The sequence below is a fragment of the Pseudarthrobacter siccitolerans genome (assembly GCF_030823375.1).
Taxonomy (GTDB): domain Bacteria; phylum Actinomycetota; class Actinomycetes; order Actinomycetales; family Micrococcaceae; genus Arthrobacter; species Arthrobacter siccitolerans_A.
Genome location: NZ_JAUSXB010000001.1, coordinates 3,805,721 through 4,267,093 on the forward strand (window position 1 = coordinate 3,805,721; position 461,373 = coordinate 4,267,093).

Annotated in this window: 390 protein-coding genes, 2 tRNA genes, 8 pseudogenes and 2 riboswitches (1 of these 402 running past the window's edge); of the genes and pseudogenes, 240 read left to right on the forward strand and 160 right to left on the reverse strand. The window is 65.4% G+C overall.

What is annotated here, in order from left to right; all coding sequences use genetic code 11:
- Positions 1–1,306 carry the 3' portion of a mannitol dehydrogenase family protein gene (locus QFZ36_RS17760; protein ID WP_306639264.1) on the forward strand. Its footprint begins 83 nt before the window's first position, so only the last 1,306 of its 1,389 coding nucleotides appear in the window; the start codon falls outside the window, past its left edge; the stop codon is at positions 1,304–1,306.
- Entirely contained in the window at positions 1,299–1,925 is a 627-nt protein-coding gene (eda, locus tag QFZ36_RS17765; RefSeq protein WP_306638322.1) for a bifunctional 4-hydroxy-2-oxoglutarate aldolase/2-dehydro-3-deoxy-phosphogluconate aldolase, read from the forward strand. Before QFZ36_RS17760 ends, eda begins: the two co-directional genes overlap by 8 nt.
- 90 nt (positions 1,926–2,015) lie before the next feature.
- Here eda and QFZ36_RS17770 read toward each other — a convergent pair whose 3' ends face one another.
- Both QFZ36_RS17770 and QFZ36_RS17775 read right to left on the reverse strand, forming a co-directional pair.
- A complete protein-coding gene (locus QFZ36_RS17770) occupies positions 2,016–3,218 on the reverse strand; it encodes a TerC family protein (RefSeq protein WP_306638323.1) in 1,203 nt (400 codons plus the stop codon).
- A 53-nt stretch (positions 3,219–3,271) separates the two neighbouring features.
- Positions 3,272–4,975, reverse strand: coding sequence for a RecQ family ATP-dependent DNA helicase (locus QFZ36_RS17775; protein ID WP_306638324.1), 1,704 nt, complete (start codon positions 4,973–4,975; stop codon positions 3,272–3,274).
- Between the two features lie 258 nt (positions 4,976–5,233).
- Here QFZ36_RS17775 and QFZ36_RS17780 point away from each other — a divergent pair, with 258 nt between their 5' ends.
- Positions 5,234–7,561 carry an FdhF/YdeP family oxidoreductase gene (locus tag QFZ36_RS17780; RefSeq protein WP_306638325.1) on the forward strand — a complete coding sequence of 776 codons (2,328 nt, stop codon included), beginning with the start codon at positions 5,234–5,236 and terminating at the stop codon, positions 7,559–7,561.
- Positions 7,562–7,688: 127 nt separating this feature from the next.
- Here the strand turns inward: QFZ36_RS17780 and QFZ36_RS17785 are convergent, their stop codons facing one another.
- The gene (locus tag QFZ36_RS17785) at positions 7,689–8,018 is read right to left on the reverse strand and encodes a DUF6457 domain-containing protein (protein ID WP_306638326.1); all 330 of its coding nucleotides are present in this window, start codon (positions 8,016–8,018) and stop codon (positions 7,689–7,691) included.
- Positions 8,019–8,368: 350 nt separating this feature from the next.
- On the opposite strand from QFZ36_RS17785, the gene fdhA reads away from it, so the two are divergent.
- From fdhA to QFZ36_RS17810, 5 genes are all read left to right on the forward strand, one after another.
- On the forward strand, positions 8,369–9,586 hold the full coding sequence (gene fdhA / locus QFZ36_RS17790) for a formaldehyde dehydrogenase, glutathione-independent (RefSeq protein ID WP_306638327.1): 1,218 nt from the start codon (positions 8,369–8,371) through the stop codon (positions 9,584–9,586).
- A 116-nt stretch (positions 9,587–9,702) separates the two neighbouring features.
- A complete protein-coding gene (locus tag QFZ36_RS17795) occupies positions 9,703–10,053 on the forward strand; it encodes a GNAT family N-acetyltransferase (protein WP_306638328.1) in 351 nt (116 codons plus the stop codon).
- Between the two features lie 188 nt (positions 10,054–10,241).
- Positions 10,242–11,159, forward strand: coding sequence for a serine hydrolase (locus QFZ36_RS17800; protein ID WP_306638329.1), 918 nt, complete (start codon positions 10,242–10,244; stop codon positions 11,157–11,159).
- Positions 11,160–11,207: 48 nt separating this feature from the next.
- A complete protein-coding gene (locus QFZ36_RS17805) occupies positions 11,208–12,569 on the forward strand; it encodes an MFS transporter (RefSeq protein ID WP_306638330.1) in 1,362 nt (453 codons plus the stop codon).
- A gap of 36 nt (positions 12,570–12,605) precedes the next feature.
- The gene (locus QFZ36_RS17810) at positions 12,606–12,821 is read left to right on the forward strand and encodes a hypothetical protein (protein WP_306638331.1); all 216 of its coding nucleotides are present in this window, start codon (positions 12,606–12,608) and stop codon (positions 12,819–12,821) included.
- Positions 12,822–12,878: 57 nt separating this feature from the next.
- Here QFZ36_RS17810 and QFZ36_RS17815 read toward each other — a convergent pair whose 3' ends face one another.
- Both QFZ36_RS17815 and QFZ36_RS17820 read right to left on the reverse strand, forming a co-directional pair.
- On the reverse strand, positions 12,879–13,631 hold the full coding sequence (locus tag QFZ36_RS17815; RefSeq protein WP_306638332.1) for an ArsR/SmtB family transcription factor: 753 nt from the start codon (positions 13,629–13,631) through the stop codon (positions 12,879–12,881).
- Between the two features lie 40 nt (positions 13,632–13,671).
- Complete coding sequence (locus tag QFZ36_RS17820; RefSeq protein ID WP_306638333.1) at positions 13,672–14,898, reverse strand: mechanosensitive ion channel family protein; 1,227 nt, start codon at positions 14,896–14,898, stop codon at positions 13,672–13,674.
- 117 nt (positions 14,899–15,015) lie between these two features.
- Here QFZ36_RS17820 and QFZ36_RS17825 point away from each other — a divergent pair, with 117 nt between their 5' ends.
- Positions 15,016–15,945: a 2-hydroxyacid dehydrogenase gene (locus QFZ36_RS17825; RefSeq protein ID WP_306638334.1), complete on the forward strand. Its 930-nt coding sequence runs from the start codon at positions 15,016–15,018 to the stop codon at positions 15,943–15,945.
- Between the two features lie 41 nt (positions 15,946–15,986).
- Entirely contained in the window at positions 15,987–16,454 is a 468-nt protein-coding gene (locus QFZ36_RS17830) for an SRPBCC family protein (RefSeq protein ID WP_306638336.1), read from the forward strand.
- A gap of 18 nt (positions 16,455–16,472) precedes the next feature.
- Here QFZ36_RS17830 and QFZ36_RS17835 read toward each other — a convergent pair whose 3' ends face one another.
- A complete protein-coding gene (locus QFZ36_RS17835; RefSeq protein ID WP_306638338.1) occupies positions 16,473–17,732 on the reverse strand; it encodes an MFS transporter in 1,260 nt (419 codons plus the stop codon).
- The gene (locus QFZ36_RS17840; RefSeq protein WP_373427089.1) at positions 17,729–18,106 is read right to left on the reverse strand and encodes a MarR family transcriptional regulator; all 378 of its coding nucleotides are present in this window, start codon (positions 18,104–18,106) and stop codon (positions 17,729–17,731) included. The genes QFZ36_RS17835 and QFZ36_RS17840 overlap by 4 nt, the downstream gene beginning before the upstream one ends.
- Before the next feature lie 207 nt (positions 18,107–18,313).
- Here QFZ36_RS17840 and QFZ36_RS17845 point away from each other — a divergent pair, with 207 nt between their 5' ends.
- Positions 18,314–18,853 (forward strand): GNAT family N-acetyltransferase, encoded by a 540-nt coding sequence (locus QFZ36_RS17845; protein ID WP_306638341.1) that lies wholly within the window; start codon positions 18,314–18,316, stop codon positions 18,851–18,853.
- A 129-nt stretch (positions 18,854–18,982) separates the two neighbouring features.
- Entirely contained in the window at positions 18,983–20,491 is a 1,509-nt protein-coding gene (locus QFZ36_RS17850) for an HNH endonuclease signature motif containing protein (RefSeq protein ID WP_306638342.1), read from the forward strand.
- Positions 20,492–20,600: 109 nt separating this feature from the next.
- On the opposite strand, the gene QFZ36_RS17855 is transcribed toward QFZ36_RS17850, so the two are convergent.
- Positions 20,601–21,002, reverse strand: coding sequence for a DUF1801 domain-containing protein (locus QFZ36_RS17855; protein WP_306638344.1), 402 nt, complete (start codon positions 21,000–21,002; stop codon positions 20,601–20,603).
- A gap of 135 nt (positions 21,003–21,137) precedes the next feature.
- Here QFZ36_RS17855 and QFZ36_RS20960 point away from each other — a divergent pair.
- The 5 genes and pseudogenes from QFZ36_RS20960 to QFZ36_RS17880 all read left to right on the forward strand — a co-directional run.
- Positions 21,138–21,479 (forward strand): annotated as a pseudogene (locus tag QFZ36_RS20960) (iron chaperone); the annotation flags it as partial.
- Between the two features lie 260 nt (positions 21,480–21,739).
- The gene (locus QFZ36_RS17865) at positions 21,740–22,252 is read left to right on the forward strand and encodes a mycothiol transferase (RefSeq protein WP_306638347.1); all 513 of its coding nucleotides are present in this window, start codon (positions 21,740–21,742) and stop codon (positions 22,250–22,252) included.
- Positions 22,253–22,472: 220 nt separating this feature from the next.
- The gene (locus tag QFZ36_RS17870; protein WP_306638348.1) at positions 22,473–22,853 is read left to right on the forward strand and encodes a VOC family protein; all 381 of its coding nucleotides are present in this window, start codon (positions 22,473–22,475) and stop codon (positions 22,851–22,853) included.
- A 406-nt stretch (positions 22,854–23,259) separates the two neighbouring features.
- Positions 23,260–24,249, forward strand: a complete 990-nt coding sequence (locus tag QFZ36_RS17875; protein ID WP_306638350.1) for a GmrSD restriction endonuclease domain-containing protein — start codon at positions 23,260–23,262, stop codon at positions 24,247–24,249.
- 64 nt (positions 24,250–24,313) lie between these two features.
- Positions 24,314–25,009, forward strand: coding sequence for an excalibur calcium-binding domain-containing protein (locus QFZ36_RS17880; RefSeq protein ID WP_306638352.1), 696 nt, complete (start codon positions 24,314–24,316; stop codon positions 25,007–25,009).
- Positions 25,010–25,256: 247 nt separating this feature from the next.
- Here QFZ36_RS17880 and QFZ36_RS17885 read toward each other — a convergent pair whose 3' ends face one another.
- The 4 genes from QFZ36_RS17885 to QFZ36_RS17900 all read right to left on the reverse strand — a co-directional run bounded on the left by QFZ36_RS17885 (position 25,257) and on the right by QFZ36_RS17900 (position 30,082).
- Positions 25,257–25,991: a hypothetical protein gene (locus QFZ36_RS17885; RefSeq protein ID WP_306638353.1), complete on the reverse strand. Its 735-nt coding sequence runs from the start codon at positions 25,989–25,991 to the stop codon at positions 25,257–25,259.
- A 119-nt stretch (positions 25,992–26,110) separates the two neighbouring features.
- On the reverse strand, positions 26,111–27,409 hold the full coding sequence (locus QFZ36_RS17890) for a hemolysin family protein (RefSeq protein WP_306638355.1): 1,299 nt from the start codon (positions 27,407–27,409) through the stop codon (positions 26,111–26,113).
- A gap of 48 nt (positions 27,410–27,457) precedes the next feature.
- Positions 27,458–29,134: an FAD-binding dehydrogenase gene (locus tag QFZ36_RS17895; RefSeq protein WP_306638357.1), complete on the reverse strand. Its 1,677-nt coding sequence runs from the start codon at positions 29,132–29,134 to the stop codon at positions 27,458–27,460.
- 75 nt (positions 29,135–29,209) lie between these two features.
- Entirely contained in the window at positions 29,210–30,082 is an 873-nt protein-coding gene (locus tag QFZ36_RS17900; RefSeq protein ID WP_306638359.1) for an alpha/beta fold hydrolase, read from the reverse strand.
- Positions 30,083–30,197: 115 nt separating this feature from the next.
- On the opposite strand from QFZ36_RS17900, the gene QFZ36_RS17905 reads away from it, so the two are divergent.
- Positions 30,198–30,533, forward strand: coding sequence for a cupin domain-containing protein (locus QFZ36_RS17905; protein ID WP_306638360.1), 336 nt, complete (start codon positions 30,198–30,200; stop codon positions 30,531–30,533).
- Positions 30,534–30,590: 57 nt separating this feature from the next.
- Here QFZ36_RS17905 and QFZ36_RS17910 read toward each other — a convergent pair whose 3' ends face one another.
- Entirely contained in the window at positions 30,591–31,427 is an 837-nt protein-coding gene (locus tag QFZ36_RS17910; RefSeq protein WP_306638362.1) for an HpcH/HpaI aldolase/citrate lyase family protein, read from the reverse strand.
- Positions 31,420–32,085: a GntR family transcriptional regulator gene (locus QFZ36_RS17915; protein WP_306638363.1), complete on the reverse strand. Its 666-nt coding sequence runs from the start codon at positions 32,083–32,085 to the stop codon at positions 31,420–31,422. The genes QFZ36_RS17910 and QFZ36_RS17915 overlap by 8 nt, the downstream gene beginning before the upstream one ends.
- Positions 32,086–32,443: 358 nt before the next feature.
- Here QFZ36_RS17915 and QFZ36_RS17920 point away from each other — a divergent pair, with 358 nt between their 5' ends.
- From QFZ36_RS17920 to QFZ36_RS17945, 6 genes are all read left to right on the forward strand, one after another.
- A complete protein-coding gene (locus QFZ36_RS17920) occupies positions 32,444–33,823 on the forward strand; it encodes an MFS transporter (RefSeq protein ID WP_306638364.1) in 1,380 nt (459 codons plus the stop codon).
- A 118-nt stretch (positions 33,824–33,941) separates the two neighbouring features.
- Positions 33,942–34,955: an MBL fold metallo-hydrolase gene (locus QFZ36_RS17925; protein WP_306638366.1), complete on the forward strand. Its 1,014-nt coding sequence runs from the start codon at positions 33,942–33,944 to the stop codon at positions 34,953–34,955.
- Complete coding sequence (locus QFZ36_RS17930; protein WP_306638368.1) at positions 34,952–36,043, forward strand: alcohol dehydrogenase catalytic domain-containing protein; 1,092 nt, start codon at positions 34,952–34,954, stop codon at positions 36,041–36,043. The genes QFZ36_RS17925 and QFZ36_RS17930 overlap by 4 nt, the downstream gene beginning before the upstream one ends.
- On the forward strand, positions 36,040–36,597 hold the full coding sequence (locus tag QFZ36_RS17935; protein WP_306638370.1) for a cupin domain-containing protein: 558 nt from the start codon (positions 36,040–36,042) through the stop codon (positions 36,595–36,597). Before QFZ36_RS17930 ends, QFZ36_RS17935 begins: the two co-directional genes overlap by 4 nt.
- On the forward strand, positions 36,594–37,745 hold the full coding sequence (locus QFZ36_RS17940; protein ID WP_306638372.1) for a CaiB/BaiF CoA transferase family protein: 1,152 nt from the start codon (positions 36,594–36,596) through the stop codon (positions 37,743–37,745). The genes QFZ36_RS17935 and QFZ36_RS17940 overlap by 4 nt, the downstream gene beginning before the upstream one ends.
- A 266-nt stretch (positions 37,746–38,011) precedes the next feature.
- Positions 38,012–39,034, forward strand: a complete 1,023-nt coding sequence (locus QFZ36_RS17945) for a DUF808 domain-containing protein (protein ID WP_306638374.1) — start codon at positions 38,012–38,014, stop codon at positions 39,032–39,034.
- A 19-nt stretch (positions 39,035–39,053) separates the two neighbouring features.
- Here QFZ36_RS17945 and QFZ36_RS17950 read toward each other — a convergent pair whose 3' ends face one another.
- Complete coding sequence (locus QFZ36_RS17950; protein ID WP_306639265.1) at positions 39,054–40,013, reverse strand: lipid kinase; 960 nt, start codon at positions 40,011–40,013, stop codon at positions 39,054–39,056.
- Between the two features lie 72 nt (positions 40,014–40,085).
- Positions 40,086–41,324, reverse strand: coding sequence for an MFS transporter (locus tag QFZ36_RS17955; protein WP_306638375.1), 1,239 nt, complete (start codon positions 41,322–41,324; stop codon positions 40,086–40,088).
- A gap of 479 nt (positions 41,325–41,803) precedes the next feature.
- Here QFZ36_RS17955 and QFZ36_RS17960 point away from each other — a divergent pair, with 479 nt between their 5' ends.
- The 7 genes from QFZ36_RS17960 (at position 41,804) to QFZ36_RS17990 (ending at position 50,871) form a co-directional block, all read left to right on the forward strand.
- Positions 41,804–43,318: an MFS transporter gene (locus QFZ36_RS17960; RefSeq protein WP_306638377.1), complete on the forward strand. Its 1,515-nt coding sequence runs from the start codon at positions 41,804–41,806 to the stop codon at positions 43,316–43,318.
- A gap of 313 nt (positions 43,319–43,631) precedes the next feature.
- Positions 43,632–43,952: a GYD domain-containing protein gene (locus tag QFZ36_RS17965; RefSeq protein ID WP_306638379.1), complete on the forward strand. Its 321-nt coding sequence runs from the start codon at positions 43,632–43,634 to the stop codon at positions 43,950–43,952.
- Between the two features lie 495 nt (positions 43,953–44,447).
- The gene (locus QFZ36_RS17970) at positions 44,448–45,488 is read left to right on the forward strand and encodes a LacI family DNA-binding transcriptional regulator (protein ID WP_306638381.1); all 1,041 of its coding nucleotides are present in this window, start codon (positions 44,448–44,450) and stop codon (positions 45,486–45,488) included.
- Positions 45,489–45,568: 80 nt separating this feature from the next.
- A complete protein-coding gene (locus QFZ36_RS17975; protein WP_306638382.1) occupies positions 45,569–46,921 on the forward strand; it encodes an ABC transporter substrate-binding protein in 1,353 nt (450 codons plus the stop codon).
- Between the two features lie 4 nt (positions 46,922–46,925).
- Positions 46,926–47,849, forward strand: a complete 924-nt coding sequence (locus tag QFZ36_RS17980) for a carbohydrate ABC transporter permease (protein WP_306638384.1) — start codon at positions 46,926–46,928, stop codon at positions 47,847–47,849.
- On the forward strand, positions 47,846–48,742 hold the full coding sequence (locus QFZ36_RS17985; RefSeq protein WP_306638386.1) for a carbohydrate ABC transporter permease: 897 nt from the start codon (positions 47,846–47,848) through the stop codon (positions 48,740–48,742). The genes QFZ36_RS17980 and QFZ36_RS17985 overlap by 4 nt, the downstream gene beginning before the upstream one ends.
- A gap of 2 nt (positions 48,743–48,744) precedes the next feature.
- Positions 48,745–50,871 carry a beta-galactosidase gene (locus QFZ36_RS17990; protein ID WP_306638388.1) on the forward strand — a complete coding sequence of 709 codons (2,127 nt, stop codon included), beginning with the start codon at positions 48,745–48,747 and terminating at the stop codon, positions 50,869–50,871.
- 76 nt (positions 50,872–50,947) lie between these two features.
- Here the strand turns inward: QFZ36_RS17990 and QFZ36_RS17995 are convergent, their stop codons facing one another.
- From QFZ36_RS17995 to QFZ36_RS18005, 3 genes are all read right to left on the reverse strand, one after another.
- A complete protein-coding gene (locus QFZ36_RS17995; RefSeq protein WP_306638389.1) occupies positions 50,948–53,608 on the reverse strand; it encodes a PEP/pyruvate-binding domain-containing protein in 2,661 nt (886 codons plus the stop codon).
- 177 nt (positions 53,609–53,785) lie between these two features.
- The gene (locus QFZ36_RS18000; protein WP_306638390.1) at positions 53,786–54,052 is read right to left on the reverse strand and encodes a hypothetical protein; all 267 of its coding nucleotides are present in this window, start codon (positions 54,050–54,052) and stop codon (positions 53,786–53,788) included.
- 250 nt (positions 54,053–54,302) lie between these two features.
- Entirely contained in the window at positions 54,303–54,611 is a 309-nt protein-coding gene (locus QFZ36_RS18005; protein ID WP_306638391.1) for a hypothetical protein, read from the reverse strand.
- 450 nt (positions 54,612–55,061) lie between these two features.
- On the opposite strand from QFZ36_RS18005, the gene QFZ36_RS18010 reads away from it, so the two are divergent.
- Genes QFZ36_RS18010 through QFZ36_RS18020 form a run of 3 tightly spaced genes read left to right on the forward strand, consistent with a single transcriptional unit; the run spans position 55,062 to position 59,757 of the window.
- Positions 55,062–56,084 carry a 3-oxoacyl-ACP synthase III gene (locus QFZ36_RS18010; protein WP_306638392.1) on the forward strand — a complete coding sequence of 341 codons (1,023 nt, stop codon included), beginning with the start codon at positions 55,062–55,064 and terminating at the stop codon, positions 56,082–56,084.
- A complete protein-coding gene (locus QFZ36_RS18015) occupies positions 56,078–58,774 on the forward strand; it encodes an alpha/beta fold hydrolase (RefSeq protein ID WP_306638394.1) in 2,697 nt (898 codons plus the stop codon). Before QFZ36_RS18010 ends, QFZ36_RS18015 begins: the two co-directional genes overlap by 7 nt.
- Positions 58,771–59,757, forward strand: coding sequence for an NAD-dependent epimerase/dehydratase family protein (locus tag QFZ36_RS18020; RefSeq protein WP_306638396.1), 987 nt, complete (start codon positions 58,771–58,773; stop codon positions 59,755–59,757). Before QFZ36_RS18015 ends, QFZ36_RS18020 begins: the two co-directional genes overlap by 4 nt.
- Before the next feature lie 54 nt (positions 59,758–59,811).
- On the opposite strand, the gene QFZ36_RS18025 is transcribed toward QFZ36_RS18020, so the two are convergent.
- Positions 59,812–60,513: a DUF4386 domain-containing protein gene (locus QFZ36_RS18025; protein WP_306638398.1), complete on the reverse strand. Its 702-nt coding sequence runs from the start codon at positions 60,511–60,513 to the stop codon at positions 59,812–59,814.
- Between the two features lie 89 nt (positions 60,514–60,602).
- Here QFZ36_RS18025 and QFZ36_RS18030 point away from each other — a divergent pair, with 89 nt between their 5' ends.
- Complete coding sequence (locus QFZ36_RS18030) at positions 60,603–61,292, forward strand: TetR/AcrR family transcriptional regulator (RefSeq protein WP_306638399.1); 690 nt, start codon at positions 60,603–60,605, stop codon at positions 61,290–61,292.
- Here QFZ36_RS18030 and QFZ36_RS18035 read toward each other — a convergent pair.
- Positions 61,289–61,984: a DUF2306 domain-containing protein gene (locus QFZ36_RS18035; RefSeq protein WP_306638400.1), complete on the reverse strand. Its 696-nt coding sequence runs from the start codon at positions 61,982–61,984 to the stop codon at positions 61,289–61,291. The two genes, QFZ36_RS18030 and QFZ36_RS18035, sit on opposite strands and share 4 nt — an antisense overlap.
- A gap of 318 nt (positions 61,985–62,302) precedes the next feature.
- On the opposite strand from QFZ36_RS18035, the gene QFZ36_RS18040 reads away from it, so the two are divergent.
- On the forward strand, positions 62,303–63,172 hold the full coding sequence (locus QFZ36_RS18040; protein WP_306638402.1) for a DUF1295 domain-containing protein: 870 nt from the start codon (positions 62,303–62,305) through the stop codon (positions 63,170–63,172).
- A gap of 2 nt (positions 63,173–63,174) precedes the next feature.
- Here the strand turns inward: QFZ36_RS18040 and QFZ36_RS18045 are convergent, their stop codons facing one another.
- Positions 63,175–64,065 (reverse strand): potassium channel family protein, encoded by an 891-nt coding sequence (locus QFZ36_RS18045; protein ID WP_306638404.1) that lies wholly within the window; start codon positions 64,063–64,065, stop codon positions 63,175–63,177.
- Positions 64,066–64,262: 197 nt separating this feature from the next.
- Here QFZ36_RS18045 and QFZ36_RS18050 point away from each other — a divergent pair, with 197 nt between their 5' ends.
- On the forward strand, positions 64,263–65,072 hold the full coding sequence (locus QFZ36_RS18050; protein ID WP_306638405.1) for a slipin family protein: 810 nt from the start codon (positions 64,263–64,265) through the stop codon (positions 65,070–65,072).
- Positions 65,073–65,109: 37 nt separating this feature from the next.
- Here QFZ36_RS18050 and QFZ36_RS18055 read toward each other — a convergent pair whose 3' ends face one another.
- From QFZ36_RS18055 to QFZ36_RS18070, 4 genes are all read right to left on the reverse strand, one after another.
- Complete coding sequence (locus QFZ36_RS18055; RefSeq protein WP_306638406.1) at positions 65,110–66,666, reverse strand: HD domain-containing phosphohydrolase; 1,557 nt, start codon at positions 66,664–66,666, stop codon at positions 65,110–65,112.
- A gap of 54 nt (positions 66,667–66,720) precedes the next feature.
- Positions 66,721–67,476 carry a hypothetical protein gene (locus QFZ36_RS18060; protein ID WP_306638407.1) on the reverse strand — a complete coding sequence of 252 codons (756 nt, stop codon included), beginning with the start codon at positions 67,474–67,476 and terminating at the stop codon, positions 66,721–66,723.
- A 116-nt stretch (positions 67,477–67,592) separates the two neighbouring features.
- A complete protein-coding gene (locus QFZ36_RS18065; RefSeq protein ID WP_306638408.1) occupies positions 67,593–68,762 on the reverse strand; it encodes a sensor histidine kinase in 1,170 nt (389 codons plus the stop codon).
- Between the two features lie 205 nt (positions 68,763–68,967).
- Positions 68,968–69,699: a response regulator transcription factor gene (locus QFZ36_RS18070; protein WP_306638409.1), complete on the reverse strand. Its 732-nt coding sequence runs from the start codon at positions 69,697–69,699 to the stop codon at positions 68,968–68,970.
- Positions 69,700–70,332: 633 nt separating this feature from the next.
- On the opposite strand from QFZ36_RS18070, the gene QFZ36_RS18075 reads away from it, so the two are divergent.
- Positions 70,333–71,013: a hypothetical protein gene (locus QFZ36_RS18075; RefSeq protein ID WP_306638410.1), complete on the forward strand. Its 681-nt coding sequence runs from the start codon at positions 70,333–70,335 to the stop codon at positions 71,011–71,013.
- A gap of 55 nt (positions 71,014–71,068) precedes the next feature.
- Here the strand turns inward: QFZ36_RS18075 and QFZ36_RS18080 are convergent, their stop codons facing one another.
- A complete protein-coding gene (locus QFZ36_RS18080) occupies positions 71,069–72,466 on the reverse strand; it encodes an alpha/beta fold hydrolase (RefSeq protein ID WP_306638412.1) in 1,398 nt (465 codons plus the stop codon).
- Positions 72,467–72,726: 260 nt separating this feature from the next.
- On the opposite strand from QFZ36_RS18080, the gene QFZ36_RS18085 reads away from it, so the two are divergent.
- The 5 genes from QFZ36_RS18085 to QFZ36_RS18105 all read left to right on the forward strand — a co-directional run bounded on the left by QFZ36_RS18085 (position 72,727) and on the right by QFZ36_RS18105 (position 79,577).
- Positions 72,727–73,950 carry a virginiamycin B lyase family protein gene (locus tag QFZ36_RS18085; RefSeq protein ID WP_306638413.1) on the forward strand — a complete coding sequence of 408 codons (1,224 nt, stop codon included), beginning with the start codon at positions 72,727–72,729 and terminating at the stop codon, positions 73,948–73,950.
- A gap of 138 nt (positions 73,951–74,088) precedes the next feature.
- Complete coding sequence (locus QFZ36_RS18090) at positions 74,089–74,784, forward strand: SCO4225 family membrane protein (protein ID WP_306638414.1); 696 nt, start codon at positions 74,089–74,091, stop codon at positions 74,782–74,784.
- Positions 74,785–74,853: 69 nt separating this feature from the next.
- Positions 74,854–75,672, forward strand: coding sequence for a pyruvate, water dikinase regulatory protein (locus QFZ36_RS18095; RefSeq protein WP_306638415.1), 819 nt, complete (start codon positions 74,854–74,856; stop codon positions 75,670–75,672).
- A 145-nt stretch (positions 75,673–75,817) separates the two neighbouring features.
- Entirely contained in the window at positions 75,818–78,253 is a 2,436-nt protein-coding gene (gene ppsA / locus QFZ36_RS18100; RefSeq protein WP_306638416.1) for a phosphoenolpyruvate synthase, read from the forward strand.
- A 301-nt stretch (positions 78,254–78,554) separates the two neighbouring features.
- Complete coding sequence (locus tag QFZ36_RS18105) at positions 78,555–79,577, forward strand: N5-glutamine methyltransferase family protein (protein ID WP_306638418.1); 1,023 nt, start codon at positions 78,555–78,557, stop codon at positions 79,575–79,577.
- Between the two features lie 47 nt (positions 79,578–79,624).
- On the opposite strand, the gene QFZ36_RS18110 is transcribed toward QFZ36_RS18105, so the two are convergent.
- Positions 79,625–79,942 (reverse strand): hypothetical protein, encoded by a 318-nt coding sequence (locus tag QFZ36_RS18110; protein WP_306638419.1) that lies wholly within the window; start codon positions 79,940–79,942, stop codon positions 79,625–79,627.
- A gap of 346 nt (positions 79,943–80,288) precedes the next feature.
- Here QFZ36_RS18110 and QFZ36_RS18115 point away from each other — a divergent pair, with 346 nt between their 5' ends.
- Positions 80,289–80,537, forward strand: a complete 249-nt coding sequence (locus tag QFZ36_RS18115; RefSeq protein ID WP_306638420.1) for a hypothetical protein — start codon at positions 80,289–80,291, stop codon at positions 80,535–80,537.
- A gap of 102 nt (positions 80,538–80,639) precedes the next feature.
- Here QFZ36_RS18115 and QFZ36_RS18120 read toward each other — a convergent pair whose 3' ends face one another.
- Both QFZ36_RS18120 and QFZ36_RS18125 read right to left on the reverse strand, forming a co-directional pair.
- Positions 80,640–82,298 (reverse strand): thiamine pyrophosphate-binding protein, encoded by a 1,659-nt coding sequence (locus QFZ36_RS18120; protein ID WP_306638422.1) that lies wholly within the window; start codon positions 82,296–82,298, stop codon positions 80,640–80,642.
- A gap of 120 nt (positions 82,299–82,418) precedes the next feature.
- Positions 82,419–82,922, reverse strand: a complete 504-nt coding sequence (locus tag QFZ36_RS18125) for an Lrp/AsnC family transcriptional regulator (RefSeq protein ID WP_306638423.1) — start codon at positions 82,920–82,922, stop codon at positions 82,419–82,421.
- 93 nt (positions 82,923–83,015) lie between these two features.
- Between QFZ36_RS18125 and hisC the strand changes: the two genes are divergently transcribed.
- Both hisC and QFZ36_RS18135 read left to right on the forward strand, forming a co-directional pair.
- The gene (gene hisC / locus QFZ36_RS18130; protein WP_306638424.1) at positions 83,016–84,113 is read left to right on the forward strand and encodes a histidinol-phosphate transaminase; all 1,098 of its coding nucleotides are present in this window, start codon (positions 83,016–83,018) and stop codon (positions 84,111–84,113) included.
- Positions 84,114–84,168: 55 nt separating this feature from the next.
- The gene (locus QFZ36_RS18135) at positions 84,169–85,584 is read left to right on the forward strand and encodes an amino acid permease (protein ID WP_306638425.1); all 1,416 of its coding nucleotides are present in this window, start codon (positions 84,169–84,171) and stop codon (positions 85,582–85,584) included.
- A gap of 243 nt (positions 85,585–85,827) precedes the next feature.
- Here the strand turns inward: QFZ36_RS18135 and QFZ36_RS18140 are convergent, their stop codons facing one another.
- Positions 85,828–86,427, reverse strand: coding sequence for a hypothetical protein (locus tag QFZ36_RS18140; protein ID WP_306638426.1), 600 nt, complete (start codon positions 86,425–86,427; stop codon positions 85,828–85,830).
- Positions 86,428–87,159: 732 nt separating this feature from the next.
- Between QFZ36_RS18140 and QFZ36_RS18145 the strand changes: the two genes are divergently transcribed.
- On the forward strand, positions 87,160–87,441 hold the full coding sequence (locus tag QFZ36_RS18145; RefSeq protein ID WP_306638427.1) for a TM2 domain-containing protein: 282 nt from the start codon (positions 87,160–87,162) through the stop codon (positions 87,439–87,441).
- A gap of 45 nt (positions 87,442–87,486) precedes the next feature.
- The gene (locus tag QFZ36_RS18150; protein WP_306638428.1) at positions 87,487–87,858 is read left to right on the forward strand and encodes a PH domain-containing protein; all 372 of its coding nucleotides are present in this window, start codon (positions 87,487–87,489) and stop codon (positions 87,856–87,858) included.
- Positions 87,859–88,014: 156 nt separating this feature from the next.
- Here QFZ36_RS18150 and QFZ36_RS18155 read toward each other — a convergent pair whose 3' ends face one another.
- On the reverse strand, positions 88,015–88,263 hold the full coding sequence (locus QFZ36_RS18155; RefSeq protein ID WP_306638429.1) for a hypothetical protein: 249 nt from the start codon (positions 88,261–88,263) through the stop codon (positions 88,015–88,017).
- 221 nt (positions 88,264–88,484) lie between these two features.
- On the opposite strand from QFZ36_RS18155, the gene QFZ36_RS18160 reads away from it, so the two are divergent.
- Both QFZ36_RS18160 and QFZ36_RS18165 read left to right on the forward strand, forming a co-directional pair.
- Positions 88,485–89,381, forward strand: coding sequence for a hypothetical protein (locus QFZ36_RS18160; protein ID WP_306638430.1), 897 nt, complete (start codon positions 88,485–88,487; stop codon positions 89,379–89,381).
- Positions 89,382–89,994: 613 nt separating this feature from the next.
- A complete protein-coding gene (locus tag QFZ36_RS18165; protein ID WP_306638431.1) occupies positions 89,995–90,141 on the forward strand; it encodes a hypothetical protein in 147 nt (48 codons plus the stop codon).
- Positions 90,142–90,455: 314 nt separating this feature from the next.
- Here QFZ36_RS18165 and QFZ36_RS18170 read toward each other — a convergent pair whose 3' ends face one another.
- From QFZ36_RS18170 to QFZ36_RS18185, 4 genes are all read right to left on the reverse strand, one after another.
- The gene (locus QFZ36_RS18170) at positions 90,456–93,572 is read right to left on the reverse strand and encodes a hypothetical protein (protein WP_306638432.1); all 3,117 of its coding nucleotides are present in this window, start codon (positions 93,570–93,572) and stop codon (positions 90,456–90,458) included.
- Between the two features lie 1,454 nt (positions 93,573–95,026).
- Positions 95,027–96,222 (reverse strand): IS3 family transposase gene (locus tag QFZ36_RS18175; protein ID WP_306635277.1). Its coding sequence is split into 2 segments (ribosomal slippage): positions 95,027–95,955 and positions 95,955–96,222, totalling 1,197 coding nucleotides; the frame shifts between segments, so codons are not numbered across the junction.
- Positions 96,223–96,255: 33 nt separating this feature from the next.
- The gene (locus QFZ36_RS18180) at positions 96,256–96,993 is read right to left on the reverse strand and encodes a FadR/GntR family transcriptional regulator (RefSeq protein WP_306638433.1); all 738 of its coding nucleotides are present in this window, start codon (positions 96,991–96,993) and stop codon (positions 96,256–96,258) included.
- A gap of 5 nt (positions 96,994–96,998) precedes the next feature.
- A complete protein-coding gene (locus QFZ36_RS18185; protein ID WP_306638434.1) occupies positions 96,999–97,244 on the reverse strand; it encodes a hypothetical protein in 246 nt (81 codons plus the stop codon).
- On the opposite strand from QFZ36_RS18185, the gene QFZ36_RS18190 reads away from it, so the two are divergent.
- The 8 genes from QFZ36_RS18190 to QFZ36_RS18225 all read left to right on the forward strand — a co-directional run bounded on the left by QFZ36_RS18190 (position 97,137) and on the right by QFZ36_RS18225 (position 103,747).
- Entirely contained in the window at positions 97,137–98,003 is an 867-nt protein-coding gene (locus tag QFZ36_RS18190; RefSeq protein WP_306639266.1) for a carbon-nitrogen hydrolase family protein, read from the forward strand. The two genes, QFZ36_RS18185 and QFZ36_RS18190, sit on opposite strands and share 108 nt — an antisense overlap.
- Complete coding sequence (locus QFZ36_RS18195; RefSeq protein ID WP_306638435.1) at positions 97,976–98,155, forward strand: hypothetical protein; 180 nt, start codon at positions 97,976–97,978, stop codon at positions 98,153–98,155. Before QFZ36_RS18190 ends, QFZ36_RS18195 begins: the two co-directional genes overlap by 28 nt.
- A gap of 6 nt (positions 98,156–98,161) precedes the next feature.
- Positions 98,162–98,878 carry an APC family permease gene (locus QFZ36_RS18200; RefSeq protein ID WP_306638436.1) on the forward strand — a complete coding sequence of 239 codons (717 nt, stop codon included), beginning with the start codon at positions 98,162–98,164 and terminating at the stop codon, positions 98,876–98,878.
- On the forward strand, positions 98,794–99,324 hold the full coding sequence (locus QFZ36_RS18205) for an APC family permease (RefSeq protein ID WP_306639267.1): 531 nt from the start codon (positions 98,794–98,796) through the stop codon (positions 99,322–99,324). The genes QFZ36_RS18200 and QFZ36_RS18205 overlap by 85 nt, the downstream gene beginning before the upstream one ends.
- Before the next feature lie 44 nt (positions 99,325–99,368).
- Positions 99,369–100,148: a carbon-nitrogen hydrolase family protein gene (locus QFZ36_RS18210; protein ID WP_306638438.1), complete on the forward strand. Its 780-nt coding sequence runs from the start codon at positions 99,369–99,371 to the stop codon at positions 100,146–100,148.
- Between the two features lie 650 nt (positions 100,149–100,798).
- Positions 100,799–101,818 (forward strand): hypothetical protein, encoded by a 1,020-nt coding sequence (locus QFZ36_RS18215; RefSeq protein WP_306638439.1) that lies wholly within the window; start codon positions 100,799–100,801, stop codon positions 101,816–101,818.
- Between the two features lie 543 nt (positions 101,819–102,361).
- The gene (locus QFZ36_RS18220) at positions 102,362–103,087 is read left to right on the forward strand and encodes a response regulator (RefSeq protein WP_306638440.1); all 726 of its coding nucleotides are present in this window, start codon (positions 102,362–102,364) and stop codon (positions 103,085–103,087) included.
- A 336-nt stretch (positions 103,088–103,423) separates the two neighbouring features.
- Entirely contained in the window at positions 103,424–103,747 is a 324-nt protein-coding gene (locus QFZ36_RS18225; RefSeq protein WP_306638442.1) for a nitrilase-related carbon-nitrogen hydrolase, read from the forward strand.
- Positions 103,748–103,998: 251 nt separating this feature from the next.
- On the opposite strand, the gene QFZ36_RS18230 is transcribed toward QFZ36_RS18225, so the two are convergent.
- A complete protein-coding gene (locus QFZ36_RS18230; RefSeq protein WP_306638444.1) occupies positions 103,999–105,027 on the reverse strand; it encodes a pentapeptide repeat-containing protein in 1,029 nt (342 codons plus the stop codon).
- 207 nt (positions 105,028–105,234) lie between these two features.
- Between QFZ36_RS18230 and QFZ36_RS18235 the strand changes: the two genes are divergently transcribed.
- Complete coding sequence (locus QFZ36_RS18235) at positions 105,235–105,669, forward strand: hypothetical protein (protein ID WP_306638446.1); 435 nt, start codon at positions 105,235–105,237, stop codon at positions 105,667–105,669.
- A gap of 4 nt (positions 105,670–105,673) precedes the next feature.
- Here QFZ36_RS18235 and QFZ36_RS18240 read toward each other — a convergent pair whose 3' ends face one another.
- Both QFZ36_RS18240 and QFZ36_RS18245 read right to left on the reverse strand, forming a co-directional pair.
- Positions 105,674–106,630, reverse strand: coding sequence for a reverse transcriptase family protein (locus tag QFZ36_RS18240; protein WP_306638448.1), 957 nt, complete (start codon positions 106,628–106,630; stop codon positions 105,674–105,676).
- Between the two features lie 377 nt (positions 106,631–107,007).
- Entirely contained in the window at positions 107,008–108,378 is a 1,371-nt protein-coding gene (locus tag QFZ36_RS18245) for a phosphoribosyltransferase-like protein (RefSeq protein WP_306638450.1), read from the reverse strand.
- A gap of 220 nt (positions 108,379–108,598) precedes the next feature.
- On the opposite strand from QFZ36_RS18245, the gene QFZ36_RS18250 reads away from it, so the two are divergent.
- From QFZ36_RS18250 to QFZ36_RS18260, 3 genes are all read left to right on the forward strand, one after another.
- Positions 108,599–111,718: a DUF3427 domain-containing protein gene (locus QFZ36_RS18250; RefSeq protein ID WP_306639268.1), complete on the forward strand. Its 3,120-nt coding sequence runs from the start codon at positions 108,599–108,601 to the stop codon at positions 111,716–111,718.
- Positions 111,719–111,981: 263 nt separating this feature from the next.
- Positions 111,982–112,302 (forward strand): nucleotide pyrophosphohydrolase, encoded by a 321-nt coding sequence (locus tag QFZ36_RS18255; protein WP_306638452.1) that lies wholly within the window; start codon positions 111,982–111,984, stop codon positions 112,300–112,302.
- A gap of 142 nt (positions 112,303–112,444) precedes the next feature.
- A complete protein-coding gene (locus QFZ36_RS18260) occupies positions 112,445–114,040 on the forward strand; it encodes a DNA/RNA helicase domain-containing protein (RefSeq protein WP_306638454.1) in 1,596 nt (531 codons plus the stop codon).
- 323 nt (positions 114,041–114,363) lie between these two features.
- On the opposite strand, the pseudogene QFZ36_RS18270 reads toward QFZ36_RS18260, so the two are convergent.
- Positions 114,364–115,120 (reverse strand): annotated as a pseudogene (locus QFZ36_RS18270) (ISL3 family transposase); the annotation flags it as partial.
- Between the two features lie 24 nt (positions 115,121–115,144).
- The gene (locus tag QFZ36_RS18275; RefSeq protein WP_306638458.1) at positions 115,145–115,576 is read right to left on the reverse strand and encodes a hypothetical protein; all 432 of its coding nucleotides are present in this window, start codon (positions 115,574–115,576) and stop codon (positions 115,145–115,147) included.
- A gap of 969 nt (positions 115,577–116,545) precedes the next feature.
- Here QFZ36_RS18275 and QFZ36_RS18280 point away from each other — a divergent pair.
- From QFZ36_RS18280 to QFZ36_RS18295, 4 genes and pseudogenes are all read left to right on the forward strand, one after another.
- Positions 116,546–116,803, forward strand: coding sequence for a hypothetical protein (locus tag QFZ36_RS18280; RefSeq protein ID WP_306638460.1), 258 nt, complete (start codon positions 116,546–116,548; stop codon positions 116,801–116,803).
- 33 nt (positions 116,804–116,836) lie between these two features.
- Positions 116,837–116,941, forward strand: a pseudogene (locus QFZ36_RS18285) (VOC family protein); the annotation flags it as partial.
- Between the two features lie 390 nt (positions 116,942–117,331).
- Positions 117,332–117,949, forward strand: coding sequence for a DUF1326 domain-containing protein (locus QFZ36_RS18290; RefSeq protein ID WP_306638462.1), 618 nt, complete (start codon positions 117,332–117,334; stop codon positions 117,947–117,949).
- 54 nt (positions 117,950–118,003) lie between these two features.
- A complete protein-coding gene (locus tag QFZ36_RS18295) occupies positions 118,004–118,774 on the forward strand; it encodes a DUF2182 domain-containing protein (RefSeq protein ID WP_306638464.1) in 771 nt (256 codons plus the stop codon).
- Between the two features lie 113 nt (positions 118,775–118,887).
- On the opposite strand, the gene QFZ36_RS18300 is transcribed toward QFZ36_RS18295, so the two are convergent.
- Positions 118,888–119,151: a hypothetical protein gene (locus tag QFZ36_RS18300; RefSeq protein WP_306638465.1), complete on the reverse strand. Its 264-nt coding sequence runs from the start codon at positions 119,149–119,151 to the stop codon at positions 118,888–118,890.
- 86 nt (positions 119,152–119,237) lie between these two features.
- Here QFZ36_RS18300 and QFZ36_RS18305 point away from each other — a divergent pair, with 86 nt between their 5' ends.
- Complete coding sequence (locus QFZ36_RS18305) at positions 119,238–120,125, forward strand: class I SAM-dependent methyltransferase (RefSeq protein WP_306638466.1); 888 nt, start codon at positions 119,238–119,240, stop codon at positions 120,123–120,125.
- 6 nt (positions 120,126–120,131) lie between these two features.
- Here the strand turns inward: QFZ36_RS18305 and QFZ36_RS18310 are convergent, their stop codons facing one another.
- The gene (locus QFZ36_RS18310; protein WP_306639270.1) at positions 120,132–120,434 is read right to left on the reverse strand and encodes a YciI-like protein; all 303 of its coding nucleotides are present in this window, start codon (positions 120,432–120,434) and stop codon (positions 120,132–120,134) included.
- A gap of 476 nt (positions 120,435–120,910) precedes the next feature.
- On the opposite strand from QFZ36_RS18310, the gene QFZ36_RS18315 reads away from it, so the two are divergent.
- Both QFZ36_RS18315 and QFZ36_RS18320 read left to right on the forward strand, forming a co-directional pair.
- Positions 120,911–121,114 carry an antitoxin MazE-like protein gene (locus QFZ36_RS18315; protein ID WP_306638467.1) on the forward strand — a complete coding sequence of 68 codons (204 nt, stop codon included), beginning with the start codon at positions 120,911–120,913 and terminating at the stop codon, positions 121,112–121,114.
- Positions 121,111–121,437, forward strand: coding sequence for a type II toxin-antitoxin system PemK/MazF family toxin (locus tag QFZ36_RS18320; protein WP_306638468.1), 327 nt, complete (start codon positions 121,111–121,113; stop codon positions 121,435–121,437). The genes QFZ36_RS18315 and QFZ36_RS18320 overlap by 4 nt, the downstream gene beginning before the upstream one ends.
- A 121-nt stretch (positions 121,438–121,558) precedes the next feature.
- Here QFZ36_RS18320 and QFZ36_RS18325 read toward each other — a convergent pair whose 3' ends face one another.
- The 3 genes from QFZ36_RS18325 to QFZ36_RS18335 are packed head-to-tail and all read right to left on the reverse strand — an operon-like array spanning position 121,559 to position 123,238.
- Positions 121,559–121,900, reverse strand: coding sequence for a DUF6510 family protein (locus QFZ36_RS18325; protein WP_306638469.1), 342 nt, complete (start codon positions 121,898–121,900; stop codon positions 121,559–121,561).
- Positions 121,897–122,664, reverse strand: coding sequence for a ferredoxin reductase (locus QFZ36_RS18330; protein WP_306638471.1), 768 nt, complete (start codon positions 122,662–122,664; stop codon positions 121,897–121,899). The genes QFZ36_RS18325 and QFZ36_RS18330 overlap by 4 nt, the downstream gene beginning before the upstream one ends.
- Positions 122,645–123,238 carry a molybdopterin-dependent oxidoreductase gene (locus QFZ36_RS18335; RefSeq protein WP_306638472.1) on the reverse strand — a complete coding sequence of 198 codons (594 nt, stop codon included), beginning with the start codon at positions 123,236–123,238 and terminating at the stop codon, positions 122,645–122,647. Before QFZ36_RS18335 ends, QFZ36_RS18330 begins: the two co-directional genes overlap by 20 nt.
- Before the next feature lie 149 nt (positions 123,239–123,387).
- Between QFZ36_RS18335 and QFZ36_RS18340 the strand changes: the two genes are divergently transcribed.
- From QFZ36_RS18340 to QFZ36_RS18355, 4 genes are all read left to right on the forward strand, one after another.
- Positions 123,388–123,849 (forward strand): SRPBCC family protein, encoded by a 462-nt coding sequence (locus QFZ36_RS18340; RefSeq protein WP_306638474.1) that lies wholly within the window; start codon positions 123,388–123,390, stop codon positions 123,847–123,849.
- A 52-nt stretch (positions 123,850–123,901) separates the two neighbouring features.
- Entirely contained in the window at positions 123,902–124,642 is a 741-nt protein-coding gene (locus QFZ36_RS18345; protein WP_306638475.1) for an ABC transporter ATP-binding protein, read from the forward strand.
- Positions 124,639–125,415, forward strand: a complete 777-nt coding sequence (locus QFZ36_RS18350) for an ABC transporter permease (protein WP_306638477.1) — start codon at positions 124,639–124,641, stop codon at positions 125,413–125,415. Before QFZ36_RS18345 ends, QFZ36_RS18350 begins: the two co-directional genes overlap by 4 nt.
- A gap of 171 nt (positions 125,416–125,586) precedes the next feature.
- Positions 125,587–126,828 (forward strand): S8 family serine peptidase, encoded by a 1,242-nt coding sequence (locus QFZ36_RS18355; protein ID WP_306638479.1) that lies wholly within the window; start codon positions 125,587–125,589, stop codon positions 126,826–126,828.
- Between the two features lie 54 nt (positions 126,829–126,882).
- Here the strand turns inward: QFZ36_RS18355 and QFZ36_RS18360 are convergent, their stop codons facing one another.
- Positions 126,883–127,950, reverse strand: coding sequence for a LacI family DNA-binding transcriptional regulator (locus tag QFZ36_RS18360; RefSeq protein ID WP_306638481.1), 1,068 nt, complete (start codon positions 127,948–127,950; stop codon positions 126,883–126,885).
- A 214-nt stretch (positions 127,951–128,164) separates the two neighbouring features.
- Between QFZ36_RS18360 and QFZ36_RS18365 the strand changes: the two genes are divergently transcribed.
- The 8 genes from QFZ36_RS18365 (at position 128,165) to QFZ36_RS18400 (ending at position 135,673) form a co-directional block, all read left to right on the forward strand.
- On the forward strand, positions 128,165–128,647 hold the full coding sequence (locus tag QFZ36_RS18365) for a hypothetical protein (protein ID WP_306638483.1): 483 nt from the start codon (positions 128,165–128,167) through the stop codon (positions 128,645–128,647).
- A gap of 44 nt (positions 128,648–128,691) precedes the next feature.
- Entirely contained in the window at positions 128,692–129,852 is a 1,161-nt protein-coding gene (locus tag QFZ36_RS18370; RefSeq protein ID WP_306638485.1) for a substrate-binding domain-containing protein, read from the forward strand.
- A gap of 55 nt (positions 129,853–129,907) precedes the next feature.
- Complete coding sequence (locus QFZ36_RS18375; protein ID WP_306638487.1) at positions 129,908–131,416, forward strand: sugar ABC transporter ATP-binding protein; 1,509 nt, start codon at positions 129,908–129,910, stop codon at positions 131,414–131,416.
- A gap of 3 nt (positions 131,417–131,419) precedes the next feature.
- The gene (locus QFZ36_RS18380; RefSeq protein ID WP_306638489.1) at positions 131,420–132,406 is read left to right on the forward strand and encodes an ABC transporter permease; all 987 of its coding nucleotides are present in this window, start codon (positions 131,420–131,422) and stop codon (positions 132,404–132,406) included.
- A 46-nt stretch (positions 132,407–132,452) separates the two neighbouring features.
- Positions 132,453–133,274 carry a sugar phosphate isomerase/epimerase family protein gene (locus tag QFZ36_RS18385; protein WP_306638491.1) on the forward strand — a complete coding sequence of 274 codons (822 nt, stop codon included), beginning with the start codon at positions 132,453–132,455 and terminating at the stop codon, positions 133,272–133,274.
- 66 nt (positions 133,275–133,340) lie between these two features.
- Complete coding sequence (locus QFZ36_RS18390; protein WP_306638492.1) at positions 133,341–134,513, forward strand: Gfo/Idh/MocA family protein; 1,173 nt, start codon at positions 133,341–133,343, stop codon at positions 134,511–134,513.
- Positions 134,514–134,580: 67 nt separating this feature from the next.
- Positions 134,581–134,913, forward strand: a complete 333-nt coding sequence (locus QFZ36_RS18395) for a putative quinol monooxygenase (protein WP_306638494.1) — start codon at positions 134,581–134,583, stop codon at positions 134,911–134,913.
- 46 nt (positions 134,914–134,959) lie between these two features.
- Positions 134,960–135,673: an aspartate/glutamate racemase family protein gene (locus QFZ36_RS18400; protein ID WP_306638495.1), complete on the forward strand. Its 714-nt coding sequence runs from the start codon at positions 134,960–134,962 to the stop codon at positions 135,671–135,673.
- 102 nt (positions 135,674–135,775) lie between these two features.
- On the opposite strand, the gene QFZ36_RS18405 is transcribed toward QFZ36_RS18400, so the two are convergent.
- Complete coding sequence (locus QFZ36_RS18405; RefSeq protein ID WP_306638496.1) at positions 135,776–136,582, reverse strand: alpha/beta fold hydrolase; 807 nt, start codon at positions 136,580–136,582, stop codon at positions 135,776–135,778.
- Positions 136,583–136,696: 114 nt separating this feature from the next.
- Here QFZ36_RS18405 and QFZ36_RS18410 point away from each other — a divergent pair, with 114 nt between their 5' ends.
- The 3 genes from QFZ36_RS18410 (at position 136,697) to QFZ36_RS18420 (ending at position 139,094) form a co-directional block, all read left to right on the forward strand.
- Positions 136,697–137,113 carry a hypothetical protein gene (locus QFZ36_RS18410; RefSeq protein ID WP_306638497.1) on the forward strand — a complete coding sequence of 139 codons (417 nt, stop codon included), beginning with the start codon at positions 136,697–136,699 and terminating at the stop codon, positions 137,111–137,113.
- Positions 137,114–137,291: 178 nt separating this feature from the next.
- The gene (locus QFZ36_RS18415; protein WP_306638498.1) at positions 137,292–138,269 is read left to right on the forward strand and encodes an aldo/keto reductase; all 978 of its coding nucleotides are present in this window, start codon (positions 137,292–137,294) and stop codon (positions 138,267–138,269) included.
- A gap of 60 nt (positions 138,270–138,329) precedes the next feature.
- Positions 138,330–139,094 (forward strand): HpcH/HpaI aldolase family protein, encoded by a 765-nt coding sequence (locus tag QFZ36_RS18420; protein WP_306638499.1) that lies wholly within the window; start codon positions 138,330–138,332, stop codon positions 139,092–139,094.
- A 90-nt stretch (positions 139,095–139,184) separates the two neighbouring features.
- Here the strand turns inward: QFZ36_RS18420 and QFZ36_RS18425 are convergent, their stop codons facing one another.
- Positions 139,185–139,574: a hypothetical protein gene (locus QFZ36_RS18425; RefSeq protein WP_306638500.1), complete on the reverse strand. Its 390-nt coding sequence runs from the start codon at positions 139,572–139,574 to the stop codon at positions 139,185–139,187.
- Positions 139,575–139,870: 296 nt separating this feature from the next.
- On the opposite strand from QFZ36_RS18425, the gene QFZ36_RS18430 reads away from it, so the two are divergent.
- Complete coding sequence (locus tag QFZ36_RS18430) at positions 139,871–140,866, forward strand: hypothetical protein (RefSeq protein WP_306638501.1); 996 nt, start codon at positions 139,871–139,873, stop codon at positions 140,864–140,866.
- Between the two features lie 61 nt (positions 140,867–140,927).
- On the opposite strand, the gene QFZ36_RS18435 is transcribed toward QFZ36_RS18430, so the two are convergent.
- The 7 genes from QFZ36_RS18435 to QFZ36_RS18465 form a co-directional block, all read right to left on the reverse strand.
- Positions 140,928–141,701, reverse strand: coding sequence for a DeoR/GlpR family DNA-binding transcription regulator (locus QFZ36_RS18435; protein ID WP_306638502.1), 774 nt, complete (start codon positions 141,699–141,701; stop codon positions 140,928–140,930).
- Positions 141,702–141,870: 169 nt separating this feature from the next.
- Entirely contained in the window at positions 141,871–142,875 is a 1,005-nt protein-coding gene (gene pdxA / locus QFZ36_RS18440) for a 4-hydroxythreonine-4-phosphate dehydrogenase PdxA (protein WP_306638503.1), read from the reverse strand.
- Positions 142,875–144,080, reverse strand: a complete 1,206-nt coding sequence (locus QFZ36_RS18445) for a four-carbon acid sugar kinase family protein (protein ID WP_306638504.1) — start codon at positions 144,078–144,080, stop codon at positions 142,875–142,877. Before QFZ36_RS18445 ends, pdxA begins: the two co-directional genes overlap by 1 nt.
- Positions 144,077–145,066, reverse strand: a complete 990-nt coding sequence (locus tag QFZ36_RS18450) for a 2-keto-3-deoxygluconate permease (RefSeq protein WP_306638505.1) — start codon at positions 145,064–145,066, stop codon at positions 144,077–144,079. Before QFZ36_RS18450 ends, QFZ36_RS18445 begins: the two co-directional genes overlap by 4 nt.
- A 294-nt stretch (positions 145,067–145,360) precedes the next feature.
- Complete coding sequence (locus QFZ36_RS18455) at positions 145,361–145,810, reverse strand: DUF4383 domain-containing protein (RefSeq protein ID WP_306638506.1); 450 nt, start codon at positions 145,808–145,810, stop codon at positions 145,361–145,363.
- Between the two features lie 170 nt (positions 145,811–145,980).
- The gene (locus QFZ36_RS18460; RefSeq protein ID WP_306638507.1) at positions 145,981–146,475 is read right to left on the reverse strand and encodes a GNAT family N-acetyltransferase; all 495 of its coding nucleotides are present in this window, start codon (positions 146,473–146,475) and stop codon (positions 145,981–145,983) included.
- A complete protein-coding gene (locus QFZ36_RS18465; protein WP_306638508.1) occupies positions 146,472–147,338 on the reverse strand; it encodes a ribokinase in 867 nt (288 codons plus the stop codon). The genes QFZ36_RS18460 and QFZ36_RS18465 overlap by 4 nt, the downstream gene beginning before the upstream one ends.
- Positions 147,339–147,480: 142 nt before the next feature.
- On the opposite strand from QFZ36_RS18465, the gene QFZ36_RS18470 reads away from it, so the two are divergent.
- Together QFZ36_RS18470 and QFZ36_RS18475 are read left to right on the forward strand one after the other, a co-directional pair.
- Entirely contained in the window at positions 147,481–148,923 is a 1,443-nt protein-coding gene (locus tag QFZ36_RS18470; protein ID WP_306638509.1) for an MFS transporter, read from the forward strand.
- 36 nt (positions 148,924–148,959) lie between these two features.
- Positions 148,960–149,985, forward strand: a complete 1,026-nt coding sequence (locus tag QFZ36_RS18475; RefSeq protein WP_306638510.1) for a nucleoside hydrolase — start codon at positions 148,960–148,962, stop codon at positions 149,983–149,985.
- A 179-nt stretch (positions 149,986–150,164) separates the two neighbouring features.
- Here QFZ36_RS18475 and QFZ36_RS18480 read toward each other — a convergent pair whose 3' ends face one another.
- The 3 genes from QFZ36_RS18480 to QFZ36_RS18490 all read right to left on the reverse strand — a co-directional run bounded on the left by QFZ36_RS18480 (position 150,165) and on the right by QFZ36_RS18490 (position 152,885).
- Positions 150,165–150,632 carry a hypothetical protein gene (locus QFZ36_RS18480; protein ID WP_306638511.1) on the reverse strand — a complete coding sequence of 156 codons (468 nt, stop codon included), beginning with the start codon at positions 150,630–150,632 and terminating at the stop codon, positions 150,165–150,167.
- A 612-nt stretch (positions 150,633–151,244) separates the two neighbouring features.
- Positions 151,245–152,027, reverse strand: coding sequence for a GntR family transcriptional regulator (locus QFZ36_RS18485; protein ID WP_306638512.1), 783 nt, complete (start codon positions 152,025–152,027; stop codon positions 151,245–151,247).
- Positions 152,028–152,159: 132 nt separating this feature from the next.
- Entirely contained in the window at positions 152,160–152,885 is a 726-nt protein-coding gene (locus QFZ36_RS18490; protein ID WP_306638513.1) for a hemerythrin domain-containing protein, read from the reverse strand.
- Positions 152,886–153,280: 395 nt separating this feature from the next.
- On the opposite strand from QFZ36_RS18490, the gene QFZ36_RS18495 reads away from it, so the two are divergent.
- The 11 genes and pseudogenes from QFZ36_RS18495 to QFZ36_RS18545 all read left to right on the forward strand — a co-directional run bounded on the left by QFZ36_RS18495 (position 153,281) and on the right by QFZ36_RS18545 (position 163,847).
- Complete coding sequence (locus tag QFZ36_RS18495) at positions 153,281–154,561, forward strand: ABC transporter substrate-binding protein (RefSeq protein WP_306638514.1); 1,281 nt, start codon at positions 153,281–153,283, stop codon at positions 154,559–154,561.
- Between the two features lie 81 nt (positions 154,562–154,642).
- Positions 154,643–155,530: a carbohydrate ABC transporter permease gene (locus tag QFZ36_RS18500; protein WP_306638515.1), complete on the forward strand. Its 888-nt coding sequence runs from the start codon at positions 154,643–154,645 to the stop codon at positions 155,528–155,530.
- Positions 155,530–156,483 carry a carbohydrate ABC transporter permease gene (locus QFZ36_RS18505; RefSeq protein WP_306638516.1) on the forward strand — a complete coding sequence of 318 codons (954 nt, stop codon included), beginning with the start codon at positions 155,530–155,532 and terminating at the stop codon, positions 156,481–156,483. Before QFZ36_RS18500 ends, QFZ36_RS18505 begins: the two co-directional genes overlap by 1 nt.
- Positions 156,484–156,552: 69 nt before the next feature.
- A complete protein-coding gene (locus tag QFZ36_RS18510) occupies positions 156,553–157,605 on the forward strand; it encodes a LacI family DNA-binding transcriptional regulator (protein WP_306638518.1) in 1,053 nt (350 codons plus the stop codon).
- 38 nt (positions 157,606–157,643) lie between these two features.
- Positions 157,644–159,227: a glycoside hydrolase family 32 protein gene (locus QFZ36_RS18515; protein ID WP_306638520.1), complete on the forward strand. Its 1,584-nt coding sequence runs from the start codon at positions 157,644–157,646 to the stop codon at positions 159,225–159,227.
- 44 nt (positions 159,228–159,271) lie between these two features.
- Positions 159,272–159,789: pseudogene (locus tag QFZ36_RS18520) on the forward strand (PfkB family carbohydrate kinase).
- A gap of 41 nt (positions 159,790–159,830) precedes the next feature.
- Entirely contained in the window at positions 159,831–161,198 is a 1,368-nt protein-coding gene (locus tag QFZ36_RS18525; RefSeq protein WP_306638521.1) for a right-handed parallel beta-helix repeat-containing protein, read from the forward strand.
- A gap of 178 nt (positions 161,199–161,376) precedes the next feature.
- Complete coding sequence (locus QFZ36_RS18530) at positions 161,377–161,898, forward strand: hypothetical protein (RefSeq protein WP_306638523.1); 522 nt, start codon at positions 161,377–161,379, stop codon at positions 161,896–161,898.
- A complete protein-coding gene (locus QFZ36_RS18535; RefSeq protein WP_306638524.1) occupies positions 161,895–163,124 on the forward strand; it encodes an Nramp family divalent metal transporter in 1,230 nt (409 codons plus the stop codon). The genes QFZ36_RS18530 and QFZ36_RS18535 overlap by 4 nt, the downstream gene beginning before the upstream one ends.
- Positions 163,121–163,528, forward strand: coding sequence for a hypothetical protein (locus tag QFZ36_RS18540; protein WP_306638526.1), 408 nt, complete (start codon positions 163,121–163,123; stop codon positions 163,526–163,528). The genes QFZ36_RS18535 and QFZ36_RS18540 overlap by 4 nt, the downstream gene beginning before the upstream one ends.
- The gene (locus QFZ36_RS18545; protein ID WP_306638527.1) at positions 163,515–163,847 is read left to right on the forward strand and encodes a PRC-barrel domain-containing protein; all 333 of its coding nucleotides are present in this window, start codon (positions 163,515–163,517) and stop codon (positions 163,845–163,847) included. The genes QFZ36_RS18540 and QFZ36_RS18545 overlap by 14 nt, the downstream gene beginning before the upstream one ends.
- Here the strand turns inward: QFZ36_RS18545 and QFZ36_RS18550 are convergent.
- The 7 genes from QFZ36_RS18550 to QFZ36_RS18580 all read right to left on the reverse strand — a co-directional run bounded on the left by QFZ36_RS18550 (position 163,844) and on the right by QFZ36_RS18580 (position 173,025).
- Entirely contained in the window at positions 163,844–164,410 is a 567-nt protein-coding gene (locus QFZ36_RS18550; RefSeq protein WP_306639271.1) for an RES family NAD+ phosphorylase, read from the reverse strand. The genes QFZ36_RS18545 and QFZ36_RS18550 overlap by 4 nt on opposite strands.
- 77 nt (positions 164,411–164,487) lie before the next feature.
- The gene (locus QFZ36_RS18555; protein ID WP_306638529.1) at positions 164,488–165,063 is read right to left on the reverse strand and encodes a hypothetical protein; all 576 of its coding nucleotides are present in this window, start codon (positions 165,061–165,063) and stop codon (positions 164,488–164,490) included.
- A 10-nt stretch (positions 165,064–165,073) separates the two neighbouring features.
- Positions 165,074–166,342: a Wadjet anti-phage system protein JetD domain-containing protein gene (locus QFZ36_RS18560; protein WP_306639272.1), complete on the reverse strand. Its 1,269-nt coding sequence runs from the start codon at positions 166,340–166,342 to the stop codon at positions 165,074–165,076.
- Positions 166,343–166,415: 73 nt separating this feature from the next.
- Positions 166,416–169,847: an ATP-binding protein gene (locus QFZ36_RS18565; protein WP_306638531.1), complete on the reverse strand. Its 3,432-nt coding sequence runs from the start codon at positions 169,845–169,847 to the stop codon at positions 166,416–166,418.
- Positions 169,844–170,509 (reverse strand): DUF4194 domain-containing protein, encoded by a 666-nt coding sequence (locus QFZ36_RS18570; RefSeq protein WP_306638533.1) that lies wholly within the window; start codon positions 170,507–170,509, stop codon positions 169,844–169,846. The genes QFZ36_RS18565 and QFZ36_RS18570 overlap by 4 nt, the downstream gene beginning before the upstream one ends.
- Positions 170,506–171,948: a DUF3375 domain-containing protein gene (locus QFZ36_RS18575; RefSeq protein WP_306638534.1), complete on the reverse strand. Its 1,443-nt coding sequence runs from the start codon at positions 171,946–171,948 to the stop codon at positions 170,506–170,508. The genes QFZ36_RS18570 and QFZ36_RS18575 overlap by 4 nt, the downstream gene beginning before the upstream one ends.
- Before the next feature lie 138 nt (positions 171,949–172,086).
- Complete coding sequence (locus QFZ36_RS18580; protein ID WP_306638535.1) at positions 172,087–173,025, reverse strand: LysR family transcriptional regulator; 939 nt, start codon at positions 173,023–173,025, stop codon at positions 172,087–172,089.
- 238 nt (positions 173,026–173,263) lie between these two features.
- Here QFZ36_RS18580 and QFZ36_RS18585 point away from each other — a divergent pair, with 238 nt between their 5' ends.
- Together QFZ36_RS18585 and QFZ36_RS18590 are read left to right on the forward strand one after the other, a co-directional pair.
- Positions 173,264–174,382 carry a PrpF domain-containing protein gene (locus QFZ36_RS18585; protein ID WP_306638536.1) on the forward strand — a complete coding sequence of 373 codons (1,119 nt, stop codon included), beginning with the start codon at positions 173,264–173,266 and terminating at the stop codon, positions 174,380–174,382.
- Positions 174,383–174,394: 12 nt separating this feature from the next.
- Positions 174,395–175,837 (forward strand): SLC13 family permease, encoded by a 1,443-nt coding sequence (locus QFZ36_RS18590; protein ID WP_306638537.1) that lies wholly within the window; start codon positions 174,395–174,397, stop codon positions 175,835–175,837.
- A gap of 79 nt (positions 175,838–175,916) precedes the next feature.
- Here the strand turns inward: QFZ36_RS18590 and QFZ36_RS18595 are convergent, their stop codons facing one another.
- On the reverse strand, positions 175,917–177,170 hold the full coding sequence (locus tag QFZ36_RS18595) for a flavin-containing monooxygenase (protein WP_306638538.1): 1,254 nt from the start codon (positions 177,168–177,170) through the stop codon (positions 175,917–175,919).
- Between the two features lie 242 nt (positions 177,171–177,412).
- On the opposite strand from QFZ36_RS18595, the gene QFZ36_RS18600 reads away from it, so the two are divergent.
- Positions 177,413–177,616 (forward strand): cold-shock protein, encoded by a 204-nt coding sequence (locus tag QFZ36_RS18600; RefSeq protein WP_050056011.1) that lies wholly within the window; start codon positions 177,413–177,415, stop codon positions 177,614–177,616.
- 205 nt (positions 177,617–177,821) lie between these two features.
- Here QFZ36_RS18600 and QFZ36_RS18605 read toward each other — a convergent pair whose 3' ends face one another.
- On the reverse strand, positions 177,822–178,556 hold the full coding sequence (locus QFZ36_RS18605) for a FadR/GntR family transcriptional regulator (protein WP_306638539.1): 735 nt from the start codon (positions 178,554–178,556) through the stop codon (positions 177,822–177,824).
- A gap of 193 nt (positions 178,557–178,749) precedes the next feature.
- On the opposite strand from QFZ36_RS18605, the gene QFZ36_RS18610 reads away from it, so the two are divergent.
- Complete coding sequence (locus tag QFZ36_RS18610) at positions 178,750–179,286, forward strand: gluconokinase (RefSeq protein ID WP_306638540.1); 537 nt, start codon at positions 178,750–178,752, stop codon at positions 179,284–179,286.
- 42 nt (positions 179,287–179,328) lie between these two features.
- Positions 179,329–180,732 carry a GntP family permease gene (locus tag QFZ36_RS18615; RefSeq protein WP_306638541.1) on the forward strand — a complete coding sequence of 468 codons (1,404 nt, stop codon included), beginning with the start codon at positions 179,329–179,331 and terminating at the stop codon, positions 180,730–180,732.
- 80 nt (positions 180,733–180,812) lie between these two features.
- Here the strand turns inward: QFZ36_RS18615 and QFZ36_RS18620 are convergent, their stop codons facing one another.
- Positions 180,813–182,396: an alkaline phosphatase D family protein gene (locus QFZ36_RS18620; protein ID WP_306638542.1), complete on the reverse strand. Its 1,584-nt coding sequence runs from the start codon at positions 182,394–182,396 to the stop codon at positions 180,813–180,815.
- Positions 182,397–182,526: 130 nt separating this feature from the next.
- On the opposite strand from QFZ36_RS18620, the gene QFZ36_RS18625 reads away from it, so the two are divergent.
- On the forward strand, positions 182,527–183,174 hold the full coding sequence (locus QFZ36_RS18625) for a LysE family translocator (protein ID WP_306638543.1): 648 nt from the start codon (positions 182,527–182,529) through the stop codon (positions 183,172–183,174).
- Here the strand turns inward: QFZ36_RS18625 and QFZ36_RS18630 are convergent, their stop codons facing one another.
- Entirely contained in the window at positions 183,175–183,561 is a 387-nt protein-coding gene (locus QFZ36_RS18630; protein WP_306638544.1) for a TfoX/Sxy family protein, read from the reverse strand.
- A 145-nt stretch (positions 183,562–183,706) separates the two neighbouring features.
- Here QFZ36_RS18630 and QFZ36_RS18635 point away from each other — a divergent pair, with 145 nt between their 5' ends.
- On the forward strand, positions 183,707–184,531 hold the full coding sequence (locus QFZ36_RS18635; protein WP_306638546.1) for an SDR family NAD(P)-dependent oxidoreductase: 825 nt from the start codon (positions 183,707–183,709) through the stop codon (positions 184,529–184,531).
- A gap of 11 nt (positions 184,532–184,542) precedes the next feature.
- On the opposite strand, the gene QFZ36_RS18640 is transcribed toward QFZ36_RS18635, so the two are convergent.
- Together QFZ36_RS18640 and QFZ36_RS18645 are read right to left on the reverse strand one after the other, a co-directional pair.
- Complete coding sequence (locus QFZ36_RS18640; RefSeq protein ID WP_306638548.1) at positions 184,543–185,160, reverse strand: FMN-binding negative transcriptional regulator; 618 nt, start codon at positions 185,158–185,160, stop codon at positions 184,543–184,545.
- Positions 185,161–185,163: 3 nt separating this feature from the next.
- Positions 185,164–186,141, reverse strand: coding sequence for a DMT family transporter (locus tag QFZ36_RS18645; RefSeq protein ID WP_306638550.1), 978 nt, complete (start codon positions 186,139–186,141; stop codon positions 185,164–185,166).
- Here QFZ36_RS18645 and QFZ36_RS18650 point away from each other — a divergent pair.
- Entirely contained in the window at positions 186,140–187,552 is a 1,413-nt protein-coding gene (locus QFZ36_RS18650) for an aminotransferase-like domain-containing protein (protein ID WP_306638552.1), read from the forward strand. The two genes, QFZ36_RS18645 and QFZ36_RS18650, sit on opposite strands and share 2 nt — an antisense overlap.
- A 936-nt stretch (positions 187,553–188,488) precedes the next feature.
- On the opposite strand, the gene QFZ36_RS18655 is transcribed toward QFZ36_RS18650, so the two are convergent.
- A complete protein-coding gene (locus QFZ36_RS18655; RefSeq protein ID WP_306638553.1) occupies positions 188,489–189,040 on the reverse strand; it encodes a dihydrofolate reductase family protein in 552 nt (183 codons plus the stop codon).
- A 229-nt stretch (positions 189,041–189,269) separates the two neighbouring features.
- On the opposite strand from QFZ36_RS18655, the gene QFZ36_RS18660 reads away from it, so the two are divergent.
- A complete protein-coding gene (locus QFZ36_RS18660) occupies positions 189,270–189,719 on the forward strand; it encodes a hypothetical protein (protein ID WP_306638555.1) in 450 nt (149 codons plus the stop codon).
- 7 nt (positions 189,720–189,726) lie between these two features.
- Here the strand turns inward: QFZ36_RS18660 and QFZ36_RS18665 are convergent, their stop codons facing one another.
- The 4 genes from QFZ36_RS18665 to QFZ36_RS18680 form a co-directional block, all read right to left on the reverse strand.
- Positions 189,727–190,635 carry a GGDEF domain-containing response regulator gene (locus QFZ36_RS18665; RefSeq protein ID WP_306638556.1) on the reverse strand — a complete coding sequence of 303 codons (909 nt, stop codon included), beginning with the start codon at positions 190,633–190,635 and terminating at the stop codon, positions 189,727–189,729.
- Complete coding sequence (locus tag QFZ36_RS18670; protein WP_306638557.1) at positions 190,632–193,682, reverse strand: hybrid sensor histidine kinase/response regulator; 3,051 nt, start codon at positions 193,680–193,682, stop codon at positions 190,632–190,634. The genes QFZ36_RS18665 and QFZ36_RS18670 overlap by 4 nt, the downstream gene beginning before the upstream one ends.
- A 144-nt stretch (positions 193,683–193,826) precedes the next feature.
- Positions 193,827–195,980 (reverse strand): putative bifunctional diguanylate cyclase/phosphodiesterase, encoded by a 2,154-nt coding sequence (locus QFZ36_RS18675; RefSeq protein WP_306638558.1) that lies wholly within the window; start codon positions 195,978–195,980, stop codon positions 193,827–193,829.
- A gap of 177 nt (positions 195,981–196,157) precedes the next feature.
- Positions 196,158–196,427, reverse strand: a complete 270-nt coding sequence (locus QFZ36_RS18680) for a GlsB/YeaQ/YmgE family stress response membrane protein (RefSeq protein WP_050055989.1) — start codon at positions 196,425–196,427, stop codon at positions 196,158–196,160.
- Positions 196,428–196,667: 240 nt separating this feature from the next.
- Between QFZ36_RS18680 and QFZ36_RS18685 the strand changes: the two genes are divergently transcribed.
- A complete protein-coding gene (locus QFZ36_RS18685) occupies positions 196,668–197,534 on the forward strand; it encodes an HAD family hydrolase (RefSeq protein ID WP_306638559.1) in 867 nt (288 codons plus the stop codon).
- Here QFZ36_RS18685 and QFZ36_RS18690 read toward each other — a convergent pair.
- Complete coding sequence (locus tag QFZ36_RS18690; protein WP_306638560.1) at positions 197,470–198,897, reverse strand: UDP-glucose dehydrogenase family protein; 1,428 nt, start codon at positions 198,895–198,897, stop codon at positions 197,470–197,472. The two genes, QFZ36_RS18685 and QFZ36_RS18690, sit on opposite strands and share 65 nt — an antisense overlap.
- Entirely contained in the window at positions 198,894–200,084 is a 1,191-nt protein-coding gene (locus tag QFZ36_RS18695; RefSeq protein ID WP_306638561.1) for a glycosyltransferase family 4 protein, read from the reverse strand. The genes QFZ36_RS18690 and QFZ36_RS18695 overlap by 4 nt, the downstream gene beginning before the upstream one ends.
- Before the next feature lie 221 nt (positions 200,085–200,305).
- Between QFZ36_RS18695 and QFZ36_RS18700 the strand changes: the two genes are divergently transcribed.
- From QFZ36_RS18700 to QFZ36_RS18725, 6 genes are all read left to right on the forward strand, one after another.
- Positions 200,306–201,844: a sugar ABC transporter ATP-binding protein gene (locus QFZ36_RS18700; RefSeq protein ID WP_306638562.1), complete on the forward strand. Its 1,539-nt coding sequence runs from the start codon at positions 200,306–200,308 to the stop codon at positions 201,842–201,844.
- Complete coding sequence (locus QFZ36_RS18705) at positions 201,841–202,890, forward strand: ABC transporter permease (protein WP_306638563.1); 1,050 nt, start codon at positions 201,841–201,843, stop codon at positions 202,888–202,890. Before QFZ36_RS18700 ends, QFZ36_RS18705 begins: the two co-directional genes overlap by 4 nt.
- Positions 202,883–203,995 (forward strand): ABC transporter permease, encoded by a 1,113-nt coding sequence (locus QFZ36_RS18710; protein ID WP_306638564.1) that lies wholly within the window; start codon positions 202,883–202,885, stop codon positions 203,993–203,995. Before QFZ36_RS18705 ends, QFZ36_RS18710 begins: the two co-directional genes overlap by 8 nt.
- Before the next feature lie 56 nt (positions 203,996–204,051).
- Entirely contained in the window at positions 204,052–205,107 is a 1,056-nt protein-coding gene (rhaS, locus tag QFZ36_RS18715; protein WP_306638565.1) for a rhamnose ABC transporter substrate-binding protein, read from the forward strand.
- Positions 205,108–205,190: 83 nt separating this feature from the next.
- Positions 205,191–206,651, forward strand: a complete 1,461-nt coding sequence (locus tag QFZ36_RS18720) for an L-fucose/L-arabinose isomerase family protein (protein WP_306638566.1) — start codon at positions 205,191–205,193, stop codon at positions 206,649–206,651.
- A 224-nt stretch (positions 206,652–206,875) separates the two neighbouring features.
- Positions 206,876–207,709 carry a PRC and DUF2382 domain-containing protein gene (locus tag QFZ36_RS18725; protein ID WP_306638567.1) on the forward strand — a complete coding sequence of 278 codons (834 nt, stop codon included), beginning with the start codon at positions 206,876–206,878 and terminating at the stop codon, positions 207,707–207,709.
- Positions 207,710–207,994: 285 nt separating this feature from the next.
- Here the strand turns inward: QFZ36_RS18725 and QFZ36_RS18730 are convergent, their stop codons facing one another.
- Positions 207,995–208,456, reverse strand: a complete 462-nt coding sequence (locus tag QFZ36_RS18730) for a DUF4383 domain-containing protein (protein ID WP_306638568.1) — start codon at positions 208,454–208,456, stop codon at positions 207,995–207,997.
- 149 nt (positions 208,457–208,605) lie between these two features.
- On the opposite strand from QFZ36_RS18730, the gene QFZ36_RS18735 reads away from it, so the two are divergent.
- Entirely contained in the window at positions 208,606–209,919 is a 1,314-nt protein-coding gene (locus tag QFZ36_RS18735) for a cell division protein PerM (RefSeq protein ID WP_306638569.1), read from the forward strand.
- Positions 209,920–209,929: 10 nt separating this feature from the next.
- On the opposite strand, the gene QFZ36_RS18740 is transcribed toward QFZ36_RS18735, so the two are convergent.
- Positions 209,930–210,361, reverse strand: coding sequence for a hypothetical protein (locus tag QFZ36_RS18740; RefSeq protein ID WP_306638570.1), 432 nt, complete (start codon positions 210,359–210,361; stop codon positions 209,930–209,932).
- 39 nt (positions 210,362–210,400) lie between these two features.
- On the opposite strand from QFZ36_RS18740, the gene purN reads away from it, so the two are divergent.
- Together purN and QFZ36_RS18750 are read left to right on the forward strand one after the other, a co-directional pair.
- On the forward strand, positions 210,401–210,985 hold the full coding sequence (gene purN, locus QFZ36_RS18745) for a phosphoribosylglycinamide formyltransferase (RefSeq protein ID WP_306638571.1): 585 nt from the start codon (positions 210,401–210,403) through the stop codon (positions 210,983–210,985).
- A 140-nt stretch (positions 210,986–211,125) separates the two neighbouring features.
- Positions 211,126–212,061 (forward strand): endonuclease domain-containing protein, encoded by a 936-nt coding sequence (locus tag QFZ36_RS18750; protein WP_306638572.1) that lies wholly within the window; start codon positions 211,126–211,128, stop codon positions 212,059–212,061.
- 83 nt (positions 212,062–212,144) lie between these two features.
- Here the strand turns inward: QFZ36_RS18750 and QFZ36_RS18755 are convergent, their stop codons facing one another.
- Positions 212,145–213,497, reverse strand: a complete 1,353-nt coding sequence (locus QFZ36_RS18755) for an MFS transporter (RefSeq protein WP_306638573.1) — start codon at positions 213,495–213,497, stop codon at positions 212,145–212,147.
- 141 nt (positions 213,498–213,638) lie between these two features.
- Here QFZ36_RS18755 and purH point away from each other — a divergent pair, with 141 nt between their 5' ends.
- The gene (gene purH, locus QFZ36_RS18760) at positions 213,639–215,339 is read left to right on the forward strand and encodes a bifunctional phosphoribosylaminoimidazolecarboxamide formyltransferase/IMP cyclohydrolase (protein WP_306638574.1); all 1,701 of its coding nucleotides are present in this window, start codon (positions 213,639–213,641) and stop codon (positions 215,337–215,339) included.
- Between the two features lie 89 nt (positions 215,340–215,428).
- Here the strand turns inward: purH and QFZ36_RS18765 are convergent, their stop codons facing one another.
- Positions 215,429–215,602, reverse strand: coding sequence for a hypothetical protein (locus tag QFZ36_RS18765; RefSeq protein WP_306638575.1), 174 nt, complete (start codon positions 215,600–215,602; stop codon positions 215,429–215,431).
- Complete coding sequence (locus QFZ36_RS18770) at positions 215,586–216,566, reverse strand: trypsin-like serine peptidase (protein ID WP_306638576.1); 981 nt, start codon at positions 216,564–216,566, stop codon at positions 215,586–215,588. The genes QFZ36_RS18765 and QFZ36_RS18770 overlap by 17 nt, the downstream gene beginning before the upstream one ends.
- Before the next feature lie 609 nt (positions 216,567–217,175).
- On the opposite strand from QFZ36_RS18770, the gene QFZ36_RS18775 reads away from it, so the two are divergent.
- Positions 217,176–219,395: an NADP-dependent isocitrate dehydrogenase gene (locus QFZ36_RS18775; protein WP_306638577.1), complete on the forward strand. Its 2,220-nt coding sequence runs from the start codon at positions 217,176–217,178 to the stop codon at positions 219,393–219,395.
- Positions 219,396–219,556: 161 nt separating this feature from the next.
- On the opposite strand, the gene QFZ36_RS18780 is transcribed toward QFZ36_RS18775, so the two are convergent.
- From QFZ36_RS18780 to QFZ36_RS18845, 14 genes and pseudogenes are all read right to left on the reverse strand, one after another.
- Positions 219,557–220,066: a hypothetical protein gene (locus QFZ36_RS18780; RefSeq protein ID WP_306638578.1), complete on the reverse strand. Its 510-nt coding sequence runs from the start codon at positions 220,064–220,066 to the stop codon at positions 219,557–219,559.
- A complete protein-coding gene (locus tag QFZ36_RS18785; RefSeq protein ID WP_306639273.1) occupies positions 220,063–221,286 on the reverse strand; it encodes a serine/threonine-protein kinase in 1,224 nt (407 codons plus the stop codon). The genes QFZ36_RS18780 and QFZ36_RS18785 overlap by 4 nt, the downstream gene beginning before the upstream one ends.
- A gap of 290 nt (positions 221,287–221,576) precedes the next feature.
- Positions 221,577–223,187: a hypothetical protein gene (locus QFZ36_RS18790; RefSeq protein ID WP_306638579.1), complete on the reverse strand. Its 1,611-nt coding sequence runs from the start codon at positions 223,185–223,187 to the stop codon at positions 221,577–221,579.
- An 88-nt stretch (positions 223,188–223,275) separates the two neighbouring features.
- Complete coding sequence (locus tag QFZ36_RS18795; protein ID WP_306638580.1) at positions 223,276–224,211, reverse strand: hypothetical protein; 936 nt, start codon at positions 224,209–224,211, stop codon at positions 223,276–223,278.
- A 172-nt stretch (positions 224,212–224,383) separates the two neighbouring features.
- Positions 224,384–225,454, reverse strand: coding sequence for a Gfo/Idh/MocA family protein (locus QFZ36_RS18800; RefSeq protein ID WP_306638581.1), 1,071 nt, complete (start codon positions 225,452–225,454; stop codon positions 224,384–224,386).
- A gap of 207 nt (positions 225,455–225,661) precedes the next feature.
- Positions 225,662–226,129, reverse strand: coding sequence for an integrase core domain-containing protein (locus tag QFZ36_RS18805; RefSeq protein WP_306639274.1), 468 nt, complete (start codon positions 226,127–226,129; stop codon positions 225,662–225,664).
- A 67-nt stretch (positions 226,130–226,196) separates the two neighbouring features.
- Entirely contained in the window at positions 226,197–226,562 is a 366-nt protein-coding gene (locus QFZ36_RS18810; RefSeq protein WP_306638582.1) for a hypothetical protein, read from the reverse strand.
- Between the two features lie 89 nt (positions 226,563–226,651).
- On the reverse strand, positions 226,652–227,086 hold the full coding sequence (locus tag QFZ36_RS18815) for a hypothetical protein (RefSeq protein WP_306638583.1): 435 nt from the start codon (positions 227,084–227,086) through the stop codon (positions 226,652–226,654).
- Between the two features lie 192 nt (positions 227,087–227,278).
- On the reverse strand, positions 227,279–227,977 hold the full coding sequence (locus QFZ36_RS18820; RefSeq protein WP_306638584.1) for an ABC transporter ATP-binding protein: 699 nt from the start codon (positions 227,975–227,977) through the stop codon (positions 227,279–227,281).
- A gap of 2 nt (positions 227,978–227,979) precedes the next feature.
- Positions 227,980–229,284, reverse strand: a pseudogene (locus QFZ36_RS18825) (ABC transporter permease).
- Positions 229,285–229,516: 232 nt separating this feature from the next.
- The gene (locus tag QFZ36_RS18830) at positions 229,517–230,611 is read right to left on the reverse strand and encodes a substrate-binding domain-containing protein (protein ID WP_306638585.1); all 1,095 of its coding nucleotides are present in this window, start codon (positions 230,609–230,611) and stop codon (positions 229,517–229,519) included.
- 54 nt (positions 230,612–230,665) lie between these two features.
- Complete coding sequence (gene mmsB, locus QFZ36_RS18835) at positions 230,666–231,955, reverse strand: multiple monosaccharide ABC transporter permease (protein ID WP_306638586.1); 1,290 nt, start codon at positions 231,953–231,955, stop codon at positions 230,666–230,668.
- Positions 231,956–231,973: 18 nt separating this feature from the next.
- Positions 231,974–233,560: a multiple monosaccharide ABC transporter ATP-binding protein gene (gene mmsA / locus QFZ36_RS18840; RefSeq protein ID WP_306638587.1), complete on the reverse strand. Its 1,587-nt coding sequence runs from the start codon at positions 233,558–233,560 to the stop codon at positions 231,974–231,976.
- 131 nt (positions 233,561–233,691) lie between these two features.
- Complete coding sequence (locus QFZ36_RS18845) at positions 233,692–234,882, reverse strand: ROK family transcriptional regulator (RefSeq protein ID WP_306638588.1); 1,191 nt, start codon at positions 234,880–234,882, stop codon at positions 233,692–233,694.
- A gap of 203 nt (positions 234,883–235,085) precedes the next feature.
- Here QFZ36_RS18845 and QFZ36_RS18850 point away from each other — a divergent pair, with 203 nt between their 5' ends.
- Entirely contained in the window at positions 235,086–235,880 is a 795-nt protein-coding gene (locus QFZ36_RS18850; RefSeq protein ID WP_306639275.1) for a nitrilase-related carbon-nitrogen hydrolase, read from the forward strand.
- On the opposite strand, the gene QFZ36_RS18855 is transcribed toward QFZ36_RS18850, so the two are convergent.
- Complete coding sequence (locus tag QFZ36_RS18855) at positions 235,859–237,511, reverse strand: PucR family transcriptional regulator (RefSeq protein ID WP_306638590.1); 1,653 nt, start codon at positions 237,509–237,511, stop codon at positions 235,859–235,861. The two genes, QFZ36_RS18850 and QFZ36_RS18855, sit on opposite strands and share 22 nt — an antisense overlap.
- Before the next feature lie 109 nt (positions 237,512–237,620).
- Between QFZ36_RS18855 and QFZ36_RS18860 the strand changes: the two genes are divergently transcribed.
- Both QFZ36_RS18860 and QFZ36_RS18865 read left to right on the forward strand, forming a co-directional pair.
- Positions 237,621–239,159, forward strand: coding sequence for an amino acid permease (locus QFZ36_RS18860; RefSeq protein ID WP_306638592.1), 1,539 nt, complete (start codon positions 237,621–237,623; stop codon positions 239,157–239,159).
- Positions 239,156–240,895 (forward strand): flavin monoamine oxidase family protein, encoded by a 1,740-nt coding sequence (locus tag QFZ36_RS18865; RefSeq protein ID WP_306638594.1) that lies wholly within the window; start codon positions 239,156–239,158, stop codon positions 240,893–240,895. Before QFZ36_RS18860 ends, QFZ36_RS18865 begins: the two co-directional genes overlap by 4 nt.
- Here QFZ36_RS18865 and QFZ36_RS18870 read toward each other — a convergent pair.
- The 3 genes from QFZ36_RS18870 to purU all read right to left on the reverse strand — a co-directional run bounded on the left by QFZ36_RS18870 (position 240,892) and on the right by purU (position 243,103).
- Positions 240,892–241,410 carry a gamma carbonic anhydrase family protein gene (locus tag QFZ36_RS18870; protein ID WP_306638596.1) on the reverse strand — a complete coding sequence of 173 codons (519 nt, stop codon included), beginning with the start codon at positions 241,408–241,410 and terminating at the stop codon, positions 240,892–240,894. The two genes, QFZ36_RS18865 and QFZ36_RS18870, sit on opposite strands and share 4 nt — an antisense overlap.
- Positions 241,411–241,495: 85 nt before the next feature.
- Positions 241,496–242,173 carry a class I SAM-dependent methyltransferase gene (locus QFZ36_RS18875; protein WP_306638598.1) on the reverse strand — a complete coding sequence of 226 codons (678 nt, stop codon included), beginning with the start codon at positions 242,171–242,173 and terminating at the stop codon, positions 241,496–241,498.
- 69 nt (positions 242,174–242,242) lie between these two features.
- Positions 242,243–243,103 (reverse strand): formyltetrahydrofolate deformylase, encoded by an 861-nt coding sequence (gene purU, locus QFZ36_RS18880; RefSeq protein WP_306638600.1) that lies wholly within the window; start codon positions 243,101–243,103, stop codon positions 242,243–242,245.
- Between the two features lie 43 nt (positions 243,104–243,146).
- Positions 243,147–243,232, forward strand: a riboswitch (ZMP/ZTP riboswitch).
- Positions 243,233–243,375: 143 nt separating this feature from the next.
- Here purU and glyA point away from each other — a divergent pair.
- The 13 genes from glyA (at position 243,376) to QFZ36_RS18945 (ending at position 255,166) form a co-directional block, all read left to right on the forward strand.
- Entirely contained in the window at positions 243,376–244,674 is a 1,299-nt protein-coding gene (gene glyA / locus QFZ36_RS18885) for a serine hydroxymethyltransferase (RefSeq protein ID WP_306638602.1), read from the forward strand.
- Positions 244,675–244,677: 3 nt separating this feature from the next.
- Complete coding sequence (locus QFZ36_RS18890; protein ID WP_306638604.1) at positions 244,678–245,580, forward strand: bifunctional methylenetetrahydrofolate dehydrogenase/methenyltetrahydrofolate cyclohydrolase; 903 nt, start codon at positions 244,678–244,680, stop codon at positions 245,578–245,580.
- A gap of 115 nt (positions 245,581–245,695) precedes the next feature.
- A complete protein-coding gene (locus QFZ36_RS18895) occupies positions 245,696–246,862 on the forward strand; it encodes a sensor histidine kinase (protein WP_306638606.1) in 1,167 nt (388 codons plus the stop codon).
- Positions 246,859–247,527, forward strand: coding sequence for a response regulator (locus QFZ36_RS18900; protein ID WP_306638608.1), 669 nt, complete (start codon positions 246,859–246,861; stop codon positions 247,525–247,527). The genes QFZ36_RS18895 and QFZ36_RS18900 overlap by 4 nt, the downstream gene beginning before the upstream one ends.
- 134 nt (positions 247,528–247,661) lie before the next feature.
- On the forward strand, positions 247,662–247,964 hold the full coding sequence (locus QFZ36_RS18905; RefSeq protein ID WP_306638610.1) for an SHOCT domain-containing protein: 303 nt from the start codon (positions 247,662–247,664) through the stop codon (positions 247,962–247,964).
- Positions 247,965–248,113: 149 nt separating this feature from the next.
- Entirely contained in the window at positions 248,114–249,043 is a 930-nt protein-coding gene (locus QFZ36_RS18910) for an ABC transporter ATP-binding protein (RefSeq protein ID WP_306639276.1), read from the forward strand.
- Between the two features lie 28 nt (positions 249,044–249,071).
- On the forward strand, positions 249,072–249,917 hold the full coding sequence (locus QFZ36_RS18915; protein ID WP_306639277.1) for an ABC transporter permease: 846 nt from the start codon (positions 249,072–249,074) through the stop codon (positions 249,915–249,917).
- Positions 249,914–250,747 (forward strand): ABC transporter permease, encoded by an 834-nt coding sequence (locus QFZ36_RS18920; protein WP_306638612.1) that lies wholly within the window; start codon positions 249,914–249,916, stop codon positions 250,745–250,747. Before QFZ36_RS18915 ends, QFZ36_RS18920 begins: the two co-directional genes overlap by 4 nt.
- A gap of 140 nt (positions 250,748–250,887) precedes the next feature.
- Positions 250,888–251,445: a hypothetical protein gene (locus tag QFZ36_RS18925; RefSeq protein ID WP_306638614.1), complete on the forward strand. Its 558-nt coding sequence runs from the start codon at positions 250,888–250,890 to the stop codon at positions 251,443–251,445.
- Positions 251,446–251,455: 10 nt separating this feature from the next.
- A complete protein-coding gene (locus tag QFZ36_RS18930; protein ID WP_306638616.1) occupies positions 251,456–252,289 on the forward strand; it encodes an exodeoxyribonuclease III in 834 nt (277 codons plus the stop codon).
- A 22-nt stretch (positions 252,290–252,311) separates the two neighbouring features.
- Positions 252,312–253,355, forward strand: a complete 1,044-nt coding sequence (gene trpS / locus QFZ36_RS18935) for a tryptophan--tRNA ligase (protein WP_306638618.1) — start codon at positions 252,312–252,314, stop codon at positions 253,353–253,355.
- Between the two features lie 4 nt (positions 253,356–253,359).
- A complete protein-coding gene (locus tag QFZ36_RS18940; RefSeq protein ID WP_306638620.1) occupies positions 253,360–254,061 on the forward strand; it encodes a 2'-5' RNA ligase family protein in 702 nt (233 codons plus the stop codon).
- A 58-nt stretch (positions 254,062–254,119) separates the two neighbouring features.
- Complete coding sequence (locus tag QFZ36_RS18945) at positions 254,120–255,166, forward strand: YihY/virulence factor BrkB family protein (RefSeq protein ID WP_306638622.1); 1,047 nt, start codon at positions 254,120–254,122, stop codon at positions 255,164–255,166.
- Between the two features lie 27 nt (positions 255,167–255,193).
- On the opposite strand, the gene QFZ36_RS18950 is transcribed toward QFZ36_RS18945, so the two are convergent.
- The 5 genes from QFZ36_RS18950 to sdhC all read right to left on the reverse strand — a co-directional run bounded on the left by QFZ36_RS18950 (position 255,194) and on the right by sdhC (position 259,654).
- On the reverse strand, positions 255,194–255,964 hold the full coding sequence (locus QFZ36_RS18950; RefSeq protein WP_306638624.1) for an alpha/beta hydrolase family protein: 771 nt from the start codon (positions 255,962–255,964) through the stop codon (positions 255,194–255,196).
- Between the two features lie 152 nt (positions 255,965–256,116).
- On the reverse strand, positions 256,117–256,899 hold the full coding sequence (locus QFZ36_RS18955; RefSeq protein WP_306638626.1) for a succinate dehydrogenase iron-sulfur subunit: 783 nt from the start codon (positions 256,897–256,899) through the stop codon (positions 256,117–256,119).
- A 1-nt stretch (position 256,900) separates the two neighbouring features.
- Positions 256,901–258,700, reverse strand: coding sequence for a succinate dehydrogenase flavoprotein subunit (gene sdhA / locus QFZ36_RS18960; RefSeq protein WP_306638627.1), 1,800 nt, complete (start codon positions 258,698–258,700; stop codon positions 256,901–256,903).
- Positions 258,701–258,808: 108 nt separating this feature from the next.
- Positions 258,809–259,270 (reverse strand): succinate dehydrogenase hydrophobic membrane anchor subunit, encoded by a 462-nt coding sequence (locus QFZ36_RS18965; RefSeq protein WP_306638628.1) that lies wholly within the window; start codon positions 259,268–259,270, stop codon positions 258,809–258,811.
- 3 nt (positions 259,271–259,273) lie between these two features.
- A complete protein-coding gene (sdhC, locus tag QFZ36_RS18970) occupies positions 259,274–259,654 on the reverse strand; it encodes a succinate dehydrogenase, cytochrome b556 subunit (protein ID WP_015936418.1) in 381 nt (126 codons plus the stop codon).
- A gap of 264 nt (positions 259,655–259,918) precedes the next feature.
- On the opposite strand from sdhC, the gene QFZ36_RS18975 reads away from it, so the two are divergent.
- The 29 genes from QFZ36_RS18975 to QFZ36_RS19115 all read left to right on the forward strand — a co-directional run bounded on the left by QFZ36_RS18975 (position 259,919) and on the right by QFZ36_RS19115 (position 290,081).
- Positions 259,919–261,052 carry a mannose-1-phosphate guanylyltransferase gene (locus QFZ36_RS18975; RefSeq protein ID WP_306638629.1) on the forward strand — a complete coding sequence of 378 codons (1,134 nt, stop codon included), beginning with the start codon at positions 259,919–259,921 and terminating at the stop codon, positions 261,050–261,052.
- A gap of 73 nt (positions 261,053–261,125) precedes the next feature.
- Positions 261,126–262,325, forward strand: a complete 1,200-nt coding sequence (locus QFZ36_RS18980) for an amidohydrolase (RefSeq protein ID WP_306638630.1) — start codon at positions 261,126–261,128, stop codon at positions 262,323–262,325.
- A 101-nt stretch (positions 262,326–262,426) separates the two neighbouring features.
- Positions 262,427–262,861: a MarR family winged helix-turn-helix transcriptional regulator gene (locus QFZ36_RS18985; protein ID WP_306638631.1), complete on the forward strand. Its 435-nt coding sequence runs from the start codon at positions 262,427–262,429 to the stop codon at positions 262,859–262,861.
- 84 nt (positions 262,862–262,945) lie between these two features.
- The gene (locus tag QFZ36_RS18990) at positions 262,946–263,374 is read left to right on the forward strand and encodes an organic hydroperoxide resistance protein (protein ID WP_306638632.1); all 429 of its coding nucleotides are present in this window, start codon (positions 262,946–262,948) and stop codon (positions 263,372–263,374) included.
- Positions 263,371–264,390, forward strand: coding sequence for an NADP-dependent oxidoreductase (locus QFZ36_RS18995; protein ID WP_306638633.1), 1,020 nt, complete (start codon positions 263,371–263,373; stop codon positions 264,388–264,390). The genes QFZ36_RS18990 and QFZ36_RS18995 overlap by 4 nt, the downstream gene beginning before the upstream one ends.
- A gap of 264 nt (positions 264,391–264,654) precedes the next feature.
- Positions 264,655–265,764, forward strand: a complete 1,110-nt coding sequence (locus QFZ36_RS19000; RefSeq protein WP_444964483.1) for a BMP family lipoprotein — start codon at positions 264,655–264,657, stop codon at positions 265,762–265,764.
- Between the two features lie 181 nt (positions 265,765–265,945).
- Complete coding sequence (locus tag QFZ36_RS19005; protein WP_306638634.1) at positions 265,946–267,550, forward strand: ABC transporter ATP-binding protein; 1,605 nt, start codon at positions 265,946–265,948, stop codon at positions 267,548–267,550.
- Positions 267,543–268,916 carry an ABC transporter permease gene (locus QFZ36_RS19010; RefSeq protein ID WP_306638636.1) on the forward strand — a complete coding sequence of 458 codons (1,374 nt, stop codon included), beginning with the start codon at positions 267,543–267,545 and terminating at the stop codon, positions 268,914–268,916. Before QFZ36_RS19005 ends, QFZ36_RS19010 begins: the two co-directional genes overlap by 8 nt.
- Positions 268,913–270,238, forward strand: a complete 1,326-nt coding sequence (locus tag QFZ36_RS19015) for an ABC transporter permease (RefSeq protein ID WP_306638638.1) — start codon at positions 268,913–268,915, stop codon at positions 270,236–270,238. Before QFZ36_RS19010 ends, QFZ36_RS19015 begins: the two co-directional genes overlap by 4 nt.
- Positions 270,225–270,650, forward strand: coding sequence for a cytidine deaminase (locus QFZ36_RS19020; protein ID WP_306638639.1), 426 nt, complete (start codon positions 270,225–270,227; stop codon positions 270,648–270,650). The genes QFZ36_RS19015 and QFZ36_RS19020 overlap by 14 nt, the downstream gene beginning before the upstream one ends.
- A 17-nt stretch (positions 270,651–270,667) precedes the next feature.
- Positions 270,668–271,978: a thymidine phosphorylase gene (locus QFZ36_RS19025; protein WP_306639279.1), complete on the forward strand. Its 1,311-nt coding sequence runs from the start codon at positions 270,668–270,670 to the stop codon at positions 271,976–271,978.
- Between the two features lie 6 nt (positions 271,979–271,984).
- A complete protein-coding gene (locus QFZ36_RS19030) occupies positions 271,985–272,614 on the forward strand; it encodes a DedA family protein (protein ID WP_306638640.1) in 630 nt (209 codons plus the stop codon).
- A gap of 126 nt (positions 272,615–272,740) precedes the next feature.
- Positions 272,741–273,481 (forward strand): DedA family protein, encoded by a 741-nt coding sequence (locus QFZ36_RS19035; protein WP_306638642.1) that lies wholly within the window; start codon positions 272,741–272,743, stop codon positions 273,479–273,481.
- A 27-nt stretch (positions 273,482–273,508) separates the two neighbouring features.
- Positions 273,509–274,645 (forward strand): adenosine deaminase, encoded by a 1,137-nt coding sequence (locus tag QFZ36_RS19040; RefSeq protein WP_306638644.1) that lies wholly within the window; start codon positions 273,509–273,511, stop codon positions 274,643–274,645.
- Positions 274,646–274,784: 139 nt separating this feature from the next.
- A complete protein-coding gene (locus QFZ36_RS19045) occupies positions 274,785–275,465 on the forward strand; it encodes a MazG nucleotide pyrophosphohydrolase domain-containing protein (RefSeq protein WP_306639280.1) in 681 nt (226 codons plus the stop codon).
- Between the two features lie 133 nt (positions 275,466–275,598).
- Positions 275,599–276,879, forward strand: coding sequence for a phosphopyruvate hydratase (gene eno, locus QFZ36_RS19050; RefSeq protein ID WP_306638646.1), 1,281 nt, complete (start codon positions 275,599–275,601; stop codon positions 276,877–276,879).
- 121 nt (positions 276,880–277,000) lie between these two features.
- Positions 277,001–277,717 (forward strand): FtsB family cell division protein, encoded by a 717-nt coding sequence (locus tag QFZ36_RS19055; RefSeq protein WP_306638648.1) that lies wholly within the window; start codon positions 277,001–277,003, stop codon positions 277,715–277,717.
- A gap of 28 nt (positions 277,718–277,745) precedes the next feature.
- Positions 277,746–278,417, forward strand: coding sequence for a DUF501 domain-containing protein (locus tag QFZ36_RS19060; RefSeq protein WP_306638650.1), 672 nt, complete (start codon positions 277,746–277,748; stop codon positions 278,415–278,417).
- Positions 278,414–279,361: a Ppx/GppA phosphatase family protein gene (locus tag QFZ36_RS19065; protein WP_306638652.1), complete on the forward strand. Its 948-nt coding sequence runs from the start codon at positions 278,414–278,416 to the stop codon at positions 279,359–279,361. Before QFZ36_RS19060 ends, QFZ36_RS19065 begins: the two co-directional genes overlap by 4 nt.
- A gap of 6 nt (positions 279,362–279,367) precedes the next feature.
- Positions 279,368–280,753: a S8 family serine peptidase gene (locus tag QFZ36_RS19070; protein WP_306638654.1), complete on the forward strand. Its 1,386-nt coding sequence runs from the start codon at positions 279,368–279,370 to the stop codon at positions 280,751–280,753.
- Positions 280,754–280,812: 59 nt separating this feature from the next.
- The gene (locus tag QFZ36_RS19075) at positions 280,813–282,303 is read left to right on the forward strand and encodes an NAD(P)/FAD-dependent oxidoreductase (protein ID WP_306638655.1); all 1,491 of its coding nucleotides are present in this window, start codon (positions 280,813–280,815) and stop codon (positions 282,301–282,303) included.
- 155 nt (positions 282,304–282,458) lie between these two features.
- Positions 282,459–283,442, forward strand: coding sequence for an N-acetyltransferase (locus QFZ36_RS19080; RefSeq protein ID WP_306638656.1), 984 nt, complete (start codon positions 282,459–282,461; stop codon positions 283,440–283,442).
- A 20-nt stretch (positions 283,443–283,462) separates the two neighbouring features.
- Positions 283,463–283,536, forward strand: a tRNA-Leu gene (locus QFZ36_RS19085).
- A 235-nt stretch (positions 283,537–283,771) separates the two neighbouring features.
- The gene (locus QFZ36_RS19090) at positions 283,772–285,004 is read left to right on the forward strand and encodes a branched-chain amino acid ABC transporter substrate-binding protein (RefSeq protein ID WP_306638658.1); all 1,233 of its coding nucleotides are present in this window, start codon (positions 283,772–283,774) and stop codon (positions 285,002–285,004) included.
- Between the two features lie 129 nt (positions 285,005–285,133).
- A complete protein-coding gene (locus tag QFZ36_RS19095; RefSeq protein WP_306638660.1) occupies positions 285,134–286,141 on the forward strand; it encodes a branched-chain amino acid ABC transporter permease in 1,008 nt (335 codons plus the stop codon).
- Positions 286,138–287,388: a branched-chain amino acid ABC transporter permease gene (locus tag QFZ36_RS19100; RefSeq protein WP_306638662.1), complete on the forward strand. Its 1,251-nt coding sequence runs from the start codon at positions 286,138–286,140 to the stop codon at positions 287,386–287,388. Before QFZ36_RS19095 ends, QFZ36_RS19100 begins: the two co-directional genes overlap by 4 nt.
- The gene (locus QFZ36_RS19105) at positions 287,385–288,332 is read left to right on the forward strand and encodes an ABC transporter ATP-binding protein (protein WP_306638664.1); all 948 of its coding nucleotides are present in this window, start codon (positions 287,385–287,387) and stop codon (positions 288,330–288,332) included. The genes QFZ36_RS19100 and QFZ36_RS19105 overlap by 4 nt, the downstream gene beginning before the upstream one ends.
- A complete protein-coding gene (locus QFZ36_RS19110) occupies positions 288,319–289,032 on the forward strand; it encodes an ABC transporter ATP-binding protein (RefSeq protein ID WP_306638665.1) in 714 nt (237 codons plus the stop codon). Before QFZ36_RS19105 ends, QFZ36_RS19110 begins: the two co-directional genes overlap by 14 nt.
- 137 nt (positions 289,033–289,169) lie before the next feature.
- Entirely contained in the window at positions 289,170–290,081 is a 912-nt protein-coding gene (locus QFZ36_RS19115; RefSeq protein WP_306638667.1) for a Bax inhibitor-1/YccA family protein, read from the forward strand.
- 96 nt (positions 290,082–290,177) lie between these two features.
- On the opposite strand, the gene galK is transcribed toward QFZ36_RS19115, so the two are convergent.
- Complete coding sequence (galK, locus tag QFZ36_RS19120) at positions 290,178–291,365, reverse strand: galactokinase (protein ID WP_306638669.1); 1,188 nt, start codon at positions 291,363–291,365, stop codon at positions 290,178–290,180.
- Positions 291,362–292,522 (reverse strand): galactose-1-phosphate uridylyltransferase, encoded by a 1,161-nt coding sequence (gene galT, locus QFZ36_RS19125; protein WP_306638670.1) that lies wholly within the window; start codon positions 292,520–292,522, stop codon positions 291,362–291,364. Before galT ends, galK begins: the two co-directional genes overlap by 4 nt.
- A gap of 131 nt (positions 292,523–292,653) precedes the next feature.
- Between galT and QFZ36_RS19130 the strand changes: the two genes are divergently transcribed.
- The 4 genes from QFZ36_RS19130 to QFZ36_RS19145 are packed head-to-tail and all read left to right on the forward strand — an operon-like array spanning position 292,654 to position 296,867.
- A complete protein-coding gene (locus tag QFZ36_RS19130; protein ID WP_306638672.1) occupies positions 292,654–293,613 on the forward strand; it encodes an aldose 1-epimerase family protein in 960 nt (319 codons plus the stop codon).
- Between the two features lie 39 nt (positions 293,614–293,652).
- Positions 293,653–294,996 (forward strand): AI-2E family transporter, encoded by a 1,344-nt coding sequence (locus QFZ36_RS19135; RefSeq protein ID WP_306638674.1) that lies wholly within the window; start codon positions 293,653–293,655, stop codon positions 294,994–294,996.
- Between the two features lie 3 nt (positions 294,997–294,999).
- Positions 295,000–296,238: a threonine ammonia-lyase gene (ilvA, locus tag QFZ36_RS19140; protein ID WP_142044464.1), complete on the forward strand. Its 1,239-nt coding sequence runs from the start codon at positions 295,000–295,002 to the stop codon at positions 296,236–296,238.
- 8 nt (positions 296,239–296,246) lie between these two features.
- Positions 296,247–296,867, forward strand: coding sequence for a rhomboid family intramembrane serine protease (locus QFZ36_RS19145; RefSeq protein WP_306638676.1), 621 nt, complete (start codon positions 296,247–296,249; stop codon positions 296,865–296,867).
- 90 nt (positions 296,868–296,957) lie between these two features.
- Here the strand turns inward: QFZ36_RS19145 and greA are convergent, their stop codons facing one another.
- Positions 296,958–297,452: a transcription elongation factor GreA gene (gene greA, locus QFZ36_RS19150; protein WP_306638677.1), complete on the reverse strand. Its 495-nt coding sequence runs from the start codon at positions 297,450–297,452 to the stop codon at positions 296,958–296,960.
- Between the two features lie 151 nt (positions 297,453–297,603).
- Positions 297,604–297,957 carry a DUF4307 domain-containing protein gene (locus QFZ36_RS19155; protein ID WP_306639281.1) on the reverse strand — a complete coding sequence of 118 codons (354 nt, stop codon included), beginning with the start codon at positions 297,955–297,957 and terminating at the stop codon, positions 297,604–297,606.
- 229 nt (positions 297,958–298,186) lie between these two features.
- Between QFZ36_RS19155 and mca the strand changes: the two genes are divergently transcribed.
- Both mca and QFZ36_RS19165 read left to right on the forward strand, forming a co-directional pair.
- Positions 298,187–299,104, forward strand: a complete 918-nt coding sequence (gene mca, locus QFZ36_RS19160) for a mycothiol conjugate amidase Mca (RefSeq protein ID WP_306638679.1) — start codon at positions 298,187–298,189, stop codon at positions 299,102–299,104.
- 98 nt (positions 299,105–299,202) lie between these two features.
- Positions 299,203–299,568: a hypothetical protein gene (locus tag QFZ36_RS19165; protein WP_306638681.1), complete on the forward strand. Its 366-nt coding sequence runs from the start codon at positions 299,203–299,205 to the stop codon at positions 299,566–299,568.
- 4 nt (positions 299,569–299,572) lie between these two features.
- On the opposite strand, the gene trhA is transcribed toward QFZ36_RS19165, so the two are convergent.
- Positions 299,573–300,319, reverse strand: coding sequence for a PAQR family membrane homeostasis protein TrhA (trhA, locus tag QFZ36_RS19170; RefSeq protein ID WP_373427055.1), 747 nt, complete (start codon positions 300,317–300,319; stop codon positions 299,573–299,575).
- Between the two features lie 155 nt (positions 300,320–300,474).
- Here trhA and QFZ36_RS19175 point away from each other — a divergent pair, with 155 nt between their 5' ends.
- Together QFZ36_RS19175 and QFZ36_RS19180 are read left to right on the forward strand one after the other, a co-directional pair.
- Positions 300,475–301,236, forward strand: coding sequence for an isoprenyl transferase (locus QFZ36_RS19175; RefSeq protein ID WP_306639283.1), 762 nt, complete (start codon positions 300,475–300,477; stop codon positions 301,234–301,236).
- 239 nt (positions 301,237–301,475) lie between these two features.
- Positions 301,476–302,894 (forward strand): PhoH family protein, encoded by a 1,419-nt coding sequence (locus QFZ36_RS19180; RefSeq protein ID WP_306638683.1) that lies wholly within the window; start codon positions 301,476–301,478, stop codon positions 302,892–302,894.
- Positions 302,895–303,347: 453 nt separating this feature from the next.
- Here QFZ36_RS19180 and QFZ36_RS19185 read toward each other — a convergent pair whose 3' ends face one another.
- Together QFZ36_RS19185 and QFZ36_RS19190 are read right to left on the reverse strand one after the other, a co-directional pair.
- Positions 303,348–303,995 (reverse strand): GNAT family N-acetyltransferase, encoded by a 648-nt coding sequence (locus tag QFZ36_RS19185; RefSeq protein WP_306638685.1) that lies wholly within the window; start codon positions 303,993–303,995, stop codon positions 303,348–303,350.
- A gap of 40 nt (positions 303,996–304,035) precedes the next feature.
- Positions 304,036–304,827 (reverse strand): hypothetical protein, encoded by a 792-nt coding sequence (locus tag QFZ36_RS19190; protein ID WP_306638686.1) that lies wholly within the window; start codon positions 304,825–304,827, stop codon positions 304,036–304,038.
- A 58-nt stretch (positions 304,828–304,885) separates the two neighbouring features.
- Here QFZ36_RS19190 and QFZ36_RS19195 point away from each other — a divergent pair, with 58 nt between their 5' ends.
- The gene (locus tag QFZ36_RS19195; protein ID WP_306638687.1) at positions 304,886–305,440 is read left to right on the forward strand and encodes a prepilin peptidase; all 555 of its coding nucleotides are present in this window, start codon (positions 304,886–304,888) and stop codon (positions 305,438–305,440) included.
- Between the two features lie 46 nt (positions 305,441–305,486).
- Positions 305,487–305,747: pseudogene (locus QFZ36_RS19200) on the forward strand (NUDIX domain-containing protein); the annotation flags it as partial.
- Between the two features lie 122 nt (positions 305,748–305,869).
- Here the strand turns inward: QFZ36_RS19200 and QFZ36_RS19205 are convergent.
- The 5 genes from QFZ36_RS19205 to QFZ36_RS19225 all read right to left on the reverse strand — a co-directional run bounded on the left by QFZ36_RS19205 (position 305,870) and on the right by QFZ36_RS19225 (position 311,187).
- Positions 305,870–307,552: an MDR family MFS transporter gene (locus tag QFZ36_RS19205; RefSeq protein ID WP_306638688.1), complete on the reverse strand. Its 1,683-nt coding sequence runs from the start codon at positions 307,550–307,552 to the stop codon at positions 305,870–305,872.
- Positions 307,549–308,220 carry a TetR/AcrR family transcriptional regulator gene (locus QFZ36_RS19210; RefSeq protein ID WP_306638689.1) on the reverse strand — a complete coding sequence of 224 codons (672 nt, stop codon included), beginning with the start codon at positions 308,218–308,220 and terminating at the stop codon, positions 307,549–307,551. Before QFZ36_RS19210 ends, QFZ36_RS19205 begins: the two co-directional genes overlap by 4 nt.
- A gap of 157 nt (positions 308,221–308,377) precedes the next feature.
- Positions 308,378–309,805 (reverse strand): class II fumarate hydratase, encoded by a 1,428-nt coding sequence (locus QFZ36_RS19215; protein ID WP_306638690.1) that lies wholly within the window; start codon positions 309,803–309,805, stop codon positions 308,378–308,380.
- 76 nt (positions 309,806–309,881) lie between these two features.
- On the reverse strand, positions 309,882–310,496 hold the full coding sequence (locus tag QFZ36_RS19220; RefSeq protein WP_306638691.1) for a carbonic anhydrase: 615 nt from the start codon (positions 310,494–310,496) through the stop codon (positions 309,882–309,884).
- A 10-nt stretch (positions 310,497–310,506) separates the two neighbouring features.
- Positions 310,507–311,187: a DUF4245 domain-containing protein gene (locus QFZ36_RS19225; protein WP_306639284.1), complete on the reverse strand. Its 681-nt coding sequence runs from the start codon at positions 311,185–311,187 to the stop codon at positions 310,507–310,509.
- Positions 311,188–311,422: 235 nt separating this feature from the next.
- Here QFZ36_RS19225 and glpX point away from each other — a divergent pair, with 235 nt between their 5' ends.
- Both glpX and QFZ36_RS19235 read left to right on the forward strand, forming a co-directional pair.
- Positions 311,423–312,445, forward strand: coding sequence for a class II fructose-bisphosphatase (glpX, locus tag QFZ36_RS19230; protein ID WP_200833416.1), 1,023 nt, complete (start codon positions 311,423–311,425; stop codon positions 312,443–312,445).
- A gap of 86 nt (positions 312,446–312,531) precedes the next feature.
- A complete protein-coding gene (locus QFZ36_RS19235) occupies positions 312,532–313,587 on the forward strand; it encodes a lipid II:glycine glycyltransferase FemX (RefSeq protein ID WP_306638692.1) in 1,056 nt (351 codons plus the stop codon).
- A 61-nt stretch (positions 313,588–313,648) separates the two neighbouring features.
- Here QFZ36_RS19235 and manA read toward each other — a convergent pair whose 3' ends face one another.
- From manA to QFZ36_RS19255, 4 genes are read right to left on the reverse strand one after another with little or no spacing between them, the layout of a single operon-like run.
- Entirely contained in the window at positions 313,649–314,920 is a 1,272-nt protein-coding gene (manA, locus tag QFZ36_RS19240) for a mannose-6-phosphate isomerase, class I (RefSeq protein ID WP_306638694.1), read from the reverse strand.
- 34 nt (positions 314,921–314,954) lie between these two features.
- On the reverse strand, positions 314,955–316,604 hold the full coding sequence (locus tag QFZ36_RS19245) for an LCP family protein (protein WP_306638696.1): 1,650 nt from the start codon (positions 316,602–316,604) through the stop codon (positions 314,955–314,957).
- Positions 316,605–316,614: 10 nt separating this feature from the next.
- Positions 316,615–317,199, reverse strand: coding sequence for a 5-(carboxyamino)imidazole ribonucleotide mutase (gene purE / locus QFZ36_RS19250; protein ID WP_306638697.1), 585 nt, complete (start codon positions 317,197–317,199; stop codon positions 316,615–316,617).
- Positions 317,196–318,344, reverse strand: coding sequence for a 5-(carboxyamino)imidazole ribonucleotide synthase (locus QFZ36_RS19255; protein WP_306639285.1), 1,149 nt, complete (start codon positions 318,342–318,344; stop codon positions 317,196–317,198). The genes purE and QFZ36_RS19255 overlap by 4 nt, the downstream gene beginning before the upstream one ends.
- Positions 318,345–318,566: 222 nt before the next feature.
- Between QFZ36_RS19255 and QFZ36_RS19260 the strand changes: the two genes are divergently transcribed.
- Positions 318,567–319,142, forward strand: coding sequence for a GtrA family protein (locus QFZ36_RS19260; protein ID WP_306638698.1), 576 nt, complete (start codon positions 318,567–318,569; stop codon positions 319,140–319,142).
- A gap of 99 nt (positions 319,143–319,241) precedes the next feature.
- Here the strand turns inward: QFZ36_RS19260 and QFZ36_RS19265 are convergent, their stop codons facing one another.
- A complete protein-coding gene (locus tag QFZ36_RS19265; protein WP_306638699.1) occupies positions 319,242–319,940 on the reverse strand; it encodes a TIGR03089 family protein in 699 nt (232 codons plus the stop codon).
- A 391-nt stretch (positions 319,941–320,331) separates the two neighbouring features.
- On the opposite strand from QFZ36_RS19265, the gene QFZ36_RS19270 reads away from it, so the two are divergent.
- The 3 genes from QFZ36_RS19270 to QFZ36_RS19280 are packed head-to-tail and all read left to right on the forward strand — an operon-like array spanning position 320,332 to position 325,878.
- Positions 320,332–320,865, forward strand: coding sequence for a WhiB family transcriptional regulator (locus QFZ36_RS19270; protein WP_306638700.1), 534 nt, complete (start codon positions 320,332–320,334; stop codon positions 320,863–320,865).
- Between the two features lie 29 nt (positions 320,866–320,894).
- A complete protein-coding gene (locus QFZ36_RS19275; protein ID WP_373427056.1) occupies positions 320,895–324,224 on the forward strand; it encodes a glycosyltransferase family 2 protein in 3,330 nt (1,109 codons plus the stop codon).
- Complete coding sequence (locus QFZ36_RS19280) at positions 324,217–325,878, forward strand: DUF5719 family protein (RefSeq protein WP_306638701.1); 1,662 nt, start codon at positions 324,217–324,219, stop codon at positions 325,876–325,878. Before QFZ36_RS19275 ends, QFZ36_RS19280 begins: the two co-directional genes overlap by 8 nt.
- Before the next feature lie 2 nt (positions 325,879–325,880).
- Here QFZ36_RS19280 and QFZ36_RS19285 read toward each other — a convergent pair whose 3' ends face one another.
- Positions 325,881–326,393, reverse strand: a complete 513-nt coding sequence (locus QFZ36_RS19285; RefSeq protein WP_306638702.1) for a metallopeptidase family protein — start codon at positions 326,391–326,393, stop codon at positions 325,881–325,883.
- A gap of 119 nt (positions 326,394–326,512) precedes the next feature.
- On the opposite strand from QFZ36_RS19285, the gene QFZ36_RS19290 reads away from it, so the two are divergent.
- From QFZ36_RS19290 to QFZ36_RS19305, 4 genes are all read left to right on the forward strand, one after another.
- Entirely contained in the window at positions 326,513–326,902 is a 390-nt protein-coding gene (locus QFZ36_RS19290) for a DUF3499 domain-containing protein (protein WP_306638703.1), read from the forward strand.
- 77 nt (positions 326,903–326,979) lie between these two features.
- On the forward strand, positions 326,980–327,216 hold the full coding sequence (locus QFZ36_RS19295; RefSeq protein WP_306638704.1) for a Trm112 family protein: 237 nt from the start codon (positions 326,980–326,982) through the stop codon (positions 327,214–327,216).
- A gap of 111 nt (positions 327,217–327,327) precedes the next feature.
- A complete protein-coding gene (gene ahcY, locus QFZ36_RS19300) occupies positions 327,328–328,806 on the forward strand; it encodes an adenosylhomocysteinase (protein ID WP_306638705.1) in 1,479 nt (492 codons plus the stop codon).
- 63 nt (positions 328,807–328,869) lie between these two features.
- Positions 328,870–330,108 (forward strand): L,D-transpeptidase, encoded by a 1,239-nt coding sequence (locus tag QFZ36_RS19305; RefSeq protein WP_306638706.1) that lies wholly within the window; start codon positions 328,870–328,872, stop codon positions 330,106–330,108.
- A gap of 33 nt (positions 330,109–330,141) precedes the next feature.
- Here the strand turns inward: QFZ36_RS19305 and QFZ36_RS19310 are convergent, their stop codons facing one another.
- Positions 330,142–330,942 carry an RDD family protein gene (locus tag QFZ36_RS19310; RefSeq protein WP_306638707.1) on the reverse strand — a complete coding sequence of 267 codons (801 nt, stop codon included), beginning with the start codon at positions 330,940–330,942 and terminating at the stop codon, positions 330,142–330,144.
- A gap of 67 nt (positions 330,943–331,009) precedes the next feature.
- On the opposite strand from QFZ36_RS19310, the gene QFZ36_RS19315 reads away from it, so the two are divergent.
- Entirely contained in the window at positions 331,010–332,002 is a 993-nt protein-coding gene (locus QFZ36_RS19315) for a stage II sporulation protein M (protein ID WP_306638708.1), read from the forward strand.
- Between the two features lie 127 nt (positions 332,003–332,129).
- Positions 332,130–333,374 (forward strand): TIGR01906 family membrane protein, encoded by a 1,245-nt coding sequence (locus QFZ36_RS19320; RefSeq protein ID WP_306638709.1) that lies wholly within the window; start codon positions 332,130–332,132, stop codon positions 333,372–333,374.
- Here the strand turns inward: QFZ36_RS19320 and QFZ36_RS19325 are convergent.
- On the reverse strand, positions 333,365–335,194 hold the full coding sequence (locus QFZ36_RS19325) for an AMP-dependent synthetase/ligase (protein WP_306638710.1): 1,830 nt from the start codon (positions 335,192–335,194) through the stop codon (positions 333,365–333,367). The genes QFZ36_RS19320 and QFZ36_RS19325 overlap by 10 nt on opposite strands.
- Positions 335,195–335,261: 67 nt before the next feature.
- On the reverse strand, positions 335,262–336,989 hold the full coding sequence (locus QFZ36_RS19330) for a dolichyl-phosphate-mannose--protein mannosyltransferase (RefSeq protein ID WP_306638711.1): 1,728 nt from the start codon (positions 336,987–336,989) through the stop codon (positions 335,262–335,264).
- A gap of 45 nt (positions 336,990–337,034) precedes the next feature.
- Here QFZ36_RS19330 and rsmI point away from each other — a divergent pair, with 45 nt between their 5' ends.
- Entirely contained in the window at positions 337,035–337,973 is a 939-nt protein-coding gene (gene rsmI, locus QFZ36_RS19335; RefSeq protein ID WP_306638712.1) for a 16S rRNA (cytidine(1402)-2'-O)-methyltransferase, read from the forward strand.
- A 184-nt stretch (positions 337,974–338,157) separates the two neighbouring features.
- Entirely contained in the window at positions 338,158–339,660 is a 1,503-nt protein-coding gene (locus QFZ36_RS19340) for an NAD-dependent succinate-semialdehyde dehydrogenase (RefSeq protein ID WP_306638713.1), read from the forward strand.
- A gap of 66 nt (positions 339,661–339,726) precedes the next feature.
- Here QFZ36_RS19340 and QFZ36_RS19345 read toward each other — a convergent pair whose 3' ends face one another.
- Genes QFZ36_RS19345 through QFZ36_RS19355 form a run of 3 tightly spaced genes read right to left on the reverse strand, consistent with a single transcriptional unit; the run spans position 339,727 to position 344,793 of the window.
- Entirely contained in the window at positions 339,727–342,225 is a 2,499-nt protein-coding gene (locus QFZ36_RS19345) for a transglutaminase TgpA family protein (RefSeq protein WP_306638714.1), read from the reverse strand.
- Positions 342,222–343,658, reverse strand: a complete 1,437-nt coding sequence (locus tag QFZ36_RS19350) for a DUF58 domain-containing protein (protein ID WP_306638715.1) — start codon at positions 343,656–343,658, stop codon at positions 342,222–342,224. The genes QFZ36_RS19345 and QFZ36_RS19350 overlap by 4 nt, the downstream gene beginning before the upstream one ends.
- Positions 343,659–343,668: 10 nt before the next feature.
- Positions 343,669–344,793: an AAA family ATPase gene (locus QFZ36_RS19355; RefSeq protein ID WP_306638716.1), complete on the reverse strand. Its 1,125-nt coding sequence runs from the start codon at positions 344,791–344,793 to the stop codon at positions 343,669–343,671.
- Positions 344,794–344,957: 164 nt separating this feature from the next.
- On the opposite strand from QFZ36_RS19355, the gene QFZ36_RS19360 reads away from it, so the two are divergent.
- From QFZ36_RS19360 to sufU, 14 genes and pseudogenes are all read left to right on the forward strand, one after another.
- Positions 344,958–345,863, forward strand: a complete 906-nt coding sequence (locus QFZ36_RS19360; RefSeq protein WP_306638717.1) for a TatD family hydrolase — start codon at positions 344,958–344,960, stop codon at positions 345,861–345,863.
- A gap of 281 nt (positions 345,864–346,144) precedes the next feature.
- Positions 346,145–347,314 (forward strand): resuscitation-promoting factor, encoded by a 1,170-nt coding sequence (locus QFZ36_RS19365; RefSeq protein ID WP_306638718.1) that lies wholly within the window; start codon positions 346,145–346,147, stop codon positions 347,312–347,314.
- A gap of 122 nt (positions 347,315–347,436) precedes the next feature.
- Entirely contained in the window at positions 347,437–348,309 is an 873-nt protein-coding gene (rsmA, locus tag QFZ36_RS19370; protein ID WP_306638719.1) for a 16S rRNA (adenine(1518)-N(6)/adenine(1519)-N(6))-dimethyltransferase RsmA, read from the forward strand.
- Positions 348,306–349,268, forward strand: coding sequence for a 4-(cytidine 5'-diphospho)-2-C-methyl-D-erythritol kinase (locus QFZ36_RS19375; RefSeq protein WP_306638720.1), 963 nt, complete (start codon positions 348,306–348,308; stop codon positions 349,266–349,268). The genes rsmA and QFZ36_RS19375 overlap by 4 nt, the downstream gene beginning before the upstream one ends.
- Positions 349,269–349,302: 34 nt before the next feature.
- Positions 349,303–351,132, forward strand: coding sequence for an ABC-F family ATP-binding cassette domain-containing protein (locus QFZ36_RS19380; protein WP_306638721.1), 1,830 nt, complete (start codon positions 349,303–349,305; stop codon positions 351,130–351,132).
- A gap of 602 nt (positions 351,133–351,734) precedes the next feature.
- Positions 351,735–351,806, forward strand: a tRNA-Gln gene (locus QFZ36_RS19385).
- 106 nt (positions 351,807–351,912) lie between these two features.
- Positions 351,913–353,394 carry a bifunctional UDP-N-acetylglucosamine diphosphorylase/glucosamine-1-phosphate N-acetyltransferase GlmU gene (glmU, locus tag QFZ36_RS19390; RefSeq protein WP_306638722.1) on the forward strand — a complete coding sequence of 494 codons (1,482 nt, stop codon included), beginning with the start codon at positions 351,913–351,915 and terminating at the stop codon, positions 353,392–353,394.
- A complete protein-coding gene (locus tag QFZ36_RS19395; RefSeq protein WP_306638723.1) occupies positions 353,394–354,374 on the forward strand; it encodes a ribose-phosphate diphosphokinase in 981 nt (326 codons plus the stop codon). Before glmU ends, QFZ36_RS19395 begins: the two co-directional genes overlap by 1 nt.
- Before the next feature lie 363 nt (positions 354,375–354,737).
- Entirely contained in the window at positions 354,738–355,334 is a 597-nt protein-coding gene (locus QFZ36_RS19400) for a 50S ribosomal protein L25/general stress protein Ctc (protein ID WP_306638724.1), read from the forward strand.
- 111 nt (positions 355,335–355,445) lie between these two features.
- A pseudogene (gene pth, locus QFZ36_RS19405) lies at positions 355,446–356,037 on the forward strand (aminoacyl-tRNA hydrolase).
- A 122-nt stretch (positions 356,038–356,159) separates the two neighbouring features.
- On the forward strand, positions 356,160–358,895 hold the full coding sequence (locus QFZ36_RS19410) for a helix-turn-helix transcriptional regulator (protein ID WP_306638725.1): 2,736 nt from the start codon (positions 356,160–356,162) through the stop codon (positions 358,893–358,895).
- 52 nt (positions 358,896–358,947) lie between these two features.
- Positions 358,948–361,551: a helix-turn-helix transcriptional regulator gene (locus tag QFZ36_RS19415; RefSeq protein ID WP_373427091.1), complete on the forward strand. Its 2,604-nt coding sequence runs from the start codon at positions 358,948–358,950 to the stop codon at positions 361,549–361,551.
- Positions 361,552–362,021: 470 nt separating this feature from the next.
- Positions 362,022–363,347 carry a cysteine desulfurase gene (locus QFZ36_RS19420; protein ID WP_306638729.1) on the forward strand — a complete coding sequence of 442 codons (1,326 nt, stop codon included), beginning with the start codon at positions 362,022–362,024 and terminating at the stop codon, positions 363,345–363,347.
- A gap of 27 nt (positions 363,348–363,374) precedes the next feature.
- Entirely contained in the window at positions 363,375–363,824 is a 450-nt protein-coding gene (gene sufU / locus QFZ36_RS19425; RefSeq protein WP_306638730.1) for a Fe-S cluster assembly sulfur transfer protein SufU, read from the forward strand.
- Positions 363,825–363,899: 75 nt separating this feature from the next.
- Here sufU and QFZ36_RS19430 read toward each other — a convergent pair whose 3' ends face one another.
- From QFZ36_RS19430 to QFZ36_RS19440, 3 genes and pseudogenes are all read right to left on the reverse strand, one after another.
- The gene (locus QFZ36_RS19430; protein WP_306638731.1) at positions 363,900–364,121 is read right to left on the reverse strand and encodes an SCO4848 family membrane protein; all 222 of its coding nucleotides are present in this window, start codon (positions 364,119–364,121) and stop codon (positions 363,900–363,902) included.
- A 4-nt stretch (positions 364,122–364,125) separates the two neighbouring features.
- Entirely contained in the window at positions 364,126–364,623 is a 498-nt protein-coding gene (locus tag QFZ36_RS19435) for a DUF2505 domain-containing protein (protein WP_306638732.1), read from the reverse strand.
- Positions 364,624–364,666: 43 nt separating this feature from the next.
- Positions 364,667–366,176 (reverse strand): annotated as a pseudogene (locus QFZ36_RS19440) (SDR family oxidoreductase).
- Between the two features lie 197 nt (positions 366,177–366,373).
- Here QFZ36_RS19440 and mfd point away from each other — a divergent pair.
- Entirely contained in the window at positions 366,374–370,093 is a 3,720-nt protein-coding gene (gene mfd, locus QFZ36_RS19445; RefSeq protein ID WP_306638733.1) for a transcription-repair coupling factor, read from the forward strand.
- A 6-nt stretch (positions 370,094–370,099) separates the two neighbouring features.
- Positions 370,100–370,912, forward strand: a complete 813-nt coding sequence (locus QFZ36_RS19450) for a metal-dependent hydrolase (RefSeq protein ID WP_306638734.1) — start codon at positions 370,100–370,102, stop codon at positions 370,910–370,912.
- A 182-nt stretch (positions 370,913–371,094) separates the two neighbouring features.
- On the opposite strand, the gene QFZ36_RS19455 is transcribed toward QFZ36_RS19450, so the two are convergent.
- From QFZ36_RS19455 to nirB, 6 genes are all read right to left on the reverse strand, one after another.
- Positions 371,095–371,358: a hypothetical protein gene (locus QFZ36_RS19455; RefSeq protein ID WP_306638735.1), complete on the reverse strand. Its 264-nt coding sequence runs from the start codon at positions 371,356–371,358 to the stop codon at positions 371,095–371,097.
- Positions 371,359–371,409: 51 nt separating this feature from the next.
- Positions 371,410–372,135: a deoxyribose-phosphate aldolase gene (gene deoC, locus QFZ36_RS19460; protein WP_306638736.1), complete on the reverse strand. Its 726-nt coding sequence runs from the start codon at positions 372,133–372,135 to the stop codon at positions 371,410–371,412.
- Positions 372,136–372,253: 118 nt separating this feature from the next.
- Entirely contained in the window at positions 372,254–373,111 is an 858-nt protein-coding gene (locus QFZ36_RS19465; RefSeq protein WP_306638737.1) for an FAD-dependent oxidoreductase, read from the reverse strand.
- 204 nt (positions 373,112–373,315) lie between these two features.
- Complete coding sequence (locus tag QFZ36_RS19470; RefSeq protein ID WP_306638738.1) at positions 373,316–374,464, reverse strand: uroporphyrinogen-III synthase; 1,149 nt, start codon at positions 374,462–374,464, stop codon at positions 373,316–373,318.
- A gap of 14 nt (positions 374,465–374,478) precedes the next feature.
- Positions 374,479–375,513 (reverse strand): uroporphyrinogen-III C-methyltransferase, encoded by a 1,035-nt coding sequence (gene cobA, locus QFZ36_RS19475; RefSeq protein ID WP_306638739.1) that lies wholly within the window; start codon positions 375,511–375,513, stop codon positions 374,479–374,481.
- 2 nt (positions 375,514–375,515) lie between these two features.
- On the reverse strand, positions 375,516–378,146 hold the full coding sequence (gene nirB, locus QFZ36_RS19480; RefSeq protein ID WP_306638740.1) for a nitrite reductase large subunit NirB: 2,631 nt from the start codon (positions 378,144–378,146) through the stop codon (positions 375,516–375,518).
- Between the two features lie 273 nt (positions 378,147–378,419).
- Between nirB and nirD the strand changes: the two genes are divergently transcribed.
- Entirely contained in the window at positions 378,420–378,806 is a 387-nt protein-coding gene (gene nirD / locus QFZ36_RS19485) for a nitrite reductase small subunit NirD (RefSeq protein ID WP_306638741.1), read from the forward strand.
- A gap of 66 nt (positions 378,807–378,872) precedes the next feature.
- On the opposite strand, the gene QFZ36_RS19490 is transcribed toward nirD, so the two are convergent.
- Together QFZ36_RS19490 and QFZ36_RS19495 are read right to left on the reverse strand one after the other, a co-directional pair.
- Complete coding sequence (locus QFZ36_RS19490) at positions 378,873–380,624, reverse strand: phospho-sugar mutase (protein ID WP_306638743.1); 1,752 nt, start codon at positions 380,622–380,624, stop codon at positions 378,873–378,875.
- 114 nt (positions 380,625–380,738) lie between these two features.
- Positions 380,739–381,557 carry a purine-nucleoside phosphorylase gene (locus tag QFZ36_RS19495; protein ID WP_306638744.1) on the reverse strand — a complete coding sequence of 273 codons (819 nt, stop codon included), beginning with the start codon at positions 381,555–381,557 and terminating at the stop codon, positions 380,739–380,741.
- 106 nt (positions 381,558–381,663) lie between these two features.
- On the opposite strand from QFZ36_RS19495, the gene QFZ36_RS19500 reads away from it, so the two are divergent.
- The gene (locus tag QFZ36_RS19500; RefSeq protein ID WP_306638745.1) at positions 381,664–383,079 is read left to right on the forward strand and encodes an NAD(P)H-quinone dehydrogenase; all 1,416 of its coding nucleotides are present in this window, start codon (positions 381,664–381,666) and stop codon (positions 383,077–383,079) included.
- Positions 383,080–383,235: 156 nt separating this feature from the next.
- On the opposite strand, the gene QFZ36_RS19505 is transcribed toward QFZ36_RS19500, so the two are convergent.
- From QFZ36_RS19505 to QFZ36_RS19515, 3 genes are read right to left on the reverse strand one after another with little or no spacing between them, the layout of a single operon-like run.
- On the reverse strand, positions 383,236–384,795 hold the full coding sequence (locus QFZ36_RS19505) for an FAD-dependent oxidoreductase (protein WP_306638747.1): 1,560 nt from the start codon (positions 384,793–384,795) through the stop codon (positions 383,236–383,238).
- Positions 384,792–387,005, reverse strand: coding sequence for a molybdopterin oxidoreductase family protein (locus QFZ36_RS19510; RefSeq protein WP_306638748.1), 2,214 nt, complete (start codon positions 387,003–387,005; stop codon positions 384,792–384,794). The genes QFZ36_RS19505 and QFZ36_RS19510 overlap by 4 nt, the downstream gene beginning before the upstream one ends.
- Position 387,006: 1 nt before the next feature.
- On the reverse strand, positions 387,007–388,470 hold the full coding sequence (locus QFZ36_RS19515; RefSeq protein WP_306638749.1) for an MFS transporter: 1,464 nt from the start codon (positions 388,468–388,470) through the stop codon (positions 387,007–387,009).
- 277 nt (positions 388,471–388,747) lie between these two features.
- Here QFZ36_RS19515 and QFZ36_RS19520 point away from each other — a divergent pair, with 277 nt between their 5' ends.
- Complete coding sequence (locus tag QFZ36_RS19520; RefSeq protein WP_306638750.1) at positions 388,748–390,160, forward strand: MFS transporter; 1,413 nt, start codon at positions 388,748–388,750, stop codon at positions 390,158–390,160.
- Between the two features lie 139 nt (positions 390,161–390,299).
- On the opposite strand, the gene QFZ36_RS19525 is transcribed toward QFZ36_RS19520, so the two are convergent.
- The 6 genes from QFZ36_RS19525 to QFZ36_RS19550 form a co-directional block, all read right to left on the reverse strand.
- Positions 390,300–391,031 (reverse strand): glutamine amidotransferase, encoded by a 732-nt coding sequence (locus QFZ36_RS19525; protein WP_306638751.1) that lies wholly within the window; start codon positions 391,029–391,031, stop codon positions 390,300–390,302.
- A gap of 59 nt (positions 391,032–391,090) precedes the next feature.
- Positions 391,091–391,531 (reverse strand): YybH family protein, encoded by a 441-nt coding sequence (locus tag QFZ36_RS19530; protein WP_306638752.1) that lies wholly within the window; start codon positions 391,529–391,531, stop codon positions 391,091–391,093.
- Positions 391,532–391,546: 15 nt separating this feature from the next.
- Complete coding sequence (locus QFZ36_RS19535; RefSeq protein ID WP_306638753.1) at positions 391,547–393,361, reverse strand: acetyl/propionyl/methylcrotonyl-CoA carboxylase subunit alpha; 1,815 nt, start codon at positions 393,359–393,361, stop codon at positions 391,547–391,549.
- A gap of 129 nt (positions 393,362–393,490) precedes the next feature.
- Positions 393,491–394,132 (reverse strand): Maf family protein, encoded by a 642-nt coding sequence (locus QFZ36_RS19540; protein ID WP_306638755.1) that lies wholly within the window; start codon positions 394,130–394,132, stop codon positions 393,491–393,493.
- A 45-nt stretch (positions 394,133–394,177) separates the two neighbouring features.
- Positions 394,178–396,700 (reverse strand): MMPL family transporter, encoded by a 2,523-nt coding sequence (locus QFZ36_RS19545; RefSeq protein WP_306638756.1) that lies wholly within the window; start codon positions 396,698–396,700, stop codon positions 394,178–394,180.
- Between the two features lie 17 nt (positions 396,701–396,717).
- Positions 396,718–397,404 (reverse strand): TetR/AcrR family transcriptional regulator, encoded by a 687-nt coding sequence (locus QFZ36_RS19550; RefSeq protein WP_306638758.1) that lies wholly within the window; start codon positions 397,402–397,404, stop codon positions 396,718–396,720.
- A 175-nt stretch (positions 397,405–397,579) separates the two neighbouring features.
- On the opposite strand from QFZ36_RS19550, the gene QFZ36_RS19555 reads away from it, so the two are divergent.
- Complete coding sequence (locus QFZ36_RS19555) at positions 397,580–398,140, forward strand: hypothetical protein (protein ID WP_306638760.1); 561 nt, start codon at positions 397,580–397,582, stop codon at positions 398,138–398,140.
- A gap of 96 nt (positions 398,141–398,236) precedes the next feature.
- On the opposite strand, the gene QFZ36_RS19560 is transcribed toward QFZ36_RS19555, so the two are convergent.
- The 4 genes from QFZ36_RS19560 to QFZ36_RS19575 all read right to left on the reverse strand — a co-directional run bounded on the left by QFZ36_RS19560 (position 398,237) and on the right by QFZ36_RS19575 (position 403,594).
- The gene (locus tag QFZ36_RS19560; RefSeq protein ID WP_306638761.1) at positions 398,237–399,697 is read right to left on the reverse strand and encodes a dicarboxylate/amino acid:cation symporter; all 1,461 of its coding nucleotides are present in this window, start codon (positions 399,695–399,697) and stop codon (positions 398,237–398,239) included.
- Between the two features lie 348 nt (positions 399,698–400,045).
- Positions 400,046–401,728, reverse strand: coding sequence for a DUF885 domain-containing protein (locus QFZ36_RS19565; RefSeq protein ID WP_306638763.1), 1,683 nt, complete (start codon positions 401,726–401,728; stop codon positions 400,046–400,048).
- Positions 401,729–401,768: 40 nt separating this feature from the next.
- Positions 401,769–402,014 (reverse strand): acyl-CoA carboxylase subunit epsilon, encoded by a 246-nt coding sequence (locus QFZ36_RS19570; RefSeq protein ID WP_306638764.1) that lies wholly within the window; start codon positions 402,012–402,014, stop codon positions 401,769–401,771.
- The gene (locus QFZ36_RS19575) at positions 402,011–403,594 is read right to left on the reverse strand and encodes an acyl-CoA carboxylase subunit beta (RefSeq protein WP_306638766.1); all 1,584 of its coding nucleotides are present in this window, start codon (positions 403,592–403,594) and stop codon (positions 402,011–402,013) included. The genes QFZ36_RS19570 and QFZ36_RS19575 overlap by 4 nt, the downstream gene beginning before the upstream one ends.
- A 222-nt stretch (positions 403,595–403,816) precedes the next feature.
- Between QFZ36_RS19575 and QFZ36_RS19580 the strand changes: the two genes are divergently transcribed.
- The 20 genes from QFZ36_RS19580 (at position 403,817) to QFZ36_RS19675 (ending at position 441,225) form a co-directional block, all read left to right on the forward strand.
- A complete protein-coding gene (locus tag QFZ36_RS19580; protein ID WP_306638768.1) occupies positions 403,817–404,704 on the forward strand; it encodes an SDR family oxidoreductase in 888 nt (295 codons plus the stop codon).
- Between the two features lie 74 nt (positions 404,705–404,778).
- On the forward strand, positions 404,779–405,687 hold the full coding sequence (locus QFZ36_RS19585) for a biotin--[acetyl-CoA-carboxylase] ligase (protein ID WP_306638769.1): 909 nt from the start codon (positions 404,779–404,781) through the stop codon (positions 405,685–405,687).
- Entirely contained in the window at positions 405,680–406,279 is a 600-nt protein-coding gene (locus tag QFZ36_RS19590) for a PH domain-containing protein (RefSeq protein WP_306638771.1), read from the forward strand. The genes QFZ36_RS19585 and QFZ36_RS19590 overlap by 8 nt, the downstream gene beginning before the upstream one ends.
- On the forward strand, positions 406,269–407,393 hold the full coding sequence (locus QFZ36_RS19595) for an adenylate/guanylate cyclase domain-containing protein (RefSeq protein ID WP_306638773.1): 1,125 nt from the start codon (positions 406,269–406,271) through the stop codon (positions 407,391–407,393). Before QFZ36_RS19590 ends, QFZ36_RS19595 begins: the two co-directional genes overlap by 11 nt.
- A gap of 239 nt (positions 407,394–407,632) precedes the next feature.
- A complete protein-coding gene (locus QFZ36_RS19600; protein WP_444964487.1) occupies positions 407,633–413,677 on the forward strand; it encodes an Ig-like domain-containing protein in 6,045 nt (2,014 codons plus the stop codon).
- 157 nt (positions 413,678–413,834) lie between these two features.
- Positions 413,835–419,957, forward strand: coding sequence for an Ig-like domain-containing protein (locus tag QFZ36_RS19605; RefSeq protein ID WP_306638776.1), 6,123 nt, complete (start codon positions 413,835–413,837; stop codon positions 419,955–419,957).
- Between the two features lie 64 nt (positions 419,958–420,021).
- Positions 420,022–420,993 carry an AAA family ATPase gene (locus tag QFZ36_RS19610; protein ID WP_306638778.1) on the forward strand — a complete coding sequence of 324 codons (972 nt, stop codon included), beginning with the start codon at positions 420,022–420,024 and terminating at the stop codon, positions 420,991–420,993.
- A 53-nt stretch (positions 420,994–421,046) separates the two neighbouring features.
- On the forward strand, positions 421,047–422,378 hold the full coding sequence (locus tag QFZ36_RS19615; RefSeq protein ID WP_306638780.1) for a DUF58 domain-containing protein: 1,332 nt from the start codon (positions 421,047–421,049) through the stop codon (positions 422,376–422,378).
- Positions 422,375–424,942, forward strand: coding sequence for a transglutaminase-like domain-containing protein (locus tag QFZ36_RS19620; protein ID WP_306638782.1), 2,568 nt, complete (start codon positions 422,375–422,377; stop codon positions 424,940–424,942). Before QFZ36_RS19615 ends, QFZ36_RS19620 begins: the two co-directional genes overlap by 4 nt.
- On the forward strand, positions 424,939–426,462 hold the full coding sequence (locus QFZ36_RS19625) for an RDD family protein (protein WP_306638783.1): 1,524 nt from the start codon (positions 424,939–424,941) through the stop codon (positions 426,460–426,462). The genes QFZ36_RS19620 and QFZ36_RS19625 overlap by 4 nt, the downstream gene beginning before the upstream one ends.
- Positions 426,459–427,391, forward strand: a complete 933-nt coding sequence (locus QFZ36_RS19630; RefSeq protein ID WP_306638785.1) for a PP2C family protein-serine/threonine phosphatase — start codon at positions 426,459–426,461, stop codon at positions 427,389–427,391. The genes QFZ36_RS19625 and QFZ36_RS19630 overlap by 4 nt, the downstream gene beginning before the upstream one ends.
- Entirely contained in the window at positions 427,378–429,345 is a 1,968-nt protein-coding gene (locus tag QFZ36_RS19635; protein ID WP_306638787.1) for an FHA domain-containing protein, read from the forward strand. Before QFZ36_RS19630 ends, QFZ36_RS19635 begins: the two co-directional genes overlap by 14 nt.
- Positions 429,342–431,063, forward strand: a complete 1,722-nt coding sequence (locus QFZ36_RS19640) for a serine/threonine-protein kinase (protein ID WP_306638788.1) — start codon at positions 429,342–429,344, stop codon at positions 431,061–431,063. The genes QFZ36_RS19635 and QFZ36_RS19640 overlap by 4 nt, the downstream gene beginning before the upstream one ends.
- A gap of 70 nt (positions 431,064–431,133) precedes the next feature.
- Positions 431,134–431,838: a hypothetical protein gene (locus tag QFZ36_RS19645; protein ID WP_306638790.1), complete on the forward strand. Its 705-nt coding sequence runs from the start codon at positions 431,134–431,136 to the stop codon at positions 431,836–431,838.
- A complete protein-coding gene (locus QFZ36_RS19650; RefSeq protein ID WP_306638791.1) occupies positions 431,835–436,280 on the forward strand; it encodes an FtsK/SpoIIIE domain-containing protein in 4,446 nt (1,481 codons plus the stop codon). The genes QFZ36_RS19645 and QFZ36_RS19650 overlap by 4 nt, the downstream gene beginning before the upstream one ends.
- A gap of 120 nt (positions 436,281–436,400) precedes the next feature.
- Positions 436,401–437,018: a hypothetical protein gene (locus tag QFZ36_RS19655; protein WP_306638793.1), complete on the forward strand. Its 618-nt coding sequence runs from the start codon at positions 436,401–436,403 to the stop codon at positions 437,016–437,018.
- Between the two features lie 72 nt (positions 437,019–437,090).
- Positions 437,091–439,364, forward strand: a complete 2,274-nt coding sequence (gene ligA, locus QFZ36_RS19660; RefSeq protein ID WP_306638795.1) for an NAD-dependent DNA ligase LigA — start codon at positions 437,091–437,093, stop codon at positions 439,362–439,364.
- Positions 439,361–440,170, forward strand: a complete 810-nt coding sequence (locus QFZ36_RS19665) for an inositol monophosphatase family protein (RefSeq protein WP_306638797.1) — start codon at positions 439,361–439,363, stop codon at positions 440,168–440,170. The genes ligA and QFZ36_RS19665 overlap by 4 nt, the downstream gene beginning before the upstream one ends.
- A gap of 121 nt (positions 440,171–440,291) precedes the next feature.
- A complete protein-coding gene (locus tag QFZ36_RS19670; RefSeq protein ID WP_306638798.1) occupies positions 440,292–440,795 on the forward strand; it encodes a GNAT family N-acetyltransferase in 504 nt (167 codons plus the stop codon).
- Between the two features lie 46 nt (positions 440,796–440,841).
- Positions 440,842–441,225: a RidA family protein gene (locus tag QFZ36_RS19675; RefSeq protein WP_306638799.1), complete on the forward strand. Its 384-nt coding sequence runs from the start codon at positions 440,842–440,844 to the stop codon at positions 441,223–441,225.
- A gap of 1 nt (position 441,226) precedes the next feature.
- Here QFZ36_RS19675 and QFZ36_RS19680 read toward each other — a convergent pair whose 3' ends face one another.
- Positions 441,227–441,889: a response regulator gene (locus tag QFZ36_RS19680; RefSeq protein ID WP_306638800.1), complete on the reverse strand. Its 663-nt coding sequence runs from the start codon at positions 441,887–441,889 to the stop codon at positions 441,227–441,229.
- Positions 441,882–443,633 (reverse strand): sensor histidine kinase, encoded by a 1,752-nt coding sequence (locus QFZ36_RS19685; RefSeq protein WP_306638802.1) that lies wholly within the window; start codon positions 443,631–443,633, stop codon positions 441,882–441,884. The genes QFZ36_RS19680 and QFZ36_RS19685 overlap by 8 nt, the downstream gene beginning before the upstream one ends.
- Before the next feature lie 184 nt (positions 443,634–443,817).
- Here QFZ36_RS19685 and QFZ36_RS19690 point away from each other — a divergent pair, with 184 nt between their 5' ends.
- The 5 genes from QFZ36_RS19690 (at position 443,818) to QFZ36_RS19710 (ending at position 449,684) form a co-directional block, all read left to right on the forward strand.
- On the forward strand, positions 443,818–445,305 hold the full coding sequence (locus QFZ36_RS19690) for a CitMHS family transporter (protein WP_306638804.1): 1,488 nt from the start codon (positions 443,818–443,820) through the stop codon (positions 445,303–445,305).
- A gap of 146 nt (positions 445,306–445,451) precedes the next feature.
- Complete coding sequence (gatC, locus tag QFZ36_RS19695; protein ID WP_013600429.1) at positions 445,452–445,748, forward strand: Asp-tRNA(Asn)/Glu-tRNA(Gln) amidotransferase subunit GatC; 297 nt, start codon at positions 445,452–445,454, stop codon at positions 445,746–445,748.
- Positions 445,749–445,750: 2 nt separating this feature from the next.
- Positions 445,751–447,346, forward strand: a complete 1,596-nt coding sequence (gatA, locus tag QFZ36_RS19700) for an Asp-tRNA(Asn)/Glu-tRNA(Gln) amidotransferase subunit GatA (RefSeq protein WP_306638805.1) — start codon at positions 445,751–445,753, stop codon at positions 447,344–447,346.
- On the forward strand, positions 447,346–448,854 hold the full coding sequence (gene gatB, locus QFZ36_RS19705) for an Asp-tRNA(Asn)/Glu-tRNA(Gln) amidotransferase subunit GatB (RefSeq protein ID WP_306638806.1): 1,509 nt from the start codon (positions 447,346–447,348) through the stop codon (positions 448,852–448,854). The genes gatA and gatB overlap by 1 nt, the downstream gene beginning before the upstream one ends.
- Positions 448,855–449,063: 209 nt before the next feature.
- Positions 449,064–449,684, forward strand: coding sequence for a DUF5666 domain-containing protein (locus QFZ36_RS19710; protein ID WP_306638807.1), 621 nt, complete (start codon positions 449,064–449,066; stop codon positions 449,682–449,684).
- Positions 449,685–449,741: 57 nt separating this feature from the next.
- On the opposite strand, the gene QFZ36_RS19715 is transcribed toward QFZ36_RS19710, so the two are convergent.
- A complete protein-coding gene (locus QFZ36_RS19715) occupies positions 449,742–450,653 on the reverse strand; it encodes a LysR family transcriptional regulator (RefSeq protein WP_306638808.1) in 912 nt (303 codons plus the stop codon).
- A 130-nt stretch (positions 450,654–450,783) separates the two neighbouring features.
- Between QFZ36_RS19715 and tdh the strand changes: the two genes are divergently transcribed.
- From tdh to QFZ36_RS19745, 6 genes are all read left to right on the forward strand, one after another.
- On the forward strand, positions 450,784–451,830 hold the full coding sequence (gene tdh / locus QFZ36_RS19720; protein WP_306638809.1) for an L-threonine 3-dehydrogenase: 1,047 nt from the start codon (positions 450,784–450,786) through the stop codon (positions 451,828–451,830).
- Between the two features lie 8 nt (positions 451,831–451,838).
- On the forward strand, positions 451,839–453,035 hold the full coding sequence (locus QFZ36_RS19725) for a glycine C-acetyltransferase (protein WP_306638810.1): 1,197 nt from the start codon (positions 451,839–451,841) through the stop codon (positions 453,033–453,035).
- A 40-nt stretch (positions 453,036–453,075) separates the two neighbouring features.
- Positions 453,076–454,221 (forward strand): NAD(P)/FAD-dependent oxidoreductase, encoded by a 1,146-nt coding sequence (locus tag QFZ36_RS19730; RefSeq protein WP_306638811.1) that lies wholly within the window; start codon positions 453,076–453,078, stop codon positions 454,219–454,221.
- A gap of 11 nt (positions 454,222–454,232) precedes the next feature.
- On the forward strand, positions 454,233–455,444 hold the full coding sequence (locus QFZ36_RS19735; RefSeq protein WP_306638812.1) for an amidohydrolase family protein: 1,212 nt from the start codon (positions 454,233–454,235) through the stop codon (positions 455,442–455,444).
- A gap of 97 nt (positions 455,445–455,541) precedes the next feature.
- Positions 455,542–456,330, forward strand: a complete 789-nt coding sequence (locus QFZ36_RS19740) for a DeoR/GlpR family DNA-binding transcription regulator (RefSeq protein ID WP_306638813.1) — start codon at positions 455,542–455,544, stop codon at positions 456,328–456,330.
- A 94-nt stretch (positions 456,331–456,424) separates the two neighbouring features.
- On the forward strand, positions 456,425–457,204 hold the full coding sequence (locus QFZ36_RS19745) for a CPBP family intramembrane glutamic endopeptidase (RefSeq protein ID WP_306638814.1): 780 nt from the start codon (positions 456,425–456,427) through the stop codon (positions 457,202–457,204).
- Positions 457,205–457,320: 116 nt separating this feature from the next.
- On the opposite strand, the gene QFZ36_RS19750 is transcribed toward QFZ36_RS19745, so the two are convergent.
- Complete coding sequence (locus tag QFZ36_RS19750; protein WP_306638815.1) at positions 457,321–458,811, reverse strand: HNH endonuclease signature motif containing protein; 1,491 nt, start codon at positions 458,809–458,811, stop codon at positions 457,321–457,323.
- Between the two features lie 227 nt (positions 458,812–459,038).
- Positions 459,039–459,677 carry a VOC family protein gene (locus QFZ36_RS19755; protein WP_306638816.1) on the reverse strand — a complete coding sequence of 213 codons (639 nt, stop codon included), beginning with the start codon at positions 459,675–459,677 and terminating at the stop codon, positions 459,039–459,041.
- 160 nt (positions 459,678–459,837) lie between these two features.
- Positions 459,838–459,953, forward strand: a riboswitch (SAM riboswitch).
- A gap of 45 nt (positions 459,954–459,998) precedes the next feature.
- Between QFZ36_RS19755 and QFZ36_RS19760 the strand changes: the two genes are divergently transcribed.
- Entirely contained in the window at positions 459,999–461,324 is a 1,326-nt protein-coding gene (locus QFZ36_RS19760; RefSeq protein ID WP_306638817.1) for a bifunctional o-acetylhomoserine/o-acetylserine sulfhydrylase, read from the forward strand.
- Positions 461,325–461,373: the final 49 nt, after the last annotated feature.

Below are 461,373 nucleotides of genomic sequence, written 5' to 3' on the forward strand. Positions count from 1 at the left end.
TGAGTGGGGGATCGTCGGCGTCACCCAGCGTTCGGACACGGTGGCCCGTCAGCTGGCACCCCAGGACGGGCTGTTCACGGTGGCCGAACGAGGCGATGGTGCGGCACCGGCGCGCGTGGTCTCAAGCATTGTCGAAGCCATCTCCGGCCGGGACAACCCGCAGGACGTCGTGGACCGCATCGCAGCGCCGGCAACCCGGATCGTCACCCTCACCGTCACCGAGAAGGGGTACCGGTTCGATCCCGTCACCGGCATCCTCAACGGTAACGATCCGGAGGTCCAGGCAGATCTGGCAGGGAGGCCTCCGCTGACCGTCGTCGGCCAGATCGCCCGGGGCCTGCAGCGGCGGGCCCGCAGCGGCGCGGGGCCGATCACCGTGGTGTCCTGCGACAACCTGCCCGGCAACGGCGAACTGACCGGCACCCTGGTCCGTGGGTTCGCGGCTGCCCTGCCGGCAGTGGAAAGCGAACCCCTGCTGGCCTGGGTGAAAGGCAACGTCACGTTCCCCAGCACCATGGTGGACCGGATGGTCCCCGCCACTACCGAAGGCGACCTTGTCGCCGTCGAACGCGAACTTGGCCTGCGGGACGAAGCCGCCGTAGTGGCCGAGCCCTTCAGGCAGTGGGTCATCGAGGACAACTTTGCCGCCGGCCGCCCCCGCTGGGAGGACGCCGGTGCACTGTTCAGCTCCGACGTCGCCGCCTGGGAGGCGGCAAAGCTGCGCCTGCTCAACGCCAGCCACTCCATGCTGGCCTACCTCGGACTGGTGGCCGGCAAGGAAACCATCAGCGACGCCGTTGCCGAGCCCCTCTTCCTTACCGCCTGCCGGAGCATGATGGTGGAGGAAGCGCTTCCGACCATCACCCTGCCGCCCGAACTGGACGGCGACCGGTACTGCGCCGACGTGCTGGCACGTTTCGCGAACCCCGCCCTGGGCCACACCACCGCCAAGGTGGGCAGCGACGGCTCCCAGAAGATCGGGCTGCGCCTGCTGCCCACCATTAGTGGGATGCTCGACGCCGGGCGGCAGCCGCGATGGGCTGCCCTGGCAATTGCCGCCTGGATGCACCGGGTGGCCACCGCAGCACCGGCGGACCTGAACGATCCGCTGGCCGCAGAACTTCAGGCCGCGCTGCCCGCGACCCGTACGGCAGCCACCGTTGTTCCTGCGCTGTTGGGTTTCCGCCCCATTTTCGACCAGAACCTGGTACAGCATGAGGGTTTCACCGAACTGCTGCTGCACTGGTACCGCACCCTTGAGACCGACGGGCTGGAAGGCCTGGGAAACGAGATCAATCATGGCTGACGCATCCGGCGTCCTGCGCATTTCACCAGTCATCCCGGTGGTCACCATTGACGACCCCCAGGACGCGGTGCCGCTGGCCCGGGCCCTCGCCGACGGGGGAGTGAAGATCATCGAACTTACGCTCCGGACCGAGTCCGCCCTGACCTCGCTCAAACTGATCGCCAACGAGGTGCCGGACATCCTGGTGGGTGCCGGAACCATCCTCACCCCCGCACAGGCCGACGACGCCGTGGCAGCAGGCGCGCAGTTCCTGGTGAGTCCCGGGGTAACCCCCGCCCTGCTCACCTCCATGCTCAGCCTGGACGTCCCGGTACTTCCCGGCGTGGCCACCGTGGGGGAGGTCATGGCGGTCCTGGAAAGTGGCCTGGACTCCATGAAGTTCTTCCCTGCGGGACCGGCCGGCGGGCCCAACTACCTGGCGGCGATCGGCGCGCCTATTCCCCACGTCCAGTTCTGCCCCACCGGCGGAATCAGCCTCAGCACGGCGCCCGACTACTTGAAACTGCCCAACGTTTCCTGCGTCGGCGGCAGTTGGCTGACTCCGGCGTCCGCCGTCGCGGCCAAGGACTGGGGCAGGATTTCCAGCCTGGCCAGCGAGGTCGCGGCCCTCGGGCTGTAATTCATTCAAAAGTAGTAGCGGCAACTGCCGTTCTGACGCTTCAGAACGGCAGTTGCCGCTACCGCTGTTGGGTGCGTGTGGGGGACCGCGTCAGCCCTCCGCGGCGGACGCCCGGACCTGGGCCTTGTCGTGCTCTGCATGGGCTGACCGCAGCAGGTCCAGGAACTCGGTCTCGTTGCGGATGAGCTTCTTGTACTTCTCGGGCAGCTTGCGGATCTGGTTCTCCTCACGGCACATGGCGGCGAAGATCTTGTCCCACTCCACCATGTCCGTCTCGTAGTTGAGGTCCAGGTACTCCACGGCGTGCCGGCGGGCGCCGGAGACGGCGTTCTTGGCCTTGCCCTTGGGGCTGAAAATGGATGCCAGCACCGTGACCACCAGAACGCCGAGGATCACGCCCAGGGAGACTTCGGTGCTGACTTCCACTACGTTCACGTGGCCGCCGTCGTTGATGAACGGCAGCGTGTTCTCGTGCAGTGCGTGCAGGATGAGCTTCACTCCGATGAAGCCCAGGATGACTGCCAGCCCGTACGAAAGGAAGATCAGCCGGTCCAGCAATCCGTCGATCAGGAAGAACAGCTGCCGCAAACCCATCAACGAGAACGCGGTGGCGGTGAAGACGATAAAGACGTTCTGCGTCAGCCCGAAGATCGCCGGAATAGAATCCAGCGCGAAGAGGATGTCCGTACCGCCGATAGCCACCATCACCAGGAGCATCGGGGTGAGGACGCGCTTGCCGTTTTCCAGGGTGAAGAGCTTGTCGCCGTCGTAGTGCTCCGATGCCGGCAGGAACTTCTTGGCGAGCCGTACGACCAGCCCTTCGGACTCGTCGTCGTGGCTGTTGGGGCGCAGCAGGTTGCCCGCGGTGATGAGCAGGATGAGCCCGAAGATGTAGAACACCCAGGCGAAGCTGTTGATCAGCGCGGCACCGAGGAAGATGAACGCCGTACGGGCGATCAGCGAGAACACGATACCGAACAGCAAAACCTTCTGCTGGTCCGCGCGGGGCACGCGGAAACTGGCCATGATGATGAGGAACACAAAGAGGTTGTCCACGGAGAGCGCCTTCTCCGTGACGTAGCCCGCGAAGTACTCGGTACCCATCGTGGGCCCGCCGAACATCAGCACGCCCAGCCCGAAGACCAGCGCGATGCCGACGTAGATGGCGGACCAGGTGGCGGATTCCTGCAGTGACGGGGTGTGTGCCTTCCGCACATGGAAAAAGAAATCGAAAGCCAGCAGGCCAACAATCCCTGCAATGGTCAACGTCCAGACATAAGAAGGTACTTCCACGCGGCGGGCCTTTCGTCGTCAGTGTCCTCCCAGCCTATCGACAGCAGGCTTACCTAAGCAGGCCGGAGGAGCTCATGCTCCACCACGGCGGTACGGGACAGCGTCTTGTACCCCTCCTGTTCGAACAGGACAGTAATCACATCGTCCTCGTGCCGCATCACCAGCCCCGGACCCCACTCCTTGTGGATCACGGCGGACTGCAACGGGAAAGGTTCGTCCCCATTCGGGGAATCCTGCCCGCCGGACCCCGGCCCGCCGTCGTCGTGCATACCCTTTGCGAGGCCAGGCCCATCCGCCTGGCTGGCGGCCTCATGGCAGGCGTCGCAGTTGCCGCACGGGTCCGGCAACTCCTCGCCAAAGTAGCCCAGCAGGAACTGCCGCCGGCAACTGTCCGTTTCCGCGTACGCACGCATCATGGTGAGCCGGGACTGGTCCACGCGCTGCCGGGCCTCGGCCAGTTCGACGGCGCGCTGGACCAGCGCGGGCAGCTTGGCTTTGGAGGTGAGCCGGATGCCGCGCTTGCCTGTGGTGACCGCGCCCGCCTCCTCCAGCTGGTTCACCAGGCCGGTGACGCGGCGCCCCGGGAACCCGGTCAGTTCAGCCACCGACGTTTTGGGAGCGGGCCCTCCCGCGGCCTTAAGGACCTTGAGCACGGCCAGCAGCCGGTCCGGGTCGGGGGAGTGGGTCCCGAAGAACTTTCGCAGCCCCAGGTCCTCGGCGCGGTAGTGCAGCACGGCTGAGGCAGGCTCCCCGTCGCGCCCCGCCCGGCCGACCTCCTGGTAGTACGCGTCCAGCGACTCAGGAATGTCCGCGTGCACCACAAACCGCACATTCGGCTTGTCGATGCCCATGCCAAAAGCGGTGGTGGCGACCACCACGTCCAGCTGGTCGTCCAGGAACAGCTCGTGGATGCGCTCCCGGTCGGCCGCTGACCGGCCGGCGTGATAGGCCTCCGCCCGGAGTCCCTCCTTGCCCAGTTTGGCCGCGTACTTTTCGGTGTCCTTGCGGGTGGCGGCGTACAGCAGGCCCTGACCCTGGTCCCTGGCCAGCGCCGCCACCTGTTCGAGGACGGACTTCCGCTTGCCCTTGTCCTCCTGGTGCCGGAGCACATCGAGGCTGATGTTGGGCCGGTCGAAGCCGCGGACCAGGACCAGCGGGTCCTGCATGCCCAGCCGCTCCGCGATCTCATCGCGCACGGGAGGGGATGCTGTGGCGGTCAGGGCAGCCACCGGCGGGTTGCCCAGGCGCTCGCGGACGTTGCCCAGGTTGAGGTAGTCCGGGCGGAAATCATGGCCCCAGGAGGAGACACAGTGAGCTTCGTCGACTACGAATATGGAGATATCCAACGCGGCGATCCGGTCCACGGTTTCCTGCTTGGCGAGCTGTTCGGGGGCGAGGAACAGGAAGGCAGCCGTCCCTGATTCCGCCGCCTGCCACGCGGCGTCCAGCTCGGAGTCGCTGTGGGAGGAGTTAATGGCGACGGCGGCTCCGTCACCCAGGTCCCCGGACAGCCCGTCCAGCTGGTCCTCCTGCAGGGCAATGAGGGGTGAAACCACGACGGCGGGCCGTCCCGTTGTGTTCTTCAGGTGCAGGGCGGCGACCTGGTAGATGGCGGATTTGCCGTAGCCGGTGGGCATCACCGCCAGGACGTCGCGGCCGCCGGCAAGGGCAGTCATCCCGGCGAGCTGGCCATCGCGGAGGTGGGGCAGGGAGAAGGAGGACGCCGCCAGGGCGGCGAGGGCACGATCGTCGGACATAGGGAGCTGCTCCGCACTGTGGATCCTGCGGCCGCTTGCTTCAGCCGAGGTAACCAGCCTAACCCGGCCGGGACACGCCGTCGTCGGAGTCCGCGGCTATGTGGACAAGTCTCCCTGCCCTTGTTCTGCACATCCGGCGCTGCTGTCCTTGACTTCCCGGTCACCCTGAACAAGTGTGGGAGCAACTGGTCCCACCGCACATGCCCTGGATTTTCTGGACTGGATTTTCGGGACCAGGCCAAGCAAGGAGGATGCAGCGTGGCGCGCAAAAATCCGAAGGTCGAAGAGGCCGACGAGGTGGCGCTTGAAGTGACCGGACACCCCAAGACCTGGGCCGCCGGCGTTCCCGGCGTCTATCACTCCATGAAGCCCGCGTTGGAGCACATGGGCCTGGAACGGTCGCGGAAAACCCTGCTGGCGCTTAACCAGAAGGACGGGTTTGACTGCATGAGCTGTGCGTGGCCTGACCCGGGTCACCGCAAGACGTTCGAGTTCTGCGAAAACGGTGCGAAGGCAGTCACCTGGGAAGCCACGCCGGTAGTCATTTCTTCGGAGTTCTGGGCCGAGCATCCCGTCAGCGAACTCCGGGAGCGGTCGGAGTACTGGCTGGGCATGCAGGGCCGCCTCACCGAACCCGTGTACAAGCCCGCCGGCGAGGACCATTACCGGCCGGTGGGCTGGGACGAGGCTTTCCGCATCATCGCGGATAAGCTCAGCTCCCTGCCGAGCCCTGACCAGGCTGCCTTCTACACCAGCGGCCGTACCTCCAACGAGGCTGCGTTCCTGTACCAGCTGTTTATCCGCGGGTACGGCACCAACAACCTGCCGGACTGCTCCAACATGTGCCACGAGTCCTCCGGCTGGGCAATGGGGCAGACCATCGGCGTCGGCAAGGCCACGGTTTCCTACAGCGACTTTGAAAAAGCGGACCTGATCATCATCCTGGGCCAGAACCCGGGCACCAACCATCCCCGGATGCTCACCGCCCTGGAGGAAGCCAAGGACGCGGGCGCCAAGATCGTGGCGGTCAACCCGCTGCCCGAGGCGGGCCTGATGCGCTATAAGAACCCGCAGCGGGTGAAGGGCATAATCGGGCACGGCACGGACCTGGCCGACCAGTTCCTGCAGATCCGGCTGGGCGGGGACATGGCGCTGCTGCAGGCCGTGTCCAAGCGGGTCCTGGACGCCGAGGCTGCGGCGCCGGGAACCGTGCTGGACCATCAGTTCCTGGCGGAACACTGCCAGGGGCTTGAGGAACTGAAGGCACATCTTGCCATGCTGGACGAAGCGGCCGTCCTTGAGGCCACAGGGCTGCGCTCGGAGGAGATCGACGAACTGGCGGACCGCTACCTCCGTGCGGACAAGGTGATTATCACCTGGGCCATGGGCATCACGCAGCACAAAAAGGCCGTGGCCACCATCAAGGAGATCATCAACCTGCTGCTGCTCCGTGGCAACATCGGCAAACCCGGTGCCGGCGCCTCGCCAATCCGTGGGCACAGCAATGTCCAGGGGGACCGGACCATGGGCATCTGGGAGCAGATGCCGCCCGCTTTCCTGGACGCACTGGGCAGGGAATTCAGCTTTGATCCGCCCCGGGAGCACGGGGCAGACGCGGTGGAAACCATCCGGCAGATGCGCGACGGCGGCATTAAGGTATTCATGGCCGTTGGCGGCAACTTTGTCGGAGCCATGTCCGACACCCGTGCCGCCGAGGCGGCGATGGAAAACACCGAGCTTTCCGTCCAGGTCTCCACCAAGCTCAACCACTCCCACGCCGTGACCGGAGCCGAGGCTTTGATCCTGCCCACGCTCGGGCGCACCGAGATCGACCGGCAGGAGTCCGGCCCGCAGTTCGTGTCCGTGGAGGACACCGTCTGTGCCGTGCACGCTTCGCACGGCACGGTTGATCCGGTGGCGCCGGGGCTGCTCTCCGAGGTGGCGATCGTCAGCCGGCTCGCGCAGCGTGTGCTCGGGGACCGGATCGGGGCCGACTGGGCCGGCTTCGAAAAGGACTACGACCTGATCCGGGACCACATTTCCCATGTGGTGGCGGGCTGCGAGGACTACAACCGGAAGATCCGGCAGGAGGGCGGCTTCGTCCTGCCCAACGGGCCCCGGGACTCGCGAACATTCAACACCCCCACCGGCAAGGCCATGCTCACCGTTAATGAACTCGAACATGTGGAGCGGCCGGCCGGTACCCTGATCCTGCAGACCATCCGCTCACACGACCAGTTCAACACCACCATCTACGGCCACAACGACCGGTACCGCGGCATCAAGAAGGGCCGGGAAGTGGTGTTCGTGAACCCGGCGGACCTCACCGAACTCGGGCTTGAGGACGGGCAGCATGTGGACATTTGGGGCGTCTACCCGGACAACGCGGAGCGCGTCCTGCGAAAGTACCGGGTGGTGTCCTACCCCACCGCCCGCGGGTGCGCCGCCGCCTACTATCCCGAGGCCAACGTCCTGGTTCCCCTGGAAAGCGTGGCCGAGGGCAGCCAGACGCCGGCCTCCAAGGCCGTGATCGTGAAGCTCGAGCCGTTGCTGGTGCTGGAAGAGGAGCCAACGGCCGCGGGATAGCGGGTCGTTGGGCCTGCCGAACCTGCGCTTTTGCGGGCTCGATTTCGACAGGCTCAATCACCGGGGTGGATTTCGACAGGCTCAATCACCGGGGTGGATTTCGACAGGCTCAATCACCGGCCCGCCGTTACTGGGCGGTATCAGCCCAGCCCTTGCCCGCAGGGCCGCCGTCGTGCCCGTCCTCGCAGAGGCCGAAGGCAATGCCCGCTGCCCGTGCCACCGCCGCGCTGGATGCTTCCCTTGACCCGGCGCTCCCGGTCCCGGCCTCCAGGCCCGCGGCGTAACCCACCAGGAAGGTGGTGACCGGCGCGGCCGGGTGGATCACGGAGTCGGCGGACCTCCGGGCCAGGTCAAGGAGCAGCTCGTTGTCCACCTTAAGGTCCAGGATCTGCAGCGCCTGGGCAAGCCTGTTGCTCCACTGGTCCAGGACCTGTGCTTCGTCGTCACTGACTGCCATGGTCTGCTCCTTCGTCAACATTGGCCGCAACTCGCTGTTTCCGGTGCTGACACTACAAGGCTTCGCCGCGGAAGTCATCGGGCCCCTAAAACCCCTAATCGCAAAGAGGGTAGAGCAGCTCCCTTCCGACTCTGGCACTGCCACCGGCCCCTGCCTAGACTGGGCGGACCCCAGCCCAGGAGCCTCGGCAAGATCAGCCGGCTCAAGCCAAGCCGGCACGAGAACGTTCGGCATCGGATCACTCGCAACATGGAAGTTGCCTGTCGATCGAAGCAGGACCCTGCAGGGGTACTTCACCTACCCAGGATCACGGCCGCCCTACCGGGCCGGCCTGACTACAGGAGAAACAAATGACAGGGAACAAAGCCGTTGCCTACAAGGAACCAGGCAAGGTCGAAGTAATCGATATCGATTACCCCAGCTTCGAACTCAAGGACGGGCCCGGCGTGAACCCGGCGAACGTGGGGCGCGCGGTCAACCACGGTGTGATCCTCAAAACCGTGGCCACCAACATCTGCGGCTCGGACCAGCACATGGTGCGCGGCCGCACCACCGCACCGCCGAATCTGGTGCTGGGCCACGAGATCACCGGCGAGGTGGTGGAGGTGGGCCGCGACGTTGAGTTCATCAAAGTCGGCGACCTCTGCTCGGTGCCGTTCAACATTGCCTGCGGCAGGTGCCGGAACTGCAAGGAACGCAAGACCGGTATTTGCCTGAACGTAAACCCGGACCGGCCGGGCAGCGCCTATGGCTACGTGGACATGGGCGGCTGGGTGGGCGGCCAAGCCAACTACGTCCTGGTGCCATACGCCGACTGGAATCTGCTGAAATTCCCGGACAAGGACCGGGCCATGGAGAAGATCCTCGACCTGGCCATGCTGTCGGACATTTTCCCCACCGGGTTCCACGGCGCCATCAGCGCCGGGGTCGGTGTCGGGTCCACCGTTTATGTGGCGGGCGCTGGTCCTGTGGGCCTCGCAGCGGCAACGAGCGCTCAGCTGCTGGGCGCCGCCGTCGTGATTGTGGGGGACCTCAACGCGGACCGGCTGGCGCAGGCACGCAGCTTTGGCTGCGAAACCGTGGACCTGAGCCAGGGCGGCCCGGCGGAGCAGATCGAACAGATCCTGGGCGTACCCGAAGTGGACTGCGGCGTGGATGCGGTGGGATTCGAGGCCCGGGGACATGGTCATGGAAAGAACGCAGAGGAGGCTCCCGCCACTGTGCTGAACTCGCTGATGGAGATCACTGCGGCCGGCGGTGCCCTGGGCATCCCAGGCCTCTACGTCACCGGTGACCCGGGCGGGATTGACGAGGCCGCCAAGAAGGGCGCGCTGAGCCTCAGCCTGGGCACCGGCTGGGCCAAATCCCTCAGTTTCACAACGGGCCAGTGCCCGGTGATGAAGTACAACCGGCAGTTGATGATGGCCATCCTCAATGACCGGGTCAGCATCGCAAAGAACGTGAATGCCAAGCCCATCACGCTGGAGGAAGCGCCGAAGGGTTACGCAGAATTCGATGCCGGTGCGGCCACCAAGTATGTGCTCAATCCGAACGGTTACCTGAGCTAAGGCGGTAGGGCACGGCGGACGGTGGTTCTTCAAGGAAACTGGATGCGGAAATAAGGGCAACCCGGGCCGGGTTAGGCTTTGGAAGAACAGCCACACACCGCATTGAAGGAGTCCCCTTGAGTGACATCACCGTCCGCCACAACGCCGGCCGCGAGCGCTTCGAAATCCTCGACACCGGGAACGTGATCGGCAAGGCAGCGTACAAGGAGTACGACGGCGGGGGCTCACCACAGCGGATTTTCTACCACACCGTGATCAATGAGGAATACGGCGGCCAGGGTTTGGCAGGCCAGCTCGCGACGGCGGCCCTGGACGAGACGGTCGGTGCGGGGCTGGGCATCGTTCCGGTCTGCCCCTTCATCAAGAAATTCCTCACTAAGCACCCGGAATACGCGGAGAGCATAGTCCCCGTCGCCCCGGCCCACCTGGAGTTCCTGGACACGGCATTGGCTGCCCGCACCCGCTAACGGTCATTGCACCCCGGGGTTCGGCGGCGCCACGACCATAAGCGGGTGCGGATCACGGAGCGACAGATCCGCCGATTCCGCATGCCTTACAGGCAGCTCCCAAACTTCAATGATCTAATCAGCATCGCATCGCGTGCACTGGGGCCCGCAGGATGCGGATCGGATTGTTGAGTCGGGACAGGAGCCCTATGTCGGTGGACCAAAAGATGCGTGCGGCGCGCCAGGCTATCCCTGCGCCCCGCCATGCGCGGAAGAGGCTGGCCCTGCTGTTCACCGCCGTGGCGCTGGTGATCGCCGCCGTCGTTGTTTTGGCCATCGTGAGGTCAGGACCGCCCGGTGGCACACCCGGCCCGGTTCCGGCAGCTGCTCCCGAGGCTCCGGTGGCTGTAGCCCCGGATTCCCTGGAGGACAAAATCCAGTCCCTCCTCGATGAGAATTCGGAGTACCGGATCGGACTGGCCCTGGCCGACATTTCCGGTGACGCCGCGCTCACGTTCGGCGACCAGGAGGACTTCACCGCCGCCAGCACGGCGAAGATCATCACTGCCGCCGCCTACTACCACCTGGTGGAAACCGGCGAGGCGGCCCTGGACGACCCGCTGGGGGACTACGACGCGGCGTTCCAGCTCCAAGCCATGATCAACGAGAGCAACAACGATTCGTGGCTGCTGCTGATGGATGCTGTGGGCTATCAGGAGTTGATTGAATACGCTGCATCCATCGGCGTGACCTACGACCCGGAGGAGAACCTCCTGACCCCCGCCGAGATGGCCCTGGTCCTGAAGCAGTTATATGCCGGGGACCTGCTGAACCGGGACAACACGGCCGAATTGCTGAGCTACATGCAGGACACCAACAACGAGGAACTCATCCCGGGAGGCTCCCAGGCCGGCATTGAGGTGTTCCACAAATACGGGGAAATCGACGGCGAACTCCACGATGCCGCGGTCCTGGCCTACCGTGGTTCCACCTTTGTGCTGGTGATCTACACGGAGAATGCCGACGGTACGGAAGATGACGGGCAGGCAGAGGTCATCAGGGAGCTGACCGGGGTTGTGGAAAAGGCCCTCTTTCCTCCTGTCCAGGCGGGGAACAACGCGTCCTAGGGGTCATCAAAGTCGTTAACGCCCGCGCGGGTGGGTAAGACTGTTTCCGTGAGCAACAATCCCCGGACTGCCCTGGCCGTCGCCGGCCTCAGCCTGGGCACGGCACTGAACCCCCTCAACTCCTCGATGATCGCCGTGGCATTGGTGGTGCTCCGCGGCGACTTCGGGCTCGACGTCGCCGCCGTCACCTGGGTGGTCACCTCCTTCTACCTGGCCTCGGCCGCCGGGCAGCCGGTAATGGGCCGGCTGGCCGACAGGTTCGGTCCACGGCAGATGTTTATGCTGGGCATGGCACTGGTCGCCGTCACCTGCACCCTGGCGCCGCTCGCCCCGAACTTCGCCCTGCTCTGCGTGGCCCGGGCCGTGATGGCGCTGGGCACCGCCACGGCCTATCCCAGCGCTGTGGTGATGGTGGGGGCGATAGCCCACCGCGCGAAGGTTGACGCCGCCCGGCCGCTGGGCCGGCTGCAAATGGCCAACACCTCGGCAGCAGCCGTGGGCCCGGTGGTCGGCGGCTTGCTGGTGAGCTTCGTGGGCTGGGAAGCATTGTTCCTGATCAACGTCCCGCTCGCGCTGGCCGCATTGTTGATAGTGCGGCAGGCGGCCCCGAAGGACGAGGCCCGGGAGCATGGCAGCGTGGCCGAGCTTGTCAGGGACTCGGACATCCCCGGGATCCTGGCTTTCGTTTCAGCCCTGCTCCTGGTGATGATGGCGGCCCTGAACGTGGCGCCGGGATACCGCTGGTGGATGCTGGCGGCCGGCACGGTCATCGCTGCCGTGTTCGCTTGGCGTGAGCTGCGCTTCAAGCGGCCGTTCCTGGACCTGAGGCTGCTGGGCCGCAACCGGCCGCTGATGCTCGTGTACCTGGGCTTCGCGGTGTTCAGCAGTGTCTACTATTTCGTTTTCTTCGGCCTGCCCCAGCTGCTGCAGGAGGCAGGCGGCTACGACCCCGGCGTCGTCGGCCTGCTGATGCTGCCGCTCGCCGCGATGTCCGTGGTGGCCACGCCTTGGGCAGTCAAGGCAATGGGAAGGTTCGGCGTGCGCCGCGTGCTGATTGCCGGCGTCGTCCTCCTCACAGCGGTGGCGGCGCTGATGTGGCTGCTGACCGGCACCCTGGTGATCCCGCTGGTAGTGGTGCTGACAGCGCTGATGGGCGTCCCGTACGGAACGGTGAGCATCGCCACCAACCAGGGTATGTTCGTTTCCACCCGGCCCCAGGAGCGGGGCGTTGCGGCGGGCATTTACCAGACGTGCCGGTATGTCGGCGCGATTACCGCCACCGTGATGATCGGTGTGTTCGCTGCCGACGGCGTGCACCAGGAAAACTGGGCCCGGATGGTCCTGGCGATGCTGGTCCTGTGCGTGGTGACCTTCGGTGTGTTCCTGCTGTGGAGGCAGCGGACGGAGTAAGCGGGCCATCCCGGAAACCGGGTTTATCGTGGAGATATGGCTTCTCCCAAGGCGCAGCTGTACTTGGACATCGCCGCGAAAGGGCTGTGCATCCTCGGCGCGGCGTTGATGATCTTCGGCCGAGGTGCCTGGTTCTACGCGGGCGTGGCCACCGTGGTCCTGGGCGTGCTGTTTATCGGCGGGTCGCTGATGGCCACCCGCACCTTGCGGCACCGGGGATGGGACGGCACCGGCCGGCCACCGGCCGGGTAGCGCGCCCCAGTCCCTTCAGGATGCTGCACGCGATGGGCCGCCTCGGCGGCAACCGGCTCAGGTGTACATCAGCGAGCCGGGGGTGGTGAGTTTCTCCCCGGTTTCCAGCCAGGTCTTCAGGCCGGAGAGGATCATCGGCCAGCCACCGTAGAGCTGTTCGTTGGCGCCTTCGCGGAGGTCACTGTGGGTGACGGTGAGGCGGCAGGAATCGCCCACGGGCTCGATGTCCCACGTGATCTTCGAGGTTCCCTCGGCCTTGACGTCCTCGCCCCAGAGGGCGCGCATCGTCTGGACGAGCCGCCGGGGCGGATCGACCTCCACGTTCTCGCCTTCGCCGAGCGGCGCGCCGGCCTTGACGTTGTTCATCACGAACCGGCCGCCCGGGGTCCAGTCCGATTCGATGGTGTTCCCGAACTGGTACTTGCTGCGGATCCCGCTGTCCGTGATGGCCTCCCAGAGCCGCTCGGGCGTGGTCTTGATGTAGATCTCGAAGATTTTTTCCATGGGACTTTCCAATCTGGATTTGAGGTCGCTGAGGCCAGCGGCCCATGGTTCGGCGTACTTGCTCACCCAGCGGTCGTGGACGAGCCGGATGGGCACCGGGTTCAGGAAGTGCAGCTTTTCGCGCCCCCGACGGCGGGCCACCACCAGGCCGGCCTCCTCCAGGATCTTGAGGTGCTTGGCGATCCCGAAACGGGTCATGTTGAAGCGGCCCTCAAGGGCGCCGAGGGTCTGGCCGTCCTGGCGGAAGAGCTCGTCCAGCAGCTCCCTGCGGGTTGGGTCCGCGAGTGCTTTGAACACTGCATCCATAGGAACCATGATAGGTGACCATTTAGTCACATATCAAGAGTCAGTTCCGGGACGCCAGGTCCTGGTCCCGGTCCTGGAAGACGTCCTCCCCGGGGCCGGTAAAGGCGCGCGAGCGCTGGACCGCCTCGATCGAACCCGTGAACAGCTGGGACTCCTGAGGGTCCGCCGATGCCCGTGAGCCGGAGGTTCCCAGCCCCCGCAGTGGCTGCTGCCTGCGGGTGGAGGTGCCGCCGTCGGACGTTCCCTCGGTCCAGCGCTGCTGGGGCAGGGCCTCCGGATGGCGGTGCTGAAGGAAGGTGACCATGGCCTCGCGGATGAGGCAGCGCAGGTCGAAAAGGGCGGCGCTGTCCGCGGCGCTGACCAGGATCCGCACGCGGACGAAGCCGCCGGTGGCATCGGTGATCTGCAGGACGCCCACGCGCTGGTCCCACAGCTCGGTGCCGGCGAGGACCCCGCGCAGTTCGGCGCGCATGTCCTCCACTGGAGCGCGCCAGTCGAGATCGAACTCCACGGTGCCCATCACCTCGGACTGGCGGCGGGTCCAGTTTTCGAACGGCGTGGTGGTGAAGTACGTGGAGGGCAGGATGAGGCGCCGGTCGTCCCAGATGTGGACCACCACGTAGGTGAGCGTGATTTCCTCGATCCGGCCCCATTCCTTTTGGACCACCACAACGTCGTCCACCCGGATGGCGTCCGTGAAGGCCAGCTGCATGCCGGCGAAGACGTTCACCAGGGAAGTCTGCGCCGCGAGGCCGGCGACGATGGAGATGACGCCGGCGGACGCCAGCAGCCCGGCGCCGAGGGCCTGGATGGCGGGGAACGTCAGCATCACCGAGCCCACCGCCAGGACCACCACCAGGGCAACGCCGATCCGCCGGGCCAGGATCATCTGCGTGCGGAGCCGTCGCGCCCGCCGGTTGTCAGCCACGTCAACGCTGTACCGGCGGAGCACTACGGCTTCGACAATCAGCAGCACCGCCACCCCCAGCCAGGCCAGGGAGCAGATGAGGGTAATCAGGAGGAGATGGTCGACGACGGGAAGCCAGCCCTCGCTGGCGGCCGTCAGCCCCAGCGCGGTGCGGACACCGATGAGGCACAGTGCCAGCCGCAGCGGCTGGCGGGCCACCCGGGAGGTGGCCTGCAGCTCCGGGCGCTTGCGGTTCAGCCGGAGGACGAGTTTGCGCAGCAGCCAGGACAGGACGAGTCCTGCAGCGACTGCCAGCGTGACGGCAATGAAGGGCATCGCGGGATTCAGTAGGTCTTGCATCCATTAACCTCTACCAACATGCGGCGGGGGACCGAAATCGACGCGGCCCCGGCGTGGTGTGTGCAGCCACACTAAGATCGCTCTTATGAATCCCTCCCTGAATCTCGAGGCGGCGGCATGACCGCACCGTTGCGGGTGGCCCTGCCCGATCAGAAAATGCTGGATGCGCTGGGGGCGCCTGCCGGCGTCGAACTTCTCCTGTGGGACCTCGCAGGGCCCGCTCCGGAGGGCCGGATTGACCTGCTGGTGCCGCCGTACATGGGCAAGCCGGGTGTGCTGGTTGCGCTGGAGGGCCTGGACGTCGGGCTGGTCCAGAGCCAGTCCATCGGGTACGACGGCGTGGCGGACGTACTGCCTGACGGCATAGTTTTCGCCAATGCGGCGGGAGTGCATGAGACCTCGACGGCGGAACTCGCCCTCGGAATGATGATCGCCAGCCAGCGCGGCATGGCGGACTTTGCGCGGAACCAGGCCAGCGGGACGTGGGACAACAGCCAGCGGCCCAGCCTTGCCGACCGGCGCGTGCTGCTGGTGGGTTGCGGGGGAGTGGGCAAGGCCATCGAGGCCCGGCTGCTGCCGTTCGAAACCGACGTGACCCGGATGGCCAGCCGCGAACGCGAGGACGCGGCCGGAAAGATTTTCGGCATCGATTCGCTGTATGAGCAGTTGCCGCTGCACGACATTGTTGTGGTCAGTGTTCCCCTCAGCGGGCAGACCCGGCACCTGGTGGACGCGAAGTTCCTGGCCGCCATGCCGGACGGGGCGCTGCTGGTGAATGTGGCCCGCGGTCCGGTGGCGGACACGGAGGCCTTGCTGGCCGAGGCGTCGCAGGGCCGGCTGCGTGCCGCGTTGGACGTCACCGATCCGGAGCCGCTCCCGGCTGATCATCCGCTGTGGACCACGCCCGGCGTGCTGATTACTCCGCACGTGGGCGGGGCGAGTTCGGCGATGTTCCCGAGGATGGTCCGGCTGGTCAAGAAGCAGATCGGGCTGCTGCTGGAGGGCAAGGAGCCGGTGAACGTGGTGCTGGGCGGCGCGCCGGGCTAGGCCTCTACTCAGAAACACCCGTGGCTCCTATGCTTAGGGCCATGTCCACTTATGAGGTCCGCCGCAGCGCGGTTATCCCTGCCCCGGCAGAAGACGTTTTTCCGCTGGTCAACAGCTTTCACGAGTGGACCGCATGGTCGCCGTGGGAGACCGTGGATCCAGGCATGAGCCGGCGCTACTTCGGCAGCGAATCAGGCGTGGGTGCGGGCTACGAGTGGAGCGGCAACCGCAAAGCCGGCAGCGGCACCATGGAGATCGTTGAGTCGGTCCCGTCCCGCGAAATCAAGGTCCGCCTGCAGTTCACCAAGCCGTTCAAAGCCCTGAACCCCACCTCGTTTACGTTCACCCCGGCGCCGGGCGGCACCGAAGTCAGTTGGGTGATGACCGGGGAAAACAAGGGCGCGGCCAAGCTGTTCGCGCTCTTTATGAACATGGACAAACTGGTGGGCTCGGACTTCGAACGCGGACTGAAATCGCTGTCGGCAGCAGTGGCGGCCAGGAAGAGCTGACCCCCGGAGGCCGGCCGGTTACACGGCCGGCTCGCGCCTCCTGCGGAGCACCGTCCGGACATGCTCACGGAAACTGAGGCTGCTCCGGCGGCTCACTACGATCACGGCGAACAGCGCGGTCACCAGGACCACAGCACCGCCGGCCGCCACTGACCAGCGCGCACCGAATTCGGAGCCGATCCATCCCATCAGCGGCGCGCCAATGGCAGTTCCGCCCTGCAGGATTGCCAGGTAAAGGGCCAGCACCCGCCCGCGGAACCGGGGTTCCACCGAGAGTTGGATGCTGGTGTTGCAGCTGTTCAGGAACGTGATGGACGCGAGGCCCACCGGGATCAGCACAGCGGCGTAGAGCCAGAACGACGGCGACACACTGGCCAGGAGCGTGAAGGCACCAAGGCCCAGCGCCCCGCCGAGGAGGTACCGCAGCCGCGGCCCGGCCCTGCGCGCCGCGAGCAGCGCTCCGGCCAGTGTGCCCACCGCCATGATGGAGCCGAGGAGTCCGAATTCGCCCGGTCCCACCCCGAACTCGGTGGTGGTCATCAGGGCATTCGTGATGGGGAAGTTCATGCCGAAGGCCCCCAGGATGCCCACCAAAAAGAGGATCAGCATCAGGTCCGGCCTTTGGCGGACATAACGCACTCCTTCGGCCACCTGGTGTTTGCTGCGGGTCGCCTGGACGGCCGGGGCCAGTTCGGAGGTCCGGATCCGGAACAGCGAGATGATGACGGCGGCAAAACTGGCCGCGTTGAGCAGGAACACCGGTCCGGTGCCCACCCAGGCGCTCAGCACACCGGCGATGGCCGGCCCGGTGAGCCTGGCGGTGTTGAACGATGCGGAGTTCAGCGCCACCGCGTTGGAGATCCTGTCTTGCCCCACCAGTTCCGAAACGAAGGCCTGGCGTGACGGCGCATCGATGGCGCCGGCGATGCCAAGGCAGAGGGCGGCCAGGTAGGCGTGCCAGAGTTGAGCGGTGCCCGTCATCACAAGGAGTCCAAGCACCAGTCCGGTGAGGCCCATGGCCACCTGCGTCCAGAGCAGGATGACGCGCTTGCGGTAGCGGTCCGCCAGTACTCCGCCGTAGGGGCCGAGCAGCAGCATGGGCAGGAACTGCAGGCCGGTGGTGATGCCGAGGGCAGCGCCGGAGTGGTTGGTGAGGACGGTCAGGACCAGCCAGTCCTGCGCCACCCGCTGCATCCAGGTCCCGATGTTGGACACGATCGCTCCGCCGGCCCAGATCCGGTAGTTGCGGTTTTCCAGAGCCCGGAACATGGCGCTCATTTTCCGCTCATCTCCTGCATGATGTGGGCCGCCCGGCTCAGGATCAGCCGGTCGTCCTCGCTCAGTCCCGCCACGCGCCGGGCGAGCCAGGCTGTCCGCTGGTTGCGGGCTTCGGCCAGCACGGCCCGTCCGGCGTCGGTGACGTCCACACGGACCTGGCGGCCGTCGTCGGGATTCGCGGCCCTGGACACGAAGCCCTGGTCGGCGAGGGCATTGACGATGCGGGTCATCGAGGGTGCCTGCACGTGCTCCCGCTCGGCCAGTTCACGAAGAGTGGTGGGGCCGCTTCCGTTGAGCTGGGCCAGGACTGTGTACTGGCCTGGGGTGATGACGTCGCCGGTAGCTTCGACGCGGAGCCTCCGGGACGTGCGCATTACGGCGGTGCGGAGTTCGATGGCCAGGGTGTCGGGGGTGATGGAATCCGTGGCTGGGCCGTTCTCGGTGTTGGTTGTGGTCACTGTGGTTTTGCGCCTCCTGTAAATGCTTAGCAATGCTAATTAGTCCTGCTAATAAGTATGCTGCTGCAGTCGAGGAAGGGCAAGGATCGGGAGGTTGAGATGCATCACTGGTTAGGCTGGGGCATGGACTACGTACTCCGCCAGGCCACTCCCGAGGATGCCGAAGCCGTGGTGCTGATGCACACGCTGGCGCACGAGGAGTGCTATCCCCACCTGCTGTCGCCGGCCTTTTTCGCCGCCCGCCGGGACGCGATCCCGGAACGGGTGGCCCGCCGCCGGAATCACCTGGACGTGCAGGACCCCCGGATCCTCGCCCTGGACGCCAACAACGCAGTGGTGGGATTTGCCGACGCCGGTCCGGGACGCGACGAGGACGGTCCCGCCCCGCTGGAGTTGTATTCCATCTACCTCCTGGCACGGGCGCAAGGGATCGGTCTGGGGGCCGCCCTGATGGGTGCCGTGATCGGGGAATCGCCGGCTTACCTCTGGGTGCTGGAGGAGAACCTGCGGGCGCAGGCTTTCTACCGCAGGCATGGCTTCCAGCCGGACGGCAGGCGCGGCCTGCTTCCTCCCGAGTGGGAGGCCCTGCCGGAAATGCGGATGGTCAGGACCGGGCGGGATTCCACGTCCACCGCAGGAGCTGGTAGAGGCTGCTCCTGCTGAAGCTGTCCTCCACGACGGCTCGATTTTCCGGTCACGTGGTTGAGGACGGCCGCCTGGGTGGGGGACTAGGAACATCTTGCCCTATGGCCTCGATCGAGGAATGTCAGACCCCCTTGCAATGATGGGTTCATGGGGAAAGCGGCGGTCGCTAAGGCATTTGAGGACATCAAGGCCGCTCTTGCTGTGCTCAATGCCGAGGTGGATGAGTGTGGTTCGGAGCCGTTCGCCGATGCTGATCCGCTGGCCGGACTGGCTGATGGGTGCCTGGACATTCTTGCCGGGGCGCGCGTGGTGGAGGCCGGGCTCGCGGGTTTGAAGGCCCGGGCTGCCGTGAAGTATGCGGACACTGCCCAAGCTATTGCGGGGCCGGACGCGCCGGTGCAGTCGCTGGAAATGGCTGTCGCCGCGGAAATCGGCTGCCTCCTGGCCCTCGGTACCCGGGCAGCCGGTGCATTCCTGGCCGCGTCCCACGCCCTGTGCAAGGAGTTGCCGCCCACCCTTTCGGCACTGCAGGCAGGGACGATTACCTGGCAGCATGCCCTCGCCATGGTGGCTGAAACGGCCACACTTGACCCCGCTGGCGCGGCGGCACTGGAAGCCCACTTCCTTGACCCGGACGTGCCCAGGCCGCCTACGGCCGCCCCGATCGGGGAATTGCCGGCGTACCGGTTCAAAGCCAAGGCCAGGAACTGGCGGGAACGCCACCACCCTGAGTCCATCGAAAAACGCCACGCCAAGGGCATCGCGGACCGGCGGGTGGAATACCGGCCGGAGCAGGACGGGATGGCCACGCTTTCGGCCCACCTGCCCGCGGACCAGGCCTCGGCGATCTGGAACAAGCTCACCGCCGCCGCACGGGAACTGCAGGGACCGGAAGAGACCCGCACCCTCACCCAACTGCGGACGGACCTCTGTGCTCACTGGCTCCTCGGCGGCACAACCAGTCCCGGAGCCGTCCACCCCGGAACCGGTGACACTACGGGTGCAGGAATTGATACGGGGCTGTCGTCCTCGATCCGCGCCCAAGTGCTGGTCACCGTTCCGGTGTTCTCCCTGATGGGCCTGACCGACGACCCGGCAATGCTGGACAGCTATGGCCCCATCCCGCCATCGATGGCACGCAAACTCGCCGCCAATGGTGCCGCTTCGTTCTACCGGGTGCTCGTCGATCCCCGGGACGGGGCGCCACTGGAAATCGGCCGCACCAGCTACCGGCTCACCAAAGCCATGAAAAGGGCACTGCAGCTCCGGGACGGCAGATGCACCTTCCCCGGCTGCAACAACCCATCCCTGGACAACGACACGGATCATCTTCAAGCTTGGCAACACGGCGGATATACGGGGATCAGCAACCTGGCCCAGCTTTGCCCAAAGCACCACCGCCTCAAACACGCCACCCGATGGACGTCGACCGCAGCCACCAAAGACGAACCACCTGGCTGGACCTCACCCACCGGCCGACACTACAAAGCCGAACACCACGATTGGGAACCAGCACAATGGCCCGCGCAACTGGCGCCGCCTTGGAAAATCGCCGGGCGTTCACGATCCTCACCCGGTGATCCTCCGGACTTCGTCTACGTCGGAAGTTCCCCAGGCGAAGAAGGACTCGAACGGTTCTTGCACGCTTTCGGCTAAGGCGTCCCAAGCCATATGCAGTTTGCCCAGTCTGAATCACCCATGGCTTCGGCAGGCTCGAAGCATTGGGGTTTGGACCGGCCGCGACGCGACCGCCGGGGCTTCCGGCTCAATCCTCGGAACCCGCCTTGGCCTTGCGCCAACCGCCGGCTCGGTTGACCGCGATGATCGCAGCGAAGATCTCGAGCAGCGCATCCTCCTGGATTGCGTCGCCTTCGTAGTACGAGATCATCCGGCCGGTCTTGTTGCCGTGGCCGCCGGTGATGATGTGGTGCGGGTCCGGGCTGAGGCCGCCGTCGTACAAGAACACGTTGACGTGGTCCTTCGCCGCGAGCAGCGCGCAGATGTTGCCCTGCAGGACGAAGTAGGGCTGGACGGTGCGTTTGATCGTTTCCTCGACCTCGGGATCAGCGGCGTGGACGAGGTCCCGCACCTGCCGGCAGATGGCCTGCTGCCATGGCGGAAGCGCATCGATGTACTGGTCCACGCGGGGGTCCTTGTCGTACGTCATCGAGTACTCCTTCGAGCGTCAGCGTTTCCATGGCCCATGGTTCCCCAGTCCAGCCGGGAGGGAAAGGGGGCGCTTCCCGCGCTGGAAGCTGCGTCCCGCCGTCGTGGGTCTTTTCTGCAGGGCTAGGATGACCGCATGGGTGCCGTTGACGATTCCCTCGCCGCCATGTCCGAGCCTGACCGCGGCTGCCTCCAGCGCGTCATCGGGATTGCGCGGAGCTTCGCGCCAGAGGCCGTCGAAGGGATGAGTTATGGGATGCCGGCCCTGAAGCTGGACGGCAAACCCCTGATCGGTGTGGTGGCGGCTGCCCAGCACCTGTCCATCTTCCCGTTCTCGCCCGCAGTTGTGGACGCCGTCGCGCCCCAACTCGGCGGCTATTCGCTGTCCAAGGGCACAGTACGGTTTACACCGGACCATCCCGTTCCCGATGACGTGGTGGCGGAGATGGTCCGGCTGCGGATGGCGGAGATCCGGAAGCACGCGCCATCTGTGAGACCATCCGGTATGGGTGAAAACAGCGAAGAGTTGGACAGCGCCGTCCCCACCACCGGGGCAGACCAGTTCCCGGAGCCGGTAGATCCGGCTCCCGGAACTGAACAGGGACGCTCTATTGGTGACCGCCGCCGGGATGCAGAAGCCAAACTGGAGCAGCACCTGCGCCAGGCCCGCGACAAGGAAACGGAAGCCGACGGGCAGCAGTAACCACCCGCGCGGTCCCGAAACGAAGAGGGGCAACAATGAGATCGAACGAACTGCTGCTGGACGCGTTCGGCAGGATCCGGGAAACGGTGGAACGCACCCTTGAGGGGCTCGACGACGGGTCCCTGGCCCTGCGGCCGGCGGGAACCGGAAACTCGATCGCGTGGCTGATCTGGCACCTGGCCAGGGTGGAAGATGTTCAGGTTGCAGATGTGGCGGGGCTGGAACAGGTCTGGTTGGGCCAGGATTTTGTGGGCAGGTTCGGCCTGCCGCTCAAACCCCGGGACACCGGCTACGGGCACTCAAGTGACCAGGTGGACGCCGTGCGGGCGCCCGCGGAACTGCTGCAGGAGTACTACGAGGCCGTTCACCAGCAGACAGTCGGGTATCTCCAGGGCCTCGGCGATGAGGAGTTGGACCGCGTCGTGGACACCCGATGGAACCCGCCGGTCACCCTCGGTGTGCGGCTGGTAAGCACCATTGCTGACTGCCTCCAGCATGTAGGGCAGGCCGCATATGCGAAGGGCCTGCATCGGACGCCAGGAGAATAAGTTTCCCTATTTCCGAAGCGGCAATTCAGTTCCATAATGGCCACATAGGCTTCGGGGACCCCTCGCGCCGGTGATGGCTGGCGGGGCGTCGCAGGGTCCCAGGTAGCCGCCCACAGCAAGGCGGAGTGGACGGCCACGCGGCCCCGGACAGAGACGTTCCGGGACTGCCATCGGGGAGAGCATCGCCATCACCGCGATAAGAAGGCGCAAAGGAATTATTATGCTCAAGGATTCAGCAACTATGGCTGTCCTTCCGGCCAAGGACATCAACAGGGCGAGGGATTTTTACCGGGACAAGTTGGGCATCGAACCATCCGGTTCCATGGAAGATGACAGCCTGATGTACACCTGCGGCAAGGGGACAGGCTTCCTCCTCTACCAGACGGACAATGCGGGGTCGGCCAAGAACACCCAGATGGGGTGGGAAGTGGACAACCTCGAGCAGGAAATGCAGGACCTGCGCGGCCGCGGCGTCACGTTCGAAGACTACGATTTTCCCGGCCTGAAGACGGAAAACGGCATTGCCACCAGTGACTGGGGGAAAGCTTCCTGGTTCCTGGACAGCGAGGGCAACATCCTCAACCTCGTCCAGCGGGCGTAGTCCCTTGCAAAAGCCCGGGCGGGCATGTGCCCGCGCGGGCTTTGCCGGAATTGTTACAGGCACGGGTTCCTGTGCGACAAGGATCCTCAAGGTTGGATCAAGGGAACATCAAAGTTGCCTCAGGTTTGTCCGAATTCCGGCTTCTACCCTCATCTTGGCGAATAGGCTCCCAGCCATAACCAAAGCGGCTTGAGTAAAAGGGCCCGGCTTATTGCCGGGCCTTTTTTATGGGGGAACATTGTCAAAGTTTGGGAGGCTGCCGGGGTCAGCGCCGGGACCAAAGCAGCCACGGAGGTCGGGAGCACTCGCCCTCGGGGTTTCGTTGGCCCTTTTGACCGGCGGTGCTGTCGCCTTGCCTCGGGCGCTGTCCGGGGATCTGGAGACTGCCGCTTCAGCCAGCACGGCTATGGCTACCCCGGCCTTGGCGGCCGCAACTGCCGAAGCGGCGCCGGCGCCGCCGGCCGCTCCCGGAGTCCCGGAGACGGGGGAGCCGCTGGACCCCGGAACTTCCAGTAGCGTGGCACATGGCGCCGCCGCGGCAGTCCGGCCTGACTTCGCCACCAAGGCGATCGACCTGCTGGCAACTCTTCCCATCAAGGGCCGGGCACCCAAGACAGGTTATGACCGGGAGCTGTTCGGGCAGGCATGGCTGGACGTTGACCGCAACGGCTGCGACACGCGGAATGACATTCTCAAGCGCGACCTGACCGCCATCACGTACACCAACAGCGTTCCCTGCAAGGTGCAGACCGGAACACTCGCGGACCCGTACACGGGCGCCACCATCAGCTTCCTGCGGGGGAACGGGACCAGCACCGCCGTCCAGATCGACCATGTTGTGGCCCTGAGCGACGCCTGGCAGAAGGGCGCGCAGCAGCTGACCACTGAACAGCGGACGGCCTTCGCCAACGATCCGCTGAACCTGCAGGCGACGGACGGCCCCACCAACCAGAAAAAGAGCGACGGCGACGCCGCCACCTGGCTGCCGCCGAACAAGGGCTTCCGGTGCGAGTACGTTGCGCGCCAGATTTCGGTGAAGGCCGCGTACAGCCTCTGGATTACCCAGGCGGAGCACGACGCGATGGCGAACATCCTCGCCGGATGCAGCGGTCAGCCAGCACCCACGAACCAGCAGGCGCCTGCTGCTGCATCGTCTCCAGCGCCGGCCGCGGAGCCTGCTCCAGTCGTGGCGGCACCTGTTTCTGCGGCACCGGCTCCGGCTGCTGCGGCACCCGCTGTCCCTGCTCCGGCTGCGCCCGCACCCGCACCTGCCGATGTCTTCTACGCGAACTGCGCGGCGGCAAAAGCTGCCGGGGCGGCGCCGATCCTTGCGGGGCAGGCAGGCTACCGGGCGGGGCTGGACCGCGATCTGGACGGCGTCGCCTGCGAAAGCTGACCCACAATCTTGGGGCTTTCACGCCCCATCTGTATCACCATCACAAACATTCCTAGGGGGAAAAGTGAAAAAGACGCTCGCATTAGTTGTCCTGACCGGTCTGATGCTGACTGGATGCGGTGGCAAACAGGCGGCAGTGCAGCCGACGGAGACTGCAACGGCTGTTGCTGCGGTTGTTGAAACGGTCAACGTGCCAGGCGTGACAGCTGTGACGCTGGACAAAGCCAGTGATCAGCTGGAGGATCTCGGGTTTAAGGTCGAGGCTGTGGACAGCGTCGACGGCAAGATGATTGTTTCGAAGAAGAACTGGCAGGTGGTAACTCAAGACCCCGCAGACGGTGCGCAGGCGGCAAAGGGTTCCACCGTGCACCTCGGCGTCAAGTCCCTCGAAAAGCTGGCTGAGGAAAAGGCAGCGGCAGAGAAAGCCGCTGCCGAGAAGGCTGCCGCTGAGCAGGCCGCAGCCGAGAAGGCTGCCGCTGAGAAAGCCGCTGCTGACAAGGCCGCTGCTGACAAGGTGGCAGCTGATCAGGCGGCCGCCGACCAGGCAGCCGCACAACAGGCGGCAGCTGCTGCGCAGGCCGCCCAGCAGGCAGCGAAGCCCGCACCGGCTCCTGCTGCACCCGTTGCCCCCGCACCGGCCTCGGCGTACTACGGCAGCTGCGCGGATGCCAGAAACGCGGGTGCCGCCCCGCTTTACGCCGGACAGGCTGGCTACCGGGCTGCTCTTGACCGCGACAAAGACGGCGTTGCCTGCGAATAGCCCCGTCTTTGAAAGCCAGGAAAGCCCTGGATACCTTCCCGTTCGAAGGTATCCAGGGCTTTTCAGTGTGTAACTGGGTTCAGCGTCCCTGGCCGCCGTCGTGGTTTCCGAACGGATGGCATCGACGGCCGGCTGGACCTTGCCCAGTAGCAGCCCACGTGTCTTCGGTGAATATTGCCGCGTTTGAACGGACCTGGGACCAGATGCGGATCATGCATCCGAGCTCAAGCTCTGAGGGAGGGTCTTTTCAGGTCGACTTGGCGCTCGCCGCAACGTGGCGGGCGGGATCGAACCGGTCAAAGGAGGACGAGCCGATCACGAAGATGCCGCGCTGGGGGATCCAGAAATCACCCAGCCGGGTCTGGACCCGCAAGGGCTGCCGGCTCCCCAGGTCCTCGCCGCCAAGGGTGGCCGAGGTTCGGGAGATGAACCACATCCGGCGGGGTTTGGCGCGAAATCCCTGCCGGTTCGGCACAGTGCCTGTCAGTCCCAGCCGGCCCGCCCGCAACGCAGGTCCTGCCGCGGCACCCATGGCTTTCAGGAATGACTTGCTCGCCAGGAGGGAGCCGGGCATGGAGCTGAGGGCTGCCGTCATGGCCTGCGTCATGGGAGTTGCCTCCAGGTCAAGCTCCCATACCAGGTCCACCTCCCCGCCGACTTCCACCCTGAAGCTGTTGTCGGCAGTCCAGGTGACGGCTACGCGGCATTCAACGGTTTTCTCCAAGGCGGCGCCAAAGTAACGGGCACAGGAAACCTCCGCCGGGGCATCGGCGTAGATGCTCCAGGAACCCGAGGGCCGGCGCAGCCAGACTGAGGTGTAGCCGGGGCCGACGCTGGTCACGGGGAACCGCCGCAGCGCCAGGACATGGCCGGAACTGAAGGTCAGGCCCATCACGCCGTACCCCGAAAACCGCTCATCGTCTCCGGGCCCAAGTTCGGCATGCTGTTCGGCTTCGAGGACCTGTTCTCGAATGCTGTTCATGGGCTTGTTGCCTCCGCCTTGAGGGGGTGGGGCTCAGTCTACGCCGGGACGCCCTTTCATCGGCGTCCGGGCGAACGGCCGAGCTGGCCAACCTCAAGACCGTTCTCGAGGACCGGTAGTCAGTCCTGCGGCTGTCCGTCCACGGGCGTCACATGGATCCGTGCGATGCGCAGCCGGTCCATCGCCGTCACGGTCAGCAGATGTCCTCCCACGCCCACACTGTCGCCGATCCGGGGCAACCGGCCCAGACGGTCGATGACGTAGCCGGCCACGGTTTCGTAGTGCCCTTCGGGCAGTTCAATACCGGATGCCGAGGCGAACTCCTGAAGGATCAAGCCGCCGTCGACGTCGACTGAACCGTTGGCTTTGGTCACGTGGTCCTCCGGGTCCGTGCCGGCGTCGTACTCGTCATAGATCTCGCCCACGAGCTCCTCCACCAGGTCCTCCAGGGTGACGATGCCGTCCGTGCCGCCGTATTCGTCCACCACCAGCGCGATGTGCTGGCCCTGCCTGCGCATGCGCGACAGTGACGGGACCACCTTGTTGGTTCCCGGCAGCGGGAGGATCCCGCGGACGATGTCCCGCACCAGGCCGGCGTCGTACTCCGCGTCCCGGGGCATGAGATCACGGATGTGGATGAAGCCGATGACGTCGTCGGGCGTCTTGTCCATCACGGGATAGCGCGAGTACGGGCCGTCACGGACCTTGCTGCGGGCGGCGGCGATGGTGAGACTGCCGCTGATGAAGGTGACCTCGGTGCGGGGCCGCATCACCTCCTGCAGTAAGCGCTCCCCGGCACCGAAGACATCGGTCAGGATGCTCCGGCTGTGTTCCTCCAACGCCTCGCTCTCCGCCACCATGTCCCACAGTTCCTCCGAGGTGACGCTCTCCTGCTTGGCGTGAGGGTCGCCGCCGAAGAGTCTGACGACGGCGTCCGTGGACGCGGACAGCAGCCACACGGCGGGGCGCATGATCTCGGAAAGGACATGCAGGGGAGGGCCAAGGACTTTGGTAAAGCCGACGGCGCTTTGCATGGCGAGCCTCTTGGGCACCAGCTCGCCCAGCACCAGGGAGAGGTAGGCCACCAGGAGGGTCATGCCGATGAAGGAGGCAGGTTCGGCCGCAGCGCCGAAGCCGATGCCCCGCAGGAGAGGTTCGACGTCGGGCGCGATAGTGGACGCACCGTAGGCCGCCGAGAAGAAGCCGGACAGGGTCACGCCGATCTGGACCGTTGAGAGGAATCTGTTGGGGTTTCCTGCCAGCGCAGCGATCCGGGCGCCGCTTTTTCCCGACTTCTCCATCCGGCGCACCTGGCTTTCGCGAAGGGACACCAGCGCCATTTCGGTGCCGGAGAAGACTCCGCCGAGCAGCACAAAGAAGAGGACCAACAGGAAATTGACCAGGGTGTCGCTGTTCATGATCAGACACTACCGAAAGGTTGGGCTGTAGTTACCGGCTACCGGTAACTACAGAGCGCTGGCAAGCGAACGTCCTGCGGTCCTGCCCGTAAAGAGGCAGCCGCCCAGGAAGGTTCCCTCCAGTGCGTTGTAGCCGTGGGCGCCCCCGCCCCCGAACCCTGCTGCCTCGCCCGCCGCGTAAAGCCCCGGGATCGGGCAGCCGTCCTGGCCGAGCGCCTGGCCGGCAAGGTTCGTCTGGACGCCGCCGAGGGTTTTTCGGGTGACAACATGCAGCCGCACGGCGATCAGGGGACCGGCCGCCGGGTCCAGGATCCGGTGCGGCTTGACGGTTCGGAAGAGCCTGTCTCCAAGGTAGCGGCGGCTGTTGTGGATGCCGGTCCCTTGGGCGTCTTTGGAGTAAGGGTTCTGGATTTCCGCGTCGCGTTCCCCGATCTGGCGGCGAAGTTGCTGGAAGTCCAACAATGGCTTGTCGGTGAGGGCGTTCATGCCTTTGACCAGGTCCGCCAGGTTGCCGGCGACCACAAAGTCGGCCCCATGGTCCTTGAACGCCTCGATGGGGGCCGCGGCGCCGCGGCCCAGCCGGGTGCGGAGCAGCAGTTTCAGGTCCCGGTTGGTGATGTCCGGGTTCTGCTCGGAGCCGGAGAGGGCAAACTCCTTTTCGATGATCTTCTGGGTGAGGATGAACCAGGAGTGGCTGTACTGCTGCAGGTCCGGAGTGGTCCGCAGACGCTTGAGCGTGCCGAGGGTGTCGTAGCCCGGCAGGGCGGGCGCAGGGAACCGGCGGCCCAGGGCGTCGAACCACAGGGACGACGGTCCGGGGAGGATCCGGATGGCATGGTCCGGCCAGATGGGGTTCCAGTTCTGGATGCCTTCGGTGTAGTGCCACATCCGGTCGCGGTTGACCAGCCGGACACCGGCCTCGTCTGCGATGTCCAGCATGCGGCCGTCCACATGCTGTGGCACTCCCGTGATCATTTTCGCCGGCGGGGTGCCGAGGCGTTCCGGCCACCATTTGCGCACCTGCTCGTGGTTGCCGCCGATCCCTCCCGACGCGATGACCACGGCCTGGGCGTGGAGCTCGAAGTCCCCAACCTTGTCCCGGCTGGAGGCGACGCCCCGCGGCGCAGAGTCGGGTGCCAGGACGGTGCCGTGCACCCCGGTGACCGTGCCGCCGTCGAACGTTAACCCGTCTACACGGTGCCGGAAGAAGAACCTGACCAGCCCCGATTCCGCCGCGGCCCGGGCCTTGTTGGCGAAGGGTTCGGAGATGCCGGTGCCGGTTCCCCACGGAACGTGGAACCGCGGGACGGAGTTGCCGTGTCCGCCGGCCCTGCCGTCGCCGCGCTCGGCCCAGCCCACCAGCGGAGTGAACTTGATGCCCTGCTCCTGCAGCCAGCTGCGTTTCTCGCCGGCGGCGAACTCGACGTAGGCGCGTCCCCACTGCTGCGCCCATTCGTCTTCGGGATGCTCGCCGTCGAGCCGGTCCCATTGGGCGGAGCCCTGCCAGTCCTGCCAGGCCAGCTCGAAGGAATCCTTCACGCGGAGACGGCGCTGCATGGGGGTATTCACCAGGAACAGGCCGCCGAGGGACCAGAACGCCTGGCCGCCCAGGTTGGCCGCGTTCTCCTGGTCAAGGATGGCCACCCGCTTGCCGGCCCTGGCCAGCTCATTGCTGGCCGCCAGCCCGGCCAGGCCGCCGCCGATGATGATGACGTCCGCGTCCATCCGATGCCCCTCCGGCGGGTGGTGATTCTTTCTCACACGGAGCCTACCGCCAGCGTCCGATATCCTGCGCCTGTCTTAGCCCGTCTTAACCCTGTCAATGTCCCCGTCGTTGTCGTGTTCTTGCTGCAACAACGTTGCAAAGTCGGAGGTGTGTGTTTCCGGCCACCAGTGCCCTGCATTTACTTTTGTCACGGTCAGCTTGGACACCCAATTCTCCAGACCGTCAATGAGGCGGGGGGAAAGGAACGGGTCCTTAACTGGAACCACCACATGGACAGGAATCGATACCGGAAGCGGCGGTTGGCGTTCGATATGGAAGTTTGCCCGGTAGAGAGCGAGACCCCGGATAGGGTCTTTACCTACCGTGCGCCCGGCAGCCCGCTCGTACCAGCCGGTGAGGAAGAAACGCCAGAATGCTTCCGGCAGCAACGGGATCTGGAAGAAGGCAACGTACAGGCTGCGCCGGAGTTGTCCCAACAGTTGGGCCCAGCCCCGCGGGTGGCGAACGCCTTGACGCATCCAACAGGAGAAATGCCGCAGGTCCGGTCCCGACACGCTCGTAAAACGGCTGATCCTCCCGGCGGCACGAGGGTCTTGGACCGCTGCCCAGGCCTGGATAGACCCCCAGTCGTGGCCCACGAGGTGAACCGGCGAGGCCTGCGTCGCGGCCAGCACTGCATACAAATCATCCACCAGGGCTTGCAGCACGAAGCTCCCGTGGCCGCCGGTCACAGAAGAAGATCCTGCATTTCGGGTGTCATAAGCAATCACGTGGCATGTTGCCGCCAATTCGCGAATCAGCGGAACGTACACGCGGTGGTCATCCGGGTAGCCGTGGACCAGGAGCAGGGTGGGGATACCGGGTGCCGGGTCCGGACCATATTCAAAAACCGCCAGTGCCGCCCCGTGGGACGGGACAATCCGCCGCCTTTCCTTCCACCTGTCCATCGGCAAAGCCTAAGCCATTTAGCCAACGGCGGTACCTTGCTGGAGCTCTCGGGCTTCGCCCGGCCCGAACACTAGGGTTATGGCAGCGGTAGTGCGTGGTGGGTACGGTGTCCTCATGCAGAAGATATCGATTGATGCCCTGGCCCGTCAGCAGCTTGAAGCAGCCGTATCCGGATCCAGCGGGCGTGCTTCGGATACCGTATTCGGCGGCCACGAAAAGACACTGCGGCAAACCGTCATGGCCTTCCGGGCCGGCACCCAGCTCAGCGAACACTTGAACCCCGGCGAGGCCACGGTCTTCGTGATCAAGGGATCGGTCTGGCTGAAGGCCGGCGGAGAGGCGTGGCAGGGCAAGGCCGGGGACCTCCTGATCGTCCCGGAGGGGATGCACAGTTTGGAGGCGGAGGAGGACTCGGCTGTGCTGTTCACCGCGGTGAAGCTGGACCGGTAGGGCAGCGACGCCCGGGGATACCGGCGCCCATATATTTCCCAGGCCCGGAAAGGCGATTTAGCGTCCGGTGAGGCGGCGGGCCGACCGGACGCTTGCGGCGTCGATCATTGACCCGCTGCCATCGCCGAGGGCTCCGCGGTTTTCCCTGAGCGCGGCTTCGTACTGGTCGAGAAGGGCATGTGCGGCGGCGAGGTCTTCGGCGCTCGTACCAAAAACCTGCTCCGCGATGTCGGCCTGTGCGGGGTGGATGCAGGCGCGGCTTCCAAACCCGATGTCCCGAAAGCTAAGGCAGGAGGCCTTGAAGCCGGCAAGGTTGGTGTAGTCGGCGTCCACCGGACCGACCGGCTGGGGAAGGCCCGCGGCAGCTGCGTGTGTTATGAGCCAGTGGCGGAACCAGGTCATGTTTTCGGGGCCTGAAGCGGCGTGCCGAAGGTCAGCGGCCAGATCGATTTCGCCCAGTTGCACCTGTTGGGTTTCGGGCAGGCTCAGAAGCTCGGCCAATGCGAGGACTCCCCGGGCGCTTTCGATGAGCAGACCGAGGGCGGGGCCACCACCGGGAGTGTCGCTGACCCTGCCGGCAATGTCTTGGACATAGGCGGGCTCCTCGGCCTTGGGGATCCAGAGCCCGGTGAGGTTGGGGCATTCAGTAAGGAGTTCCGCTTCGTGTAATCCTGCTGCACCCGGGTTGATCCGGACCCAAACTTCGGCATTTAGGGCATCGCCGTTCAGGAAGGCTACGGCTGCGGCAAGTGCCTCTTCCTTGCGGGAGGGGGCAACGCTGTCCTCCAGGTCCAGAATGATGGCTCCGCGGCGACTTTTTGCTTTAGCCATGAGCCTGGATTGGTCCGCGGGGACGTAGAGGAACGAGGCGTTGCTCGTGGCTGTCCTAATCATCGTTTACCGGGAAAGGGTCCAGCTGGGGTTCATCGGATAACCGGGCGGCGAGGGCCAGATACCCGTGCTTGAGGTGGTCGCGTGTGGCGCCGGCTACAAGTTGAAGGTTTCCAGCCCGTGCGGCGTCAAGAATCCGGCGGTGTTCCTCGTGTGAATCGGGGGCCCGGTGTTCGATAACCTGCAGCAGGTCCCAAGGGTAGCGCTGCCACAGCATCGCGATCTCCGTCCGGAGCCCGTCATCCCCGCACCGGTCGTAAAAGGCGAAGTGGAACTTCCGGTTGGCCTCGTTAAATGCCGGCTTGTCCCCGGCGTTTTCTGATTGCTCCATGTCCTCGAAAAGCTCTGTGGCCTCTTGAAGATCCCTCCGGCTCATATTCCACACGGCCCGCTGCATGGCATACGGTTCGGCCAGTTGCCGCATGAGGTACACCGTCTTGACCTGGGCGAGGTTCGCAGTTGCAACACGGACACCGTGATGTGGTTCTGCCACCAGGACGCCCTCTGCCTCGAGAAGACCAAGGGCTTCGCGTACGGGAGTGATACTCGTAGAAAATTTCGAAGCCAACTGGCTTTGGGGCACGCGGGCCCCCCGGGCGAGTTCGCCGGTGCTGATCTGCCGGCGCAATTCGGCCGCGATCAGATCTCTCTTGGTTGCCACGCTGCTGCTCCTTCACCTCACTGGACGTACTCCCCAGACTAGCCTGAACTATGCCTCAGCCTAGCAAAGAATGCATTCTTTTGGAAGATTATCGATTATCCCTTGACGCTGTGCATTTTCTTTGCGAACGTAGATGGCAGGAGTCAACAAGGGCCGGCCGGTAGGTGTTCCGCGGCAAAGCGGTAGGTCATCCCGGGTGAGACTCACAGCCGAAGGTAAGGATCACTCCAGTTCCCCTGCCGGCACCTCCCGTTCGCGTCGGGACCAGCGCCAGAAGTCCAGCACTGAGAAGACGCGGCAAACCTCGCCGGCCGGAAAGACGGCCGGCAAGACCAAATCCACGTGCAAAGGAGCAACAATGGATTCGAAAATCCAGTCCCCGGCGGCTGAGCGCGAGGCCCGGCGCGCGGCCGCAGCCTCCGCCGTCGGCAGCCTTGTCGAATGGTATGACTTCGCCCTCTACGGTGCCGCAGCGGCCTTGATTTTCAAGACCTACTTCTTCGGGACCACCGACCCCGCAGCCGGCCTGCTGGCCGCTTTCGCAACATTCGCCGTCGGGTATTTTGCCCGCCCGTTCGGTGGCATGGTGTTCGGGCATCTCGGTGACAAGATCGGCCGTAAACCCGTGATGATCGCCACGCTGACCATCATGGGTATCAGCACGGCGCTCATCGGTGTCCTGCCGGGTTACGACGTTATCGGCTTGGGGGCTCCACTGCTGCTGGTGCTGCTTCGGATCGCCCAGGGCCTCGGAGCCGGAGCGGAATACGCCGGAGCCGTCATCCTTTCCTCGGAGTCGGCGCCGTCGACCCGCCGCGGCTTCTATGCGTCCTGGTCGGGCGCGGGAGTGTGGATCGGTTCGGCCCTCGGCCTCCTGTCCTTCCAAGCGGTGCTCTCCATGACCGGCGACGCTTTCTACACCTGGGGCTGGCGGATTCCGTTCATCCTCAGCCTCGTGATGCTGCTCATCAGCATGTACATCCGGCGCAAGGTCAACGAAACCCGCTCGTTCGAGAAGGCGAAGCAAGGCAAGGAGATTGAGCGCATTCCCCTGGTCCGACTCTTCCGCACCGAGAAGCGCCGGCTGCTGGTTGCCCTGGGATCGAACTTTGTCCTGTCAGGATTCGCATACATCCCCCAGGTCTGGGCGCTGAGCTACCTGACCAATAACCTGGGTCTCGCCGCCGCCCTTGCCCTTGGCATCAACGCCGCGCTCCTGCTCGGCGGTGCCGCATTCATGCCGCTCTTCGGGCGCCTCGGGGACAAAGTGGGACGCCGGAAGCTGTTCCTCTTCGGAGCTGCCTTTGGTGCAGCGTGGGCATTCCCCATGTTCATGCTCATCGATACCCGCCAACCTGTTCTGATCCTGCTGGCACTGGTCGTCTGCTTCGTGGGAGCGGTGGCCACCTCCATGGCCGCCCAGGCCGCCTTCCTGACCGAACTGTTCCCTCCGGCCATCCGCTACTCGGGCGTCGCTTTCGCCCGCGAAGTCAGCGGTGCGCTGCTCGGCGGCACCGCACCACTTCTCGCCACGGCACTGTTCGCCTGGTCCGGACACTGGTGGCCGATCGCGACGTTCATGGTGGTCATGGCTCTGGTCAGCCTCACAGCGGTCTACTACTCCAAATACTTCCGTTCTGACGCACATCAGGCCAGCGACGAGCGTTTCAACGAAGACACCGAGGGCCAGGGCCCCAGCTCCCGCAGGTCCCCTGTGCAGTCAATTCCCGCACAGTAAACGCAACCCAACCAACCCCGGTCATCCCTTCTCCTGCTGCAAGGCAGGGAAAGGGATGACCCGGGGGACCAGGCACCACATGCCGCTACGAGTTCACATACATAACTAGGAGTTGAATATGCCTGGAGTTGACCGGGTAAAGCTGACGATGGTGACCGACAACCATGTCGACATGCTGCTTGCGGACCTTCCCAACGTGACCCGCACGGGGTTGGCCCACCACTTCGATCCCAAGACGCAGTGCGTGCTGGGCGAAAATGGAATTGCGCTGCACGTGGAGGTCAGCTGGGGCAGGTACACCTACCGGGCACTGTTCGATACCGGCATGTCCGCAAATGTCCTGCTGCACAACCTCTCGACGCTTCACCTCGCCGCCAACGAGCTGGACCACGTCGTCCTCAGCCACGGGCACCCGGACCACTATGGGGGACTGCAAGGACTGCTCGACGCGCGGGAGGCACCGTTGCCGATCTCCGTCCACCCTGACGCGTTCGCCCCACGCTACCTTCGGCTCGCCTCAGGCCAGGTGGCCCCGTACTTCAACTACGGGCTGACCAAGGAATCGGTGACTTCCCGCGGCGGCATGCTGGTGGAGCACACCCAGCCGCTGGAAATTGGGCCAGGACTCATCGCAACCGGCCCGATTCCCCGGGAGACCGACTTCGAGGTTCCGCCCACGGACCTTTCCGCCCCCAACGCGCTGTTGCACGTCCGGGAGGGCAAGGTGGAGGCGGACGTCGTCCCGGACGACCAGGCCCTGGTCATCCAGCTGGGGGACGGCATCATCGTCCTCGCCGGGTGCAGCCATGCAGGCATCATCAACACGATCAATTACGCGAAGCGGATCACCGGCGTCGAACGGGTCATTGGTGCCTTCGGCGGATTCCACCTGGGCTTCCCGGGCTCACCGAAAGCCAAGACGGAAAAGACCATTCAGGCGCTGAAGGACCTTGACGTTGAAGTGATTGCACCCAGCCACTGCACCGGCATGGAGGCGATCATGGATATCGCCCGGGCGATCCCGGGCCGTTTCCTCCTGAACGTCACAGGTTCGGCAGTATCCCTCCAGGCAGGTCCCACCCTCGCCGTGGACCTCGACGCCGAAGCGCGTGAAGGAGCAACCCGGAAATGAAAGCGGTTCGCCTGCACCAGGCCGGCAGTGGCGTCCAAGTGGATGAGGTTCCCGTCCCCCGGCCAACCGGTGAAGAGGTACTGATCCGCGTCGAGGCCGCCGGCCTGTGCGGCTCCGACGCCCACATCCTCAACGGCCGGACGCCGTTGCCGCACTATCCGCGCATCCTCGGACATGAGGTAGCGGGCACCGTTTGCGAAACGGGGCCCGGCGCCGCCGGCGTGGAAATCGGTACCCGCGTCGCGGTGAATTTCCTGATCACGTGCGGACAGTGCCGGTACTGCGTGTCAGGCCGGACCTCCCTCTGCCTCAGCAGGGAAGGGCTCGGCGTGGTACGCGACGGCGGGTTTGCGGAGTACATGGTGGTGCCCGCCCGGAACCTCATCCACATTCCAGGCGCAGTTCCCTTCCGCCATGCAGCCCTCGCCACTGACGCCTTCGCCACCTCCCTCCACGCAATCTCCAAACGCGCCCAGGTGCAGGCGGGGGAGGGCTGCATCGTGGTCGGGGTGGGTGGACTGGGTCTTAGCGCCGTGCAGCTGCTGAAAATCCGGGGCGCCTACCCCATCATTGCCGTGGACGCAGATGCGAAAGCACTTGAACTGGCAATGAGCCTGGGAGCCACCCACAGCATTCCCGCCAGCGCGATGGAGGACGGGAACCATCCGGCCTGGGCCGTGACCGGAGGCGCTGTCCACGCCTTCGACTTCGTCGGCCGTCCCGAGACCGTCCAGGCAGCCACCCAGGCAGTGGACCGCGGAGGCCGGGTGGTGGTGGTAGGCCACAGCCCCCACTCCTGGAACACGGCGGACGGAAGCACCATGGTCCGTGAGGAAAAAACCGTCATGGGCTCCTACGCCTTCGACAAAAACGAGATCGAAGACGTGCTTGGCTTCATGAGCCGCGGCCTCATCGACGTCGACACCATGATCGGGCAGGTCATCGGCCTTGACGACGTCGACCACGCCCTCGCCACGTTCGGGGCGCCCGGCCGCATCCCCGGCCGGACCATCGTGGAACCCGCCGCTGGCGCACTAAAAGAAGGCGGCTTCCTGCTCGCCGAAGAACCCGAAAGGACCATGTCATGAGCGACGCCACAGATTTCTTCACCGGCAACGGATTCTCCCGGCTGACCGGGCCCCTGGCCGAAAAAGCGCGGGAATTCGACGCCACCCTCGAGAAGGCCCGCAACGATGCAGGATTCTCTCCGAAAGGCAACCTGCGCGAACCGGTCATCACCGCAGAATTCCCTGGCTGCCCCACGGACCTGCCGATCAATTTCCTTGCCCTGCCCAACCGGCAGATGGATTACTGCCTGATCAGGATCAAGCCCGGCCATGGCTTCCCGGAACACGTGCACGGCTACGGGGATGAGATCTACCTGGTGATCTCCGGCCACGGCAAGGTCCGGATTGACGGGGAACTCTACGACGCCGGCCCCCTGGACACCTTCCACCAGAGGACCGGAGTGCGGCATGAAGTGTTCAACCCGGCTGAAAACGAGGAAGATTTCGAGATCTTTGCGGTGAATACACCGGCCGTCCACCAGGACCTGCGCTCGAAGTTCTGGGGCATCCCCGTCCCCGGCGCCACCACGGACGCCGAAGGCAGGTACCACCACGACGAAAGCCCGGTCCGATGACGCTGCCACTGACAGGAATCACAGTCGTTGCCCTCGAACAGGCCGTGGCGGTGCCCTTCGCCACACGCCAATTGGCCGACCTGGGTGCCACCGTCATCAAAGTCGAACGGCCCGGAAGAGGGGATTTCGCAAGGGACTATGACGAGACCGTCGACGGCCTCTCCAGCCACTTTGTCTGGCTTAACCGGAACAAGAAGTCCATCGTCCTGGACCTCAAGACGGAAAGCGGCCAGGAGACGCTGCGCCGCCTGATCTCCAAAGCCGACGTCTTTGTCCAGAACCTTGCTCCCGGAGCGCTTGAACGGCTCGGATTTGTTCCCGAAGAGTTGTGTGAGGAGTTCCCGCAACTGATCACATGCAGCCTCAGCGGATACGGCAGGGGCGGCCCGCTTGGCGACAAGAAGGCGTACGACCTGCTGATCCAGGCCGAAGCCGGTTTCCTCTCCGTCACGGGTACCGAGGATGAACCCGCCAAAGCGGGCATATCCATCGCTGACATCGCCGCGGGCATGTACACCTACAGCGGAATCCTCAGCGCTCTCTATGAACGGGAAGTCACGGGAAAGGGCCGCCAGCTGTCGGTATCCCTCCTGGACTCCCTCGCGGAGTGGATGGGTTTCCCGTACTACTATGCGCGATACGGGGGAAGCCGCCCGGTCCGGGCAGGAGCACATCACGCATCAATCGCCCCTTACGGTCCGGTGTCGTGCCTGGACGGGTCCCTCCTGATCGCGGTCCAGAACGAACGCGAGTGGGAACGCTTCTGTACCTCAGTGCTGGCTAACCCCGAGCTCGCAACGGATTCGAGGTTCGACAGTGTCAGCAACCGGATCGCCAACCGCGTTGACCTTGACCGGCTCATTGACGAACGGCTCGGGACGCGGCCTGTCCAGGAGGTGGCAGAGGCTTTGGACCGGGCAGGAATAGCCCAAGGCAGGATGAACGATGTGGCGGACCTGGATCAGCATCCCCAGCTCTTGGCGCGGAACCGGATCGGAACCGTGGAAACGGAGGCGGGAACCGTCAACGCCTTTCTCCCCGTCGTCGAATCAGCGGGTTGGACACCCAGGCTGGAGCCAGTTCCCGCTGTCGGCGCCGATACCGAAGCCATCCTCGGCTGGCTCGAAGAGGAGCGCGTGTCCGCCTAGCGGCTGCGTTCGCTAGGACATTCGGCTCACTTGGCAGCCCGTGGGAAGGGGTCAGTGACGGCCATCAGCCGGCGCCTGGCAGGGGCTGGCTCCTCCATGCCACGGACTCTCTCCGCGAGCAGGTGAGCCAACTTCCATGACGGCGTAGTGGAGGTTGACTCGGGGTTGCTAAGCCAGCCATCGTATACTCCGAGCATGCCAATCAAGCGTCTCGACCAAGCCCTCCACGCCCAGCGGTCCGCCCTCAAGCAGCGCAGGGGCGATCGATGAGCGGCGGCCTCGTCGCCCTGCTGGACGACGTCGCAGCGCTGGCCCGGATAGCGGCTGCCTCGGTGGACGACGTCGCTGCCGGAGCCGCCAAAGCGGGGGCCAAGGCGGCCGGCGTGGTGATTGACGACGCTGCAGTCACTCCACAGTATGTGTCCGGGGCGGACCCGTCCCGCGAGTTGCCGATGATCAAGAAAATCTTCTGGGGCTCGCTCCGCAACAAGCTGTTGATCATCCTGCCGGCGCTGCTGCTGGTCAGCGCCTTCATCCCGTGGATCATTCCGTTCATCCTCATGCTCGGCGGCACCTACCTCTGCTTCGAAGGTGCCGAGAAGGTCTGGCACAAGCTCCGGGGAGACCACTCGGACGAAAAGGCGCCAGCCGTTGAACGTGGTCCGGAGGCGGAGGACAAGGTGGTCAAGGGCGCCATCACCACCGACTTCATCCTGTCCTGCGAGATCATGGTCATCGCGATGAACGAGGTGGCCGGCGACTCCTTATGGGTCCGGGCGCTGATCCTGGTCCTCGTAGCCTTCGCGATCACAGTGCTCGTGTACGGTGCCGTGGGACTCATCGTCAAAATGGACGACGTCGGCCTGCACCTGACCACCAAGGACTCCGCCGGTTCCAAGCGCTTCGGCGAACTGCTCGTCAAGGGGATGCCCGCCGTACTGGCCGCGATCACCCTGATCGGCACCATCGCCATGCTGTGGGTTGGCGGTCACATCATGGTGCAGGGTGCACACGACCTCGGCTGGCACGCGCCCTATGACTTGGTTCATGCCCTCGAGCACCCCTTCGCCGGGATCGCGGTGGTGGGTGGCTTCCTGGCCTGGCTGGTAAATACCCTGTGCTCGGCCGTTATCGGCATTGTCTGGGGCCTCGTGGTCATGGCCGTCCTGCACCCGCTGCTGAAGGCGCTGCCGTTCGGCAAAGGGAAGGGCGGCCACGAGGAGGGCGACGTTCGCGCCGCAATCGGCGGCCACCATGAGACGAAACACGACGGCGGTCCCGCCTCTTAGCCCGTCCCTGCGGTCGGTCTCAAACGAGCGGACCGCCCGCAGGGCCGGGTCCGTTGAAGGATGCAGCGGTGCTGCTCTGCGGTACCACCACGTGGACGGCGTTGCGCTGGACGGTGAAGTCGGTGGGCGTGAGCTTCGCAATCTCGCCGTCGAGGTTCACCGGCAGCGGCGGTTCGGTGACCAGCCGGACCTGTCGGCTGGTCAGGTGGTACACCCGGTCGTGCTTGATGAAGCTTCCGTCCTTGAGCAACCGTGCGATGCTGACGTGCTCCCGGAGCGGCCCGGCCAGGATCGCGTAGATGTCAAGAGTGTGATCATCGATTCCCGCCGTGGGGGAGACCGTGTTGCCGCCGCCGTAGTGCCGCCCGTTGCCCACGGCCACCTGAAGCAGCTCCTCGAGCTCCAGCGGCTCGTGGTCTCCGTCCGGGAACTCGAGGCGGGCCCGGAACGGCTTGTGCCGGGCATAAGCCTGCAGCGTAGCTACGGCGTATGCCAGCGGCCCGATGTACCGCTTCAGGCGCGGGCGGAGAGCCTCGGTAACGCCCACCGACAAGCCAACAGAAGCGACGTTGAGGAAGGGCTGGCCATCGGCGCGGCCAAGGTCGATGTCCACCACCTTCCCGGCTGCGATCGCGGCGCATGCCGCGGCAAGGTCATCCGGTATCTCCAGCGTGCGGGCGAAGTCATTGGCCGTGCCCAGCGGAAGAACGCCCAGCATAATATTGGTGCCGGCAACCCGACCGGCGGCGCAGGCCACCGTCCCGTCGCCGCCGCCGACAACCACCAGGTCGTGCCCGTCGGCAATTACTCGATCGAGCGTGCCGGCCAGCTCCGCTCCCGACAGGACGGGGTGCACAACCGAGACAGGGACGCCTGCCTTTCGCATGGTGTCCACGGCCAGTTCGTGTGCCGCAGCCCCTCGGCGTGAGCCGGCATTGATCACAACGGCAGCGGAGCGGGCCTCGCGGGCAACCTTCATGGAGGACATGGTAGGTGGTTGACCTGTGAATTCTGCCGGCCGACCAGCAGCCACAAGCAAAACGGGCGGGACCTAGTGCGTGTTTTCGCGCTCGCCGACCGGCCGCGGCTGCTTCCAGGTGGACTCCCGCGGACCGGGAGGGTACGCCGCAGTCTTCCCTGCCCAGGCGATGACCAGGGCCGCGATGACCGGGATGGCCGCGGCGGCGGGAACCAGCAACGGCCCGGCCACCACCAGCGCGGCGGACCCATACAGTGCGCCGATGGTGATGCCCAGCTGGATGGTGAGAACCGTCAGCCCGTTGGCCGCGTCCTTGTTCTCGCGGCCGGCCCGGAGGATGGCCGACTGGTTGTAGATGCCGATGGCGCCAAGTCCGGCGCCCCACACCGTCATCAACGCGAGCGCGAAGACGAGGCTGCCACCCACAAAAGGCAACGCCAGCATCGAAGCGGCAATTGCCGCCGTCGTAATCAGAAGCGAACGCCGCGGGTGGGAATCGACCGTGAGCCCGGCGATCCAGATGCCGAGCAGGCCCGCGACGCCCAGGACGGTGAGGGAGAGGCTGATGGCGTAGTCGGGCAGGCCGGCTTCGCGGATGTACGGGGCAATGTAGGTGAAGAGTGCGAAGTGGGCCAGGACCAGCAGCGGCCAGGCGATGGCCACGGACTTCACGCCGGGCTGGGCAATGGCCGCGCGCATGGAGGGGCGGGCCTCGCCGGCGCCGCGCCGGACCGGCGGGAGGAAGAAAAAGCCCAGGACGGCGAGAAGGACGCCGAAGCCGGCGAGGGCCAGGAACGCCGCCCGCCAGCCGAGGACCGTCCCCAAGGCGGTGCCGACCGGGGCGCCAATGGCCAGGCCCAGGCTGTTGCCGCTGAAGACGACCGCCAGGGCCTTGCCCACCTTGTCGGCCGGGACCACGCGGGCCACATACGGGGCCATGGTGGTCCAGAGCAGTCCGTGCGCCAGGCCGCCCACCAGCCGGGCAACCATCGCGAACGTGAAGTCGGGAGCCAGCCCCACCAGCGCGTTGCTGAGCGCGAACGTCAGGACCAGCGCCACCAGCAAAGGCCGCTTCGGGATGTTTGCCAGCAGCCGCGCCGCGGGCACCACGGTGACCACAATGACGGCGGCATAGGCGGCGGCGAGGTAGCCCGCTACCGGCTCGGACACGTTCAGGCCCGTGCTGACCTGGGGGAGCAGACCGGACGGGAGCAGCTCGGTGGTGATGGCGGTGAAGGCGATGGTTGCCAGGACCATCATGGCGGCCAGCGGGAATCGCTGGGGCGCCGGCGCGGAAATCGCGGAGGACATTAAGGGGATTCCATTCAAGGAGGAGGGGAGTGGAACCGGGCGATGCTGGCCTAACAATTCCTCCCTTAAATTTACCCGATGAACCAGGGGCTTCCGTGCAGTGGCGTGTCGTGGAAAAGGAGTTGGGCTTGCGATGTTTCCGCTGCCCCGGAGTCCTGCGGATCAGGGTTCCGGACAGTACGACGGCGGCTGCCGGTCCAAGTGCCGGGATCGACCACGGAACCCTGAAGAATCACCGAATTGCATTGATGTGCCCGGATGGCGGTGCCAAAATGGTCGGAGCGGCACCAATGAGCCGGGATGCCTCAAAACGGCAAGATTAAACGCAGAGTGTCCGTCCGCAAAAGCGGCGTTCGACTCTTCTCGACAGCCCGGCACGGTTGCCGGACACCTGGGCTTCGCCGGACGCCGGACGCGGGAAGCCCAAAGCCAAAGACGCCATCCGTCGGTGGCGCGTGACCTCCATTGGAGGGAACGAGATGACGCAGCAACCTCTTAAGAAACGCCGCCTCCGCGTTTCAGACGTCAACGTTGTTGACCACCGGGTCCTTCGAAAAGCGCTCGGCGGGACAATCGTGGGAAACACGATGGAATGGTACGACGTTGGCGTTTTCGGTTATCTGATCACCACCATGGGGCCGGTGTTCCTGCCGGAAGCAGACAAAGCCGTACAGAACCTGTTCCTGCTGGGAACCTTCGGAGCAACCTTTATCGCCCGCCCACTGGGCGGCATATTTTTCGGCTGGCTTGGCGACAAGATCGGCCGCCAGAAGGTCCTGGCGATGACCTTGATGCTCATGGCTGCGGCCACCTTCGCCGTCGGCCTGCTCCCGGGGTATCCGGTGCTGGGCATTTGGGCCGCCGTGCTGCTGGTGATCACCAAGCTGGTGCAGGGCTTCTCCACCGGCGGCGAGTACGCGGGCGCCACCACGTTCGTCAGCGAGCACTCCCCGGACCACCGCCGCGGCTTCTTCGCCAGCTTCCTGGACATGGGGAGCTATCTGGGCTTTGCCTTGGGTGCCGGCTTGGTGTCCGTCCTCCAGCTGACCCTGGGCCAGGCCCAGATGGAGGCCTGGGGCTGGCGGATCCCGTTCCTGATCGCAGGGCCGCTCGGCATCATCGCGATCTACTTCCGGATGAAAATTGAGGAATCGCCCGCGTTCGCGGCAACCCTCGAGGCTGAGGCCGAAATCGCCAGGCATCCGGAAACCGGTGAGGTGCTCGGCCCTATGGGTCCGGTGGGAATCTTCAAGGCCTACTGGCAGAGGATAGTGCTGGCCATGATCCTCGTGGCCGCTGCCAACACCGTGGGCTACGCATTAACGTCCTACATGCCCACATACCTGACCACCAACAAGGGATACGACGAGATCCACGGGACTCTCCTGACCATCCCGGTCCTGGTGGTCATGTCCCTGTGCATTCCACTGACCGGTCATCTCTCGGACCGGATCGGCCGGCGCCCGGTGCTGTGGATCGGTGCCGTCAGCACCGTGGTTCTGTCCCTCCCGGCGTTCCTTCTGATCTCCATCGGGACCATCCCGGCCACGATCGCCGGCCTGGCCCTGGTCGCCTTCCCCGTCACGTTCTACGTTGCCAACCTCGCTTCGGCGCTCCCGGCGCTGTTCCCCACCGCCCACCGCTACGGGGCCATGGGCATCGCCTACAACTTTGCCGTGGCGATCTTCGGAGGCACCACGCCTTTCATCATTGCAAGCTTGATTCAACTCACGGGCAACGACCTGATGCCCGCCTATTACCTCATGGCCACCTCTGCGGTCGCCGCGGTCACCATTTATTTCCTGCCGGAATCCGCCCGGAGGCACCTGCCCGGGTCAATGCCCAGCGTGGATTCGGAGCAAGCTGCCCGGGAGCTGGTGGCAACACAGGACGATAACCCCATGCTGGACATGGCCACGCTGCCCTTCGGCCCCAGTTATGAGGCCGCAAAGGCGGCGCATGCGGGACCTGAAAGCAGGGCGGGGGAGCCATGAGGCGGCGGGGCCGGTAAGTGCGGGGAGAGTATGACGGCGGCACTCGGCTTAGAACCCGGGACCCGCCGGTCAGGAGAGGTATCCCCGCATATTGACTGCCTGTGACCCGAGGCATAGCGTCTGCGGTAAGCGGGGCCATTCACCCCGTTTCCACGGGATAAGGGGCCGGATCTGGGCCGCTCCTGCACGGCCACGGAGCCAGGTGAGGAGGATTCTGTGCGGACATCATTCAGCATCAAATGTACCCGGGCTCCCCGGAGGCGTTCCGGATGGCCGCGGAACACCGTGTTAGGGATCCAGGGAAGGGAAAACCATGCCGAAGTATCTGTTTGAAGGGACGTACGTGGGCCAGGGAATCAAGGGGCTCATGCAGGAAGGCGGCACCAAGCGGCGTGATGCTCTGACGGAGGCCCTCAAGTCTGTAGGCGGAACGCTGGAGAGCTTCTACTACGCCTTTGGTTACTACGACGTCCTGGGCGTTTTTGACGTGCCGGATGATGCAAGCGCTGCAGCACTGTCGCTGCTGATCAATTCGACCGGGAACGTCAACGTCCGGCTGAAGCCGCTCATGACGGTGGAAGACCTTGACGAAGCCGCCAAGAGGACGCCGTCCTACCGGGCACCGGGACAGTAGGGGAGCCTGGCACCTGGCCAGCGGGCCGGCGTCGTGGAAGTACGACGGCGGCCCGCTGGCTTTTGCACGTCAGGGTTGCCGTGGGTGCGGATTATTGCGGACACTGCCTGGCTGCCAGGAGGGCGAGATCGTGAATAAGTCGCTGGACTTCGCGCTCGCGGCCGCTGCTCCTGGAAAGCGGGGACTGGGAGGCCGTGAGCCCTTGGCTTGGAGGAGCAGGAACGGGCCGACGGGCCGCTGGCGATGCCGCGGAGTCCGATGCGTCTTTGATCGTCACGATTATCCCCTTACGCGAACTGGTGTGAACACCTTAGAAAGCAGTTACCCCCGGCGGAAGAGCTTTTATCCACCGAAGGAATTTATTGCGCGATTCTTGCGGATTCCTTGAAGGTTCCGCCGTTGGAACACCAAGGTTGAAGTTCCTTGACAGCGCTGTCAGAATCTGGTTATCTTGGTGAGCGTCATCACTGACAGCGCTGTCAATCAAGGAGAATCATGGAGACCGCATCCCGAGCACCCCGCCCGGCTGCCATCTCCATGTCCGACGTCGCCCGCCACGCTGGCGTTTCCCTAAAGACCGTCTCGCGGGTGGTTAACGCGGAGCAGTACGTCAGTGAGGCGGTACGGGATACGGTCCAGCGTGCCATTGCGGAGCTCGGGTACCGGCCGAACGGCGCAGCGCGCGCCTTGGCGTCCAAGCGGACCAGGCGGATCGGAATGATTGCTGCCAGCACCTCGTTCTCTGGCCCGTCAGCCATCCTGGACGGCGTAGAGAAGGCCGTCCGGCGGCTTGGCTACTCGCTTGCCATCGTGCGTACGCAACCGGACGAAGGCTACGAAATACAGCACGCGATCGCCCAGCTCATCGGCCAAGGCGTTGACGGGCTCATTCTGTCGGAGCCGGTGGATACCTACGACCTGGGGATCCACGCACCCTCCGGCATTCCGCTTCTCAGTATTGACTACCCGGACGACAAGCACAGTGCCGAGGAAATCGTCGTCGGACCTGACGAAGTGGACGGCGCGCGGCAGGCTGTGAACCACCTCTTGGATCTGGGCCACCGCACGGTGCACCATATCGGCGGAGACCAGGCCTGGGCGGCAGCGCGACAGCGGGCGCGCGGCTGGCGGGAGGCCCTTGAGGCTGCCGCCGCACCCGTGATAAAGCCCGTATTCGGCGACTGGACGGCTAGGTCCGGCCACGCCCAGATGCTGCAACTTCTCGAGGCAGGCAAGCCAACGGCAGTCTTCGTGGCCAACGACCAGATGGCCATTGGTGCCATCCATGCTGTGGAGCGGTCCGGCAGGTCTGTCCCCGGGCAGATCAGCATTGTGGGCTTTGACGACGCCGACGAATCCGCGTTCCTTCACACGCCCCTGACCACCATCAGGGCGGATTTCCTGGAAACGGCACGCAGGGGAGTGCAGCGCCTCGTCCAGGCCATCGAAGGCCGGGATGACGAAGCGCGGCACTTCACCCTCCCGGTGCAACTCGTGATCCGCGAGTCCGCCGCACCGCCCCCAGGCCACCCCTGAAAGAGCGACGCAGCACCAGATTCACCTCCACATCCGTCATCAACTCTCCGCGCGGTGTTAGCGCTAACAAAAGGATTACGATGAACTTACCCTCAAATGCCGCCCCCTCCCGGCGGTCCCTCCTCAAACTCGGACTGGGCCTGGGCACCGCTGCCTTCGCAGGCACGTCCCTGGCAGGCTGTGGCGGCGGTACTGCCGGCGCTCCCGTCACCGCAGGACCCGTGGACTTGTCCTTGTGGACCCACGACCAGGGCTACATCAACTTCTTTTCCGAGGTGGCCAAGGATCCCGCCAAGGCAGCCCCGTTCAGCTACAATGTCCAGGTCACCAAGTCCGGGTCGACCGACCTGATCACAAAGATGATCGCCCAGGCCGTCGCCGAGCGCGGAACACCGGACCTGGTGGGTGTGGAGATCGGCAACTATTCCAGGCTGCGCCGCAAAAACATGGCCCCGGAATTGTTCGTGGACCTGACGCCTGCCACCGCCAAGGTCAGCTCTGACCTCATTACCTCGCGCACCGCCCCCTACACCTCGGACGGCGGGCTGTACGCCCTCGACTCCGACTCGCCGTTGGTGACCTACTACTACCGGGATGACCTGTTCAAGCAGCTGGGAATTCCGGAAGGACTCCAGACCTGGGAGGAGTTCGCCGAACTGGGCGCGAAAGTCCGGATGTCAACTGACGCCTCATTCGGCGCCCTGGCCGTTGGTTCCAACCTTCCCCAGGTCATTCAGGGCTTCGATATGCTCCTGCAGCAGCGCGGCGGACAGTTGTTTGATGCCGAAGGCAAGCTGAGAATTGAATCCGAGGAAGCCGAAGAGGTTCTGACCTTCATCGCCAAAGGCTTGGCCAGCGGCTTCCTGACATCCGTCAGCGACTATTATGGGCCCAGCATCCAGGCCGCGCTCAAGAGCGGCAAGCTCGCCGGGATGTGGATGGCCAGCTGGTACAAGACTTTCGGACTGCTGCCCAACGTCCCCGATCAAAAGGGGCTGTGGCGGATTCGCCCGCTACCCCGATTCAGCGGTGGCGGAACCCGGGCTGCTTTCGCCGGCGGAACAGGTTTTGCGGTCCTCAAGGACAAGCCAAATACCGACGCCGCCACCCACCTTCTGGCCGCGGCCTATCTGGACCCGCAGCAACAGATCCGGCGGTACCAAATGCTCGGCTACCTACCCACGCTGCGCTCCGTCTTCAACGACCCCGCCCTGCTTTCCATCGGCGACGAATTCTGCGGCGGGCAGCGGCTCTTCGAGGTTTACTCCGATGTCATCGGGGAAGCCCCTGCCGTCAACCTGAGTCCGAACATGGCCATTCTGAACACCGTGCTCAGCGGATCCCTTCTCCAGGCCTACAAGGGCACCATCACCCCCCGCGAGGCGCTACGGCAGGCCGCCGAGGCGTTCCGCGGACAGACCCGCGAAGGATAGGACCATGACCACCATCGCCCCCGCCCGCACCACGTCCCGGCCACGCACACGGCGCAACGTGCACCACACCGGCCGTACGCCCTACGCATTCATTGCACCGTTCTACGTCCTGTACGGACTCTTCCTCATCGTCCCGGTCCTGGCCGCTCTCTACCTGAGTCTCACGGAATGGGTGGGCCTGGGCACACCGGACTTCGTCGGGCTTCGGAACTACACCAACCTTGCCCTGGACACCAGCTTCCACACGGCGCTGGGCAACTCCCTGCTCTACGTGCTGGTCAGCGTCTTCATCGCCGTCCCGGCCGCCCTGCTGATTGCCCAGGCCCTCAACACCCGGGGGCTCCGCGGCCGGGACCTCTTCAGGGTCGCTTTCTTTGTCCCCATGGTGCTTTCGCCCATTGTCATCGCACTGGTGTACAGCCTGTTGCTGGACCAAAACTTCGGGCTCCTCAACGCCACCCTCAAGGCACTTTTCGGGGCGCCGTCCTTGGACTGGCTAGGCGACCCGACGCTGGCCAAGATCTCCATCAGCTTTGTCCTGCTCTGGCGCTGGGTGGGGTATCTCACCATTTTTTTCCTTGCCGGACTGCAGGCCGTCCCCACTGAACTGTATGAGGCAGCCGAGCTGGACGGGGCGGGAAAGTTCCGTCAGTTCACCACCGTCACGCTTCCCGCGCTCAAGCCGGTGACCGCCTTTGTGGTGGTCACGTCATTCATCAGCGCGGCGCAGCTCTTCGACGAGCCCTACCTGCTCACCCGTGGCGGGCCCGGAGAGTCAACACTCAGTGTCGCCATGTTCATTTACCGTGCCGCCTTCGAACGTCAGCAGTTCGGCTACGCCGCCGCAGCCGGCGTCGTCCTCTTTGCGCTGGTCTTTGCCGTCAGCCAAATCCTCAACCGCGCACTCGCCATCGGGAGGGTCTCATGATCACCGCCACCACCGAACGCCAAGGCACCAAGGCGACGCCTGCCGCCGTCACGCATCGCAGCCAGCGCCGCACTCCCTACATCAGGCAGGGACTGCTCTACGCATTCCTGATCGGCCTGCTGCTGGTCTTCATCGCCCCCCTGGTGTGGGCGGCCAGTGGGTCCTTTAAATCACGCGGCGACATCTTCAACTTCCCGCCGCAGCTGATCCCGTCGCCGGCCACCACGGAGAACTATTCCAATCTCCTGGGCACCCAGCCGTTCTGGAGCTGGTTCGGCATGAGCGTGGGCACGGCGCTGCTGTCCACCGGCATCTCTGTATTCGTGTGTGCCATGGCCGGCTACGGCTTCGCCAAGTTCCGGTTTGCCGGCAAGCGGGTCCTGTTCAACATCATGTTCAGTTCGCTTTCCATCCCCTTCGCGGTCATCCTGGTGCCGCTGTTCATCCTGGTGGTGAAGACCGGGGTGTCCGATCCGTGGTTCGCCCTGGTAGTGCCCTGGGTGGCGCCGGCATTTGGCATCTTCATGATGCAGCAGTACATCATCCAATCCGTTCCCGATGAGATCCTCGAAGCAGCCAGAATCGACGGCGCCAGCGAGTTCGGCCTCTTCCTCCGGATTGTCCTGCCCCTCCTTCGCCCGTCGCTGGGCGCGCTGGCAGTGTGGAGCTTCCTGCAGACATACAACAGCTTCATGTGGCCGCTCGTGATCGTCTCCAACGCCAACCAGTACACCCTCCCGCTGGGCCTGAACATCCTGTTCGGCGCGGAGAACCAATCCTTCGACCTGGTGCTGGCAGGCTCCGTGCTCGCGTCCTTGCCCACCCTCCTCGTGTTCCTGCTGCTGCGCAAGCAGCTTCTCGAAGGCCTCGCCGCCGGCGCGGTCAAAGGCTGACCGTGACCATCCCCACCCAGAAAGGCAGCACCATGCCGTTTCCCACCGACCGCATCCTTTTCGGCGCTGCGTACTACCACGAGTACCAGCCCACCGAACGGCTGGACGCCGACATGGACCTGATGAAGGAAGCCCACTTCACCGTCATCCGAGTGGGCGAATCCGCCTGGTCCACGTGGGAACCGGAAAACGGCGTGTTCGACCTGGACTGGCTCCAGCCCGTGCTGGACGCCGCACACACCCGCGGGATCCAAGTGATCCTCGGAACGCCCACCTATGCAGCGCCCCCATGGCTGGCCCGCGCCTACCCGGAAATCAACGTCCACCGCTCCACAGGCCAGCCGATGGGCTGGGGCGCCCGCCAGGAGATCGACTACACACACCCGGCATTCCTCTTCCACGCCGAACGGATCATCCGCAAGATCATCGCACGCTACGCAGACCACCCTGCGGTGATCGGGTTCCAGGTGGACAACGAACCCGGCAACGAGATCTTCTACAACCCCGGCGTGTTCCAGCGCTTCACCGAGCACCTGCGTAAGCAGTACGGCACGGTGGAGAACATCAACAAGGAATGGGGCCTTACCTACTGGTCCCACAAGCTGTCCGACTGGGCAGACCTCTGGACGCCGGATTCAAACGCGCAGCCCCAATACGCGCTTGCCTGGCGGCGTTTCCAGGCAGAGCTGACCACGTCCTTCATCCACTGGCAGGCCGACGTGGTCCGCGAGTACGCTCGCGAGGGCCAGTTCGTCACCACTTGCATCTCCTACGAGCGGCGCACCATCCGGGACGACGCCTTGACGTCCAAGCTGGACGTCACCGCCGGAAACCCGTACTACCGGATGCAGGACCACTTGGCCCTCCCGGCTCCTGGTCCCACCAAGCAGGGTTGGACCACCGAGGGCACCTGGTCCCTGTATGCGACGGCGGACCGGATGTTCTCCTCCAAGCAGGCCCCGTTCCTGGTCACCGAAACCAATGCCCAGGCCATCGGCCATGCCCACCAGAATGAGCCCGCGTATGACGGCCAGTGGCGGCAGGCGGCATGGGCGCTGGTGTCCCGCGGGGCCAGCATGATCGAGTACTGGCACTGGCACACCCTGCACTTCGGTGCTGAAACATTCTGGGGCGGGGTGCTGCCACACAGCCTCGAGCCGGGCCGGACGTACCAGCAGATCAAGGAACTCGGAGCCGACTTCGAGGCGGCGGGAGAGCTGGTCACCGGCCTGACGCCGGACGCGGACATCGTGCTGGTGTACTCAAACGATACCAAGTGGGCCTTCCAGGAGGCCCCGCAGTTGCCGTTGGATGACGAGCCGGATCCGCGGTCCTACCAGGCCATCTTCGACGCGTTCTACCGTGGCGCCTTCGAAGCCGGGCTGCAGTCGCGATTGCTGCATGCTGCCCAGATGACGGACCTCGATCCGGCCGCGTACGCGGCGCAGCAGCCCGTGCTGGTTGCGGCCGGCCTGGCCATCGCGTCCGACGAGGAGCTTGTCTGGCTGCGCTCCTATGCCGCGGCCGGCGGGCACTTGATCCTAGGCATCCGCACCGGCTACCAAGACCAGGAGGCCCGTGCACGGCTGGAACGGAAACCCGCGCACCTGGATGACGCTGCTGGGCTGTTCTACGATGAATTCAGCACGGTGCCTGCGCCGGTGGATGTTGCTGCAGTGGAACCGGCGGCGGAGGAAGGCTTCGCCGTCAGTCCCGGTGCCGCGGGAACGCGGTGGATCGACGGCGTCCGGCCGCAGGGAGCGCAGGTGCTTGCCACCTACGGCCACGTGCACTTCGGCCGCTGGCCGGCAGTGACCACCTCGGCACATGGGGCGGGGCGGATCACCTACGTGGGAACGGTCCCCAACGAGGCGCTCGCCCGGGACATCACCGCCTGGGCTGCCCGGCAGGACGGCGCATGGCGTCCCAACGCTGATTCGCAGACCGTCACCGGGGCCACGGCCAGGAACGGCCGGCGCCTGCGGTTCGTGCATAACTGGTCGTGGACACCCAGCAGCTTCAAGCTGCCCGGCACGGTCACCGACGTGATCTCGGGGGAGGCCTTCGGCTACGGCGACCTTCTTGAGCTGGGCGCCTGGGACGTGCGGGTGCTTGTGGAGAAGGACTGAAAGAGACGGCCGACGGCGGGACGTCCCGCCGTCGGCCGAGGTGCTTATGCACCCACGACGTCGCCAACCGGAGCGGCTAAGCAGCGGCGGACTGCTCGATGGTGACGGTGCCGGCATCGCCGTCCACGGTGATCTGCTGGCCGGTGGAAAGCCGCTGTGTGGCCACTCCAGTGCCGAGAACGGCGGGGATCCCGTATTCGCGGGCCACGATGGAGCTGTGGCTCAGCGGGCCGCCGACGTCCGTCACCACGGCGGAGGCCATCGCGAACAGCGACGTCCAGGCGGGAGTGGTGATGCGGGCCACCAGGACGTCGCCCGGCTGCATCTGGCCGAAGTCCTGGGGCCCGGCCAGGACGCGGGCGGGAGCGCTGACCCTGCCCGCACTGGCGCCGACGCCTTTGATGGTGCCGCCACTCTGGTGCTGCGAGCCGGCCGGCATCATGGAGCCGAAGGCCCGCTCCATCCACCGGCTCTCGGGCAGCATCTGCGGGGCGGCGGCCTTGGCCTGGCCCCGCCACAGCATCTTCCGCTCCTCGACGGCGGCGGCACGGACGGGCCGCTCGGCCCCCGTGATGGCGGCGGTGGCCCGCGCTTCCGGTGCTGCGAGGCCGAACTCGACGGCGCTCCGGAGCTCCTGGATGCGCAGCCAGAACACATCGCCGGGCTCCGTGATGATGCCCGCGACCACCAGCCGCTGCCCGAGTTCCAGCAGCATCCGCCGCAGCAGCGGCCAGGCAAGGCCGACGTCGGCCAGCGCGTCTTCCCGGATCGGGGCGGTGTCCTGGGCCCACCGGAGCAGCCGGAGGAACGCGGACCGGCGGCGTGGCCCCAGCCGGGCGGCCATTTGTTCGGTAAGCGACTCGCGGTGTTCCGTCAGCAGCCGCTGCCGCTCGTGCGGGTCGGTGCCCTGCCCGCGCAGGTAGAACTTCACCGTTTCCAGCAGGGCGGAGGGATCGTCGGCCGCCACGGGACTGGCGAAGTCCAGGTTGTAGACCGCGTGGCCGAAGAGGTCCAGATGCTCCCGGAAGGTGAAACGCCATTCCTGCCACAGGACGTCGTCCACACCCGCGGGCGGGGAGCCGGTGCGCTGGGACTCGGCGAGCGCCGCCGTCGGCTCCTTCAGCAGCGCCGTTGTCAGTCCGGGGTCGCTGCGGGCCCAGCCGGCCAGATCGTACAGTGACTTCTCCGCCCGGATGGGTTCGCTGTCGAAGCCGAGGAGGAGCGTCTGGGCGGGCGGATCGCCGTCGCGCCGGACCAGCTTGTCGTAGAACGCGCGGAAGGAGATTTCGCTGGTGGCCGCGAGCGGAATGATCGACTCCACGGCCGTGTAGTACAGGGTGCCGGCATCCAGCAACGCGTGGACACCGGCGAGCAGTTCCTCGCCGGACAGCTCGGCGGCGGGCTTGACCGACCAGTCCTTGATTACCCGTTCATACCTGGGGTGGGAGAACTCGCGCCAGCCGGCCACGCCCATGTGGGCCTTGCCGCGAACCAGCGAACGCACCGCCGTCAGGGACCGGGCCATCATCCGCCACATCGCGGAACTGCGGTAATAGTAGTAGGCGTAGCCGTTGATGGTGGGCAGTCCAATGTCCCCGTCGCGCATGACGTTCTTGCCCACGGCCTCGGCCATGAGGGCTGTCAGCGAGCGCGCCACGGAGCCGTCGATCATGTCGGCAAACAGGGGCGAGAGCGGGTCGGGCAGCTGTTCCACGATGCTCGCCCGGAAATACAGTCCCTTGGGATACGGCAGCGGCCAGGTGTCCGGGGTGTCGGCCGCCGGTTCAGGCAGCGCGGTGATGGGCCGCGACTGCAGGATGTAGAACTTGCCGCCGGCCCGCGCCCACTCGATGTCCTGCGGCGTACCGAAATGCTCCGCGATCCGCTGTCCGTGGCGGGCGAGTTCGGCCGCGGCCTTGTCGTCCAATACTGCCGCACGACGGCGGGCTGCCGCCACCGGCTGCTCGCGGGTGCCGTTCTCCGCGTAGACGGTCATGACGTCCTTGTCAGCTGTCTGCCGCGACATCACGGAGCCGGTTCCGGCGTCGACCACCACGTCATCGGTGGTGACCATCCCGCTGACTACCGATTCGCCCAGGCCCCACGCGGCGCTGATCACCGTCTGGTCGCGCCGGCCGTTGGTGGGGTTGGCGGTGAACATGACTCCGGCCGCGTCTGCCTCCACCATCTGCTGGATCACGACGGCGAGGCGCACTTCCTCCGGTCCCACACCTTCGCGGGCACGGTAGGCCATGGCGCGGGCCGTCCAGAGGGAGGCCCAGCAGTCGATGACGGCGGCGGCCAATGCCTCCGCCCCGCGGACGTTCAGGTAGGTTTCCTGCTGCCCGGCAAAGCTGGCGGAGGCGAGGTCCTCGGCTGTGGCGGAGGAGCGCACCGCTACGGGGGCATCCCGGCCGCCGTCGAGCCGCCCGTAGCCTTCGGTGAGCTCGGCGGCAATCCCGTCTGGCATGCTGCCGCTGCTGAACAGGGCACGGATCTGCTCGGAGGCGTCCTCGTAGTCCTGGGGCGACGCCTCGGGGGACAGCGTGGCCAGTTCCTGGACGCGCTCCCCAAGGTGGTTGTCAGTGACGAACCGTGAATACGCGGCGGTGGTGAGGACAAAACCCGGCGGGACCGGCTGACCCGCCTGGATGAGTCCGCCCAGTCCCACGGCTTTGCCGCCGGCCACGCCGACGTCGTCCCGCCCCACATTGCCTAAATCCTCGACGAAGGTCATGACCGCGCGTCCTTGCTGCCCGGGATGGGGCGCCTGCACTGAACCTGGTCCTCAACATACTGGCACTGCAGGGGGCAGGAGGCCACAGACTGAGGGCCTGCCGGCGTGACCGGTTCCGCAGGGGTCTCCCACAACCGGGGGATTCTGCGGGGTCCGTGGTGCTCGGGTCGGGCGAGCCTACGGCTGCACGGAGTCGAAGAACGTGTAGCCGGAATCCGCCTGCCCGGTCTCGGCCTCGCGGGATTTCATCCGGATGAAGTCCACATCCTGCTGGGAGAGCGTGGTTTCGCCGTGGGGATCTTCGTTGAGGGGCCGGCCTGTGGCTGTACTGATTTCTGCGGATAACGTTCGCGGAAGGATCACGCAGCCGGGGTTTTCAATCAGCCACTGGGTGACTGTGGAGGGAAGCCGGTGCCACTGGTCTCGGATTAGGGTGTCGGTCATGGCGTGCTGCCAACGTTCTTGGGGATGCACTGCCGGCCCGCGGAAACGTGGAACGGCGGTGACTGGGGATCAGGGACCCGGGTCCGGGCCGACTGCGGGGACGGGTAACGGTTGATGCCCCGTTCTGACCGGGTGGTTCCGTCTTGGCCGTCCTCATTATTCGGGGCACCGGATGTCCAGTCACGGCGTCCCGACGTACAGCGAGTCTACGCCCCCACTGCCCACAGGAGGCCGGCGAAGGCCGTGCAATCTACGGGAATGATGGCACCGCGGGGGCTGGCTTCAAAGGCGGGGCCGAATCGCTGAAGGACGGACGCCGGCCGGACCGGTAGGCAGAGTCGATGACGGGTTCGAGTTCGTCGAGCACGGTGCGGTTCCCCGGGAGAACCACGTGGGCCAGGAACTCCGATTCAAGGGAAGCAACACCTGCCGCCGCCGCTCCTAGTTTGGCATCGATGGACAGGGACAGTGCGTGCCAGAACCTGCGGTTGGCGCGTTCGAGCTCTTTTGCCTTGGCTTCCCGGATAGGGCCCTCCGCAGTATCCCCCGGGGATGCCATGGTCCCATCGGACCCCGGCAGTGAGACTACGATGCGGAATTGCCGCCCGCCGCCCCTGAACGCGATGGCACTCCGGTTCCCACGTTGACTGAACAGAATGTCCGTCGCCCCGTAGTCCATGAGCGCTTGTCTGATGTGTTCCCGGGAAGCTCCGCTGCTCAAGGAGTCGCCCCGGGTGTAAGGACCTGTCATCGTCCAACTATGCGCCTTGCTGCCACTCCTTGCTTCATCTTCCGGTTGGTGAGCCCTTGATACGCCTATATCATGCTAAGCATGCTTACCATTGGTACTTCGGTTAGTTGGCTATTGGCATGGGGTGGGGCGGGCCACGGACCTTGGCGAGGGAAATATGCAGGAACCGGGCTGGCACCAGCATAGTTAAGCTTTGGACTTGTGCTTACGGGTACAGTCACCGCAGGAATGCAGGACGGAAACGAACAGGGGCTTCAATTGGCAGGAAATGCAACTTTCCGGCACAGCAACACCGCGCTGCTCTCGGTGAGCAGCGTCGAGGCTCCGAGGATCGTGAGTTCCACGGATTTCGACCGCAGGCTGGCCTCCACCCTGCAGCGGCTCAAGTTCCCGCCCCGGCTGCTTGAGCGCGTTGCTGGCGTAACGCACCGCCGCTGGTGGGCGGCCGGGACGTCGTTTGATGATGCTGCCGCCGAAGCGGGCGCAAAAGCCCTGGCCGAGGCCGGCGTCGAAGCGTCCGACGTCGGCCTGCTGATCAACACCTCCGTGACCCGGCGCAACCTGGAACCGTCCGTCGCGGTGAAGATCCACCACGGACTCGGCCTGCCGTCGTCGGCCATGAACTTCGACCTGGCCAACGCCTGCCTGGGCTTCGTGAACGGCCTGACCCTGGCGGCCAGCATGATCGACTCCGGCCAGATCAAATACGCGGTGATCGTCAACGCCGAGGATGCCGAGGCCACCCAGGAGGCCACGCTGGCCCGCCTCCAGCGGCCCGAAACCACCCGCGAGGACTTCAACCGGGAGTTCGCCACGCTCACCCTGGGCTCCGGAGCCGCTGCCGCCGTCCTGGGCCCCGCGGACCAGCACCCCGGTGCGCACCGGATCGTGGGCGGTGTGATGCGCGCCGGCACCGAACACCATGAGCTGTGCGTGGGCGGCATCGACGGCATGGCCACCGACACCAAAGGCCTGCTCGACGGCGGCCTGCAGCTCGTCGTCGATGCCTGGCACGAAGCAAAGCCGGAGTGGGACTGGGCCACCATGGACCGCTACGTCACCCACCAGGTGAGCAACGCCTACACGCAGGCCATCATCGACGCCATCGATCTGGACCCGGCCAAGGTGCCCATCACGTTCCCGCACTGGGGCAACGTTGGCCCCGCATCCCTTCCCATGACCCTCGCGGCCGAAGCGCAATCCCTCGAAACGGGGGACCGCGTTCTCTGCATGGGCGTGGGATCCGGGCTGAACACCGCCATGCTGGAAATCGTTTGGTAACCCCGGACTGGCCCGGCGTCCGCCCGGAATGGTCCCGCACAATCGAGGTAAAGTCCACGTCCGACGCCGATGCGCCAGGAACAGTGCGCCAATGGCACCTGCTGGACAACGGCGCCGAGCTCGCCCGCCTCGGCATGGCGCCCGCCGGTACCCTGCTGTGCGTGCACGGCAACCCCACCTGGTCGTATTTGTGGCGGACACTGCTGGCTGCCGGATCGGATCCGGCCCACCCGTGGCGCGTTGTGGCGGTGGACCAGCTGGACATGGGCTACTCGGAGCGCACGGGCACCTTCCGCCGCCTCGCGGACCGGATCAACGACCTCGGTGACCTGACGGATGCCCTGGACCTGGAGGGGCCGGTCGTGACGGTGGGCCACGACTGGGGCGGCGTGATCAGCCTGGGCTGGGCCCTCGCACACCCGCAGGACCTGGCCGGGGTGGTGCTGACGAACACCGCCGTCCACCAGCCCTCGGGTTCGGATATCCCGCCGGCCCTGCGGCTTGCCTTGCATCCCGCAGTGCATAAGTGGGGAACGACGACGTCGGACGCCTTTCTGCGGGTGACGCACTCCCTGGCACACCCGCCGCTGCCCGCCGGGATCCGCAAGGCCTACATGGCGCCTTACCGCGGAGCGCACCGCCGGGCCGGGGTGGGAAACTTTGTGGCGGACATTCCCGTGGACGCGTCCCACCCCAGCTTTCCGGCGCTCAGCGGCGTGGCCGAAGGGCTGCGCGGGTTGCGGGTCCCGGCGCTGATGCTCTGGGGCCCCCGGGATCCCATCTTTTCGGACCGGTACCTTAAGGACCTCCTCACCCGGCTTCCGCACGCCGATGTGCACCGCTTTGAAGGCGCGGGCCATCTCGTGGCGGAAGACCGCGATATTGCCGCACCGGTTTTCGACTGGCTCGCCCGGAACGTTAGTCCCCGCGAAAACGAATCCCCGGAAGCGGATGCCTCATCAGGTGGCGGCCTGGGGCTGGACGGTGCTCCCGAGCCGGAATCGGCGGAATTCCGGCCCCTGTGGGACCTGCTCGGCGAGCAGGCGGCAGGGCAGGCGGGAGGAGAAACCGCCGTCGCCGAAATGGCGCCGGACGGCACCACCGCCCGCTCGCTCAGCTGGCAGCAGCTGGACCGGAACATCCTGGACCTCGCCGCAGGGCTCCGGGACGCCGGAGTGGAAAGGGGCAGCCGGGTGAGCCTGATGGTTCCGCCCGGGGTGGACCTGACCGTGGCCCTCTACGCCTGCCTGCGGCTGGGCGCCGTGGTGGTCGTGGCCGACGCCGGACTGGGAACCAAGGGCTTGAGCCGGGCCGTGAAAGGCGCCACCCCTGATTTCATCATCGGAATCGACAAGGCGCTGGCTGCTGCCTCGGTGCTCGGCTGGCCGGGACGGCGGATCAGCGTGCGGGACTTCCCGCCCGCCCGCCGTCGGATGCTGGGAGTGGAGACTTCCCTCGCCGCCCTCGCCCGCGCGGGTGTCGCAGGCAGCCCAGGACAACTGACGGACAGCGCGGATCCGGAGGCCCCGGCCGCCGTACTCTTCACATCCGGTTCCACCGGCCCCGCCAAGGGCGTGCTTTATACGCACCGGCGGCTGGCCGCGATGCGGGACACGGTGGCCGAGACCTTCGGGATCCGTCCCGGCGCCCGGCTGGTGGCAGGCTTCGCGCCCTTTGCGTTGCTGGGACCGGCGCTCGGCGCGGTGTCGGTGACGCCGGCGATGGACGTCACGGCGCCCCGCACCTTGACGGCCAGCGCGCTCGCAGACGCCGCCGCGGCCATCGACGCCACGGTGGTCTTCGCCTCGCCCGCGGCGCTGCGGAACGTCCTTGCCACCCGGGAAGGCCTGAGCGCGGCGGGCCACCAAGCCCTGGGAAGCATCGGTTTGCTGCTGTCCGCCGGCGCTCCTGTCCCGGAACCGCTTCTCGCAGAGGTGCAGCGGCTGCTGCCCGGGGCCTCGCTGCACACCCCGTACGGGATGACGGAAGCGCTGCCGGTCACCGACATCAGCCTCGAACAAATCCAGGCCGCCGACGCCGATGCTGCCGCCGGCACCGTGACGGGAGCAGGCAACGGCGTGTGCGTGGGAAAGCCGGTGCATGGCGCGCGCGTGGCCGTGGTCCCGCTGGCAGCGGATGGCACGGCGCCCGGGTGCGATCCCGTGACGGAGGCCGGCGTCACTGGCGAAATCCTGGTCAGCGCCCCGCACGTCAAGGAAGCGTACGACAGGCTGTGGCTGATCCAGCAGGAAAGCAGCAGCCTGCCGGGATGGCACCGCACGGGAGATGTGGGGCATTTCGACGCCGTCGGCCGGCTGTGGGTGGAGGGGCGCCTCGCCCATGTGGTGACGGCCCCGAATTCTGTACTGACGCCGGTAGGCGCCGAACAGGCCATCGAACGCCTGGACTCAGTCCGGCTGGCGGCGATCACCGGCGTCGGACCGGCCGGCACCCAGGCCGTGGTCGCCGTCGTCGAGACCGTCCCTCCCGCCCGCAAGGCCGGCCCTGCTGATCTGCAACTCGCCGGGGATGTCCGGAGGGCGGCCCTGGAGGCAGGCGTCCACGTCTCCGCCGTGCTCGCAGTTCCCGCCCAGCCCACGGACATCCGGCACAACGCCAAGATCGACAGGAGCCGCCTGTCCCGCTGGGCCTCGCGGGTGCTGGCCGGCGGCCGCCCGGGAACGCCATGAAGGTCCTCGTCACCGGCGCCAGCGGACTGCTCGGGGGAGAGGTGGCACGGCTCCTGGTGCGCCAGGGCCACGATGTGGCCACCTTCCAGCGCCGGCCGTCAGGAGTCGACGGCGCCACGGACTTCTGCGGGTCCCTCTCGGACGAGGAAGCGCTCCGGGCAGCCGTCCAAGGCGTTGAAGGGATCATCCACCTCGCTGCGAAGGTTTCTTTTACGGGCCGCGCCGCGGAGTTCGACGAGGTGAACATCGAAGGGACGCGCCGCCTGCTCCGTTGTGCCCGTGCGGCCGGGGCACGCGATGTGGTGTTCGTGTCCTCCCCGTCCGTGGCCCATTCCGGCGCCGCCATTGCGGGGCTGGGTGCGGAGCCGGCTGATCCGGAGCATGCGCACGGCGACTACTCCCGCACGAAGGCCGAGGCGGAGTTGCTGGCCCTGGCAGCGGACGCTCCGGAATTCCGGGTGACGGCGGTGCGCCCCCACATCGTCTGGGGGCCCGGCGACACCCAGCTGGTGGAACGGGTTTTGGAGCGCGCCGGCCGGGGCCGCCTGCCGCTGCTCGACGCCGGCGCGGCCCTCATCGACACCACGTATGTGGACAACGCCGCCGCGGCCATCGTCGCCGCGCTGCACCGCATGGACCACGTCCATGGCAGGGCCCTGGTGGTGAGCAACGGCGAACCTCGTCCGGTGGGGGAGCTGCTGGCAGGCATGTGTGCCGCGGGAGGCGTCCCCGCGCCGGCGTGGTCCGTGCCCGGTGCCGTGGCCCGGGCGGCGGGAGCGGTGGTGGAGAAACTCTGGACCTGGGCCGGGCGGAAAGAAGAGCCGCCCATGACCCGGTTCCTCGCCGAGCAGCTCTCCACCGCCCACTGGTTCGACCAGCGCCAGACGCAGGAACTCCTCAACTGGTCTCCCGCAGTCTCGCTGGATGAGGGCCTGGCGAGGCTGGCCGAGCACTACAGTTCACAGTCAGCGCCGCCGTCGTAAATTACGACGGCGGCGCTCGGCTTGGGAAGGCTGCCCTCCAAGGGCGCCAGCGGCTCAGCTGATGGTGAGCTTGCGGCCCTTGATCAGGAGCCAGAAGATGAAGCTTGTTTCGCCGATGATGGCGAACAGGCCGTACACCGGGGTGAATCCATCCACGAACGCCACCCCGAGTGCGTCGAGGACGTATCCCGCGCCGGAGATGACCAGGAGGACTCCGAAGACTTTGGGGACAAAGGTGGAGCGGAGTTCCAGGTACCCGATGAGGATGAGGTAGAGCCCGAACAGCCCCAGGCTGGTGAGCCAGATGGTACGGAACGATCCGATGGCGTTCATTGCCTGTTCGGGATCGTCCAGCAGGGTGTAGGCGTAGGCCAGTTGTCCTGCGGCCACGGCGAAGAGCCCTGCGAATGCGACGCGCATCCAGGCCGCGGCCGCTGACAGCGGCCTGTTGACGCCTTTGAACAGGGCGTACCAGGCGGCAGAAACGAGCACATCGAGGAGGATGACCAGGTAGATGCATACGACGCCGGCAAGGTAGATGGGCCCCGACTGCGAGATGTCCTGGGCAGTTTTACCTGCATCTCCGGGAGTGATCAGGGGCATCACAGCCCCGAAGTAGCCGGCCGCCATGAGGACCACCACGAGCAGCAGTCCCAGCCCGGACACCAGGCTGGCGGTGGCGGGTGTCCACCTGCGGAAATCCAGTTTCGAGGTCCTTTGGGAAGGGGTGGTGCGGGTTGCTGGGAACGTGCTCATAACATCTGCCTTACGTTGTAAGTTTATGATGTAAGTAAGCTACGCCTACGGTGTAAGGTAAGTCAATGGATCAAGGAGAAAGAGGGGGCATGCCGGAAAGGAAAAGCCAGCGGGTCGGGGGGCGGGCACGTTTGAACCGCGGCAGGGTACTCGAGACCGCCATCAGGCTTGCGGATGAGGGTGGGATCGAAAAGTTGTCGATGCGCCGGCTGGGGGATGAACTGGGCGTGGAAGCGATGTCGCTGTACAACCATGTTTCCAATAAGGAGGACCTGCTCAACGGGATGATCGATGCCCTCTACGGTGAGATCGAACTGCCATCCCATGACGATGACTGGAAGACCGCCTTGCGCAAGCGGTCCGGCTCGGTGCGCGCTGTCCTGCAGCGCCACCCCTGGGCCAACGGACTCATGGACTCAGCCACCCAGGCCGGCCCCGCCACGCTGAGGCATCATGACAGGGTGCTCGGGACATTCCGGAACGGGGGATTTTCCCTGGCTATGACGGCGCACGCCTTCTCCGCTTTGGATAGCTACGTGTACGGCTTTGCGAAGCAGGAAAAGGCCCTGCCCTTCGATTCGGGCGAAGAAGCGGCCGCCATGGCCCACGTCATGCTTGCCCAGCTGCCGTCCGGCGAGTACCCCTACCTGCATGAACTGATGGCCAAGCATGTCCTCCAGCCGGGATACAGCTACGCTCACGAGTTCGCGTTCGGGCTGGACCTGGTGCTCGACGCCCTGGAGCGGGCCAGGGATTCAGGGGCCGAGGCGGGGGACTAAGCGGCCTGGATGGAAGGCCGGGGCTTTGATGCGGGATCCTGCGCGCGGCGGTAGATGAAGTATTCGGCCACCGCCAGGCTGAGAACCCATGATGCCCCGATCAGGAGTGCCCGGGTCAGCTCGTTCACTGGCCCCACCAGGACAATCCAGGGAATGGTCACCACAACAATGGTTCCCTGGGCAACGCCGATGGCGTACGCCCGGGACATCCACTCACTGTGCCGGACGTAGTTCCGGCGCCGCACGGCGATGAATCCCAGGATGATGAACGCCACCATGGCGGATCCGAAGACCAGGCGGAGGGCGAGGAGAAGCGGTCCGTCCAGGGGTGGGAGGTCGTAGAAGACAGCCATCCACAAACCGGACAGGGCGGCGAGCAGGCCGGTAGGGGCGAGGATGCGGCCGGCGATTTTGTGCCAGCTTGCCCTGCGGCGTTTGCCGCGCCGCAGCGTGGGAACGAACTGGAACGCGCCCAGCACCAGGTACACGGTGACCGTAGGAATATGGATCAGCACGGGGACAGGCGAATCGAAGAAGCGCGCGTTGTCCGGGGTTACCTGGCCTCCCGTCAGGTCGGTCAGGCGGACGGCCCCGGCGATGATCGGGACGAGGCTGAGGAGGATAAGGCCGGCGGGCGCCAGCCACCGGGACTTGGGGTTTGGGCGGGAACGGCGGATAGTTGCAGAGCTCATGGTCTCGCTTCTCTGAAGTGGCTGGGCCTTGCCCTGGCACGGACATCGTTGTTCCTTCAGGCCCTGCGGTGGGAGTCCAAGCGTTGATGGCCGGAATAACGGTGCCCAGCAGCACCTATTCGTACGGCGTAGGCCCAACCTACTGCACTTGGTTCCGGCAAGCGACAGGGACGCGGATTCTTTCGACGGCGTCGAGCTCGTGCCACCCGGCCAGCCCTGAAAACGCTGACGGCAGCAATACAACACCCTCACCGCTACGAAGACTGGGTGGGCGGGGACTGCGCCCACTGAGGTGGTTCGAAGGAGAGGTCCGATCGTATGAACGAAAAGAGCCGCAAGGCGCTCATCAGCATCCCCATCGCGGTGGTGGCGGCGGTGCTCATGGCCCTTGCCGGAAGCCAGGGCGGGGCAGCTCTGGGCGGGTTCCCGGTGTTCGCGCTCGGTGTTGCCGCGGCGTTCGTGATCCAGTGGCTGGTGTTCATCCCGTCCTACAAGGCGCAGACGGAGAAGTTCTACGATCTCACCGGAGCGCTGACCTACATCTCCATCACGGTGTTCCTGGTGCTGGCCTCCCCGGGCGTGGATGCTCGCGGCCTGGTGCTGGCGGTGATGGTGGTGCTGTGGGCCATCCGGCTGGGCAGCTTCCTGTTCCTGCGGATCAGCAAGCACGGCAAGGACGACCGGTTCGATGACCTCAAACCGGACTTTTTCCGTTTCCTGAACACGTGGACCATCCAGGGCCTGTGGGTGGTCCTCACCGCGGCGCTGGCGTGGGTGGCCATCACCTCCGACAAAAAGGTAGGCCTGGACTGGTTCTTCTGGGTGGGACTGCTGGTGTGGGCCGCTGGCATCACGGTGGAAACCGGGGCGGACGTCCAGAAGGCCCGGTTCAAGGCCGACCCCGCCAACAAGGGCCGCTTCATCAACACCGGCCTGTGGTCAAAGTCCCGCCACCCCAACTACTTCGGCGAGATCACGCTCTGGGTGGGCGTCGCCATTATTGCCCTGCCTGTGCTGCAGGGCTGGCAGTGGGCCGCGCTGGTCTCCCCGGTGTTCGTGGCCTTGCTGCTCATCAAGGGCAGCGGCGTGCCGCCGCTGGAGGCCAAGGCGGACAAGAAGTGGGGCAGCCAGGCGGATTACGAGGCGTATAAGCAGAACACCCCGGTGCTGGTGCCGAAGCTTAACTAGGGTCAGGTGTCCGGTTCCCCGGCCCGCCGGTCCCGGTGGTGCAGTTCGTAGCTGTCGAACACGTCCGAAGAGGTTGTTCCGGAATGGCCGAATCTGCCGCGAAGGACGTCCGCGAGTCCTTCCAACGCTGAGTGCAGCATCCGGCCCGCAAACCGGAGTTCCTGGTTTTGGCTCTGGCTGGCTTCGGATGCAAGCTCCTGGGCGTAGGCAACGGTGGCGGGCAGGGAACCCCGCTGATCCACTTCGCGGAAGTAGTAGGTTTCGTGGAACGCCAGCAGATCTATGCTGACGGACGCCACGTTCCCTGCCATCGACTCCAGCAGCCCGGCCGCATGGCCGGGTTCCAAAGCGGACAGGCCCGCAGGTCCTGCCGCCTCCCGGAACAGGTTCAGCTGGTGGGCAAGGGCCCGACGGCGGTTCAGGGCAGGATAGGTCTGCAGGATCCACGTGACCGTGGCGGTCAGCAGCCCGAACCCGGTGATGGCCTGAAAGCCGGACACCAGCCGGAGCAGCGGATCGGCCGCCACGATCTCACCGAACCCAACGGTGGAAAGACTGACAAGGGAGATGTAGAGCGCTTCGGCAAAGTCCGCGTGCCGGGGAACGCCGGGCCCGTAGACAAAACCGTCCGGCAGATGGGGGAGGTACAGCAGCGCCCATCCGGTGGCAGCCAGGCTTGCCCAGGCGGCGATGACAGCGGCCATGGCCAGCGGCGCCGCAACGGAGGATGCCCGGCCGCGCAGTTTTTTCGTCAGGAACCAAACTCCACGCATGATCGCGCGTCCCGCAGGGCCGGAACCGTGCGGATAGAGAAGCGTGTGGAAGACGTCGGCGAGCATCAGCAGAATCAGCCCGGCGCCCAAAACCGTCCACAGGGTGTCCGCGAAGTTCATGCCTCATTTTAGGACGGCACCGTGCGGGAGCCGGGGGAACGGCCGCCTGCAGCAGCCGGTTGCACTCCGGGAGCGCATTCCGGGAGACCGGACCAAGTTCTCGTCCATCCTTTGGTGGGACAATGGATCCAGGACAGCTGTCACGGTGCCGGCCCCGGTACCGGCACGTCCCGCTCAAAAACCAGGAGGGGATCCTGATGGACCCCACCACAGTCGTTGTCATCGTCCTCGTCGTCGTGCTGCTCATCGTGGCGAAAATGGCTATCCGGATCGTGCGCCAATACGAGAAGGGCGTGCTGTTCCGGCTCGGCAGGGTTGTCGGTATCAGGGAGCCCGGCCTGCGGCTGATCATCCCGCTCGTCGACCGGCTGCCCCTGGTCAGCCTGCGGATCGTGACCATGCCCATCCAGTCCCAGGGCATCATCACGCAGGACAACGTGAGCGTCGACGTCTCAGCGGTGGCCTACTACCGCGTGGTCGACGCCGTGAAGTCCGTCGTCGCGATCGAAAACGTGGCTGCGGCCATCGACCAGATCGCCCAGACCACCCTGCGGAAAGTCGTCGGCCGCCACACCCTGGACCAGACCCTGTCCGAGACCGAACGGATCAACGACGACATCCGCGAAATCCTCGACGTGCTCACCATCGAATGGGGCGTCGAAGTCACCTTGGTGGAGCTGAAGGACATCCAGCTGCCCGAAAGCATGAAGCGGGCTATGGCCCGGCAGGCTGAAGCCGAACGCGAAAAGAGGGCCAAGATCATCGCCGCCGAAGGCGAAGCCATCGCAGCAGCTGCCCTCGGGGACGCCTCCGACACCATGATGGCCCACCCGCTGGCCCTGCAGTTAAGGAACCTGCAGTCCCTGGTTGAAATCGGCGTCGACAAGAACACCACTGTGGTCTTCCCCGCCCCGCTGATGAGCACCATCGGTGAGCTCTCCGCGTTCCTGGCCCGCGAAAATCAGGCGGCAGCCGCTGGCGGCAAGGCACCCATCAAGGCGGCATAACCCTCGGCAACGCTTACCTGCAGGCGAGCCCGCTGTTTTAGGAGCTTCCTTGCCCGATCAGGCCGTTCCTTACCGCGAACAGGGTGGCACCCACCCGGTTGGTTGCCCCGATTTTGGCGTAGATGTGCTCCACGTGGTTGCGGACGGTCTTCCGGGCGAGGAACAGGCTGGCGGCAATCTCGGCCGGAGTCATTCCTCGGCACAGCATGCCGAGGATTTCCACTTCCCGGGGCGTGAGCCCGGCCGGAGGGACAGGTGGCCGGTGGGGCTGCTGGCCGGCCGCTACGAGCACGCCGTCCGCAGCCTCCGGGCTGAGCCGCCCGGCAGACACTTCCCGCCGGAGCCTGGCAGCTGCATCAGCCGGCGAGAGCGCGGGCCGGTGCGGGCGCGGCTCCAAAGAGGCACGGTAGGAGTCGGCCGCCGCCAGGATCCGCTGCTTGATCCCCAGCTCCGTTCCGCCGATCCCGCGCGGGTAGCCGGACCCGTCCAGCCGCTCGTGGTGTGAGCCGGCCAGGGCCGCCTCGCCCTTCAGCCCGGGCACGCGGCCGAGGATCCGTTCTCCCAGGTACGGATGCATGTGGATGCGTTCCAGGTCCGCGCGGGTCAGGGGCTCCTTCTTGTCCCACACCTGGTTGGATACTCCCAGCCGGCCCAGGTCGTGTACCCATCCGGCGCGGCGGAGCTCCCTGACGTCGTCGGCCGGCAGGCCATGCTCCTCGCCGGCGGCGGCGGCGAGGGCGGCCACGGCGCGGGAGTGCCCCGCTGTGTAAGGGGACTTGAGGTCTGCGAAGTCCCCGATCGCGCGGAGCACCGCATCCAGCTGGGGGCCGGACAGTGGAGCGTCGTTGGGAGCCAGGTCCAGGGCCGCCTGCCAGACGTCGACGTCGAGGAGTCCTTCGGTGAGTGCCCCGGCCTGGTCGATGAACAGTCCGGCCAGGGCGGGATCGAACTGGCTGCCGCGGCGCGCCCGCACCATGGCCACGGCACCGGCCACGCCCTCCTGGCGCAGGAACACCTCTGCCGTATCCGCGAGATGCATGATCCGCATTTCCAGTGGGATGTCCGGCCCCGCGATGCCCTCCGGCAGGCCCTTGCCGTCCCACCGCTCAAAGGTGTGGGCGAGCAGTCCTGCCACCCCGCCGTCGAGCCCAACATTGCTGGCCAGCACCCCGGCGGAGATGCAGTGCGAGGCGATCATGTTCCGGACCGCGGTGCTGCCCGTCGCCGCGAAACGCGTCCAGTTTGCAACCCGGGCGAGTGGCGGGAGGCCCGCGCCGGCATGGCTGAACATGCCGGCGTACATGGGCAGGCCGTGCTGGTCGCGGTTGTAGTAGTCGGCGCGGAAGGCGATATCGTCCGTGAACAGTGCGGCCAGTTCGAAGGAATCCGCGTGGCAACCGATCCATGCCACCTGGTTGGCGTAGTAGAGCCTGCCCTGGCCGGCAACGTCAACTCCCGCTGCCCGGGCGATCCGTAGCGCCAGCAGGCAGGACCGCAGCATGTGCTCCATCGGTTGCCCCAGCCCCAGGTCAATGGCGAGTGACAGCGCGGCCAGGACTTCACTGCGGCGGGGCCCAGCCGGTGACTGCTTCACATCTGCCATTCTAGGAAGCCATCACCGCGGGCAGTAGGAACCATGCCGCGGCTGTTACGCCGCCTGGTTCTTCCCGGCGCGTGCCCGGGCGGATCCCGCCCCGCCGGGCAGGGCTGTGGACGGGAACCTGACGCCTACCCGGGCTCCGAAGAGTCCACGTTGCGGAAGCCAGAAGTCCGCGAGATGGTCCTGCACCTTCAGTGCCCCCGGAACGCCCGCGTCCTCACCCACGATGGTCGCCTGGGAATCCGTGATCAGCCACAACTGCCGCGGCTGGGCTTGGAACGTCTGGCCGTTGGGCACCACGCCGGAGACCTTCATCTTGCCGGCGTTCAGCAGCGGGCCGGCGAATGCCCCCATGGCGCGGAGCACAAGCTCGTTGCGCCACAGCCTTTCCGGCATCCGCATGGCCATCGCGGTCAGCATCGAGGTGGCCGCGGAGGTGCCAAGCTGCAGGCGCCACTCCATAACGCCCGGCACCGTGATCACGGCGGTGAAGGGTCCGCTCCACTGGATGTCGACGTCGGTCTCCACCGTATGGTGCACGGCCGACCCGAAGTAGCGTGCGCAGCTGAACTCCGGTGCGGCGTTGGCGTAGATGGTCCACTCGCCACCGGGCGTGCGGTGCCAGACGGAGCGGTAGCCGGGGCCAACCGAGCTCACCGGAAAATCCCGGAAGGCCAGGTAATGGCCGCTGGTGAAAGGCAGCCCCAGGACGGCGTAGCCGGCGAAATGCTCGGCTGCGTCTTCCGGAAGTTCGGTAAGTGTCGGTGTTGCCCCTGCTGATGACTGCGGCTGGTAGATGGTCATGGCCGCCTCCTTTTCTCTATGTCCTGAGCCTAGGAGCGGGCCGCAGCAAAGGCATGGGGCATCTGCCCCATTTTGTTTTCGCCGCCCGGCAGGTGGGGACGAACGACGGGATTTCACTAAGGCGACGAGGGAAGGTGGGCGCTCAGGAAGAACCCGCTATCTCTCGGTCCCCATTCGATGCTTCCTCCAGCGACTTCCACCCTCTCCTTAAGCCCCAAGAGCCCATAGCCTGAAGTACCGTCAAGATGGTTCTCGGACGTGCCGCCACCATCATCAGAGATGTTGAGAGTCAGTGAGCGGGGTTCCCACCGGAGATCGATGAGCGCAGTCGTTCCGGAGCCGGCGTGCTTTGAAATGTTCGTCAGCGACTCCTGCACTACACGGTAGGCCGTGTGGCCCACGCTGGGGTCAAGCCTTCCCGCCTCCCCGTGGGCTTTCACGTCCACTTGCACTCCCGCTGACCGGACAGGTTCGATCAGCCATTTGATGTCATTCAGGGTGGGAAGCGGGTTCTGCTGTTCGTTGGCTGGTTTCCCGCCGGGCGGCTTCAGCAGTCTCAGGAGGCGGGCAAGTTCCTGCGTAGCCTCCGTTCCAACGGATTCGATGACTTCCAGGGCCTGGGCTGCGCGTTGGGGATCGGTGTCGATAACCCTGCGGCCGCCGGCGGCGTGCAGCATCATCACCGTGACGGCGTGGGAGACGATATCGTGCAGTTCGGCGGCGATGTGCGCGCGTTCCTGGGCGATTGCGGCTTCAGCCTGGCGCCGGTCTTCCTCCAAAGAGTTGATGCGGAGACGGTTCCGCGCCACAAAACGGCCGAAGGCCCACGCCCCTCCCAGCCACACGGCCCCGGTACCGATGAACCACAGATCCTCATCAAAGGGCCTGCCGCGTGAAGTGATCAGGACAGGAAAGGCGACTGCGGTAATGAGGGCCGTCAACGACTGCCGAAGCGGGCGATCGGATGCCACTGCGGCCAGCGTGACCAGGACAGGCGTTATTGGCATGTAGGGGATCCGGTAGACCTCCGAGAAGTTGAAGTACGTCGGAGTGGCGAAGACTACGAAGATCGCCTGGTGCAGCAAGAGCCCGGCGAAAACCATAACCGGGGCGCGGTGCCTCCAAAAGAGTGGGACGAATCCGCCCGCTACGTAAACAAGAGCCGCCACAGCAAGGACTCCCGAGAGCGAGCCGGACGTAGCCGGAAAGAAACTGGCGAGCTCGACGGCAAATGCCAGCAGCACGACGGCGAAATCTGCCCTAGTGAAGCCGGGTGGCCGGTTCACCCCCAGACCGGAGCGTGACACCTTGGATATCGGCGATCTTTGGACCACTGTCCACCTCACAACGGGTTCTCAGTCAAGGCTGTGCCTCTGTCCTCAGTGTGCGCCCGGGCAGGACTTTCTTCATCCACCCTCCGTATGAGCGATGGCATACACCCCCGGGTGGACCATTGCGGTAATCGGGAATGGCGCCCCAGGGCTGGAATGCTCAGCGGCGCCCGTCCGGTTTGACCAGGCCCAGCCGGTACGCCGCCGCCACCGCCTGCGCCCGGTCTGCCACGCCAAGTTTCATCAGGATGCGGTGCACGTGCGTTTTCACTGTGGCCTCGCTCAGGAATAGCTTCGCGGCGACCTCAGCGTTGTTCATTCCGCGGGCAATCGCCGCGAGCACCTCCCGTTCACGGCGCGTCAGCTCATCCAACTCCGCCGGGGTGGGAAGAGACGACTCCGCTCCGTTCGAAAATTCCTCGAGGAGTTTGCGGGTGACATTCGGGTCAAGCCATCCCGCTCCCCGGGCCAGGGCACGGATGGCGGATGCCAGGATGCGCGGCGCCGAGTTCTTGAGGATGAAGCCAGAGGCGCCGGCACGGAGGGCGGCATGAACGGCTTCATCTTCATTGAAGGTGGTCAGAATGAGCACCGGTACCGCTTCTGTGCGGCCGGTATTGAACTCTTCGGAGGTGAGGATCCGGGTGGCCGCGACGCCGTCCATGACCGGCATTCGAATATCCATCACCACCACATCGGGCTGAAGCCCTGCGACCACTTCAACGCCGGCGCGGCCGTCACTGGCCTCCCCGACGACCATGATGTCGGGCTCTGACTCCAGCAGCAGCGCCAGCCCTGCCCTGATCAGGGCTTCGTCATCGACGAGGACCACACGGAGGCGGCCGTCGGCTTCACCGGCCGGCACGGGCGCACCGCTTCGTGTGCCATCCATGAGTGGACAATATCCATCCCCACGCTGAAAAGCCACGGCCAAAATGAAGCCAGGGATCCGGCGTCGCTACGCCCTGGGATGTAGCTGATAACCGCGCAGCATCCTCGCCTGATGTACATCGGAATGGCTACCGGGGGTCGACGCGCCATATAGGTTCCGTGATCAACACTGGTGCCTATCAACTCCATGAAAAGAAGGTCATGGAGGAGAAAACCAAGGAGCTCCCGATGGCTTGGAAATCCAGACAACGAACAGCATGGGTGACCGTAACCATCGTCTTTAGCCTCGGCTTCATGGGGGCAGAGCCCTCCGGGAGCGCACGGGACAGCACAGTACCTCCAACATCAACGGGCTGGCGGGACGTCCCAAGTCAACAGAATCATGCGGCCATTCCGCTGGAAGGCTCACCGGAACTCTGGAAGTTCCGTCGCCTCACCTCCAGATGAGGCAGCAAAGATCCCGGCCGACCCACGTCTTGGACTCCCTCCGAGTCTGGACGTCCGCACCAAACAACCCGCCACTGTGGCACGACCACCAAGGAAAGGAACCATCATGAAAACCCGTCCAGGCCCAGCAAACGAAGTACAACCCGGGGGCCATAGCGGTTCGGGACAGCCGACACGAGGGGGAGCCATGACCGCCATGGACCGGGTCGGAGCTCTCAGCGGCGCCGTATATTTCATCGTGGCGAACGCTGCAATCGCCATAGGCGCAGACCCCGCAACGCCTGATGCGCCCACGGGGCAGGAGAGCCTCGATGCTTTGGCGCGTATGGCCGCAAACCCGGCCGCCCAAGCGGCGACGAGCCTCGAATTTCTGGCGTTCACGGCTTGGATGGTTTTCGTCGGTTACGTTTGCTGGCGCCTGCGCGCTGCGGGCTGGGTGGCGGCCGTGGCCCTGGTGGGCGGTGTTGTCGAGATTGCAGTGAAGCTGGGCTCCGGGGGCCCCCTCATTTCGGGTTATTTGCTGCGTGACCAGATTTCGCCGGAGCAGGCAGCCGTCCTTACCCAGATAAACAAGGCCGACTTCATGGTCGGACTGCTGCCAGCCGGACTGTTCGTGCTCTGCGCCGCGATCGCTGCCCTCAGGACGAGGGAGTTGGGCCGCGTGCTGGCATGGTCCGGCATTCTCATCGGGGCGGGCAATATCGTCACTTCGGCGGTCATTGGCGTGAATCTTCCCGAGTCCGGCTTCGCGCCGACGTTCCTGCTGATCCTGGTATGGGAACTGGTGATCAGCCTGCGCTGGGGCTTCGCCCGCAACCAGTCCCGGATTCGGGCCGCAGTCAAACCGGTAGATGCGGTAACGAGCTAGGCGTACGACGGCGGCACCCGGGGCGGGTGCCGCCGCTCGGCGTTTGGCGCAGGCATTACAGCACCAGCGGTCCGCCGCTCCGGAGCGACGCAACGACGTCGAGGATCGCCTGGGTGGTGATTGCGGCGCCGGCCTGGTCGGCAACAAGCGCTTCATGGCTTGCCCAATCGATGGTCTGGTGAACACTGTTGGTGGAGAGGCCGGCCAGTTCGTCCTGCGCGTCCTGGTGTTTGTTGCTGTTGCCGACGCCGGCTGTCAGCACCACCAGTGGTTTGCTGCCGAAGTCCCGCAATGACGCCGCCTCCTGCATGGACGTGTTCGCTTGGACGTACTCGTCGATGGTGCTGCGCAGGTTCGCCGGGCTGGCGATGTTGGCGCGGACCTCGTCCCGGGACCTGGCCGGCAGGGAGCCGACCTCGAGCGGGGCGTACACCCGGCCCAGGCCCAGCCGGGCGGAGGTGGAGATCAACGCCGAGAGCCGGCCAAGGGCGTCATAGCTGCCAGGGGCCGCAACCACGCCGGGATTGTCTGCTGCTGCCCTGTCCGTGGAGTCGATCAGCACCATGGCGGCCACTTCGTCGGGGTAGCGGGCGGCGAAGGTGAGTGTGTAGAGGCCGCCGAAGGAATGCCCGGCGAGGACGTAGGGTCCGGGGACGTTACCGCGGTGCAGCAGGGCGTGCAAATCGGCGGCGATTTGGGTGGCGTCCTGGGCGTTGTCAGCAGGCTCGCTCCACCCCCGCCCGGCACGGTCGTAGGCGCAGACCCGGGTGTTGTTCGCTACGGCGGCGGCGATCCACCCGTGGTTCGAGGACATCTCACCGGCGCCCGGTTGAAGCACCACCGTGGGGCTGCCTGACCCGGTGCAATTCAGGTGCAGCCTGTAACCGCCGACGTCGACCAGCTGGCCAGGCATCGGGAACGCCCTGGCATCGGCTGCTGCACCCAGCGTCTGGTAGCCGCCGCCGATTGAGGCGAGGGCCAATACCGCCAGGACCGGGTAGACCAGCCAGCCTCTGCTCCTGCTGTGAAGTTGCCGGCGGACACGGATGGACATCCAGATCGCCAGGGCGAGGAGGGCGGGAGGCCACACCCAGCTGAGCGGCCCGTCCACCGCCGAGCCGAAAACCACCAGGAGGAGACCGCCGGCGCCCATGAACACCGCGGGAGCAATTGCCCAGCGCTGCGGCTGGTCAGTGAGCCGTACCGAGAGGATGGCCAGCACTGCCCACCCCACGGCAAAGCCACACAGGACAGCGCCGGTCATCTCGCTCTCCCGCGCGCGGATGAAGGAAGCGGCGGCAAGGAGCACGGCGGCGAGGAGCCCCGTGGCCAGGGAGACGGCCACAACCCGGCCAATGCGCCACCTCGCCACACGGCCGGAGGGGCGGGAATCAGCGGGACCGCTCTTTCCGAAGTCAGGATGCGTACGGGGGGTCTGCGGGGTGGTGGCCACGGCGGGCTCGATTCAGGGAGGTGGCGTCGCGCGAGTACAGCCATCTGCACCTGGGGCACGTGCCGTCCCCTTGACTATAGGCCTGTTCGCAAGGGTTTGACCCGGCAAGGGACCAGCCCGACGGCCGGCGTTCACCCCGCCGTCGGGCGATACGTCAGGGGGTCGCTGCCCCAGGGACGGACGTTGGTGAGAAGCTGGTCATTCGTTCGGTTAGGATCGGAGAACAGCCGAGGGGGTCGGCAGCATTCTGGGGGAACTTCATGACACTTAAGCCTTCACGCCCGTTTGCCATGCCGCTCATGGCTGCCCGAAGGGCGCTGCTGGCCGGCGCCGTGCTCTTGCTGGCCACCGCCGTCGCAGCTGTTCCGGCCTCCGCAGCCGACCCAAGGGTGATTGCCGTCGTCGGCCAGCCGTTGGCCGTTGCGTCCGGGCCGGACGGCACGCTGTACGTCAGCGACTATGGCTGGGCCGGCGGCGTCAGCGCCTACAGGCCAGGGGAGACCGCGCCGTCGCGCACCATCAGGACCGGGCACTTTCCCACGTCGCTGGCCGTGACGCCGGATGGGACGCTGTACGTGGCGCAGAGCAGTGACGCGCAGTCCGAAATCGGCGTGGTGGCCCCGGGCGCAAACGAGGTCTCCCTGGTGATGAAGGTGTCTCGCGGCACGCATTGGCTGACTGTTGGGCCGGAGGGGTCGCTGTACGTGGTGAATCCGGACGAGAACTCGGTGTCCGTGGTGAAGCCGGGGGAAGCATGGGTTAGCCGGACCATCCAGGCCGGGCGGTATCCGGTTAAGTTGGCCGTGGCAAGGGACGGGACGGCGTATGCCACCAACCAGCTTGCGGGCACCGTCACCGTGATCCCGGCAGGTGCGCCGTCGCCGTCGCACACCATTGACGTGGGCGCGAAAGCCAATCCGCACGGGATTGCGGCAGCGCCGGACGGGACCGTCTACGTGGCCAACATCCTCACGAACGATGTCGCTGTGATCGAACCAGGCGGGACCACGGTGGCGCGGCGGATTCCCGTGGGTGAGGCGCCGCAGGAGGTGCTGGCCGCCGCTGACGGAACCGTGTACGTGACCAACAGCCTGGACGATACCGTGTCCGTCATTCCGGCGGGGGCGGCGGCTGCCAGGGAAACCATTGCCACCGGCGACGATCCCGGCCGCCTGGTTGAGCGTGGCGACGGTTCCGTGGTGGTGGTGAACAGGCGCGGCAAGTCCCTGACAGTGCTCGACGGCGGATCGGCTGGCCCTGTTGCGGCGCCCGCCACGGGTGGGGAAGAGCCTGCAGCAGCAGCCGACGGCGGCGGGTCAGACGGTGCCGTCATCGCCAAAGGTTCCTTTGACGTGGCCCTTCCGGCCGTCGCCGTCGGGGCGGGCGCTTTGTTTCTCGCCAGCGCTGCTTTCCTCGTTGTGCTGCTTCGGCGCCGCGGAAAGGCCACCGGGGCGAACGGCCCGGTGGCCTGGACTTTGGAGTAGGGCTCGCGCACAGCGGCCGCCGCACGCCGTCGGCTGTTAGCCTGCGGTTATCAAAGTGCCGGCTGTTTGTGGGTATGCCGATGTCTTGTTGGTTGCCTCGCGAAGGATGGGCTGGAACGACGTCAAAGGGGGAGCGTTGTGGGTGGAAGATCCCAGCCGAACGAATCGGCCCAGCCGCGCTGGGCCAGAATCGCCGTCGTGGCCTATTTGTCTGTGACGTTTGCCGTTGTTGTCACATCGCTTCTGGCCGGAACCGTGGATACGGGCCTGGATGCGAGGTTCAAGGACGGCCTGCTGCACGCCATGGTGTTTCTGACGCTGCCCGTTTCGGCTGCATATTTCGTCATCGGGGCTTTTGGGTTCGGGGGTGGACCGGGCCTGGCCACGGTCCTCTACTTTTGCGGATACCTCCTCCTTGCGGTGGTCAACGCGGGTGTCTTCCGCTGGGTTGTCCGCAGCGCACGGAAGCGTGCGCCCGTTCCCACCGGCGTGCCCGGCACCCCGCCCCTGCAACCAGCCGTGAGGCTGCGCGGGGTAACCCCGGACGTCAGAAAGCTGTGGTGGACCGTGCCGCTGGCAGTGCTGCTGAGTCTTCCGCAATGGCTGGTGGCGGGTTTTGCCTGGTGCGGGATCAGCGGTTGCAGCGGCGGAGGTTTCGGGGTGGCCACCGGGACCGAATGGGTCGCCGTCATCCTAAGCGTGGTCAACGGCGTGATCCTGGCAGTGGCCGTGTTCGCAGTGCGCTGGCTGTATCCCACCCGGCAACGTGCCCTCATTGCCCTGGCAGCCGGGACATTCTTCGCACTGCTGGGCGCTGCAGTCACCCACGGGTAGGGGCGGCGGCTGCAGGAGTTTGAGTGCTCCTGGCGCTCTGCGGCGGCAACTGCCCGATAAGGTCAATCCATGACCACTGACGCTCTACGGCCCGTCTATTTTCTTTCGGACAGCACCGGCATCACGGCGGAAACCCTGGGCAACACGTTGCTGACGCAGTTTCCCGGGAACAATTTCGACCGCATCACCATCCCGTTCATCACCACCGTTGACCAGGCGCGGTCCGTCGTCGGGATCATCGACGGCGTTGCCGCCACCGGCCCCACGCCGCTCGTCTTTTCGACGGCGGTCAGCAGCGAAATCCGCCAGACGCTGTCGGCATGCCAGGGGATCATCGTGGACCTCATCGGGACATATGTGGGGCAGCTGGAGCAGGCGCTGGGCAGCCATGCCAGCGGGGAACCCGGGCGGGCGCACGGCCTGGGAAACGCCGCGCGCTACCAGTCCCGGATGGCCGCCGTCGAGTATGCCATGGAGCACGACGACGGCCAGAGCCTGCGGGCGCTGGAAAAGGCCCAGGTCATCCTGGTGGCCCCGTCCCGCTGCGGGAAGACGCCCACCACCATGTACCTGGCGCTGCAGCACGGGATCTTCGCCGCGAACTTCCCGCTGGTGGAGGAGGACTTTGAACGGGAAGGGCTGCCCAGGTCGCTGAAGCCGTTCGTGTCGAAATGTTTCGGCCTGACCACCAACCCGCTGCGCCTGAGCCAGGTCCGCACCGAACGGCGCCGCGGCTCACCCTACGCCTCGCTGCGCCAGTGCGGGTTCGAGCTGCGCAGCGCGGAGCGGCTCTACGAATCCCACGGGATTCCGTACCTCAACTCGGCCAGCGTGTCCGTGGAGGAGATGGCGGCCACCATCCTGCAGAGAATGAACCTCAAGCATTAGGGAAAACGTTTCAATAAGTGAGCTGGCGCACATCAGGTGGCGCGTCTCGCTCAGGCCTGCCACTGTGGAGGGGATTTGTGCCCTCCACCGGCCACCGCCGTGAGCAGGGCCTTGGCACTTCACCCTCTGCGAAGGAGCAGTAACTATGGCAACAGACATCCTGTGGTTCTCGGAACTCGGACTCAATGACCTGGACCGGGTGGGCGGCAAGAACGCCTCCCTCGGCGAGATGGTGCAGAACCTCACTTCTGCAGGGGTTCAGGTGCCGGACGGTTTCGCCACCACTGCGGATGCCTACCGCCGCTTCCTGTCCGATTCCGGGCTGGACCAGCGGATCGTTGACCGGCTGGTGGGCCTGGACACCGACGACGTGACGGCCCTGGCTGCCGCCGGGCAGGAAATCCGGACCCTGATCCGCCAGACGCCCTTCCTGCCGGACTTCGAGGAACAGCTCCGAAACTCGTACCGGGAACTGGTGGAGAAGCACGGCGGCTCCGATGACCTGTCTTGGGCTGTGCGGTCCAGTGCGACGGCGGAAGACCTCCCGGACGCGTCCTTCGCCGGGCAGCAGGAGACCTTCCTGAACGTCCGCGGGATCGAGAACATCCTGGCCGCCATCAAGGACGTGTTCGCGTCGCTCTACAACGACCGGGCCATCGCGTACCGGGTGCACCACAAGTTCGAGCACGCGGACGTGGCCCTCTCGGCGGGCGTGCAGCGGATGGTGCGCTCCGACGTCGGGGCCTCCGGCGTCATGTTCACCATGGACACCGAATCGGGCTTCCAGGACGCCGTGTTCGTCACCTCCTCCTACGGCCTCGGCGAGGCCGTTGTCCAGGGCGCCGTAAACCCGGATGAGTTCTATGTGTACAAGCCGGCGCTGCAGGCTGGCCGTCCCGCCATCCTCAAGCGGGGACTGGGCGAGAAGGCCCTGCAGATGACATACACGAGCAGCCAGGAGATCGGCCGCACCATCGACTTTGTCCCCGTGGAGGCGTCCCTGCGGAACCGCTTCAGCCTCAGCGACGACGACGTCGAGCAGCTCGCCCGGCACGCCGTGGCCATCGAGAACCACTACGGCCGTCCCATGGACATCGAATGGGGCAAGGACGGGATCGACGGCGGCCTGTACATCCTGCAGGCACGCCCGGAAACGGTGCAGTCCCGCCGCGCCCCCGGCAGCCAGAGCCGGTTCCGCCTCAACGAAACCGGCCCGGTCCTGGCCGAGGGCCGCGCAATCGGCCAGCGCATCGGTGCCGGCAGCGTCCGCATCCTCACCGCCATCGACCAGATGGCCGCGTTCCAGACCGGCGACGTCCTGGTGGCTGACATGACCGACCCTGACTGGGAACCGATTATGAAGCGCGCCTCCGCAATCGTGACCAACCGCGGCGGACGGACCTGCCACGCGGCCATCATCGCCCGGGAACTGGGGATCCCCGCCGTCGTCGGAACCGGCTCCGCCACGGAGGCACTGTCCGACGGGCAGGAGGTCACCGTTTCCTGCGCCGACGGCGAGACCGGCGTCATCTACGAAGGCCTGCTGGACTTCACCGTGGAGGAAACCGGGATCACCAAGATGCCCGACGCCCCCGTCAAGGTGATGATGAATGTGGGCACCCCGGAACAGGCGTTCACCTTCGCCCAGCTGCCCAACCACGGCGTGGGGCTGGCCCGGCTCGAGTTCATCATCAACCGCCAGATCGGCATCCACCCCAAGGCGCTGCTGAACCTGGACAGCGAGCCGGAGGATGTGGCCGCGCAGATCCGGGAGCGGATCGCGGCGTACAGTGGCCCGCGGGACTATTACATCAAGCGCCTGGCCGAAGGGGTGTCCACCATCGCCGCCGCGTTCGCGCCGGAGCCGGTGATTGTGCGCATGTCCGACTTCAAGTCCAACGAGTACGCCAACCTCCTGGGCGGGCCGGCCTACGAGCCGCACGAAGAGAACCCGATGCTCGGCTTCCGCGGCGCCTCACGCTACCTGGAACCGTCCTTCCGCGACTGCTTCGACCTTGAGTGCGAGGCCCTGTCCTTCGTCCGCAACGAGATGGGCCTGACCAACGTCAAGCTCATGATCCCGTTCGTGCGGACCCTCGAGGAGGCCCGCGGCGTCATTGAGCTGCTCGCCGAGAACGGGCTGCGCCGCGGCGAGAACGGCCTGGAAGTGATCATGATGTGTGAGCTTCCCTCCAACGCGCTCCTCGCCGACGAGTTCCTGGACCACTTTGACGGCTTCTCGATCGGCTCCAACGACATGACCCAGCTGGCCCTGGGCCTGGACCGGGATTCAGCGATTGTGTCCGCAGGCTTCGATGAGCGCGATCCTGCCGTCAAGAAGCTCCTCAGCATGGCCATCCGGGCCTGCCGGGAACGCGGCAAATACGTGGGCATCTGCGGCCAGGGCCCCAGCGACCACCCGGACCTCGCCGAGTGGCTGGTGGATCAGGGCATCGACTCCGTCTCCCTGAACCCGGACACCGTGGTGGACACCTGGCTCCGTCTCGCGGACGTCGCGGCGCGCGCTTCAGCCGTGGCTGAGGCCGAGGACGCGTTCGTGGCGGGTGCCGGGGTCCGCTAAGCCCTTGGATGGGTTGCCGTGCCGCCGTTGGGAATCCCGACGGCGGCACGCGCCTACGCCACCCCTGTATCCTGACAAAGTAGGTTCAAAGTAGTCACTCTCCGGCTGGCCCCCGGACTCTTGGAATGGATTCCTTATCAGTACCGAGACGCCAGCTCCCGGGGGAATCCCGACGTCGGACCCCAAGCCCCCGCGCGCAGCTGCGGCGGAGCCCGCCCTCGTGGCCTGGGCCGAGGCTGGTGAGAGCCTGACCGCGCGATGGCGTTCGGCGAACGGCAGACCGGCGCCGAAGCGCGTCGAAGTGGTCTCCGACTCCCTCACGGCCGATGATGCGTACCGGATGGCGTCCCAGGGGATCGCGATGCTCTGGCACGGTGACTTCCACAACGGGCGGCAGATCCTCAGCGCCCTGGACCGGCGGGTAGGCGCCGGCAAGAAAAAGACCCCAGGAACTCCGGCCGATGTGTTCTATCGCTATCGCCAGTCCCGCTCGCATCGTGCACGCATCCTCGGCCTGCTGCTGATTCCCCTTGATCCTGGCCCGGTGGTGCCGCTGCGCCGCGCACCGGATATCAGGGAGGCCGCCGCGGAAGCGTACGGTGATATCGGCGAATCTTCCATCGTGTCCCTGCATGAGCTTGTCGGGGCAATTGGCGCCCACCAGTGGCGGCGGAATGGCGTCTACGTCGATGCCCTCCACGGCCGCATCCACCCGCACTATGGAACGTTCTTCCCCACCCGGAGCGAGTATGTGGACCTTGTGGCCGCCGCTCCGCTGCCCTCTGACACGCTGGCGTTCGACGTCGGAACCGGCACCGGGGTGCTCGCTGCCATCCTCGCGCGCCGCGGCGTCCGCCGCGTGGTGGCGACGGACAATGAACCGCGTGCCATCGCCTGTGCCGGTGAGAATTTCCGGAACCTCGGTGTCCAGGACCGTGCTGAGGCCGTCCTGACCGACATGTTCCCGCTCGGACGGGCACCGCTGGTCGTGTGCAACCCGCCCTGGATTCCGGCCACGCCGCATTCCAGCCTGGACAGCGCCGTCTACGACCCCGGGAGCAGGATGCTGTTCCGCTTCCTGAACGAACTCCCCGACCATTTGGAACCCGGTGGTGAGGGCTGGCTTGTTCTCTCCGACCTGGCCGAGCACCTTGGCCTGCGGTCGCGTGAGGATCTGCTGACCGCCATCAAGGCGGCCGGGCTGAAGGTGGTGGAACGGCTCGACACCAGGCCAACGCATCCGAAGGCATCGGACCGCGGCGATCCTCTGTTCGCTGCGCGCGCGGCCGAGGTCACGTCCCTGTGGCGGCTTGTTCCCCGGTAGTCCAGGGCACTGAGGTGTAGGACGCGCAGCAGGCAGTGGTCCTGCTCCTAGCCGTTGTCCGCGCCGTCTCCGGTGTCCTCCCACATGACATCCAGATTGTGGAAGATCACCGGTCCATCGCACAGTTCCGCCATCTTGGCAGCGAACTCCGACGTTTCCGGCCGGCCGGAATTCTCCATTGCCGAGTCGAAGGATTCGAAGTGGACGATGGTGAAATAGGTCCCGGGATGGTCCCTGTCCGCCGTGGCAATAATGCGGCGGAACGTGGCCGGAGTGCTCCCCCCGGTTCTTGAAGGACGGCCCAGTTCTTCGATCTCCTTGATGCGGGAGGTCTTGAATTCGATGATCTGCACAAACCCGGCCATGACGGCTCCTCGACGGCGGTGGACGTTGGTCCGGATCAGCCTAGTCCCGGCGTCGGGCGGCGAACAGGGCAGAACTGCCCTGGCTTAGCGCTATGTGATGCTGGAGCCGGGGCAGGGGATGACGTAGTCAGCCGTAGGTGGCAAGCGTAAAGGTGACCCTTCCCACCTTATTTTGAGCAGCTCATGATAACCCTGTAAAGTTGGGTACAGGCCGCCGTAGCCCTTGAGTACCGCACCGGTGAACATACCCGGGCCAGCGGGGCAAGCGCCACATGCGCAACCGCCCTCCTGCTTGAGCGGCACAAGAACCTGTATGGCCCTCATCCCGAAATCCCACGGAGAACCCATGACTTTGCTGACCGAACGCCCCGCAACATCCTCATCCGCCGCCGACGCCGCCGTGCGCGGCGGCAGCTACGTGACTCTCCCCGCCGGCAGCGTCCCGGCCGGCGTCGAGGGCAGCTATGTCACCGTCGCTGGCGCCCGTAACCTGCCTCCCGTCACCCGTGGCAGCTATGTCACAGTAGACGGCGGTCCCGTTGTTGCCGCCAGCGTCATCGAGGGCAGCTACGTAACGCTTCCAACGGCGGCCTAGGGTCCAGCGCCCAGCGGGGGATAGCACCACCGCGCGGGCATAAAAGGAGGCCGACGGCGACACTGGGTGTCGTCATCGGCCTCCTTTTTCGTGCCCGTGGAGCTACCCCGCCACCGCAGTCGTCGCCGCCTGCTTGGCGTTCATCCACTCGCTCATCCAAGGGGCCCGGACGCTGGATGTGATCCGGCAGTCGGCCACGAAGGTGCCCTTGGCGCCGGCGTCGATCCAGTCCGTGAGCGCGGAAAGGTCCGTCAGGGAACGGATGACCGCGGACTCGGCACCGAGCGCTCGGGCGATGCCGCTGAAGTCCACTTCGGGGATCAACATCGGCTTTTCGGTCAGGCCCTGGGAGCCGTACTGGTGGATTTCGGCCCCGTAGGCGGCATCGTTGTAGATCACCACGATGGCGCTCTTCGCCGCGCCTAGGAGTGATTCGAGGTCGGACAGGCCCATCAGGAAACCGCCGTCGCCCGACGCCAGCACCAGGGTGCGGCCGTCCTCCACCGCGCGGGCTGCCCCGACGGCACTGGCCAAGCCAAGCCCGATGGCCTGGAACGCGGTCCCCACCATGACGAGGTCCTGCGGCCGCGGGATGTCCCAGTACATGGGTGCCCAACCGAGAAAGTGCCCGCCGTCCTGCACCACCGTACGGCGCTCCGGTAGCACGGCGTCGAGTGCCGTGGCAAGGGCGCGCGGGTCCAGCCGGCCGTCCGCGGTCTCGTCGGAGCCCGGGTGGTGGGCCGGCCCTTCGGCCAGGCGCCTGCGGGCTTCCGCGCGCCACGCGTCCGCCGCAGCCTCGCCGTCCAGCAGCTGAAGCAGGCGCGTCGCAGCGGACTTCACATCGGCGCTGATGAACAGGTCTACCCGCGGGTTTGTGGGTTGCAGGGCGGTATCGATCTGGATGACGGTGCTGTCCGGGCCGAGCAGGTGCCCGAACCGCATGGTGAAAGGGCTCAGGCTGGCCCCCGCTACCAGGACCACGTCGGCCTCGCCCATGAGCCCTGCCGCGGTGTCGGTGCCGAAACCGCCGGCCACGCCCAGGTACCCCTCGCCGTTGAGGAGGTTGAGCGCCAGGGCGGTTCCGGCGGTCAGTGCGCCGAGCCGGTCGGCGAGTTCGCGCAGCTCCGGGCCGGCGCCGGCGAGGTGCGCGCCGCGGCCCGCGAGGATCAGCGGCCGCCTGGCCCCGGCGAGAAGGCGGGCCACCTGCCCAAGGTCTGTGCCGCCGTCGTCCGTCACCTTGGGGGCCAAGGGCGCCGGAAGCTCCTCGTCCTCAGCCTCGAGTGCTGCCAGGTCGTAGGGGATGGCAATCACGACGGCGGTGCGGCGGGTGAGTGCGTACTCCACCGCCTGCCGGGTGATGGAGCCCGCAGCATCGCGGGTGACGGTGAAGGTGGCCGCGCCCAGGCTTGCGGCGATGGCCGCCTGGTCCACGTCCTGCGGTCGGGCGCCGCTGCTCGGGGCGTCCCCGGTGACAAGCACGACGGGTATCTGCGCCTGGACGGACTCGGCGAGGGCGGTGAGGGCGTTGGTGTAGCCGGGACCGTAGGTGGTGGTGCCCGCGGCGAGCCGGCGCGACGTGCGGTAGTAGGCGTCGGCCGCAGCGATGGCGGCGCCTTCATGCCGGACGGGGGAGAAGCGCAGGCCCAGCTTTTCGGCGGCGTCCAGGAAGTAGACGTTGCCGTTGCCCATGACGCCGAAGACGTCGCTGAGGTAGCTGCTGAGAACCTGTGCCACGCGGCCGGAAACGGTAAGTGAAGTCATGCAGGAATCGTGCGCCGAGGATTGCGCATAGGCAATAGCGTGGATTTGGGTTGGGAGAATTGGCAGCAGAAGCGGTAGCCAAGTGAAAATATGCCCACTTGTGGCCTGGGTCACCCCGCTTTACTCGGAGGCGCGGGACTCCTGCTCGGACAACCGGCTCAGGAGTCCGTCGTAGCGCGGCGGCATGAGTTCCAGCACGGAGATGGCCGTGCTGGTCCGCTGGATCCCGTCGATTTCCAGGATCTGGTTGGTGATGCGGTAGAGGTCGGCCGTGCCGCGGGCCACCACCTTGGCCATGAGGTCCGCGTCGCCGGTGGTGGCGTGCACTTCGATGACCTCCGGGATGGCCGCGAGCCCGTCTTCCACCGCGCCGGTCCGCGTCTGGCTGATGGACAGCGAGAGGAAGGCCATGAGTTCGTAGCCGAGCGCGGCGGGGTCCAGCCTGCGGCTGAAGGAGCGGAGGGCGCCGCTGCCCTCAAGCCGTGCCAGTCGGGCGTGGACGGTGTTGCGGGCGACGCCGAGCGTCCGGGAGAGTGCCAGGGCGCTGGCTTCGGGGTCCTTGTCGAGGGCCAGGATGATCCTGCCGTCGAGGGAATCCAGGGCGCGGGAGTTTGGAATGGTCATATTTTCACCACGAGTATTAGAAGTTGAGCAGAAGTCCCAATGGGTTGAGGGTATCTTGCAATGTGCGCCGGGTCACAATCATGATCAGTCCTCATGACCCGTGATCAGCTTGTGACCGCACCGGACACCACGCCCCCCACCCTCCGGGGTGCTGTGAGCGGACTTCCGTCCTACGTCCCCGGCCGGCGCAGCGCCGGCATGGACATCGCCGCCCTTGCCAGCAACGAAAGCCATTACGAACCCCTGCCTGCTGCCGCGGCTGCGGTGGCCGCCGCGGCCGGCACCATGAACCGCTACCCGGACATGGCCGCCGTCGAACTCCGCGAACGGCTCGCCAGCCACCTCGGGGTCACCACGGGGGAGATCGCGGTGGGGCCCGGCAGCGTGGGCGTCCTCCAGCAGATCATCACCGGACTGTGCGACGCCGGGGATGAGGTGGTCTTCGCGTGGCGCTCCTTCGAGGCGTACCCCATCCTGGTGGAACTGGCGGGCGCCCGGCCGGTCCGCATTCCGCTGGACCACTTGGAGGGCCACGACCTCGACGCCATGGCCGCCGCCGTCACCGAGCGCACAAAGGTGGTCCTGCTCTGCACGCCCAACAATCCCACCGGTGTGCCGATCAGCCACGAACACGTCGAGGCCTTCCTGCAGGCTGTGCCGTCCAGCGTCCTGGTGGTGATCGACGAGGCCTACGTGGAATATGCCGATGCCGGCAGCGGCCCCGATTCCCTCGCCCTCTACCGCCGGTACCCGAACGTCTGCATCCTGCGCACCTTCTCCAAGGCCTACGGACTCGCCGGCCTGCGCGTGGGCTACGCCGTGGCGGCCTCGGCCATCGCCGAGGGGTTGCGCCGCACCGCTCTTCCCTTCGCCGTGAGCGCGCTGGCCCAGAAGGCCGCCGTCGCGTCGCTGGACGCGGGGGAGGAGATGGAAACGCGCGTGGCTGGCGTCAGGCAGGAACGCGCAAGGATGGCCGCGCAGCTGGAAGCGCAGGGCTGGAAGCTGCAGCCGAGCCAGGGCAACTTCCTGTGGCTCCGCGCCGACGACGAACTCAGGGCCAGGTTGGTGGACGCGTTCGACAGCGCCGGCATCATGGTCCGGGCGTACCAGGGCGACGGCGTGCGGATCACTGTTGCCGATCCCGCCTCCAACAACCGTGTGCTCCGGATCCTCGAAGCCCACGCAGCCTGAACTGCCTTATCTAAAACCCCCAACTCCGTTCCACCTACTAGCTAGAGGAATCCCCATGGAACAACAGACAAAGACGTCTGCCCGCACCCTCGGCGCGGCCCTCAAACCCCGGCAGCTCACCATGATGGGCCTGGGAAGCGCCATCGGTGCGGGCCTGTTCATCGGCTCCGGCGCGGGCATCCAGGCCGCCGGCCCGGCGGTGCTGATCTCGTACCTCGTGGCCGGCACGCTCATCATTCTGGTGATGTGGGCGCTCGGCGAGATGGCGGCCGCCAACCCTGACAGCGGCGCCTTTTCCGTCTACACCGCCAAGGCCTACGGGCCGGTGGCCGGTGCCACGGTGGGCTGGCTCTGGTGGCTGCAGCTCGTCGTCGTGATCGCGGCCGAGGCGCTCGGTGCTGCGGGTCTGCTGGCTACCATCTTCCCGGCCCTGCCGGTGTGGCTGATGGCCTTCGTGTTCATCGTGGTGCTCACCGCCGTGAACCTGACCAGCGTGAAGAACTTCGGTGAGTTCGAGTTCTGGTTTGCCCTGCTGAAGGTGGCGGCCATCGTCGGATTCCTGCTGGTTGGCTTTGCGCTGCTGTTCGGCTGGCTGCCGGGCGTCCAGTCGCCGGGCCTTTCCAACTTCACCGGAGCCGGCTTTGCGCCCAGTGGGTTTGCCGGGATTGCCACGGCATTGTTTGTGGTGGCCTTCGCGTTCGGTGGCACCGAGATCGTGTCCGTGGCTGCGGCTGAGACGGCTGAGCCGGCCCGCAGCGTGACGAAGGCGGTCCGGACGGTGCTGTGGCGCATCCTGGTGTTCTACATCGGCGCGATCTTCGTCATCGCCGCGGTGGTTCCCGTGGGTTCGCCGGGTCTGAAGAGCCCGTTCGCCGCGGTGCTGGACGCCGCCGGCATGCCCGGCGTGGCCACCGCAATCACCCTCGTGGCCGTCGCTGCACTGCTCTCCGCGCTCAACGCGAACCTCTACGGGGCTTCCCGGATGGCATTCTCCCTGGCCGAGCGCGGGGAAGCACCGCGCCTGCTGGCGTCCTTGTCCAAGGACCGGGTGCCGGTGGTCGCCGTTCTGGCCAGCGTTGCGTTTGGAGTTGTCACGGTAGTGCTGGAGTTGGCCTTCCCCGAGAAGGTCCTTCCGGTCCTGCTGAACATCGTGGGCTCGACCTGCCTGCTGGTTTGGACGTCCGCGCTGCTGGCCCAGCTCGCGCTGCGCCTCCGTGCCGACCGCGCGGAAACAGAGCTTCCCCTGCGGATGCCCGGTTTCCCGTGGCTCACACGCCTTGGTCTGCTGATCCTCGTTGCGATCTTCACCGTGGGATTCATTGGTGAGGATTCACGACCCCAGCTCCTGAGCACGTTCGGACTCGTGGCGCTACTGGGAGTAGCCAACTGGCTGAACCACCGGTCGGGGAGGGTTTCGGCCGCTGTTGTTGAATCTTCCGACCAGGCCAAGCCGCCGGTGCTCGTCGACTGAATCAATGGCCATGAACCCCTTCGCGGGGTTCTCGTGAACGAGGGCGCGCCCCGCTTCCTATGGCAGCTTGTTCCTCGGTAGCCGCCGTCAGGAATTACGACGGCGGCACCTGGGCGGGTGCCGCATCCCTCCTGAGGTGTGTAGGAGGGGTCCGGCGGTGGTGAGGTTCTCGCTGGCTTCGAGCCAAGTCTTTAAAGAGGTCTGCACTCCGCGATGAGACGGAGTGCAGACCTGTTTTTGGCTCTACTTGGTGCTGCTACCCGAGCATGAAGCCATCGCTCCGGTACCGCTTCCACTGTTCTTTGACGTGCTCACACCGTCAACGAGAATCTCGCAGGTTACGGAGGTTGCGGCAGCGAAATCACCAGTCACGGTGAGCGTGCTGAGCCCCAGGCCGGTAGCTGTTACTTCCTTCTTCCAGTCTGCGGTGATTTCTTCGTTGGACGAACCATCACCGTTCCAGTAGGTCACGTTTGCCTTGCCCGTGGAGGTGACCACGTATTCGATTTTGTGTTCCTTGTTCAGCGTTTCGCTGACGCTGTTTGCGGCAGCCGCAATCACGACCGTCACGATAATCGCGATGATAATAGACAGCGCGCCCAGGATGGCGCCTGTGATTGAAGTCCCCTTCTTGGTGAACTTTCGGGTAACGCCGATGACACCAAAAATGAGTGCCAGAGGTCCAAGAATGAACGCAATGAATCCGACAACAGGAATGATGGAGAAGACGATGGCAACGATGCCAAGCACCAATGCGGCAGTGCCAAATCCATTACTTTTCAGGGGCTGGTTGTAGTCAGGGCTAGGTGCCTGGCCAACAGGAGGGGAATACGGAGTGCTCATGAGTTTCCTTAGTTGAAGCGAAGCGAAGATGCTGCCGCTGTGGACCCATTTTCAGGCGAAGAGACTCGTGAATGCACGTTCCCCCCAACGGCAACCTCAGTGTATTCAAAATGTAGGGATTACGTATGACAATTTGACCCAGCGGCCGCGATTGTGTCGAAGGAGCGACATATGAGTGCGTTCTGCGGCAGGGTTGGGGTCCTATTTACGGACTGTGTCCGGCGTAGAGTCTCTGTTTTGCAGCCGTCGGGATGCTGACGCACTAAATGGATGGAGGTAATACGCGCTAAATCTGTAGCTTCTCCGGCACACTAATAACGGCACAGAATTTCTTGGGGGATGCCGTCGTTCGACAGTGATTTGCCGCCCGGAGCCCTGAGCTGCACGATCACACCATCGAAAGGCGCCATCACCATGACCCAGTCCAACGCCGAACAGCCTGCGGAGCAGCCCGAACCCCACGCCCTCGGATCGGAACAGTCCGCCGCTCATGATTCAAATCAGCCTGCCTGGAATTCCACGGCTCAGATTGCGGCGCCGGAGGCGTCCCATTTGCAGTCATTCGATCCGCCACAGCTGCCAATGCCTCCCCAGCCACTAAGCTTTCCAGCCCCTGCTGCCCAGTACCAGCAACAGCCTCCTGCGGCTCCGCAATATCAGAACTACCCGCCCGCGCCCCCGCAGTACCAAGCGCCGGCGGCCCAGCAGCACTTCCCCGGGCAGTATCCGCAGATGTCGCAGCAACCTCCGATGCCGAACCCGGCGTACGGTTACCCTCAGCCGAAATCCAAGCTCGCTGCCGGGCTCCTGGGAATCTTCCTCGGAGGGCTGGGCATCCACCGTTTCTACCTGGGCTATACGACGATCGGCGTCATCCAGATTATCCTCACAGTTCTTCTGGGAATCTTCACGTTCGGGCTTGTTGGCCTCTGGGGTCTCATCGAGGGAATCATGATCCTCGCCGGCGCAAGCTATTTCCAGCGGGACGCCAACGGTATTCCGCTCCGCGAATAATCGATTCGACAGCCCCCGCAACCAGCGACCATTAGGGAGAACACCTTGTCCCAGATCATCCATGACCGGCAGGAGCAGCTTGAACAAATCAACGCCGGGCTGCTTCAGGGCGAAATCGTTTATGCCGTCTACGACTGCATCGGAGTTGGAACCGGATTCGTAGGAATCACCAACATGCGGGTCATCCTGCAGGACAAGGGTTTCGTCGGCAACAAACTCGCAATCGTCTCTGTCCCGTACAAGAACATCCGCTCCGTCTCGATGCTGTCCAACAAATCCATGCTGGGCCGCTTTGCGTCTTCATCCAGCATCGGCATCGACACTGGAGGGAGCATTAAGGAAGCTGACTTCCGTGGCGATGACAAAGCCAGGCATGCGCACGACCTGATTCTCTGGAATGTGTTGCAGTCCAAGTAAGCAACAAAGTAACAGGACGGCCGGATCAAGGCCGCCCTGTTGCTGCGTCCACGTCGATTGGTTATCCAAGCAGATCTCCTGAAAGGTGGGCCTCCACTGGAGCCGCCGGCTAACGGGCATGCGACGTTGCGGATGACGACGGTTGCGCCCTCGTTCTTACGGCAGCATGTCGGCGACTTCCATGGGCCTACAGCGGGGCTCGCCGGTAAGTGCGCAGCGTCCCCAGGCAGCCGACGATGTAGGCGGACTTGGTGGCGGTACGGCCATCATCATGGTGTAGCCGCACTCCTGGGCCACTTCCTCCACGCCCGGCATTACCTGCGAGGCGAGTGCATCCGACACCTTGGGCGCGAGGAGCCCGATGACCGAGGTCCGCCGGGTCTTCAGGGCACGTTGAATTGTCATTTTCAACAAGCTCGGATCAAGATCGACTCAGGACTGAGTCAAACTTCCCCTAAGATCGTCACAGTTTCGGTCCGACAGGCAGCCTGGGAAATACGCTTGGCATTGAAGCAAATGTCAAAGAAAAAGGTCCGGCCATTTGTCTGGCCTTTATCAATGGGGGAATATATGTCGCACTATGAGACCCTGCCGGGGCCAGCAGCATACGTTGGGTGGGGGAAGTAATGGCCCACGATCCGAACGTTCCGCCGTACCAGCCCAACCCTCAGCAGCCGCCTCAGCAGTTTGGACACTACCCTCCCCAGCACGCGTACGGGCCGCACGATCAGCCCCCGCCACAATTCCAGCAGGCGCCGTACTACCCTCAGATGCACAATGCTCCGCCCCAGCCTCCTCACCCGCAGGCTGCTACAGGGAACCCCAAAGGCCCCTTCGGTGTATCGTTCTGGATCGTCGCGGGCGTCCTCGCACTCCTTGTGCTGATTAACACCTTCACAGGGCGGGGTGAGGCGATCCTGATCATCCTTGGCGTCGCAGCCCTGCTCACTGGCCTCTACGCTCTCATTTTCAAGAAGAGGTCCTGGGCGGCCCTGCCGAACCGGACCATCGCGATTGCCGTGCTAGTTAGCGGTTGCGCTGCCCTGGTCCTGGGCGGTATCGCCGCCGGCGTTGACAGCGGGCGCGTTCGATCACCGGATCAGCCTGTTACGAGTGCCCAACTTGAAGCCGATGCTGTCAGCAAATTGAAGGCCAGAGAGGAGGCGCTCGTGAAATCTGAAGCAGACTCCTCGGCGAAGCTCCAGGCACGTGAAGCAGCTGTCAAGACAGCGGAAGAGGCCGTGAAGGCACGGGAGACGGCCGCCGGGGGAGCGGAGCTAGCCGCAGCGTCCAACTCCATCACGGAAGGGACATGGACCGTAGGCAAGGATATTGTCCCTGGGGACTACCGGACCACGAAAGCCGTTATGGACGGGTGCTCCTGGAAAATTACGCGGACCGGCAGTAACGGCAGTGACTACATAGACTACGACTACTTCGTAAAGGGCGGATTTCCTATGGTCACCCTTGTCGATGGCCAGACCTTCGAAACCGAGGCCTGCGGAAGCTGGGCCAAACAGTAGCAGCTCGAGGACGAGGCGCTGGATTGCGAAAATCGCCCTTGGCGGTTCGGCATTGTCCTCGGCGACCCACAATCCGGAGCAGGCGAGCTCGGTCGTGGCCTCGTGATCAGTCTGGTAGTCCTATCACCCGACCGCGTCACTACACTTCTTGGGGGAATCATGAACGACCAAAGCATCCCACCCACCCCTCCGCCCTACGCCGGCCAGCCGCAGCAGGCGAATGGTCAGGGCAACCCAGCCTACGTACAGCCTCCGCCTCAGCCGGGTTACGCCGGACAGCCTCCATACGGTTACGTCGGAGAGCCTGCCTATGAGCAGACGCCGCCGTCTCAGGTGCCCTACCCGGAGCAGCCGGCCTTCGGACGCAATCCGTACCCACCCCTGGCCTACCAGCAGCCCGGCCCTGCAGTCCCGAAGTCATCTGGCTACCGGCTTGCGTCAGGGATTGTGGGTATCGCCATGTGTCTGGCTGTTTTTCTCCTTCCTCCTCGGCGTCTCTCTGGGGCAGGGTGCGGTGCTCATACTGACCTTGATTGGGTGCTTCGGATCGATAGCATCCGGCATCGTGCTCGTTGCAAAGCAGCGTGACAGAGGGCGGGGAGCACCTATAACCATGATCAGCGTCGCCGGAGCCTCGCTGATCGTCTCCTTCACAGGGTTCGCGCAGTTCCTCGTGACGTTCATGTTTGCACTGCCGATATTCGTCGTCATGGGCATCGGGCTCGCTCGCGAGGCGCGCGCCGCTGACAGGAACCGGTGAACGTGGTGTGCGGCGGGACAAACGGCAGTTAGCCGCGGTTCTTTTAGCGCCTACCCTCGGGTTCCTTGACCGGCCGCGGCTGCTGCCAGAAGGACTCGCGCGGGCCCAGCGGGTAGGCCGCCGTCTTTTCCGGCATATGCGACCACCAGTGCAGCGATGACCGGGAGGGCCGTGGCGGCCGGGACCAGCAGCGGGCTGGTGAAAGGCCGCTTCTCTGTTATCTATTGAGCTGTTGCCGGCTGGCTAAGCTTTCCACGCCCCCATAGCCAGGAACGAAAGGGACGGTCTGACCTTGCGGTCAGACCGTCCCTTATTCAGTGCCTTTTGCGTCCTAGAACCGTAGTTCTTGCAGTTATCCCTGTGGTAAGCAGTAGCAACCCGATCAAGGTCCACAGTGCGGCTGACCCGCTACCCGTAGCTGCAAGGCGTTCCTCCGCAGGAGGCTTTGAAGGGACTGCAGCCGGGTTTATTGGCACGTCGGTTTCCCCCGAATTGGATGAGTCCGTCCCGGGCGATACCGCGAAGGAAGCCCAGCCAATGACAGAACTGTTAATGTCCTGGATGACCAACCTGTGGCTGCCAGCATCTAGGTCACTTGGAAGACGTACTGCAATCTCGCCCTGTCCGTCGGACAAGAACCAACCCATTTGCCGCGGAGTTGAGTAGAGGGTAACGAAGTACCAACTGCCGGCATCAAGTCCACGCACTCGCTGGTCGGCGGCAGCCGCAAGCGAGCTTTCCGATAGTTGAAGAACATCAAGGTCCGGCGTCAACACGTCATCGCCCACGATGGCCGGCACGAATGACGGCATCTGCCATGTAGCGCTTGTGAACGTGGTGGTCCATTCGGTGGTGCCGGTCAGGACGTAGTCGGTCTTTGCCTTCGCGGTCACCGTGATGGTCCCGGTGCCGGGGTGAGTGCCGGCAGTAACACCAGATCCGTTGATCTGGTAGTCGACACCGTCGGTGGCCGGGATGGTGTAGGTGTCCTGGCCGGTGCCGTCGTTGTCGGTGAACACGACCGGTGCCGGGGTGGCCTGGTAGGGGGTGGCCGTGAACGTGGTGGTCCATTCGGTGGTGCCGGTCAGGACGTAGTCGGTGCGGGCCTTGGCGGTGACCGTGATGGTCCCGGTGCCGGGGTGAGTGCCGGCAGTAACAACAGATCCGTTGTTCTGGTAGTCGACGCCGTCGGTGGCCGGGATGGTGTAGGTGTCCTGGCCGGTGCCGTCGTTGTCGGTGAACACGACCGGTGCCGGGGTGGCCTGGTAGGGGGTGGCCTTGAACGTGGTGGTCCATTCGGTGGTGCCGGTCAGGACGTAGTCCGTCCGTGCCTTGGCGGTGACCGTGATGGTGCCGGTGCCCGGGTAGGTGCCGGCCTGGACGGTCTTGCCACCGTTCTGGTAGTCGACGCCGTCGGTGGCCGGGATGGTGTAGGTGTCCTGGCTGGTGCCGTCGTTGTCGGTGAACACGACCGGTGCCGGGGTGGCCTGGTAGGGGGTGGCCTTGAACGTGGTGGTCCATTCGGTGGTGCCGGTCAGGACGTAGTCCGTCCGTGCCTTGGCGGTGACCGTGATGGTGCCGGTGGCCGGGTAGGTGCCGGCCTGGACGGTCTTGCCACCGTTCTGGTAGTCGACGCCGTCGGTGGCCGGGATGGTGTAGGTGTCCTGGCCGGTGCCGTCGTTGTCGGTGAACACGACCGGTGCCGGGGTGGCCTGGTAGGGGGTGGCCGTGAACGTGGTGGTCCATTCGGTGGTGCCGGTCAGGACGTAGTCGGTCTTTGCCTTGGCGGTGACCGTGGTGGTGCCGGTGCCCGGGTAGGTGCCGGCCTGGACGGTCTTGCCACCGTTCTGGTAGTCGACGCCGTCGGTGGCCGGGATGGTGTAGGTGTCCTGGCCGGTGCCGTCGTTGTCGGTGAACACGACCGGTGCCGGGGTGGCCTGGTAGGGGGTGGCCGTGAACGTGGTGGTCCATTCGGTGGTGCCGGTCAGGACGTAGTCGGTGCGGGCCTTGGCGGTGACCGTGATGGTCCCGGTGCCGGGGTGAGTGCCGGCAGTAACAACAGATCCGTTGTTCTGGTAGTCGACGCCGTCGGTGGCCGGGATGGTGTAGGTGTCCTGGCCGGTGCCGTCGTTGTCGGTGAACACGACCGGTGCCGGGGTGGCCTGGTAGGGGGTGGCCTTGAACGTGGTGGTCCATTCGGTGGTGCCGGTCAGGACGTAGTCCGTCCGTGCCTTGGCGGTGACCGTGATGGTGCCGGTGCCCGGGTAGGTGCCGGCCTGGACGGTCTTGCCACCGTTCTGGTAGTCGACGCCGTCGGTGGCCGGGATGGTGTAGGTGTCCTGGCTGGTGCCGTCGTTGTCGGTGAACACGACCGGTGCCGGGGTGGCCTGGTAGGGGGTGGCCTTGAACGTGGTGGTCCATTCGGTGGTGCCGGTCAGGACGTAGTCCGTCCGTGCCTTGGCGGTGACCGTGATGGTGCCGGTGGCCGGGTAGGTGCCGGCCTGGACGGTCTTGCCACCGTTCTGGTAGTCGACGCCGTCGGTGGCCGGGATGGTGTAGGTGTCCTGGCCGGTGCCGTCGTTGTCGGTGAACACGACCGGTGCCGGGGTGGCCTGGTAGGGGGTGGCCGTGAACGTGGTGGTCCATTCGGTGGTGCCGGTCAGGACGTAGTCCGTCCGTGCCTTGGCGGTGACCGTGGTGGTGCCGGTGCCCGGGTAGGTGCCGGCCTGGACGGTCTTGCCACCGTTCTGGTAGTCGACGCCGTCGGTGGCCGGGATGGTGTAGGTGTCCTGGCCGGTGCCGTCGTTGTCGGTGAACACGACCGGTGCCGGGGTGGCCTGGTAGGGGGTGGCCGTGAAGGTGGTGGTCCATTCGGTGGTGCCGGTCAGGACGTAGTCCGTCCGTGCCTTGGCGGTGACCGTGGTGGTGCCGGTGCCCGGGTAGGTGCCGGCCTGGACGGTCTTGCCACCGTTCTGGTAGTCGACGCCGTCGGTGGCCGGGATGGTGTAGGTGTCCTGGCTGGTGCCGTCGTTGTCGGTGAACACGACCGGTGCCGGGGTGGCCTGGTAGGGGGTGGCCTTGAACGTGGTGGTCCATTCGGTGGTGCCGGTCAGGACGTAGTCCGTCCGTGCCTTGGCGGTGACCGTGATGGTGCCGGTGCCCGGGTAGGTGCCGGCCTGGACGGTCTTGCCACCGTTCTGGTAGTCGACGCCGCCGGTGGCCGGGATGGTGTAGGTGTCCTGGCCGGTGCCGTCGTTGTCGGTGAACACGACCGGTGCCGGGGTGACGAGAAGACCCACGGTGAAGTTGGTGGCGGGGAGGTCGAGGGTTGCGTGTTCCGGTTCTTGGAGGCCGGTTGGGAAGCGTGACTGGGATCCGTCAGGGTAGTAGTTGACGTAGCCATTTGCGCTGAAAACGGAAGCGTACTCCAAGACCAGTGGGCCAGCCGCCCACGTTGAGTCGACATTGGCGGTGGCTGTTCCTGAGAGGGCTGGGTTTTGGTAGTCATCCCATCTGACCTGATGATCCCGGCCGAGGGAGTCTCGGTAGCCAAAGACTGCAGCGTGAATAGGGTCGCCTGCAGTTTGCCAATCGATGGAGGCGACGTCTCCAACCGAAGCAGCAGCCGGACTTGTCCGCGTCACCTTCATCAATGAAGGAGGGACAGAGGAGTCGGATGGGTTCACCACGGTGAAGTTGGTGGCGGGGAGGTCGAGGGTTGCGTGTTCCGGTTCTTGGAGGCCGGTTGGGAAGCGTGACTGGGATCCGTCAGGGTAGTAGTTGACGTAGCCATTTGCACTGAAAACGGAAGCGTACTCCAAGACCAGTGGGCCAGCCGCCCACGTTGAGTCGACGTTGGCGGTGGCTTTTCCTGAGAGGGCTGGGTTTTGGTAGTCATCCCATCTGACCTGATGATCCCGGCCGAGGGAGTCTCGGTAGCCAAAGACTGCAGCGTGAATAGGGTCGCCTGCAGTTTGCCAATCGATGGAGGCGACGTCTCCAACCGAAGCAGCAGCCGGACTTGTCCGCGTCACCTTCATCAATGAAGGAGGGACAGAGGAGTCGGATGGGTTCACCACGGTGAAGTTGGTGGCGGGGAGGTCGAGGGTTGCGTGTTCCGGTTCTTGGAGGCCGGTTGGGAAGCGTGACTGGGATCCGTCAGGGTAGTAGTTGACGTAGCCATTTGCACTGAAAACGGAAGCGTACTCCAAGACCAGTGGGCCAGCCGCCCACGTTGAGTCGACGTTGGCGGTGGCTTTTCCTGAGAGGGCTGGGTTTTGGTAGTCATCCCATCTGACCTGATGATCCCGGCCGAGGGAGTCTCGGTAGCCAAAGACTGCAGCGTGAATAGGGTCGCCTGCAGTTTGCCAATCGATGGAGGCGACGTCTCCAACCGAAGCAGCAGCCGGACTTGTCCGCGTCACCTTCATCAATGAAGGAGGGATTGAAGTGTCAGCATGCGCGACCCAGGGAATGGATATGGTCGATATAACGCCCACGGCAGTGATAAAAATAATTAGCAGCGATCTAAAGCGCGCAGGCATAGACGACAAGCGTTCCCCCATGTGTTTTAAGTTACTGGGAAACTATATATTGCGTTGCGCGTCCCAATCTAAACTGCGCTCTTCCGGTGCTAGCAGCTGCAGGCAACGATCCCATGTATTGATTTAGCGGGGGTTTGATTGTGCCGGCCTGTGTTTGCAACGTCTAGGGCCGTTCCCTAACTGGACGTACTCCGCCAGCCTTCGTTAGCCAGGGGATGGCTAACCCCTCCGTCACTGCCAGGATGTGATTAGGCAGGTGTGTTCCCTGAGTCGAGAGTAAGCCCCATAAACATCGTCCGGTGCAGGATGTCTGGGGTTACCCGCAAATCGTGGACAGTTGATCAGGCGGCTTGTGCCGGCTGAAGTTTATTGCTGGTGAGGAATTGTTCGTGTTCCACCGGCGTGATGTAACCCAGGGCTGAGTGAAGCCGGGAGCGGTTGTAGAACTCCTCGATCCAGCGTCCTGTTTCCCGGATCGCGTCCTGCCTGTTTGCCCACCGGCGCCGGTCGTAAAACTCGGTTTTCAGGGTCGACCAGAAGGACTCCTGCATCGCGTTGTCCCAGCACACGCCGGTCCGCCCGACGGACTGCCTGATGCCCAGTCCAGAGCAGACGTCGTTGAGCTGGGCGGAGGTGTACTGGGTGCCGCGGTCTGCATGGAACACGACCCCGGCCGGGCCGCCGCCGCGCAGGACGTAGGCCATGCGCAGCGCCCGCTCCACCAGGCTGGTGGTTTGGGTGGAGTCCATCGCCCACCCAATCACACGCCGGGAGCAGGCATCCCTGACAGCACACAAATACACCCACCCTTCACCGGTGCGCAGGTACGTAATGTCCGAGATCCAGACAGCATCCAAAGCCCCGGTGTCCCACTTTCTGGCCACCAGATCAGGGATCGAATGCACCCGCGCCTCACCGATCGGGGCTACCGGCCGGAACCGCCGCGGCGAGATCCCTTCCAGGCCTTGCCGGCGCATCGAGGCGGCCACGGTCTTCCGGTCAACGCCGGTCCCGTTCCTGGCCAACGCGGCCTGCACCCTGGGCGCCCCGTAGATCCCGGTCGAATCCCGGTGCACCCGCCGGACCTTCGCATCCAGTTGCGCCCGCAGCACGGTCCGCTCCGACTCCTCGGAGCTTCGTCGGCGCCAGGCGTAGAACCCGGACCGGGACACACGCAAAAGCCGGGCCATCCGCTGGACCGGGTAGTTAGCCTTCTCGGCCTCCATCAGCTCGAAGCATTCCGATTCTGCTGCTTGGAAGCGAAGAAGGCTGCGGCTTTTCCCAGGAACTCGTTATCCATCCGCAGCTGCGCGTTCTCCCTGCGCAAACGCTCCAGCTCAGACTTCTCCGTCTCAGCCGCAGCGAACTCCTCGGGAGCCTCCAGGCGGGCCCGTTCCTGAGCCACCCACCGGCCCAGCAACTGCTCACCCAGACCCAGCTCCCGGGCCACCGGCGCGACCGGCCGGCCCGTATCGATGACAAGGCGCGCAGCCTCCCGCCGATACTCGGGAGTGAATTTACGTCGTGTCGTGCTCACAAGAACACCTTCCCGCAGAATCCCAGGATCCCGCTACTTCAGGTGTCCACCAACAGAGGTTAACCCCATGTCCACGTGCTTCCGCGAGAGCTCCACCGCCTCCTCAACATTGCGGGCGCGGAGGGCTGCCACCAAGGCGATATGGTCCTGGTTGGATTTGTGCAGCTTCTCGATGGGGTAGGGGATGAAGTAGTCGTACAGCTCGGCAAGGGTCTCGTGGTAGACGTCGACGGCGGTGTTCAGACACGACGCCGTGCCCACCAGTTGATGGAACTGCTCGTCCATCCGGTGGTAGTAGGACCAGTCGGACGACCCGGCCATCTCCTGCGTCAGCCGCTCCAGCTCATCCAGCTGCTCAGACGTGGCGTTGACCGCCGCATAGTGCGTCACGGCGCATTCGAACAGCAGTCGCCGGTCCACCAGCCGGTTCACGGCTTGGGATTCTGCCGGTGACGCGGAAAGCGACTTCAAAATCTCCGTGGGCGGCGAGTCCGCCACAAACGTTCCGCCTGCCCGCCCGCGCCGGCGGACCACCACGCCCAGCTCGGCCAGGCTCGCCAGCGCGCGGCGAGCGGTAATCGGGCTAACCGAAAGGCCCAGCGCCACATCCTCCTGGTCGGGCAGCCGCTCGCCCGGCTTCAAGAGCCCCAGCGAAATGGCCATCCCGATCTGCATCCGGACCGCGTCCATCGCGCTGCGCCGCTCCATCCCAGGCATCCTGCCCGCCCCAAGGCGCTGGGACTCGGCAGTGTCCTCCAGCTGATCCGTCATAGCCGCTACTCTACGGCCCACGCCGGCCCTCTTCCCTTTATTGGGTCATTCTGATCTAATATAACCCGGATCACACCACACAGCGGAGAAAAACCATGCAACGCATCCTTCCCCTCGTCGCTGCCTAGGCAAGGCCCCGGCTCATCGGCGAACCCGTCTCGGCCTTCGCGGACGAGGTCAAAGCAGCCCTCGAAGCCCAGCCGCACAGCAAGCTCGTCGTCTTCCCCGAGCTCCACCTCTTCGCCGACCAAAACCCGGACCTGCAGCGCACGGAAATGCTCCAGGCAAGTGCCGAGCCGCTGGACGGGCCAAGAGTCACAGAGCTCAAACGGCTCGCCAAAGACCTCAACATCTGGCTGGTCCCCGGCAGCGTCTGCGAACACGGCCCGGAAGGGCAGCTGTTCAACACCCAGCTGGTCCTGTCCCCGGACGGGGAGCTGGCCGGCTACTACCGGAAGATCTTCCCCTGGCGCCCGTTCGAGCCCTACGACCCCGGCGACAAGTTCACCACCGTGGACCTGCCCGGCATCGGCAAAGTAGGACTGAACATCTGCTACGACGCCTGGTACCCCGAGGTATCCCGCCAGCTCGCTTGGATGGGTGCCGAAGTCGTCATCAACGTCGTCAAAACCACCACCCCCGACCGCAAACAGGAACTGATCCTCGCGAGGGCCAACGCGATCGTTAACCAGGTCTTCATGGTCAGCGTCAACTGCGCCGGCCCCACCGGAAAGGGCCAAAGCATCATCGTGGGCCCGGAGGGCAACACCCTCGCCGAGGCTCCGGACGATCAACCGCAGTTGCTCACCTCTGAACTGGACCTGGCCGCCGTCGAACCTGTCCGCACGCACGGCACGGAGACCTCAACCGCCCCTGGTCGCAGTTCCGCGAGGGGGAGCCCGCCGTCGAACTTTCCGTCTACCAAGGCCGGATCAACCCGGCCACCTGGACACCGCCGTCCTACAAGCCCTAAGGAACCACCGTGGCAACAACCCTCACCCCCACGCTGAAACTGCCCTCGCTGGTCCTGTTCGGCCTGGCGTATCTCACCCCGCTGATCGTCCTGGGGATCTTCGGGATCATCGCCGAAGCCACCGGCGGCGCCCCGCCCGCCGCCTACCTGGTGGCGCTGATCGCCATGCTGTTCACCGCGCACAGCTAGGGCCGGATGGCCATCGCCTACCCCGTGGCCGGCTCCGCGTACACCTATGTGCGCCGGTCCATCGATCCCCGGGTGGGCTTCCTGGTGGGCTGGGCCATCCTGCTGGACTACCTCTTCTTGCCCATGGTCATCTGGCTCATCGGCGGCTCGTACCTGAGCGCGCAGTTCCCCGGCATCCCCATCGGGCTCTGGATCGTGGGCTTCATCGTGATCACCACGCTACTGAACATCCTGGGCATCAAGGTGGCGGACAAGGCCAACTACGTGCTGATGGCGTTCCAGCTGCTGGTCATCGTGTTCTTCGTGGCGCTGTCCATCGGCAACGTGGTGTCCACCTCCGGCGCCGGGGGACTGGTGAGCAGCCAGCCGTTCGTCAATGACACCGCCAGCTTCGCCACCATCTCCGCCGGAGCGGCCATCGCCGCCTACTCCTTCCTGGGGTTCGACGCCGTCACCACCCTCACCGAGGAGACCGTCAACCCGCGCAAGACCATGCCGCGCGCCATCATGCTCGTGGCGCTGATCGGCGGCGGCATCTTCGTGGCGGTGTCCTACGTGACCCAGCTGGTCCACCCCGCGGCGTGTTCGAGGACTCGGCCTCGGCGGCCAGCTCCATCGCCCTGCAGATCGGCGGGCAGCTGTTCGGCGCCGTGTTCCTGGCCGGCCTGGTGGTGGCGCAGTTCGCCTCCGGTCTGGCCGCGCAGGCCAGCGCCTCCCGCCTGATGTACGCGATGGGCCGCGACTCGGTCCTGCCCAAGGCGGTCTTCGGCAAGCTCAGCGAGAAGTTCCATACCCCGGTGGTGAACCTGGTGGTCACTGGGATCGTGGGCCTGATGGCGATCTTCCTGGACGTGGCCACGTCGACGTCGTTCATCAACTTCGGTGCCTTCACGGCCTTTACGCTGGTGAACGTCGCGGTGGTGTTCCACTATGTGCGCCAGCGCCGGGCCGGGCAGCAGCTGAACCCGGTGTCTCACGTGGTGGTCCCGGTGATCGGCGCCATCATCTGCGCCTACCTGCTCTCCCAGCTGGACAGCAACGCCATTACGCTGGGGGTGTCCTGGCTGGTGCTGGGTGTGATTGTTCTGGCCCTGATCACCAAGGGTTTCAAGGCCTCGCCGCCGGAGATGACGGCCACGGAGAAGGCGACGGTCGAGGCGGCCGCCTGAGCTTGGTTGCAGTTGGGCCCGCCGGGCCGAGGGAAGGAACTCTTGTGAGGATTGCGCTGGGGCAGCTGGAGTCGGGTGCCGACATCCGGGCCAACCTCGTCGCGATCGACGGGTTCGCCGCGGAGGCAGCGCGCGACGGCGCCGCGCTGGTCGCCTTCCCGGAGTACGCCACCTACGAGAAAAAGAAAGTGGACGCGACGTTCCCGGCCGTGGCCGAGCCGCTGGACGGGCCTGTCTGCCAGGCACTCGCCGCCATCGCCCGCCGGCGCCGCATCGCGCTGGTGGCGGGCGTGGTGGAGTCCTCGGACGAACCGGGCAAGGCGTACAACACGCTGGTGGCGTTCGGGCCCGACGGCGGCCGGCTGGCTTTCTACCGGAAGATCCACCTGTTCGACGCGCAGGGCTTCGGGGAGTCCACGTTTATCAAGCCGGGCCAGTCCACTGAGCCGGTAGTTTTCAAGCACGGGGGAGTGCGGTTCGGGCTGATGACCTGCTACGACCTCCGCTTCCCGGAGCTGGCCAGGTCACTGGCCGACGCCGGCGCGCAGGTTCTGCTGGTGTGCTCGTCCTGGGTGCCGGGGGAGCACAAGACGGAACAGTGGCTGGCGCTGAACACGGCAAGGGCGATAGAGAACAGCGTGTACGTGGCGGGGGTGTGCCAGGCGCCTCCGGTCTCGGTGGGGCGGAGCGTGCTGGTGGATCCGATGGGCGTTGTTGAGGTGGACTTTGGGTTGGAGCCCGGTGTGCGGACGGTGGAGGTTTCGCGGGAGGCGGTGGAGCGGGTGCGGGAGTCGTTTCCCATGTTCCGACAGCGGCGGCTGTAGAGCGCGAGCTTAGTTCTGGTTGCCGATGACTAGAGGAGCTTGGCAAGGAACGTCCGCCAACTCTAGCCATCCGTTCTGGTTTGACGAGTCCATGTGTCTCCATCCCAGTAGGCCAGCACCCCTAGGTTAGACGCTGCGATCCAACCTGCCGGGAAACCATTTGTGCCGTCGACGGAGGTGGCGCCGCTACAGGCGTGACCTGCTCCCTTGCCAGTGCCACCTGGACGGAACATGAGTGTGTCCACCTTGTCCCATTCCACTAGCGCGGTTGCCACTGCCTCGTTGTACTAGCCAGTAGCAGGACCGCGACCGAAAATATGTCGAAAGACTTCCGGTTCGACCGCTGTCACCAACCTTACCGAGGAATTCATCAATTCCACCGAGGAAACCATCAAATTCCGGACCTGCCGTGCCATGATGCTGATGGCCCTCATCGACGGCGGCATCTTCGTGGCGGGTCCTACATGACCAAGTTGGTCCACCCCGGCGTGTTCGAGGACTCGGCGTCCGCAGCCGGCGCCATCGCACTGCAGATCGGCGGGCGATTGTTCGGCGCCGTGTTTCTGGCAGGCCTTGGTTCAAGGTCACCTGAATCTCGGCAGGGTAACTTGTTGTGCCCACCCTGACTGCATACGCGTAAAATCCTGGCAATGAAAGATGTCGCGCTTTATTACCCTAAAATGACCTTTCCTCCGACCGGTTGGCTCAGCAGAACGCTTCTCTACTGGGACGAAGTGGCGACAATAGTGCCGGAGGCAGTTCAGGCGGCTGTCAGGGATGACCCCTACATGGCGGAACTGATTGATCTTGGCTTGCTTCGGATGGTAGACCCTGCGCCAACCCTATTAGACGACCAAGTTCAAAGTCAGGTGCAGAAAGCCTTCTCTGCGCTTCAAAGCGCCCCTATCGAAGAAGACCGTGCCGGCTACCAAGGTATGCGCAGCATGCGCGCTGAGAAGCTACTCTACTCAGTTCGTAGACAACTCGAAGAGCAAGGCCAAGCTTGGAGTCATGATAATGAGTCGGGTTGGCTTCGAGTACCTAGCAGCCTTGCTAGATGGTACATGCCACTGATGGCCGGCCTGATGGCGTCAAGTCTTAGTGCCGATGGCTCGATAAGCTACAAACCAATCACCGATGATCGGCGTTTTATCCAGGCCTCTAATACTGAGAGTGTATCTACCGAACGGAAACACTTCATATATCGGTCAATACATGAAGTTTTACCGGGCCCTAGTATCTCTATCCCGCCTCGCGAAATTGTAGAATTCAAAAACCAATATAGCTCTGAATTGCGCAGGCTAAGAGGCTGGATCGATGATCAGTTTCTATCATCGGTGAATATTCCCTGGACAGAAAATGATCTTTGGGAAAGGCGCATGCGCGAACGAGTTGCAGAGCAGGTCGAATTTCTCCGCGAGGGCATGAACCGACGACGATGGCCAAAAGTTTTAGTCGGCACTGTTGGTGCACTCTTCGGCAACGGGATGGGCATTGCTAATAGTAGTGTCTCAAGCGACAGCATGCTCGAGCTTGGTTTGGGATTGGGCTCCGCTACAATAGCTGCCGCCACTAGCATGCCCGCAGTCGTTGAGTCCGCCCGCCGTCCCCGCTATGATCCCCGCGCCCCACTTGCATATGCTGCGCTGACAACTACCTTGCGTCGATAGAGGCACAAATAAAGGCCAATTGACATGAATTAATTGCTATCGAGATACTGCATCTAGTTGGTGAAGTGAGCACATCGACTGCTTCCGGGCTGCGATCGGCTACTATTTGTCGCCGGATTTGTCAGTAATAGTGAGCACGCGACGCGCTGGTCGCCTTCCCCGAGTACACCGCCTACGAGAAAACGAAGGTGGACGCGACGTTCCCTCAGGTGGCCAAGCCGCTGGGATTATCAAGGGGCAGCTTGTGATTGCATGCAAATCACTACGATAGTTTTTGCCGGAGGTATACACCCGTTTAGTTCGCACCTCGGCCGCTGAGTTGAGCCTGACGAGGCGGCCAGTACCGCCCCCAGGGGGAGTTTCTGCCTATCAAAAGCGGGATGCTAGGGTTTCTGTAGGTAGCCAAGGTCTGTAGCTGGAGAAGTGTTGTAGCGCAAGCGTCCAGCCAGTCGCGGTTCATTGTGTCCTTTGATTCGAATTAAATGATTCGTGCGGCCTTGTTGTCGTCATGGCCGCTAGTGCGAGTCCTGTTTAGGAAGGCATATGACACCCGAACAGATGAGCGCCCTATTGACCTCCGTAGCTGCCTTGCTAGGTGCCATACTTTGGCCGGTGCTTGTGTTTGTTCTTGTCATCACGTTCAAGTCAGAGTTCCGCAAGCTCTTAAAGTCTGATGATGTAACCTTCAAAGCGGCTGGGTTAGAGGCTTCTTTTCAGCGCAAACGGGTGGAAGCCGCGGTAGCCCTTGGTGCCGCAACAGCCAAGTCGGCCGCAGGTCAAACGCCTGAGGCGGCAACAAGCCCAGCCCTGCTTGCCGATGCTCTTGCTCAAGCGCTTCCTGATGAGCGAACACAGAGGCTTCTTCAAGGTTCCGTTGTCCTTTGGGTGGATGATCGGCCTGAAAATAACGTCTATGAGCGACAAGCGCTTGAAGCCTTGGAGGTCACGATTGATTTGGCAAAGTCCACGGAGCAAGCACTTGCACTAGTACGGCGGCAATCATACAACCTGATAATCTCCGACATGGGCCGCCCCCCAGACAATCGGGCTGGTTACACCTTGCTCGACAAATTACGGGCGTCTGGTGATCACACTCCATTCCTCATTTACGCGGGATCCCGCCGCCCAGAGCATATTCAAGAGGCTCGTGATCATGGCGCCTTGGGGGCTACAAATCGTCCACAAGAGTTGATTCTTATGGCCGTAGCGGCTTTGGGCTCTCATCCAACTAAAGAATATGGCTGGGGGAGCCCGGACGGGAGAAAGTGATCACGCTTTTGCAATTGCTGGGTAGTCAGGTTGTCCAACACCTAACAACACCGCACTTGGCTGTAGGAGGCTCTGGTCCTCTTTAGGCCCCGTTGCCGAAATGAAGGTAGATCACTGCTCGGCAGAGGGTGAGCCGCGGTCAGGCATCCTGAGGATTAGGCAAAGTAAAGCGATCGGGTGTCGAGGAAAGATTAGCTACGGCTACCATCTCCGCCGGCGCCGCCAACTCCGCGTACTCGTGCCTGGGGTCCGACGCCGTCACCACCCTCACGGAGGAAACCATCTACCCGCTCCGGACCGTGCAGCGCGCCATCATGCTGGTGGCCCTGATCGGACGTGGCTACGTCGGTGTCCTACGTGGTGGTCCCGGTGATCGGCGCCGTCATCTGCGCCTACCTGCTCTTCCGGCTGGCTTTCTACCGGAAGATCCAGCTTTTCGACGCGCAGGGCTTCGGCGAGTCGACGTTCATCAAGCCGGGACCGTCCACTGACCCGGTGGTGTTCGAACACGGGGGAGCGCGGTTCGGGCTGATGACCTGCTACGACCTGCGGTTCCCGGAGCTGGCCAGGTCACTGGCAGACGCCGGCGCGCAGAGGTCCTGCTGGTCTGCTCGTCCTGGGAGCCGGGGGAGTACAAGACGGAGCAGTGGCTGGCTTTGAACGCCGCGCGGGCGAGCTTTGTCCAGTGCTCATCATATCAGTTCTAGTATTTGGCACATTTTTGGGTCTGAAGTGAACAGCCCAAAGCAAAGGATGCCAAATGTAAACCACCAGCCAAGCCATTGTCCCGAGCGTGGTCTTTGTTTACTTTTGCTCAAATTCGCCGCCTTCCTAATAAGGAGGACGCACCCCGGATGTCTGTAGCGTTTACCAGAAGCCGAGAGTGCTTCAGGGCATGCGGGGCCCGTTACCTAAGCCTGATTGTTCTTAAAAGCGCCGTCGCTAGTTGAAGGTGGTTCATAAGGAAGGCCATTCAAACGACAAGCTTCATAGGAAACCCATTTGCCTTTGGTTGGTTCAACGGCAAAGGACGCCCGTCTGAAATTATAGTTTCTGTCCGCCCGGGCTGAAACGTGCATTGTGTCCATGAATGAGTTGTAAATGAACCCAGGACGTTCTTCATAGAAGATGTCAAAGCGCACATAATCATGGAAAGCGGCGCCGCTAAAATCGGACTTTCCGAATACTGTACGTGCAAAGGATGTTCGCCCAAGAAAAACGGCGCGTTGGAACGAAACATTGTTACTGCTTCCTCCATGAAACATGGTGGGCCCACGGAATACAGTCCTCTTAAAGGAAGCCCTTCGAATCACTGCATCTTCCATTATGAAGTCATTGAGTTCAGCACGATCAAGATCAAGGTCAGTGTCGGGCCAAGAAGGTTTCCCCTCTGCATCTTTCTTAAATCCCTCCGCGATCAGACGCTGTACCGTCCGACGCACTTCCCCATCTGCCGGATCATCAATATCAGCATCGGCCGTGTTGCTGCTTGTCATCTTCAAGTGAGGGAGGCGGAGATAGGCGCATAGTACATCGACACACGACTGCCGCTGCTCTGTCCAGTCTGTAGCAAGGTGTGCCATGGCGTTGACACCGGCAAGGCGGACTGCAGCTGAATCATGTCCAATCTGCTCAGCAGCGGACACATACCGCGCACGCAATTCTCGCTCTTGGTCATATTGCCGACGGCTGTGCTCAGTGTCGAAGGCCAGAGCATAGGTGCGGTACGCGTCTACAACTCGCTGCTGGTCCGCGTGCAGTTGCTGTTCCTTCAAGCGAAGGCTTCGGAGCGCCACAAAGACTGCACCGGCGGCAGTGGGAACCCCAATCAGAGTAACGGCGGTGCGTGCCGCTTCGGCTGGGGGTATTTCTAGATGTTCCTTGACAACGATGAAGACCACCACCCCAAGCCCGCCAGCAAGAAGCACAGCCAGGATCACACCGACAACTAGAGTCCACAGCTTCCCAGGCTTTGGGTCGGGGCGGTCCTGGGGTCCAGGCCGCTGCATGTCAAGACGTGGGGTAACCGGGGGCGAGGTCATAGCTTCCTTCTGCTCAATCGCAGCAGGGCAACGACTGCGAACTTCTCAAAGCCATTCTCCCAGGCCGAAAGCACCCACCGGCCGTGCCAGGTGCGTGCTTTCCCGATGAGTTTCCTGTTCGGTGCCGTGTTCCTGGCCGGCCTGGTGGTGGCGCAGTTCGTCTCCAGCCTCGCCACGCAGGCCAGCGCCTCCCGCCTGCTATCGGTCTTGGGCCGCGACTCCGTCCTGCCCAAGGCGGTCTTCGGCCGGCTCAGCGAGAGGTTCACACCCCGGTGGCGAACCTGGTGGTCACGGGCCTCGTGGGCTGGTCGCGGTCTTCTTGGACGTCGCGACGTCGACGTGGCAGGGGTGTGCCAGGCCCCGCCGGTGTCTGCGGGGCGGAGCGTGCTGGTGGTCCCGATGGGTGTCGTTGAGGCCGGCCTTGGGCTCGGGCCCTGTGTACGGACGATGGAGGTCTCGGTGGAGACGGTGGACCGGGTGCGGGAGTCGTTCCCTATGTTCCGGCAGCGGCGGATAGGAACTTTCATCGACCTAACCTGACGGGTCACACCCTCTCAACTCCTGCAAGCTCCAGGCGCGCACGCATTTCGGCCCCAAAGTCAGGGTCGACATAGACGCAGTAAGCATAGTGTCCCCATATAAAGCTCATGAATTCCTGATCAGAGGAAAACCCTCTATGAATCCCGTGGTCGGCGAGTCCATTTTTCTCAAGGCCGTATAAATGGGCACGTATCGAATTCTTGTAGTTTCGGTTAAGCCATACAGAATCCTGACCGACGCAGAGGCCAAGAACCCTATGCTCTTGGCCGGAACGAGTAACCCGAGTTTTGCGCTCATTCATTGTAAAACCAGAAACGTGTATGGCACCCTTAAGATCTCGTAGGATGGAATTGCATTCGCTCCGACTTACGGCGTGGCCCGTTGAAAAGGTAATATCGTCCGCATATCGGGTGATGACTCCGCCCCACCTCGTGGCCACCTCTCCCAACAACTGATCTAAACCAATGCAGACAAGGTTGGAAAGCTTGCCGCTTGTCGAAGCCCCCTGTGGAAGCCGCCCCGACTTCAGAAGCTCGTAGACCACCCCTTTCTCGTCGGGTCCGCGGAGAGTCACCTCGTGGCCGACCGACGAAATCAAGGACATCTCGAATGCTAGCAATTTGGGATAGCCGAAACCGACAAAAGTTTTGTACATTGCACTCGAGCTTATGGAGCCGAAGAAATCGGCGAGGTCGAGTTGAATCATGGTCTTGGCGCCTACATGGCGACGAGCCGCTTCCAGCGTGTTCCGACGGGATTCATAGGCATATGACAAATCAGAGGTTGGCCTTTTGGGGAGACAATTTTCCAGAATAGCCAGTTGCAGAGATTTGAGGTGGGCTGAGGGCGCATGAATAGTTCTAAACCCCTTCCCGGAGTGCTTTTTAAGTTTCCTAGCTGAATAGTGCGCACGATGGTTGAAGATAATATCGCGAGCAGCCTCATACGGCACCTTGGCCACCGTGCAAAGGTGCGTAAGAGTGTACAGCGGTATAACGTGTGAGGATCGAGTAAGGCGATCAATTTCTCGAATTTCTCGCAATAACTGTGGCGAGCCTCCTCGAGCGAAAAGCGCAGTGCTGTAGGCGTGAGGCGAGGCGATTCCTACCATTGATTTCCCTCATGCCGGAGAAATTCAGATTGAATTTCGTAGGCCTTGATCAGTTTATCCGGTTATATATATTCTTGGCAGAAGCGACGGCATGAAGCAACTATCCACCTACACAAACCAAATTGGCATTGTGCATAAAGGTCTGGCTGAAGCCAAATCTCCGGGTTGAAGCCGATGTCGCGCTTGCTTGCGGATATGTGCCGACTAAATTAGACGACTAACTAGGTTTACCTCACCCCACGCAAAGACTGAGGATAGTATGTGACGTTGCGCGCGTCAACTTTACGCTTCATGTATCGCCGAGCGGAAGCATAATCGGCTTGATTACTCTTGCGCCCGTATGTCCGCACAGAATTCTCGCCTTCTTTTGTGGCAGTGAAGTCAGCAGTGAGCCATCCCAGTGCTATCAGTTGCTGTTCCGCCTGACGAAAACGGTGGTAGGAGATGTTGCTCGAAAGGATCGCCTCCTCGCGAGCAGTCCCGGCCACCGCAAGCACTAGAATCCCCCATTTCGCATCTCCACGTTTGATCGGCCGGTTGGCGGCTACCAATAGGTGCTGCTTTCGTATGCGTTGCTCGTGGCGTTCTTTCGCCTCTGTGTGCTGAGGGTTATAGCGAGTATCGTGGAGGATAACTTCGTTTATATCCGGCGGGATACGTTTGCCGGGGAATAGTGGCACATATTCTTCGCTCCCGGAAGATGAGTACAAAAAGTCGGGAACAGTGTTGGGACACGACGACCCGAGCAAGACCGTTCGTGAAGCTATTTTCCCGAAGCCGAGACCCCTAGTATGTTTTTTCTTATTTCTGGGATCACCATACTTTTTGAATAGGTCGAAGAGTTGTTCGCGCGATTCAAGCTCACCTAAGTCGTGAAAAGTCTGCGTCAAATTCAGGTAGAAAATGTTCAAATGATCAACTAATGATCGCTTAACTAACTTGTTGATATTTCCACACGTCGGTGGCATCGTGCTTGCCCAGGTTGTAATTGCCTCAGTGCCGGCTTTTGTGGCGGTCCAGGCTATTACTGAGATTCTAACGTCGCAATTTGAGAAGGGTCCGGTAGTGCAGAACGCAGCCAGCCTATCAAGAGCATCGATTACTTGTTTTCCTGACCCTATGTTGTCAGTTATTAAGATGAAGTCAATTTTCTGCGAGGACTCCTTGAGTGCGTTGATTTCATTTCGAGTGCGAACTATAGGGTTAAGTTTCCTTGCTGCTGCATACCTGTCTTGGACACGCCGGTACTCGCTTCTAATGATCACATCCAAGAGCTTTTCGGACCCCGAGTCGTAGTCGCGGACTTCGGATGGGTAGTAATCCTGATAAAGTTCTGGCTCGCGTTCTGGTTCTTGGTCCTTAGCTTTTTGGTCGCGCCAATAACGCTTGACATCCTCGAATGGGATAACTGATTCAATAACTATCTGCGATTGCCTACGAGTAGTTACGTCCACTTTCTCCATCAACGCTTCTGATAGATCGTGAGCAATTTCATCGTTGGTAGCGAAGCGCAATTTTGAAAGAATGAGTTCCGCAAGGGGACGTTCGGCGGTATTGAATTGGCGCAGCCAGGACGAGATCGATGGACAGTTGAGCATGTCGTAAGATTAGAGGCAACCTGGCCGGGACCCAAGTTTGAAAGCTCTGGCTTCGAGAGCCCAGCTCTGCTCCAACGATGGCAGCCAATTCTCGAGTGTCACGATTACAGGCGTAGGACTCAGACTTGAGGTTACACATTACTGGTTGGTTGGTTTTCTCCCAACTACCAATTAGCCTGGCGCAGTGGAAGAAAATGATGGGGGACGCGCTGGATTACACCTGAGTGAGGGGCTGTACGAACTCCTGCACACACAAAGTCTTGAAAATCGGTTAGCGCTTGTGCCGACCCTGCAGGCAGGGCTCTTTGACGTGGATGACGAGGATGTGCCTGGTATTCTCTCCCGCCAGATCGGGGACGCCGTTCATCAGGCCTTATCCAAGGCGCCACCGGAGCAGCGGGTGGCGCTCGCCAACCGCCTTCTCGCGGAGATCAACTATCCCGACCGCATAACGGGGGGCCCCACGGAGCTTCGTTACCTTCAACGTCCTGACGTCGTTAGACACCGTCAATTGCGCCGTCCTACGACGAGGCTTAGCGATTCGACTCTGCTTACTAACAGCAAGGATGATCCGAACCTCGCTGCGGAGCTCCGGGCCGAAATAGAGTCCGCAAACGCCGTCGAATTGCTCTGTGCCTTTATCCGATGGACGGGTCTGAGGCTCCTTCAGCCAGCCCTTGAGCAACTCAAAGAACGCGGCACTAGGCTGCGCGTCATCACCACCGCTTACATGGGCGCCACCGAGCGCAGGGCAATCGACGAACTCGTCATCCGCTACGGGGCAGAGGTGAAAATTAGCTACGAAACCCAGGCTACCCGGCTCCACGCCAAGGCCTGGCTGTTCCGACGAAACTCCGGATTCGACACCGCCTACGTCGGCAGCTCCAACCTGAGCCAGGCCGCGCTGTTGGATGGCCTGGAGTGGAACGTCCGGCTTAGTTCCATAGCTACGCCCGCTCTCCTGCAGAAGTTCGAGGTCACCTTCGACAGCTACTGGGAGCAGCGTGCCTTCCAAACCTACGATCCGGAACGCGACGGCGAAAAGCTGGACGCTGCACTGGAGCGCAACGGCGGACGTCGCACCGCGGCCCCAGACGTCGCCACTGGGCTTGAGGTTCAGCCGTTCTTGCATCAGGAGGAGATGCTGGAGGACCTGGAAGCGGAGCGCCTCAAAGGCTACAACCACAACCTCCTGGTTGCAGCCACCGGCACCGGAAAAACAGTCATCGCAGCGCTTGACTACAAGCGGTTGTCCGATGCCGCCGGCCGCGACCTGAAACTGCTCTTCGTCGCCCACCGGCAGGAGATTCTCAAACAGGCGATGCGCACTTACCGAGACGTCATGCAGGACGGCGCCTTCGGTGAACTCTATGTGGGGGAGCACAAGCCGCAAGAGTGGAAGCACATCTTCGCCTCGGTCCAGTCACTGTCCTCGCTCGGCATCGAGCAGCTGGAGCCGGACTTCTTCGACATTGTCGTTATCGATGAGTTCCACCACGCCATGGCGCCCACCTACCGCCGCTTAATCGACCACCTCAAACCTCAGCAGCTCCTCGGACTAACGGCAACACCGGAACGCGGCGACGGCGTCGACGTCGCCAAGCAGTTCTTCGACGGCCGGACCGCCAGCGAACTGCGGCTGTGGGACGCGCTGGACGCCGACCTGCTGGTGCCGTTCCACTACTTCGGCGTCTCCGATGACGTCGACCTCAGCCAATTGGAATGGAAACGCGGCAACTACGACACCACCCAGCTGAGCGCACTCTACACCGGAAACGACGCCCGCGCGGCTAAAGTAATCCGCGAACTTAGGGACAAGGTCACCAGCACAGACCAGATGCGGGCCATCGGCTTCTGCGTCTCCGTCCAGCACGCCCGCTACATGGCCGAGGTGTTCAACCGGGCCGGCATTGCTTCCGTCGCTGTCGACGGCACCACTGACAATACCGACCGGGAGGAAGCCCTCAGGCGCCTGGGGCAGCGGGAGATCAACTGCATCTTCGCCGTCGACCTTTTCAACGAAGGTTTGGACCTGCCGCAGGTGGACACCATCCTGCTGCTCCGGCCCACGCAGAGTGCGACGATCTTCCTCCAGCAGCTGGGACGCGGGTTGCGCCGTGCGGAGGGCAAAGCGGTGCTGACGGTCCTGGACTTCATAGGCCAGCAGCGCCGTGAGTTCCGCTTTGACCTGCGCTACCGGGCACTGACCGGCTACGGCCGCAAGGAGCTGGAGAAGGCTGTCGAGGACGAGTTCCCGTACCTGCCGTCCGGCTCGCAGATCGTGCTCGACCGGGTGGCGCAGAAGGTGGTGCTGGACAACATCAAGGCACAGCTCCGCTTCAACCGGGCGCAGCTGGTCCGGGACATCGCCTCATACGCCGAGACCGAGCTGGAGGCCTATCTGGAGTGGTCAGGGAAGGATGTGAAGTCGATCTACCGGTCCACAAGGGACTCGTGGACCGGGTACCTCCGCCAGGCAGGGCTGATCGAAGGGTTCTCGCCCCTGGAGACCGTGCTTCGCGGGAAGATCAGGGAGCTGTCGGACGCAGAGGAAAAGAAGCTGCTGAACCGCATGGCTGCGCTTATTCACGTGGACGATCCGGACCGCGCCGCGGCCTATTCGATGCTGGTTGCTCCCGACGCGCCCCGCTACGCGGAGCTTGGCATGCGCGAGCAGGCTTTTGCACGAATGCTCTTTTACACGCTATGGGATGACGGCGGCGAGTTTACATCGTACGACGACGGCCTGGACCATCTGCGCGGGTACCAGTTTGTGTGCCGCGAGATACGCCAGGTGGTGAAGCTGGGAGTGGCTGCATCCAAACACGCAGCCAAGAGCCTGGGCGCGGGGCTTCAGCACATCCCGCTGCTGTCACACGCCACCTACCGGCGTGAGGAAATTCTGGCAGCTCTTCAGTACGGGTCTCTGGAGCAGGGCAAGAACGTCCAGCACCGCGAGGGCGTTGCGTGGTGTCCGGCGACGTCCACCGATGCCTTCTTCGTCACCCTGAACAAGGACGACAAGAAACACTCAGCTACCACGATGTACAAGGACTACGCCATAAGCCCGGAACTCTTCCACTGGGAGTCGCAGAATGCGACGTCACCGACGAGCCCGACTGGTCGCCGCTATCTTGACCGGGCTTCCCATGGTTCGAAGATTCTAATCTTCACCAGGGACACGGCTGACGACGAGACCGGCCTGACAGTTCCGTACACGTGCTTGGGCCAGGTGGACTATGTGCAGCACATAGGGGAGAAGCCGATCGCGATCACGTGGAAGCTGCATAGGCCGATGCCAGCGAACGTTTATGCGACCGCAGCAGCGGTGGCACAGTAGTTTTGTACTGAAGTCAAGCAAACTCGACATGTTCCTCATTACGGTCGCAAAAGACTGCAGAAGATCTCGGCTGTCATGGAGTCGGGAGCCCGTGAATGACATTTCGTTCGTCGGAATCTACTCGCTTTAGGGATGCCTGCACGGTTCTCCCAATGCTATCAATCATCCAAAGAGGTCAACCTGACGCGTGGGGGACCATTTCAGTGGCTCAGCATATACGGTCTTCGGGGCTTGTTCTTATGGCTGCGTGTTACGGTGAGCTAATGTCGGATAAAACCGTATTGCAGTTGCTTCGAGAGTTCGTTTTGGAGCGGGAGTGGGGACAATTCCACAGCAGCGCCAACCTAGCCAAATCGATCTCGATCGAGTCGGGCGAACTTTTAGAATGCTTCCAGTGGGGCGAGGAGGCGGATCCATTGCGGGTGCGGTCGGAACTGGCCGACGTCTTGACGTATGCCTACCTCTTGGCCGATCGTCTGGGCCTTGACCCCGACACGATCGTGACCGAGAAACTCGAGGAGTCTCGGACGAAGTACCCGGTGGAAAAGGCCCGGGGGCGGAGTTCGAAGTATGACGAGCTTTAGGATTGAACGACGGAGCTTTTCGCCTCACGAGATCGAGCTATTGAGCCGTAGCGGCGACCACTTCACCAACTGGCCTGTCGTATATACGCTAAGTGATTCAAGGGACGTATACATCGGTGAGTCGACAAGCGTAGTTTCTCGCATGCGCCAGCATTTTAAGTCTCTTGAAAAGAGCGGCTTGCACAGGATGCATCTAGTCATCGATGATACCTTCCATAAATCTGCCTGTCTTGATCTTGAGTCTTTCCTAATCAGGCTTTTCGCCGGCGAAGGGCGCTACCGGGTGTTAAATGGAAATGCTGGGGTTAGCGACTCAGACTATTACGACCGTGCAAAGTACAGAAGCTCTTTCGAGAAGATATTTGAGGAACTCCGCCGAGAAGGAATGTTTGAACGATCGATTTCCGAGATCGTGAACGGTGACCTCTTCAAGTTTTCGCCTTTTAAAGCTCTTAACCAAGATCAGGCGGGTGCGGTTGGAGAAATTCTTGATGGCCTTCTGAATGATATTGAGCGTGGAAAACCGAGCACCAGCGTAATTCAGGGGGATCCCGGCACAGGGAAGACAATCATTGCCATATATCTCATGAAACTGTTGGTGGACATCCAGCTTTCTGAGGAAGGCGAAAGCTTCGACAGTGATTCAATCTTTTCTGACTACTTTGTGGAAGGCAATCGGGACCTCATTGCCAATCTCAAGATCGGCCTAGTGATCCCGCAACAGTCGCTACGTTCTACCATAAAAAAAGTTTTCAATAAGACGCCCTCTCTTCAGCCTGGTATGGTGCTGAGCCCGTTTGACCTCTCACCCTCCGAAGAGCCCTACGATCTGCTGATAGTGGACGAGGCGCACAGGCTTAGTCAACGCGCAAACCAGCCCTCCGGTCCCCAGAACAAGAAATTTCGCGAGATCACCGAAACTCTATTTGGCAAAGATGACCTTTCGATCACTCAGCTGGACTGGGTTCGTAAGAGCAGCAAGCACCAGATCCTGCTGGTGGATGGTGAACAGAGTGTTAGGCCCGCGGACCTGCCGAAGGACTTAATTCGGTCCCTCATAGCAAGTTCGCAAGCTGAGAAGAAGTTTTACCGTTTGCATTCACAGATGCGGGTCCAGGGCGGAACGGACTACATCAGTTATATCCGTGGAATACTTTCGTCAAACCCGCCAGTGCGAACAGAAATCACTAATTATGATTTTCGGTTGTTCGATAATATCGGGGATATGCAGCAGGCAATACGTAGGCGAGAATCAGAGGTGCAACTGGCGAGACTAGTCGCAGGCTTCGCTTGGCCGTGGAAAACAAAGGCCGATCCTAATGCTTTTGACATCGAGATTGACGGCCATCGTCTTCGCTGGAACCAGACTCAAACTGATTGGATCAACTCGAGAACGTCTGTGGATGAGGTAGGTTCTATCCATACAATTCAGGGTTACGATCTGAACTACGCAGGTGTCATCATCGGACCCGATTTACGTTTTGATCTGGGCGCTCAGTCTATTGTTGTCGATCGAGCTAGCTACTTCGACAAAAAAGGTAAGGAAAATAACCCTAAGCTTGGACTCGTTTATACAGATGACGATCTGCTTAGATACATTACCAATATCTACGCGGTCCTTATGACGAGGGGCATGCACGGGACATACGTTTATGTGCATGACAAGGCCCTCCGCGAATACCTGCGCCAATTCATTCCTCAAGGGACTGGACGTAGTCGGAATGATATTTCCCGATGATGATTATCTCTTGCAACGAAGTGCCATTTTCGTGTTTTTTCGCCTGTACATGGGACCAGCCCTGTGCCAAGCCCTCTGAACTTGGCGTTGATAAAGCCCGTCCACGCTGCGGGCGTGATCATTTCCGGGCGGAGCCCATCAGGCGAACGCCAATGGTCTCGTGAAGCGGTCCATACAGGACTAGGTCTAGCGTGATGTCCACATTCGTGCTGGAGGTTGCCATGAGCCCTGTGCAGGTGTGCCAGCCCCGAGGTGGACATCGCCGGGTGCGAGCTATGCGGGCTCTTCACGGTTCGTGGTGAATGTTCTGCGGTGATGGGTGTTCATGCCGCCGTCCTGGCGGCACTGCGCAACAGGATACGCGTTTTGTAGTTGCGTGCGTTGGAAAATCCCCGGCCTGTCCTTTTGATGTGCTTGATCGCGGTGTTGTTGGCTTCCACTTTCGCCGTTGTCGCGCCGGTGACAGTGAGGACCTCAATCTCTTTCCACCACCGGCAGACCGTTCGCCAGAGCCAGTTGGTCTCGGGCTGAGCGGCCCGTTTGACCAGGGCCTGCAGGCGCTCTTTGGTAGCGGCTGCCTCGGCGAGGGATCCCGGTGGCGAGCAGGGTCGGGAGCTGTTCTTTGACCAGCCAGGCGGCCTGCAGTTTCCCGGTAGTGTCGTCGGTCGTGAACACGGTGCTGAGCCTGTTCCTGGCCCGGTCCGAGAGCGTGTCCCCGGCGTGCAGGAGCAGTCTGCGGTTGGCCCAGACCGGGTCGATGGGCCCGCCCCGCCGGCCATGCACCTGCTGCTTGAGGCGTTGCCGGACTTCGGTGAGCATGTCGTTGCCCAGCTCGACCAGGTGAAATGCGTGGACCGAGACAGCGGTGCGCGGAAGCCAAGTCCGCAGGGCCTTGCGGAACGCCGCCGAGGGGTCGATCGCGACAACCCGGACGCCCAGGCGCCACCTGGGCGGACGGGCAAAGAGCCACTCCCCGACGCCTTCGCTGTCGCTGCCGTCCACGATCCCCAAGACCTGCCCGGTGTCGAGGTCGATGATGGTGGTCATCCATGGTTCGTAGCGTTTCCAGGCCTTGGTTGACCTGCCTGATGGTTTGGCTGCCGGCTATTCGCAGCCCACGCCGTCCCCATCCCTGTCTAGGCCATAGATGTCCGACCCGACGACGGTGACAGGTCCCCTCACGTATGCAGGACCGTTGCCGCTGCCCCCGGCGCAATCAACGTCAGATGTGACGGGCACACATGCACCCGCGTAGTTGGAGTCGCAACCGGATGGGGCAGCGGGGGCAGCGGGCTGAACGGGCGCCGGGGCTTTTGCGGCTGCGGCGGCCGCGGCTGCTGCAGCAGCGGCTTGCTGCTGGCGGGCGGCTTCTGCTGCAGCAGCTTCCTGGCGGGCCTGCTCCGCGGCGGCCTGCACTGCTGCCGCCTTTGCAGCTGCTTCCTGGGCTGCTTTGTCGGAGGCCGCCTTCTCTGCATCGGCCTTCGCGGCCCCGGCCGCCCGCGCGTCCGTTACCCGCTTCGATTCCGACTGCTCCATCCACAGCAGACTCCCTGCGTCGCTCTTGGTGCAGATGAAGACCTTCGGCGCATATTTTTCAGTCGCATTCTCGGTGACGCACGCGGATGACGCAGGCGCAGTTCGAGTAGGAGTTGGCGTCGCAGTCGCGGACTCGCTTGTCAGCGCCAGGGTGGACGAGGCAGGTGATTGCCCGCATGCGCTCGCTGAAATGACTACAGCGACCGCCAGAACCCCACCAGCCAGGCGCCGTCGGGAAAGCCATGAACGGGGCGAGGTCCCGATCATCCGGGAAAACTTATTGTCGACCGACTTTCGCCCTTGATTGCTTCCAAGACGTGTATTCATTTATTGCCCCCATGGTTCGAATAGATGGCACACCAGTGTTATGCCGCGGAACCTGGTCATCGCCGCCAACCGGTTGTTGGCTACGGCCAGCGGTGGAGTTCGGGTGAAATTGCTGGGCGAATATGCCGTTGAATCAGCGCGCGAGGTGCGTCGGAGGAGTGCGGGAAGACCAGGAACATGGAAACAATCCTGACTTCCAAGCCTCAAAGCCTCCGCAGTTTCTTCCCAGCTTTGGCGCAAGAACACGGACCACTGACTCAGCTTCTCTGTATTCCCTTACAGCCCGGGCGCGTCGGGCCATGAGTTCCTTGCGCCGGGTTGCGCGTGGTCGGCGTCACAGATGCTGTCCTCCCTGGGCGACGGTGTCGGCGCCCAGGGAATACCCAGTCAGGGCCCATCCGCTCCAAGGCTGCCTCGGCCAGCAGCCCGATAGAGCTCTGGCTGACGCTGGGCAGCCAGCCGATAAGGCAGTCCACCTGGAGCCCTCGGAATCGACCAGCTCCTGCATGATGTTGGCGCGCGCCGTGGCCAGCGCTATCCACGAGGCGCAGTCCAAGGTCCCCACCGGCCCGGCATAACCGTTGCGAGGATGTTCGCCCGCAACCCGGCCCGGTGCAGGGGGCGCGGGCTTCGAAGACCATCATGTTCACCGAACGAAAGGAACACCACGAAGGCAGCATCAGCAGGGTGCTTCGGGTCACCGGCTGCAAGGGAATCTACTACCTGAACGGGACAAAATCAGACAAGGCACTCTCCATCCCGCTCTGGGATTCCGAGGATGCCATGGCTGCCAGCCGGGAGGAAGCGAATGAAATCCGCAAGGAGAGCAGCGAGGACGAAAAAGTGCAGATCGCCGACGTGGAAGAATTCGAGGTCACCGTCAGCAGTCTCGGCGACTGATTGGCACGGTAAATCAGGGCACAGCAGGGAAGGCTCGGAGCCCGGCCGGCCGACGTCGGGCAGATAGGCAACGAGCAGAGGCATGTCCTGGCCGATCCCGAAGGCAATGAGTTCTGCCTCCTGCGTACGCGGCTCTAGCCCTGACCCGAAAGACGTGCCGGCAGCTACAACCTCCGGGAGTTTAGGGCGTCGAACTGCTCCTGCCAGTGGGACAGTTCGCTGTCCATGTAGCGCCTGTGCGGGGCCTTCCAAGTTGGCCAGATTTCGGAGGGAAGTTTGGCCTCGGGCCGGTGGGGCACCTGCTTTGACACCCGTGATCTCGGCGGATGGATTCGACCGAAACCCGCTCGTCCGTCCAGTCGAGCGCCTCTTCGAAGGACCCCGGCAATTGGAATCCCCGGCATATTGACGGTTTGCGGCCGGAGGAATAGCGTCTGCATTAACGGGGTCATTCACCCTGTTTCCACGAAATGAGGCGCCGGATCCGGGCCCGTCTGCAAGCCTACGGCGCCAGGCGAGGAGGATTCTGTGTCGTGGCAAATGTCCGGAACATATGTGGGCAACTGCACCTGCCAGCTTATTTGTCCGTGCCCCGTGGACGGCCAGCCCACCGGACCTGGAGGCGAGTGCCGCGGCTTTAATGTCTTCCATATAGTAAAAGGAAACCTTGATGACACGGACCTGTCCGGTGTCAACTTCGCGTTCGTCAACTGGTTCCCCACCCATCTGACCGCGGGGGGCTGGAAGGTGGGCGCCGTCGTCGACGAGTCCGCATCAGGCGCCCAGGTGAACGCGCTGGAAACCATCCTTCGCGGTGAGGCCGGGGGTCCCTTCGGTGACCTGGCCGGGCTGTACGGCGAATGGCTGGGGGTGGAGCGCGCCACTGTCTCATTCATGGACGGCGAGAGGCCTTCCGGCTCCGTCTCGGACAAGGCTCAGGCCACGTTCGAGCCGCTGCCCGGACCCGACGGTGGCGTGACCACGGTGAAGAACGCGATGTACGGCTTTGCTCCCGAATTCCGGGTGGGCAAGGCGCCCGGGCGAGTCGACCTGTTCGGGCTGGGCTTCGACGGCGTGTACGGCGAAACTGCCGACTTCATGTTTGCCACCGAGATGGCGGAGGGCGCCCCTAAGGGCCGGGGCTAAACGGTCTGCCCCGTGGAACGCAGGAAGTTGTTCGGGAACGGAACCGGTGGGGCGATGGCGAAGGCCCCCCGCGTTGATCTGCCGGAGGCCGGCCTCGTGGCGGTCCTGCTCTTGCTTGCCGTTGCCAGCTGGGTGTTTACGTCCACGCAGCTGACGGGGATGGACATGGGCACCTGGACCGCCCCGGGGCCGCCGGGCTTCTTCACCCTGACGTGGGTGGTGATGCTCGCAGCCATGATGTTCCCGTCAGCGGCGCCGATGGTGGTGGCGTACCACCGGATCCAGCACCACCGGCGGCATGCCGGCCGGTACGCGCCGGTAGGGTCCACCGTCGTCTTTGTGGCCGGATACCTGGCATCATGGACCGCGTTCGGGCTGGTGGCCTATGTGCTGTACGAGTGGGCGGCAGTGCTGGCGCCGGGAGTTTTTGCTCCGGACCGGGGAGGCCGCTACGTCGCTGCCGGTGTCATCCTCATGGCGGCCCTTTATCAGCTCACACCGGTCAAGAATGTGAGCCTCATGAAATGCCGCTCGCCTATGGACTTCATCCTGCACCGGATGCGGCCCGGCTACGCGGGAGCCCTGCGGATGGGCATGGAGCACGGTGTCTGGTGCGTGGCATGCTGCTGGGCACTGATGACGGCGCTGTTCGCGCTCGGCGTGATGAGTGTCGGCTGGATGGCCCTGATCGGCGCCTTTATTGCGGGGGAGAAGATGCTGCCGTGGAGGCGGACTGCCAACCGCCTTGTTGCGGTGGCACTGGCCGTGATCGCGCTGGGCCTGGCATTCGTTCCGGCGGCGGCGACTAACGGGATGGGGATGTAGGCTGCTGAGGCGGACAGCAGGATCCTGGAGGAGAGCAGCCAGACGAACAGGACCTAGATCGTCTCCTGGAGGAATTCCTGCGCCCGTAGGAAACACCGTCTAAACGGCGGTTGCTATCCCCTGAACCGGGACCACCTCAACCTGGACCCGCGTCCCGGAACTTCTGCATTGGGCGGGGTCGGTGCGGTCGCGAGTATTTGTTCTGCTGTTTTGGTCCAGGTGAAGGGTGTGGGACTGGTGTTCCACTCGTTGACCCATTTGCGGATCTTGGTTTCGAGCGCCTGGACGCTGTGGTGGTCGCTGCGGCGCAGCAGGTCCTCGGTGACGAAGCCTAAGAACCGCTCGCCCTGGTTTTTGTTGCGAGTGAAATCGAGCATGTTGCGACGATCGTTGGAAACCGCCCAAGTGGCCGCCGTCGCCCTTCCCCTTCCTTCGTGGTGGAGCGCCGTTGTAGGGTCAGGGCGTGATCGTCCCTGATATTTCCCAGAACGCCGTGGCCGTCGCGGATCACTACGACGAGCTCGATCCCATATACCGTCGCGTGTGGGGGGAGCATGTCCACCACGGGCTATGGGCCACGGGCAGCGAGACATCCGCCGCGGCCGTCGAGGCGCTGGTGGACACAGTCGGCGATCGGCTGGACCTCATGCCCGGCCAGGCGGGGGTCGACATCGGCTGCGGCTACGGCTCCACCGCAAGGCATCTCGCGGTGACGCGAGGGATCCGCGTAACGGGCTTCACGCTTTCGGCCGAGCAGGCCGACTACGCCGACGCGCATCCCGTACCCGCCGTGGACATCCATGTCCGCGACTGGCTTGTCAACGGGCTGGCGGATGCCTCGGCCGATGCCGCCTGGGCGATCGAGTCGAGCGAGCACATGGTCGATAAGCCCACGTTCTTCGCCGAGGCGCACCGCGTGCTGGCACCCGGCGGCCGCTTCGTCATCTGCGCGTGGCTCGCCGAGACCGACGCCCATGGGTGGAAGATCCGCCACCTGCTCGAACCGATCTGCCGCGAAGGGCGCCTGCCCTCGATGGGCACGCGGGAGGAGTATGAGGCGATGGCAACGACCGCCGGCTTTACGATCACCGGCTATGAGGATGTCAGCCGCCGCGTCGCCCGCACCTGGCCGATTTGCGCTGGCCGGCTCTTGAAAGCCATGCTCGTCGATCCCGAGACACGCCGCCTCGCCCTTGGCGCGCGCAACCGCATCGCCTTTCTGAGCATTCCCCGCCTGATACTGGCCTACCGCACCGGTGCGATGCGCTATGGGATATTCACGCTATCGAAGGCGGGGGAGAACGGGGCACGACGTGAACCCGGCATATCAACGCAGCAGCAAGCTGTCTGACCGGACTTAGGGGCGAACGGGAGTGGCCGCTTCGTTTCCCACCACAGTCGTCCAGGGGCGGGCGGTCCATGAGGATACGAGACCGCCGGTGACATAGGGATCGGCGGCTGCGAAAGCTCTTGCAGCCTCCACTGGATTCTCGCCGGTGAAGATCAGCAACCCACTGAAAGGTCCGTCACCAACGGCTCCGCCCAGCAGAAGCTTGCCCCGTTCGACTGCTTCCCACGCTGCCCTGAGGTGGTCTGTGCGGTATTTTTCGCGGGTTTCAAGGTAGTTGTCCTCGTAGGTGTACTCGAGCACGGCGTGCATGGGTGTCTCCATTTCGTTCACCGGTTTCAATCGTTGTAGGAGCAGCGTACCCAGCGAGCCTAGTTTCGACATTCTCAACCACCGCTAGACCGCAGCCTCCTCAACGTTCTACCCCGCATCCCTGAACTTCTGCACCTGCTCCGGATCGGCGCCGTCCTCCGTCACCGAAATCCAGGGCAAAGCGAGGCGTGCCCAGACCTGGAACGGCCGCATACTCCGCAGCCGGCCGCCGAAAAGTCCACCTCGATGCCCTCGGAATCGGCGAGAGCCTATGCCAGCACATCGAGCGCTTCGCCGGAACCATTCCAGGGCCTCATCAAGGACTCCCGTTGCGCACAAGTGGCAAACGACTTAGTTGGACTTGGTCCTAACGGCATCAGGGTCTAGCCAGGCGAAGGCTTTGAGAATTCGTGCTGCGCCCTTTGGATACTAAACGCATGAGTGACAGGTCAAAGCGTTACATGTAACGTTGGGCTATGAGCGTTAGGGATCGGGTTGCCCGGCATCGTGTTGCCATGCGAGAACGGGGCTTCCGGCAGATTCAGATGTGGGTGCCGGACGCGCGCACGGACGAGTTCAGGCGCGAGGCCGAACGTCAGGCGCTGGCGGTTGCCGCTGCCGACCGTGCCTGCGACGATCAGGACTTCGTCGAACAGATCTCGGAAGACTTGCCGGAGTGAATCGCGGTGAGCTCTGGACAGTATCAGGCGGAACGCATGCGCAGAAACCGCGGCCGGCGCTCATCATCCAGGATGACTTGTTCGCGGCATCAGAATCGATCACCCTCCTCCCGCTGACCTCGCACCTCACGGACGCTCCATTGCTCCGGCTGACGGTGAACCCCAGCCCCTTGACAGGGTTGGCACAAAACAGCCAGATCATGGTGGACAAGCTGACAACGGTACGACGCGCTAACCTCGCCCAGCGAATAGGCAGAATCGATTCCGAAACCATGGTTGCTGTTGAGCAATCGCTCGCCGTCTTTCTCGGCCTGGCACGCTGATGGAGGACGACGGGCCAGCCCGCTGGTCACGGCGGGCAGGAACACCACGGTGATTCCCGGCGTCGTGCCTGAACAGATCGCGGAACTGAAGCCGCACGCCGTCGCTGTGGTCGGGGAACTCCTAGCCCTCGCGGTCGATCTGCAGGTAGCTGAGTCCGCTGACGTCGAGCCAGAACTGGGTGGGAGTCTCCACCAGGCGCAACAGGACGCCTTCGCAGGAACTGCAGCGCACTACAATGCCCGGGGCGTCAGCGTAGACCTTTGCCTCCGCGAAGGCCCGGACGGCGCCGCAGTGCTTGCACCGTCCGATCGCCGCGATGAGATCGATGCGGAACACTTCCCACAGGGGTCCTGCCGCCGCGTTTCCATCGAGATGAGGGATCGGGTTGCGCTCACTACCGGCGATGTCCCGGTCCTCAGGGCCCGGGTTCTCAGCTCCCGGGGAAGCGTGTTTGCCGGTCACTGGGTTCCTCCCGTTCCGCCGAAGCGTTCAGTCTTGATCGAGGCGGCGGGATAGCCTGCCTCGACCAGCCATTCTGCGACCGTTTCGACGAATACTGTCTGACCGCAGATGAAGGTGTCGGGTGCGGGGTCCGCGGGCAGGATACTCGCCAGGAGGACCTCCGCCGTGAGCCGTTTCGGTGCGGTCTGCCATCCCGGTGGCGCTTCGCGTGTGTAGACGTAGTCGACGGTCAGTTTGGGGGATTCCCGGCTCAGGGTGAGCAGCTCGTCGCGGTAGAACCCCGCCGCGGGTGACTTGAGCGAATACAGCAGCCGGAACTGGGACGGGTTTTCCGACGCCTCATGCGCGCGGATCATGGACATCAGCGGCACGATGCCGGATCCGCCGGCGATCAGCTGCACCGGGTTCGTGTCCGTCGGCCGCCAGACGAACCAGCCGCCCACAGGGCCACGGATCTCCAGCTGGTCGCCGATGGCAACATCCCTGACTAGATAGGGGGAGACTTCACCGTCAGGCAGCTCGTCAACGGTGATCTCCAAGAGCTCATCCATGCCGGCCGTCGCCACGGAGTAGGAGCGGACAGCCGAATAACCGTCTTCTGCCGTAAGGCGGATATCGATGTGCTGTCCGGCGAGGTTGCCCATCAAGCCGCCAACCCGCAGGCCGATTGTTCTGGCCGTTTCCGATTCGGGCACCCGGCTGACGACTTCGGCGACGCGCCACAGGCCGCTCACGGGTCCGGCCTCATGAATACCGCTCTTCACGCCACGGGTCGCCGTGGAGGTGGTACCCGTTGGATTCCCAGAAGCCCGGGATATCGTCCGGCGTCAGTTCAAGGCCGTTGACCCACTTTGCGCTCTTCCAGAAGTACAAGTGCGGCACGAGCAGCCGGGCGGGGCCGCCGTGGGCGCGCTCCAGCGGCTCACCGTCGAATTCCCAAACCACCCAGGACCGGCCGCCCAAGAGATCCGCCAGCGGGACATTGGTGGTGTAGCCGCCATAGGAGTGGGCCGTCGTGTACCGGCAGCTCGTTTCCACATCCTCGAACAACGTGTCCAGGGATACTCCGCGCCACGAGGTGCCCAGCTTGGACCAGCTGGTCACGCAATGGATGTCGGTGGGGATATCAACCTGCGGAAGGTCCATAAACGCCTCCCACGACCAGGCATGGCGCCGACTGGCTTCAGTGGTGATGAATAATTCCCAGTCCTGCGTGGGGATGTGGGGTGCAGGGCCGGCACTCAGGACCGGAAAACTCGCCGTCTCGTATTGGCCTGGCGGTACGGCAGGGTCGCCGCCGTGCCGTTTCCCATGAAAACCGGACGAAATGATGCCCATCATGCACCTCCAGTGCGGAGCTTCCGGTCGACTCTGATCGGTTCCCCAACGATAGGGCAAGTGCCCGGCAGGGTCTAGGGACGGGCCGTTTGCAGCTCGCGGCGATAAAATCGCTGTAGGGGCACGATCGAACCGTTCAAGGAAGAACAATGAAACCGATCCGTCAGAGCATTGAGGTAGCCCGCCGGCCTGAGGACGTGTTCTCCTACGCGACCGACTTTGCCAGGTTCCCCGAATGGCAGGTCGGTGCAGTCACGGCAAGCCCCATCGATGATTCTCCTGCCGGACCTGGTGCGCGGGCTGCAGTCACCCGGAAAGTTGGCCCAGGACGGTTCGCAAGGACCGAGGTGATCAGCCGGTACCATCCACCGGGCACCCAGACAGTTGGCACCTGGACGGTCGAGGGCGTCGGCGGCCCACTCACAGCTCATGCCCACGGCACCATCCAATCCGTATGGGACGGCGCCGGGTCGCAGGTCACCATCGATATGGACTTTGCAGGCCACGGCCTAGGCAGGTTCTTCATCCCCAGCATCGCCCGGTTCGCGGCCAGGAGGCAGCTCCCGAAGAATCTTCAGAACCTCAAGCGGGTTCTCGAACAGATCCGATAAGTGCAGCCGTGGCCCTCATGGGCGGGACGCGCGCAACGGCGACGGGAGTTCGGTGAAGCCGCCGGCGGCCATCAGGGCGGAGCGGGTAACGAAGGCCCTGGGCGGATTCCCCGTCCTGCAGGACGTGTCCCTGGACGTGGCGCCGTCGGAAATTCACGCCCTGGTCGGGCTGAACGGTGCCGGAAAGACGACGTTGATGCGGATCCTGCTGGGCATGCTCACACCGGACCGCGGCTCGGCCCACCTGACGGGGTTCCCGGTATCCGGGGCTGGGAAACAGGTATGGTCGCGGGTCGGGCAGATGCTGGAGACCCCGTTCGCTTACCCGGAGCTGACCGCCAGGGAGAACGTCTATTCCTCGGCGCGGCTGCACGGCATGGACCGTGCCGCCGCCGGCTCCGCGGCGGAACAGGCATTGTCTGATCTGGGGCTGGAACAATATGCGTCCCGGCGTGCCGGGACGCTGTCGCTGGGAAACCGGCAGCGAGTAGGCCTGGCCGCCGCCTTGGTCCATGGACCGGACGTCCTGGTCCTGGACGAGCCCACCAACGCACTGGACCCCCGCGGTGTCATCGTTCTCCGCCGGCTGCTTCAGGAGGCATCCCGGGACAGGGGCGCCGCCATCCTGGTCTCCAGCCACCACCTTGATGAAGTCGCACGGATGGCCGACAGGATCAGCGTGCTTCACCAGGGAAGAATCATCGGCACCCTGCAGCCCGGAACCGTCGACCTTGAACGCCGGTTCTTCGACCTGGTGCTGCAGTCCGACATCCAGGAACAGGAACAGTCATGAGCGCCTCCGGGCAGGCCATGGAATTCGAGGCCCTGAAATTCCGCCGGGCACCGGTTGTACGGACCGTGTCTATCCTGATCGGCGTCGGCCTGCCGGTGCTCGCAGCCGCCTTCATGGTGGCCGCGACCTCCGACGGGTCCAGCCAGATCGGCCTCAAGGCCGCAGCCATGCTGACCGCCACCGGCTGGGCCGGGTACCTGGCGATGGTGGGAATGCTTCTGTCCGTCGGGGCGCTGATGGGCATCGGATTCGTGGTCTGCTGGAGTTTCGGGCGCGAGTTCACCGAAAAAACCGAGGCCTGTCTGTTTGCCCTGCCGGTCAGCCGGCTGCGGCTTGCCGCCGCGAAGTTTACGGTGATCCTTCTCTGGGCCCTGCTGCTGTGCCTGGTCAGCCTGGCGGTAGCCTTTCTTGCCGGCGCCCTCATCGGTCTGGGCGTGCCCGGTCCGGAGGATCTGGCAGTCGCGGCCAAGGCATGGTGTGCCGGCGCCCTGGCAGCCCTGCTGGCTTGTCCTCTCGCCGTGGTGGCCAGCGTTGCCCGCGGTTATCTTCCCGGCGTCGGCGCACTGGTTCTGCTGGTGGTCATCACCCAGGTGGTGACGGCGTTCGGAGCCGGAGCCTGGTTTCCCTACGCAGCGCCCGGGCTCTGGATGGGCATGGGCGGCGCGGCGGCCGCCGAAACAGTCAGCCCGCTGCAGCTTTACCTCTGCCTCCCGGTCTCCGCGCTCGGCATTGCCATCACCGCCCAATGGTGGAAGAACATGCAAATCAGCTAACCCCCGCGTCCCGGAACCTCTGGGGCTGGACGACGGCGGGAGGCAAGGTCCGCCGTCGTCTTCCCGTCACGCGCCGAGTACGACGGCGGCGCTCGCCGCCCGTGCGGCAGCTGCGGGACTTTAGGGGCTTTCCCCCTATCCAGCCGGTGCCCGGACACGGAAGATGACCCCATGAAAAAACTCGTGCTGGCCGGCTTCGCCGCTTTTGTCATGGTTGTTGGCACCCTGCTGGGTGCCGTCGTCCCGGGCAACGCAGCGCCCGACCCCTCCATCACGGCGGGGCAGATCCTCGTGAAGTTCCGCGACAACGCCGCGGCCGCTGGCGTCCTTCGCCCACACGGGCTCAGCGACGGGCCCGGCGTCGGCAGCACCGGTGCCCACATCATCACAGTGCCGGCGGGGAAGGAGTTGCAGCTCATCGAAGCCCTGGGCCGGAACCCCGTTGTTGAATATGCGGAACCGGACTATGTGGTCACTCCGGCGTCAAACGACACCTACTTCCCTGACCAGTACGCCCTGGAAAACACAGGCCAAACGTTCACCAACACAGAAGGCAAAATCACGATAGCCGCCGGCACGAACGACGCCGACGTGGACGCCGTCGAAGCCTGGACCGTCACGAAGGGCGGCGGGTTAGGAGTCGCTGTCCTCGATTCCGGCGTCGCCACCGACAACCCCGACATCAGCCCGAAGGTGGTTGCACGGACCAACTACACCACGTCGAGAAACAACGAGGACAATTACGGCCACGGCACACACGTCGCCGGCATCATCGCTGCAACCGAGGGCAACGGCATTGGCGTCGCCGGTATTTGCCCGCACTGCACCATCCTGGCCGGCAAAATCCTCAGCGACACCGGGATGGGGTCCAGCTCAGGGCTTGCGAACGGTATCAACTGGGCAGTCGAAAGTGGCGCGAAGGTCATCAGCATGAGCCTCGTAGTGGGGGCGTCAGCCACCCTGGAAACTGCCGTCAATAACGCTTGGAACGCGGGTGTGGTGCTCGTTGCCGCAGCCGGCAATGGGAATAACACCACCATGACGTATCCGGCCGCGTACCCCAATGTCATTGCCGTGGGGGCAACGAACAACAGGGACTTGAAGGCATCGTTCTCCACCTATGGCACGTGGGTGGATGTCGCAGCGCCCGGGGTCGGCGTCTACTCCACCTTCCCCAACCACAAGTTTGTTCTTGCGAGGCAAGACAACCGTTCCTTGGGTTATGACATCAGCAGCGGCACGTCGATGTCCGCACCGATCGTCGCCGCCGTCGTTGCCCTCGCCTGGAACGCCCACCCCACCCTCACAAACTCGCTCGTTCGCGAAAAGGTCGAAGCCACCACCGACCCAGCTGGCGTCATCGGCTCCGACTGGACGCACGGCCGGGTGAACGCAGACCGAGCCGTGCACTAGCCACTCGGTGTCCGGCTCCTCCGGCAGGGCCCTGCCCGGTGCGCCAGCAGGTTTCTACTTGCGGGAGGTTGCCTGGCGGGCGCTGTTGCGGACCACCAGGGTGGGCGGGATGGGCGTGCGGTCCACGTCCCGCCCCTCCATGGCACCGATGAGCACCTCGGTGCTCATCAGCGCCAGCGCGGTGAAGTCCTGGCGCACGGTGGTCAGGGGAGGCAGGAAATAGTCGGACCCCTCAACGTCGTCGAATCCCACGATGCTGACATCATCCGGAACCCGGATGCCGTTTTCGGTGAAAGCGCGGATCAGCCCAAGCCCGGTGTGGTCGCTGGCGGCGAAAATGGCCTGCGGAACCGTTCCCTCGCGAACCAGCCTGAGGCCCGTCTCGTAGGCCCACTTGGGGCTCCAGTCGCCTTCGATGCAAAGCCCCGGCTCCAGCCCTGCATCGCGCAGCGCCGCTTCCCAGCCGCGCTTGCGGACCCGCCCATCGAACCAGTCCATGGAACCGGCAATGTGGGCGATGTCCGTATGGCCCAGGTCTATAAGGTGCTGGGTGGCCAGCCTCGCTCCGAGCTCCTGGTTTTCCGAGTAGGTGAAGACATTGGGCGTGGACGAGGCTCCGGCGGCGATCATCTCCACCGGTACACGGCATGTGGCGTTCCAAACAGCTGCCGCCATATCAACAACCGGTGCGATGACGATGATCCCTCCCACGCCGGAATCATCCAGGCTGTCGAGGGCGGCTTGGACAGACTCTTCGTAGGGCTTCTCAACGCTGATGACCGTTGTGGCATAGCCCTTCTTACGCGCAACGTTTTCAAGCGCCAAGAGCGTTCCCACCGGGCCGAAGCGCGGCGACCCGTCGGAGAGTATGCCGATGGACGTCGAACGGCTGGTAACCAGTGCGGTGGCTGCCCGGTTCCTGCGGTAGCCGATGTCTTTGATGATCTGATGAACGCGTTCGCGGGTTGAGGCGCTGACGTCCGGCGCGTCATTCAGGACCCGCGAGACAGTGCCAAAGGAGACGCCGGCCATTTCCGCCACATCGTTGATGGTCGGTTTCCTGCGCGACGGCGATGCCGGAGGCCGGTCATTGCCCTCCCGGCGGACTGCCATGCCTGTCATGCCTCTCCTTGTCCTGCGCTGTGCGAGCTGGGCCTATGTGGGAGCTGAGCCTGGCACCGCTGTGAGCCTGCTTAAGCTTACGTCCCTGCCCCTGCACCAGCCTGCCATGTGATCGTTGACACCATCTCCGTTAGCGTTTACGCTAATTACCGTAAACGTTCACGGAAGCGTCGTAAACGTTAACGGAGGCCCATCTGGACAGAAAGCGAGCGGCATGAGCGACACAATCGTGGCCGCTCTTTCGCTCACTCCCGGCATGAGCTTCCGGAACGTTGATGAAGCCCAGTGGGCACACCTTGAAGTACTGCTAACGAGCGCAGCACGTGATGATCTCGCAGCAGCCGTCCACACTTTTGTCCCCGCCGGTTCCTCGGCTGTTGTCGGCGTCTTCGATGACAACACCCTGTGGGCAAGCCTGGTTGTCTCTCTCGACCAGACCGGCACGCCTGTGTCACTGACGACCATCCAAGGGTCAGTAGCCGAGGCTGCCGGCGGCATGGCAAAGGCGGCAGGGGAGGCGGTGAGGTGGGTGCAAGCCCACCACGGACCGTGTTCCTTGGGCCTTTTCGTTGAGAAGGTCCACGCGGAAGCCTTCGTGAAGGCTTCCGACAAGGCTGCCGCTGTCCGTACAGCCGCAGCCGCCGGCGGCCTTGTCCTGTCGCCGGTTCCCCCTGCCCTCGCCATAGCGCTTGCCTGACTCAAACAACCACACCACCCATTCCATACAAGCACTGGAGAACAATGATGATCCGCAGGCTTCCCCTGGTGGCCTTGGCCGCAGCTCTGTCACTTTCCGTCGCATCCTGCAGCAGTTCAACCGCGAGCACCTCCAACGCCCCTGATGCCGGCGTTTCCGAGAAGGCCCAGCAGGCCCTCGACAAGATCAAGGGACAGGTCCTGAGCAAGGGCCCCAACGGTGAATCTCCGTCCCCGGCCTCAGTTGCAGACCTGACGCCGGAAGAGATTGAAAAGGTCAAGGCACTCAACGCCAAAGCCGCCATCGTGATGCACTACGGGGGCAACGACTGGGCCACCGCCCAGACCAACGGCCTCAAGAGCGAGTTCGAAAAGCTCGGCATCAAGGTGATTGCCACGACCGACGCGAACTTCAAGCCGGACAAGCAGGTCTCGGACATCGAGACCGTCATGACGCAGGACCCGGACATCATTGTGTCCATCCCCACCGACCCCGTGGCCACCTCCTCGGCCTACAAAAAGGCCGCCGCCGCCGGAACCAAGCTCGTCTTCATGGACAACATTCCGCAGGGACTGACCGCCGGCACGGACTACGTTTCGGTCGTTTCCGCGGACAACTACGGAAACGGCGTCGTCTCCGCACACCAGATGGCCAAGGCCATCGGCGGCAAGGGCAAGATCGGTCTTGTTTTCCACCAGGCTGACTTCTTTGTGACCAAGCAGCGCTACGAAGGCTTCAAGGAAACGATCACCAAGGAATACCCCGGGATCCAGATCGTCGAAGAGAAGGGGATCGCCGGTCCGGACTTCGCCGGTGATGCGCAGGCCGCCGCCAACGCCATGCTGAGCAAGTACGCCGACCTCTCCGGCATCTGGGCGGTATGGGACGTCCCGGCAGAAGGCGTCATGGCTGCCGCCCGCGCCGCTGGCCGGCCGGACCTGAAGATTGCCACCGAGGACCTCGGCAAGAACGTCGCCATCGCCCTGGCCAAAGACCAGCTCGTCGTCGGACTCGGCGCCCAGGTTCCCTTCGACCAGGGAGTCACTGAGGCCCGGCTGGCCGCAGGAGCCCTCATCGGCAAGCAGGCACCGGCCTACGTGGCGCTGAGCGCACTGCCGGTGGATCACTCCAACGTCCTGGAAGCCTGGAAGCAGGTCTACCACGAGGACGCTCCGAAGGACATCCAAGAGTCCTACAAGAAGTAGCCAGACCTGACCGTGCGGGGGCTGCCTGCCCCCGCACCGTCCCGAAAGGGCAACAATGAACACCGCAGACAATGCCGTCGAAATGCGCTCGATCTCCAAAGGCTTCAACGGGGTCTCCGTGCTGAAGGACGTCAGCTTCGACGTCCGCAAGGGCGAAGTCCACGCCTTGGCAGGCGGCAACGGCGCCGGTAAGTCCACGCTCATGAAGATCCTCCAAGGGGTTTACCAGACGGACGCGGGCGAGATCCTCATCGGCGGAAAACCCACCGTCATCAACTCGATCCAGGAAGCCAAGGCAGCCGGCATCGGCATGGTCTTCCAGGAATTCAGCCTGGTACCCAGCCTGACCGTGGCCCAGAACATTTTCCTTGCCGCCGAGCCCCTCAGCGCGGGCGGGTTCATTGACGACAGGGCCTCGGTCCGGCGGGCCAGGGAGATCTTCGCCGAAATGGAAGTGGACGTAGACCCCCATGCGGAGGTCTCCCGGCTCGGCACCGCGTACTGGCAGTTGACCGAGATCGCCAAGGCGCTCTCGCAGAACGCCCAGGTACTGATCATGGATGAGCCCACCGCCAGCCTTGCCCGGCACGAGTCCGAAGCGCTCTTCGAACTGATTGACCGGCTCAAGCAGCGCGGCATGTCCATCATCTACATCTCCCACCGGATGGACGAGGTCTACCGGCTCGCGGACCGGATCACCATCCTCCGCGACGGCCGCCGGCTCCTGACAGAGCCGTTGACCGCCGTGACACCCGAACAGATCGTCGAAGGCATCGTTGGCAAGAAAATCGAGGGCCAACTCGCATACCGCGAACGGGACACCGCCGCGCATGAGGGGGCACCCCTGCTGGAGGTCCGCGGCCTGAACGTCGGGCGGCGGGTGAAGGACATCTCCTTCACCCTTCAACCCGGCGAGATCCTGGGGCTGGCAGGGCTCATGGGAAGCGGGCGCACCGAACTCGCGCGCGCACTGTTCGGCATCGACCGGCGTGACAGCGGTGAAATCCTCATCAGGGGGAAGAAAGGCACCATAGCTTCCCCGCAGCAGGCCATCGACGCCGGCATCGCCCTCATCCCCGAGGACCGGCGGGCGCAAGGCCTTGTCCTGGACCATTCGGTCCGTGACAACCTCCTGCTGCCGCTGCTGGGCCAGATCAGGCGCGGACCGCTGCTGGACGCCACCAAAGGCAAGGAACTCTCGGCGTCCCTCATCAAGAAGTTCGCGGTCAAGGTGGCCCACCCCCACCGTCCGGTGCGGCTGCTCTCGGGTGGCAACCAGCAGAAGGTGGTCATCGCCAAATGGCTGGGCACCGACCCGGACATCCTCATCCTGGATGAACCGACGGCCGGCGTCGACATCGGCACCAAGAGCGAAATCCTGGACATGATCCGCGAACTCGCCAATGCCGGCAAAGCCGTCATCGTCATCTCATCCGAATACCCCGAACTACTCGCGGTCAGCGACCGCGTCCTCGTCCTCAAGGACGGCTCCGTCATCCGTGACATCCCCCGCAGTGAGATCGCTGACGAGGAATATCTTCAACTTGCAGTCCAGGGAGTCTGACCAGTGAGCAACGCAAACACCATCACCCCCCGCGATGCCGCGGTAACCCGCAATGTCGGGTCCAAGCTCAAAGAGCTGGACTGGCGGCGCTACGTCATCTACATCGGCTTCGTCGTCGTCTTCATCTTCTTCGCCGTCCTGCTGCGCGACCAGGGCTTCCTGTCCCCGCAGAACCTCCTCAACATCTTCCGGCAGACGGCCACCATCACCGTCATCGCCGTCGGCATGACATACGTCATCTCGTGCGCGGAAATCGACCTGAGCGTGGGCTCCGTGGCCGGCCTTTCCAGCGTCTGCACGGCCATGGCACTGGCGCAGTGGGGCCTGGTCCCCGGCATCCTCGCGGGCCTCGCCGTCGGACTCGTGGTGGGCTCCGCCAACGGTGCGCTGGTCAGTCTCCTCGGGATCCCCTCCTTCCTGGTGACCCTGGGCATGCTGGGCATCGCCGTCGGCGTCGCGCAGTGGATCACCGCCTCGGCCCCGCAGCCGATCCTGGACGACACCTTCAATACGCTGTTCGGATCCGGTGACTTTGGCCCGGTGCCCGGCCTGGTGGTCTGGAGCGCAATCTTCGTCGCCATCGGCGCCGTCGTCCTGAACCGCACCAGGTTCGGCCGCCAAGTCCTCGCAACCGGCGGTAACCGCAACGCGGCCGAGTTCACCGGCATCAACACCAAGCGCATCAAATTCCAGGTGCTCCTCATCTCGGGCATGGTGGCCAGCGTTGCCGGCATGCTGTACGCCGGCCGCCTCCAGTCAGGCCGGTTCCAGTGGGGCGCGGGCGATGAACTCTCCGCGATCGCCGCCGTCATCCTGGGCGGAACCAGCCTCTTCGGCGGGTTCGGCTCCATCATCGGCACCCTCTTCGGCGCCCTGCTGATCGGCCTGATCAACAACGGACTGATCCTCGCCGGACTCGACAGCAGCCAGCAGCAGGTGGTCCGCGGCGCAATCATCATCCTGGCCGTCGCCCTCGCCCGAAAGAAGTAGCACCGGTGACTTCCACATCTTCCCCAGCAGTTGAAAGGCAGAAGCAATGAAACTCGGATACTGTTCCATCACCTGGGGCGGCGTCGTCGGCCACCCGCAAGGTGTGACCAGCGTGAAAGACCTCTTCTACCTGACCCACGGATCCATGCGGGACGCCGTCCAGGACATCGCCTCAGTGGGCTACCAGGGCGTTGAAATGTTCGACGGCAACCTCGCGGAGTACGCGGAAAAGCCCGAGGAACTCAAGGAAATCCTTGGTACTGCCGGCGTCGAACTAACAAGCGTCTACACCGGGGCGAACTTCATCTACGCGGACATACTCCCCGACGAGCTGCACCGGATCCACCGTGCCGCCGAACTGGCTGCCAGCTTCGGAGCGGAACGGCTTGTGGTGGGAGGCGGAGCGCGCCGCGCGGCCGGAACCACTGATGAGGACTACCACCGGCTTGGCATGGCGCTGGACCAAGTAACGGACATCGCGGAAAGCTTCGGGCTGTCAGCGAGCTACCACCCGCATCTGAGCACCATCGTGGAGAGCCCGGACGAGCTGGACAAACTGATGCCGCTCACCCGGATCGGTTTCTGCCCGGACACCGCCCACCTCGCTGCCGGCGGGGCGGACCCGGCCGCGGTTATCAGGAAATATCCGGACCGTATCCGGCACGTCCACCTCAAAGACTTCCAGCAGGACCCCTTCAATTTCCTCCCCCTGGGGCAGGGCGAGCTGGATTTCCCGGACATCATCGCCGCCATCCGGGAAAGCGGATATGACAGCTGGCTCATGGTGGAACTCGACAACTACAACGGCGATCCCCGCGAAGCCGCAGCCCTCAGCAAGAAGTACCTGGACAAGCTCCTCTCCAACTGATTTTTCAACCGCAGGGGAGTGCCGCAGCCGGCACCTACCCCACCTTCCGAAAGGAACAACATTCACATGCAGAACCTCAACGTCGGCCTCATCGGAGGCGGCTTCATGGGCAAGGCCCACTCCCTGGCGTACGCCGCGATGCCCATGTTCTTCTGGCCTGCACCGGCGATGCCGGTCCGCAAGGTCATTGCCGAAGCCAATGAAGACCTTGCTGCCGAAGCGGCCCGCCGCTTCGGCTTCGAAAATTCCACCTCGGACTGGCGCAGCATCATCGACGATCCGGACATCCACGTGGTGGACATTGCAACGCCCAACCACCTCCACGCCGAGATTGCCATTGCCGCGGCCGAAGCCGGCAAGCACATCATCTGCGAAAAGCCCCTGGCCCGTACGGGTGAGGAGTCCAAGGCCATGTACGACGCGGTCAAAGACAAAAACATCGTCCACATGGTTGCCTTCAACTACCGGCGGACCCCTGCCGTTGCGCTGGCCAAGAAATACATCGAGGAAGGCGCCATTGGCCAGATCCTCAGCTTCCGCGGGACCTACCTGCAGGACTGGAGCGCCGATCCCAACTCCCCGCTCTCCTGGCGCTTCCAGAAATCCATTGCAGGTTCGGGCGCCCTCGGCGACATCGCAACGCACGTCTTTGACATGGCCCGCTATCTGGTGGGCGAGTTCAGTGCCGTCAACGCCGTCCTGTCCACCTGGATCCCCGAGCGGCCGCTCCAAGCTGGCGGTGCCGACGCACTCGGCACGGTCCGCGGCGGAGAAGGACCCCGCGGCGAGGTTGACGTGGACGACGAAGTGATGACCATGATCCGTTTCGCCAACGGAGCCGTGGGTTCCGTGGAAGCAACACGCAACGCCCACGGCAGGAACAACTACATCACGTTCGAGATCCACGGAACCGAGGGAAGCATCGTGTTCAACTACGAGCGGCGCGACGAACTGCAGGTCTGCTTCGCTTCAGACCAGGCCGACCGCCGGGGCTTCCGCACCGTTTACACCGGTCCGGCACACCCCTACGGAGAAGGACTCTGGCCCATCCCTGCCCTGGGCATTGGCTACGGCGAAACGAAGATCATCGAGGCCTACGACTTCTTCAAGGCCATCGCAGAAGGCGGCAGCGTCAGCCCGAGTTTCGCCGACGGCTACCAGGTGGCCCTGATCGACGACGCGATCGTCGAATCGGCTGCAAAGGAATCGTGGGTCGAGGTTCCGCAGATCAATTCATGACCCAACGGGATGGGGCGGCGGCCAAGCCGCCCCTCCTGTTGGCACACGACCAGCCGAGGAGGTAAAATTGCCACACCCAACAGTCAGCCAGGAAGAAGCGGAAGTCTGGCTCATGCCAGTGTTCATCGCAAAAGAGGGGCACGAAGCAACGCTTCAGGAAGCCCTCGCCAAGCTGGAGTCCGCGAGCCGCAAAGACGCCGGATGCCTGGAATACACCGTCTTCTCCGACGACCACAGGCCCGGCGCGTTTGTCCTCTTTGAGGGATGGGCCAGCCGTGAGGACCTCAAGGCCCACAATGAAGAAGACCATGTCAAGGAATTCGTGCAAGGGGTGGAGTGCTTGCTGGCCGTGCCGTTCTCGGTAACTCCCATCACTCCGCTTACGGGAGCCTCCAGCTGAACCCCCGGTGCCTGGCAGGCCAGCAGGACTGTTAAAGTCGGGAACCATGACCGAACTTCGACCCGACGCCGCCGGTAAAGTCGGCTTCCTCCACGCGGCGCAGGTCCACGTGGCGACGTTCGAGGCCCTTTCCCGTGCTCACCTGCCTTCCACCTCCACGGTCCACCGCGTGGATCCTGAAGCCCTGGAGCTTGCACGGCAGGACGGGACTGCGGAGAGCGTGCGGGCCGTCGTCGCCGCCCACCTGGCCGAACTTCGGGATGCCGGATGCGAGGTGGTCTTGTGCACCTGCTCCACGCTCGGCGAGGTAGCGGAGGACCTGTCAGGCGATGGGCTGGAGGTGATCCGCATCGACCGGCCGATGCTTCACCGGGCCGTGGCCCTCGGCCCACGGGTCGGGGTCCTCGTGGCTCTCACGAGCACCGTCGAGCCAACCACCCGGGTCCTTGCCGAGGAGGCTGCGGACGCAGGAGCCGACATCACCGTGGAGGTCAGCATTGTCGAGGGTGCATGGGATGCCTTTCTCGCGGGTGATGCGGAGGCCTACCGCTCAAGCATTGCCCAGGCGGCGCATGCGCTCGCAGGCGGCTGCGACGTCGTCGTCCTCGCCCAGGCCAGTATGGAACCCGCTGCGGCCCTGCTGACCGGGCTCGCAACGCCGTTCCTCACGAGCCCCCGCTCCGCCGTGGAAGCGATGGCACTGGTACAGAAAGGCGCTGAGATTCGCCAGGCAGAGGCGCCAGCAGGGGACCGCAACTAGGGGAGCGACTGCCGTTCGGCGGCGCTGACGGAAGCGTCGGACGTAACGCAGGTCCGCCGTCGTCGTTCCAGCCTTTGCTGCTGGGGTGCCGTGGCGGGCGGGCTACCTCGCGGCGTCAGGCTGCTTGGTGGCGGTGTTGCTGGAAGAGCGTCCTTCCGCCGATGCCCAGTGCCGCAGAAGCCCCTCGGCCAGCAGCCCCGGCTCGACCCGGTGAGGCGGATCGAAGTGGTGGCGGTGGGGAAATACCTCGAGATGGAAGTCCGGAAAGAAAACCCTGGACAGCCGGGTGGCAACTTCCCCGTAGTCATCCGGGTGGCTCAGCCCGCCGAGGGCAAAGAACACCGGCTGGCTGAAAGCGGCCAGCCGCGACCTGTCCAGGTCATAGTCCTTGAAGGTCCGCAGGAATGCCCTGATGCCCGCGGGCCGCTGGGCCATCCACGGCGGCGGGGGACCCGGCTCCTGCGGCGGAAGGACGACGTCGGGCCTGACTCCCAGCCTCATGAAGGCGGGCATGAACTGCTCCGGCGGGAGTGCCTCCAGCGTCTCGTAGTGCTTCCAGTGCTCGGCATAGGCAGGGCTCCAGTCCCAGTTCCCCGCCCAGGCCGGCTCCAGCAGGGTGAGGCTCTGCAGCCTTTCCGGATGTTTCGCAGCAAATGCCAGTGCCGCCGCCCCGCCACCCGAATAGCCCGCGAGGTGGAACGTCTGCCAGCCCCGTTGATCGGCTTCGCGCAGGACGCCGTCTATCTCGGTGTCCAAGGTCCAGCCCGGGGGCGGCTCATCCGTCTTGTAGAGCTCGAGTTCCTTCGCGACGGCCTGTACGCCCGGTCCCAGGGCTTCAATCAGGGCTTTGTATGCCAGGTGTGCGGGGAGCACGGCGCCGGGAAGCAGGATGGCCCGATACGGTTCCATGGACAGAACCCTACGCCCGAACCGGACGTACACAAGGGGAATGGGGGCCGCAGTGCTCGGCTACCGGAGTTCGAATTCGGGGCTCTTCTGGGTCGCGGAAGTATCGTGGGGCTTGTGATTCCCATCGAATTTTTCCAGGCCTGCGCCACCATCATTCCTACCCTGCTTGTGGCCCTTCTCATTGGAGCCAAGCATGGGACTTTGCTGGCAGAAGCAGCCAGAAAAAACCGGGCTACGCTCATAGTGTTGACGGCCGCGGGAGTGGGAGGGGCTGTACTAATTTCCGTGGGAGAACTCGCCGCGTTGATGGGCATCATGAGCCATGGCGGCTCAAAGCCTCAGGCCGCGATTGCAGTGGCAGCGATATTCTTCATCATCTACATGCTGATGTTTGAGATTGCCGGTCCGCTATCCAGAAATATGCCAAATAGCCTGATGAGCTATGCAGTTTCGGGAGTCTTTTCTCTCGCTGTGCTGTTGTGTCTATCTTTTGCCCTGTATTTCATTTTCGAATACCGGCCGCCTGCGTAACGCTTGCAGGGCCCCACCGAACAGGTCCTCACCCGCTCCCGGGATCCCTACACCCGCGCGCTGCGGGCGGCAGCACTGGACCCGCTGACCATGACGGGACGCAAACCCTGCGAAGTGGTATCAAGGGTGATGAGGTAGCGCCGCTGGGCGAACCCGTACTGATGGAGGAAGCAAGCTGATGCAGGGAACCACCGTGGCAGGCCTGGAGCTTCCCATCTCACAACTGGCACTGGGCACCATGACCTTCGGCGACACCGCGTCGGAGGAGGTGGCGGCGGACATGCTGGCCGCCGCGCTCGACGCCGGCATCACGGTGGTGGATACCGCCAACGGGTACGCGGGCGGAGCCAGCGAGGAAATTTTGGCGAAGATCCTCCCGGCGCGCCGGGACGCCGTCGTACTGGCCTCCAAAGCCGGCATTCCGCACCCCGACGCGGGGGACAACTCACCGCTGTCAGCCGAGGGGATCCGCCGCTCCGTGGACGGCAGCCTCCGGCGCCTCGCTACCGACCGGCTGGACCTTTTCTACCTTCACCAGCCGGACCGGAAGGCCCCGCTGGAAGAAACGCTCGACGCCGTCGGGCAGCTGATCCGCGACGGCAAGGTGGGCGCGTGGGGCGTGTCCAACTTCGCCGCCTGGCAGATCAGCGAGGTGAATACGGCAGCCGACGCCGCCGGGATGCCGCGGCCGGTGGTGGCGCAGCAGCTCTACAACCTGCTGGCCACGCGGATCGAGGACGAATACCTGGAGTTTGCCCAGCACACCGGGCTGCTGACCATGGTCTACAACCCGCTGGGCGGCGGGCTCCTCACGGGCAAACACTCGTTTACGGAGTCGCCCGCCGAAGGCCGGTTCGGCACGTCCCGGCTGGCCGAGATGTACAAGCAGCGGTACTGGGACCCCCGGCTCTTTGACGCCGTACGCCAGCTTGCCGACATTGCCGACGGCGCCGGCCTGCTGCTGCCGGAACTGTCGTTCCGCTGGCTGCTCAGCAAGCCCGGCGTGGGCTCCATCCTGCTGGGTGGATCCAAGCTGGAACAGCTACAGGCGAACATCGCCGCGGCCGCGAAGGGCGCGCTGGCTGAGGACGTGGTGGCGGCCTGTGATGCCGTGGCCGCTGAGATCCGCGGGCCGATGCCCAAGTACAACCGCTGACCTTTGCCTGCCCATACTGCCCGCCTGAACTGTCGTTTACCAACCGAAGAGGAAACTGCCATGACTGCCGCATCGTTCGCCGCCAAAGCCCGAGCCAATAAGCCCGTCGTCGGATATTGGGTGGTGCTGGACTCGCCGGTGTCCACCGAGCGCGTGGCGCGGCTGGGTTACGACTACGTGGCGCTGGATGCACAGCACGGGCTGATGGGGTACTCCGGCTGGCTGCACGGCCTGATGGCAATTGATGCCGCTGGCGCAGCCGGCATCGTCCGGGTGCCGTCCAACAACGCGGCGTTCATCGGCCAGGCGCTGGACGCCGGTGCGGCCGGGGTGATTGTGCCGCTGGTCAACAACGCACAGGAAGCTGCTGCGGCCGTCCGGGCCGTGCGCTATCCGCCGCACGGAATGCGGTCCTACGGTCCCATGCGGTCGGCGCTGCGGATCGGACCTGTGCCAGCGGAAGCGGATGCCACCGTGCTATGCCTGGCCATGATTGAGACACCCGAAGGCCTGGCGAACGTCAAGGAGATCTGCGCGGTGCCGGGGATTGACGGCGTGTACATCGGCCCGTCCGACCTGTGCCTGGCGGTGGGCGGCAAGTTCCCCAACGATCCGGATGTGGCCGAGGAGTTCAACGCCGCGCTCGTGACCATCCGCGAGGCTGCACAGGACGCCGGTGTCATCGCTGCCATCCATACGGCGAGCGGCGAGATTGCCGCCCAGCGGATCTCGGAGGGCTTCACCTTCGTCACCGTGGCCTCGGACCTGACGCACCTGGAGATCGCGGCAGCGAACCACCTGGCCACCGCCCGCTCCGGTGGTTGAGCCTGCCGAAACCCGGGCTGGTGGTTGAGCCTCTCGAAACCCGCGAGCGAGGTTCCGAAAAGCTCAACCGCCGACTCCCGCCACTTCGACCTAGCAGCTCGAATGCGTCCCCTCGCTGCGCGTCTTGCCATTGGCGATAACGTACCGGGTGTTGGTGCGGCATGTCACACCGGCCTCGGTAGTCGTCGTGATCTGGCTACTTATGTTCGATGCGTTCTCGAGCTCGATGTAGTGCTTCTTCCAGTCGGTGGAAGTGCCGTTGAGAACTTCCCGATCGCGGCTGTTGGTTATGGAGTAGTCATGACTTTGGTGTCGGATCACTTGGCGGTATTCAAGTGACCCATCTGGGGATTCGAAGTGTTCCACCTGCGCGCCGTTGCTGCGCGAGTCGGATGGTGGCGCGGCCAAGGCTGGCGAGGCAGTGAGAGCGAGGGCCAGGCCAGCGCCAGAGGCGACGACCGATCGGGCCATACGGTTCATTGTGGGAGTCCTTCCGCTTCTTTGTCGGGCTCCCCAGCACGCAGTGAATAAATCATAACGATTGCGTAAATGCGCGTCAACGGAGTTATCCGTTGTTGTCGCCGCTGCTCAACCGCGCATGCCGAATTTGAACGGGTCCACAGGACATCGCGGACTACAAGGCGGTGGTAACTACCTTCATGGGCATCGCGCGCCCTTGACAGCCGGTCGGGCGCTTAGGAGTATCAAGGTGCCGGAGCGCCTTGCGGTCTCCCGCAAGCCGATCTGCCGTACTGCTGCTCGAAGGGGGTTATCGGATGCAGCGAGCACTCCCTCGTCTGAGACTCTCCCGGGCTGTGGCCGCGCTCGCCGCGGCCCTCCTGGCAGTCTCTGCCGCGGGGTGCACCGGCACGCCGGAACCGCCCCCGTCCCCTGTCCCTGATGTCCGGATCGCTGCAGTAGGCGACATGAACGACGCCGAGAATCTCGATCCTGACAGCCCCTCCGGCAAGAACGGTGCGGCGATCACCCAGCTCGTGGAGAAGAACGAGATCGACGCGTTCCTCGGGCTTGGGGACTTCCAGTACTCCACGGCGCACTGCGAAGACTACGTGCAGTACTGGGAGCAGCTGTGGGGTGGCACGAAACCAAAGTTGTACTGGGTGTCCGCCCCAAACCACGACTGGGAACCCGGCCGCAACGAAGACCTCGACAACTTCATGAACGGCCAGTGCCCCGGGTCAACAGCAAAGGCTGCGATCAACCAGGAGCAGGGATTCATCAGGAACGGGAAACCCTACTCGAAGGACTTCGGGAACTGGCACTTCGCGTTCCTGCCATCCGCCCTCTGGCGGTACAACCCCGAGGAGGCCCGCGCAGCAACGGAGTGGCTGGACAAGGACCTGGCTGCTGCCGAGGCCGCGGGCAAGCACCTGGCAGCGGTGTACCACGAGCCGTACTTCACCTCGAACACGGACGGACATGAGCGGGCCGCCGAGCACAAGCCGTGGATTGATGTGATGTGGAAGCACCGGGTCCTGCTGACCCTGTCAGGGTCGCAGCACAACTACGAACGGTCCTGTCCGGTCAACAACTCTGACGAGTGCGTCAGTGACGGGATGACAGCGTTCCAGGTCTCTACGGGAGGTACCGGTCTCCGTCCCTTCACCAGCAGCCCGCGGTATATCGAGAAGCGGTTCAGCGACACCTACGGGTTCCTGCGGCTGACCCTGCACGGCGACGGGTCTTTCGACTGGAACTTCGTTCCCACGTCAGGCTCAAGTACGGACTCGGGTACGCGTTCCGCACCGTAGGACAACCGCCGGGTTTCGACAGGCTCAACCACCGGCCGCCGCCTCAACCACCGCCGCAGCCTCAACTGCCGACCGTGGCAACCTCAACCTGTACCCCGGCGTCCCGGAACTTTTGCACCTGCCCGGGGTCGGCGCCGTCGTCCGTTACTAAAGTCCAGGGGAGTGCTAGCCGGGCCCACGCGTGGAACGGGCGGAGTCCGAGTTTGGAGGAGTCCGCCAGGACGTAGACGCTGTTGCCGCGCCGGGCCATCAGTTCCTTGAGGCGGGTCTGGGCGTGGTCGGCTTCGCAGATGCCGTCCTCGGCGGTGACGGCGTCGGCGCCGAGGAACACGCGGTCGAAGCTCATCCGCTCCAGGGCCGCTTCGGCCAGCGGGCCGACGAAGCTCTGGCTGACGCTGCGGAGCCGGCCGCCCAGGCAGTCCACCTCGATGCCTTCGGAGTCGGCCAGTTCCTGCATGGTGTTGATGCCCGGCGTGGTCACGGACAGCTTTTCGAAGCCGCGCAGTTCGTGGGCCAGGGCACCTACAGTGGAGCCGGCGTCGAGCAGGATGTTCTCCCCGTGCCGGATTACGGAGGCGGCCCAGCGGGCGATGGCGTGCTTCTGCTCGAACGCTTCCCCGGTGCGCTGCCGCAGGGACGCTTCCGGGTGGGCGCCCAGGGCCATGGCGCCACCGTAGGTGCGGGCCAGCCGGCCTTGCCCGTTCAGCAGCGCCAGGTCGCGGCGGATGGTGGAGGCGGTCACCTCGAACCTGGCGGACAGTTCCTCCACGGATGCCAGGCCGGTGGTGACGGCGAGGTGGTAGATCTCCTCGCGCCGCGCGTTTGCGCTCAGCATTCCCGGTCTCCTTCCCGTGGCAGTGGTAACCATGCTAGTTCCGGCCCCTAGTTTCGACAGGCTCAACCCCCGGGAGGGTTGCCTCAACCCCCGGGGAGGGTTGCCTCAACCAACGGCAACGGCCGGTCAGCAATTCTACGCTGACCGGCCGTTTGACTCTTGGAAGCGGTTAGAGAGCCTCGTCACGTGACGGCGCCAGGTCCACTGCCTGCCGCAGCGCCTCGAGAAGCGACTCGTGGTCGGCAATGTTCTTGCCTGCGATGTCGAAAGCGGTGCCGTGGTCCACGGAGGTGCGCACCACGGGCAGGCCCACGGTGATGTTGACGCCGTTCTCCAGGCCGAGGACCTTCACCGGGCCGTGGCCCTGGTCGTGGTACTGGGCCACCACCAGATCGAAGTCACCGCGGCCGGCCAGGAAGAACAGGGTGTCGGCCGGGAGCGGGCCGAAGGCGTTGATGCCGTCTGCCTGGGCCTTCTCGATGCCGGGCTGGATCTTCTCCGCCTCTTCGCCATAGCCGAACAGTCCGTTTTCGCCTGCGTGCGGGTTGATGGCGCACACCGCAATCTTCGGGTTTTCGATGCCGGAGGCCTGCAGCAGCTCGTGTCCACGCTTGATGGTCCGGTAGACCAGGTCACCATTGATCTTGGCGATCGCATCGATAAGGCCGATGTGGGTGGTGACGTGGATGACGCGCATCTTCGGGGCGGTCAGCATCATGGAAACTTCCTCGGTGCCGGTCAGTTCGGCGAGGAGTTCGGTGTGGCCGGGGTACTTGTGCCCGGCTGCGTGGAGGGCTGCCTTGTTCAGGGGCCCGGTGCAGATGGCATCCACCTGGCGGTCCATGGCCAGCTGCACGGCCTTCTCAATGAAGAGGTATGAGCCGTTTCCGGCGGCCGCCGAGAGTTCACCCCAGGCGAGGTCCTCCGGAATGCAGTCGATGTCCAGCACGTCGATGGTGCCCTCGTCGAACAGGGCCTCCGAGGGTGCCGAGACCTTGCGCAGGGTCAGCGGGCTGGCAACGATGTCAGCAGCGAGCTGCAACCGGCGGAGGTCCCCGATGACAAGCATGCGGGCCTTTGAGCGGAGTTCGCTGTCCGCCAGGGCCTTGACGATGATTTCCGGGCCGATGCCGGCTGCATCGCCCATGGTGATCGCAACAATCGGGCGTCCCATTATTTGATACTCATTTCAGTCGTAGTGCCAGTAAGAAATTGTTTGGTCCGGGCCAGTGTGCCGGCGTCCCCGAACGCGCCGGCCTTGGTGACCAGCAGGGGGAGGGGCTCGGGCAGCAGGCTCATGACGACGCCGGGTTCAACCTCGCCGAGGACCGTAAAGCTTCCGGCGCCGAGGGCTTTCAGGACTGCCGTGGCCGTTTCCCCGCCCGTGAGGACGAGGGCGTCGCAGTGCCCGATGCCGGCTGCGGTGGCGCGGGCCAGGGCCTCTGCCACAACAAGTGCCTGTGACTTGTCCACGATGCCCATCGGGTCCGGTGTCAGCACCACGTCCGTCCGGGCCATGGCCTGGGCAACCCGACGGGGAACCGCGGTATCGTCCAGGGTGGCGTGGTCCAAGGTGATGTGTTCAGCGCCGGCTTCGACAAGTGCATCGGTCTGCTGCCGAGCGAGGCCGGAGTAGCTGCCAATTACAGTCAGGGTCCGGCTAACGTGCCGCTCCTGCGCATTCCGCGCAGCTGTTCCTTCGTCACGCGCGGCGATGTGCCCGGCCAGTCCGCCGGAGCCCACCAGGAGCGCCGGGAAGTCCAGCAGCTTAGCGGCGGCCGCGATGGCCTTCAGGTCCTGGTCGGAGGAGGCGTCCAGTACGACGGCGTCAGTCCCGCGTTCCTGCACCTCCTGGAGGTGCCGCGCCAGTTCCTCGGGGATACCTCCCGCTGCGCCGGCAACCACCTCGACGATCAGCCCACTGGGCGCAAGTGCTGCGGAGACGTCGCCGCCGAAGCTTCCTTCAGTGTTCGGGACGCTGTTGATGTGGACGATGCCACCCTCGGTGGTCCTTCCCGTGGCGGGAAAGGCCGGGGCCACAATGGCGAGACCCTTTTCAGGGCCCTGCGTGATCTGCGCGAGTGCCGCAGCGACTTCTACACCGACATTGCCTCGAAGCAATGAGTCGATCTTTTTGAAGACCCGGCGGTGCTGCCCGAGGGCCCGCCCGGCCGCCGTCGTGACAGCCGCGGCGGCTTCCGCTGGAGCAAGGTAGCGGCTCTCGGTATTGATTGAGAGGATTTCAGCGTCGGGCCAAGCGGAGTCGACGTCGAGGATGACGCAGCTGGTGTGCGTGGGGCCATAGGCGGCGGCCGCATCGGCCGCCCCCGTCAAGTCGTCCGCGATGATTGCCCACCGCGTGGCTGCGTCCGTGTTCATACCGCGTGCGAGACCTCAGGTGCTGCCGCGGCTTCCTTGGCCTTGAGTCGCCTGGCGTACCAGGCAACCATGAGGGGGCAGCCGATGGCGGTGACCACCACGGACGCGGCAACCAGTACGGTGGCGGGTCCGGCCGCGGAAGCGTAGGCAGGGTTGGCTGCGGCTACCAGCATGGGAACCGTGGCCGCGTTGCCTGCGGTGGTGGCTGCTGCCAGCCCGGCGATGCCGGAGCCTCCGGTCAGCTTGTCTGCGAAGAAGAGCACAGCACCGCCGGCGATGAGCACGAACAGGCCAAGCGCCACACCCAGCAGTCCAGCGTTGAGAACCTGGTTCAGGTTGAGGCCGAAGCCGAGCGCAAGGGCGAAGAACGGGATCAGGACAGGGGCCGCGGAGGAGAGGAACTTGCGCATCGCCGGGTCAAGAGCGCCCAGGATGGCTCCAAGGAGCAGGGGGATGATGGCGCCCACGAGTGCCTGCCACGGGAAGGCCGACAGGCCGGCAACGCCCAGGGTCACCATCGTCAGGAAGGGGCCGGACTCCAGCGTCATGACGGAGTAGGCCGCAACGTCCTTGGGCTTGCCGTACTGGCCCATGAGGGCCATGTACATTCCGCCGTTGGTGTCATTGAGGGCTGCCAGGATGGCCAGGACAGACAAGCCCGTCAGCAGCCCGCCGTTGATGGGAAGTTCACCCATGAACCGGCCGGCGATGACGCCGATGATGATGGCGAACAGGACTTTGCTGCCGAACAGGACTCCGCCCTTTTTAAGGATGTACGGGGTGGCCTTGATATCGATGCTGGCACCCATGCACACGTAGAACACGGCGAGGATGGTGGTGCCGCCGGTGAAGAGAGCACCCGTGAACGAGCCGAAGAATTTGGCGGAGTCCGGTGCGAACGTGCCCAGGAGGGCGCCGATGAGCAGGGGGATCAGCATCATGCCGCCAGGGACTTTTTCCATGGTGGCCTTGATTGGGACAGACATGAAGCAACCTCATTGTTGTGTTGGGGGAGGGGGAGGGGACCGAGCCGCCCGGCTCCGATCATGATTAAAATCATAAAGACCCTGCGCATTTAACGCAAGCCCAGATGCGCGAAGTGCGCAAGTAACTGAATCCCCGGTGGTTGAGCCTGTCGAAACCCGAAAGCCGCGCCTGGTGGTTGAGCCGCCCTGCGGGTTGGCTGGCGCGGTTAAATACAATGGCCCCGGCAGCGGCGGAAGCTGCGGCCGGGGCCATTGCTGAGTTCGGTGCGGCGTGATTGCCGCCGTGGGAATGCCTTAGGCGCGGGCCTTGTGGCCCTTCGTGAGGATCAGGGCCAGGGCCACCATCCCGATGCCGAGCAGCAGGTGCAGGATGTTGTCGAAGCCGTTCAGCGGGACGAAGTTGCCGTCGGAATCCTGGGGGATGACCAGGCCGTAGATGAAGAGCACCAGGTAGATGATGCCGCCGTAGAGGAGGAAGGAGCGGGCGCCGCCGGCGGTCCGGGCGAGGGCGATGCCGGCCGCCCCGAACAGCAGGTGGACGATGTTGTGCAGGGCCGAGACCTGGAAGAGGCCCAGCAGCAGGGCCTCGGAGTGGTGGCCGGCGAAGGCGAGCTGGTCGTAGTTGCCGGTGATGCCCGGAACGAAGCCCAGGACGCCGACCAGCAGGAACACGGCGCCGACAACCATCGATGCCTTCTGGACGTTGGTGCGGGCCGCGATGCCCGTGCCGGTGTGAGTTGCCATGGTGATCTCCTGAATGCGATATGTGTGGTTATGGAAGAGCAGGCCTTTACCTGCTGACCCAAAGGGTTATGCCAGCTATTCGGGCCTTATCGCGTTTCGGATGGCTGTCCTGGGAAAAGTTTTTGGACTCTTTGTGCCGGCCGCACTCATGGCGCATGCCGCCGCCGGCCTTACAGCTCCAGCCGGAACACCCACAGCAGCACATTCTCACCCTGCACGCACCAGTCCCGCTCCGGCGCGCGGCGGAAACCCAGGGACTCATACAAAGCGTGCGCGCGCTCCATGAACGTCGCGCTGGTGATGCTGATGGCGCCGATATTCGGCAGGGACCGCGCGTGCTCGATGACCCGCCGGACCACGGCCCGCCCCACCCCGCCGCCCTGGACCGCCGGGTCCACCGCCAGCATCCGGAACTCCAGCTCCCCATCCAGGGCGATCTCGCTGTACGGCTGGCCGGCGAACGTCAGCGTCACCGCCGCCACCGCCTTCCTGGCGGCCTCCGCCACCCACACCTCCGCGTGCGCGGCGCGGTGCTCCACGTCCTCCAGCACGCCCATGTACGGATGGTCGGTCGCGAAGTGCCCCGCCCACAGGTAGGCGTCCCGCGTGATGCGCCGGACCTCGGGAAAGTCCGACGGCGTCGCCCGCCTGAACACAACGCTCACCGTGTGCCTATGGCCGCGGCAGTCCGCTCAAGATAGTGGCTCAGCTGTGCCAATTCCGGCTGCGAAGCGGGGTCACCTACGGCGTCTCCACCCACAGCATTGGCCACGGCCAGCGCCCGGCCATTGTCCAGTCCGTGCTGCAGGGCCAGGACCAAAGCAGCGCAGAAGGCGTCCCCGGCGCCGATGGTGTTCGCCACCGTCACCGATGCTGAGGGAGCTTCGGCCACCTTCCGCCCGTACTCGAACATCACCGAGCCGTCGCCGCCGTATGTCACCGCCACCAATTTCGCGTCCTCGAGGGCCGGAATCAGGGCGTACTCGCTCTCATTGACGATCACCAGGTCGCAGCGCTCCAGCAGCTCCGCCGACAGGTCCATGGCCGGCGCCGCGTTCAGGACAAAGAAGCCCTGGGCCTTCCGGGCCGCCTCCAGGACGACCGGCAGGCCGACTTCCAGCTGGCACAGCACCGTCTCGTCGGGGCCGAACTCCACGCCCTCAAGCGAGAGGTGTGAGTTGGCGCCCGGGCATACCACGATCTGGTTTTCCCCGTCGCGGTCCACCACGATCAGCGCAGTTCCAGTGGCGTCCCGAAGGACGGCGACGTCCGAAATGTGCACGCCCGCTCCTGCCAACGCATCCAGCATCAGCTGGCCGTGAGCGTCGTTCCCCACGGCGCCGATCATCCGGGCACTCCCGCCAAGCCGGGCGGCGGCCGCAGCCTGGTTGGCGCCCTTGCCGCCCGGCTGCTCCGAAAGTACGGCCTCGCCGATGGTTTCGCCCGCCGTCGGAAGCCGTTGGGCGGTGGCGATCAAGTCCAGGTTGATGCTGCCCACAACGGTGAGGGCAGGAAGTTTGTTGCTCATGAAATTCCTTACGGGGGAGGAGCCGGAACCGGCTGGATTAGGAAATAGTGTACGCCACTGTTGTACTTGTCCGTCATACATGGTTGTATAACAACTCACATCCCAACCGCAGGACCGGCCTGCAGAAACAAAGGAGTTTGATGTGAACACCCCAACCCCCGCGGCAGCCGCGCCTCCCGGCCAAGCCTCGCCCGCCGTCGTCCTTCCCGACGAGGCCGGCAAGCTTTCAGGCCGCCGCGCCGCCCTGCTGATCTCGACGCTGCTGCTCGGCGTGCTGTCCTTCCAGCTCAACGCCAGCATGGTCACGCCGGCGCTGCCGGAGATCGCCGCCAGCTTCGGCCGGAACGCCGACGCCGCAGCCCCGGTGCAGTCCATGTTCTTCCTGGCCGGAGCCATCGCCGGGCCGGTCATCGGCAGGTGGAGCGACTTCATTGGCCGCCGCGCCGCCTTATTGCTGGTCCTGGGCATCATGGGCGCCGGAACCATCCTCTGCATCTCGGCGCCCACGCTGGAACTGCTCGTTACGGGCCGCTTCCTGCAGGGTGTCTCCAGCGCCGTGTTCGCGCTCGCCTACATCGTCCTCAGCGAGAACCTGCAGGCGAAAGCCTTTGGCACGTCGGTGGGCATCATTGCCGCCGTCAACGGCGGGATCGGGGGAGTGGATGGCTACGTGGGCGGTCTCATGGCCGAAACGCTCGGCTTCCGGTCCATCTTCGTCGTGGTGCTTGTCCTGACCGCCATCGCGGCCGCGTGCATCGTCCGCATTGTTCCGAAGGGCCGTCCCGGCGGCGTCCGCGGTGCCATGGACTGGTGGGGCGCGGGATCCCTGTCCGTGTTCCTGGTCTTCATCACCTACTTCGTTTCCGACGGCTCGGCCGCCGGCTGGACCGCACCCTCCACCCTGGCCCTGCTGGCCGGCACCATCGCTTCCTTCGCCGTCTTCTGGATGATCGAGAAGCGCCGCAGCCACCCGCTGATCGCCGTCCACCACCTGCGCTCCCGCCAAGTGTGGCCGGTCATCGCCACCACCGTCCTCACGCTGGCCGGCATCTTCGCGATCATCAACTTCACCGTGGTGCTGCTCAGCCAGGATCCCGACGGCGGCTTCGGGCTTTCCGCCTCCCTGTCGGCTTTGCTGTTCCTCACCCCGGCCGCTTTGATTGGCGTCTTCGCCGCGCCGTTGGCCGGGTGGCTGGCCGGCCGCCGCGGCTGGATCAAGACCCTCCGCGCCGGCACCGGGCTCAGCCTGGCCTGCGCCATCGTTGCCGCTATGTTTTCCACGAACCAGTTGGTGGTGCTGATTGCCGTTGCGGCGCTGGGCATCTTCTACAACGGCCTGTTCCTTACCGCCATCAACGGGCTCTCGGTGCTGCTCTCGCCCAAGGACGCTCCGGCTGCCTTGCCCGGCATCAACGGCGCCTCCTTCGGCATCGGGGCGAGCCTCGGCGTCGTCCTTGTGGCACCCTTTGCCGCCGAGGCCACGGCAGCCGGGTACGCCACCGCCCTCTGGATCTCCGTGGGCATCACCGCCGCCGCGTTCATCGTCAGCCTCTTCGTCGCCGCCCCCAAGGGCGAGACCGTTTGACCTCCCTTCCCCTTCACCGATTTTGAAAGAAGAACCATGACCTCCACCAACCCGATCTACCTGGACTGCGACACCGGGATCGATGACGCCCTCGCCCTGGCATACCTGCTCGCCGCCCCCACCGCCGAGGTAGTGGGAATCGGGACCGTCAGCGGCAACGTCAGTGCCGCCGTCGGCGCCCGCAACACCCTGGACCTGCTGCAGCTGGCAGGCCACGCCCACATCCCTGTTGCGTTGGGAGCACACGATCCCCTGGGCGGTTCGTTTGGCGGCGGGGCGCCATGGGTTCACGGTGAGAACGGGATCGGCGAGGTTGCGCTGGACGCGGCCTCTGCCTCCCTGGCGCCGGAGTCCGCCGCGGAAATGCTGGTGCGGCTGGCCCGGTCGTATCCGGGCACGTTGCGCGTGGTGGCCATCGGGCCGCTGACCAACATCGCCCAAGCCCTCCGGCTCGAGCCTGCCCTGCCCGCTTTGGTTCATTCGATTACGGTGATGGGCGGCGCCGCGCTCGCCCCTGGCAACATCACGCCCGTGGCCGAGGCCAACATCCACAATGACCCCGAGGCTGCAGCCCTGGTGCTGGCCGCCGATTGGGACATCACTTTGGTGCCGCTGGACGTGACCATGGCGTCTGTGCTCGAGGAACCGCACCGGCAGCAGCTGCTGGCCGCGCCTGGTCCGGTGCCGAGGGCGCTGGGGGAGATGCTGGGGTATTACTTCGGCTTCTACGAGGGCATCTATGGGAGGCCCTGCTCGGCGATGCATGATCCGCTGGCGGCGGCGCTCGCCGTCGGTGCAGTCGAAGCTGCCGTGGCTCCGGTGGTGCGTGCCGTCGTCGACACCTCCTCCGGGCCATCCCGCGGACAGACCGTCTGCGACATGCGCGGGGCTTATGCCGGGTACCCGGAGGTGCCGGGCGCGCGGTGCCGCGTGGTGCTCTCACTTGAAGGGGACTTTGCGCCGCACCTGGTGGAGACGCTGCTAACGCTGCACCCGGTGGCTGAGCTTGTTGAAACCACGACGGCGGCACTCGCCACGGCTGGTGCGCCACCTGCGGGGTGAGGCGCATGCAGGGTGCGGTCCACGTCAGCGGGCAAATTGGGCGAGCGTCCAGGAGGTTGTTAAATTCTCCCTGGGTGGTGACTACCAACCCCAGCCATTCCGATGTATGTAGAAACACCGTCGAGCCGTTCCATTTCTAGGGAGTGGGACAGTCATGGATTGGGATGACTATGTGCTGCCTATATGCAGGAGTAGTCGTAATCGAGTCCGGCTGAAACGTACTGGGTCACTGTTACCCGGCTGTTGGGCGTCAAGCCAGGAAGAGAACAATTCGATTTGGCTCCCCGCAGGGTCTTGGCACCTGCCAGCCAGCTCGGCAGCCCCGCGAGGGAGCTGCCGGACGGCACCGTGCCGGCGATGATTCCCCATTGAGAGCTGGTCGAGTAAACCCCGACGCCGGCGGGCTTACCTTCGGCGTTCCTATGCTCGGCGGTGATGCTCTTGAAGTAGTCGACCATCCCTTCAAGGGTGGCCCGGTTCAGGGCTACGTCGGTCTGCCAGCTATTGCCCGTCTCCACATCCAGCCACCAGAAATAGCTTCCGGGGTCATCCACGCCTCGCTTAGTGGCGTCGTCATAAGCCTTCGTGTAGCCGTACATGTATGAGCAGGCAAGGTTCACTGGGCCTGCGGCGCCGCCTTCGGACACGCATTCTCCGTAGGGATTTGGGCCCTTCCCGTCAGGGAAGACGTTGGACGACGGCCACCAAGAGCCCTCATGTCCTGGGTTGGCAGTGTTCACGTACAAAGCAACCTTTGGCTGCGCAGTGAGCCCGTTAGACTTAGCAGCCCAAACGAGTTGCCCAGCGAGACAAGGGTTGCTGTTGTTGGCCAGTCCGCCGGTCACACCCACAATCCCGAATGCCTGCCCGCTGGGAAGGGTCTTCCCGCACTGGGGCCAGGAAACGTCGTTGCCCACCAGGTCCGTATTACCGGATGGTGGAGCCGCTGCCACCGGCGCCATTCCTGTGACCAATAGTCCCAGGAGTGTCAGGAAGGTGGATGCCATTTTTATCCCGTAACGAGCCATGCGTAAATGCTACGGCTGCTTCTAATATGAAACGCCGAGGGGCCGCTAACGTTTATGTCTTGTCTGTCAGTGCTCCAAGAAACTGGACCCAGGCAGGGGCGCGGACCCGGGACCACCCCGGCGAGCGGCTCATTGCTGAACTGACAACGTCCAGAAGCTAGTCGGACGCGGTTGGTGTTGTTTGCAGTGACAGCATGATCGATGCCTGTATACCTGTCGGAAGCTGCCCGCCTAGGACTGCAGGGACTGCATGACCGACAGGTGTCCGGCCCGGGCCGCGACCAGGCACTTGGCGAGGTAGAAGGGCTGGTTGCCGTACCGAACATACTGGGTGAGGACCAGCACGGGGTCGGACGGGCGCAGGTCCAGCAGCTTCGCACGGCTGGGGCCCACCTGGCTGAGGCTGATCTGGCACTCGCCGGGCCCGGGCAGCCGGCCGAGCTGGTTGTTGAGCGCGGCAAGCAGGCTGGTGCCGCCGTCGTCCTTTATCTCCAGGGGCACGGCGGGGCTGCTGCCTACGCTGACGGGCTGGGCGGAAACGTTCTCCTGGAGGTGGGCGATGGCCTCGCCGTCGCGGATCAGGATGGATTCCCAGAGCCAGCAGTCGGTGCCTGGCTCGACGCCGATGCCGGGGGCGACAAATTCGGAGGCGGCCTGCCGGACCACCTGGGTGCGCTTGACTTCGAGCTGCTGGCCGGGGCCGGCGAGGACTTCCTCGAAGGGGCGGATGCGTTCGATGCCGATGCGGGGCAGAGTGTCCGAGACGAAGCGTCCCACGCCGCGCCGCGCCCGGATGAGTCCGTCCTCTTCGAGCAGCATGAGGGCTTCGCGGACCACGGTGCGGCTGACTTTCATGTCCGCGCCGAGCTCCGTTTCGGTGGGGATCATGGAGCCGGGCGTGAGGAAGCCGTTGCGGATGGCCTCAGCAATCCGGGAGTACACCGCAACGCGGAGGGGTGAGCCGGGCTGGGCCGCCACCGGCTGGGACAGGAACCTGGCGGCGTCCTGATTCACGTTGGGCCTCGCTTTAGTCTGGGGATTTCCAGCCTAACAAGTGCTACGCGTTTGTTGGACAAGCAGTAGTGGTTGAGCCTGTCGAAAGGCGTCCTCGCCCGGTGGTTGGCTGAGTCGAAACCCGCTGCGCCGCTACAGTGTCTCGGGAACCGGGCGTCCGGGGAAGAGCGTCTCGTACTGTTTCCGGTACATTCTCCGCCCGAAGAGGCGGTAGGCAACCCGCACCGGGGGAGGGATCTCCTTGAACATCTCCCTCCGGTCCTGGGGTGGGTTCGTGGCCAGCACCATCCCGAGGTAGCCCACCAGGAACTTCTTGTCGAGCTGATCGATGCCGTGCTGGGCGGCCTCCTGCATCTCCTTCTCGGTCAGGATCCTGTCCACCACGGGCATCACCTCGGTGACTTCCCGGCGCAGGTGAACGTTGAGGACAGCCTTCAGGTCCTCGTACCGCTCGGCGAGTTCCCGGCCGGTTTCTGCGTCCGCCGTCTCCATCCAGCGCAGGCGGACTGGCTCGATGCTCCCGAGGCGTTGAGTGACCTGGCGGTGCTGCTCAAGCATCTGCCCGATGTGCAAGGCGCAGGCCGGTGCCCGGTCCTTCATCTGCGGGTACATCAGCAGGTCCTCGCCCTCGTGGTGAATATGGAGCACCTTGTCGAAGTTCCCCAGCACCTCGCCCACGTAGGCGGCGCGGGCGGTGTCTCCGTCCGCAGCGGAGCGCACCAGGCCGGGCGCCTCGTCATAGGCCCACAGGAAAAAGCGGTGGATGCGCCGCATGCCCGCGGTCCCTGTGCACAGCACTGGTCCTGATGGCAGCGGAGCTGCGGTTTCGCCGGGCTGCATGGTGAAGAAGTCGGTCATTGGATGGCCCCTAACGGCTCGTCATGCGAGACCAGGACCTCTCCCCGGGTGCATCGTACCGGGTGCCCGTATGTCACACAATGGCCATGGCTGGTGGGGAGTATGACGGCGGTCGCGGCGCACCTGCGCTGTGGGCCACACCTCTGTCCGCGTCGTGCAAGGTGAAGCAAGATAACCTCACGACAGCGGGTTACGGGAGAGGCAGCACGGCCTGCCGCCCCGACGGACGGCGTCCTTCGGTGCCAAAATGCCAAAACGTTTCTTCATGGTGAAAGTGATGCTTGACACCCTGCAAGCGATGCGCTTATCTTGGTGCCAAGTCGTTTTAGCAAAACGATTTTTCACCCCAAGCATTGTCTCGCCATTTCCGTTCGAGAGAAAGTGAGTCGACAGCGATGTCCACTCGAAAGACCATCAACAGGTTCGTCACCATCGGCGGCGTCTGCACCGCCGTCGCACTGGCAGCCACCGGGTGCGGCGCAGGGGGCCCGTCCAACACGGGTAGCGCCGGCACCAACACCGTCAACGTCCTGGTCGAGGCTGGCGGCCACGCCGAGCTGACCGGCGTCGCCGAACAGTGCAAAAAGGACGCGGGAGTCAACGTCAACTTCGTCGAACTGCCTTACGACGGCATGTTCAACCGCCTCTCCAGCGAATTCTCCTCCGGCAACGTTTCCTTTGACGTCGCAGCCCTGGACTCCGTCTGGCTGCCCAGCTTCAAGGACGCAGTCCAGCCCATCGACGAAATCTTTACTGACGAGGCCAAGAAGGACATCTTCCCCGCCCTCGTCAAGGAAGCGAACGTGGACGGGCACTTCATCGGGCTCCCGGCATGGACCAATGCCGAGATCATCCTCTACCGCAAGGACCTCTTCGAGGACGCCAAGAACAAGGCCGACTTCCAGGCCAAGTACGGGTACAGCCTCGCCGCGCCCACCACCTGGAAGCAGTACCAGGACATCTCCGAATTCTTCACCAGGGACGGCATGTACGGCACCGACGTCAAGGGCGGGGTAGAAACCGAATGGCTCGCCCACGTCCTGCAGGCCGGCTCGCCGATGGTCCTGGACGCGAACAACAAGGTGGTCATCGACAACGCCGCGCACAAGGAGGCCCTCGACTTCTACGTCAGCCTCGTCAAGTCCGCTCCGTCCGGTGCCGCCCAGGTTGACTGGGCCGCGTCCCAGAACCTGTTCAACCAGGGCAAGACCGCAATGACCCGCTTCTGGGCCCACGCCTACCGGCAGATCCCCAAGGACGCACCGGTTGCCGGCAAGGTGGGGACTGCTCCCATGATCGCCGGATCCGCCGGTGTTGGCGGTGTCCCGGGACCCTGGTACCTCACCGTCCCGAAGGCCACCAAGAACACTGACGCCGCCAAGAAGTTCATCAAGTGCGCCTACGACAACAACAGCATGGGTATCGAATCCAGCCTCGGCCTGGCTTCCCGTATCTCTGCTTTTGAGAAGTACCAGGACAAGGAAGGCTACGAAAGCTTCGGCCCGCTGATCGAAACCCTGAACGGTAAAGCCACGGCCACCCGCCCGGCTACCGAGAAGTGGCAGCAGATCGTGGACACGGTCCTGGTTCCCATGCTGCAGAAGGCCGTTGCAGGCGGTGACTCCGCAACACTCCTCGCCGATGCCAAGAAGCAGATCGAGGACCTCGTCAAGTAAGAGCTCCGCGGCCGGCATCTGCCGAAGAGGCACAGCAACACCGGTGCCGGCCGTGGCCCCCAACCAGCGGAAGAGAAAACCGTGCGTATCTCCGATCGCCGTTTCGCATTGTTCCTGATGACACCAGCGGCGCTGTTCCTTGCAGTTTTTGTCGCCTTCCCGCTGTTCCGTCTCGTAGCGGACAGCTTCTTCAAGATCTCACCGATAGCGGGCGGCCCCCGTGACTTCGTGGGTCTGGATAACTACTTTCGGGCCTTCGCCTCCGAAGCCTTTGTAGGTGCCGGATGGCGGACCCTGGCCTACACGCTTGTGGTGGTCACCCTCGAATTCGCCCTGGGACTGGGAATGGCCCTGCTGTTCACCACCCTCGGGCGCAGCTCCCAGATCTGGCGGACCGTCTTTATGTATCCACTGATGATCGCGCCCATCGTGGCCGGCCTTCTCTGGAAGTTCCTGATGATCGACAACTTCGGCCTCATCGGAACCCTCCTGCACCAGGCAGGCATCCTGTCCAACCCCAACCAGATCGGCTGGCTCTCCGACCCGAACATTGTGCTGTTCTCGGTTGCCATTCCGGACATCTGGTTGACCACATCGTTTATGTGCCTGGTGCTCTTCGCCGGGCTGCAGAACATTCCGGGGGACCTGATCGAAGCCGCGCGGCTGGACGGCGCACGCGCACCGGCGATGCTGTTCCGCATCATCCTGCCCCTCCTGCGGCCGGTCATCGCCGTCGCCCTCGTGGTCCGCGGAATCGATGCGGCCCGGGCATTCGACACCATCCTCATCCAAACCAACGGCGGCCCCCAGTCCGCCTCGGAAACCATGAGCCTGTTGATCTACCGGACCATGATCCGCTTTGGTGATCCCGGCCTGGCAAGCGCCATGGGAACCCTCTATCTGCTGGCCATGCTCGCCGTCGCGTTCGTCGCGGTGTCCACCATCTGGCGGCCAGGAAAGGACAACTGATGCGCGTTGCCGAAAAAACAATGCACGACGCCGGGAAGTCACCGGCAGCGGTTGCGGGACCTTCCGTGCCAGCCACCGGAAGCAGCAGCGGCCGCAAGCGCCGGGGCGTCAACCGTGAAGGCCTGGAAGCGGGCCGCCGCAGCACCAGGACCCTGCTGTGGGTCCTCCTGGCGGCAGCGATGGTGCTCTACGGTTTCCCGTTCCTGTACCTGCTCTTCACGTCCTTCAAGACCCCGATCGATACCATCGCGGTGCCCCCCACCATCCTCCCGCGGGAATGGACACTGGAGAACTACATCAACGCACTGGGCCGCAGCGGTGTGGTGGCGTCCTTCATCAACAGCATCCAGACGGCCATCATCAGCACCGTGCTTTCACTGGTGCTGGCGGTCCCCGCAGCCTACGGCATCACCAGGTACAAGACCCTGAGCGGCCGGGTCTTCATCATGGCTGCGCTGGTCACCCGCATGGTGCCGCCGGTAGCGATCGGCATTCCGCTGGCCTCGATGATGGCGTCCATGGGCCTGTCAGATACACCGATCGCGCTGTCCATCGCCCACACCACCATCTCGCTGCCGCTCTCCATCTGGCTGATGTCCAGCTTCTTCGAGGCGGTGCCCAAAGACCTGGAGGAAGCTGCCACTGTGGACGGTTGCAGCAGGCTGGGAGCCCTGTGGCGGGTAGTGATTCCGGTGGTTTCCGGCGGCATCGCGGTCACCGCGATCTTCGCCTTCCTGGCCTCCTGGAACGAGTTCCTCTTCGCACTCCTGATGACGGCGATCCGCTCCCAGACAACACCCGTGGTGATCGCAAACTTCCAGACCCAGTTCGGCCTGGACTGGGGATCCATGACGGCGCTGGCCGCGGTGTACTCCATCCCGGTCATCCTCCTCACCCTTCTCTTGCAGCGCAAGATCGTCGCAGGCATGACGCTCGGCGCGGTCAAGGGCTAGACCACCAACAACGAGTAGCCTACTGATGACGCCCAGGGGCATCACCGACCATAAGGACGTGGGAGACAGATGAGCAACAAGAACATCGGTATCAAGGACGTGGCCACCGCTGCCGGCGTGTCCGTGACAACTGTTTCCCATGTCCTCAATGAGGTGGCCTATGCACGGATCAGCCCTGAAACCAGGGACAAGGTCCGGTCCGCAGCGGAACAACTTGGTTATGGGCCAAACCGCCTGGCCCAGGCCCTCCGCACCCAGAGGACCGGCATGCTGGGCCTGGTCAGCGAGGACATCGCCACCACGCCCCACGCCGGCCGGATCATCCTCGGCGCCGAGGAGGCTGCCAAAGCCCGGGGGTACAACCTCATGATCATCAACACGTCCGGTTCAGCCAGCCTTGAATCCCGGCGGGACGACGTCGATGCCCTCCTGGAACGCCGGGTGGACGGAATCCTCTACGCCACCATGTACCACCGCAACGTGGAGCTGCCGGCCAATCTCGGCAGCGTGCCCGCCGTCCTGGTCGACTCGGTGGCCGCCGGCGGAAACATCACTGCCGTGATCCCGGATGAAGAAGGCGGCGCACGCGCCGCCGTGGAAGCTTTGCTCGCGGCCGGGCACCGGCGGATCGGCTTCATCAACAACACCGATGACGTCCCCGCAACCCATCAGCGGCTCCAGGCCTTCCGGGCCACGCTGACTGAAGCAGGGCTCGACGGCGGCGCGGCACCTGTCGAGTCGGAGGTCTCCGAGGTGCACGGCGGCTATGAAGCGGCCCGGCGGATCCTGGCACGCGAGGACCGCGCCGATATGCCTACGGCATTGTTCTGCTACAACGACCGGATGGCGATGGGAGCCTACCGTGCCGCTGCCGAGTTGGGACTCACCATCCCTGCTGACCTTTCAATCGTCGGCTTCGATGACCAGGAACTGATCGCCGCCAACCTTCACCCGGGCCTCAGCACCGTGGCCCTGCCGCATTACGAGATGGGTGCCTGGGCCACCGAGCACCTGATCGACGCCATCGAGGGAAAGACCGACCTTACCCTCATGGCACTTCACCCGACCATTCTGAGCTGCCCCCTCGTGACCCGCGATTCCATCGCGGCTCCCCGGGACTAGGCAGCCACCCCTTCCACTTCCCCAGAGGAACGCACCACATGTCCAGTTACCTTGATGCCGCACGCCCGGAAACAGCCCCGGCGGCAACCTCCGGCTTCCGGCCTGCCATCCACTTCACGGCAAGGGACACCTGGCTGAACGATCCCAACGGCCTGGTTTTCCACGACGGCCTCTACCACCTCTTCTTCCAGAACAACCCGTTCGGCAATGTCTGGGGCAACATGTCCTGGGGGCACGCCACTTCCCGCGATTTGCTGCACTGGACGGAACACCCTGTTGCCATTGCCTGCGACGAGGCAGAGGACATCTTCTCCGGCAGCGTGGTGGTGGACCAGGGAAACACGTCCGGTTTCGGGACGGCGGGCGCACCTGCCCTCGTAGCCATTTACACCAGTGCCTATAAAGCCGCGTCCGAACACCGCGGCACCCAGGCCCAGTCCCTGGCCTACAGCACCGACGGCGGGTTGACGTGGCAAAAGTACGACGGAAACCCTGTCCTCACCCGGAACTCCGCGCACTTCCGGGATCCCAAAGTCTTCCGCTATCAGGGGGACGCTGGCGACTACTGGGTGATGGTCGCCGTCGAGGCGCAGCACCAAAGCGTGGTCCTCTATCGTTCGGAAGATCTCAAGACCTGGGAGTTCCTCAGCGACTTTGGCCCGGCCAACGCCGACGCCGGTGAATGGGAGTGCCCGGATCTCTTTCCCCTGGAAGTGGACGGGGACCCGAACCACATCAAATGGGTACTGATCGTCAACGTCAATCCGGGCGCCGTGGCAGGAGGGTCCGGCGGCCAGTACTTCGTGGGGGATTTCGACGGCGTCCGGTTCGTCCCGGAGCCTGGTTCACTCGTGGCGCCTGCCGGGCTGAGCTCTTTCCCCGACCCCGAGATGCGCTCGGCAGCGTTGCAGCAATGCCTGTGGCTGGACTGGGGACGCGACTGCTACGCCTCAGTATCCTTCACCGATGCCCCGGATGGCCGGCGCATCATCATTGGCTGGATGAACAACTGGGACTACGCCAACCAGCTGCCCACCGCCCCCTGGCGGTCCTCGATGACCCTCGCCAGGGAACTGCGCCTCACGGCAGTCAACGGCTCCGCCCGTCTGATCCAGCAACCGGTCCTGGCCGCTCCGGGCGCAAGGGGAGTGGTGCCTACCAGCAAGAACCAGATGAACGCGGACACTTTTGAGCTGCGAGATTCAGCCTGCCGATTGCCGGATGCCGTACGCGGCAGTGCTCACGTTATCGAGGCGGAGATCCTGCCCGGACGCGCCGACCGTGTCGATTTCCGGCTGTTCGGAGGTGGCGACGGGAGCGAGGGCACCGTTCTGAGCTACAACGCCGCCAGCGCCCAGCTCACCCTGGATCGCAGGCGCTCAGGCATCACGGGCTTCCACGAAAAGTTTCCTTCCCTGGAGTCGGCCCCGCTGGTCCTTGAGGACGGCGTGCTCAAGCTGCAGATCGTCGTCGACCATTGCTCGGTCGAGGTATTCGCACAGGGCGGCAAGGTGGTCCTGACTGACCTCATCTTCCCCGAAGCCGAAAACCGGGAGAACTGGCTGTCGGCCGAGGGCGGCCCAGCAACAGTACTGAAGCTCTCCGTCTCAACACTCACTTAATCCCGGTTGTATCCAACGTGCTTGACTCCAGGAAAGGTCCACAAATGGCAACACTCCAGCACACCGGCGATGATCCCAAGCCGGGCATTGATGTCCTCGTTGTGGGTGAAGCACTCGTGGACATCGTGGTCTCTCCCCGAGGGACTGTGGAGCACCCCGGCGGATCACCCGCTAACGTTGCCTACGGGCTTGGGCGGCTGGGTGCGGACACCGCATTGTTGACGTCGATCGGAGACGACCACCATGCCGCCGCTATCGAGAAGCACCTTTCACCAGGGGAGCGGAGGGATCCTTGCTCACAACCCACTGCGCGCAGGTAGCCGTTCCCCCGATTAGGTCTGCTGTGGTGGACACCATCGGGGCCGGCGAGTCGTATATTTCTGCCTTGATCTACGGACTCCTGATGCGCGGAGCGGATGGGCTGGCACCGTCCGTGCTGGAGTCGCTGGGCCGCATGGCATCCAAAGCAGCCGCGATCACGGTGCGCCGCCCGGGCGCGCACCCTCCAACATCAGAGGAACTCCGGGCGGAACTCCCTGAGCATCAGCCGGTGGCCCAGTGAACACTGTTGCAGCGACTTCCGACAACGAAAGGGAAAAACCCATGGCAAGCAACAACTGCTACGACGTGACGACGTGGCCCGTCGGCAATCCGTACGAGGACGTCGGTGAAGTCATCAACAGCATCATCGCTGACGTCAAGGAACGGCAGGCCGCCACCGATGTGAGCGACGGCGGAAAGCCGGGTGCGGTGATCTACATTCCGCCTGGGGACTACCACCTCCGTACGCAGGTAATGATCGACGTCAGCTTCCTCCGGATCGAGGGCTCGGGACACGGCTTTACGTCGTCGAGTATCCGCTTCAACGTGCCCGAAGACGAATGGCCCGACCTGCATGAGCTGTGGCCAGGGGGGAGCCGCATTATCGTCGACATCCCCCTCGACGAAGACGCGGAGGAATCCAAGGGAGCCGCCTTCTACGTTGAGCGGAGTGGGAGCCCTCGGATCAGCTCGGTGGAGTTCTCCAACTTCTGCATCGACGGCTTGCACTTCAGACCGGACGGCTCGGGTTTGCCTGCGGAGAACACCTACGTCAACGGGAAGACCGGCATCTATGTGGCGAGCGCCAATGACTCCTTCCGCGTGACCGGCATGGGGTTCGTCTACCTGGAAAACGCCCTCACCATCTACCATGCAGACGCGCTGTCCATCCACGGCAACTTCATCGCCGAATGCGGGAGCTGCATCGAGCTCCGCGGGTGGGGCCAGGCATCCAAAATCACTGACAACCTGGTGGGAGCAGGCTTCAAGGGCCACTCGATCTACGCCCAGAACCATGGCGGCCTGCTGATCACCGCGAACAACGTCTTTCCCCGTGGTGCCAGCAGCGTCCATCTCGAGGGCGTCACCCGTTCCAGCGTCACCAACAACCGTTTGCATTCGTTCTACCCCGGGATGGTGATGCTCACAGCGAACAGTTCGGAAAACCTGGTAGCCACGAACCACTTCCTGCGTGACCATGAGCCCTGGACGCCCTTCCTGGGAGTGGACAACGGACTGGACGACCTCACCGGCCTTCTCTGCGTCAGCGGCGGCAACAACTCGGTCATCGGCAACCACTTCTCCGAGGTCATCGACTCCCAGAGCATCCGGCCGGCAGGTGCAAAGCCGGTCATCATCCGGCTGATGGCGGGGGCAGGTAACTTCGTCTCCAACAACCACGTGGTGGCCATGAATGTTGACTCCTCGTCAAGCGATTCCTGCTTCGAAGCCCAGGTGGACGCCCTGCTGACCACCGGGGCCTCGGACGCCCTCGCCGTCACGGCCGTCATGGTGGATTCCGAATCGGTCCGGAACACGATCCTTGATTCCGGCAGTGACGCCCAGGTGGTCGCGGACAGGGCTGTTAACGCCTTGAGGGCCACCCCCACGGTCGGTTTGGAGACAGCACAGGTGCCTGCAGCGCACTAAGGCGATCGCCGCTTCGAGCGCCGTACCGGCAACCCCGCTGCCACCTGCGAAAACGTCCTGCCCGGCCATCCACAAACCAGTGCCTGAGTGCTATACCTGACCTAAGGCAACCAAATTTGCGGCGGTTTGCTGAGGGGCGTTCAAGACCACCCGGGCTCGCCCGGAGGCTGGAGGCGCAGTGCTGGGAAGACCAGCGCCGATCGGGCCAACCATAAAGCTGCCCCGCATAGATCGACGGCCCCGCCCAGGGCTGGCCGCCTGCCTCGCCGCCGGGCTCGGCGCGCTCGCTGTACTTACCGGCTGCAGCGGGACCGGCAGCACCCTCTCCACAGCAGTCGAGGACAGCGCATCTGCCATCGCCACGGCCCGGCTTGCCCTGAGCCTAGATGCCGCGGGCAAGCTGACCGGTGCGGCCACGTCCACTGCCCTGGACGACGCACTCAAGGAGCTGGCAACCAGCCGGAATTCAGTGCTGAAACTCTCGCCCGCAAGCGAAGAGGACCGGCAATCGGTCCAGGAGGCACTCAGCGTCCTGGACGCCTGCACCTCCAGCCTCACCACCGCCCGCGACGCCGTAAACGGCGGTGACGGCGGCCCGTCCCTGTCCGACGGCGCCCCGTCCCTGTCCGACGGCGGCCAGCAGCTGTCCGAAGCGGCGGACCGCCTGTCCCAGCTGAGTGCAAAGGACGGCGGAAAGTGAAGCGGCTCCTCGGCGTCGCGCTCGGTGTGCTGACGGCGATCGGCGGATTCGTGGACATCGGCGACCTGGTGACCAACGCCGTCGTCGGTTCCCGCTTTGGACTCTCGCTGGTGTGGGTGGTGGGCGTGGGCGTGGTGGGCATCTGCCTGTTCGCCAATATGTCCGGGCGGGTGGCCGCGGCATCAGGCCGGGCAACGTTCGAGGTGATCCGCGAACGTCTCGGGGCGCGGGCAGGACTGGCCAACCTGTCCGCCTCCTTCCTCATCAACCTAATGACGGTAACGGCGGAAATCGGCGGGGTGGCCCTGGCGCTCCAGCTGGCCAGCAGCGTGCACTACCTGCTGTGGATCCCGGTGGCCGCGCTCGCGGTCTGGCTGGTGGTGTGGCGGGTCAAGTTTTCCGTCATGGAGAACGTCACCGGGCTGCTGGGACTGGCCCTGATCGTGTTTGCCGTGGCGCTGTTCCTGCTCAAACCGGACTGGGGAAACCTCGCCGGGCAGGCCCTGGCCCCCGCCGTGCCGGCCGAGGAAACCGCGCCCACCTACTGGTATTACGCCATCGCCCTGTTCGGCGCGGCCATGACGCCCTACGAGGTGTTCTTCTTCTCCTCCGGAGCGGTGGAGGAAGGCTGGTCCATCAAGGACCTGGTCCAGTCCAGGATCAACGTCCTGGTCGGCTTCCCGCTGGGCGGCCTGTTGTCCGTGGCGATCGCCGGCTGCGCCGCGGTGGTGCTTCTGCCCGCCGGGATCGCCGTGACGTCCCTTTCCCAGGTGATCCTCCCGGTCGCGGAGGGCGCGGGGAAGGTGGGGCTGGCGTTTGTGCTGGTGGGCCTCGTGGCGGCCACCTTCGGCGCGGCCCTGGAGACCACCCTCTCCAGCGGCTATACGCTGGCCCAGTTCTTCGGCTGGTCCTGGGGCAAGTTCCGCCGCCCAGCCCAGGCCGCCCGTTTCCACCTGGCCATGATCATCTGCCTGTTCATCGGACTGGCGGTCCTGGCCACCGGCGTGGACCCGGTGCTGGTGACCGAATACTCCGTGGTGTTCTCCGCGATCGCCCTTCCGCTCACGTACTTGCCCATCCTCATCGTGGCCAACGATCCGCAATACATGGGCCGGCACGTCAACGGCCGCCCGGTCAACGTGCTGGCCATGGCCTACCTGGTGATCATCCTGGTGGCCTCCCTGGCAGCAATACCCCTCATGATCGTGACAGGAGCCGGATCATGAACGCCATGCGGGCACTCACGCCGCCACCTCCGCTGGCAGGACGCCTCCTGGATGCGCAGCTGCACCTGCTGGACCGGCAGGTCATGGATAACGACGGCGTCCCGGTCACCACCGTGGACGACCTCGAGCTGAGCGGGCCTGCCCTGGATGTGGAGCTGGCGCCGGGGACGCCGGCCCCCGTCCTGACCGCGCTGTTGACCGGCCCGGTGCTGGGGACGCGCATATTCGGCGGCAGGCCGCCGTCGTCCCGGCTAATCCGCATCCCGTGGAAGGACGTTGCCGAGGTGGGCGTTGTAGTCCGCCTCGGCGTCGGCAGCGGGAACCTCGACGCCACCTGGGTGGAGCGCTGGATCCGGGACAAGGTCATCGCCCGCATCCCGGGAGGCCGCCATGATCCTCGGTGACCTCCTGGGCGTTCCTGTTTATAACGACGGCGGCACGCGGCTGGGCAGGGTGGCCGACGCGCGGTTCGTGGTGGACGGTGCCCCGCGGCAGCTTCTGGCCGAGGCGCGCCTGATGGGGCTGGTGGTCAGTCCGCACAGTGCGTCCTCGTTCCTAGGCTACGAGCGGACCGAACTGCGGCAGCCGTGGCCGCTGCCCGCTCTGCTGAGGTGGCGGCACCGGGGCTCATTCCTGGTGCTGTGGGAAGACGTCGCGATGATCGGTGCGCAGGGTGTCCGGCTGAGGGAAGGGTTCGCCGCATACTCGCCCGCGCTGGATTAGGGTGACAGGGCAGGCACCGGCATCACGTCAATATGCATCGGACTGCAGAGGTCTATCAGCCAGTCATGGCCGGGGCCAAGAGCAAAAATTCGTCCACTGCCGGGGACTACCTCGAAATCACCGGACGTGAGACGGTCGCCGAAGAACATGTATGCCCGGTCGCTGTTGTTCCTTCTCGACATCCACGCGATTCCTTCATATCCGGCACCGTGCGCAGCTTCGGCCCACTTCCTGGTTTGTGGGTAGGACTCACCAGGTGTATCCGTGAGCTGGCGTGCTTCCACGCGCAGGGTCCGTAAGCCGGATCCCAAGAATGAGGCCAGCCGAATCTCCCTCCGGCTGGTGAAAGCGGCCATGACCTTCGACTTGTAGTCGCCATACGCAAGCAAGCCTCCAGCAACAGGGATATTCCGCAGGAGGGTTTCAGCCACGGCCGCTTCCTTCGTCTCGGCAGCGTAGAGCACTGGAACCGTGGGTTCTCCAAAGAAGTGGAAGCGGCCGGCCCCCTTCGGCCCTGGATTGAATTCCAATGTGGCATATCGATTGTCGTAAACCCGGTGCATCCGTGTTCCGGCAGCTAACGCGATCTCCCGCGGCCGGAAGGGGTTCGGAGGATCTGGTGTCTCCGAATTGCCCGCTGTCACCAAGATGCCTCGAACTGGTCTTTGGCGGCAGCAAGGAGAAGGTCTTCCTCCCGGATAAAGTCCACAGGGCGGTGGGCCTCCTGGAAGTAGGAACTCGGGGAAATCAACCAGTGGACCAAGTCTTCATCGGATCGGCCATTTTCCCGGGCCAAAGTGATAAGCCTCGAAATAACCGGAAGGATCTCGCCGCGCTCCCGGTCAAACTGAAAACCAGGGTAGCGGTAGGAGTTGCCCCGCAAGATGCCTATGAGTTGGCCGGCGGACCGCTTCTCCGAAGCGGCATTCCGGTTCGGCTTCCTGGCCCCGAGGATGGCGCCGACTTCGACACTGGAAAACAACCCGAACTCCGCGCCAATGCGTCGCCACACATTCTCGGCCGCTTGAAGGCTGCGGGCCAACTGCGGCGAGGCAGGAGCGGGGTTGGCAGCCATGGCCGGACCAAGGGCACGAATGCTGCGCTGAACATTTTCCAGGGCTTCCGCGAGGCTCGGGGCCTCCTCCGATGCGCGCAGGGCCGGCATTTCTGGCGAGTGATGTGCTCGGCCGGAGATCCGATGCTGGGTGGTGACCACGGTCAGCTTCCTACCTCGGAGACGTTTCTGACGCTCCTATTGTAACGTCCAGATCGTGGGGCGGAAAGGATATCTCCAGTCTCGGCACTGCCCAGTCCCACCGGATCAGCTCCTGCTCGAGGCGGACCGCGGGACCGTACGCATCGTTTACGAGCCCTCCGTAAACTGCCGACTCATCCGCCGTCAACCGGTTCAGCGCCGCCTTGGACGGCGCAGGCTCCCTGCCCCACGCATCACGGTGCGCCAACAGCGTTGCCTCATCCATCATCAGGCTCACCACATGTGGGTGTACCGCCCGAAGCTGGTCAAGAATCTGGAAACCGTGCGTGTCCAGATCGCCCCAGTACAAGACCTCACAATTCCGCAGCCATGCCGCATCCCGCAATGAGGAGAAGCCGTAACCTGCACCGTAGATCACCAGCGTGTCCGCGTGCTCGGGGAGGGCCAGGAAATTGACCAGGTTCTCGGTGATCACCACTCTTCTGACAGGCAGTTCCAGGCTGCCGAAGGCCTCGGCGGTGACCGTCAGGTCCCGCGCCTGGCCCAGCAGCGGCAGGCTTGGATCCAGCGACCGGAATCTGACGAGTTCGGGTGGATGCAGGAACCCGTGCCGTGTTGCGAAACGGGCGGCAGGAGTCCGTGCTGGTTGCCCCAGCAGCGAACCAGGATCAACCTGATCGTCCAGCTGTTCATCGCCGTTGGAGCTGTTGCCTGCTGACGGTGCAGAGAGTGCCTCTGCCAGTTCGTCGATAACCCGCCGGTGGGTTTCGACGAACTTGGTATGCACCCCCGGCAGGCTGAGCTGCCGGACGTACACCCCCGGCTCCGGGTTATCCCGCAGCCAGAGGGCAACACGGGCAGCAGTCAAAGCGTCGGCGCCGAGTTCCACCAGCTTCAGCGGCCGCCGGAGCGCCCACGCGCGGAAGGCCGGGTCCAGCCCCGACAGTCCTTCGGCCAGCTCCACGAAGCGGGCGGCATCTTTCGCCCTGCCCGCAAAGGCGATTTCATCCTCCGCCGATGCGAACACCGCCGCCGCAGGCAACTGGTTCGAACCGATCGTGTTGCGGCCCACCTCGGCCGTCTCCAAAGTGAAGGGACCCACGGCGGCAAACAACTCGGCCGCCCACACACGGGCCGCAGCATAATCGCGCAAGAGGGCTGACGCCGTCGGACGTTTCAGGGCACGACGGCGGGGGTAGGCGCCGGCGGGATCCAGCAGTTCGCGGAGGAGCGAGCCGCTGTTCCACGCTTTCAGCGAGAGCGCCCGCAGGTCAGCCAGCGTGGTCTAGGACTCAGCGCGGGAGTCCCTTCCCAAAGCTCGCAAGCCCGGTTCGGGGCCCTCGGGACGCCGCTTAGCCACTCCGGTCCTTTTCGTGCCGGTCCTTCTCGTCACGGTATTCCTGGATGGTCATGTTGCGCAGCTGGGAATCGTCGCCGTTGGTGTTGGCCACGAACCCCACATGCGAAACGAACGGCTCTATCACGTGAATTTTCTGCAGGGGTGTGACGATCAGCAGCTGCAGCTTCATCCGCTGGAACAGCTCGAGCCCGTACCGCGCCGATTCGTCGGAGCCGCGGCCGAACGCCTCGTCAATCACCACGAACCGGAAACTCCGGCCGCTGCCGGCATTCCTGCCCGCACCCTTGCCGGATCCCAGCCCGAACTGGAACGCCAGGGCCGCGGCGAGGATGGTGTAGGCGAGCTTCTCTTTCTGGCCACCGGACTTGCCGCCGGAGTCCGTGAAGTGCTCGTACTCCTCGCCGGTTTCGGTCCATTTCTCGGAGGCAGAGAAGGTAAACCAGTTCCGCACATCGGTGACCTTGGCGGTCCACTTCCGGTCCAGGTCGGTGAGCCCTTCGCGGCCCCGGAACCGGTCGATCAGCCGCTCCACCTGCAGGTACTTCTGCTCCGAGTACTGGTCCTCATCGCCGATGGTCCCCTCCGAGCATCCCCGCAGGTCGCTGCCGAACTCGCGCACGTCCTGGTCGGAGGTGGCCTGGTGCTCGAGCTGGATATGACGGCCGGTGTTGTACGGAATCCCCGCCAGCGACTCGTTGATCTCGCCGATCCGGGCCACGATGTTCTGCCGCCGGCTGTCCAGGAACGCATTGAACGCCACCACCTCGCGGATGGTGTTCTGGTTCAGCAGGTTCTTGAACTGGTCCTCGAACCGGGGCAGATCATTGCCCACCAGCTGTTCAAGGAGCCGGTTGTAGTCTGCAGCGGCCTCCAGTGACGCGTCGAAGTCAGTGGTTTCGTTCGGGTACTTGTTGCGGAAGTCCGCCATCTGCCGGATGGTGCCCTCTGCCGCCCGGGCGATCCGCTTGGACAGGGCGTCGATGGTGTCCGTCAGCCCCGAACGGACTGTGCTCTCCACGGTGCCTGTGTTCCGGTACGTCAGCGGTTTCTCGCCGAGTGCCGCATCGGTGAGGCGTTCGACGGCGGCCAGCACCGCGGCGTCGTCCGTCACCGGGGTCTCCGCCAGGATGCCCCGGCACTCCCCGATGGCCTCGGCGATGTCCCCGGCATCCTTCTCGTTGGCGCCCAGCCGCTGCTGCAGCTTCCCGGCTTTGTCCTCCAGCCGTTCCAGCTGGGCACCCACCTCGGCCTTCTTCGCCATGAGCTGCTGCAGGACGTCGCTGGTGGTCTCCAGCGCGCGCTTCTCCGCTTTCAGGTCCTCGATGCTGCGGGCAGTTGCTTGCCAGCTGATCCCGCCGAACTCTGCCACTGAGCGGACGGTCCCCAGCTGCTGGTTGTACCGGCCCAGCGCCCCCAGTTCTGCATTGACCTTGTCCAGCTGGCCGGCAATCACCTTGAGCTGGCCCTGGACCTCGTCCTGTTCGGCGCGGAACCGGGCGATTTTGTCGTGGTTGTCCCAGCCCAGCACGTAGTTGCGCCGGTCCGCCAGGTCCTTGCGGTCGTCTTTCTCGTGCCTGCCCCGCCCGCCTTTAAGCTGGCCGTTCACGGTCAGTGCCTTGGGGTAGCGGCGGAAGTCAGCCAGGTTGTCGCAGCAGAAGTAGTCGAACCGGTTGTTGAGTTCGTCCTGCAGGAATTCCCTGAAGGGCGTCCCCTGCTTAATGGCGATCTTTGCTGCCAGAGTTCCCGGCTCAGGTTGCCGGTGGTTGAGCCCGTCGAAACCGAAATCCCCGATCCGCAGGTACACCAGCCTGCCGCGCAGATTGTTGGCGTCCACCCAGGCGCTGACGGCGGCGTAGTGCTCCGCGGGGACCAGGAGTGAGAGGGCGAAACCGTGCAGGGTCCGTTCGGCGGCACCCTCCCAGGCCGATTCGCCGTCGCGTACCTTGAGCAGCTCACCCACATAGGGCAGCTCGGTTTCATTGATCGCTGTTCCTTCGCCAAGCCGGCGGCGGATGTCCAGTTGGGGGAGCGGGATCAGGTTCCGCCGGGCCTGCAGGCTGGTGAGTTCGGCGGCGATGTCCGCAGCCTTGGCCTTGCGCTCGGACTGCTGGATGGACAGTGCTGTGCGGTCCTCCTGCAGAGCACCGGACCGGCGTGCCAGGTCCTGTTCCACCTCTGTGAGCCTTGCCCGGTTGGCATCGAACAGGACGCGGTCCTCGGGAATCTGCAGGCCCAGGCCGGCCGCCGCGGCGGAATAAGCCTCAAACCGCTGCCGCTGTTCGGCGGACTTGGCTTCGAGGGCGGACAGCTCGGCCTCGATCGCGGTCAGCCGGCCGCCCCCGTTGGTGCGGATGTCCTGCTCCAATCCGGCGAGGTCCCGGCGCCGCTGCTTGATTTCGCCGCCGAGCCGGGCGGAGTCTTCCTGCAGCCGCAGGCCCGTCCGCTCCAGCTCGGCCTGGTGCTCCAGGCTGAGCTGCAGCTTCCGGTCGGTGAACCAGGGATGCAGCTGGTCGCGCTGCCGCCGGGCCAGTTCGTCGTCGGCGCTGAGCTTCGCGTGCTGGTCCGCGCCGGACTTGATCGGCGTCAGCAAGGTGATCTGGTCCTTGGCGCGCAGGACGGCGTCATGGGCTTTCTTCAGGTCGTCGAAGTGGCTGATCAGCTTGGCTATGCGCTCGCCGACGTCGTCATCCTCCAGCATGTTGGTGCGCACGAAGGAGGTGATGTTCTCGACCTGCTTCATGGACACCGTACGGTGGAACAGCTCCATTGCCTGGTTGCCGCTGATGCCGAACTGCCGTTTGAAGGCCGCTGCGTAGGGATCGAAGCTGTCATGGACAGACACGCCGGCGGCCCGGAGCTTCTTCTTCAGCTTCATCGGGTCCTGGCCGAAGTTGGCGAAGTCCGCGGCAATCGACTGGTCCGCTTCCGCCAGGGAGTAGAACCTGTTGGGCGTCCCGGCCTCCTGGGTGGCCCACAGCGTGATGGCCAGCGTGACGGACTTGCCCAGGACAGCATTGTGGAAGATCCCGAGAACCACGGTCAGCTGCCCGGTTCCGCGCAGGGCCACCGGCCTGGAGTACTCGCCGCCGGTGCTCCGGGCGCTTTTGTGGAAGCCCCTGACGTAGGACATCAGGGAGCGTTCTTTTTTCTGCGCCCCGGCGGCCTTGTTGTACTCGATCTTGTGTGCGGGCAGCAGCAGCGTGGTGATCGCGTCCACCACCGTGGACTTGCCGGAGCCGATGTCGCCGGTGAGCAGGCTGTTCGCCCCGTCCAGCAGGAACGTCCGCACCCCCTGGTGGAACGTGCCCCAGTTGAGCAGCTCGAGGCGGTGCAGCCGGAAGCCAGGGGGAGTGCCGCCGCTCGCCGCCGCGTCATCGAGGCTGAACAGGCTGTCCTGGAAGTCCGTTTCAAGGTCTGCTGTCATTTTTCCTCCTCCTGTGCCTCGGCCCGGCGCTCTCCAGCGACCCGTTCTGCGGCGGGCGGCTCTCCGGCGAGCGTCGCCCGGTAGTCGGCCAACCGCGCGTCGAACTCTTCGAGCCACTGCGCGTCCACGTATGCCTTGAGGATGCGCGCCACCTCATAGGTGTCCGCCTGCCCTGTGAGCTTGCGCAGGAAACCGAGCTCCTGCACTTTCTTGATGTCCGCTCCCAGCCTGTCCAGGATCTTCGCTTCGTTGCTGGATTCCGGCAGGAACACCGAAACCATGTCGGCGATGTCCTGCCCGGTCATGATGAGCCGGAGTTCGCTGCTGTTGGTGTCGAACTCCAGCATGCGGCCGCGCAGCAGTGCCAGCAGCAGGCTGACGTTGAAGGTCAGGGTCCGGCGGGCGATGAGCCGCGGCAGGGTGCCGTCCGGATCTTCACGTGACCGGAGGAACGCGTAGCCTTCCGATTCGTCCAGGATCAGGTCAAGGCCCAGCACGGAAACGTAATCGCGCACGTGTGAGGTCAGGCCGAGCAGGGACTGCCAGACTTTCTCGTCGTTTTCTGCGTAGAGGACGCCTTTGAAGAGGCGGGTGACGACGGCGGGAAGTTCCTCGTGCGTGCGGGCTTCGGTATCCGTGCTGGCTGGGTTGGAGGGGTTCATGCCGGCCTTCCGAAGATGATCTGTTCAACGGTGGCTTCGCGGACGCTTCCGTCCGCCAGTTGCCAGGAGAGGTGCTGGGACCGCGCCGGATTGATGGTGGCCCAATCGGATTCTGTGGCCAGCTGGAAGTAGCCGACGATTTCCGCCAGGCCCTGGGAGAGCGGGTAGGCGGCCGTGAGGTCGGCAAGGGTGGCCTGGTCCGCCTCGGCGAGGACGGCGTCGATGTTGGCCTTCAGGCGTTCCTTGTCCACATGGAACTGGTTGAACAGGGCGGCGGCGTCAACATCGCCGTCGTCGGCTGTTTCGATCAAGTCGTCCACCATCACCTTCCGGCTGGGCTCGTACAGCGGCCGCTCGAACGGCAGCACCACGTCCACGGACGGTGCGTCAATCTCCATGAAGACGCCCGACGGCGGTGCCTCCCTGGTGGCAAGGGTGCCCGATTCGACGCTGCGGATCAGCTGCATGATGCGCTTGTTTTCCAGGAACACCTTGTCATCGAGAAGCCGGCGCATCTGCTGGGACAGCTGGCGGACCGTGGCCTGCGTCTGCTCCACAGCGGGAAGCCAGTCCTGGTGCAGGTTCGCCACGGCGTCCAGGCTGTCGGTTTTTGCCAATGCCTCGATCCGGGTGGCCCGCTGGAGCAGGTCCTGCAGTTCGCTGCGCAGCTGCGGGGACATCAGGTAATCCCAGAAGCCCTGGAACGTGCGGCCCTGCAGGGAGCTGCTGATGTCCTGCTGGTTGGTGAAGATCGATTCGAGGAGTTCGCCCTGGGTTCCGTCCCAGGTGGCGATCTGCTCCCGGACCTGGCGGTCCAGCTTGCGGAAGTTCTGTTCGACTTCGCGGAAATCGGACAGTAGGTCCCTGGCCAGGGCGGTCAATTGCTGGAGGTGGTCCAGCGCTTCCGGGCCGGTCATGACGCGGATGTTGCCGTCACGGATCCGCTGCATCTCGGCGTCGATCCCGTCCCGCTGCCGCTGCAGCTCCGCGAGCCGGACTTCCGGGTCCGTCTCGGACTGCTGGACCAGCTGTTTCAGGACCGCGAAGATGCTGGTGAGCCTGGACTGCGTGGCCACGAAATCCCGTCCGCGCAGGTTCTCCACCCAGCGGATTACGTCCTCGGCGGCTGCGGTTAAGTCGTAGTGGGGCTCGTCCACACCCGGGACGTAGTACTTCCGCAGCCATTTGCGGCCGTCCGCCGCCCAGTCATCGAGGTATTCTCCGGTGGGGCGGGGGAACTTGTCCTGGCCGTCATTGTCCCGCAGCCCGAACAGCACGTCATCCAGCACATCAATAAGTTCCTGCCGGCCCAGGTTCCGCTGGTTAGGGCCGGTGAATGCCGCCATGAAGAAGGTCAGGGCCAGCGGGGCGTTCTGGGCACGAAGCAGTGACCATCCTGCATGGTTCTCCCGCAGGGAATTGATGGCGTAGTAGTCCATGGGGTCCTCTGGACGGAAATAGGCGTGACGATGACCGATGAGGCCTAAGCTACACGTTGCCTCCGACAATTTCCGCGGAGGCAGAGCGAACGGTCTCCACAGAAAGCGTAGCAACCTGGTCTGCTTCAGGAGCAGTAACTAGAGGTAGTCGCCCGCCCGCTCACGAGCAACTTCCAACAGGGTGGAATGGAAGGCAACTTCAGCTGGGGCGTAGACCTTGTCCTGGCGCTGCGCCAGCAGTATCCGCCGCAGCGGTGCGCCAGGCCCGAGGCTGAGTACCCTCACGTCGGGATGCTGGAGTGACACGGCGGTTTTCGGCACCATGGCCACGCCCATGCCGACGCTCACCATGGCCTGCGCCTCCTGGTAATCATTGGCCAGGAAACCAATGGTTGGTTCGAAGCCGGCGTCGTGGGCCGAGCGCTGCAGGACCTCCACCACCGGATGGGCCTCCGCCCGGACGATCCACGACTCGTTGCGCAGGTCCTCCATGCTGACCTGGTCCCGCCCTGCCAGCTTATGGCCGCGGGCCACCAGGATCACCGTGCTCTCCTGGAAGACCTCGGTGACCCGGATGGACTCGTCCTCGAAGCGGTTCCAGGGGTAGTCCCAGAGCAGGCACAGTCCCGTGACGCCGGATTCCAGGTCCCCCACCAGCTCGTCGAAGCGGGCGCTGCGCAGTGAAAGGCCGATGGCAGGGTAGCGCTTCTTGAAGGTCCGAATGACGATGGGCAGGAAGGACCCGGCCAGGGTGGGGAAGGTGCCTACCGTCAGCGATCCGCGCTTCAGGCCGGCGATCTGGCCCAGGTCGGACTGGGCTGCCTTCATTTGCCGGACGATCTTACGGGCATGACCGGCGAGTACCTGGCCGGCCTCAGTGGGCACCACCCCGCGGGAGCGGCGGTTCAGCAGGGGCTGCCCCACCTCCTGCTCGAGCTTCCGCAACTGCTGGGAAACGGCCGAAGGGGTATACATCATCAGCTCGGCGGCAGCGGTGATGGATCCCTGCTCCACCACCTCCAGGAGCAGGGCAAGCCGCCGGATATCGAACAGCGGCTGATCCTCTTCGTTAAGCATCGGTTTGCCTCTCTCTGCTTTTCGTTCATTCACTGCAGGAAGCCAGTGAAACCGGAGCTGGCCCGGTGCTTCACGAGCCTTCATCGGTGCTCGAGCCAATCTGATGGCCCATAGGTAGCAGTGAATGAAGCAACTCTACATTCCTCTTCACAAATCCAACATTGTCCTAAAGTGTGATCTGGCTCAATCTTTTCTCAGGCCCCCAAAAGTTATTGGGGCGAAGGAGAGGTGGAAGTCGATGAAGATCGAAGCGGAATGGATGCGTGGAGGTACCAGCAAGTGCTGGGTGTTCGAAGCAGAGCACCTCCGGGAGGGCGGCACCAGCCTCGATGTGCTGCTGCCGCGGCTGTTCGGCAGTCCCGACCCGCGCCAGATTGACGGCGTCGGCGGCGCGACCTCCACCACCAGCAAAGCAATAATCCTGCACCGGCCCGCCGGCGGGGACATCGACGTCGAATACACCTTCGCCCAGGTGGGCATCGAAGAAGCCGGTGTGGACTGGGGCAGCAACTGCGGAAACGGCTCCGCCGTCGTGGGCCTGTACGCGATCGAGAAAGGCTGGGTGGTCCCCACCGGAGACATCACCCGGATCGTCACCCGCAACACGAACACCAACCAAATCATCGTCCAGCGCGTACCAACTCCTGCAGGTGCCCTGCCCGGCATTCCCGAAGGGGAGATGCCCGGCGTGCCGTTCCCCGGCTACCCCGTAGGGCTCGGCTTCCAGGACCCCGCCGGCAAAACCACCGGGGCGCTGCTTCCCACCGGCGCCCCAACGGACACCATCGCAGCCGGCGGAACCTCCTGGACCGTATCAATGGTCGACGCCGGAGCACCGGTGGTGATGGTCCGCGCGGAGGAGCTGGGCCTGGACCCAACCCGTTACGAGAGCTGGCGGGCAGGGGTGGAGCTGCAGTTGGACACCCTGGAGCAGATCCGGCGGCAGGCAGCCGTGCGGATGGGGCTGGCCCCCACCACCGCCGAAGCTGCCCGGGCCATCCCCAAGCTCGCCATCGTGGCCGCCCCCGGCAACGCCGAACGCGGCTCCGACGTCAACGTCATGATGCTCTCCATGGGCAAGCCCCACCCGGCCCTGGCCATCACCGGCAGCATCGCCCTGACCCTGGCCGCCCGCACCACGGGCACCGTTATGCACGCCCTCACAGGCGGAACCGTAGGGGCCACCCTGCGGCTGCGGACCCCCGCCGGGGTGATTGAAACCTGGAGCGAGGAGCACAACGGAAGCCTGCTCGTTGGCGTCGACCGCACTGCCCGCACTATCGCCACCACCATCATCCACCTCCCCGAGGTTTCCGGCCGCCCAGCAGCTGCCGCCCTCGCGGGAGCCACTCAATGAGGAGTAAGCACCATGACTAAGACTGCGCAACGCCCCACCGACACTGTTGAAGAGACGCGGGACCAACAGTCACCGCGCCCCAACCGCCGCCGTATCCTACTCATGGTGGTGGCCGGCCTCACCCTCCTGAGCCTGGCTGCCCTTGTGCTGGGAGGTGGCATCCTTAACCCGGCTGCCACCTCGGAACCGGAGCACACCATGACCGCCGTACAGATCATCCCGCTCGTCATCCTCGTGGTGATGTTCGTCGTCGCCACCAAATGGCCGCTGAACATCGGCGTGATGGGGCTGGTGGCGTCCTTCGGAGTCGGCTACTTCATGCTCGGCATGAGCGACAAGCAGATCCTCGAGGAATTCCCGGCCAGCATCGTCCTGACGATCATCGGCGTCACCTACTTCTTCAGCATGGCGCAGCGGAACGGCACCATCAACATCATCGTCCAGACCTGCGTCCGCCTTGTCCGGGGCAAGACGATGCTGCTGCCCTGGGTCTTCTTCCTGATCGCTGCCGCGCTGACGTCGCTGGGCACCTTCTCGCCGGCCGCCGTCGCCCTGCTGGCACCCGCGGCCCTCGGCTTTGCGTACGAGTCCCGCATCCACCCCGTTGTGATGGGCGCGTTCATTATCAACGGCGCCCACGCCGGCGGCTTCTCACCACTGTCCGTCGCTGGCGTGCTGGTGCACGACATCTCGGTAAAGAACGGCTTTCCCATTGACCAGGGCTCGCTCTTCGCGGCCAGCTTCGCCCTGAACCTCATCCTCTCCGCCCTCACGGTGGCCCTGTTCGCCCTCTTGGGTAAGCTGCGTGACGGCGAAGGCGGCCAGCATGCCGACATCGACACCACCAGCACCGGCCGCCCCCACGGCCAGCAGATCCTCACCCTGGTCCTGATCGCGGCAATGCTGGTGTGCACCTTGGGCTTCCACATGCCCATCGGCTTCGTTGCCCTCGCCGCTGGCCTCTTGCTGGCATTCGTGAACATCAAAGAACACCAGACCTTCATCGGCGGCATTTCCTGGTCCACCGTCCTACTCGTGGCCGGCATGATCACCTACGTCTCCCTCCTCCAGCACGTGGGCGTCATCGACACCCTCGCCGAGCAGGCACTGGCACTGGGTGCGCCCCTGCTGATCGCCCTGGTGCTCTGCTACGTCATCGGTGTCGGCTCCGCCTTCGCCTCCTCCACCGCCCTGTTGACCGCGTTCATCCCGCTCGCAGGCCCTCTCTTGGCGTCCAGTTCGCTGAGCGCTTCGGGTACGGTGGCGGCCCTGGCGATCGCCGCGACAGTGGTTGACGTTTCCCCCTTCTCCACCGACGGCGCGCTGGTGGTTGCCAACGCCCGCGACAACGACCGCCAGCGCGTCTACAAGCAGCTGATGATGTACTCCGGCGGCGTGGTGCTGGTAGCTCCGGCTTTGGCCTGGGCCCTGCTGGTACCCACCGGCATCATGTAGCCAATACTCTCCATCTGGACCTACCGCAACGGCCCGTCAGCGCTTCGGCTGAGGGGCCGTTGCCGTTGAGAAGACGGGTTCATGCGCGCCGGCCCGCGAGGTGCTCCACCACGTACCGGGCGTCGTCGCCCACCAGGCCAACCGTCGCGGAGGCGTGCCTCGTCAGCCAGGGCAGTCCTACCGCGTAGAGGCCGGGGACCTCAGTGACTCCCTGGCTGTGCCGCGGGTAATTCCACTCATCCAGCACCGGGATGTCCAGGAAGCTGAAGTCCAGGCTGTAGCCGGTGGCCCAGATGATGGACCTGATGTTTTCCGTCTCCAGGTCCAGCCGGGCGCCGGACTCCGCGGGAAGCCACGGATCGTCCGGGACAGGGTCGGCAGCTGGCGCCTCGATGCCAGCCGCCTGGATGTAGGCGTCCGCCAGCCTCAGCCGCTGGCTGAACCCCGCCTCCACCAGCGCCAGGCGTCCGGGAAGATCGTCACTAAAGGTGAGGACGCCGTCGGCCGCTCCCTCGAAGCGGCCGTGCAGGCAGACTCCGCGGCGCCCGAGCTCCCGCATGTGGATGCTGTGTCCGCCGCCGTTGCCGGAGATCAGCGGATTGCAGAGGAAACGGCCGGCGGGGGAGGGGAGGTTCTCCACCTGGAGCCCGTTGAAGCCGTACTCCGGACCGTGGAGGTTCAGCTCGAGGATCCAGTGGAGGACGTCCTGGCCACGGTACCGGCGCGGGGCCTCGGGGCAGGTTGAAACGGACAGGTGCACCTGGCGGCCGGCGTCCAGCAGGTCCTCGGTGATCTGGCCGCCGGATTGGCCGGTGCCCACCACCAGGACAGCGCCATCGGGCAGCTGCCGCGGGTTGCGGTAGTCGTGGCTGTGCAGCTGATGCACGTGAGCGGGGATGTCCGCGGAGGCCGAGGGGACGCGCGCGTGCTGGAACGCGCCGTTCGCGAGGACCACATTCGCCGCGGCCAGCGGGCCGCTGGTGGTTTCCACCGTGAAGGTGCCGTCTGTCCTGCTGATCCTCGTAGCCTCTGTCTCCAGCTGCACCGGTGCGGCGATCCGCCGGGCGTAATGGCGGAAAAGCTCGATGACGGCATCGCGGGGAATGAAAACGTCCGGTTCGGAGCCGCCATACGGGAGCCCCGGGAGCCTGCAGAAAAAGTTGGGCGTGTTCAGGTAAAAGGAGTCCCACCGGTCCTGCCAGGCCCCGCCCAGCCCGCTCCGCCGCTCCAGGAGCAGGTGCTCCACGCCGTGCTGCGTGAGCCAGTAACTGGTGGCCAGCCCCGCCTGCCCTGCGCCAATCACCAGGGTGTTGACGCTTCGTGCTTTCTCCATGATGTTCTCCTGGTCAGGAGGGGGTGAATCTGTTGGCAGGATACGCCCGTCCCGCCGCTGTGGTAATCAGTGTCCCGAAACTCCTGTAGTGTTGATCCTGTTGTTGTGTTTATGCAGTTGGTAGTTCAGGCAGTACGCGCGGTCGAAAGTCCGCGTTCTTCTGAAGTAGCGGTTTTGAACACCCCACACCGGAGGACCCGAAAGTCGGGACTTTTCCTCCACCTTCACGAAGGACAAAAATAATGGCTACTGGTACCGTCAAATGGTTTAACGCTGAAAAGGGCTTCGGCTTCATTTCCCCCGATGACTCCTCGCAGGATGTTTTCGCACACTACTCTGCGATCAACTCCAACGGCTTCCGCTCCCTCGAAGAGAACCAGAAGGTTTCCTTCGAAACCGAGCAGGGCCCCAAGGGTCCCCAGGCCACCAACATCCAGGCTCTCTAATTTCTTAGGGAAACTGGGGCCTTTGGGTTTCAATTTTTGAGCAGGGCCGGTCACTGACCGGCCCTGCTTTTGTTTAACCCGGCCGTGCTACAACGGCTTGATGCGAAGGGTTGTCCCGGGAGGGTTGGCTCCGGCGGGTTCCGGCAGGCTCAACCACCGGTGAGGGTCCCGGGAGGCTCAACCACCGACAGGCTCAGCCGCCTGTCTAGTGCAGCCCCATCGCGTTCCGGACTTCGTCGAGAATGTGATGCATGGCGGTTTCCGCGGCAACGGCGTCTCCTCCGGCCACGGCGGCAGCCACATCCTCATGTGCCTGGAGCGCTTCGTTCCTGGGCTTGAACGGCATGAGCCCCTGCTGGGTCCGGCTGGTCAGCACCTCGGCCACCATGCCTTCCAGGGCGAGGAACATTTCGTTGCCGCAGCTCTCCAGCAGCAGGCAGTGGAACTCGATATCGGCCGCGAGAAACGCCTCGAGCTCGCCTGCCTCGCCCAGCCGGCGGAGGTCGGCGGCAAGGGAAGTGAGCTTGGCCCGCTCGGCGGCGCTTGCGCGGCGCGCGGCCCCGGCTGCGGCAATGGGTTCGACGGCGATGCGCAGCTCCGTCAGGCTGCTGTACTGGACGTCCCGCCGGTCGGAGGCAAGCCGCCAGCGCACCAGCTTGGGGTCGAAGACATTCCAGAACCGGCGCTCCTGCACCACAATGCCCACCCGCCGCCGCGAGTACACCAGGTTCATTGATTCGAGGACTTTCATGGTGTCCCGCGCAACGGTGCGCGAAATCCCGTACTCGTGCTGGAGCCCTTCGAGGGTGAGCCGGCTTCCGGGCGGCAGGTCGCCGGAGGCGATGGCTACGCCAAGTGCCTCCACAACGCGTCCCTGCATGGCGGGGGAGGTCCCGCCGTCGTCCGCCCTGTCCTGGTCCTGTGGTGTCGCCGTCGACATCTTCCTGCCTTCCTTTGCGCGCCTGCGCGCGGTATCAGCTTACCGAACGATCAGCCAAAGGTATGACTTGTGACACGAAAAGATAGTATCTGTGGCCTAGAAAGGTGATACCTTATCTCCTGTGCGTTTTCCGCCAAGGATGCGCAAAGAGAGTTCTTCCCTAAGCCAACGGCGTCTTCTTCGGAGGTAAAACATGCAGTATGCAGCCACGCACCTGGTGGTGATGGGCGTTGCCGGTTCCGGCAAATCCACCCTCGCCGCAGCTCTCTCCCGGCAGCTCGGATGGCTCTGCGCCGAAGCGGACGAATTCCACCCGCAGTCCAACATCCAGAAGATGAGCCAGGGCATTCCCCTGCAGGACGAGGACCGCTGGCCCTGGCTGCAGGAAATCGAGAACTGGATGACAACCCAGGCCCAGGCGGGCAACAGCACAGTGCTCACCTGCTCCGCCCTCAAGCAGAGCTACCGTCGGCTGCTGGCCCAGGCCGAAGGCCGCGTCCTGTTCCTGCACCTCCACGGCGAAGCGGACCTGATCGGCCAGCGCATGCAGGGCCGCGAAGGCCACTTTATGCCGCCCACGCTCCTGCCCAGCCAGCTGGCCACCCTTGAGCCGCTGAGCGACGAGGAGATCGCCGCCGGCAGTCTCCGCCTGGATATTTCCAAGTCGCCTGAAGAGCTGGTCAAAACCGTCATCGCCGCGCTGCAGCTCCCCGCAGACCAGGCGCCTTAGGCATTCCCCCAATCCCCAACAATCCTGTTTCAAAGGAGAACCATGACCATCGAAGGATGGACCCAAACGATGGGCGCAGGCCCCCTGCTGCTCATCGCAGCGGCAGCGATCGTTGCGCTGCTGTTCCTGATCATCAAGCTGCGGATGCACGCGCTCCTGGCCCTGATCGTCATCAGCCTCGCCACTGCCTTCGCCACCGGCATCCCTGCCAACCAAGTGGTGCCCGTCCTGATCAATGGCTTCGGCACCACCCTCGGCACCGTGGCCCTGCTCGTGGGCCTCGGCGCCATGCTCGGGCGGATCGTCGAAACCAGCGGCGGCGCCAAGGTCCTGGCCGACTACCTGATCGGGGTCTTTGGTGAGAAGCGCGCCCCCTTCGCGCTGGGCCTGGCCTCGCTGATTTTCGGGTTCCCCATCTTCTTCGACGCCGGCCTGGTAGTGATGCTGCCCGTCGTCTTCGCCGTGGCCCACCGCCTGGGCGGGGGAGTTCTCCGCTACGGACTGCCCGCTGCCGGTGCGTTCTCCGTGATGCACATCTTCCTGCCTCCGCACCCGGGCCCGGTTTCCGCCGCCGCCTTCTTCGACGCCAATATCGGCCTGGTTCTGATCGCCGGCCTGATCACCGCCATCCCCACGTGGTACGTCACCGCCTACCTGTACGGCCTCTACACCGGCAGGAAGCTGGTCCTGCCCGTGCCGGAACTCCTCGGCCACGCCAGCGCCGACGCCGAGTCCCACCCGCCGCGCTTCCGCACCATCGTAGGGCTGCTGCTCCTGCCGCTGGTCCTGATCTTCATGAACACCGGACTCAACACCCTGGCATCCTCCGGAGTGCTCAGCGAAGCCGTCAAGAAAGAACAGTGGTTCCAGGTCCTGCGCACCATCGGTGAAACCCCGGTGGCTCTGCTGATCGCCGTGATCGTGGCTATGTTCGTCCTGGGCGCCAGGCGGGGCAAGGATGCCGGCGCACTCGAGAAGCTCCTCGAATCCTCCCTGGGACCGGTCTGCTCCGTCATCCTGATCACCGGTGCCGGCGGTATGTTCGGCGGCGTCCTGCGTGCCTCCGGCATCGGCGCCGCACTGGCCGACGTCCTGGGCAACCTGGGCATCCCGCTCATCCTGGCCGGCTTCCTCATCTCGGCTATCCTGCGCATCGCCCAGGGCTCCGCCACCGTGGCACTGACCACTACCGCCGGGCTCATCGCACCGGCCGTGGCGCTGGCCGGACTGAACGGCATGCAGGTGGCCGCCCTGGTTATCGCGGTCGCGGCCGGCTCCGTGGTGGTCTCCCACGTTAACGACTCCGGCTTCTGGCTGGTGGGCCGGTTCTTCGGCATGGACGTCAAGACCACGCTGAAGACCTGGACCGTGATGGAAACCCTGATCGGTGTGATGGGCTTCGCCATCGCGGCCGCGATCTTCCTGGTGGCCGGCCTGGCGGGCTAGCTTCCCCAACTGGGTAGCGCCAGGTGCCGTTTTGAACCCTCAAAACGGCACCTGGCGCTACTTACTTTTAAGGGCGGGCCCTACGCCTGGAGGCCGGGGACGCCGTCCTGGATCCGGAAGGATGCTTTGGTGCTGACCGGGGACCCCGGCGTCGTGACGTAATCCAGTACCCGGAAGTCCGCCGTCATGGCGTCCTTGGTGATCCTGGTGTTCACATATCCGCGCGAATCGTTGTAGAACTTCAGGTGCGGATTCCACGCCATGGTGGGGTCCGTGGTGGAGCCCGTGCCGTTGCCGGTGGAGGTGATGGACGTGCATACCAGCTCCGAACCCGCCACCGGCGCGGCCGGATCCTTGTAGTCCACCTTCAGGTCGTTGGCCCAGTTGCGGTGCACGTCGCCGGTGAGTACGACGGCGTTGCGCACCTTCGCGTCCAGCCAGCCCTGGGTGATGCGGCGGCGGGATGCGGCGTATCCGTCCCAGCCGTCCATGGAAACGTCGTCCACGTCCGGGGCCTGGTCGCGGTCCCGCTCGGCGAAGAACACCTGCTGGCCCAGGATGTCCCAGCGCTGGGTGGAGTTCCGGAAGCTGTCCAGCAGCCACTTCTCCTGCCCGGCGCCGGTGATGGTGCGGTCCTCGGCGAGGCGCCCGGCCACGTTCTTCCGCCAGCCGTCGCCGGCGAGCTGGTCGTCGCGGTACTGCCGGGTGTCCATCATGTGGAAGTTGGCCAGCTGGCCCCACTGGATGGTGCGGTAGATCTTCATGTCGAACCCGGCCGGCACGGAGGAGGCCCGCAGCGGCATGTTCTCGTAGTAGGCCTGGAAGGCGGCGGCACGGCGCTGGCGGAAGCGCTCGGTGGTGTCGTTGAGCTGGCCGGCGTCGCGGTTTTCCGGGGTGTCGTCGGCCCAGTTGTTGTCCACCTCGTGGTCATCCCACACCACCAGCCAGGGTGCGATGGCGTGCGCGGCCTGCAGGTCGGCGTCGGCCTTGTACTGGGCGTGCCGCTGACGGTAGCCCTGCAGCGTGGTGGTCTCGGGGCCCTGGTGGTCGCGCGGGTTGCCGCCGCCGATTACGTAGCTGCCCTTTTTGTATTCGTAGAGGTAGTCGCCCAGGTGGAGCACCAGGTCCGGGTGGTCCTCCGCCAGCCGGCTGTAGGCGGTGAAGTAGCCGTGCTCGTACTGGGAGCAGCTGGCGAAGGCCATGGCCAAGGCGGCGGGCGTCTCGTGCAGGGCCGGGGCCGTGAGGGTGCGTCCCACCGCGCTGATGTGGCGGCCGCTGCGGAACCGGTAGAAGTATTCGCGTCCCGGCTTGAGGCCTTTGAGCTCCACGTGCACGGAGTGGGCTGTTTCGATCCGGGCCTGTTCGATGCCGCGGGCTACCACGGAGCGCATGTTCGGGTCTTCGGCGACTTCCCAGGCCACGGGAACCTGGCGTGCCGGCATGCCGCCCAGGCCGTCTTCGGCGAGGGGATCCAGCGCCAGCCGGGTCCAGATCACGAAGCCGTCGGCCCACGGCTCGCCCGAGGCGATGCCGAGCATAAACGGATCGGTGCGAAGGCCGGCGTCGTCCGCGATTGATGTGGCGACGGCGGCACCCGGCAGGGCGGCGACAAGGCCCGCCCCGAGGCCAGCTGAAATCAGGGATCTGCGTGAAATGTTGTCCATGGGTTCGACGCTAGGGAGGCCGGTTGGACAGGGGTTGTTGCCTAAGTGAATCAAAAGTGAACGATTCAGCACAGGAGCAATCGGGTTTCGACAGGCTCAACACCGGATCCCGGCCGCATATCCTTGAGCGGTGACCCTTCTTCAAGCTGTCTGTTCCTTCGCCATGGTGGCGGGACTTCTGACGCTGGTGCCCGGCATGGACACCGCCCTGGTGGTGCGCTCGTCCATCTCCAGGTCCCGCCGGTTCGCCTTTGCCACCGCAACCGGCATCAGTACCGGGGCGATGATCTGGGGCGCCGCCGCGGCCGTGGGTGTATCAGCACTGCTGGCAGCGTCGGAGACCGCCTACCGCCTGCTGACCATCGCCGGGGCGGCATACATGATCTGGCTGGGGTTGTCCCTGCTCTGGAAGATCCTGCGGCACGGCAAAGCCGCTGCAACTCCTGGGGCGGAAGCGTCGGTGCCCGGCCGGAACGAGCTGTTCGCCGGCTGGTTGACCGGGACCGGAACCAACCTGCTCAATCCCAAAGTGGGCGTGTTCTATATCGCCACGATCCCGCAGTTCATTCCGGCAGGGGAATCGCCGTTGCTGATGGGCGTCCTGCTGGCGGGGGTCCACTGCGTTTTGACGATGGCCTGGTTCACGCTTCTGATCTTCGGCACGGGCTATGCCTCCCGCTGGCTCCAGGGCGCCCGCAGCATCCGCATCATCGACAGCATCACCGGAACGGTCCTTGTGGGCTTCGGGCTCAAGCTCGCGCTCGAACCGGCCCACTGATCACTTGCCTGCTGCCCGGGCTTTCGTGGCCTTTGGCTCTTTGGGCGGGAGCGTGGAAATGTACTCGAAGGCCTTGTGGATCCAGGCTTTCGCCCGGGCGTCATCGCCGTCGCCTTCCTCGTTCCACATCTCCGGCAGTCCCGTGTAACCGCCCATCGGACGCTCAGCCGGCCCGAAGGGGACAGTCCGTTCCGCGCTTTCGAGTTCCTCCCGGTCCTCCGGGGAGAGCTTGATGCCGATGGTGGGTCCAAAAAGCCCGGCGAACATGTTGCCGTTCACGAACGCGCCCAGATTGCCGAACATGGGCTTGACCACCACGTCCTGGTGGTCCGGGACCAGGGACCTGAACCGCTCCTTGTCCGCGTCTGACGCTTTCGGCATCTCCATGCTGGTTCCCTTTCCGGCTCGGCTGTCTGTGCAGGATATGCCCTGCCGGGTGCGCCGGGGAACACCCTGCCGCCCGCCGTCGTTGTGCCAAAGGCAGCACGCTTCCAGCGGGTGCCTCATCTACCTTCGATCAAAGGACTTTCCCTTGACTCCTCGCACTATCGTGATCACCGGCGCCAGCGACGGCATCGGGGCAGCAGCCGCGCGGACCCTGGCGAAGGCAGGGGAGCAGGTGGTCGTCGTCGGCCGGTCCGAAGAGAAGACCCGCGCCATTGCCAAGGAGCTGGACGCGGACTACTTCGTCAGCGACTTCTCCGAGCTCGCCCAGGTCCGCACCCTCGCCGCGCAGCTGAAGTCCGACTACCCGCGCATCGACGTGCTGGCCAACAACGCCGGTGGCATCATGGGCAGGCGCACCCTCACCGTGGACGGCAACGAATCCACCTTCCAGATCAACCACCTGGCACCGTTCCTGCTCACCACACTGCTGCTGGACACCCTCACCACCAGCAACGCCAAGGTGATCAACACGGCCAGCGCCGCCAACGGCTTTGGCAAGCTGGACCTGTTCGACCTCACCGCCGAGCACAGCTACTCCACCAACCGCGCCTACGGCACCGGCAAGCTCGCCAACATCCTGTTCACCTCGGAGCTGGACCGGCGCTACGCCAGCCAAGGCATAACGACGGCGGCATTCCACCCCGGCGTGGTCCGCACCAACTTCGCGGCGGAGTCCACCAGCCCCTTCCGGCACGCCTACAAGACCTTGCTCAACCGGTTCATGCTCACCCCGGACCAGGGCGCGGACACCATGTTGTGGCTCATCAACGGCACCGCAGGCAAGGACTGGATCTCCGGCGCCTACTACGCCAAGCGCGCCCTGGCCAAGGCCAACCCGCAGGCCTACGACGCAGAACTGGCCCGAGGCCTGTGGGACAAGAGCGAAGAGCTGGTCAGGGCTGCTTCTTAGGCCTGTGCCGGTCAGCGCGCCCGCTCGACGTCGGCCGCCGCCTCGGACTGCCCCCGCGCTCTGAGCCCGGCCACCACGCCGTCAATGTCGGCAACAGGACGGTTCTGGCTCAGCTTGGCCTTGGCCTCGATCCGGGTGATCACCAGTTCCACGCCGACGATGGCCCGTAGTTGCCCGGTAATGAAGCGCTCAGGTGCGTCGTCCACGCTCCACGGGTGGTCGAACCCGGCCTCGTGCACCCCGGTCAGCCGCCGGACCTGGCGCGAAACCCAGACCGGATCGTCATGGATCACCAGCCTGCCGTAGACGTGGGCGGTGGTGTAGTTCCATGTGGGGACAACCCGTCCGTGTTCAGCCTTGGAGGCGTACCAGGACGGCGAGACGTAGGCGTCCGCACCCTGGATGATGGCCAGGGCCTCCCCGCTTGCGGGTTCGGACCACTGCGTGTTGTTCCGCGCGAGGTGCCCCTGCAGCGCGCCGTGCTCTCCGACGTCGGGATCATAGACAACCGGCAGGAGCGTAGCGAGGAGGCCCTGCGGCGTCATGGTGACGAGGTTGGCCGCGCCGGGGTGGTCAAGGAGGTGCTGGACCGTCTCGGAATTGGGTAGGAAATGGGCCGGGGTGTACATGGGCTAGTCCTTTGCTGGCTGGAGGCTTCGGGCGGGATGAGGGACTGTGGGCGGGACCGGTGCAGGCTGGAGCCGGACCCGGACGGCGGCCCCGGCGCAGAGGATGACCGCGAGTGCGCCGAGGGCCGTTGGCCAGGTCAGGCTCTCGCCCAGGAGGAGGGCCGCCCAGCAGATGGTCAGGACCGGCTGGACGAGCTGGATCTGGCTGACCGAGGCGATGGGGCCGATGGCCAGGCCGCGGTACCAGGCGAAGAACCCCAGGAACATACTGACCACGCCGAGGTAGCCGAACGCCAGCCACTGCATGGGCGCCGCGGTCGGCGGTTGCTGGGCGATTGAGACGGCTGTCAGCAGCACCATCAGCGGCGCCGCGAGCACTAACGCCCAGGACACCGTCTGCCAGGCGCCAACCTCGCGGGCCAGCAGGCCACCCTCGGCGTAGCCGATGGCAGCGGCCATCACCGCACCGAGGAGCAGCACGTCCGCCCAGTGCGGCTGCCCGAAACCGCCGGAGTGAAGGGAAGCGAAGGCGACAGCTGCGAGGGCGCCGGCCGCGGTGACCAGCCAGAACGCCAGCGGCGGCCGTTCCCGCCCGCGGAGTACGGCTGCTGTTGCAGTAGCGGCCGGCAGCAGAGCGATCACCACGGCCCCGTGGCTGGCGGGTGCAGCGGTCAAGGCAAAGGAGGTCAGTAGCGGGAAGCCAACCACGACGCCGGCCGCCACTACGGCCAGGCGTGCCCATTGCACTCCGCGGGGGAACCGCTGCCGGGTCAGTGCGAGGGCTGAACCTGCCAGCACCGCTGCCACCACGGCCCGCCCCGAGCCGATGAACAGCGGGGATAGGCTGGCCACCGCCACTTTGGTGAACGGGACAGTGAACGAGAATGCAACCACTCCGACGAGCCCCAGCCATATTCCCGAGGCCTTCGATGGCAGTATCACTGTGCGCTCAAGAAGGGTAGCGCTACTATTGTCTCTCATGAGCAACGATAGCAGTTCGCGGATCGCGGCGCACCTGAAAACATGGATGGCTGCAGCCCCGCCTGGTGCGAAGCTTCCGTCCACCCGCTCCCTGGTGGCTGAGTACCAGGCCAGCCCGGTGACGGTGCAGAAGGCGCTGCAAACACTGACGGCGCAGGGCCTGATCGAGAGCAGGCCCGGCGTAGGGACCTTCGTGCGCGCTGCCAGGACGGCGAAGCCGTCGGACTACGGCTGGCAGACGGCTGCCCTCCGCTCACCCCGGGCGGCGCTGCCCACGGCATCATCCACCATGCGCGACCTGCCGCTGGATGCCATCTCCTTCCACTCGGGCTACCCCGCCCGGGAGCTGCTGCCCGAGCGGCTGGTACGGGCCGCCCTCACCCGGGCTGCCCGCGGCGATGCTGCCCTATCCCGGCCTCCCGCCGCCGGCCTGCCGGAACTGCAGTCGTGGTTCGCGCACGAGCTGGGTGCATCGACGCCGGCCGGGACCACACCGCCCAACCCCAGCGACGTCGTCGTACTTCCTGGCAGCCAGAGCGGACTGAGCTCAATCTTCAGTGCTCTGGTAGGCAGGGGGCAGCCCCTGCTCCTGGAGTCGCCGACCTACTGGGGCGCCATCCTGGCGGCGGCGCAGGCCGGTGTCCGGGTGGTCCCGGTTCCCGCGGGACCTGACGGTCCCGACCCGGAGGAACTGACCCGGGCCTTTGAGGAGTCCGGGGCCAGGGTCTTTTACGCGCAACCCAATTACGCCAACCCCACCGGCGCCCAGTGGACCGCGGAGCGGCGTGAGCAGGTGCTGGAGGTGGTGCGTGCGCAGGGCGCGTTCCTGGTGGAGGACGACTGGGCGCACGACTTCGGCATCACCAGCAGTCCGGTGCCGGTGGCCTCCCGTGACGACTCGGGCCACGTTGTCTACCTGCGCTCGCTCACCAAGAGTGTGTCGACGTCGATCCGGGTAGCCGCGCTCATCGCCCGCGGTCCTGCGCGGGAGCGGATCCTTGCGGACCGCGCCGCCGAGTCGATGTACGTCAGCGGCCTGCTGCAGGCGGCCGCGCTCGACGTCGTCACGCAGCCGGGGTGGCAGACGCACCTGCGCAGCCTCCGCCACCAGCTTGAATCCCGGCGCGACCTGCTGGTCACCAGCCTGCGCGAGCACGCCCCCACCGGGCACCTGGAGCAGGTGCCCAAGGGCGGCCTGAATGTATGGGTGCGGCTGCCGGACGGGACTGACCTGGCGCGGCTGACCCGGGACTGCGAATCCGCCGGCGTGATCATCGCTCCCGGCAACGAATGGTTCCCGGCCGAACCGGCCGGCCCCTTCATCCGGCTCAACTACTCCGGGACGAATCCGGGCGCCTTTCCCGAAGGCGCCCGTATTATCGGGGAAATGCTGGACCGGAACGCGGACTAAAGAATTGGCTAAACAGCTCAGCACAGACGTCGATCTTCTATTCAGGGGTAGTCAGTAGAGCGAGGACGCCGTCTGTGCCATTGGTCCAGACAATTTTCCTATGTATTGAATGGTCGAAGGTCCGGGTGGCACATCTCGCGGAAATGTGGCCGGGCAGTCACTGGTATTCGTTACGATCTCTTAACCGACGCGTCGGTACCAATGGAGACTGATTCACCTTGGACGGGGTTTTCGGGACTAACTCCGTAGTTTGTATAAGTATTGACGTATCCTTGCCCACTTCGAGGACTCGGACCGGATTGCCCTTAGCATCGTAGAAGGTCTTGGTGTGAAGGTTGCCGCCGTTCTGCGCGAAGCCAAGCTTAAAAGCACAGCCCGGACCCGCTGGGAGAATGAATGGGTCTTGCGCAAGTGCCGGTGAATCGGCGATACCAGGACGACTGCCGCCAGTACTGCTGGCGCCACCATACGAATAACACTTGTTTTCATGTGATAATCCTTCTCGGTGTGTATTTTGGATGGATAGCCCAAGATTGGCTGCGCGCCCTAACCTCATTCCTATTTTGCGGTCCTTGCGGTTTTAATTTTTTTTGCCTTTCAAAAGCCGCAAGCCACTGCTTTAGCGGGTCCTGGTTGAAGGGCTTTCAATTGCGCAATCCGGGGCCTTGGGAGGCATCAGAATACGCAGAAGGAACCGTTGCTTGGAGCGGTTCGGGCGGTGGCCCTGACTGCGACCCGATATTGAGCCGCTTGGCCGGCCTCGCCGACGCAGTGCAGTCATCGTATTCCGCTTAAAAGCCAAGGACCAGATCACAAACTACCTATTCAGGCGTACTCGCTACCTAATTGTCCGCTGAAAGATACCCTCTTGGCTCCTGGACCTAAATCTGCGGACTAAAGGAAGCATTTTTTGCGTTCACCAGGGGCCCCGCGCCCCTATTCGCCCCGGCGTCCGTAAACGCTGACCACGTTGCCTTTGCTGGTGCGGTACTGGTCCTGCAGCTCGAGCCGGGTGATGGGATCGCCGTCTTCGAACAGGCGCCGGCCGGTGCCGGCGATCACCGGGTGGGTCATCAGGGTCAGCGAATCCAGCAGGCCGGCGAACAGCAGCTGCCGGGTCACGGAGATGCTGCCGCATACGGCGATCTCACCGCCGTCGCGCTCCTTCAGTTTGCCCACGAACTCGTCCAGCGGCGCGTCCATCAGTCGCGAGTTCTGCCATTCCAGCGGGTCCTTGAGAGACCGGGAGGCCACAAACTTTTCCACGGGATTAATGAAGGCCGCGAAGTCCTGGTCCGCTGAGGCGTTCGGCCAATATTGAGCCCATTCCTGGTAGCTGACCCGGCCCAGTACCACGGTGTCCACTGTTTCCATCATCCTGGTCATGCCCACACCGAGTTCGTCATCGAAGCTGTCGAATTGGAACTTGAAGGGATCTGACACCACCCCATCGACGGAGTGAAACAGGCCGGCAGTGACTTTACGCATGAAGGACCTCCAGTGGCGCCAACGGTTCGGGCAATCCGGCAACGGCGCCGGTCAGGTCCACGGTATTCGCTGGGCGTGTGGCAGGGAAGAGGGGAGAACAGCCAACCCTTGTGGGGCCGGACGTTAGGTTCGTCACCACCGCCTGCGTGTTGCCGGGATTCGGGCTCCGGCAGGCCCATACTGGTCTTGAGCGGCTGATGCCGTGCCCCGGCCAGGCAGGAGGAATTGCATGGAAACCTTGAAAAAAATTGTGTCCAACCAGTATTTTCCGGCCGCCGCGGTGCTCACCGCAGTGGTCCTCTTTTGGGCTGTTGGCCTCCTGGGCGGGCTCTCCCTCCTGAACAACAACCAGCCTCCGCTCACCACCCTGACCTGGATGCTCTTCGTCTACCTGGCCGCCGTACTGACCCCGCTGGCCGGCATCCTCGCCGCCGTGGACCTGGTCCGACGCTGGAAGCGCAACCGTGCTGCCGAAACCGCCGACGACGCCCAGGGGGAAACCTGGGCAGTGGAAGCCGAATCCGTAGCCGAAGAAGCAGATGCGCCCGAGCCGGCGGTTATCCAGGAACGGCCAGCGCCTATCCAGGAACGCCCGGCACAGCAGCCCGCACAGCAGAAGCGCCCGGCCCAGCAGCAGAAGCCGATCCAGAAAAAGTCAGGCCCGAAGAAGGCTGCCTGAGCCGGGTTTACCGGGCCAGTTCCACCCTGTTCCGTCCCCCAGCCTTGGCTGCGTACAAAGCGGCATCCGCCTCACCCACCAGCGTTTCGGCATCCACCCGGTGCCCGGCACTGAACGAAGCTATGCCGGCACTGAGCCTCAACTGACCGGAAGGATCACCGGCGTGCACAATCGCCAGATCCCGGACAGCATCCAGCGCCCGTTCCATAAGCGCTTTCGCGCCTGAAACTGACTGGTGGGGCAGCACCAGCAGGAACTCCTCGCCCCCGTAGCGGTACACGCCGTCGCTCTTCCGGACGATGCCCAGCAGCGCTGCCGCCACCGCCCGCAGTGCCAGGTCTCCGGCCTGGTGACCATAGACGTCGTTGTAGCTTTTGAAATTGTCCACGTCGCACATGGCCAGGCTGTACTGCTCCTCGTACCGCCCGCTCCGCAGGTGCAGCCGCTCCAGGTCCTCCGACAGCTTGAGCCGGTTGTGCAGCCCCGTCAGCGGGTCGGTCCGCGCCTGCCGGGACAAGACCCGGCGGTAGTGCGCCAGGTCCGCGTGCAGGGTGGTGATGCGCCGCGCCACCAGCAGCCGGGCATGCAACACAAACGGGTCCAGCGGCTTGGTGACGTAATCGTCGGCGCCCGCCTCCAGCCCGGCCAGCACGTCATCCCGGGACCCCTGCGAGGTCAGCAGCACAACGTACGTGTACAGGTCCTGCTCGCGCGCCCGGATGGCCCGGCAGAGGGCCAGCCCGTCCATACCCGGCATCATCCAGTCGGTAACCACCACGTCCGGCTGATGCTCCAGGTACAGCGCCCAGGCCTCGTCGCCGTCCGCGGCGGCCAGGCAGTCATGGCCGGAACGTTCGACGGCGGCCCTCGCCACCATCAGTGACCCCGGGTCATCATCGGCCACCAGAACTTTCATCGGGTCACCTCCAGCGCCGCGTCCAATTCCGCATCGAGCCGGTTCAGTTCGGCCGCAAGGCTGCCGACCAGGGCATTGCCGCCGTCGGGCGTTCCATCCCGGCCCAGGGCCTCCAGCCCGGCGCAGATCCTTGCGACGGCGGCGGCCCCGATGTTGGCCGCCGCCCCCTTCAGCGCGTGCGATGACTGCGCCAAAGCCGGCCCGTCGCCGTCGTCCACGGCCGCCTGCACGGCGGCAACATGCGCGGGCAGGCCCCGCCGGAACGCGGCCACTGCCTCGGGCAGCAGGCCCCGGCCGTCGTCCGGTCCCAGCTCCCGCAGAATGGCGAGCCGGTCCTGGTCCAGGGCAGGAATGGTATCCGGGTCCGCCGCGGGGGCTCCGCCGGTGACAGCCAGCGGCTGGGGGAGAGGCCCGGGAACACGCCGGGCCTCAGGGTCGGGAACCCAGCGGGCGAGCGTGGCTTCCAGGGCGGCGGCGTCCACCGGCTTGGCGAGGTAATCGTCCATGCCCGCAGCGAGGCACCGTTCCCGGTCGCCGTCCAGCGCCCCGGCGGTCATGGCGATAATGGGCAGGCGCGGGTGCGTTGCGTCCCGCCGCCGGATCTGGCGGGTGGCTTCAAAACCATCCATCACGGGCATGTGGCAGTCCATCAGCACCGCGGCATACCGGGCTTCCCGGGTGGCGGTGAGGGCCTCGACTCCGTTGGACACCACGTCCACCGCGTAACCCAGCCTGCTGACGGTGGCACGGGCCACCAGCTGGTTCACCTCGTTGTCCTCCACCACCAGGATCCGGCCCCGCGACGGCCCGTCCGGAGCAGCCGGAACCTGGGCGGGCGCGGCGGCCGGAACGGCCGGTTCGTGGGTGGACATCAGCCGGACCAGCCGGTTGTAGAACTCGGAACTCCTGACCGGCTTCATCAGCCATTCGCGCACGCCGGCCTGGCTGATCTCGGCCGCGTCAACCTGCATTGTGGACGTGAGCATGATCAGTTCCATGTCCGCCAGCCGGGCATCTGCCTTAATGCGCCGCGCCAGCTCCAGTCCGTCCGTGTCCGGCATGCAGAAGTCCAGCACGGCCAGGTGGAAGGGTTCCCCGGCAGCATCCGCCTCGCGGGCACGGACCAAGGCCGAGGCGGCATCGGTGACCGCTTCGGGCTGCAGCCGCCAGCCGCGCAGCTGGGATTCGAGCACCAGCCTGTTGGTGGCGTTGTCATCCACCACCAATACCCGCAGGCCGTTGAGGAAGCCGGCTGCCGGAACGGGGTCCGTGGACGGCGGCGCCACCGGCAGGGGCAGCCGGAACCAGAAGGTGCTGCCTTTCCCGGGGATGCTGTCGAGGCCGATCTGCCCCTCCATCGCGTCCGTCAGCCGGCTGCAGATGGCCAGGCCAAGCCCGGTGCCGCCGTACCTGCGGGTGGTGGAGGCGTCCGCCTGCGAGAACGATTGGAAGAGCCTGCCGTGCTGGGACGGCTCGATGCCGATGCCCGTATCGCGGACTTCGAAGTACACCGCGGCGGTGCTCCCGTCGGCGGCGCCGGGGCTTTCCGTCTTGACCCTGATGGACACCTCCCCGGATGCTGTGAACTTCACGGCGTTGGAAGCCAGGTTCAGGATGATCTGCCGGATACGGCCGGAATCGCCCATCAGCCGTGCAGGGACCCCGGGTTCGCAGTAGGCGATCAGTTCCAGGTTCTTGGCCTGCGCGGGTTCGGCCAGGAGCCCGGCCACCTCCTCCACGAGGACGCGCGGATCAAAGGGCCGCACATCCAGGTCAACCTTTCCGGCCTCCAGCTTGGAGAAGTCCAGGATGTCGTTGATCAGGGCCAGCAGTGCCTCGCCAGCGCCCTTGACGCCCTCCGCATACTGCTTCTGCGTGGGCTCCAGCGGGGTCTCCAGCAACAGCGCGGTCAGCCCCACCACGCCGTTCATGGGGGTACGGATCTCGTGGCTCATGGTGGCCAGGAATTCGGACTTCAACCGGCTGGATTCCATGGCCGCCCCGCGGGCTGCCTCAAGTTCCGTGGTGCGGACCGCCACCTCATGCTCCAGCCCCGTGGTCAGGGTGATGTTCTCCAGGATGATCAGAACCTGCCGGACCATCACGAAGACCAGCACGGCAGCGCCCACCACCAGCAGGAAGGGATTGAGTTCGGCCAGGTGGGGACCGGCGAACAGCACCACTGCCACGAGCAGTGGCACGTAGGGCAGCAGCTCCAGCGCGAGGGTGTAGCCGGTCCGGTCCCGCCCGGCGCTCTCTTGATGCGGTGCCAGCGGCGCGAGGGCGATCAGGAGGAAGGCGAGGATCCAGCCGAGGGCAAGGGGCGAACCGGTGGTGCCGGCGACGCCGTCGAACGTCAAACGCACGTAAATACTGTCCGTCACGGCCAGCACCAGGAGGCCCCCGCCGAAGCACAGCCAGGGCAGCCGTTCGCCCGGCTGCCGCCGCATCGCCAGGACCAGCACCAGGGAGGTGATCACCAGATCGACCACGGGGTAGGCCATCCCGGTGAGCCGGGCCAGCGGATCACCCTCCGCATCGAAGGCGTCGCCGAGCACGATGTACCAGCTGACCACCAGCACGGAGCCGGCAATCACTGCCGCGTCCATCACCGCCCGGTACAGCGCCACATGGTTGCCGCCGCGCCTCCTGAACGCAAAAAGCGCGGCGACGGCGGGCACCGCGTAGCAGAGGAACAAGGCATCTGCCAGGGAGGGGAACGGGTACACATGGTTGTTGGCCAGGCCAAGGGACGCATAGACCGCCATCCCCGCAGCCCAAATGAAGGCCGCCCCGGCCATGAATGTCCATGCCCTGGCGTTGGCGCCGCCGCGCCGTGCCGCCCGGGCGCAGCTTGCTCCCGCCAGCAGCGAGGCCGCCAAGATGACGAAGTCGCCGGTTACCAGCGCCGCCGGAGTTCCGCTGTTAAGTGTGAAAAAGAGGCCGAGCGCGGCCAGGACGAGGGCCGTCAGCCCGGCCACCGGCCTCGTAGGCAATGTCTTGCTGCTGCCGGCGCGCCGGTGCTGCAGGAGACCAGTCTGAGACACGCGGAATCCTCCCCATAGGTGCGCCCTGAAACCCCGGAAGCCTGCTGGGAAAACCGGTCACGGAGTCCGCCCGAGACCTGGGTGGAGACGCTTTCCCATGATATCCCTCACGGTGCCGAAGGCGGCCGGATTTGAGGCCTGCCGCTACCGCGCTTTGAGGGCGTTGAGGGCCTCTTCCGCATGGTGCAGGGCATGCTCCAGCCGTGCGCCCGGCTCAGGCAGCGAGAAGAGGTACCCCTGCAGTGAGTCGCAGTCCAGGGCGGTGAGGTAGTCCGCCTGGGCCGCCGTCTCCACGCCCTCGGCGGTCACCGTCAGGCCAAGGCTGTGGGCCATGTTGATCATGGAGCTGAGGATGGGCAGCCGCTCGGTGCCGGTGCGCACCATGGACACAAAGCTTTTGTCGATCTTTACCGTATCCACCGGCAGGTCCTGCAGCCTTCCGAGGGACGAATAACCGGTACCAAAATCGTCAAGGGCAACCCGGGCGCCGACGTCCCGCAGGGTGCTGAGCTGTTTGATCAGGCTGCAGTCGGCGTCGAAGAACACGGACTCCGTCACCTCCATCACCAGCTGGTAGGACGCCACACCGCTGGCGTCGGCGAGGCGCAGGACTTCAGCGGCGAAATCCGGGTCCTGCAGCTGAACGCCGGAAACGTTCACGGACAGGGACCGGGACGGGTCTTCGCTTAGCCACGAGGCCAGCTGCACCATGCCGAGGGCCATCACTTCGGTACCGATTTCGTTGATCAGTCCCGTGCGTTCAGCCAAGGGGATAAAGACCGACGGCGGTACGCGCTCGCCGTCCCTGTCCCACCGTGCCAGTGCCTCAAACTTCACCACCTGGCCCATCCTGTGCGACACGATCGGCTGGTAGTCCACCGAGATCTCGCCCCGGGACACCGCCAGTTGCAGCCCGCTCTCCATGTCGGTGCGCTGCACCAGGGCCGTCATCATGTCGGGGTGGAACCGGAGGAAGCGGTTCTTTCCGGCGGCCTTGGCGGCGTACATGGCGATGTCCGCGTGCCGCAGCAGCTCGGAGGCGCCCACGTTGTCCGGGCCCAGGGACGCGAGGCCCAGGCTGAGGCTGGGCCGCAGCACCGTGCCGTCGATGGTGACGGGAACGTGCAGGCAGCGGACGATGCAGGCGGCGATTTCATCAGCATTCGGGCAGGCTGTCAGCAGCACTACGAATTCGTCGCCACCGAGCCTGGCCACCACGTCAGCGGTGGGGACGCAGCCGCGGAGCCGGCGCGCCACCTCGATGAGCATGTCGTCCCCGGCCTGGTGCCCGAGGATGTCGTTGACTTCCTTGAAGTCGTCCAGGTCCAGCAGGAAGACGTCTACGGCCTTCAACCGCGGCTCCTTCAGGGCCTCTGCCAGTCCGTCATTGAACACGGCCCGGTTGGCCAGGCCTGTCAGCGGATCCTGGAATGCCATGGCCCGCAGTTTTTCCGCCTGCGCCGCAAGGTCCAGCATGGCCTGGTGGGCCTGTTCCTGGGCCTTGCGCCGCGGGGTGACGTCCCGGAAACTCCAGACCCTTCCTACAACCTTGTCACCCACGCGCTGCGGGCGGGAATACCGCTCGAAGGTGCGGCCGTCCTTGAAATCCAGGATGTCGTGGCTTTCCGCTGCCGGGTTGTCCTCCAGTTCCGTGACCCGGCCCATAAAGGCCACCGGGTCCGCCACCTGGGAAACGACGAGCCGCATGATCGGTTCTTCGCTGTCGCCCTCGAGGAGTTCCGGCGGGATGCCCCACATGGTCAGGAACTGGTCATTGAAGCCGGCAACGTGCCCTTCGTTGCTCATCACCAGGATGCCGTCCGCAGTGGATTCCAGGGTGGCCGTCAGCAGGGACATTGCTTCGCGCAGGTCCTCCTGTGCTGCTGCCCGGTGCGAGGTGCCGCGGACCGAGAGCAGCAGCTGGGGTGCGCCCCCGCCTGTGGACCCGCCGGCCGGGGACGGGTTATGGAGCAGGGACGCTGCCACCTCCGCCGAAAACTCTGTCCCCGTACTGTTCACGCCGAACACCTCCCGCGGCGGAGGGTGTTCCCCCGGCGCTGTGAGCAGTTGCTGGATGAGCCGCTCCACTTCGGTGCGGAAGCCTGCTGTGAACAGCGAGTGATGTTTCCGGCCTGCCAATTCGTTCCTGTTGAACCCGAAAAGCCTCTCGGCGGCGGCGTTGGCCATGGTGATGGTGCCGTCCGGAGCCACCGCGAGGAGTGCATCCGGGCTTGCGTCCAGGACCGCGCCGAATGCCGGTGCTGTTAAACCGTTGCTGTGGCTTCGAGAATCAGCCATGACACCACCCCCCTCGCACATCATAAAGTGCCTGCCCCGAAAATCGATGGCTGAGGGGAGACGGGTTTTGCCCAGGCGGGGCCTGAATGCAGCGGACGGACAGGGGCAGGGCATGCAAAAGCGCCGCCCTCCCTGTGTGGAGAACGGCGCTTTCCGTGAGGAAATAGGTAGCTGCGGCTATACGCGGCGGCTGCTCCTGTTGGTGACTGCGCCGTAGATCAGCAGGACGACAATCGATCCGAGAATGGCCAGCAGCCATGTGCGGATATCGAAGAATTCAGCCAGTCCGCCACCAAAGATCAGCGAACCGATCCAGCCGCCCAGGATAGCGCCGACAACGCCGAGGACCATGGTGACTACCCAGCCTCCGCCCTGACGTCCCGGCAGGATGGCCTTGGCAATAGCACCAGCGATCAGGCCCAAAATGAGAAATCCGAGAATACCCATGTTGTCACTCCTTAATCCGTAAGTTGTGCCGTGCCCCCATATCCGGTTCCCTAATTCAATCAGCATGCTTACTACACTTCAAGACCTGAATATCACGGGATGACTGTCAGTTTTCCCGGGAAGAATGCGCCGCTCCTGCAACCGGTGCGGGCATCGGCAGGAAAATCCGGGGTTTCCCGCCCTCCTGCGGACCCTTCGATAGAGTTGACTGTCCCCGGCCAAAAACCAAGGAGCTTCGGCATGTCCAGCCAGCAAAACGTCCGGCCGCGTGCCATCTTCCTCGATATCGACGGCACTTATGCTGACCACGGAGTGGTCCCCGACGCGCATGTGCACGCCGTCCAGGAAGTGCGCCGCCGCGGACACCTGGTCTTTGTCTGCACTGGCCGGCCGCTGTCCATGGTGCCCGAACACATCCTTGACGCAGGGTTTGACGGGATCATTACCGGTGCCGGTGCGCGGGTGGAGCTGGACGGGGAGGTACTTAAGGACGCGAGGTTCAGCCCGGACTTGGCGGCACGTATCGTGGACGCGCTTGACGCCAATGACGTTGCCTACATCCTTGAGGCGCCGGAGGCGCTGTATGGAAGGACCGGTGTGGACGAGCGCCTGCGGCGGGTGCTGACGCCCGTTTTTGCCGGCAGGTCCCGGCATGATGGCGTTCTCAGCACTGACGTTGATCCGGTGGAGGACATCCTGGGTCCGGTGCAGTACAGCGACGATTTGCGGACGGTGTCCTTCGCCAAGATCTCCTGCTTTGACTCCCCGGTTCCGCTGACCGGCCTGATGGACGGTCTCGGCGCGGGAGTGGGACTCATCCCCAGTTCGCTGTCCGCCCTGGGCGACACCGCCGGGGAGATCTTTATGGCCGGAACCCACAAAGCGGTGGGCATCCAGGTGGTGGAGAAGAGCCTCGGCCTGAGGCGGGAAGACATGGTGGCGATCGGCGACAGCGCCAATGACATCGAGATGCTCGAGTATGCAGGCATTGGCATCGCGGTGGAGGGCGGCCATCCGAAGGTGCTGGCAGTCGCTGACCGGCTCACCGCCGGACCGGGCGGTAACGGGGTGGCGCTGGCTTTTGCGGAACTGGGCCTCCTGGACTGACCTCTTCTGCTGCAGGCGCCGCGCCGGCGGAGGTCCCGAGGCCTCGCACCTCCCAGCCTTCGGCCCGCCAGGCGGCCGCATCCAGAGCGTTGCGCGCATCCAGCACCAGCCGCCGTCGTACCAGCGCCCCGGCAACGCCAGGTGAAAGCCGGCGATACTCATCCCACTCGGTGAGAAGCAACACCAGCTCCGCGCCCTCCAGTGCCCGCAGGGTGGAGGCCTCGAACCGGAGCCGCGGGTAGCGCCGCCAGGCATGGTTCACTGCCTTGGGGTCGGTAACCGTCACGTGCGCCCCGGCAGCCGACAGGCGGTCCGCGACGTCCAGGGCAGGGGAATCGCGGATATCGTCGGTATCCGGTTTGAAGGACGCGCCCAGCACCGTGACGGAGCGCCCTGCAAGGGTGCCGCCGCAGAGTTCGGCGGCCAGGTTCACGGTCCGCACGCGCTGGCCGAGGTTGACGGCATCCACCAGCTGCATCCAGTCCGCCACCGCCGTGACGCCGAGGCCGGCGGCCTGGGACCGGAAGCTGCGGATGTCCTTGGGCAGGCAGCCGCCGCCGAATCCGAGCCCGGCGTGCAGGTACCGCCCGCCGATCCGCGGGTCCATGCCCATCGCCTCGCTCAACTCCGCCACGTCCGCGCCGGCGGCGTCGCACAGCCCGGCGACGGCATTGATGAAGCTGACCTTGGTGGCCAGGTAGGCGTTCGCGGCCGATTTGATGAGTTCGGCGGTGGCGAAGTTGCACACCACACGGGGAATTCCGGCGGCGAGCAGCGGCTCATAGACCGCATCCAGTGCGGCGGTCACCCCCATGGGTGCCCCCGTCCGGGGGTTGAACGCTGCGGCCCGGCCGCCGTCCACCCCGTAGACCAGCCGGTCCGGCACCAGTGAGTCCTTCACCGCGGTGCCTTGCCGGAGGAACTCCGGATTCCAGCCCAGCAGGACATCCGGCCGGGCGTTCAGCACGCCGCGGAGCATGTCCGCCGTGCCCACGGGCACGGTCGATTTTCCGACGACGACGGCGCCCGCGGCCAGGTGCGGCAGCAGCGCCTCCGCGGCAGAGGTGAGATAGGTGAGGTCGGCGGCGTCGGACGTTTTGTGCTGGGGAGTTCCCACGCACAGGAAGTGCACTTGCGCGCCCCTGGCGGCGGCCGCGCGCGTGGAGAAGTTCAGCCGGCCCGTGGCGAGGCCGTCCTGCAGCAGTTCCTCCAGGCCGGGTTCATGGAACGGCGCCACGCCGCCGGACAGCTGGTCCACTTTGGCGGGATCCACGTCGATGCCCGTCACCGTGTGGCCCATGGACGCCAGCGTGGCGGCGTGGACGGCGCCAAGATAGCCGCAGCCGATGATGGAGATCTTCACACTCCCCACCCTCGCCCTGACCTCGCAGGCCCGGCCAGGGAAGCCGGCGGGCGTGGGCCCAGCGCCATAACCGGCATGCCGGCAATGACCTCTTCGTAGTGCCGGACCAGCTGTTGGCAGAGGGCAGGCCAGGTCCTGTCCTGCACCGAGGCGTGTGCCGCTGCTGCGAAAGCGCGGCGCTTGGCGTCATCGCCCATCAGGTCCAGCACGTGGGCGCGCATGGCGGGCAGGTCCCCGGGTTCGTAGAGCCAGCCGGTCCGGGAGTTCTCCACCAGGTCCAGGGGGCCGCCGCGGCCGGTGGCGACCACCGGCACCCCCGAGGACATGGCCTCCTGGATAGTCTGGCAAAACGTTTCAAACCCGCCGGGATGGACAAACAGGTCAAAGGACGCCATCGCCCGGGCAAGCTCTTCGCCGCCCAGGAATCCGGTGAAGGCCGCATCCGGCAGGGCCTGTTCCAGTGCCCCCCGCTGCGGACCGTCACCCACAATCACCAGCCTGGTCCCAGGCACCCCCGCCAGGACAGCCAGGTCCTCCACCTGCTTCTCCACGGCCAGCCGGCCCACGTAGCCGATAATCCGCTGACCGCCGGGAGCAACTGAAGCGCGCCAGCCGTCGTCGCGCTTTTCCGGCGAAAAGCGTTTGGTGTCCACGCCGCGCCGCCACATCCGGAGCCGGGGGATGCCGCGGCCGCGCAACTGGTTCAGCGCGAACGTGGAAGGCACCAGGGTGCGGCTGGCGAGCAGGTGGATGTTGTCCACCCGATTCCAGGCCCAGTTCTCCAGGAACGGGACACCGTACCGTGCCGCGTAGCTGGGAACCTCGGTCTGGTAGATGGCCACGGTGGGGATGCCCAGTTGATGCGCAGCCTGGACTGCCCGCCAGCCGAGGACAAACGGCGAGGCCAGGTGGACCACGTCCGGTGCGTAGTCGGCAAGGATTCGCTTGACCCGATACACACCGCCCATCGCCACCCGGACGTTCGCATAGCCGGCCAGCGGCACCGCGGGCAGGCGGTGGATTTCGGCGCCCTTGACCCGGTCCGGCGCTTCGCCGTCCTGGGTGGACGGCGCAATGACCAGGACGTCGTCGCCCCGGCCCTGCAGATGGTCCAGCACCCGCAGGATCGAATGCGTCACGCCATTCATCAGGGGCAGGAACGATTCAGCAACAATTGCGATCCTCACTCCTCCACCGTGGGCGGACCTCGTTGCCGGGCGGGGGACCAGATGTGACGCCGGGGGAAAGGTTAGGGAAACATCAGCTTTGAACACGGATGAATCACGAATGCCCGGCGGGCCGCCAATTCTATTGACCGTGCTGGTCAGCGGACTTATGATTCAAGTCACTCAGGTGTTATGAAACGATTCATTGTTTTTCGCATAGACCCCAAAGGTGCGGTTCATTTATGCAGCAAGAACGCAATGAGAGTCAGGATCCGGTCCAGGGGGACGAGCCCGTGCTGTCGCTGGCCGGTGCCGCCAAGACCTTTGGCCCTGTCGTGGCGCTGGCGGACGGCACGGTGGAGATCCGCGCGGGCGAAATCCATGCGCTGGTAGGTGAGAACGGCGCCGGCAAATCCACCCTGGTGAAGATCCTCGCCGGCCTGCACCATCCGGACTCGGGCGACTTCCGGCTCAGCGGCGAACCCGTCCACTTCAAGAACGTGGCAGAAAGCAAGGCCGCCGGAATCTCCGTCATTTACCAGGAGCCCACCCTGTTCCCGGACCTCACCGTGGCCGAGAACATCTTCATCGGCCGGCAACCCAAGGGGAGGTCCGGGCTGATCAGCCGTGCCGGGATGCGGCGGCAGGCAGCTGAGCTGTTCGGGCGGCTGGGAGTACCCATTGATCCATCCCGCGTGGCGGAGGGGCTGTCCATCGCCGACCAGCAGATCATCGAGATCGCCAAGGCCATTTCGCTCGATGCGAAGGTGCTGGTGATGGACGAGCCCACCGCCGCGCTCAGCGGCGTGGAAGTGGACCGGCTCTTTGCCGTGGCCCGCGCCCTGCGGGATAAAGGCACAGGCATCCTGTTTATCTCGCACCGGTTCGACGAAGTGTTTGATCTCTGCGACCGGATCACGGTGATGCGCGACGGCCGCTACATCGCCACCCACCGGACCGCCGACGTCACTGTTGAACAGATTGTCCGGGAAATGGTGGGCAGGGACATCGGAACGCTGTTTCCCAAGGCCGAGGCGGAGATCGGGCATACGGTCCTGAAGGTGGACGGGCTCAGCAGGTCCGGTGTTTTTCGGGACATCAGCTTCGAAGTCCGTGCCGGCGAAATAGTTGCGCTCGCCGGCCTGGTGGGTGCCGGCAGGACAGAGGTGGCCCGGGCCGTGTTCGGCATCGACACCTACGACTCAGGGCAGATCCAGGTGGAAGGAAAACCGCTGAAAGCCCGCGACCCGCAGGCCGCCATTGCCGCCGGCCTCGGCTTTGTGCCCGAGGACCGCCGCAAGCAGGGCCTGGTGATGAACCTGTCGGTGGCACGGAACGTGACGCTCACCTTGCGGAACAAGTTTGTGACCGCCGGGCTCATCAATGGCGGCAAGGAACGGGCGGCGGCGAAGGAGTGGAGCAAGCGGCTGCAGGTGAAGGCCGGAAGCCAGGAGCATGCCGTCTCAACACTTTCCGGCGGGAACCAGCAAAAGGTGGTGCTGGCCAAGTGGCTGGCCACCGATCCACGGCTGCTCATCATCGACGAGCCCACCCGCGGCATCGATGTGGGCACCAAGAGCGAGGTGCACAGACTCATCTCCGACCTCGCCGGCCGCGGGATCGCCATCCTGATGATCTCCTCCGAGCTGCCCGAGGTCCTGGGGATGGCGGACCGGGTCCTCGTAATGCGCGAGGGCCGGATTACCGCGCAGCTGGACAGGGCGGACGCCAACCCCGAGTCGGTCATGCACGCGGCAACCTCGGCAGGAGTGATGGAATGAGTTCCACGGTCAAACACGAGGAAAAAGGTGCGGCGGCGGCACCCGCCCGAGGCGGCAGCGGCGGACTTGGCGGGCTGTTGCGCCTGCGTGAACTCCCCGTGCTGGTTGCGCTGGTGCTGCTGGTGCTCATCACCTACATCAACAACCCGCTGTTCCTGTCCCCGCAGGGAGTCAAGGACCTGCTCCTGAACGCCACCATCATCGTTATCCTGGCGGCCGGACAGACCCTGCTGATCATCACGCGCAACATCGACCTGTCCGTCGGTTCCATGCTGGGGCTGGTCGCCTTCGGCACCGGCTCCATCTTCGTTGCCACGCCCGGCCTGCCGATCATTGTGGTGCTGCTCCTCGGAATGGCCTTCGGCGCCCTGCTCGGCATGTTCAACGGGTTCCTGGTCACCGTGGCCAAGGTCCCGGCGCTGGTGATCACCCTCGGCACCCTTTACGTGTTCCGCGGGCTGAACAATGCCTGGGCCGGCGGAAAGCAGTACTTCGCCGGGGACCGGCCGGAAGCCTTCGGGGCGCTGTCCGTGGACACCGTGCTGGGCTTCCCGATCATCACCCTGCTGGCCATCGCCGTGGTGGCCGCCGTCGCCGTCTATATGGCAGGCACCCGCCCCGGCCGGGACCTGTACGCCATCGGCTCCGACCCCGAAGCGGCGAAAGTCCTGGGCATCAAGGTATCCCAGCGGGTGTTCCTGGCCTTCCTGGCCAACGGTGCCCTCGCCGGCCTCGCCGGAGTCCTCTACGCAAGCCGCTTCAACTCCGTGGGCGCCACCACCGGGTCCGGGATGGAACTGGACGTGGTGGCCGCCGCGGTAGTGGGCGGGGTGGCGATTTTCGGCGGAAGCGGGACGGTCGCCGGTGCAGCCCTGGGTGCCTTGCTGCTGACCACCATTACCAGTTCGCTGACCGCCCTTCGGGTGGACAAATTCTGGCAGCAGGCCATTGTGGGCATCCTGATCCTCACGGCCATCGTGATCGACCGCCTGGCCAGCCTGCGCACGGCCAGGAAACTGCGGATAAGCGAGGCACGGAATGTCTGAGACCACCACTCCCAGCAGCACCCCCGCGGCCCCGCCCGTCGCGGACAGCACCAAGCCGCTGGCCACCGAGCCAAAAGGACGCACCGGTGCCGCGCGCATCCTCGCCAGCCGCGACGCCGTCACCATCTACGCCCTTCTCGCGTTCCTGGTCTTCGCAGCGATCTCCATCCCGCGCTTCGCCTCGCCGGTCACCACCGGCTTCCTGCTGCTGGACGTCATCCCCGTCCTGCTCATCGCCATGCCGATGACGCTGATCATCGTCACCGGCGAGATCGACCTCTCGGTGGCGAGCACCGCGGGCCTAAGCAGCGCCCTGATGGGCGTCCTCTGGGCCGGCGGCTTGGACATCTGGCTGGTACTGGCCATCAGCCTGCTGGCAGGAGTAGCGGCCGGCATGTTCAACGGCTTCCTGATCGCTGTCCTGGGCCTGCCGTCCCTGGCCGTCACCATCGGTACGCTGGCGCTGTTCCGCGGACTGGCACTAGTGGTGATCGGGGACAACGCTGTAGCCAACTTCCCCAAGCCGCTGACTGCCTTCTTTACCTCCAAGCTCGGCGCCACCGGCATCCCCACCGTGATGATCGGCGTCGTCCTTATTGTGTTGTTTTTCGGAATCCTGCTCCATTTCACGCCCTTCGGGCGGGGGCTGTACGCGATGGGCTACAGCAAGGAAGCGGCCAACTTCGTGGGCATCAAGGTAGCCCGCAGCAAGTTCTGGCTTTATGCGGCCTCCGGTGCCGTATCTGCCCTGGCCGGGATCTATTGGACGCTGCGCTACACCAGCGCCCGCAGCGACAACGCGTCAGGGCTGGAACTGGCCGTCATCGCTGCCGTGCTGCTTGGCGGCGTCTCGATCTTCGGTGGCAAGGGCACCATTCCCGGTGCGGTAGCCGGCGTCCTGTTGATCGGCAGCCTGAACTATGCCCTGCGCCTGGGAAGGGTGTCCGACGTCGTCCTCATCACCGTCACCGGCCTGCTGCTCATCTTCTCCGTGGTGGCACCGAGCATCGGCGCCGCGGTCCGCGAATGGCGGCATCTCCGCAGGGTACGCCAGAGCTTCAGCCGGGGCACAGGCGCCGGCGCTTCAACTGACCGTGTCCATTGAACCGGCCATCAGGACCAATCAAAACCGGACTACAACTAGGGAGAAGGAAAACAATGATGAAGAACCGAAAAAGCCCCGGCCGGCCGCCTCACTTGGCCCCGCTCGTCGCCATCACGGCTGCTGCGGCGCTGGCCCTTACGGCATGCGGCGGCGGCTCCGGAACCTCGGGCGAGACGTCCGCCGCTGTGCAGGACCAGAAGATCACCTTCATCCCCAAACAGCTCAACAACCCCTACACGGACGTGGTCCTGGGTGGCGGCAAAACCGGTGCCAAGGAAGCAGGCTTCGCGTCCTCCCAGGTGGTCGGCCCCCTGGAGGGATCGGCGTCGAGCCAGGTGTCATTCATCAATGCTGAAACGCAGGCAGGAACAAACGTCATTGTCATCGCCGCCAATGATCCCGACGCCGTTTGCACGGCCCTGGGCGAGGCCCGCTCTGGCGGCGCCAAGATCGTGGCCTTCGATTCCGACGCCAACCCCGACTGCCGCGACGTGTTCATCAGCCAGGTGGTGGCCAAAGATGTGGCACTGATCCAGACCAAGCTGATCTCCGAGCAGATCGGCGGCTCCGGTGAGATCGCCATCCTCTCTGCCACGGCAAACGCCACCAACCAGAACGAGTGGATCAAGTTCATGGAGGAGGACCTGGCCTCCAATCCGGCTTACAAGGATATCAAGCTCGTGGCCAAGGTCTACGGCGACGACGACGACACCAAGTCCTTCCAGGAGGCCCAGGGCCTGTTGCAGGCACACCCCAATCTGAAAGGCATCATTTCGCCCACCACGGTGGGTATTGCCGCCACCGCCAGGTACCTCTCCACATCTGCCTACAAGGGCAAGGTTGCGCTGACCGGGCTGGGGTTGCCCAACGAGATGCGGCCGTTCGTCAAGGACGGAACGGTGAAGGAGTTCGCGCTCTGGGATCCAGCCCAGCTCGGCTACGTTGCAGCGTTCGCCGGGAAGGCGCTGGTTGAGGGAAAGATCACCGGAAAGGCCGGTGACAAGTTCACTGCCGGGAACCTCGGCGACCGGACTGTTGAGGAAGGCGGAAAGGTCATTGTGGGCCCGCCCACCGTCTTCAACACGGGCAACATCGACAAGTACAACTTCTAGCCCGGAAGCCCAGCCGGGCGGGCCTCTCCGGCCCGCCCGGCCTTCCGCGCCCCTGCACTGATTGAACCGCGGAAAGGCTGCCCATGCTGCCCACCAAGAATTCTGCTGCTGCCTTGCTGGAACCCCACAAGCGCCGGCCCACCCGGATCGGCCTGGTGTCCGGGGGGCTGGGGGCCTACTGGCCTCAGTTTCCGGACCTCCTGCCGCAGCTGGAGGAATCGGCCCGGTACGTCACCTCACGCTTTCGGGAAATGGACGCCGAGGTCATCGATGCGGGGTTCATCTCTGATGCCGCCCAAGCCCTGACAGCGGGAGAAAAGCTGCGGCAGGCCGACTGCGACCTCATCGTCATCTTTTTGGCCACCTACCTGACGTCCTCCATGGTCCTGCCCGTGGCACAGCGTTCCGGCAGCCCGGTGCTGGTCATCGATCTCCAGCCCACCGAAGCGATGGACCACGCGAATTTCGATACCGGAGCCTGGCTGGCCTACTGTGGCCAATGCCCCGTGCCCGAGGTAGCCAATGTCTTCCGCCGGGCGGGCATCCAGTTCCGGTCCGTCTCCGGCCACCTGAAACAGGACGCCGCCTGGGAACGGATCAGCCAGTGGGTCCACGCCGCCGGCGTCCGCGCCCGTCTCCGCAACGCCCGCCATGGCCTCATGGGCCACCTTTACCCGGGCATGCTTGACGTTGCCACCGATCTGACCACCGTGTCCACCACGTTCGGGTCCCACGTAGAGGTGCTTGAGTTCGATGACCTGCGCGAGCGCGTCAACGCCGTCACCGGGGATGAGGTGTCCGAGCGGCTGGCCCTGGCCAGGGAGCTGTTTGTGCTCGATGAGTCCGTGAACGAGGACGACTTCGCCTGGGGTGCCAGGGTCTCGGTGGGCCTGGACCGGCTCGTGCAGGACTTCGACCTGGACTCGGTGGCCTACTACCACCGCGGCCTGGCGGGAGAGCAGCACGAGCGGCTGGGCGCCGGGATGATCCTGGGCTCGTCCATCCTCACAGCGCGTGGAATTCCCATGGCGGGGGAGTATGAGCTGCGGACCTCCATTGCCATGCTGACTGCCCAGGCCATCGGCGCGGGAGGCTCCTTCACCGAAATCCAGGCCCTGAACTTCTTTGACAACGTGGTGGAGATGGGCCATGACGGGCCGGCGCATCTCGCGGTCTCGGCGAAGGACCCGCTGCTGCGCGGACTGGGTATCTATCACGGCAAACGGGGTTGGGGAGTGTCCGTGGAATTCGACGTCCGGCCCGGACCGGTCACCACCCTCGCCCTGGGCCAGGACCCGGACGGCGGCTACGTATTTGTCACCTCCGAAGGAGCGGTGGTGCATGGCCCCCTGCTGGCCATCGGGAACACTACGTCACGCGTGGATTTCGGCGGCGATCCCGGCCTTTGGGTGGACCTCTGGAGCCAAACCGGAACCGGCCACCACTGGGCTCTGTGCCTGGGGCACCGGGCGGCCGACATCAAGGCCGCGGCATCACTGGTGGGCATCCCACACCGACACGTTTCACTCGCACACGGAGCCTGAACCAATTTCAGGACAAAGTGCCTCGTCAGATTGGGGTTGGCACATCCGGCGCGAAAAAAATTACTAAGTAAACTTTCCTTTTGATGCTAAGCATGCTTACTGTAGACGGGCAGTCAGCCCGAAGCCTCTAGCAAAGGGGGCGGAGGCCGGAGCCGGGGGAAACTCCGTCACCGGAACTCCATTGCTGGCTAGACCCAGCGCAACGACACATCCAAGGAGACGTCATGCTTAACAGGGAAAACATCGAAAGCCTGCTCACCAAGGGCGGCAACGTCATCGGTTCCGACGGCGAGAAGATCGGCTCAATCGGCCAGCTCTACGCGGACGACGACACGGGCGAGCCCACATGGGTCACGGTCAAGACCGGTCTCTTCGGCACTTCCCAGTCCTTCGTGCCTGTCGAAGGTGCACACGACCAGGGCGGTGACCTGGTGGTCCCCTACACCAAGGACCACGTCAAGGACGCCCCCCGCGTAGATGTGGACGGACACCTCACCCCCGAGGAAGAAGACCGGCTCTACACCTACTACGAGCGCGGTGCCCGGACGTACTCCGACACCCGGGGCGACGTGGACCTGCAGGGTGACGCGGACCTTAACGCCGGCACTCCGAACACCGGTGCCGCCGGTTACGCTTCTGGCCGTGAAACCGTTGGCCACGATACCTCCGGCCCCACCACCGACGACGCCATGACCCGCTCGGAGGAGCGGCTCCACGTTGGCACCGAACGCGAGGCCGCTGGCCGCGCCAGGCTCCGGAAGTACGTCACCACCGAAAACGTCACCAAGACGGTTCCGGTGCGGCGTGAAGAGGTCCGCCTGGAGCGGGAGCCCATCACTGATGCGAACCGCGGTGCTGCCCTGAGCGGGCCGGACATCAGCGAGGAAGAACATGAGGTGATTCTGCACGAGGAGCGCCCCGTGGTGGAGAAGGAAACTGTCCCCGTGGAGCGGGTCCGCCTGGACAAGGACGTGGTCCAGGACGACGTCACCGTCAATGAGGAAGTGCGCAAGGAGCACATCGACGCCGACGGCGTCGACGGCAACCAGCGCCGCTGACAATCACCGCTGACGTCGTGCCGCGCGCCGCTGAACGGACCGGCGCTGAGGCAACCACGCAGCGAACGACGCCGGGAGTCCACTTGGGGGCTCCCGGCGTCGTTGTGCATGCGGAACTGTTGTTCTGTTGCCGCGGCTGGTTCCCGCTGGTGGCGGTATGGCCGCGGAATGCCGGTGCAGCCGTGCCGGAGCGGCGACTGCACCAGCCAGTAGGACGAATTTCTTCAGAACTTAGTGTTCTTCACCCATTCGCGGCTCCTGTTGTCCCGGGTTACGAATACCGGGCTATGCCCTGTCGGACGCCATGTTCCTGGAGAACAGCCAGCCAGCAGCAACCATCACGACGCCCAGTGCCAGGTGGGTCCAGTTGTCCATCATGTTCAGCGAGAGGAAATTGGCCGCCGAATCAACACCGACAATGAGCCCGAAGATGGCCAGGACGACATACAGTGCGCCTGCTCCGAGAAGGAAATTACGGGCGCCATGCTCGGTGCGTGACATGGCCAGACCCGTTGCGCCAATGGCCAGCTGCACAATGTTGAGCAGCATGGATACCTGGAACAAACCAAGGAACACGGCATGCGAAGCCGGTCCGAGGAACATTAGTTCGCTGTATTGGGTGGTGACGCCCGGGATAAAGCCCAGGACACCCACCAGCATCAAAACAATTCCCACTCCCATGCCAGCGTTTTGGACGTCTGCCCGCCCAAAGTGAACGCCGTGTGCATGTGGGGATGCGGTAGTCATTCTTGCCTCCTGCCACTCATGTGGACAGTTCAATTTTACGGCCGCCCCTTGCGAAAAGCGCCGGTGCAAGGGGTCGTGGGACGGTGCCACAGGCGGTTGTGCCTGTCGGTCACAGACCGGGCGGGGCCGCCGTGACACCATGGACAACGATGAAACTGCGCGCTGATCAGACCGGAGACCGTGGCCTTCCCATGCCCTTGTGGCTGCAGGGTGCCCTCGAAACGGCCCAGGCAGCCATCATCTCGGCATTGGTGGTGATCGCTCCGGTCCTGGCGGTGTGGGCTACGGCCGGATTCCACGACGGCGCCGTCGAGTTCCTGGCGCGCCTGGCCGGGCAGTCCTGGCTGCTGGTCCATGGGGTGCCGCTGGAACTTAAGGCCGCCGGCTCCACGGGCGGGGCCAGCTCCGGGTCCGGGCTGCTCACGCTGATTCCCCTTGGCCTTACCCTGATCCCGTTCCTGCTCGCCTGGCGGGCAGGGCGCCGGCTGGCCCGGGCCTCCTATACAGACCAGCTATGGCAGGCACTCCTCGGTTCCTGGCTGGTGTACGCGGCCTTCGGGGCGGCAACGGGCTTCGTCTGCCGCACGCCCGACGTCGTCATCAACCCCTGGCATGCCATGTTCATCCCACTCATTCCCTATGCCCTGGGCATGGTGATCGGCGCACGCCGCGAGGCAGGCTCCTGGAGCAGGCTGATCGGCGTCGACGCCGTGGACTGGCTCTCCCGCACCAGCCAGCATTCGCGCTGGGCGGGGTCCTACCTCGGCTCCGCCGCAAAGGCCGGTTCTGTGGCGGTGCTGTCAGCCCTGGCGCTCGCCGCGCTGCTGCTGGCCGTTGACCTGTTCATTCACTGGAACCTCGTGGTTGCGGTCTATGAAGCGCTCGACGCCGGGGCGGTGGGAGGTGCCGCCCTCACCATCGCGCAGCTGGGCTTCCTGCCCAATCTCGTGGTGTTTGCCCTGGCCTGGGCGTCGGGTTCAGGTTTTGCCATGGGCGTCGGATCCCAGGTGGGCCCGCTGGGCACCGCCGTGGGTCCGCTGCCTTCCATCCCGGTGCTGGCCGCCATCCCGGCCGGGCCCCAGGATTATGCCTTCGTTGCCTTGATCGTCCCGGTCCTCGCGGGTGTGCTGGCCGGCTGGTGGTTCCTCCGTGAAGGCGAAAACCACTTCGACGAGTGGCTCTCGATCAAAGTCCGGGTCCGCTGGTTCAGTGCCACGGTTTCCACCCTGGTGCTCGGGGTGCTGTGCGGCCTGGCTGCCGGGTTGCTCACCGCCGGCCTGGCATGGGTGGCGCGCGGATCGGCAGGGATCGGACGCCTGACGGCGATTGGTCCTGACCCGCTGTGGACGGGAGTCTGGGTGGCTGTGGAAGCTGCTGCCGGCGTCGTGATTGGCTACGCGGCCGGGCCTTGGCTGGAACGTGAGCAAGCCGCGGAGGAAGAGGACGCGGAGCTGGTCCGGTAGGACCTCGTGCCTAAGGGAGCTGGGAGGGCAGCGAGCCTTGCAGCTGCACCCGGCACGCCGACTGTGCCTGGTCCGTCAAAGCCCGGCCGACGCACGCCTGGTACTCGCGGACTTCGTCGAAAAACAGGGCTGTGATCAGGATCAGCAGCACCATGATCGCGGACACCACCAGTCCCGAAATGGTGCCGATGAGGACCAGCCGGGACTCCTTCAACCGGGCCGCCCTGATCAGGAGCATCACGCCGAGGGCCAGGCTGGCCACCGTCAGGAGGGCCGTTAACCAGAGGTAGCTGACATCGAGCTGGTACACAAAGAAAGAGCCGAGCACGGAAACCACAAAGATCCGGAACAGGGTGTGGGTCTTGGCGAGCGAGGCCTTGGCTGCCTCGCTGAGCGGCGGTTTTGTGCGCTGCTGCCCAGCCGGTTGCGGTGTGGTGTTCATGTTTTCCAGCCTACGCGAGCGTGCCCATAAGCTAGAGCCATGCGCATCGTAGTCCTCGTTTCCGGAACCGGGTCCAACCTCCAGGCAGTTATTGACGCGGTGAAGGCAGGGGACCTCGACGTCGAAATCGCCGCGGTGGGGGCCGACCGCCCGGGGACCTACGGGGTGGAACGGTCTGCCGACGCGGGCATCCCCACGTTTGTTGTGGACTTCAAGGCCTTCGCTGACCGGGCTGATTGGAACGCTGCCCTGACTGAGGCCGTTGCCGCGTTTGAGCCGGATGTGGTGGTCTCCTCAGGTTTTATGCGGATCGTGAGCCCGGGATTCATCGACGCTTTAAACGGCAGGTACCTGAACACCCACCCCGCTTTGCTTCCGGCTTTCCCGGGCGCGCACGGTGTCCGGGATGCGATGGCGTATGGCGTGAAGGTCACCGGCTGCACTGTCCATTGGGCGGATGCCGGCGTGGACACCGGTCCCATCATCGCCCAGGAAGCCGTGGCCATCGAGGAGTCCGACACCGAGGAGACCCTGCACGAGCGCATCAAGGTGGTGGAGCGCCGGCTGCTGGTGTCCACCCTGGCATCCCTCGCCGCCGCCCACCGCGCGCAGCTCGCCACCTAACCCCGGCCCCCACCCAACTAGGTAGCGCCAAGTGTCGTTTTGACCCGCCAAAACGACACTTAGCGCTACTTAGTTGAGCGGATGGGGGCGGCCTGTGGATAACCCCAGCGGCGCTCCCGCAGGCCTGCCACGATGGGCGGATGAAGGTTCCAAGCCGACTACCCGAACAATTGGCTTCCCTGCCGTTCACCTTCCAGGAAGCGCTCGACGCCGGGATCAGCCGACGCCGGCTCCGTCACCGAGGCTTGCAGCGGCCAAGCAGGGGAGTGCGGGTGCCGGACGCGTACAACCAGGACGATCTCGCCCCTGGCATCCGGCCCTACACCTTGGTCACCGATTTTGCCGCAGCTTCGCATGCATCCGCCTTTCTGCTGTGGCAGTTTCCCGGATTCCTGCCGGGCAGCAACGAACCGCTGCTTCACGTCTCCCGTCCTGACACCGTTTCCATCATGCGCCGACCCGGGGTGAAAGGACACCGCGGGCAGTTCTTCGACGACGAGATAGTCAGCCATCACGGCCTACTGGTCACTTCCCGGACCCGCACGTGGCTGGATTGTTCCCGCAAGATGAGCATCGAAGAGTTGACGGTCGTCGCGGATCATCTGCTACGGATTCCGCGGCCCGACTTTGAGGGAAGGTCCGAGCCCTACGCATCGCGGGAGGACCTCGCCGAGATGCTCGACCGGCATAAGGGGACTCCCGGCATACAGAAGGCGCGCTTGGCCTTTGACCTGGCGAGAGTGGGATCGGACTCTGCTCCTGAAACCAGGCTGCGGCTTGCGCTGGAAGACGCCGGCCTGCCGGAACCTCTGCTGAACGTGCCCACCGAGCTGCGTCCCGGCGTCGTACGCCAACCTGACCTAAGCTATCCCGAACAGAAGGTAGCCGTGGAATACGATGGCGCGGGACACTCCGAGACGGAGCAGGTGGTCCGCGACATTGCCCGCGAAGAGGACTTCGGCCGCGCCGGATGGGTGCTGGTTCGAATCTCCAAACGGCACATGCAAAACAATGCCGGGCTCGCTGTAGCGAAAGTGAGACGGGCATTGCTGCTCCGAGGCTGGTCCCGAGAATGACGTATACGAAACTAGGTAGCGCTAAGTGTCATTCTGAGGCTTCAAAACGACACTTCGCGCTACCTAGTTGGGTGGGGGGAGGGCTAGTCGAGGCGGCGTTGCCTGGTCTCGGGGGAGAAGAACGCCATCCACAGCACGGCAAGCAGCACCAGCCCTCCGGCCAGGGCGAAGGAGATGGCCAGGCCCAGCTCGGGCCAGAAGTAGTTCGCGAAAATGAGCGGGCCAAAGCCGGCACCCAGCCGGGAGAACGTGGACGCCCAGCCGAAACCGGTACCGCGCAACTCGGTGGGGTAGAGCTCGGAAACGTAGGCGTAGAGGACCGGGATGGCCACCTGCACCACGAAGCCGAACACCAGAAGCCAGAACACCGCCGCCGTGGGGATGTCCACCACGATCGCAACGATCACCAGGGTCAGCGCTGACAGCGGACCGGTGATGGCGAGGATCCATTTGCGGCCGACCCGCTCCACCAGCAGGGCCGCAACAATAACGCCTAAAAGCCCGACGGCGGCCATGGACGCCGTAGTGACAAACGCCTTGTACTCGGCGAATCCTGCGCCGATCAGGATCCGTGGCATCCACGTCAGCGACAGGTAGTAGACCAGCAGGATGGTGAAGAACAGGGACCAGGCCGCGGCCGTGATCTTCCAGTTGAACTGCCACACGAGGCGCAGCTGATGCCAGGCGCTGCCGGCGGAAAGCCTGGGCACTTCCCTGGTGTCGGGCAGGCTGTAGGCGCGCGGTTCCGCCCCCGTTGCCGCCACCAGATCGTCAATGACCCTGGCTGCTTCCTCACGCCGGCCCTTGCGGATCAGGAACAGCGGGGACTCCGGAACGCTCCGGCGGACCCAGAACACCAGCAGCGCAGGCAACACCATCACCAGCATGGTCAGCCGCCAGTCTCCGTACAGCGCGACGAGCCCGGCGGAGACAAAACCGGCCAGGGCGGCACCCACCGGCCACCAGCCGTCCATTGCCGTCAGGACCTTGCCGCGCTGCTTGCGGGGAGTGAACTCACCCACCAGCGCGTAGTCCACAGGAATGCAGCCGCCCAGGCCGAAGCCGGCCATGAACCGGAACAGGCAGAACAAGATGAAGTCGGGGGAGAAGGCGCCCAGCACGGTGAAGAGGGAGAAGATCAGCAGGGTGGCCGTGAAGGCCTTCCTGCGCCCGATGGTGTCCGCGATGGTTCCCCACACAAAAGCGCCCAGGGCCATGCCGATCAGGTTGGCCGTTCCCACCCACGCAACGTCGCCCGGGGACAGGGCCCAGTGCGTGGAGAGCAGCGGAATGAGGATGCCGTTCAGGGTCACATCCCAGGCATCGAACATAAAACCGAGGCCGCCGATCACGAAAATCCTGCCCTGGACTTTCCATCGCCATGGCAGTTCCTGGACCACCTGCTCGCCGCTCGGCACAGTGGTGTAAGTATTCATCGCAGCCTCCTGGAAGAACTTTATCCCGGGCCGCTGACGTTCACACTTCCGCCTGCACAGGGGGCAAAGTGCACTTCGCGATAAACTGGCCGTATCCCCACCAACCGCGGCACTGTTCCGCGACATAAGACGGAGACATTTGTGAGCTTCACGCAGCATGAGCGCGTATCCATTGACCGTGTTCCCATCCGCCGGGCCCTGATCTCGGTTTACGACAAGACCGGTCTGGAGGAGCTCGCCCAGGGCCTGCATGCAGCAGGAGTGAAGCTGGTGTCCACCGGGTCCACGGCCAAGAAGATCGCCGCGGCCGGCATTCCCGTCCAGGAGGTCGAGGAAGTCACCGGCTCGCCCGAGATGCTGGACGGCCGCGTCAAGACGCTGCACCCGCGCGTCCACGGCGGCATCCTGGCTGACCGCCGGGTCCCGGCGCACATGGAAACGCTGACCAGCATGGAGATCGAGCCCTTCGACCTGGTGGTGGTGAACCTCTACCCGTTCGTCGAGACCGTGAAGTCCGGCGCTGCCCAGGACGATGTTGTGGAGCAGATCGACATCGGAGGCCCCGCCATGGTGCGCTCCGCCGCGAAGAACCACGCCGCCGTCGCCATTGTGGTGGACCCCTCCTTCTACGGCCAGGTGGTCACCGCTGCCGCCGAGGGCGGCTTCGACCTGAAAACCCGACGCCGGCTGGCCGCCAAGGCGTTCGCCCACACCGCGTCCTACGACAACGCCGTGGCCACCTGGACCGCGAGCCAGTTCCTGGATGAAGACGGCGACGGCGTCATCGACTGGCCCGCCTACGCCGGCCTTTCCCTTGAGCGCTCCGAAGTGCTGCGCTACGGCGAGAACCCGCACCAGCAGGCAGCCCTCTACGTTGACAAGGCCGCCCCGGCGGGCATCGCCCAGGCCGACCAGCTGCACGGCAAGGCCATGAGCTACAACAACTTTGTGGACGCCGATGCAGCACTGCGTGCGGCCTACGACTTCAGCGAGCCTGCCGTCGCCATCATCAAGCACGCCAACCCCTGCGGCGTAGCAGTGGGCGCTGCAGATGCTGCGGACCCCATCGCCGACGCCCACGCGAAGGCGCACGCCTGCGATCCCGTCTCAGCTTTCGGCGGCGTCATCGCCGCCAACCGCACCGTGACCGCCGGCATGGCCAATACGGTCAAGGACATCTTCACGGAGGTTGTCATCGCCCCGGGCTTCGAGCCCGAGGCCGTGGAGATCCTGTCCAAGAAGAAGAACATCCGCCTGCTTGCCCTTCCGGAGGGCTATGGCCGCTATCCGACGGAGCTCCGCCAGGTGTCCGGCGGCGTCCTGGTCCAGGTCAGCGACAAGGTTGATGCCGACGGCGACAACCCCGCCAACTGGACCCTGGCCGCCGGCGAGGCCGCGGACGGGAAGACGCTTGCGGACCTCGCCTTCGCCTGGACCGCCTGCCGCGCCGCCAAGTCCAACGCCATCCTGCTTGCCCAGGACGGCGCTGCCGTGGGGATCGGCATGGGGCAGGTCAACCGCCTGGATTCCTGCCGCCTGGCCGTGGAGCGGGCCAACACCCTTGGCGTGCAGGTGGAGTCCGACGTCGAAGGTGCCGGCGGTGCCAGCAACGTCGCGACGGCAGAAGCAGGTGCGAGCGGGGCGCCCCAGCGGGCCCGCGGTGCCGTGGCGGCTTCCGACGCGTTCTTCCCGTTCGCTGACGGCCTGCAGATCCTGATCGACGCCGGCGTCCGCGCCGTGGTTCAGCCCGGCGGCTCGGTCCGGGATGAGGAAGTTATCGCAGCCGCCAACGCCGCCGGCATCACCATGTACTTCACGGGTGCCCGGCACTTCTTCCACTAATCCCCACCGGCTCCCTAGCCTCCCGTGGGCCCACCAACGACGGCGCCTGTCCCCTTCGTAGGGGACAGGCGCCGTCGTGATGTCCGGGCTTAGTCCTGGTCAGCTGGAGGCGGGCCGGGCTGCGGAAGCCGAAGCTCCCGGGGCCTGGCTTCCGCCATCCGCTCCTCCGTCCAGTACTCGAGGATCTCCTCGCGGGTCTGGTTCACGTCGCTGCGGCTGACGGCATCCTCGCTGGAAGGAGGGCCCTTAGGATGCTGCTGCACTTTTGTAGGCCTGCTGGATGACAGCACCCCAGTAGGGGCCGTACATGACGGCGGAGCCGTTGTAGCCGTAGCTGTTGATGGAGTTCTGAGGTCCGTCTGCACCTGTCGTTTTGCTGTTCTGGATGAACCAGGGCCCACCCGAGGAGCCACCGGTCATGTCGCAGGGAATTCCCTGGGTGGCGAACTGCGGGTTGTTCGTGTCCTTGCTTGCACGGCCGTAGCAGCTTTTCAGTGTTTCACCGTTGAACGGCGAAGCTGCCGGGTAGCCGTAGGACTTGTAGGTCAGGCCATACGCTTGGTTGAACGCCACGCCCGACGCGCCAACGACGTCAGCCAGGTACTGCCCGCTGGTGTTCCTGCCTACCACGGCGAACCCGGTGTCGTAGGTCATGTCCCCGCCGCTGCTCCACTGGGTGGGTGTATGCAGGGAGGTGGCAGTCCACCTGCCGTAAGGTGCTGCGCCGTTCTCGTACGCAGGAACAAAAACGAAGTTGGTGGCAAAGGCTCCCGGTCCCTCATTCACACAGTGCCCCGCCGTGGACACCGTGCTCTTGTTCTTGGCGGACACAGAGTTGCCCGAGCACACGTAGTTGGTTCCGGCAAGCGTAAAGAAGACCTTGCCGACGGTCTTCACCGGAGTTTCACTCTGCGCGAGGGTCTGCTGGCTCCGGGAGGCCTTGACCTCGGTGCTCTTGCTCTTTTCCACCAGCAGTGGGCTGGACCGGTTGCCCCGTTCCAGCGCCTTGCCGGCCAGGACGTCCCCGGGGATGGCCGTCAGCATCCGGTCTGCCGTCCAGTAGTCGGCTGCGCCGGCGTTCTCAACGGCCGCACTGGTCACGGAAGGATTCTTTTTGTCCTCGGAAGCGGCCGGGGCAGCGGTGGCTCCGCCGGCGGCAGTAAGTGCCAGAACGGCTGCGGCCGAGAGGCTCAGAAGGCCGGTAGCCAGGGACCTGGTGCGTGTCATTGTTGTCCTGTCGTAACGGGGATGAGCCGGGGAGAGCCGGGTGTGACGTCCCGAATTTATCGGGATATGACAGATTTGTAAATAGTAGTGACCTATAATGTAGCGGCCTCCGGCGGCTCAAGGATCGCCTGCGGAAACCCCTGCCCACCCACAGAGATCCCGCAGAACCAGGGAAAAGCAGCCGTGGTGCGACAAACCCAAGTTACCTTGGGCATACCAAATGGCGCGTCCGACTGGGCTCCGGGCACCGAGAGAGGGTGAGTCCCTGATGTTTTCCTTCCGCAGATCAGCAAAGCCGGCCGGACCCGGTGACACCAGGAGAGAGGAGGAAGGGCCGCAACCGGTCTCTTTCGATGCAGCGGCATCTGCTGATGCCGCGCGGCTGCGGGACCTGGACCCCGTGCACACGTTTACGGCGACGGCGGAGTTGCGCCGGCAGGATGCCCTGTACGGACAGGTTTGGCCAAGTGACATTCCCCACAGGAGGCGCAGGGGCGGCAAGTAATCCAACGCACCGGGTACGGTTCGGGCGCGGGTCCTCGGGTAAGTTAAAGGTTGGTGAATAGACCGGATTCACAACCAAGCCGACCCACAGGGAGACGCCCGCGCATGTCCAAGATTATCTACACCCACACCGACGAAGCGCCGATGCTGGCTACCTATTCGTTCCTGCCCATCATCGAGGCGTTCGCCTCGACAGCAGGTGTGGAGGTGGAGACCCGCGACATTTCGCTCGCCGGCCGCATCATCGCCGTCTTCGGTGACTACCTGACCCCCGAGCAGCAGATCGGTGACGCCCTTGCTGAACTCGGTGAGCTGGCGAAGACGCCGGAAGCCAACATCATCAAGCTGCCCAACATCAGCGCCTCCATCCCGCAGCTGAAGGCGGCCATTGCAGAGCTGCAGGCCCAGGGCTACGCGCTGCCGGACTACCCGGACAACCCCACCTCGGACGAGGAGACGGCCATCCGCTCCCGCTACGACAAGATCAAGGGCTCCGCCGTGAACCCCGTCCTGCGTGAGGGCAACTCGGACCGCCGCGCACCCCTGTCCGTGAAGAACTACGCACGCCAGAACCCGCACTCCATGGGTGCCTGGACCCCCGAGTCCAAGACCAACGTGGCCACCATGGGCAAGGATGACTTCCGGTCGAACGAGAAGTCAGTGGTCATCGAGTCCGAGGGAACCATCGCCATCCAGCTGGTCCGCGAAGACGGTTCCGTGAAGGTTTTGAAGAAGGCCTTCCCCGTGCTCGCCGGCGAGGTCATCGACGGCACCGTGATGCGCGCCGCCGCGCTGGATGAATTCCTGGCGGCCCAGGTTGCCCGCGCCAAGGAAGAGGGCGTGCTGTTCTCCGCCCACCTCAAGGCCACCATGATGAAGGTTTCGGACCCCATCATCTTCGGCCACGTGGTCAAGGCCTACTTCTCCGAACTTTTTGAGACCTACGGCAAGCAGCTCGCAGCTGCCGGCATTAGCCCCAACAACGGCCTCGCCGCTATCCTGAGCAGCCTCGAGGACCTGCCGGAGGACGTCCGCAACGGCGTCCAGAACCTCATCAAAAAGGGCCTCGAAGAGGGTCCCGCCCTGGCCATGGTGGACTCGGACAAGGGCATCACCACCCTGAACGTACCCAGTGACGTCATCGTGGATGCTTCCATGCCCGCCATGATCCGCAGCTCCGGCCACATGTGGGGCCCGGACGGCAAGGAAGCAGACACCCTGGCCGTGCTGCCGGACAGCTCCTACGCCGGCATCTACCAGGTGGTCCTCGACGACTGCCGCGCCAACGGCGCCTACGACCCCACCACCATGGGCACCGTGCCCAACGTCGGCCTCATGGCGCAGGCGGCGGAAGAATACGGCAGCCACGACAAGACCTTTGAAATCCAGGAAGCCGGCACTGTCCAGATTGTTGACGGCGCCGGGAACGTCCTGATCGAACACCAGGTTGCCGAGGGCGACATCTGGCGCGCCTGCCAGACCAAGGACCTGCCCATCCGCGACTGGGTCAAGCTGGCGGTCACCCGCGCCCGCGCCTCCCAGACCCCGGCCGTGTTCTGGCTGGACGAAGAACGCGCCCACGATGCCAACCTCATCGCCAAGGTCAACGAGTACCTGAAGGACCACGACACCGAGGGCCTGGACATCCGCATCATGTCCCCGGTCAAGGCCATTGCGTTCACCCTCGAGCGCATCCGCAAGGGCGAGGACACCATCTCCGTATCCGGCAACGTCCTGCGCGACTACCTCACGGACCTTTTCCCCATCCTCGAACTGGGCACCAGCGCCAAGATGCTCTCCGTCGTTCCGCTGATGAACGGCGGCGGGCTCTTCGAAACCGGCGCCGGCGGATCCGCCCCGAAGCACGTCCAGCAGCTGCTCAAGGAAAACCACCTGCGCTGGGACAGCCTGGGTGAATTCCTGGCCCTGGCCGTCAGCTTCGAGCACCTGGCCACCACCACGGGCAACGCCCGCGCCCAGGTCCTGGCCGACACCCTGGACCGCGCCACCGGCACCTTCCTGCTCGAGAACAAGTCGCCGAGCCGCCGTGCCGGTGAACTGGACAACCGCGGCAGCCACTACTTCCTGGCCCGCTACTGGGCCGAGGAACTGGCCAAACAAACGGACGACGCCGACCTGGCCGCCGCATTCAGCTCCGTCGCCAACGAGCTTTCCTCAAAGGAGGAGACCATCGTGGGTGAGCTGGCAGAGGTCCAGGGCTCCCCGGTGGACATCGGAGGCTACTACCGCCCGGATGACGCGAAGGCTTCCTCCGTGATGCGGCCGTCCGCCACGCTGAACAAGGTGCTCTCCACCCTGAGCTAGCACAGATTTGCTTGTCTTCTAAAACAGGCAACGCAAGAGGCGGTGTCCCGGATGTCCGGGGCACCGCCTCTTCATCGTTTGGCTGGGACTCGCGGGCCACATTGCCGGCGTCCCGCCGTCGTTGGCCTTTGTCTCCGTCAGCGGGACCCAGGGGCCAAGTCTTAGTCCTTGCCTTTGCCTTTGTCCTCGTTGCCCTTCTTATCGTCACCGTTGCCGGTGGCCGGCGGAGCTGGTGCCTGGGCGGGAGCCGGAGTATAGGCAGCGTTTTGTGCAGCCTTTTGGGAGGCCTGGGCGGCAGCAGCCGCCTGCTCAGCGATCCGCGCATCTTCCGCTGCCTTGGCCGCCGCCGCAGCTGCCTCGTTAAGGTCGGCGCGGACGGCCGCGGCGATAGTGGTGATGGTCTGCCGCCGTTCCTCGGAAACCTGGCCCTTGCTTTGCGCAGCCGCCAGATCAGCGTCAAGGTTTTCCAGGGCTTTCAGTGCCGCGGCGGGATCATTCCGCGACGACGCCTCGCTCACCTCAAGGACGCGTGCCTGGAGTTGCCGGGCAGCGCTTGGCTGCAGACCTGCGTCATTGGTGCCGCAGCCAGCCAACAGCCCGGCGGCCAGCGCAGCCGCCGTCCAGACCATGGCCCGCGAGTGCGGCCAACCACGGATGTGCATCAGGCTCATGGCTGCACGCTCTTCTGGAGTTCCTCCAGATGGTCGCCCAGGACGCCGGTTACCGTTGGGTAAGGCACGATGTCGGGGGTGGACTGGGCGGAGAGGCTCACCAGCACCACTGAAACAGCAGCTGCCAACACAACGATCCCCAGAAGCACCAACAGCCAGATCCGCCTGCGCCCGGACTTTGCGGGCAGCTTCTTTCCGGACTGTTTGCCCTTGTTCCCCAGCCCCGGGGCGACAGAAGAGGTTCCGGCCGCAGGACCCGCGGCTTCACGAAGTTCTTCCACCGATTCCTCGGCAGTGATGGAAGGAGGGTGGAACGGCATGGCCGGCAGGACCCGCGTGGTTTCGGGAACGAGTTCTCCCGGCGTGGATGCGGGCGAAACCAGTGCCTGCCGCAGGGCAGTCTCGATATCCGCTGCGGCGGGACGTTCCAGCGGTTCAATCGTCGTCATGGAGTGGATCAGATCGGCCCATTCCTTGGGCAGATCCTCGGGAATCTCGGGTGCTCGGTGCAGGCGGGCGACTGCAGATTCCACGGCACCGCCCGGGTATTCAACGGTGCCCTTGATGCATTCGAGCAGCACGAGTCCCAAGGAATAGATGTCCGAGGCGGGGGCGAGGGGCTTGCCCAGGGCCTGCTCCGGGCTGAGGTAAGCGGCCGTGCCCACCATGGTTCCTGTAGCGGTGAGCCGGGTTGCATCCGCGATCCTGGCGATGCCGAAGTCCGTGAGTTTAGGGCGCAGGGGCTCGCCCGGCCGGATCTGGACCAGCAGGATGTTGGCGGGCTTGATGTCCCGGTGGATGATTCCCAGGCCGTGAACGTAAGCCAGGGCGTCGGCGACGCCAGCCCCGATTACCGAGAGTTCCTCCAGGGGAACGCGGCTGTGCCTGATCCGGGTCCGCAGGTCCTGGCCCTCCACCAGTTCCATGGTGAGGAAGGGCCTGGGCTCGTCCGGAATCCGGTTGTCGATGCCGGCGTCAAAGAGGGTCACTAAGCCGGGATGGTTCAGGGTGGCCAGAAGCTGGATTTCCGCTTCCTGGCGTTTCAGTTCGTCTGCGTCCGGTGCCTGGGGGGCGAAGAGCTTCAGGGCAACATCGCGGCCCAGTTTCTCGTCCCGGGCACAATAGACCGATGACATCCCGCCGCGGCCAATGACCTCACCCAACCGATAACGTCCGCCGACCACTTCATTCTTGATGGAGCTAGGCGATTCCGCCACCATACCGTTCCTCCCGGTGCGCTGCGGCACTGTCGTACCTCAAATTATACGGGGGTGGAGTACGAGGACTACGCGGCTTTGCCCTACATTCCCGGGACATGCCGAGGGCCCGGCGGTGAACCTCTAGCTTTCACCGCCGGACCACCGGCCACAAGGACATGTGTGCTGATGACATGTTTGCGTGTACCTGAAAGGTTGCGTCGTGTGTTTTGCGGGGTCCTCCTCTCCCTCAGCCTGCTTGCTGCTGCCGCTTCAGGCGCTTGGTGCAGGCACGGTCAACAAGTGCAGGGTGCCTAGGAAACCCTGCGCTTGCGGAGGAGGACCAGGAGTCCCGCCACCAGGAGAAGCAGGGCGAGCGGGACCAGTGAAGCATCCATGCCGGTGTTGGCCAGGGCAGTGCTGCCGTTTGCCGTCCCGCGCTGGGTTGCGGTGCTCCCCGCGCTGGTGTCGACGCCGATAGCACCGCTCACTGCCGTGGAACCTGCCGGTGCTGCCGGGAAGCCGCCGGTACCGGCCGTGCCGGCGTCAGTACCGTTGTCGCCTCCGGTATTGCCGGTATTGCCGGTGTTGCCGGGGGTGTTTGTACCCGGAGCGGTGGTACCGGGGTCGACGGTGCCGGTGTCCCCGGTGTTGCCGTCACCCGGGTCAACCGTGCCGGGGTTTACAGTGCCCGGCGTCCCGGTGCCCGGGTTCTCCGTGCCATTGCCGTCGCTCCCCAGACCGAGGCCGAGGTCAATGCCCAGGTCGATCCCGGCACCGAGCCCACCGGTGTTGCCCGTGCCAAGGTCCACCACTGCGTCTACGGCGGCGTCGAGCCCGCCGGAGGTGAGTCCGTCGGTGGTGCCGTTGCCGAGGTTGAGGTCGACGACTGCGTCCACGACGGCGTCCAGTCCGCCGGTGGTGAGTCCGTCGGTGGTGCCGTTGCCGAGGTTGAGGTCGACGACTGCGTCCACGACGGCGTCGAGCTCGCCGGAGGTGAGTCCGTCGGTGGTGGCGTTGCCGAGGTTGAGGTCGACGACTGCGTCTACGACGGCGTCGAGCCCGCCGGAGGTGAGTCCGTCGGTAGTGCCGTTGCCGAGGTCTACAGCGACGTCTGCTGCGACGGCCAGGTCGGCCGCTGAGGTGTCGGTTCCGTTGGTGACGCTGTTGCCGAGGCCGAGGTCAACAACGGCTGCTGCTGCCAGATCAGGGCTGGTGGTTTGGCCGGTGCCTGTGGTGTTGCCGAGGTCTACAGCGACGTCTGCTGCGACGGCCAGGTCGGCCGCTGACGTGTCGGTTCCGTTGGTGACGGTGTTGCCGAGGCCGAGGTCAACAACGGCTGCTGCTGCCAGATCAGGGCTGGTGGTTTGGCCGGTGCCTGTGGTGTTGCCGAGGTCTACAGCGACGTCTGCTGCGACGGCCAGGTCGGCCGCGGAGGTGTCGGTTGTGTTGGTGGCGGTGTTGCCGAGGCCGAGGCCGAGGTCAACAACGGCTGCTGCTGCCAGATCGGGGCTGGTGGTTTGGCCGGTGCCTGTGCCGTTGCTGAGATCCACAGCGACGTCTGCTGCGACGGCCAGGTCGGCCGCGGAGGTGTCGGTTGCGTTGGTGACGGTGTTGCCGAGGCCGAGGTCAACAACGGCTGCTGCTGCGAGGTCAGGGCTGGTGGTTTGGCCTGTGCCTGTGGCGGTGCCGAGGTTAACCGCGGCATCCACTACGGCGGCGACGGCCGTTGAACCGGACGGCGTTGGGTCACCCAGCAGGCCCAACGACGCCGAGTCAGCGGACGCCGCCGCCGAGATGTGGGCGGATGCGGACAGATCCGATCCGCTGGTGGTGTCCGCGGCATTTGCCGCGGTGCAGCCGAGGGCTAAAAGCCCGCCGGCAAAGAGGGTGCCAAGCAGCCCCCTGCGAAGGTTGGAACTCATGGTGATGTCTCCTGAGAAAGTTGATTAGGGGTGCGTGACAGCAACCCAAAATGGCCGCGTTCTGCCGCAAAAGGCAGACGGGCCTCAACTAGTCAGGAGAAGAACCGGGGTCGAATGACACCGGTGCAGGGGCATGCTCAGGGGATTCACCGGCGCAGACAGCACCGGAAAGAGGCAGATCAAAGTTGAAGGGGCTCAGGAATGCAGCCGAACCCGGGGAACCGCCTGAAGCCGCTCCGCTTCCTGCGCCGGAGCCAGGGGCAGCAGGAGCCTGGGCAGGGGCGGGCGAAGGGTCCGCCGTGCTTGGCTGCTCATCACTGAAGTCAGATACGCTCGCGGCCACCCAAAGTGTGGCGGAAGTTCCCGCGAGGGCAACCGAACCATAAGGGAAAGTAGCGGTATCCGGAGCGGCAGTAAGGGACGAACCCGAAAGTGCCGAGGTGTCTGCGGGTGCCGGTTCCGCGGCCGCTTCCGTGGGGACTACGGCGCCAGGCACAGGAGCGTCCTCGTCGACCGCCCGGACAGGCAGTTCGGGAAGCTCAACCGGCAGCGGTGCCGTGCCTGTCACCAAATCGGAAACAGGTTGGAGGACGGGTTCGAGTCCGGGAAGGGATCCGGCTACCGGTGGAACAACAGCTTCCACAACTGCTGCGGTTGCTCCGTCCGCAACGTAAGCGATCGGAGCAGCGACAGCCGTGACGGTACCGGCGGGAACCACCTGGTTCACCACAGGGACGACTGAAACGATGTTGTCAGCGATGCCCGAAACCTGACCCACAAAGGGCTGAAGCAGCCCCACAGGCGGCGCGGCAGGAGGAGGTGGGGCAGGAACAGTTAGTGCGGGGCCGGCCAGCCTGTCCGTCACCGAGGACACCGAGCTCGTGACGCCGCCCAGCAGCGATGACGTGTCAGAAAGTACGTCAGCAGAAGCTGCCGGCGATGAAAAAGTCAGCCAGGTAAGGGTCGCAGCGCCCGCGAGGAGCACCGGCCGCAGGGCACGCCATGCTGAAACAGCGTTAACCATGCGTACCACCCCCAGTACCGTTGCATTCGACGATGCCTACAGCGTAAGACCGGATGTTGCGGGAAGTCTAGGGTCTGCTAAAACAAATCGACAAAAGCGGAAACTCTTGTGCCGGGCGCATGACAAGGCGTCTTCTGCCAGTCATTGCATTGACGGCGGCTGCTGAAGTGTTCTAGTGGCCGTCATTCGGGTAGCTGACGCCCAGCTGGGCCCGTACGCCGTCGAAAAGCCGCATGATGTTCAGAGTGTCCTCCAGCGGCATCACGGGACTTTCCGTGAGGCCCTGCTGGATACATCGTGTCACCTCACGCAGTTCATAGGTGTAGCCGCGGCCCACAACGTCAAAGGACTCAACACGTCGTTCGTCCCATCCGGATCCAATAACCAGCTCACGCGGATTATTGATCGACCCGATGCTCTGCAGAAAGCCTTTGCTGCCGGCCACGCTGGCCGTGCGCGGACCATGTGCGAGCAAGGAGGACGTGAGCTGGGCCTGGGCTCCATGGTTGTATCCGAGCGTCATGGCATTCTGCGCATCGACGCCGTCGTCATTAACAAATCCCGTGGCGCTGACCGTTTGCGGGAATCCAAGGGTGCCCAATGCCCACAGCAGCGGGTAGACCGAAAGATCCAATAATGCACCGCCGCCGTCCTTCCTGGCCCAAAGCCTCGCCGTCGGTGAATACGGAGCAGGAAACCCAAGATCGGCGGTGACCCAGTGGACGTCGCCAATCTCTCCGGAAGCAGCAATCTCGAAAGCCCTCTGCATGCTTGGCAGGAAGCGGCTCCAGACTGCTTCCATCAGGAACAGGTTGCGGCTGCGGGCCAGGTCAATCAGTTCGGATGCTTCCCGGGCGTTGATGGTGAACGCCTTCTCGCAGAGAACGTGTTTGCCCGCTTTGAGGGCAGCGAGCACAATCTCATGGTGCTGGGCGTGGGGCGTCGCCACATAGACAACGTCCACCGCCTCATCGGCGAGCAGCCGCTGGTAGCCAGCCACTCCGCCGTCGTCTCCATACCCCCTGGCGAAGTCGTAGGCCACAGCAAACGCGTCCGCAGTGTCCTGCCCGCGGGAACTGACGGCATACAGTTCGGCATCAACCAGGAGGGCAAGGTCCTCCGACACGGCGCGGGCGATTCCCCCGGTGGCGATGACTCCCCAGCGAAGGGGAGCTCCCGTGGCGGAGCGGGGATCCTGGTCGGGCTGGCTTGAAAGCCACGGCTTGGCGATAGGCGCACTCATGGGGACCATCCTCTCACCGCAGTGCTGGAGCGGCTGGTAGTACTCGCGGGAAGTGATGGAGGGTCGAAGGAAACGCGACGAAAAGTGATGGAGGGTCGAAGGAAACGCGACGAAAAGTGATGGAGGGTCGAAGGGAACGCGACGAAAAGTGATGGAGGGTCGAAGGGAACGCGCAGGTTGTCAAGCTGTGTGGAGTCATTGGGTTTGCTATGTGGGTGTTTTTGTTGCTGGAAGGTTGATTCCTGTGTGGCTGTGGGGGGTTGGTGTGGTGGGGCGCTGGTGAAAGCGTCCGGGGTTTTTGTCGTAGTAGCGCTGTAATGCGTGGTCGCGTGTTTTCCAGGTTTCTTTCCACGAGCCGTCGTGGACTTCGGCGGGCGAGAAGAGTGCGATGCCTGAGTGTTTGTGTTGGGTGTTGTACCAGGGCACGTAATCGGCAAGGTAGGCCCTGGCGGCCTCGACTTCTTTGAACACACGTGGATAGCCGGGCCGGTACTTCATGGTCCGGAACCCGGACTCTGAAAAGGGGTTGTCGTTCGAGACGTAGGGCCGGTTGTGGGAGAGTTCCACTCCGTGGCTGGTGAGAGTATCGCGGAGCAGGTTTGATCGCATCGCGGGCCCGGAGTCGGCGTGAACTATGCGCGGGGCGCCGTGCCGTGCGATCGCGGTTTCGAACATCTCCACGGCGAGGTGGTCCGCTTCGCGTTCCTCAACCCGCTAGGCAACCATCTGGCGGGAGTAGATATCAAGGACCGAATAGGCCTTGAATGCTTTTCCCCGCCAGGGTGAATACAGGTCCGTGATGTCCCAGGACCAGACCTGGCCCCGGGCCGGTGGTCATCACCACGGGCTTCTCCCGTGGCGGCCGGTGGTTCCCTTTCCTGGTCGGGATGGTGGGGCGCAGCATCTGGTCCTCGATCTGGGCTGCGATCCGCCACCAGGTCCGGCGGGACGCGAGCATCATCCCATTGTCCCAAGCCGCCGCATAGGAATGGTCAACAGAAACCTGCTCGGCCCAGCCGTCCAGAATGTACTCTGCGATCCGGTCGCGGTCCGCCGTGCTGATCCGCGATTCATAGGCCCGCTCAGATTGTCCGAGCGGATCCTGCACGCGTTCGCGGGGGTTCTGCCGGTAATGCCAGGTCGAGCGGGATACGCCGGCAAACTCGAGGGCTTGCCGCTGCGAGCCGGTGAGCGTTGTCAGCTCCCGGACGAGCCGGTTCTCGGCTTCGATGAACCTTTCGGACCTTTCGTCCGGGCCGTATCGGGCTCTGGCACGCTCAACTCGTGCAAGAGCCCGATAGCTTTTCCCAGAGCTGTATTCGTGCCTTCAAGTTCACGGATACGACCCTTGAGCTGTTCGACTTCGGACTCGTGTTGGGCGATCTCCTTGGCGCGCGCTTTTTCAAACGCGGACCACTCGCCATTCGTGCGGGCCATATTCCCATGCTCTCGTGGAATCAGATTCCGGTCGAGATCACCCTCCTGAATCATCTTCCGCCACCGCCGGAACGTCCACTCAGTCACCGGCTGAGAGGCAAGCCATTCCTTCCTCGTCCCGTACGGCTGCACGTAATACTCATGCACCAATTCCCGAATCTCATCACGGCTAATACCTCGCGGACCAACAGTCACGGCTGCTCCTGCTCCCTTCAATCAATGACTGACTCACAACCAGCCTGACGCAGAGGGACGCGACGAAAAGTGATGGAGGGTTGGAGCAGCGGGCGGACGGCGGGGGAGGGCCGCGCCGCTGGACCCTCCCCATAGCTGCTGGACCCTCCCCATACTTGTCAGTGCTGAATGCCCGCCCGTGCGTCTAAACGGCTAGACAGAGGCGGACACCACAGGCCTGCGCACCGGTTCCTCCGTCAGTTTGCCCTGCTGCAGGCGGAAGCGGCGGTCCGTTTTGTTGGCGAGAGCGCGGTCGTGCGTGACAACGAGGATGGTGGTGTTGTGGTCCCGGCTGAGCGAGCTGAGGAGTTCGATGATGTGGTCGCCGGTTTGCTCGTCAAGGTTTCCGGTGGGCTCATCGGCGAGGATCAGTTTGGGCTCGTTGGCGAGGGCGCGGGCGATCGCCACCCGCTGCTGCTCACCGCCGGAAAGCCTGTTGATGCGCCGGTCATGCTTCTGGGGATCCAGCTGCGCCAGCAGGTCCTTCGCGCGCTGCAGCCGGGCGGCCTTGCGCATCCCCGCGAACTCCATGGGCAGCATCACGTTGTCCACTGCGGAGAGGTTGGGGATCAGGTTGAACTGCTGGAAGACAAAGCCGATGTCCCGCCTGCGGTACTCCGTGAGCTTCGAGTCGGGCATGCTGGCCAGGCTCACGCCGTTGACGAGGACGTCCCCGCTGGTCGGTTTGTCCAGCGCACCCAGGAGGGACAACAGGGTGCTCTTTCCACTGTCGCTCTTACCGACGATGGAGGCGAGGGTTCCCTGCTCGAGCTCGAAGCTGACGTCCTTGACCGGTTTGATGGTGCGGTCACCGGAGTTGAAGGTGCGGACCAGGTTCATGACTTCAATCATGGTTATTCTCCTCGCAGGACTTCGATGGGACGGATGCGTGCCGTGAGCAGCGCCGGGACGAGCGCGCCGATGATGGCCACGCCAAAGACAGCTCCGATGCCCGCCGCGATCACGCCGGGGGATGCACTGGCGGTGACGGAGGTCATCAGCTGGGCTGCCTCGCCGAACGGTCCTCCCTGGCCACCGGGGAAACCTGCTCCGCCTGGCAGGCCGGCACCTCCAGCAGCCCCAGCCATGGCGGCCGCGCGGCCAGTGGTGGGGGCCGTCGTCGTGCTGGTGCTGTTGGTACTGATCAATGCGGAGGCGATGCCGCCGCTGGCGAAGGAGGCGATGGCGGCGCCGGAAGCACTGCCCAGAGCTGCAAGGACCAGGGCTTCCAGGACGAACTGCAGGCCGATAGTGCGGTTGGGTGCGCCGATGGCTTTCAGTACACCGATTTCCCTGCGGCGCTCGCAGCCCTGCGCACGGGCCGGCATGATCAGCAGGATGATCATGCCGGCCCGTGCGCAGGCCTGCGATAAAGGGCGATAAGGAGATGTTCTTGACGCTGCCGAGGGAACTGACTGCGGTCTCGAGGTTCTGCCCCTGGGTGACGTCGGCGGTATCGGTGCCGAGGGCGGACTGCAGTTCAGCCCTGGCGGATTCGACGTTTTCCAGTGAGTCCACGCTGATGATCATGCTGGCGGGCTCGCCGGGGAGTCCTGCGAGTGCTTGGGCAGTGGGGAGCGTGACGTAGACGGCGTTGTTGCCGAAGGTGGTGCCGGCGTCGAACAGGCCTGCGACTGTGTAGGTCTGGTCGTTGATGGTGCAGGTTGATCCCACAGTGAGGCCGTTCTTTTCGGCCAGCGTGGTCCCCAGCTGGGCGTTGGCTGATTCAGCGGTGTAGTCGCCCAGCCCCGCGCCTTCAGTGATGGCCAACGCCTTGCCCGTGGTGTCCACTTCGGCTCCCACCCCCGTGGCAGTGACTGGCAGTGAGCGGACGGGCTGCTGCGTGGTGGTTCCCGTGGTGCCGTTGGCCGCCTGCCCGGCCGCTTCCGCTGCGTTGCGCAGGCGAAATGACTGGGTCCCGACGACGGCACTGACGTTGAGGACGGCGGCAGCGGTAGCTGCCTGCGCGGTGGTCAGCGGCTCGCCACCACCTTCAAAGCCCTGCCCGCCGGCGGGGTTTACGGTCAGGACCGTGCAGACGGAGGCGTTGAGCTCCTGGACAGGGCCAGGCCGATGGCGACCGCCAGCACCGCAACGACAGCGGCGGTGTGGACCTTATTTCTGAAGGCGTTGCTTACGCTCCGGGCAAGGACGCTCACGAACTCCTATGGTTCAGGTACCGGCGCGGGGGCCGGCTTCGGCTCCGCTCAGATGCCGCATCCTGCCGGGAACCGGCCGGAGCTGTGCTTGGGCTGTGAAGTGCTTGCCATCCTGACATCCGGCCACTGCAAGTACCCTGGCCATGGCGATCACGGAAGACGTCCTGCGTCTCCAGCCCTGAAAAAGCCCGGCCCCCCAAAAAGGGACCGGGCTTTTTTCAGTGCAAGGCTCTTACTTGGTGATGGGGCCGAGGACCGGATCGTCCGTGTAGGCGGTCTTCACGTTCTTGGAGGTGACGATGGTAGGCGGCAACAGGTAGGCGGGAACGCGCTTGAACTCGTTCTTGTAGTTGCGGTTGTCGTTGATTTCCAGCGCAGTGCCCTGCTGCAGGTCCTTGATCATGGTGATGGTGTGTTCGACGATCTTGCGGGTGTCCTTGTTGATCGTGGAGTACTGCTCGCCGGCCAAGATGGACTTGACGGATTCAACTTCGGAGTCCTGGCCGGTGACAACAGGTAGCGGTTTGCCGGCGCTCTTGACTGAGGTGATCACGGCAAGGGCCAACTTGTCGTTCGGGGACAATACTCCGTCCAGTTCAGCGGAGGAGTAGCTGCCCGAGAGCAGGGAGTCCATCCGTTTCTGGGCGTTTTCCGGCTTCCAGTCCTGTGTGACAGCCTTCTGGAAGTCAGCCTGCCCCGAGACAACCTTCAGGGTTCCGTCAGCGATCTTCGGCTGCAGGACACTCATGGCCCCGTCGAAGAACACCTTGGAGTTGGCGTCATCCGGGGAGCCCGCGAAGAGCTCGATGTTGTAGGGGCCGGCTTTCTTGGCCGCCATGCCTTCCAGCAGCGCCTGGCCCTGGAGTTCACCAACCTTGAAGTTGTCATAGGCAACGTAATAGTCGATGGCCTTGGTATTGGTCAGCATCCGGTCGTAGGCAATGATGACTGCGCCGGCGTCCTTAGCCTGCTGCAACTGGGTGCCTAGCTGGGCGCCATCCACAGCGCCGACCACAATCACCTTGGCCCCGGAGGTGATCATTGTGGAGATCTGGTTTTGCTGATCCGGAACGCCGTTGTTGGCGAACTGGACGTTTGGCTTGAACCCGGCCGCGGTGAGGCCATCGTTGAACAGGTTCTCGGCAAGGGTCCAGTTCTCGCTGGTCTTCTTTGGCAGGGCCACGCCGATCACGGAGTCCTGCGGGAAACCGGCGAGTGCGCTGCCGGCCTTGGCAGCTTCGGCGTCGACGTCGGACCGGCCGCACCCTGTCAGGGAGAGCGTGGCCACTGCCGCGAGGACGGTCAGGCTTTTTGCGATTTTACGCATATGAATATTCTTTCTGGTCCAAAGGCGACCGGCTTGACCGGCCGCCGTCGCGGTCTATTTAGGTGACTCTGCTGGTTCGGCGGGAGTGATGATCTCTGAGGTCTTGACAGTCTCCTTTTGCGCGGTGGCTGGCTGGTTCGAACGCAGTCCGTTCGTCAGCATCCCGATGATGGACCGCCGGCCCTGGCTCTTGTTATAGACATCGATGGCCACAGCGATCAGGAGCACCAGACCCTTGATGATGGATTGCATGTCGGAGCCGACGCTGAGCAGCTGCAGGCCGTTGTTGAGCACGGCCATGACCAGGCCGCCGACGATCGAGCCGATGACCGTTCCAACGCCGCCGCTCACTGCCGCGCCGCCGATGAAGACTGCTGCAATGGCATCCAGTTCCCAACCGACGCCGTCCGCGGGGCCGGAGCTGGTTGAACGTGCAACGAACATCATGCCGGCCAGTGCGGCAAGGATGGACATGTTCATCATGACCAGGAAGTTGACTTTCTTCGACTGCACACCGGACAACTCAGCGGCATGCCGGTTGCCACCCACGGCATAGACGTGGCGGCCGAGGACTGTCTTGCTGGTGATGAAGACGTAGACGGCAACCAGGCCCACCAGGATCAGGCCCGAGACAGGGAACGAGGTTCCGTAGCGTCCTGTTGAGAAGAGCCAGGTGACGTACAGGACTGCGCCGGCCAGCAGCACGAGCCGGGTCACCGGGATCCACAGGGGATCAGGAGTGGCGCCGGTACGGGCTTCGATGCGGCGGCTGCGGAACTCCAGGAACACCACGACGGCGATCAGCAGGAAGCCGAGGATTACAGTAGGGGCGTTATAGCGGGCGAAGTCGCCGATCTCCGGCAGGAAGCCTGCGCCCATGACACGGAATTCATCGGGTACGGGAACCGTCAGGGACTTTCCGACGAACTGGTTGGCACCGCGGAAAAGCAGCATTCCGGCCAACGTGACAATGAAGGCCGGAATGCCCACGTATGCCACCCAGAAGCCTTGCCACGCCCCAATGGCGGCACCCAGCACCAAGCCCAGGAGGATGCCGAGATACCAGGGGATGCCCCAGTCGCGCATGGCTATGGCCACCACGATGCCCACCGCGGCCGCAACGGAGCCAACGGAAAGGTCGATGTGGCCCGCAATGATGACAAGGACCATGCCGATGGCCAGGACAAGGATGTAGGAGTTTCCGTTGAACAGGTTGATCATGTTCGTCGGTGTCAGGACTTTTCCGCCGGTGAATATTTGGAAGAACAGCACCAGCGCCACGAGGGCAATGATCATGCCGAACTGGCGGGTGTCACCGCCGAAAATTCTCTTTAATGCATTCATAATTGTTCCGTTCTCGGCTTAGGCGTTTTGTGCAGTGGGGGCGGCGTTGGCACCCGCACGCGGGTCTGAAGTCATGAGGCGCATCAGGCTTTCCTGGGTGGCCTGTTCCTTGTCGAGGACGCCCGTGATGGAACCTTCAAAGATGGTGTAGATCCGGTCCGAGAGGCCTAGCAGCTCGGGAAGTTCCGACGAGATGACGATGACGCCCTTACCCTGGGCGGCCAGTTGCTGGATGATGCCATAGATCTCGTATTTGGCGCCCACATCGATGCCTCGCGTGGGTTCGTCGAGAATGAGGAGTTCAGGGTCGGTGAACATCCACTTGGCCAGCACAACTTTCTGCTGGTTTCCGCCCGAGAGCTTGGCCACTCCTTCGTTCACGGTTGGCGCTTTGGTGCGCAGGCTCTTGCGGTATCCCTCGGCCACCGTAAACTCCCGCCGCTTGTCCACGACGAGTCCCTTGGTGATGGCCTTGAGGTTCGCCGCGACCGTGGTGGTCTTGATGTCGTCCAGCAGGTTCAGTCCGAGGCTTTTGCGGTCTTCAGTGACGTAGGCGAGCCCCGCTTTGATTGCCTGCGGCACGTTCCGGATGTGGAGTTCCTTGCCGTCCATGAAGATCTGTCCGGAGATGAAGTTTCCGTAGGAACGGCCAAAAATGGAACGGACAAGTTCCGTGCGGCCTGCGCCCATGAGCCCGGCGAATCCGACAATCTCGCCGCGGCGCACTGTAAAAGCGGAATTTTTGCACACCAGTCGGTCGGGGACCTGCGGGTGGCCGACGGTCCAGTTGCGGACTTCGAAGAACACCTCGCCAATCTGGGGGGTGTGCTCCGGGAAGCGCGATTCGAGCGAGCGGCCCACCATTCCCTTGATGATGCGGTCCTCGTCAACGCCGTCCGCCACGATGTTGAGGGTTTCGACCGATTTTCCGTCGCGGATGATGGTGATCTCGTCGGCGATCTGTTCGATTTCGTTGAGCTTGTGGGAAATGATGATCGAGGTGATGCCTTTGGCCTTGAGCCCGAGCATCAGGTCCAGCAGGTGCTGGGAGTCGGATTCATTCAGGGCAGCAGTGGGCTCGTCCAGGATGAGCAGCTTTACGGACTTGTTCAGGGCCTTCGCGATTTCAACCAGCTGCTGCTTGCCCACGCCGATTTCCTTGACAGGGGTGTCCGGTTCTTCCCGCAGGCCCACACGGGCCAGAAGCTCAATGGTCCGTTTGCGTGCTTCTCCCCAGTTGATCACTCCGCGCTTCGCAGGCTCGTTGCCCAGGAAGATGTTCTCCATGATGGACAGTTCGGGGATCAGGGCGAGTTCCTGGTGGATGATCACAATGCCGGCATGTTCGCTGGCCCGGATGTCCCGGAACTGCTGGACCTGGCCCTGATAGACGATGTCGCCGTCGTAGCTGCCGTACGGGTACACGCCGGAGAGGACCTTCATGAGGGTGGACTTGCCGGCCCCGTTCTCACCGCAGATTGCGTGGATTTCACCGGCCTTCACCCGCAGGCTCACGTCCGACAAGGCTTTGACGCCAGGGAATTCCTTGGTGATGGACCGCATCTCGAGGATGATCGGTTCCGTTTGCGTGGTCTGGGACGTCATGAACCCTAACCCTCCAATGCAATGACTTCTTTGTCCGGCCGGCAAAGCGCAGGGCCGTCTGATCCAAAAGTAAACTGGATCACCTCTGTTGTCGTCAAGTCTTTAACGCAATCGCGGGATAACGAAATGGTCTAGGTCTTCCGGATTCCCGCGTGCTGGAACACCAGGGCGGCTGCTCCGAGGGCTTCCGCGCGGTCGCCGAGGGAGGACATGGTCAAGGTTGTGCTCTCGCCAATCACCGGCACGGCATGCCTGACCAGTCCCCTCCTGATGGGGTCCAGGAGGAGGTCGCCAAGACCTGCCAGTGGCCCGCCCACCACGATGACCTCGGGGTTGATCAGGTTGGCGACGTTGCCCAGCGCGCGCCCGACGGCCAGCCCTGCGTCATCGAGCACCCGGAGCGTGGCCGAGTCGCGGGCCAGGGCCTTCCGGACGATATCGGCTGGGGTCAACGGCCGGTCTTCGCCCCGGCTCAGGAGCTCGATCATGGTTGTGGTGGAAGCGATCGTTTCAAGGCAGCCGCGGTTTCCGCAGCGGCATACCAGCCCTTGTTCGTGGATGGTGGCATGACCGATCTCACCGGTAATTCCCACGTTGCCGTAATAGGGCGCGCCGTTCAGGATAAGGCCCGCTCCGATGCCCGATCCGATTTTCAGGAACATCAGGTTGCTGACCCCGGTGTGCTGGCCCCAGGTGACCTCCGACCAGGCGCCAAGATTGGCGTCATTGTCAATAAACACGGGGATATTGAGCCGCTCCTCCAGATGCTGAAGGATGTTGATGCCCACCCATTCGGGCAGGATCGCCCCTTGGGCCACGGTGCCGGAACGCCGGTCAATGGGGCCGGGAATCCCGACGCCGGCGCCCACCACTGCGGTGCGCGCTATACCGCTTTCCTGCAAGAGTTTCTCGAGCAGGACCACGGCGGCCTGGATGCCTTCCTCGGCCTGGTGGCCGAGCGGCAGGGCAACCGATTCCTCAGCGATGACGTGGTAGCTGAGCGAGGCCAGGACCACCCGGAGATGCCTTCGGCCGAAGTCGATTCCAACCGCCACCGCCCCGTTGCTGTTGAGCCTGACATTCAGCGCGCGCCGGCCCGAACTTGTGATGGGTTCGGTGGATGCCATGCCGGAATCGAGCATGATCTTGACGATGTTCGAAACTGTTGCCGTGGACAACCCGGTCTGCCTGGCCAGTTCCGCCTGCGTGGAAGGGCCCCCCATCAGCGACTCGATGATGCGTTGCTGGTTCAGTTGCCTCAGGGCCGATTGGGAGCCGGGATTCTTAGGCTTGCTCCTCGTTGAGCGCGATGTTGCGGGCATGCTTAGAAGATTGCCCCATCCGCAGTCTTGTAGTCAAGAAGTTAACGCAATGAGGCTCGCAGGCGCCGATGCTGAGAACAGGATGATCTGCCCCCTCGAGGGGAAGAATCGGTGCAAATGGCCCGCAGAACGTCCAAGTACGCTGGTTAGTCTGAAGTCAGGCCTCTTAACGTTGGCCGTTCCGACGAAGGAAGGTGGCCGCAGTGTTGCTGGCACTCCTGCAGGCAAACGCTGTTGTGATGGATGAGGATGCCAACCTGGCCGCCATCGATGCGGCCGCAGGGGCGGCTGCCGCAGCCGGTGCGGCGATTTTGCTGACCCCGGAACTCTTTCCCACCGGCTATGCCCCCCGTCGGGTCCGTGCGGAACTGGACCCCGCCGGCCTGCCGGAGCTTCGCGCGAAGCTCGCGGGCATCGCCCGGCGCCATCGGATTGGCCTGGTGTACAGCCTTCCCCGGATCACCCCGGAGGGGGAGTGGCATATCAGTGCCACCCTGCTTGATGCCGGGGGGACCAGCGTGCTCACCTATGACAAGGTGCATCTCTTTGGCCGCGAGGAACGGGCCGCTTTCAGTCCCGCCGCCCGACCTCCCGCCGTCGTGGATTTCAATGGAATCCCCACCTCCATGGTGATCTGCTATGACGTCGAATTCCCTGAGGCGGTCCGGGCCGCTGCCGTCGCCGGTGCCGAACTGCTCCTGGTTCCCACCGCGCTGGCCCATGGGTTCGACGACGTTCCCCAGGTGCTGCTGCGGGCCCGGGCGCTGGAAAGCCAGGTGACCATTGCCTACGCCAACCACTCCGGCGTCGAAGAGGGGTGCCGGTTCCTCGGCGGCAGCGTGATTGCAGGGCCGGACGGCAAATTGCTGGCAGCGGCCGGGGAAGAACTCCAACTCCTGTATGCCGAGGTGGATGAAGGGTCCGCTGCACGGGCCCGCGATGAAGTGCCCTACCTCGCCGAACGGCGGCCGGAGATCTACCGTTCCTGGGACTCCTGAGCATTCCCGGCCAGCAGGGCCTCTTCGTACTGGAGTGCGATCCATAGCTCGGCACGGGACTGGGCCTGGCCCAGGTCCATGTCCAGCAATTCAGCGATGGCATTGATTTGCCGGCGCACGCTGTTCCGGTGCAGGCCCAGCTCCTTCGCCGTGGCGTCCCAGCTTCCGTTCGCCGCCAGCCAGGACCGGAGGACCCGGAGCTGTCCGTCGCGGCGTTCGGGCTCCAGCTCAAGCACGGGCGCCAGGAGCCTTGCTGCCAGCATGGTGCCGGCTTCCCTGCCGAGCAGGCCGGTGACGGACCATGTCACCTCCGCCTCGCGCACGCTTTTGCCCGCGGCGATGACCCGGGGCCGCAGCGACGAGGCGCTGCGGTAGGCCTCCGCCAGGCCCGGGAGCTCCGCCGGCTCACCCACCACCAGGCGCCACCCCAGCTGTTCCACCTCGGCCACCAGCTGGTCATCCACCTTCAGCCGGGTCACGGCCGTGAAGCCGTAGTCGGTCAGCTCCACCATCTTGCTGTCGAACAGCCGCCGCCACTGCAGCAGTTCCCGGACCGGCCCGTCGTCGGCAGCAGGGGCATCCGCTGCCCGCATTCCCTGCACCACCCGGACGTGGCCGGAACGCGTTCCCGCTACGCTTTGCGCCAACAGATCCTTCAGCCCGTTCAGCTGCCTGGTGTTGCCCCCCGCCAGTGTTTCGGGGTGGAGCAACAGGGCGGTGGCGAGCTGGCTCGGGGCGAGCGACCCGCTGGTGCGTTGGCGGACCAGCAGTTCCAGGAGTCCCACCACGGAAGAGACCACACTGTTTTGCGCCGGCGTCAGTGACTTGTCCGCGCCCAGCACCAGGCTGCCCAGGGTTGCGTCCTTGCTGCTCCGCAGGGGGTGGCCGAATACCTGTGCCGAGCCGGGGGCATCGAACGTTTCGGTTTCCACCCGGGGTCCGCTGCCGGTAACGAGTTTCTTCAGGAGGGGCTGCAGCTGGGCCGGTTCGACGGCGGCACCCGCCCGGGCGCGCACGCGCCCGTCCGCGCCGAAAAGGACCGCCCACACCGGCACCCGCTGCGTCAGTGCCGCCAGCAGTTCATGCTCCGGCCGGGCCGAGAGGACCGCCCGCATCAGGTGGCGGTTGGTCTCCGCGAGTTGCCGGAAGACCTGCGCATTCCCGGACTCGAGCAGTTTGGAGAACTCCAGCCCCAGCGCGGCAAAGGGCACGCTGGCCGGGACCTCCACCAGGGTGAGTCCCTGCCGCCGGCAAGCTGCCAGCACGTGCTCCGGCACGCCGTCGTAATAGGGCTGAAGGCCGAAGCCCAGCGCCGCCACTCCTGCGTTGACGAGCCGGCGGACATACTCCTCGGCCCGGGCCTTACCGCCGCCCTTGTCCATGCCTCCGTTGCCGTCACCTTTCCCATCCCCACGGAACGGCAGGCCCGCGGTGAGGACAAATTCACCGTCGAGCAGGTAGGGGGTGGGGTCCTCCAACTCGCTTGGCTCCACCCAGCGCAGGGGCACATGGCGGTTGCCGGCGTCGTGGACTAATGTCACCGCTGCCGGGAGCGCGTCGAGGAACTGTCCCAGCGTGACAGCGTCAAACTGATCCGGGCTGCCGTCCGCGGCTGGTGCATTACGTCTCATGGATGATCACTATAGGTCACTTTGCACTGCATGAGATGCGGCTCACAGCCCTACTGTGGTTGAGGGGAAAACCAGTTCAAGCAGCCAACGAAAAGAACGGACGTCAACGATGACTGTGCCTACACTCTCCGGACGGACCACGGCCGGGCCGGCCGCCCGTCCCGCTCTGGGCGCCCAACTCCTGCGCCGGAAGCCCATCGCGCAAATGGTCAGCGAGGCGGAGAGCGCCAGCGGCGGCCCGCGGCTGGTCCGCAGCTTCGGTGTCCTCCAGCTGACCATGATCTCCGTGGGCGCCACCCTGGGAACGGGCATCCTGGTGATTCTGGGCGAATCCGTACCGCTGGCCGGCCCGGCCATCTGGATTTCCTTCGCCATCGCCGGCCTGGCCGCGCTCCTGTCCGCGGTGTCCTACGCGGAGATGGCGGGGCTGGTACCCGTGGCCGGCTCCAGCTACTCCTACACGTACGCCACCATGGGCGAAGGAATGGCATGGATCTGCGGCTGGTGCCTGGTATTGGAATATGCGGTGTCCGTGGCCGCAGTCGCGGTGGGGGCGGGGCAGTACGTGAATGAAGCCCTGGCGGTGTTCGGGGTGGTCCTTCCCGACGCCGTCTCACAGCCGCCCGGCGACGGCGGCGTGGTCAACATTCCTGCCATGGTGATCGTGGTACTCGCTATGATCCTCCTGGTCCGCGGCGCCAAGGAGAGCGCCTGGATCAACACCGCGATCGTGGTGGTGAAGGTGGGCATCCTGTTGTTCTTCTGCGCGGTGGCCTTCACCGCGTTCAATGCCGGGAACTTCGAACCGCTGCTGCCCATGGGCGCCGCCGGTGTCTCGGCCGCCGCCTCCCGGGTGTTCTTCTCCTACATCGGTTTTGACGCCGCCTCCACGGCGGGCGAAGAGGCCCGCAACCCCAAGCGCGACCTGCCCAAGGCCATCCTGCTGTCCATGCTGATCGTCACCACCATCTACGTCCTGGTTGCAGTGGCCGCCATTGGAGCCCGGCCGTGGGGCTGGTTCGACGGTACCGAGGCTGCCCTGGTGAAGATCCTCGAGGAGACCACCGGCCAGCCGTGGATCGCCCTGGTCTTCGCGGTGGGCGCAGTGCTGGCCATCGCGAGCATCGTCCTCACTGTGCTCTACGGGCAAACCCGCATCCTTCTGTCCATGTCCCGTGACGGGCTCATTCCCCAGGTCTTTGGCCGCGTCTCCCGCCGGACCGGCACCCCGGTGGCCGGTACTCTCCTGGTGGGAACCGCCGTCGCGCTTACCGCCGGGCTGGTGCCGCTGGGCGCCCTCGCGGACGCCACCAGCATCGGCACGCTTTTTGCGTTCGCCCTGGTGAACGTCGCCGTGATCTACCTCCGTCGCACCAGGCCTGAGCTGGACCGCACCTTCCGGGTGCCCCTGTTCCCGCTGACCCCCATCCTCGGCGCTGCGATGTGCGCCTACCTGATGGCGAACCTCAGTGCTGATACCTGGGTGGTCTTCGCCCTCTGGATGCTGGTGGGCGTTGCGGCGTACTTTGGCTATGGACGCCGCAACTCCCGGGTGGCGGCCCTGAGCAGTGAGGAATACCGCGGGCTGTCCGGACCGAAACTTTCAACTATGCAAACCCCAGAACCGACGAAGGCAGAACTTCCATGACCATCGCCACCGAACTGCCGGCCTCCGACCCGTCCAGCATCTCAGCCGCCCCGGCCGCGCACGCGGTCCCGGCTGCCGGGGGAGCCGCAGCGGGCCCCATCACCATGCTGAACCCGGACTTCCCGTTCAGTTACGACCACTACCTCGCCCACCCCGACGGACTGGGGTCCGTGCCGCCCGAACTGCTGGGCACGGAGGTGGCCGTCATCGGGGCAGGTCTTTCGGGCCTGGTAACGGCTTATGAGCTGATGAAGCTGGGGCTGCGCCCGGTGGTGTACGAAGCGGACCGGATCGGCGGACGCTTGCGCACTGCCTCCTTCCCTGCCGCGCCGGGCGTCGTCGCCGACCTCGGCGGCATGCGCTTCCCGGAATCCGGCAAGGCGTTCTACCACTACGTTGATCTCCTGGGCCTGGAAACCGAGGAGTTTCCCAACCCGCTGTCCCCGGCAACGTCCAGCACCGTGATTGAGCTGGCGGGCCAAAAACACTACGCGGAGAAGCCCAGCGACCTGCCGCCGTTCTTCCGCGAAGTGGCGGATGCCTGGAAGGCGGCGGTTAATGACGGGGCCAAGTTCGTCGAGATGCAGCAGGCCATCCGTGCCAGGGACACCGCCCGGATCAAGGAATTATGGAACGACCTGCTGCCGCTGATGGACGAGCAGACCTTCTACGGTTTCATCGCCGCCAGCGACTCCTTCAAGAAGGCGGGGTTCGCCCACCGGGAAGCCTTCGGCCAGGTGGGCTTCGGCACCGGCGGCTGGGACACCGACTTCCCCAACTCCATCCTGGAAATCCTTCGTGTGGTGTACACGGACGCCGACGACCAGCACCGGCTCATCAGCGGGGGAGCGCAGCGACTGCCCGAGGCACTGTGGCAGCACGCGCCGTCGGGCATGGCCCACTGGCCGGAAGGAACCTCACTGGCATCGCTGCACTCCGGCTCGCCCCGCGGCGCAGTGGGCAGGATCAGCCGCGACCCGGACGGAAACCTGCGGATCCGCGAACGCTGGGGCCGCGAGGCCAGCTACCCGGCCGTGGTGACCACCTGCCAGTCCTGGCTCCTGTCCACTCGGATCCATACCGAGGAGGCCCTGTTCCCGGCGGAGCTCTGGACGGCCATTGAGCGCTCGCACTACATGCAGTCCTCGAAGACTTTTGTGATGGTGGACCGGCCGTTCTGGAAGGACATCGACCCGGACACCGGCAACGAGGTGCTCTCGATGACCCTCACGGACCGCCTCAACCGCGCCACCTACCTGCTGGACAACGGACCGGACCAGCCCGCCGTCATCCTGCTCTCCTACACCTGGAACGACGACGCGCTGAAGTGGCTGGCGCTGGACGCGGACGAACGCGTGGAGCTGATGCTGCATTCGCTGGAGCAGATCTATCCCGGGGTGGACATCGCCGGCCACATCGTGGGCCAGCCCATCACGGTCTCCTGGGAGGCGGACCCCAACTTCATGGGCGCCTTCAAGGCCAATCTTCCGGGGCACTACCGCTATCAGCAGCGGCTGTTCACCCACTTCAAGCAGGACAAGCTGCCCGCATCACAACGAGGCATCTTCCTGGCCGGCGACGACGTTTCCTTCACCGCCGGCTGGGCCGAAGGCGCCGTCACTACCGGCCTGAACGCAGTCTGGGGAGTGGTGAACCACCTCGGCGGTGCTTCAGCTCCCGGCAACCCCGGACCGGGGGAACTCCTGGACGAGATGGGGCCGATCAGCCTCGACTAAGCGTGCAATTCCCGGTGCGCCCGGGCGAGCTCCACGTAGCGCGTCGCGTTGGCCCGGACGCCGTCGTACTCCTCGTCGGTGAGTTCGCGGCGCACCTTGCCCGGGACGCCCGCCACCAGCGAGCGGGGCGGGACGACCGTGCCCTCCAGCACCACGGCGCCGGCTGCCACAAGCGAGCCGGCGCCGATCACCGCGCCGTTAAGTACTGTTGCCCCCATGCCGATCAGGCAGTCGTCCTCCACCGTGCAGCCATGGACGACGGCGGCGTGACCCACACTGACGCGTTCACCCACTGTGCAGGGGAACCCGGGGTCCGCGTGCAGCACCACGTTGTCCTGCAGGTTGCTGCCGGCACCCACCGAAATGGCGGCGGTATCAGCGCGGACGGAGACGCCGTAGAAGGCGCTGGCGTCCGCGGCCAGGGTGGCGTTGCCGATGATCGAGGCTGTGGGGGCAACAAAGGCGGAATCGTGGACGGCCGGGGCGTTCCCGGCGAAAGGGTAGAGAGGAGCCATGGCCCAAGCCTAGGACATCCCTGTCCGGGCCAACCAGGTAGCGCTAAGTGTCGTTTTGACCCTCCAAAGCGACACTTAGCGCTACCTAGTTGGGTTCAGGAAGCGCCGGGATGCGCAGGACCAGGAACTGGTAGTGCTGGGTCCAGTGCCCGGCTCCCGGGCCCGACTCGGCACCGGTTCCCTCCGGCCACGTCTGGAAGTGCTCGACTTCGCCGTGCAGGCCGAAAATCCGCTGGAGGGCGTCGTCGCTGCGCCTGCTGAAGAACCGGCGGGGCTCCTCGCGGTCTTCAGGGTTCAGGACTTCCTCATCGTTCCCGGACCAGAGTCCGACGGCGATAGGCGCTCCCGGTGCACTGACCCGCACCAGTTCGCTGACGACGTCGTGGATCCGGCTGTTGGGCACGTGCAGGAGGGTGCTCATCGACCAGGCTGCGGAGAAGGAACGCTCCGGGAAGGGCAGGCTCCGGCCGCTGGCCACACTGACGTCAAGGCCTTTGGCCCGCGCCAGGCGGACGCTCTCGCCGGACAGGTCAACGCCGCAGTAATGCAGGCCGGCGCGGACGAACTCCAGGCCCTCTTCACCGGTGCCGCACCCGAGTTCGAACACTGAGTGCCGGTGTTCATCCTTTAGCAGCCGGATAAACCATTCGCGGCATTCGACTCGGTGGTGCGTGGCGGGCCGGATGTTGGGCAATGAGGCGTGGCGGTCATAGAACACGGCAAGGTCGGCCTCGTGATCCGCGGACTCCGGAATGCCCTGCATAACACCAGCCTAGGGCCAGGGCAGGCCGGGCCCAAGGGCAGGACGTCTCCTGAGTTGAAGACAGCCGTATTAGTTAAAGACGACAGTGCGGTTGCCATCCAGCAGCACCCGGTGCTCCGCGTGCCACTGCACCGCCTGGACCAGCGTGCGGCCTTCCACGTCGCGGCCCATCTGCACGAACTGCTCCGGGGTGCGGGCATGGTCCACGCGGATGACTTCCTGCTCGATGATGGGGCCCTCGTCCAGGGCCGCCGTCACGTAGTGGGCCGTGGCCCCAATCAGCTTCACGCCGCGGGCGTGGGCCTGGTGGTACGGCTTGGCTCCCTTGAAGGAGGGCAGGAACGAGTGGTGGATGTTGATGGCCTTGCCGGTGAGATCCGTGCAGAGTTCGTCGGAAAGGATCTGCATGTAACGGGCCAGGACGGTCAGTTCGATGCTGTGCTCGGCGATGATGGCGCGGAGCTTGTCCTCAGCCTGGTCCTTCGTGTCTTTGGTGACGGGAATGTAGTGGAACGGGATGCCGTAGAACTCGGCCAGCCCGGCAAGGTCCTGGTGATTGGAGACAATGGCGGGGATGTCAATGGGGAGCGTGCCTGAGCGCTGCTGGAACAGCAGGTCGTTGAGGCAATGGGCGGAGGTGCTGGCCATCACCAGAGTGCGGACCTTCTGTCCCACCGCGTTGAGGCTCCACTCCATCCCGAAGGCGCCGGCCACCGGTTCCAAGGCGGCCCGAAGCGCGGAGGCAGGGGCCGCCGTCGTGACCTCTACGCGCATAAAGAAGTTGCCCGTGGCGGGGCTGCCGTACTGCTGCGAATCCGTAATATTGCACCCCGCCACCAGCAGGGCGCCGGCCACAGCGTGGACGATTCCCGGGCGGTCCGGGCAGGACAGGGTTACTACGTACGCTTGGTTCAGCTGCTCTTCACTCACGCGTACAAGCCTACCCGCGCAGCGGGGCCGGGATTTGGTACGCTGGGGAGGTCGCAACTGGCGTTGGGTGGCTAACCACCAGGGAGCGGCAATCACGAAGACCACGGATCGTACGCCTGGGCCGAGGGTCATGTCTTGCCGGAATTGGGGCTGCCCCGTCAGTACAGCAGCGCCATGCCCGCACTGTCATGCCTGTCATCAAGAGGGTATGAAAGTGCGCCAGCCGGTAGCCTGACCTAAGCAGTGCCCGTATCCCTAGCCAGGAGTTCTTCGTGACTACTACAGCCACCTCAACCATCGCCGTCAGCAACCAGCCGCTGGCTGAGCTTGACCCTGAAATCGCAGCAGTCCTGGACCAGGAGCTCGGCCGCCAGCGCGGCACCCTGGAAATGATTGCCTCCGAAAACTTCGCCCCCCGCGCCGTGATGGAGGCCCAGGGCTCCGTCCTCACCAACAAGTACGCCGAGGGTTACCCGGGCCGCCGCTACTACGGCGGCTGCGAATACGTTGACGTTGCCGAGCAGCTGGCCATTGACAGGGTCAAGGCCCTCTTCGGCGCCGAATACGCCAACGTCCAGCCGCACTCCGGTGCGCAGGCCAACGCTGCCGCACTGTCCGCCATGATCACCCCGGGCGACAAGATCCTGGGCCTGTCCCTGGCCCACGGCGGCCACCTGACGCACGGCATGAAGCTGAACTTCTCCGGCAAGCTCTACAACGTGGCTGCCTACCAGGTTGAGGAAGACAACTTCCGCGTCGACATGGACAAGCTCCGCGAGCAGGCCATCGCCGAAAAGCCGCAGGTCATCATCGCCGGCTGGTCCGCCTACCCGCGCCACCTGGACTTCGCCGCCTTCCGCTCCATCGCGGACGAGGTGGGCGCACTGCTGTGGACCGACATGGCGCACTTCGCAGGCCTGGTGGCCGCCGGCCTGCACCCGAGCCCGGTGCCGTACTCCGACGTCGTCACCTCCACCGTGCATAAGACCCTCGCCGGTCCGCGCTCCGGCGTGATCCTGGCCAAGCAGGAGTGGGCCAAGAAGCTGAACTCCAACGTGTTCCCGGGCCAGCAGGGCGGCCCGCTCATGCACGTGATCGCAGCCAAGGCCGTGGCCTTCAAGATCGCCGGCACCGAGGAATTCAAGGAGCGCCAGGAGCGCGTCCTGGAAGGTGCCAAGATCATCGCTGACCGCCTCAACCAGGCCGACGTCGCCGAAGCCGGCGTCTCCGTCCTGACCGGCGGTACCGATGTGCACCTGGTCCTGGTTGACCTGCGCAACTCCCAGCTGGACGGCCAGCAGGCGGAAGACCTCCTGCACTCCGTGGGCATCACCGTCAACCGCAACGCCGTTCCGTTCGACCCCCGCCCCCCGATGGTCACCTCCGGCCTGCGCATCGGCACCCCGGCCCTGGCCACCCGCGGCTTCGGTGCCGCCGAGTTCACGGAGGTGGCCGAGATCATCGCCACCGCGCTGAAGGCCGGCACCAGCGCGGACGTCGAGTCCCTGCAGGCCCGCGTGGACAAGCTCGCCGCCGACTTCCCGCTGTACCCGCAGCACGAGCAGTGGTGATCCATGACTGAAGCAACCAAGACTGCCCGGATCCTGGACGGACGGGCAGCAGCTGCGGCCATCAAGGCCGAACTGACCGAGCGTGTGGCGGCCTTGAAGGCCCGTGGGATCACCCCCGGCATCGCCACGGTGCTGGTGGGCGCGGACCCCGCCTCCCAACTGTATGTGTCCATGAAGCACAGGCAGTCCGAGGAGATCGGGATGAACTCGATCCAGCGTGAGCTTCCCGGGGATGCCACCCAGGAACAGGTTGAGGCCCTCATTGACGAACTCAATGCGGACCCCACCTGCCACGGCTATATTGTGCAGCTGCCGCTCCCCAAGCACCTGGACACCGACGCCATCCTGGAACGGATCAACCCCGACAAGGACGCCGACGGCCTGCACCCCACCAACCTTGGCCGGTTGGTGCTCAACGTCAACGGCAAGATCACCTCCCCGCTGCCGTGCACACCGCGTGGCGTCATCGAGTTGCTCCTGCGCAACAACTACGACCTCAAGGGCAAGCACGTGGTGGTGGTTGGGCGCGGTGTGACCATCGGCCGGTCCATCGGGCTGCTGCTGACCCGGCGCGAAATCAACGCTACGGTGACGTTGACCCACACCGGCACCACCAACATGTCCGAGCTGCTGCGGCAGGCGGACGTCATCGTGGGCGCCGCGGGTGTCAAGCACATCGTCAAGGCCGCGGACGTGAAGCCGGGCGCGGCCCTGCTCGATGTCGGTGTAACCCGCGAGACGGACCCCGAGACGGGCAAGAGCAAGGTTCACGGCGACATCGAGCCTGCCGCCGCCGAGGTGGCTGGCTGGATCTCGCCGAATCCCGGCGGCGTGGGTCCGATGACCGTGGCACTGCTGATGACCAACGTGGTGGAAGCCGCGGAGCGCCAGGCGGCACAGGCGTAAAGAGGCAGCCATGGAGCCAAGGGCAGGGCGCGTACTCCAGCCGGAGTAGGCGCCCTGCCCCTTAAGCAGCCTTTAAGCCGACGACGGTGAAGGCTGCCGCGGCTAGGCTCGAACTATGCAGCGCCGTTTCCGGGGACCGCCCACCGCCTTCATTGTTGTGGCAGTGGCCGTCTTCCAGATTGTCGGCACCGTTTTCGCCTCGGCGCGGCAGCCGGACCACCGTCCGGTGGATGCCCTCGCGGTCGCCCTGCTGCTTCTGGGGCCTGCGGCATTGTCCCTCCGTCGGCGTGCCCCGCTGGTCATGCTTCCCGTGACGGCGGCGGCCGTGGGCGCCTACCTGGCGATGGGGTACGCATGGGGTCCCATTTTCCTGTCACTGGCCCTCGCCATTGTGTTCTCGGCCGCCGCGGGCAAGCGCTGGCAGACGTGGGGCGTGGCCGGCGTGTGTGCGGCCGTGCTGGTGGCGGTGTCGCTTCAGCAGGGGGACGAAGCCTCGCTCGTCCGGGCCTTTGCCGCAACGTCGTGGCTGGCAATCCTCGTGCTGCTGGGGGAGGGAGTCCGGCTTCGCACTGAGCGGGTGGCAGAAAGGAGGCGGCAGCACGAAGCCCGGGAGCAGGCAGCCCGCGACGAGTACCGGCTCACGCTGGCGCGGGACATACACGACGTCGTGGCGCATTCGCTCTCGCTCATCAACGTCCGTGCCTCCGTGGCCCTGCATCTCGGTGAGAAGGACCCGGAGCAGTTCCGTCCGGCCCTGCTGGCGATCAAGACAGCGAGCAAGGAATCCCTGGCTGAGATCCGGCAACTCCTGGGAGTCCTCCGCGACGACGCCCCACTGAGTCCTTCGCCGCTGACCATCGGCCGGGTCCAGGAGCTCGTGGACCATGCACGCCGGGCCGGCATCGACGTCCGGCTGGACCTGGACCTTCCGGTCCAGACGCAGCTTCCCGGGCCCGTCCAGGAAGCTGCTTACCGGATCGTGCAGGAGTCCCTCACGAATGTGGTGCGCCACTCCTGGGCGCGGAAGGCCGCCGTCGTCCTGGCCCTGGAGACTGCCGGCGCGGCAGGCGCGGGCAATGCCGGCGGTCTGCTTTCCGTGACAATTGACGACGACGGCGCTGGCGCCACCGGGGTGCCCGAAGGGAACGGCGTGACGGGGATGCGGGAACGGGCGGCCGGCTTGGGCGGGACCCTTGAAGTCACGGCGCTCCGTCCTGGCTGGCGGGTCCGGTCTGTCCTGCCGGTGCCCGCCGGACCTTGGGAAACGGCGGCCCGCCCATGATCCGCATCCTGCTGGCTGACGACCAGACCCTCATCAGGGCGGGTTTCCGGGCTCTGCTGAGCGCCGAGCCGGACATGGCTGTGGTGGCCGAGTGCGGAACCGGCCGGGACGCCGTGCAGCTTGCACGGCTGGAGCATCCCGACGTGGCGCTGATGGACATCCGGATGCCGGACGGGGACGGCCTGGAGGCCACCAGGCAGATCATGGCCGCGAAGGATCTGGCGGGAACCCGGGTGATTATCCTGACCACCTTCGAACTGGACGAGTACATTGCGGAGGCGGTGCGAGCCGGTGCCGCGGGGTTTTTGGTCAAGGACACGGAACCGGAAGAGCTGCTCCGGGCGGTGCGCGTGGTGCACGACGGCGATGCTTTGCTGTCACCGTCCGTCACCCGCCGCATCATGGCCCAGCTGGCCATGCAGCCGACGGCCGCGGCACCATCGGATGTCCGGTTGGAGCAGATCACAGAGCGGGAACGCGAGGTCCTGCAGTTGGTGGGTGAAGGCCTGAACAACGCAGAGATCGCCCAGCGGCTGTTCATCACGCCGCTCACCGCCAAGACGCATGTTTCGCGCATCATGACCAAGCTCCTGGTCCGTGACCGGGCCCAGTTGGTGGTCCTCGCCTACGAATCAGGCCTGGTGCGGCCGGGCTGGAGTAACTGACGGACCGGGGCCGTCTCCCGGGGGAGTAGGCAGGCATGCCCGAAGAGCCTCCCGGCGTCGGACGAAACTTTTGCGGGCCCGAACCAGACTGGAAGCAGAGCCGAGATACGGCTTGTCGAGAGTTTGGAAGTGACATGTTGACATCATTGAGCACCGTCATCGGTACCGCAGCCGCGCAAGTGCCGGCCGGCGTCGTCGCGCATGGACCGTGGGGCGACGGCGGCTACTGGCCGCTGTTCCTGCTGTTTCCGCTGTTCTGGATCCTGGTCATCGGGCTGTTGATTTTCGTAGGTCGTCGTACGTGGCGGGGGAACCACCGATGGGCCGCCGCCCAGGGCGGTGAAGGTGTCCTCCGGGAGCGCTATGCCCGCGGCGAGATCGACGAGACGGAATATAGGGCGCGGTTGAAAGTCTTGCGCTCTGATCAGCCGCGTTAGGCGGCATCACCGCCGGGTGGGGCTGCTTCACGGGGAGCACACGTTGTGAGCGTTCACGCCCGCATCTTCCGCATTCCCTGGTGCTCCACTAGTCTGCTGAAGTGCACAATGAAGCCATCCTGTCCTCCAGTGCGTCAGCCGGCAGCCCGATGAAGCAGCAGGCAGTGATAACGGCGGAAGGCCTGACCAAAAAGTACGGCGACGTGGCGGCCGTGGACGGAATTTCCTTCAGCGTCGCCGCGGGGGAATCCTTTGGCCTGCTGGGCCCCAACGGCGCCGGCAAGTCCACCACCATGAAGATGATCGGCGGGGTCACCAGCCGCACCTCCGGCAACCTCCACATCATGGGCCTTGACCCGGATTCGCACGGACCGGAAGTGCGCGCCCACCTGGGAGTGGTGCCACAGCAGGACAACCTGGACGAGGAACTCCGGGTCCGCGACAACCTCCTGGTGTACGGCCGGTACTTCGGCCTGCTCATGAGCTACCTCAAACCAAAGGCCGACGAACTGCTCGAATTCGCGCAGCTGACCGACAAAGCGAAGTCCAAGGTGGACGCACTGTCGGGCGGCATGAAGCGCCGGCTTACCATCGCCCGGTCGCTCATCAACGAACCGCGGATCCTGCTGCTGGACGAACCCACCACCGGCGTGGATCCGCAGGCCCGGCACATCCTCTGGGACCGCCTCTTCCGGCTCAAGGAGCAGGGCGTCACGCTGATCCTCACCACCCATTACATGGATGAGGCTGAGCAGCTCTGCGACCGGCTCATCGTAGTGGACAAGGGCCGCATCATGGCCGAGGGGTCACCGGCGCAGTTGATCCGGGAGCACTCCACGCGGGAGGTGGTGGAGCTGCGCTTCGGTTCCGAGCGGAACACCACCATCGCCGGCGAGCTGGACGGCATCGGGGAGCGGCTGGAGGTCCTGCCGGACCGTGTGCTGATCTACGCGCACGACGGCGAGTCCGCCTTGGAGCAGGTGGCGTCCCGCGGCCTGAGGCCACTGACATCGCTGGTCCGCAGGTCCTCGCTGGAAGACGTGTTCCTCCGCCTGACGGGCAGGAGCCTCGTTGACTGAGAAGACCGGGTCGGCTCAGCAGGCGGGGTTGACGGGCGCACCCGCCCGCAGGCTTCCCGTCGCCCATGGCCCTGCCGTAGCAGCGGCGAAGGCGCGGCGGTGGGGCTCTTTCTACTACGCGGAGCATGTGCTCCGGGTGATGAAGGGGTACAGCTGGTCCCTGGTGATGTACAGCGTGGGCCACCCCGTGGCGTACCTGTTCGCCATGGGCGTTGGCCTTGCCACCCTCGTTGATGCGCACGGCGCGGGAGCCTTCGGGGGAGTGGGGTACGTGACGTTCGTGGCGCCCGCCCTGCTGGTTTCCGCGGCGGTGATGACCGCAGCCAACGAATTCACGTTCCCGGTGATGGGCGGCTTCAAATGGCGCCGGACCTACTACGGCCCGCACGCCTCGCCGCTGACGCCCCAACAGATCGCGGCCGGGCACATCATGGCGGTGAGCCTGCGGTTCCTGCTGCAGTCGGCCATTTATTTTGCTGCTGTGGCCCTTTTTGGTGCCGCGCCCGGCGGGTTGGGGTGGGTGACCATCCTGGTGGCCACGCTGGCGGCGCTTTCCTTTGGTTTGCCGCTGATGGCCTATTCGGCTTCGATCACCGAGGACAAGGGCCAGTTCGCGCTGGTGATGCGGTTCATCGTGATGCCGCTGTTCCTGTTCTCGGGAACTTTCTTTCCGCTGGACTCGCTGCCGCTGGCGGTCCGGTGGATTGGCTGGATTTCCCCGATCTGGCACGGCACTGAACTGGGGCGCGTCTTCAGCTACGGGTACCAGGAACCGGCGTTGCTGACCCTCCTGCATGCCGCGGTGCTGGTGGGCCTGGCGGTGGTGGGCTGGTTCCTCACCCGCCGCCAGTTTGCGTTGAGGATGGGCCGGTGAGTACCGGGGTGCCCGTGAAGAGCGCCGCTGACGAGGCCCGCGCCAGGACTTTCGGGGCGTTGTATTCGGGCAACGCCAGGGCTGTGATTTCGCGCGGACTGCTGGCGACGAAGAGCACCAACTGGCTGGTAATGCTCTCCGGATTCTTTGAACCCGTCCTGTTTTTGATCTCCATGGGAGTGGGGCTCGGGGCGATCGTGGGTCCGGTGCAGGGCCCCGGCGGCGGCGTCGTCAGCTATGCCGCGTACATCGCCCCGGCCCTGCTGGCCGTCTCCGCCATGAATGGTGCTGTCTACGACTCCACCTGGAACGTGTTCTTCAAGATGAACTTCGCGAAGCTCTACCAGGGCATGCTGTACACCTCGCTTGGCCCGCTCGATGTGGCACTGGGCGAGATCTTTCTGGCCCTGCTGCGCGGGCTCCTCTACGCCCTGGGCTTCACGGCAGTGATGGGTGTGATGGGGCTGATCACCACCCCATGGGCTCTCCTGATGATCCCCGCCTCGGTGCTGATCGCGTTCGGGTTTGCCAGCATCGGGATGGGCATCACCAGCTTCCTGAAGACGTTCCAGCAGATGGACTGGATCAACTTCATCATGCTGCCCATGTTCCTGTTCAGTGCCACGTTCTACCCGCTGAGCGTGTACCCGCAGGCCATCCAGTGGCTCATCCAGGCCATGCCGCTGTGGCACGGCGTGGAACTGCTGCGGCAGATCAGCGTGGGCACGTTCACGACGGCCACGCCCATCCACATCGGCTACTACCTGGTGATGACGGCGGCCGGCACGCTGCTCACCACCCTGCGGCTGCGCCAGCTCTTCCTCAAGTGAGCCCCCACCCAACTAAGTAGCGCTAAGTGTCCTTTTGAGGCTCCAAAAGGACACTTCGCGCTACCTACTTGGGAGGAGTGGGAGTTCGCCGGAGGTGGAAGGCGGCGGGAGCATCCACGGGCGTTTGAGAGAATGGGTGCATGCAATCTCTGGGCAGCTCCAAATCATCCTCCAAACCCGCCAGGGGCGGATTCTCCATGTTCCGCATCAGCGGGCCGGGACTGATGGTCCTCGTCACCGCGTTCGTGGTGGCCGTGATCTTTGCAGCGAACCAGAACGACGTCGTGGGCTGGGTAGTTGCCGTCATCGCCTTCTTCTGGCTGGCCCTTGCGTCCTTCGTGGTCTTCAGCATCCAGAAGGCGGCCAAGAAAGCCGGAGCAAAGCTGACGGAAGCCCAGAACGCCTTCACCACCGCTGCGGGGCGGGGCCCGTACGCCGCAGCCGACCAGGGCGGTACCAGGGTTGTTGCCGAGCGTAGCCAGGCGGAGGAGGTCCGCGACCTCAAGCTGGACCACTCCTTCAAGATCGTCCAGGTGCAGATACGGGTAGTGGAAGAAGAGCGCGCCAAGGGTGCTGCCGCCAACCAGGACACCATCAACCGGGCCCTGGAAACCATCGAGATCACCGCCACGAACGCCCGGGACATGATCAAGTCCTCCGGCGGCGGAGAGCCGGTTGCCGGAACCATCATCGACTAGAGTGGAGCGGGTGAGCTCGGCATTGAAGAAGGACCACCTTCGCATCGCATCCGTTAACGTCAACGGCCTTCGGGCTGCCTTCAAGAACGGTATGGCGGCGTGGCTGGAGCCGCGCGAAGTGGACATCCTCTGCCTCCAGGAAGTCCGCGCTCCCGACGCCGTCGTCCGGCAGTTGCTGGGCGAAGGCTGGCACATCCTGCACGCCGAGGCAGAAGCCAAAGGCCGGGCCGGCGTCGCCATCGCTTCACGCGAGGAACCGCTCGAAACCAGGAATGGCATCGGCGACGACTACTTCGCCGCGGCGGGCCGCTGGGTGGAAGCCGATTTCCGCTTCGCCGATGCAGCCGGACACCCTGTCCAGCTCACCGTCGCCAGCGCCTACGTCCACTCCGGCGAGGTAGGCACCCCCAAGCAGGATGACAAGTTCCGGTTCCTGGACGTGATGAGCACCCGCCTGCCTGAATTGACCAAGCACAGCGACCATGCCCTGGTGGTCGGCGACCTCAACGTGGCCCACAAACCCCGGGACATCCGGAACTCGAAGGCCAACGTCAGGAAGGCGGGCCACCTTCCGGAGGAACGGGCGTATTTCGACCACTTCCTCGGCGAGGAGATCGGCTGGCAGGACGTCCACCGCAACCTTGCCGGCGACGTTGACGGGCCCTACACCTGGTGGTCGCAGCGCGGAAAGGCGTTCGACAACGACACCGGCTGGCGGATCGACTACCACCTGGCCACCCCGGAACTGGCTTCTGCCGCGATCTCGGCGGTGGTTGACCGGGCAGCCTCGTGGGACACCCGCTTCTCCGACCATGCCCCGCTCGTAGTGGACTACCAGCTCTAACCCCCCGAAGGTTTCCTCCCCCATGACTAGCCAGACTTTTCCTGCCCCCAAGAAGCGCATCCTCTCCGGTGCCAAGCCCACCGCGGACTCCCTGCACCTGGGTAACTACATCGGCGCCGTCCGCAACTGGGTGGACATGCAGGCCGAGTACGATGCTGTGTTCTTCATTCCGGACCTGCACGCCATCACCGTGGACTTTGACCCTGCCGAACTCGCAAAGCGGACGCGCATTGTGGCAGCCCAGTACATCGCAGCTGGCATTGACCCTGACAAGAGCATCTTCTTTGTCCAGTCCCACGTGCCCGAACACGCGCAGCTGGCCTGGGCGCTGAACTGCATCACCGGCTTCGGTGAAGCGTCCCGGATGACGCAGTTCAAGGACAAGACCCAGAAGTCCGGCGCCGACGCCGCCACCCTGGGACTGTTCGCGTACCCCACCCTGATGGCGGCGGACATCCTGCTGTACCAGACCGACCTCGTGCCCGTGGGGGAGGACCAGCGCCAGCACCTGGAGCTGACCCGGAACCTGGCCCAGCGGTTCAACGCGAAGTTCGGAGCCACCTTCACGGTCCCGGAAGCCACCATCGTGAAGGAAAGCGCCAAGATCTACGATCTCCAGAATCCCAGCGCCAAGATGTCCAAGACCGGCGAGTCTCCCAACGGGGCCATCCAGCTGCTCGAAGACCCCAAGATTGCGGCCAAGCGCATCAAGTCCGCCGTGACCGATGCCGGCACGGACATCCGGTTCGACCAGGAGGAAAAGCCGGGCATCTCGAACCTGCTGACCATCTACTCCTCCCTCACCGGCAAGTCGGTAGCGGAGCTCGAAGCCGAGTACCAGGGCAAGATGTACGGCCACCTCAAGGTGGACCTGGCGGAGGTGGTGGTGGAGTTCGTCACGCCGCTGCGCGACCGCACCAACGAGCTGATGGCGGACCCCGCGGAACTGGACCGGCTGCTGGCCCACGGCGCCGAGCGTGCCCGGGACATCGCATCCGTGACCCTTGGCCAGGTGTATGAGCGCATGGGCTTCCTCCCGTCCTTCTCCCTCGCAGGAGTCCGCTAGCGCCATGCCATCCAGCAAAGTCACCGCAAGGGAAGGCTCCCGCTCCACTCAGGCAGCGGGAAGGCCCGGTAACCCCCAAGGCGACCCAGCGGAGGACTCAGGTGCGGCCGGACACGGGCCGTCCCGGACGGAAGACATCAGCGTAGGGGTCATCCTGGGCTTCCCGCCGGAGGTGGCTGAGGAGCTGCAGCGCTGGCGTGCTTCCTTCGGTGATCCCCTCGCAGACCTGGTACCGGCACACATCACGCTGGTGACCACCACGCCTACGCAGGACTGGGAGGCCACCCTGGAACACGTGCGGGACGTCGCGCGCCGGCAAAGCCCTTTTATGGTCACCATCGCCGGCACCGGAACGTTCCGGCCCGTGTCGCCGGTGGTCTTCATCAACGTGAAGGAAGGCTTCGAGGCCTGCGTGGACCTGCACGAAAAGCTCCAGCAGGGTCCCCTCCAGCGGGAACTGCCCTTCGCCTACCACCCGCACGTCACCATCGCCCACGACGTCGCCCCGGAAAGCCTCGATGAAGCCGAAACGGTACTGAAAAGCTACAGAGCCACTTTCCCCGTGGTTAGCATGGGACTCTACGAGCACGATGCGGACGGCATCTGGCAGCTACGGGAAGAGCTGGATTTTGGGACCGAAACTGACAACGACGCCGGCACCCGATTCACGGACGCCGCCGCGGACACAGCATCCGAAACAGGCTGAACAACAGCCCCTTCCCACCGAACAGGCCCAGCTGAAGCTTGCCGTTATCCAGAAGCGGATGGAGCTGGGGAAGACCCGCCGCTCGGGCGGGAGCTTCTTCGCCACGGTGATGGGCACCTTCCAGTGGCTGCTGGCACGCCTTAACGTGTTCCGTCCCATGCGTGCCTTCCGGCACTACACGCTCCAGCACGGCCCGCTCATGAGCGCAGGCATCGGCTTCAACATGTTCTTCTCCATTACGGGCCTGCTGGCCACCGGCTTTTCCATCGCGGGCCTGGTGCTGCGCGGTCAGCCGGCGCTGCTGGACACTATCATCGCCAGCGTGGCCCAAAGCGCCCCGGGGCTCCTGAAGGTAAACGGCGGCGAAGGCCTGGTGGACCCGCAGGACCTGCTCAATCCGGAGGGGCTGGGCCTGACGGCCCTCATTGGCGCCGTGGTCACGGTCATCACGTCGCTGGGCTGGATCGCCGGCCTGCGCGACGGCGTCCGCGGCGTGATGCAGCTGCCGCCACTGGTGGTCAACCCGGTCCTGATGAAGCTGCGCGACGCCGGCACCCTGCTCCTGTTGGGCATCGCCCTGGTGATCAGCGCCGGAGCTTCACTGGTTTTTGGCACCGCCGCCGGCTGGGTCACGGACTTCCTGCGCCTCGACGACGCCGTGGCGGGTCCGCTGACCACGTCCATTAAGATTGCCGTCCCCCTGGTACTGAGCTGGGTCACGGCGCTCATTATGTTCCGGCTCGCCGCCGGACTCAAGCTCTCCCGGCGGGCCCTCCTCGAGGGCACCATCCTGGCTGCATTCGGCACCACCATCCTGCAGGTCTTCAGCACCGAGCTGCTGGCCGGCGCCAGCCGCAATCCCATCCTGGCGCCGTTCGCCATCATCATCGGCCTGCTGATCTGGTTCAACCTGGTCAGCCAGGTCTACCTCGTCTCAGCGGGCTGGGCCGCTGTCCGGGAGGCGGACCTGGCGGAACAGCCCACAGGGCACGAGAAGGGCACCTGGGGAGCGAGGCAGGTCCAGCCGGGCAAGGTACCTGTCCACGCGGAGCAGGGCGCTGTTGCTGCCCGGCGTCGAGGTACTGCCCGGCCAAAGCAGCGCTGATCCGGGCAGCCCGTGCCGGCTGACAGGCTACTGGGCTGCGTCGAGGTACTGGTCGGCCCAGGCGGCGATGATCCGGGCGGCCCGTGCCGCCTGGCCCTTGCCGGTCAGGAGGTGATCGCTGCCTTCGAGGGAGACGAAGTTCCGCGGATGCCGGGCGGTCTGGAAAATGGTGCTGGCATTTTCGATTCCCACGGTGTTGTCCGTGGGGGAGTGGAGGACCATCAGCGGCTTGTGCAGCTGCTTGATGCAGTCAGTCAGGTCGGCGTTTTCCAGGTCCTCCACAAAATGCTTGCGGATCTCCACCCGCTTCCCGCCCAGGTCCACCTCCGCGCTGCCTTCGCTCAGGATCTTGTCCAGCGCGGCGTCGAAGACATGTGCCACGTGCTTGGGTGAGAAAGGCGCGCCAACGGTGGCGACGGCGTCGAGCTCGGGGATCTCCCGCGCGGCCGCCAGGACGGCCGCACCGCCGAAGGAATGGCCCACCAGCAGCGAAATCTGTTTCCCTTCGCCGCGCATGAACTCGGCGGCCTTCACCGTGTCCGCCACCTTGTGGCTGAAGGAACCCGCCGACCACTCGCCAGCGGAGCCGCCCAGGCCCAGGTTGTCGAACCGGAGCATACCCACACCGCTGTCCGCCAGCGCCTTGCACATCCTCGACGCGGAGGGCGCGTCCTTGCCCAGCGTGAACCCGTGGGAGAAGACACCCCAGCCCTTGACCGGGCCTTCCGGAATGTCGATGATCCCCGAGAGCATCTCGCCGGTGGAACCGGTAAAGGAGACTTTTTCAGAGCGGGACACAACGTCCCCTTTCGTTTGGTACGCATGGCTGTGGGCCCACGCCCGCCGGGTTCCCTGGCCGAGCTTGCGAGGTCAGGGGGCGGGTGGGGAGAAACAACGACGGCGCCGATCCCCTGAAGTGGGGACGGCGCCGTCGTTCGCTTGATCCTTTGTCAGATCTTGCGGGAGAGAATGGCCTGCTTGACCTCTTGGATCGCCTGCGTCACCTGAATGCCGCGGGGGCATGCTTCGGAGCAGTTGAAGGTGGTGCGGCAGCGCCACACACCTTCCTTGTCGTTGAGGATCTCCAGGCGCATGTCGCCGGCGTCATCACGTGAATCGAAGATGAAACGGTGCGCGTTGACGATCGCCGCCGGCCCGAAGTACTGGCCGTCGGTCCAGAACACGGGGCAGGAGGACGTGCAGGCAGCGCACAGGATGCACTTGGTGGTGTCATCGAAGCGCTCACGGTCCTCGGCGGACTGAAGACGTTCCTTGGTGGGCTCGTGGCCCTTGTTGATGAGGAAGGGCATCACTTCGCGGTAGGACTGGAAGAACGGTTCCATGTCCACGATGAGGTCCTTCTCCACCGGCAGGCCCTTGATGGGTTCCACCGTGATGGGCTTGGAGGTGTCCAGGTCCTTCAGGAGGGTCTTGCAGGCGAGGCGGTTGCGGCCATTGATGCGCATGGCGTCGGAGCCGCAGACGCCGTGGGCGCAGGAGCGGCGGAAGGAGAGGCTGCCGTCGATTTCCCACTTGACCTTGTGCAGGGCATCCAGGACACGGTCCGTGCCGTACATGGTGAGGTGGTAGTCATCCCAGGTAGCCTCGCCGGAAACCTCCGGGTTGTACCGGCGCACGCGCATGTGCACATCGAACGTGGGGATTTCGCCGCCACCGCCGACGCCGGCAGGCAGTTCAATCTTTGAGGCTGGCTCAGCGGTTTCAGCGGTCATCTTAGTACTTCCTCACCATCGGCTCGTAGCGGGTAAAGACAACCGGCTTCGTGGCCAGGCGGATACCGGCGATTGCTTCTGCCGATCCGTCCGCCGGCGCGTGGTCATCCTTGTACGCCATGGAGTGCTTCATGAATTTGTCGTCGTCGCGGTCCGGGAAGTCCTCGCGGAAGTGTCCGCCGCGGGATTCCTCACGGTGCAGGGCTGCCACGGTCATCACCTTGGCCAGCTCCAGCAGGAAGCCGAGTTCAACGGCCTCGAGCAGGTCAAGGTTGAAGCGCTTCCCCTTGTCCTGGACGTTGATCCGCGTGTACCGCTCCTCGAAGGAGGCGATGTCGCGCAGGACCTGGTTCAGGGTATCCGCGGTGCGGAACACCTGCATGTTGGCGTCCATGGTGTCCTGCAGTTCCTTGCGGATCTGGGCCACCTTTTCGTCGCCGGTGCCGTTGCGGGCAATGTCCAGCAGTTCGGTGGTGTAGGCCAGAGGGTTCTCCGGCAGCTCCACGAACTGGGCCGTCTTGGAATACTCGGCGGCCGCAATGCCGGCGCGCTTGCCGAACACGTTGATGTCCAGCAGCGAGTTGGTGCCCAGGCGGTTGGATCCGTGGACGGACACACAGGCCACTTCACCGGCTGCGTAAAGACCCGGAATAACGGTGTCGTTGTCCTGCAGGACCTCGGTGGTGATGTTGGTGGGGATGCCGCCCATGGCGTAGTGCGCCGTCGGGAACACCGGAACCGGCTCCGTGTACGGCTCAACACCCAGGTAGGTGCGGGCGAATTCGGTGATGTCCGGCAGCTTGGCGTCGATGTGCGCCGGCTCCAGGTGCGTGAGGTCCAGGAGGACGTAGTCCTTGTTCGGGCCGCAGCCGCGGCCTTCACGGACCTCGTTGGCCATGGAACGTGCCACGATGTCACGGGGCGCCAGGTCCTTGATGGTGGGGGCGTAGCGTTCCATGAAGCGCTCACCCTCCGAGTTGCGGAGGATGGCGCCTTCACCGCGGGCGGCTTCGGAAAGCAGGATGCCCAGGCCGGCCAGGCCGGTCGGGTGGAACTGGAAGAACTCCATGTCCTCCAGGGGGATGCCGCGGCGGAAGGCGATGCCCATGCCGTCACCGGTGAGGGTGTGGGCGTTGGAGGTGGTCTTGAAGACCTTGCCGGCGCCGCCGGAGGCGAACACCACGGACTTGGCCTGGAAGACGTGCAGCTCACCCGAAGCGAGGTCATAGGAGACCACGCCGGCAACCCGCTTCTGCCTGTACGGTGTGCCGTCTTCGCGTACTGCGTCCTCTTCGACCGTCAGCAGGTCCAGGACGTAGTACTCGTTGTAGAACTCAACGTTGTGCTTGACGCAGTTTTGGTACAGCGTCTGCAGGATCATGTGGCCGGTGCGGTCGGCGGCGTAGCAGGCGCGGCGGACGGGGGCCTTGCCGTGGTCGCGGGTGTGGCCGCCGAAGCGGCGCTGGTCAATCCGGCCTTCGGGCGTGCGGTTGAAGGGCAGGCCCATCTTTTCCAGGTCGAGCACGGCGTCGATGGCTTCCTTCGCCATGACCTCCGCGGCGTCCTGGTCAACCAGGTAGTCACCGCCCTTGACGGTGTCGAACGTGTGCCACTCCCAGTTGTCTTCCTCGACATTGGCAAGGGCTGCACACATGCCACCCTGCGCCGCACCGGTGTGCGAGCGGGTGGGGTAGAGCTTGGTCAGTACTGCTGTGCGGGCGCGTTGACCGGATTCGATCGCCGCGCGCATGCCAGCGCCACCGGCACCGACGATGACGACGTCGTACTTATGGACCTGCATACCAGACGCTCTTTCTCTCAAAATTCGCAATAAAACAACGGGCGGGCGTTGCCTGCTCCGCAAAACAAGGCCCGCGGTTATACCCGCGGGCCCGGGGTGTTGCCGGTGCTAGGCAGGGCAGAATCCGCCAGGCAGGGGCACGCCGTTGACGACGGGGCAAGGGTTGAAGGTGAAGATCACCAAGGTGCCCAGGACAATGATGACCACGGTGGCTGAGTAGAGGACCGTCTTCAGCCAGCGGCGGGTGGAGTCCTTCTCGGCGTAGTCATTGATGATGGTGCGCACGCCGTTGGTGCCGTGCAGCATGGCCAGCCACAGCATCGTGAGGTCCCAGACCTGCCAGAACGGGTCGGCCCACTTGCCGGCCACGAAACCGAAATCGATCGCGTGGATGCCCTCGCCCACCATGAGGTTCACAAAGAGGTGGCCGAAGATCAGGACCACCAGCACCACGCCGGACAGCCGCATGAACAGCCAAGCGATCATTTCAAAGTTGCCCCGGCTTCCGCCGGTGCGGCGGTACTGGGGCGCGATGCGCCCGCTGCGCGGGCTCTCAATGGTTGCAGACATGGCTTAGTGACCTCCGAGCGCGAGGGACAGGTGGCGGATGGAGAAAGCGACCATGGTGACCACCCAGAGGCCCAGGACGGCCCAGAGCATCTGGCGCTGGTACTTGGCGCCCTTCTTCCAGAAGTCCACCGCAATAATGCGCAGGCCGTTAAAGGCGTGGAACACGATGGCCGCAACAAGGCCGGTCTCGCCCAGGGCCATGAGGGGGTTCTTGTAAGCACCGATCACCGCGGTGTAGGCCTCTGGCGACACACGCACCAAGGAGGTGTCCAAAACGTGGACCAACAAGAAGAAAAAGATCACTACACCGGTAATACGGTGTCCTACCCAGGACCACATGCCTTCACGGCCGCGGTACAAGGTGCCAGCTGGTTTTGTCGGCACTGATAAACCTCCCTGCAACACAGCGGCGCTGGCATGAGATCCACGCGGGGGGAACGCCTGCTGCGAGAGCACTCGTAGCTCAGGCCTAAATCTAGGCTCCGCTAACAGCTTATTCAATTTAGGAACTCCTTGGTGCCCAGCAACTGCAAGGATTTCGCTGATTAATGAGACAAACGCCACAATCACGCGTCCTCATGAAGTCCGGTAGGGTCCGGCCGGGGTCCGGAAGGGGCCACAGCAGGCGGTCGGCTAAAGTAGGCCTTGATGAGTACAGACAAAGTGACAAGCCCGGTTTCACCCCTTGACCGCTTCATTGCAGTGATCCCGGCGGGCGGCGTGGGGACCCGCCTTTGGCCCCTGTCGCGAGCCGCAGCTCCCAAGTTCCTTCACGACCTCACCGGCTCGGGCAGTACATTGCTGCGCGCCACCTATGACCGTCTGCACCCGCTGGCCGGCACCCGGATGCTGGTGGTCACCGGGAAGGCACACCGCGACGCCGTGTGCCGGCAGCTTCCGGAACTCCACGACGCGGACCTGGTCCTTGAGTCCGAGCCGAAGGATTCCGGCGCGGCCATCGGCCTCGCCGCTGCCATCCTGCATGAGCGCGATCCGGACACCATCATGGGTTCCTTCGCCGCGGACCAGGTGATCAGCCCGGACAATCTCTTCCAGGAGGCAGTCCGCGAAGCAATCCACACGGCTGCCGCCGGCAAGATTGTCACTATCGGCATCAAGCCCACGCACCCGTCCACCGGGTTCGGGTACATCCGTTCCGGCCAGGACCTGCACATCGACGGCGCCCCCAGCGCCCAGGACGTGGTGGAGTTCGTCGAAAAGCCGAACGAGGAAGTTGCCCAGCAGTACGTTGAAAGCGGCAACTACGTGTGGAACGCCGGCATGTTCGTCGCCCCCGTTGGCCTCCTGCTTAAGCACCTTGAGGCCAACCAGCCGGAGCTGTTCGAGGGGCTGCAGGAAATCGCGCGTGCCTGGGACACCCCCGCCCGGGACGAGGTCACCTCACGTGTCTGGCCCACCCTGCCCAAGATCGCCATCGACTATGCGGTGGCCGAACCTGCCGCCGAAGCCGGGGACGTCGCCGTCGTGCCCGGCTCCTTCCGCTGGGACGACGTCGGTGACTTCGCTTCCGTGGGCCGGCTCAACAGTGCCAAGGAAGTGGATGACGTCACCGTGCTCGGCGAGGGCGCGCGCGTGTTCACCGAGAACTCCAGCGGCGTGGTGGTGACGGACACCAAACGCGTGATCGCCCTCATCGGGATCCAGGACGTTGTCATTGTGGACACCCCGGATGCCCTGCTGGTGACCACCATGGCCAATTCGCAGCGTGTCAAGGCCGCCGTCGACGCCCTGAAAGCCAGCGGGGACACGGACGTTCTCTAGGCCGGCGCGGCCCCGCATGTAACGCGGGGACCGCGATGGCCCGTAATCCGGTGACCCTCGCTAGAGTGAAACAGTGCGCAATTACACTACGGAAGCCGAGCCCACCGCGCTGGTGGCACCCTGGCTAGAGCCGCTCCTGCCGGAACTGATCGATTTCCGCCGGGACCTGCATGCGCACCCGGAACTGTCCTTCAAGGAATTCCGCACCACCGACAAGCTGGCCGAGCGGCTTGAAGCCGCAGGCCTGAGCCCGCGGCGGCTGGACGGCACGGGGCTCACGGTGGACGTGGGGGAGGGCCCCATCGCCACGGCCCTGCGCGGGGATATCGATGCGCTGCCCATCATCGAGGAGACGGGCCTGCCCTTCGCCTCAAAGAACCACGGCGTGACGCACGCCTGTGGCCACGACGTCCACACCACCACCATGCTGGGCATCGCCCTGGTGCTGCACCGGATGCACCAGGAGGTGCCGCTGGGTGCCACCGTCCGCATCATCTTCCAGCCCGCCGAGGAAACCATGCCCGGTGGCGCCCACTCCTGCATCGAGCAGGGCGTCCTGGACGGGGTTCCCCGGATCCTTGCGCTGCACTGTGATCCGCGCATCGAAGTGGGCAAGATCGGAACCCGCATCGGCGCCATCACGTCGGCCTCGGACACCATCCGGATCGAGCTTTCCGGGCGCGGCGGCCACACCTCGCGCCCGCACCTGACCGAGGACCTGGTGTTCGCCCTGGCCCAGATTGCCGTCAATGTACCTGCCGTCCTGTCCCGCCGGGTGGATGTGCGGAGCGGGGTTTCGGTGGTGTGGGGCCAGATCTCGGCCGGCTCGGCTCCGAACGCGATTCCCGGAAGCGGCTACATGGCCGGAACCATGCGCTGCCTGGACCGCGAGGCGTGGCACGCGGCAGGCGAACTGCTGGATGAAGTGGTGCACCAGGTGGCAGCCCCGTACGGCGTGGACGTGCGCCTGGAGCACACCCGGGGAGTGCCGCCGGTGGTGAACTCTGAACACGAGACGGCCCTCATCGAGGCATCCGCCCGGGCGGAAATCGGCGAAAGCGCCGTGGTGCTGACCCCGCAGTCCATGGGCGGGGAGGACTTCGCCTGGTTCCTCGCAGAACTGCCGGGCGCCATGATGAGGCTTGGCACCAAAACTCCCGGCGGTGAGGAATACGATCTCCACCGGGGCGACTACATTCTCGACGAACGGGCCTTGGGCCTTGGCATCCGGGTGCTCACCGCTGCGGCGCTGCGCACCATCCGCGACCTTTAGTAACGGCGCCGCGCCCCGCCGTCGTACTCCCATGCGCCTCTCGGCTCGTTCAGACTCACACTTAAGTTGTGCACAACTTAGTTGCAGGCTATGGTTGTGGCATGACTGATGCTCCACGGCTGAACCGCCAGGTGTGCTTTGCCCTCTACTCGGCCTCGCGTGCCGCCACTGCGGTCTACCGGCCTGTCCTTGAGGAGCTGGGCCTCACTTATCCCCAGTACCTGGTGATGCTGGTGCTGTGGGAAAGCGAGCCGCGCGGCGTGAAGGAATTGGGCGAAGAGCTCGGCCTTGATTCGGGCACCCTGTCGCCCCTGCTGAAGCGAGTTGAATCCCTGGGGCTGGTGGAGCGCCGCCGGTCCGGAGAGGACGAACGCCGCGTTGCCATCCACCTGACACCTGCCGGGCGGGAGTTGAGCGGGAAAGCCGGCGCCATTCCGCAGCGCCTCGCGGACGCCGCGGGGCTTACAGCCAAAGAACTTGACCAGCTGCGCGACACCCTGGGCCGCCTGACCGCTGCCCTGCACAGCGCGGTCTGAACCGCAGCGCTCGGACACCACCGCACTCTGACACCACCGCGCTCTGACACCACAGATTTCAACCGACAACAGGACGGAAACACCGTGAAACCCCTTTACACTGCCCACGCGCTTGCCTCGGGCGAAGGCCGCGACGGCACCGCACGGACCAACGACGGCAAACTCGACGTGACACTGTCCAGCCCCGTGGAGCTCGGCGGGAGCGGTCAGGGCACCAATCCCGAACAGCTCTTCGCTGCGGGCTATGCCGCCTGCTTCCACTCCGCGCTCCGCCTGGTGGGCCGCAAAGAACGTGCCGACCTGACCGATTCGGCAGTCGCCGCCAAGGTCCATCTCGGCCAGCTGGACAGCGCCGCTTTCGGGCTGGCCGCGGAACTCGAGATCGCCCTGCCGGCACTGGACCTGGCCACCGCGGAGGCGCTGGTGGCCAGGGCCCACGAAATCTGCCCCTATTCCAACGCCACCCGCGGCAACATCACCGTGGACATCAAGATCCTGGAGTACGCCGCATGAGCCAGACGCCCCTTCCCATCACCACCCGCGAGATCCAGTTGGCGTCCCGCCCGAAGGGCCGTCCCGTCCCGGAGAACTTCCGGCTGGCCGAGTCCCGGCTGCCGGAACTCCAGGATGGCCAGATCCTGGTCCGCAACCTCTTTATGTCCGTGGATCCCTATATGCGCGGGCGCATGAATGACGTTAAGTCCTATTCCGCGCCTTTTGCGCTGGACAAAGCGCTCGACGGCGGCGCTGTGGGGGAAGTGCTCGCGTCGCGTTCCGGGCGGCATCAGGAAGGTGACGTGGTGGTGCACGCCCAGGGCTGGCGGGAATACGCAGTGCTGGACGCTGCGGCAGCCACGCCTGCGCGCACCGACCTCGCGCCCGCATCCGCTTTCCTCGGGGCCCTCGGCATGACCGGGCTAACGGCGTACGCCGGCCTGCTCAAGGTTGCGGAGTTTGCGCCCGGCGACGCTGTGTTCGTCTCCGGGGCCGCAGGCGCCGTAGGCTCACTGGTTGGCCAGATCGCCAAGGCCATGGGTGCATCCCGGGTGATCGGTTCCGCCGGCACACCCGCCAAGGTGGCCCGGTTGCTTGAACTCGGCTTTGATGCCGCCTTCGACTATCACGACGGGCCCGTTCTGGCTCAGCTGCAAAAGGCGGCCGGCCCCGGCGGAACCGACGTCTACTTTGACAATGTGGGCGGTGAGCACCTGGAAGCAGCCCTGGCCACCCTTAACGTCGGGGGACGGGTGGCGATGTGCGGCGCCATTGCGCAGTACAACTCCACCGAACCGACCCCTGCACCCCACAACCTGATGCTCGCCATCGGCAAGCAGCTCACCCTCAAGGGCTTCCTGGTGGGCGGGCAGCGGCAGCACGCCGCGGAGTTCGCCGAAAAGATGGCCGCCTGGCTGGCTGACGGCACGGTCCGCTACGACGAGACCATCGTGGACGGGCTCGAGAATGCCCCGCGGGCCTTTATGGACCTGCTCGACGGCGCCAACACCGGCAAGATGCTGGTCCGCCTCTGACGTTTCCTGGCGTTTCGCCCTGCAGGTGGACCGGGTAGGGGCCGTACTTCACTGCGGCCCCTACCGGTTGGTAACAACTTGTAAACAATCTCCCGAATGGGGTCCGGGTGTGCTAGGGAGACGTGTCGCAGGCCACTAAAGTAGGTGCCATCAGTGCGCTCCGGCGCAGTGCTGCGGGCTGTCAGTGAAAACAGAATTTCAATGCAGAAACGGACACTCATTGAATTCCAGCCGTAGCGCCACTCTCTTCATCCTGGAGGAAAATTGAAGAAATCACTGCGTGCACACATCAAGCGCGGTTCAATGGCCGGCCTGGCTACCGTCAGTGCCTCCGCCCTTCTGTTGACCGCCTGCGGCGCAGCCCCTGAAGCCGGAAGCACCTCGTCAGCCGGGGCCAGCAACTACACCGGCTGCATCGTCTCCGACTCCGGCGGATTCGATGACCAGTCCTTCAACCAGTCCTCCTACGAAGGGCTGAAGAAGACTGAGAAGGACCTGGGGATCAAAGTCAACCAGGTGGAGTCCAAGACCAACAACGACTTCGAACCGAACCTGCGCGCCATGGTCACCGCCGGCTGCGACCTCACCCTCACGGTGGGCTTCCTTCTCGGCGACGCCACCAAGCAGCAGGCAGAAGCCAACCCCGACAAACATTTCGCCATCATCGACTTCGCATACGACACCCCGGTCGCGAACGTCAAGCCGATCATCTACGACACCGCCCAGGCAGCCTTCGTCGCCGGCTACCTCGCGGCAGGCACCACCAAAACCGGGAAAGTCGCCACCTTCGGTGGCAAGAACATCCCCACGGTCACCATCTTCATGGATGGCTTCGCCGACGGCGTGAAGTACTACAACAAGCAGAAGGGCAAGGACGTCCAACTCCTTGGCTGGAACAAGGACGCCCAGGACGGGACGTTCACCGGTGACTTCGAAAAGCAGGACGTCGGCAAGCAGGTCACCCAGAACTTCCTGGACCAGGGCGCCGATGTGGTGCTGCCCGTCGCCGGGTCGACCAGCAAGGGCGCCGGGGCGGCGCTGAAGGATGCCAAGGCCGCCGGCAAGGACGTCAAGCTGATCTGGGTTGATTCCGACGGCTACCTCACAGCCTCTGACTACAGGGACATCATGCTCTCCTCGGTCATGAAGCAGATGCGTGAAGCCACGGAAACGATCGTCAAAGAGGACACCGAAGGCAAGTTCAGCAACACCCCGTACGTCGGCACCCTGGCCAACGGCGGCGTGCAACTGGCCCCCTTCCACGACCTCGATTCCCAGGTCCCCGCCGACCTCAAGTCCGAGCTCGAACAGATCAAGAAGGACATTGTGGACCGCAAGCTGAAAGTCGAGTCCAAGTCAAGCCCGAAGACCTGATTCCTGCCTGAAGCGCCACCCCCGGCCGGTCCATCACCGGCGGGGCGGTGGCGCTTCTTGCTGCTGCCTGCCACTTTTGGGCCACCGCCCGCTCATCACCGGACTGCAACCACTAGGCTGGTGCTGCAGCCACATATCCCGTCCGGTCGATCACTGGACGCTTCGAGATTGGTCAGAGTTTTTGAAACTTGAACTCAGAGGGATCACTAAACGCTTCGGGACCCTGCTCGCCAACGATCACATCGACGTGGTGGTTGAACCCGGGCAGATCCACTGCCTGCTGGGCGAGAACGGTGCCGGAAAATCCACCCTCATGAATGTGCTGTACGGCCTTTATGAGCCGTCCGGGGGTGAAATCCTCGTGGACGGCAAGGCCGTTTCCTTCCGCGGCCCCGGCGACGCCATGGCGGCCGGGATCGGCATGGTGCACCAGCACTTTATGCTGGTCCCCGTCTTTACGGTCGCCGAGAACGTGGCCCTCGGGGCCGAACCCACCAAGGCCGCCGGCTTCCTCAACCTGGATGAGACACGCCGCCGGATCAAGGAGATCTCGGACCAGTATGGATTCCATGTGGATCCCGACGCCCTGGTGGAGGACCTGCCGGTGGGCGTCCAGCAGCGCGTGGAAATCATCAAGGCGCTGGTCCGGAACGCGAAGGTCCTGATCCTGGACGAACCCACTGCTGTGCTGACGCCGCAGGAAACGGACGAACTGCTGGACATCATGCGCCAGCTCAAGTCCGGCGGCACCTCCATCGTCTTCATCTCCCACAAGCTGAGGGAAGTGAAGGAAGTCTCGGATACCATCACGGTGATCCGGCGCGGAAAAGTGGTGGGCACGGCAGATCCCGCCGTCCCCACCGCCGAACTTGCCGCCATGATGGTGGGCCGGGCCGTCAGCCTGACCCTGGACAAGGCGCCCGCCCAGCCGAAGGAAAAAACCTTCGAGGTCCGCGACCTGACCGTCATCGCGCCCACCGGCCACCATGTGGTGGACGGCCTGAGCTTCGACATCGCCCGCGGTGAAATCCTGGCAGTGGCCGGGGTGCAGGGCAACGGCCAGACCGAACTGACCGAGGCGATCCTCGGCCTCCAGGACCGCGTCTCGGGCTCCGTCAAACTGGACGGCAAGGAGCTGCTGGGCCGGTCGGTCAAGGAAGTCCTGAAGGCTGGCGTCGGATTCGTTCCGGAAGACCGCAAGGTGGACGGGCTGGTGGGCACGTTCTCGGTGGCTGAGAACCTGGTCCTGGACCTCTATGACAAGCCACCGTTCGCGAAGGGCATCAGCATGAGCCCGGCGAAAGTGCTGGAGAACGCCAAGGCGCGCATCGGAGAATTTGACGTTCGCACGCCGTCGGCCGTTGCCACCGCCGGCACACTCTCCGGCGGCAACCAGCAGAAAGTGGTGATGGCCCGCGAGCTCTCCCGCCCGCTGCGCCTGTTCATCGCATCGCAGCCCACCCGCGGCGTGGACGTGGGATCCATCGAGTTCCTGCACCGCCGGATCGTAGCCGAACGCGACCAGGGCACGCCGGTGATGATCATCTCCACTGAGCTGGACGAGGTGATGGAACTGGCTGACCGGATCGCAGTGCTCTACAAAGGCAAGCTGGTGGGCATAGTCCCCGCGGGAACGGGCCGGGACGTCCTGGGCCTCATGATGGCGGGAATCCCGCCAGAGGAACATGCTCGCGCGCAGCCAGCCACCCAGCAGAGCACTGGCCAGGCCTCCGCCGCTGCTGCCACGGCCTCCACTTCCGACGCCGAAGGAGGCGACCATGTCTGACAAGCATCTCCCCAAGCACGCGGCCGGCGAACCCGGCCCCGAAGCCCAGTCAGCATCACCCGTGGAAGACCGGACGGCCGCCGTCGTCTCCGTTGATACGGCCGGCGGTGCCATGGAGCCCTCAGCCGTCCCGGCCACTGCACAGAGCGGGCAACTCCCGGGCGGGCCGGACACCGTGCTCCGCAGGATCTTCACCGGCAGCGGCATGGTCTCGGTCCTCGCCGTACTGCTGGCGCTCATTATCGGCGGGCTCCTGATTGCCAGCACCGACAAGCAGGTGGCCACCACCTCCACCTACCTCTTCGCCCGCCCGACTGATTTCCTCTCAGCAGTGTGGAACGCGGCCACCCGCTCCTACGTGGCCCTGTTCCAAGGCTCGGTCTTCAACCCGCGGGGCAACAGCGTTGCCGCCCAGTTCGCACCGTTCATGGAGACGCTCACCATCGCTACGCCGCTCATCACGGCCGGCCTCGGCGTCGCGCTGGCCTTCCGCGCGGGACTCTTCAACATCGGCGCCCAAGGGCAGATCATCGTGGCCGGCATCCTGGCCGCCTGGGTAGGGTTCGCCCTCCACCTGCCCCTGGGCCTGCACCTGCTGCTTGTCCTGCTGGCCGGCATCATCGGCGGCGCCCTTTGGGGCGGACTCGTCGGCGTCCTGAAGGCACGGACCGGCGCCCACGAGGTCATCCTGACCATCATGTTCAACTACATTGCGCTGTACTTCCTGCGGTACGTGCTGAACACGCCGGCCTTCCAGCGGCCGGGGGAGACCAACCCCATCTCGCCCATCCTGGACCCCAGTGCCGTGTACCCCCAGATTTTCGGCACCCAGTACCGCCTGCACCTCGGGTTCCTCCTGGCCATCGCCGCCACCGTCCTGGTCTGGTGGCTGCTGAACCGCTCCACCGTGGGCTTCGAGTTCCGGGCCGTCGGCGCCAACCCCAAGGCTGCACAAACCGCCGGCATCAACGTCTCCCGCTCCACTATCCTGGTCATGGCCATCGCCGGCGGGCTGGCTGGGATGTCCGGCGTGGCCCAAGTGGCGGGCACCGAGAAAGTCCTGACCGACGGCGTCGCGGCCACCTACGGGTTCGACGCCATCACCGTCGCCCTCTTGGGACGTTCGACGCCGTGGGGCACCTTCGCAGCGGCCCTCCTGTTCGGCGCCTTCCGCGCCGGCGCGGTCCAGATGCAGATCCGGACGGGAACCCCCATCGACATCGTCCTGGTGGTCCAGTCCCTGATCGTGCTCTTTATCGCGGCACCACCCCTGGTCCGGGCCGTCTTCGGCCTGAACCCCCGGCGCAGGAAGCAGGCCCGCACTGCCAAGCCCCGCAAGGCAGCAACCACCGGAGGTGCAGCATGAGCACAACAGTTTCCTCGCCCCGCCCCGGACAGCCGCAGCCGGGCAACGCCACCCCTGAATCCGGTCCGGCCGCCGTTTCCCTCAAGCCGGTGACCTGGCGGACCCCGATTCTGCTCACCGCCTTCGGACTGATCGCCCTGGTCTTCTTCGGCCTGATGGCACCCAATCAGACCGCCAGCTTCGGGGTTTCGACCGGTGAGGACTTCTTCCAGCTTCCGGCCCTGCAGATGAACGCATTTGCCGGCGGCATCGTCCTGTCCGTCCTCCTGCTGGGGCTCGCCGGCCATGCCGTCTACCTCAAGACCAAGGGCAGGCCCGCTCCAGGCTGGCTGACCGTGACGTTCATTGTCCTGTTCGTGGCCGCGTTCCTCATCTGGGTGGTGGGCGGTGCCCGTACCCCGAACATCTCCCTGGCCGGCCTGATCGCCGGCTCCGTCACGCTCGCGGTCCCGCTGGTGTTCGGCTCGCTCTCCGGCGTCCTCTGCGAGCGGGTGGGCGTGGTGAACATCGCCATCGAGGGCCAGCTCCTGGGCGGAGCCTTCACCGCAGCCATCGTGGCCACCATGACGCAGAACCCCTTTATCGGCCTGGTGGCTGCCGCCCTGGCCGGAGCCGTGGTGTCCATGGTGCTGGCGCTGTTCAGCATCAAATACCTCGTCAACCAGATCATCGTGGGCGTGGTGCTGAACGTCCTGGTCTCGGGCGTCACCGGCTTCCTCTTCAGCACGGTGATGCAGGCCAACAAGGCCCAGTTCAATTCGCCTCCCGGGCTGGACATCATCGAGATTCCCGTCCTGTCCAGCATCCCGATCGTAGGGCCCATCCTGTTCCGCCAATCCCTGGTGGGATACCTGATGTACATCGCGGTCCTGGTGGTCTGGGTTGGGCTGTTCAAGACCCGCTGGGGCCTCCGGGTGCGGGCCGTGGGCGAGCATCCCCAGGCAGCGGACACCCTGGGCATCAACGTCAACGCCACACGGTTCTGGAACGTCACCCTGGGCGGGGCAGTGGCCGGCATCGGCGGGTCCTTCTTCACCCTGGTGGCGATTGACAGCTTCACCAAGGAAATTTCGGGTGGGCGCGGCTTCATTGCGCTGGCGGCCCTGATCTTCGGCCGGTGGAACCCGATCGGTGCGTTCTTCGCCGCGCTGCTGTTCGGGTTCGCTGACAACCTGCAGAGCATCGTGACCATCATCGGAACCCCGGTACCCAGCCAGTTCATGGCCATGCTGCCCTACCTGGTGACAGTCCTGGCGGTGGCCGGGCTGGTAGGCAGGTCCCGGGGCCCGGCGGCCAGCGGCATTCCCTATGTCAAGGGCTGACGCAGCGGTGGGGGGAGAAGACCCGGACTGGTCCGCCCTGGAGGCTGCCGCCGTAGCCGCCATGCGGAACGCCTACGTTCCCTACTCGAAGTTCCCGGTGGGGGCGGCGGCACTGACCGAGGACGGCCGGATTGTCAGCGGCTGCAACGTTGAAAATGCCAGTTATGGACTGACCCTGTGTGCCGAGTGTGCACTGGTGGGCAACCTGCACATGACCGGCGGCGGACTGCTCAAGGCGTTCTACTGTGTGGACGGCAACGGCAATGTCCTGATGCCCTGCGGGCGCTGCCGCCAGCTGCTCTATGAATTCCGCGCGCCCGGCATGGAACTCATGACCACCCAGGGCATTAAGACCATGGACCAGGTGCTGCCCGACGCCTTCGGTCCCGAACACCTGGAGGAAACCCGGTGACAGGCAACCGCGCAGCGATCAACAAAGCCGAAGCGTTCGACGCCGTCGATATCATCCGCATCAAGCGGGATAAAGGCACCCTCAGCCCGGAACAGATTGACTGGACCATTGATGCCTACACCCGTGGCGTCATCGCGGATGAACAGATGGCCGCCCTGAACATGGCCATCCTGCTCAACGGTATGGACCGCATCGAAATCGCACGCTGGACGGCCGCGATGATCGCTTCGGGCGAGCGGATGGACTTCTCCAGCCTGCGCCGTCCGGACGGGGGCTTGAAGTACACCTCGGACAAGCACTCCACCGGAGGTGTGGGGGACAAGATCACGCTGCCGCTTGCGCCCCTGGTGGCCGTTTTCGGCGTTGCGGTTCCGCAGCTCTCCGGCAGGGGACTGGGCCACACCGGCGGCACGCTGGACAAGCTGGAGGCGATCCCCGGCTGGCGCGCTTCCCTCAGCAATGATGAAATCCTGGCCCAGCTCCAGGACGTGGGCGCCGTCATCTGCGCGGCCGGGGCGGGGCTGGCTCCCGCCGACAAAAAGCTGTACGCGCTCCGCGACGTCACGGGCACAGTGGAGGCGATTCCACTCATCGCCTCCTCGATCATGAGCAAAAAAATCGCTGAAGGGACCGGCTCGCTGGTCCTGGACGTCAAGGTGGGCAGCGGCGCGTTTATGAAGGACGAGGCCTCGGCCCGCGAACTCGCGGAGACAATGGTGGCCCTGGGCAAGGATGCCGGGGTCAACACCGTGGCCCTCCTGACGAACATGAATACACCGCTCGGGCTCACCGCGGGCAACGCCATCGAGGTGGAGGAGTCCGTGGAGGTGCTGGCCGGCGGCGGCCCTGATGATGTGGTGGAGCTGACGGTCCGGCTCGCCGGGGAAATGCTCGCCGCCGCAGGAGTCCAGGACCCCGACCCCGCGGCCGCGCTCAAGGACGGCCGCGCCATGGACGTCTGGAACCGCATGATTGAGGCCCAGGGCGGCGACCCCCGGGCCAAGCTGCCGGTGGCCCGGGAATCCGAGGTGGTCTATGCGCCGGCCGACGGTGTACTGGTGGAACTGGATGCCCTGGCCGTGGGAGTGGCTGCCTGGCGGCTTGGCGCCGGCCGCGCCCGCAAAGAGGATGTTGTGCAGGCAGGCGCCGGCGTGCGCATGCATGCCAAGCCCGGTGCCCTGGTCCGGGCGGGCGAGCCCCTGATGACCCTGCTGACCGATACCCCGGAACGCTTTGCCAGGGCCAGGGAAGCGCTGGAACACGCTGTGGTTATTGCGCCCGAGGGATCCCGGCCGGCGCAGCGCCTGATCATCGACCGCATCGCATAGGCCCCCATGCAGGCCATCAATGACTTCATCCTCGCCGCAGCCGGGCAGCCATGGGTGCTGTTCCTGGTCCTGGCCTGTTGCGTCATTGACGGTTTCTTTCCACCCATTCCCAGCGAATCCGTGGTGGTGGGCCTCGCTGCCGTGGCCGCCACCGCCGATGTTCCCAACCCCTGGCTCCTGATGCTCGTGGCAGCGCTCGGGGCCTTTTCCGGGGACAATATCGCCTACGTGATCGGGCGCAGGGTGGGCACCCGCCGCTGGGCGTGGATGCGGGGACCCCGCATGCAGAGGGCCTTCCATTGGGCGGGCCGGGAACTGCGCAAGCGCCCGGCCTCGCTCATCCTCGTGGCCCGGTTTGTGCCGATCGGCAGGGTGGCCGTCAACCTCACGGCCGGTGTCACGCACTATCCCCACCTGCGCTTCGTGGGCCTGACCGTCCTTTCGGCATCCCTCTGGGCCGGCTATTCCGTGGGTATCGGGCTGTTTTTCGGCCAGTGGTTTGAAGACAACCACCTCCTGGGCGCCGCCATCGCGATCGTTTGTGCCGTGGCTCTTGGGATCGTGGTGGACCTTGTGATCAACCGGGTCCGGCGCCGGCCCCGGACGGTGGAGCGGATAAAGGAACCAGAAGCGTAGTTGAACCGTTGTTCGGGCAGGCCGGGGCGTAGCGAATTACGCCATGGCCATGGGACACTTAGGAACGATTTCCGCTTTGGCTGTGCCGCTTAGGCCCGTGCCATTTTGCATAGGAGCAAGACCCGCGTGGAGTTTATTAATGAGGCCGTGCTCCATGCAGCGGGCCAGTGGTGGATCTACCCGGTCCTGCTGTTGTTTTTCTTCGTGGACGGCTTCGCCATGGTGGTCCCCAGCGAGACCCTCATCGTGGCCCTTGCTGCTTTCGCCCGGCACAGCGGAGAACCGAACCTGTGGATCCTCGGACTCACAGCCCTGGTGGGAGCCATGGCCGGAGACAACATGGCCTTTATGCTCGGACGCAGGATTGGCCTGAACCGGTGGAAATGGATGCGCCGGCCCAAGGTCCAGAAGGCGTTCGGCTGGGCGCGCTATGAACTGGACAAGCGGGGCGCCGTCCTGATTTTCACTGCGCGCTACATTCCCTGGGGCCGGGTGGCCGTGAACTACGTCGCCGGAAGCACCGGGTTCTCCCACCGCCGCTTCTTCGTGCTGGACGGCTTCGCCTGCCTCACCTGGGTCGGATACTCCATCGGAATCGGCGTGCTGGCGAGCTCCTTCCCGTGGCTCCACAACAATCCGCTGCTCAGCGCCGGCATCGCAGTGGTGTTCGCCATCGTCCTGGGGATCCTCATTGACCACCTGCTCCGGTGGTGGCACAAGCGCCTCGCCCGCAACGACGCCCAAGAAGTGGACGGGTGGCTCGACGACGGCCCGTCCGGAGCAACGAAGCCGGATTCCGGCAGCATGGAAATGCTCGCCCCGGTGGTTGGTGACGGCGAGGCCGCCACCAAGGAGCGGCTGGCATAGAACCCCTGCCCACCCTAAGGTTGGTACGTGACTGAGCCTATTGTTGACGCTGCCCCTGCCATCGATTTTGACCTGAAGAGCCTGCCGAAGGTGTCCCTTCACGACCATCTGGACGGAGGACTCCGCCCGGCAACCATCATCGAGCTGGCCGGGGCCGTTGGCCACACCCTTCCGTCAACCGATCCGGTTGCGCTGGGCCAGTGGTTCCGCGAGTCCGCCGATTCCGGCTCCCTGGTTCGCTACCTGGAGACCTTTGACCACACCGTTGCCGTGATGCAGACCGCCGAAGGCCTGTTCCGGGTTGCCAAGGAATTTGTTGAAGACCTTGCTGATGATGGCGTGGTGTACGGCGAAGTGCGGTGGGCGCCGGAGCAGCACCTCCAGAAGGGCCTCACCCTGGACGATGCAGTGGAAGCCGTCCAGGAAGGCCTTGAGGCCGGCGTCGAGGCAGTGGGGGAGACCGGACGCGAAATCCAGGTGGGCCAGCTCATCACCGCGATGCGCCACGCCGACCGCGGCCAGGAGATTGCCGAACTGGCCGTCCGCCACCGGAACAAGGGCGCTGTGGGCTTCGACATCGCCGGCGCCGAAGACGGTTTCCTGCCCTCCCGCTTCCGGGACGCCTTCACCTACCTGGCCGAGCACAACTTCCCGGCCACCGTCCACGCCGGTGAGGCAGCCGGGCTGGACAGCATCCAGTCCGCCCTGGTGGACGGCCGCGCCCTGCGGCTGGGACACGGCGTCCGGATCGCCGAGGACATCATGGTGGAGTTCGACGACGACGAGGACACCGAGGACACGATCGGCCTGGTGACCCTGGGCGATCTCTCCAGCTGGGTCCGGGACCGCGGCATCGCCCTGGAGGTCTGCCCGTCCTCGAACCTCCAGACCGGTGCCATCGCCGGCTTCGGCGAGGGCATCGAAAGCCACCCGCTGGATATGCTGTACCAGCTGGGCTTCAACGTCACCATCAACACCGACAACCGGCTGATGAGCGGCGTCACGCTGACCGACGAGTTCGAACTGCTGGTGGAAACCTTCGACTACGACCTCGACGACCTCCTGGAGCTGACCCTGAACGCCGCCGAGGCATCCTTCCTGCCGCTGGAGGAGAAGGAAGCGCTCGTCGAGTACATCAACGACGCCTACGCGAACCTTGGCTAACGACCAGGACGCCGGCAGCTCCCCGGCGGGGGAGCTGCGGAATGGGCCCACAGCGGCAGGGGTCCCCGGGCGAGCCTGCGAGCTGGGGGAGCTGCGGAATGGGCCCACAGCGGCAGGGGTCCCCGGGCGAGCCTGCGAGCTGGGGGAGCTGCTGGGGACTATCGCCGCGCTGCGCAAGCACTGTCCCTGGACGGGCGCCCTGACGCATGAGTCCCTGGTGGAGTACCTCCTCGAGGAGGCTTACGAGGTGGCCGAAACCATCGAGGCAGGAACCGCGGGCGCAACCATGGGCGAGGCCCACTTCGACGCCGAACTGCAGGGCGAGCTGGGCGACGTCCTGCTCCAGGTGGTACTGCACGCCCGCCTAGCGGAGGAGCGCGGCGCCTTCAATTTCGATGACGTGGCGCGCGGCTTGAATGCCAAGATGGTCCGGCGCAACCCCCATGTCTTCCGCCCGGACGGGTCCCTGCAGGACAGCTTCCCGGCCACTGTGGATGAGATCGTGCAGAAGTGGGACTCGGTGAAACGGGCCGAGCGGCCGGAGCGGCAGGACCCCTTCGCAGGGATCCCGGTGGCCCTGCCGGCGCTGGCCCGGGCCCAAAAATCCATCGACCGTGCGGCACGGGCCACTCCGGTGGTTGGGTCCGTCGCAACCGGGGAAGCCCAACCACCGGCGGAAACCGGCCCCTTCGCGTCGGAAGAAGAACTCGGCGAGGTGCTGCTCGCCGTCGTACGTTCCGCCCACGCCGGCGGATACGACGCCGAGCGTGCCCTCCGCGGCGCGGTCCGGAACTACCAGCAGCACCACCCGCTGGGTTAACCGCACCATCATGACGTCCGGGGGCTGGATAGGTTTCCGTAACCCGGACCACTCTCGACTACGCTGGTCCCTGACGAGTACGTCGAGTTTTCAGCTGTATTTCCCCCGTTAATCGCCCATAAGGAGCAAATTCATGGCGCTTATCGATGCCATCCACGCCCGCGAGATCCTCGATTCCCGCGGCAACCCGACCGTAGAAGTTGAAGTTCTCCTTTCCGACGGCCAGATCGGCCGCGCTGCAGTCCCCTCCGGTGCTTCCACCGGCGAGCACGAGGCCGTTGAACTGCGTGACGGCGACAAGGGCCGTTACCTCGGCAAGGGCGTCCAGAAGGCCGTTGACGCGATCATCGACCAGATCGCTCCGGCCCTGACCGGTTTCGACGCCACCGACCAGCGCAGCATCGACCAGGCCATGCTGGACCTGGACGGCACCCCGAACAAGGGCAAGCTGGGCGCCAACGCCATCCTCGGCGTCTCCCTGGCCGTGGCCAACGCCGCCGCCGCCTCGGCTGACCTGCCGCTGTACAAGTACCTGGGCGGCCCGAACGCCCACGTCCTGCCGGTCCCGCTGATGAACATCCTCAACGGTGGCTCCCACGCCGACTCCGACGTGGACATCCAGGAATTCATGATCGTGCCGATCGGTGCCGAGACGTTCTCCGAAGGCCTGCGCTGGGGCGTCGAGGTTTACCACAACCTCAAGTCCGTGCTCAAGGAAAAGGGCCTGTCCACCGGCCTCGGCGACGAAGGCGGCTTCGCGCCGAACCTGCCGTCCAACCGTGCAGCCCTGGACCTGATCCAGGAAGCCATCAAGAACGCCGGCTACACCCCGGGCAAGGACATCGCCCTCGCCCTGGACGTCGCCTCCTCGGAGTTCTTCAAGGATGGTGCCTACCAGTTCGAAGGGAAGGCCCTGACCTCCGCCGAGATGAGCGCCTACTACAGCGAACTCGTCGCCGACTACCCGCTGGTCTCCATCGAAGACCCGCTGGACGAGAACGACTGGGACGGCTGGAAGACCCTCACTGACGCCATCGGCGACAAGGTCCAGCTGGTCGGTGACGACCTCTTCGTCACCAATCCCGCCATCCTGCAGCGCGGCATCGACACCAAGACCGCCAACTCCCTGCTGGTCAAGGTGAACCAGATCGGCTCCCTCACCGAGACGCTCGATGCCGTCAGCCTTGCCCAGCGCGCCGGTTACACCACCATCACCTCGCACCGCTCCGGCGAAACCGAGGACACCACCATCGCCGACATCTCGGTGGCCACCAACGCCGGCCAGATCAAGACCGGCGCCCCGGCCCGTTCCGAGCGTGTTGCCAAGTACAACCAGCTGCTGCGCATCGAAGAGGAACTCGACGACGCCGCACGCTACGCAGGCCGCAGCGCGTTTCCGCGTTTCAAGGGCTAGTAGCCGCATAAACCAATAACCGGTGGCTATGGTTGAAAGACCATAGCCACCGTTGTTGTTTCGGCATTGTTCCAGCCCAGCTAGTGGCGGCCCCAGGCAGGCTGCGTGTTTCAGGAGTGTCATGGCTACCCGCCGTCCCAAAGTCCCCAAGGTTGCCTCGCCCCGTTCAGGCGCAACGCAGGCAACCCATGAGACCGCCGACGTCATCCGCGCTGATTTTGGTTCGGGCAAGGGAAAACCAAGCGCCGGCCCCGCTGGTCATGAAGCCTCGACGCCTGTTGCAGGCTCCGCACGCGACAACCACCGCACTGCGATCGCGGACAAGGCTCCCGGCTCACGCCCGGCCAAGGGGTCACCCCCAGCAAAAGGGTCCGACGGCGGCGCGAAGGGGAGCGGTGCCCACGGCACCGCCCGGACGGCCGGCGCAGGAGCGGCCGAAGAGCAGCAGCCCGTGCCCGCCAAGGCGTTCTCCGGGCGCATGCTCGCACTTGCCGTGGTGATGATTGCCATCACCGTCATGCTGGCACCCACGGTCAAGATCTTCTTCGACAAACGGGCCGAAATAGCAGCCCTGAACGCAGATATCGCTGCCCGCGAGGCCGAAGGCAACAGCCTCCGCCAGCAGGTCTCCCGCTGGCAGGACCCCAACTACGTGAAGCAGCAGGCCCGCGACCGCATTAACATGGTTATGCCGGGCGAAACCGGATACTGGGTCTTCGGCAGCGATCTGCCGGCCGGAGAAAGCAGTAGCCAGTCCGGTGCAGCAGCACAAGACCCCGCCGATCTGCCGTGGGTGGATTCCCTGTGGGAGTCCATCACGCGCGCGGCCACAGACTGAACCGCAACAGGAAGGACGGCCAGCGACAGTGGAACCCTACACGGCAGCCGCCCGGGACGAATCCCGCCAACCATCAGCACACGACCTTGAAGTCTTAAGCCGCCAACTGGGACGGCCGGTGCGTGACGTGGTGGAAATTCCTGCACGCTGCGTCTGCGGCAATCCCCTGGTGGCGGCCACCGCTCCGCGCCTGGGCAACGGAACGCCATTTCCCACCACGTTCTACCTGACGCACCCCGTCATCACCTCGGCTGTTTCCAGGCTGGAAGCGGCAGGCGTGATGAACGAGATGAATGACCAGCTGGCCGGCGATGAGGAACTCGCCGCCGCGTACCGTTCCGCGCACCAGGCCTACCTCGCGGACCGCGCCGCCATCGGTGAGCGCTCCGGCATCGGGGCTGTTCCCGAAATCGACGGGATCTCTGCCGGCGGCATGCCCACCCGCGTCAAATGCCTCCACGTCCTGGTGGGCCACTCGCTGGCCGCCGGCCCCGGAGTCAACCCGCTCGGGGACCGGGCCATTACAGCCATCAGCGAGTGGTGGACCGCAGACCGGTGCTACTGCGACGGCGCCTGGGATACCTCCGGGGAAGCGCCCTCCAGGGACCTGAGCCGCCACGGCCCGCAGGGGCTGCCGGACATCGTGGGACGCCCCGCACCCGTCCGGAAATCCTCCGGCACCACCGAGGCGGCGAAATGACACGCGTGGCCGCCATCGACTGCGGCACCAACTCCATCCGCCTCCTGATCGCGGACATCGGGCGCAGCAACGGGACCACCACCCTCACGGATGTTGTGCGCGAAATGCGGGTGGTCCGGCTGGGCCAGGGAGTGGACGCCACCGGCGAACTCGCTCCGGAAGCCCTGGAACGCACCTTTGCGGCCACCGCCGATTATGCCCGGCTCATTAAGGAGCACGAAGCGGTGAAGGTGCGCTTTGTGGCCACCTCGGCCAGCCGTGACGCCCGGAACCGGGACGTCTTCGTGGACGGAATCCGCGCCCTGCTGGGCGTGGAACCCGAGGTCATCTCCGGCGATGAGGAAGCCGCCTTGTCCTTTGCCGGCGCCAGCAGCGTCCTGCCCATCCTGGACGGCCAGGAGGTACTGGTAGTGGACCTCGGCGGCGGAAGCACCGAGTTCGTCCTCGGCACTGCAGCCGGGGTGACGGCGGCAAAATCCGTGGACATCGGATGCGTCCGCCTCACTGAACGCCACCTGCGCCAGGACCCGCCCACCGCGGAACAGATCGCAGCCGCGCAGGCTGATGTGGACGACGCCATCGCCCGCGCACGGCAGGACGTTCCGCTGGAACGCGCCACCGCCGTCGTCGGCGTTGCCGGATCCATCACCACCATCACCGCTCACGCCATGCGGCTGCCCGAATATTCGCCGGACGCCATCCACGGCACTGAGCTGCCCTTGGAGACTGTCCGTGCCGCAGCCGGCGATCTCCTGGCCATGGACCGATCGCGCCGCGCCGCCCTGCCGTATATGCACCCCGGCCGGGTGGACGTCATCGGCGCGGGCGGACTGGTCTGGGGCCGGATTCTCGAACGGCTGGCCGGGTTGACCGGCGGGCGGATCTCGACGGCCACGGCCAGCGAACACGATATTCTCGACGGCATCGCCCTGAGCATCGGCTGACCGCCCATGCAGAAACAAACAACCGGCAAGATACCACCGCCCGGGCGGGCCGGCGCGGCCCTGCTGGCACTGCTCCTGGCCGCCTGCTGCCTTGGAACGGGACTGTTCACGGCACCGGCAGCCCGCTCTGACGAGTGGCGCGACAAGCAGTACTGGCTGGCGGAATCCGGAATCACCAAAGCCTGGGAAGTCTCCAAGGGCGCCGGCGTGAAGGTCGCCGTGATCGACAGCGGCGTGGACGCCAAGCACCCGGACCTCAAGGGAGCCGTGGTGGGCGGCTACGACGCCTCCGGCTCCGGGCAGCCTGACGGCCAGAAAGTGGTGGGCTCCAAGACCGAACACGGCACCCTGGTGGCAACCATGCTCGCGGGGCGGGGCCACCAGCCTGCCGCTTCCACAGCCAGCCCGTCGCCCGGACCCGCAGCCCTTCCTCCTGACGGAATCGTGGGCGTGGCCCCGGAGGCGCAGATCCTCTCCGTCTCCACCTGGCTGGGTTCAACGAACCCCTCCGGCAAAAGCGACCAGGACCAGATCCCGGAAGCCGTCCGCTGGGCGGTGGACAACGGCGCCAAGGTCATCAACATCTCCCTCGGCAGCACCACCCCGCAGTGGCCGCAGAGCTGGGATGCGGCCTTCCTGTATGCCGAGCAAAAAGACGTGGTGATTGTGGCCGCTGCCGGCAACCGGGTGGGCGGCAACATCCAGGTGGGCGCCCCGGCCACCATCCCGGGCGTCCTCACCGTCGCCGGCCTGGACCGCAAGGGAGCCGCCAGTGTCGATGCATCCTCGCAGGGAATCAGCATCGGTGTGGCTGCACCCGCCGAGAACCTGCTGGGCGGAGTTCCCGGCGGCAGCTACGCGGAATGGGCAGGGACCTCCGGCTCCACGCCCATTGTTGCCGGCGTCGCCGCACTGATCCGGTCCAAGTGGCCGGACATGACCGCAAAGCAGGTCATCAACAGGATCGTTGCCACGGCCAAGGACGCCGGTGCCCCCGGCAAGGATCCCCTGTACGGCTTTGGCGTGCTCAACGCGGAGGCTGCGCTCAAGAACGACGTTCCTGAAGTGTCGGCCAATCCGCTGGGCACCATTGCCGAGTGGATCCGGGTCCACCGCCGGGGAAACCTGGCCACGCCCGCTCCGCTGCCCACCGCTGAGGTCCCCAGTGAAGTGCCCACCCTGCCGGAGGCCACCGTGCCCGCAGCGAAGCCGCCGTCCCAGCGGGACAGTGCCCTGGGCGCCGCCGTCGTGATCGGTTTCGGCCTGCTGTTCGTTGCCATTATCGCGGCAGCGGCCATCCAGTTGAGGCGCGCTGCCAGGAACCCGCGAGAGCTGCCGGAGGAGCCGGACACCGGCGTGATTGGCACGGTGGATTCAGGCCGGAAAACCTAAGTTTGCAGCCTTCCGGACAGTTAGTGAAGATTTTCACAAACTGCTGTATCCTTGAAACTATGGCAACCACCCCAGAGCTCCAGGACCGTCCCAGGGTACTCGTCGTCGGCGGCGGGTACGTCGGCCTGTACGTAGCACTCAAACTGCAGAAGAAGATCGCGAATGCCGGTGGCATCGTCACCCTCGTGGATCCACTGCCCTACATGACCTACCAGCCCTTCCTGCCCGAGGTGGCCGGCGGCAACATCGAGGCCCGCCATGCCGTGGTCTCCCACCGCAAGCACCTCCAGCAGACTGAGCTGATCCAGGGCCGCGTCACCGCGATCGACCACGCCAACCGCACCGCCGTGGTGGCACCCGCCGACGGTGGGGCGCCTTTCGAGGTTCCGTACTTCGACGTCGTCATGGCCGCCGGCGCCATCACCCGTACCTTCCCCATCAAGGGCCTCGCGGACAAGGGCATCGGCCTGAAGACCATCGAGGAAGCTGTTGCCCTCCGCAACAAGGTCCTGGAGCGCATCGAACTGGCCTCCACCATGACCGATCCCGCTGCCCGCGCCAAGGCCCTCACCTTCGTGGTGGTGGGTGGCGGTTTTGCCGGCATCGAGTGCATCACCGAGATGGAGGACCTCGCGCGGGCCGCCGTCCGCAACAACCCGCGCATCAAACAGGAGGAAGTCCGCTTCGTCCTGGTGGAAGCCATGGGCCGGATCATGCCGGAAGTTACCGCCAAGCAGGCCGAATGGGTTGTGGAGCACCTCCGCAGCCGCGGCATCGAGGTCCTGCTGAACACCTCGCTGGACAGCGCTGAAGGCGCCCTCAAGCTCATCAACCTGCCGGACAAGACCCCGGCGCAGGAATTCGAAGCAGACACCCTTGTGTGGACCGCCGGCGTACAGGCCAACCCCATGGTCCGTTCCACCGACTTCCCGCTCGAGCCGCGCGGCCGCGTCCGCGTCCTGCCGGACCTGCGCATCGCCGGTGACGAAGGCATCATCGACAACGCCTGGGCCGCCGGCGACGTCGCCGCTGTCCCGGACCTCACCGGCAAGGGCCTCCCGGACGGCACCTGCGTCCCCAACGCCCAGCACGCGCTCCGCCAGGCCAAGCGCCTCGCAAAGAACCTCTGGGCCTCCCGCTGGGAGAAGCCGCTCAAGGACTACAAGCACAAGAACCTTGGTGCTGTTGCAGGCTTCGGCGAGTGGAAGGGTGTTGCGAACATCAACCTCGTGGGCAGCATCGGACTCAAGGGCGGGCTCGCCTGGCTGGCCCACCGCGGCTACCACGGCATGGCCATGCCCACGTTCGAGCGCAAGTTCCGTGTGATCTTCAACTGGATCCTCAGCTTCTTCGCGGGCCGCGACACCACGCAGCTGATGGACCTGGACAACCCGCGCGGTGCCTTCGTGGCAGCTGCCACCCCGGCTCCCAAGCCGGCTGCTGCACCCGCTGCACCCGCTGCGGACACCGCACCGCCCGCAGGCGGCGCAGGCTCGGCGGAAAAGACGAAGGTCGATCCGAAGGAATCGGTTACGGCCAACGCCAAGTAGAACCGGTTCTGCCTTAACGCACGACGGCGGCTGTCCCCTTCCGGGGATAGCTGCCGTTTGCGTCTGTGCGGCTGAGCCCCTGCGGCCGCCCTGCGCGCTCGCCCTGCCGCCCGGGCGTCCCGCCGTCGTGCCCTGCGGCCTCCTAGACTGGCAGCATGACTGGCGAGAAAAACCTCCAGGCCCTGCTCGCAGGAATGCACCCGGTGCAGCGCACGGGTGAATACGTCTACGTCCTGTGGCCGCATGGGCGGCCGCTGGCACCCGGCATCGAGGCTGCGGTCCGCGAGGCCGAAGGCCTTACCGTGGTGCTGCCCAGGGCCGAGGCGGACAAGGAAGGGTTGTCCTATGACTTTGTGGGCGCCTGGATCACCTTGCAGATCCACTCCGCACTGGAAGCCGTGGGGCTGACTGCCGCAGTCAGCAGGGCCCTCACGGACGCCACGATCAGCTGTAACGTACTGGCAGGCTTCCACCACGACCACCTCCTGGTCCCGGTCGCCGAAGCAGCCCGGGCCCTGGAGGTTCTGGCTGAACTTTCCGCCCGCAGCCGGCAGCACCACGTGCCGGGACAGCTCCAGGAAAGGGCTGAGCGGCCACCGGTGCCTGAGCTGCAGTTGCGCGATGAAACCCCCGCCGACCGGGAGGCTATCCTCGCCCTGACGGCTGAGGCGTTCGCCATTTCGCCGGCTACCGGTCTTCCCGTCGAGGGGGAGCCCGTGGAAGTCAAGGTGCTTCGCGAGCTGTTCGAGGCCAAGGAGTACCTTCCAGGCTTCAGCGTGGTGGCGGTGCTGGCCGGCGAGGTGGTGGGCCATGTCATCAGCACGCGTGGCTGGGTGGGCGGGCACGAACTCCTCGGCCTCGGCCCGATCGGCGTCACCCCGCGACTGCAGAGAAAAGGCATCGGGTCTGCCTTGATCAAGGAGACCATTGCCCGGGCCAACGCCGCGGGGGAGAGCGGCATCGCCCTCCTCGGCAGCCCCGAATACTATCCGCGGTTTGGCTTCGTTGCTGCTGCCACGCTGGGCGTTCTCGCGCCCGAGGGTGCGTGGGGCGACCATTTCCAGCTCCTGCCGCTCGCCCTGTGGCCGGGCGGCGTCCATGGCGTCTTCCGGTATGCCGAACCCTTCACCCGCCTCTGACGGGATACCATGGAGCCGTTGCCCCAGTAGCCCAATTGGCAGAGGCAGCGGACTTAAAATCCGCGTGTTGTGGGTTCGAGTCCCACCTGGGGTACAAACTGAGCCGGCCTTGGAGGCCGCGCATGAAGAAGCCGTCCGCCCTGCGGGCGGCTTCCTGCGTTTAATTTCGCATATGCAACGACCGTTATATAGATGTGACCTCAGTCACTTATGTTCGCATGGGATATGCATTAGCTTGAAGCTAACTCAGGAACACCTGATCCTCGGCGCAACGGCGCCGGCACGTTCGCATCCCCGTCATCCATGGGCCTGTTTCGGAAGGCAAGTTTATGTACCGAAAGAAAGTCTTCACCTCGTTTGCCACAGCGGCTGCACTCAGCCTGCTGCTGTCCTCCTGCGCCAATCAAGCGGGCCCGGGCACAAACGAGACTTCGTCAGCTGGAGGCAAGGTTGACGTTCCTGCCATTTCCAAGGTGGATGTTCCCTCGGCAGCCGTCCTTCCCAAGGGAGATGGAAAAGCGACCTGCCCAGCCACCACCACCCTGGCTTTTGCGGGTGCGCAAACAGGCCCCAACGCCCAGCTGGGTGTGAACATCTTCAACGGCATCCAGTTGGCCATCAACCAGCACAACCAGGCGAATCCGGGCTGCCAGGTGCAGTTCAAGAAGTTCGACACTGAAGGCGACCCGAACAAGGCCACGGGCCCGGTAACCCAACTGGTCAGTGAAGAGGCAGTTGTCGGTGTCATCGGCCTCCCGTTCTCCGGCGAATCCAAGGCGACCGGCAATATTTTCGAACAGCGTGGACTGGTCCACATCACCCCGTCCGCTACAAACCCCTCGCTGACCGAAAACGGTTGGAGCACGTTCTTCCGCGGCCTGGGTAATGACGCCGTGCAGGGGCCGGCCGCAGCCAAGTTCCTGACCGGAAAGCTGGGCGCCAAGAAGGTCTACCTGGTCCAGGATGACTCGGACTACGGCATCGGGCTCGCTACGTCAACCACTAAGGGACTTGGGGACGCCCTGGCTGGCTCGGATAAGGTGACCACCGGGCAGAAGGACTTCTCGGCGGTTATCTCAAAGATCATCAACGCCAAGGCGGACGCTGTTTTCTACTCCGGCTACTATGCTGAGGGCGCTCCGTTCATCCAGCAACTCTCCGGCAAGGGCTTCACTGGTACCTTCGTTGCTCCCGACGGTGTCAAAGACGATCAGTTCATCAAGCAGGCGGGCGACGCTTCCAACGGCGCCTTCTTCACCTGCCCCTGCATCCCGGGCGAGCTGATCCCTGACTTCGCCTCAGCCTACAAAGAAGTTTCCAAGGGCGCTGCGCCTGGCACATACTCCATTGAGGGCTACGATGCAGCAACCGTACTCCTCTCCGGAATCGATGCGGGCAAGCAGTCCCGGCCGGATCTGCTGGCCTGGGTCAAGTCCTACGACAAGGACGGGCTGAGCAAGCACTACAAGTGGGATGCCAAGGGAGAACTCCAGGCGCCTACGGTCTACGGCTACAAGGTCGAGAACGCCAAGATCGTTCCTGTCGGCCCGATCGGCGAGTAACAACTCCATGAAATCGGCTGTGGGGCCAGCAGATGCGGCCCCACAGCCTTTTCGTGATTCGGCGACAAAGAGACCATACCCATCACCGCCGACCCGGCGGCCGCATGCTACTGGATCAGGATGTTCCCCATGCTTCCCCTGCTTGTCCATTTACCCCCCATCGAAAATGACTGGATAACGTTTGATATCCCGTCTCTCCAGCAGAACTTCTGGAGTGCCACGTTTGACGGCCTGACCTTTGGAGCTATCTACGCGCTCGTCGCGCTGGGCTACACGCTGGTCTACGGCGTCTTGAACCTGATCAATTTCGCCCACTCGGAAGTATTCATCGTTGGCTGTTATGCCGTTTTCTTCACCCTCAGCAACCTGGGCTTCGGACCCTCCGTTCCCCGCCTGGGTATCCTGGCGATCGTGCTCAACCTTCTGTTGGCGCTGGTGGTCGCGATGGCCGCCTCGGCGGTGACGGCCTTCCTGCTGGAAAGGATCGCCTATAAACCGCTGCGGAAGCGCAACGCCCCACGACTGGTGTTCCTGATCACCGCAATCGGCGCTTCCTTCACCATCCAGTACCTGATCTACCTTTGGCGTGGACCGAGCCCCGAGCTTGCGCTGACCATGTTCCGGCCTACACCCATCTTCGACGTCTTCGGAACGATCGTGGATTCGCAGCAGCTGCTCATCATCATCGCTGCCGTCATCATGATGGTGGGCATTGAGCGCTTCATCAGCAAGTCACGCACCGGCCGCGGTATTCGTGCGGTGGCCCAGGACCCGGATACGGCGACGTTGATGGGCGTGAACAAAGAGCGGATCATTATTACCACCTTCGTTATTGGTGGTCTGTTGGCGGGAGCCGCCGCCTTGTTCTACGTCATGAAAATTCCGTCCGGTGTCCAGTACAGCGGTGGATTCATCTTGGGGATCAAAGCCTTTGCTGCCGCGGTGCTTGGTGGCATCGGCAACGTCCGCGGCGCGCTCCTGGGCGGACTGCTCCTGGGCCTGATCGGCAACTGGGGACAGATCCTGCTGGGTAATTCGCAATGGACTGATGTTGTGGCATTCGTGGTCCTGGTCCTGGTGTTGCTGCTGAGACCGCAAGGCATCCTGGGTACTTCCCTTGGAAGGAGCAAAGCATGAGCATGACTGACGGGCCCACGCCTCTTCAAACGGCCGCGGCGAAGCAGGCAGCCGTGGACCGTGAGGCTGCCGAAACCAGCCCGGGGAGAAGCGTCACCCCCAGACGTGGCGGCGGGCGCAAGCGCGGAGCGCTGTCCGAGCGCTGGAATGCGCTCTCACGCCAGCAACAGTGGGCCTTCCTGATCGTTGTTGTGGTGCTGGCCTACTTGTTGCCCTTGTTGAACCCGCCCATCATCACCACAGAGCCCGGCAATAACTTTGCCTTGGCTTGCTTTGACATGGCCCGCTTCGCGCTGGTGGCTGTTGGACTCAACGTGGTGGTTGGGTACGCGGGCCTGCTGGACCTGGGTTATGTGGCCTTCTTTGCTGTGGGTTCCTACTGCGCGGCGATGCTCACCAGCCCTGACTCGCCTTTCCTGCACATTCCGTACCTGTGGACCATTCCGGTGGCCATGGCTGTGACAATGTTTTTCGGCGTGGTGCTCGGCGTGCCCACGCTTCGGCTGCGCGGCGACTACCTTGCCATCGTGACCCTCGGGTTCGGCGAAATTGTGCGCATTCTTGCCACGATCATTCCTGCGATGAAGGGCCAGGTGGGTTTCCAGAACGTGGGCCACCCGCCAGGGACGGCAGCGGACGGGGCTCCCATCTTTTCCAATTCCAACGGTGTGCCCTGGTACTGGTTGACCCTGACCATCATCATCATCATTACGCTCCTGGTGGGCAACCTCGAACGCAGCCGGGTGGGGCGGGCTTGGATTGCCATCCGGGAGGACGAGGACGCGGCTGAAATAATGGGCGTGCCAACCTTCAAATACAAGGTCTGGGCCTTCGCCATCGGCGCTGCGGTAGGCGGCCTTTCCGGCGCGCTGTTTGCCGGCCAGGTCGGGTTCGTCAACAACCAGAAATTCGATGTCACGACATCCATCCTCTTCCTGGCTGCCGTTGTGCTGGGCGGAGCGGGCAACAAGGTGGGCGCCATCCTGGGCGGGGCCCTGGTGAGCTATATTCCCTTGAGGTTCACGGCCATCGCAGAGTACAAGTACCTGATCTTCGGTATCGCCCTGGTACTCATCATGATCTTCCGCTCGCAGGGGCTGCTCCCGGCCCGTCAGCGGCTGCTCGCCTACGGCCGGACCGCCTTTAACAAGGCTTCCGGCAGGGACGGCAAGGAGCCGACGGCGCCCGGTAGCGGGCCTTCCGCTACCGGGACACCCACGGGCGGCCAGAGAGGAGCGGAAGCATGAGCGCGGAAAAGGCGGCCACCGGTTCCAGTGCAGTCCCGGAACCTGCTGACGTGGACCCGTCGGTTGCCGTAGCCCCAGGGATGGATATTGAGGCCCTGGCAGAGGCAGGGGTGGACCAGGACCTGGCGGAGAAGGTTGCCCCGGACCGCGACATCGCAGTGGAGGTGGGGGATAACATTGTTGAGGTTCAAAACCTGACCATCAAGTTCGGTGGCCTGGTGGCGCTGGATAACATCAGCTTCAACATCAAACGAGGAGAGATCCTCGGACTCATCGGTCCGAATGGGGCCGGCAAGACCACCTGCTTCAATGCCATGACGGGTGTCTACAAGCCCACCAGCGGAAAGGTGCTGCTTGAAGGACAGGCCCTGAATGGCCTTAAGCAACACAGAATCACACGGCTGGGCCTCTCACGGACCTTCCAGAACATCAGGCTGTTCGGTGAGATGACGGCGCTGGAAAACGTGGTGGTGGGCCTGGACGCCCGGCACCGGACCAGTGTTGGCGGAGCGTTGCTGCGCCTGCCAACCCACACCAGGGAGGAAAAGTCGGCCATCGAACGGGGGATGGCGCTCCTGGACTTCGTCGGCATTGCCGACCACGCCCACTTCCTCTCCCGCCACCTGCCTTACGGTTACCAGCGCAGGCTCGAAATCGCGAGGGCGCTGGCCACGGATCCGAAGGTGTTGTGCCTGGACGAACCGGCAGCAGGGTTCAACCCGGCGGAAAAAGAAGAACTGATGGCGCTCATCCGGACCATCAGGGACGAGGGATATACAGTTCTCCTGATTGAACATGACATGAAGTTGGTCATGGGAGTGACGGACCGGATCGTTGTCCTGGAATTCGGCAAGAAAATCGCTGACGGATTGCCGCACGAAATCCGCGAAGACCCGCGAGTGATTGCGGCTTACTTGGGAGAGCCTGAAGATGACCTTGCTTGAAGTCGAAGGTGTTTCGGTCTACTACGGACGGATCCGGGCGATCCGGGAGATGTCCTTTACGGTCAATGAAGGCGAGGTGGTGGCACTCATTGGCGCCAACGGTGCCGGCAAGACCACCACCATGCGGACCATCTCCGGCCTGCTCAACTGTGCCGGCGGGAAGATCAAATTCGCCGGTGAGGACATCACGAAAATGAAAGCCCACCTCCGGGTGGTGCAGGGAATCTCGCAGGCCCCCGAAGGGCGCGGCATCTTTCCCGGCATGACGGTCAGGGAGAACCTGGACATGGGAACGTTCGGCCGGAAGGACAGGAGCGGGGTCTCCAAGGACCTGGACCGCGTGTTTGATCTGTTCCCCCGATTGAAAGAGCGGGAAAAGCAGCTCGGCGGCACCATGTCCGGCGGTGAGCAGCAGATGCTGGCCATCGGCAGGGCATTGATGTCCAGCCCCAAGCTACTGCTGCTGGATGAACCCTCCATGGGGCTGGCCCCGCAATTCATCCGCCAGATCTTCAAAATCATCAGGGAAATCAACAACCAGGGCACCACTGTCCTGATGGTGGAGCAGAACGCAAACCAGGCCCTTGCCGGCGCGCATCGTGCATTCGTTTTGGAGACAGGGCAGATCACGCATAGCGGGACGGGCAAGGAGCTCCTGGCAAATCCTTCCGTCAAGGAGGCCTACCTGGGCGTCGGTTAGGGGGAGCAGCTGCCGCGCCGGTCACGGTTGGGTTGCACCAGAGCAGTAGCGGGAACTTTTAGCGGTGCCCCCACGTGAAAATTGGTAGCGTGAACCTAGGAGTTCACAACTCACCCATCAAATGGAGGAATCCCGCAATGGCACTTGGCGGCAACCCGATCTTTAACGGAAAGAGCTTCCGTGGAGCCACCCAGGCACCGCCTGTCCCGCAGGCGCCTTACGGCCGGGCTCCTTATGGCCAGGCTCCCTACGGCCAGGCGCCTTACGGGCAGCAGCCGTATGGCCAGGCTCCGTACGGCCAGCAGGGCTACGGGCAGCGGCCCATGACCGACGAACAGCTGCAGCAGATGTACAACCAGCCTGCAGCAGGCCCGGCGGACACCGGCCGGATGACGTTCGACGACGTCATTGTCAAGACCGCACTCTGCCTCGGTGCCGTCATCGTAGGCGCGGCCGTCACGCTCACCGTCGGCCTGGGCCTCGCCTCGCTGCTGATGATTGTCGGTGCCCTGGGCGGCTTCGTTCTGGCCCTGGTCAACACGTTCAAGAAGCAGCCCTCACCGGCGCTCATCCTTGCCTACGCCGGACTGGAAGGCCTCTTCCTCGGCGGCCTGACCCGCATCCTGGACACCCAGTACCCGGGTGTCGGCCTGCAGGCAGTGGTAGGTACTCTCTCCGTGTTTGCAGTGACGCTGCTGCTGTTCAAGAGCGGCAAGGTCCGGGCCACGCCCAAGGCCATGCGCTTCTTTATGATCGCGATCGCGGGTTACGCCCTGTTCTCGCTGGTCAACCTGGTCATGATGCTTACCGGAGTAACCCAGGAGCCGTTCGGCCTGCGCAGCGGCATCGTTGGCGTCCTCATCGGCGTCTTCGCCATCGGCCTGGCCGCGTTCTCCCTGATCATGGACTTCACCAGCATCGAGGCCGGCGTCCGCAGCGGAGCCCCGCAGCGGTTCTCCTGGACGGCCGCCTTCGGCCTCACCGTCACCCTCGTCTGGCTGTACGTGGAAATCATCCGCCTGCTGGCCATCCTGCGCGGGGACGACTGACCGCAGAACTGCATACCGCCGTCGCACGCCCTAACGGGCAACTGCGAAAACGACTGTGGGCCCCACCGCAAGGTGGGCCCACAGTCGTTTAGCGATCTAAGCGATACGCATGGCGCCGGCCGCCGGCGTCACGGTGAAGATGTCCGGTGCGGTGAAACCGGCGCCGGCAAAAGCTTTGACGACGGCGTCACGCACCTTTTGCTCGACGTTGACCGGCGTGAGGGCGATGGCGGCGCCACCGAAACCGCCACCGGTCATGCGGGCGCCGATGGCACCATTGGCGCGGGACGTGTCCACGGCAAGATCCAGTTCCGGGCAGGAAATTTCAAAGTCGTCGCGCATCGAGACGTGGCTTGCGTCCAACAGGGCGCCGATCGAGGCAGGCCCATCGGCCGCGAGGTATTCCACGGTCTGGAGGACCCGGTCGTTCTCTGTGACCACATGGCGGACCCGGCGGAACGTCACTTCGTCCAGGAGGCCGGCGGCCTCCTCAAGGTCACCCACCTGGACGTCCCGCAGGGCCTTGACTCCGAGGACCTCGGCGCCCAGTTCACACGAGGCACGCCGGGACGCGTAACCGCCGTCGGCATGGGAGTGCGAGACCTTGGTGTCGATCACCAGCATCACCAGGTCCGCCGGTTCCGTTTCGAAGGGAACCAGGCTGACATCCTGGTTCCGGCAATCCAGGAATACGGCGTGGCCTTTTGAACCGCGCAACGATGCTGACTGGTCCATAATTCCGGTGGGGGCGCCCACGAAGTCGTTCTCAGCCAGCTGCGTAGCCAGGACCATTTCCTCCGCCTTCAGCCCGGCGCCCGTCAGATCGTTTAGTGCCGAGATGACCGCGCACTCGATGGCATGCGACGAGGAGAGCCCTGCCCCGAGTGGAACACTTGATTCCAGCAGCAGGTCGATGCCGGGAACGTCGATACCCCGCTGGCGCAGAGCCCACATGACTCCCAAGGGGTACTTAGTCCAGCCTTTGGCCGAGCCCGGCTCCAGGGAATCCAGCGAAGTGGTCACTACGCCCTGGTCCCCGTAGGTGGAAAGCAGCCGCACCGTGGAATCGCCCCGGACCCCTACGGCCACCCGGGCAGTCCGGTCAATGGCGAACGGCAGCACAAATCCCTCGTTGTAGTCGGTGTGCTCGCCGATCAGGTTGACCCGGCCCGGCGCCTGCCAGATCCCGGCAGGAACGCTGCCGAACTCCCGGCTGAACCGGGCGGCGAGATCCTCGGTACCGGCCGGTCCGGGGGTGGTAAAGGAATCGGGAACGGCGCTCACGCGGTGGCTCCTTCAGGAAGGGCTGCCTGAAGGGCAGCGGGGGATGGGGTGGAGGCCGGAACGGTGACGTTGCGCAGCCGCTCGGCCACACTTTCCGGGGTGGTGTCATTGATGAAGGCACCCATGGCGGCCTCCGACCCGGCGAGGAACTTCAGCTTGTCGGCAGCCCGGCGCGGCGAGGTCAGCTGCAGGTGCAGGTAGCTTGCGGGGCGCAGCAGTGGGTCCAGGGGTGCCTGGTGCCACGCCGAGATGTACGGCGTGGGGGTGGGGTAGAGGGCGTCTAGGCGTTTGAGCAGGTCCAGGTAGATGTGTGCCAGTTCGTCCTTTTCCTCCCCGCCGAGCGCCGCCAGGTCCGGGACCTGGCGGTGGGGAACCAGGTGGATTTCGAGGGGCCAGCGGGCAGCGAAAGGGACATAGGCGCTGAAGTTCTCGCCCTCCAGGACCATCCGGCTGCCGTCCTCGCGTTCGGAGCGAAGCAGCGAGCCCGTAAGCGTTTCCCTGCCGTCCGCGGCATCGTAAAACTTGCGGGCCGCCGCACCGAGGACTCCGGCCCGCGGGGTCACATACGGGTACGCATAAATCTGGCCGTGCGGGTGGTGCAGTGTCACGCCGATATCCGCGCCGCGGTTTTCAAAGGGAAACACCTGCTTGATGCCCGGCAGTGCGCTCAGGGCCTCGGTGCGCTGTGCCCATGCCTCGATGACAGTGCGGGAACGGGCCTCTGTCAGCCCGCTGAAGGACCCGGTGTGGGCAGGCGTGAAGGCCACCACCTCACAGCGCCCATAAGCGGGCACCGTTGTCCCCCAGGCAGCTTCCGCCGGGACCGTCCCGAGGGCCGGGCCCAGCGACGGGAAGCGGTTCTCGAACACCACCACGTCGTAGTCGTCAGCGGGAATCTCCGAAGGGTTGCTGGCGGTGGTGGGGCAAATGGGGCACTGGTCCGCCGGCGGCAGGTGCGTGCGGCTCTGGCGGTGCGCAGCAACAGCAACCCACTCACCGGTCAGGGCATCAAAACGGGCTTCTCCCGGTTCCCCCCGCGCCGGGAGGCCGCGGTGGTCCGTGGTGGTCTCCGCCGTGCGCGTCTTCGGGGCGTGGGCGTCGTCGAAGTAGATCAATTCCCTACCGTCGGAGAGCCTGGTACTGGTGATTCCCGTCATGAATCCGTCCTTTGGTGGTGCAGCAACTTAACAATATTCTGCCACACCCCGCTCAAAAGAGAATAGAAACAAACAAAAAGTAACACCCGGCTGGAGTGCAGGGACAGGAGTGGGGCTGTACGGTATTGCTCATGAGTTCCGATTCATCCCTTGAAACCAGCGTTTCTTCAGGCTACCGGGCGTATGCCACGGGCCGGCAGTATGAGCTCCGCCGCGGGGATGCCCTCGCTGTTGTCACCGAGCTGGCTGCCGGGCTCCGCCTGTACAGCAGGGGAGGAGTGCAGCTGACGGAGACCTACGGCGATGACCAGATTCCGCTTGGCGGCTGCGGCATAACCCTGGCTCCCTGGGCCAACAGGGTTGAAGACGGACAGTGGTTCCTGGACGGCAGGAAGCAGCAGCTGGACATTACCGAGGTGGCCCGGAACAACGCCAGCCACGGCCTCCTCCGGAACGCCTCCTATGCGCTGGTCGACGAGTCGCAGCACTCGGTCACGCTTGAGGCCACCATCTTTCCCCAGCACGGCTACCCTTTCCTGGCGCGCCACCGGGTGCAGTACCTCCTCGCGGAAGACCTTGGGCTTGTTGTCCGCCAGACGCTCGTTAATGACGCGAAGTCCCCGGCGCCGTTTGTCCTCGGAGCCCACCCGTACCTCCGGCTTGGTGACACGCCTGTCGAAGATCTGGTGCTGACGGTTTCCGCTGACACTCAACTGCTCGCCGATGAGCGCCTGATCCCGCGCAGCGGTGCTCCGGTCCAGGGGGATACGGACTTCCGGGCCGGGCTGCACGTTGCGCCGCTGAGCGTGGACGTTGCCTTGACCGGCCTGCAGTTCGAAGGGGGCAAGGCGCGCCACACCCTGGCAGCGCGTGACGGCCGTCAGGTCAGCCTCTGGCAGGACGAATCCTGCCAGTTCGTGCACGTCTACCTGAGTACGCAGTACCCCGGCCGGAACCGTGCGGTGGCAGTCGAACCCATGACGGGGCCGGCGAATGCCTTCAACTCCGGGCACGGCCTCCGCTGGCTGCCGCCCGGGGAATCCTTCACCATGTCGTGGGGAATCGACTACAGCCCGGGCGCCGCGGGGTAGCAGTTTCCCATTCGGCCACGGCTGCGGAAGTATAAGGCTATGACGCCAGCCGAGGATCCCGTTACGCCCGACCCTCAACCGCCAGTACGGCAACCCGCCGCCCCACTGGCCCAGACAGGTCCGCCGCTGCGGGTCCTGACGGACCGTGAACTGGATAAGGACATTCCGTACGGGGTGCGCATCGCCGCGTCCTGGGCCTGGCGGCTCGGGCTCATCCTCCTGGTGGGCGGCGCGCTGGTCTGGCTGCTGCGCCAGGTAAGTTTCCTGATCATCCCGGTGATGGTCGCCGCGCTCCTCGCCGGCCTCCTCAGCCCCGTGACCTCCTGGCTGCGGCGCCGGGGACTTCCCGGCGGCCTGGCCGTGGCCGTGACTGTCCTCGGGTTTATCGGACTTATTGCCGGAGCGCTGGCACTGGTGGGCAGGCAGCTCCTCATTGGATTCGGTGAGCTCTGGTCGCAGGCGCTGGAAGGCGTGAAGCAGGTCCAGGACTGGCTTTCGGCCGGGCCCCTCCACCTGACCGCCGCCCAGATTGACCAGTACGTCAAGGAAGCCACCGATGCCCTGCAGAACAACAGCAGCAGCATCCTCAGCGGGGCCCTGTCCTTTGGCAGCACCGCCGGCCACTTTGCCGCGGGAATGCTCCTGGCGCTGTTTATCCTGATTTTCTTCCTCCTCGAAGGCGACCGCATCTGGGCGTTCCTGGTCCGGCTACTGCCTCGAAAGGCCCGGGCCGCGGCGTTCGGCGCAGGCCGCAAGGGCTGGTCCTCGATGGTCAGTTACGCCCGCATTCAGATGTTCGTCGCAATGGTGGACGCCGTGGGCATTGGTGTTGGCGCCGCCATCATCGGCGTTCCCCTGGCGCTTCCGCTGGGTGTGCTGGTGTTCCTGGGTTCCTTTATCCCGGTAGTCGGTGCACTGCTGACCGGCATCATTGCTGTGCTGCTGGCTCTTGTTGCCAACGGCCCCGTCAACGCACTGATCATGCTGGCCATAGTGCTGCTGGTCCAGCAACTGGAAGGCCACATCCTCCAGCCGCTGGTCATGGGCAAAGCCGTTTCGCTCCACCCGGTGGCGGTGATCCTTTCCGTTGCGGCCGGCTCCTACCTGGCCGGGATCCCCGGCGCCCTGTTCTCGGTGCCCATCCTCGCCGTCTCAAACTCGGCCATTCGCTACATCGCCGCCAGAACGTGGGAACATGAACAGGTGCTGGCAGCGCCCGGCGGCTCCGTTGCGGCCGGCGTCGGCCCGGACAACACCATTACGCAAGTTGACCCGCCGGATGCCCTCAGGGACGGTAACGACGCCGCGGCCGGCACAAACGCAGAACATCCCGGCGTCCGTACCAACGACGCGGCGCCGGGGCCGAAATCCAGAGGAGATTAGTCCGTGAACATCCTTGAAACCCTTCCCGTCACGCTGGACGATGTCCTGGAGGCGCAGAAGCTGCTCGACGGGATTATTGCGCGGACCCCCGTGGAATCATCACGTGCCCTGGGTAAGCTTGTGGGCGGAGACGTCTACTTCAAGTGCGAGAACCTGCAGCGCGCAGGCTCGTTCAAGGTCCGTGGCGCCTACGTCCGGATGGCCCGCCTGTCGCCGGAAGAAAAGAAGCGCGGCGTGGTGGCCGCTTCTGCAGGCAACCACGCCCAAGGCGTCGCAGTGGCCGCCAAGAGCCTGGGGATCAAAGCCCGCATCTACATGCCGCTCGGCGTGGCCCTGCCCAAGCTCGCCGCCACCCGCAGCCACGGTGCGGAGGTCATCCTGCACGGACACAATGTGGACGAGGCGCTGGCCGAAGCCCAGCGCTACAGCAACGAGACCGGCACAGTCTTTGTCCACCCGTTCGACAACGTGGACGTCGTTGCCGGGCAGGGAACACTGGGACTGGAAATATTGGAACAGGTGCCCAACGTGGACACCGTCCTCATGGGCGTCGGCGGCGGGGGGCTCCTCGCCGGTGTCGCCGTCGCCATCAAAGCACGCGCCAAGGAACTGGGCCGGGAAATCCGCATCATCGGCGTGCAGGCGGAGAACGCCGCAGCCTACCCGCCCTCACTCGCTGCTGATGCACTGGTGCCCCTGAAAAAGGTATCCACCATGGCCGACGGCATTGCCGTGGGCCGGCCCGGCCAGCTGCCCTTCAGCATCATCCGTGAGTTGGTGGACGATGTGGTGACGGTCAGCGAGGACTCCCTGGCACGCGCCCTGATTTTCCTGCTCGAGCGGGCGAAGATGGTGGTTGAGCCGGCCGGTGCCGTAGGTGTGGCCGCCCTCATGGACGGCAAGATCGAAAATCCCGGAACCACCGCAGTGGTCCTCTCGGGCGGCAACATCGACCCCATGCTGATGCTGAAGGTCATCCAGCGCGGCCTCTCCGCCGCGGGCCGCTACATGACTGTCCGCATGATGCTCGACGACCGCCCGGGTTCGCTGGCCACCATCGCCAGGATCATCGCCGAGAACGACGCGAACGTCACCGGCCTGGACCACACACGCGTGGGCGGGTCAATCAGCATGGGGGATGTCTCCATCACCGTCAACCTGGAAACCAAGGGCCACGAGCACGGCGAGCAGGTGCTCAGCGCGCTCCGGGCCGAGGGTTTCCAGCCCATCGTGGTGCACTAGGAGGCCTGATGGCCGGACTGACGGACAACAGGGGTTTCGGAGACCGGCGCACCATTGCCGCCCGGGCAAAAGGCGGGCTGCTGGTACTGGGCAGCTTTGTGGCGCTCCTCTTTGCCATCGAACTGTTCAATGCGCTGATGCTGCGCTCGCTCAACCGGACGTTCGGGCTGCGGCCCCGGAGCGCCGACGGGCTGCTGGACATCTTCACCTTCCCGCTCCTGCACGCCAACCTGAACCATCTGTTGTCCAACAGCCTGCCGCTGATAATTTTCGGCTTCCTGGTCTTCCTGTCCGGACTGCGGGTCTTCCTGACGGCCCTGGCCTTCAGCTGGCTCGGATCGGGACTGACAGTCTGGCTGATCGGAACCGCCGGAATCACGGTGGGTTCCTCGGGCCTCGTTTTCGGACTGTTCGCCTTCCTGCTGGTCCGCGGGTTTTTCAACCGCAGCTGGCGCCAGATCCTCCTGGCCGTTGTGCTGTTCATGGGCTACGGGAGCATCCTGCTGGGTGTACTGCCGTTTGTTACCAACTACGTCTCCTGGCAGGCCCACCTCGGAGGTGCTGCCGGGGGAGTGGTGGCGGCGCTGCTCCTTCGCCCCCGCGGGGCCGGGGCGGGCAACGACTTCTGACCGCCGTCGATATCCCCGGACAGTTCTGAACCCAAAGCAAAAGCGCCGGCCGCCCCTCGGGGCGGCCGGCGCTTTTGTCTGTTCTTGCCGCTATCCGGCGTACGGCTTGGCGGAAAGGATCTCTACTTTGATGTCCTTGCCGTTGGGCGCCGTGTAGCTGAGCGTCTCGCCTTCCTTGTGGCCAAGGATGGCAGCGCCCAGCGGTGACTTTTCGCTGAAGACGTCGATATCGGAATCGCCGGCGATTTCACGGGAGCCGAGCAGGAAGGTTTCTTCGTCACCGGCGATCCTGGCAACCACGATCATGCCGGGCTCCACGATTCCGTCATCGGCCGGAGCCTCACCCACGTGGGCATCGCGGAGCAGCACCGTCAGCTGGCGGATACGGGCTTCGATCTTGCCCTGTTCCTCCTTGGCGGCGTGGTAGCCGCCGTTTTCCTTCAGGTCACCCTCCTGCCGGGCTGCTTCAATCTTCTGGACGATCTCTGCCCGGCCAGGGCCGGAAAGGTGGTCCAGCTCTGCCTTCAGGCGGTCAAAAGCTTCCTGGGTAAGCCAGGCTGCAGCTGCGCTGTTGGTGGTAGACACGGACTTCTCCTCTAATGGTCCTACATGCAAAAGACCCCGCCACGGTGGCCACTTGTGGAACAGTAACCAGCTCAGCGGGGTAAAGGTATTGCTCCATTGTAGTCAATCCCGTGGGTTTAACCGAACCTGGGAGCGGCACGGATCACATCTTTCAGCCCGGGTTGCCCGGAATCCAGCAGCTGTCCACCACGCCGGAGACGGAAAGGGACTCTGTACGGACCGGAACCCGTTGCGAAACCGTCCGGCCGCCGTCGGCTGTTTCCTCAGCCTCTGACGGCGGGATGTCCACGACTTTCCAGCCCACGACGGCGAACTTGGAGTCCAGCGCCTTAATGGCGCACTGGACGGCCGTTCCCGGCTCCCTTGTGACCTGGAAGTCCACCTCGGCCAGCGTGGCGTCAGCGGTGGCATAGCCGATGTCTTTGAAGCTCACGGTGGTGAGGGAGTTCGATGTGGAGACCCAGGCCATGAATCCGATCCCTGCGGCCAGTGCAGCACCACCGATGGCCCGCTTTGAAGCAGGGGAGAGCCTGCGCTTTTGGGCGCCATAACGATTGGCTAGGCTAGTGTTCGCGGGCTCGGATGGGGCCGGCTGGTCCGGGGAAGTCACCAGACCAGTTTAGTGCCCATCCGCGGGGGCCTTCCCGTCCGGCGGAGCGCCGGTTTAGCGGCCCCGCTCAGCGATACGAACAGCAGCCACAAGCCGCAACTAAGAATAGAGGAGCAGTCCTTCGATGACAGCGTCCAGCAACACCCCGAAGTGGGAGCACGGCCCGCTCCGGCTGCTCGCCGTCCACGCCCACCCGGACGACGAGTCCAGCAAGGGTGCCGCCACCATGGCGAAGTACGCTGCCTCAGGCGTGGAAGTCATGGTGGCCACCTGCACCGACGGGTCACGCGGGGACATCCAGAACCCGGCAGTGGAAGGCGAGCCGCACCCCAAGCGGGACATGGCCGGTGCGCGGCGCCTGGAAATGGAGCGGGCCGCCGCGATCCTGGGCATCAAGCAGCGGTGGCTGGGCTTTGTGGACTCGGGCCTGCCCGAGGGCGATCCGCTGCCGCCCTTGCCGGCGGGTTCTTTCGCCACGCTGCCGCTGCATCATGCTGCCGCTCCGCTGGTACGCCTGGTCCGGTCCTTCAAGCCGCACGTGATCCTCAGCTACGACGAAAACGGCGGCTACCCCCACCCGGACCACATCATGGCCCACCGCGTGGCCGTTGAAGCCTTCGATGCCGCGGGTGATCCGACGCGCTACCCGGAGGCGGGCGAACCGTGGGAGCCGGGGAAGCTGTACTACGACCGGGCCTTCAGCCCCGAGCGTTTCCGTGCCCTTCATTTCGCCCTGGAGGAGGCCGGCCTTCAATCGCCGTACGCGGAGCGGCTCGCCGCGTGGCTGGAGTCCGACGCCGAAGGCCACACTCCGCCGCCGGCCCCCCACCCCACCACCACCCAGGTGGACTGCGGCGACTTCTTTGAAGTGCGCGACGACGCCTTGCGGGCGCACAGGACACAGGTGGACCCGCTGGGGTTCTTCTTCGCTGTCTCCCCGGAGATGCAGCGCCGGGCGTGGCCGTGGGAGGACTATTCGCTGATCAGCTCCCGGGTGCAGTCTGAGCTGCCGGAAAAGGACCTGTTCGCGGGGCTAAGATAGAACCGGCAGGCAATTTCTATGCCGCGTAGAAGAAGTGCCCGGACCAGGGCTGCTGTATCTGCTGCCTGCTGACACCCGTTCCATAGAAGGTATTCAACGTGCAACGTCTGCTCCTCAGCCTGGCCACCACCCCCACGCCCCAGCCCACGCCGTCACTGCGCGAGGGAATTACGCAGGACCAGGTAACGCCAGGCCTCCTGGGCTTTATTATGACGGCATTTTTTGTGGTAGCCACGGCATTGCTCATTGTGGACATGGTCCGGCGGATCCGGCGCGTCCGTTACCGGGCGCAGGTGGAGGAAGAGCGCATTGCGGCTGCTTCGGCAGCTGACATCGAAGCGGCAGACGCTGCCGAGGCGGGATCTGCCGTGGCGGGGCCTGCGGCAGATCCAGAGGCCGGCGATTCCTTCCAGGGACCGGCCGACGGCGGCGCGGACGCGGGTCCCGGCAGCCGCCGCCAGTAACTGGCTAGCTGAGCACGGCCAGGGTTATTGCCGCGAAGTGCGCGGCGAAGGCAACCACGGTCAGCGCATGGAACAGTTCGTGGAAGCCAAAGTGGTGGTAGCTGAAGTTCGGCTTCTTCAGCGCGTAAAAGACCGCCCCGGTGATGTAGAGCGCCCCGCCCACGCAGATGAGGACGGCGGCAGGAATGTTCGCCTGGAAGAACTGCGGAAGATAGAACAGCGATCCGCAACCCAGGGCGATGTAGATCGGAACATAGAGCCAGCGCGGCGCATCCGTCCACAGCAGCCGGAACAGCACGCCCAGGACGGCGCCGGACCAGATGACCCAGAGGAGCAGGACAGCCTGGGGCCGTTCCAGGAGGGTCCAGGCCAGCGGTGTGTAGGTCCCTGCGATCACCAGCATGATGTTGGTGTGGTCCAGCCGTTTGAGGACCATCTTCACCTTCGGGGACCAGTTGCCGCGATGGTAAATGGCGCTGATGCCGAACAGCAGCACCCCCGTGGCGGCAAAGACTGATGAGGTGACCTTGCGGTCCATCGTCGGGGCCAGCGCCACGAGGACGATGCCCGCCACCAGGGCCAGCGGAGCGGTCATTGTATGGATCCAGCCGCGCCACTTGGGCTTGATCATCAGGAGCCCGGCCAACCGGACTGCGGCCTCGTCCGCAGCGTTCGTTGCGGGGCCGTTTCCGGCGCTTGTCTTGCCGTTCTGTTGCGGCGTCCGGGGAGCGTCCGGGGTGTCGCTGTTCATTGCTCCAGAATAACTTACGCCTCAGTAAGTTACCCGCAAGTAGCAATGGAGGTGCATGCGATTCCGGCCCGGCCAGCACCGCCGGTGCCGCTGCGGACGGTAGCCTAGGATGTGCAAAGCGGAACGTACAGCAAGGAAGTCAGGTGAGAGAGCGCGTGGAGTTGCCCGGGTTCCTCTACGGCTTTTATGAGCGCAGGCTGCTCAAGGACCTGTCCCGCGACCGTATTCCGCGCCACATCGGCGTGATGGTGGACGGCAACCGGCGCTGGGCCAAGCAGTTCAATGCCCCCACCAGCCAGGGCCACCAGGCGGGCGCGGACAAAATCCACGAGTTCCTTGGCTGGTGCCAGGAGCTCGGGATCAAGGTGGTCACGCTGTACATGCTGTCCACGGACAACATGAACAGGTCCAGTGAAGAGCTTGACCTGCTGATGGGCATCATCGCCAACACCCTGGACCGGCTGGACGAGGACGCCAACATTTCCGTGCAGGCCATGGGTGCCCCTGAGCTGTTGCCGGACTACCTGGGCCAGCGGCTTAACAAGCTGACGTCGCGCACCCCGGTCCGGGAAAAAATCCACGTCAACGTGGCCGTGGGGTACGGCGGACGCCGGGAGATTGTCGATGCGGTACGCGAACTGCTGCACGACGCCGTGGCGCAGGGCAAGGACATCAGCAAGCTGGCAGACGAACTTTGCGTGGACGACATCTCCCGGTTCCTCTACACGCGCGGCCAGCCCGATCCGGACCTGGTGATCCGCACCTCCGGCGAGCAGCGCCTCTCCGGGTTCCTGATGTGGCAGAGCGCCTACAGCGAGTTCTATTTCTGCGAGGCGTTGTGGCCCGCCTTCCGCAAGGTGGATTTCCTGCGTGCCCTCCGTGATTACGCCGGCAGGCAGCGGCGCTTCGGAGCCTGACCCGCCCGGTTTACCGGGTGTTCACGCATCAGCAACAGGAATCGCCGCGTAATGGTTGCGGAAATTACTTCGGATGGATTTACGTTATATCCATCAGCAGGCAAAACCGCCGGCTGATCGGGGAGGCCAGTACATGGAGCGAGACATCGCGCCGGTTGTATGGGAGGCCGGACCCGGCCTCATGGCCGAGCCGGCTCACCACTAACACATCCGGGCTTGCGCCCGGGGCTGGAGTCGATGTGGCTACTTCTGAACAACTGCCCGCGGTCCTTTCAGACCAGGGAGAGAAAGCTACCTCTCGCGCCATGCGAGCCACCTTGGAAACCGGTGCAGCGGAAGACGCTGCGGCCGGTTTTGCTGTTTCTGGAAGGGAAGCCACCATCCACACCTTTGTGATCGACACCTCCGTCCTGCTCTCCGACCCCCGTGCGTTGCTCCGCTTTGCCGAACATGAGGTCATCGTGCCGGTTGTGGTCATCACCGAGCTTGAGGCCAAGCGGCACGATCCCGAACTGGGCTACTTCGCCCGGAAGGCACTGCGGCTCCTCGACGACCTGCGGATCAAACACGGCGGCCTGAACCGGCCCATTCCCATCGGTGACGACGGCGGCACCCTCGAGGTGGAACTGAACCACATTTCCTCAGAGGTGCTTCCGCTGGGTTTCCGCAGCGGAGACAACGACAGCCGCATCCTCGCCGTCGCGAAGAATCTAGCGAATGAAGGCCGGAACGTCACCGTTGTGTCCAAGGACCTGCCGATGCGCGTCAAAGCCTCGGCGATGGGCCTCACCGCCGACGAGTACCGCAACGAGCTGGTAAAGGACTCAGGCTGGACCGGGGTGGCCGAGGTCGAAGCCGGCGAACAGGAAATCAACACGCTCTACGGGCACGAGCCCGTCTTCATCCCGGCGGCCGCTGAACTGCCGGTCAACACCGGACTGGTGCTGCTGTCCAACCGGGGCTCGGCCCTCGGCCGTGTCGGCCCCGACAAGCAGGTCCGCCTGGTGAAAGGTGACCGCGACGTTTTCGGCCTGCACGGACGGTCCGCGGAACAGCGGCTGGCCATCGACATGCTGATGGATCCCGCCGTCGGGATCGTGTCCATCGGAGGCCGGGCCGGAACCGGCAAGTCGGCGCTTGCCCTGTGCGCCGGCCTGGAGGCGGTGCTGGAGCGCCGCGAGCACCGCAAGGTGATCGTGTTCCGGCCGCTCTACGCGGTGGGCGGACAGGAGCTCGGCTACCTCCCCGGTTCCGAGTCCGAAAAAATGAACCCTTGGGCGCAGGCTGTTTTTGACACCCTCGGCGCACTGGTGAGCCAGGAGGTGGTGGAGGAGGTCATGGACCGCGGCATGCTTGAGGTCATGCCCCTCACCCACATCCGCGGCCGCTCGCTCCACGATGCTTTTGTGATCGTGGACGAGGCCCAGTCGCTTGAAAAGAATGTCCTGCTCACGGTCATGAGCCGCATCGGCCAGAACTCGAAGATCGTCCTCACCCACGACGTCGCCCAGCGCGACAACCTCCGCGTCGGACGCCACGACGGAATCGCCGCCGTCGTCGAAACCCTGAAAGGACACCCGCTCTTCGGCCACATCACCCTCACCCGCTCCGAGCGTTCCCCCATCGCAGCCCTGGTAACAGAACTCCTCGAAGGCTAAGTCACCTGGGCAAGGGGCCGTGGCCAGGTTCGCCGGGCCACGGCCCTTGTGCGTGCCGTGTTTCGGTTCGTCCGGTCCCAGTCCTTCGCCGGGCCCCGGCCCTTTTGCGCGGGGCTACGGCCCTTTTGCGAGTGTCAGTGGTTGGGTTCGCGGGGCTACGGCCCTTCTCCGTCGCTTAGACACACCGCATAGGGCCGCCTTCGGTCGCTGAGCGACCTCCGGCGGCCGATGCGTCGCGATGCGCTCCTACGAGAAGGACCGCAACCCCGCTCGAGCGTTTCTTCCTCCTGCAAGGCGAGTCTTGGCACACGTCCGGTCCGAGTGCTTCGCGTAGGAGCGCATCGCCGACCAGAGCGTTGCGCAGGTCGCCCAGCGACCGGAGCGACGCGGCGGGAGGTGTCTAAGCGACGGCGAAGTGCTGGGGGCGGACGAACCCAGACACGTCAAACTCGCTCAGGTAACCCTGAGGAAGTGGGCTACTGGTTCGTGGCCCTGAACCTCCAGGGTCCAGTCGGGGCGTTTGAATGTCTGCGGGGTGAGGCCGACGTGCTGGACTGTTTCTGCCTTGGTGCCCCAGGCTTTCCGGGTGGTGCCGTTGAGTTCGTAGCCGAGGGAGCGGGAGACGCCGAGGGAGGCTTCGTTCCAGGTGGCGGCCTCGGATTCTGCGACTTCGGCGCCCAGCCAGTCAAAGGCCCAGAGTGCGACGGCGCTGCGCATCTCCTTGCCGAAGCCGCGGCCCTGTACGGACTGCTTCAGCCACGATCCGGTGCTGACTGTCCTGAGGGCGGCGAAGTCCTTGGCCCCGACGTCCTGGCAGCCGATGAATCGGCCTTCGTGCCAGATGCCGAGGAGCAGTGTCCACGATTCCGGGGTGCATTCGGCGCGGCACCGCCAGTACCAGCGGGCCATCTTGGGGCCCAACTCCTCCTCCGGCAACTCTGTCCAGGGGGTGCTGAACGGGTTCCTGCCAGCGTCGTGGATCCCGCTGCGGGCGGCTTCCACTGCCGGCGCGATGTCCTCATCCAGGATGGGGCGCAGCTCCAGCCGCGGCGTGGTCAGCTTTAGCTCGAACAGCGGCCAGATGGAGCTTGGGGTAGTCATCCGCGAAGCCTAGCGGATCGGCGACGACGGGTCTGTCGACTCAGGCCGGGATGTCCCAACTGATATGCCGCCGGACATCGGTGAGGTTCATGGACTGGGCCAGGAAGAGATCGTCGAGCATGTACTCGTCGACGGCGATGATGCGCAGCCAATGCCCGTGTTCTTCCGCCCCGGGTTCCAACGATTGGCTTGCCACGCACACACCTGTGCCCAGGTCCACCCTGATCCGTGACTTTCCCGGCAGGCACAACGGCGCCGCGGGATGCGCGGGATGGTAAGTGGGGGTGGGTGCCACCACTGCTTCCAGGACCGGACGGCCCTCATGCTCCCGCTGGCTGACCCCGTGCACTTCCACGGTATTGCTGCCGGGGAATTCGATGGGCACCGGGGCGTTGCCGGCCAGTTCCACCGGGTCCAGGGCCGCGGAAAACCGTCCGTTTCCGAATCCCGGCTCACCGTAGGCTGCTTCCGGCCGGCGCCGCACGAGGCCCTGGCCGTCGTAGACGGGCGTGACCAGATGCGGCGGGAGGAGCCAGGACTTCCGGGTGGCACTGACGTATAAGCCGTCCTTGGAATCGTTGATTCCGGTGGTGCTGTGCAGGACAAGTCCGTCCCCGGTTTCGAGCCGGAGTGCGCCCGGGCGGCGCAGCCATGCCCGCACCAGGGGTGCTGCCGGGCTGGGTGCCTCGGCGAAGGGCTCGTCCCAGTATTCAAAGCGCAGGGACTGCCACTTCCAGGGGGAGGACCTGCAAAGATTCCGGAACATGGCCGGATCAGCGGCGGCTGAACTGCTGTCCGGAGTCGTCCGGTGACGGGAGTCCCAAGTCGCCATATCCACAGTTTACGCGCGGGCGCTGCAGGGGCCAGCGGAAATCCAGTAGCATCCGAGGGTGATCCAACGACTGGGCGAACTATGGCAGCACACCCCGCCGGCCTTTTGGCTGGTGCTTGCTGCTTGTGCCTACTTCCTGGTGATGGCTGTCAGGCTCACCGTTATCGACGTCCGGCATCACCTCCTGCCCAACCGCATCGTCTTCCCGTCTTACGCCGTGGCCGGTGCACTCCTGCTCGCGGCGGCAGTTTTTGCCGGGGCGGGAATCGGCGCGGTCCAAAGTACTGGTGGTTCGCTGGCCGGCCTGATGGCCGTGCCGGCCCTCCGGATCGTGGCCGGTGGGGCCATCCTGTGGCTTTTCTACTTCCTGCTCCGGTTTGTGTACCCGCCGGGGATGGGATTCGGCGACGTGAAACTGGCCGGAGTCCTGGGCATGTATCTTGGCTATCTTGGCTGGGGCCACCTGTTTGCAGGTACCTTCCTGGCGTTCCTGCTGGGCGGCCTGTGGTCCCTTGCCTTGCTCGCCGCGCGCAGGGGGACCCTGAAATCGTCCATTCCGTTCGGGCCGTTTATGCTCGCCGGCGCCGCGGCGGCGATGCTGCTGCCCGCCTGAAAGGCCGGACCAGCCTGGGGCGCAGGCAGTTCGGTAGGCTGGCTTAATGCCTGCGCCTGACTACGTCCTGAAACTCCGCAAGAAAATCGGCAACGATCCCCTCTGGGTCCCCGGCGTCCGGGGCGTGGTGGTTGATGACGCCGGCCGCGTCCTGCTGGCCCGGCGGGCGGACAACAGGCAGTGGGCCCTGATCAGCGGAATGCTCGATCCGGGGGAGCAGCCGGCGAGCGGCCTGGTGCGGGAGATTTTCGAGGAGACGGCGGTGGTGGCCGAACCGGAGCGCGTTGTCTCCGTCGGCGCGGTGGGCCGAAGCTGCCCATTTCGAACCCTGACCGCAACCCGCCCGGCCTAGGGTCCGGGCGGAGAACAGGGTCGCCGCAACCCCCAATGTTGCGGCGCCCCTCGCGGCGGTCCGGACGACGACGGCGGTCAGTGGCGCTGGGAGACCAGTTCGCCGTCGTCGTCCTTGACGCTGTCCTGAACCCCGGCGGCTTCCGTCGTGAGCGCAGCAGCGGCAGCCAGCCCGGCGGCGAGGCGCTCAGCCTCCTCACCACCGACGGCTTCGCCGCGGGCCACCATACCGGCGGTGTCCGAGAGCGGGATCTGCTTCAGCGTCAGCGCCAGGAGCAGCGCCACGGCAATGAACGGGATCAGGTACCAGAAGACCGGAGCGAGCGACTCGGCGTAGGCGTTGACGATGGCATCGCGCAGCTGCTCCGGAAGCTGGTTCAGCGCCTGCGGATCCAGGGTGCTGGTGGACTGCGATGCCTGCTCGGCGGACGCGCCGGCGCCGGTAAAGGCGCGGGTCAGGGACTCGGAGAGCCGGTTGGTGAAGATCGAGCCGAAGATGGCCACGCCCATCGCCGCGCCTACCTCACGGAAGTAGTTGTTGGTGCTGGTGGCGGTGCCGATCTGGTCGGCCGGGACGGAGTTCTGCACCACCAGGACCACCACCTGCATGATCAGGCCCAGGCCGGCGCCGAAGAGGAACAGCTGGACACAGATGACCCAGATGGGGGTGCTGGCGGCGAGGGTGGTCATCCACAGCATCGCGGCCAGGGTGAAGACGGCGCCCAGGATAGGGAACATCTTGTACTTGCCGGTCTTGGAAATCCGGATGCCCGAGTAGATGGACGTGCCCATGAGTCCGGCCATCATGGGCAGCATCAGCAGGCCCGATTCTGCCGCGGACGTACCCGAGGACATCTGCAGGAAGGTGGGGACGAACGCGATGGCGGAGAACATGCCCAGGCCCAGGGTGAAGCCGATGGCGGTGGCGTTGATGAAGATCCGGTTCCGGAACAGGCTCAGCGGGATGATGGGATCTTCCGCGCGGCGCTCCACCATCACGAAGGCCGCTGCCGACACGATCAGGCCTCCACCAAAGGCCCACGTGAGGGGTGAATCCCAGCCCTCGTCCTTCTTGCCGCCAAAGTCGGTGAAGAAAATCAGGCAGGTGGTGGCGGCGGACAGCAGGACGACGCCCAGGACGTCGATCCGCTTTTCGGCCTTCTTGTTGGGCAGCGTCAGGGCGAACCAGGCAATGGCGAACGCGGCAAGGCCTACTGGGATGTTGATGTAGAAGGCCCATTCCCAGGTGAGGTGGTCCACGAAGAAGCCGCCCAGCAGCGGACCGGCCACGGCGGAGAGTCCGAAGATGGCGCCGAGAGGGCCCATGTACTTGCCGCGCTCCTTGGCGGGCACGATGTCGGCGATGATCGCCTGGGAAAGGATCATCAGGCCGCCGCCGCCCAGGCCCTGGATGGCGCGGAAGATGACGAAGCCCCAGAAATCGGCGGCCAGTGCGCAGCCCACTGACGCCAGGGTGAAGAGTGCGATGGCCACAAGGAAGAGGTTGCGCCTGCCGAGGACGTCACCGAATTTGCCGTAGATGGGCATCACGATGGTAGTGGCCAGCAGGTACGCGGTGGTGATCCAGGCCTGGTGCTCCACCCCGCCCAGCTTGCCCACGATGGTGGGCATGGCCGTGGAGACGATGGTCTGGTCCAGGCTGGACAGCAGCATTCCGGCGATCAGCGCGGAGAAGATGATCCAGATGCGTTTCTGGGTCAGCAGCAGGGGACCCGCTGGTGGCTTGGTGGCGATACTCATGGTTGTCCTTCTGCGGCGGTGGTTTCCGGCTGTTCGAATGGCTGGGAGAAGAGGAGGCTGGCTGCAGAAATGTTCTCCATCAGCAGCTCTTTGTAGGGGCGGGTGTTGCCGTCGGCGAAGTAGGCCATGCTGCTTTTCCGGGCGATGGTGCTGAGCAGCGCGACGGCCATCTGGACCACAGGGTGGTCAGTGGCGACGCCTTCCCGCTGGGCCACGTCACGGGCAAACTGCGCTTCCCGCCGCTCAGTGACTCCAATAAGGCGGAGGATCAGCTGCGGCTCCTTTTTGACCACAGCGATCAGCTGGCGGGTTTCCTCCTCCGAGGCCTCCATATCCTCGGACAGCCGCAATGAAAGCCGGACGAGGTCCCGGAAGAGGGTGGAGGACATTTCTCCCGGCGGTGAGGAGGCGCCGCCGTTGATGAACTCCTGGAGGATGTCAGCGGGCATGTCGTCGTCCGCGTGTCCGATCACGGCGTCTTCCTTGGCCGGAAAGTAGTTGAAGAACGTGCGGCGGGAGATGTCGGCGCGCTCGCAGACTTCCTCGACGGTGTAGCCGTTCAGGCCGCGCTCAGCAGTCAGGGCGCGGGCGGCAGCAGTAATGGCCGCCCGGGTTGCGGCGCGTTTCCGTTCACGGAGCCCGCCTTCGATTACTGCACTATCATTCACAAAGTAAAGTTTTGCACTATTTCTGGCTCAGTGCAAGTTTCCTTCGGTCCCCGAACTTGCGGGGAGGAGGTGAGGGCAGGCAGCAGCACGACGACGGCCGGCACCTTTCGTGTGAAAGGTACCGGCCGTCGTCGAACTTGGGCGGATAGTGCCGGGGCTAGGCCTTGTGGGCGGGGGCCGTCATCGTGGTGACATCAAGGGCCTTGTCGAGGTCGGCCTCGGAGACCTTGCCTTCGCCGTCGCCGACGAAGCCGAGCTTCTCGGTGGCCTGGCGGACAGTGAGGCCCTCGGCTACTGCGGTCTTGGCGATCTTGGCGGCGTTCTCGTAGCCGATGTACTTGTTCAGCGGCGTCACGATGGACGGCGAGGCCTCGGCCAGGAAGCGGGCGCGCTCCACATTGGCCGTGATGCCGTCGATCATCTTGTCCGCCATGACGCGGCTGGTGTTGGCCAGCAGGCGGATGGACTCGAGCAGGTTGGAGGCCATGACGGGGATGCCAACGTTCAGTTCGAAGGCGCCGTTGGTGCCGGACCACGCGATGGCGGTGTCGTTGCCGATGACCTGGGCGGCCACCATGATGGACGCCTCGCAGATGACCGGGTTGACCTTGCCGGGCATGATCGAGGAGCCGGGCTGCAGGTCCGGGATGGCGATCTCGCCCAGTCCCGTGTTGGGGCCCGAACCCATCCAGCGGAGATCGTTGTTGATCTTCATGAACGAGATGGCAATGTTGCGCAGCTGGCTGGAGGCTTCGATGAGGCCGTCGCGGTTGGCCTGGGCCTCGAAGTGGTCGCGCGCCTCGGTCAGCGGGAGGCCGGTGTCGGTGGCGAGCAGTTCGATCACGCGCTCCGGGAAGCCGGCCGGAGTGTTGATGCCGGTGCCCACGGCCGTGCCGCCGAGGGGAACTTCGGCAACCCGGGGGAGTGAGGCGTTGATGCGCTCGGTGCCGTAGCGGACCTGCGCGGCGTAGCCGCCGAACTCCTGGCCGAGCATTACCGGCGTGGCATCCATGAGGTGGGTGCGGCCGGACTTAACGACGTCCTTGAACTCCACGGCCTTGCGCTCCAGCGACTCGGCCAGGTAGTCGAGGGCCGGGATGAGGTCGTTGATCAGGGCCGACGTGGCAGCGACGTGCACCGACGTGGGGAAGACGTCGTTGGAGGACTGCGAGGCGTTGACATGGTCGTTCGGGTGGACAACCTTGTCGCTGCCCGCAGCCTTCAGGGCACGCGAGGCGAGCTCGGCGATGACCTCGTTGGTGTTCATATTCGAGGACGTGCCGGAGCCCGTCTGGAAGACGTCGATGGGGAAGTCGCGGTCGTACTTTCCGGCAGCCACCTCATCCGCTGCGTCTGCGATGGCCTTGGCAAGCTCGCCATCGAGCACACCCAGTTCAGCGTTGGCCTGGGCGGCAGCTTTCTTGACCCGGGCCAGTGCTTCAATGTGCGCACGTTCCAGGGTCTTGCCGGAGATCGGGAAGTTCTCCACTGCCCGCTGCGTCTGCGCGCGGTACAGTGCGTTCACGGGGACGCGGACTTCGCCCATCGTGTCATGTTCAATGCGGAACTCTTCAGTGGAAGTCATGGGGCTAGCTTAGGGCGATCCGGCATCCCATCGAAAACCGTGAAGAGCATGCTACGGGCGGGTTTTTGCCCGTGCCCTAGAGCTCGCCGATCCCGGAAACCACGTTGGCGCGGCCCTCCGCGAGGCTGTACGAGAGGCCTATAACGGCGGTGCGTCCGCTTTCAATTGCGTCCGAAATCACACGGGAGCTGTCCACCAGCCGCTGGGACGTCTGCTTGACGTGCTCCACCACCATGTCATTGACCTCATGCTTTTCCTGGCGCATGGAGGTGAGGACCGACGGCGTGATGCGCTCCACCAGGTCACGGATGAAGCCCGGCGGCATCTCGCCGGTGTCAACGGCGTCCTTGGTCGCGCTGACGGCCCCGCAGCTGTCATGGCCCAGGATGGCGATCAGCGGCACCCCAAGCACGCCCACGCTGTACTCCAGCGAGCCGAGGACGGCGTCGTCAATGACCTGTCCTGCCGTGCGCACCACAAAGACGTCACCGAGGCCGACGTCGAAAATGATTTCCGCGGCGAGCCGTGAGTCCGAGCAGCCGAAAATCACGGCGAAGGGGTGCTGGTTCTCCACAAGCGAGGACCTGCGTGAGGAGTCCTGGTTCGGGTGGGAGGATTCACCGGCGACGAAGCGTTCGTTTCCTTCACGCATCCGGCGCCAGGCAAGGGCAGGAGTCAGGTAGGTAGTCACCCTCCTTACTTTATGGGGCAGGAGTGGGCGAGGGTGAAACTGTGACGGCGGGATTGCTGTCCAGGGACTTCACGACGGCGTCTGCCAGGGTGGCGAATTCGTCCAGTGGGGCGGCTCCGGAGAGGATGACGGTGGTTCCGCGGTACTCGAGCACCATTGATTTTTCGCCCTTGCCCGTGTCGCGGAGTTCCCATTCCCGGCCGCCGGCGTTGCGGGTTCCGGTGACGGGTGCGTTCCGGGTCTGCTGGAGGAGCCAGGTGGGGTTTGCGGTGCGGGTCTGGACGAGTCCAATGAAGGACTCCTTGGGCGTGATGTAGCCGACCTCCCAGGCAGGCACCCCGCTTGCCGTGCCGGCTTCCCACCTGGCGTAGTTCGGCCGGAAGGTGTTGCCGGTGTCCGGCGCCACCGGTGTGAATCCGGCCACATCTGTTGCGTTCCGGGCTGCGGCGCTGACGTCGATGTCAGGCCGGTAGCCGTCGCTGTTGGGGGACGGGTTCATCAGGACAATGGGCAGGAACGCCGCGATGCTGACCGCAAGTGCAATGATCATGCCGATCACCGAGGCGTTGGCCCGCTTGGCCGCAGCAGCCGGAATTACAGGCTTAACCGGCGCCGGCCCGCCGGCTGCGGCGGTTCCGCTGTTGCTTCCGGATCCGGCTGGTTCGGGGGTGGGGCTGGTCTTTTCCTGCATTTCGCTCACCCCTCCATAGTCCCTCATCCCGGTGCCCAACTCACACTCGCCAATGCGGCGGCGGACCGCCGCTTCCGGCAGGAGGGACGGGCACATTGCGGCGCCGCGTCATGCCGCAGCCCGAAGGCGGTGCCGCGACTATGATCGATATCAGAGGAATCACCGCTCAGCTGTTCCGGCGGAGCGGGTTCAATGATCGCCACTCGAAGAAGAGGTTCACGTGTCACCAGCGTCCATGACCCAGAAATACTCCACGATCTCCCCGTCCCTGGCAGTGGGACATGACGAGCCGGACCGCAACCTTGCCCTCGAGCTTGTCCGCGTCACCGAGGCAGCTGCCATCGCCGGCGGGCACTGGGTTGGCTTCGGCGACAAGAACACGGCCGACGGCGCCGCCGTCGACGCCATGCGCTCGTTCCTCCAGACCGTCCACTTCAACGGTGTAGTGGTCATCGGCGAAGGCGAAAAAGACGAAGCCCCGATGCTCTTCAACGGCGAGCGGGTGGGTGACGGCACCGGTCCCGAGTGCGACGTCGCCGTCGACCCCATCGACGGAACCAGGTTGACCGCGCTCGGCATCAACAACGCCCTTGCCGTGCTGGCAGTGGCCGAACGCGGCTCCATGTTCGACCCCTCAGCGGTGTTCTACATGGAGAAACTCGTCACCGGCCCGGAAGCTGCGGACATGGTGGACCTCCGCCTGCCCGTGAAGCAGAACCTGCACCTGATCGCCAAGGCCAAGGGCGTGAAGGTCAACCAGCTCAACGTGATGATCCTTGACCGCGACCGGCACCGTCCGCTCGTGGAGGAAATCCGTGAAGCCGGCGCCCGCACCAAGTTCATTATGGACGGGGACGTTGCCGGGGCCATCGCCGCAGCACGTTCCGGCACCGGCGTTGACGCGCTGATGGGTATCGGCGGCACGCCCGAAGGCATCGTCGCGGCCTGCGCCATCAAGTCCCTGGGCGGCGTGATCCAGGGCCGCCTCTGGCCTACCAGCGACGAGGAAAAGCAGAAGGCGATCGACGCCGGCCACGACCTCGAGCGGGTCCTCTCCACGAACGACCTCGTCTCCAGCGACAACTGCTACTTTGCTGCAACCGGCATCACCGACGGCGACCTGCTCAAGGGCGTCCGGTACTCCAAGGACAAGGTCCTCACCCAGTCCATCGTGATGCGTTCCAAGTCCGGCACCATCCGTTTTGTGGACGGCGAGCACCAGGCCAGCAAGTGGGAAGGGTACGCCCGCAAGAGCTGATCCCCTGCCTGCCTGACACCGATCCCCGCAGCGCCCAGCGTGCTCCGGGGATTTGGCGTTTCAGGCCTTGGTATAGGGTTGAAGCCATGATTCCTGCTGTTGTGCCCTGTACTGACCGCGCCCTCTGGGACGAATACGTTGACCGGTTTCAGGGACATCCGCAGCAGCTGTGGGGCTGGGGCGAGACCAAAGCGATGCACGGCTGGTCCGTGGAACGGGTGCTGGTCAACGACGCCGGCAAGACCGTCGGTTGTGCCCAGTTGCTGGTCCGCCGGCTCCCGTTCCCCTTCCGCGCCCTGGTCTACATTCCCCGCGGCCCGATGTGTTCAGTGGAAGACGCCGCGGCCGTCCTGGCCGGCCTGGCGGACCATGCGGCCGTCCGCCACCGCGGAGTGGCGCTGAGCATCGAACCGGATTGGGACGCCGACTCCGCCTTCGCCGGTGCCGTGGCCGCCGCCGGTTTCCGGGCCACCACCAATACCGTGCTGATTCCGCGGACGCTGATCCTGGACCTCACCAGGACGGACGATGAACTGATGGCGGAAATGTCCAAGTCCACCCGGGCGAACATCCGCAAGGCCATGCGCAGCGACGTCGAGTTCCGCAAGGTCAAGAATGACGCCGAGCTCGACCAAGTGCTTGCGATCTATCACGAGACCGCCGAGCGTGCCGGCTTCGGCATCCATGAAGACCAGTACTACCGCGACATCTTCAAGAACATGGGGGACGGGTCACCGATCATCGCCGCGTTCGACGGCGAACAGATGCTGGCCTTCGTCTGGCTGGCCAGGAGCGGGGCCACCGCCTTCGAACTCTATGGAGGCGTCTCGGCTGTTGGACAGAAGCAGCGGGTGAACTACGGCGTGAAATGGGCCGCCCTGCAGGCCATGCGCGAAGACGGATGCTCCCGCTACGACTTCAACGGCCTCCTCAACGACGGCATCTCCGACTTCAAGAAGCAGTTCGCCAAGCACGAAAGCATGCTCCTTGGAACTTGGGAAAAACCGCTCTCGCCGTTCTACCCCGCGTACGCCCAGGCCATGCCCCTGGCCCGCCGCGGACTCCAGCAGGGGCGGCGGCTCCTGAAGACCGCGGCCGGCCGCCTTCGGCCAGTGATCCGGAAGCTGCGCCCGGGCAGCTAGCCGCGTCAGGAAAAGGGCGACGACGGCACCCGCCCCGGGTGCCGTCGTCGCCCTTTTACTGTTACTGGCCCCGCGCTGCAGCCTGGGGCAAACCGGTGGTCACGGCGAACGCCAGCGCCGGCTCGGTGCTGCCCGCCACGGGATGAACGTTGACGGGTGCCTCGGCCGCCGCCAGGAAGGCGCTGCCGCCGCGTGAGAGTTTCAGGTCGCCCTTGGGGGAATCCAGGTAAATGTCCCCGGCCACCACAATCACCACTGCGGCGCCGGACTGTGCCAGCGGAACGGGGCCCCCGTCCGGGGCGAGCTCGATGCGCTGGAGCTGGAATTCCTCGAAGGGCGGCCGGAACAGCTCCTGGTCCATCACGGTCCGCTCGGCCGGAAGCATCGGCACGGCGACAGGCTGGAAGTCGATGGTCCGCAGCAGTTCCGGGACGTCCACGAATTTCGGCGTAAGCCCGCCGCGCAGCACGTTGTCAGAGGACGCCATGACCTCTACGCCGAGCCCGTGAAGGTAGGCATGAACGTTCCCCGCCGGCAGGTAGACCGACTCACCCGGCTCCAGCGAGATGCGGTTGAGCAGCAGTGAGATCAGCACTCCGGGGTCACCCGGGTATTTCTCGTTGAGGCTGATCACCGTGGCCAGTTCAGTTTCGTAAGGTGCCAGCGGGGCTCCGGACAGCAGCGCGGCAACCACCAGGGCAGTGTCGCCGGCCACTGACTTGCCGCCCGTGATCAGCCGCTCGAAGGCCGCCCGGAGGCCCGCGCTTTCATGGGCCGCCTCGAGATCCTCAACCAGGGCACCAATCAGCGCGGGCGCCCCACCTTCCACCGCATCAAAAGCGGCCGCAACATGCTGCAGGATTTCCCGGGTTTGCGCTGCCGGGCGGAAACCGCACAGCGCCTCAAACGGCGTCAGGGCGAAAATCATCTCGGGTTTGTGGTTGTCATCCCGGTAATTCCGGTTGGGGGCGTGTGCGGCGAGGCCCTCGGCGTTCTCCCGGGCAAAGCCGGCCCTGGCCTGCTCAAGGCTCGGATGGACCTGCAGGGACAGCGGCTGGGCGGCAGCCAGGATCTTGGCCAGGAACGGCAGCCTGGGGCCAAAACGCGCCACCGACTCCGCCCCAAGGAAATGCTCGGGATCGCGCGAGATCAGAACGTCCAGAGCAGTGGCCGAGCCGTCCTCCGGAACGCGGGCCACCGAGGGGGAGTCTGGGTGCGCGCCGATCCACAGCTCCGCTTCGGGGCGGCCGGACTCGGCGCGTCCCAGCAGGGCGGCGATCGCCGTCGTCGATCCCCAGGCATAGTCCCGAAGGACGTTCTCAATCTCGTACAAGTCGATGTCCGTTTCCTAGGTCTGGAGGGTGTGCCTACAAAGGGGCGCACTGGCCGTTAGTGGCGACGAGCTGGCGGATGGCCTCTTCATCGCCCTCGAGCTTGAGCTGGGTCAGCATCTCTTCGGTGATGGGCTCACCGTCCGGGGTGGTGGTCACAGGAGTGAAGTCCGACGGCGCGGGAGACTGTTGCGCCGGGGTCCCGCCGGCGGGCGTCAATGCTGCGGGGGAGCGGAGCGCGGCAGCCTGCAGGTGTCCGCCGCCGGTCGGAGCCGCCACCAAGGCGTCATCCGGGAGCCCTGCGGACTGTGCGCCGGACGCAGAGGCCAGGAGCTGGTCCACCCGCTCATGGATAAGGTCGAAGTCAGGAACAGTGGAGAAGGAAGCATCAAAGTCCGGCGGCCCGATGGTGAGCCGCTTGACGTCCTGGCCGCGCGCCTTGATGGCGAGGTCCAGGAAGCTGCCCAGCTGGGCCGAGGAGATGTTGGAATCCACCACCTTGGTTCCGGCGTTTGCGATGTCCTCGAATTTGGACAGCAGGGTGGCGGGATCCAGCTGTTTCAGCATTGCCTGCTGCACGCACTGCTGGCGCTGGATGCGGGAGTAGTCATCCACGTACTCGCGGGACCGGCCGTACCAGAGCGCATGGTCGCCGTCGAGGGTCTGGTCTCCGGCCGGGATCCAACCGATAGGCATGCCGTGGGTCTTGGTGGCCTCATCGAAATAGCCGCTCATGGGCACCCAGCCGCCGGCTTTGATTTTGATTCCGCCCATGGCGTCGATGAGCTTGGAAAAGCCCTCCATGTCCACCAGGACGTAGGCCTGGACGGTAAGGCCCAGCGTTCCGGAGACGGCCTCAAGCGTGGCCTGGGCGCCGGGATCCGCCACTCCCGGGTAGAGGTCCGCGTGCTCGTTGGTCACTTCGGTGTTGATGGCGTTGATCAGGCACTCGTCGCCGCAGTTGTAGCCGTCAGGGTAGATGGCCCGCATAGGGGAGTCCGCACTGAACTGGGCGTTCTGGAAGTTCCGTGGGATGGAGATGATGGCTGTCTGGCCGGTCTTGGCGTCCACGCTCAAAACGGAAAGACTGTCGGGGCGCCGTCCGGTGCGGTCATCTCCGGCGTCTCCGCCCATCATCAGGAAGTTGTAGCGGCCTTCCACCGGTTCCATGGCGGGGCCCGCGGAAAAGATGCTGCCGATGGCATTCCGTCCCACGTTGAGCAGGTAGGCAGCGTAGCCGAGTGAGCCGCTGCCCAGGACCATTGCCAGCACGAGGGAAATCACGACGGCGGGCCGGGCCGGCGGCGCCAGCAGCACCGGGCGGATGAGCCTCAGGGTGTTGATGAACAGGATTGCCCAGCCGGCCGCCAGTGCCACCATCACGATGATGATGGCGAGCGAGGCGAAGGGATTGGTGATGAGGTTGATGAGCAGGGGCCGGTTGGCCAGCAGCAGGATGACTGCCAGCGCCAGTGCTGCCCAGACGCAAAGCGTCACCCGCAGCGCGGCGCGGCCGAGTTTGCGGTCGCCCGCCACGAGCTGGGCGCTGCCGGGAACCAGAAGCGTCATGAGTACAAGCACAAAGCCGCGCTTGGTCCGGACCTGGGGAGAGGCGCTGACCGGGTAGCGCACGGGGTCGGTCAGCGCAGTGTCCGAAGCCGACTGCTGGATCTTGCTGCTGGACATGGCCGCCTTCCTAACGGCTGCCCCGGAGCGTGCCGTTGCCTTCGGCGAAGACCTCGCTGACCTTCTGCCGGAGGTTTGCCCCCTTGCGGGCGGCCACGGCATTGAGGTCTGCGGCGAACTCGATAAGGTCGGCCCGGAGCGAGGCAGCAAGCTCATCAGTGCCTGCTGCCAGCATCCTGACCGCGAGGAGTCCGGCGTTGCGGGCTCCCGCGATGGAAACCGTGGCCACGGGAACGCCCGCGGGCATCTGCACGATGGAAAGCAGGGAGTCCATCCCGTCGAGGGTCTTCAGCGGTACGGGTACCCCGATCACGGGAAGGGGCGTGACGCTGGCCAGCATTCCCGGCAGGTGGGCGGCGCCACCGGCACCTGCGATGATGACCCTCAGCCCGCGCTCGTGCGCCGTCTGTCCGTAGCGGATCATCTCCGTGGGCATACGGTGGGCGGACACAACATCGGCTTCGAACGGGATGCCGAACTCTGCCAGGGCGTCCGCGGCTGCTTCCATCACGGGCCAGTCGGAGTCGGATCCCATCACCAGGCCCACCAGGGGGCTTGCTGCGGAACTCTTGGACGGGGTGGCTGCTGCGCTCATGCGTTCTCCTCGAAAATTGCTGGCGGTTCTTCGGCCGGCACCCGCCCGTCGCGGATGATGCCCGCCACCACTGCGGCACGGCGTCGAACGGACTCAACGTCCGCCGTCGACGTCCCCGCCAGGTTCACGTGGCCGATCTTGCGGCCGGGGCGCACGGACTTGCCATAGCAGTGCACCTTGGCGGCCGGTTCGCTGGCAAGAGCCAGCGGGAAAGCGGAAAACAGGTCCTGGTTGTCGCCGCCCAGGAAGTTCTTCATCACCACAACCGGCGCCAGGGCATCCGTGGCGCCCAGGGGCAGATTCAGTACGGCCCGAAGATGCTGTTCAAACTGGCTCGTCACCGAGCCATCCTGCGTCCAGTGTCCGGTGTTGTGCGGCCGCATCGCGAGTTCGTTGATCATAAAGCCGGCCCCTGTGCCGGGCGTCTCGAAGAGTTCCACGGCCAGGACGCCGGTGACCCCAAGTTCATTGGCGATCCGCAGGGCCGCGTCCTCTGCGGCCGCAGCAACCTCCACCGGGATATCGAGGGCGGGGGCGATGACTTCGTCGCAGACGCCGTCAACCTGGACAGTGTGGACTACCGGCCACGCCCGGGCTTCGCCGTCGGGTGTCCGTGCGACCAGCGCGGACAGTTCGCGGGTGAATTCCACTTTGGCTTCAGCGAGGAGGGGGCTCATGGCCTCGAACCAGTCGCCAGTGCCGGCGGCTTCTTCCGGGGAGGAGATGATCCGCACACCTTTGCCGTCGTAGCCGCCGCGCGGCGTCTTCAGCACCACGGGCCAGCCGGTCTTCTCACCGAAGCTGACGAGTGCAGCGGCATCGGAAACGGAGGCCCAGGCGGGATTCGGCAGTTCCAGGCGGTCGATGGCAGCGCGCATCACGAGTTTGTCCTGGGCATGGACGAGGGCGTCCGGCCCGGGCTGGACGTTGACCCCGGCTTCCTGCAGCGCCCGGAGGTGGGCAGTGGGAACGTGCTCGTGGTCGAACGTCATCACGTCCAGGCCCTTGGAGAATTCCAGCAGGGTCTGGAAGTCCTTGTAGTCGCCCACGGGCGAGGAGGGCACTGCCGTGACGGCCGAAACGTCGTCACTTTCGGCAAGGACGCGGAGTTCGAAGCCGAGTGCTGTTGCGGCCGGGGCCATCATTCGCGCAAGCTGGCCGCCGCCAACCACACCTATTACTGGAAAAGTCACATGTGCCAGCCTACCGAAAACCGCCCCGTATCCCGCCTTCGGGCCACGGCGGCGGCTTAGTTTTTTGGTGCGCGGGGCGTCAGGTGAAGCAAGTCAGGGGGCTGCCACCCAGCTTCGGGGGCTAAAATGAGCCTTTGGCCGTGTGGCCCATTGTTTCAACGGCCATGGAGGGTCATGTTTAGCGCACTTGCAGATCGCATCCGGGGGCTCGCCTCGCTTTTCTGGCGCGAGGTGGCCAAGTTTGGTGCCGTGGGCGGTGTGGCATTCGTCATCGATAACGGCCTCACCTATTACCTCATGCACGGGCCGATGACGGACAGTGAGGCCAAAGCCCGTTTTGTGGGTGCCTCGGTAGCCACCATCTTTTCCTGGATTGCGAACCGGCTCTGGACCTTCCGGCACCGCCGGCAGGCCAACGTGCTGCGCGAGTTCCTGATGTTCATCCTCATTAACGGCATCGGCATCGGCATCTCCACCGGGTTCACCGCCCTTGCCAAGTACGGGCTCGGCGTGACGGACAAGAACCTGCTGTTCTCCGCCGGAGTTGTGGGCATCCTGGTAGCCACAGTGGTCCGGTTCTTCGCCTACCGGTTCCTCGTGTTCAACCAGGAACTGGACCAGGAGCCCGCATTCTCGCATGACCACGAGCTCATCGAACTCCACCATGCCAAGGATTCCGGTACGGCCACCGCTGTGACAGAGCCGGAGACGGAACCATTTGCCGGGGACACTGCGCAGCCGAAAAAATAGGGGGGCGGCCGCCAAATAGGGCGGCAGCCCGAGCAAGAGCGGTAGTCCCGGACAGGGGCGGCAGCTTAAGCAGCAGGGCCGCCGCGTGGGAAGACCTTTTCAGCTCCCGTGGATGCGTTCTGCGGCGAGCAGCTTCCCGGCGTCCGCCACATCCGGGTGCGTGATCACCACCGAACCGCCGCCGCGCCAGGCGCCCAGTGCATCGGCCAGGGCCGCCTCGAGCCCGGCGCTGCCCGGGACGTGCAGCCGGACGCCTTCTTCATGGGGCACTGCGAAACTGTCCAAAAGATCCCCGTGGAGGTGCCGGCGCCCGTCGGATGCGACGATGGCGCAAGCCGAAGGATCGGGGTCGGCGTGCTGCATAAAAACGTCCCCGTGGGAGCGCACTTCCGCAGCGTAATCGAGACAGCCGGCCGGAAGTACCCCGTCCCATCGCGTTGCGAGGGCCGGCAGCGCAACTGCAACCACGGCGTCGTACTTTCCTGCCACTGCATCCGGTGCGGCGGTGACCAGGTAATCGGCGCCCTCCCCGTTCAGGACAGTCTCAAGGCCGAGTTGCCAGGCGGCCAGCGCCCAGACCAGCGACTTCCAATGCGGAGGAAGGTCCAGCGCCAGCTGCATGCCGGGCCCGGCGTCCAGTTCGTCCTGGAGGAGATTGCTGGTTTTGGCCACCCAGTTGTCCAGCACCTTTCCGGACAATTCCACCCTCTCCGCGTCAGGGCCGTACCAGGTGAGCCGCGGGGCAGTGGAGTTGCCGGAACGAAGGCTGGTCATCAGGTGGATTGCGGGGATTGTCATGGCTCAATCCTGCCATCCGCTGATCCGCCGGTCATCCGTTGCTTCCCAGCGGCTCCCCGGCTCGCGGCCGGATGTGATACTTATCACTTCCGGTACTAAGCGTGCTTGCTATTTAAGGGCGGAGCGGCTATTTTCCGCGCTGGCACGCGCCTTTTGGCGTTCCTGCCGCCGGATTTCGCTTCTGACGGGGCGACGCCGCGCCGGAGCCGGTGAGAAACGCGGGCGTGGCGTGCGAAACTTCGGAGGTTTTACTGATTATTATCCGGGCAGCGGCTTGACTCACCCTAGTTACACGCGTGTAATTAGATAACTAAAGGCAACTGCGTAAATACCGGCACACAACCGAGTGCCGACGTATCCAGGCAGTAGCTGCAACATCAGGAGGGTCGCCATGGGGCAAGCAGAGCGTATCCAGGAAGATGCCGTCGTGGCCGGTCAGGCGTCGGTGCGATACCGTGCACGGGGGGTGCCGAGCGATTGGTATGTTGACCCGGCCGATCCTGATGCGGCAGAACGGTACAACAGCAACAACAAAGACTTTCTCCAGGACCAGGCAACGGCATTCCTCGCCGCCCACGAAGCCCTCCTGGACGGCGGCGAGGACCCGGAGGACGAGCTTGACCCGCCCATGGAACTGGCGGCTCCCGGAACATCCCAGCCGGTCTGGATCGGCCTGCCCTTCCAGCCGGACTTTGGCGACGAAGGCGAGCTTGGCTGGCAGACGGACGCCTTGTGTGCCCAAACGGACCCCGAGGCATTCTTCCCTGAGAAGGGCGGATCCACCCGCGATGCCAAAAAAGTGTGCGGTGCCTGCAACGTCCGGTCGCAATGCCTGGAGTACGCCCTGGCGAACGACGAACGGTTCGGCATCTGGGGAGGCCTGTCCGAGCGTGAGCGCCGGCGGCTAAGGAAGCGAGCAATCTAATTCATCAGGAAGTCCATGTCACTGCCGTTGTGGTTGCCCACAACGGCAGTGCCTATCTCCCCAGAACCCTGGCCGCACTGGCGGATCAGACCCGGCCGGCAGACTACGTCATCGGGGTCGACGCCGGTTCCCGCGACGATTCGGAGGTCCTCCTGCAGCGGGCCTTGGGTGTGGCGCACGTCGTCAGCCACCGCGGGAAGAGCGGCATGGGCGCGGCGGTAAACGCCGGCCTTGCCCAGCTCGCACCCTTGCGGGGCGACGCCGCCTCTGGCGGCTCGGAGTGGATCTGGCTGCTCCACGACGATGCAGCGCCCGCCCCCGAAGCCTTGGCTGAACTTCTCACCGCCGTTGAACGCGCGCCATCTGTCACCGTGGCAGGCTGCAAGCAGCTGGACTGGCACGCCGAACGCCAGTTGATCGACGTCGGTCTTTCAACGAGCCGTTGGGCCGAACGGCTGACCCTGATCGACGCCGATGAACTGGACCAGGGGCAATACGACGGCCGCACCGATACCTTTGCCGTGAATTCGGCAGGCATGCTGGTCCGCCGGGACATCTGGGAGCAGCTGGGCGGCTTTGACCCGGCGTTGCCGGGCAGCGGCGACGACGTTGACTTCTGCTGGCGCAACCGGCTGGCGGGACACCGCGTGGTGGTTGTCCCCGCGGCAAGGATGTTCCACGTGGCCCACCGGCCCCATGCGCTGGGGAATGCGGCTGCAGCGCGAAAGGCACAGGTCCATCTGCGCCTGAAGCATGCACCGCTGTGGATGGTGCCGGTCCACGCGGCGGCCGCCCTGCTGGGAAGCATCTTCAAGTTCGTGCTGAGTATTGCCGTCAAGGATCCCGGGCACGGCATTACCCAACTCGTTTCGACGTTCGCTGCGCTGGGCAGGCCCCGCGCGGTTACCAAGGCCAGGCGGACCGCCCGGAAGACGCGCAGGATCAGGCGTTCCGTCATCCGCAAGCTGCAGACACCGCGGCGGGAGGTCTGGAGCCACCGGCGTTCGCTGATGGAAGCCCTGGGCTCGGATACCAACTCGGTTGACGACCTCGAACACGACCCCCTGGCGCATCAGCCCAGCGGTGACGCTTCTGACGACTTTGCCGCGCTGGCCACCAGTAAACGCGGCTGGATAGGTAACGGGGCGCTGGCCGCCGTCATCATCTCCTCCGTCACGTCGCTGCTGGGACTGACCGGAATCTTCGGAGCCCCAGCAGTATCCGGCGGCGCACTGATTCCGGTGGCCGCGGAGCTGGGTGACATCTGGCACCACGCGTCCAGCTGGTGGATCTCGTTGGGCGCCGGACTCCCGGGCCGCGGGGACCCCTTCGGCTACGTCCTCTGGATCCTGGGGGTGCTGGGCGGCGGCGACGCCAATGCGGCCATGGCCTGGCTGCTCCTGCTCAGCACGCCGCTGTCCGGCCTGACAGCCTGGTTTGCTTCCGGCGGACTGACTGTCCGCCGTCGGCTCCGCCTGGCGGCCGCGCTCTTCTGGGCCGCTGCCCCGGCCCTGCAGGTGGCCCTGAACCAGGGCCGGCCCGGGGCCCTCATCGCCCACATCATGATTCCCCTGCTGGCCCTTGCCCTGCTGCGGGCTACCGGCTCGGCGGTGGGCCAGGGCCGCTTCGAGGCGCCGGCGCAGGGCGACCGCCGCTTCACCGACAAGCCGCCGGTCAAGCCCGGGATCAACGGGATGCCGTCCTGGACAGCGGCTGCGGCGGCAGGCCTGGCGATGGCGGTAGTGACAGCTTCCGCGCCCTCCCTGCTGATTCCGGCCAGCGTGGTGATATTTCTCTGCGGGCTCCTCCTGCGGGGCCGCGGGCGCACTGTGTGGTGGGCGCTGCTGCCCACCGCCGCCCTGTTCATCCCCTTCGGACTATCCACCCTCGACAGGCCCCGGGCCGTGCTGGCCGATCCCGGCGTGCCGCTGGCCTTCGACGCCGCTCCGTTGTGGCAGCAGCTCCTCGGCCAGCCGCTTGAGTTCGGCCAGGGAAGCGGCCTTTCCGGGCTTCCCTATTTCGCCGGCGGCACCCTGCCCTGGGCAGTGGTGCTTGCTTTCCTGGTAGCCGGCCCGGTCCTGCTCCTGGCCGTCGCTGGCATCTGGCTGCCAGGCCAGCGGACCGGAATTGCCAGGGGCCTGTGGATTGTTGCCACCATTGCTCTGGCCGGAGGCTGGACTGCCGGGCAGGTCGCCGCCGGCATCAACGCCAACATCATGGTCACTCCCTTCCCCGGGCCGGCTGTTTCTGCAGCAGCCTTTGCCCTTCTTGGCGCCGGCCTGCTGGGGGCGGAGCAGCTCCTGCATCGTGCGGACCGGGCGGCAGCAGGAGGCGCGAAGCACAAGCTCGCACTGCGGTCCGCCGCAGCATTGGGCATGGCGCTCCTCGTCGTTGGGCCCTTGGCCGGCATGGCGGCCTGGTCGGCGCAAAACCTCCTTCGTACCACCCCCGCAACAGCGCAGGTGCCTGCGGACCCTGGCCTGCCGTTGGGCACACCCCGCCTGGTGGAAGCCGCCGGCCAGCGCATCCTGCCGGCCACGGCCATCGACCGGGGGACCGGGCCTGAACAGACGCGCACGCTGTTGATCAGCACCCGCGATGACGGCACCTATGACGCCTCGTTGATGCGTGGTGCGGGCACCACACTCGACAGCCTCTCCGCCATCGCCTCGGCGCGAAACATCCTGGGCACCCCGGGCTCCGAAACAGTCCGCGACGACGACGCGGTCACCGCCGCGGTCCGCCGGGTAGTTGCCACCCTCGTTGCAGGCCAGGGCGTGGACCCCCGGACCGACCTGGAGCAGCTGGGCGCCGGCTTTGTGGTGCTGCGGGCGGCCGATACCGCGGCGCAGCTGACCGCCAGCAGGATGGACGCAGTGCCGGGCCTCATTGCTGTGGGGCAGACCGACGTCGGCTGGCTCTGGCGCATCACCCCACTGAACCAGCCGGCGCTGCAGCCGGCAGACATCACGCACCGGGTGCGGATTGTCGACGGCAGCGGCGCCGCGATCGGCCTGGTACCTTCGGGCTACGACGACGTCGATGCCGCAATTCCCGAGGGTCCGGAGGGCCGCCTCGTGGTGCTCGCGGAACGGGCGGACCCCGGCTGGACCGCGTGGCTGGACGGCCGGAAGCTGACCGCAACCACGTCCGGGTGGTCCCAGGCATTCACCCTTCCGCCCTCGGCGGGCCACCTGACGGTGCGGTACGAAAACCCAGGCGCCCTGTGGGCCGGAATCGGCCAAGCGGCTGTCATCGGGCTCACCGTGATGCTGGCCATCCCCATGCCGGCCCGGCGCCAGCGAACCGGCCTTTCACGGGATGAAGGCTCCCTGCGTAAGGAACACCAGAATGCGTAACGACTCTGTCTCCCCGCCAGCATCGCAGGCCGTACCTGCAAGCGGGGAACAAACCCAGGAGAGCGCCGTCCCGGCAAAGCGCCTTGGGAACGGCCGGAAAGCCCTCGTGGCAGGCCTCGCGTCCGCGGCGGTCATTATGGCCGGCGCGGGAGCCGTGGTTGCGGCCGGGTCCCTCCTTCCGCAGGCCGAATCCAGCCGCAGCGTCCCTGCGGGGGTGTCCGCAGTTCCGGCCGGAAGCAGCGTGGGAGTCTGTCCCGGGCCCGCCCGCCTGCTGGAAGGCACGGAAGCAGGCACTGACCCGCAGTTCAGCCCGGAGTCAGAGACGGCCGCCAGTTCCCTCACAGGGGCCGTGCTCAGCGCCGGCGGCGTCTTGCCGGCAAGCCGCCTCACGGAACTCAACGGCAGGACTACCGTCGATATCGCCAAGGCGCCCGGCCAGCCTGCACCCACCGGTGCTCCCCAGGAACTCCTGGCAGGGGTGGTGGCGGGCCGGCCGGTGAATCAGGTGCGTGTGCTCAGCGCCGATGCCGCAGCCAACCAGAAGGCCTCCGCGGCGGCAGCGATGAAGTTCACAGCTACAGACGGTGACCTGCAGGGCACGGCGGCCGCCAGCTGCCAGCAGCCGTCCAACGACCAATGGCTTGCCGGTGCCAGTACCACCGTGGGCCGCACGTCCGTGCTGATGCTCGCCAACGCTTCCACCACCCCGGCCACGGTGAGCCTGGAGCTGTTCGGCTCCGGTGGACAGATCCAGGCGCCGGGAAGCCGCGGCCTGCTTGTTGCCCCCGGTACTTCCCGGCCGGTGGTACTGGCCGGCCTCGCCCCGGGTGAATCACAACTAAGTGTGCACGTACGCAGCGCGGGTGGCCCCGTGGCAGCGGTCATCCAGCAAAGTGTCCTCCGGGGACTCACCCCGGGAGGCGTTGACTTCATTGCCCCCGGCGCCGCACCGGCCGTCCGCCAGGTGATGACCGGCGTCGACATCCAGGACGCCGGCCAGGTTGCGTCCCTGACGGTAAAGTCCGGATACCAGGACGCCGGGCCGGCCCTGCAGATTACCGTGCCAGGCCCCTCCGACGCCGTGGTGGAGGTCAAGCTCTACGGGCGGGACGGCCAGAAGGCCCTGCCCTCCGGAGGCGTCATCACCGCAAAAGCGGGGGCGGTCACGGAGATTCCGCTGGCAGGGGTCCCGGCCGGCCACTACACAGTTGCGGCATCATCTGATGTCACCTTCGTGGCCGCCGCACGGGTGACCCGAGGCCTCCAGGAGAGCAGGGCGGTGGATGTGGCGTGGGCGGCATCCGGGGTGAGGCTGGGCAGCCAGCATGTGGTCCCGGTTCCGCCGGGTGGGCAGCGCACCCTGGTTTTTGGTGCGCTGGAGAACCGGGCCACCATCACCTATGCGGCCATCACCGCGGACGGCAAAGTCAAGGCGCCGGCCACGGCGGACATCGCCGGGGGAACGACGGCGTCCATCACCATTCCGGAAAAGGCTGACGGTTCCGACGTCGTCGGCTATGTGGTCTCGGCGTCGGGGGACGCTGCCTACGGTGCCCTGCTGCTCCAGCAGGACGGCAGGGACGACATCTCGTCGCTGGCTTTCCTGCCGGCAGCTGCCGGACAGGAAACAGTACCGGTGACGCTCAGCTACTGACGTCAGTACCGGCGCCGGTAGACGGGATCAAGGGTTTCGGGGGCAACACCGAGCATTTCGGCGGTGTGCTCCACCACCACGTCATGGACCAGGTCCTGGAGGTCGTCGAGGCCTCCGCTGGCCTGCTCCACCACGCGCCGGTACACCGTAATCATCGGGCCGTCCCCGTCCGTGCCAGGAATGTAGGCGCCCATGGGGGCCGGGGTCGAATTCGCCGCGAGCTGTTCGAGGTCAGGAGGAATTTCATCCACGCCGAACCGGACGCCGTCGAGAGTCTTGCCCCAGATATCGTGAAGCCTTTGCGCGGAGTCCAGCACCATGTCATCGAACCGGTCCGAGCGCGTGCGGTAACCGGGATGGGTGGGCAGCATCATTTCGCCCCGGAGGCCGCGTCCGTGCCGGTTGCGGCGGCGGGCCATAAAGCCCTTGCCGGGCAACGCGGCGCCTTGGTCCTTGCGGGCATCCGGGTCAGCCAACCGGACCGTAAAACCTGATTCATGGTTCGATGACTGCATACATCGACTGTAAACCCGGGCGAACAATTACGCGACACATTGCCGCCACCTTCACGGGCGCGTCGACCCGAAGCCGCAATGCGGGGTTTTGGGGTGGACAGCGAGTAGTCTGGGATGTCGTGGGAGCTATCCGTCAGTGTTCGAGATCTGCGTGCCGCCAGTCAGCGGTGGCTACCCTGACGTACGTCTATGCGGACTCCACCGCGGTCCTCGGTCCGCTGGCCACCTATGCCGAGCCCCATTGCTACGATCTGTGCGAGCAGCACGCCGGCTCCCTGACCGTCCCGCGGGGCTGGGAGGTCCTGCGCCTCGCCATGCCCACCACTCCGCAGCAGCCGGGCCCCGATGACCTGCTGGCCCTGGCCAATGCTGTGCGGGACGCCGCTGCATTGCCGGCCCAGCCGCAGCCGGCCACTGCCAAACGCGGGCCGCATTCAGCACTGGAAGCTCCGGCCGGAGCGGAAGGTACCCGAAGGGGCCACCTGCGCGTCCTGCGGGAACCGTCCTGAACGGATCTGGCGGTACGCTGGAAGCTGCAATTCCGTCCGCTACCGGCGCCAGCGCGCCCGCCAGGGAGCATGTACCAATGCCAAAGATCAGTCCTGAACTGCTGTCCGTCCTGCGTTGTCCCGTGACAGGTTCGCCCTTGGTACAGGAGGGCGAGGAACTTGTTGCCACCGCCGCGGACGAGTCCGGAGTGAAGCCCCGCTACGCCATCGAGGACGGCATTCCGCTCTTGCTTCCGCCCGAACTGCTGGCAGCCGCCGCTTCCGCTGGTTCGGACCAGCACGATGCGTCCATGGCTGCGCCGCCCGCAGAGTAGCGCCCACGACGTCCCCCCGACCACAGGCTCCACCCGGCCACCGGCGCCCCGGTGCCGCAGTACCCGGACACAGCACCGGCCACACCGCCGGACCAAGTAAAGGATTTACCCATGGCTTTTGATTACAAGGTTGCCGACATCTCGCTGGCTGAAGCCGGCCGGCACCAGATCCGCCTTGCCGAGCACGAGATGCCCGGCCTGATGTCCCTGCGCGAGGAGTTCGGCCCCAGCCAGCCGCTCAAGGGCGCGCGGATCGCCGGATCGCTGCACATGACCGTGCAGACCGCCGTGCTGATCGAAACGCTGACGGCCCTCGGCGCAGAGGTCCGCTGGGCTTCCTGTAACATCTTCTCCACCCAGGATGAGGCAGCTGCCGCCGTCGTGGTGGGCAAGGGCACCGTGGAGGACCCGCAGGGCGTGCCGGTGTTCGCCTGGAAGGGTGAAACCCTGGAGGAATACTGGTGGACCGCCGAGCAGATCCTCACCTGGCCCGGTGCCGAATCCGATCCCGAGCTCGGCCCCAACATGATCCTGGACGACGGCGGCGACGCCACTATGCTGGTGCACAAGGGCGTGGAGTTCGAAGCAGTGGGCAACGTGCCCTCCGCCGACCCCGCCGACTCCGAGGAGTACGGAATCTTCCTGGAGGTCCTCCGCCGCTCCCTCGCGGCGGACCCGAAGAAATGGACCCGGACAGCCGCCACCATCAAGGGCGTCAGCGAAGAAACCACCACCGGCGTGCACCGCCTCTACCAGCTGGCCGAGCAGGGCAAGCTGCTGTTCCCCGCGATCAATGTCAACGATTCCGTCACCAAGAGCAAGTTCGACAACAAGTACGGGATCCGGCACTCACTCCCGGACGGCATCAACCGCGCCACCGACGTGCTCATGGGCGGCAAGGTCGCCGTCGTCTGTGGCTACGGCGACGTCGGCAAGGGTGCGGCCGAGGCACTCCGCGGCCAGGGGTCCCGGGTCATCGTCACCGAAATCGACCCCATTTGTGCGCTGCAGGCGGCGATGGACGGCTACCAGGTGGCCAAGCTTGAGTCCGTGCTGGCCCAGGGTGACATCTTCATCACCACCACGGGGAATAAGGACGTCATCATGGCCGAGCACATGGCGGGCATGAAGAACAAGGCGATCGTGGGCAACATCGGCCACTTCGACAACGAGATGGACATGGCCGGGCTCGCGAAGATCCCGGGCATCAGGAAAGTGGAGATCAAACCGCAGGTCCACGAGTGGGTTTTCGACGCCGGGACCGCCGCTGAGCGTTCCATCATCGTCCTGTCCGAAGGCCGGCTGCTGAACCTGGGCAACGCCACAGGTCACCCGTCCTTCGTGATGAGCAACTCGTTTGCCAACCAGACCATTGCCCAGATCGAGCTGTGGACCAAGAAGGACCAGGCGGCGGGCGAGCGCGAGTACGAAAACCAGGTCTACGTCCTGCCCAAGGTCCTGGATGAAAAGGTGGCACGCCTGCACCTGGACGCCCTGGGTGTGGAGCTCACCGAGCTGACCAAGGACCAGGCGGAGTACCTGGACCTCGACGTGGCCGGCCCCTACAAGCCCGAGCACTATCGTTACTAAGAAGTGAAGCGCCCGGGTGCCCACCGCACCCGGGCTGTTACTTTTTGCGCCTAGGATCAAAATATGGAGCCTGAAATCAAGCCCCGCCGGACCGGCGGAGCCAAGAAGATTCTTGTGGTGGCGGCCGTATGCCTCCTCGCCGCCGTAGGCGGCGTGTTCGCCGCGGTAGCCCCGGGAGCCGCCGGCGGCGCGATCGAATCCGAGGCAGGCTCCGCCGTCAGGACATCTCCCGGGCTCGCCCTGCCGGTGGTCGCCCCCGTGAAACTGGAGGCCGCACCCGCCAACGGTGCCAAACAGGTTAATCCTGCTGCGCCGGTGTCGCTGAATGTGGCCAACGGCACCATTGAACGGGTCACCCTCACCAGCACCGGCGGCGAGACCGTGGAAGGCAGCATTGACGCCAAGGGCACCGGTTGGACCGCGGCTGGAGCGTTGAAGTTCAACACGGACTACAGCTACACCTACGTGGTCAAGGACAGTGCCGGACGCGAGACAAGCACCACGCAGACGTTCAGCACTGTCTCCAGTTCCCATGAAGCCGATGCCGCCATCTATCCCCTGGACGGCATGAAAGTGGGTGTGGGGCAGCCCCTGCAGGTCATCTTCAGTGAACCTGTCACCAACCGCGAGGCCGTGGAGAAGGCCATCACCATTTCCAGCAGCGCCGGCCAGGCGGGCGCTTTCCACTGGTACAGCGACACCATGGTCCGGTACCGGCCCGAAAACTTCTGGGCCGCGAATTCCACCATCACCATGGACATGAAGCTGTTCGGCGTGGACTTGGGGAACGGCCAGATCGCCAACTTCAACAAGAAGGTGAACGTCTCCATCGGCGACAAGAAGGTGGCGGTGGCTGACGCTACAGCCCATACCTTCACGCTGAGCGTCAACGACCAAGTGGTCAAGACGCTGCCCGTCAGCATGGGGGACCAGCGCTTCCCGTCTGCCCGGGGCTACGGCGTTCTGATGGAGAAGAAACGCTATGACCACTTCCGCGCCTCGAGCATTGGACTGAAGCCGGACGACCCCGCTTACTACGGCGACGTGGACGTCGAATACACCATCCGGCTTACCCTCAGCGGCGCGTATATCCACCAGGCCCTGCCGTCCGCCTTCCCGTTCATCGGCAACACAAACGTCTCCCATGGCTGCATCGGGTTCGCTCCCGACGGCGCTGCCTGGGTTTTCGACAACATGGGCACCGGCGACGTGGTCCAGATCGTCAACACCGAGGGTGACTTCGCGGCCCACACTGACGGCTTCGGTGACTGGAACATCCCTTGGGGCGAATACGACAACTAGCGCAACTGCCGGAACCGGCGCAGCTGCAGGGGCCTAACTGCTGAAAGGCAGCCGGTGCAGCCGCTCACCGGTCTCAGCATTCCGCCGTCGGGCCTTGCTCAGCCTGGCCAGCTCCCTGCTCCGCCGCTCAGCAACGACGGCGGCAAGGTAGTCGTCAGGGCTGGTTCCGGGAGGCGGGGGAGGAGCAACGCGGGCCGCCAGTTCGGTGGCGATTGACTCAGCCATTCCGGCCCTGGACAGGGGCGCCATGCGGCCGGCCTGCCGGATGAACTGGGATGCCCGCCGCGCCGTCGCGTCCGGAATCCTTCCGATGTCAGCTGCAGCCGCCCAGGCCTGGAGCCGGGGCGGAACGAACACGGGCGCGGATTGTTCCACCGGTACCCGCCTGCGGATGGCGTACGTCCCGGCCAGCAGGTCGCCCAGCCGGCGTGACCTCTCATTAAAGAGGGCCACGGCGATGGCAAGGCCGCCGAAGGTCAAGTAGATTTCCAGGAATCCGGTCAGGCCGCGGATGAGGGCATGGCGGAAGCGGATGGCGCCCCCGTCCTCCCGGACTACGCGGAGGCCCACCGCAAGCTTGCCCAGCGAGAGCCCGCGGCTCAGGGTCTCCACCGCCACCGGAACGATTACCAGGCAAAAGACCACACTGGCAAGGACCAACGCCCGCTGGGCGGCCCCGTCCAGGTCCCCGCCGGCGGCCGACAGCCCTATCAGGATCACCACCAGCAACACGATGCTCAACGCCATATCCAGGAGCAAGCCCAGGGCGCGCGCCGCGAAGGAGGCCGGACGCAATTCCAGAACGACTGCTTCCCCCGTGACGATCGAACTCACACTGGTTCCTGTTCCTAGCGGCTGATGTTGCAGACGCAAGTCTAGTGCCGGGCGCTAGGCTGATGCCGTGGATATGGACGCGTTCTCCGCCGTCAATGCGGACAAGTGGTCCCGGTTGCACCACTTGGCCTACAAGGCCAGGCTCACCGGGTCCGAAGCAGACGAACTGCTGGCCCTGTACCAGTCCACGTCCGCCCACCTGTCGCTCATCCGGTCCCTGGCTCCGGAAAGCGGCCTCTCCGCGTCCCTTTCGGCCACGCTGGCGCAGGCCCGGACCCGCTTCACCGGAGCGCGCTCCAATGTCATGGCGGACCTGGCGCGGTTCTTTGTGGTGGCCCTTCCTGCGGCGCTGTACCGGCTCACCTGGCTCACCCTGGCCTGTGGTGCCGCGTTTGTCATCATCGGGACGGTGTATGCGCTGTGGATAGCCGGGAGCCCTGAGGCCTTGCGGGCAGTGGCCTCCGAGGCGGCGGCCCGGCAGTACGTCGAAGAAGACTTCATCAACTATTACTCAGAAAACCCTGCCGCCTCCTTCGCCGGTGCCGTCTGGACCAACAACGCCTGGATCAGCGCACAAGCCGTGGCCCTGGGGATCACCGGCGTGTGGGTGCCCATGATCCTGTTCGCCAACGCCCAAGGGGTAGGCATTGCCGCAGGCATCTTCACCGCAGCCGGCAAGCCGGATGTTTTCTTCAGCTACATCCTGCCGCACGGCCTGATGGAACTCACGGCAGTGTTCATCGCCTGCGCCGCCGGCCTGCGGATCTTCTGGGCCATGGTTTCGCCCGGCCCGCGTACCCGGGGCAGGGCCGTGGCAGAGGAAGGGAGGTCTCTGATCACCGTTGCCCTGGGGCTGGTCCTGGTGCTTTTCGCCTCCGGACTGGTGGAAGGTTTCGTGACACCCAGTGCGCTGCCGGTGTGGGCAAAGATCGGTATCGGAGCCTCAGTACTGGCAGGGTACTGGCTCTATGTTGTCGCGTGTGGCCGGCCTGCCTACCTGGCGGGGGAGCGCGGCGACCTGCGCCGCGAGGATGCCGGCTATTCCGGGATCGCTGCCTGAATCGTTGTAAACCGTCCGGGGTGGTTCCTCGCCCAGCCGGAATCCCGGACGGTAGGCTCGTCAACAGAGAAAGCGCGCCGGTGGACCCGGAACCCGGCGTGAAGACCCAACGGAAGTGGACGCTGCTGTGAAAGACGAAACTCCTGCCCGCGCCCGGCGTGCCGAGCCAGAGCCGGACCCGGTCCTGGACACATCAGAGGACTCCGACGAGCCGGCGTTCTCCTGGCTGACCGGGGGCGCCGAATCCGACAGTCCCGCCGCGGACGGCTCTCGTGAACCGGACCGCACCGATTCAGCCGCCACCGGATCGCCCGGCACCGACCCCAGAACTGTCCGTGAGCCTGACAGCGACCGCGGACCGGTCGGGGATGAAGACGCCCCGACGCGGCTGAATGCAGGGAATGCGCGATCTGCAACTGCAGGAGCCACGGCCGCAACCGGCGCGGCTGCCCCACGTCAGGGCAACGTTGACCAGCCGGAAAGCCGGGCGGACCGCAAAGCCGCCGAGGCCGCCGTCGAAGAGCCGGGGCCGGCTGCAAGCCACGGAAGCTCCCCCGTTTTCCGGGAGCAGCTTCCCACCTCGGCCCTGCAGGTCCGTCCGCCCCAGGAGGAGGTGGAGCGCCGCAATGCCCAGCGGGAGAGCGCGGCAAACGCCAAGCCCGTGGCCCCGCGGGTGATGCAGGTCCTGCTCGCCATTTTCTTCCCGCTGGTTTTGCTGATCCTCGCCGTGCGGGCTGTGACCAGTCCTCTGTTCCTGTGGGTGGAATACAACCGTCCCGGGTTTCCCGGCGACGGCTACGGGTTCAGCACCGACGACAGAATGACCTACGGCTCCTACGCCGTGGACTACCTCAACAACTGGGCGGGGCCGCGCTACCTGGGGGACCTGGTATACCGCAGCGGCGGCAAGCTCTTCAAGGACGGCGAAGTCAGCCACATGGCGGACGTCAAGCTGGTGATCCTGTCCACCTTCAGCGCCGGCGTGCTGCTGGTCCTGGTGAGCCTCATCGCTATCCTTTACCTGCGCAGGCGCAGCTCCGGGGGCGTCAGGAGGGGCCTGTTCGCCGGCGCCATCATCACGCTGGTGCTGATCCTCGGCCTGGGAACCCTGGCCGTGCTGGGCTGGCAGCAGTTCTTCACGGAATTCCACCGGATCTTCTTCGCCGAGGGCTCCTGGACGTTCAGCATGGATGACACTCTGATCCGGCTGTTCCCCGGCCAGTTCTGGATTGACGCCGGAATGGTGATTGGCGGCCTGGTACTGGTGACCGCGCTGGTGACGCTGGTCCTCACCTGGCCAACACGCCGCCGGCGTGGCCTGCTGAAGGACGGAGCCGGCGCGGCAGGGGAGCAGCCCGCCGATCAGGCGTAAAGCTTGGCGATCTCGGCTTCGAAGTCGCGTACGACGGCGTGGCGCTTCACCTTGAGCGACGGCGTGAGATGACCTGATTCGACCGTGAGTTCAGCGTCCAGCAGGCTGAACTTGCGGATGGACTCCGCCTTGGACACGAGCTGGTTCGCCTGGTCCACCGCATCCTGGACAGCGGCCACCACCTGCAGATCGCTGGCCGCCTCGCGGATGGTCCGGGAAGGCAGGCTCCGCTCCGAGCACCAGTTCGCCAGGCCCTCGGGATCGAGGGTCACCAGGGCTGAGATAAACGGTTTGCCGTCACCCACCACCACGGCGTGGCCCACGAGCTGGTGTGCGCGGATTTTTTCCTCGAGCGGCCCGGGCGCCACGTTTTTGCCGCCGGCCGTGACCAGCAGATCCTTTTTGCGCCCTGTAATGGTGAGGAAGCCCTGCGGGTCCAGTTCCCCGAGATCGCCGGTGCGGAAGAAACCGTCAACAAAAGCCTCGGCGTTCGCGGCCTGGTTGGCGTGGTAACCCCGGAAGACGCCGATCCCCTTCACCAGGATCTCCCCGTCTTCGGCCACCCGGACGGTAGTGCCCGGGATGGGGATACCCACTGATCCCACCCGGGTACGCGACGGGGTGTTCGCCGTGCACGGGGCCGTCGTTTCCGTCAGGCCGTACCCTTCCAGCACCGGGATCCCGGCGCCGCGGAAGAAGTGGGCGTCATCCAGGCCCAGCGGGCTGGCGCCGGAAACGGTGTACCCCACCTGGCCGCCCATGGCCTGGCGGAGCCGCGGGTAGAGCACCCGGTCAAAGATCCCGTGCCGGATCCGGCACAACAAGCCGGGGCCGTTGCCCTCACCGCGGCTTCGCCGGTCCTCCGCCTTGGAGTACTCAATGGCAGTGGCAGAGGCGGCACTGAACAACCGGGCTTTGCCCCCTGCAGCTGCCTTGTGGGCCGCGGCGGCACGTACCTTTTCAAAGATCCGCGGAACCACCAGCAGGAAGGTGGGCCGGAATGAACCCAGGTCCTCCAGGAGACCCGCCGCGCCCGGTGAGTGTCCCAGCGTGGCACCGGCGGTCAGGCAGACCACCTGCACTGCGCGGGCCAGCACATGGGCGAGCGGCAGGAACATCAACGTCCGGGCCTGATCCTGGAGCAGCAGCTCCGGAAGGAAGGCAACGATGTTCTTGGCTACCAGGGCGAAGTTGCCGTGCGTGATTTCGCACCCTTTGGGCTTGCCTGTGGTTCCGGAGGTGTAGACCAGGGAAGCGACGTCGTCCAGCACCGCCTTGCTCCGGTGCCGTTCCAGCTCGGCATCGGTGACACCCATGCCTGCAGCGGCAAGGCTCGCGAGATTGGGGGCATCGCCGTCGGAATCCATCCGGACCACGTTGACCAGGCGGTCCCGCAGCAGGGGCGAGCCCGCCAGGACAGCCGTTACAAGCCCCGCCTTGCCGCGGTCCTGCGCGAACACGCGCCGGACGCCGGCGTCGTGCAGGATCCACTCCACCTGGCTTGCGGAGGACGTTTCATAGATGGGAACGGTCACGCCGCCGGCAAACCAGATGGCGAAATCCACCAGCGTCCACTCATAGGAGGTAGCCGACATCACAGCTACGGTGTCACCGGGCTCGAGCCCGCCCGCGATGAGGCCCTTGGCAAGGGCGCTGACGTCCTGCAGGAATTTCTGCGCCGGCACATCCACCCAACCGTTGGGCCCCTTGCGCCGGTACAGGGCATGGGCAGGGTTGGCCGCCTGCCGCTCCAGTAACAGGTCCGTGACGTTGCTGGCAGCGTCAAGCTCAACCAGCAGTTCCGTGCTCGCTTCTCTCACAGCAGGTCTCCGTTCCGCTGCCACGCCGCGGGCAGCGGCTCCTTCGGGGGTCTTCTGACATCCTGCCCTAGATCCAGGACGGCATCCACATACGAAGCCTCCACTCCTGGTACTGGATGATCTCGGCGGCCCAGACCGGATAGAAGAAGGCGGAGAGCAGCATTGCCGCCGCGACAAACACCACCAACACATACAGGCCGGACCGCCGGCGCCAGGGCGGATCCGTCGTTTTCCCCAGGACCAGCCCCAGGCAGTAGACCAGCGCCAACAGCAGGAACGGCTCGAAGGACACCGCGTAGAAGTAGAACATGGTCCGTTCGGGGTACATAAACCAGGGCAGGTATCCGGCGGCCATGCCCGCCAGCACGGCTCCGGCCCGCCAGTCACGGCGTCCAGCCCACCAGAACAGGAGCACCACCAGCGAAATGGCGGCCGTCCACCAGATCAACGGATTCCCTACGGACAGGATGGCGGCCGTACACCGGTCAAAGTCGCAGCCGGGGGTACCGCGCTCGGGGGATTCGTAAAAGAACGACGTCGGCCGGCCCATCACCAGCCAGCTCCAGGCACTTGCCTCATAGGGGTGTTCCGAACCCAGGCCCTGATGGAACTTGTACGCCTCCAGGTGGTAGTGCGCGAGGGACCGGACCGAGTCCGGCAGCCATCCCCATTCCGCGGAAGGATTGCTTTGCGCCCAGCGGCGGAAGTAGGCGTCCTCCGACCGGAACCAGCCCGTCCAGCTCGCGGCGTAAACCACCGCGGCAACCGGAACCGTGCCCAGGAAGGCTGGAACGCCGTCCCTGATGATGCCGCCGCTGATCCAGCCGCGGATGCCAGCAACCCGGCGCGCGCTGAGGTCCCACAGCACGGTAAGGACGCCAAATCCGGCAAGGAAGAACAGCCCGGACCACTTGGTTCCCACGGCGAGCCCCAGGCAGACGCCTGCAGCGATCCGCCACCAGCGGATGCCCAGCCAGGGCCCGGACAGGAGCTGCGCCGGAGTGGGACGTCCCCCGCTGGCGTCCGCTGCACGGGCAAGCCGGGCGGCCAGCCGCCGTCGTCCGTCATCCCGGTCGAGCAGCAGGGCACCGAACGCCGCAAGGACCCAAAACATCAGGAAGATGTCCAGCAGCGACGTCCGGGACATCACCAGGTGGTGGCCGTCCACGGCCAGCAGGAGGCCGGCGGCTCCCGCCAGCGGCAGGGACCCGAAGAGCTTCAGCGCGATGAGCGACAGGAGCAGGATGGACAGGGTGCCCGCCAGGGCCGCGGAGAAGCGCCAGCCAAAGGAATTGTCCGCGCCGAAGAGCCACATGCCAGCGGCTATCATCCACTTTCCCGCCGGGGGATGGACAACATATTCGGGGGTGTTCAGGAGCACGCCGGGGTTGCCGGCGTTGAAAGAATCATTGGCTTTGTCCGGCCACGCCCGTTCGTAGCCGCTCATAAGGAGCGAGTAGGCATCCTTGACGTAGTAGGTCTCGTCGAAGACGAGCTTGTGCGGGCTCTCCAGCCGGACGAACCGGAGAACCCCGCCTGCGACGGCCGTCAGGACCGGAACCAGCAGGAACCACAACCGCAGTGACGGCGGGTAGTCCCGCCATTGGTGCGGACGGTCCAGCAGCCGGGCCCGCAGGGATTCAACGGTAAAAGCCTCGGCTGGCCGGGTGATCCACGAACGGACCGGGGCGTTTCCGGGCTGGCCGCCGGCTCCTGGCGGGCTTTTAGTGGACGCCGCAGGTGTGGCGTGTCCGGCCCCGGCTGGCCGCGTCGAGGTCTGCGTCACGAGCCCCATGCTACCTTTTGCGGCTGGCAGCGCCCGCAGCAGTAGGCTGGTGGCGTGGATCCTAACCCCAGCACCTTCCCTGATTCCGGCACTGCAACCCCCGGCCGGGCCGGTGGAGAGCCCGCAGGGGATACGGGAGCGGTCGTGGCACCAGGGCCGGGGGCCGGGCGGATCGTGCTCGCCGCCACACCGATCGGCAACACCGGCGATGCCTCGGCCCGCCTGGTGGAACTGCTGGCGACGGCGGACATCGTTGCCGCCGAGGACACCCGACGGCTGCACCGCCTGGTCCAGAGCCTGGGGGTCACAGTGGCCGGCCGGGTCATCAGCTATCACGAGCACAACGAGGCAGCCAAGACTGCTGAGCTCCTCGACCAGGTCAGGGCGGGTAAGACACTCGTTATGGTCACCGACGCGGGAATGCCCGCAGTATCCGATCCTGGCTTCCGGTTGGTGGAAGGCGCCGTGGCCGCAGGCCTGGCCGTCACTGCCGTCCCTGGACCATCGGCGGTCCTGACAGCCCTGGCGCTGTCCGGCCTGCCCACCGACCGCTTCTGTTTTGAAGGATTCCTGCCGCGGAAGGCCGGCGAAAGAGCCTCGCGCCTTGCGGACCTTGCCGGAGAGCGGCGGACCATGGTGTTCTTCGAGGCACCGCACCGGCTCGAAGCGATGCTGCGGGCCCTGCGGGAACGCTTCGGACCCGACCGCCGCATCGCCGTATGCCGCGAACTGACCAAGACCTATGAAGAAGTGATCCGCGGGTCCCTGGGCGAACTCCTGCAATGGGTTGAGGGCACCGAGGTCCGCGGTGAGATCGCCGTTGTCCTGGCGGGGGCACCCGAGCAGGCCGCCGGATCGCCGGAGGACCACGTGGCCGCCGTCAATGAACTCGTGGCGCAGGGCATCCGGCTCAAGGAAGCCGTGGCTGCGGTGGCTGAGGATGTCCGGGTGAGCAAACGGGAGCTTTATTCGGCAGTGTTGGCTGCCCGCTGAGCACGCTGGCGCCGCCCTCAAGGCGCTGTGCAGGTGCACAGCCCCTTCCTGTTTTGGTAGTGCGTACAGGCGTAGACCGGTTGCGGGCACGGCAGTAGTCTGGCAACTAATCAGCCCGTACCACCGCGGCCATCCCGGCCGCTTGCCGGCGGGCTGCAATAACCCTACTGACGAGGGAGTCATCGTGACTGTCACTGCACAGCCGGCCGTTTCCGCAGAACGCGAAAGCGCCCTTTTGGCCTCTGTTCCCACCGGCCTGCTTATCAACGGTGAGTGGCGGGATGCCGCCTCAGGCAAGACGTTCGACGTCGAGGACCCTGCCACAGGCAAGGTGCTGTTGAGCATTGCCGACGCCGGCCCGGAGGATGGTGCCGCCGCCCTGGATGCCGCCGCGGCTGCGCAGGAGTCCTGGGCGAAGGTCCCGTCCCGCGAACGCGGCGAAATCCTGCGCCGCGCCTTCGACCTCGTCACCGAGCGGGCCGAGGACTTCGCCCTGCTGATGACCCTGGAAATGGGCAAGCCCCTGGCCGAAGCCCGGGGCGAAGTCACCTACGGCGCCGAGTTCCTGCGCTGGTTCTCCGAAGAGGCCGTCCGGGCCTTCGGCCGCTACTCCGTCTCTCCGGATGGCAAGTCCCGGTTGCTGGTGACCAAGAAGCCCGTGGGCCCCTGCCTGCTGATCACGCCGTGGAACTTCCCGCTGGCCATGGCCACCCGCAAGATCGCCCCCGCAGTTGCCGCTGGCTGCACCATGGTCCTGAAGTCCGCGAACCTCACGCCGCTGACCTCCCAGCTGTTCGCCGCCGTCATGCTGGAGGCCGGCCTGCCCGCCGGCGTCCTGAACGTCATCCCCACGTCCACGGCCGGTGCCACCACCGGCCCGCTGATCAAGGATTCCCGGCTGCGCAAGCTCTCCTTCACGGGCTCCACCGAGGTGGGACGGCGCCTGCTCGCCGACGCCTCCGAAACCGTCCTGCGCACCTCCATGGAGCTCGGCGGCAACGCCCCGTTCGTCGTCTTCGAGGACGCTGACCTCGACGCCGCGGTCACGGGTGCCATGCTCGCCAAGCTGCGGAACATGGGCGAGGCCTGCACTGCGGCCAACCGTTTCATCGTGCACGAATCCGTCGCCGCCGAGTTCGCGGAGAAGTTCGCCGCGAAGATGAAGGAGATGACCACCGCCCGGGGCACGGAGCCGGAGTCCAAGGTGGGCCCGCTGATCGATGCCAAGAGCCGGGACAAGGTCCACGAACTGGTGTCCGACGCCGTTGCCTCCGGTGCCAAGGCCGTCCTGGGCGGGGGTCCGGTGGAGGGACCGGGCTACTTCTACCAGCCCACCATCCTCTCCGGCGTCACCGAAGGCACCCGGATCCTTTCCGAGGAGATCTTCGGTCCCGTAGCCCCGATCACCACCTTCAGCAGCGAAGACGACGCGGTGCGGCTGGCCAACAACACTGAATACGGGCTGGTTGCCTACGTCTTCACCAAGGACCTCAACCGCGGCATCCGGATGGGCGAACGGCTGGAGACCGGCATGCTGGGCCTGAATGCGGGCGTCATCTCCAACGCCGCTGCACCCTTCGGCGGTGTCAAACAGTCCGGCCTGGGCCGCGAAGGCGGCCTCGAGGGCATCGAGGAATACCTCTACACCCAGTACATCGGCATCGCCGACCCCTACGCCGGGCAGTAGCTTCGACTGCCGGCGAAAGCCGCCGCCTGCCCTGGTGCAGGAGCGCCTGGATCTGGAAGGCCTGTATCAGGAATGTCCGGACCAGCGCGCTGACCAGGTGCGCGCGGCGGCTTTCGCGGCTTTGCCCGCGGCTGCCCCTGCGGCCTTGAACGTGATCCTGAACGGTGTGGCGAGCAGGCGTGCCAGCCGTCCAACGACCGACGGCGGCAGCCAGAGGGCGTGCAGCCGCCGCAGGGTGGAGGCGTTGGCCCGGAACGCTGTTTCAACCGCCGCTATGCGGCTGCCGGCCACCCCGTTGGCCAGGGAGGCATTCCGCCCGGTTCCGGCGTGACCCGCTTCAGGCACCCCGTCCACTATTGGCGGCCCGTACTTTTGGCGTTCGAATTCTGCAGTCAATGCCACCGCGGCGTGGTGCGCGGCCTCGTCCATTCCGCCCGGTTCCCCCAGCAAAGCTGAGCTGCGGAGCCGGGCCGAGTAGGCCCTCGGCGTCTCGCTCGGCTCTGGCGGCAGGCCATAGTCGGTCCCCAGGTCCACCATTTCGTTCCATGCCAGCGGCACGGCAGCGGCCGGATCAGCTGCCCTGAGCCGACGTGCCCGGATGCCAGTCCTGACGAGCCGGGGGGACGCGGCGAGGAGCGCGGCTCCCAGGAGCGCCCCGGTACCGAGCAGCCAGGGCAGGAGCTGGTTTCCGGTGTCAGCGGTTCCGCCCGCCCCCGGAACAGGAAGCGGGGCGGCGCTCGGTGCTGGAGCGGGTGCAGGTGTGGCGTCCGGGGTCAGGTCGTCGCCGTTGTCCAGTGAGCCCGGGGACGAGGATGCGGAGCTTTCCGTGGCGTAGTCGGGCACCACACCACGGGACGGGGTCGGCTCGAACGGGACCCAGCCCAGGCCCTGGAAATAGAGTTCCGGCCAGGCGTGGGCATCCCTCGCATCCACTTCATATTCGGGCAGTGCGCCCTGGCCGGCCACTGATACGGTTGCGCCGGTCAGTCTCCCCGGTGCGTATCCGACAGCGATCCGGCTGGGGATCCCTTCGAGCCTGGCCATCACGGCCATCGCGGAGGCGTAGTGGATGCAGTATCCGCTCTTCTGCTCCAGGAAGTCGGCAAGGACCGAGAGGCCGTTTCCGTCGTAACCGCCCTGGACCGGGGATTGCAGCGAGTAGGTGAATTGCGCGGACCGCAAGTACTTCTGGATGGCCATCGCCTTGTCGTACGGCGTGGAGCTTGGACCGGCCACGGTGTCGGCCGTAGTCCGGACGATGTCCGGAACGTTGCCCGGGATCCTGGTGAAGTCGTCCGCGATGCCCTGTACGGGCGCCGAAGACCTGGCCAGCAGTCCGGCCGTCAGCTTCGGAACGGTGGTGGTGACCAGGTACTCCTGCCGGCGGGAGGTGGTGTCCGTCCCCTTGATGCTCAAAGTGGCAGGATCCCAGGTCCACCGGCCTTCCAGCCCCCGCACGGATTCCGGCGCGTAAGGAACCGGCAGGTAAGGGCTGGTGAAGGTTCCGGTGTCTATTGCCGTGAGCAGTTGCTGCTCTTCGGCCACCGCATAACCGGGGTCGATCTCGTTGCCCAGCGGCCGCCGGGAGGCGTTGCGATCATCCGGGCCCCAGGAGTCGCCGTCGAAATTATCCACGGTGACAGAGCGCAGGTACAGCGGCGTAGGGGAGTTGGTGGCATAGCTGATGCGGCCGCTCCCGGCCGGGGTGCGCAGGCTGTTGCCCAGCGTGATCATGGGATTCAAACCGGTGGAATTGCCCCATGGATTAATACGGGAGCCTTGGGGAAAGGTGCCCTGGTCGAAGCCGGGGATGGCCAGCGGCAGCACCAGGGCGGCGGCCACGGCCACAGCCCCGGTCAGGACTGCCCTCCGCCCTTGGCCGGGGCTCCGCGCCGAATCCGCTGGTGTCCGCGGGTCCGGGACGTACCACTGGCTGCATGCCAGGATCATCAGGTACCCGGCAACAGCGGCAGCGAATCCCCAGAAGCCGACGCTTTGGGGTTTGATCATCGCCGGCACCACCATGATGGCGAGCAGTCCCACGCCTGTGGCGGCGGGCATGCCGAGCGGTACGGCCAGCGCGTCCACCAGGATCACGGCCAGGCCCAGAACGGCACAGATCACCATCACGATGCCGACATTGGGCGCCACCGGAGCGGTCTCGGAGAGCACTGTTTCGCTGGCGCGGCGGATCAGCCGGTCGAGCTCCGCCAAACTGCCTCCGGTGGGAATGATGCCCGCGAAGCTGGTGCCGCGGAAGAACGTCAACGTCAGGATGGCACCCAGGGAAAGGAACCCGCCGGCAGTCACCAGCAACGGCTGCGCCCGGACAGAACGCAAGGCAGCAAGGGTAAGGCTGACCACCAGCACGGTGGTGAAAACCGGCCAGTACCAGGCCCAGCCCCGCAACACACCGTTCAAGGACAAGGCGGCCCCGGCCACCGCCAGGGCAATGGAGCCCGCCATCACCCACGGGTAGGCGCCCACCCGGCTACGTCCCGCCGGGGGTCCTGCCGGCGGCTGTTGCCGGCCCGTTCCGGAGCTCCTGGCCGGTGCAATGGTCAACGCGCCACCCCCGCTCCGCGCCGGACCTCCGTCGCCGGGAGTTCCGGCACGGCAAGGTCCTGGTCGAACTGGTTCCATGCGGCCGCGACGGAGACGCCGGGGGCCACTGCCGCCGCGCGCCAGCCGCCCTGCCGGAGCTTCTCCAGGGCGTCCTCGAACTCCGCCGGCCGTTCCGCCACGATGATGGCGAAGGCGTTGGTTCCGTAGCCTGCGGCGGGGGCAAGGGACAGCGCCTCCAGCGCTGAGATCCTGCCCAGGACGGCAATCACCGGTCCCCGCATCCGGTGCGCGGAGAGCTTGTCCATGAGGTTGTCGTCAAACGGCGGGGGCCCTGCCTCCTGGTGGCCGTGGGATTCCCCGGTACCGAAGAAGTCCCTGCTTCCGGCCTCGCCGCGCGCGTGGGGCCCTGTGAGCTGGATGGCGGCAAGGCTCTCCGCGATGGACTGGAGCCCGGAAGCCCCGCTGTACTCCTCCAGCTCGGGTTCCGGAGCCGAGGGCGAACGCAGGAATGCCGGTTCCCCGCGCGCGTCCAGGAGGCGCAGGGCGTAGTTGCGCTCGGCCAGGTGGGCGCTGATGGACATGGCCGCCACCACGGCCCACTCGAAGGTTTCGCTGCTGATCATCGTGTGGCCGTCCTGGGCCGCGTTTCCCGCCGGGGCGGCGCCCGAGCTGCCGGAAAACGCCCCGAACCGGTGGTCCAGGATAATGGTCGCCTCGGGCGTAGTGACGGATTCCTCCTGGCGGACCATCAGTTCACCATGGCGCGCGGTGGCAGCCCAGTGCACGCGGCGCATCGGGTCCCCGTGCCGGTATTCGCGGGTCATCACGTCGTCGTCGCTGGGGTTCGCCCGGATCCTTGTGGCCGTGACGCCGTCGTTGCCGCGGGCGCCGGCCAGCCCCGTCAGAGGAAGGACGACGGCGGCGGGCGTCACGGTGAGCGTGTCGCCGTCGTCAATTGCCTGCCTGTGCAGCGACAGGCCGAACGGGTCGGTGAACTCCGCCGTCACCGGTCCGATCAGGAACTGTCCGCGCTGGGCGGAGCGCACATGGTATTCGTACCTGCTGGTGCCGCCGGTGGCGGAGCGGGAAGGGAACCGGAAGGTGGGCGACTCGCCGAACCTCGGCGGCAGCCGTTCCTCCATGGTGGCGCGGCCGGTTCCTGCTCCGGTCCGTGCCACCGCAAGCCTGACAGTGGTGGGCGCGGACGTCTCCACGGGGGAGGGATTGAATTCGCGGTATACCTGGAAGCGGGGTTTGACCAGCCGGATCCCGGCGAGGGAAACCAGGGGGAGGACGAAGAGGAGCACTGCCAGGCTTAACAGGTCCCGGCGGCCCATAACGTGGGCGGCGGCAAGTGCTGCGGCCCCTGCTGCCAGCATGCCCCAGCCGCGCCGGGTGAAGAGGTGTCGGGGCAGTCGGTCCAGCAGCGCCATGGCAGTCCGCCTAGTGGTTCCTGCTCAAGCCTGCCACGGGGGCGTTCCGGCCGGCACCGGCGGAGACCCTGGCCCCGGTATCGGACGGTTTCTGCGTGACAGGCAAGCGGGACAGGATGCCGCGCAGGACGCTCTGCGCGCTTTCCCCTGCGCCCGCCGCTTTCCGGTCCAGGATGATCCGGTGCGCCAGGACAGCTTCGGCAACGCCCACAACGTCGTCCGGCAGGACAAAGTCGCGGCCATCCAGGGCGGCGGTGGCCTTCGCAGCGCGCAGCAGCTGCAGCATGGACCGGGGGCTGGCACCGAGGCGAAGCAGTGGACTTTCCCGGGTGGCCCGGCCCACGGACACTGTATATTCCTTGACCGCCTGCGAGACGTAGACCTGCTGGACTGTGGCGATCATGGCGGCCACGTCAGCGGTGGTCACCACCGGGGTGACTTTGGCCAGCGGTGAGGCCGACTGGTGGGTTTCCAGCATTTCGATCTCGGACTCCTTGTCCGGATAGCCCATGGAGATCCGCGCCATGAAGCGGTCCCGCTGGGCTTCGGGCAAGGGATACGTTCCCTCCATCTCGATGGGATTCTGCGTTGCCACCACCATGAACGGCTCGTCCAGCCGGTAGGAATGGCCGTCCACCGTCACCTGGTGCTCCTCCATGCACTCCAGCAGCGCCGACTGGGTCTTCGCTGACGCCCGGTTGATCTCGTCCCCGATGACGATGTTCGCGAAAACCGCGCCGGGCCGGAACTCGAAAAGCCTGGAGGACTGGTTGTAGATGGACACTCCCGTGACGTCGGAGGGGAGCAGGTCCGGGGTGAACTGGATCCGGTTGACAGTACAGTCGATGGTCCGGGCGAGCGTCTTGGCCAGGAGCGTCTTGCCCACGCCCGGCACATCCTCGAGCAGCAGGTGGCCCTGGGCGAGCAGTACCGTCAATGCGAGCTTCGCGGCGTCCGATTTCCCGTCGATCACCGTGTTGACGGTTGTCAGGATCCGCTGGCTTGCCTCGTGGAAGGATGTGGCATCCATGGCAGCGGGCCGGTGGCCGTTCAGGTGGCTCACGGGCTCTGCGACTCCCGCAAGGTTGCGGTTCGCAGCGCTCACATCATCGGCAGTGCGTCGGTGGGATTCCATCGGCAACCTTTCAGCCCGGGGTTCTCCTGGACGGGACAGCTGGCCCTGCCTTCGCCCCTCGGTGGGCGTCCGCATGTGTTCGTACCAGACTACTAACACAACTGCCGCAGCAGACAGAGAGTTCCAACAAATATGGGGCCACACTGTCGGTTTAGGCTTGATGGATGTGCAATCCGATGATCCCCGCCGCTTACCGTGCTTCCGCTGCCGGCGGTACCTCGGAATCCGAAGGTTCCCGGCAGCGGGAGTTTCCCCCCGCTCCTGAGCCTTTGCCGGTGCCGGTCATGGACAACCACACCCACCTTGACTTTCCGGACGGGGAGGCGCCGGTGGGCATCAAGGAAGCGCTGGATGCGGCTGCGGCGGTAGGCGTCCAGGGTGCCGTGCAGGTGGGCACCGACCTGGAATCGTCCCGGTTTACAGTCCAGGCGGTGGACCTGGATGAGCGGCTGCTGGGGGCAGTGGCACTTCACCCCAACGATGCCCCCCGTTACGCCGCACGCGGCCAGCTGGAAGAGGCGCTGGCGGAAATCGAGCAGCTCGCTGCCCATCCCCGGATCCGTGCCATCGGCGAAACCGGCCTTGATTTCTTCCGGACCGAGGGGGAGGGCCTGGCCCACCAGCGGTACTCCTTCCGCCGCCATATCGACATCGCGAAGCGGCTGGACCTGACGCTGCAGATTCACGACCGTGACGCGCACAGCGACGTGGTGCAGGTACTGAAGGAAGAAGGGGCCCCGGAGCGGGTGGTTTTCCACTGCTTTTCCGGGGACGAGGAACTGGCGGCGACGTGCAACCGGGAAGGCTGGTGGATGTCCTTTGCCGGGACGTTGACGTTCAAGAACGCGGCCAACCTGCGGGCTGCACTCGCGGTCGCGGACCCGGAGCTCATCCTAGTGGAAACGGATGCCCCGTTCCTGACTCCGCATCCCCACCGGGGGCGGCCCAATGCCAGCTATATGGTTCCCTACACGGTGCGCGCCATGGCTGAATTGACAAACCGAGACCTGGCCTCGCTCTGTGCCGGCCTTAGCCAAAATACGGTGCGGGCCTACGGAAAATGGGATTAGGAACACACTGCCTGCACCTGCCAAAACAAATACCTGGTATGCAAATTTCTTGGCGGCTTTATAACGCTACGGTTACAGTGGAAAACTATTAGCCGGGGTCGGGGAAGGCCACCGGATAAGTTCACTCCACTTGCAGCTTGATATGCCGGCCTTGTTCCGGCCTGTCCTCTACTAGGAGTGTGGCGGCGCGACGGTGCCCGGACTACCCCTCCCTGGAGGCGTGCCCGGGCATTTTATTGCGCTCTCCCCGTGCCCGGACAGGACTAAAGTTACGGGCAATCGTGGTCAAGTTCTTTACAACGGACGGCAAGTTCAGCTTTTTCAAGGTTGGAACCCAGCTTCTGGTGCTTTGTGCACTGGTGGTGGGTCTCGTAGCTTTCGTGGGCAATAACAAAACCATCACGCTGAACGTTGATGGCAAGGTGACTTCCGTTCAAACCTTCGGTGGCACAGTGGGGCAGGTCGTCAAAAGCGCCAACCTCGAACTGAAGCCGGCGGACCGCGTCTCCCCGGCCATCGACGCCACCGTCCAGAACGGCACGGTCATCAACGTCAACCAGGCCAAGGAAGTCAAAGTCAGCCTTGACGGCTCCGAGAAAACGGTGAACACCACCGCCCAGGACGTTGAAGATCTGGTCACCGAGCTCGGTGTCGCAAGTGCATCGTCCGTCTCGGCCCCCAAGGACGCCCAGCTGGCAGTGGCAGGATCCTTCGTCTCCATCTCCACCCCCAAGGCCGTCAGCATCGTTGCCGACGGCAAGGTGCAGGCGGCTACCACCACCGCCGCCACCGTGGGCAAGGTCCTGGAAGATGCGAGCCTGACCCTCGGCGCCAACGACCGGTCCTCCCAGCCCGCCAATGCCCCCGTGGTCAACAACATGGTGATCAAGGTCTCCCGTGTGGATACCGGCCAGACCGCGGTGACCAGCGAGGAAATCGCCTTTAAGAGCGAAATGGTCGAAAGCGCCGAGCTTTTGAAGGGTGAAAAAGAAGTCACCCAGGCCGGTTCCGCCGGCAAGGTGGAGAAGACCTACAAGCTGGTCCTCGTGGACGGCCGCGAAGCGTCCCGCACGCTGGTCACCGAATCCGTCACCGCGCAGCCGGTCACCGAGAAGATCACCGTAGGCACCAAGCCCAAGCCGGTGGCCCAGGCCGCCCCCGCAGCCAGTGCCGGTGCCAACACCGGTGCCGCCGCCCCGGCCATGATGAACGAAGCCATGTGGGACAAGATCGCCCAGTGTGAATCAGGCGGAAACTGGTCCATCAACTCGGGCAACGGCTACTACGGCGGCCTCCAGTTCGACATCCGGACCTGGATCGGATCAGGCGGCGGCGCGTACGCCCCGAACGCCAGCCTCGCCACCAAGGCCCAGCAGATCGACGTCGCCAACCGCGTCTACGCGCAGCGCGGCCTGCAGCCCTGGGGCTGCGGCTGGGCTGCAAGCAGCTGACGCAAGGCGCGACTGCACTGCAATACACAGCGGCCGGGCCCGGATCTTCCGGGCCCGGCCGCTGCATTTAATCGCCCTATTGTCCGGCAGGGCGGGGCCGGCATGCGGGATAGGATACCTAGGTGACTGAACCCATCCCCGCCGCGCCCGCACCGCTGTTTGGTGCCTCCGACATACGCCGGCTGGCGGAAGAGATCGGTATCCGCCCCACCAAGACCCTGGGCCAGAACTTCGTGATCGACGGCAACACCATCCGCAGGATCGTGGCCGCGGCCGGTGTTGGACCGGACGAAACAGTGCTGGAAGTGGGCCCCGGCCTCGGGTCGCTGACCCTCGGCCTGCTGGACGCAGCCGCCGGCGTGGTGGCAGTGGAGATCGACCCCGTACTGGCCGCGAAGCTCCCGGAAACCGTCAAGGAATGGCGCCCCGCCGCCGTCGGAAGCTTCCATCTGGTCCAGGCGGACGCCATGAAGGTCACGGAACTCCCCGTGCGGCCCACCGCGTTGGTGGCCAACCTGCCCTACAACGTGGCCGTGCCCGTTGTACTGCACCTCCTGCAGCATTTCCCCAGCCTCCAACACGGACTGGTGATGGTCCAGGACGAGGTAGCTGACCGGCTCGCCGCACCTCCCGGATCCAAAACCTATGGCGTGCCCTCGGTGAAGGCGGCCTGGTACAGCAGGATGCGCAAAGCCGGCGTCATCGGCATGAACGTCTTCTGGCCGGCACCCAAGATCCACTCCGGGCTGGTGTCCTTCACCCGCCATGAGCCGCCAGCCACCACCGCCACCCGCGAGCAGGTCTTCGCCGTGGTGGATGCCGCCTTCGCGCAGCGCCGCAAGACCCTGCGCGCAGCCCTTGCCGGCTGGGCAGGCAGCGCCCCGGAGGCGGAACGCTGCCTGGTGGCTGCCGGCGTGGACCCCACAGCCCGTGGCGAAGTGATCGACATTACGGCCTTCGCGAGGATCGCCGAAGCCCGCGAGGCCCGCCCGTGAACGCCCTCCCGGGACGGTTCGCCGCCAGGAGCGTCCGGGCAAAGGCGCCGGGAAAGATCAATGTTTCCCTGGACGTCGGGCCGCTGCGGCCTGATGGCTACCATTCGGTGGCCAGCGTGTACCTCGCCGTGTCCCTGTACGAGGAGGTGGCGGCCACCAGCACCGAAACACCGGGGATCACCGTCAGCCTCAGCCCGGACAGCACCCTGGACCTGGACGCCGTCGATATCCCCTTGGACGAGGACAACCTGGCGTACAAGGCGGCAGCCATCATGGCGGACGTCTCCGAGCGCACAACAGGCGTCCACCTGGAGATCACCAAACGCGTACCCGTGGCAGGCGGCATGGGTGGCGGCTCAGCGGACGCCGCGGCAACCCTGCTGGCCTGCGACGCACTCTGGAACAGCGGCCTCTCCCGCGAGGAGCTGGCCCACCTGGCTGCGGAGCTGGGCGCCGACGTCCCCTTCTCCCTGCTGGGCGGGACCGCCGTCGGCCTCGGGCTGGGCGACGAACTTTCCCCGGCCCTGGCCAAGGCGCAGACGGACTGGGTCCTGGTCACGGCCGACTACGGACTCCCCACCCCCGAGGTGTACAGGACATTGGACAGGTTGCGGGCCGCGGAAGGCATCGAAGGTGCCGAGCCCACCGGCGTGGACCCGCAAATCCTCACCGCCCTCCGCGGCGGGGAGGCGGAAGCGCTGAGCCGCGTCCTGGTCAACGACCTCCAGCGGGCAGCCATCGAGCTGGCACCTTCATTGCGCGATACTCTGGGAATCGGTGAATCCCATGGTGCCGTTGCAGGGATCGTCTCAGGCTCCGGCCCCACTGTGGCACTGTTGGCCGATGATGCCGTTGCCGCAGAAGGCCTGGCGGAGAAGATGCGGCGCTACGGCTTGACGGCCCTCGCTGTGCACGGCCCCGTTCCCGGGGCACGCATCATCTCCGACACCCTCCTTTAGACGTATATTTCCCAGCAGCAGAAAGCAGTTCCCTTTGGCACACCTTCTTGGCGGCGAAAACCTCACCGTCTCCTACGCAACCCGCACCGTCCTGGACGGCATTACCCTCGGGCTTGAGGAGGGTGACCGGATTGGCATGGTGGGCCGGAACGGCGACGGTAAGTCCACGCTGATGCGCCTGCTGGCGCTGCGTTCCACCCCTGACTCCGGCAGGGTCACCAAGCGCGGCGACGTCAATGTCGGGTACCTGGACCAAAGCGACGTGCTCGACGGCGACCTGACAGTGGGTGCCGCGATCGTGGGGGACCAGGCGGATTACGAATGGGCGCGGAACCCGCAGATCCGCGAGATTATGGGCGGGCTCGTGTCCGACGTGGACTGGCACGCCAACGTGCACGCCCTGTCCGGCGGGCAGAAGCGGCGTGTGGCACTGGCCAAGCTCCTGATTGAGGACCACGACGTCATCATGCTGGACGAGCCCACCAACCACCTGGACGTGGAGGGCGTGGCCTGGCTGTCCCGGCACCTGAAAACCCGCTGGCGTGCCAACCAGGGCGCCTTCCTGGTGGTCACCCACGACCGCTGGTTCCTTGACGAAGTCTGCAACAAAACCTGGGAAGTCCACGATGGAATCGTGGATCCCTTCGAAGGCGGTTACGCCGCCTACGTGCTGGCACGCGCTGAACGGGACCGGATGGCCTCGGTGGTTGAGGGCAAGCGCCAGCAGCTGGTCAAAAAGGAACTGGCCTGGCTGCGACGCGGCGCCCCCGCCCGGACCGCAAAGCCGAAGTTCCGGATTGAGGCAGCCAACGCCCTCATCGCCGACGTTCCCGAACCCCGGGATTCCATGGCGCTGAGCAAGATGGCCACGGCCCGCCAGGGCAAGGACGTACTGGACCTCGAGAACGTTTCCCTGGACTTCCAGGGCAGCGACGACGGCCGGAAGCTCTTCGACAACATCACCCTCCGCCTGGCCCCTGGCGAGCGGCTGGGGCTGGTGGGCGTCAACGGCGCCGGCAAGACCACGCTCCTGAAGCTCCTCAATGGTGAAATCACTCCCGACGCCGGCAAGGTCAAGCGCGGCAAAACGGTGGTCACCGCTGTCCTCACGCAGGAAGTCAAGGAGCTCGACGACGTCTCCGACCTGCGCGTCATCGAGGTCATCGAGCGGGAAAAGCGGTCCTTTAACGTGGGCGGCAAGGAATTCAGCGCCGGCCAGCTGGTGGAGCAGCTGGGGTTCACCAACGAAAAGCAGTGGACCCCGGTCAGGGACCTGTCCGGTGGTGAGCGCCGCCGCCTCCAGCTGCTTCGGCTGCTGGTGGGGGAGCCCAACGTGCTGATGCTCGACGAGCCCACCAATGACCTGGACACCGATACCCTCGCAGCCGTGGAGGATGTGCTGGACGGCTGGCCCGGCACGCTGGTGGTAGTCAGCCACGACCGGTACCTCCTGGAGCGCGTCACCGACCACCAGATGGCGCTCCTCGGTGACGGCAAGATCCGCGGCCTGCCCGGCGGCGTGGACCAGTACCTGGAACTGCGCGAGTCCGCCCTGGCCGGATCGACCATCACGGGCGGCGGCAACCCCGTCACCAGTGGCGGCTCCAGCGGCGCAGCCGCGGCTCCCGCCGGCCCTTCGGAGGCCGAGAAGCGGGATGCCCGCAAGGCCAAGAACCGCATCGAACGCCAGCTCAAGAAGCTCGATCAGCAGGAGAAGAAACTCCACGACGACATGGTCAAGAGCACGGAGAAGTCCGACTTCGACGCGCTCGCCGGACAAAACAAGCAGCTCAAGGACCTGGCAGACGAAAAGGACACCCTCGAACTCGAATGGCTCGAAGCCTCCGAAGTCCTCGGCGAGTAGCCCTCTTTGAGTGCGGCCTGAGTCGCGGCTTGGGTGCCGCAGCCGGCCCTTCGCCGTCGCTTAACGCGTAGGTCCCTTCCCGACGGGCCCTCGGGACGACGCTTCGACGCATAGGGGCACCTGCGGTCGCTGAGCGACCTCCGGTGCCCGATGCGCCGCGATGCGCTCCTTTCCGAAGGACCGCCTCCGGCGAGGAATGTTGCCTCACGTCGTGGAACCTGAGGCAACCCGCGCGGAACGTTCGGCAGGGGGTACTCGTGGAGAGCGCCCGAATGTAGGTGCCGGCTATTGCACGGCGGCGAAAGACGCCCGATCATGACCGTCGGCAGTTGGTTTCGTTCGAAGTTCCCCAAACGGAACGCTCGGCAAGAGCGGTGCGGGGGGCCTTCGCGTAGGAGCGCATCGTGGCGTGGAGGTCGCTCCGCGAACGAAGCGTCACCTATGCGTGCCCTACCTGTTTCGGCGCAATTGCAGCCGGCCGGAAGGCAGAGGAACGCCGCGGGAACGGGGGAGCAGCCTGGGGGCAAAGCCCCGTGTCGCGCGGCGCCCCGAACCCGTGGCAAAATAGGGACTTGTGCCCGGGGCTTACGCCGTCGGCACGGTCCGCTCTGGTGTAATGGCAGCACCCCGGCCTTTGGAGCCGTGGAGTATAGGTTCGAATCCTATGGGCGGAACTGCTGTGCCAGGAGCGTTCAGTAGCATGACAATCGGTGCCCCGCCGGCCTGGAGCCGGGCGGGCACCGTAAGTGCCAGCGAAACCAAAGCAAGGAGAGCCCGTACGTGATCCCCGAGAAAACCGGCCCGGCCGCAGTCATCGTTCTGGCGGCAGGCGCCGGTACCCGGATGAAATCGCGTACCCCCAAGATCCTGCATGAGATCGGCGGCAGGTCCATGGTGGGCCACGCCCTCCTGGCCGCCCGCAGCATCAACCCCCGCCAGCTCGCCGTGGTGGTCCGCCACGAACGCGACCTGGTGGCACGCCACCTCGCCGACGTCGATCCGGCCGCGGTGATTGTGGACCAGGACGACATCCCAGGCACCGGGCGTGCAGTGGAGGTGGCCCTGCAGGCCCTCGACGCGGAGCAGAACCTCACCGGAACCGTTGTGGTGACCTACGGCGACGTGCCGCTCCTGTCCGGCGGCCTGCTGGCCGAGCTCGTGGCCACCCACGAACGCGACGCCAACGCAGTGACCGTCCTCACGGCGGTCCTGGACGACGCCAGCGGATACGGCCGGATCCTCCGCGGTGACGACGGCACCGTGACCGGGATCCGCGAACACAAGGACGCCTCCGACGCCGAGCGCCTCATCCGTGAAGTCAACTCCGGCATCTACGCCTTCGACGCCGCCGTCCTCCGCGACGCGCTGGCCCACGTCACCACCGACAACTCGCAGGGCGAGAAGTACCTCACCGACGTGCTCGCCCTGGCGCGGCGGGCAGGCGGCCGCGTGGCCGCCGTCGTCACTGCCGACCGCTGGCAGGTGGAGGGCGCGAACGACCGCGTCCAGCTGGCCGCCCTCGGCGCTGAACTTAACCGCCGGATCGTGGAAGCCTGGATGCGTGCCGGCGTCACCGTGGTGGACCCGTCCACAACCTGGATCGATGCGTCCGTGACCTTGGACGAGGACGTCCGGATCCTGCCCAACACCCAGCTTCACGGCGCCACCACCGTGGCGAGGGACGCCGTCGTGGGCCCCGATACCACCCTGACCGACGTGACCATCGGTGAAGGCGCCAAGGTAGTCCGCACCCATGGTTCCGGGGCCTTCATCGGCCCGGATGCCGCCGTCGGCCCTTTCACCTACCTCCGCCCCGGCACCGTCCTGGGTGAAAGCGGCAAGATCGGCGCTTTCTACGAGACCAAAAACGTCCGCATCGGACGTGGTTCAAAGCTGTCCCACCTTGGTTACGCCGGTGACGCCGAGATCGGCGAGGACACCAACATCGGCTGCGGAAACATCACGGCCAATTACGACGGCGAGAAGAAGCACCGCACGGTGATCGGCTCAGGCGTCAGGACCGGCTCCAATACAGTGTTCGTTGCCCCGGTCACCATGGGGGACGGTGCCTACAGCGGCGCCGGCGCGGTGATCCGCAAGGACGTTCCGGCGGGTGCGCTCGCCCTGACGGTAGCGGCACAGCGAAACACGGAGGGCTGGGTCCAGGCCAACCGCCCCGGAACCCGCTCCGCCGAACTGGCCCAGGCAGCCACCACAAATTCCTCAAGTACCCCGGCATCTACAGAAGAGGGCAAGCAATAATGAGCGAAATTACGGCGCGCGGCGAAAAGAAGCTGGTGCTGGCCACTGGCCGTGCCCACCCCGAGCTGGCCCGGGAGATCGCCAAGGAGCTGGGCACTGAACTGCTGCCGGTGGACGCCTACGACTTCGCCAACGGTGAGATCTACGTCCGTGCCGGCGAAAGTGTCCGCGGAACGGACGCCTTCGTCATCCAGGCGCACCCGGCCCCGCTGAACAACTGGCTGATGGAACAGCTGATCATGATCGACTCGCTGAAGCGTGCCTCCGCCAAGCGCATCACCGTTGTTTCCCCCTTCTACCCGTACGCTCGGCAGGACAAGAAGGGCCGCGGCCGCGAGCCCATCTCGGCCCGCCTGGTGGCAGACCTCTACAAGACTGCCGGTGCCGACCGCATCATGAGCGTTGACCTGCACACGTCCCAGATCCAGGGCTTCTTTGACGGTCCCGTGGATCACCTGATGGCCATCCCGCTGCTGGCCGATTACATCCGGACCCGTGTGGACGCCGAAAACATCACGGTGGTCTCGCCGGACACCGGCCGCGTCCGCGTCGCGGAGCAGTGGGCCGAACGCCTCGGCGGCGCCCCGCTGGCGTTCGTGCACAAGAGCAGGGACCTGACCGTTCCCAACCAGGCAGTTTCCAAAACAGTTGTGGGCCAGATCGAAGGCCGCACCTGTGTCCTGATCGACGACATGATCGACACCGGCGGAACCATTTCCGGCGCCGTCAACGTGCTGATGAACGCCGGGGCCAAGGACGTCATCATCGCGGCTACGCACGCGGTCTTCTCCGAGCCGGCCGCCCAGCGCCTCTCGGAGTCCGGCGCCCGTGAAGTAGTGGTCACCAACACCCTCCCGCTTTCGGCCAATCAGCGCTTCCCGCAGCTGACCGTGCTGTCCATCGCCCCGCTGATCGCACGCGCCGTCCGGGAAGTGTTCGACGACGGCTCCGTCACCAGCCTTTTCGACGGCAAGGCCTGACGAGTCCGGTAGTTTGAGCCTGCCAAGTCCGGTGGTTGAGCCTGTCGAAACCTCCTGAGGGGTTTCGCTCCCCACCCGCACCCTGGCCTCGCTAGCTCGGCCAGGGAACCCTGCGGGCGTGGGCTCAGGCTCAACCACCGCAGCCGGTTTCAGGAATTGGGTCCGGCGCTGGTAAGATTCTTAGCGATACCTTGGCGAGGGAGAGCGCCGGTTACCGCAGCTGCGGGCACCGGATTGCAGTCTCCGTTATCGACTGGGTCTGAATCTCCCTTCGAAGTGGGTCAGGCATCGGCCGCCCGGCGTTGAAGGTCGCAACAGACCTCCGCCCTTGCTGAACACCGTTTAGTCTTCAAGGAGATGTCCATGTCTGAGCAGAAGCTCGCAGCAGAAGTACGCACCGAATTCGGCAAGGGCTTCGCCCGCCGCGCCCGGATGGCCAACCAGATCCCTGCCGTTATCTACGGCCACGGTGCAGAGCCCATCCACATCACCCTCCCCGCCAAGGCAACCACTCTGGCCGTCCGTACCGCGAACGCCCTGCTGTCCCTGGACATCAACGGCGAAGGCCACCTGGCCCTGGTGAAGGATGTCCAGCGCGACCCCATCAAGCAGATCATCGAGCACATCGACCTGCTGACCGTCCGCCAGGGCGAAAAGGTCACCGTTGACATCCCCGTTCACGTTGTTGGCGAAGTTGCCCCCGGCAACGTCTTCAACCAGGAACTGACTGTCATCTCGCTCGAAGCCGAGGCAACCCACCTGCCTACCGCCGTCGAGGTTGACATCGAAGGCCGCACCGCCGGCCAGCACATCCACGCTTCGGACCTGGTCCTGCCCAAGGGTGCTGTCCTGCTCGCTGACGCTGACGCACTCGTGGTGAACATCTCCGAGGCCACTGAAGCCGGCGAAGAAGGCGCTGAAGAAGCTGCCGGCACCGCTTCCGAGGCTGCAGCCGAGTAATTTCGCTTCACCTTGTGCCAGTGGCCGGATCCCCATGGGGGTCCGGCCACTGGCATGTGTGCGGCCCCCAGCCGCGCCGCGACCGGAAACCGCCCACCTTAGGATTGATTCATGACTGACACTTGGCTGATTGTCGGCCTCGGCAACCCCGGACCGCAGTACCAAGGCAACAGGCATAACGTCGGCCAGATGGTGCTTGATGAACTTGCAGCCCGGATGGGATCGGGGTTCAAGACACACAAGGCGCGTGCCCAGGTGGTCGAAGGGCGGCTTGGTATCGGTGGGCCCCGGGTGGTGCTGGCCAAACCCATGAGCTACATGAACGTCTCCGGCGGGCCGGTCTCGGCCCTGGCCAACTTCTACGGCATCGCACCGGACCACGTGGTCGCCTTACACGATGAAATCGACATCCCCTTCAACACAGTGAAGCTCAAGCTGGGGCGGGGGAGAAGGCGGCCACAACGGGCTGCGGGACATTTCCAAGGCGCTCGGCACCAAGGACTACCTCCGCGTCCGGGTGGGGGTTGGGCGGCCGCCGGGCCGGATGGACACCGCAGACTTCGTGCTGCGTGATTTCGGTACTGCCGAGCTCAAGGAGTTGCCTTTCCTGCTGGATGAGGCGGCCGATGCAGCGGAGCTGTTGTTGCGGGACGGGCTGCTGGCGGCACAGCAGAAGTTCCATCCTGCGAAGTCTGAGCGATAGCAACATAAAAACTTAAAGTCGCCCGAATCTGTTTCCTTGTCTGCGCGACGAGGTACTCTGTCTGCAAGGCGGGGGAGCAATGGGGCTACATCCCGCCACCAGGGGACGTAGGGGATAAGTTCATGTCAATTGAGCCGCTTAGCTGGGGACGTGGGGCAACACCTCAGGGCGCAGGGCTGCAGACCGAACCCTCCGGCACACCAGGGGGGCAACGGTGGTCTGCCCCTGCCCGCAGCGCAAACCTCGAAGCCGTGCGTGCCGCGCTGACTTCCGAAGATTCCCTGGGCGTCATTATCACCGGCGGCCGCGGGGTGGGGAAGTCATCACTTGCCCGGGCTGCAGTGGCCGATCTTGGCCCCGATGCCTGGTCGCTTCAACTGCGCAGCGGCCCCGCCGGCGCCAACACGCCCTACGGATGCCTCTCCTTCCTGCTGGCCCGCCTTCCACAGGCCTACATGGGTTCGCCCACGGCCATCCTGCGGGGCATCACTTCGCTGATCCGGAGCGATGCCGCCGGACGGCCCTGCGTCCTTACCCTTGATACATCCGGAACCATCGACGACATGAGCGCCGGGGTGCTCCTGAACGTGCTCCTGACCGGCACCGCCAAGATCATTGCGGTCGCACCAAAGATCAGCGATCTTCCCGCCGACTTCCACTGGCTGCTCACAGACAGGCGCCTGACCGAGGTCCGGCTCAGCAACCTCAATGAGCTGCAAACCCGCCAGGTGCTGCTGTCCCTGCTGGGCCACCGGGTCTCGGCCTCTCTGGTCAACACCTACCACAACATTGTGGGCGGCAACCCCCTGCTGCTGAAGGCCCTGGTAACCGAGCAGAAGCTCTCGGGAAACCTCGTCCTGTCCGACTCCGTCTGGACCCTCCGTGACAAAGTGGTGCTCGACGGCGCCGCCAGCCTTGACGATATTGTCCGCTCCCGCTGGTCCAGGGAAACGCCGGAAACCCGGGAAGTCATCGAAATGCTCTCCTGCGCCCGGCGGGTGGAACTCTCCGGGCTCACTGCCATCTACAGTGCCGACGTCGTGGCGGATATGGAGGACGGGGGCCTGCTGGAGATCGACGACTCCGACCACCGCTGGGTGTCGCTGCGGGAGAAATATATCGGCGATGTAGTGCGCTCCTGGTTAAGCATTGCCCGCCGGCGGGAGCTGCGGAGTGTGCTCCTCAGCGGGACGGAACCGGAGCCGGCCGGGATGACTGTCGATGAGCTGATGGCTTTCGCCGCCTGGACCCATGAGTGCGAGGCCGACCTCAGCCCCGCAATGGCCCTCGCCGCCGCCGAAGCCGCGGTTCAGCTCTTTGACCCCCGCTTCGCCCTGGCCTACGCGGACATGCTTAAGAGGACAGACCCGGAGTGGGTGCCGGCCCAGCGGCAAAAGGCCGCCGCATACCTTCAGCTGGACCTGCCCGTCCAGGCCCTGGCTGCCCTGGATGACATCTCGCAGCCCGAACTGGACAGCGTGGGAGTCGAAGAGTACGCACACGTCATTGCGGCCAAGGCCCGGGTGATGCTGTGGCTGCCGGAGCACGCAGAGAAGGTCCCGGCCCTTCTTGCCGAGGCACGGGAAAGGCTGGATGCGGCCCGGGGCCAGGCCGCATGGCCGCACCCGGCTGTGGCCGCCGCTCATCGGGTAGCACTGAGCGGGTTCGAGTACCGGGCGTTCGCTGGTGATTACGCTGCAATGATTCCGGAGCTCAAGGCAGCAGCCGATCCCGCACTCAATCCGGACACCTCCTACCGCATGCAGGCTTCCATCATCCTGATGACCGCACTGTCCTTGACGGGGCGGGAAATGGACGCGTTGAGCCTGATGCGGCGGCTTGGCGGACAAATTTCGGACGCATCGCACGTGGTGGGCCTGCGCGAGCAGTACACCCGGGAGGCCTTCGTGGTACTGCTGACCGCCGGGCAATGGCGGCGGTGTATTGACCTGGTGGGACCGCACACTGACGGGGAATCAGACCGCATGCCTTACCGGAGCGCCGCGTCCGAACTTGCCGCCGGGCTGGCCTATGTCTATTCCGGCCGTGGCGGCGCTGCCCTGGACCCCTTGATTTCGGCTGTGGCCCAGCTGGAGCTCCAGCCGGGCCAGAGCGCCCTTCGCTCGGCGTATGCCGCAACGGCCTTGGCATACGCCCAGACGGGCAACGCGCCCCAGGCACGCAAGTATCTCGGCAAACTCCAAAGGACTCCTGGTAAATCCAGTTTTTCCGCCGAAAACATCATTGAGTTCTGCGCCCAGGTTGCCGGACGTTGGCTGGGGGATTCCGAATCCGTTGCCGGGCTGAAGCAGTCAGCCCAGCGGAACGCTAAAGCAGGGGTTTACACCATGGCAGGCATCAGCCTGCTCGCTGCCACTGTCAACGGCAGCGACGCGGACTTCCGCCTCCTGGAAGACATCGCCGGGCACCGGCAAGGCCCCTTGGCAGAGGTCTCCCGGCTCATCGCCGCGGGCAGCAGGACCAAGGATGCCAAAACCCTCCTCACAGCGGGCGAACTGGCGGCCACGCTCGAACTGGACGCGGTAGAGGCGCGCTGCATGGCATTGGCCGTGGACTTCGCGCGGCAGGACGGCGACGCGGTTTCAGCCCGGACCGCCCAGGCCAGGCTGGACATCCTGGCGGCAACTGTGGCAAATCTTCCCATCGTGCCCAGCAGCGGCAGTCCGCTGCTCACCGCACGGGAGCGCCAAATCGCCCGGCTCGCCGGCCGCGGAGCCTCAAACCGTGATATCGCCCTGGAAATGGGTGTATCAGTCCGGACCGTTGAAGGCCATTTGTACCAGGTCTTTACGAAGCTCGGCGTAACTTCCAGGGGTGATCTGACTGGACTCGTCTAACGGCCACAAACCGGCAACGGCCCACCGCGCCCTTACTGGGCGGCGTGAGCCGCTGGAACGGATCTGCAATATTGTCCGGAACGGCACCAGCCACGCGATTTTCCTGATGGCAGGGCCGGGCATCGGCAAAACGTCCCTGACAGAGGCAATCGCCGAGCGTCTCGCCGGGCAGCTGAACATCCTGCAGATCCACGGCAGCTCCGCCCTTGCGGCCGTGCCTTTCGGCGTCCTCACCCCTTACACGGGAGACCTGACCGCTGAAGAGTCCGTCTCGCCGGTAGCGGTACTGCGTTCCATGTGGACCTACTTTGAAAAGCTGAAGGCGGGCAGCGGCGCCCCGGTCCTGCTGATAGTGGATGATGCCCATCACCTGGACGAGGCCTCGGCCGGCGTGGTGGCGGACCTCATCTCTGCCGGATGGGCAACGGTGGTTGCTGCCGCCAGGCCCCGGCCCGGCCTCCCGCAGCCGCTGGACCAGCTCTGGTACGACGGCCTTGCCGAACGGGTGGACCTCCGGCCCCTGAATCGGGATCAGATCGACGAAGTCCTGGCCCACGTCCTGGATGGGACCGTCCCGCCGGCCACCATCGACTCCATCTGGCAGGCGTCGGGCGGCAACCCGCGGATCCTCGACGCACTGCTGCACGATGCCGCCGAAAGCGGAGTCCTCGCCAAGCGGAACGGCATCTGGGTACTGCTTGGCCACCTGCCGGCGGACGGCCCGCAGCTCACGGCGGTGGTGACCAAGGACCACCTCCGGCGGGGACCGGAGGAACAGGAGGCCCTGAAGCTCATCGCCCTCGCCGGGCCCGTGGGCCGAAAGGTGATCGAGGACATCAGCGGGGCCTCCGTGGTCCGCTCCCTCCTTGACCAGCAGATGATTTCCGAGAGTTCCGGGGTTCCGGCCGAGCTCTTCATGTGGAACGCCCTCTTCGCCAAAGCGATCAGGAACACCCTGTCCGTGTCCCGGAGCCTGCAACTGCTGGAAAAGATCCGGGCCCACCAGGACGGCGCGGCCCTGCGCGGCGAGGGCATGCTTCGTTCCGTGGAGTGGGCCTTTGAGGTAGGCCTGCGCATTCCCGACGACGAGATGCTGCGCGCCGCCCGTGAAGCCTTGCGGCGCTTCCGCAATGACAGCGCCCGAACCATAGCGGCCAAAGTCCGGGATCCGGCATTGGTGCCCCTGGCCAAAGCTATCCAGGCCCGGGCGCTGTATAACGAGGGGGTGTACGGGCCGGCCGCCGAGCTGCTTGATGCCTGCTGGCGGCAGCTGTCCGGTACCGGCGAGGGCCCCGCCGTCGTCCTTCTCCGGGCGGCCGCCCACCAGGCGAAGGGCGCACCGCTCAGGCCCCTGGCCGATGACATGCGGGAACACATCCGGCAACTGGATGACGGGGACCGTTTCGCGCCGGAGCAGCTCCTGCACGTCGTGCGCCTCCTCGAGCTGGGTGCGGAAGTGGACGCCGAAGCGCTGGCCGCGGAGGTGAGGGAGATCAGGAACAGCCCCTCCCCGGATGCGGGAGGCGAACCGGTCAGGGCCTTGGGTGAGGCGCTCCTGGCGCACGCCCTGGCTGCCGCCGGCCGGGCCTCCGAGGGCCTGGATTCCGCGCTCCTGGCCGCTTCCGAGTTGCCGCCGCTGGAGGACAGCCTGTTCTTCTACACAGAGTTTGTACTGGGCCGGCTGGTGACCGACTACCTTGCCATGGGGGAATGGGAATCGGCCGGGCGTGAACTCGACAATTACGCCGCCAGCCACTCGCCCGGGGCCGACACCTTCAACGGCAGTCTGCAGATACTGCGCGGGTACTCGCTCCTGCGGCAAGGCCGTATGGAGCGTGCGTACCAGGTGCTGCTGCCGGCCGTGGAGGCACTCCGCCTGAACGATCCGCTGCAGCTGTTCCGCTTCGGTTCAGCGTTGGGTTTTTATGTTGCCGCAAGGCTGGGGGACACGGCTCAGGCGCAGCGCCTGGAACAGGACTACAGCGATGCTGCGGCAGGAGGCCCGGCCCACGAGCTGCTGGCCGCTGCCTACAACGCCGCTGCCGCCGAATACCTGTCCCGGGACGGCAAAGGCCTTGCCGCGCTGCATACGCTCGCCACCACGCATGACGCCACCGCGCGGGCCGGAACCCTGCTCGAACTCCTGGCCATCTGCTGGGATCTGGGCGACCCTTCCGTCATCCCGGTGGTGCAGTCTGTCGCCGGGACCGTGGAGGGCCGGTGGGCGCAGGCCATGCTGACCCTGGCTACCCGCTGGGAAGAGGCTGACGGGGATGCCCTGATGGAAACGGCCTCCAACCTGGAGGAATCGGGCTTCGTGAACCTGGCACGGGAGGCCTACGCCCGCGCCAGCACCCTTTTGGAGCAGGCAGGGGAACGCCGGCGCTCCCGGCAGGCCGTTGCCATGCGCGAAAAATGCGACCACGAACTGGGAGAAAGGTTCCGCGAAGGCCGCTTTATTGCCGCCGCTCCCGCCGTCCACCTCACCCGGCGCGAACAGGACATCGTGGAGCTGGCCGTACAGGGCCTGACAGACCGTGAAATCGCCCAGCGGCTCATGGTGTCGGTGCGCACGGTCGAGGGCCACCTGTACCGCACGTACGTCAAGCTCGGCGTGCGGAGCCGGGATGAGCTGGAGTCGGCCCTGCCCAAGTAGGCCTCCTGGAAACCGCCTGGTTGACCGTCCCTGAAGGGACGGTGTGGCCCGCGCGCCCTCTGCCTGCACGCCCTCGCGGCACCCTCGCGTGATTCTTCGAAGCCTTTCGGGTATCGGCGCCCCATAGGTAGTCCCACGCGGTGGAATTCGAGTACACCCTACTCGTGTGCAGGGTGTACTCCGGAGTATTTACTTATGGAAGCAAAGCAAACGGTACGAAAGAAGCCGAAGCTTTGAGAACAAAATGAAGGCCTTATATCCAAGAAACTTCCGGTCCCTCGGGACCGGGCTGGACGGGGCCGGCGACGTCAGAGTCTTCTGAGACCGAGACTCTCCCCCCAGCCGTCGCCGGCCCTCCACTCCGCGGGCTGAAGCCCGGAGCGACTGTGGCGGCTGCCCCTCCGGGCGGCCGCCACAGCCGTGCTGTGGGACAATTGAGTGTCATCCGTTGGCATTTCAAGGAGTTTGTTTTGGCCGTAGTATCAACGCCAGCCACACTGGAACGCGCCTTGCCTGTGATGGACAACGCCGAAGTGCAGCGCATCCGCAACGACTTCCCGGTCCTGGACCAACTGGTCAACGGCCGCCCGCTGATCTACCTTGACTCCGGAGCCACGTCGCAGAACCCGCTCAGCGTCATTGAAGCCGAGCAGGAGTTCTACGAGCAGCGCAACGCGGCGGTGCACCGCGGCGCCCACCATCTTGCGGTCGAGGCCACCGAAGCCTTCGAGGACGCCCGGCAGACGGTGGCGGATTTCGTTGGCGCCGACTACTCCGAGATCATCTGGACTTCCAACGCCACCGAAGGCTTGAACCTCCTCAGCTACGCCCTGTCCAACGCCGGCCTGTGGGCTGCCCAGGGCAGGGGCGATGGCCGGCTCAAGGAGCTCGCCCTGTATCCCGGTGACGAGATCGTGGTGACCGAGATGGAGCACCACGCCAACCTCATACCCTGGCAGGAACTCGCCTTCCGCACCGGGGCAACCCTGCGGTACATCCCTGTGGACGACGACGGCGGCCTCCGCATGGACGTGGCCCGGGACACCGTGAACGGCCGGACGAAAGTCCTGGCCTTCACGCATGCCTCCAACGTCCTGGGAACCATCAACCCCGTCAGCGAACTCGCAGCCCTGGGCCGGCAGGCGGGAGCCCTGGTGGTACTTGATGCCTGCCAGTCCGCCCCGCATATGCCGCTGGACGTCAAAGAGCTGGATGTGGACTTTGCGGTGTTCTCCGGGCACAAAATGCTCGCGCCCACCGGGATCGGTGTGTTCTACGGGAAGCAGGACATGTTGGATATCCTGCCGCCATTCCTGACGGGCGGTTCCATGATCACTACGGTGACCATGGAGCGGGCCGAGTACCTCCCGGCCCCCCAGCGCTTCGAAGCCGGGACCCAGCGGATATCGCAGGCGGTGGCGTTGGCCGCGGCCGTGAACTACCTGACGGAAACAGGGCTTGACCGGATCCACCGCTGGGAGGCCGAGCTTGGCCAGCGGATGGTCACGGGCCTGGAGTCCATCCCGGGTATCCGGGTCCTGGGGCCCGCGGCGGGGCAGGACCGCATTGGGCTCGCCGCATTCGACGTGGACGGCGTGCACGCCCATGATGTGGGCCAGTTCCTTGACTCGCGGGGGATTGCCGTGCGGGTGGGCCACCACTGCGCCCAGCCGCTGCACCGCCGGCTGGGTCTGACGGCCACCACCAGGGCGAGCGCCTATCTTTACAACACCACCGACGATGTGGACCAGTTCCTGGATGCCGTCGCCGGCGTACGCGCCTACTTCCGCACCTAAGACACCCCACACCCTGAAGGTAAAACCATGAGCCTCGACCAGCTGTACCAGCAGATCATCCTCGATCACTCCAAGGCCCGCCACGGCAGCGGCCTGGCCGGCACGGACGCGCCCGACGGCGCCACGACGGGCCAGTCGCACCAGCTCAACCCGGTCTGCGGCGACGAAGTAACCCTGCGCCTGGCGGTGAGTGACGGGAAAGTGGCACAGGTTGCCTGGGACGGTGCGGGCTGCTCCATTTCCATGGCCTCTGCTTCCGTCCTGACCGACCTGGCCGAGGGAATGACGGTGGCGGAACTCCACGGGGTGATTGACAGCTTCCGCGAGGTCCTGAGGTCGCGGGGAAAAATCCACGCAGACCCCGATCTCCTCGGCGACGCAGCAGCCTTCGAGGGAGTGGCCCGGTACGCGGCACGGGTCAAGTGCGCCATGATTTCCTGGGTTGCTGCCGAGGACGCGCTCAACCAGGCTGCCTGATAACGCAGAAACGTCCGGCCCTCCTCCCATGTGGGAAGAGGGCCGGACGATTCTTTGTGCCGGGTTCCCGGGGGCCTAGCCGGCCAGCCCCAGAATTCCAATCACGGCGGTGGCTGCGCCAAGCACCATCGAGATGCTGACCAGCACCACGTGAACGGTGAGGAACCTGGTGGCCTTGCCTGTGGCGTCCCTGGCGCGCGGATCCTTCATGACCCGGCGCAGGAACTGCGGCCAGACCACCAGGGACCATACCCCGGCGATGATCAGGACAAGCGCCGGGAAGACGGGCAGCTCCACGAACCTAGTGGCTTTCCAGCCAGGCCTGCGCCTGCTGGGCCTGCAGGTTCAGGGCCTTGGCCACCATCGGTTCGGCAGCGTCGGCGATCTTGCCGCCCAGGAACGGAACCGAGGACTTGACCGCACCTTCAAGCTCCACGCGGGTGCCGCCGTCGGCCGCTACCAGCCGCTGCACCGCGGTGACATCGACGGGGGCGCCGGCAATCTTCAGCGAAATGCTGCTCTGCCGGGAACCGTCCGCGGCGGGGGCATCCCAGTTCTCCACCTGGGTGACTTTCAGCTGCTCGCCCACGAACTTGCGGGCGATCTCCGGCAGTCGGGTCGTGGGCAGGGTCCGGACTGAGGTGGCGCTGAAGGCACCGGCAACGTCGCCGTCCACGGTGAAGGATTCCAGGCTGCCGCCGACGAGCTGGCTGACGTGGCGCTGGAAATCCTCGTTCACCAGGACAGCTGCAACGCTGGGGACGGAGTGCGGAAGGGTGGTGGTTGCGCTCAAGGCCATGGGTCCTCCTGGGACATGGGGGTCGGATTAGGCTCCAAACATCCTACGGGGTCCGGGCGCCGGGCTCCGCATCCACCAGCTTCCGCGCCGCCCCGGTGATGTTCCTGGCCATGGCCGGGAAGATCAGGCTGTGGAACGGCAGGACCCCCAGCCAGTACAGCCGCCCGCTCAGCCCCTTGGGGAAGAAAATAGCCCGCTGCCGGTAACGGCTGCCGGTCCCGTCCGGCTCAACGGACAGCTCCAGCCAGGCGCGTCCCGGAGCGCGCATTTCGGCCCGCAGCCGCAGCAGTTTCCCGTGCTCGATCCGTTCCACCCGCCACCAGTCCACTACTTCACCGCTGGCCAGCGTATGCGGATGACGGCGTCCCCGCAGCAGCCCGGCCCCGCCCGTCAGCTTGTCCAGCCAGCCCCGCACCTGCCAGGCCAGCGGCAGGGAGTACCAGCCGTTCCGCCCGCCGATGCCCTCGATCACCGTCCACACCCGGGCCGGATCCACGTCGCCATGGAAGGTCCGTTCGTCGATGTACACCTTGTGCCCGGCCCAGTCCGGGTCACTCGGCAGGGGATCGGCGGCAGCTCCGGCGCTGGCCCATATGGTCTCCACCTGGCCGTCGCGTTCCTTCCCGAGGGCAAGGGCGACGGCGGTGCGGTTAGGGGGTCAGGCCGCCGTCGGGCCGCGGGATGTACCGGTCGATGTCGTGCTCGTTGGACACGGCGTCGTGCTGCAGGGACTGGACCAGCGGCATGGCCATGGACAGCGGGATGGGGGTGGTCAGGGCAACCCACATCCCGGCCAGCTTGGGTGCCGGAACCGGCAGCGCCAGTACCGGCCGGAACGGCAGGCCGGCTTCGGCGGCATACTCCTGCATCATGCCGGCGTAGGTGAGGACCTGGCGGCAGCCGACGTCGAAGGTGCGGTTCAGCGGGCCGTCCAGGGACGCCGCTGAGACGAGGTAGTACAGGACATCGCGCACCGCGATGGCTTCGATCCGGTTCCTCACCCAGCTGGGCGCCGGCATCAGCGGCAGCGTTTCGGCGAGGTGGCGGATCATTTCGAAGGACGCCGAACCCGAGCCGATGACCACCCCGGCCTGGAAGACGATGGCATCCACGGGGGCGTCCAGGAACACCTGGCCCACAGCCTCGCGGGACCGCATGTGGGTGGAAAGCTGCACAGCCTGGGGGTGGAGCCCGCCCAGGTAGACGATCCTGGCCACGCCGGCGGCGGCCGCGGCGTCGGCAGCGGTCCGCGCCATTGTCCGTTCCTTGGCTTCAAAGCCGGACCCGGCGGCCATGGAATGGACCAGGTAGTAGAAGACGTCGACGCCGGCCAGGGCCGCCCGCAACGCCCCGCCGTCGTCCAGGCTGCTTTCCACCACCTCCACCTTGTCCCGCCAGGGGATGCCGGCGATCTTGCCGGGAGAGCGCACCAGGACTTTGACCGTGTGCCCCTCGTCCAGGAGCCTGGGCACCAGGCGTCCGCCGATGTAGCCGGTGGCGCCGGTCACCAGGACAGTTTTGCCTGAAGGCCGGGTGCTGCTGGTTCCGCTCATGCTGTGCCCTTTCGTCGGTGTTTCTTGTCCTGTGTCTTGTGTTCTTTCTCTTCCACCTGTAGCAGTTCGGAGCCGCGGCGCCTTTGGACGGCCGGCATCTCGCCGGCTGGGGGTAGGCTGGGATTACCCGGGATTCGCAGCGAATTTCGGGTTTTCGCGTTGCCTGCTTTTTATGTAACACCACAGGAGCTTCTGCCATGAGCCTTCCCGGCCCGTCCACCGCCGGCACATCCAGCACAGGAACGTCCAGCACGGGCAAATCCAGTACCGGCAAACCCAGCGTAGGCCCTTCGCTGGAGGGACTGCGCCGCGCCCTCGCCGCGGACCAGACTTTCGCCCGGGTCCGCGCCGAGGCTGCCCGCGGCTTCGCCGTCCGTGGCCAGGACTACCAGATCAGTGCGCCGGCCGGGCTGCGGCCGGTGCTGCTCGCCGAGATGGCCGACGGCATTGCCGCCGCGGGGGGAGGGAACGGCGACGCCGGGCCGGGCGTGGTGCTGGCCGTCACCGCCACCGGGCGGGAAGCCGAGGACCTCACCGCCGCCCTGCGCGCTTACCTGCCTGCTGACTCGGTGGCTGAGTTCCCCAGTTGGGAAACACTCCCGCACGAGAGGCTTTCGCCGCGCTCGGACACTGTGGGGCGGCGGCTGTCCGTCCTGCGGCGGCTGGCGCACCCGGAAAGTTCGACGGCGGGAGCCCTCCGCGTCGTGGTGGCGCCCGTCCGCGCCGTGGTACAGCCCGTTGTGGCCGGCCTGGGTGAGCTGGTCCCCGTCACCCTGAAGGTGGGCCAGGAGAGGCCGTTCACCGAAGTGGTCCGCAGCCTGGCCGACGCTGCCTACGCCCGGGTGGACATGGTGACGCACCGCGGCGAGTTCGCCGTCCGCGGCGGCATCATCGACGTTTTCCCGCCCACCGAGGACCACCCCGTCCGGGTCGAGTTTTTCGGCGACGAAGTGGACCAGATGCGCTGGTTCGCCGTCGCCGACCAGCGCTCGCTGTCCTCACCGGGGCTGCACCACCCCACCGAACTGCACGCCCCGCCGTGCAGGGAAATCCTCATCACGCCGTCCGTGATGTCCCGGGCAGCAACCCTCAAGTCCCAGCTTCCGGCCGCGGCCGACATGCTCGAAAAGATTGCCGGCGGGGTTGCCGTGGAGGGCATGGAATCCCTGGCGCCGGTGCTGGTGGACGCCATGGTCCCGTTTGTGGAGCAACTCCCCGCCGGTTCCATCTCCGTGGTCATCGAACCGGAGAAGGTCCGGACCCGCGCCCACGACCTCGCGGCCACGAACGAGGAATTCCTCGAAGCGGCCTGGTCCACTGCCTCCGACGGCGGGACAGCCCCGCTGGACCTCAGCTCGCAGGCTAGCGCTGCGCTGCATTCCGCCAGCTTCCGGTCACTGGCGGAAACCCGGACCTCCTCCCTTGAGCACGGGGTATCGTGGTGGTCCATCACCTCCCTGGCCCAGGACGAGGAACTGCTGCCCGAGATCGACGTCCTGAACCTGCACGCACGCGAACCGCGCGGCTACCAGGGCGACGTCGCGGAAATGATGGACTTCATCGGGTCCCACGTGCGGGACCAGTGGCGGATCGTCGTCGCCACCGAGGGCCCCGGACCCGCCCAGCGGCTGGCCGAACTGTTCCATGACGCGGACATCCCCTGCGCCCGGGTGGACAGCCTGGACCACGAGCCCCAGGCGGGCATCATCGAGGTGACCACTGCCGCCGTCGGACGCGGCTTTGTCCTGGACGGACTCAAACTCGGCCTGCTCACCGAAGCGGACCTGCTGGGCCGGACCTCCGCCGGTTCCACCAAGGACATGCGCCGCATGCCCTCCAAGCGCCGCAACGCCGTGGACCCGCTGCAGCTGGTGGCAGGGGACCATGTGGTGCATGAACAACATGGCATCGGCCGCTTCGTGGAGCTGATCCAGCGCAAGGTGGCTGGCGGTGGTGACGGGGTGAGAGAGTACCTGGTGCTGGAATATGCGCCCTCCAAGCGCGGCGCTCCGGGGGACCGGCTGTTTGTGCCCACGGACCAGCTGGACCAGGTGACGCGGTACGTCGGCGGCGACACCCCGGTGCTGAGCAAGATGGGCGGTGCGGACTGGGCCAGCACCAAGTCCAAGGCGCGGAAGGCTGTCAAGGAGATCGCGGGCGAGCTGATCCGGCTGTATTCGGCCCGGATGGCCTCCCGCGGGCATGCGTTCGGCCCCGACACCCCCTGGCAGCGCGAACTCGAGGAAGCTTTCCCGTACGTGGAGACGCCGGACCAGCTGACCACCATCAACGAGGTCAAGGCGGACATGGAACGCGAGATCCCCATGGACCGGCTGGTTTCGGGCGATGTGGGCTACGGCAAGACCGAGATCGCGGTGCGTGCCGCGTTCAAAGCGGTCCAGGACGGCAAACAGGTGGCCGTGCTGGTGCCCACCACCCTGCTGGCCCAGCAGCACTACGAGACGTTCACCGAGCGCTTCTCCGGGTTCCCGTTGCGGGTCAAGGCCCTGTCCCGGTTCCAGGGGACCAAGGAAACCAAGGAAACGGTGGAAGGCGTCAAGAGCGGCTCCGTGGACGTGGTGATCGGCACCCACCGGCTGCTGTCCAAGGACTTCGAGTTCAAGGACCTGGGCCTGGTGATCGTGGACGAGGAACAGCGCTTCGGGGTGGAGCACAAGGAAGCCCTGAAGAAGATGCGCACCAACGTGGACGTGCTGGCCATGAGTGCCACCCCGATTCCGCGCACCCTGGAGATGTCCCTCACCGGGATCCGGGAAACCTCCACCCTGGCCACCCCGCCGGAGGAGCGCCACCCAGTCCTGACCTACGTGGGGCCTTACACGGACAAGCAGACCTCGGCGGCCATCCGGCGTGAGCTGATGCGTGAAGGCCAGGTGTTCCTGGTCCACAACCGGGTGTCCACCATTGAGCGCACCGCCGCCAGGATCCGGGAACTGGTCCCGGAAGCGCGGGTGGAGGTGGCCCACGGGCAGATGTCCGAGAGCCGCCTGGAGCAGATCATCGTGGACTTCTGGGAGAAGCGGTTCGATGTGCTGGTGTGCACCACCATCATCGAAACCGGCCTGGACATCTCCAACGCCAACACCCTGATTGTTGACGGGGCGGACAAGTACGGCCTGTCCCAGCTCCACCAGCTCCGCGGGCGTGTGGGGCGCGGCCGTGAGCGCGCGTACGCCTACTTCCTGTACCCGTCCGAGAAACCTCTGGGCGAAGTGGCGCTGGAGCGGCTCAAGGCGGTGGCCACGCACAACGAACTGGGCGCCGGCATGCAGCTGGCCATGAAGGACCTCGAAATCCGCGGTGCCGGCAACCTGCTGGGCGGCGAACAGTCCGGGCACATCCAGGGTGTCGGCTTCGACCTGTACATCCGCCTGGTGGGTGAGGCAGTGGCCGACTTCCGCGGCGAGGCCGAGGAGAAGGCTGCCGAGATGAAGATCGAACTGCCCGTCAACGCCCACCTCCCGCACGACTACGTGCCGGGGGAGCGGCTCCGCCTGGAGGCCTACCGCAAGCTGGCAGCAGCCCTCACCAACGAGGCCATCGACGAAGTCCTGGCCGAACTGGTGGACAGGTACGGCGAGCCGCCGCTGCCCGCCCAGAACCTGGTGGCGGTGGCCCGCTTCCGGGTGGGAGCCAGGGAATCCGGCCTGTCCGACGTGGCGTTGCAGGGCAACTTCATCAAGTTCTCGCCGGCTTCACTTCCCGAGTCCAAGGTGATGCGCCTGAACCGGATGTACCCGGGATCGCAGTCCAAGCCCGCCCTCGATGCTGTGCTGATTCCCAAGCCGAAGACGGCGAAGATCGGCGGCCGGGACCTGCAGGACGCCGAAATCCTGGAATGGGCCAACGGCGTCATCCGCAACATCTTCTCGGACGCACCGCTGGCGGTGAGTTAGGACTTGATGGGAGGACATCACGCCGCGTCGGGAGCCGCGGCGTGGGTAGCTGTTGCCTCGACGGGGCCGTACACACTGGGCTGGTACCCGCTGGATGCCACCGGGATTTTGATCGGCGGCATGGCGACGGCGGGAACCGCCCTGGTGTGCGACTGGGACCACCGGCACAGCACGGTGGCGAATTCCCTGCCGCCGCTGTCCAACGTGATTGCCGTTGGCATCGAGAATGCCAGCGGCGGACACCGGCAGGGCACTCACTCCGTACTCGGGGCGGGCTTTTTTGTGCTGCTGGCAACCCTCGCCGGGCAGATCCAGCTGCAGACGGAGTGGGGACTGCTGTCCGTAGGCGCCGGGCTGCTGTGCATGTTCATGATCAACATCGCGGCCAAGGCGCTGAAGTTGTTTCCGAAGTCCGGGTTCCTCACCAACTGGATTTTCGGGCTGGTCATGGCCGGGCTTGTCACCTGGTACGCCCCGGACCAGTGGACGTGGCTGCCCGTTTCGATGCTGATCGGTGTGGCGGTGCACATTGTGGGGGACATGATCACTACCGGGGGCGTGCCGTTGCTGTGGCCGCTGGTGGTCAGGCCGCCCAAACTGCTGCGCAAGGTGCCGCTGCTGCGCCAGGTCTGGCGGCCCAACGGCGCCCTGTCCCTCCCGCTGCTGGGCCGTGCCGGCTCAAAGCGGGAGTGGCTCCTGCTGATCCCCGTCAGCGCCTACGCCATGGTGGGGTTATGCGTGGCGGGCTGGTCAATAGCCCAGACACACTGGACCAGGGTGGCGGCCGCGGCCGAAGCCTGGACCCGCATCTGGTTCTGATTCTGCGGCGGATCCGGTCCTAACCGCGGGCCGGTTCTGAAGCCCCTCGCGCACTAAACGTGAAAAGACCCCCTGGACACTGTCCAGGGGGTCTCTTATATGTGGGATCGGGAATCCCAACTGGGTAGCGCGTAGTGTCGTTTTGGAGCGTCAAAACGGCACTTGATGCTACTTACTTGGGATTAGTGCTCGCCCGCGGAATCGGAGCGGCCCAGGATGGTCTGCGGGATCCAGTACGCCAGGGCGAACAGCCCCAGGCAGGCGGCCATGGGCCAGGGGTTTCCGAGCGTAAGGAAGGACAGCGAGTAGATGGCGCCGAGGAACAGTGCCATGCAGACCACGAAGAGAAGGATGCTCGTGCCGAGCTTGTTCTCGTTCTGGGGGGTCCGGAGAGCCCCTTCGTGAGACGCCTGGCCCTGGCTGGAAGCCGTGATCTTGCTGGACATTCGTTCCTCCTTGGCCCCGCGGGCCTCAATCTGTGGCGGCTCCGGTTGCCGTCAGTAGGAGGACGAACCCTGTTCACCCTTGACGATGGCGATGCCGGAGCTGGCACCAATACGTGTTGCACCTGCAGCAATCATAGCCTGCGCATCCTCGAGGGACCGCACGCCGCCGGAGGCCTTGACGCCAACACCGGGCCCGACCGTGCGGCGCATCAGGGCCACATCCTCCGCCGTGGCACCGCCGCCATTGAAGCCGGTTGAGGTCTTCACGAAATCGGCGCCCGCCTCCACGGCTGCTTCACAGGCCAGGACCTTTTGGCTGTCATTGAGCAGCGCCGTTTCGATAATGACTTTCAGGATGGCCCCGCTGGCGTGCACGGCCTCCGCCACCGACGTGATGTCCTCGAGGAGCGCACCCTTCTCCCCGGCGCGGGCGGCCGCAATGTTAATCACCATGTCCACCTCATCCGCACCGTCCAGCACCGCGCCGCGGGCCTCGAACGCCTTGACGTCGGTGGGCGTGGCGCCAAGCGGAAAACCCACCACGGAGCACGTGAGGACGCCGGAACCCCTGAGGGCTTTCTTCACGGTCTTGACCCAGATGGGGTTCACGCACACTGACTTGAAGCGGTATTCGGCTGCTTCCGCACAGACCTTCAGGACGTCAGCCTCGCCGGCCTCGGGCTTCAGCAACGTGTGGTCGATGAAGGACGCTATGCTGCCCGGACCCGGGGCGCCGGCGGCGGCTGTTTGAACGGAAGGGGTGGCTTCGTTGCTCATGATGGTCCTCTCGAAGGGGCCGGTGGGCCGGGGCGTTGTAACGCCCGTGACTCGTTTCGGAACCATCTTGCCACAGCGGTGCAGCCCTCAACCGGGGGAAAGCCGGAACTCGCGCCCCTCAGGCGGCCGCCGGCAAAGCGGTCGGAACGGATGCCGCACCCAGAAGCTGGGTGGCGCAGGCGCCCGCCGCGGAAGCGGCAGCCACCAGCAGTCCCAGCCGGACGCCGTCGAACGCTGCCGCGTCACCGATAGCCCAAATACCGGGGACGGAGGTGCGGAAGTCCTTGCTGATGACAATCCCGCCCGTGGCGGCCGTCTGCAGGCCCGCGCTGGCAGCCAGGCCGTCCCGGGACACGCGTTCCTCCGCCAGGACCACCAGGTCTCCGTTCATGCTGCTGCCATCTTCAAAAACAACGCCGGAGGCGGCGAGCCCGGCTGAGATACCGGGAACCACGGCGGCCGGGCGGGCCGTGGTGCGGATGGGGCGGACGCCCCTGGCACGAAGTACGGCTTCCGCCTGGCCGGCGGCAGCCCCGGTGCCCACCAGGATGCCCAGCGGGCGCCGGCCGAGTTCCTTAGTGACTTCGCTGACCGCCTCGCCGATCCGGGCGGCGTCATCAATGGTGGAGTAGCTGAGGCAGCGGCTGGCGCCCTCCACCGGGCTGGCCACCGGTGCTGATCCGGTGGCGATGACCAGCTGGTCGTAGCTGAATTCCATGCCGTCCGCCGTGGCGACAGTCCGGTTCTCCGGGTCGATGTGGCTGGCGGGCTGGCCGAACCGGACAGAGACCTGGGGGAGCAGTGCCAGTTCGAGGAGTTCCCCGGGGGTGTCGTCCCGGTTGCTCAGCACGGTGATGGTGCCGGCGAACCTGGCACCGTCAAGCTGGCTGACGAGGGCTTGGGCCGCAGGACCCGCCCCCGCGATGACGATGCGGGTGGCGGGACTGGTGGAGGTGGAGGGTGCCGGAGCGGACATGTGCTGGCCCTTTCGCTGGCGGCCGCTGAACGGCCGGAACTTCGTGATGGAACCCAGCCTAGGACCCTGCTTTTTCCGGAGTGTTTCCCTTCAGTTGCCGTTTAACCGGGCCTTGTTCGCCAGTTTTTACCGGCCGGTAACAGAACCCGTGACCTGCCTCTCATCCCGCCGCCCACCGACACATTGCGGGGGCTGAAGGCGGAGCTAGACGCGGATGCGGTAGCCGCGCTTCACCACTGTCTCCACCAGGCGGCCGTCCGGCAGGGAGGAACGGAGCCGGCTTACAGTCATGTCCAGCGCGTGGACGGAACCGCGGAGTTCCAGCAGGTCGGACAGGGATTCGCGGGACAGGACCGCGCCGCCCGCCCCGAGCAGGGCGCGCAGCAGCAGCAGCGGGGCCGGCGCCAGTTCCACCGGCTGGCCGTTGATACGAAGGCTGCGGCCGCGCAGCTCGATGTTGCCGGATCTGGTGTCCAGCCGCCGCACATGGTTCAGGGCAAGGTGCTCGCACACGAGCCTGATGAGGGCGCCCATCCGGAAGCGTTCCGGAATCAGGGGTGTTATGCCCGCGTCCAGCAGGGGCTGCGCGGTGACCGGACCCACCACGGCCGTGGTGACGTTCGTCTTCAGGCTCTCGATCAGCTGTTTGTAGACGCCCATTTCGTGGGCGGTGCTCCACAGGGCGTCGACGGCGGGCGCGCTGGTGAAGGTGAGGACGTCCAGGTTTCCGCTGCACACCGCCTCAATAAGGCGGGGAAGCTTGTCCTCGCCGTCAGGCTTCACCCAGCGGTACGGGGTGACGGTCAGGACGGTGGCACCGGACATGCGCAGGCGCTCCAGCTGCCGGACATCCGTGTAGCCGTGCAGCTGCACGGCGACGGTCTTGCCCCGGACACCCTCAGCGAGCAGCATGTCCACCAGCGTTGCCGTGGTTTCGTCGCTGCTGATTCCGACGTCGGCAAGGCCCGCGGCGCGCACGGCGCCACGGGCTTTGGGCCCACGGACGAACATCCGGCAGGCTCCGAGGGTTTCCAGCAGCTCGTCGCCGATCCCGAAGGAATCCGCGGCTTCACACCAGCGGCGCATGCCGTAGGCGGTGGTGGCGATGCAGAGGTCCGGCTTGGCGGCGATGATGGCCCGGGTGTCGTCGATGAGGCGCATGTCCTCCTGTACCGGGGCGATCTTCAGGGCGGGGGCGTGCAGCACTTCAGCGCCGCGGCGTTCGAGGGCCTCGATCAGGTCCTGGGACCGCCGGTCCGAGGTGACGCCGATGCGGAAACCCTCCAGCGGCGCTTCTGCGGCGTCGGGTGTTTCTTCGACCTGCGGTGATTCGGCCGGTGCAAGTGCATTCATGGAGGTCAATCCTTTCACGAGCCCAGCAGCGAGGCCGCCAGCCTGTCCAGGTCGGCGGCGGCCTCAGCATGCCCGCGGTTGGCTTCAGCCACCCGAACCACCTCACCAATAACCAGCACAGCCGGGTTGCTGCAGCCTGCGGCCGCAGTGGTGATGGTGCCCAGGTCCGCGATGGTGGTGCGCTGCCCGGGACGGTATCCGCGTTCAACAACGGCCATGGGCATGTCGGCGCGCATGCCCGCCCGGCGGAGGCCCGCGGCGAGCTGGTGGAGCGTACCGATGCCCATCAGCACAACAATGGTTCCGCCCAGGCCCGCCAGGTGCTCATGCTCCTTGGCGGTCAGCGGGGCGTGACCGGAGACCACGGTGAACATGTGGCTCACTTCCCGGTGCGTGACCGGGATTCCGGCGGCCGCGGGGACCGAAATGGCGCTGGTGACGCCCGAGATGACGCGCACCGGAACACCGGCCGCAACGCAGGAAGCAACCTCTTCACCGCCGCGGCCAAAGACGTACGGGTCCCCGCCCTTGAGCCGGACCACATTGTTGCCTTCCAGAGCTGACGCGACCATCAGCTTCTCGATGTCACCCTGGCTGACCTTGTGGTGGCCCGGCTTCTTGCCCACATCCACCAGTTCCGCGGAGGTCAGGGACGGCAGGTCCTGGCAGGGCGCCAGCCGGTCATAAAAGACGACGTCGGCATCCCGCAGCGCTTTGACGGCACCGACGGTGAGCAGTTCGGTGGTTCCGGGGCCGCCCCCGACCAGCGTGACGTGCCCCACCGGTCCTGCGGCCGGTTCCGCCGCTACGGGAATCCGGGCTGCGCGGCACCGGTCCAGCAGGGCATCCCAACCGGCCTGACCGTCATCGACGGCGGCGACCAGGAACGGCCGCTCAGGCAGCGGGCCGTCATGGGCGGCACCCGCGGGGGTGCTGAGGCGGTAGACCACGGCGCCGGCGGCCTCATAGCGGCGGACCGCCTGGCGTGCCGCGTGGTCCGAGCCGGTGACCAGGACTTCGCGGCCGGTGAGATCAATGCTGAGCTGCATGCCTATACCTCGTTCTGGTTGCTGGACCGGACCGGGATGGAGGCCCCGATGAGGACTTTGCCTTTTTCTTCTGCCGTGGCAGGGCGCATCTGGCCGCGCTCGTCCGGAACGAAGGTGATGGAGTCGTCCTTCTGGTCCGGGGCGTTCACGAAGGAGCGGAACCGGCGCAGGCGCTCGGGGTCCTGGAGGGTATCTGCCCATTCGTCTTTGTAGGTGTCCACGTGCTTGGCCATGGCGGCTTCGAGGTCCTCGGCAATGCCCAGGGTGTCCTTGACCACCACGTCCTCAACGTGCTTGATGCCGCCGTCGAGCTCTTCCTGCCAGCGTGCGGTGCGCTGAAGGCGGTCGGCGGTGCGGATGTAGTACATGAAGTAGCGGTCGATGTACTTGATCAGCGTTTCGTCGTCGAGGTCCTTGGCCAGCAGCTGGGCATGGGCCGGGGTGGCGCCGCCGTTGCCGCCGACATACAGGTTCCAGCCGTCCGCCGTAGCGATGACACCCACGTCCTTGCCGCGGGCTTCAGCGCATTCGCGGGCGCAGCCGGAAACACCCATCTTGAGCTTGTGGGGGCTGCGCAGGCCGCGGTACCGCAGTTCCAGCTGGATGGCCATGGCCACCGAATCCTGGACTCCGAACCGGCACCAGGTGGAACCGACGCAGGACTTCACCGTACGAAGGCTCTTGCCGTAGGCCTGGCCGGATTCGAAGCCGGCGTCCACCAGTTCCTTCCAGATCTCCGGGAGCTGTTCCAGGCGGGCGCCGAACATGTCGATCCGCTGGCCGCCGGTGATCTTCGTGTACAGGTTGTACTTCTCGGCCACGGCCGCGATGACGCCGAGCTTCTTCGGGGTGATCTCGCCGCCGGCGATCCGGGGGACCACCGAGTACGTGCCGTCCTTCTGCATGTTGGCCAGGGCGCGGTCGTTGGTGTCCTGCAGGGTGCCACGGCCGGCGTCCAGGACATAGGCGCTGTTCTGGCTGGCCAGGATGTTGGCGATGGTGGGCTTGCAGATGTCGCAGCCGGCGCCGGTGCCGTACTTGGCCATGATCTCTTCGAAGGAGGAGAGTTCCAGGACCCGGATGGCGTCGAACAGTTCCTGGCGGGACAGTTCGATGTGCTCGCAGAGGGCCTTGGAAACTTCGACGCCGGACTTGGTGAGCTCGGTTTCCAGCAGTTTCTTCAGCATCGGGACGCAGGAACCGCACTGGGTGCCGGCGCGGGTGCAGCCCTTGAGCTCGCCGAGTTCCTGGACGGGGGCGTTGCCCTCGCAGGCGCCGCAGCCGTTGATGGCGTCACGGATGGACCCGGCGGTGACGTTGTTGCAGGAGCAGAGCGTGGCGTCGTCCGGCAGTTCAGTTTCGGGGGCGTCGCCGCCGCCGGCCGCGCTGAGGAAGGCGCCGGGCTCTGCGGGAAGTTCGCGGCCCAGAAGCGGACGCAGGCTCATGTACGGTGAGGCGTCGCCCACGAAGATGCCGCCGAGCAGGGTCTTGGCGTCGTCCGTGGTAACAATTTTCTGGTAGACGCCGCGGGCGGGATCGGCGTAGACGATCTCGAGGGCGTGCTCGGTCTTTGCAAAGGCGTCACCGAAGCTCGCCACATCCACGCCGGACAGCTTCAGCTTGGTGGCGGTGTCGAAGCCGGGGAACGTGGCGTCCCCGCCGTGCAGCCGGTCGGCCACGATTTCTGCCATGGTGTTGGCGGGGGCTACCAAGCCCAGGCACATGCCGCCATAGTTGGCTACTTCACCTATGGCCCAGATGCCCGGTACTTCGGTGGCGCAGTAGTCGTTGATGACTACACCGCCGCGCTGGCCCAGGCTGAACACCTGCTCCTCGCCTTCAGCAGCACGGAAGAGCTCATCACGCGGCCGCACGCCGATGGCGACAATCACGATGTCCGCGTCGATGACCCGGCCGTCAGCCATGAGGACGCCGGTGACCTGGCCGTCGTCGTCGGACAATACTTCCGACGGGAAGACGCCGCCGTGGACCTCGAAGCCCTTGGACTTGATCAGCCTGCCCATGGCCTGGCCTGCGCCCTCGTCTAGCTGCGTGGCCATCAGCCACTGCGAACCGTCAATAACGATCGGGTTGGCGCCCAGCTGCTCCGTGCCGGCGGCCGATTCGAGCCCGAGAAGGCCACCACCGATGGTGACGGCGTTGACCCTGCGGCCCAGCTTCTCGGTGAGGCCCGTGATGGCCTCGTTGATGGCCCACACGTCTTCGAGCGTGCGGTACACGTGGGTGTGTTCGGCGCCGGGGATGGGCAGGCGCGCTGCGTTCGAGCCGGTGGCCACCACCAGTTCGTCGTATTCGAAGACGTTGCCGGCAGCGGTTTCCACCGTCTTGGCTTCGGCATTGATCCTGGCTACGCGCTCGCCGGTCTTCAGCTCAAGCGAAGGGTGATCCCACATCGAAGCGGTGCCCAGGGTCAGGTCCACGTCTTTTTCGGTGAGGGCCTTGGAGAGCGCGACGCGGTCGTACGGGAGGTGCGCTTCCTCGGTGAGGACCGTGACATGCCAGCCATCGAGGCCGCGGGCATGCATTGCGTCCGCAAAACGGTGGGCCGCTGGGCCGCCGCCGGCGACGACGATGCGGCGCGGAGTCTCGGTGTTTGAAGTCTGTTCGGTCACTGATGGGCCTTTCGCATGGGCCGCAGGCAGTTTTCCCGCAGCCTCCTCTGACGAGCTGTCCATCCAGACTAGGGAGACGCAGTTTCGCTTCAGTTTCCCAATTGTTTCGTCAACTTAACTTCTGCATCACGGGCGGGTTTCGGGCCGCGTGAGGTGTCTTTTACCCACTGGACACATTCACTGCACCCCGCTGAAACACCCGCCCCCTAGCGTGGAACACGGCCGCAGAGGCAGCCGAAGGCAAGGAAAACACGCACAGGAGAAGGAGCCGACATGACGGCAACACTGGAACTTGGGGCACTCGCAGCAGCCACCGACGAGGCCGCACCGGGCATCACCACCGGTTGGCACCGCGTCTGCCTGGTGGACGACCTGGAACCCGCCTGGGGCGAAGCCGCCCTCGTGGCAGGACGTCAGGTTGCCCTCTTCCGGACCGGCCCAACTGAGGTTTTCGCGGTGGCCCAGGAGGACCCGGCTACCGGCGCGCACGTAATGGCCCGCGGAATCCTGGGATCACGCGGTACGCGTCCCACCATCGCCTCGCCGCTGCACAAAGAGGTCTATGACCTCGAAACCGGCGAATGCTTCAGCACCCCGGGCCTGAGCATCGCAGCGTTCAGCACCCGCGTGGTGGACGGCTTCGTCGAAGTCGAGCTGTAAGGACGCGCAGTTCCAACCCGGAACAAGGGCGCCCGGCCGGGCGCCCTTTTCGGGTTTTGACTTCTTCTAAAGCCCCAGCGCCTCTTTGACGTCCCGGAGCACTTCGTCCAGTGCCGCCCGCACCGCCTGCCTGGCCTCCGGCAGCTCGGCCGCGGACCCCACGTGGTGGATCACCTCGAGGTAGCACTTGAGCTTGGGCTCCGTGCCGCTGGGCCGGATGATCACCCGGGTGAGGTCGCGGGTGAGATACAGGAGCCCGTCCGTCGGCGGAAGCTGCCCGGTGCCCTCGGCCAGGTCCGTGAAAACCTCCACTGCTGATGAGCCGAAGGATTCCGGCGGACTGACCCGGAGCCGGTTCATCATTGCATCCAGCAGTCCCAGGTCCGCCACCCTGATGCTGAGTTGATCGCTGGCGTGCAGGCCATGCTGCAGGTACAGGTCGTCCAGGGTGTCAAAGACGGTCTTTCCGTCGGCTTTCGCGGCGGCAGCGAGTTCCGCAATCAGCACCGCTGCCGAAATGCCGTCTTTGTCCTTCACCAGCTCCGGCGCGACGCAGTAGCCCAGCGCCTCCTCGTAGCCGTACAGCAGCCCGGGCACGCGGGAAATCCACTTGAACCCGGTCAGCGTTTCCTCGTGCGCACAGCCCGCAGCCGCGGCGATCCGGGCCAGGAGCCGGGAGGAAACGATCGAGTTCGCGAACACGCCATGGCTGTCCCCGCCGCCGGCGCTTCCGTCGGCCGCGGCCAGCCGCGCCGCTATGTGGGCGCCCAGCAGCGCCCCCACTTCGTCCCCCCGGAGCATGCGCCAGGCACCCGTGTCCGGGTCCTTCGCCGCAACAGCCGCCCGGTCGGCGTCGGGATCATTGGCAATAACAATGTCCGCGTCCAGCCGCCCAGCCGTTTCCAGGGCCAGGTCCAGGGCCCCTGGCTCCTCGGGGTTCGGGAAGTTGACGGTAGGAAATGCGGGATCCGGTTGAGCCTGTTCGGCCACGAGCGTGACATCGGTGAAACCGGCGGCATTCAGCACAGCAAGCGCCGTTTCGCCGCCGACGCCATGCATCGGGGTGAGGACGATGCGCAAATTCCGCGCAGGAAAATATTCGGGGAGGGCGAGCGCCGCAGTTGCCTGCTGGTAGGCGGCGGCCACGGATCCGTCGAGCACTGTCCAGCCGTTGGGGGCGAGGGCAATGGTTTCGAGCGGGCCTGTGGCGTTGATCCTCGCCGCGATTTCGGCGTCATAAGGTGCCACGATCTGGGCGCCGTTGCCGCTGTCCGTCACGGCATGGCGGCCCAGGTAGACCTTGTAGCCGTTGTCCTGCGGCGGGTTGTGGCTGGCTGTGACCATCGCACCGCCGTCGCATTCCAGTGCGCGCACGGCATACGCCAGCAGGGGGGTGGGAAGCGCGGAAGGCATCAGGAACGTCTCGATGCCGGCCGCCGTGAAGATCGCCGCGGTTTCGGCCGCGAAGATGTCCGAGTTGTAGCGTGCGTCATAGCCAACGACGGCGCGTGGCCGGGTTCCCGGTGACGCCTCGCCCACCGCGCGGAGCAGGAAGTCCGCCAGGCCGGCAGCGGCGCGCCTCACCACCACACGGTTCATCCGGTTCGGCCCGGGCCCCAGCGCGGCGCGGAGTCCTGCGGTACCGAACTGCAGCGTGCCGCGGAAGCTGTCTTCGAGTTCCTGGCGGGCCACCGGGGAGCCGTCTTCCACCAGCCGGACCAGCTCAAGGAGGGATGCCGCTGTTTCGGGATCCGGGTCTTGGGCAGCCCAGTCACGGGCCTCATTGAGCAGGCGGAAATCGGCATCGGAGGAGGTCATGGGCACAACGCTATCGTCATTGGCCCTGCACTTCCTGCACCACGGGGTCTTTTCCGGCCCACGAAGCACCTGCCTCCGGGCCGGAAGCGGCTCCCGCCCGCGGGTGTGCCAACCCTAGAGCCGGGCGATGATTCCGGCGAGCAGCTTGGAAATCCGGGGGCCTGCTGCCTGCCCTGACTCGAGGACTTCCTCGTGGCTGAGCGGCTGCGGGCTGATGCCTGCGGCGAGGTTGGTGACCAGCGAGATGCCGAACACTTCCATGCCTGCGTGCCGTCCGGCAATGGCCTCCAGGGCGGTGGACATTCCCACCAGGTCGGCGCCGATGCGCTTGGCGTACTGCACCTCGGCGGGGGTCTCGTAGTGCGGGCCGGGGAACTGCACGTAGATGCCTTCGTCCAGGGTGGCGTCCACTTCCCGGGCGATTCCGCGGATCCGGGGGGAGTAAAGATCTGTCAGGTCAACGAAGGTGGCGCCCTCCAGCGGTGAGGCCGCGGTGAGGTTTATGTGATCACTGATCAGCACCGGAGTGCCCGGCGCCCAGTTTTCATTCAGCCCGCCGCAGCCATTGGTGAGGACAAGAGTCCTGCAGCCTGCGGCCGCCGCCGTCCTGATGCCGTGGACTACGGCGCGCACGCCCTTGCCCTCGTAGTAGTGGGTGCGGGCGCCCAGGACCAGGGCCCGCTTGCCCTCCCTGGTCAGCACGGAGCGGATGGTGCCCACATGCCCTACCACCGCCGGGGCATGGAAACCGGGCACTTCCTCGGCGGACAGGGTAGCGGTGGTTTCACCGATTAGATCGGCGGCTTCTGCCCAGCCGGAGCCAAGCACCAGGGCCACATCGTGGCTGTCAACGCCGGTTTCCTCGGCGATGTAGTCGGCGGCGGCACGCGCGGCAGCGAAAGGATCCGTGTTCAGGAAGTCTGTTGTACTCACTGGTACAAGGTATCCCGCCGCTTCTGTTGGGCCCACCCTTTCAGGCTTTTCGCCCAGAGAGCGGTTTCTTTGGTGGTCCGGGGAGGATGCGGAAGAATGGGCTTTTGTGACTACGCATCCAGATTTCAGTTCACCCCGGATCGCAATCCTGGGAGGTGGTCCGGGTGGATATGAGGCCGCCATGGTGGCCGCCTCGCTCGGAGCGCAGGTCACCATCATCGAGCGGGCCGGGCTCGGCGGATCCGCCGTGCTGACGGACGTCGTCCCGTCCAAGACCCTGATCGCCACCGCGGACCTGATGACCCGCGTCGCTGAAGCGGGGGAACTGGGAGTTAAGTTCGACGTCGACGGCGGCGATTTTGTGCCGGTGATGCGCGCGGACCTTAAACACATCAACGACCGCCTCCTTAATCTGGCCCGCAGCCAGTCAAAGGACATCCACGACGGCCTGGCCGCCCAGGGCGTGCGGATCCTGACCGGTTCGGGCCGGCTCACGGACAACCACACCATCGAGGTGCTGACGGCGGAGGGCACCGAGACCGTGGAAGCGGACACGATTCTGCTGGCCGTGGGCGCCCACCCGCGTGAGCTGCCTACCGCCCGCCCTGACGGCGAGCGGATCCTGAACTGGACCCAGATCTACAACCTGGACGAACTTCCCGAGGACCTGATCGTGGTGGGCTCCGGCGTGACCGGAGCCGAATTCGCCTCCGCCTACAACGGCCTTGGCTCCAAGGTCACCCTGATCTCCAGCCGTGACCGGGTGCTTCCGGGCTCTGACGTGGACGCGGCTGTGGTCCTCGAGGAAGTGTTCGAGCGCCGTGGCGTCCGCGTCCTGTCCCGTTCACGCGCCGAGGCTGTGGAGCGGACGGACGACGGCGTGGTGGTGACCCTCAGCGACGGGTCCAAGGTCACCGGAAGCCACTGCCTGCTCTGCCTGGGCTCCATCCCCAACACCGCGGGCATTGGACTCGAAGAAGCGGGTGTGGCGGTCAGCGAGAGCGGACACATTAAGGTCGACGGCGTCTCCCGCACCACAGCCCCCAACATCTACGCCGCCGGCGACTGTACGGGAGTGCTGCCGCTGGCTTCCGTGGCGGCCATGCAGGGCCGCATCGCGGTTGCCCACTTCATGGGCGACATGGTCACCCCGCTCAAGCTGCACCAGGTGGCGTCCAACATCTTCACTTCGCCCGAAATCGCCAATGTCGGAGTGTCCGAGGCCGACATCGACTCCGGCAAGTACCAGGGCGACGTCGTCAAGCTCTCGCTGCGCAGCAACGCCCGTGCCAAGATGCGCAATGCCAAGGACGGGTTCGTGAAGATCTTTGCGCGGAAGGGTTCGGGAACGGTCATCGGTGGCGTAGTGGTGGGTCCCAACGCGTCCGAGTTGATCTTCCCCATTTCAATCGCGGTCAAGCAGAAGCTGCACGTGGACGATGTCGCCAGCACCTTCACGGTGTACCCGTCACTGACCGGTTCCATCTCGGAGGCGGCGCGGCGCCTGCACGTGCACCTGTAGTTCTGCCCCGGCGGGACTCTGGACCCCGGTGGTTGAGCTTGTCGAAACCCGGTGACCGGGTTTCGACAGGCTCAACCACCGGCCCTGGCCCGAGGCTCAACCACCGGGCTCAACCATCGGGTTCAACCACCGGCCTTCATCAGCCGGCGGTCCTATTCAGGCGGCGGAAACCGCCTGGAAGTGTTTTTCGATGAGTCCTTTGATGTCCTCGTGGCAGCCGCCGCAGCCGGTTCCTGCCCGGGTGGCCTTGGAAACTTCGGGAACGGTGGAGCAGCCTTCTTCCACGGCGCCCTGGATGGTTGCCCCGCTGACGCCGGCGCAGCGGCACACGGTGCCCTGCGGATCGGCCTCGGCGCCGGGCAGCTGGTCCGGCCCGTCCAGCCTTAGGAGCAGCGACCTGTCCGCAGGCAGCTCGGCGCCGCGCTCAAAAAGGCCCACCAGTTCGGCGGCGGTGCGTGGCATGCCCACGGCTACCAGGCCCTCCAGGACCCCGCCGCGGGTGGTCATCTTGACGTAGCGGCCATGTTCCGGGTCTGCCCATTGGGCGATCTGCAGGCGGGGGCGGCCATTGACGGCACCGGCGGTGAGAATCTCCTCGTCCCATGGCTCGGCAGCGTTGACTCCGGCCACGGCCATGTTCATGCCCCGGGCCTTGAGCACAATAACGCCGGCCTGCTCGGCGGGCAGTTCCGGCAGCAGTTCAGCCTCGTCCGATGAACCGGCGGCCAGGAGGGTCAGATACTCGGCCAGCCATTCCGCCTGCCGCCAGCCTGGCCCTACCAGCCCCGACGGGCCCTTCGCGTTCCGACACCGGGCGCAGTCCGGCTCGGGGCAGCGCACCTCGGCGCAGTCGCCGATGGCGAAGATGTGCGGTTCATGGTGTGCGCGGAGCCGGTGGTCCACCAGGATCCCGCTGGAGGTGGAGAGCCCGCAGCCTTCGGCCAGTTCGGTGCGGGGGCGGACCCCGCACGAGATAACCAGGAGGTCGCCGTCGATCGCTGAACCATCGTCAAGCAGCAATGCTGAAAACCCGCCGTCGGGCGCGTTGTGCTCAACGCCCGTGGAGCGGGCATTGCCAGCCATGCGGACGCCGCAGCGGCGCAGGCTGGCGGCGAGGACCGCGCCGCCGCCGCGGTCGATGTTGCGGCCCAGGGGGTGCGGCCCGTTATGGACCACGGTGACGGTTGCGCCCTCTTCCGCTGCGGCGAGGGCTGTCTCCAGGCCCAGGACGCCGCCGCCCAGGACCACCACGCGCTTGCGGCCCTCCACGGCCTTGCGCAGCACGTCCGCGTCGCGCAGGTCCCGAAGGGCTGTGACGCCGGCAGGCAGGACGGGCGACGTGGGGTCCGGGTTGATGCCGGTCAGGTTGGGAATCACGGGCCGGGAGCCGGTGGCGAACACCAGCCGGTCGTAGTGGGCCACGGAACCGTCGGTCAGGAGGACCTGCTGCCGGGCCCGGTCCACGCGGCGGACGCGGATGCCCAGGCGCACGTCCACGCCGTCGGCAGACAGGGCATCAGCGTCGGAAAGCGCCAGGGCCTCTGCCGTGGTCCGTCCTACGCCCAAGTCGGCGACGAGCACCCGGTTGTAAGCCGCCTCCGCTTCCGCGCCTACCACTGTGAGGTTCACCTGGCCGTCCCGGACGGCGGGCAGGAGCTCGTCAACCAGCCGGGCGGCCACCGGGCCGAATCCCACAATGACAATCTGCTCGCTCATGAGGCCTCCGTCGTTTGAAGCACGTGGGTTGAAAGGGGTTTGGCGGCCGGCCGCACCCACACCTTGTTGAACTTGAATTCGGGCATTCCGGACGTGGGGTCCGTGGCCGCCTCGGTGAGGCGGTTGGCGCTTTCGAGTTCGGGAAAGTGGAAGGGCAGGAATACAGTTTCGGGGCGGATCGCCGTGCTGAGTTCGGCCCGGCACAGCACCTCGCCGCGCTCGTTCGCCACAGAGACGAGTGTCCCTTCGGCGATTCCCATCGATGCCGCCGCAGCGGGATGGATTTGCAGCTTCGCCTCCGGCCGGGTTTCGAGCAGCTCAGCCACCCGGCGGGTCTGCGCGCCGGACTGGTAGTGCTCGAGGAGGCGGCCGGTGATGAGCGTCATGGTTGCGGCAGCGGGGTCAGGATTTGCCGCGGGTGTACGACGGCGGCGCGGTGCCACCGGGACCATCACGGCTTTGCCGTCCGCGTGCGCGAAGGAGTCGCGGAACAGGCGCGGGGTTCCGCTGCTGCCTTGGGGGTAGGGCCAGTAGGCGGCTTCGCCGCGGTCCAGCATGGCGTAGTCGATGCCGGAGTAGTCGGCCAGTCCGCCGGCGGAGGCCAGCCGGAGTTCCTCGAACACCGTTTCGGGGTCTTCGCTGTAGGTGGACGGGGCATCGAGGGCTTCGGCGAGCCGGGCCATGATCCACAGTTCGCTGCGGGCTCCGGCGGGCGGCGTCACGGCGCGGCGGCGGCGCAGGACACGGCCTTCGAGGTTAGTGAGTGTGCCTTCCTCCTCGGCCCACTGGAGCACGGGAAGGATGAGGTCGGCCTCGGCGGCGGTCTCGGACATGAAGAAATCGCAGACCACCAGGAAGTCCAGGCTGCGCAGGCCCTTGATCACGGCGTTGGCGTCGGGGGAGGCCACCGCAATGTTGGAGGCGTGGACGAAAAGGCAGCGGACGCCGTCGGGCTGTCCCAGCGACTTGAGCAGCTGGACGGCCGGCAGCCCCGGCCCGGGAATAAGCTCTTCCGGAACCCCCCAGACGCCGGCCACGTGCTCACGGGCGGCGGGATCGGTGATTTTGCGGTAGCCGGGCAGCTGGTCGGCCTTCTGGCCGTGCTCGCGGCCGCCCTGGCCGTTGCCCTGCCCGGTAAGCGTGCCGTAGCCGCTGCAGGCAGAACCCGGCAGGCCCAGCAGGAGGCTGAGGTTGATGGCCGCGGTGGCGGTATCGGTGCCGTCCACATGCTGTTCCACGCCGCGCCCGGTGAGGATGTAGCTGCCGCCCTGGCGGGCACCCGCGGCGAGCCGGCGGGCGGTCTCGCGGATGAGGTCGGCGGGCACGCCGGTGATGGACTGGACGCGTTCGGGCCAGAAGGAGTTGACGCTGCGGACTACGGCGCTGTAGCCGGACGTGCGTTCCTGGATGTAGGCGGTGTCCGAAAGGTTTTCGTGGACGACCACGTGGGAGATGCCCAGGAGGAGGGCGAGGTCGGTGCCCGGCAGGGGCTGGAGGTGGAGGCCGCCGCCGTCGGCCGTAAAAGCAGCCGTGGCTGAACGGCGCGGGTCCACCACAATCAGCCCGCCGGCGTCGCGCGTTCCCTTCAGGTGCTGGACGAAGGGCGGCATGGTTTCTGCAACATTGGAGCCCAGCATCAGGATGGTGCTGGCGGTGTCCAGGGCTTCGAGCGGGAACGGCAGGCCGCGGTCCAGCCCGAAGGCGCGCATTCCGGCCGCCGCGGCGGAGGACATGCAGAAGCGGCCGTTGTAGTCGATGCGGGAGGTCCCCAGGGCGAGCCGGGCGAATTTGCCCACCATGTAGGCCTTTTCGTTGGTGAGCCCGCCGCCGCCGAAGACGCCCACTGAATCGCGTCCGTAGCGGGTGCGGGCGTCTTTCACTGCGCCTGCGGCGAGGTCCAGCGCCTGGTCCCATCCGATGGGGCGGTGGACGCCGTCGGGGCCCTTCAGCAGGGGCTCGGTGATCCTGCCGGGGTGGTTCAACAGCGTGGCCGAGGTCCACCCTTTGCGGCACAGGCCGCCGCGGTTGGTGGGGAAGTCGCGTCCGCTGACCTCGAGGGGTGCGGTGGGGGCGGGCCGTTCCCCGCCGGCCGGTGCGGACACGGGGACTGACCCCGGCTGGGCAGCCGGGGTCAGTTCCGCTGGAGACGTGAGCGTCATGGCGCACTGCAAGGCGCAGTAAGGGCAGTGCGTGTCGGCGCTTTTGGTCATGTTAGACGTGTCCCATCGCATTTCGGTTGGCATTGCGGATGTAGCAGAACCAGCAGACGGCCAGCATCAGGACATACGCTCCGACGAAGCCGTAGAAGGCGGGTGTGTAGGAGCCGCTGGCGGTGTTGGAGGCGTTCAGTACCTGCGGGATGACGAACCCGCCGTAGGCGCCGATGGCGGAGATCAGGCCGAGTGCCGAGGAAGCCAGGCGCTGGGTGGCCACCGAGTCTGCCCCGTTGCGTGCGGCGCGGCTGGAGGTGGCGAAGATGACCGGGATCATGCGGTACGTGGCGCCGTTTCCGAAGCCGCTGGCGGTGAAGAGCATCAGGAAGAGGACCAGGAAGAGCCAGAAGTTCTTCAGCGGCAGGGTCCAGATCATGGTGAGGGTGATGACGGCCATGGAAGCGAAGGCGGTCACGGTCATCCGGGCGCCGCCCATGCGGTCCGCCATGCGTCCGCCGTAGGGCCGGGCCAGGGAGCCCACCAGCGGGCCGAGGAAGGCCAGGGACAGTGCCACGGTGCCGACTCCGATGGAGGAGAAGGCGGGGAAGTAGTCCTTGATCAGCTTGGGGAACACACCGGCGAAGCCGATGAAGGAGCCGAAGGTGCCGATGTAGAGCAGGGCCATGATCCACAGGTGCGGTTCCTTCAGCGCTGCAACTGAACCGGCGATGTCACCCTTGGCGCTGGTGAGGTTGTCCATGTACTTGAAAGCGCCAAAGGCTGCCAGCAGGATGAACGGCACCCACATCCAGCCGGCCATCGGCAGGTTGACGGTGCCGGCGGCGAGGAGGGTGATGACGATCGGCACGGCGAGCTGCGCGACGGCGGCGCCCATGTTTCCGCCGGCGGCGTTCAGGCCCAGGGCCCAGCCCTTTTCACGGGCAGGGTAGAAGAACGTGATGTTGGCCATGGAGCTGGCGAAGTTGCCGCCGCCGAAGCCTGCGAGGGCGGCGACGAGCAGCATCACGCCGAACGGTGTTTCCGGGTTGGAGACGCAGAGCGCGAGGCCGGTGGTGGGAATCAGCAGCAGCAGGGCGGAGACGATGGTCCAGTTGCGGCCGCCGAAGCGGGGGACCATGAAGGTATAGGGGATGCGCAGGGTGGCACCCACCAGGCTGGGCATGGAGATCAGCCAGAAGATTTCCGAGGTGGAGAAGGTGAAGCCTGCAGCGGGCAGCTGGACCACCACGATGGACCAGAGCTGCCAGACGACGAAACCGAGGAATTCGGCGAAGATTGACCAGTTGAGGTTGCGGCGGGCGATGGAGCGGCCGGCGGATTCCCACTGTTCCTTGTTCTCGGCATCCCAGTTGGCGATCCAGCGGCCGGGGCGGAAGTCAAGGGCGGGGGCAACGGTAGTGCGGGTAGAGCCGGGCTGTGCGCTGGCGGTCTCGGGCCTTGCGGTCTCATCAAGATCAAGGGAATTGCCGGGGCCGGCATCAGCGGTGCGGTCAACAGTCACGGGGTACCTCCTTCAGGGGGATGTTGTTCCTCCAAGGTAGGTAAGGCGCGTTTCACAGACCGACCCCGTGTGTTAACGGGCTGTGACATTTGCCTATCGGAGCCTCTTGGGGGCCGTTAGGCTTGGGTGGAGGCGTCAAAAATGAGACGCACGGCACAGGTCCGGATGGTGGACCTTTCGTCCATTGACTGGACCGCGGGAACTAAGATTGAACTCTAACTATTTCGAGCCGGACCCCTGTGCGTGGTCCGCCAGGTTCTCATGAAAGCGTTTACCTATGTCTTCCACCGATACCTCCACGGTGCCCGGATCCCCGCGGCCGGTGAACTCGCGCGGCCGCGTGATTGTTGCCAGCCTGATCGGCACCACGGTTGAGTTCTACGACTTCTACGTTTATGCCACCGCTGCGGTGCTGGTGTTCCCGCAGCTGTTCTTCCCCAGCGCCAACGAAACCACGCAGCTCCTGAGCTCCTTCGCCGTCTTCGGCGTAGCGTTTATCGCCCGCCCGCTGGGATCCATCGTCTTCGGACACTTTGGCGACAAGTTCGGCCGCAAGGGCACCCTGGTGGCTTCGCTGCTGACCATGGGTATCGCCACCTTCCTCATCGGCTGCCTGCCCACCGCCCTGGTGCCCGGCTGGGGGTTCTGGGCTCCGGCCCTGCTCGTGGTCATGCGCTTTGCGCAGGGCCTGGCACTGGGCGGTGAGTGGAGCGGTGCCGCGCTGCTGGCCACCGAGAACGCACCGGCCAACAAGCGCGCCATCTATGGCACGTTCCCGCAGCTGGGCGCACCCATCGGCTTCATCATCGCCAACGTGATCTTCCTGGTGGCCAACTACACCCTGTCCCCGGCTGACTTCCAGGCCTGGGGCTGGCGCGTGCCGTTCCTGCTCAGTGCAGTCATGGTGATCATCGGCCTGTACGTCCGCCTCAAGCTGATTGAGACCCCCGCGTTCACCAAGGTGCTCGAGTCCAACGAAGTGGCCAAGCTGCCCCTGGGCCGGGTGTTCAAGACCAGCTGGCGCCAGCTCATCCTGGGCACGTTCATCATGCTCGCCACCTACGTGCTCTTCTACCTGATGACCACGTTCACCCTGACCTACGGCACCCGGGCCTCCAGCCTCGACGCTGCGAAGGCCGCCGCCGAAAAGGCCGGAAAGCCGATGTCTGAGGCCGCCGCCGCTGCCTTCGTCCCCGGTCTGGGCTACACCCGCAACGACTTCCTCTGGATGCTGATAGCCGGCGTCGTCTTCTTCGGCATCTTCACGCTGGTCTCCGGACCGTTGGCCGAGAAGTACGGCCGGCGCAAGATGCTCATCGCCGTCACCGCCGGCATCTTCGTCTTCGGCCTGCTGTTCGTCCCGCTGTTCGGCGGGGGATTCGTCGGCACCATGGCCGTGCTGATCATCGGCTTCTCCCTCATGGGCCTGACGTTCGGGCCCATGGGAGCGCTGCTGCCTGAACTGTTCCCCACCAACGTCCGGTACACCGGATCAGCCATCAGCTACAACTTCTCCAGCATCCTGGGTGCCGCGGTGGCACCGTTCATCGCCGTGGCGCTCTGGGAGCAGGCAGACGGCAGCCCGGTGCTGGTGGGTGTGTACTTGACCGCCATGGCCGTGCTGACCCTCATCGCGCTGTTCGTCAGCAAGGAAACCCGCGACCTGGACTACGAAAACAACGTGGCCTGACGCTCCACAGTGTGCGTTCCAGCCCGTTTCGTGGCTGAGATGCCCGGCATCAACCTGCAACCGCAGGAAGGTGCCGGGCATTTTTTCTGCGCGTGCGGGAGCAACCGGGCGGGAACGTACGACGGCGGGCTGCCGCGGCTCAGGTGGCGTAGCGGGCCACAAAGTTCTTGAGGATGTTCATCGGTTCGGTGACCGTGAACCGGCGGGCGTTGTCCATCAGATCTTCGGCGGACTCCGGCGGGAAGTAGCCCGCGTGCCGGTAGATGTCGATGCGGGTGCAGAGGCCTTCGGCGTCGAGCTCGGGGTGGAACTGGGTGGCGTACAGGTTTTGCCGGATGCGGAACATCTGCACCGGGCAGGCCGCGGACCGGGCCAGCAGGACCGCCTGCGGTGGAAGGACGCTGCAGGCTTCCTTGTGGCCCGTGAAGGCGGTGAACCGCCGCGGCATTCCGCCGAGTACGGGATCCTCCAGGCCGGCGTCCGTCAGCTCGATCTCCGCGGCGCCCAGCGGCTCGCCGTAGGTCCTGTCGATGACGGCGCCCTGGTGCGTGCCCAGCGTCCCCACCCCGTAGCAGGCGCCCAGGAAAGGGAAATCCAGGGCCACCAGCTCGTCCAGGAGCCCGGCCAGCTCCCGTTCCACGCGGTGCTGGGCAGGACTCTTGTGCTCCGGCGGGTCACTGGACGTGAACGGGCTGCCGCCCACGATGATCCCCGAATAGGCGGACAAATCGAGTTCGGGCAGGGGAGCGGCTTCCAGCCTGACGCGCCGCAGCCCGGAGGGTTCGAGGCCACCGTACCTCAGGTAAGCGGCATATTCATCCTCGGCTGCGGCGTCTTCGGCCCGTGACGCCAGGAGCAGGAAAGGCTTCATGGGCTAAGTGTGCCTTTTCCGCCTCTGCCTGTCAGCCTCCCGGTGAGCCTGCCGGCCGGTCAGCTGCCGGCGGGCTGGCTGAGGGACCGGCGGGACTGGGGACGGGCAGCAGGATCTGCGTGCCGGTGCACCAGTTTCCAGTACCCTTCCTCGCGGCGGAAGATGCTGGTGACCCGGAGCGCAAATTCCTCGACGACGGCGGCGCCGTCCAGGCGCGCGCTGAAGTGTTCCGTTTCCACCAGGTAGGCGGTGTCCCGGGCCGTGTAGGACGTGACAGTGTCAAACCCCAGCATCTGGCCGTCCTGGAACTGCCGTGCCGCCTGGTCCAGCCGGGCTTCCACCTGCGCCCAGCCGCGGGCGATGCCGCCGAACGGGTTGGCGAGGGTCACGTCGTCGAGCCGCGAATACAGCTCCTTGACGGGCTCCGGGTTGCCCCGGGTGATTTCGGGGACGGCGAGGTGGTAGCGGTCCACTTCTTCTTCAAAGCTGGGTGCGAGCACGAGGAGCCTCCGGCGCTAGTCTTCGATGGTGGCGATGACGGCGCCCGCTGCCACCGTTTCGCCGGCGGCTGCGGTGAGGCCGGTGATAGTTCCGGAGCGGTGCGCGGTCAGCGGCTGCTCCATTTTCATCGCTTCGAGGACCACCACGAGGTCGCCTTCGGCCACCACGTCGCCATTGGCAACGGCAACTTTGACGATGGTGCCCTGCATGGGTGAGGTCAGGGCGTTGCCGGTGGCCACGGACGTGCCGCCCGCGCGGGAGCGCTTCTTCGACTTGCCCGGCTTGGCCGAAGCGCCGGCGCCTCCGGTTCCCACGGAACCGAGTGATGCGGGGAGGACCACTTCGAGCCGTTTTCCGCCCACCTCAACCACCACGCGCTGCCGGTCCCCGGCAGAGCTGTCGGCGCCGTCAGCACCATCGGGGGTCCAGGCCGGAAGGTTGTTGACGAACTCGGTCTCGATCCAGCGGGTGTGGACCCGGAACGGGCCTTCGGCCGGCGCGAAGGCGGGATCCGAAACCACGGCAAGGTCGAACGGGATCACCGTGGGGATGCCCTCGACCACCATTTCCTCCAGGGCGCGGCGGGCCCGCTGCAGGGCCTGCGGGCGGCTGGCTCCCGTGACGATGAGCTTGGAGAGCATGGAATCGAAGTTTCCGCTGATGACATCACCCTGCTCCACGCCCGAGTCGATGCGGACGCCGGGGCCGGTGGGGTTTTTCAGGACCCGGAGGGTGCCGGGGGCGGGCAGGAAGTTCCGGCCCGGGTCTTCGCCGGTGATGCGGAACTCGAAGGAGTGCCCACGGACTTCGGGGTCGTCGTAGCCGAGCTCCTCGCCGCGGGCCAGCCGGAACTGTTCGCGGACAAGGTCGATGCCGGTGACTTCCTCGGAAACGCAGTGCTCCACCTGCAGGCGCGTGTTGACCTCGAGGAAGGAGATGGTGCCGTCCTGGCCGACGAGGAATTCGCACGTTCCGGCGCCGAGGTAGCCGGCCTCTTTCAGGATGGCCTTGGAGGATTCGTAAAGGCGGCGGTTCTGGTCTTCGGTGAGGAAGGGGGCGGGGGCTTCTTCCACCAGTTTCTGGTTGCGGCGCTGCAGCGAGCAGTCGCGGGTGGAGACCACCACAACGTTGCCGTGGGCGTCCGCCAGGCACTGCGTCTCCACGTGGCGGGGCGCATCCAGGAACCGCTCGATGAAGCATTCGCCGCGGCCAAAGGCAGCGGTGGCTTCACGGACGGCGGATTCGAACAGCTCGGGAATTTCATCGCGGGTGCGGGCCACCTTGATGCCGCGGCCGCCGCCGCCAAAAGCGGCCTTGATGGCCACGGGCAGCCCGTGGCGGTCCACGAAGTCGAGGATTTCGTCGGCGGATTCCACCGGATCGGCGGTGCCGGGAACGAGCGGTGCGCCTACTTTTTCTGCGATGTGCCGGGCCTGGACCTTGTCGCCAAGGACCGAGATGGCCTCGGGCGAGGGCCCGATCCAGGTAATGCCGGCTTCAATCACACGGGCCGCGAACTGGGCGTTCTCGGCCAGGAAGCCATAGCCGGGGTGGATGGCGTCGGCGCCGGACTGGCGGGCGGCGTCGATGATCTTGTCCATCACGAGGTAGGACTCGGCAGCGGTGTTTCCGCCCAGTGCGTAGGCCTCGTCAGCAAGGCGGACGTGCAGGGCATCCCGGTCCGCGTCAGCGTAGACAGCAACCGAGGCGATGCCTTCGTCACGGGCGGCGCGGATGATACGCACCGCGATTTCACCGCGGTTGGCGATCAGCACCTTTGTGAGGGTCGACTGCGTGGGGTGTGCGGACTGCTCCAAAATTGCTGACAAGGCGTCTCCTTCTTTCCTTCAGGGAGCCTAGCGCGGTTTTGAGGGTTCCGCCGATATTACTTGCGGATTCCGCGTGTAAAGCGCCAAGGCTTTGTAGGGAAGCTACAAGACCCGCCCAAATCGCGTCCTTTAGGACGCCGGCCAGAGTTCGGTGATCCGGACCTGCGCCTGGGCCAGCAGACCCCGCAGCGTGGACACGGAAAGTCCGACGACGGTGTGCGGGTCGCCGTCGACTTTCCGGATGAAGGCGCCGCCGAGGCCGTCGATGGTGAAGGAGCCGGCGCAGTGCAGCGGTTCACCGGTGGCGATGTACGCATCGATCTCCGCCGCGTCCATGTCCAGGAAGGACACCTCGGCCGAAGCTACCGTCCCCAGGGTGGCGCCCGTGCCCGGCGCATCGCCGTCGGGGTCGGTATCGCGGCAGTCCACCAGCCAGTGGCCGGTGTGCAGCACACCGGTGTTGCCGCTCATCCGCAGCATGCGTTCCCGGGCGACGGCGGCGGTGTACGGTTTCCCGTGCGCCTCGCCGTCGAACTCAAAAACGGAGTCGCACCCGAGCACCAGCGCACCCTCGGCTTCCGGCAAAGCCGCGACAGCCTCGGCCTTGGCGCGTGCCAGCAGCAGGGCGGTGTCATGCGGGTCGGTGACGCCGTACCGGGCCTGGACGGCGTCCTCATCAACGTCCGAGACAAGGACCGTATGCCGGATGCCGGCCTCGGTGAGGAGCTTGGTGCGGGCGGGGGACTGGGAGGCAAGAATCAGGCGGAGCACCGCTCCAGCCTAATTGACCCGCTCCAGCCTCCTTAACCCTCCGGCTTAGTGGACCAGCGCTTCCGACGCCGGTGCAGCCTCGGGCCGGTTCAGCTGGGCGCCTTCCACATCGACGTCCGGCAGGATCCGGTCGAGCCAGCGCGGCAGCCACCAGGACTTCCCGCCCAGCAGGTACATCACGGCCGGAACGATGGTCATGCGGACCACGAAGGCATCAAGCAGCACACCGAACGCCATGGCGAAGCCCAGCGGCCGCACCATGGTGAGGTGGCTGAAGATGAAGCCGGCGAAGACGCTGACCATGATGATCGCGGCCGCAGTCACGACGGCGCCGGCGTGCCGGAAGCCCACCCGGACCGCCTGCTTCGCGGTGGAGCCGTGCATGTACGCCTCGCGCATGCCGGAGGCGATGAACACCTGGTAGTCCATGGCCAGCCCGAAGAGCACACCGATGAGGATGATCGGAAGGAAGCTCAGGACGGCGCCGGGGTTTGCGACGTCGAAGACGCCGCCCAGCCAGCCCCACTGGTACACGGCCACGACGGCGCCGAACGCGGCGGCAAGGGAGAGCAGGAAGCCGCCGGTGGCGAGCAGCGGCACCACGATGGAGCGGAAGACCAGGAGCAGCAGGACCAGGGAAAGCCCGACGACGATGGCCAGGTAGGGCGGCAGGGCCTCGCCCAGCTTCGTGGAGACGTCCACGTTGCCGGCGGTCTGCCCCGTGAGGCCCATGGCCACGCCGTATTCGGACTGGATTTCGTCGTTCAGGCCGCGGAGTTCGGCGACCACCTGGACGGTGCTGGCGCTGGCGGGGCCCTCCTTGGGGATGACCTGGAACACGGCGGTGCGGCGGTCCTCGCTGAGGGCGACAGGTACGGCGGCCACCACGTTGTCTACGGCGCGGAGTTTGTCAGCGACATTGTACTGCAGGGTCTGCGCCTGGGCCGCGTCGAGGTTTGCCGGGAACTCGCCGACGGCCACAATCGGGCCGGTGACGCCTTCGCCGAAGCTCCGCGCGGTGAGGTCGTACGCCTGGTAGGCCTCTGACTCCACGGGCTCGGATCCGCCGTCGGGCAGTGCCAGCTGAAGCTGGGTGGCAGGGAGCGCGAGGGTGCCCAGCAGGAGTACGCCGGCCAGGAGTGCCAGCACCGGATGGCGGGTGACCAGGCCGCCCCAGCCGCGGCTGCTCCGTTCCCGGTCCTGGGCTTCGTCGCCTGCTTCATGGCCGGGTTCGGCGTTGTGTACCTCGGCCTTGGCCCAGGCGCGCTTCGAGATGATGCGGCGGCCGATCAGGGACAGCATGGCCGGGGTGAGGGTGATGGCCACCAGCACGGCTACCGCCACGGTGCCGGCGGCGGCCAGGCCCATCACGGCGAGGAAGGGCAGGCCCGGCACTACCAGGGCGGCGAGGGCGATGATGACGGTGAGGCCTGCGAAGACCACGGCATTGCCGGAGGTGCCCGTTGCCCTGGCCACGGATTCCTCCAGGCCCATTCCGGCCAGCAGCTGCGTCCGGTGCCGGTTGACGATGAACAACGAGTAGTCAATTCCGACGGCGAGCCCCAGCATGAGGGCCAGCATGGGGGAGATGGAGCTCATGTCGAACAGTCCGGAGAGGGCGAAGGTGATCCCCACGCCAACGCCAACACCTATGACTGCCATCAGCAGCGGCAGCCCGGCGGCAATCAGGGTGCCCAGCATGATGATCAGGACCAGGGCCGCTACGGCGATGCCGATCACTTCCGCGGCACCGAAAAGCTCGGAGATGTCCTCGGTGATCTCCTTGCTGGCGTAGGCGCTGACGCCGGCGGCGGACGTTTCATGGGCAATGTCCTGGACCTGCTGGCGCACCGCCGGGCTCAGGCCGTTGATCGAGGTGTTGAACTGCACCTGCGCCACGGCGGCGCGTCCGTCTTCGGAGACGAAGCGGATGGCGGAGGAAGCCTCCGCCTGGCGCTTGCCCAGCTCCAGCTTGGCCTTGCCGGCTTCGAGTTCCCGGGTTCCGGCGTCGAGCTTTGCCTGTCCTTCTGCCAGGGCGGCCTTCTGCTGGCCAAGCTGCGCCTCAATGAGGTCCGCCGGCGCGCCGGCCGCTGCAAGCTGCTGCTCTGCCCCTGCCAGCTGGGCCGCGCCCGCATCAAGCTGGGCGCGGGAGGCATCCAGCTGTGCCTGGCCGGCGGCCAGTTGCTGCTCCCCGTCGGTGATGGCCTGTCCGGCCTGGTCCACCTGCGCCTGGGTGGCGAACGGATCCACGGTGCCGCGGACGTTTGGCACGGTCTGGAGCTTTTTCAGCGCATCGGTGACGGCAGCGCGGCTCTCGGCGGTGAAACCGCCGTCGGGCGCTTCAAAAACGATGGTTGCCGTGCCTCCGGATGCCGCGGGAAGTTCTTGCTTCAGCTTGTCCGCGATGCGTTGGGTTTCCGTGCCCGGAATCTGGAAGTTGTTGGACAGCGTGCCGTGGAACGCGGCAGCCGAACCGCCGACGGCAAGCAGGACAGCCAGCCAAAGGGAGATGACCAGCCAGCGCCGGCGGTAGGAGAACTTGCCCAAGCGGTAAAGGAACAGTGCCATGAAGGAAACCGATCTGATCAGGAGGAAACGGATGCGGAAGAGGCGGAACGCGGGGCAGGCCTGCTGCCTGCGGTGAAGCCGGAACCCAGCAGCGCCATGGCGTCGATGAGCAGCTGGCGCAGCTCGGCAAGGGAACCGGCGGAAAGGTCGGCACCGCGGCGGGTGAACCAGACCTCCAGGGCAGCCTTGCCGCAGGAGATCACCGCGCCGGCCAGGGCGCGGACATAGAGCTCGTCCACGTCATCTGCCACCCGTTCGCGGGCGACGGCGATGATTTGTTCGGTGCAGTGCTCCCAGGCCTCCAGCTCCGAGTGCGACATCAGCGCGCTTTGCTGGGTGAGCGTAAAAAGTTCGGCCAGCGGTGCCACGGTCATGGGGTCCGCCAGCGCCATCAGGGCTGCCTGCGCCGACTGCAGGACCGGTTCGTCGGCCGGCCGCAGCCGGAACTGCTGGATGGCGTTGTCCAGGAAGCCGTGGGTGATGGACGCGAGGGCGGCATCAGTGCTGCTGAAGTAGTTGAAAAAGGTGCGCCGTGAAATCCCGGCGGCGTCCGCGATGTCCTCCACGGTAAAACTTCCCGGGCCGCGGCTGCGCAGCAGGGCCAGGGCGGCGTCCGTGATGGCCTGCCGGGTGGCAGCCTTGTTCAGCTCGCGCCGTGAAGGGCCCGCTGCTCCTGTTGTTGTAGCGCCGCTGGCGATAACCATGATGATTACACTATGTGCAACTTTGCACGATGGGCAAGTTTTTTGTCGTCAGGATTCACAGGAAGATGAAAGGTTCCCAACAGCTGTTCCAGATCCTGCTCTCCGATGCTTGGAATGTCCCGGGAGGGATGAACCATCAGCAGCCGTCACTGACGGCAGATCCAGGAGACAAAGAATGTCACGCACAAAGAAATTGACCCTCGGCTTGTCAGCCACGGCGCTGGCCCTTGGTGCCGGGATCGGCGTTGCCGGCATGGCCTCCGCCACCACCGTGCCAACGCCCACTCCCAGCGCGAGCTCCAGCGTCTCGGCCGACGGAAGCACCACCACCGTGCCTGGCGGCATGGGCAAGCACGGCGGCCGGGGTGGCGAGCGGGGCGTAGCCCAGGCATCCGCGCTTGCGGAGAAGCTTGGTGTGGAGGAGGCCAAGGTGACGGAGGCGCTGCAGGCCTTCCTCGAGGCCAACAAGCCCGCCACCCCGCCCGCCGAGGGTGAAAAGCCGGACCAAGCCGCCCGCGACGCCGCCTTGGCGAAGTCCCTGGCCGGGTCCCTCGGGATCGAGGAGTCCAAGGTTACCGCGGCGCTGGAGGAGCTTCGCGCCGAGAAGCAGGCGGAGAAGGCTTCGGCACTGAAGACGCGGCTTGACCAGGCCGTGACGGACGGAAAGCTGACGCAGGCCGAAGCCGACGCCGTCACCAAGGCCGTGCAGAACGGTGTCATCGGCGGCGGCCACTGATCCGGCGGATTAAAGCGGAAGAAGTCCCCGGGAAATTTCCCGGGGACTTCTTCTTTTACTGCCAGTTCTTACTGCCAGAGCGTGAGCAGGGACCCGTTAGGCCTTCGCGTCCACCAGTTCACGGGATGTGGTGTCCGTGGAGGTTCCGTCGGACGGGGCGTTATCGGCCGCCTCCGTGCTGTCAACAGAATCATCAACAAAAGGAGTGCCGTTGCGGGGTGCGTTGTACAGCTGCTCGTCCAGGATGCCCTGGCGCTTGGCCACAATGGTGGGGACCAGCGCCTGGCCGGCGACGTTCACCGCGGTGCGGCCCATGTCCAGGATGGGATCGATGGCCAGCAGGAGGCCGACGCCGGCCAGCGGCAGCCCCAGCGTGGAGAGCGTCAGCGTCAGCATCACGACGGCGCCGGTGGTTCCGGCGGTTGCCGCGGAGCCCAGGACGGAGACCAGGGCGATCAGCAGGTACTGGCTGAAGTCCAGCTGGATGCCGAAGAACTGGGCCACGAAGATAGCCGAGATGGCCGGGTAGATGGCCGCGCAGCCGTCCATCTTGGTGGTGGCGCCCAGCGGAACGGCGAAGGAGGCGTAGCCGCGGGGGACACCCAGGCTGCGTTCGGTGACGCGCTGGGTCAGCGGCAGGGTGCCAACAGAGGAGCGGGACACGAAGGCCAGCTGGACGGCCGGCCACACGCCGGAGAAGTACTGCTTTACGGACAGGCCGTGGGTGCGGACCAGGATGGGGTAGACCGCGAAGAGGACCAGGGCCAGGCCCACGTAGATGGCGAAGGTGAACTTGCCCAGGGAGCCGATGGTGTCCCAGCCGTAGACTGCCACGGCGTTGCCGATGAGGCCCACGGTGCCCAGCGGTGCGATGCGGATGATCCACCACAGCACCTTCTGGATGACGGCCAGCGCGGAGGCGTTCAGGTTCAGGAACGGCTCGGCAGCCTTGCCCACCTTAAGGGCTGCAACCCCGACGGCGATGGCGATCACCAGGATCTGGAGCACGTTGAAGCTGACCGAGGTGCTGACGGTCGTGGCAGCGTTGGCGCTTTCGGTCACGGTGGAGCTGGCGCCCAGGCCAAGGAAGTTCTTGGGGAAGAGGCCGATGAGGAAGGACCACCAGTCACCGGACTTGCCGGAGTACTTGGCTTCCTCGGTGATGCCGGTGTTGGCGCCCGGCTGCAGCAGGACGCCCAGGCCGATGCCGATCAGCACGGCAATCAGCGAGGTGATCGCGAACCACAGCAGAGTGTTCCACGCGAGCTTCGCCGCGTTGGAGACCTGACGGAGGTTGGAGATGGAGCTGACCACGGCGGTGAAAATCAGGGGAACAACGGCAGTCTGCAGCAGTGACACGTAGCTGGAGCCAATGGTCTGCAGCGTGGCGCCGAGGCCATTGGGGCTGGTTTTGGTGCTGCCGGTGTACTTGGCCAGCAGGCCGAGGCCGAGCCCGACGATCAGGGCGGCGATAATCTGGAAACCGAACGAGCCAGCCCACTTGGGGAGCTGGAAGCCGATCTTAGCGGATTCTGGGGAACGGGTTTGAGTGCTCACCCGAATACGTTAGGTCCGCGCCTCATATCACGTCGAACGCATGTTGAGAAATATTACGCGCGCCAAGTTTCGCCCGATGAAGAGAATCCCCGCGAAATCAACGTTTTCGAGGCGTTATGTTACTTATTCCCAGGCTCTGTGTGCTTAATGTCTCGCCAGTGCACTGCGACATTGCCGCCTTCCACGCGTGCTGCTCCTTCGTCGCTCTGACGCACGCTTTCGGAAGGCGCCAATGCCGCCGCGCGTGGGCAGCGGGTGAGAGACATCCGGCAGCGTGCTCCCCACCGGCTCCCTGACATCGCAAGCTCGGCCAGGGAACCCTGCCGGCGTGGGCCCAATCAGTGGATTTCAGAGCAGTGCGCGCCTGAGGGTATCGAGTCCGACGGAGCCGATGTTGAGGGCCCGGGTGTGGAACTCCTTCAGGTCGAAACCGGGCCGGGCTTCGAGTTCTGCACGGATCTGTTCCCAGAGGCGCTGGCCCACTTTGTAGGAGGGTGCCTGTCCGGGCCAGCCGAGGTAGCGGGTGAACTCGAAGTTGAGCTGGCCTTCGCTGATGGGCAGGTTCTGTTTCAGGAACCCGTAGCCTTTCTCGGCGGTCCAGTTGCCGGAGCCCCAGCGTTCGGGAACCCGCAGTTCAAGGTGGACGCCGATGTCGAACACCACGCGGGCGGCCCGCATCCGCTGCATGTCCAGCATGCCCATCTGGTCGCCGGGATCGTTGAGGTAGCCGAGTTCCTGCATCAGTTTCTCGGCGTAGAGGGCCCAGCCTTCGCCGTGGCCGGAGGTCCAGCAGACGTTCCGGCGCCATTTGTTCAGCAGTTCGCGGCGGTAGGTTGCGGTGGCCACCTGGAGGTGGTGGCCTGGGACGCCTTCGTGGAAAACGGTGGTGGTTTCCGCCCAGGTAGTGAAGGTGTCCTCGCCGGCGGGCACCGACCACCACATGCGGCCGGGGCGGCTGAAGTCGTCGGACGGGCCCGTGTAGTAGATGCCGCCCTCATCGGTGGGGGCGATGAGGCACTCAAGTTTCTTCATCACGTCAGGAATGTCGAAGTGGACGCCCGCCAGCTCCGCTACGGCCTTGTCCGAGAGTTCCTGCATCCACTCGCGCAAGGCCTCCTTGCCCTTCAGCTGGCGGGCGGGATCGTTGTTGAGGATGTCCTTGGCTTCGTCGATGGTGGCGCCGGCTTTGATGCTGTCCGCCACCTGTTCCTGCTGGGCAATCAGCCGGTCCAGCTCTTCCACGCCCCAGGCGTAGGTCTCCTCCAGGTCCACGGTGGCGCCCAGGAATGAGCGTGAGGCCAGGGCGTAGCGCGCCCGTCCCACGGCGTCCTTTTCCGGCGCGGCGGGCAGCAGTTCCAGGCGGAGGAAGTCAGCCAGGCCGGCGTAGGCGCCGCGGGCGGCGGCAGCACCGGCGTCGAGCTCTTGCTGGATGGCGGCAGGCAGGGGGCCGGCGGCAGTGGACGCTCCTGCCGCAAGCTTCGCGAAGAAGCCGTCCTCCGCGGCGTACTTGGTGACCTGTTCAATAACGATCCGGACCTGCCGCGCGGCGGCCACCCGGCCGGCGTCCCGGGCCTGCCGGAGCGAGTCCATGTAGCCGGCGATGGCTGCCGGAACATTGAGCGCCCGGCCGGCGATGTGCTGCCAGTGCTGCTCCGTCTCTGTCGGCATCAGGTCGAAGATGGCGCGGATGTCCTGGGCGGGGGAGGCGATGTTGTTCAGGTCCGCGTACTCCCAGCCGGACGCGTGGATCAGCAGCTGCAGGCCCAGCCGCTCCCGCATGGCGTCAAGGGTGACCGCGTCCACCTCATCCTCCGGCTCCAGGCCCTCAAGTTCTTCCAGCGTGTGGCGGGCAGCCTCGGCGAATTCCGCGATGCCGGCGGGGGAGAAGTCCTGGTATCCGGTCTCGTGTCCGGGCACGCCAAGGGTGGTGGCGAAGGACGGATTAAGCCTGATCAGCGTGTCCGTGTAGTTGTCCGCGACGGCGTCGACGCGGGTTTTCGGGCGGGCGGCAGGAGCGGTGTCTGTAGTCACCCTCCGAGACTAACCCCAGGACTCTGCTGGAGACCGCCTTCTAGCCGCCGCTCCGCCTCCACGCGCCGGGTCCCGGCGTCGGGGCAAGGCGCAGCTGCTGGCGGCGGACCCAGTGCCGGACCGACGGCTTGTCCGCCCCGGCCGGTTCGTCGCCGCCCAGGGAAAGGACGACGGCGGTCAGTGCCGCCAGTTCCTCGGCCGTGGGCTGGCCCTTGACAACAGACAGCAGCGGTTCGGGGCTTTCGGCAGCCTCAACCACCGGCTGTTCGGGCTGGGCGGGGCTCACAGCGGGATGTTCCCATGCTTCTTGGTGGGCAGGCTGGCACGTTTGTCGCGGAGCGCCCGCAGGCCCTTGATGATCTGGGTCCTGGTTTCGGAAGGGGCGATGACGGCGTCAACGTAGCCCAGCTGGGCTGCCTGGTACGGGTTCAGAAGCTCCTCCTCGTACTGGCGGATGACCTCGGCGCGCCGCGCTTCGACGTCTCCGCCGGCCTCGGCAACCCCGGCAAGATCGCGGCGGTAGAGGATGTTCACAGCCCCCTGTGCACCCATGACGCCGATCTGCGCAGTGGGCCAGGCGAGGTTGAGGTCAGCGCCCAGCTTCTTGGAGCCCATCACGATGTAGGCACCGCCATAGGCCTTGCGGGTGATCACGGTGAGCTTGGGAACGGTGGCCTCGGCATAGGCGTACAGGAGCTTGGCGCCGCGGCGGATGATGCCCTGGAATTCCTGGTCCTTGCCCGGCAGGAAGCCGGGAACGTCCACCAGGGTGATGATGGGAATGTTGAAGGCGTCGCAGTGGCGGACAAAGCGTGCGGCCTTTTCCGACGCGGCGATATCGAGCGTCCCCGCGAACTGCAGGGGCTGGTTGGCTACGATGCCCACCGTGTGGCCCTCCACCCGGCCGTAGCCGATCATCACGTTGGGGGCGTACAGGGCCTGCATTTCCAGGAAGTGGCCGTCGTCCACGATCTGTTCAACAACGCTGCGCATGTCGTAGGGCTGGTTGGCCGAATCGGGGATGAGCGTGTCCAGGGCGAGGTCGTCGTCGTCGACCTCCAGTTCCTGCTGGTGCTCCAGCACAGGTGCCTCGGAAAGGTTGTTGGAGGGCAGGAAGTCCAGCAGTTCGCGGACGAACTCGATGGCATCGGCTTCGTCCTGGGCCAGGTAGGTGGACGTGCCGGTGGTGGCGTTGTGCTGGCGGGCGCCGCCCAGCGTCTCCATGTCCACGTCCTCGCCCGTGACCGTTTTGATCACGTCCGGGCCGGTGATGAACATGTGCGAGGTCTTGTCCACCATCACCACATAATCGGTGAGCGCGGGGGAGTAGGCCGCGCCGCCGGCAGAGGGGCCCATGATGAGGGAAATCTGCGGCACCACGCCTGAGGCGTGGACATTGTTCCGGAAGATGTCCGCGAACATGGCCAGGGAAGCGACTCCCTCCTGGATGCGCGCGCCGCCGCCGTCCAGGATGCCGACCACCGGGCAGCCGTTCCGGAGTGCGAACTCCTGCACCTTGACGATCTTCTCGCCGTTGACCTGGCTCAGCGAGCCGCCATAGACGGAGAAATCCTGGCTGTAAACCGCCACGGGGCGGCCGTCCACGGTGCCGTAGCCGGAGACCAGGCCGTCACCCAGCGGCTTCTTCTTGTCCATGCCGAAGGCGGTGGAGCGGTGCACTGCCAGGGCATCGAACTCAACAAATGAATCTTCATCCAGCAGGAGGCTGATGCGCTCGCGGGCGGTGTTCTTGCCGCGGGCGTGCTGCTTTTCGATCGCTTCAGGGCCGGAGGGTTGTTCGGCACGGGCCTGGCGGTCGCGGAAATCGGCGATCTTTCCCGCTGTCGTTGTCAGATCGTGGCTCATCAAATATCTCCGGCTCTGTAGCAGATTGGTCCAGTGGCGCTGTTGTTGCTGGCAGGTCTGGTGCGGGGAGTTAAGTAGCATCCACACAAAGACCGAACCCTGCTGGCTAGTCTAGTGACGCTTCTGGTGCCGGCAGCTGTAGAAAACCTACAATTTTCTGCCGTGCCGCAGCCCGGGACAGCAAGTTACTCGCCGGTAACATAACTGCGTTAGAGTGGCTGCATGACTTTGAGCAATGATGCTTCGGGAGCTCCGGCAAGCCCCTACCAGGCCATCGGTTCCCTGCGGGGACGTACACTCTTGATCTCCGGCGGAAGCCGCGGAATCGGGCTGGCCATCGCCGTCCGTGCAGCGCAGGACGGCGCCAACATCGTGCTGATGGCCAAGACCGGCGAGCCGCACCCCAAGCTTGCGGGCACGGTCTACACCGCGGCGGAGCAATTGGTGGCCGCCGGCGGGCAGGCACTTCCCCTGGTGGGTGACGTCCGGAACGACGACGACGTGGCGCGCGCTGTTTCAGCTGCCGTGGACCGCTTTGGCAGCATCGACGTCGTCATTAACAATGCCTCCGCGATTGACCTGTCCCGTACCGACGCTGTGGACATGAAAAGGTACGACCTCATGCAGGACATCAATGTCCGGGGCACGTTCCTGCTGTCCAAGCAGGCACTTCCCGCGCTGCGCGCATCCACTGCCGGGCAGGTCCTGACCCTCTCGCCGCCGCTGAACCTTGATCCGCACTGGGCCGGGAAACACCTGGCCTACACCATGGCCAAGTACGGGATGGGCCTCACCACGCTGGGGCTTGCGGAGGAGTTGAAAGCAGACGGGATCCGTGTTAACTCGCTGTGGCCCTGCACCCTGATCGACACGGCAGCCATCCGAAACATGCCGCACGGGGACCAGATGGTCCAGGCGGCGCGCGGGCCCCAGATCATGGCTGATGCCGCCCATGCCGTCCTCACGGGAGCCAACCTTGCGGCCGGCGGTGCGGCGAGCGGCAATTTCTATACGGACGAGGAAGTCCTGGCAGCGGCGGGAGTGACGGATTTCCGTCCCTACAGCCTGGGGGCCCCGGAGGAAGGGCTGGTCCCGGACATCTTCCTCTAGGGCCATCTTCCCCTTAGGCGGCTTCCGCAGGGGACAGTCGCCTGCCGGCAGATTTAGCTCGGTAGGATTTAGCTATGGATGACGCACACACCCCCGGTACGCCCCTGAGCCGGAGGGACCTGGCGGACGAGCGCTTCCTGTCCGCCACCGGCATCCCCCGGCTTGACGTGGTGGACTCCACCGGATCCACCAATGCAGACCTCCTGCGGTCAGTGACAGTGGAGCCCGCCGCCTGGCCGGATCTGTCCGTGCTCACTGCCGAGTACCAGACAGCGGCGCGCGGACGGCTCGACAGGCACTGGGAAGCGCCGGCGCTGAGCTCCCTCTCGGTATCGGTTGTCCTGCGACCTGCCAACGCCGAGGGGCGGCCGCTGCCCACCCAAAGCTACTCCTGGTTGTCACTGATCGGGGCCCTGGCCCTGCGCGAAACCCTCCTCGAAACGGCCGGCATTCCCGCCGAACTGAAGTGGCCCAACGATGTCCTGGTCCGGGGGAAGAAGATCGCCGGCATCCTGGCGCAGCTGGGCCCCATGGTGGACGGCTCGGTGCCGCCGGTCATCCTGGGCACCGGCCTCAACGTCACGCTCACCGCCGGTGAGCTGCCTGTTCCCACTGCCACATCGGTGGTGCTGGAGGGCGCCCGGACCGAGGACCGCACGGTGCTCCTGAAAAGCTACCTTTCAAACTTTTCCGCGCTGTACCGCAGCTTCTGCAACGCCGACGGCGACCCGGCGGCAGGGATGGCGGGCGGGGCTTCCCTGCACAAGCGGGTGGAGGCAGTCATGGTCACCCTGGGCAAGCAGGTGCGGGCCCAGCTTCCGGGAGACCACGAAATCATCGGCCACGCTTCGCGGCTCGACGAATACGGTTCGCTGCTGGTGGTGGACCGGGACTCCCGGGAACATGTGGTCACCGCCGGGGACGTGGTGCATCTTCGGCCATGGACTTCCCCGGATGCTGCCGGCCAAGGCGGTTATGCGTAAAAACCTCCTGCCGGGCGAGCAGGTCATTGTGACCACCCGCCCGCAGCCGCGGCAGCTGGCCGGCGCTGCAGCTGCGTTTATCCTCGCCCCGGCGGTTGCTGCCTTTTGTTCCGCCTGGTTGATCCGCGGCGGCGCCGCGAGGGCAGTTCCCGCGCTTTCCGGCCGCTGGACCCCCTGGCTGGTGGGCGGTTGCGTGCTGGCCGCTGCCGCCGTGTGGCTGGGTTTCTGCCTGCCCCGGCTGCTGCGCTGGCAGGGGACGCGGTACACGCTGACCAGCAGGAGGCTGGTGGCCCGGTCCGGGATGTGGAAGCGGCGGGACCAGCAAGTGAACCTGGCGTCGGTCCGCAACCTGACTGTCCATGAATCGGTCCTGCAACGACTCTTCCGCTCGGGGAATATATCCTTGGAAGCCGGATATCAGTCTGTGGTGACGTTCCCGGACGTGCCGGAGGTAGCCAGGTTCCGGGATTTCATCCTCGATGCGATCGAGGACCTGCCGGACGAACCGGATGTCCAGCCCGGCGGGCCAACGGATTACCCTGCCGGAGTTTTGCCGTGGGAAATGAGAGAAGGTGGATTGGATGAACGATGAGGACCAGCAGGAACGCGTCGGATCCATCGCGCCCGCTCCGGCGGCAGACGCCCACCCTCCCACCGGGACCATGTCCGCCGAGCGGCTCGCCATGAAGGCACTGGAGTCCCGGCTGCTGGGCGGGGAACGCAAGCTCCGCCGCCGCGAAGTCGCTGCCGGTGCAGGGTTGTCCCTGCTGTCTGCGCGCAAACTGTGGCGCGCCCTGGGCTTCCCCAACTTCGGGGACGAGGATGTTGCCTTCACCGAACGCGACCAGGCGGCCCTCTCCACCGTGGTGGACCTGGTCCGTTCCGGCAAGCTAACGGAGGAGGCAGCCATCTCCGTCACACGCTCTATCGGGCAGATGACGGACCGCATGGTGGTGTGGCAGATCGAGGCATTGGTGGAGGACATGGTGCACGAGCAGGGCGTCACGGACGCCGTGGCCCGCAAGCGCCTGGTCAACGAGCTTCCCGCCCTGGTGGACGCCTTGGAGGAAATGCTCGTCTACTCCTGGCGGCGCCAGCTCAACGCCGGTGTCCAGCGGCTGGCGGTCCGCGCCGAGGCCGGGCTGCAGGCAAGCGAAGAAGGCCGCGAGGGTGACGAAGATGACGCCCCGCTGCCGTTGGCCCGCGCCGTCGGCTTCGCGGACCTGGTTTCCTACACCAGCCTGTCCCGGCGCATGAACGAGAAAACACTGGCCCGCATGGTGCAGCGCTTCGAGAACAAATGCGCCGAAATCATTTCAGTGGGCGGTGGACGCCTTGTTAAGACCGTGGGCGACGAAGTCCTCTACATTGCAGAAACTCCCGCCGCTGGAGCGGAAATTTCGCTCGCGCTGGCCCAAGCCTTCACCGAGGATGAGATCCTGCCGGAAGCCAGGGTGGCCATGGTGTGGGGCAGGATCCTGTCCCGGCTCGGGGACATCTACGGGCCCACCGTGAACCTGGCGGCGCGGCTGACGTCGCTCGCGGATCCGGGAACCGTGCTGGTGGACTCCATGACGGCATCGGCCCTGGAGCATGATGAGCGTTTTGTGATGGTGCCCCGGCCTGCCGAGAACGTCCGCGGCTTCGGCGAGATTCTGCCCGTCCGCCTCACCCGCGGCCTGGGCAAGGGGCTCGTCCTGGACTGACAGCGGCCCGTAAAAGGTAAGCAAAGAGTTTATCCAATTGATGGTGAATGCCGATATAGTCGGAATACACCCGGCCACCGCATGCCGGAAACCGGCTCTGCCGGAGCCTTACTGGGGGAAACAACATCGTGAAATTTCGCAGACCCGCGCGCTCAAACAGGCCGGCAACGTCTGGCGGACACTTCCGTTCGCGACGGCTCATTGGCAGCACTGCGTTTGGTGCCGCCGTTGCTGTGGTGGTGACGGGTGCTGTGTTGTATCCGGGGTTTAAGACCGCTGAGGTGGAGTTGAACGATGGCGGTGTGTGGGTGGTGTCGAAGTCCAGGAATGCGGTGGGGCGGTTGAATTATCCTTCGCGGGTCCTGGATGGGGCGGTGACGCCGGCGTCGACGACGTTCGACATTCTGCAGGATGCGGGGGAGGTGTTTGTGGATGATGAGTCTGGTTCGACGCTGAACCAGGTGTCTCCTGCGAATATGCGGCTGGGCGGGGATAAGCAGTTGCCGGGGGCCGCTGATGTGAGTTTTGGTTCCGGGGTGATTTCGGTGACTGATGCTGCTTCGGGGAAGGTGTGGGCGGTGTCGCCGTCCACGGTTAACGGGTTTGATGAGGAAGCGTCCGAGCCGGTGCTGGTGGGTTCGGAAGGCATTGTTTCAGCGGTTGGCGGGGATGACCGGATCTACTCGGCGGATCCGAAGTCCGGTGTGGTGACGGTGACGGGTGTTGATGCCGATGGTGCGGTGACGTCCTCGGAGTCTGAGACCTGGGCGGAGCTGAAGGGTGGCGGGGATCTGCAGATCACGGTGGTGGGGGATAAGCCGGTGGTTCTGGATGCGGCGGCGGGGAAGCTGTTGTTGCCGGGCGGCAAGCGGCTGCAGTTGGATAATGCCCGCGAGGCCAGGCTGCAGCAGGGCGGTGCGGCCAGTGACTTTGTCGCAATTTCCACGCAGAAGGCGTTGTTGAAGCAGCCCCTCGACGGCGGCACGGCGAAAACGGTGGCGTTCGACGGCGAAGGCGTGCCGGCTGCGCCTGTCCAGTTGGGCGGGTGTGTCCACGCGGCCTGGTCGGGGGTGAACAAGTACGTCCGTGACTGCACGAACGACGTGGACGACAAGAACGTGGACGTTCCCAAGGCGAGTGCGTCGCCGTTGTATGTGTTCCGGGTGAACCGGGACCTGGTGGTGCTGAACGATGTGAATTCGGGCAATGTGTGGCTGGTGAACCAGAACATGCAGCTGGTCAACAACTGGGACGACGTTATCCCGCCCAAGGAAACATCCGACGACGCCGACAAGGACTCCGCCGACGAAGTCCAGCAGACCGTGCTGCCGGACCGCACCAAACCCAACAGCGCCCCCGTGCCCAAACCCGACACTTTCGGGGTACGTGCAGGCAGGACTGTGATACTGCCCGTCCTTGACAACGACACCGACCCCGACGGCGATATCCTCACCGTGCGTGCCCCCGATCCGATCAGGTCCGGTGTCCTTGCCCCGATCTACGGTTCCACCGGCTTCCAGGTCAGCGTCCCTTCGGACAAAACCGGGTCCGAGACCTTCAAATACACGGTGGACGACGGCCGGGGCCTGAGCGCTTCCTCCGACGTCACGCTCAATATCGTGCCGCCGGGGGAGAACTCGGCCCCGCGGCAGAAGCCGAACCGCAATACCACCCTGGTGGTGCAGGCCGGCAAAAGTGTCACCCAGAACATCCTCACCGATTGGATCGATCCCGACGGCGACGATCTGTATGTAGTCGCCGCTACGGGCAGCGATCCTCGGGACCAGGTCAAAGTCCGGCCCGACGGACTGCTCACCTTCCAGGACGCCGGCACTGAGCCCGGCCGCAAGGTGGTCACCATGACGGTTTCCGACGGCGAGTCCACTACGGAAGGCAAGGTGACGGTAGACGTGCGCGGCCCCGGCGGGTTGCCGCCGGTCGCAAATGCGGACCACGTGGTGGCCGTCGCAGGCGTCGACACGGTGATTGCACCACTGAAGAACGACTCGGACCCGCAAGGGGGTGCGCTCCGCCTCGCCCAAGTCACCCCGGACGGCAACTCCACAGCCACCATGGGGGCGGACCAGCAGACCTTCACCTTCAACTCCGCATCCGTGGGCTCCCATTACGTGGCGTACCTGGTGACCAACGGCCCCGCCAGCGCGCAGCAGCTGGTCCGGGTGGACGTGGTTTCCGGGGACGGGGACAGCGCCCCCGTGGCGGTGCGCGACGTAGCACTGCTGCCCAGCGGCGGAACCGTGCTGGTGGACGTCCTCGGCAACGACTCGGACCCCTCCGGCGGGGTGCTGGTGGTGCAGTCCGTCACTGCTGCTGACGGGTTGCCGGTCAATTTTTCTGTGCTGGACCACTCAGTGATCCGGATTACGGACATCCGCGCGCAGGGCCAACTTAACGTCAAGTACACGATCTCGAACGGCAAGTCCTCGGCCAGCGGCGACATCGCAGTCCTGGTGGTTCCGGCCCCGGCAAAGCTCCAGGCTCCGCAAGCGAAACCGGATGAAGTGTCGGTCCGGGTGGGAGACGTGGTGACCATCCCTGTCCTCGAGAACGACTCCGACCCCAACGGCGGAAAGCTCGCGCTTGAGCCGGCGTTGGCACAGAAGCCCGACGAGGCCGACGGACGGATGTTCCAGGCCGGCGACACGCTGCGCTTCATCGCCGGAGACGTGCCCAAGACCGTCTACGCGATTTACAAGGTGACCAACGAATCCGGCCAGTCGGATTCACAACAGGTGACCATCCGCATCCGCGCCCGCGACGACGAGCGGAACACCCGTCCGGAGCCGAAGAACCTCACCGCCCGTGTGGTCTCCGGAATGGTGGTCCGGATCCCGGTGCCGTTGGACGGCATCGATTCGGACGGCGATTCCGTACAGCTGATCGGGGTGGACAAAGCCCCCGCCATGGGCACGGCCGTGGCCAAGGACGGCTACCTCGAATTCACCGCAACGGGCACGGCGGCCGGGACAGATACCTTCACGTACCGCGTCCGGGACCGGATCAGCGCCGAGAACACCGGCACGGTGATTGTGGGGATCGCACCTCCCGAAGCCAACAACCAGAAACCCATCGCCGTGGACGATTCCGTTGACGTCCGACCTGGACGCAAGATCGCCGTCGACGCACTCAGCAACGATTCAGACCCCGACGGCGACCCCATCGGGCTCGTCTCCAACGCCCTCGAAGCCCCGGCTGAACTTGGCGTCGACACTGCTGACGGCAGGGTAGTGCTCACAGCTCCCGGCACCGCCGGCAATGCGAACGTCAGTTACAAGATCCAGGACGACAAAAAAGCCCAGGGCGGTGCAGTGATCCGTGTCAGGGTCAGCCCCGACGCCGCCCTCAAGGCTCCGCTGGCGAAGGACGATGTCATCTCTCCAGCTGAGACGCTGGGCAAGTCCGCCGTTGACGTGCCGGTCCTGAAGAACGATTCGGACCCCGACGGCGTGGCCGCGGATCTGAAGATCAGCCTGCCGGACGGCAACCCGAATGCGCGCCTGAGCGGCGACGGCAACGTTGTGGTCAGCCTCGCGCCGGGAGACCAGTTGGTCCCCTACACCGTCACCGACGTTGACGGCCAGAGCGCCACGGCGGTCATCTGGGTGCCCGGCCAAGGTGAACAGCACCCCACCCTGGCCCGCACCGACGTCGTGGAAGTGATGGCCGGCAAGGAAATCAACCTCGACCTCAGTGAGTACGTTAAGGTCCGCGAAGGGCGTTCACCCCAGATCACGCAGGCGGACAAGGTCCGCGTCCAGGGCGCTGACACCCGGAACGTCATCGCCGGAAACGGCGACGCCCTGCGCTACGCGGCGCTCAAGGACTACGTGGGCCCGGGCTCCGTGACGTTCGAAGTGACGGACGGGTCCGGCCCGGAAGATCCGCAGGGCCTGAAATCCACCCTGACCATCATCACCCGGGTGATCCCGGACCCGGCAGCAAACCATGAGCCCACATTCAGCGGAACCGACCTTGAGGTGCCGAAGGCCGAAACGGCCAGCCTGGAACTGGGCAACCTGGCCACGGACGTGGACGCCGGAGACCAGGAGAAGCTCAAATTTGAGTTGGACGGGACTACGCCCGAAGGCTTTACCGCAACCATTGAGGGGCAGACGCTCAAAGTCAGTGCCGCAGCGGGCTTGTCCGCGGGCCGTAGGGGAAGCATCCCGCTGAAGGTCACGGACGGCCGCTCGGAACCGGTCAAGGCTTCGGTAACGGCCACCGTTGTAGCCTCCAACAGGCCGCTCCCCACAGCCAGTGAAGACGCTATCGACAAGGCAAACGCCGGCCGGGCGGAGACGATCAACGTCCTTGCCAACGACTTCAATCCCTTCAGCGACACCCCGCTGAAGATCGTTTCGGTCAGTGTCGAAACGGGCTCCGCCGCCGGGCAGCCGGTCAGTAGCGGAGATTCCGTCACGGTGACGCCCGCCGAGGGATTCAAGGGTGTTTTGGTGCTCCGCTACACCGTCTCGGACAAGACCGACGACCCCTCCCGCCAGGCGAACGGCCGCGTCAGGATCACGGTCCGGGACAAGCCGGACGCGCCCTCGGCTCCCACCGCCACAGATGTGCGCAGCCGGACTGCGGTGCTCAAGTGGGCCCCGCCGTCGGATAACGGGGCAACGATCACCGGATACACGGTCCGGTCCAACAACGGCTTCGAGCAAAAGTGCGCCACCACCACCTGCACGCTCAGCGGGCTCACCAACGACGTGAAGTATGTCTTCACGGTGATTGCCACCAACGAGGTCGGCGACTCCCAGCCGTCTGCGCAGTCCAACGAAATCCGCCCCGACGAAAAGCCGTCCCCGCCCGAGGCGCCCACGGTGAAGGCCGGCGACACCAACATGGTCATCAACTGGGCAGCTGCCAGGACCGAGGGCTCGGCCGTCAGGAGCTACAACCTGGAGATCTCGCCGCCGCCTGCCGGCGGCGTCGCCGTGAAGAACGGCGTGACCGGCCTGACCTACACCTGGCCCGGCCTGACAAACGGCGTGCGTTACAAGGTGCGCGCCCAGGCAGTCAACGAACTGGGCCCGTCCGACTGGGGGATTTACTCCTCCGAAGACAACCCGGCCGGGGTGCCGGCTGCACCGGCGGCGCCGACCTCAGCCGTGGCCTCCTCCGTCGGAACCACCAACCAGTTGCGGGTGAACTGGACCGAACCCGATACCAACGGGGACGCAATCAGGAACTACTACGTCACTATGGCCGGTGGCGGCGGGGCACCGCAGACCCAGACCATCGCGGGCACCGTGCGCACGGCCAACTTCACGGCGAACAACTCCGAAGCTGAGTACACGTTCACGGTCCAGGCCGAGAACAAGGCAGGCAAGGGGGCTGTCAGCCCCAATTCCGCGCCCCGGCGGGCCACCGGCAAGCTGGGCCAGGTCTCAGGGGTGAGTGCCACCCCTGCCGACACTGCAGGGGCCGGGCGCCAGCTGACCATCAACTTCAAGGAACTGACAGCGGCTGAACGCAACGGTTCGGCGTATGGCGAGGTCAGCTACACCTACAACGCCAGCAGCGGCCAGAGCGGTCCCATCCGGCCCGGGCAGACTGTGGGTGGTTTCACGAACGGTACGGCCACCTCCATCACTGTGGTGGCCAACTCAAGCGTGGCGCCAAGTTCAAACGCCAGCGCCCCCGCTAACGCCACGCCTTACGGTTCCCCGGGCACGCCCTCCGCGTCCGGCCAGGACGGCGGACAGAACCAGAAGTCATTGAGCTTCAGCTGGACCTCGCCATCGACGGCGACGAACGACGTCGCCTATACACAGATCAACATTGACGGCCGGGGCTGGGAAAGGGTCGCGGCCTCGGGAAGCCGGACGGTGAACACCGGAGGCTTTGACGAACCTCACTCGATCCAGGTGCAGACCGTGAACTCCATGGGTACCGGCGGAACCGTTGCCGGGGCGACTGCCAGATCCGGGCCGGCCAAGACTAATTGGGACAACTCGATCGTTGGCTACCGCACGTGCACGGACGCGCCTGCCTCAGGCCAAACCTCATGGAGGTCGCCGGCGGGCGCGGAACATACCTGCGACGGTGTCGTCCGCGACTATCCCTGGATCTACGGCTCAGGTCCGTCTTTCACAGTCAACTGCTACATGTGGCGTACAGTGCCCGACGCCCGCGGTACGTACAAGTGGTACCGCATCAATTCCCATCCCGACGGCCGTTTCGTGGGCCGTACCGTCCAGGTGGGCAACACCACGTTGGGTGAGCCCGAGGGCCACGGGATCCCGCAATGCTGATCACGGACGTGGCCGCAGGTGAGGCCGTGGGGGAGCGCTGCCCATCGCGACCCCGGCCACGCTTGGGTAGGCTGGCGCGGGAACAGGGAGCCCGGTACCGGGTCGCTGGACGGTTCGGCCGGGGGGCCGCCACAAACTTCAGGGGAACAGAAAAGCCGTGACAACTCTGCTGGGGAAGCTGGGTCTCAAGAGGCGCCACAAAAAAATCGTCACCGGCACTGCGTTTGGTGCCGCCGTTGCTGTGGTGGTGACGGGTGCTGTGTTGTATCCGGGGTTTAAGACCGCTGAGGTGGAGTTGAACGATGGCGGTGTGTGGGTGGTGTCGAAGTCCAGGAATGCGGTGGGGCGGTTGAATTATCCTTCGCGGGTCCTGGATGGGGCGGTGACGCCGGCGTCGACGACGTTCGACATCCTGCAGGATGCGGGGGAGGTGTTTGTGGATGATGAGTCTGGTTCGACGCTGAACCAGGTGTCTCCTGCGAATATGCGGCTGGGCGGGGATAAGCAGTTGCCGGGGGCCGCTGATGTGAGTTTTGGTTCCGGGGTGATTTCGGTGACTGATGCTGCTTCGGGGAAGGTGTGGGCGGTGTCGCCGTCCACGGTTAACGGGTTTGATGAGGAAGCGTCCGAGCCGGTGCTGGTGGGTTCGGAAGGCATTGTTTCAGCGGTTGGCGGGGATGACCGGATCTACTCGGCGGATCCGAAGTCCGGTGTGGTGACGGTGACGGGTGTTGATGCCGATGGTGCGGTGACGTCCTCGGAGTCTGAGACCTGGGCGGAGCTGAAGGGTGGCGGGGATCTGCAGATCACGGTGGTGGGGGATAAGCCGGTGGTTCTGGATGCGGCGGCGGGGAAGCTGTTGTTGCCGGGCGGCAAGCGGCTGCAGTTGGATAATGCCCGCGAGGCCAGGCTGCAGCAGGGCGGTGCGACCAGTGACTTTGTCGCAATTTCCACGCAGAAGGCGTTGTTGAAGCAGCCCCTCGACGGCGGCACGGCGAAAACGGTGGCGTTCGACGGCGAAGGCGTGCCGGCTGCGCCTGTCCAGTTGGGCGGGTGTGTCCACGCGGCCTGGTCGGGGGTGAACAAGTACGTCCGTGACTGCACGAACGACGTGGACGACAAGAACGTGGACGTTCCCAAGGCGAGTGCGTCGCCGTTGTATGTGTTCCGGGTGAACCGGGACCTGGTGGTCCTGAACGATGTGAATTCGGGCAATGTGTGGCTGGTGAACCAGAACATGCAGCTGGTCAACAACTGGGACGACGTCATCCCGCCCAAGAACGAATCCGACGGACAGGACCAGGAATCCGCAGACAACAACACCATCAACGTCCTGCCGGACCGCACCAAACCCAACCGTCCGCCGGAAACCAAGCCAGACGCCGTCGGCGTGCGCCCCGGACGCACCACCATCCTCAGCGTCCTGGACAACGACTCGGACCCCGACGGCGACGTCCTCACCGCCGCGGTGGGGGCCTCCGGACCCCGGGCCGGAAGCCTGGAAAACATCTACGGCGGTACCGCCTTCCAGATTTCCGTCCCGCCTGATGCCAAAGCCGGTACCGAAACGTTCAGCTACAGCGCCTCCGACGGCCGCGGCCTTTCCGCCACCGGGCAGGTGACGCTCAGCGTGATGGCCCCAGACCAGAACAAGCCGCCCCAGTTCAAGCGCGGCGACAACACCACCATGCTTGTGGAGCAGGGCAAGACCGTCAGCCAGGACATCCTCACGGACTGGGTTGACCCCGACGGCGACGACCTTGTCCTCCTGGAGGCAAAAGCCGACAATGACCAGGACCAGGTCAAGGTGCGCCGCGACGGTCTGCTGACCTTCCAGGACTCCGGGGCAACCGCCGGCAAGAAAAACGTGGAAGTCACTATCTGGGACGGCCGCGATACCGTCACCGGAAAAGTGGTGGTCAACGTCCAGCCCCCGGGAGCCCTGGCACCCGTGGTCAACGCCGACCATGTCACCGCCGTGGTCGGCCAGGACCTGGTGGTTTCACCGCTGAAGAACGACGTCGACCCCAACGGCGGCGCCCTCCGCCTGGCCCAGGTGGAAGCCAACGGCCCCGCTGAGCTCGGTCCTGTCACTGACGGCGGCACCTTCACCTTCCGCAGCACCACCCCCGGGCCCGTCTACCTCACCTATATCGCCAGCAACGGGCCGCAGAGCAGCCAGGGGCTGATCCGCGTGGACGTCGAGTCCGGGGACGATACCGGCGACCCCGTTGCCGTCCATGACGTGGCTTTGATGCCCACTGGGGGCAGCGTGCTGCTGGACCCCCTGGCCAACGACTCCGATCCGTCCGGCGGCGTCCTGGTGCTCCAGTCGGTAAAGATGCCGGACAATTCGACGGCGTCCGTGAGCGTGATCAACCACGGCGTCCTGCGCATCACCGACATCCTCGGAACCAAGGACCCGATCCTCTTCGAATACACCATGTCCAACGGCAGGAAGTCGGCCACCGGCAGCGTCTCGGTGGTGCCTGTACCGGCCCCCGCCGTCGTGGAAGCACCCCAGCCCAAGCCGGACGAAGTGAACGTCCGGGTCAACGACGTCGTCACCATTCCCGTTTTGGAAAACGACACCCATCCCCAGGGCCAGGAACTGGGCGTAGACCCGGTGCTGCCCCAGGGCGTGGATCCGTTGGACGGGGAGAGCTTCGTTTCCGAGAACACCCTCCGCTTCATCGCCGGCAGCCAGCCCAAGACGGTCCGTGCCATCTACAACGCGGTTGATCCGCAGGGCCAGAAGAGCGCAGCAGCGGTGACCATCCACATCCTGCCGCTCGAGGGCGCCCAGAACTCCCGGCCGCAGCCGCGCAACCTCACCGCCCGCGTTGTCGCTGCCGGCACGGTCCGCATTCCTGTCCCGCTGGACGGCATCGATCCTGACGGCGATTCGGTGCAGCTGACCGGCATCGACAGCACACCCGCGATGGGCATGGCGACCGTCGGCAGCAACTTCATCGACTTCACGGCCGCCGGTAACGGCGCCGGGACGGATACGTTCCGCTATAAGGTGGTGGACCGGCAGGGCGCCGTCAACACCGGCACCGTGACCGTGGGCATCGCTCCGCGCGGCGAGGCCAACCAGAAACCCACCCCCGTGGACGACGAGGTGCGGGTCCGCCCGGGCCGCCAGATCGCCGTCGACGCCACCGGCAACGACACCGACCCCGACGGCGACCTCATCCGCATCCTGACGGACGGCGTCGAGGCAGATGCCGCGCTGCAGGCCACGGTGAGCAAAACCAGCGGCCGGATCGTCCTGCTGGCCCCGGGCGAGGCCGGAACGGTCAACGTCCGCTACACCATCGCCGATGACCGTGACGCTTCCGCCCAAGCCGCTATCCGCGTGGTGGTGGACAACGAGGTTCCGCTCAAAGCGCCTATCGCCCGTGACGACAGGGTGACGTCCGCCCAGACCATGGGGAAGACCGCCGTGGACGTTCCCGTGCTCAAGAATGATGAAGATCCCGACGGTGTAGGCGAGAACCTCAAGATCAGCACCGATGCCACCACGGCCCGGCCCGGGGCGGACGGCAACGTGATCGTGGACCTGACCGAGCAGCCGCAGCTCATCCCGTACGCGGTGGAGGATGTGGACGGCCAGCAGTCGACGGCGGTCATCTGGGTGCCGGGCCTCGGCCAGCAGGTTCCCACCCTGGCCAAGGATGAAGTTGTTGAGGTCATCGCCGGGCAGTCCGTGGACGTGGACTTGGACGAGTGGGTGAAGGTCCGGGAGGACCGCTCGCCGCGGCTGACCCAGGCCGACCGGATCAAGCTCATCGGTGCCGACGGGAGCGATCCCGTGACCGGTGGCGGCACGGGCCTGAAGTACACGGCCGGTGCAGACTATGTGGGCCCCGGTTCGCTCACCTTCGAGGTGACGGACGGAACCGGCCCGGACGATCCTGCCGGCCTGAAGTCGACCCTCAGCATCCGCACCAGGGTGCTGCCGGACCCCAACAAGAACAACCCGCCGGAGCTCCTGGGCGCCAGCGTGGACGTCCCGAAGGGTGAATCGGCGGACCTGAACCTGGGCAGGTTGACATCCGACCCGGACCGGGACGACGTGGACAACATGAAGTACGAACTGCTGGGTGGCAGCCCGGCCGGCTTTAACGCCCGGATAGATGGGAAGACCCTTAAAACGTCCGTCGACGCGGCAACTGCCACTGGGACCGCCGGCACGGTCCAGGTCAAGGCACGGGACCCACGCGGGCTCGAGGCCACCGCAACGTTCCAGCTGGGCGTGACCGCCTCCAACCGGCCCAAGCCGGTGGCGAACGATGACCTCGAGCCCAACGCCGCCGCCGGAAAGCGGGTCACCGTCAACGTGCTGGCCAACGACGCCAACCCATTCCCGGAAACCGCGCTGAAGATCATCTCGGCTGCGACCGAAACCGGACAGGGGAGTGCGGCAGTTTCCGGCGATTCGATAACTGTGACGCCGTCAGCCGGCTTCACCGGCACCCTGGTTGTGGCCTACACCGTGGCGGACAAGACCGGGGACGATTCCCGCAATGCCACGGCCCGTATCCGGCTTACAGTCAAGGACGAGCCGTTGGCGCCCACCACGCCCCAGGCTCAGAGCGTGGGGGACCAGACGGCATTGCTGAACTGGTCCGCTCCGGCAGATCGCGGTTCTTCCATCACTAAGTACACCGTCTACGGCGAAGCCGGTTTCCGGCAGGACTGCCCGGCGAACACGTGCACCCTGACCGGACTGGTCAACAACACCACGTACCACTTCCAGGTGACGGCAACCAACGAATTCGGCGAATCGGACAAGTCCCCGGCCTCCGCGGAGGTGCGGCCGGACGTCAAGCCGGATACCCCTTTGGCGCCCACCCTGAAGTTTGGCGACAAACAGCTGTCCATCAACTGGACTGCACCGGCCAGCAAGGGCTCGCCGGTCAAGTCCTACGACCTGGAAATTTCGCCTGCCCCGCCGGGCCAGAACGGGCAGATCCAGAACCTCACGGCCGTCAGCTACGTGTGGAAGGGGCTGCAGAATGGCGTCTCCTACAAGGTCCGGGTCCTGGCCCGCAACGATGCCAAAGACCCGTCCGAGTGGAGCCCCTACTCTGCGGCGGAGGTGCCCGCGGGCGTGCCGGCCACTCCGGCCGCGCCCACCGCTGTACAGGACAAATCCCTGGGCGCCACAACCCAGCTGAAGGTCTCCTGGACGGCCCCGAACAACAATGGCGATGCGGTCTCGGCCTACACGCTGACCACCCTCCGCGGTGGCACGGTAGTGTCCACCCAGCAGGTGGCCGGCACCACCCAGAACGTGACTGTGGACAACTCCGAGACCAATTACACCTTCACGGTTTCGGCCACCAACAAAGCAGGCACCAGCGGCACCAGCGCGCAGTCCGCCGCCATCCGGGCGGCCGGCAAGCCGGGCCAGGTGAGCAGCGGGACAGTAGCCGACACCGGAACCAGCGGCCAGCTCAAGGTGACATTTACGCCGCTGACCGAGGCCCAGCGCAATGGGTCCACGGCCGGTGAGATCGCCTACTCCTACCGCGCCTCCAGCGGCCAGTCCGGACCCATCAACGCCCCGGGCGGCAACATCAACGGCCTGCCCAACGGAACAGACGTGACCATCACCATCATCGCCACGTCCACCAAGAACAACGTGTCCGGCGACGCCCAGACCATTGGCACCGGCAACCCGTACGGGCCGCCGAACGCGCCCAACGTGAACGGCATGACGTCCCCCAAGGGCGATGGGCAGGTGCACTGGAGCTGGAACAACCCGAACACCAACGGCCGGCCGCTCAACCGGTATGAGGTCAGCATGGACGGCGGCGGCTGGCAGAGCGTGGGCAAGGCGACCAGCTTCGACGCCGGCGCCGGCGGATGGAGCCAGACCCACAGGTTGCGCGTCCGGGCCGTGACGGTGGTGGATGGCGCCATTGGGGGACCTGCAACCTCCACGTCCGGTGCCGACCCGACGCCACCTCCGGCCCCCACCAAGGTCCGTGTCGAGGCTTCGACGGTCAACAGTTGCCCGGGGAAGCCGGGCGTTCCAGACAGGTACAGCAACGTCAACGGAGACGCCCGTTGCGGTTCCAGCGATGCGAACTGGGTTTCCTTCTCGGACGGCTGGATCGACAGTTCCTGCTGGATGAACATCTACGGTTCGCCGGAATCGGACCCGGGCTACTACAAGTGGTACCGCATGGAAAACGGTCCTTGGCCCGGCTGGTACGTCAAGCGCGCCACGATCGACATCAGCGGTCCGGACGTTCCCCGGTGCTGATCGTCCCAGCAGTCCCTCCGCATCCATTTCACGTATTCCGCACGATTAGTAAAGGACTTACTCCATGACCATGACCACCGAGCAGGCCGCCTGGTTTGCAGACACCTTCGACAAGCTGGTCGCCAACGTGGGGCACGCTGTCCTGGGCAAGGAGCACGTCATCCGGCTGACCTTCACCGCCATGCTTGCCGAGGGGCACGTCCTGTTTGAAGACGCCCCCGGTACGGGCAAGACGTCTCTGGCCCGGGCACTGGCGGCTACGGTTCAAGGCTCGAACAACCGCATCCAGTTCACCCCGGATCTTCTGCCCTCGGACGTCACCGGCGTCACCATCTACGACCAGAAGACGCAGAAGTTCGAGTTCCACAAGGGCCCCATCTTCAACAACATCGTCCTTGCTGACGAAATCAACCGGGCTTCGCCCAAGACCCAGTCGGCACTGCTGGAGGTCATGGAGGAATCCCGCGTCACGGTGGACGGCGTCACCTACTCCGCCGGGCGCCCCTTCATGGTGATGGCCACCCAGAACCCTATCGAACAGGCCGGCACCTACCGGCTGCCGGAGGCACAGCTGGACAGATTCCTGATCAAGACGTCCATCGGATACCCGGACCACGCGTCCACCGTCCGGCTCCTGGGCGGCTCGAACCTGAAGGACCGCTCCCAGGAACTCACCGCCGTCATCACCACCCAGGCTGTGGCGGACATGGCTGACCTTGCCGCCACCGCCCATGTGGACACCGCGGTCCTGGAATACATTTCCCGGCTCTGCGAAGAGACCCGCAGCGCACCGGAAACCCGGTTGGGGGTGTCCGTGCGCGGTGCCCTGGCCATGGTGCGGGCGGCGAAGGTCTGGGCCGCCTCCCAGGGCCGGAACTTCGTCCTCCCGGACGATGTCAAGGAACTCGCCCCCGTGGTGTGGACCCATCGTTTCGTGATGGACCCGGAAGCGGAGTTCTCCGGCGCTACCCCTGAAGCCGTCCTGGCCCGCATCCTGGCGGATGTGGCTGCGCCGCAACAGCGCACCAACGCCTGACCGCCGCACCAAGCGGCCACCACTCCACCCATCGCACCCCCGAAGGTTCACATATGTCCACCGGCACCCCGTTGACCCGGATCGCCGAGCGCCTCAGGCAACCTTTCCACCGGAACGGCCAGCCCATGCGCCTGCACCCGTCCGCCGTCTGGGCCGAGGCCAGCAGCACCGCCGGGCTCGCCCTGGCTCCCGCCTGGCGCGCTGCCAGGGCGGCCTGGCTCAAGCACGCCTGGCCCGTCCTCTCGGTGGTCAGCGTTTTAGGCTGGTCCGTTCTGGCCGCCGTCATCCTGCTCTGGACTGCGGGACAGGCCTACGGCTGGCAGGAGGCAAAGGCCGCCGCGGTGGCGGCCTTTGTGATGTTCGTGATTGCCGTGGGCTTTATCCTCGGCCGCTCCACTTATGGCGTGGTCCTGGACCTTGCCCGGACGCGCGTGGCGGTCGGGGACAGCGCCGTGGGCAGCATCGCTGTCACCAACACCTCCAACCGGCCCCTGCTGCCCGCCGCCGTCGAACTGCCCGTGGGCGGTGTCACCGCGGTCTTCCACCTGCCCCGGATGAAACCGCAGCAGGTCCACGAGGACCTGTTCACCATCCCCACAGCCCGCCGTGCCGTGATCGTGGTCGGACCGGTGCGCTCGGTCCGCGCCGACCCGCTGCACCTGTTGCGCCGCCAGGTCCTGTGGACGGAGCCCGAAGATCTCTTCGTGCATCCCCGAACGGTGGCCCTGGCCGGATCGGCTGCCGGCTTCATCCGCGACCTTGAGGGCATGCCCACCACCGAGCTGTCCAGCGCAGACGTGTCCTTCCATGCCCTCCGCGACTACGTGCCCGGGGATGACCGGCGGCACATCCACTGGAAAACCACAGCGCGGACCAACAAGCTTATGGTCCGCCAGTTCGAAGAGACCCGCCGCGCCCACCTCGCCGTGTCCCTGTCCATCAACACGGACGAATATGCCTCGGAAGAGGAATTCGAGATGGCGATCTCCGCCGCTGCCTCCATCGGCCGGCAGGCCATCCGCGAGCAGCGTGAGCTGGACGTCCTCACCCAAAAGGGGCCGCTAAGGTGCGAAACGGGCCGCAACATGCTCGATGACATGACCCGCATTGTGGGGGCACCAATGCGTCGTACCGCCGTCGACCTCGCGAGGACGCTGGCCGATACGGTCCCCAACGCCTCCGTGGTGTTCTTTGTGGTGGGCAGCAACGTCACCCCCACCCAGCTCAGGTCCGCCGCCGCCTCCGTGCCGCCCGGGGTGCGCAGCCTCGCCGTGCGGGTGGAAGCCGGCGCCGCGTCCAGCAGGGCGAACATCGCCGACCTGACAGTGCTCACCCTGGGCGACCTCGCCGACCTTGGCATCGTTCTCCGAAAGGCGGCAGCATGACCTCCGCACCCGGCCTGCGCCCGCGCACCGTGTCCGCGCGACAGCCGCGAAACACGCAGGGCTCATCGTTCGCGGACGGCCAGCCGCTTTGGCATTTCCTGCTCGACGCCGGTGCCCTGACCGTACTCCTGGGGCTTGGCCTGCTTGGCTTCGGGCTCAGCTTCGGCGGCGACCCGTATTACCTCCTGTCCGGCTTCGGCGGGATCATCCTGGGCCTGGCCATCGGCGTCCTCAATGCGCACCTGCGACTGGGACTGCTGATCACCTCGGCCCTGGCCCTGGGTGCCTACCTCATGTTCGGGACGCTGCTGGCGGTACCCGACTCGGCTATCGCCGGCATTGTGCCCACCCTGGACTCGCTCCGGATCCTCCTCCTGGGCATCATGTTCGCCTGGAAGGACATGCTGACCGTCGGGGTTCCGGTGGGAACCGCCGGCGGCGTGCTGATCGTCCCGTTCCTGAGCTCCATGATCACCGCACTGGTAGCGGCGGTCCTCACTTGGCGGGCCAGGACCCCGTACCTGCCCCTGATCCCGGTGCTGGTTCTCTTCGTAACGGGCATCGCCTTCAGCACCAACGCCGCCTTCCTCACCCTCGAACGCGGCATCGGCCTGACGGTGCTGGGCATCGCCTGGGCAACCTTCCGCCGGGACGCCCTGCGCAGAAGCAGCAGCCGGAAGGTCGCTGTCAACAACCCGCAAATCGACTCCGCCACCGCGCAGCGGGCCAAGCTGCGCAGGCTGGGCATGGCAGCCGGAGTTATTGCCGCCAGCGTGGCCGTCACCGCGGTCTCCGCCCCGCTGCTGACCGCAGGAGGAGACCGGAAAGTCCTCCGGAACGTTGTGGTCCCGCCGTTCGACCCTAAGGACTACATCACCCCACTGGCGAGCTTCCGCACGTTCGTCAAGGACAAAAAGGACGACACCCTGTTTGTGGTCCAGGGGCTGCCCCGCGACGGACGCGTCCGGCTGGGTGCCCTGGACGCCTTCAATGGCACCAACTACAACATGGATCCCAACGGCTCCGGCAACTTCAGCAAGGTAGGCGATACCGAGTCCATCAACACCCTGGCCGACACCTCGGGCGTGGTTCCCACCAACGACTACTCCATCGGCATCACCATCGAGGACTACCAGGGCTTCTTCGTTCCCGGCGGCCGCAAGACCACCGGCATCAGCTTCGACCAAGCTGCCTCCGCCGCGGCTTCGGGCCTCTACTTCAACTCAAGCACTGACACCGCCGTCACCACCAACGGGCTGTCCAAGGGGGACTCCTACAGCGTCCAGGTGGCCGATCCCGTCAAACTCGAACACGGGCAGCTGACGCAATACGACTTCGCCAGGATGTCCCTGCCGGACACGGTCGAGGTGCCGCCGGTGGTGGGATCGCAGGCGAACGACCTCTCGGCGGATGCCCCCACAGCCATCGACCGGGTGCGCCAGATCGAGGCCCACTTCCAGAAGACGGGAGCCTTCAGCAACGGCCTGGTCAGCGAAGGGCAGCTGCCCAGCGTCTCCGGCCACGGGTCCGCGCGCATCAGGAACCTGCTCACGGCCAAGCAGATGCTGGGTGATGACGAGCAGTATGCCGTGGCGATGTCCCTGATGCTGCGCCACCTGGGTATCCCGTCCCGCGTGGTGATGGGCTTCTACCCTGAGCCGACGAGCCCGGAAAACGGGGCAGGGGAAGTGAAGATTACCGGCAAGGACGTCCACGCCTGGGTGGAGGTCGCGTTCGAGCGGGTGGGCTGGGTCAGCTTCGACCCCACCCCGCCCAAGGACAACGTCCCCATTCCGCCGGATCCTGAGAACAAGTCCAAGCCCAAGCCCCAGGTCCTGCAGCCGCCGCCCCCGCCGCAGGAACCTGCGGACCTGCCGCCGGACTCTTCCCCGGACGCGCTGGACGCCGACCAGAAAAAGAACAACCCCTGGCTGTTCTGGGGAGCGCTGCTGGGCGCCCTGGGCGTTGCCCTGATCCCGCTGTCCATCCTCGCGCTGCCGCTGCTGCTGATTGCTTTGCTGAAATCACGACGGCGGAAGTCGCGTTTCCGGGACGGTGACCCTGCGCAGCGGGTCGGCGGGGGCTGGAGCGAGGTGGTGAGCCTTGCCACGGATATGGGAGCCGCCGTCGACACCCGGTCCACGCGGCGCGAAAGCGCGGCGGTACTGGCCGATGCGTTCCCCGCCAGCGGCGGCACCACCACCATGCTGGCCAGGCGGGCCGACGCATCGATCTTCGGAGCCGGCCAGCCCAGCGAGGACGAGGTCCGGGAGTACTGGACCATCGTTGACGGCTCGCTGAAGGAGATGACCTCCACCGTGGGGTTCTGGCGCCGGCAGCAGGCGAGGTTCTCGCCCCGTTCGCTGCTGTCGGACGCGCGCAGCCTCCTGGGCCGCCGCGGCGCCAGGCTGGCACTCCCGGCGCTGCCTTCCATCAAGGGGACCGGCCGCCGTCGTCCTGCCGGCCCGGAAGCATCTGAAGGGACGGCCAGGCCGGACACCACCACGACTCCCGATAGCACCATGACTCCCGATGGCACCACGCAAGGACACAGTATCCAGTGACAGACGACGCCGGGCGTTGCCCCCACTGCCGGCAAATGATCCGCCGCGGGGCCGCTTTTTGCACTGCCTGCGGCGCGCCGTTGCCCAACCGGTCAGCGCGCGGCACCCGCGTGCCCTATCCGGTTGCTGATCCCGGTCCGGGTTCCCCCGCCGCGCACCTGTCCGGGATTCCCGGTACTATCCCGGTAGTAGAAAGGCCCCAGGCATTTACTGCCGGGGGCATCAGCGCGCGCACAGGCCGGGGGAGCGCCGGCGGGTCCACCCTGCAGGTGGCTGCGGGTCCAGGGGGAGGAACGGGAATGGCAGTGAATCTTCAGCTTGTTCCGGCTACGGCGGGCAAGCGCCTTGGTGCTGCCGTGATGGACTGGCTCCCGCCCCTGGCGGTACTCGTCATCACCTTTGCCCTCGGTTTCGCGGGCATCACCCGGACCCGCAGCGGCGGCTTCATCATCTACGACACCGCGTCCCTGGTGCTGTTCGGGGGCATCGGACTGGGACTGACCCTCGTGTATCTTTTCGTCGTGATGGCTTGGGAAGCCCGGACGGGCAAGACCCTCGGCAACCTGCTGATGGGGATCCGGACTGCGGACAACGACGGCTATGCGCCGGGAATCGGTCCTGTCTTCCTGGGCGGCCTGATCACGGGGGCAGGCATCCTGCTCACGCTGCTGGTGGCTGTCCTTGTAGTGGTTTTCCAGTGGTTCGGGGCCGCATTCTTCGTCCTCGGCCCGCTCGTGCTGATTGGCGCGGCGTGGGCCGTGCTGGTGGTGGTTTCCAACAGCTGGGACAAGAACGGCGGGCTCCGCGGCTGGCACGACGCTGCTGCGAAAACCCTTGCGTTCGACGTCAAATCGGGCCGCGATCCCCTTACCACCGGCGGCATTCAAGGGCCGTACAGCTTCGCCCCGCTGGACCTGCCCCCGGTGCAGCAGGTGTTGTCCCCGGTGGCCGGCGCCGCTCCCGTCCTGCCCCCACCGGCAGTCACCCAGCGCACTCTGGCGGAGCCGCAGGTCGCCCCGTACCAGGCGCCAGGTCCGCAGGCCCCTGTAGTCGAGGTCCGTGCAGTCGAAGCCCGGGCATCCGAGGCACCCGCATTCCATGCCCACGCACCGGCCGTCCAACAACGGCATCCGGACGACGACGTGGACCGCACCCAGGTGCGCCCGGGATCAGCCGCACCCGCGCCCGTCGCGGTCCTGCGCATCAAACTGGACGACGGCCGCGATTTCCAGTTGGACCGCAGCGTCCTGGTTGGCAGGAACCCGGTGGCCAAGGCGGGCGAACAGCAGGCCCAGCTGCTCGCCGTCGATGACGCCGGACGTTCCATTTCCAAAACCCATCTGCATTTGCTGACTGACGGGGCCGGCGTCTGGGTGACGGACCGCAACTCCACCAACGGCAGCGCCGTGACCACCCCCGACGGCCAGCGCACCCCCCTTCAAGCGGGAGTGCCCGCATTTGTTACCCCGGGATCCAGTGTCCATTTTGGAGACCGCACCTTTTACCTAGGACAGGCATGAACCATCAGCCCGCACGTGTTCCCTCCAGCACTAAACCGGGGGCAGGGCTCAGCCTGAGCGTCGGCCACGGAACGGACCGGGGACTCCGCCGGGAGTTGAATGAGGATTCGTACATTGCCTCCGATCCCGTCTTCGCCGTGGCGGACGGCATGGGCGGCCACGAAGCCGGCGAGATCGCCAGCGGTATGTGCGTCCGGGCGCTGGCCACGATACCCCAGCTCACCACGGGGGAGCGGAGCGTCACGGCGGCCGTCCTCCAGCAGTACTTGGTGAAGGCGGACGACTCCATCCGCGAGGCCACCGGTGCGCGGGCCGGCACTACGCTGACGGGCGCCGTCATCGTGGAACAGATGGGCATGCCGTACTGGCTGGTGATGAACATTGGTGACTCCCGGACGTACCGTCTGAGCCAGGGCAGGTTCGAGCAGATCAGCGTGGACCACTCCGAGGTCCAGGAACTGGTTGACGCCGGGGAGATCACGGCGGAGCAGGCCACCATCCATCCGCGCCGGCACGTGGTCACGCGCGCCCTGGGCACGGGAGATGAGACGGAGGCCGACTATTGGCTGCTCCCGGTTGAGGAGGGAGACCGGGTCCTCGTATGCTCCGACGGGCTCACCGGGGAGCTGACGGACGAACACATTTACCGGATCCTCAGCACCGTTGGCCATCCCCAGGATGCAGCGGACGCCCTGATCCAGGCGGCGCTCCGCAGCGGTGGCCGGGATAACGTCACGGTTGTGGTGGTGGACGCCCGGAACGTCCTGAACGACGCCGGTGCAGCCACCACCGCGCCACGCCCGGTCCCGGCCGAAGAGGAAGTAACACTGCCCCGCACAAGCACCGCGGATGAAGGCACCGTGGAAACAGCCGCTCTGGAACCAGACACTCTGGATGAGAGCGAGGAACCGGGCGATGACCGCCGTTAGTTACATCGCCGGGACCTGGCTGGGCATTGTCCGCTCGCACACGGCCGTCCTTCTGGGGCCGGGCACGCAACCGGCCCTTATCGCTGCACTCTGGGACCTGCTGGAAAGCCGGCCGGAAGTGCACGAAGTCCTTCACGCCGTGACCAGCAGTTCCGGGGGATCACTGGCCAACATCCCTTCCTTCGGCATCCTCGACTTCCAGGGACCCCTCCGCGTATTCCTGCGGGGGGACCTCGACGTCACTGTCCAGTCGACGGACGGCCCCGTGGAGCTGAACGGCCGGGACGTGACTACGTGGACCGAGCGGCGGCTCAATAATCCCGGGCTGTGCCGGCTGGCGATCCCGTACGCGGGCAGCGGAGTGCACCGCCAGGCGACACCCGCGCAGGCGGATGCTTACCTGCCATCGCCTGGCCAGCCGGAGGCTGACCTGCCGGAGCTGCCGCTCGCGGAAGGCGTGGTGCTGCTGCAGTCCCTGGTACTCATGCTCGACGCCGGGACCAGGGCGGCCATCAGGCACGATCTGGCAGCAGCGGGAACCGCCGTATCCGCGAAACCGGCAGCGGCCACAGCCCCGACGGTCATTGAAACCACTTCACCTGCAGCGGTCGCCTCCGCCGTGTCGGCCTCGGCTATTGAAGCGCCCGGGCAGGCAGGTGACCTTCCGGAGATCACTGTTGCCCCCGAGCACGGGGCGTCTGCCGAGACTGTTTACGCGGTCATCGATGAGGACTTCGGCGTTGAAGGATCTGCAGTGCCTGACGCTGATCCGGGCACAAACGCTGCCCGGGAAACTGATGCTGATGCAGGGACTGACCCTGCACCGGAAACTGACGCTGCCCCACGGTTTGAGCCAGAGCCAGAGCCAGTTCGGGAGAACGCTGGATCCGGTTCTGGCGAACAGGCGCCGGCCAGCGAGATGACCAGCTCCTACGATCATCTGTGGGAGCGGACGGTGGTCCGCAGGATCGAAGACGCGGCCATTCGCGAAGATCTGGACGAAGCCGGCCCGGAGTCCGGCAACCAGGAAGCAGCAGACCAGGAAGCCGGCAACCAGGAAACACCAGGGCCGGAGTCGCCAGACAAGCGGGAAGAAGCCGCCTCACCGGCGGAGCCCGGCAGTCCTGAAGCGCTCCCGGCACCGGCGGACGCACAGCCCGTCGTCGTCCTGGACGTACAGCCCGCCGTCGTCCCGGCGGCGCCTTCCACCGGTTCACCGAGCCCGGCACCCGTCGCTCCGACAAGCAGCGGCCTCATCGATTCTGTGCCCTGGCGGACGGGGGGCGCGGGCAGCGGGCAGGCCCCGACCGTTGCAGCGCCCTCGCCCATGCTGTCGGCCGTACCTTCCGCAGGATCCGATAGCCCGGTTACCCCCGCCGCACAAACGAGCGCAGAGTACGACGGCGACCACGACGGCCAGACAGTCATGAAGGGCAGCCTGGCCGGGATGGCTGCACGCCCGGTCCGCGCGGTGAAAGACGTTTCCGCGGCAGTGGGACCGCTCGTGCTGGCACGGCTCTGCGCCCAGGACCACCCCAACCCGCCGACGAGTGCCGCCTGCGCCACCTGCGGTGCCGGCTTGCTGCCCGATGCAGTCCAGGTGGCTCGTCCCCGCCTCGGACGGATGCGGATCTCCACGGGAGAACTCGTAGACCTCGACCAGTCGCTGGTGATCGGAAGGCAACCCTCAGTGTCCCGGGTCCAGGGCGGAGTGATGCCCCGGCTGGTCCAGGTGGCGAGTCCGGGCGGGGATATTTCCCGCTCCCACGTCGAAGTCCGGCTGGAAGGCTGGCACGTGATGCTCTGCGACCTCAAAGCCACCAACGGCACCGTCCTGGTGCGCGAAGGCCAGCCTCCGCGCCGCCTGGCCCAGAACGAGATGGCGATCCTGCTTGACGGCGACATCGCAGAACTGGGCGACAACATCTCATTGCGTTTTGAGGAGATTCTTTGAGTTCCAAACGGCCACCGGCGCCGCCGCCCCACATCCCGGGGTTCACCTATTCCAGCCTGCTCGGGTCCGGCGGCTTCTCCGACGTCTACCTTTATGAACAGGACCGGCCCCGGCGGAAAGTGGCCGTCAAGGTGCTGCTCTCGGACCTGAAAACCGAAGGTGCCCGCCGCCGGTTCGAGTCCGAAGCCAACCTGATGGCCCAGCTGTCGTCCCACCCGTACATCGTCACGATCTTCGAGGCGGAAGTCACCGACGACGGGCATTCCTACCTGGCAATGGAGTACTGCTCCCGGCCCAGCCTGGAGGTACGGTACCGCCGGCAGCGGTTCAGTGTTGACGAGGTACTGGCCGTCGGCATCCAGGTGGCATCCGCCGTCGAGACAGCCCACCGCGCCGGCATCGCCCACCGCGACATCAAGCCCGCCAACATCCTGGTGACCGACTACAACCGCCCTGCCCTGACGGACTTCGGCATCTCCGGAACCCTGGCCGGCGACACCGACGAGGAATCGGGCATGTCCATCCCGTGGTCCCCGCCGGAACAGTTCTCCGACGGCAACGTTGACGGCGTGATGGTGGATGTATGGGCCCTCGGAGCCACGCTCTACACCTTGCTGGCCGGCCGGTCGCCGTTCGTGATGCCCGGCGCTGACAACTCCCAGCGCGAGCTGATCAGCCGGATCAGCAACATGCCGTTGCCGCGGCTCGGCCGCGCCGACGTCCCGGAGTCCCTGGAACTGGCGTTGTCCACGGCGATGGCCAAGTCCCCGCAGTCCCGGTACTCCTCCGCCCACGCCTTCGCCCTCGCCCTGCAGCGCATCCAGGCCGAACTGAACCTCTCCGTGACGCCCTTCGAAGTCCTGGAGGAGCCGCACCCGGAGGACACCCACCCGGATGACGGTGCCGAGGAAACCCGGGTGCGGAGCATCGCGGCCATTGACCCGGAACGGACGGGCAGCGCGCCCACTTTCCCGGCCCGCACCCGGCCGCAGGTGCCCACAACGGAGGCCCCGCCGTCGCGCATTACCCCGCCGGCAGCCTCAACCCCGCCTGCGCACACATCCGAGCCCCAGGACTGGCCCCCGGCCACGGTGCTCCGCGGCAACGCCGGCAGTGCTTCGGTTACCCCCGGCCTGACCCGGCACGGCGGGTTGCCGGAGGGCAGGTCCCGGAACAGCACCTTCCAGGACGGCCAGCTTGCCGGCGGCGGTGATGCCGCTGACACCACCCTTCACCGCCCGGCGCGGGTGGACGAACCCGCTGAAGAGGCCCCGTCCGGCCAGGACCACGGGAAGCGCAACCTCTGGCTTGCCATCTCCGGCGGTACCCTGTTGGCCCTCGCCGCGGTGGTGGGCATCGTGATCGCCAATGCGGCACCGGAGGCACCGAAGACCCGGCAGAGCCAGGAAGCCAGCAGGCCGCCTGCCGATGCCCTCGACAACGGGACCGTGCCCGACGTCGAGGGGCTCGCCGGATCCGTGACGCCCGCCGGCGACGTCGCTTTCACCTGGAACAATCCGCAGCCCAAGCCGGGCGACAAATACAAGTGGCGGGTCTATACGATTGGCGGCGGCGGCGAATACCAGTCCATCGACCAGCCGCCCGTCCAGGTGAAGCCGAACCCGTCCGGGCAGACCTGCCTCCAGGTGATGATCGTCCGTACCGACGGCGCCTTCTCTCCGATGGAAGAAGCCTCCATCGGCTGCACCGGCCCATGAGCGGCACCACGTTCCAAGGATTCGCACAAGGACGCTATACAGAGCTTTGCCCGATGAGGAGGCACAGAAAATGGGGGATCTAGCAATAGATTTCTGTGGGGAATGGTATGAGCCCTCCGACGAGGACGTCTTCAACATCGGCCGCGAAGGCGACCTCGAAGTGGACGACAATCCGTACCTGCACAGGCAGTTCCTGCAGGTGGCCAACTACGACGGCATCTGGTGGCTCAGCAATGTGGGCAGCATGCTCTCCGCCACCGTGGCAGACGCCTCGGGCGGCATGCAGGCCTGGCTCGCGCCCGGGGCCCGGATCCCGCTGGTATTCAGCCACACCAACATCATCTTTACGGCAGGACCCACCACTTATGAATTCGCGGTCCACCTGAAGACGCCCTCGTTCCGGCAGGGAGCGCGTGAGGAGGACAGCAACGGGGACACCACCATCGGCCCGGTGGTGTTCACGGACTCGCAGAAGGCACTCATCGTGGCGCTCGCCGAGCCGATGCTGCGGCGCGAAGGGACCGGCTTCAGCGCTATCCCGTCCTCAGCGGCGGCCGCCAAAACGCTGGGCTGGGCCCTCACCCGCTTCAACCGGAAACTGGACAACGTGTGCGACAAACTGGACCGGGTGGGCGTTGTGGGCCTGCGCGGGGGCGGCGGCAAACTCGCCACGAACCGCCGCGCCCGGCTGGTGGAGCACGCAGTCACCTCGCACCTTGTCACCGCAGATGACCTGTACCTGCTCGAGAAGATGAGGGGCGTGGACGAAGGATGAGGATCCGGCTGACACTCCGCCGGGACCCTGCCGACGCCAAGGACCTTGCCATCACCGTGGACGGCCTCGCCACGGTGGCCGATGTGGCAACAACGCTGTGGGCCGCCGACCCTGCCCGTAAAGGCACGCCCGCCCCGGACAACCTGTCCCTGAAGATCGATGAGGCGTTTGTGGGCGGGGGCATGCGCGGCAACATCCTTGCCCGCGGGGACAACCTCCTCGAATCCGGCCTCCGGCCCGGCTCCGTGGTGTCGCTGACCCAGGTCAGCACACAGTTCGGTGACGCCGGGGCAAGCCGGGGCCCCGCGGCCGCCACCCTCCGCATATTGTCAGGGCCCGACGTCGGCCGTGAATTTTCGCTGCCCTCCGGTACCAGCTACATCGGCCGGGACCGGGACGTGGACATCCGGCTCTCCGATCCGCTGACTTCCAAACGCCATGCCCGGATCACCGTGGGTGAGGGCATCGAAATCGTGGACACCAACTCCGCCAACGGGCTCCTCATGGATGGCCTGCCGGTCACCCGGGCCACGCTGAACTCCTCGGACACCATCACCCTGGGCGACACCACCATCACCGTGGTTCCCCTGGGACACAACCAGGCGGCCGCGCCCACCTCGCCCCTGGTGGACTTCAACCGGTCACCCCGGGTGGTTCCCCGGTTCGAGGAACCGAAGCGCGTCTTGCCTGCCGGGCCCAAACGCCCCGAGGAGCACCCCTTCCCGTACATCATGCTGACGGTCCCGCTGCTGATGGGCATGGTGGTTTTCGCGGTCAGCAACAACCCGCTCTCGGCACTGTTTATCCTGATGATGCCGCTGTTCGTCGTGGGTAACTATGTGGACCAGAAGATGCGGACCAAACGCCAGCAAAAGGAACAGCTCAAGCATTTCCGTGCTTCCATGGCCGCCTTCCGGGAGGACATCACCGAACTCCAGCTCGTGGAGCGGGCCGTCCGGCTGCAGGAGGCACCCTCCGTGAGCGACACCGTTGATGCCATCTACAAACTGGGTCCGCTGCTCTGGACCCACCGCCCCGAGCACGGCGGCTTCCTTGGCCTGCGGTTCGGCCTGGGCACCGTGCCTTCGCGGGTGCTCCTGGAGGAACCGGGAAACAACGACACCGAGGTGGTGTACGCCCGCGAAATCCAGGACTGCATCAAGCAGTTCCGGGACATCGAAGGCGTTCCGGTGGTATCCCAACTCCGGTCAGCCGGCTCGCTGGGCATCGCCGGAGCCCGCGGGCTGGTCGACGACGTGGCCCGCGGCATGGTGCTCCAGCTCGCAGGGCTGCACTCGCCGGCCGAAGTGGTCCTCGCGGCCATCACCTCCGCCCAGTCGCGGGAACGGTGGACCTGGCTTCAGTGGCTGCCGCACGTCGGCTCCGGCCACAGCCCCCTTTCCGGTGACCACCTGGCCGCCGGTTCGGCCGGCGGCGCATCCCTGGTGGCCCGCCTCGAAGACCTCGTGGAGGCGAGGGAAGCGGCTGCCAGGCGTTCCGGCCCGGACCTTCGCCCGGGGCTGGATCCCGCCAAGGACGAGGTGGATGCACCGGTGGTTCCGGCCGTGCTGGTGATCGTGGAGGACGACGCCCCCGTGGACCGGGGACGCCTCACCCGGCTCGCCGAACGCGGCCCCGACGCCGGCGTCCACGTGCTCTGGATCGCCACGGACGTCCAGGCGCTGCCCGCTGCCTGCCGGGACTTCATGGCGGTGGACGGCGAACACGGCACCACCACCGGACAGGTCCGGCTGGGCCGCCACACGTACCCCGTCAGCTGCGAAAGCGTGGACGCCGCGCTCGCTGCCCAGCTGGCCAGGATGCTCACCCCGGTGGTGGACGTCGGCAAACCCGTCACCGACGATTCCGACCTCCCGCGCGCTGTCTCCTATGCCACCCTGATCGGCAAGGACTTCCTGGACAACCCGCAGGCCGTCGCCGAACGCTGGACGGAAAACAACTCCGTACACAGCAGCGCCGTGGCCAACCGCAAGGACAACGGCACCCTGCGCGCGCTGGTGGGCTCCAAAGGCATCGAACCGCTGTACCTGGACCTGAAGAACGAAGGCCCGCACGCCCTGGTGGGCGGGACCACCGGTGCCGGCAAGTCCGAATTCCTGCAATCCTGGGTGATGGGCATGGCCGCGGCGTACAGCCCGGACCGGGTTAGTTTCCTGTTCGTGGATTACAAGGGCGGGGCTGCTTTCGCGGACTGCATCAACCTGCCGCACACGGTAGGACTGGTTACGGACCTTTCGCCGCACCTGGTCCGGCGTGCGCTGACTTCGCTCCGGGCCGAACTGCACTACCGCGAGCAGCTGCTGAACCGGAAAAAGGCCAAGGACCTGTTGGCCCTGCAGCGTGAGGCCGATCCGGAGGCGCCGCCCTACCTGATCATCATCGTGGACGAATTCGCGGCGCTCGCCAGCGAAGTCCCGGAATTCGTGGACGGGGTGGTGGACGTCGCCGCGCGCGGGCGCTCCCTGGGCCTGCACCTCATCCTGGCCACCCAGCGGCCGGCCGGTGTGATCAAGGACAGCCTGCGCGCCAACACCAACCTCAGGGTTGCCTTGCGGATGGCCGACGAGGACGACGCCAGCGACATCCTGGGCGTCCCGGACGCCGCCTACTTCGACCCCTCCATCCCGGGCCGCGGTGCGGCAAAGACCGGGCCCGGCCGGATCCAGGGCTTCCAGACCGGCTACGCCGGGGGCTGGACAACAGACAAGCCCCAGCGGCCGCAGATCGACGTGGTGGAAATGGCGTTCGGCTCCGGCCCCAGCTGGGAGGCCCCGGCCCCGGAAAAGCCGGTGCTCGAAGCGCCGGCCGGCCCCAACGACATCGCGAGGATGACGGCGACCATTGTCCGCGCTGCCGGCACTCTCGCGATCAAGCCCCCGCGGAAACCATGGCTGGACGAACTGGCCAAAACCTACGATTTCTCCAGGCTGCCCAACCCCCGCACCGACGAGCAGTTGCTCCTCGGGGTGGCCGACGACCCGGTCCGGCAGGCCCAGCCCACGGTGTTCTACCAGCCTGACAAAGATGGCAACATGGCCATCTACGGTACGGGCGGTTCCGGAAAATCGGCGGCCTTGCGCGGCATTGCGATCGCTGCCGCCGTGACTCCCCGCGGCGGGCCCGTGCACGTCTACGGGATCGACTGCGGCTCCTCCGGGCTGCGGATGCTGGAAGAGCTTCCGCACGTGGGCGAGATCATCAATGGCGACGACGTGGAACGGGTGGGGCGCCTGCTGCGCCTGCTCCGGGACATCGCGGACCAGCGATCCGCCGCATTCGCCGAGGTGCGTGCTTCCACCATCGTCGAGTACCGGAAGCTCGCCAACCGGCCCGACGAGAAGCGGATCTTCGTCCTTGTAGACGGGATGTCCGCGTTCCGTGAGGCGTACGAACACAGCAGGTTGTCCGGGCTCTGGGACATCTTCCTGCAGCTGGCTACCGACGGCCGCACCCTCGGCATCCACCTGGTGGTCAGCGGGGACCGCCCCAATTCGGTCCCCGCCTCGCTGCTCGCTTCCATCCAGCGGCGCCTGGTGCTCCGGCTCTCCTCCGAGGACGACTACATTTCCGTGGACGTTCCGCGGGACGTGCTCGGTGCAGGATCCCCGCCCGGCCGCGGGCTCCTGGACGGGCTCGAGGTCCAGCTCGCAGTGCTGGGCGGGAACTCCAACCTGGCCCTGCAGGCGCGCGAGGTGCACAAGCTCAGCGAAGCAATGCTGCGCCAGGGCCTGGCGGCCGCCCCCGGCATCGAGAGGCTGCCGGAGCAGGTGGACCTGGACGTTCTGCCCGCCGGCGTCGCCAACCTGCCCGTGATCGGCGTCGACGACGAAACGCTCCAGCCGGCCGAGGTCATGGCACGGGGCCCGCTCCTCCTCGCCGGCCCGCCCGGCGCCGGCCGGACCGTGGCGCTTGTGACCCTGGCCTACGCCCTTCGCCGTTCCAACCCCGCCACTGAACTCGTCTACATCGGGGCCCGCCGGTCCGCCGTCGCCTCCCTGCCCATCTGGAACCGCTCGGTGGTGGGTCCGGACGATGTGGCCGAGGTGGTGGAAGACCTGGTGGAGCACTCTTCGGGAAATCCGGGCGCGCTGGCCATCTTCATCGAGGGGCTTACGGAGTTCACCGACACCCTGGCGGAGTCCGGTGTGGGCCAGCTGGTGACGGCATCCATCAAGGCGGACCAGTGGGTCATCGGTGAATCCGAGACCTCCACCTGGTCCTCGGCCTGGTCCCTCGCGCAGCCCTTCAAGTCGGGACGGCGCGGCCTGCTGCTGAACCCCGGAGACATCGAAGGCGACAGCCTGCTGAACACGTCCCTGGGCCGGATCAGCCCGGACTTCATTCCCGGCCGGGGGTACGTGGTGGGGCGCGGAAAAGCCCGCAAAATCCAGGTTGCGCTGCCGCCCGAAAACAGGGACTGACACGCCAATGACGGCAGGGCCGCGGAGCCGGTGGATTTGCGGCCCTGCTGCGCGTTGTAGAAGACTACCGGGGACACCAAGAAAGCGGCAGTGGGGGACTGCGCGCACCGAAAGGTAGCAATGACCCCGTCTTCACCGGTTTTCCGCGTTGCTTCGACGACGGCATCAGCAGCAGCCCTGGCCATCACGTTGGGCCTCTTTCCGGCCGGCCCGGCAGCCGCAGTTTCTGCGGAACCCACACCCGCCTCCACAACATCTCCTGACCAATGCCTCCTGGTCTGCTGGTCCGGCCCCACGGAGGACCCGGAACCTGCCGGGCCCACACGGACCCGGAAACCCAAAGAGCCCGAAAGTCCGCCTGCTCCGCCCGCGGACCCTGTGCCCGCGCCTCCGGAGCAGGCCGCACCGTCGGATACGCCTCCTGCCGGAACCGATCCGGTACCGGCCGCCCCGGCGGCCGAACCGGAAGACACCGCCGCGGGTCCGTCCGATGCGGCCACCGCCACAGGATCTGCCGGTTCCCCGCCCCCCACCGGCGCCTCAAGCGGACAGGACTGGAACACCCCCGTCACCAGGTCCGCCCGGGCCAGCCGGGTGGCAGCCGTCAACCCTGACCGCGATCCGGGCTCCGGCGGTCCGGCCCTCCTGCCCATCATCGCAGGCGTCCTGTTGCTGGGCGCCGCGGGTGCTTCCTTCATCTGGTGGGGCAGGAACCGGTTCCGCCCCAGGGCCCACTGACCTGCCAGATTATCTGCCCACATCACAGCTGCGCCCCGAGCATCGGCATCGGGTTTCGGGCAAGATAGGTCTGTGAGTACAGGACCAGGCCCCGCAGAACAGACCGCCACCCGCACCACCGAACCCGTCGAGCCGGAAGCAACCCCCACCGAACCAGTCCGCGAGGAATACGAGAACCTCGTCGACCTCGTCCGGAAATACAGGTTTGCCTATTACCAGGAAGACACCCCCCTGGTTTCCGACGCGGAATTCGATGAACTGTTCCGGCGGCTGGAGGAAATCGAGGCGCTCCACCCGGAACTGGTGTCCAATGACTCGCCAACCCAGGAAGTGGGAGGTGAAGTCTCCGCCGCTTTCGCCGCCGTGGAGCACCTGCAGCGGATGTACAGCCTGGAGGATGTTTTTTCCCTTGCGGAACTCGAAGCCTGGCTCACCAAAGCAGCGGCCGGCATCGAGAAGCTGGGTGACGGATCGCATCGGCCGGCCTGGCTGACCGAACTGAAGATTGATGGCCTTGCGGTCAACCTGCTGTACCGGGACGGGAAACTGGTGCGGGCCGCCACCCGCGGTGACGGCACCACCGGCGAGGACATTACGCACAACGTGCTCACCATCAAGGAAATCCCGCAGGAACTGGACGGGGAGGGGTTTCCCGCGGAGATGGAAATCCGGGGCGAGGTGTTCATCCCCTCGCAGGCCTTCGCCGAGTTTAACGAAGCGCTGATTGAAGCAGGAAAGGCGCCCCTGGCCAACCCCCGCAACGCCGCAGCCGGTTCGCTGCGCCAGAAGGACCCGGCGGAAACAGCCAAGCGTCCCTTGAAAATGTTTGTCCACGGGATCGGTGCCCGCGAGGGGCTCCAGGCACGCAGCCAGTCCGAAACCTACGCCGTGCTTAAGGACTGGGGCCTGCCGGTCAGCCCCTATTCGGAAGTGCTGGGAAGCCTGGACGAGGTCCTGGACTTCATCAAGCGGTACGGGGACAAGCGCCACAAACTGCTGCACGAAATTGACGGCATTGTCATCAAGGTGGACGATTTCGCCATCCAGCGGGCCCTTGGCTACACCAGCCGCGTGCCGCGGTGGGCCGTCGCCTACAAATACCCGCCTGAGGAGGTCCACACCAAGCTCCTGGACATCCAGGTCAACGTGGGCCGCACCGGACGTGTCACGCCCTTCGGCATGATGGAGCCCGTCAAGGTGGCCGGGTCCACCGTGGAGATGGCCACCCTGCACAACCAGGACGTGGTGAAGGCCAAGGGTGTGAAGATCGGCGACATCGTGGTCCTGCGCAAGGCCGGCGACGTCATCCCTGAAATCGTGGGCCCGGTCCTGGCCCTGCGCGACCAGCAGGATCCTCCGGTCCGCGACTTCGTGATGCCAACCGAATGCCCTTCCTGCGGCACGCCTCTGGCGCCGGCCAAGGAGGGCGATGTTGATATCCGCTGCCCCAACTCGAAATCCTGCCCTTCGCAGTTGCGGGAGCGGGTGTTCCACCTTGCCGGGCGTGGTGCCTTCGACATTGAGGCCCTCGGGTGGGAGGCAGCCATCGCCCTCACCCAGCCGGCGGAACCCGACGTTCCGCCGTTGACCACGGAAGCGGCCCTGTTCGACGTCACCCCGGAAATGCTCGCCGATGTCCGGATCAGGCGGGAAAAGCGCACCAAGGGCGTGCCCACCGGGGAGTTTGAACTCGTGCCCTACTTCTACAGCAAGGGCACTGCGAAGTCGCCGTCCAAGCCCACCGCCACTACCGAGAAGCTGTTCCGGGAGCTGGAGAAGGCGAAAACCCAGCCGCTGTGGCGGGTGCTGGTGGCGCTGTCCATCCGGCACGTGGGGCCGAGGGCTTCCCGCGCCCTGGCCACCTCCTTTGGCAGCATGGACGCCATCCGGAAGGCGTCCGAGGATGAACTGGCCCACGTGGATGGGGTGGGTCCCACCATTGCCGCCGCGCTCAAGGAGTGGTTTGCCGAGGACTGGCACGTCGACATCGTCGAGCGCTGGGCCGCGGCGGGGGTGCGGATGGAGGACGAGCGGGATGAGTCCATGCCGCGGACCCTTGAAGGGCTGACGGTCGTGGTGACGGGCTCGCTCCCGAACTTCAGCCGTGACGAAGCGAAGGAAGCCATCCTGGTCCGCGGCGGCAAGGCCTCAGGTTCGGTCTCCAAGAACACCAGCTACGTGGTGGCCGGCGAAAACGCGGGAACCAAGCTGGACAAGGCCGAACAGCTGGGCGTACCCGTGCTGGACGAGGACGGCTTCCGGCAGCTGCTGGCCGGCGGCCCGGCAGCGCTGGAGGGCGGCGCTGATTCCGGGGCGGAACCGGCAGAGGCGGAGGCGGCCCGATGACCGGCGTTACCGGACTGCTGGAGGTGGCCAGGCAGGCTGCGGCCGCCGGAGCCAAGGTCCTCGCCGGCAGGAACGCTGACGCGCTCCACGCCAGCAACAAGGGCGACGCCGGCGATTGGGTCACCGCGTTCGACGTCGCCGCGGAGAACGCGGTCCGCGATGTCATTGCCGCCGCCCGGCCCGGCGACAGCATCACCGGCGAGGAACACGGCACCACCCGGCCGGCGGATCCCACCGGCTACCGCTGGTCCATCGACCCGCTGGACGGCACCACCAACTTCATCCGCAACATCGTCTACTACGGCACCTCCGTGGCAGTGGCCGAGGCCGACGGCATCTGGCTGGCCGGCGTCGTCAACGCCCCTGCTTTAGACCGCGTCTACTATGCTGCCCGCGGGCAGGGTGCCTGGCTGGAGGAAGCCGGGACCGTGACCCGGCTGGAAGGGCCCGTGCCGGGCCGCAAGGGGCAGATCCTGGCCACCGGCTTCAACTACGATCCGCTGGTCCGCTCGGAACAGGCCGGGCAGTTTGCCGAACTGCTGGAAGGGTTCGCGGACGTCCGCCGCTTAGGGTCCGCGGCGCTGGACCTGTGCATGGTGGCGGACGGCACCCACGACGCCTTTGGCGAACGCGGGCTCAACGAACACGACTTTTCCGCGGGGGCGCTGATCGCCGAGGAAGCCGGCTGCTGGGTCCGCCGGCCCCGGCTGACCAGCCCGCTGGACGGCGGCCCCACCGATCAGGAGCGGCTGGACGCCTGGACGTGCGCGGCCAGCCTGGAGCTGTCCGGAAAATTTCCGCTCTGACTGCCAGTTTCGCCCGGACTGCCGGTTCCGGTCTGGCTGCCAATTCCGCCTCACTGATAGTTCAGTCACGGAAAGCACCCTTTTGCCGCTTGCTACTGGGCAGTACCACTACCATTGATGGGTGCATCAGCAGATAACCGTCCGTCCCGCCGTCGAATCCGATTTCGACGCCGTTGCCCGCATCACCAGGGATTCCTACCTGGCCGCCGGGTACTTCGACGACGCCGACCACCCCTACATGCGCAAGGTCCAGGATGTTGCGCAGCGCGCCGGCCAGGCCACGGTCTGGGTGGCCGAGCGGGCCGGAAACGTGGTGGGTTCGGTCACCCTTGCCTTGGCCGGGGAGCCCTATGCGGATATCGCACTGCGGGATGAACTGGAGTTCCGCATGCTGGTGGTGGACCCGGCCGTGCAACGCAGCGGCGCAGGCAAAGCCATTATGGCTGCCATCGTGGACCACGCCAAGGCACTGGACGGGATCAGCGCCGTCTCGCTCACCACCGGAAGCACCTGGGAAAGCGCCCGCGGACTGTACAACAAAACCGGCTTCGCGCGGATGCCGGACAGGGACTGGTTCGTCCCCGGAACTGACATAAAGCTGCTGGTTTACCGGCTGGACCTGTAGCCGCCCTAAAGTGGTGCCGACTCATTCCAGCTTTGAAAGGCCCACCATGCGCAAAACCTTCGGCACCGGCTCCGTCTGGGAACAGACCCTCGGCTACTCCCGGGCCGTCCAGGTGGACAACACCCTCTACATTTCCGCCACCGCAGCCGGCGGCGAGGATGGCATCGTGGGGAACGACTTTTACACGCAGACCCAGTTCATCCTGCAGAAGCTCGGCAAGGTCCTCGCTGACGCCGGCTTCAGCCTGGAGGATGTGGTCCAGTCCAAGCTGTACCTGACGGACATCAGCAAGTGGGAAGACGCCGGACGTGCCCACGGCGAGGTATTCGGCGAGATCCGGCCCACGCTGTCCCTGGTGCACGTGCTGCCGTTCCTGGATCCGGAAATGCTCGTGGAAATCGAGCTGGTGGCCCAGAGGAGCGCCAGCTAATCTAGCCAGCCGGCAGGCCGTAGCGGTGCTCCGGCCTGCCGGTGGTCCCGTAGCGGAGCTGGATATCCACTGCGCCGTCGTCGGCCAGTGAGGACAGGTAACGCTGCGCCGTCGCCCGGGAAACACCCACGCGGCTGGCCACTTCCGCCGCCGAATACTGCTCGCCGGGGACCAGGGATTCCAGCACCGCCGCCTCAGTGGCGGACCGCGGCCTGGACGACGGCGTGACGTCACCAGGGATCAGCGCCCGCTTGGCCCGCTCCACCGCGTCCTGGTCCAGCGCCCCGGGCTGGGACAGCAGGCGCCGGTACCGCGCGTAGGACCGAAGCTGCTGCGACAGGGAATCCGCGGTGAAGGGCTTCAGCAGGTAACCCAGCGCACCGCGGCGGAATGCCACCCGGAGGGAGGCGGCGTCGGAAGCGGCACTCAGGATCACGGTGTCCACATCCAGCTGCTGGAGCAGGTCCAGGCCGGAGGCATCGGGCAGGTAGACGTCGAGCAGCACCAGGTCCGGCCGCAGACTGTGGATGGCCTGCAGCGCCAGCGACGCCGTTCCCACCGGCGCCAGCGCCAGGAACCCCGCCACCGAATCCACGTAGGCGGCGTGCAGTTTGGCCACGTGGAAGTCGTCATCCACGATCAGCACCCGAAAATCATCAGCCATGAGTGTCCTTTCCAGCTGCATCTTGAGACGCGGCATCTTGAGACGCGGCTTCGTTGAGCCGGGAATTCCTGGCCCCCGCAGTGGTGCCGGGCAGGGTGGCCATAAAAACTGCGCCTGGTCCGCCGGGCTGCCCGGCTTCAAGCAGGCGGACGTCCCCGCCGCGGCGCCGGGCCAGCTGGCGGGCCAGTGCCAGCCCGAACCCCTGGCCCCCGCCGGCACGTACCGGACCGGAAGCCGTGGTGAAGCCTTCGGCGAAGATCGCCTCGGCGTCCGTTCCCTCCGCCAGCCCGTCCCCGGAGTCGGCGACCACCACGTGGAGGGTGCCGCCGTCGTCGCCCGGCTCGTCCAGCACCTCCACCTCGACCCACCGGTCTGAAGCTGCGCCGGCCACGGCGGCGTTGACGGCATTGTCGATCAAATTGCCCAGCACGGTGGTGACGTCCTGGGCGTCGGTGACCTGCCCGCGGACCAGGGTTTCGGGCCCGATCCGCAAGGCGACCCCGCGCTCGTCGGCCTCTACGCCCTTGGCTCCGACGAAGGCCTGCAGGTAAGGGTCCTGCAGCAGCTCGGCCTGGTCCACCGGAAACTTCAGCGGCCCTGTGGCGGCCAGCCGGGCCAGGTAGTCGCGCGCCTGCTGGTGCTGCCCCATGCTCATGAACCCCGCGATGGTATGCAGCTGGTTGGCGAACTCGTGCCGCTGGGCCCGCAATGCCGTGGACATGGTGCCCACTGCGTCCAGCTGCCGGGTGAGCTGCTGAAGCTCGGTGCGGTCACGGAGCATCACCACCCAGCCCAGGTCCTCCCGCCCGTGAAGGGCTTTGCGGGCGTTTGCCACGAGTACCCGGCCGCCAGCCACCAGTTCAATGGCGGAAGGGTCACCGGAGCCGGGCCTGGTGAGGGATTTCAACAGGTCCGGCACCGGGGCGTCCTCCCAGTGTGTTCCGGCGAGATCGCCCAGCCCCAGCAGGCGCTGCGCCGCGGCGTTGAACACGGTGATCCGGCCGTCGGCGGAAACGCCGATCACGCCGTCGTCCACACCCTGCAGGACCGCCACCTGGTCGTGGACCAGGGAGCTGATCTCTTCCGGCTCCAGGCCCAGGGTGAGGCGCTGCAGGCGGCGGCGCAGCAGGAAGGACCCCAGGATGCCGGCGAACAGCGCGCCGGTAGCCGTCAGGGCTACCGGGCCGATGTCCCGTTCCACGCTCTGGCCCACGGTTTCCATCGAATAGCCCACGCTGACCTCTCCCACCACGGTGCTGCCGCCGGGAGCGAAGACCGGAACCTTGGCGCCGGCCGAAGGCCCCAGTGTTCCCGTGTTCCGCGTGGTGACTTCCTGGCCGGACAGGGCCTCGGACGGATCGGTGCTCACCCTTTCCCCGAGCCGCTGCGGATCCGGATGGGCCAGCCGCAGGCCGGTCTCGTCGGTGATCACCACAAACAGGGCACCGGTCCGGGCACGTGCGGCTTCGGCCGACGCCATCAGCGGCCCGGCAGCTAGTTCGGAGGCCGGGGGAGTGCCGGGTTGTTCGCTGATGGCCAGTACTTCGGCCCGCACCGAGGGATCCGAGGCCACCGTCCGGGCCAGCGTCAGTGCCTGGTTCTCGGCCTCACGGCCCACCCGGTCATAGGTCAGCCAGGCATGCACTGCTGCGCTGAGCAGAACCACCAAAAGCACCACCGCCAGCTGCAGCAGCAGCGTCTGGGTGGAGAACCGCAGCGGCGCGCGGGGACTGGAACGCGGCATGATCCTCCTCGATCGGCGTCGGAAAACGGGGCCCGCTGAGCCCGTGAGCACAATGAGCTAAATGCTCGCAATAAGCAGTATGCCAATCAATTGCGCCAAAGGCATTGCCGTGACCCGGGCCACCCTAAAGTCTGTAGCACGCGTCACACCGCTGTGCCGCTGTTCACAAAGAAGGAGCCCAGCCGTGCTGGTATTACTTGGATTCGCCATGATCGCGGTATTCATGGTGCTGATCATGACGAAGAAGTTGACGCCAGTGCTGGCGTTGATCATCGTCCCAACAGTTTTTGGTCTTTTCGCCGGCGCCGGCCTGGGCATTGGCGACATGGTGATGGACTCGATGAAGTCGATGACCTCCACCGCAGCCCTGCTCATGTTCGCCATCATCTACTTCGGCCTGATGATCGACGTCGGGCTCTTTGATCCGCTGGTCCGGTTCATCCTTCGCAAGCTCGGCAATGACCCCGCCAAGGTGGTCCTGGGCACGGCCCTGCTGGCCGCAGCAGTCTCCCTTGATGGCGACGGCTCCACGACCTTTATCCTCACCACCGCAGCCATGCTGCCGATCTACCTCCGGCTGAAGATGAGCCCCGTGGTCCTCACCTGCGTGGCCGGCCTGGCCAACGGCACCATGAACATCGTCCCGTGGGGCGGCCCCACCGCCCGCGCCGCCAGCGCCCTGAAGATCGACGTCAACGAGGTCTTCGTCCCCATGATCCCGTCCCTGGCCGCCGGCCTGGCCGTCGTCCTGGTCTTCGCCTGGGTGCTCGGACTGCAGGAGCGCAACCGCCTCCGTGCCACACAGCCTGAAATCTGGGGGGTCCCCGATACAGCCGAAGGGTTCGACGGCGGCACGCCTGCAGGCGGCGCCGGCACGTCCCGCGGTGCTTCAGGCCGCGGCGGTTCGGGACGCGGTCCCGCACCTGTTCCGGCAACGGGAGGCCCCGCCGTCGGAGGCTCCGGCGTAGCTGTCCTGGAACGCACCGAAGACCTCGTCGATGCCAGCGACACCGCCATGGCGGACACCGCACTGGATCCCAACCGGAAGACCCTGCGCCCCAAGCTCCAGTGGTTCAACCTGGCCCTCACGGTGGCCGTGATGGGCATGCTCATCGCCGACCTCGTGCCCCTGCCGTACGTCTTTATGGTCGGTTCGGCCATCGCCCTGCTGGTGAACTTCCCCCACGTCAAGGACCAGGCCGCGCAGATCGTGGCCCACGCGCCGTCAATCGTTGCCGTGGTCAGCATGGTCATGGCTGCCGCAGTCCTGACCGGCGTCCTGAAGGGCACGGGCATGGTCGAAGCGATGTCCGCGTGGCTGGTGCAGATCATCCCGTCCAGCATGGGCCCGCTGATGGCCGTCATCACCGGCCTCCTGAGCATCCCCATGACGTTCTTTATGAGCAACGACGCCTTCTACTTCGGTGTGCTTCCCGTCCTGAGCGAGACGGCTGCCCACTACGGCATCAGCGGCGCCGAAATGGCCCGGGCTTCCATCACCGGACAGCCGTTCCACATGCAGAGCCCGCTGGTCCCCGCCATCCTGCTCCTGGTCTCGCTGGCCAAGGTTGACCTCGGCGACCACCACAAGAAAGTCCTGTGGCGCGCAGCAGTGGTTTCGCTGGTCATGCTGGGAATTGGCATACTGACCGGAGCCATCGGAATCGGTTAGTCTTTAGCTGCCGCGATGTTGCCCCTGGTGGGCGGTATGCGGCAAGAAGGTGCCCGTCTGACGCCCGCTGGGGGCCGTCAGACGGGCATCATCGTTTCCCCACTAGAATGGATCGGAAATCAATTCAAACTTTGCAGGGGAGATCCATGGCTGCGATCAACCGTGACGACGTTGCGCACCTCGCGCGGCTCGCTCACATTGAGATGAGTGCTCAAGAGCTGGACAGGATGGCCGGAGAACTCGCCGTCATCGTTGATTCGGTCAAATCCGTCAGCGAAGCCGCCGGCGACGACGTGCCCGCCACGTCCCACCCCATTCCGCTGACCAACGTGTTTCGCGAAGACGTTGTGGGCCACACCTTCACGGCGGAACAGGCACTTTCCGGTGCGCCGGACTCCGACGACAACCGTTTCAAGGTTCCGGCAATCCTGGATGAGGCATAACCATGACTGACAGCAACGAACTCATCCGCCTCTCCGCCGCTGAACTGGCCGAAAAGCTGGCCGCCGGTGAGGTGACCTCCGTCGAGGTCACCCAGGCGTACCTGGACCGGATCGCCGCCGTGGACGGCGGCGAACGCGGCGTCAACGCCTTCCTGCACGTCAACGCCGAGGAAGCGCTCGCAGTCGCCGCCGAGGTGGACGCCATCCGCGTTGCCGGCGGCGCCGAAGCCGAAGGCCTGCATGTCCTGGCCGGTGTGCCCATCGCCGTGAAGGACCTCATCGTCACGGTGGGCCAGCCCACCACGGCAGGCTCCAGGATCCTCGAAGGCTGGCACAGCCCCTATGACGCCACCGTAGTGGAGCGCCTGCGCGCCGCCAGGATGCCGATCCTGGGCAAGACCAACCTCGACGAGTTCGCCATGGGCTCCTCCACCGAGCACTCCGCCTACGGGCCCACCCGCAACCCCTGGGACCTGGACCGCATTCCGGGCGGCTCCGGCGGCGGGTCCGCTGCCGCCGTCGCCGCTTTCGAGGCTCCGCTCGCCCTGGGCACGGACACCGGCGGCTCCATCCGCCAGCCCGGCGCCGTCACCGGCACCGTGGGCGTCAAGCCCACCTACGGCAGCGTTTCCCGCTACGGGGCCATCGCCATGGCGTCCTCCCTGGACCAGATCGGCCCCGTTTCGCGGACCGTCCTGGACTCGGCCCTCCTGCACCAGGTCATCGGCGGGCACGACCCCCGCGACTCCACCTCACTGCCGGACCCGCTTGCCGACCTCGTCGCCGCAGCTAAAACCGGCAACGTCGAGGGCCTGCGGATCGGCATCATCAAGGAACTGCACGGCGAGGGCTACCAAGCCGGCGTCGAAAACCGGTTCAACGATGCCCTGGAGCTGCTCAAGGAAGCCGGCGCTGAGATCGTTGAGGTTTCCTGCCCCAACTTCCAGTACGCCCTGGGCGCCTACTACCTGATCATGCCTTCCGAGGCGTCCTCCAACCTCGCCAAGTTCGACGGCGTCCGGTACGGCCTGCGCGTCCTCCCCGAAGAGGGCCCCATGACCATCGAACGCGTCATGGGTGCCACCCGCGCCGCCGGCTTCGGCGACGAAGTCAAGCGACGCATCATCCTGGGCACCTATGCCCTGTCCGCCGGCTACTACGACGCCTACTACGGCTCCGCGCAGAAGGTCCGCACCCTGGTGCAGCGCGATTTCGAAGCCGCGTTTACCGTTGCTGACGTCCTGATTTCGCCCACGGCCCCCACCACCGCTTTCCGCCTCGGCGAGAAACTGGACGATCCGCTGGCGATGTACCTGAACGACGTCGCCACCATCCCGGCCAACCTTGCCGGCGTGCCGGGCCTGTCCCTGCCGGGCGGCCTTGCCGACGAGGACGGCCTCCCCGTGGGCATCCAGCTGCTGGCCCCGGCCCGCGAAGACGCCCGCCTGTACCGCGTGGGTGCGGTGCTGGAGTCGCTGCTCGAAGCGAAGTGGGGCGGCCCGCTGCTGGCCCAGGCACCCGCGCTGGCCACCTCGGTGGTTGAGCCTGTCGAAACCGAAACGGTTGTCGAAACCCTCGCAGCCCAGGAGGCAAAATAATGAACACCGACGCAATCCTGAGCTTCGAAGAGGCCATGGAGAAGTACGATCCCGTCCTGGGGTTCGAGGTCCACGTGGAGCTCAACACCAAGACCAAGATGTTCTCCTCCGCCCCGAACGTCTTCGGCGACGATCCCAACACCAACGTCAACGAAGTGGACCTCGGGATGCCCGGCGTCCTGCCTGTGGTCAACAAGGCAGCGATCGAGTCCTCCATCAAAATCGGGCTGGCCTTGAACTGCAAGATCGCCGAGTCCTGCCGCTTCGCCCGGAAGAACTACTTCTACCCGGACACCCCGAAGAACTTCCAGACGTCCCAGTACGACGAACCCATTGCCTACGACGGCTACCTGGACGTCGAGCTCTCCGACGGCACTGTGTTCCGGGTGGAGATCGAGCGCGCCCACATGGAAGAGGATGCCGGCAAGCTGACCCACATGGGTGGCGCCACCGGCCGCATCCAGGGTGCGGACTTCTCGCTGGTGGACTACAACCGCGCCGGCGTTCCGCTGGTGGAGATTGTCACCAAGCCCATCGAAGGCGCCGGTTCCCGCGCGCCTGAACTGGCCAAGGCGTACGTGGCGGCCGTCCGCGAGATCGTGAAGAACCTTGGCGTGTCCGACGCGAAGATGGAGCGGGGAAACGTCCGCTGCGACGCCAACGTCTCGCTGCGCCCCCACGGCCGTGAACGGTTCGGCATCCGGTCCGAGACCAAGAACGTGAACTCGCTGCGCGCCGTCGAACACGCCGTCCGCTACGAGATCCAGCGGCATGCCGCCGTGCTGGACTCCGGCGTTCCGGTCACCCAGGAAACCCGCCACTGGCACGAGGACACCCGCACCACCACCTCGGGCCGGGCCAAGTCCGACGCGGACGACTACCGCTACTTCCCCGAGCCGGACCTGGTCCCCGTGGTGCCGGCCCGCGAGTGGGTGGAGGAGCTCCGCGCCACGCTGCCCGAACCGCCGGCCGCCCGCCGGAAGCGCCTCCAGGCCGACTGGGGCTACTCGGACCTCGAATTCCGCGACGTGGTCAACGCCGGTGTGATGGACGAGATCGAGGAAACCATCGCCGCCGGCGCTTCCGCTTCTGTCGCCCGCAAGTGGTGGATGGGCGAGATCGTGGGCCGGGCCAAGAACGCCGATGTGGATCCCGGCCAGCTCGGTGTCCAGCCCGCCACCATCGTGGAACTCGCCCGCATGGTGGAGGACGGCAAGATCAACAACAAGATGGCCACCGAGGTGCTGGACGGCGTCCTCGCCGGCGAAGGCACCCCGGCGGAGATCGTGGAGAAGCGCGGCCTGGCCGTGGTCTCTGACGACGGGCCCCTGCTCGAAGCCATCGATGCCGCACTGGCCGCCCAGCCCGGCGTCGCGGACAAGATCCGCGGCGGCAAGGTGCAGGCCGTAGGCGCCATCGTGGGCGGGGTCATGAAGGCCACCCGCGGCCAGGCTGACGCAGGCCGCGTCCGCGAGCTGATCCTGGAGAAGCTGGGCGTCACCGTCTAATCCCTCCCACCCGACTGGGTGGCGCCAAGTGTCATTTTGACCCCGCATAACGACATTTGGCGCTGCCCAATTGTGGTTTAAGTAGTACTCGGTTCCCACATGCCCCGGACTACTCGTGTGCAGCCGCGCATCCCAGCCCTACACTGAAGCTCCAGGGTGCCGGTTGCAGGGGCAAACAGGCCCTGCTGTTGCTGTGGGAGGTAGTTTTGATGTTTGTTCCGGACCCGTTAAAGATCCGTAAGACCGTGCTGGCGGGGGCGGTGGCCTTGGCCCTAACCGGGACGGGGGTAGCGTTTGCGTGGGCAGCGGGTGACACCTTCCCGCCGTCGCCGTCGCCCTCCCAATCCCAGTCCGTGCAGGGACAGGAAAACGGCAAGGACAAGCCGGACAAAGCCCAGCGCCCGCAGCACCTTCACAGTGAAAGCGTGGTGAAGAAGGCGGACGGCACTTTCCAGACGATTCTCGAGCAGCGCGGCACGGTGGAAACGGTCAGCGACACCTCGATCACGGTCAAGAGCGAGGACGGCTACTCCCGGACGTACACCGTCAACGCGGACACAAAAATCCACAAGGCCCCCGCCGCGGCGTCGCAGAGCTCCCCGGGATCCGAGAGCTCCGAGGGAACGAACGACGACGGCAAGCGGGTTAAGCCCGGCCCGGGAAGTATCGCGGACATCGCCACCGGCGACACTGTCCGGATTTCCGGCGTGAAGAACGGGGACCAGGCTACGGCCGAGCGGATCGCCGAGGGTGGCGGCGACGACCCGGGCCTTGGGCTGGGCCGCGGTCACGGGCAGGGCCACGGCAAGGGGCACAACAACCCCAAGTGACTGGCATTAGGCGTCGTGAAACCGCGAAATGACGACGTTGAGTGGGACCCAGCCGGGTCAGCCCTGTTCCACCAGCCCGGCCATAATGCCCTGCAGTGCCTCGGAGACAATCATGACCGAACGCCGCTTCAGGTTTTCGGGCCGGGCCAGCAGGTCGATCCGGCGCCGGGTGCTGATTCCCTCCAGCGGCCGCAGCACAATATCGGGGTTGAGCACGGGTCCCGCCGTGTATCTCGGCAGCAGTCCCACCACACTGCCGGCGGCCACGAGTGCCGCCACCGTGGAGTAGTCGTTGATGCGGTGGACGATGTTCAGCTCCCGGCTGGAGACTGCGGCGACGGCGGACAGCACATCGGCGGGGGAGTAGCCGGTGTGGCTGGTCACCCAAGCTTCGCCGCCGACGTCGTCCGCCGTTACGGCAGGCTTCCCCGCCAACGGGTGGGCGGCCGGCAAGGCAACATCGAGCGGTTCATGGGCGAGGGGTATCACCGTGACCCGATCGGCAGGCCAGCGGGGGCTGTGGTCCATCCGATGGGCGAGGACCAGGTCATACCGCGCGGTCAGGGCGGGGAAGTCCTGCTGGGCGACGTCCTCGTCCGACAGTTCGATCCGTGGCTGACCGGGGGCATCCAGGATCCTGGCCAGCGGTGCAAACACCGCCTGCCCCACGCTGTGGAAACCGGACAGCGTCACCCTGCCCGCCGCAGTGCCGTGATAACTTCCGATCGCAGTCCGCGCCTCGGCCATGGCGCTGACGACGGCGGCACCGGCGTCCGCGAGCACCTGGCCTGCCTCGGTGAGGACCAGGTTCCGGCCCTCCTTCCGGGTCAGGGGCACGTCCACGGTGCGCTGCAGCAGCGCCAGCTGCTGGGAGACGGCCGACGGCGTGACCATCAAGGTCTCCGCGACCGCCTTAACGCTGCCCAGGGCGCCGAGTTCGCGCAGGATTTCGAGCTGGTGTATCTCCACGTGTCCATTCTATGCATTAGCAAAAGCTACATCGTTGATTGAGAAATTAGCGGTTGTGCTAAAGCTTCTTCCTCGTTGTAATGGGGAGGTCAGCATCTGCCGACCACGTAGACAAAGAGTGAGGAAGCCGATGAAGGCTTTGTACAAGGCCGGCCCACAGGCAGGCTTCGAGCTGGTGGACCGCCCCGAGCCGGTGGCTGGCCCCGCCGACGTGAAGATCCGGGTCATGACCACCGGGATCTGCGGCACCGACCTCCACATCCAGTCCTGGGACTCCTGGGCCCAGGGGATCATCGAAGCTCCCCTCATCCCGGGCCACGAGTTCTACGGCGAAGTGGTGGAAGTGGGCGAGGACGTCCGCGACGTCAAGACCGGTGACCGGGTATCCGGGGAAGGCCACGTGGTCTGCGGTATCTGCCGGAACTGCCGGGCAGGCCGGCGCCAGATGTGCATCCACACCGTGAGCGTGGGGGTGCAGCGCGACGGTGCCTTCGCCGAATACGTGGTGATTCCGGAAACCAATGTCTGGGTCCACCACGATCCCTCTGTCACTCCCGAACTGGGCGCTATCTTCGACCCCTTCGGCAACGCGGTGCACACTGCCCTGAGCTTTCCGCTGGTGGGCGAGGACGTGCTGATCACCGGCGCCGGACCCATCGGGCTGATGGCCATCGCCGTCGCCCGCCACGCCGGTGCCCGCAAGATCGCCATCACCGATGTATCACCCCACCGGCTGGACCTCGCCCGCCGGCTGGGCGCAGACCTCGCCATCAACGTCGCCACCACGAGGGTCCGTGACGCCCAGCGCGAGCTGGGGATGCGGGAGGGATTCGATATCGGCATGGAGATGTCCGGCCACCCCACCGCCCTGCCGGAGATGATCGACAACATGAACCACGGCGGCCGGATCGCGATGCTGGGACTGCCCAGCCAGGACATCACCATCGACTGGGGCAAGGTGGTGACCCACATGCTCACGCTCAAGGGCATTTACGGCCGCGAAATGTACGAAACCTGGTACGCCATGAGTGCCATGCTGTCTTCCAACACCGTACTGCACGCGGGCATTTCGGCGGTGGTCACTGATACGCTCCCTGCCACCGACTGGGAAAAGGGCTTCGACCTGGCCCGCAGCGGCGCCGGCGGAAAAGTTGTCCTCGACTGGACCCGACTCTAAGGAACACCATGTACACCTCGATCAAGGACCAGCTGGGCACCGAGCTGGAGGACATCCGCACTGCTGGACTCTTCAAGACCGAACGCAGCATCAACTCGCCCCAGTCAAGCCACATCAGCGCCGGTGCGCTCGGCCAGCCGGGGGCTGACGTGCTGAACTTCTGCGCAAACAACTACCTGGGCCTGGCTGACCACCCCGACATCATCAACGCAGCCAAGGCGGCCATGGACGAACGCGGTTTCGGCATGGCCAGTGTGCGCTTCATCTGCGGCACCCAGGACCTGCACCTGGAACTCGAAGCCCGCGTCTCCCGGTTCCTCGGGACAGAGGACACCATCCTCTTCTCCAGCTGCTTTGATGCCAACGGCGGCGTCTTCGAGTCCCTCTTCGGCCCGGAGGACGCCATCATCTCCGACGCCCTGAACCATGCCTCCATCATCGACGGGATCCGCCTGTGCAAGGCGCACCGGTACCGGTACGCCAACCAGGACATGGCGGACCTGGAAGCCAAGCTGGTGGAGGCAAAGGATGCCCGCCGCAAGATCATCGTCACCGACGGTGTCTTTTCCATGGACGGATACCTCGCTCCGCTGGAGGCTATCTGCGACCTCGCCGAGAAGCACGATGCCCTGGTGATGGTGGACGATTCGCACGCCGTCGGTTTTATGGGGGCGACCGGGGCCGGTACGCCGGAGCATGCAGGCGTGTCGGACCGCGTGGACATCTACACCGGAACGTTCGGCAAGGCGCTGGGCGGCGCCTCGGGCGGCTACGTCTCCGGCCGCAGCGAAGTGGTGGCCATGCTCCGGCAAAAGGCCCGTCCCTACCTGTTTTCGAACTCGTTGGCCCCGGCCATCGTGGCCGCCACCATCAAGGCCCTGGACCTGGTGGAGAACTCGGCCGGCCTGCGCCGCACGCTCTTCGAAAATGCGGCACTGTTCCGCCGCCGCATGACCGAAGAGGGCTTTGACCTGCTTCCCGGTGAGCACGCGATAGTCCCGGTCATGTTCGGCGACGCCGTCCTGGCCGCCAAAGTGGCTGACCGGATGCTGCAGCACGGCGTCTTCGTCACCGCCTTCAGCTTCCCGGTGGTTCCGCGCGGGGCAGCAAGGATCCGCGTCCAGCTTTCGGCCGCGCACTCAACGGACGACGTCGAAACCTGCGTGTGTGCCTTCGTCGCCAGCCGTGCCGAGGTAGCAGCCTGAAGGCAGCCACAGCCCGCCTTAACTCTGCGAGGATGAACGCATGGCAGCACAATACGACGTCCTGATTGTTGGCGGCGGCATAGCCGGGTTGTCCCTGGCCTCGGCGTTGGCGGGCAACTGCTCTGTGGCACTGGTGGAGGCGGAGCAGGAACTGGCGTACCACACGTCCTCCCGCTCCGCCCGCCAGCTCATCCCCAGCTACGGCCCGCCGGTGGTGCAGGAACTGACGGTCCGGACACTGGAGTTGATCGCCGCACGCGATGCCGGGTTGCCCGAGCCCGTGCTCACGCCGCGCAGTTTTATGCTGATCGGTTCGGAGCAGGCGGTGGCAGCCGAAGCGAGCGGCCACATGCGGTCCATCACCCAGGCCGAAGCGCTGGAGCTCTGCCCGGCACTGGTCCCTGACTCGTTCGCTGCCGCCGGCCTGGACACTGGCTCCTTCGGCTGCAACGCACCGCTGCTGCTGGAGGACCACCGGCAGCGCGCGCTCGCCGCCGGGGCGGACATCATCACCGGCGCCCGGGTCCATTCCGCGCAGCGCCTCGGCTCCGGCTGGCAGGTTGGAGCGGGCATGGAAGCCTTCGAAGCGGGCGTCCTGGTCAACGCTGCCGGCGCCTGGGCGGACGAACTCGCAGTCATCAGCGGGGTGGAGAAGCTCGGGCTGCAGCCGTACCGGCGGACTGCGGCAATTGCCGCCGTCGAACGCCCCTTGCCGGAGCACAGTCCCATGGTGGCGGCGGCGGACAACACGTTCTACTTCCGCCGTGAAGGCGGTGACGTGCTGATCTCGCCGTCCGAATCCGTGCCGAGCGGGCCCGAAGACGCCAAGCCGCGGCCAGGGGACGTAGAGCGACTGGTCGCCAGGCTGAACCAGGTGACCACGCTGGGCATCACGGAAGTCCGCCGGGCCTGGACGGGGCTCCGGACAGAAGCTGCCGACGGCGTTCCCGTGGCAGGTTTCGACGCCGAAGCGCCCGGCTTCTACTGGCTCGCCGGCCAGGGCGGGTATGGCTTCCAGACCTCATCGGCGATGGCAGAGCTGGCCGCGGCACAGATCCTGGCAGGACAGCAAAGTGCCGGTCATCAGAGTGCGGGTCATCGAAACGCTGGTGAAACAGCGGACGCGGGTCCGGCATCCCGGACAGCTCAGGCGCTGGCAGCCACCCGCTGGTCTGTCCGGCGCTGAAGAATGGTGACATGAGCACCCTGATCACCAATATCGCCGAGCTGATGACGCAGGACCTGGAACACCGGGTCCTCAAAGATGCGGCCGTGGTGATTGAGGGTGAACGGATTTCATGGATCGGCGCCGCTGCTGATGCTCCCGCCGCGGATGACGCCGTCGACGCCGGTGGGCGCGCCATGCTTCCCGGCTGGGTGGACTCCCACACCCACCTGCTGTTCGCGGGCGACCGGACGGCGGAATTCGAGGCGCGCATGGCGGGGGAGTCCTACTCCGCCGGCGGCATTGCGGTGACCATGAACGCCACCCGGGCAACGTCCGACTTCGACCTCACCCGGCTGGCCCTTGGCCGGGTGGCCGAAGCTGTGTCTCAGGGGACCACCTACATCGAGACGAAAACCGGCTACGGCCTGGACATCGAGCATGAAGCACGGAGCGCCCGCATCGCCTCCACCATCGCGGACCAGGTGACGTACCTCGGAGCGCACCTGGTGCCCGCCGGGCAGGATCCGGACGCCTACACCGACCTCGCATCCGGCCCCATGCTCGCCGCTGTCCGGCCTTACGTGCAGTGGGCTGACGTCTTTTGCGAGGATGGGGCCTTCGATGCTGAACAGTCCCGCCGCGTCCTGCTGGCCTGCCGCGACGCCGGACTTGGACTGCGCGTCCACGGAAACCAGCTCGGCGAAGGGCCCGGTGTCCAGCTGGCGGTGGAACTCGAGGCGGCCAGCGTGGACCACGTGAACTACCTCGCGGACAAGGACGTGGACGCGCTAACGGGGACCTGGGCCGGCTGGGATGCCACCACCGGGACGGGGCGGCGGGGCACGGTGGCCACATGCCTGCCTGCCTGCGACCTCTCCACCCGTCAGCCGCTCGCCCCGGCGCGGGAGCTCCTGGATGCCGGCGTCCAGGTGGCGCTCGCCTCCAACTGCAATCCGGGCACGTCCTACACAAGTTCCATGGCCTTTTGCGTGACGACGGCGGTGCTGCAGATGCGTTTGAGCGTCCACGAGGCGGTCCGGGCAGCGACGTACGGCGGCGCCCTGGCGCTGCACAAGGACAAGGGGAACGACGTCGACGGCGAACGGGCGGTGGGTTCCATCGCCGTCGGACACCGGGCGGACCTCCACCTGCTTAACGCTCCGTCGGCCACGCACCTTGCCTACCGCCCCGGCATGCCCCTGACATACGCTGTATGGCGGGCCGGAGCGCGGGCACGCTGACCAGTTGCTTGGAAATGACGTTAGATGATCATTTCGGTTCTGTTATGATCAAAAAGCGTCATCGGAGCTGGTGGCGGGAGTATTTGGAGGCCTCTGCATGACCCGCACCGACCGACTGACGGCAATCCTTGACCTCCTCGCCAAAACCGGCCAGGTGGAGGTCGAAGAGATCGTCAGCAGTCTCCACGTCTCGCCTGCCACTGCCCGGCGCGACCTGGACAGCCTGGCCAAACGCCGGCTGCTCACCAGGACCCGGGGCGGAGCGACCACAGGGGCGCTGGCCTACGACCTGCCCGGCCGGTACAACCGGGACGACCATGCCGAGGCCAAGCAGCAGATCGCGCAGGCCGCTTCCGCTCTCATTGCTCCGGGCGCCGTCATTGGCCTTTGCGGCGGCACCACCAGCACGGTGCTGGCGCAGATCCTGGCCACCCGCGAGGACCTGAACGCCCCGTCCAACCAGCCCACCCTGACGGTAGTCACCAACGCCATCAACATCGCCGGGCAGTTGGCCGTGCGGCCCAACATCAAGGTCATGGTCACCGGCGGCATCCTGAATCCGCGGTCCTACGAGCTGGTGGGCCCTTACACGGACATCATCATGCAGAAAGTGGTGCTGGACATCGCGTTCATCGGGGTCAACGGCATCGATCCGGAAGTGGGGCCGACCAACACGGGGGAGGGCGAAGCCTCGGTCAACGCCCTGCTGGCCAGCAGGGCGCGTGTCTCCTACGTGCTGGCCGACTCCTCCAAAGTAGGGGTGCGCGCTTTTGCCACCATGGACGGGTACAACTTCACCCGGCTGATCACTGATGCGGGCATCTCCGCCAAGGACAAGGCCGCGTTTGAGGCCAACGGCACCGAAGTGATTGTTGCCGGCAGCTGACGCTTCCGAGCTGTAACACGTCCCTTAGGCACGGCGGGCCGGGGCACCCGGGCGCAATCAGTGCGGATCCAGAAACAGCAGGCAAGATGGGTACATGCTGGTTCCCTCCCGCCGTCGTTTGCGGATCGAAGTCTGGATAGTCCTGGGTTTGTCGCTGGGGCAGTCTGCCGTCTACTCCGTGGTGCAGCTCCTGGACAAGATGACCCGGGCGCCGCTGGCGGAAGGCACCTCCACACTCAACCGCTCACAGAGTACCCGCGAGTATTTCGACCTGACCTACCAGTTGCTGGACATCATCTTCGCGCTGGTGCCGGTGCTGCTGGTGATCTACTTCCTCACCGACCAGCGGCAGGCGGCGGCGGGCGACGGCGGCCATTCGGCTTCTGCTTTCCGAAAACTTGGGTTTAACTTTGCACGCCCGGGCCGGGACCTGCTCCAGGGGCTGGGGCTGGCAGCGCTGATCGGAATCCCGTCCCTGGGCCTCTATGCGGCGGGCCGGGCGCTGGGCATCACCACCGCCATCATTCCCAGTGCGTTGGACGCCTACTGGTGGACAGTGCCGGTGCTGATCCTGTCCGCGATCCGCCATGCCGTGGTGGAGGAAGTTATCGTGGTGGGCTACCTGCTGAACCGGTTCGGAAAGTTCGGCTGGAGCGTGCCGCTGGCCATCGCGGTGAGCTCGCTGCTGCGCGGCAGCTACCACCTTTACCAGGGCTTCGGGCCCTTCATCGGGAACGCGGTGATGGGGGTCGTCTTCGCCTGGCTGTATACCAGGACGCGACGGGTGATGCCCCTGGTGATTGCCCACGCCCTGCTGGACATCGTCGCGTTCGTTGGCTTCAGCCTCTTCGGCAAGGCAGTCGGACTGGGCTGAGGCAGCCAAGCTGGCGCCGCAAGGTGCGGTGCGACGGCGATCCCTCCGATGTTGTGAGCCTTCACTGACCCCGTGGTCGGTTTCGCTCCCCAAGTTCAGCCACCATAGGTGGTTGGTCAGGCGGGTGGGGCGTGCAGGAACCGCTCCAGGCATTCTTCGCCTGGGGAGATCCCGATGTAGACAAAATCGGGTGGGTCCCCGGACACCGCCTGCAGCTGGTTTGGCCAGTGTGGTGGTTCCCAGTCCTGGTGTTCGCTTTTGTAGTGCCTGCCGGTGGGTGAGGTCCAGCCGGGTGGTGCGGTTTTGGTGGCGGGGGTGGGTTTCCAGCCGCTGGTATGCCGTAGCCGGTGATGTTTGGGGCAGGGCTGTCCCAGATTCGATATCCCGGTAGTGCCGCCTTGATGCCAGGCGAGGATGTGGTCGGCTTCGTTGTCGAGCGAATTGTTGCTGCATCCTGGAAAGGGGCATTTGCCATCCCGCAACCTAAGCCAGTTCCGCATGGCCTGGCTGATCCGGTACTTTGTCCGGCCGATCTCCAGTGGCGCCCCGTCCCTCGGGTCCACCAGGACCCGGTAAAACGAAGCGGCCCCGTCGGCGACGAGTTGACGTGCCATCGACGGTGGAATGGGGCCGTGGCCGTCCAGCATTGCCGGCTCGTCGGTCAGGCCCATCAGGGAGAAAACCGGAACGGTGACCAGCACTTGGGCGCCGATCGACGACGACGGGCCACCCGTTCCTGCGACGACCCCGGCGCTGTCGCCACCACCGACACTTTCATCGGCACCTACCGGAGTGTTGCCGCTGCTGAGAATCGCTGTGGAGAAATTATCGGCCTTCAATTGGGGCAGGGTACGGGGCTCGTCCGGTCCCTGCATCCCCCGTGCGATGGCCGTGAGCCGGTTCCAGCCCGCCAAAGCATGGTGGGCAGGCAGGTAGGCGGAGAGCCAGGCCATGCCGTCCTGATCCGGCCGGTATTCCACCCGCCGGTCCGCGATGCCCCTGGCGTGGCGTTTCTCAATGGACTCAGGGTGGTGGCGCTCCCGCCAGTTCCTGGCCTTGGCCTTGAACCGGTACGCCGGCAATTCCCCGATCGGCGCAGCCGTAGGCGGCCTGGGCACGTCCGGGTCCAGGAACTGTGCCTCCAGCGCCGCCGCGCCAGCGGGGTCAAGGCTGGCCGTTTCATCAACCATGGCCAGGGCGTGCTGCCAAGTAATCGTCCCGGACTGCAATGCCGAAAGGGTGGGCGGCAACTCCTTGCACAGGGCGTGGGCTGCGGCCAGGAACGCACCCGCTGCCCGGGAACCGAGGGCCAGGAGGCAGCCGATTTCCGCGGCGACGGCCATTTCCTGCGCCTGTACCGGCGCGTCGGGCCCCGCAATAGCTCGGGCGGTATCCGCATACGTCACGGCAGCCCGGGCCTTCAAACCCGCAAACCCGGCCTCCACCACCCGCGCCCCGGCAAGAATGTCCAGGCACCCATCAGCCAGTCCGGCCAGCGGATCAGCATCCGAGAACGGGTCCGAACCACACTCATCCACCTCGGCATTCAGCACAGCAAGAGCGGCCTTGATGTCCTCAAACGCCTTAGCCACCGCCGCTTTCCCCATAAACCCATCATGACAAGGGGGTACGACAATTTGTCGGGCTCTGCGAGTGAGGTGTGCAGCAGAAATTGCGTGAGCTTAAAGGCAGAAGTGGATTCGGCCGCCATCGGCAGGTGACGCCGTTGTCACAAGCTGATGGCGGCCGAAGTTTGGAAGATCAGGCGCCCAGGCCGAAACCGGGCACACCACTGCGATGCCCGGGCGCCAGTGCCCGGGCATCGTAAGGAGGGTTAGATGGTGACGGCTCCGGTGGAGGTTTCGAAGGTGACGGACAGAATGCCGGGCGTTCCGTGCGGAGCCACCCAATCAACGGCCACATCCTCGAGCGGCTTCTCCACGGGCTCACCCAGCCACTCGGTGACGCGTGCCGCCGAACCTGCGATGGTGAGGCAGCTCATCTTGACGTTGCTGTCGTAGGCATTGGACGGGTGCAGGGACGGATCGCCCTCCCACTTGAGCATGTAGGGGACCTGGGGGTCGGCGATCAGGCCGAGGATGCCAATCTGCTGCCAGACGAGTTCGCGGCCGTCCGGAAACTTGCGGTTGCCGTTCACCGCGGAGCGTCCGAGCCGCTCCTCGAACGGGGCGAGGTCGTCCACTTCGACGCACCAGCCCATCCAGCCGCCGCCCGCAGCAGACCGCGCACGCACAGCCTGTCCGAAGGGGGCCTTGTCTGAAGCAGGGTGGTCCAGGACCTCCACGACTTCAAGGTACTTGTGGCCGGCGAGCGGGATAATCATGTTGCGGGTGCCGAACCGGGGGTGTACCCCACCCTTCACTGCCTCAACGCCGAGGGCAGAGGAAATTCGTTCGGTAGTGGCCGCCAGGCCATCGTGTTCACAGGCGTAAGAGACGTGATCCATGCGCATGCCATCATCTTGGCACTTTGTGATCGGGCTCTCAGCTAAGGGTACCCTTACTGGGATTTTCGCTGGTGAACCCCCATAAACCAGGGCCCGCGGAAATCTTCTGGACCATGTTCGTCACAATCCTGTCCGGCACCGGGTGCGTGTTCCTACACTGGGCTCAGGTCATGAGTGCCAGCATCAAGCCCCGGCTCGCTGGCCGGCAACCCTCCAACCGCGGTGGGGTGCCCCGGGTGAGGACCTGGCTGTCCGGCATGGGCTGGATGGCAAGCGCGGCCCGCAGTGCTTTCGAGCGTACCGGGCCCATGTCAAAGGAGCCTTGAATTGTCCAACGGATGGTCCTTCGAAACCCGCCAGATCCATGTTGGGCAGGAGCCGGACAGCGCCACTGGCGCCCGCGCCCTCCCTATCTACCAGACCACGTCTTTTGTGTTCCCGAGCGCGGAAAGTGCTGCCAACCGCTTCGCACTTGCCGAGCTGGCTCCCATCTATACCAGGATCGGCAACCCCACCCAGGAAGCCGTGGAACAGCGGATCGCCAGCCTTGAAGGCGGCCTGGGGGCCTTGCTGCTCAGCTCCGGGCAGGCCGCAGAGACGTTTGCCATCCTGAACATCGCCGAGGCGGGGGACCACATCGTGGCCAGCCCCAGCCTCTACGGCGGCACCTACAACCTCTTCGCCCACACCCTGAAGAAGTTCGGCATCTCGGTCACTTTTGTGGCGGACCCGGACAACCTGGACCAGTGGCGTGACGCCGTCCAGCCCAACACCAAGCTATTCTTCGGCGAGGTGGTTTCCAACCCGCGGCAGGATGTCCTGGACATTGAAGGCGTGTCCCGGGTTGCCCATGACGCCGGCGTGCCCCTGATCGTGGACAACACCCTGTCCACCCCCTACCTGATCAGGCCGCTGGAATGGGGCGCGGACATCGTGGTGCACTCGGCCACCAAATACCTGGGCGGCCACGGTGCCGCCATCGCCGGCGTGATCGTGGACTCCGGAAAGTTCGACTTCGGCAAGGACCCGCAGAAGTTCCCCGGTTTCAACACCCCGGACCCCACTTACAACGGGCTGGTGTACGCCCGCGACCTCGGAACAGACGGAGCGCTGGGGGCCAACCTGTCCTACATCCTCAAGGCCCGGGTCCAGTTGCTGCGCGACCTCGGTTCTGCGGTGTCGCCGTTCAACGCCTTCCTGATTGCCCAGGGACTGGAGACGCTGAGCCTGCGGGTGGAACGGCACGTGGCCAACGCCGTGGACGTTGCCCGGTGGCTGGAAGGAAGGGACGACGTCGAATCCGTCGCCTACGCCGGGCTGCCCTCCAGCCCCTGGTACGAGCGCGGCCGCAAGTACGGCCCGAAGGGTACCGGCGCCATCGTGTCGTTCAACCTGGCCGGCGGGGCCGAGGCCGGGAAGCGCTTCGTGGACGCCCTGGAGCTGCACTCCCACGTGGCAAACATCGGTGACGTCCGCTCCCTGGTGATCCATCCGGCGTCGACCACGCACAGCCAGCTCTCCCCGGAGCAGCAGGAAATTGCCGGCGTGACGCCCGGACTGGTGCGGCTTTCGGTGGGAATCGAACACATCGATGACATCTTGGCGGACCTCGAAGCCGGTTTCAGGGCTGCCAAGGAGGCCAGCGGCGCTTGATCCGCGGGCAGGCGCTCGGATCCAGACGGCCACCAGCGGCGGCAAGCCG

Bases quoted from the DNA above. Each gene is read 5' to 3' on its own strand.
- eda (WP_306638322.1), top strand. From the start codon at position 1,299: ATGGCTGACGCATCCGGCGTCCTGCGCATTTCACCAGTCATCCCGGTG.
- QFZ36_RS17775 (WP_306638324.1), bottom strand. From the start codon at position 4,975: ATGTCCGACGATCGTGCCCTCGCCGCCCTGGCGGCGTCCTCCTTCTCC.
- QFZ36_RS17785 (WP_306638326.1), bottom strand. From the start codon at position 8,018: ATGGCAGTCAGTGACGACGAAGCACAGGTCCTGGACCAGTGGAGCAAC.
- fdhA (WP_306638327.1), top strand. From the start codon at position 8,369: ATGACAGGGAACAAAGCCGTTGCCTACAAGGAACCAGGCAAGGTCGAA.
- QFZ36_RS17800 (WP_306638329.1), top strand. From the start codon at position 10,242: ATGTCGGTGGACCAAAAGATGCGTGCGGCGCGCCAGGCTATCCCTGCG.
- QFZ36_RS17810 (WP_306638331.1), top strand. From the start codon at position 12,606: ATGGCTTCTCCCAAGGCGCAGCTGTACTTGGACATCGCCGCGAAAGGG.
- QFZ36_RS17815 (WP_306638332.1), bottom strand. From the start codon at position 13,631: ATGGATGCAGTGTTCAAAGCACTCGCGGACCCAACCCGCAGGGAGCTG.
- QFZ36_RS17820 (WP_306638333.1), bottom strand. From the start codon at position 14,898: ATGCAAGACCTACTGAATCCCGCGATGCCCTTCATTGCCGTCACGCTG.
- QFZ36_RS17825 (WP_306638334.1), top strand. From the start codon at position 15,016: ATGACCGCACCGTTGCGGGTGGCCCTGCCCGATCAGAAAATGCTGGAT.
- QFZ36_RS17830 (WP_306638336.1), top strand. From the start codon at position 15,987: ATGTCCACTTATGAGGTCCGCCGCAGCGCGGTTATCCCTGCCCCGGCA.
- QFZ36_RS17835 (WP_306638338.1), bottom strand. From the start codon at position 17,732: ATGAGCGCCATGTTCCGGGCTCTGGAAAACCGCAACTACCGGATCTGG.
- QFZ36_RS17840 (WP_373427089.1), bottom strand. From the start codon at position 18,106: ATGCGCACGTCCCGGAGGCTCCGCGTCGAAGCTACCGGCGACGTCATC.
- QFZ36_RS17845 (WP_306638341.1), top strand. From the start codon at position 18,314: ATGGACTACGTACTCCGCCAGGCCACTCCCGAGGATGCCGAAGCCGTG.
- QFZ36_RS17850 (WP_306638342.1), top strand. From the start codon at position 18,983: ATGGGGAAAGCGGCGGTCGCTAAGGCATTTGAGGACATCAAGGCCGCT.
- QFZ36_RS17855 (WP_306638344.1), bottom strand. From the start codon at position 21,002: ATGACGTACGACAAGGACCCCCGCGTGGACCAGTACATCGATGCGCTT.
- QFZ36_RS17865 (WP_306638347.1), top strand. From the start codon at position 21,740: ATGAGATCGAACGAACTGCTGCTGGACGCGTTCGGCAGGATCCGGGAA.
- QFZ36_RS17870 (WP_306638348.1), top strand. From the start codon at position 22,473: ATGCTCAAGGATTCAGCAACTATGGCTGTCCTTCCGGCCAAGGACATC.
- QFZ36_RS17875 (WP_306638350.1), top strand. From the start codon at position 23,260: ATGGCTACCCCGGCCTTGGCGGCCGCAACTGCCGAAGCGGCGCCGGCG.
- QFZ36_RS17885 (WP_306638353.1), bottom strand. From the start codon at position 25,991: ATGAACAGCATTCGAGAACAGGTCCTCGAAGCCGAACAGCATGCCGAA.
- QFZ36_RS17890 (WP_306638355.1), bottom strand. From the start codon at position 27,409: ATGAACAGCGACACCCTGGTCAATTTCCTGTTGGTCCTCTTCTTTGTG.
- QFZ36_RS17895 (WP_306638357.1), bottom strand. From the start codon at position 29,134: ATGGACGCGGACGTCATCATCATCGGCGGCGGCCTGGCCGGGCTGGCG.
- QFZ36_RS17900 (WP_306638359.1), bottom strand. From the start codon at position 30,082: ATGGACAGGTGGAAGGAAAGGCGGCGGATTGTCCCGTCCCACGGGGCG.
- QFZ36_RS17905 (WP_306638360.1), top strand. From the start codon at position 30,198: ATGCAGAAGATATCGATTGATGCCCTGGCCCGTCAGCAGCTTGAAGCA.
- QFZ36_RS17910 (WP_306638362.1), bottom strand. From the start codon at position 31,427: ATGATTAGGACAGCCACGAGCAACGCCTCGTTCCTCTACGTCCCCGCG.
- QFZ36_RS17920 (WP_306638364.1), top strand. From the start codon at position 32,444: ATGGATTCGAAAATCCAGTCCCCGGCGGCTGAGCGCGAGGCCCGGCGC.
- QFZ36_RS17925 (WP_306638366.1), top strand. From the start codon at position 33,942: ATGCCTGGAGTTGACCGGGTAAAGCTGACGATGGTGACCGACAACCAT.
- QFZ36_RS17930 (WP_306638368.1), top strand. From the start codon at position 34,952: ATGAAAGCGGTTCGCCTGCACCAGGCCGGCAGTGGCGTCCAAGTGGAT.
- QFZ36_RS17935 (WP_306638370.1), top strand. From the start codon at position 36,040: ATGAGCGACGCCACAGATTTCTTCACCGGCAACGGATTCTCCCGGCTG.
- QFZ36_RS17940 (WP_306638372.1), top strand. From the start codon at position 36,594: ATGACGCTGCCACTGACAGGAATCACAGTCGTTGCCCTCGAACAGGCC.
- QFZ36_RS17945 (WP_306638374.1), top strand. From the start codon at position 38,012: ATGAGCGGCGGCCTCGTCGCCCTGCTGGACGACGTCGCAGCGCTGGCC.
- QFZ36_RS17950 (WP_306639265.1), bottom strand. From the start codon at position 40,013: ATGAAGGTTGCCCGCGAGGCCCGCTCCGCTGCCGTTGTGATCAATGCC.
- QFZ36_RS17955 (WP_306638375.1), bottom strand. From the start codon at position 41,324: ATGTCCTCCGCGATTTCCGCGCCGGCGCCCCAGCGATTCCCGCTGGCC.
- QFZ36_RS17960 (WP_306638377.1), top strand. From the start codon at position 41,804: ATGACGCAGCAACCTCTTAAGAAACGCCGCCTCCGCGTTTCAGACGTC.
- QFZ36_RS17965 (WP_306638379.1), top strand. From the start codon at position 43,632: ATGCCGAAGTATCTGTTTGAAGGGACGTACGTGGGCCAGGGAATCAAG.
- QFZ36_RS17970 (WP_306638381.1), top strand. From the start codon at position 44,448: ATGGAGACCGCATCCCGAGCACCCCGCCCGGCTGCCATCTCCATGTCC.
- QFZ36_RS17975 (WP_306638382.1), top strand. From the start codon at position 45,569: ATGAACTTACCCTCAAATGCCGCCCCCTCCCGGCGGTCCCTCCTCAAA.
- QFZ36_RS17980 (WP_306638384.1), top strand. From the start codon at position 46,926: ATGACCACCATCGCCCCCGCCCGCACCACGTCCCGGCCACGCACACGG.
- QFZ36_RS17985 (WP_306638386.1), top strand. From the start codon at position 47,846: ATGATCACCGCCACCACCGAACGCCAAGGCACCAAGGCGACGCCTGCC.
- QFZ36_RS17995 (WP_306638389.1), bottom strand. From the start codon at position 53,608: ATGACCTTCGTCGAGGATTTAGGCAATGTGGGGCGGGACGACGTCGGC.
- QFZ36_RS18000 (WP_306638390.1), bottom strand. From the start codon at position 54,052: ATGACCGACACCCTAATCCGAGACCAGTGGCACCGGCTTCCCTCCACA.
- QFZ36_RS18005 (WP_306638391.1), bottom strand. From the start codon at position 54,611: ATGGCATCCCCGGGGGATACTGCGGAGGGCCCTATCCGGGAAGCCAAG.
- QFZ36_RS18020 (WP_306638396.1), top strand. From the start codon at position 58,771: ATGAAGGTCCTCGTCACCGGCGCCAGCGGACTGCTCGGGGGAGAGGTG.
- QFZ36_RS18025 (WP_306638398.1), bottom strand. From the start codon at position 60,513: ATGAGCACGTTCCCAGCAACCCGCACCACCCCTTCCCAAAGGACCTCG.
- QFZ36_RS18030 (WP_306638399.1), top strand. From the start codon at position 60,603: ATGCCGGAAAGGAAAAGCCAGCGGGTCGGGGGGCGGGCACGTTTGAAC.
- QFZ36_RS18035 (WP_306638400.1), bottom strand. From the start codon at position 61,984: ATGAGCTCTGCAACTATCCGCCGTTCCCGCCCAAACCCCAAGTCCCGG.
- QFZ36_RS18040 (WP_306638402.1), top strand. From the start codon at position 62,303: ATGAACGAAAAGAGCCGCAAGGCGCTCATCAGCATCCCCATCGCGGTG.
- QFZ36_RS18045 (WP_306638404.1), bottom strand. From the start codon at position 64,065: ATGAACTTCGCGGACACCCTGTGGACGGTTTTGGGCGCCGGGCTGATT.
- QFZ36_RS18050 (WP_306638405.1), top strand. From the start codon at position 64,263: ATGGACCCCACCACAGTCGTTGTCATCGTCCTCGTCGTCGTGCTGCTC.
- QFZ36_RS18060 (WP_306638407.1), bottom strand. From the start codon at position 67,476: ATGACCATCTACCAGCCGCAGTCATCAGCAGGGGCAACACCGACACTT.
- QFZ36_RS18070 (WP_306638409.1), bottom strand. From the start codon at position 69,699: ATGGATGGCACACGAAGCGGTGCGCCCGTGCCGGCCGGTGAAGCCGAC.
- QFZ36_RS18075 (WP_306638410.1), top strand. From the start codon at position 70,333: ATGACCGCCATGGACCGGGTCGGAGCTCTCAGCGGCGCCGTATATTTC.
- QFZ36_RS18085 (WP_306638413.1), top strand. From the start codon at position 72,727: ATGACACTTAAGCCTTCACGCCCGTTTGCCATGCCGCTCATGGCTGCC.
- QFZ36_RS18095 (WP_306638415.1), top strand. From the start codon at position 74,854: ATGACCACTGACGCTCTACGGCCCGTCTATTTTCTTTCGGACAGCACC.
- ppsA (WP_306638416.1), top strand. From the start codon at position 75,818: ATGGCAACAGACATCCTGTGGTTCTCGGAACTCGGACTCAATGACCTG.
- QFZ36_RS18110 (WP_306638419.1), bottom strand. From the start codon at position 79,942: ATGGCCGGGTTTGTGCAGATCATCGAATTCAAGACCTCCCGCATCAAG.
- QFZ36_RS18115 (WP_306638420.1), top strand. From the start codon at position 80,289: ATGACTTTGCTGACCGAACGCCCCGCAACATCCTCATCCGCCGCCGAC.
- QFZ36_RS18120 (WP_306638422.1), bottom strand. From the start codon at position 82,298: ATGACTTCACTTACCGTTTCCGGCCGCGTGGCACAGGTTCTCAGCAGC.
- QFZ36_RS18125 (WP_306638423.1), bottom strand. From the start codon at position 82,922: ATGACCATTCCAAACTCCCGCGCCCTGGATTCCCTCGACGGCAGGATC.
- hisC (WP_306638424.1), top strand. From the start codon at position 83,016: ATGACCCGTGATCAGCTTGTGACCGCACCGGACACCACGCCCCCCACC.
- QFZ36_RS18135 (WP_306638425.1), top strand. From the start codon at position 84,169: ATGGAACAACAGACAAAGACGTCTGCCCGCACCCTCGGCGCGGCCCTC.
- QFZ36_RS18140 (WP_306638426.1), bottom strand. From the start codon at position 86,427: ATGAGCACTCCGTATTCCCCTCCTGTTGGCCAGGCACCTAGCCCTGAC.
- QFZ36_RS18145 (WP_306638427.1), top strand. From the start codon at position 87,160: ATGTCGCAGCAACCTCCGATGCCGAACCCGGCGTACGGTTACCCTCAG.
- QFZ36_RS18155 (WP_306638429.1), bottom strand. From the start codon at position 88,263: ATGACAATTCAACGTGCCCTGAAGACCCGGCGGACCTCGGTCATCGGG.
- QFZ36_RS18160 (WP_306638430.1), top strand. From the start codon at position 88,485: ATGGCCCACGATCCGAACGTTCCGCCGTACCAGCCCAACCCTCAGCAG.
- QFZ36_RS18165 (WP_306638431.1), top strand. From the start codon at position 89,995: ATGATCAGCGTCGCCGGAGCCTCGCTGATCGTCTCCTTCACAGGGTTC.
- QFZ36_RS18180 (WP_306638433.1), bottom strand. From the start codon at position 96,993: ATGACGGATCAGCTGGAGGACACTGCCGAGTCCCAGCGCCTTGGGGCG.
- QFZ36_RS18200 (WP_306638436.1), top strand. From the start codon at position 98,162: ATGGCCATCGCCTACCCCGTGGCCGGCTCCGCGTACACCTATGTGCGC.
- QFZ36_RS18215 (WP_306638439.1), top strand. From the start codon at position 100,799: ATGAAAGATGTCGCGCTTTATTACCCTAAAATGACCTTTCCTCCGACC.
- QFZ36_RS18220 (WP_306638440.1), top strand. From the start codon at position 102,362: ATGACACCCGAACAGATGAGCGCCCTATTGACCTCCGTAGCTGCCTTG.
- QFZ36_RS18235 (WP_306638446.1), top strand. From the start codon at position 105,235: ATGAGTTTCCTGTTCGGTGCCGTGTTCCTGGCCGGCCTGGTGGTGGCG.
- QFZ36_RS18245 (WP_306638450.1), bottom strand. From the start codon at position 108,378: ATGCTCAACTGTCCATCGATCTCGTCCTGGCTGCGCCAATTCAATACC.
- QFZ36_RS18255 (WP_306638452.1), top strand. From the start codon at position 111,982: ATGTCGGATAAAACCGTATTGCAGTTGCTTCGAGAGTTCGTTTTGGAG.
- QFZ36_RS18260 (WP_306638454.1), top strand. From the start codon at position 112,445: ATGCGCCAGCATTTTAAGTCTCTTGAAAAGAGCGGCTTGCACAGGATG.
- QFZ36_RS18275 (WP_306638458.1), bottom strand. From the start codon at position 115,576: ATGGAGCAGTCGGAATCGAAGCGGGTAACGGACGCGCGGGCGGCCGGG.
- QFZ36_RS18280 (WP_306638460.1), top strand. From the start codon at position 116,546: ATGTTCACCGAACGAAAGGAACACCACGAAGGCAGCATCAGCAGGGTG.
- QFZ36_RS18295 (WP_306638464.1), top strand. From the start codon at position 118,004: ATGGCGAAGGCCCCCCGCGTTGATCTGCCGGAGGCCGGCCTCGTGGCG.
- QFZ36_RS18300 (WP_306638465.1), bottom strand. From the start codon at position 119,151: ATGCTCGATTTCACTCGCAACAAAAACCAGGGCGAGCGGTTCTTAGGC.
- QFZ36_RS18310 (WP_306639270.1), bottom strand. From the start codon at position 120,434: ATGCACGCCGTGCTCGAGTACACCTACGAGGACAACTACCTTGAAACC.
- QFZ36_RS18315 (WP_306638467.1), top strand. From the start codon at position 120,911: ATGAGCGTTAGGGATCGGGTTGCCCGGCATCGTGTTGCCATGCGAGAA.
- QFZ36_RS18335 (WP_306638472.1), bottom strand. From the start codon at position 123,238: ATGGGCATCATTTCGTCCGGTTTTCATGGGAAACGGCACGGCGGCGAC.
- QFZ36_RS18340 (WP_306638474.1), top strand. From the start codon at position 123,388: ATGAAACCGATCCGTCAGAGCATTGAGGTAGCCCGCCGGCCTGAGGAC.
- QFZ36_RS18350 (WP_306638477.1), top strand. From the start codon at position 124,639: ATGAGCGCCTCCGGGCAGGCCATGGAATTCGAGGCCCTGAAATTCCGC.
- QFZ36_RS18355 (WP_306638479.1), top strand. From the start codon at position 125,587: ATGAAAAAACTCGTGCTGGCCGGCTTCGCCGCTTTTGTCATGGTTGTT.
- QFZ36_RS18360 (WP_306638481.1), bottom strand. From the start codon at position 127,950: ATGACAGGCATGGCAGTCCGCCGGGAGGGCAATGACCGGCCTCCGGCA.
- QFZ36_RS18365 (WP_306638483.1), top strand. From the start codon at position 128,165: ATGAGCGACACAATCGTGGCCGCTCTTTCGCTCACTCCCGGCATGAGC.
- QFZ36_RS18370 (WP_306638485.1), top strand. From the start codon at position 128,692: ATGATGATCCGCAGGCTTCCCCTGGTGGCCTTGGCCGCAGCTCTGTCA.
- QFZ36_RS18375 (WP_306638487.1), top strand. From the start codon at position 129,908: ATGAACACCGCAGACAATGCCGTCGAAATGCGCTCGATCTCCAAAGGC.
- QFZ36_RS18385 (WP_306638491.1), top strand. From the start codon at position 132,453: ATGAAACTCGGATACTGTTCCATCACCTGGGGCGGCGTCGTCGGCCAC.
- QFZ36_RS18390 (WP_306638492.1), top strand. From the start codon at position 133,341: ATGCAGAACCTCAACGTCGGCCTCATCGGAGGCGGCTTCATGGGCAAG.
- QFZ36_RS18400 (WP_306638495.1), top strand. From the start codon at position 134,960: ATGACCGAACTTCGACCCGACGCCGCCGGTAAAGTCGGCTTCCTCCAC.
- QFZ36_RS18405 (WP_306638496.1), bottom strand. From the start codon at position 136,582: ATGGAACCGTATCGGGCCATCCTGCTTCCCGGCGCCGTGCTCCCCGCA.
- QFZ36_RS18415 (WP_306638498.1), top strand. From the start codon at position 137,292: ATGCAGGGAACCACCGTGGCAGGCCTGGAGCTTCCCATCTCACAACTG.
- QFZ36_RS18420 (WP_306638499.1), top strand. From the start codon at position 138,330: ATGACTGCCGCATCGTTCGCCGCCAAAGCCCGAGCCAATAAGCCCGTC.
- QFZ36_RS18425 (WP_306638500.1), bottom strand. From the start codon at position 139,574: ATGAACCGTATGGCCCGATCGGTCGTCGCCTCTGGCGCTGGCCTGGCC.
- QFZ36_RS18430 (WP_306638501.1), top strand. From the start codon at position 139,871: ATGCAGCGAGCACTCCCTCGTCTGAGACTCTCCCGGGCTGTGGCCGCG.
- QFZ36_RS18435 (WP_306638502.1), bottom strand. From the start codon at position 141,701: ATGCTGAGCGCAAACGCGCGGCGCGAGGAGATCTACCACCTCGCCGTC.
- pdxA (WP_306638503.1), bottom strand. From the start codon at position 142,875: ATGGGACGCCCGATTGTTGCGATCACCATGGGCGATGCAGCCGGCATC.
- QFZ36_RS18445 (WP_306638504.1), bottom strand. From the start codon at position 144,080: ATGAACACGGACGCAGCCACGCGGTGGGCAATCATCGCGGACGACTTG.
- QFZ36_RS18450 (WP_306638505.1), bottom strand. From the start codon at position 145,066: ATGTCTGTCCCAATCAAGGCCACCATGGAAAAAGTCCCTGGCGGCATG.
- QFZ36_RS18455 (WP_306638506.1), bottom strand. From the start codon at position 145,810: ATGGCAACTCACACCGGCACGGGCATCGCGGCCCGCACCAACGTCCAG.
- QFZ36_RS18465 (WP_306638508.1), bottom strand. From the start codon at position 147,338: ATGAGCAACAAACTTCCTGCCCTCACCGTTGTGGGCAGCATCAACCTG.
- QFZ36_RS18475 (WP_306638510.1), top strand. From the start codon at position 148,960: ATGACCTCCACCAACCCGATCTACCTGGACTGCGACACCGGGATCGAT.
- QFZ36_RS18490 (WP_306638513.1), bottom strand. From the start codon at position 152,885: ATGACCGACTTCTTCACCATGCAGCCCGGCGAAACCGCAGCTCCGCTG.
- QFZ36_RS18495 (WP_306638514.1), top strand. From the start codon at position 153,281: ATGTCCACTCGAAAGACCATCAACAGGTTCGTCACCATCGGCGGCGTC.
- QFZ36_RS18505 (WP_306638516.1), top strand. From the start codon at position 155,530: ATGCGCGTTGCCGAAAAAACAATGCACGACGCCGGGAAGTCACCGGCA.
- QFZ36_RS18510 (WP_306638518.1), top strand. From the start codon at position 156,553: ATGAGCAACAAGAACATCGGTATCAAGGACGTGGCCACCGCTGCCGGC.
- QFZ36_RS18515 (WP_306638520.1), top strand. From the start codon at position 157,644: ATGTCCAGTTACCTTGATGCCGCACGCCCGGAAACAGCCCCGGCGGCA.
- QFZ36_RS18525 (WP_306638521.1), top strand. From the start codon at position 159,831: ATGGCAAGCAACAACTGCTACGACGTGACGACGTGGCCCGTCGGCAAT.
- QFZ36_RS18540 (WP_306638526.1), top strand. From the start codon at position 163,121: ATGAACGCCATGCGGGCACTCACGCCGCCACCTCCGCTGGCAGGACGC.
- QFZ36_RS18545 (WP_306638527.1), top strand. From the start codon at position 163,515: ATGATCCTCGGTGACCTCCTGGGCGTTCCTGTTTATAACGACGGCGGC.
- QFZ36_RS18550 (WP_306639271.1), bottom strand. From the start codon at position 164,410: ATGCACCGGGTTTACGACAATCGATATGCCACATTGGAATTCAATCCA.
- QFZ36_RS18565 (WP_306638531.1), bottom strand. From the start codon at position 169,847: ATGACAGCAGACCTTGAAACGGACTTCCAGGACAGCCTGTTCAGCCTC.
- QFZ36_RS18570 (WP_306638533.1), bottom strand. From the start codon at position 170,509: ATGAACCCCTCCAACCCAGCCAGCACGGATACCGAAGCCCGCACGCAC.
- QFZ36_RS18575 (WP_306638534.1), bottom strand. From the start codon at position 171,948: ATGGACTACTACGCCATCAATTCCCTGCGGGAGAACCATGCAGGATGG.
- QFZ36_RS18580 (WP_306638535.1), bottom strand. From the start codon at position 173,025: ATGCTTAACGAAGAGGATCAGCCGCTGTTCGATATCCGGCGGCTTGCC.
- QFZ36_RS18585 (WP_306638536.1), top strand. From the start codon at position 173,264: ATGAAGATCGAAGCGGAATGGATGCGTGGAGGTACCAGCAAGTGCTGG.
- QFZ36_RS18590 (WP_306638537.1), top strand. From the start codon at position 174,395: ATGACTAAGACTGCGCAACGCCCCACCGACACTGTTGAAGAGACGCGG.
- QFZ36_RS18595 (WP_306638538.1), bottom strand. From the start codon at position 177,170: ATGGAGAAAGCACGAAGCGTCAACACCCTGGTGATTGGCGCAGGGCAG.
- QFZ36_RS18600 (WP_050056011.1), top strand. From the start codon at position 177,413: ATGGCTACTGGTACCGTCAAATGGTTTAACGCTGAAAAGGGCTTCGGC.
- QFZ36_RS18605 (WP_306638539.1), bottom strand. From the start codon at position 178,556: ATGTCGACGGCGACACCACAGGACCAGGACAGGGCGGACGACGGCGGG.
- QFZ36_RS18610 (WP_306638540.1), top strand. From the start codon at position 178,750: ATGCAGTATGCAGCCACGCACCTGGTGGTGATGGGCGTTGCCGGTTCC.
- QFZ36_RS18615 (WP_306638541.1), top strand. From the start codon at position 179,329: ATGACCATCGAAGGATGGACCCAAACGATGGGCGCAGGCCCCCTGCTG.
- QFZ36_RS18620 (WP_306638542.1), bottom strand. From the start codon at position 182,396: ATGGACAACATTTCACGCAGATCCCTGATTTCAGCTGGCCTCGGGGCG.
- QFZ36_RS18630 (WP_306638544.1), bottom strand. From the start codon at position 183,561: ATGGAGATGCCGAAAGCGTCAGACGCGGACAAGGAGCGGTTCAGGTCC.
- QFZ36_RS18640 (WP_306638548.1), bottom strand. From the start codon at position 185,160: ATGTACACCCCGGCCCATTTCCTACCCAATTCCGAGACGGTCCAGCAC.
- QFZ36_RS18650 (WP_306638552.1), top strand. From the start codon at position 186,140: ATGAGCAACGATAGCAGTTCGCGGATCGCGGCGCACCTGAAAACATGG.
- QFZ36_RS18645 (WP_306638550.1), bottom strand. From the start codon at position 186,141: ATGAGAGACAATAGTAGCGCTACCCTTCTTGAGCGCACAGTGATACTG.
- QFZ36_RS18655 (WP_306638553.1), bottom strand. From the start codon at position 189,040: ATGCGTAAAGTCACTGCCGGCCTGTTTCACTCCGTCGATGGGGTGGTG.
- QFZ36_RS18660 (WP_306638555.1), top strand. From the start codon at position 189,270: ATGGAAACCTTGAAAAAAATTGTGTCCAACCAGTATTTTCCGGCCGCC.
- QFZ36_RS18665 (WP_306638556.1), bottom strand. From the start codon at position 190,635: ATGAAAGTTCTGGTGGCCGATGATGACCCGGGGTCACTGATGGTGGCG.
- QFZ36_RS18675 (WP_306638558.1), bottom strand. From the start codon at position 195,980: ATGGCTGATTCTCGAAGCCACAGCAACGGTTTAACAGCACCGGCATTC.
- QFZ36_RS18680 (WP_050055989.1), bottom strand. From the start codon at position 196,427: ATGGGTATTCTCGGATTTCTCATTTTGGGCCTGATCGCTGGTGCTATT.
- QFZ36_RS18685 (WP_306638559.1), top strand. From the start codon at position 196,668: ATGTCCAGCCAGCAAAACGTCCGGCCGCGTGCCATCTTCCTCGATATC.
- QFZ36_RS18700 (WP_306638562.1), top strand. From the start codon at position 200,306: ATGCAGCAAGAACGCAATGAGAGTCAGGATCCGGTCCAGGGGGACGAG.
- QFZ36_RS18705 (WP_306638563.1), top strand. From the start codon at position 201,841: ATGAGTTCCACGGTCAAACACGAGGAAAAAGGTGCGGCGGCGGCACCC.
- QFZ36_RS18710 (WP_306638564.1), top strand. From the start codon at position 202,883: ATGTCTGAGACCACCACTCCCAGCAGCACCCCCGCGGCCCCGCCCGTC.
- rhaS (WP_306638565.1), top strand. From the start codon at position 204,052: ATGAAGAACCGAAAAAGCCCCGGCCGGCCGCCTCACTTGGCCCCGCTC.
- QFZ36_RS18720 (WP_306638566.1), top strand. From the start codon at position 205,191: ATGCTGCCCACCAAGAATTCTGCTGCTGCCTTGCTGGAACCCCACAAG.
- QFZ36_RS18725 (WP_306638567.1), top strand. From the start codon at position 206,876: ATGCTTAACAGGGAAAACATCGAAAGCCTGCTCACCAAGGGCGGCAAC.
- QFZ36_RS18730 (WP_306638568.1), bottom strand. From the start codon at position 208,456: ATGACTACCGCATCCCCACATGCACACGGCGTTCACTTTGGGCGGGCA.
- QFZ36_RS18735 (WP_306638569.1), top strand. From the start codon at position 208,606: ATGAAACTGCGCGCTGATCAGACCGGAGACCGTGGCCTTCCCATGCCC.
- QFZ36_RS18740 (WP_306638570.1), bottom strand. From the start codon at position 210,361: ATGAACACCACACCGCAACCGGCTGGGCAGCAGCGCACAAAACCGCCG.
- purN (WP_306638571.1), top strand. From the start codon at position 210,401: ATGCGCATCGTAGTCCTCGTTTCCGGAACCGGGTCCAACCTCCAGGCA.
- QFZ36_RS18750 (WP_306638572.1), top strand. From the start codon at position 211,126: ATGAAGGTTCCAAGCCGACTACCCGAACAATTGGCTTCCCTGCCGTTC.
- QFZ36_RS18755 (WP_306638573.1), bottom strand. From the start codon at position 213,497: ATGAATACTTACACCACTGTGCCGAGCGGCGAGCAGGTGGTCCAGGAA.
- QFZ36_RS18770 (WP_306638576.1), bottom strand. From the start codon at position 216,566: ATGACACGCACCAGGTCCCTGGCTACCGGCCTTCTGAGCCTCTCGGCC.
- QFZ36_RS18775 (WP_306638577.1), top strand. From the start codon at position 217,176: ATGTCCAAGATTATCTACACCCACACCGACGAAGCGCCGATGCTGGCT.
- QFZ36_RS18780 (WP_306638578.1), bottom strand. From the start codon at position 220,066: ATGAGCCTGATGCACATCCGTGGTTGGCCGCACTCGCGGGCCATGGTC.
- QFZ36_RS18785 (WP_306639273.1), bottom strand. From the start codon at position 221,286: ATGGTGGCGGAATCGCCTAGCTCCATCAAGAATGAAGTGGTCGGCGGA.
- QFZ36_RS18790 (WP_306638579.1), bottom strand. From the start codon at position 223,187: ATGAGTTCCAACCTTCGCAGGGGGCTGCTTGGCACCCTCTTTGCCGGC.
- QFZ36_RS18795 (WP_306638580.1), bottom strand. From the start codon at position 224,211: ATGGTTAACGCTGTTTCAGCATGGCGTGCCCTGCGGCCGGTGCTCCTC.
- QFZ36_RS18800 (WP_306638581.1), bottom strand. From the start codon at position 225,454: ATGAGTGCGCCTATCGCCAAGCCGTGGCTTTCAAGCCAGCCCGACCAG.
- QFZ36_RS18805 (WP_306639274.1), bottom strand. From the start codon at position 226,129: ATGTTCGAAACCGCGATCGCACGGCACGGCGCCCCGCGCATAGTTCAC.
- QFZ36_RS18820 (WP_306638584.1), bottom strand. From the start codon at position 227,977: ATGATTGAAGTCATGAACCTGGTCCGCACCTTCAACTCCGGTGACCGC.
- QFZ36_RS18830 (WP_306638585.1), bottom strand. From the start codon at position 230,611: ATGCGTAAAATCGCAAAAAGCCTGACCGTCCTCGCGGCAGTGGCCACG.
- mmsB (WP_306638586.1), bottom strand. From the start codon at position 231,955: ATGAATGCATTAAAGAGAATTTTCGGCGGTGACACCCGCCAGTTCGGC.
- mmsA (WP_306638587.1), bottom strand. From the start codon at position 233,560: ATGACGTCCCAGACCACGCAAACGGAACCGATCATCCTCGAGATGCGG.
- QFZ36_RS18845 (WP_306638588.1), bottom strand. From the start codon at position 234,882: ATGCCCGCAACATCGCGCTCAACGAGGAGCAAGCCTAAGAATCCCGGC.
- QFZ36_RS18855 (WP_306638590.1), bottom strand. From the start codon at position 237,511: ATGAGACGTAATGCACCAGCCGCGGACGGCAGCCCGGATCAGTTTGAC.
- QFZ36_RS18860 (WP_306638592.1), top strand. From the start codon at position 237,621: ATGACTGTGCCTACACTCTCCGGACGGACCACGGCCGGGCCGGCCGCC.
- QFZ36_RS18865 (WP_306638594.1), top strand. From the start codon at position 239,156: ATGACCATCGCCACCGAACTGCCGGCCTCCGACCCGTCCAGCATCTCA.
- QFZ36_RS18870 (WP_306638596.1), bottom strand. From the start codon at position 241,410: ATGGCTCCTCTCTACCCTTTCGCCGGGAACGCCCCGGCCGTCCACGAT.
- QFZ36_RS18875 (WP_306638598.1), bottom strand. From the start codon at position 242,173: ATGCAGGGCATTCCGGAGTCCGCGGATCACGAGGCCGACCTTGCCGTG.
- QFZ36_RS18890 (WP_306638604.1), top strand. From the start codon at position 244,678: ATGACTGAAGCAACCAAGACTGCCCGGATCCTGGACGGACGGGCAGCA.
- QFZ36_RS18895 (WP_306638606.1), top strand. From the start codon at position 245,696: ATGCAGCGCCGTTTCCGGGGACCGCCCACCGCCTTCATTGTTGTGGCA.
- QFZ36_RS18900 (WP_306638608.1), top strand. From the start codon at position 246,859: ATGATCCGCATCCTGCTGGCTGACGACCAGACCCTCATCAGGGCGGGT.
- QFZ36_RS18905 (WP_306638610.1), top strand. From the start codon at position 247,662: ATGTTGACATCATTGAGCACCGTCATCGGTACCGCAGCCGCGCAAGTG.
- QFZ36_RS18910 (WP_306639276.1), top strand. From the start codon at position 248,114: ATGAAGCAGCAGGCAGTGATAACGGCGGAAGGCCTGACCAAAAAGTAC.
- QFZ36_RS18925 (WP_306638614.1), top strand. From the start codon at position 250,888: ATGCAATCTCTGGGCAGCTCCAAATCATCCTCCAAACCCGCCAGGGGC.
- trpS (WP_306638618.1), top strand. From the start codon at position 252,312: ATGACTAGCCAGACTTTTCCTGCCCCCAAGAAGCGCATCCTCTCCGGT.
- QFZ36_RS18940 (WP_306638620.1), top strand. From the start codon at position 253,360: ATGCCATCCAGCAAAGTCACCGCAAGGGAAGGCTCCCGCTCCACTCAG.
- QFZ36_RS18945 (WP_306638622.1), top strand. From the start codon at position 254,120: ATGGAGCTGGGGAAGACCCGCCGCTCGGGCGGGAGCTTCTTCGCCACG.
- QFZ36_RS18955 (WP_306638626.1), bottom strand. From the start codon at position 256,899: ATGACCGCTGAAACCGCTGAGCCAGCCTCAAAGATTGAACTGCCTGCC.
- sdhA (WP_306638627.1), bottom strand. From the start codon at position 258,700: ATGCAGGTCCATAAGTACGACGTCGTCATCGTCGGTGCCGGTGGCGCT.
- QFZ36_RS18965 (WP_306638628.1), bottom strand. From the start codon at position 259,270: ATGTCTGCAACCATTGAGAGCCCGCGCAGCGGGCGCATCGCGCCCCAG.
- QFZ36_RS18975 (WP_306638629.1), top strand. From the start codon at position 259,919: ATGAGTACAGACAAAGTGACAAGCCCGGTTTCACCCCTTGACCGCTTC.
- QFZ36_RS18985 (WP_306638631.1), top strand. From the start codon at position 262,427: ATGACTGATGCTCCACGGCTGAACCGCCAGGTGTGCTTTGCCCTCTAC.
- QFZ36_RS18995 (WP_306638633.1), top strand. From the start codon at position 263,371: ATGAGCCAGACGCCCCTTCCCATCACCACCCGCGAGATCCAGTTGGCG.
- QFZ36_RS19010 (WP_306638636.1), top strand. From the start codon at position 267,543: ATGTCTGACAAGCATCTCCCCAAGCACGCGGCCGGCGAACCCGGCCCC.
- QFZ36_RS19015 (WP_306638638.1), top strand. From the start codon at position 268,913: ATGAGCACAACAGTTTCCTCGCCCCGCCCCGGACAGCCGCAGCCGGGC.
- QFZ36_RS19020 (WP_306638639.1), top strand. From the start codon at position 270,225: ATGTCAAGGGCTGACGCAGCGGTGGGGGGAGAAGACCCGGACTGGTCC.
- QFZ36_RS19030 (WP_306638640.1), top strand. From the start codon at position 271,985: ATGCAGGCCATCAATGACTTCATCCTCGCCGCAGCCGGGCAGCCATGG.
- eno (WP_306638646.1), top strand. From the start codon at position 275,599: ATGGCGCTTATCGATGCCATCCACGCCCGCGAGATCCTCGATTCCCGC.
- QFZ36_RS19055 (WP_306638648.1), top strand. From the start codon at position 277,001: ATGGCTACCCGCCGTCCCAAAGTCCCCAAGGTTGCCTCGCCCCGTTCA.
- QFZ36_RS19065 (WP_306638652.1), top strand. From the start codon at position 278,414: ATGACACGCGTGGCCGCCATCGACTGCGGCACCAACTCCATCCGCCTC.
- QFZ36_RS19070 (WP_306638654.1), top strand. From the start codon at position 279,368: ATGCAGAAACAAACAACCGGCAAGATACCACCGCCCGGGCGGGCCGGC.
- QFZ36_RS19075 (WP_306638655.1), top strand. From the start codon at position 280,813: ATGGCAACCACCCCAGAGCTCCAGGACCGTCCCAGGGTACTCGTCGTC.
- QFZ36_RS19080 (WP_306638656.1), top strand. From the start codon at position 282,459: ATGACTGGCGAGAAAAACCTCCAGGCCCTGCTCGCAGGAATGCACCCG.
- QFZ36_RS19090 (WP_306638658.1), top strand. From the start codon at position 283,772: ATGTACCGAAAGAAAGTCTTCACCTCGTTTGCCACAGCGGCTGCACTC.
- QFZ36_RS19095 (WP_306638660.1), top strand. From the start codon at position 285,134: ATGCTTCCCCTGCTTGTCCATTTACCCCCCATCGAAAATGACTGGATA.
- QFZ36_RS19100 (WP_306638662.1), top strand. From the start codon at position 286,138: ATGAGCATGACTGACGGGCCCACGCCTCTTCAAACGGCCGCGGCGAAG.
- QFZ36_RS19105 (WP_306638664.1), top strand. From the start codon at position 287,385: ATGAGCGCGGAAAAGGCGGCCACCGGTTCCAGTGCAGTCCCGGAACCT.
- QFZ36_RS19110 (WP_306638665.1), top strand. From the start codon at position 288,319: ATGACCTTGCTTGAAGTCGAAGGTGTTTCGGTCTACTACGGACGGATC.
- QFZ36_RS19115 (WP_306638667.1), top strand. From the start codon at position 289,170: ATGGCACTTGGCGGCAACCCGATCTTTAACGGAAAGAGCTTCCGTGGA.
- galT (WP_306638670.1), bottom strand. From the start codon at position 292,522: ATGACGGGAATCACCAGTACCAGGCTCTCCGACGGTAGGGAATTGATC.
- QFZ36_RS19130 (WP_306638672.1), top strand. From the start codon at position 292,654: ATGAGTTCCGATTCATCCCTTGAAACCAGCGTTTCTTCAGGCTACCGG.
- QFZ36_RS19135 (WP_306638674.1), top strand. From the start codon at position 293,653: ATGACGCCAGCCGAGGATCCCGTTACGCCCGACCCTCAACCGCCAGTA.
- QFZ36_RS19145 (WP_306638676.1), top strand. From the start codon at position 296,247: ATGGCCGGACTGACGGACAACAGGGGTTTCGGAGACCGGCGCACCATT.
- mca (WP_306638679.1), top strand. From the start codon at position 298,187: ATGACAGCGTCCAGCAACACCCCGAAGTGGGAGCACGGCCCGCTCCGG.
- trhA (WP_373427055.1), bottom strand. From the start codon at position 300,319: ATGAACAGCGACACCCCGGACGCTCCCCGGACGCCGCAACAGAACGGC.
- QFZ36_RS19185 (WP_306638685.1), bottom strand. From the start codon at position 303,995: ATGACTACCCCAAGCTCCATCTGGCCGCTGTTCGAGCTAAAGCTGACC.
- QFZ36_RS19190 (WP_306638686.1), bottom strand. From the start codon at position 304,827: ATGGCGACTTGGGACTCCCGTCACCGGACGACTCCGGACAGCAGTTCA.
- QFZ36_RS19205 (WP_306638688.1), bottom strand. From the start codon at position 307,552: ATGAGTATCGCCACCAAGCCACCAGCGGGTCCCCTGCTGCTGACCCAG.
- QFZ36_RS19215 (WP_306638690.1), bottom strand. From the start codon at position 309,805: ATGACTTCCACTGAAGAGTTCCGCATTGAACATGACACGATGGGCGAA.
- QFZ36_RS19225 (WP_306639284.1), bottom strand. From the start codon at position 311,187: ATGCAGGAAAAGACCAGCCCCACCCCCGAACCAGCCGGATCCGGAAGC.
- glpX (WP_200833416.1), top strand. From the start codon at position 311,423: ATGACCCAGAAATACTCCACGATCTCCCCGTCCCTGGCAGTGGGACAT.
- QFZ36_RS19235 (WP_306638692.1), top strand. From the start codon at position 312,532: ATGATTCCTGCTGTTGTGCCCTGTACTGACCGCGCCCTCTGGGACGAA.
- QFZ36_RS19245 (WP_306638696.1), bottom strand. From the start codon at position 316,604: ATGTCCAGCAGCAAGATCCAGCAGTCGGCTTCGGACACTGCGCTGACC.
- purE (WP_306638697.1), bottom strand. From the start codon at position 317,199: ATGAGCGCAGCAGCCACCCCGTCCAAGAGTTCCGCAGCAAGCCCCCTG.
- QFZ36_RS19255 (WP_306639285.1), bottom strand. From the start codon at position 318,344: ATGATGGCCCCGGCCGCAACAGCACTCGGCTTCGAACTCCGCGTCCTT.
- QFZ36_RS19260 (WP_306638698.1), top strand. From the start codon at position 318,567: ATGTTTAGCGCACTTGCAGATCGCATCCGGGGGCTCGCCTCGCTTTTC.
- QFZ36_RS19265 (WP_306638699.1), bottom strand. From the start codon at position 319,940: ATGACAATCCCCGCAATCCACCTGATGACCAGCCTTCGTTCCGGCAAC.
- QFZ36_RS19270 (WP_306638700.1), top strand. From the start codon at position 320,332: ATGGGGCAAGCAGAGCGTATCCAGGAAGATGCCGTCGTGGCCGGTCAG.
- QFZ36_RS19280 (WP_306638701.1), top strand. From the start codon at position 324,217: ATGCGTAACGACTCTGTCTCCCCGCCAGCATCGCAGGCCGTACCTGCA.
- QFZ36_RS19285 (WP_306638702.1), bottom strand. From the start codon at position 326,393: ATGCAGTCATCGAACCATGAATCAGGTTTTACGGTCCGGTTGGCTGAC.
- QFZ36_RS19295 (WP_306638704.1), top strand. From the start codon at position 326,980: ATGCCAAAGATCAGTCCTGAACTGCTGTCCGTCCTGCGTTGTCCCGTG.
- ahcY (WP_306638705.1), top strand. From the start codon at position 327,328: ATGGCTTTTGATTACAAGGTTGCCGACATCTCGCTGGCTGAAGCCGGC.
- QFZ36_RS19305 (WP_306638706.1), top strand. From the start codon at position 328,870: ATGGAGCCTGAAATCAAGCCCCGCCGGACCGGCGGAGCCAAGAAGATT.
- QFZ36_RS19330 (WP_306638711.1), bottom strand. From the start codon at position 336,989: ATGGGGCTCGTGACGCAGACCTCGACGCGGCCAGCCGGGGCCGGACAC.
- QFZ36_RS19350 (WP_306638715.1), bottom strand. From the start codon at position 343,658: ATGGCGCTGCTGGACCGACTGCCCCGACACCTCTTCACCCGGCGCGGC.
- QFZ36_RS19355 (WP_306638716.1), bottom strand. From the start codon at position 344,793: ATGGAATCCCACCGACGCACTGCCGATGATGTGAGCGCTGCGAACCGC.
- QFZ36_RS19360 (WP_306638717.1), top strand. From the start codon at position 344,958: ATGTGCAATCCGATGATCCCCGCCGCTTACCGTGCTTCCGCTGCCGGC.
- QFZ36_RS19395 (WP_306638723.1), top strand. From the start codon at position 353,394: ATGAGCGAAATTACGGCGCGCGGCGAAAAGAAGCTGGTGCTGGCCACT.
- QFZ36_RS19400 (WP_306638724.1), top strand. From the start codon at position 354,738: ATGTCTGAGCAGAAGCTCGCAGCAGAAGTACGCACCGAATTCGGCAAG.
- QFZ36_RS19410 (WP_306638725.1), top strand. From the start codon at position 356,160: ATGTCAATTGAGCCGCTTAGCTGGGGACGTGGGGCAACACCTCAGGGC.
- sufU (WP_306638730.1), top strand. From the start codon at position 363,375: ATGAGCCTCGACCAGCTGTACCAGCAGATCATCCTCGATCACTCCAAG.
- QFZ36_RS19435 (WP_306638732.1), bottom strand. From the start codon at position 364,623: ATGGCCTTGAGCGCAACCACCACCCTTCCGCACTCCGTCCCCAGCGTT.
- mfd (WP_306638733.1), top strand. From the start codon at position 366,374: ATGAGCCTTCCCGGCCCGTCCACCGCCGGCACATCCAGCACAGGAACG.
- QFZ36_RS19450 (WP_306638734.1), top strand. From the start codon at position 370,100: ATGGGAGGACATCACGCCGCGTCGGGAGCCGCGGCGTGGGTAGCTGTT.
- QFZ36_RS19455 (WP_306638735.1), bottom strand. From the start codon at position 371,358: ATGTCCAGCAAGATCACGGCTTCCAGCCAGGGCCAGGCGTCTCACGAA.
- deoC (WP_306638736.1), bottom strand. From the start codon at position 372,135: ATGAGCAACGAAGCCACCCCTTCCGTTCAAACAGCCGCCGCCGGCGCC.
- QFZ36_RS19465 (WP_306638737.1), bottom strand. From the start codon at position 373,111: ATGTCCGCTCCGGCACCCTCCACCTCCACCAGTCCCGCCACCCGCATC.
- QFZ36_RS19470 (WP_306638738.1), bottom strand. From the start codon at position 374,464: ATGAATGCACTTGCACCGGCCGAATCACCGCAGGTCGAAGAAACACCC.
- cobA (WP_306638739.1), bottom strand. From the start codon at position 375,513: ATGCAGCTCAGCATTGATCTCACCGGCCGCGAAGTCCTGGTCACCGGC.
- nirD (WP_306638741.1), top strand. From the start codon at position 378,420: ATGACGGCAACACTGGAACTTGGGGCACTCGCAGCAGCCACCGACGAG.
- QFZ36_RS19490 (WP_306638743.1), bottom strand. From the start codon at position 380,624: ATGACCTCCTCCGATGCCGATTTCCGCCTGCTCAATGAGGCCCGTGAC.
- QFZ36_RS19505 (WP_306638747.1), bottom strand. From the start codon at position 384,795: ATGAGCGAGCAGATTGTCATTGTGGGATTCGGCCCGGTGGCCGCCCGG.
- QFZ36_RS19510 (WP_306638748.1), bottom strand. From the start codon at position 387,005: ATGACCAAAAGCGCCGACACGCACTGCCCTTACTGCGCCTTGCAGTGC.
- QFZ36_RS19520 (WP_306638750.1), top strand. From the start codon at position 388,748: ATGTCTTCCACCGATACCTCCACGGTGCCCGGATCCCCGCGGCCGGTG.
- QFZ36_RS19525 (WP_306638751.1), bottom strand. From the start codon at position 391,031: ATGAAGCCTTTCCTGCTCCTGGCGTCACGGGCCGAAGACGCCGCAGCC.
- QFZ36_RS19545 (WP_306638756.1), bottom strand. From the start codon at position 396,700: ATGGCACTGTTCCTTTACCGCTTGGGCAAGTTCTCCTACCGCCGGCGC.
- QFZ36_RS19550 (WP_306638758.1), bottom strand. From the start codon at position 397,404: ATGGTTATCGCCAGCGGCGCTACAACAACAGGAGCAGCGGGCCCTTCA.
- QFZ36_RS19555 (WP_306638760.1), top strand. From the start codon at position 397,580: ATGTCACGCACAAAGAAATTGACCCTCGGCTTGTCAGCCACGGCGCTG.
- QFZ36_RS19575 (WP_306638766.1), bottom strand. From the start codon at position 403,594: ATGAGCCACGATCTGACAACGACAGCGGGAAAGATCGCCGATTTCCGC.
- QFZ36_RS19580 (WP_306638768.1), top strand. From the start codon at position 403,817: ATGACTTTGAGCAATGATGCTTCGGGAGCTCCGGCAAGCCCCTACCAG.
- QFZ36_RS19585 (WP_306638769.1), top strand. From the start codon at position 404,779: ATGGATGACGCACACACCCCCGGTACGCCCCTGAGCCGGAGGGACCTG.
- QFZ36_RS19590 (WP_306638771.1), top strand. From the start codon at position 405,680: ATGCGTAAAAACCTCCTGCCGGGCGAGCAGGTCATTGTGACCACCCGC.
- QFZ36_RS19595 (WP_306638773.1), top strand. From the start codon at position 406,269: ATGAACGATGAGGACCAGCAGGAACGCGTCGGATCCATCGCGCCCGCT.
- QFZ36_RS19610 (WP_306638778.1), top strand. From the start codon at position 420,022: ATGACCATGACCACCGAGCAGGCCGCCTGGTTTGCAGACACCTTCGAC.
- QFZ36_RS19615 (WP_306638780.1), top strand. From the start codon at position 421,047: ATGTCCACCGGCACCCCGTTGACCCGGATCGCCGAGCGCCTCAGGCAA.
- QFZ36_RS19620 (WP_306638782.1), top strand. From the start codon at position 422,375: ATGACCTCCGCACCCGGCCTGCGCCCGCGCACCGTGTCCGCGCGACAG.
- QFZ36_RS19630 (WP_306638785.1), top strand. From the start codon at position 426,459: ATGAACCATCAGCCCGCACGTGTTCCCTCCAGCACTAAACCGGGGGCA.
- QFZ36_RS19635 (WP_306638787.1), top strand. From the start codon at position 427,378: ATGACCGCCGTTAGTTACATCGCCGGGACCTGGCTGGGCATTGTCCGC.
- QFZ36_RS19645 (WP_306638790.1), top strand. From the start codon at position 431,134: ATGGGGGATCTAGCAATAGATTTCTGTGGGGAATGGTATGAGCCCTCC.
- QFZ36_RS19650 (WP_306638791.1), top strand. From the start codon at position 431,835: ATGAGGATCCGGCTGACACTCCGCCGGGACCCTGCCGACGCCAAGGAC.
- QFZ36_RS19655 (WP_306638793.1), top strand. From the start codon at position 436,401: ATGACCCCGTCTTCACCGGTTTTCCGCGTTGCTTCGACGACGGCATCA.
- QFZ36_RS19665 (WP_306638797.1), top strand. From the start codon at position 439,361: ATGACCGGCGTTACCGGACTGCTGGAGGTGGCCAGGCAGGCTGCGGCC.
- QFZ36_RS19675 (WP_306638799.1), top strand. From the start codon at position 440,842: ATGCGCAAAACCTTCGGCACCGGCTCCGTCTGGGAACAGACCCTCGGC.
- QFZ36_RS19680 (WP_306638800.1), bottom strand. From the start codon at position 441,889: ATGGCTGATGATTTTCGGGTGCTGATCGTGGATGACGACTTCCACGTG.
- QFZ36_RS19685 (WP_306638802.1), bottom strand. From the start codon at position 443,633: ATGCCGCGTTCCAGTCCCCGCGCGCCGCTGCGGTTCTCCACCCAGACG.
- gatC (WP_013600429.1), top strand. From the start codon at position 445,452: ATGGCTGCGATCAACCGTGACGACGTTGCGCACCTCGCGCGGCTCGCT.
- gatA (WP_306638805.1), top strand. From the start codon at position 445,751: ATGACTGACAGCAACGAACTCATCCGCCTCTCCGCCGCTGAACTGGCC.
- gatB (WP_306638806.1), top strand. From the start codon at position 447,346: ATGAACACCGACGCAATCCTGAGCTTCGAAGAGGCCATGGAGAAGTAC.
- QFZ36_RS19710 (WP_306638807.1), top strand. From the start codon at position 449,064: ATGTTTGTTCCGGACCCGTTAAAGATCCGTAAGACCGTGCTGGCGGGG.
- tdh (WP_306638809.1), top strand. From the start codon at position 450,784: ATGAAGGCTTTGTACAAGGCCGGCCCACAGGCAGGCTTCGAGCTGGTG.
- QFZ36_RS19725 (WP_306638810.1), top strand. From the start codon at position 451,839: ATGTACACCTCGATCAAGGACCAGCTGGGCACCGAGCTGGAGGACATC.
- QFZ36_RS19730 (WP_306638811.1), top strand. From the start codon at position 453,076: ATGGCAGCACAATACGACGTCCTGATTGTTGGCGGCGGCATAGCCGGG.
- QFZ36_RS19735 (WP_306638812.1), top strand. From the start codon at position 454,233: ATGAGCACCCTGATCACCAATATCGCCGAGCTGATGACGCAGGACCTG.
- QFZ36_RS19740 (WP_306638813.1), top strand. From the start codon at position 455,542: ATGACCCGCACCGACCGACTGACGGCAATCCTTGACCTCCTCGCCAAA.
- QFZ36_RS19745 (WP_306638814.1), top strand. From the start codon at position 456,425: ATGCTGGTTCCCTCCCGCCGTCGTTTGCGGATCGAAGTCTGGATAGTC.
- QFZ36_RS19750 (WP_306638815.1), bottom strand. From the start codon at position 458,811: ATGGGGAAAGCGGCGGTGGCTAAGGCGTTTGAGGACATCAAGGCCGCT.
- QFZ36_RS19755 (WP_306638816.1), bottom strand. From the start codon at position 459,677: ATGCGCATGGATCACGTCTCTTACGCCTGTGAACACGATGGCCTGGCG.